Consider the following 461,373-nt stretch of genomic DNA (forward strand, 5'->3'; position numbering starts at 1 on the left):
TCGACGGCTCCTGGCAGGAGCAGTATTGGCAACGGTAGCCTCGATAGGCTTATCGGCACCTGCGATGGCCGAATCGCCTGTAACGATTCCACCTGGCGACTTCGTGGTGGATTCTTCAGGCGTCCTTGGGGCCGACGAGCAGCGCTTGGAATCCGAAATCAAAGAACTGCGAAACGACACCGGGCTGAATCTGTATGCGATTTTCGTCGATGAGTTCTCGGATCCGACCCAGGCCGATGAGTGGGCCCTGGCTGTAGCCAACAAAAAGGGATTGGGCAGCGCCGACTCGATTCTGGTGGTCGCCACTCAAAGTCGCCAAGCATATTTTGAGGGCGCCTCCGGTGGTCCGATTGCCGAGGCAGACACCGAAATCTACAACAGCATGATTAGCGCAGCGTTGGGCAATAAAGATTGGGCCGGCGCAGTGGACGGGGCCATCGAGGGCATACGCAGCGTTGAATCTGGTGGCAGCCCGGACGGTTCTTCCTCCGGTGGCGGCTTCCTTACCGTAGTCCTGGTCATTGGTGCGGTTGCAGTGGTTGGTTATCTCTTCCTTTCCCTGCGCGGCAAGAAGAAGGCTAATCAGCTTGGCCAGGGCGGCCAAGGCCCGTATCCAGGACACAATGGGTCCCCCGCCCCGCAGGCACCGTTGGTCCCGTTGGATCAGCTGCGCTTGCAGGCAGACCAGCTGCTGGTGGCAGCGGATGACTCAATCCGTTCATCCCAGCAGGAATTGGGCTTCGCCGAAGCACAGTACGGCAAGCAGGCGATCGAGGTTTACGTTCAAGATATCGAACAGGCCAAGACCCATCTGACCGAGTCCTTCCGCCTGCAGCAGCAGCTGGATGACGATATCCCCGATACCGAGCAGGATCAGCGTTCCTGGTTGAACGAGATCATTGACCGCTGCCAGAAGGTCAATGCTTCATTGCAGGAGCATGCCAACGAGTTCAAGCAGCTGCGCCAGCTGGAGCAGAATGCCGAAGCGCGCATTGCCGACGTATCTGCGAATCAGGAACCTCTCAACCAGCGGTTGTCGGCGCGCGTCGCCGACTTCGAGCGCCTGGCAGCCCAGTATGACGCCAGTGCAGTTTCACAGATCAAGGACAACGCTGATCAAGCCGCCGATCGATTGACCTTTGCGGCCTCGGCGCTGAAGCAGGCTTCAGAAAAGCTGGCCACCGACCGGTCCAACGCCGCAATCCTGATCCAAAATGCGGAAGAAGCACAAGACCAGGCCGACGTGCTGCTCAAGGCCATCAACAAGGCTGGCGAAGCCTTGGGCCAGGCACAGCAGGATTTGAAGTCTTCCATTGCACTGGCCGAACGCGATCTGGCGCAAGCCGATGCATTTGTCGCCAACGGTTCGAATCCAAGCCTGGCAAGTGCCGCTGCTGGCGTCCGCAGCGCCCTGAACAGCACCAAGCAGGCTCTGGGCAGCGACAAGTACAATCCCCTGGCATTGATTACCCAGCTTGATGAGGCAGTCCGACCACTCTCCGATGCGCTGGCGAGTTCGCGCAACCACGCGCAGCAACAGCAGGCGGCAATGTCCCAGCTGGACTCGTTGCTGCATACTGCGGCCTCGCGCATCAGCGGTACCGACGATTACATCCGTGCCCGCCGCGGCGGCGTGCGCTCTTCGGCGCGTACCCGTCTTGCGGAGGCCCAGCGCACCTTTGATGAGGCCCGTTCGCTGGCCAGAAACGACCCGCAGCGTGCTGTTTCTTCCGCACAGCGTGCCATCCAGCTCGCCGATCAGGCAGCGCAGATGGCTGAAAGCGATGTCAGCGGATTTGGCGGTTTCGGCGACTCCAACGGTTACGGAAACTATGGCCGCGGACGCAGCGGCGGAATGTTCGATGGTATTGGCGGAGCAATGCTCGGTGGCATCCTGATCAATACCATCCTCGGCGGCGGTGGCCATGGCGGCCATTCCGGCGGCGGCGACGGCGGAGGATTCTTCGGCGGGGGCGGCTTCGGCGGCTTCGGCGGTGGAGACGGCGGCGGTTTCGGAGGAGGTGGCTTCGGAGGCGGCGGTGGCGGCGGCAATTTCTAGCTCGCCTGCCTAGTTTCACCAGTGGTTTTGAATTACCCAGTGTTTTCCTGACGGACAGAAAGGTCCAACCATGATCAAGCAGTCAATCTTCGGACGCATTTCCCAGCTAGCCAAGGCCAACATCAATGCAATGCTCGACGCAGCTGAGGATCCTCAGAAAATGATGGATCAGATGGTGCGTGACTACAACGACAATATTGCCGAAGCGGAGCAGGCCATTGCCCAGACCATCGGCAACCTGCGCATGCTGGAAGACGACTTCCGCGAAGATGAACAGGCTGCCTCGGAGTGGGGCAACAAGGCTCTGGCAGCCTCCAATAAGGCCGATGAGTTCCGTGGGGCCGGCAAGGCTGATGAAGCTTCGAAGTTCGATAATCTGGCCAAGGTCGCTATCCAGCGCCAGCTTCAGGCGGAATCCGAGATGAAGACCGCCGAACCGACCATCGCTTCTCAGCGTGAAATTGTGGACAAGCTCAAGAACGGCTTGAACATGATGAAGGAAAAGCGCACCGAGCTGGCCAGCAAGCGCGACGAGCTGGTAGCCCGCTCCAAATCGGCTCATGCCCAGAACCAGGTCAATGAAGCGATCAAGTCCGTGAATATCATGGACCCATCCAGCGAGATTGGCCGTTTTGAAGAAAAAGTCCGCCGGGAAGAAGCCCGTGCTCGCGGTGCCGCTGAGCTGCAGGCATCGAGCCTGGACGCACAGTTCGAATCACTGGAGGATCTAGGTGAGCAGACCGAGGTAGAAGCCCGTCTGGCCGCTCTGAAGGCCAAGCAGACAGGTGCTCTGGAAAGCTAAGCTCTCGGCTTTCCGAAGAACCGCCAATTGGCTGGCAGCATGAAAGCTGCCAGCCAATTGTTTTTAATGCTTAAACCAAAAACGGAGACCCTTTCGGATCTCCGTTTCCACTTTCGTGGCGGGGAGAGGATTTGAACCTCTGACCTCCGGGTTATGAGCCCGGCGAGCTACCGAACTGCTCCACCCCGCGTCGGTAAATACAACATTACCAATCAGTGAATGACTTGGCTAATCCTGAGACAGTGGCCTTCGTCACCCGCACAAAACCGACTGGTTCCAACCCGTAAAGCGGACGTCTTCAGGTACTGCTCCTCTGGCACCCCGACGGCTCTTCGCCCTACTTGCAAAGGGCCCACGAACATCATGCGAGCAAGGAACCGAAGCCCGTAATCTTGACTCCCCTGTGGCATGCTGGCCATGTTGCGCGATGAGCCGCAGGCGCCAACTTGGCAACATGGTGTTAAACCAAAAACGGAGACCCTTTCGGATCTCCGTTTCCACTTTCGTGGCGGGGAGAGGATTTGAACCTCTGACCTCCGGGTTATGAGCCCGGCGAGCTACCGAACTGCTCCACCCCGCGTCGGCAAATACAACTTTACCAACAGATGAACTCAATAGCGAATCGAGGAGAGTGTCCTTAATCGCACTACGCCTACAACTCCCACCTGAGCCGAATTATTCATCCGTGATACCCATATAGCCGGGTCATTCAGCGTCCCTGCCTCTATCCAGCGCGGCAGCTCTCCGTACGTACCCGAATGCCGCTCTCGCTGGATTCAGCTTTTTCTGGAATTCTTCACTGCCAAAAAGCATCCAGCATCTGCGTGCAGTTCTGCCCGTTGGATCTGGCAGCTCTCGCAAAGCATCGCATGCCTGCTCTCCCTCGTTCATTGACCCCACTGACCCAGGCATTATTCTCGGGTTTTCCGGCAGGCAGGCACCTTGGCGGTTAACGCAAAATGGAGACCCTTTCGGATCTCCATTTTGTCATTCGTGGCGGGGAGAGGATTTGAACCTCTGACCTCCGGGTTATGAGCCCGGCGAGCTACCGAACTGCTCCACCCCGCGATGACTAGACAATTCTTGCATCATCGCGGAGTGAAAGCAAATCGGGAAGCTGAGGCTGATACTTAGCCCTCGGCGCCATCCTGTGGTGCTGGCGACTGGGCGGCGTCCTCATTCGTACCGTCGTCCAGTTTCACTTCGCCTTCAGCCTCGGTGCCGTTGATGGCAGCGTCTGCGTCCACCGCACGGTTCAAGGCATCTTCCAGCTTCTTCTGCGATTCACCATAAGCTCCGAAGTCGCTCTTGGCCAGCGCTTCCTGGCCAGCCTTGATCGCTTCGTTCGCATCGGCCAGAGCCTCAGAGAGCTTCTGCGTATCGGTCTTGGTCGGTTCCTTCTCGCCCTTTGGAGCGTCTTCAGGCGAGACGCCTTCGGTTTCACCGGTTACAGCACCGGATTCGCCGCCAAAGACCTCATCGAGCGCTTCAGCCAAGGTATCGGCGAAGCCGACCTTGTCACCGAAGGAAACCAGAATCTTACGCAGGGTTGGGTAACTTGTCTGGCCCGAAGACTGGACGTATACCGGCTGGACGTAGAGGATACCGCCGCCAACTGGCAGGGACAGCAGGTTGCCGTTCTTGACTTCCGAAGCACCCTGACGCAGCAAGTTCAGCTCAGTGGTCACGCGGGTGTTGGTATCGAAGTTCTGCTGAGCCTGGCCTGGACCAGGTACCGCAGTGTCTCGAGGCAGCTCAAGCAGACGCAGCTTTCCGTAGTCCTCATTTTTCTCTCCGGACTTTGAACCAGCGTCGGCATTGGCGGAGAGGAAGCCGAAGAGCACGTTACGCTGCTGGCCATTGGCCGCTGCGGCAGGAATGAACGTCGAAGTCAACGAGAACGAAGCTTCATCCTGGGTAGGCATCTTCAGGGACATGAAGTACGGAGGCTGCTTGACGCCCGCGGTAGACGAAGTCGGATCATCAGGGACGGCCCACGCATCGTTGGACTCGTAGAACGCATCCGGATCATCCACGTGGTAGGTGGTCAGCACTTCGCGCTGCACCTTGAACATGTCTTCTGGGTAGCGGACATGTTCCATAAGTTCAGCGGACATGTCATCCAAGGAGTTCAAGGCCGAAGGGAAGATTCCCTGCCAAGCCTTCAGAATCGGATCTTCGGTGTCCCAAGCGTAAAGCTTGACCGTACCGTCATAGGCATCAACAGTTGCCTTCACCGAGTTGCGCAGGTAATTGACCCGACCGGTCAAGGACAGGTCCTGTGCATTGGTCAACGAGTCGGTCACTGCCGAATCAAGCTGCTGCTGCTGCGCATATGGGAAGTCATTCGAGGTGGTGTAGCCATCCACGATCCACTGCACGCGGCCATCGATGATGGCAGGGTAAGCCTGGGAATCCAGAGTCAGGTATGGCGCAACCTTGCTCACGCGATCACGCGGATCCCGATCGTAGAGGATCTGCGACTCGCTATTGACGTTCTGTGAAAGCAACAGGTCAGTAGAGGCGAACTTCAATGCGTAGACCAAACGGTTGAACATGTTGCCAACGTTTGGACCACCATCACCCTGGAAGGTGTAACGGGTGTCCTGGTTCTCGCCACCGGTACCTGGGCGGTCAAGTTCCTGGTCGGTCCAGCCTTCGTCCGGTCCGCCGACAATCGAGTAGGACGGGGAATTCTCACCGAAGTAGATACGCGGCTCGTAGTCCTTATCGGTAATCAAGCTACCGGAGGTCGGAATGCCGCCAAGCATGAAGTCCGGACGGCCGCCAGCAGCTACGCGGTTACCGTAAGCAGCCACCAGCCCATAACCGTGGGTGTAGTTAATGTGCTGGTTTACCCAGGTGTCAGTCGGGTCAACGTTTACTTCACGGGCTGCAATAACAGTGTCTTCAACCTTGCCGTCGATCTCATAACGGTCAACGTTCAAGGTCTCGGCAAAGGTGTAGTAGCCACGGAACTGCTGCAGCTGCGCGAAAGCAGCCGACACCAAGTTCGGATCCAGCAAACGGATATTCGCAGTGGTTGCCGTTTCCTCAGCCAGCGCGTTCTTCTCGGTCGAGATCTTTGCGTCGTAGTCGGTAACTTCGACTTCGTCCAGACCGAAGGCCAAGCGCGTCATTTCGATGTTGCGCTCAATGTAGTCGCGCTCCAGGGCACGCTGGGAAGGGACTACCTTGTACTGCTGAACCAGGAATGGGTAGACGCCGCTGGCAACGATCATGGTAGCAACCAGCATGGCAGTACCGATCAATGGCAATCGCCAGCGGCCGTTGATTGCTGCAATCACGAAGGTGATGGAAATCAGTACAGCCACGATAGCCAGAATCATCTGAGCCGGGATGACAGCATGGACATCCTTGTACAGTGCACCGGCAACACGACCGGACTGGTCGGTCAAGGTCTCATACTGGCCAATCCAGAAGTTCACACCCTGCAGAATCAGGAAGACAGCTACCACTACTGCGGTGTGCACGCGAGCGGCCTTGCCAACGGTAATGCCGCCACGCTCTTCGACACGGATGCCGCCATAGAGGTAGTGAGTCAGCAGGCCAGCTACGCCGCCGAGCAGCACAACTGAAATCAGGAAGCCATTGACCAGACCGATGAACGGCAAGGAGAAAACAAAGAAGCCCAGGTCCATATTGAACTGCGGGTCAGTGCTTCCGAATCCAACCTGGTTGAAGAACAGCAAAATGGTCTGCCACTGGCCGGCTACGGCAACAGCAGCGAAAATGCCGATCACCACCGGAATGCCGACCATTAAGAAACGGCGGACTGGTTCCAGCTGGGCCTGGTAACGCGACATGGAATCAGGTCGAGTTGAGTTTGGCGCATAGACTGGGCGGTGCTTGTAGGCACTGCGCATCGAGAACCACATGGGTACTGCCATCAATACCAAAGCGATCACGAAGATCACGAGCTTGGCAATACGTTCAGTCCAGTAAACTTGGGAGAACCCCAGCTGATTGAACCACAGGATGTCAGCGTAGAAGTTCGACAAGAAAACGAAGACCGCGACAAGGATGACCACCGCGAAGATGGTCAGGGTCAGCGGCGAGGCTTTCTTGCCCGAGGGGTTGGAAGGTCGTTGTGGTTCTTGGGGCCGTGGAGGACCCCCGAACGGACTATCCGATCCGTAAGACACTATCTATTCCTTACTTTGGGTTCTGCTCGTTGCTTGCAACCAGAGAACTCGTGTACATAAGTCTTGTACGAGTGTATTTGTACAATTTTGATTCCTTGCATCACATTCTTCCCTTGATGCTCGGCTAAATCTATTCACAAGTCGTGAAAGTCTTCGGGTCTTCTCCCTTAGAAATCTTCTCCAAGGCTTGGCGGGCCTGCGACAAGGTTGAAACCTTGATGACGTTCAGCCCGTCCGGCACCCGTCCAACGGCTTCCGCGCAGTTATCTGCAGGAGCGAGGAAGACGGTTGCTCCTGCATTCTTCGACGCGACCATCTTCTGCGCTATTCCGCCGATTGGCTTCACTTCCCCATCGGCAGTAATTTCACCGGTGCCAGCCACATGCACGTCGCCGGCTAATGAGCCCTCCGTCAAACGATCAATGATCGCCAAGGCAAACATCATGCCGGCACTTGGGCCGCCAACATTTTCCAATCCGAAGCTCACATCAATGGGGAATTCGTATTCGGCGCCCAAGTAGACACCCAGCTGACGGTCACCGTTTTCGGCTTCTGTGGTGTTCACGGTGACATCGGTGTTGCTGTAGACCCCGTGCTTGTCCGGCCGGCCAACGGTCAAGGTCGCTGGTTCGGCTCCATGGGAATTCAGGTCGGATTTCAGCTCTTTGAGGGAGGTGATTTCCTTGCCTTCAAATTTCAGCAGACGATCTTTCGGCTCAAGTGCCTTCTCGTTCGTGTCGGTGGAGAATTCGGCAACTGTCAGCCATTCGGTGAAATCCTCATCGAGCTCAGTCAATGCCGCAGCCACTGCCAGGTCCTGCGATGAGGTCATCATGAAGTCATTCTGCTCATTTTTCTCTACTGAAGAGACACCGCGGGAAATGATCGTTTCTTCCGGAACAACATCCTTGGTCGGGTTGATCAGCGCTTCGAGCACGACAGGGATGGTGATTCGGTTTTGCCCGCCACCTTGGACGTAGATGGTCAGCAGATCCAGAACACTGTCCGAAGGGTACGTTTCGGCGCCCTTAATCGAAACCACGTCATGCCCGTTGTCCTCGCCAAGGGTGTTGAACACCGGGCCAGGCGAACGGATCATGAAATTCGTAGGGAGGAACATCATCACGCCGATGAGCAACAGCGCAACAATGCCAGCGCTCGTGCGCTTGATGGTTTTGGAACCTTGCGGAGTACGGGCAGAATCGCCCGGCTCCAGAGTCGAGTCTTGTGGTTCCCGTACGTGCACTGATCCTGCTCCCGCCAACTGTCAAAAAAATAGTGGATCAGTCCTTGCAGACTTCCTCCCTCCTTAGCCTACTGAAGCCAAGGGATGAAAAGCATCAGCATCAAGGAGTATTCGATGTGCCGAAAGCGAACTGATGCCCCGATTCATGGGAACTAATCAGCTAGTCGCGGTAGTTTTAAAGACATGGCACAGAACCCCCCGAACAACCGCCCCAACGGCGACGACGACGAAAACAATCCGCAGGACCCATTTTCTGCAATGTTTGGTCAGCTCTTCGGTGGCGGATTCGACCCGAATGACCTCCCACCGCAGCTTCGCGATGCCCTTGGCGCTCAAGGTGATCCGGCTGCGATGCAGAAAATGATGCAGCAGGCTCAAGCAATGATGTCCGCGATGATGAGCAATAACGCCTCCTCCGGTCCGGTGAACTGGAAACTCGCATCCGATACGGCATTGCAGGCTTATGCCAGCGATGATCCGGCGGTTTCCGAGGCGCGCAATAACGCCATCCGCGATGCTTCAAACCTGTCTGATCTGTGGCTCAACAACGCCACGGTGTTCGAGTCGAACGGCCACATGACCGAGGCCTGGACTCGCAAGCGCTGGTACGACAAGACCTTGGCTACGTGGAAGCAGGTTACCGAACCGGTCGCCGAGTCAGTGGCTAAAGCAATCACCAGCGCGATGAAGGACCAGATCCCCGAGGAAATGAAGGGCATGCTCGGAAACTCCGATTCCATGTTCCGCACTCTGGGAGCGAGCATGTTCGGCATGCAGCTGGGTACCGCTCTGGGCGGCTTGGCTACCGACGTGCTCGGCGGCACCGATATCGGACTGCCCCTGGCGGGAACCACCCCCGGCATTATTGTCACTAACGTCAGCAAGTTTGGCGATGGCCTGGAAATTCCGGAGCAGGAGGTCCTGCTGTACGTGGTGCTACGCGAAAACGCCCACGCACGGTTGTTCGCCCGAGTCCCATGGCTCAGCTCCAAGTTGATCGGCGCGGTGGAGTCCTACGCTCGCGGCATCCACATCGACATGTCTGCCGTTGAAGAGGCAGTACGCGATATCGATCCGTCTAATCCTGAAGCCCTGCAGTCGATGCTCGGTGAAGGAATGTTCGCTCAGCAGCGTACGCCCGCTCAGGAAAAGGCTCTTGAAAGCCTCGAGCTGACGCTGGCATTGATTGAAGGCTGGGTTGACCACGTAGTCTCCTTGGCCGCCCAGAACCTCCCATTTGCCGGCCACCTGCGTGAGACGATGCGTCGTCGCCGCGCATCCGGCGGTCCGGCAGAGTCAGCGTTCGCTTCCTTGGTAGGTCTTGAGCTGCGCCCACGCAAATTGCGCGAAGCCGCTGCCCTGTGGGAGCACCTGCATGAAGAGCGTGGAACCGATGGCCGCGACGCTGTTTGGGACCACCCTGATCTGATGCCTACGGTTGAAGATCTCACTGACCCGAAGGGGTTCACGCATCGCCGTGAACTGGCCGCGACCGAATTCGATGATTTCGACGCCGCTTTGGGCAAGCTCTTGGACGGCGGGTTCGAGAACCTTGATCCCGAAGCTGGAGAAGATCCCGAAGGCAAAGATGAATCTGGAAACCCAGAGGATCCAAAGAACTAAATAGGTCCAAATAAAAATGTGGCATGTGCGCTTACCGCGCGCATGCCACATTTTTGCTTCATCTCATTGTTCTTCGTCGTCCCCGAAGCCCGAAAGCTCGTCAGCGGCTCGACCAAGTTCCTTAGCGTGTGCGTTGTAGCCGGCATGGAATGCCTCTAAGAAGATGTCGGCCTGGGCACGACGCTCGAATCGGTTCAGCAGCGCCTGGAATTCGGGGCCATGACCTGACTTCGGCACTACCAGATGTGCCAGTTCGTGAACCAAGACATAGTCCTGCACCCAGCTGGGCATGTGCTGCAGCGTTGCCGATAGTCGAATCGTACGTTGCCGGTAGGACGCTGAACCCCAACGCTTGTTCTGGTTGGAAACCCAACGGACAGATTCCGGTGCGCCCCTGCCGGCAAAGTATTTCTCATCCAATGATGCGGCGCGAAGCTCCAATGCGTCGTCGGTATGCCCTGCGGTGCGCGCATGGCGTCCTTTGCGGTACTTCGCGATCATTTCGTCAACGAAGGTTCGCTCGGATTTCTCATCCAACGCCGCAGGAACTTGAACCACTAGACGGTTATCACGCCATTGGGAGGAGATGGTCTTCCTGCGCTTGGCTGAACGGATGATCCGTACCGGGATCTCATCTGGAGCTACGAAGTCAACGGTCTTTGGAAAAGCTGGCATTTCACCGCGCCCCTTCCCTTCTTTACGGCGCTGGCCGCGAATCGCCTGATCCGCCAGCCAGTTCATTGCTTAAAAGCTAAGTCTTCGCGAGGTACGGCTACTGCTTTGGTTTCCCAACTGTGCACAGCCCTATGCGCGATGCTCGCCTACGACAGCAAGTACTGCTTCGCCATAGCGTTCGAGCTTGCTTCGACCCACCCCTGGAATCTTTGACAGGCCTTGGACCGAATCCGGCTGGTGCTCGGCAATGGCCATCAGCGTTGCATCGGTGAAGATGACGAAAGCCGGGACGGCATTCGATTGCGCAATTTCAGATCGCCATTCACGCAAGTTTTCAAACAGTGCTTCGTCATAGGCTGCAGGGCAAGAAGCACAACGCTTGAGCTTGCGTTCCTTGGCGCTGGTCAAGAAGGACCCGCACGTCGTGCAGACTGCTGGAGTGACTTTCTGTTCACGTTTGCGGTACGCAGCTGGTTGCCTGCTGCTGGCTTGGCGTACCGATTTAATGCCGTCAAGGAACCTTGATGGGTAGCGGTGAGCTCGCCCGCCGGGGGTTCTGGCAAGTGACCATGAAAGGAACAGATGCATGCGGGCGCGGGTAATACCCACGTAGAGCAGGCGACGTTCTTCGTCGAAGCCTGCCTGATCCTTGGCATAGGAGATGGGAACCAGGCCTTCGTTGAGTCCAACGAGAAATACTGCGTCCCACTCCAAGCCCTTGGCAGCGTGGAATGATGCCAAGGTGACGCCATCAAGCGTCGGTGCGTGCTGGATCGCTGCACGGTCTTCGAGCTCTTTGACTACATCGTGCAAGGTTGCATCAATTTCTTGCTGTTTTTTCAGTGCAACAACTTCATCAGCCAAGCGCACCAGCGCCGACATCGATTCCCACCGTTGGCGCACTGCACCGGTTCCACCGCTAGGCGCATTGACCGAGTAGCCATGTGAAGAGAGGATGTCGCGGACCATCTGTGCCACCGGGGCATCCTCGGCAACGCTCAGCCCTGCCCGCAAAGCGAGCATGCCCTCTTTGACTTCCCGACGGGAGAAGAATCGTTCGGCTCCGCGCATTACGTACGGAATGGAATAGGCCGTCAGGGCTTGTTCAAAAGCCTGGGACTGTCCGTTGGTCCGGTAAAGGATGGCAATTTCGGAGATGTCTTGGCCGTTTTTGAGCAACTTCTTGATGCGCTGCGCGACTTCCTCAGCTTCATTTTCATCATCGGTTGCTTCAAAGAACTCAGGTGCCGGACCATGATCGCGTTGGGCTATGAGCTCCAGTGGCTCTGGCCAAGTTACGTTGCGATCTGGAACTTGGGATTCGATGCGTCGGTTGGCCAGCACCTTGTTGGCCAGGTTCACCACTTCAGGGGTCGAGCGGTAATCACGTACCAGCTTGACGACCTTTGCTTCTGGGAAGCGGGCGCTGAAGTTCAACAGGAAATCCGGGCGTGCACCGGTGAACGAATAAATAGTCTGCGATGCGTCTCCGACTACGCATAGCTCATTGCGCTGGCCAAGCCAGAGATCCAGCAGCCGTTGCTGCAACGGCGAAACGTCCTGGTACTCGTCGACAACAAAGTGCCGGTATTGCTGGCGTACGTTCGCTGCGACCTTTTCGTTGTCTTCAAGAATCGCGATGGTCAGCAGCAGTACATCTTCAAAGTCGATGACAGAGCGGTCATCTTTAAGCTCTTCGTAAGTCTGGAAAATACGCGCCATGCTCACAGCTTCCAGACCATTTGGCAGGTCACGCGATGAGGCGATTTTTGCGTAGCTCTCCGGGGTATGCATGGACACCTTGGCCCATTCAATTTCCGCGGCCAAATCACGCACCATCGCCCGATCGCTGGAAATGCGCAGGCGCCGAGCGGCTTCGGCAATCAGCGGAGCCTTGTGCTCCACCAGATTAGGCAAGCTACCGCCAATGGCCTGGGGCCAGAAGTACTGCAGCTGGCGCAACGCCGCTGCGTGGAAAGTGCGAGTTTGCACCCCCGAGGCGCCAAGCTGGCGCAATCTGGTGCGCATCTCGGCAGCTGCACGCGTAGTGAAGGTCAGGGCAAGAACACTGGTTGGATTGTAGATTCCGGTATGCACGCCATGGGCGATGCGGTGGGTAATAGCTCTGGTCTTGCCAGTACCTGCTCCGGCCAGAATACACAGAGGACCACTGAGGGTTTCAGCTGCTTGCCGCTGTTCAGCGTCCAGGCCCGCGAGCAAATCTACTGCTGGCGGATTGTCGTATTCGGTCACTTGTTCAAGGCCTCCGGAAGGGGTTCGCCGTACCAGGTACGGATCAATGCGTGGGCTATCGAGACTCCGCGCGGTATCTCTATTGTTCCCGATTCCAGAGCCTCACGCAGTTCGGCCCGGGTGAACCAGCGCAAATCCATGATTTCAGCGCCGTCCGGAACCAGCTGTTCACTCACAGCTTCAGCGGCGAAACCAAGCATCAAGGATCGCGGCAGCGGCCAAGGCTGGGAGCCGCGGTAGGCCACCTCGCCAATACGTACCCCTGATTCTTCAAAGATTTCGCGGCGCACGGCAGATTCCAAGGACTCCCCTGCTTCCACGAAGCCAGCGAGCACCGAGTACATCCGTTTTTTGAAGGTGGCGTTGGATCCCAAGAGCAAACGGTCCTGGCTGTCGATCACCGAGGCAATAATTGCCGGATCGGTCCGCGGAAACAGTTCATGGTCATTATTCACGCACCGCTGGCCCCAGCCGAAGGTTGCTGCGGCAACCGGCGAACCACAGCGCGGGCAGAACTTCTCCGAACGAATCCAGTTGGCTATGGCTTGGGCTTCGACAAAGAGTTCGGCATGCAGCTCGCAGAGCATGGCGAAGCCTTCGCGCAGGGTCATCCAGCTGCCCAAGCCCGAGTCCTTGTAGTCGTCGGCCTCCACGATGGCCAGGACATAGTCTATGCCGGCAGCACGACCTAGGTAGACCTGGCGTTCTGACTCCTTGGCCTGATATTGAGTGCCGCTGAGGAAGAACAGCTCAGAGTCGGTAGCTGCTGCCCCATCACCGCTGAGCAGCATCACCTTGGTGCCCGTTTGCTTCAACAAGCTGGGCAGCAGCAGCGGATCTTGCTGTTCGGTCAGCGGGCGCTCAATCAAAGACTGCCCAAAAAGAAGTCCGGTAAGTGGTGTTCGATAAATTTCTGCCAGCGCCATATCTCTAACCTAATGCACACAGCGCCTTGGAACCTCGATGCGTTCTGGTTGTGGATAGCGGGTTGGGCAATGAGATTCGTCGCAACACTGAGCATTGCCGGTGAATCCCACCATATTCCGTGCGTCATTCAACGATAGGAAAGAGAATCTCGCATACGGTGGAACTTGTGAAACGCACTGCCATGGAACTCGCCGCAATTGCCACCGCCGCCGTCCCCGGACTGACCCCGGTGGGCTTCGCAGCGCTGTCTGACGACGCAGAAGACTTCGATTCAGCATTGATCGTCGATGCACTCAAGCATCGCTGGCGTGTACGCTCACCTCGCCACGACGAAGCGAGCATGCGCCTGGAAGCTGAGCTTTCAGCCTTGCGCGCATTCTCAGCGAAGGTGCGTGCTTCGCTGCCCTTCGCCCTGCCCGCTGTCGCCGGCACCGTACGACAGGGACCATTGCGCACCTTCGTTTACAAAGACATGCCCGGACACGTCCCGACCCTCGACGAGTTGGTTGATGAAGGCAGCAATCTGGCCAAGGCCCTGGGCCAGTGCATGGCTTCCATCCACCAGATCCCCGATGAATCTGTTGAAGTCGCAGGCCTTCCAACTTACTCCGCAGATGAGATCCGCCAGCGCAAGCTCAACGAGCTGGATACCGCGGCAGCGACCGGCAAGGTACCAAGCCGATTGCTACGCCGTTGGGAACACGCCATGGAAGATGTGGCCCTGTGGCGTTTCAACGCTGCCGTAGTCCATGGCGACTTCGATGAAGAGCAGCTGCAGATTTCACATTCCAGCATTACCGCGGTCAAGGGATGGACCGACTTGCATGTTGGCGACCCGGCCGATGATTTTGCGTGGCTTTCTGCCATTGAAGACCAGAGCTTCAGCGAGCGCGTATTCAGCGCCTATGTGGAAGCTCGGGGCAAGTCAGCGGATCCGCACATCATGCGTCGAGCAGCATTGGCAGCCGAATTCGCTTTGGCGCAGTGGCTTGTGAAGTCCTTGGACTCCAAGGATGCCGAACGCATTGCCGAAGCAGAAGAGATGCTGCGCGAGTTGGACCAGAACATCGCCGAGTACGGCGGCCAGCCGTTGTCGGTAGTGGAAGCACCTCGACCTTTGGCCACGCAGCCCGAAGCTCCTGCCCCGCAGGCAGCGCAAAAGCCTGTCTCCCTTGCTGCTCCGAGCATCAATACGGAGAAAGTCACTGCTCTGGCTCCGGAAAAGCCGCAGTCCCAGTCGACCCCAGAGAAATCTGCGGATCACCAGGAGGACTCTGCGGATCAGCCTGCTGTTGCGGCGAAGCGCGAGGCAGACGCAGAAGAGCCAGCATCCAAGGATGATGAGCCTAAGAGCGATTCCACTGAATCCGAGGCGAAGCCGGCAACCGAAACTGATCCAGCTGCAGACAAGGACCAGCAGGCAGAGGAATCCACCAAGTAAAGTCTTGTTGGATTCCCCTCCAACTAGTTGCTGAGCTGGTCGAAGGCGCTGGAGATCATGTGTTCAAGCTCCTGCTCATTATGCAGGTATTCGGCATGGATAGTGATGCCCGCTGCCACGTAGTAGAACGCGGCCTTGATCTCCTCTAGTGGGATTCCATGCAGACGAGACCAGCCGAGCCGGTATACGGCCAGCTGGACTAGTTTGCTCTTCAGGTCCTTGCCGCTGGGAACACGTCCGGTCTTCCAGTCGAGCATCAGCCATGTGCCATCTTCCATCTGGAAGACAGCATCAATGCGGCCACGCACAGCCACCGGCCCCACGCGGGTCTCCAAAGGAACCTCGACATAGGCCGGCTGCAGCTTGGACCATTCACTGGACAAGAAGGCTTCCTTCATGGATTCAAGATCCAAGGCCTCATCAAGGTAGCCGTCGGCTGGTTCCTGAAGATCTCCCAGATCCAGCATCGAAGTTTTCTCGTAGAACTCTTCAATCCAGGCGTGGAACGCGGTACCGCGTCGGGCGGCAAGCCCTGGACGGCGCGGCACTGGGCGCCGAAGGTTTTCCAATACCTCCACAGGGTCTTCAGCCAGCTCAACGAACAGCGAAGCGCGCACGTGCTCGGGTGCTTCAATGCGGCGTTCACGCCCGGCCAGGAATTCGCGTTGCCCTAGGAGCTTGCCAGCTTCCTCAGCCCACTGCTGGCCGAAGCTGGTCAGCGGCTCATGCTCTTGGGAAACAACTTCAAGATTCTTGGCCATCTCAGCGATGACCTCGCGGCGCGAATACGGGTGGGGAGTCTTTTGCACTCCCCCGGTGATGACTGGCCCTTCCAGCGGGTCATAGGGCCACACAGCTTCAAGCGGCGTCAAGGTGCTCGGGTTTTGCTCAGGAGCATCCTCATCTTCAACCCAGACTCCAATTTCAGCTTGAGGATTTTCCCCTTCAGCCAACGGGACCAAGCAGTTGAAGAATTCTGATGGCGCAGTCGGCTTGGTACGCGTACTGGTCCAGACGCTGCTGCTGCAAATGAGCAAGGACTTCGCGCGAGTCACCGCAACGTAGGCCAAGCGGCGTTCTTCGGCAATATGGTGGTCTTCAACCCTATCCTTGAAAATCGACTCGGCTTCCAGCAGTTCTTTCAACGTCGGCTGGTCGGTGTCCCATTGGGGCAGGTCCTTGTGATCTCCACGCAATTCCCATGGCAGCGCTTTGTCTCCACTGGTCCAGCGGTCGGATTTAGAACCGGGGAATACCCCGTCGTTGAGGGTCATCACCGCCACGATGTCCCATTCAAGTCCCTTTGAGGCGTGGACCGTCAGCAGCTGCACCGCGCTAGGATCTGCGTCTTCACTTGGCAGTGGGAGACCTTTTTCCTTTTCGGCAGCCTGTTCCAACCACATCAGGAAACCAGCCAGCTCCACGCGTGGCGCATTGCGGCAATATTCGCGCACCACGTCGGCAAACGCATCGAGGTTGGCCCGGGCCTTGTCCCTGGAGATCCAGGGCCTGGCCGCTACCTCGATGTCGAGATTCATGGCGCGTTCGGTTTCGCGGATCAGCGTCTCCAGATCATCATTGGCCAGTAGCCGCAAGCCGGCAAGTTCATCACGCAGAGCCGCTAGCCGTTCATAGCCAGCGGGGCTGATAGTTCTGCCGTCACTGCTCGTCCAGCCTTCTTTGGGCAGGAAGTCCAGTGCTTCAACCAGGCTGGCCGCATCGTTGAGTTCGGCGCGTGCTGCCTCCTTGAGCACATCTTCATCGCTCGATGCGCTTTCATCGGCTGCCGGGGTTGACTGCAGGCCGTGGGCCCGGCGGCGCTCCAGCTGGCGGGACCAGTCGGCGAAGGCCATCAGGTCTGCGGTTCCCAACCGCCAGCGTGCCCCGGCCAAGATCCGCATGAGCTTATCGGAGCGCAGGGGGTCAACCAGCACATGCAGGTACGAGACCAGGTCGGTCAGTTCCGGGGTGCTCAGCAATCCGGACAGGCCCACCAGCTGGTATTTGATGCCGCGTTCTGCCAGTACTTCGCCCATGATGCTCAGCTGGGTGCGGTTGCGTGAGAGCACCGCGCTGGTCTTCGGCTCGGCGGCCTTCCTATTCTCGGCAGCAATCATCTCTGCAATGGCTTCTGCTTCTTCACGCACCGTTGCACAACGGTTGAGCACCACGCGACCGGGCTTGGCATGCGCCGAAGAATCCAACGGCTTGACCGAGACCGGGCCCTGGTGTTGGGGTGCTGCGGCAGTGATGCTGTTGGCCGCTGCAAGCACGTTGACAGTATTGCGCCACGCGATGGTCAGGTGCTTTACATGGGCAACGTCGTTTCTGTTTTCGCCATTGATTGGGAAGACTTCTGGGAAGCGGAATAGCTGGCCGGCGCTGGCCCCGCGGAATCCGTAAATGGATTGGTTGGGGTCACCCACCGCGGTGACCGGATGGCCTTGGCCATAGAGCTGGGAGAAGAGCACCATTTGCGCGTGCGAGGTGTCCTGGAATTCATCAAGAAGTACCACCTTGTGGCTGGCTCGTTCGGCGAGCGCAGCGGCTGGCACTTCCTGGGCAATGCGAGCGGCGTGGGCTACCAGGTCCCCGTAGTCCATCACGCCCAGGCGCTTCTTTTCCGAGGCATATTCTTCAGCCAGCTCCGCGATGGTGGCGCGTGAGGCGAGCTTGTCAATGAGCTTAATGGCTGCCTGGGTAGTCTTCTTCGGCTTTTCTGCGTCCATTGGCAGGGTGCGCAATCTTTCGACCAGGTCATCGATCCATTGATGTGCATATGGCGCGGTGACCAGATGTTCTGAAGCTTCGGAGCTGAAGGACACGATGGCATCGATTAAGGTGCTGGTGGCGCTGTTGAGGTGTTCATAGCTGCCGGTGTATTTTTCCAGTACCGAGTGGGCTACTTGCCATGATTGTGCTGCCCCGAGCAGTGCGCTGTCTTCTTCCAAGCCAAGGCGCAGCCCGTGGTCTTGGACAAGCGTATTGGCGTAGGAGTGGTAGGTGGAGACGGAGGGGTCCAGAAAGTCTCTGGTTTCTTCTGCGCTGAGCAGTCCGGTGGCCACCAGCTGGGCAATCTTGGCACGGATGCGGATGGACAGCTCGCCAGCGGCCTTGCGGGTAAAGGTCACCCCGAGGATTTCTTCCGGGCGGACCAGCTGGTTGGCTACCAGCCAGACAACCTTGTCGGCCATGGTTTTGGTCTTTCCCGAACCGGCTCCTGCGATCACCAGCATGGGTTCCAGCGGGGCAGCAACAATTTCTGCCTGCTGGGCTGTGGGTGGGAACTGCTCGCCTAGGGCTTCGGAGAGTTCTTGCGGGGTGAATCTGATATTGCTCATGGTTCGGTGACCTGTCGTCCTTGGGCGCACAATGGGCAGATTTCCGGTAGCGTGCAGTTGCCGAGAATCCCGGCTGATCCCGAAACGTGCCGGGTGATGAATTCGCTATTTCCCATAAGTGCGGCGGCTTCGAGTATGAGCGTGCGAGCCCAGTCTTCGTCACCGATTGATGGTTGTTCACGCACCGAGGCGCTTTTGGTATTGGTCCCGACATACACCAAAGAAGCACCGGCTGGCTCATCGGGCAGCCCGGCAGTTTCCTCGTGCTCTTGCAGCGCACCGAGCTGTATGGCCGTTTGGTAGACACCCAGCTGCAGGTGCTCCAAGGTGGCCTCCTTGGTTGGGGCAGAGGATCCGGTTTTCAGGTCGACAACTCTCACCTTGCCGTTTGCGTCAGCTTCGACTCGGTCAATAATGCCGCGCAGCTGGATGTGCGAGCCATCAGCGGCGGGAACCTCGACTTGGAATGGCATTTCCCTGGCCACCAGTTCGCGGCCTTCTTGGCGCATGGTCACGCAGTAGGCCGCAAATTTCCTGAGCATGCCGTTGGCGCGGTCAAAATCCCTTTGGCCTTCCCAATTCTCCAGTTTTTCCAGTTCCGGCCAGCGTTGCTCAAGGATCCGCTCGTATTCGCTTCCGCTGGCCTCGGGGTGCTCTTCGGCAATGGAGTGGATCAGGGTGCCTAGCGACGCTGCGAAATCATGGGCGGCAGTGCCTCCGGCACTTTGCACAAACCAGTTCAGCGGCGATTTCACCAGGGTCTCGACCTTGGATGGTGAGACGCGTCGCGGCTGGTCCTCAGGGATCACCGGCTCTGTGGTGGTCACCGGGCTCAGGCCCCACCAGGAGCTTGGATGCGCGCCACGTACCGGTTGCTCAGCGTGGGCAAGGCGGCCCAGCACGTGCACGGCGTCTTGGTAGAGGCTATGCGCTTCTACGTCTGCCGGCGCAGGCACTGCCCCTAGGCTTGCCGCTTTGGCCTTTTCGGCGGTGCTGCGCAGCTCCGCCACCAAGGCTGGCAGCGAACGGATGCGTGGAACCGCGGTTGGTTCACGCCCCTCCGGGCACGGTGGTTCGACCAGGTCCAGGAAGGATGAGGGCTGGCTGTCCTCGTTATCCACCGCAGTACAGATCAGCTGGTCTTGGGCACGGGAGACGGCATTGCTGAAGCTGCGCAATTCGTCGTTGCGGATTTGGCGTACCAGGTGCGTTGGTGTTCTGGTGGCCAGGAAATCAATGCCGTGCTCGGCGGCATCGGCCAGTGCGTTGGAACCCAGCAGTTCCCCGCGCAGTCGGAGGTTAGGCCACGAGCCTTCTTGCAGTCCGGGAATGAATACCACCGGCCATTGTTTTCCGGCGGCCGCTGCGGTGGTTAGTACCGTGACGGTTTGCCCGCCAGCGGCACGGGTGGCCAGCGAGTCCATCGGCAAATCTTGATGCAGGATGTGGTCAATGAACTGCTTGACGCTGGCGCCAGGAAGCTGGTCCACAAAACGCTCGGCGGCCTGGAAAAGCGAGAGCACAGCGTCCAGGTCGTGGTCGGCACGGCGTGCTGCGGTACCGGTGCCCAGTGCTTCTTCACGCCAGGCTTTGGCGCGGCCCGAGGCTTCCCACATGGCCCAGAGCGCTGTTTCTGGTGTAGCAGTTCCGCTGTTTAGTTCTTCTTGCAGTGCACCGTACATGGACAGCAGCCGCTTCAGGCCAAAGCCGGGCTTGCCCAATTTATCAGCCAGTGCCGGCTCGCGCAGGCAAGTTTCCAGCAACTCCTGGCTGGAACGGCGTCCACCGGCTTCAGCTTCCTGCTGGCGAAGCAATTGGCGGATCCGGCGGATCTCCAAGGCCGTGCTCATCCCATAGCGGGAGAGCAACAAATTCTGCATCAGCAGCGGGTCATCGGTGAGCGAATCGCTGAACGCCAAGTCCAGCAAATCAAGCAGCGGGCGGACCGCCCCTTCATCCTTCAATGGAATTTCCGCCGGCGGCACTTGTACGCCAATTCCCTGGCCTTCAAGGAAGCGGCTGAAGGAACGCACTTGCGAACCGTTGCGCACGACGATTGCAATATCGGCGAGGCTGCGGTTCTCGTACAGGTTCAAGTGCACGATGCGTTGGGCGATGAATCGTTCTTCCAAGGTGGAATTCTCGAAGACCAGCGCTTGGCACAGTTCATGCTCGGAGGTATTCAATGCTTCGATTGTTCGTCCGCGTAGTCCTGCGGCCAGCGGGACGCGGCTGACGATCCGTTTCCACGCTTCGGTGATTTGTGGCGACATGCGCAAGCCACCGGTGAGCTCCATGAAAGACGCTTCGGTGGTGTGCGCATAGTTCTGTGCAAAACGATGCAGCTCATCGGTGCGCGCTCCACGGAATCCTTGGACAACGCTGTCTGGAGCGGCGAAGGCGACCATCGCACGGTCCTTGCCCAGCAATGACAGCAAGCGATGCTGAGACAGGGTGGCTTCTTGCAGGTCATCGACGAGGATCAAAGCCATGCGGTCTTGTTCTTCATGCAGGAATCCTTGATTCTCTTCAAGGATCTGCGCCGCACGGGTAATCAGGCCAGCCGGGTCGAAGGCTTCGGCGCTGCCCAGGTCCAGCAGGTCTCGGTACTCCTGGTAGAACAGTGCAGCGGCATGCCATTCGGGACGCTTGGCTTGTTGTCCCAGGTCTGCAATATCCGCTGGTTCCAGGCCGAGCTCTGAAACACGATCAAAGAACTCTCGAATTTCCTTGCGGAATCCTCGTGTCTCAACGGCCAGTTCCAGTTCGGTGGGCCACTGCGGTCCTTCGGTGAGGCCAGCGGAATGGCCCTCTAGGAGATGGCCGATCAGGGTGTCTTGCTCCGGGCCAGAGAGCAAACGCGGTGCACGTTCAAGCTGGGGCAAGAGACCCTCAACGCGGGCACGGCGAATCAGGTCGAAGGCATATGAGGACCAGGTGCGCACCACAGGTTCGGTAAAAGTGCGTTGCGCCCGGCGGCTGAGTTCGTCGCGAATCGAGGCGGCGGTCAGTCGGGTTGGACCGATAATGAGCAAGGACTGCGGGTCAAGCCCGGCGTCGAGATGTGCCACTGCGGTGTCGATGAGCAGGTGGGTCTTTCCTGTGCCCGGGGCACCGGTGACAAGGACGGGACTTTTAACAGAGCGCAGTTGGCCAAGAACCTCCGCAGTCTGTGCGGTGGGCTGGCTTCGGGTCTCTTCCATACTCATAGTTGATCATCCATCTCGGACATTTTGGGGTTGCCCAACGCCGTACGCAGCGCATCAATTTCTTCCCACGCCTGATTGCTGGGATTCCAGCGGGATTTGTTGATGTTCACGTGCCGGCCCGGAGCAGCCAGCCCTTCTTCATCCCAGTGCCGTTGCGCAGTTTCGGCCAGCGCTTCGGTCAGCGATCCATTCGAGCGAATGATCCGCCACCACGGTGTGCCTGCTGGCGCGCTTGCCATCGCTTTTCCTGCCTGCCGAGCTCCCCCGCTTCCCAGAAGTTCGGCCACGTCCTTGTAGCTCAGGACCGCACCTGCCGGCACCAAGGCAGCAAGTTGGTGCACTGCTTGGGAATAGTCCAGTGGCGGTGGGGGCAAGTGAGCTGTCATGGTTCTATTCTGCCAATTAGCTTGCAGTACTCCACAACACGCAATTCGAACAGCTGTCCTGTCCGGCCTTGGCTGTAGCGTTATACCCATGACTGAATGGCATAAGGGCCTGGCAATTGGCTTTGACTTGGAAACCACTGGTGTTGATACCAACACTGCACGCATCGTGACGGCTTCGGTTGTCTTGTTGGATGCCGAGGGCAACGTGGTGAATAACCGCGAGTGGCTGGTGGATCCCGGGGTTGAGATCCCTGAAGCCGCAGCAGCGGTTCACGGCATCTCCACGGAGAAGGCGCGCGCCGAGGGCGCCCCGGCGAAGCAGTCCGTCGAAGAGATCTTGAACTTATTGAAGTTCGCTTCGGAACAAGCCCCAATCGTTGCCTTTAATGCGTCCTACGATTTCTCTGTGCTCTACAGCGAAGCCGTTCGATACGACCTTGAGCCATTCTTCCCCGGTAACGTGATTGATCCGTTCATCATCGATAAGCAGGTTGATCGGTTCCGCAAAGGCAAGCGCACCCTGGCCGCGGCCTGCGAATTCTATGGTGTAGTTCTAGAGAATGCACACACGTCTTTGGCTGATGCTGTTGCCTGCGTCGAGGTCGCGCGCCAGTTGGGCGAACGCTACCCGCAGCTGCAAGTTGATCCGATGGTATTGCACGGCTGGCAGATCGGCTGGGCGAAAGAACAGGCAGAAAGTTTCCAGGCTTACCTGCGCAAGACGAAGCCTGAAGCTGTTGTTGATAGCGCATGGCCCATCACTGAGTCGTAAAAAGTGAAATAACCAGGCCATTGTGCGTCATTTCACATAGGTCAACTATGGCTGTTGACCACTATGTGGAAGCCATTCGTTCATTTACTGTCATAAATCAGCAAATTTTATTCGACGCACTGCCAAGTAAGCCCTTGCGCTAAGAAGTTTGAAGGTGCTTTTCCCTTAATTCGAGCGATTTTGTTCGATAGTGATTCAATGGAGGGTACTCTCTACACCCTTTGAGAATCTGAAGGAACACGCCTAGTGATCACAGTTAGTGACCTGCGCAAGGTCTACCAGCAGGGCAGCAAAGATGTTGTTGCCCTTGATGGTGTCAGCCTTGAAGTCCCTACCGGGAAAATTCATGGCATCGTCGGACATTCTGGAGCGGGTAAATCCACTCTTGTCCGTTGCTTGACCTTGCTCGACCAGCCCACCTCCGGGACCGTTGCCGTAAACGGCAAGGAGCTGACCAACGTCAGCACCGACGAATTGCGGAATGCGCGACGTCGAATCGGCATGGTGTTCCAGCACGCGAACCTCTTCGACTCGCGCACCACCGAGCAGAACGTGGCCTACCCGCTGGAACTAGTGGGCACCCCCAAGGCTGAAATTGATGCCAAGGTCGCTGAACTCCTGGAGCTTGTGGGCCTGACCAAGTTCGCCAAGGGCTACCCATCCCAGCTCTCCGGCGGCCAGCGCCAGCGCGTGGGCATCGCCCGCGCATTGGCCACTGATCCAGATGTGCTGTTGTGCGATGAGCCAACCAGCGCGTTGGATCCGAAGACCACTGACGAAATCCTGGATCTGGTCAAGAAACTGCGTGACCGGCTGAACATCACGGTGCTGATCATTACCCACGAAATGCACGTCGTAAAACAGGCCTGCGACTCTGTCTCGATGCTTGAAGCCGGCAAAATCGTGGAACACGGCGACATCGAACAGGTCATCACCAACGCCAAAGGCAGCTTGGCTTCCACCTTGCTCCCGCTTCCTGGTGACGCTCCGCGCGTCGACGGCGAAGGCCCGATCCTGGACCTGCTCTACACCGGCGACCAGGCAACCCAGCCAGTGATCTCCTCGATCTCCCGCCAGTTCAATACCGATGTCAATGTCTTGGCTGGTTCTGTTGAACAGCTTGGCGAGCAGCAGTACGCGCACTTGCGCCTGCAGCTGGCTGCTGATGCCGATTTGAATGCAATTGTGAATCACCTGAAGTCCACCGGCATCGCCGTAACCGTGAAGGGAGCCAAGTAAGCAATGGATTTCTTCACCCCCACCGTACTCAAGGCCATGTGGGTCGCTACCGTCGAAACTCTGCAGATGGTGGTGATCTCCGGCATCGTCACCGTAGTCATCGGGTTGTTGCTGGGTATTTTGCTCCATGTCACCGGGAAGGGCGGTCTGCGTCCCGTTCGTTGGCTGAACGCGATCCTTTCGGCCGTCATCGTGAACATCACCCGTTCCATTCCCTTCGCCATCTTGATGGTTGCTTTGATTCCCTTTGCTGGCATGCTGGTCGGCACCTCACTTGGTCCGATCGCGGCCTCCGTATCGTTGACCATCGGTACCGTTCCATTCTTCGCCCGCCTTGTTGAGACCGCGCTGCGGGACGTTTCTTCGGGGAAGGTCGATGCCGCATTAGTCATGGGCTCCACCAAGCTCCAAACCATCCGCAAGGTTCTGGTTCCCGAAGCCATGCCAGGGATCATCGCGGCCATCACCACCACCATGGTGACGTTGATCGGCTACTCCGCCATGGCTGGCCTGGTTGGCGGTGGCGGCTTGGGCCGCATGGCCTACACCTACGGCTACGCCCGCTACAGCATGCCCATCATGCTTGCGACCATCGTCATTATCGTGATCTTGGTCCAGTTGGTCCAGATCATCGGCGATGTAATTGCCCGCAAGGTCGATCACCGCTAGCAAATAACCTCCACCGGTTCATCCGGTGGCGCCGTGGAATCGCTGAGGACACGGCAAATTCACTCGCACAGTGCCTCACGGCTCTACCTAAGGAAAGAACAAGTTATGCGCAAGAAACTCGCACTCGCCATCACCGGTGTTGCCACCGCATTCGCACTGACCGCTTGCGGCAGCAGCGAACCGACTGCAGACGCTGCAGCTACCTTGGATCCAGCGAACCCTACGGTTATCAAGGTAGGCGCCAGCCCAGTTCCACAGGCAGACATCCTGAACTTCATCGATGAGAACCTGGCTCAGGAAGCCGGCATCGACATCGACGTCGTTGAATACGATGACTACGTTCTTCCAAACACTTCGCTGGCCGACGGCTCGCTGGATGCCAACTACTTCCAGACCGAGGCCTACCTCGCCACCGAGATGAAGGAAAAGGGCTACGAGTTCGCCCACGGCGCTGGCGTTCACGTAGAGCCAATGACTGTCTTCTCCAAGAAGTTCGACAACGCCGAGGATGTTACCGAGGGCACCACCGTGCTGCTGAACAACGACCCGGTAAACCAGATCCGGGGCATGCGTGTTCTGGAAGAAGCCGGTCTGCTCAAGAACATCGCCGACGATGACTCGGTCCTCACGGTCGAAGGCGACAAGGAAAAGAACCCTCTGGGCCTGGTGCTCAAGGATGCCAACGCCGAGCAGGTTCCGCAGTACTACATGAGTGATGATTCCATCGGTGTGGCTGTTATCAATGGCAACTTCATCGTCCAGGCCAAGCTGAACAAGGACGAGATCCTGGCTCAGGAGTCCGGCGAAAACAACCCGAACGCCAACTTCCTGACCTGGCGCGATGGCGAAGAGACCCCAGCCATTGCCAAGCTCGAAGAGCTGCTGCACTCGGATGAGGTCCGCGATTACATCGAGAAGACCTGGAACGACGGCAGCGTCATCGCCGCTTTCTAAGTACTTCTTCCAGCAGCGGGGCACAGCCCCAACGCCAGAGCCACAGCTGCCCGAGTTCCAATCATGGAACTCGGGCAGTTTTCTTACTCCTCAAGCTATCGAGGATTAAACAGCCAACGCCTGGCAGGCACCACAGGTGCCTGCCAGGCGTTGGCTGATGCATTTGTTGCTAAGTACTAGGCCTTGGCGGCCGCAGCTGCCTTCGCGGCTGCTGGAAGGGCTGCGAAGATCTTCTCCATTGCCGCATCGTCGTGGGCTGCCGAGACGAACCATGCTTCGAAGACGCTTGGTGGCAGGTAGATTCCCGACTCCAGCATCGAGTGGAAGAACGGCGCGTAGCGGAAGGCTTCCTGCCCCTGCGCGTCAGCGTAGTTGTGCACGCCCTTTTCGGAGGTGCCGAAGGCTACCGAGAACAAGGTGCCGGCGCGCTGGATCGAGTGGTCCAGGCCTGCGGCGTTGAAGGACTCGGTGATCGCGGACTGCAACGCCTCGGACTGCTTGTTCAGGTGCGCGTATACCTCTTCGGTGGCGTGAGTCAGCTGGGCGATGCCAGCGGCCATGGCCACTGGGTTGCCCGAGAGCGTACCTGCCTGGTAGACCGGCCCCAACGGTGCCAGATAGTCCATGACCTCGGCGCGGCCGCCCAGGGCGGCGGTCGGCAGGCCGCCGCCGATGACCTTGCCGAAGGTGTAGAGGTCCGCATTCCAGCCCTCGTCCTTGCCGGTCAAGCCCCAGTAACCCGAGGAAGATGCGCGGAAGCCGGTGAGCACCTCGTCGAGGATCAGCAGTGCGCCGTGCTTGGCGGTGGTGTCCTTCAGGAACTTGTTGAAGCCATCTTCTGGCACGACAACGCCCATGTTGCACGGTGCGGATTCGGTGATGACGGCGGCAATGTTTGCACCGTGCTCAGCGAAAGCAGCTTCAATTGCTGCCCGGTCGTTGTATGGCAGGACCAGGGTCTCGGCTGCGGTCGCAGCGGTCACGCCAGCAGAACCTGGCAGGGCCAAGGTGGCCAGGCCCGATCCTGCGTCAGCCAGCAGGCCGTCCAGGTGTCCGTGGTAGCAGCCGGAGAACTTGATGACCAGTTCGCGGCCGGTGAAGCCACGAGCCAGGCGGACAGCGGTCATGGTCGCTTCGGTACCGGTGGAGACCATCCGCACGCGCTCTACCCCGCCCATGCGGGACTTGATCAGCGCGCCGAGCCTGGCTTCATCCGGGGTGGATGCGCCGAACGACAGGCCGCGATCCACAGCCGTGTGCACGGCAGCCTGGATCTCCGGGTGGGCATGGCCCAGCAGTGCCGGACCCCAAGAGCACACCAGATCAACATATTCCTTGCCATCGGCATCGGTCAGGTAGGCGCCCTTGGCCCCCACCATGAACGGAGGAATTCCACCGACTGAACCGAAGGCGCGCACTGGGGAATTCACGCCGCCTGGCATGACATCGCGGGCCTCGGCAAAAAGCTTTTCAGAGTTAGACATGCGTCTTATTTACCTTCCTTGAGCCAGCCGGCAACTTCGGCGGCGTAGTACGTCAAAATCTGCTGGGCGCCTGCACGCTTGATCGACAGCAGCGATTCAAGCACGGAGGCCTTGCGGTCAATCCAGCCGTTGGCGGCTGCGGCCTCGATCATCGAGTACTCGCCGGAGATCTGGTAGGCGGAGACCGGAACCGGGGAAATATCGGCAATATCGCGCACAATATCCAAGTAGCTCATGGCCGGCTTGACCATGATCATGTCCGCGCCTTCGGCAATATCCAGTTCAGCTTCCAGCACAGCTTCGCTGCGGTTGGCCGAATCCATCTGGTAAGTGCGGCGGTCCCCCACCAGCTGGGAATCCACGGCCTCGCGGAACGGGCCGTAGAACGCGCTGGCGTACTTGGCGCTATAGGCGAGGATGGACACATCCTGGCGTCCGGCAGCATCCAGTGCTTCACGGATCACGCCGATCTGGCCATCCATCATGCCCGAGGGGCCCAGCATGTGGGCGCCAGCCTCGGCCTGGGCCACAGCCATCTGGCCGTAGATTTCCAAGGTGGCATCGTTATCCACGCCGCCCTGGGCATCGAGCACGCCGCAGTGGCCGTGCGAGGTGAATTCGTCCAGGCAGACATCGGACATGGCCACCAGTTCATCGCCTACTTCGGCGCGTACCGCTGCAATGCCGCGGTTCAAGATGCCCTGCGGGTCAAGACCGGCTGAACCGTTCTCGTCGCGTACTTCCGGGATGCCGAAGAGCATGATGCCGCCCAGGCCCAGCTCGGCCGCGTTCGACGCGGCAGCCTTCAGCGAGTCCATGGTGTGCTGGTAGACCCCTGGCATGGAGGTGATCTCGTTGGGCTCGGCCAGTCCCTCGCGCACGAAGGCAGGCAAGATCAGTTGGCGTGCCGAAAGCTCATTTTCTGCCACCAAACGGCGGATGGCAGGATTCTGCCGCAACCGGCGCGGGCGATGCTGAGGGAAACCCATGGCTCCTCTTTCTCCAGTTCTCATAACTTCTTATTTCGTTGTGCACACTTCCGGTCCGGGAATTACCGGTACCGGAGCAAATCTTGGGCCGCACGGGCCAGGCCCTGCGGGGTGGGAGCAGAGGCCACCGCATGCACCGGCAGCCCGGCACGCTCCATGGCCCGGGCCGTCGGACGGCCAATCGCGATGGTCTGCAGTTTCTCGGGCAGCTGCGTACCTGCCAGCTGCACGAAACGTCGGACTACGCTGGGAGCCGAGAAGACCACTAGATCCTGTTCTTCCAGTCTGTCACCGATGCGGTTCGCCGGTAAGACATTGAGTCCGGGTACCGCTTCCGGCTCTGACACGGGGGTGCCATCGGCCGGAGCATCCACGGTTTCATAGACAATGAATTCATTGACCTGCACCGGGTATTTGCCCAGCCCGTCGGCCAGCGTGGAGCTGGCCAGATCGCCGTGCGGATAGCAGATCCTGGCGCCCGGCTCAGGGACCCAGGCCGCAAGCATGCCGGCAGCCGATTGCTCTTCAGCTTCGAAGTCCACGCTGCGGCCCAAGTACCTTTCGATGGCTTCGGTGGTTTTCTCTCCGACCGAGGCCAGGCGAAGCGGCTCGGGCAACGGCTGGCCATCCAAGACCTGCTGCACTACCTTGACGGTATTCACCGAGGTGAAGACCAGCCAGGAGTAGGCTCCGGCCACCAGCTCGCTGGCCATGCGCTGCAGCGAACTGCGATCGGCAGGCCAAACGGTTTCGATCAGCTGGGCGCACCACGAGGTGATGCCCAGCTGATCGAATTCCTGCACGGTGGCCGCGGCACGTGCCGGGTTGCGCAGGATCAGTGCTTGATAAGCCATGGCCCTGAGCTATGCCAGCCCGGCGACTACGGCAGCGCCATCGGCGATCATCGACTGCGCCAGCGAACGGCCCAGCTGCTGTGCAGCATCGGTGGTGCTGCAGGCGATCCGTGCGCTGCGGCGCATGGTTTCCGAGCCATCAGGGTTGCAGGCCACCGCTTCAAGAACCAGGTCATCGCCGTCGATATGGGCCAAGGCACCAATCGGGGCGGCGCACCCTGCTTCCAGCGTGGACAGCAGCGCGCGTTCGGCCTCTACCTGCATGCGGGTGTGGGCATCATCGAATTGGGACAGCGCCGCATCCAGGGCCTGGTGCCCCGAACCTGCACTGCGGGTTTCCAAAGCCAAAGCGCCCTGGCCCGGTGCAGGCAGCATGATCGAAGGATCCAGGTACTCGGTGATGTGATCTTCCAAGCCCAGCCGGCGCATGCCGGCAGCTGCCAGGATCACCGCATCCAGGTCGCCCTGGGTGGAGCGTCCCACGCTGCCATCATCCAAGGTCTTCCCTACGCCCTTGACGCGGCCCAAGCGGGTTGGGACGTTGCCGCGGATATCAACAATCTCGAAGTCGCTGCGGTAGGCCAGCAGCTGGGCTGCACGACGCGGCGAGCCGGTACCGATCTTGGCACCGTGCGGCAGCTGGTCCAGTCCCAGCGAGTCACGCGAGCACAGCGCATCGCGCACGTCTTCACGCGCGGGAATCGCGGCCAGCACCAGGCCTTCAGGCTGCGCGGTCGGCAGGTCCTTGAGCGAGTGCACGGCCAGGTCGCAGCCGGCATCCAGCAGGTGCTGGCGCAGGGCGGCGGCGAAGACGCCGGTGCCGCCCAGGGTGGCCAGCGAACCGGTCACCACATCGCCTTCGGTCTTGACCAGAACAGTTTCCACGTCCAGCCCGGAAATCCCGGCCAGTTTTTGCGCGGCCCATCCGGTCTGGGTCGTGGCCAGCGCGCTGCCACGGGTTCCTACACGAAATGATTCGCTCATGATTGGGGTACACCAACTTCTGAATCTACTGCGCCGATCGTCGGGCGCAACGTTCCGTCCAGGGCACGCTTCTCGCAGCAGCCCGGACGGCAGACATCAAACCATGGACCGCCGGCAACCACCGAGGTGCGGCCCTCGCGCAGCGACTTGCCATCGGGGCCGGCCAGGCGTTCTTCAACCAGGTCCACCAGGCCGGTAATGAACGCCTGGTGGGTGCCCGGGGTGGCGACACGGTCAAAGGCCAGGCCCAGCTCGGCGCAGCTGTCCCTGGCTTCGGTGTCCAGATCCCACATCACTTCCATGTGGTCGGAGATGAAGCCGATGGGCACCACCACTACCCCGGCGATCCCTGCGGCGGCGTCTTCTTCCAGCGCATCGTTGATGTCCGGTTCCAGCCATGGCACATGCGGTGCCCCGGAACGCGATTGGTACACCAGCGAATGCTCCAGCCCCTGGGCTTCTTCAACCTGGGAGAGGATGTAGTCAGCTACGGCCTGGTGCTGGGTGGTGTACAGGTTCTCGTACCCGTCGGCGCGGATGCCTTCGGGCCCGGCGGCCTGGGCATCGGCCATCGGGATGGAGTGGGTGACGAAGACGATCTTGATCTGGCCATCTTCCTTCCCTGCTTCAGCCAGCTGAGCACGGACGTTGGCTAGCGAGGTACGCAGCGAGTGGACGAAAGGCGTCACGAAAGCCGGGGTATCGAAGAACTGGCGCAGCTTGTCGATTTCCACCACGCCGTCCAAACCGGTTTCCAGCAGGCCCATGCCAGCATCTTCACGGTACTGGCGGCATGCCGAGTAGCCGGAGTACGCGCCGGTGCCCATCAGCAGCACCTTGCGATGCCCATCGGCGGCCAGTTCCTTGAGCGTGTCATTCACGAACGGGTGCCAGTTGCGGTTGCCCCAGTAGATCGGCAGGTCAATGCCGCGATCAGCAAGTTCGGCTTCCAGCGCGGCCTTCAGCGCGCGGTTCTGCGCGTTGATCGGCGAGACACCGCCATTCTTGCGGTAGTGCACCGCGACTTCTTCCAGACGCTCGTCCGGGATACCGCGGCCTTCGGTGACCTTGCGCAGGAACGGGATGACATCATCCTGGCCCTCGGGTCCGCCGAAGGACGCCAGCAAGATGGCGTCGTACGCTTTGGGGATCATGCGGCCTTGGCCGTCATATCCCTGGCGGGGGTCGAAGGCCTGGCTCACTTCAGGACCTCTAGTACCTGCGCGGCCGAGATGCGGCGGCCGGTGTAGAACGGAGTCTCCTCACGCACATGGTGGCGGGCTTCGGTGTAGCGCAGGTGGCGCATCATGTCGACCAAATCGATCATGTCATCGGCTTCCAGACAGATCTGCCATTCGAAGTCGCTGAAGGAGAAAGCGGCTACGGTGTTGGCCAGTACGTTAGGGAATTCGCGGCCCAGGATGCCGTGGTCGCGCAGCATCTTGCCGCGCTCTGCTGGATCCATGGTGTACCACTCGGTGGAGCGCACGAACGGGTAGACGGTCATCCATTCCTTGGCATCCACGCCTCGGGCGAATGCCGGCGAGTGGTCCTTGGCGAATTCTGCTTCGCGGTGCACGGCCATGGTGGAGTACACGATTTCGGTACCCTCCAGCAGTGCGGAGCGGCGGATCTTGCGCATCGAGGCCTGCAGCAGCTCAGCGGCTGGACCGTGGACCCAGATCATCACGTCTGCGTCTTCGCGCATGGCCGAGACGTCGTAGATGCCGCGCACGATGGCGCCTTCGGCAGCCAGCTGCTCGATCAGGGCATCGAATTCAGCGGCAGCGGCCTCGGAACGCTCAACGATTTGCGAACGCTTGAAAATGGTCCACAGGGTGTAGAAGAACGTCGGGTTTTCTCCTGCATTCTCACGTTCGCGAATGACTGGGGAATTATGCTCCGGTGCGGTGCTCACTTGGTATTCTCCTTGATCTGGTTTTGGACAGCTGTCCAGGTTAGTTAGCTTGGGGGTGCTTAGCGGGCGCTGATTGCCACGGCGCTGCGGGCTTGGGCGATCACTCGCGCCAGCCCGGTGCCGGCAATCCATGCGCCAACTACATCGAGCCCTTCGAAGTCCGACAGGTTGTGCTGCAGTGCGGTGCGGCGCGCCGTTGCGGCCTCCCCCTGCAGCGGAACCATGTCGCTGAAGCGTGAAACGGTGCTTCCCAAGACATCATCACGATGCAATTGAACACCGAGAATCTTTGAAGCATCTTTGATTGCCTGGTCGATGAGTGCGGAGTCATCCCCGGATTCGACCAGGTTCTCGTGTTCGCCGATCCGTCCAAAGGACAGGCGGATGACATGCGTGCCTGGGCCGGACTCGTCAGCCAGCCAAGGCCACTTGGCGGTCGAATGGGTCAGCGCCTTCGCGGCCAGCGGGGCTTGCTTGGAAACCAGCACCCCTGAACCGCGCGGGGCATCATCAAGTTCCGGCTTGTCGATTACCAGAATCGCCAAGGCAATGGCGTTGGCGTCACCATCGGAGTCAAGTTGCTGTTCTGCGGCGAACAGGGGGTTGAGCAATTCAAGGGCAGGCTGCGCGGGAACCGCGAGCACTACCCGATCTGCGTGCAATTCCTGGCCCAGGGTTCGCACGGCGTACGGTGCAGCCGCTTGCGGATCATGGCTCAAGGCGGTGGCAGCGCAATTGCGCACCAGCGCGACTCCAGCTTCTTCCAGTTGGGCCACCAGGGCCTGGACCATGGTGTGCATGCCGCCGTTGAGCCCGGCGACCCGGGAGCCTGCGGGGGCCGAAGCCTGCAGCTTGGACACCGCACGAGCCAGCGAACCGGTCTCCTGCATGGCCTGGCGCAGTCCCGGCGCGGCGGCGTCAATGGAGATCTTGGCTGGGTCGGTGGAGTACACGCCGTTGACCACTGGAGCGACCAGCTGGTCCAGCACCGCTTGGCCCATGCGTGCACGGACCACTTCAGCGATGGACAACTTTTCGGTAGCCCATTTCTTGCTCATCGGGGTGATCAGGTCTGCCGCGGCGCGCACGGTGGCTGGACGGCCGATGATCGCGCGCACTTCATCGGTGCGCACGTTACCCGGGATGCCCAGCATCGCGGTGGCCGGCATCGGATGGGCCAGGATCTCTTGGTCCTCGCCCTGGATGAGCCAAGCAGGCTGCCCGGAGGTGGCGGCGATCTGCTCGCCGAGATCCAGCTCGTCGAGGTAGGAGGCGACGACTCCCCCGCGCACGGCGAAGGATTCGGCGCCGGCGTCAATTCTCAGTCCCGCAACTTCGGTGGAGCGTACGCATCCGCCGAAGTTACCGGTGGCTTCCAGCACGGTGACTTCGTGGCCGGTCTGGCGCAGTTCGCGGGCGGCAACCAGTCCGGCGATGCCGCCGCCGATCACCACTGCATGCGGTGCCGCGTTCTGCTGGCCATCACCATCCGTGTCGGTCTTAGCTAGGCGTGCTTCGCTGGCGTGGCGCACCTTTTCCAACAGGCGCAAGGCGTGCGCTGCGGCCTCATTGGCAATATCGCGTCGCGGTTTGGCCGCATCAGTGGTTTCGGATGAATCCCCTGCACGCAGGTTGCGCTGTTCCTTGCTCACGTACCTAGCACCCTTCTACCTTCAGAATTTGACCGGGCCCTGTCCTGCACTTTGTCCTCGACGGACAGTTGGACAAGGACCCTGAACCTAGCTTAGACCTGTTGAATTACAGCGAGTGGATGAGCTCCACCACACGGGTCAACACGGTTGGATCGGTGGTCGGAGGAACACCGTGGCCCAGGTTCACCACGTGGCCGCGAGCGTTCTTGCCCGCTGCCACCACTTCACGCACATGCGCTTCGAGAACTTCCCAAGGGGCGGCCAGCAAAGCCGGGTCGATATTGCCCTGGACCGATACGTCCTGGCCCAGGCGTTCGATGGCCGTTTCCAGCGGGATGCGGTAGTCCACGCCCACGGTATCGACCCCTGCATCGCGCATCGCGGTGAGCAGCTCGCCGGTTCCGGTGCCGAAGTGGATCAAAGGCACACCCAGATCGCGCACGTCGTCCAAGGACTTCACCGAGTAAGGAGCAACGAACTTCTGGTAGTCCGGCAGCGACAGCGAGCCGGCCCAGGAGTCGAAGAGCTGCGAGGCCGAAGCTCCTGCCTCGACCTGGGCGCGCAAGAACTTGCCCGAGGCATTCGCGGCCCAGCTCATCAATCCGTCCCAGACTTCCGGGTCGGTGTGCATCATGGTGCGCGGGCCCAGGTGGTCGCGGCTTGGCTTGCCCTCGACCATGTAGGCGGCCACGGTGAATGGCGCTCCGGCAAAACCGATCAGCGGGGTGCTGCCCAGTTCGGCAACGGTCAGGCGCACTGCTTCGCGGATTGGTTCCAGCGCTTCGTCGGTGAGCTCTGGAAGGGCGGCGACCTGTTCGGCGGTGCGGATCGGGGTATCGAGTACCGGGCCAACACCTGGCACGATGTCTACGCCGATACCGGCCAGTCGCAGCGGGATGACGATATCGGAGAAGAAGATTCCGGCGTCCACCTTGTGGCGGCGCACCGGCTGCAAGGTGATCTCGCTGGCCATGGCAGGGTCCAGGCAGGAGTCGAGCATGCTCACCCCTTCGCGCAGCTTCAGGTATTCAGGCAGCGAACGGCCGGCCTGGCGCATGAACCACACCGGGTGATGCGACGGCTTCTTGCCGGTCAGAGCTTGGATCAGAGCGGAATCTTGGGTACGGCCATCAATCATCGGATGGTTCTGCGACAGGGTCATGCCCCAATTCTGCCAAGTCTTCAGATTAAAAGCCCATTAAGTGCGTTCGCCCGCAGGGGAAGGTGAGCAAACTAACCCCTTGGAACCATGCGAATTTAGGCACGCCTGCATTGTCTGGCAGTTTTTTCCGGCCTATTCTAGGGTCACTGTGGTTTTCTTATCTCTTGTCGCATCGCATTCGCAGCTCGATCTGGAGACCGTCGCACAAATCAGTGCCTCGGCCGACGGGCTGGCAGCTGCCTCCGTGAACGGTTCGGCGGCTATCAATGGTGCCGTCGTGCTGGCCACCTGCAACCGCTTCGAGGTCTACGCTGACGTAGATCATGTCGAAGACGCTGCAGAACATCTGGTCAGCGAGCTGGCATCCAGCACCGACCTCTCCCCTGACTTCCTGGCCCGCCGCCTGACCACCTTGGAAGGCGATCCGGTTATCGAGCATCTCTTCTCGGTCGGTGCCGGACTGGACTCAGCTGTTGTCGGCGAACGCGAGATCGCCGGACAGGTCCGCCGTGCATTGACTCAGGCACAGCAGGAGAAGACCACCACCAGCAATCTCACCCGCCTGTTCCAGAACGCCACCCGTGCAGCCAAGGACGTCGGCTCGAACACCGATCTGGGTACCCAGGGCAAGTCCGTCGTGTCTGTGGCCTTGGATCTGGCTGAAGAGCTCATGGACGGGGACCGCGCCTGGGCTGAACAGGATGTCGTGCTCTTCGGCACCGGTTCCTACGCCGGCGCCACCATGGCCCTGCTCAAGGAACGCGGCGTTGCCCGCATTTCGGTGTACTCCAGCTCCGGACGTGCCGCAGATTTCACCGCCAAGCGCGGCGGCTTCCCACTAACCGATGAACTGCTGCCGCAAGCATTGCGTGAAGCGGACATCATCGTCGGCTGCTCCGGCGGCGGGCACCAGCTTTCGCGTGCTGAACTTGAATCGCTGCGCGTGAAGAACCATCCGCTGGTCGCCATCGACATGGCATTGACCCACGATTTCGATCCAACCTTGGCCCAGCTGCCGCAGGTCGAGCTGATCACGTTGGAATCGGTGCGCATGGCCGCTCCGACCGAACAGGCCATGGCCGTGCATGCGGCCAGCCGCATCGTGAAGAACGCGACTGCGGAGTTTGCCGCAGCCCAGCGTGAACGCGAAGCGGACTTCGCAATTGTCGCACTGCGCCAGCACACCAAGGCGGTTTTGGATGCCGAGATCGCCAAGGTCCGTGCCCAGCACGGCTGCAGCGCCGCGGCAGAAGAAGTTGAGCTTGCCATGCGCCGCATGGTGCGCCAGCTGCTGCACGTGCCTACGGTCCGCGCCCGCGAATTGGCAGGCGAAGGCCGCACCAGCGAATACGTCTCGGCTTTGGAAACCCTCTACGGCCTTGAGCTCGCCCAGCCCGAGCCTGCAATGCCGCAGCCGGCACAACCCGAAGCCAGCTGCCCGGCAGTCCCAGAAACCAAAACCGCGTAGGAAATCTACTTTTCCGCCTGTATATTTCCACTTTCCGGATAGAAGCATGCAATACTACTTCCAAGTAGGTCACCTCTCAAGAATTCCCGCAATGACTTGGGAGCTGAGCGCTCTGCAGCTGGAAAGGCCCCACTGGACATGACGGAACTCGAAAATAGCAAAGGCACTCGCCCGCAACGGATGCCCCGTGAAGCGCGACGCCGCCAGCTGCTTCAAGCAGCGCACCAGGTTTTCGTTGCCCATGGCTACCATGGCGCCTCCATGGATGAAATCGCCGAAGTCGCCTTGGTTTCCAAGCCAGTGCTCTACCAGCACTTCCCCGGCAAGCGCGAACTCTATCTAGCCTTGCTGGATTCGCACCTTGCCGACTTCAGCCGGCAGCTGGATGAAGCCATCCGCTCCACCGAAGATAACCGCGAGCGCGTCTTCGCCACCATCAACACGTACTACAGCTACATCAAGGGCGAATCCCAGGCCTACCGCCTGATCTTCGAATCCGATGTGCTCTCCGACCCGCTCATCGCCCATCGCATTGAACAGTTCAACAGCTCACTGGCCTCATCCATCGCCCGGGTCGTTGTTGAAGATACCGATATGAGCGAAGACGAAGGCCTGCTCATTGGCCGCGGACTCGCCGGACTGTCCCAGATTTCGGCACGCTATTGGGCTACCAGCGATTCCGCGGTGGACCAGAACTCGGCTGTCGAACTGATCTCCCGTTTAGCTTGGCGCGGAATTTCACAGTTCCCGAAAGAAAACTAGATAAATTAGTCATCAGAGGACCCATTCGGGACACCTATTTCGTTCGAGAGGATCTGCGAGAATCATGGAAATCCGCATTGGCATTCAGAATGTCGCCCGCGAAGTTGTACTTGACTCCGAGCTGAGCAACGCAGAAGTCAACGAACTGGTCTCAAAGGCTATCGCCGACGGCTCAGTTCTGGCACTGAAGGATTTGAAGGGTCGCGAAGTCCTGGTACCTTCAGCTGGCATCGCCTACGTTGAGGTTGGCCCAGAAGAAGTTCGCCGCGTCGGCTTCGCACAGTAGCGCTTGTTGACTGCCAAAGCATCGCCTTGGCAGTGAATGGCCGGTTTCGCTTCAAAGCGAAACCGGCCATCTCTTTGCATCAAATAGTGATTTGCTTCACCTAGTCGTGATATTCCTAAAGGGTGACTGAACGACGAATCCACAGCCCCCGCCCCGTGCCCGCCAGCTCGTTGGCCCAGCTCCTGCTGGGCCTGGAAACCGAGTTCGAGGTACCGGACCCCTTCGATGAGCCAACCCTGCAGGCCGCAGAACAGGCGGTAGCCGTACTCCAGCTTCCTGAAGAAGACGCCACGCAGATCCCGTTCTTCACCATTGATCCGGTGGGCGCCACCGATCTGGACCAGGCGATGTTCCTGGAGCGCAACGACCAGGGCTACACCGTGCACTACGCGATTGCGGACGTGCCGGCCTTCGTTGCACTGGACAGCCAGCTGGACCAGGTCGCCCGCCAACGCGGCCAGACCTACTACCTGCCGCATCGCAAGATCACCTTGCACCCGCCGTTGATCTCCGAAGATCAAGGTTCGCTGCTGCCTGACCAGACCCGTCCGGCCTTCCACTGGAAAATTTCCTTGGACGCCGATGGAGCACTGGGCGAGGTAGAGCTCAAACGCGTACGCATTCGTTCGCGCGCCCAACTGGACTACGCTTCGGCCCAAGCCCGGCTCGATTCAGGGGAACCGGACGAGCAATTGGAATTGCTCGCCGAAATCGGTGCGGCCCGGCTCAACCAAGAGCAGCTGCGCGGAGGGGCTTCGCTGAATCTCCCGGACCAGGAAATCGAGGAAGACGGCGAAGGCTACAAGCTGGTCAGCCGCGCCCCCTTGCCGCTGGAAGAGCATAACGCGCAGATCTCCCTGGTAACCGGAATCGCCGCCGCGCGCATCATGTTCAAGGCCGGGGTAGGCATCCTGCGCACCATGCCGGCCCCGGATGAAGAAGACAAGCAGGAATTCCGCACCCAGACACAGCTGCTGGGCAAGCCTTGGGATTCGTCCATCAGCTACGGGCAGTACCTGCACACCTTGGATGTCAGCGACCCCAAGCAACTGGTGATCATGCATCGCGCCGCAGCACTATTCCGCGGCGCGGACTACCAGGTCATTGCCGGGCAGCCAGAAGAAGAACTGATACAGGCCGCGCTGGCCGCGCCCTACGCGCACACCACGGCCCCGCTGCGCCGGCTGGTAGACCGCTTCGTGCTGCTCACCTGCTACTTGCTGTCCACCGGGCAGCCGATCCCAGATCAGCTCACCGCGGCACTCGATGAGCTGCCGGGGCTGATGCGCACCAGCTCGATCGCCGCGAACAGGGTTAATAATGCGGCCGTTGACCTGCTCGAAGCCTACGTACTCAAGTCCCGCATCGGGGAAGAATTCGAGGCTATCGTGCTCAAGGACGCGGTGGCCAAGGACGATGGAAGCCTGCGTCCCGGAACCTTGCAATTAGTGCAGGATCCGGTCACCGGCCAGTTCACCGGCAGCGCGAAGCCAGGAACCCTGGTGCGGGTGAAACTGGTCCAGGCCGATCCCAAAACGCGTAAGATCGGCTTCGAAATCGTGGCCTAGGACTCGCAAACCCTGGTTTTGCGGCAAAACCAGTTATGCTTGGCCTATTAGTAAATAGGATGCCCGATCGCAATGGGCTGATAGATGAAACAGTTTTGTGGTGACTTCCCAGCGGTCACCATCCCGCAGGTGCTTGACGAAGGCATCTAATGTGAACGAAGCGATCGGCTCCGCTGGACTCGCGCAGTACCCAGAAGCTCGCGGCTTATGACAAGCCAAGAAGGAGCAGGGGCTGCGCCCACATGAAACGAGAATAAAGACATCGTGACTGACACGACTCTTTCGGCACAGGCTGCCGAACCACTAGACAACGAATCAGTTGAAGCAGAGCCAGCCAAGCAGAGCTTTGCCGATCTGAAAGTACGCGAAGACATTGTTGCTTCGCTTTCGGAAGCCGGTATCGAGTACCCCTTCCCCATCCAGGCCCTGACCCTTCCGGTCGCACTGGGTGGCAATGACATCATCGGACAGGCCAAGACCGGTACCGGCAAGACCTTGGGCTTCGGCATTCCTGCGCTGCAGCGCGTGGTTCGCGAAGGCGACAAGGGCTACGAAGATCTTGAATTCCCCGGTGCCCCGCAGGCGCTGATCGTGGCTCCAACCCGCGAGCTGGCTATCCAGGTCGGTGCCGATCTGGCCCAGGCTTCGAAGCACTCGAACATCTCGATCACCACCATCTACGGCGGCCGCCCGTATGAAGAGCAGATCAACGCCCTGAAGGCCGGCACCGACGTCATCGTTGGCACCCCAGGACGCCTGATCGACCTGAACCGCCAGCGCGTGCTGAACCTCAAGCAGGTCAAGACCGTGGTCCTGGATGAGGCCGACGAAATGCTGGATCTGGGCTTCCTTCCCGACGTCGAGCGCATCCTGGCCGCCCTGCCGCCAGTACGCCAGGCGATGCTGTTCTCGGCAACCATGCCCGGCGCCGTGATCACCATGGCCCGCCGCTATATGACCCGTCCAACCCATATCCGTGCCCAGGATCCGGGCGATGATGATTCGCTGACCAAGCGCAACATCCGCCAGCTGATCTACCGTGCGCACAACATGGACAAAGATGAGATGGTTGCCCGTCTGCTGCAGGCCGAAGGCCGCGGCAAGACCATCATCTTCACCCAGACCAAGCGTTCGGCTGCCCGCTTGTCCGATGAGCTGATCGACCGCGGCTTCAACGCCGGTTCGCTGCACGGCGACTTGGGCCAGGGCGCCCGCGAGCAGGCCTTGAAGGCCTTCCGCTCGGGCAAGGTTGAAATCCTGGTCGCCACCGACGTTGCCGCCCGCGGCATCGACGTGGACGACGTCACCCACGTGGTCAACCTGCAGTGCCCGGATGACGAGAACACGTACTTGCACCGCGTAGGCCGCACCGGCCGTGCCGGCAACACCGGCACCGCGGTCACCTTCGTGGACTGGGATTCGGTGCCACGCTGGTCGCTGATCAACAAGGCGCTGGGCCTGAACGTTCCCGAGCCAGTGGAAACCTACTCCTCCTCGCCGCACTTCTTCGCTGATCTGGAGATCCCGAAGGGCACCAAGGGACGCTTGCAGCGTGCCAAGAAGAGTGCACCGGCTGAGGGCGACGGTTCGCCGCGCCGCGATGAATCGGCACGCACCCCGCGCCGCCGCAGCAGCTCGCGCACCCGTACCCGCACCGTGAACGGCGAGCAGAAGCATAGCTCCCAGGGCGGCGCAGCTGAGCAGGACGGCGCACGCCACGGCCACTCCAAGGGCAAGCAGGACCGCCCGGCCCGTGAAAATGAGCGTCATCGCGAAACTCACGTTTCCGGCGAGGAACAGCAGGCTGAAAGCGGCGCCACCGCACGTCGCCGCCGCCCGCGCCGCCGCACCCGCAGCACCGAAGACGGCGGCCAGGACTAAGTAGCAGTCCGCCTCGTCCGTCAACTTTTCCGAAAGGAACTCACACCAGCGGTGCTCGCTCTACCCGAAGAACCAGCTTTGCCCCAGGCCCGAACGCAGGACGCTGAGCCGTCCGGCGTTCAGGCCGCGGGCAATACCGTGTATCACGGTGATAACCTCTCCATCCTCGGCTCCTTGCCAGATCAAAGCTTCACCCTGATCTATGTGGATCCGCCGTTCAACACCGGACGCAAGCAAACCCGTGCCCAGCGCACCATGGTTCGCGCTGCCGAAGGCGAAGGCGACCGCACTGGTTTCAAGGGACGCGAGTACAACACCGAGCTGGGAATCGCTCGTTCATATCACGATACATTTGATGACTATCTCAGCTTCATCGAGCCGCGGCTGCGCGAAGCCCATCGGTTGCTGGCTGAGGACGGCACCTTGTACGTGCACCTAGATTACCGCGAGGTGCACTACGTGAAGGTGCTGCTCGATCAGATTTTTGGTCGTGATTGCTTCTTGAATGAACTAATCTGGGCCTATGACTACGGGGCTCGGGCCAAGAGCCGCTGGCCGGCCAAGCACGACACTATCTTGGTCTACGTGAAGGATCCCAAGCAGTACCACTTCGACTCGGCCGAGGTGGACCGCGAGCCGTATATGGCTCCCGGTCTGGTTACCCCGGAGAAGCGCGCCTTGGGCAAGCTTCCTACCGATGTCTGGTGGCACACGATCGTTTCGCCGACCGGGAAGGAAAAGACCGGCTACCCGACGCAGAAGCCCGAAGGGGTACTGCGCCGAATCGTGGCTGCTTCTTCGCGTCCCGGCGATCTGGTGCTGGACTTCTTCGCCGGTTCGGGAACGACCGGCGCTGTGGCCGCGAAGTTGGGCCGCCAGTTCGTGCTGATCGACCAGAACCCCGAGGCCATCGAGGTCATGAAGGCCCGGTTGCCCGAAGGCACCAACTACATTGAGGGCGACGTACCAGTCCCCTGATCAATAATTCTTTGCAACATGTCCGGCTCGGTGAGATTCTCACCGAGCCGGTTCAGTTTTCCGGTGCCGTGGTAATCCGAGGAGCCGGTGACAATCAGGTCGTGCTCGGCGGCCAGCTCCAGCAACCAAGTTTTGCCTTCAGCGGTATTGTCCCGGTGGTGCACTTCAACACCTGCCAGTCCCGCATCGATCATGTCGTGGAAGGTGGAGTCCGGAACGACCCGTCCACGCGCTGAGGCCTTGGGGTGGGCGAAGACTGGGACACCACCGGCTTCACGCACCAATTGCACCGCAGTGACCGGATTGACCGCTGGATGCGAGACGTAATAGCGCGAGCGTGAAGAAAGAATATTGGCAAAAGCCTCATTGCGGTTTTCCACTACCCCGGCAGTGACCAGGGCGTCGGCAATATGCGGGCGGCCCACGGTGGAGCCGGGCAGGCAATGCTCCCCCACCAGATCCCAGCTGATCGGGTAGTCCTCGGCAAGCAAATCCACGATGCGCCGGGCGCGGATGATGCGTGAGTTCAGCGCATTATCCAGTTCATCGAGCAGCGGCTGGTAGGACGGGTCGTGCAGATAGCTCAGCAGGTGCACGCTGATCCCGTTGGAGTCCTGGCAGGTGATCTCCATGCCCGGGATGAACCCCAAGCCAAGCTTCGAGGCCGCCTCCGTGGCCTGGGCCCAGCCGGTGGTCTGGTCATGATCTGTCAGCGCCACAACATCCAGGCCGGCAACCGAAGCTGCATGCATCAGCTGGGTGGGAGTTTCAGTTCCGTCGGACACATTGGAGTGGGTGTGCAGGTCAATTCGCATATGCCTAGGTTATCCCCTGCGCTGATTCTTTGCTGGGATACAGCTGTTGGTGACACAATTGGACTATGACCAATCAAGATTCATCTGCACCAAGCACTGATCAGCCGTTGGAAGACCGTGTGAACAACCGTTCCCAGCGTCCAACGTCCAAGGCATTCCAGGAATTCATGGCCACCTCGTGGGCCCCTGATACCTCCGATTTGCCAGCACAAGATGCCGCAGCCGGCTACGCGGTAGCCCGCCGTGCCAAGCTCTCGGAAAACTTCACCGGTGAACGCCTCGTCATTCCGGCCGGACCGCTCAAGGTCCGCTCCAATGACACCGACTACCGTTTCCGCCCGCACTCGGCCTTCGCCCACCTGACCGGCTTGGGTGTCGACCACGAGCCGGATGCGGTTCTGGTGATGGAACCAACCGATGACGGCGCGGGCGAGCACGGTTCCAACCACGTTTCCACCCTGTACTTCGCCCCGATGGCAGGCCGCGACACCACCGATTTCTACCTGAACTCGCGTTCGGGCGAATTCTGGGTGGGCCCGCGCCCAACCCTTTCCTCACTTTCTGCCCGCACCGGCATGCCAACCGATTCGCTGGACCAGCTGGAAATGGCCATCACGAAGAACTCCGGCCCGCAGGCCCTGGGCGGCATCCGCATCCGCCTGGTCCGAGAGGTGGATCTGAACATCGAGGCCCTGGTGGATACCTCGCGCATGAACACCGGCCAGGACCTGGAAGCCAGCGATGCGCTGGATACCGAGCTGTCCGAGTTCGTCTCGGAAATCCGCCTGGTCAAGGACGAGTACGAAATCGCAGAATTGCGCAAGTCCGTGAACGCGACCATCAACGGTTTCGAAGACGTAGTACGCAACCTGGACAAGGCCATGGCCCACGAACGCGGCGAACGCGTCGTTGAAGGCGCCTTCTTTGCCCGTGCCCGACTCGAGGGTAACGAGCTGGGCTACGACACCATCGCGGCCTCGGGCAACAACGCCACCATCTTGCACTGGATCCGCAACACCGGAACCGTCAAGGACGGCGAAGTGCTGCTGCTGGATGCCGGTGTCGAAGCCGAATCGCTGTACACCGCAGACATCACTCGCTCGCTGCCGGTCAACGGCAAGTACACCGAGGTCCAGCGCAAGGTCTACCAGGCCGTGCTGGATGCCGCTGATGCTGCCTTCGCCGCGGCCAAGCCGGGCTTGAAGTTCCGCGATCTGCACCTGATCGCTACCCGTGTGCTGTCCGAGCGCCTGCACGAGTGGGGCATCTTGCCGGTATCGGTGGAAGAAGCCATGGATCCAGAAGGCCAGCATCATCGCCGCTGGATGCCGCACGGCACCAGCCACCACCTGGGCCTTGATGTCCACGACTGCGCACAGGCACGCGCCGAGCTGTACCTGGACGCCGTACTTGAAGAGGGCATGGTCTTCACCATAGAGCCGGGCCTGTACTTCAAGGATGAGGATCTGGCGATTCCTGAGGAGTACCGCGGCCTGGGCGTGCGCATCGAAGATGACATCCTGGTCACCGCTGATGGCGCCGAGAACCTGAGTGCCGCCCTGCCACGCAAGCCTGATGAGGTTGAAGCGTGGATGGCTAAGCTGCGCGGCTAAGGAGTCCTGCAGCGTTAAGCAGTGAAAGGTCTGGTTGAAGTTACCTTGGTAACTTCAACCAGACCTTTCGTTGTTCTTGCAGGCCTTGAGCGCCTGGATGAACTGATTCAGTCCTTGTTGGACTCTGCGTCCTGGGCCGGTGCCTGAGTCTGCCCTGCAGCATCTACCTTCGGCTCAACCTCAGAGAGGTCTTCGGCTTCCGGCTGCTTGGCTGGCTGCTGTTCGCTGACCGGGGCTGTAGCGTGATCGCCACCTGGCTGCTGGCTGGCGGCCGGGGCCGCGCTGGCTTCCTCGGGCTTCTGTGCTGGTGCTGGGGCAGCTGGCAGTGGTTCGTTGACTCGCACACCGTAGCGCGGGCGGCCATCTGGCAGGTCAGGGAACTGTCCGCTGCGCGGCTGCTCAGCAGCAGGCTGTGCTCCGGCTTCCGGTGCAGGCGCTGCACCCTGAGTCGCTGGTGCAGCAGCTGGTTGCTGAGGCTGCGGCTGCTGTGGCTGCTGTGGAGTCTGGGCTACTGGCTGGGCCGGTGCCTGATTTGGACGCATCGGCAGCTTCGAAGCCAGGGTCCTGGCAGCCTGTGCATGCTCGAAGTCCACCACGACATCGAAGCTGGTGGCCACGAACTGGCTGGAGGAGGCGAAGTCGCGCTTGCCGCGACGAGTCGAATAGCTGATAACCCCGGCGATCATCCAGATCGCCATGCCCAGGCCGATGGCCGAGAGGATCTGGTACAGGCCGTTTCCGCCGCCGCCGAACAGGGTCAGGAGCAGGCCGACGAACAGGCCCATCATGCCGCCCTGGGCCGCGCCGGCCAGCGCTACACGTGGGTAGGAAAGTTTTGCAGTGACTCGCTCCACGGTGCGTACGTCATTGCCGACGATGCTTACCGCAGCGACGGGGAAGTCGTTGTCGGCCAGATAATCAACGAGCTTTTGGGCGTCGAGATAGCTGGTGTAGCGTCCAAGCAATTCTCCGCGCGGAAGGCCGCTGGTGCTAATCGAATTTACTCCATGAGGCGAGGTCATATCTATATTGTGCACAGGTTTACTGTGAGCCTGCCTAGTTGTGAAGCAACTATCGCTGTGGGTGAAAGAAACAGTGCTTGCCCTGTGGCTTTGCACACCAAGAACGGGCGTGGAACGCGATAGTCTAGGAAGGTGAGCGCACAAGTGTCTAAAATCTTCGTCGCCCGGCTGCTCGGGCTTGATGTCTTCGACCCCTTGGGCGACCGCTTGGGCCGTTTGCGCGATGTCGTGGTGGTCTCACGCGGCCCCAAGAGACCCGCCGCCTGCGTGGGTTTGGTGGTCGAGGTGCCCGGAAAGCGACGGGTCTTCGTTCCAATGACCCGCATCCAATCCATGGAAGCCAATCAGGTGATCTGCAACGGCCTGGTCAATATGCGCCGATTCCAGCAGCGCGGCCAGGAAATCCTGGTGGTTGCCGAAATGTTCGACCGCATGATCACCTTCGTTGACGGATCAGGGCGCGGTGTCATTGAAGACGTCGGATTAACCCAGACCCGACGAGGCGACTGGGAAATCAACGAATACTACGTCCAGCGCGGAGAGCCTACGGCCAACATCCTGGGCTTGCGTTCGCGCCGCCGCCACAAGATCTTGGTCTCCTGGGATGAGGTCAGCCACGGGGCTCAGACCGAACCTCAGTCAGCTGACACCTTCGTGGCCGCCCACGATGAGATGAAGCCTGCAGACTTCGCCGACGCACTGCATGAGATGAATGAGAAGCGCCGACTGGAAATCGCCGCGCACCTGCAAGATGAGCGCCTGGCCGATGTGCTCCAGGAGCTGCCGGACCGCGAACAGGTCGAGATCCTTTCGGCCTTGGGCCTTGAACGCGCCGCAGACGTGCTGGAGGAAATGGACCCGGATGACGCGGCCGACCTCTTGGCCGAAGTCAGCGAAGAGACCAAGCACCAGCTGCTGGATCTGATGAACGAGGAAGAAGCCAAGGACGTACGCCGTCTGCTGGCCTACCCCGAGGGCACCGCCGGTTCTGTGATGACCCCGGTTCCGGTGATCCTGACTCCCGAATCCACCGTGGCCGAGGCCCTGGCCTCGGTACGTCTTGAAGAATTGAGCCCGGCGCTGGCCTCCACCGTGTATGTGGTGCGCCCGCCGCTGGAGACACCCACCGGACGCTACCTGGGCCAAGTCCACATCCAGGCGTTGCTGCGTGCCGCTCCCCCGGAGCCGCTGGGCGATATCCTAGATACTGAGCTTGAACCGATGTCGGATCTGGCAAATATCTCCGAGGTGGTTCGCCACTTGGCTACCTACAACCTCACCAGCGTGGGTGTCACAAACAAAGAAGGACGCCTGGTCGGCGCCATCACCGTTGATGACGTGCTGGACCATATCCTCCCCGACGACTGGCGTTCGCAAGACTAGCGACGAGCACCCAACTACCCGATCAGCAGCAAAGGAGTTCCAGCTATGGCTGAGCAGCGCAAGAGTAACGGCCTGGATACCCCGCTTGCAGCACGACAACGCTTCTGGCCCCGGTTCTCCCCGAACCCGGATCTGTTCGGTTCGGCGACCGAGAAGTTCGCCCGATTCATGGGCACCCCGACGTTCTTGCTGTACATGACGGTGTTCTGCGCCTTCTGGCTGGTCTGGAACTCGGTGGCCCCGATCAACTGGCGCTTTGATGATGCCACCATCGGCTTCACCGCGCTGACCTTGATGCTCTCCTTGCAGGCTTCCTACGCCGCACCGCTGCTGCTACTGGCTCAGAACCGTCAGGATGACCGTGACCGCGTCTCGCTGACCGAAGACCGCGCCCGGGCCGAACGCAACCTCTACGACACCGAGTACCTGACTCGCGAGCTGGCCTCGCTGCGCCTAGCACTGCGCGATGTCGCCACCCGTGACTATGTGCGTTCCGAGCTGCGCAATGTCCTTGAAGAGCTGCTGGAAACCACAGATGGTGAAGAGCTGCATTTGCGCGCCAGGAAAAAAGGCGGCAATAAGAATTCCCAGCCGCAAACCGGCGTGATCGAAACCGTCAAGCCCCAGCACAGCCAGCCTCGGAAGAACAACTAAGCATTGAGCAACTCTCCTGAACTTCTAGCAGCACTCGCAACCGTCCACGACCCGGAGCTTCGCCGTCCCATTACCGAGTTGGGCATGGTGGAATCAGCTGTCCTTTCGCAGGGCACTGCCACGGTCAAGATCCTCTTGACCATCGCCGGTTGCCCGATGCGCTCCACCATCCAAGACGAGGCCACCGCCGCCTTGCAGGCCGTAGCAGGCGTGCACCAGGTTAATGTGAATCTGGGAGTCATGGATCCGCAGCAGCGCGCGGACCTGCGCGAGTCCCTGGCCAGCCGCCGCACCCCGTTCTCCGATCCGTCCTCGTTAACCCGGGTGATCGCTGTGGCCAGCGGCAAGGGCGGCGTGGGCAAATCCTCGATTACCGCGAACCTCGCCTGCCAGCTGGCTTCCCAGGGACTGAAGGTCGGGTTGATCGATGCCGATGTCCATGGCTTCTCCATCCCATCGCTGATGGGCATCTCGCAGAACCCTACCCGGGTTGATGACATGATCCTGCCGCCGGTAGCCCACGGGGTGAAGGTCATTTCCATTGGCATGTTCTTGGACTCGAATCAGCCGGTGATCTGGCGCGGGCCGATGCTGCACCGTGCCCTGGAACAGTTCCTCTCCGATGTCTACTTCGGGGACCTGGACTACCTGTTCCTGGATTTGCCGCCGGGCACCGGGGACATGGCCATCTCGGTCTCCCAGCTGCTGCCCAACAGCGAACTTCTGGTGGTCACCACCCCGCAGTCCACGGCTACCGAGGTGGCTGAACGTGCCGGAACCATCGCCTTGCAGACCGATCAGAAGGTGATCGGTGTAGTGGAGAACATGAGCTTCCTGCAGCTGCCCGATGGCACGCGCATGGAGGTCTTCGGATCCGGTGGCGGCGCCAAGCTCAGCGATTCCTTGTCCCAGCAGCTGGATTACCCGGTCCAGTTGCTGACCCAGATTCCATTGGAGGAGTCGGTACGCGTGGGCTCGGATGAGGGGCGTCCGGTGGTGCTTAGCTCTCCGCAGTCTCCCGCGGCCTTCGCCTTGCGTGAATTGGCCGGGAAATTGGACCAGCGACCGCGCGGACTTGCCGGGCGATCGCTGCCAATGTCGTTCTAAGTCTTTTGCACCCTAGGTAGCTTCGGAGTCGAAGGGGGCCGGTTCGCCGGCTGCCAGCGACGCCTGCTGCGTGGTCACCGAAGGGATTTGAGTACGCACCGGTGCAGGTGCCGTAGTGGTACCCCCGGTGCCCTTGGCCGCATTCACTGCGTCATCGAACTCGTCGACCAACGCTTCCTTGATGATCCGGCGAGGGTCGTACTGGCGTGGGTCCAGCTTCTTCCAGTCAATATCGGCAACCTCGTCGCCGACTTCTTCGCGCAGCTGCTCCTTGGCACCGTTGGCCATGCGCCGAACTTCCTTGACCAGATTGGCTAGTTTTTTGGCGTACTCGGGAAGCTTTTCGGGGCCAAGAATAACCACCGCAAGCACCGCGAGAATAATGAACTCGCCGCCATTAATACCAATAAAGTCCACGTAAAAAGTTTACCTTGTTCCAGTGCCACGAGCGAAGTCACCGTACCATGCCAATGGTGAACATGTCGTGAACGAGCTTAGCCAGCGGCCCGAAGGCCTCGGGTAATACGCGGCAACGACATGGTCTTTGCTGGGCGGTTGGCGGGATTGCGGTGAGCCAACGCGTCACGCAGCATGGCACGTCCGCGGTGAATACGTGAACGGACGGTACCCAGCTTCACATCCAGGATGCGTGAGACTTCCTCATAAGAGAAGCCCTCCATGTCGCAAAGTACAATCGCAGCACGGAATTCCGGGGACAGTGCGCGCAAGGCTTCCTGCACATCGATATCCAGGTTGTTGAATTCAAAGTAGCGTTCCGGGGTCACCGCGGTGCCAGGCAAACGCTCTTCGGAGCCCTCGGCGAAACGATCAAAACGGATCTTGCTTTTGCGCCGAGCCTGATCCAGGAACAGGTTGGTGGTGATGCGGTGCAGCCAGCCACCCATGGTTCCCGGCGTGTATTTTTCCAGCGCTTTGAAGGCGCGAACAAATGCTTCTTGGGAAAGATCCTCGGCGTCTTGGCGGTTACCAGTCAAGCGGTAGGACAGGCGGAACACCTGTTGGCCATGCTCTTGGACCATTTGACCCCATGTCGGGGTCGTGGTTTCTGCATCCATCATTGTCGAGATTGCGTCACTTCCTGCATTGTTCACACTTCAAGTATGTAGTGGAAAGCTGAGCTGAAGCTAAGAATCCCCTGCGCGAGTACCTCCAAGTTCAACAACTTCAGGTAACGACGTAGGTACGATTGGAAGTGGCCACGCCAAATCAACTCTTGAGGACCCGCACCAATGCCTTCGATGAATCCAGAACTCTTCGCGAGCTGGACCTACACCCAGACGCACGTCAACGAGCCAGAGCATGTCGCAGCGGTTCGCGAGCGTGCCGAAGACCTGGGCGTGCGGTGCATCGATCCCGCGGGCCGCTCCATGCTCCAAATGCTCTGCACTCTGCGCCAGCCTCGGAACATCGTAGAAATTGGTTCCGGCGTCGGCGTCGCTTCCCTGGCGATGCTCGAAGTGATGGGCAGCTCGGTGACCCTGACAGCCATTGAATCGGATCTGGAGCATGCCAACGCGATGCGCCAAGGCCTGCGCGATTCAGGCATCCCCTCGGCACGGGCGCGCATCATCAACGAACGCGCCGAGAATGTCCTCTCGCGCTTGGCAGACCACGCCTATGACATGGTGCTCATTGATGCCGGCGCTGAGCAATTGCTCGAGTACGTTGCCGAGGCCAAGCGTTTAGCCGGCACCGGCGGGGTCATCATCGTGAACAACGCTTTTGATGAGCACCGCTTGGCGAAGCCTGCGATACGCCGCAATTCGACGGTCATGACCCGGGACGCACTGCGCATGCTGCGTGAAGATCCGCGCCTGCAGACCCACCTGTTCCCTACCGAACAGGGATTGTTCGTCGCTACTGTGCTCCCGGCCAAGGCCGGCGTAAAGCGCTAGCTTCCAGGCAAGACAAAGGACCGACATTTCTGTCGGTCCTTGGTTGCCGTCCCACAATTATTGGTGCGGCAAAGCTAGAACTTGGGCAAGCTTACTCAGTTACCTTGAGCAGGCACTCGCGCAATTCGGTTGCCTCGTCGTTGTTCAACTCGACTACCAGTCGTCCGCCTCCGTCGATTGGCAGGCGCAAGATGAGGCTGCGGCCTTCTTTTGCGACTTCCATTGGCCCGTCACCGGTGCGTGGCTTCATAGCAGCCATTAAGCTGTTCCCTTCGTCTGTGGCTAACGCATGCACTGGCAATTGCCCTGCATGCAACCGAATGCCTAGTCCATCCTCCGCACGGAATCCGTGCTGAGTTGGGACACTTATCTTTTATTATTACTAATTTTCGCCCGTGTCGCTAATCACACGCCGTGACTCAAGGTCACGAATCGTATTCTCAAGGTTCGTGATTTCAGCAGCCAAGACATCGAGCACCTCATCCACCTGGTCGCAACGGTAACCGCGCAATCCCAGAGAGAAGCGAACTTTATCCACGTCTTGGGCGCGAGGACTCTTGGGCAAGAGCACCGGCGGCAACGAGGCTTGATGCTCCACCAACCCGGTGATGTTCCCGCCAGTTGATTCAAAATGCCGGCCGGCTGGCACGTTTTTCCGCTGGCTGGAGAGCAGCAGCGCGACGGCGCCAACCAACAGGACAGCAATGGCAATCAGCAGAAAAGGCATCAGCTAATCGCCCTTCGCCAGATCGCCGACTTTCCGATGCTCCTGGTGCGCACGCAGCACCAGGTCCACAGCTTCATCCGGATCATCAGTGATGGTAAACAAGTTCAAGTCGCCAGCGGAAATGGTGCCTTCGGCCAGTAGCGTATTGGTCATCCAATCCACCAGGCCGCCCCAGAACTCGGAGCCTACGAGCACAATCGGGAAGCTGGTGATCTTCTTGGTCTGCACCAAGGTCAGGGCCTCGAATAGTTCATCCAAGGTGCCAAAGCCGCCAGGCAGCACAATGAAGCCCTGCGAGTACTTCACGAACATCGTCTTGCGCACGAAGAAGTAGCGGAAATTCAGGCCCTTGTTCACCGAGGCATTCAGCCCGGTTTCAAATGGCAGTTCGATGCCAAGGCCGACAGAAATTCCATCCTTGTCAGCTGCGCCCTTGTTGGCAGCTTCCATCGCGCCGGGGCCGCCACCGGTAATGGTCGTGATGCCTTCTTCAGCCAGACGGCTGCCGACACGCTGCGCCATCGCATAATACGGGCTGTTTGGATCGGTGCGCGCGGAACCGAAAACGGCAATAGCTGGGCCGGTGCCGGCCATGCTTCCAAAGCCGCTGACGAATTCGGACTGGATGCGCAGCACTCGCCACACATCGGTGTGGGTTACGTCCGCCTGCGGGCTTTCCAAAAGATAGTGGTCAAGCTGATCTTCCGGTTGCTTTCCTGGCCAGCTCGCTTCGATGTGGCGTTTTTGCCCGACCCGAGCATTTTCTTCACTCTTACGCTGATGAACCATACCTTCACTCTATCGGTTACTTCAGTGCAACTTCGGATGTGACCTACCCCTGATTGAAGAACAGTTTGATAACAACTCGATGTGACATGGTCGGAAGGTCGCGTAGTCGGCATCACATCAAGTAATGTCTACAACATGAAAAGCGATCATCAGGCTCAAGCTTCTTCTGACGGCCCCATCGTCCAGCTGACTGGGGTCAATAAGCACTACGGTGCCTTGCACGTGCTCAACGACATCAACCTCGAAGTCACCAAGGGCGAGGTTGTTGTGATCCTGGGCCCTTCGGGTTCTGGCAAGTCGACACTGTGCCGCGCCATCAACCGGCTGGAAACCATCGACGACGGCGCCATCAAAATTGATGGCAAGACCCTTCCTGACGAAGGCAAGGCGCTAGCGAACCTTCGCGCCGATGTCGGCATGGTTTTCCAGTCCTTCAACCTCTTCGCCCATAAGTCGATCTTGGAAAACGTGACCCTCGGTCCGATCAAGGTCAAGGGCATGAAGAAGGAAGAAGCCAAGAAGTTGGCGATGCAGCTGCTTGAACGGGTTGGCGTAGCCAATCAGGCAGGCAAACTGCCAGCACAGCTTTCCGGCGGCCAGCAACAGCGTGTGGCGATCGCCCGCGCCCTGGCCATGAAACCAAAGGTTATGCTCTTTGATGAGCCAACCAGTGCCTTGGACCCGGAAATGATCAACGAGGTCCTGGACACCATGGTGGGTCTGGCCAAGGAAGGCATGACCATGCTCGTGGTCACCCACGAGATGGGCTTCGCCCGCAAGGCTGCGGACCGCGTGATCTTCATGGCTGACGGACAGATCGTTGAACAGGCCACCCCACAGGAGTTCTTCACGAATCCGAAGACGGATCGTGCCAAGGACTTCCTCGGCAAGCTCATCACCAACCACTAATTTCATCATCACGCACCCAATAGGAGGAACAATGCGTAAGACTCGTTTCGGCACTGTAGCCACAATGGCAGCAGTAGCAGCTCTGGCCCTGACTTCATGCGGCGGAGGCGGCGGCAGCGAAGCTGACGGCGACAAGATCCGCATCGGCATCAAGTACGACCAGCCAGGCTTGGGCTTCAAGGACGGCGACAACTACACCGGTTTCGATGTGGATGTTGCCAAGTACGTAGCCGGCGAATTGGGCTACACCGAAGACCAGATCGAGTTCATCTCGGCACCGTCGGCAAACCGCGAAACCATGCTGCAGAACGATCAGGTTGACATGATCTTCGCAACTTACTCGATCACCGATGAGCGCAACAAGGTTGTCGACTTCGCTGGCCCGTACTTCGTTGCCGGCCAGGACCTGCTGGTCCCGAATGACTCCGACATCAAGGGCCCAGAGGACCTGGATGGCAAGAACCTTTGCTCGGTCACCGGTTCCACCTCGGCCCAGAAGGTCAAGGACAACTACGCGAAGAACACCAACCTGCAGGAGCTTCCGGGCTACGCAGAGTGCACCACTCAGATGAGCGGCGGCACCATCGACGCGGTCACCACCGATGACATCATCCTTGCCGGACTGGCTGCACAGCCTGCCTACCAGGGCAAGTTCAAGGTTGTTGGCGCTCCATTCTCCGAGGAGAACTACGGCGTGGGCCTGCCTGATGGCACCGACAAGTGCGCGGACATCAACGCAGCGATCACCAAGATGATCGAGTCCGGCGAATGGCAGAAGGCCTTGGACAAGAACACCGAGGGTACCGGCTACAAGCCAAACGCAGAGACCAACCCACCAACACTTTCGGATACCTGCGCCTAGCAGCACCTGATGCAATGGGGGCCAAACGCAGCGTGTTTGGCCCCCATCTGCAATCTGTGTTTCTCCGATAACCGGCTGACCCCGGTATCGGACCCATAGCCACTTGGCCGGTTCCAGGCCATCGAGACAGAGGCTTGCAGTGGAGAATTACTTATCCATATTCACTGAGTACGACATTCCCGGAGCTTTCTGGGTCAATATCCAACTAACTTTCTGGGCCGCCATTGGCGCCCTAGTCCTGGGCACCATCTTGGCGTTGCTGCGCATCTCCCCCGTGGGAAGCTTCCAAGCCATTGGCACCAGCTACGTCAACTTGATTCGTAACACCCCGCTGACCATCATCATCCTGTTCTGCGTCCTGGCGCTTTATGGCCAGCTCGGATTCGTGCTCAGCGGCGACTTCCAAGCGAACTTCTTCCGCCTGGCCGTTGTCGGTCTTGCGGTCTACCACGCTGCGTTCGTCTGCGAGGCAATTCGTTCAGGTGTGAACACCGTTCCGCTGGGACAGGCAGAAGCTGCCCGTGCCATTGGCTTGAGCTTCTTGCCAGCTGCACGCTTGGTCATCTTGCCGCAGGCTTTCCGCGGCGCGATTGTTCCGCTGGGCAACACCTTGATTGCCCTGATCAAGAACTCCACCGTTGCAGCGGTCGGTTCGGTAGCCACCGAATCTTCCTCTGTTATGAAGACCATGATTGAGTTCCGAGCAGATATCGTGATCCCGATCTTCTTGACCTTCGCCATCGGCTTCGTGATCATTGTTATCCCTGTTGGCCTGTTGACCACCTGGGCCTCGAAGAAACTGGCGGTGGCACGATGAGCGCCTCAATTCTCTTTGACACTCCCGGCCCGAAGGCCAAACGCCGGATCCTGCTGATCAACATCGTCGGCGCCCTGATTGCTGCGGGCATCGTGGCATGGATCATCATGGGCCTTGCAGCCAAGGACCAGATGCAGGTTTCCCAGTGGGATGACTTCATTGAAGGCAGCACCTGGAAGAACTACCTGCTACCCGGACTGTGGAACACCCTGAAGGCCGCGCTCTTCGGCATCATCGGGTCGGTGATCTTCGGTTTGATCTTCGGCGTTGGACGGCTTTCGCAGAACAAGCTGATCAACGGTTTCTGCACCGTGATCGTCGAGTTCTTCCGTGCCGTTCCAGTGCTGCTGATGATCGTCTTCTTCAACGTGTTCTTCGCCCGCTCCCTGGCCCTGCCAGGCGACACAGCAATGTGGGCAGTTGTTGCCGCCCTGGTCTTCTACAACGGTTCGGTTGTTGCAGAGCTGGTACGTTCTGGCGTGCACAACCTGCCTAGAGGCCAGCGTGAAGCAGGCATTGCCATCGGACTGACCCGTGGCATGTCGTTGCGGCATATTGAAATCCCACAGGCCCTGGTGGCCATGTTGCCGGCGTTGATCGGCCAGTTCGTTGTCATTTTGAAGGACTCCGCACTGGGCTACATCATCAGCTTCAACGAATTGCTGTTCTTCGCCCGCACATATTCCTCGCCTAACGGCAACGTGTTGCAGGCGCTGATTGTGGCAGCAGCCATCTTCATTCTGATCAACTTCACCCTCAGCAAGATCGCCGTGCTGGTCTCGAGCCGGCTGAGCAGCCGTGTGAAGAAGGAAAAGAATACTCCTGCCAACCCAGCTGCAGCAATTGTCGCAGCCCCTGCAGGCCTTGACGTGCCAGCTCCAAAGGATCCTGCCGATCCCAAGGCCTAGCAGCTGAGAACAAAAAAATCTCCGTACCGTTTGAGTCAAAACGGTACGGAGATTTTTTTATTGCGGCAAAAGCCTACTGGCCCAGTGCGTCCGCTAGCTCAGCCAGGTGCGCAGGGTCTGCAAGCATTCGCGGATAGCCTGCTGTGGCACATGCTCATCATCGCTGTGCGCCAGCAGGGCATCGCCCGGTCCGAAGTTCACTGCCGAAATCCCCAAGGCGGAGAAGCGTGAAACGTCGGTCCAACCGTACTTGGGCTTGGGCTCCTGGCCCAGCACCTTGATCAGGTCGGCGGCGATTTCTTGATCCAATCCTGGCTTGGCTCCATCAGCACCATCGGTACGTTCGATCTCAAAGCCGTCAAAAAGATCGAATACCACCGCTTCAGCTTGCGCCAGCGACTTATCCGGAGCGAAGCGGTAATTCACTTCCACCTCGCAGTAATCCGGAATCACGTTGCCGGCGATACCGCCAGCAACCCGGACCGCGTTCATTCCTTCGCGGTATTCCAGGCCCTCAACGGTAATGGTCTGCGGCTGGTACTCAGCCAAGCGGCGCAGGATTTCACCGGCATCATGAATGGCGTTATGCCCCATCCAGGCTCGGCCCGAGTGGGCTGCCTTGCCGTGGGTTCGGATGACGAAGCGGCTCGTTCCATTGCAACCGCCTTCCACCGTGCCGTTGGTTGGTTCAAGCAGGATCGCGAAATCCGCCTCCAGCAGTTCGGGGCTGTTCCTTGCTAGGCGTCCCAACCCGGATTTGGCGGCTTCGACTTCCTCATGATCGTAGAAGACGTAGGTGACATCGTATTTGGCGTCGGTCAGCTCGGCAGCCAGCGCCAGCTGCACGGCGACGCCGCCTTTCATGTCGGTGGCTCCTCGGCCGTAGAGCACCCCGTCAATAACCTGGGCGGGCACCGTTCCCTTGGCCCCTTCGGTGCGCGGCAGCGGTACCGTGTCCAAATGTCCGGCCAGCACCACGCGGCGCTCGCGGCCAAAATTGGTGCGGGCGAGAATGGCATCTTGGTCCCGATGCACTTCAAGATGCGGGTACTTAAGCAGTGCCTGGTGCACCTTGTCGGCAATTTCTTGTTCATTGCCGGAAACAGATTCAATGTTCATGATCTGTTCGGTGAGCAGGGCAACGTCTTGCTGCAGATCCAATTCGTTCACGACTGGCTTTTCCTGAGTCTCTCAGCTTCACTTTTTTGTCATTTTCAACGTTACTCCGGGCAACAAAGATACGATCAGTGTATGACTTCAGAATCTGTGGCATCCAGCGAATCATCTGTACGTTTAGCCTCGGCCCATGGGCTGGCAACGATCGCTTCCGATGGAACGATCCTTGATGTTTGGTACCCGGCTCCGGTCTTGGGCGAAATCGCCTTGGCTGAAGAGCTTTCCGGTGAACTCGCTGCCGCTGCGCAGGACGATGCAGCCCGCGGCACCACCCAAAAAGTCGTTTCACTGACCATTAATCTTGATGTAGCCCCAGCTGACACCGCTGATGTGTGGCTGCGCCTGCACCTGCTCTCCCACCGTCTGGTCCAGCCCAACAGCATCAACCTCGACGGCATCTTCGGCCACCTCGCCAACGTCGTGTGGACCAACTTCGGTCCGTGCCAAGTTGAAGGGTTCGAGGTCACCCGCTTGAAGCTGCGCGCCCGTGGCGATGTAACCGTGTACGGAGTGGACAAGTTCCCGCGCATGGTCGACTACGTGGTGCCTGCTGGCGTGCGTATCGCCGACGCCGGCCGCGTTCGCCTCGGCGCCCACCTAGCGGCAGGAACCACCGTGATGCACGAAGGTTTCGTCAACTTCAATGCAGGCACTCTGGGCACCTCGATGGTCGAAGGCCGCATCTCGGCTTCGGTTGTCGTGGGCGATGGCTCGGATGTGGGCGGCGGCGCCTCCATCATGGGCACCCTCTCCGGTGGCGGTAAGGAACGCATCGTCATTGGCGAACGCGTGCTTTTGGGCGCCAACGCCGGTGTGGGCATCTCCATCGGGGATGACTCGGTCGTGGAAGCCGGCCTGTATGTCACCGCGGGCACCCGCGTGGTCTTGGACGAGCAGCAGGTCAAGGCGCTGGAACTTTCCGGTGTGCCAAATCTGCTCTTCCGTCGCAACTCGATCACCGGCGCCGTCGAAGCGCTGCCTCGTGCCGGCCAGACTGTGGAGCTGAACAGCGCCCTGCACGCCAACTAATTTATTGCCCATCAAAATACTGGCAGATCACCATGGTGATCTGCCAGTTTCTTCGTTTTCTGCTCATCCTCCGGGGAAGATGATGGTCACCATCGGCTGAATAAAGCCTTGGAAGGCCTTGGAGTCGCGTAGCAGCGACGTACTGGCCACGATGGTAGCTGTGCCGGTCAGCCAGGCTCTTGGCTCGCCTAAAGGCACGTCAATGAGCTGGATCTCTTGGCGGCAGCTTTGGCTTTCGTGTTCCACCCCGTGGTCGATCAGGATTCTTTCCAGCTCATCCATCCGCTGGGGCACGTATTGCCCGCTGTTTTCGGCAAAGTCTTGGGCATGCTGCTGGGCAAAAACGGTGGCTTGGCCATAGTGCGCACGTGCTAGGCGAGCCAGTGCCGGATAGCCTTCATCTTCGAGCCGCCTGATCAGTTCCTCATTGGCGCTGGGTTCATCGGCAGGAGCTGCGGTGGTCAGCGAATCCCACCAAGAACTCCATTCCTGCTTGAGCTGGCCGTGCGAGTCATCTTCGATGTTGCGGTTTTTGATGTTCGATGCCAGTTTGCTGTTGGGCCCGGCTTCAGCGGGGTGCACGCCTGATAGTTCGCGCAAGTACAGCGCCATCAGCATATTCTGATTGGTATTTATGGCCAGAGACCAATTATTTCCACGACGCGAGTACATGCATCCCACCTGACTTTTCGGCACACTTGTCGTTTCCCCTGTCTCAAAGGATACTCCCGAAATACCGCTTAAAACAGTGAAGGACCTGTCTGCCACTTGCGTGGAAAGACAGGTCCTTGAACCAGTTTCTAGAAACTTCCCTTAGGCCTGGTAGCCGGGGTAGTCACGAGCGGTTTCGCCCATGTACAGCTGGCGTGGGCGGCCGATCTTCAACTCTGGGTCCTTGATCATTTCGCGCCACTGTGCGATCCAGCCTGGCAGACGGCCGATGGCGAACAGCACGGTGAACATCTTCTCCGGGAAGCCCATGGCGGTGTAGATCAGGCCGGTGTAGAAGTCCACATTCGGGTAGAGCTTGCGCGAGATGAAGTACTCATCGTTCAGCGCAGTCTCTTCCAGCTTCATCGCGATCTCAAGCAGCTCGTTCTTGCCCTGCTTTGCCAGCAGGTCGTGGGCGGTCTTCTTGATGATCTTGGCGCGAGGATCGTAGTTCTTGTATACGCGGTGGCCGAAGCCCATCAGGCGTACGCCGTCTTCCTTGTTCTTGACCTTGGCCATGAACTCTTCAGGACTAATGCCCGAAGACTGGATTTCGCGCAGCATCTTCAGCACAGCTTCGTTGGCGCCGCCGTGGGCAGGGCCGGACAGTGCGTGGATACCAGCCGAAACCGAAGCGAACATGTTGGCTTCCGAAGAACCAACCAGGCGCACGGTGGAGGTCGAGCAGTTCTGCTCGTGGTCTGCGTGCAGGATCAGCAGCAGGTCAAGAGCCTTGACCACATCTGGATCCGCGATGTATGGCTCGGCGGCGGTGCCGAAGCACAGGCGCAGGAAGTTCTCGACCATGTTCATCGAGTTGTCCGGGTACAGCAGTGCCTGGCCAATCGACTTCTTGTGCGAGTACGCGGCCAGTACAGGCAGCTTTGCCAGCAGGCGCAGGGTCGAACGCTCGACCTGTGCGTCATCCTTTGGATCCAGCGAATCCTGGTACCAGGTCGACAGGGCCGAAACAGCCGAGGACAGCACTGGCATTGGGTGCGCATCGCGTGGGAAGCCGCCGAAGAAGCCCTTGAGCTCTTCGTGCAGCAGGGTGTGGCGGCGCAGCGAGTTGTCGAAGTCGGCAAGCTGATCAGCAGTTGGCAGTTCGCCGTAGATCAGCAGGTAGGTTACCTCGATGAAGCTGGACTTCTCGGCCAGCTGCTCGATAGGGTAACCGCGGTAGCGCAGGATGCCTGCGTCACCGTCGATGTAGGTGATCGCGGACTTGGTAGCCGCGGTGTTCATGAAGCCAGGATCGTAGGTCACGTTCCCGGTGGTCTTCAAAAGCGGGGCTACGCCAAATCCATCGTTGCCCTCAGTTGCCTGAATTACTGGCAGCTCAAGATTGGATTCTCCAAAGTGTAGCTGTGCAGACGTAGTATCTGTCATTGCATCTCCTAACCGGAAAGCGTGTAGTTCCGAAAGGTCAGTCGTCACCGTAGAACATACCGCGATTTGACCCTTTCAAGCTAATTAGGCTGTCATCTTCACCGATTGGCGGAAGAATTCAGCCGTTCAACGGCAGCAGCAATCCGTTCATCGGATGCGGTCAGGGAAACGCGCACATGGCGCTCCCCCGCACTGCCGTAGAAGACTCCCGGGCCGGCAACAATGCCAAGTTCAGCCAAGGCCTCGATAGTCTGAAAGCTCGGGCGGGAATCAGTGCACCAAAGGTACAGGCCAGCCACCGAATCCTCGATGGTCAACCCGAAGTTTTCCAATGCCGGGCGCAATGCAGCACGGCGGGCACGGTACAGCTCGCGCTGCACGGCGACATGGGCGTCATCGTTCAGGGCCACAGCCATGGCGTGCTGGATCGGGCCGGGAAGAATCATGCCTGCATGCTTGCGGCTGTTGACCAGGGCAGGCATCAAGTTTGGCGCACCGGCCACGAAAGCGGCGCGGTAGCCAGCAAGATTCGATTGCTTGGACAGCGAGTACAGGGCGAACAGGTCATCAAGATTTCCCCCGTTGACCTCCGGGTCCAGGATGCTTGGAATCTTCCCCTCGTATTCGTCCCAGCCCAATTCGGCGTAGCACTCATCGGAGGCCACAACCGCACCCATTTCACGGGCCTGAGCCACGATGCCGGCCAGTTGGGCGGCATCAAGGACTTTGCCGGTGGGATTTCCCGGGGAGTTCACCCAGATCAGCTTCACCTGGGCGCGCTGTTCTGCGGTCAGTTCCGAGAGGTCATCGGTGGCGATCGGCGTGGCACCGACCAGCTGAGCACCAATGTCATAGGTGGGGTAGGCAATCTTGGGACGAACCACGATATCGCCTGCACCAAGTCCCAAGAACAGCGGCAACCAAGCCACCATTTCCTTGGAGCCCACCGTTGGCATGACGTCATCGGTACTCAGCGTCGTGACATTACGTCCACGGGCGAACCAGTCAACGATGGCCTGGCGGACTTCCAGCGTTCCGTGTGTGGTCGGATAGCCGTGGGAGTTCGCGGCGTCGGCTAGCGCCTGCTGGATCAGCTGCGGGGTGTCATCGATCGGGGTGCCGATCGACAGATCCACGACTCCCCCTGGATGCGCGGACGCCTGCTTCCGGTAAGGAGCAAGCTGGTTCCAGGGGTAATCGGGGAGCTCAAGCATAAAAGTGAAAACCTAGCCTTGGTTCTGTGGTGGCAAGGCGCTGATCAATGGATGGTCAGTGCCGGTATTACCAATTTTAGCGGCACCGCCGGGGGAACCAAGTTCGTCGAAAAAGTCGACGTTTGCCTTGTAATAGTCGGCCCATTCATCAGGCACATCATCTTCGTAGTAGATGGCTTCAACTGGGCAGACAGGTTCGCAGGCGCCGCAGTCAACACATTCATCCGGGTGAATGTAGAGCGAGCGCTCACCTTCATAGATACAATCTACCGGGCACTCTTCGACGCACGCCTTGTCTTTAACGTCGACGCACGGCTGAGCGATGATGTAAGTCACGAGGGCCGAGACCTTTCCTTGCACTGGGTGGTTTCAACAGGAGCTAGTGGTTTCTTTAGATGCTCTTTGAAACCTCTACCAGCTCAAACTACAGTCTAGTCCTGATACCCATGCATCGGACCGCCCATTGACCCGCTGTGACGTAATCGACGATTCACATTTCAGCTACTTGGGGTTCAGATGAATTCTTCTTACGGAAAGATGACGTGCACAAATGCTGAGTTTTAGTGATGTGACTCCCGGTGAACGCCTAGTTGTGCGCTACCGGTTATCCGATGTGCGCACCGGCGAACATTTTTCAGATGCCTTGGGCGAGTTGCAGGAAGTCACCGAGCAATCGGTGACCATCCAGACGCGCACCGAGCTGGTGAGAATCCCCCGCGAGGCGATCACCCACGCCAAGCGTGTCCCGCCTCCCCCGGCACGGCGTCGGCCGCGTGCTTCGCGCAGCGAGTAGCCCCTCGAAGCGGAGCCAGGATTCATTTGAGCCATGGTGCTTGGCCAGCTTTGCCCTGTAGCTAGGGGCGACATGTGATTTGAATCTGCCAATCACTCAAGGCTTTTCGCGTATGCTGTCTACATGCCCTCCGATAAACTTGTCCAATCGCGAGCACGAGCTCTCAGCTCTCCGTTGAGGCTTCGCATTTTGCGCTTGTGCCTCCACGAGTCACGTACAAACAAGGAAATTGCGGACATTCTCGATTTGAATCCCGCGACCTCGTTGCACCATGTGCGCACCTTGGTCAGCAACGGCTACCTCGCCGCTGAGGAAGCACGCCGCGGCAACCGCGGGGCCAAAGAAGTGCCCTACCGCAGCACCAAGCAGTCCTGGGGCACCCGCATCCCCGATGCGGCCCCGATGCTGGTAGATACTTTCCTGCAGGAAATTGAAGGACTTGCTCCGCAGGAAATACAGGTGGTCCGCTTGGGCCTGAAACTCAATGAGGAGAATCAGAAGGAGCTGATGAGCCGCCTGCGTTCTGTCATCGAGGATTACGCGGTGCGCGACCCTGATCCAGATGGCGTGGCCACATCCTTGTTCCTTGCCCATCACCTGGATCTGACCGGCAATACGCCCAAAGACCAGTAAGCAGCACTTGGCCGTTAAACACTGAAGGAGTTCTTCCCCATCTGGGGAAGAACTCCTTCAGTGTTTAGTTCTAGCGTCGTTGCTTGCGCAGCACCCGCAGGGCGCAGAGCAAGGCGATCACCGACGGAATAACCATGCCGTACATCCACAACGCTGAGGCCAGCGTTGGTCCGGGCAGGAACCGGTAGTACTGCATGCCCAAAATCAATTGGTCGTTACCCACATAGGAAATCAGGCCAACAGTGACATAGCAGCCGATGAACCCCAGCGCTCCGGCCCAGAGTTTCGATGAGGAAACCGCAGCCCAGTACACCAGGACTCCAAGCAGAAGCCAAGCCAGCCCCACTCCCCACACCAGCGGAATATCGTTTCCGACATAGGTGATGGATGCGTGGATTGAGGTGCCGAACAATCCTGCTGCCACGGCAGCAACCGCTCCACGCCATAGCGCGGAGAGGTTGCTCCCGAGGGTTGTTTGCTTATTAGGAGCGAGCGCGTGCACGGGTAGCCTTGGCACGGTCGTTGGCGTTCAGCAGCACCTTGCGGATGCGGATTGCTTCTGGGGTAACCTCAACGCACTCGTCTTCGCGAGCGAATTCGAGCGACTCTTCCAGAGTCAGGGTGCGTGGTGGGGTCAGGTTTTCGAAGCTATCCGAGGAAGCTGCACGCATGTTGGTGAGCTTCTTTTCCTTGGTGATGTTCACGTCCATGTCATCGGCGCGGGAGTTCTCGCCAACGATCATGCCCTCGTAAACCTCTTCAGTAGGCTTCACGAAGAAGTTCATGCGTTCCTGCAGGTTGATCATCGCGAACGGAGTCACAACGCCTGCACGGTCAGCAATGATCGAACCGTTGATGCGGTACTCGATGTTACCTGCCCATGCCTCGTAGCCTTCGGCCAGCGAAGCGGCAATGCCGGCGCCGCGGGTTTCGGTCATGAAGCGGGTACGGAAGCCAATCAGGCCACGTGCAGGAACCATGAATTCCATGCGGACCCAGCCGGTGCCGTGGTTAGCCATGTCGGTCATGCGGCCCTTGCGCGATGCCATCAGCTGGGTGATAGCACCCAGGTACTCTTCTGGTACGTCGATGGTCATGCGTTCCATTGGCTCGTGAACCTTGCCGTCGACCATCTTGGTCACAACCTGTGGCTTGCCAACGGTCAGCTCGAAGCCTTCGCGTCGCATCTGCTCAACGAGGATGGCCAGTGCCAATTCGCCACGACCCTGTACTTCCCAAGCGTCTGGACGCTCGGTTGGCAGAACGTTCAGCGAAACGTTACCGATCAGTTCCTTGTCCAGGCGATCCTTGACCTGGCGAGCGGTGACCTTGGCGCCCTTGACCTTGCCAGCCAGTGGCGAGGTGTTGATACCGATGGTCATCGAGATCGCAGGTGGATCAACGGTGATCAGTGGCAGTGGCTTCGGGTTCTCAAGGTCGGTGAGGGTCTCGCCGATCATGATGTCTTCGATACCTGCAACTGCAACAATCTCGCCTGGTCCGGCTTCTTCAGCTGGAACACGGGTCAGACCCTGGGTTGCGAGCAGCTCGGTGATCTTGACCTGCTTCATGGTGCCGTCCTGGCGTGCCCAGTTAACCTGCTGGCCCTTGCGCAGGGTGCCGTTGATCATGCGCAGCAGTGCCAGACGGCCAAGGAATGGCGAAGCGTCGAGGTTGGTGACGTGAGCCTGCAGAACTTCACCTTCGGTGTAGGTCGGTGCAGGTACGTGCTTGATGATGGTCTCGAACAGTGGTTCGAGATCTTCGTTGTCTGGCAGGGTGCCATCGCCAGGCTGGTTCATCGAAGCGTAGCCGGCCTTGCCCGAGGCGAAGACGACAGGTACGTTCAAGATCGCATCCAGATCCAGGTCTGGAGCTTCATCAGCCAGGTCCGAAGCCAAGCCCAGCAGCAGGTCCATGGAGTCGGAGATAACGCCATCGATGCGGGAGTCCGGGCGGTCGGTCTTGTTGACCACGATGATTACTGGCAGGTTTGCGCTCAGTGCCTTACGCAGCACGAAGCGGGTCTGGGGCAATGGACCCTCAGATGCGTCGACGAGCAGAACAACGCCGTCAACCATCGACAGACCGCGCTCCACCTCGCCACCGAAGTCGGCGTGGCCGGGGGTGTCGATGACGTTGATGGTCATCTTCTTGCCCTCGGCTGCTGGGCCGTTGTAGAACACGGTGGTGTTCTTAGCAAGAATGGTGATGCCCTTCTCGCGTTCCAGCTCACCTGAGTCCATCACGCGATCTTCGGTTTCACCATGGCTGTCGAATGCGCCAGTCTGCTGGAGCATTGCGTTGACGAGGGTGGTCTTACCGTGGTCAACGTGTGCAACGATGGCTACATTGCGAAGTTCATCGCGAGTAATGGTGTTTGCTGACATGCGTGAAGGCTCACTTCCGCTCGAGAATTTGGGTCTATGGAGTCGGGGCCAAAGTCGACCCAACAATCCAGTTTACGCGCTCGAGACTCATAGTCTGTTGATCTGTGTCAGAACATACAGGAATTTCATGTACCAGTCGCGAAAAATTCAGCGGATTGACCGCGTTGAAATCCAAAACCGCAACTTGCTGGGCCCATCACTGACTTCAATTTCGGGAAGTTCCGCGTCCAGCAAGCCACCGCAACTTTCAATGGTGGATTTTGAGGCAATGTTATCGGAATCACAAGTTACGAGCGCATGTTCAATTTCCGCTTCGCGAAGTTCCTGCAATCCGAATTTACACAGTGCCCGTGCCACACCAAGGCGACGATACTCGGGAATTACACCATAGCCGATATGTCCGCCGACTTGAAGCAGGCCTTCATTGAGCTCGTATCGAAGTGAAACCCGGCCCACCAGATCGCCCTGGTCAAAGGCCGCGAACAACCCCGAGCGCACCCACCCTTCCGGGATGTGCTCACCGCGGCGCCCCGCACTCATCCGGTAGATGTAGTCTTCCCAATCCTCATCGGCAGACCAGGTAGGCAGGAACTCGGAATCTTCGGCAATTAGCTGGTGATGCGCATCGATTGCCTGCTGTTCGTCTTGGCTTTCCAATTCGCGGATTTCCAGCGCAGCTCCCAATCTCATGCGTTAAGTATGCCAGTGCAGAATCTTCCGTTCAGTAGGCCAGGTCGCGCCCCTGCACTTGTTTCACCCATTCCAGGGTTCCGCCGCTGAGGCTGTAGACCGGAATGCTTGATGTCGGGCCGGATGCGAAGTTCTGCGCGGCTTGATAGGAGCGTGCACCGGTCTTGCACACGAACACGATTTTCGACGCGCTACGGGCCAGTTCTGCGAGCTCGCCTTCGTGCAGCTGCGCCAGCGGCACATGCTGGCTATGTGGAATCGCCACGATTTCGCGTTCCCAGCCTTCGCGTACATCCACGACCAAGACCGCTTCTTGCGCTTCCATTTCGGTCAATTGCCCAACGCTCAGCTCCAGGTCTTGTTTTTCAATGCCGCACGCCGCAGCCTGGTACTGCCCTAGCTCGACAACCGGATCTCGCTTTGGATCCTTGGAGAAGGACAAGGTCCGCACGCTGGCATCCAGTGCGTCATAGAGCCAGAGCTTGCCGCTGAGGGTAGTGCCGACACCGGTGATGAGCTTCAAAGCTTCGGTGCACATCACCGAACCGATCACTCCGCACAGGGCGCCAAAGACTCCACCCTCGGCACAGCTGGGCACAGAATCCGCATCGGGAATTTCTGGGAACAGGTCTCGCAGCATCGGTCCGGTGCGCGGATCAAATACGGAGACTTGTCCGGAGAATTGGAATAGCGTGCCCCAGACCAACGGCGTGCCGGTAATTTCCGCGGCGTCATTGGACAGGTACCGGGTCGCGAAATTATCGCTGCCGTCGATCACCAGATCATAATCGCTGAATAGGGCCACGGCGTTGGTTTCGTCCAGTTTCTGCGCCACGGTGGTGATCCGGACATGCTGGTTCAGTTCATGGGCCAGCCGCGGCACGGAATCAACTTTCAATCGCCCCACGTCGTGTTCGCGGTGCATGATTTGGCGTTGCAGATTCGACAGTTCAACCCGGTCATCATCCACCACGCCCAGGGTGCCGACACCTGCGGCAATCAGATAGCTGGCGATGGGGCTTCCCAGTCCCCCGGCCCCGATGACCAGCACCTTGGCATTGGCGATAAGCCGTTGGCCTTCTGCGCCAACTCCAGGCAGGGTCAAGTGCCGCGAATAGCGCGCCAATTCGGCCGGTTCCAATTCGGCACCAGCAGAGACCAGGGGTGCCCGGGTCATGAGAAGTCGCCGATCAGGGTTTTCATCATGCCCTCGGCTGGCGAGGAGGCCAGCGCGGTCTCGCGTCGAGGAATGCGCCCTGCCAGCCGTGCGGCTCGGCCGGCCCGCACAGCATCGCGCATGGCGGCTGCCATCAGGGGTGCATTGTGCGCCCGGGTGACTGCACTGGCGAGGAGTACCGCGTCGCAGCCTAATTCCATTCCCAGGGCCGCATCCGAGGCCGTTCCCACCCCGGCATCGAGGACCACCGGCACATTTGCGCGTGACACGATGGTGGAAATGTTGTGTGGATTCAAGATTCCCAGACCTGAGCCAATGGGGGCACCGGCTGGCATGATGGCGGCCACCCCTGCATCTTCCAAACGCTGGGCCAGGGCAGGATCATCATTGGTGTAGGCGAACACTTCAAAGCCGTCGGCGGCTAATTGCTCGGCAGCTGCATGCAGTTCCAGCGGATCGGGCAGCAGCGTGTGCTCATCGGCAATGACTTCGAGCTTGATCCAGTTGGTCTCCAATGCTTCACGCGCCAGGTGCGCGGTCAGAATTGCATCACGGGCGGTAAAGCATCCGGCTGTGTTAGGCAGCGGGATCACGTTGTTGCGCTGCAAGAGTTCATAGACGCTGCCGGCTCCGGCTGCCGAGAAGTGGCGGATGGCCACGGTGGTCAGTTCGGTGCCGGAGACTTGCAGCGCGGTTTCCAAGGTGGCAAGCGAGGTTGCTCCCCCGGTGCCCAGGATCAAGCGGGAGGACAGGGTGCGCCCGGCGATCTGGAAGGGATCGGTTTGGCTGTCTAATTCGGTGATGTTTTGCGTTTCCATGCTTAGCCTCCTTGGGCGGCGGTAACGAGTTCAACGCTGTGCCCTTGGGCCAGCAGGCAGGTATTCCACGCGCTTCGTGGGACAACGGCCCCATTGACCGCGGCTGCGATTCCCAGCTTGCTGCCGTCTACTGCCAGCGAGTTGCCATCCAGTTCCTTGCCGATGCTCGTGCTGATCAGTTCGCGCAGGGTCGTACCTTCGGCCAGGTCTACTGGCTGGGAATTGAAGTTGATGCCGATGGTTTTCATAGCTGCGTGCTCCATTCAATGAGTGCTCAGAGTAGTTGTCGTAGCAAAGCGGTGCGGGTTCACTGCCAGGTCGAATTGCCCAGGTTCTGCGCCATCGATGAGGTCGGTGGTCATCCGGGCGCCCAACGGGGTCAAGAGGACACCGTGGCGGGAATATCCGGTGCTGAGAACCAGGCCCGGATCAAGGCGGCCAATCAGCGGCCGGTCATCCGGGGTGGCTGGACGGGCTCGGGCGGTGGCTTCGTTCAAGGTGCACTCGCTGATCCCGGGAACCAGCTTGCGGGCATTGTCCAGCAGGTTGTGCATGGCCCCGATGTTCACTGCCGGTTGCGCATCTTCGCGGACACTGGCGCCAAGCACCAGGCTGCCGTCCTTTCTTGGGACCAAGTACACGTTGTCCCGGTGCACGATGCCGCGGATGGTGCGGGTAATCAGCGGAGGTCCTGCAGGTCCTTGGATCCGCAGGATATCTCCATAGACCGGGCGCAGCGGAAGATGCGGGAGGCCTTGAACCGTGCCAAGCCCGGTGGCAAGGATGGTCTGGTCAGCTTCGAGGATCCGGCCTGTTACGGTGCGAACCCCGACGGTCCGCTCCCCTTTAGTGAGCAGCGTCTGCACGGATTCTTCAATGAGCGAAGGACGCAGGTGCGCCAGCAGGATCTTGAGAACTGAGCGCGGGTCGACCTGATGGTCTTCTTCGCACAGGACCGCGCCTGCGATATTGGCGGCCAACGCCGGTTCGAGTTTTCGTGCTTGGCTTGGCAACAGCTTTTGCGCACACAGTCCAAGGGATACTTGCAGCTCTGCCAGTTCATGTAATGCTTCGCGGTCAGCAGGCTCGGCAGCGACAACCAGCGTGGAGTTTTGCAGGTAGTCCGGCCGGTGCCCGGTCACGGATTCTATGCGTTCAATAAATTGTGGATAGGCTGCATTCGATGCGGCGAGCAGCTGATGCAGCTCACCGTGGCCCCAATTGGTTTCAGCTGCTGGAGCGAGCATTCCTGCCGCTGCATAGCTGGCGCCGTGGCCCGGACCCGGATCGATGAGCGTGACGGTGTGAGCTCGGGATTGGAGTTCGAATGCGATAGCCAGGCCAATAATTCCGGCACCAACGATATTGACATGCACAAGGGCACGCTTCCTTCCTACGGCGGCATGACCCGCATCAGGTGTAGCGGTCGGCTCGGTGCCCTCTCAGCCTGGTCAATTCAGGCTCCCGCGGATTACTGCGATTATAAGCATGAGCTAGCTCATAATGTCGAACTTTATTGCCACTAGTTCCGTCATCTTCTGTGATGTAGTTACTGGTATGGATTTTCAAGACTTCCCTGTAGCTCTTCGGCTTGATTCTTCGCTGGCCCAAGTCATCATCGACTTGGAGCAAGAACTGCTGGATCCAAGTCGCCGGAGCAGCGTCGAGGAATTGAAGCGGCTCTTGCATCCTTGGTTCCGCGAGGTTGGAGCCAGCGGACGGAACTATGACCGGGAGAGCATCATCGCCCAGCTGGCCATGGAACCCATTCGACAGTCGGGCCCGTTGAAGGTGGCGAACCCGGTGGCGTTGCAGCTGGCAGGGCACCTGGTGCTTTTGCGCTGGCACTTGCATGCCGAGGTGAGCAGCGAGCGCAGTTCGCTGTGGATCCTTGAGCAGGATCGCTGGCAGATGATCTTCCATCAGGGCACCACCAGCAGCGCACCGATCCCTGCTTCTACTCCAAAAGCTGAAGCGGCTGCGAGCGCAGGAGATGAATTTTGTGTGCGTCCACTTGAACCATCTGATGCAGCAGCGGTGTTCGAGGCATTTTCTTCAAACCCGGATATGAAGCGCCAAGGTGATGCCGATACCCTGCAGAAAGCTCACGCGTATGTCCAAGCGCTGCTTGAGGATAGGAAACGCCAGCGGGCACTGGCGGTGACCATCGAAGACCGGTTGGTTGGCTTGGTGTGCGGGACGGTGAACCAGTCCAATGAGAACGCGTGGGTTTGGTATTGGATGAACCAGAAGTACCGTGGCCGATCACTGGCTACCCGTGCTGTGGCGAGTTTGGTGGATTATCTTTTCGGCGAGTTAGGTCTCTACCGCTTGGAGCTTGGACTGCGGGCAAATAATGCCAGTTCAAAGCACGTGGCCGAAAGCAATGGTTTCCTGCGTGAGGGAATCGAGCGGGGCAAGTTCTTGGTGGATGGCAATCGCATTGATGTGTATACCTATGCTCGGTTGCGCACCGACCCGGCACCGGCAGTGAACGCGCTGCCGTGGAGCAGGCAACCGTAGCGTGCTGAAATTCAAAAAAGCCACGGAATCCAAAATTGGATTCCGTGGCTTTTTATCTGTCCCTCAAGTTCTGTGATTGATGGTTAGATACCAGGGGTTGACGATGGTGGCATCGTATTCGGGCCGTCGTTGTTCTTGCTTGCTTCCATCTTGGTCAGCGTGCGTGCGGCTGCATCGCGTCCGCCAAGTCCAAAGGCCAGCGCTGCTGCCAGTGCTGCACCGATGACAATTGCGCCGAAGGCCATGTTGATGATCGAATCGGCGATACCCATGTACTTCAGGCCCATCGCTACGAACAGCGCAATTGCTGTGTAGCGGATGATCTTTGAAGCGGTGGAGTCACCCAAGAACCGTCCGATGACATTGGCGATGACGAAACCTGCGGCAATGATTGCTGCGCCGAAGATGATCTTGCCACCCAGGGCCAGGATCTCGTTGAGGATGTTGGTGATCGCTGGGAAGTTCAGCATCTGAGCTGCCATCACGCCGAAGAACAGCACGATAGCGATCTTGACGATGCCGGCAATGATTCCCGATGCGCTCTTGCCTTCGGGAACAATGCCCCACTGGGCCACGACCGAGTCGGTACCCACACCGTGAAGAGTGGTTTCAAGCAACTGACCGACGAACTTGGCAATCAGGATACCGACTGCCAACAGAGCCAAGGCCATAATGACCTGTGGGATTGCGGTGAAGACCAGCTGCAGCATCTGCTGAGCAGGATCCGAAATTGCCGCGATTCCCAGTACCTGCAGGGCCGAAATTGCCACGACCAGCAAGATCAAGGCGAAGACGATGTTGGAAATGATGTCAACGATCTTCGCTTGGGATTCGCGTGACTGGACTCCATCTACAGGTTCGCCGCGCGGGGTGACTTTGCGGACCAAGCTGCTGAAGTCTACGGTTCCCAACGCGGTCTTCAATAGCTGGCGAACGATATTTGCGATCACGTAGCCGATGAAGAAGATGAAGCCTGCACCGATGAGGTTTGGAATGAAGGCCATTACGCCGCCGAGCAGACCCTGCACCGGCGAGAGGACTTCAGATAGTGCGAAGACTTGCAAGATTGCTACCAGGCCGAAGAGCCAGACAATCAACCCTGCAACCTTGCCGAGGGATTGGCCTATCTGCTCTCCGTCATTGCCCTGCTTTTGCAGGAACTTCACCCTAGTCACCAGTTTGGCTGCAGCCCAACGAACTATGCGCGCAACAAGCCACGTGATGATGAGGATGATTAGCGCGATGCCAACCTTTTGTAGCATCGACGCCCAGTCGATATTTCCTAAAACGTTCTCAGACTGCATTGCTGCTCCTTCAACGTAGGGACAATCCGACCCTACGATGAAGTTCCAACACTGACTAGGGCAAAGTCCAATACCCCCAGCTTGATTCAATAGACTTTCACAGGTTGAATTGCGAAAACCCTATGAAATATTAGTTGATTGCACGGAATCCGCAATATGTGCCCTATGCCACAACTGATTCACGCAATGTTAGAAAGTTCCACGCACAGCTAGAACCCCTGAATTGCCTTGGAATCTCTTGCAGATTCGGCCGTTGCCCTATATCAAGCTAAGAATTGCGAAAATTTCCCTACGCTTAGTCGATAACTTCGCTCTGCACGACGGCCCCAAGTTCAACCGTCCGTGAAACTGTGCAGTACTTGTCATGGGACAGCTTGACGATGCGTTGGATCATGCCAGCGGCTTTGCGTCCTTCTTCGGTATCCGGGAACTTCAGATCGAAACCAAGATGGATGTCTTCCATCCGGCTCGCAGAGTCTTCGGTGACCTTGTAGCCGCTGGCCTTGACTTCAAATTTCTCCGGTTCGCTTCTGCGCGTAGTTGCCACATCCACGTCGATGGAAGAGCATCCTGCAATGGCGGCAAGCAACAGCTCAACGGGGGTCAGCAGACCCTCGCCCTGGCCGAATTCAAGGCTGGCACCTGATTCAAGGCTGGTGGCTTTGTACTTGCGCGCTTCGAGGCGCTCGATGTTGACTTCACGGATTTCACGGCTATTTTCGCTCATGAAACTATGGTGCCACGATCTGGGGAGCAGATTATCCGTGGCGCAAGATGATGCGTTGCTCCGAAGCTTCTGCGTCCGAGGAAATCAGCTTGAATCCGCACGTGCCAAAAAAATCGATGGCGTGCCGACGCTGGCTATCGAGATGAACACTAACGCCCGGAGTGGTGGCAATGATTTGTTCCAGCAAGACTCGGCCCACGCCTTTTTGCCGATCACTGTGACTCACCCAGAGCAATTCAATCTGTGTCGGGCCCCAGGCAGCAAAGCCGACAATGCGCTGCCCTTGCTGCGCGATTCTAATGGACACCGATTGGCTGTAGATTGCCTCCAAAGCCACGGCCACGGCATCGATATCGGCCGCGGAGAGGAAATCTCCTCGCCGTTCCACCGAACCGCGCCATATGTCCAATAGGTCAGGCACTTCATCTACGCTTTCGAGCTCGCGCAGCACGAGTTCTTCTTCCATGCCTTATTCCTTCGTGCTCTGGCAACAACCGTACTTGCTGATTCGAAATGTAGCCGGATGCAAGCGATTACTCAAATTTCTCCGGCTCCTTGCGTACCTCGCGTTCTGGGAACAGGCCACGGATGTTGCCAATGCGGCAGGACCAGTCCTGCAGTTCGAAGGCTACTTGCTCGGGTTGCTCAAGATGCAAGTTATGCCCAGCAGGATCAAGCACCACCATGCGCATCGCAGGATAACGGTGCGCGAGCCGTTCTGGATCCTGATATCCGGTGACGTGGTCTTGTTTGCCGCACAGGATCGAAACGGGGATGTTCAGTTGGCTCTCGCGGTTCACGGGCAAAGTGTCCAGGACGTAGCGTCTGGAGAGCTTGGCCATGGCCCGCAAGTTCGCGCATTCCAAACCGGGCAGAACCCACGAGACGAAGCGCTTCCAGGTCTGGGGTGACTGAATCACGGCAACCTCTTGAAATAGCTGTGCCTGCTTCGGTTCAAGCTGGGCAATTAATTGCGGATCTTCCACGAGTACCTGTGCTTCGGGAAGGGTCCGCCTCGCGTTATCAGGGAAGACCGCCGGTGCCAGGAGGAATAGGCCTTGGACTTGGTTGGGGAAACGGTCGGCCATTTCCTGGCAGAGCAAACCTCCAAGGGAGTTGCCCAGCAGGGCGAACTTCCCAGTTCCCGCGATGCGCTTGATCCGTTCTTCCAGCCATGTCGCAAGCTCAGGCAATCCCCCGGTGCCATCCAGTGGCGGGCACGTACCGAAGCCGGGCAAATCAATAAAGTGCAGGTCGAAAATTCCGGCTTCTTCCAACACCGGCTCCAGCGGTTTGAGAATACGGTGGTCCACTCCATTGCCATGCACCAGGATCAACGGGATCTTGGCTTCTGGTGCTAACGGCATGGATTCTTTTCCTTCTGGTGCTGCTCGGTTCTCGTTGCGGCAATTCCTATCATCGCCTGTCCAACCACGTAGGTGAGCATAATCCAGAATCCCATTCCGGGGATGTCAAGGGTGGTGAAGGATCGTAAGGCGATCAAGGAATCGGATAGGAAGAATATCGCCCCGCCGCAGCCAGCGAGCACCCCCAGCCCAGTGCCGAAAATGGCCATCGCCGTCAGCGCCACTCCATAAATGAGCACCGGGACCAGCAGTGCCCCGGCCCCGGGCGCACACAGAAGCACTAAAACTGTGAATGCGCCGAGATATGGAGTTGTCATCCACCAGTGCCGCATTACGGAGGATCTCCAGTACCTGGCCAGCGCCGCGATGTAGAAGAACTGGGCGATGAGGAAGCTGCCGACCATGGCCAGGAATCCTTGGTCGCCCTCCATGAACCGTGGCAGGGTGTCACCTACCCACGAGAAGAGGACCGCGATCAGCACCAGCTTGATCAGTTTGCCGCGCTGTGCGCTGGTCAGCGCGATGATGATCGCGCCAAGCAGCGGCATCAGCATTATCTGCGTAACGTCGGCCAATATCCCTGCAGGTGCGAACAGCTGGGTGAGCAGATGGATTGCTGTGACGAACGCCATCGCCAGGACCAGCAATCTGGTGCGCGCACGGTTCGGTTCGGTTCCGCGGGCGCTTTGGCCGTGTGATTGTGCTGGCACGTTATTCCTTTTTGCGGGTCCTTGGGCTTTCTCGATTACCCTTCAGGCTGTTGGCAGCGGTTCCAAGATACAGAATTCATTTCCTGACGGGTCGGTGAAGACCTTCCAAGGAAGGGTTCCCCACTGCTGGTCGAGCTCTTCTCCGCCCAGCGAACGGACTGTTGCCAGCGCTTCATCCAAGCTCTCCCCTGCTTCAAGGCGCAAGTCGAGGTGGAGCGCATTTTTCCGCGAAGTTTTAGGCGATTCTTCTGGGACAAAGATCAGCTGCGGGCCGAGGCCGGATGGATGGGCCAAAGTCATTGGGATTTGGTTTACGATGTCCCACCCCATCAGCTTCGACCAAAAAGTTGCATCGCGCAGGGGGTCCGAGCAAGCCAGCTGCAGGGCAACTAGTTCCAGGCCCTTGCGCTCTTCACCGGCACAGAGCAAATACTCGTTGCCAGCGGAATCCCTCCTGGATTCCAGCGCCTGCCCCGGATCATTGCCGCATCCTCCCAGCGGACCGGCGCTGGGAGCAAGAATCAGGTGGGCGCGTTGAATTGTGCGGTCCGGATCTTGGACCATAGGGAAACAGAAATCCAGGTAGCGCTGCTCGGGCAGGTGCAGCCGAGTTTCGTATCCGCCCTCGTTATCCGTAAGCATCTGGCAGTGCAGCAGTTCTTCCCAGAATTTGCCATGCTCTTTGGGCGTTTCGGAATCGAAGACCATGTTCTCCCAATACATACTGACAGCCTACCGTGGCAGTGGCCCACCTCACGCTCACCACTGCCCTGAATCCGTTAGTTATTCTCCCTTTATGGAAATTATTTATTGTTTACTGAGGTAAGGGAATTAGGAATTTTTTGCATAGAATTTCTTCTCAGATAAAAACACAGTCTATATTTAGCTTGCTTGACTACCTGTAGAAATTTAGGCCAATCTTTAATTTTATAGGTTCAATTTCAGTGTTTTAAGTCAACTTCGGAGATTTTCCTTGCATTTTTCGGAAGTATTATGTTGCCATGAACAACAAGTCTTTTCCCCACCTGATGCCAGAGGGCCGGATCGGGCCCATGAGTACCCCGAACCGCGTCGTGCTTCCAGCGATGGATATGAATGTTTCCGAAGGCGGTGAAATCGTGCAGTCGGAAATCGACCATTACGCCGCCCGTGCCATCGCTTTCCCTTATGGAGTCGCCTAGGCGAAAAGCAGCACAGTGCCCTAGCCGACCTGGTCATCTACTTCAATGGCACCACCCGTGCCGCTCCGGTAGCCGATGAACTGCGCACAGCCGGTTTCAACGTCGATGTCATTGGTGATGCCGGCGCGCTCAACTGCATCCACGGCGCCGTGCACTCGGCATGGAAGGCCACCGCAAAGCTGTAGGGCCAGGCACAGGAACTAGAACACCGGCAACAGGCCAGCGGCATTGAACCAATGCCGCTGGCCTGTTGCCTTGGGCGGAGTCTTGTCGCGGTGACTCACCGGGTGCTTGAATAGGCTGATGGGCCTCAAAATGCTTATCCCCGCCGCACCGCAGGTTGCCGGTCTCGTCGATGAGCTCGCCCGCTGGCAGCACGACGGCCTGCCGTTGCAGCTTCACCCCGGAGATGTGGGCTGGTATGCCATGCGTGGATTGAACAGCACTGCCCGCAGCCTTCGCGTCTGGGCGGATCGCGAAGCCATCTACGCCTTGGGCCTGCTCGATGGCCCGGATCTGATTCGGATGGCAGTGCACCCGGACTTCCTGGACATCCAGCCGCTAGCCGAGCAGATCTATGCTGATCTGGCCTCGCCGGCCAACCGGATCTTTCCTTCAGCCAGTGCCAGTATCGAAGCCCGGGGCGCCACTGCCCTGGGCAAGGCCCTGCAGGGCAATGGCTGGAAGCCCGGGGAAGCTTGGACTCCGCTGCGCCGGTCGCTGGATGAACCGGTGCGGCTGCCGGAACTGAGTTTCCGCCGAGTTGATCCGGCTCAGGCTGGTCAGTGGATGGAAACCCACCTGAATGCCTTCCGCGGCCAGGATTTCAGTGCAGCGGACTTGGAACGAGCCGTGCAGCGCTGGCACACCATGGCCAATACGCCCATCTATGAACAGGGCCAATGCCTCACCGCCTACGACAGCGAGATGAACCCACTGGCCATCGCCGCGGTCTGGTCCGCAGGGTCCGGCCGCCCGGGGCTTCTGGAACCGATTGCCGTGCACCGGGCCTCCCGGGGCAAGGGATACGGCACAGCGATCAGCTTGGCAGCAGCCGCCGAACTGCGCTCCATGGGCGCTTCCAGCGCGCTAGTGTGCACCCCGAGTGAAAACACCACTGCCATATCCACCTACCTGGCCGCCGGATTCACCGCCGATAGCGAAGCCCATGACTGGCACCGCGAGAATACTGAGGAATCATGAACATCACCGACATCCTGACCAGCCTGGCCCATCGTCCGATTGACGCGGTGCGCGCGTTGCCGCAGCTCAGCGTTGAACAGCTCAACGCGCATCCGGGCAACCATCCCAACTCGATTGCGTGGCTTTTATGGCATTCGGGGCGTGAAGCAGATATCCAGCTGTCACAGCTCAGCGGTCAGCCCCAGCTGTGGGAGCAATTCCGCGAACGCTTCAATCTGGGCGAACTGGGCGATTCCATGGGGTACGGGCACAGCGCCGAACAAGCCCGCGCGATTGTCGCCGATGACCAGCACCTGCTGGTGGACTATCTGGAAGCCTGCATGAACGCACTGAGCGATTACGCCACGGCACTTGATGAAGAGCAGCTCGATGAAATCATTGACCGCAATTGGGAACCGGCAGTAACCCGCGGGGTCCGGCTGGTCTCCATCATTGACGACGCCGCGGTGCATGTCGGGCAGGCAGCCTACGCAGCCGGCGCCCTTGGCTAAGCTGCCCGCAAGCTTCTTGGCTTCGTGGCCACCCACCAGAAGATCAGCAGCTGAAGCACCAGCAGGATCGCCGAGATGCCTGCGTCGTCCCAGCCCATCACAAACCCAGCCTGCAAGGTCCCGATTCCGCTGGCCACCGGATAGAACAGCGGCCACAGCACCACCAGATTGCGCACCAGGGCAAAGACCACCGCGAACATGATCGCAAAAACGCCAAATCCCGCCGCGGCAGCCAGTGGGACGGATCCAAGATGCTGGATGGTGAACCCCAAACCGGTCAAGGCGATTGCCGGCAGCCATCCAAAGGCCCGCTCCCAGCGCAAATACAGCCAGCCGAAAACGAAGAACGGCTCCCACAGCACTAAGAAGTTCGCCACCAGATGGCTTGCGATATTCGCGTTACTGGCGCTGGCCAAGGTAATCAACTGGAATGCGGATCCTGCACCTAAGACAAAGGAAACGATCAGTGATGTGACAAGGAATTTTCTCGTAATCCCCAGCTGCTCCAGTGATTCTCCGCGACGATGAAGCACCGTCCATAAGGGGATGAATGTTCCGAACACCAAGATGCCGCACCACAGGAATATGCTATTGATCGACGTGCCTGCGTAATAGCAAAGCGAAAATGCCAGCAGGGTAAATAGGGCGATGAACGTATCGGCTTCAGGTTGCCATGTGAAAGCTTTGGGCCGTTTGCCAGGAACTGTTCTACGCGGTGCGGATAAAGCAATCATCTTTTTGCGCCTCGGTGCCGTGGAATGGTTTGCTTCTTCCGCACGAGAATATCAGTTCTTCGATCTCATGGAGGTTGAAAATAGACATCAGATTAAAACCTCCAACTACTTGCAAATATTGCAACTAGTTGCAAGGGTAGAAATATGAGCAAGGATTCCGGCGGTTCAGCCCGCCTCACACCAAGCGATGCCCAGCAGCTTCTCAGCTCGGTTCCCTCCCGACCGCGCCGCAAGTTCAAGGCCTTCGACCATCTGATGGCCGTTGCCGTCATTGCCGCTTCGTTTGCGGCAGGACAACTGGCGCTCTCCGGCTACGGTTGGCTGTCCATCGCACCAGCAATCATTGCTTTCCTCTGCGCCCAGCACTGGTTTGCCGCACGGCAGCGGCGGGTCAACGAACCGCGCTTCCGCGGGGCCCGCATCATCTTGGCCATCTTCACCGTGTGGCTGCTCCAGCCCACATGGCGAAACCTCGTCCACCAGGAAACTGCTCCCTGGCCCGATTCCCTCATCCTCAGCGGCCTGGCTCCGCTCCTTTGGCTTGGCTACTACCTCTTCCTGCTGATTCGGCGCTGAGCCCGATGAAGTATCAAGAACTTGATCCGCTACTCCTGGCGCCCAAGAGGTTCGTTACGCTGGCCCATTTGAACCAGGTGGAACAGACCGATTTCCTCACGCTCCAAGAAACAACCGGGCTGTCGACTACCGACATGTCAAAGATTCTCAAGGACTTGGATACCCGCGGCTTGGTGCATCTGTCCAAGGAACGCAAAGAACGCTACGGAGTCACCTTGGTCTGCCTCTCGGAGACCGGCCAGCGCACGTTCAAGAAGCTGATGCAAACACTTAACCGCCTTGCGGGAGAATAGTGCAGAGCGCCTGTCTGATCACTTTAAGAAAGAGCACATGAAACTCGTTATTATCGGCGGAAATGGCGGAACCGGCGCCTTGCTGGCTAAGCTCGCACGCGAAGCAAACCATGAAGTTACCGTAGTCTCCCGCAGTGCAGCACACGCAGCCGATGAACAGATCACGCACATCCAGGCCGATGCCTCAGATCCTCTTCTTGCTGCCCAGGCAATTGCCGGCGCCGACGCTGTGGCGATCACCGTAGGCGGAAGCAAAGGAAAGCAAAACGCCCGCACCAGTGTCACCCGAAGCGTGGTGCACGCCATAGAACAAAACGGTCCCAAGCGTCTGCTGATCCAATCTTCGCTGGGCGCCGGAAATTCCGGAACACAGCTTCCCGGGGTCATCGGATTTGTTTCCAAAGTACTCTTGGCCAAGCCCTTGGCTGATCACACCGAGCAGGAAAAGCTGGTGGAGAATTCCGCGCTGGACTGGAGCATCGTACGGCCCACCGGCTTGAACAACAAACCGGCGCTGGGCAAGTGGACCGCACTCCAAGTGGGCGAATCAGGGCGCTTAGGCGGAACCATCACCCGCCATGATTTGGCTGCGTTCATGCTTCAAACTCTTGAAAACGAGCAGAGCATCCACAAGGCCTACGGCATCAGCAACTAGCTAGCCACAACCCGGCTGCGCCATCCGAGCATCACGTAGTGCCGGATCATGGCAACAAAGACCAAGGCCCAAACCAGCACCGCGACAACCAGCGAACCGTCTCCGATGGCTTCAACCACCGGCAATGAGTCAGCACGGCCCAAATTGATCGATGCGACGGCGAACATGCCCACCGGGAAAACAATGGACCAGAGTGTTGGGGTGTATCCCAAGGGAATGCGGTGAACTACGTGCCGCCACACCCCAGCACCCACCAGTACGGGTATCAGCCACAGGCAGTAGCCCCAGAAGGCCGCAACCGTCCCGGCAATTAGAACACGCGTGGCCGCGACCATCGGCGTGGATTCCATGGCGATGATCTTGGTGCCGGCCACCACAGCAATTGCCATGGCTCCCATCGCCACCCAGTACGGCGGTTCGAATTCTTTCGGTGTCATCCCGAAGTACACGATTCGCAGTAGCACCAGCACGGCTACGCCGGCGTACAGCGCGACGCCCACGGACCAGCTCAGCACGGCCACCAGTCCAATCAGGGATTTTCCGGTCGCCACATAGGGCTGGACGATACTCATCCCTATGGCCAGTGACTGGCTGGCTACAGCCCAGATGAACCAGGTGCCGTTGACCCGAGAGAGGATCGGCTTCCCATCCCTGCTCAGCAACACCTGCCACGGCAGAACATAGCCGAAGATGAACCAGAGCACCGTAGCCAGGGTTACCAGTGCCAGGCAGATCACGCCGAAGCCTTCAGCTCCCAGGCGCACTGCGAGAACATCGGTGCCGGCAACCACCGTGAAGTAGGCGAAGGCCATCTCCGGCCCGCGAAGATCTGCTTTCATGGCGGCGCGGAACGCTATTGCCCGCCAGATGTACAGAACCCACAGCAGCACATAGGACACTGCTGCGATGACCAGCAGGATGTGAGAGAGCAGATCCCATCCGACTTCGTGAAGACCCACCGAAACAATGCCGGTTCCCATCGTGAGGGCAAAATACCCCGGCGACAGGTTTTCTAAAACTCCGCGGAATGCCGAAGGTTTAGAAGGAACCGCACGCTGCTTGATTTGTCGTTCATCCATGCATCCAGACTACGACCGTTGCCTGCCTGAGGTGCAAGCCAGTGCCCCGGGCAAGACTCTAGAGCCAGCTTTGAAGCTGCTTGCCGGAAACCTCAGCCAGCCACATTTGCCAGAGCGGTCCAAAGCTCACTCGGCGCACTCCCAGCTCACGCAAAGCGGCCAGGTCGCCCGCTGCGTGCGCCTTGACCGGATGGGCGGTGACGTTCACCGGAATACCCACCGCCTGCACTGCCTTCGCCACCTGGTCCGCGCTGGATAGCGCCACCGGATACACGCTGCGCGCCCCGGCTTGCTCCATCAGCTTCATCCGTTCGATGGCTTCGCCTAGCGGGTCCGAAAATTGATCAACCAGCTTCACCGCGTCGGTGCGCCCGTTGATTACAAAGTCGATGCCTGCACCATCCGCTGCCTGCCTGACCGCATTGATGTAGTCTGCATGCTCTTGGCGTTCACGCACACGGCCGCCTTCACGGTGCAGCACATCCTCGATATTCACCCCTACCGCGCCAGCTTCCACCACGCGTTCAAAGAGTTCCTTCGGATCCAAACCGTAGCCTGATTCGACATCGGCGCTAACTGGCACATCGACGCTGCCGGTAATTCGCTGAACTGCCCCGAGATAATCGGCGAAATCCATATTTTCGCCATCTTTGCTACCCAAGGAATCTGCGACCGGGTGGCTACCGACGGTCAGTGACTTGAATCCTGCAGAGACCGCGAGTTTGGCGCTGAAGGCGTCCCACACAGTTGGCATGACCAGCAGGTCTCCTGAGGCGTGCTGCGTGGCGAGGTTCTGGGCGAGAGCTGGAATTCCAGTCAAGGAGATCTCCTAGATTAGGGGCCGGATGCACCCAGTCTATGGCCGGCACCAACTAATTGATACAGCCGGACAGTGAACTCCAAGGGTCCTGGATTCCACGAGGCAATCATCCGTCTTGGTTTACCTTTTCCTGCCTATCTCCAAGCGGCTTGATCATAATCAGGCAGGGTGTTCCAGCTCCCCACAGGTCAGTTTCCTCCAGGGGCAAGAAACCTTGCTTTTCATAGAATCGACGGGTTTTCGCATAGCCAGCATCCGGGTGGGAAGGCCCCAGAGTTTTGACTTGCAAGAGCCGGGCTCCCCCGGCGAGCGCTTCAGCTTCTACGGCGGCGAACAACGCCGTGCCGATTCCCTTGCCGTGATGGGCCCGGTCAACCACCATCAAATGAATTTCGGCGCTGTGCTGGTAGTGCCTCTGTGCCAAGAGCACGCCGAGCACCGTGCCTCGGGCATCGCGGACGGTCCAGGTTTCCATACTCCGGGCGGCTTGGATGTACTTTGCGTTTGATTCAGCCTGCCCGAACCATTGGGGAACAGTTGCCAGCAGACGCGCAACTTCTCCTGGCACCGGATGATCTTTGGCTGCTGCCAGCGGGGTCGGTTCCACTATGGCTCCTGGTTATGCGTTGATTGGCTTAGTTTGCCGGCGTCATGATTTCCAGGCGGTTGCCGAAACCATCACGCACATGGAATCGAAGATATCCTTCAAAAGTTTCACGTTCAGCCCACGACAGGTCATATCCCATGGAATCGAGACGGCCGGCAAGGGTTTCCCACTCTTGAAGCGAATCGCACACCAATCCCGGATGGGCCTTTTTGGCTGGGATGAATTCGTCCTCGACGCCCAGATGAACTTCTGCCACCACAGTACCGGCGTGCAACGCACGGAACCAGCACCCGCCGCGGCCTGCAAGCGCTGGTGGCTTGCTGGCTTCGCTCATACCCAGGCCTTCGACGTAGAACCGGCGGGCTTCGGCTTCTTGGCCTCTCGGCATGGAAATCTGAATGTGGTGGAGTCTCATCGGCGCCTTCCATTGCTTCTTGCTGCCAATATACCCATCTCGTCCTTGGCTAGGCCCGTGTTTCAACGATATGGAAAATCAGGGTTTCAGCCCGTTGCGAGCAGTTTTCTAGATCTTCGCCCCGTCGTGCTTGAAGCGTGAGCCCTGCCTTTTCAAGGACTCGGATGGACGCAGTATTTCTTGCATCGCACGTCGCACTGATCCGTTCCAAACCAAGATTCTCGAATCCCAGCTGGAGCAGCAGCACAGCAACCTCGGTTGCATATCCGCGGCCCCAATAGTTTCGATTCAGGGTGTAGCCAATTTCCCCGGCCTTGGATATCTGGTCGGTGACCCATACTGAAGCTGAGCCGATGAGCACGCCATCGACCAAGACTGCCTGCAAGTACCGCTGCGGCTGCTCGACCAGCGCATCTTGGAGGAACGCTTGGGTATCTGCCAACTGGTTAGGGCCCCACGTCGAGTACCGGCATACCAACGGATCACTGGCAAATGCATGGATGTCAGATGCGTCACCGGGTTGGAAATGCGCGAGCGCGATCCGCGGTCCTGCCGCACTGACTGTTCGAACTGCCAAGTCTTCAGACATCTATTCCTCTTTCCCCGCCTCACGCTAGCCTAGGTGCAAGGCGGTACCCTATCTGGCTTGCGGTGCCTGAGTCCAAGCATGTTGCGCAGCTGTTAAGCGATGTTGAGTTTTATGGCATTTTTTGGAATCGTGGCACCCACATGTCCTGACCTTGGCATGTCCTCAACCGGAAGGAGAGCCTTCGTGCTCGCACTGACCGACCAAGCAGCATCGATCGTGACCGCGATCGTCACCAACCAGTCCGAGGAAGAAAACGCTGGACTGCGCATCATGCAAGCAGACAGCACCCAACCAGAAGAAGCCGCTTTCGGCCTTCAGGTTGTACCAGCACCAGAAAGCACCGACGGGGTCGTGGCTACCGAAGGAAGCCCCGTCTACGTGGATGAAGCAATTGCCGACGCCCTAGAAGGCAAGGTGCTCGACGCTGCGGTAGATGAACAGGGTGGAGTCAGCTTCCAGCTCCTCGAGCAGGGCTAATTCTCCAGCCTGCCTTTCAGCTTTGGCTGCGGGGGCCATCCGCCAGGATGGCCCCCGCAGTGCGTTAACAAGATTCCCGCCCAGGTGCGGGGGCAGGGAATGTGCCCATCAGATGGTTGCCGCCCTTGTATATTGCCGCTCTGTGCGTCATCGTTCTACTAAGCGAAAGGGGAACGCAGTGGATACGCGCGCGGTACGCAAACATGAGTGGGCGACAGTTCCGAACGCCATCACGGTCATCCGTTTTCTCCTGGTCATTCCCATCTTCGGTTATCTGGTGGCAGACACTGAACCCACGCTGACTGCCGTGCTGCTGCTAGCTTTTGGGCTGAGCGACTGGATCGATGGGTTCATTGCCCGCAAATTCAATCAAGTGTCGAAGCTGGGCATCTTGTTGGATCCGATTGCCGATCGCTTGGGCATCGTCGCTATCGCTGTTGCCTTGGTGATCAATGGGGCGATCCCGTTATGGGTTGGCTTGGCCATCTTCATCACCGATTTAATCCTGCTGTGCACCTATTTCTTCCTGAAGCTGGATGCTCCGCCAGCATCCACCTGGCTGGGAAAAATCCGCACCGCCATCATGATGCTGGGATTAGCTTGCGTGGCCTTTGGCAGAATTCCTGAATTCTCGATGCTGTCCATCCCGGGCGTTGTCATTTTGGCCCTTGGAACGGTGCTGCATCTATTTGTCGGCTTCGGCTATCTGCGGATCATGAAGGATACTGCCGTGCGGCAGCGCGACGCATCCGCTTAGCTGTCTTGAACCGGCTACTGCCCAGCGAGCATGCGAAGTTGCTGCAGGCGCGGTTTCCACAGCACCGCACGCACCGCATCGATCTGCTTGAGCCCATTAGCTGCGATCTCATCTAAAGCACGGATATAGTCCGGGACAATTTCACGCGGCAGCCGCAAGCCCATCGTCAGGTGCGGCGTCCACCGCTCTCCTCGTCCGTCGGGGTTCATTGCGCTGATCTGGCGTGCGGCGCGTTCCAGCTCGTCGGAGGTTTCCAGCAGCCAGGCAACGGTTTGCTTGCGTTTGGTTCCGAAGATGACGGTACCCACCCGCTGGAATTGTGCAGGGATCACCGCCGGCAGCAATTGTGCTGCTTTCTCCACGGCTTCTTGGCCCATATCCGGTGAAAACGTGATGGTAATGTGCGGAGTTTGCTGTTGTACCGGGAAGCCGTGCTGCGCCAGTTGCGCGAAGATCTCCCGCACCTTCTCCTCCTGCTCTTGGGCAAGATGCAGCAAGATGTTATCTGGTGATCTGCTCATCAAAGACTCCGCTCCCCTTGGGCACCTGTGCTTCGGCCAACCGGCCGCATCCAGATGTGAGCAGTACTCTGGACCGTACCGGCGGTGTACGCGAAGGATTCACCGGTGTTGCGGTAGCCCATGCGCTGCCAGAATCCCTCGGCTAGATCTGCGTTGGACTGGACGATGGATATCCGCAGGCGGGTGATCTGCGGGTGCTTGGCGACTAGGTTCAGCACCTCCTCATGCATCCGGCGCCCATATCCGCGGCTCTTGGCGCTTGTGGACACCATGAGCAGCCCGATATGCGCGTTATCTGCGTGCGGCCACCCGAGGATCAGGTCGGCGAAGACTGCAAGTTCGTTTCCTTCCCACAGCCCGAGATCAATTTTGTTCTGGGCATCAACCCCGGGCGGAAGTTCGCTCAGCGCTTTGAACGCCGCATCGGCCGTTGCCGGTGCTCCAGTGACCCGCACACAGTATTCGCGATTGCTCGGGAACAGCTGCTGCACCGCAGCTTCATGCTGGACATCAATGCGCTCGATGGCCAGCTCATTTCCAGCGCCATTCATGCGTTGTTCCTTCCTTGCCTCACACGGCCACGGCTTCGAAGACCATGAGCGGCTTATCGGCACTGAATTCGGTGCTTTTCCAGTCCGAGTAAACCGCGCGAACTTCGAATCCCGCCTCGGCAAGCTGCGCCCGGATCTGCCGCTCGCTGCGGAATGCGAGCACGTTTTCCTCGACGTGTAGTTCCCCGGTGGCCTCGAATCGGTTGAAGCTGCGCAGCAGCACGTTGTGCTCGTCGAGTACTTCGGTTTGGCACCATTCGGTGAGCACACCGTACGGGGTTTGACTGCTTTCGGGGGCTTCGCCCGCCCACTTCTCCCAGGCCCGTGCGGATGGATTCCTGGATTCGAAGGCCAGCACCGCGCCCTCGGCTGCCGCTTTGCGCAGCGCGTTAAGGCTTAGCTCCCACTGCGGATCGATGATGTGCTGGGCGACATTGCCAGTCATGACCATGAAATCGAATTCTCCTTCAGCCAACGCCGTGGCTTTACCATGGATCCAGGTGACGTTGTCCGCCCCGGGACGCTGCCGGGCGTAGGCGAGCATGGAAGGCGATGGGTCCACACCGACCACGCTGCGGCCCGGGCTGACGAAGCTCACCGTGAGAATTCCGGTTCCGCATCCCAAATCTAGGATCCTCTGGGCGTTCTTCCTGTTGGCCAGCGCCCGGTAGTAGTCATGATCCGGCCCGTCGGGATTTGCCCGGTCGTAGAGCGCGACGATGCGCGGGTCGTAGTCAGCAGCCATTGCTCTCCATATTCTCCGCCGTAACAGTTTCATTCAAAGGTACAGCGCACCTATCCAAAGGTGCCGCAGCTCCCGCCGTCAGCTGGGCCGCAAACTCTATTTCAGGATCACGACTCGTCTGGAGCCGCGGCTCGATGCCGGGAAATGGCGTGAGAACTGCTTCCACTCTACCCGCGTGTGACCTAGACAACAGGCACGGACTTGGGCATTGTTAGTTCCATAGTGCCAACTCGCACCCTGAAATATGCTGGAGGAACACCCATGACCCAGGCCTACATCATCGATGCGTTGCGCACGCCTGTCGGACGACGCGGAAAATCATTGGCCCAGCTGCATCCGCTGGATCTGGCCGCCGCACCACTGGCCGAACTTGTGAACCGGAACAACATCGATTCCGAGCAATACGATGAGATCATCCTGGGCTGCATCGACCAGCTTGGGCCGCAGTCCATGGACATCGCCCGCAACGCTTGGCTGGCCGCCGGATTATCCGATCATGTCCCGGGAACTACCGTGGAACGCCAATGCGGTTCCGGGCAGCAGGCCGTGTCCTATGCCGCCCAGGCCGTGATGAGCGGAGCCAGCGATCTGGTGGTGGCCGGCGGGGTGCAGTCCATGTCCAGCATCCCGCTGTCCTATTCCAACTCGGCGGCCAAGGATTTCGGCTTCCCCAACCCGTACGCCGGATCCGAAAAGTGGGCGGCACGCTATGGGGATCAGGAGATCTCGCAATTCCGCGGCGCTGAGATGATGGCCCAGCACTGGGGCTTCACCCGCGGCGAGTTGGAAGACCTCGCTGCCACCTCGCATGAGCGCGCCCTGCATGCCCAGGCCCAAGGCTATTTCGACCGCGAAATCCTGGCCATGGATCAGCTGTCGATCGATGAAGGGCCACGCCCGGTGGACCGCGCCAAGATGGCTTCCTTGTCCCCGATCACCGAAGGCGGAGCACATACCGCGGCCACCGCATCCCAGATGTCCGATGGTGCAGCGATGCTGCTGATTGCCTCTGAGGCCGCGGTTAAGCGCTACGGGCTGAAGCCCCGAGCCCGAATCCACCATGCCAGTGCCCGCGGGGATGATCCGGTGATGATGCTCTCTGCCCCGATCCGCGCCACAAAGTACGCCTTGGAGCGCACCGGCATGTCCATCCATGACATGGACCGGATCGAGATCAACGAGGCTTTTGCCGCAGTGGTCCTGGCCTGGCAGAAGGAAGTCGGCGCGGACATGTCAAAGGTCAATGTCAATGGCGGGGCCATCGCGCTGGGCCATCCCATCGGTGCCACTGGCGCGCGGCTGATGACTTCGCTGCTGCATGAACTGGAACGCAGCGGCGGCCGCTATGGGCTGCAGACCATGTGCGAAGGCGGCGGCCAGGCCAACGTCACCATCATTGAACGCCTCTAAGACCCGCAGCAAAGGAAAACCACCGTGAATCCCCTAGCATCCGGCACCCAGTCCAAGTCCCAAGACCAGAACACCATCGATGCCCTGCTGCGCCGGGCGGCGGCCCGCACTCCCAAAGCGGTGGCGCTGAGCTTTGAAGAGCGCAGCTGGGACTACCAGCAGCTCGATGCCGCAGTGCACAGGCTCACCACCCGCCTGCAGCGCGCTGGGCTGCCTGCTGGTTCGCGCGTGGCCGCCTACGCTGCGAATTCTGATGCCTACGCGATCCTGTTCATCGCTTGCGCCGCCTCCGGGCTGGTCCATGTCCCGGTGAACTTCGCCTTGAAGGGCGAAGAGCTGGCCTACCTGCTCAACGATTCCGGCGCCGCACTAGTGATTGCCGATGGCCCGCGCATGGATTTGGTGCAGGAACTGCGCGATGCCCACAAGCTTGAGCAGCTGCAACAAGTCTGGCCGATGCTGCCCGGTGAATCCCCCGGCGTCTCGGTACTTGAAACCGCACTGGATCAAAACGCACCCATCGATGCGAACACCAGCCAGGTTTCAAGCGGTGATCTGGTCCAGCTGCTCTACACCTCGGGCACCACTTCAGCGCCCAAGGGTGCGATGATGACCCATGCTGCGCTGGTCGCCCAATACATCTCGGCTATCATCGCACTGGACTTGGAGGCTTCGGACCGTCCGCTGATCGCCATGCCGCTTTACCATTCGGCGGCCATGCACGTCTTTTTGCTCCCCTATCTATCCTTGGGTGCCAGCATCCGCTTGCTGGCCAAGCCGGATATCGGCCAGATGCTTGAACGCGTGGAAGCAGAGCACATCAACTCGCTGTTCCTGGCCCCGACGGTCTGGGTGCCGCTGAGCAACCACCCGGATCTGGAAACCCGGAACCTGGATTCGCTGGCCAAGGCCCAGTACGGGGCTTCGATCATGCCCACCACGGTGCTGGCCCGGCTGCGCGAGCGCTTCCCGAAAATCGGGTTCTACAACTGCTTCGGCCAGTCCGAACTCGGTCCGCTGTGCACGGTGCTGCGCCCCGAGGAACACGATGCCCGGCCCGCTTCCTGCGGGCGCCCGGTCTTCCATGTCGAAGCGCGGGTCATCAACGCCGAGGGCCAGCTGGCCGAGGCCGGCGAACCAGGAGAAATCCAGTACCGCTCCCCGCAGGTGATGAGCGGATATTGGAACAAGCCGGAGGAAACCGAGCAGGCCTTCACCGACGGCTGGTTCCGTTCCGGAGACCAGGTGGCCAAGGATCGAGGCGGCTACATCCAGGTGGTGGACCGCATCAAGGATGTGATCAACACCGGCGGGGTGCTGGTGGCCCCGCGCGAAGTCGAGGACGCCATCTACGAGTTGCCCGAAGTCGCCGAGGTGGCTGTGGTGGGCATTGATGACCCGCGCTGGATCGAAGCAATCGCTGCGGTCATCGTGCTCAAGGACGACACCCACCTCAGTGCCCAGGCGGTACGCGATCATGTGAAGTCCCGGCTCGCTGGCTACAAGGTCCCCAAACGGGTGGACTTCGTCGCGCAGTTGCCTCGCAACCAGTCCGGAAAACTGCTCAAGCGCCAGCTGCGTGCCGAGCGCACTGGAGTGCAAGGAGCCGGCAATTGACCCGCGACCCATGGCAGGACTATGACCTGTCCTCGGCGCTGGATATCGACTACCTGCAGGCCTTCGGGGCGCTGGATCATGCGGACCGCGTGCATTGGGCCCGCGCCCGGCAATATGGCGAGGAGATCCTGCCGGTAATCAACGAGCACTGGGAGAACGGGCACTACCCGCTGGATTTGGTGCGCCGGATGGGCCAGCTCGATCTGTTCACCGATGGCCTGCAGATTCCGGGCCATGCGCATTTTTCTGCGCTGGCTGCCGGACTGGTGGCGATGGAACTTTCCCGTGCCGATGGCTCGATGGCTGCCGCCGCCGCGGTGCAGGGCGGCCTGGTATTGCGCAGCCTGCGCCTGTTCGGTACCCCGGCACAGCAAGAGCAGTATTTGGAGCCTGTGGCCACCGGCCAGCTATTGGGCGGGTTCGCGCTGACCGAACCGCATCACGGCTCGGATTCGGTGGGCTTGGAATCCAGTGCCCGCAAGGATGGCGATGGGTGGATCCTGAACGGGAACAAGAAGTGGATCGGCAACGGTGCTGCTGGCGGCATCACCCTTGTGTGGGCCCGCGACGAGGCTGATTCCCAGGTTAAGGGATTCATTGTCGAGCAACAGGCCGAAGGCTATGAAGCGGTGCCGGTGCGAGGGAAGGGCGTGCTGCGCGCCATCGAGCAGGCCGAGATCCGGCTCACTGATGTGCGGGTTCCGGACTCGGCGCGGCTCAGCGAAGTTGCTTCCTTCAAGGACGTGTCCAAGGCGCTGGTTGCGACTCGCGTGAATGTTGGCTGGTCAGCTCTGGGCCATGCGCAGTTCGTTTTTGAAGCGGCCTTGCAATACGCCAAGCAACGCTCCCAATTCGGCAAGCCGCTGGGAGCGCACCAAATGGTGCAGGAACGCCTGGCCCAGATGCTCGCGGAGATCACCAACATGCAGCTGCAGTGCGCTGCGGTGGCCGCGGTGCAGGAAGCTGGAGCGCTCAAGGACACCCAGGCTTCGCTGCTGAAGTACCACAACACCCGTGCGGCCCGCCGGGTGGCGGCTACAGCCAGGGATATGCTCGGCGGCAACGGCATTCTGTTGGAGAATCATGTGATTCGCCATTTCGGGGACATCGAGGCTTTGCATACCTACGAGGGAACCGAATCGGTCCAAGCCCTGATTCTTGGCAGGGACCTGACCGGTTTCAGCGCCTTCAGCTGATTTCGCGCAGTACGATAAGAATAATTTTCCGAAGCTGACCAACCGAACACCGCCAAGGAGTGCTCATGCCGTACCTTGTTGATTTCAAAGACGTCTCCACCCAGGGCCTGGAAACCTCCCCGGTATCAGACGCGCTGGCAGGATTGCGTGCCAATGAAGCCCGCTACCTGAAGAACAAGTTCAATCATGATTTTGTGGTGGAGCAAGCTGGCGACGCAACGCAAACCATTGATTGGGTGCACCAGATTCTTGCTGAAGAACGCGATCTGCACATCGTATCCAAGCCCTTGCAGGCCGCTGAATTCGAGGCTGATGGCTCACAGCGAGCCTATGTCTTCTACGAATCCGGGTTGTCCATCAATGTCCTGTACGGGCTGGAGCCAGGTGCCAAGCGCGCCGCCGGCTTCAAGCTCTCCGATGGCATGGAAGTGCCCGAGGAACTGGCGGAAAAGTTCGAGTTCGCCCGCCAGAAATCCAAGCTCGCCGGAACCATCCGCGGCTCGTTCTTCGTGATCAAGAACGAATACTAGTCCTTCACCGCGCTAGCGCGGATCCGGCTCGGTGCCAGGCAGTTGCGCGTAGGCATCAGCGGCAGCTTGTTGCAGGAAATCCTCCGGCCACAGGTTTTTAAGTTCCGCACTGTATGAGATCTGCTCGATGCTCTCGTCCCGTTGATGCGCGTCGCGCAAGGTGGTGGCCAGCAGCTGGAAGCAGTGCAATTGCCGCACTATGAAGTCCCGGTCCACCGGTTCACCATGGCCCGGGACAATGATGTCGCCTGGCTGGATGCGCTCAAGCAATGATTCGAGCACGATGGGCCAGTCCAGGGGGTAGGCTCCGGAGCCGAACATCGGCGGACCGGACTGCTCGATGATATCGCCAAGGAACCACGTATTGGCGTCGGGAATATGGATCGCAAGGTCCGTGTCGGTATGCCCTGCATCCAGCGGAATCAGCTCGACTTCCCGTCCGCCTAAGTTCAGCGTGCAAGGTTGCGCCAGCAAGTGGGTTGGCGGGGTCAGAACCACGCCATCCCAATCCATCTCGGGCTCTGCTTCCGGCGAGCGCTGCACCTTTTCAAGCCGGGGCTTCTCATATTCCTCGAAGTGCGCAGGGATCAGATGATGGCCATAGATGGGAATCGAGTGCTGGGCAAAGAGCTGATTGCCGAAGGTGTGGTCATAATGCGCATGGGTGTTGATGACGGCAACAATCGGCAGGTCGAAACGTGCCGAGACATCATCAATGATTTCCTGTGCCTCACACGCGTTATTGCGGGTATCGATAACCGTCAGGCCGTGCTCGCCGAGCACCGCCCCGACGGTGATGTCCAACGGATCATAACGCCGCTGGAAAACTCGCTGGGCTACCTGCTTCCACTGTCCTTCGGCCATCATGTCCCGCCTTGCCAGAGTTGATTGGGCTAGAGCCCTGCCTTCAGCAGCTGCTTCCAGCGCTGCGGCATGGGGGCCTCGACGACCAGTTCCTGGCCGTCGGGCTTGGGAATCACCAGCTTAGTCGCATGCAAGAAGAGCCCGCGACCCCCTAGCTGTTCGACACGGCTGTTGAACTTGGCAAAACCGTACCGGTCGTCTCCGGCAATCGGGTGCCCTTCGCTTTGCAAGTGGACCCGGATCTGGTGCTTGCGTCCGGTCATCAGCTGCACATCCAAAATAGTGGCGCGCTTCCCTACCCGCTGCTGTACCCATACCCGGGTTTCAGCACGCTGGCCCGTTGGATCTGCGACCATGCGGTCAGCCAGGCGCAGCAGCGGAGTATGGATAACTGCAGTGTCCTCATTCCAGCTGCCGGCAACCAGCGCCAGATAGTGCCTTTCAATTTCATCTTCCCGATCGCGCAGCATCTCGTGCAGATAGCGCAGAATGCTCGGGGTCTTGGCCAGCACCAGCAGTCCAGAAGTATCCCGGTCCAGTCGGTGGCTCAGCTCAAGATCGGGCAGTTCCGGGCGCAGCTGGCGGAATGCCTCGATGACGCCGGCTGGATTATCGGTGCCCTTGTGCACCGGAATGCCAGCGGGCTTGTCGATCACCAGCACATCTTCGTCCTCGTGCACCACGGTATTGCGCAGGCGCTTGAGCAGCGCTGGCGGGACCTCGATGCGCGGTTCGCGGGTTGGCTGGGCGTGGAATGCCGGCAGAGTGATCTTGTCATTTGCCGCCAGCCGGTAGCCTTCTTGGACTTTCTTCCCGTTGACCCGCAGTTGTCCCTTGCGCATGAGCTTGAACATCTGCCCTGCTGGCATGGATTTGAGCGCGGAACGCAGGTACTTCTCGATGCGCCGTCCAGTGTGCTCGCTGTCGATGACGATGGTTTCGATCTTCGCCGAACGATCGGCGGCGAGGTCTGGATGCGGATCTGCTCCAGGCAAAAAATATCACTCCATTTAGCTGCCGGACCCGTCAGCGGGATCCTGGCTACGCCGGATGCGGCGTACGGTCAACATCGGTTCCGGAAAACAAGTTGCGCCTGTGCACTCCGGATTTGGCCAACCTTCATCGTACCCCGGGACCTTGGCCGCTTTGGAACCGGAAGACGTGCAGAGGACTGATCTCACATCAACCCAGTACCGGGCGTTTCAGCCTGGGTGCTAGTTGTCTTCCGGGTGGGCATCCAGTCCATAGCGCTGGTTCAGCGGATCAACGAACAGATCCGGTTCATTAGGCGGAGCATAGGTGTAGCGGATGAAGGCTACCCCGAGCGGCAGCAAGAGCAGCACGCTGATCCCAATGCTCCAGATGCTCGCTGCCAGCTCGGTGGCCACCAGTGCGAAGATCATCAGCGCCAGCCCAACGGTGATGGCAAAGACCGCGATATCCAGCCAGAGCAGGTTCTTCCCGGTGATCGACTTGTAGCCGAAGACCATGGCGACCATGGAAACCGGAACCGAGTACAGTGCAGCGGTCATTGCCGGGATGAACCCCAGGATCTGCCATCCACCCAAAGCGAAGAGTCCAACCAGCCACAGCAGCACCGGCCAGAACGCGATCTTGATATGTTCCCAATAGCTCTCGTTCACCGCGGCGAATACCGCCACGACCTTGTTGTGCCCCGACCAGTCATAGGCAAAATGCAGCAGCGAGCCGACGAGCACAAGTGGGATGATAGCCCACGCATTGAGTACCAGCAGATTCGTTGTATCCATACGGTAACCATAAGCGATTGGCTTGGTCGCCTCTGGCTTGGAAGACACAGGAGACCTGCCGCAATCCAGTGTCTTGGATAAGGGCCTGTCGCTAGGCTGGAAACCTGACAAACCCTATCGGCCATCGGTAGGCTCCATCCCAGCGTTGCTTTGCCGGGAGCATCCGCCGCCACTTCAAGGAGTGCTCTGCAGGTTGGAGCCCAAGTACGATGGGCAGCGGACGAGGCACCCCGGGCAGACTTGGAGGAACCGATGACTCTCATGGCAGCCGGGCGCAGGCATTCGGTGGCACTGCGACAGGACGGCGCCGTGCTGGCCACCGGCAATAACCGGGCCGGCGAGTGTTCTATCGACCAGTGGTCGGCGATCACCAGCGTAGCGGCCGGTAATGTTCATGCGGCGCGCAACACCGGCCGTTCGCACACCGTAGGGCTTCGCGCCGACGGCACGGCGCTTGCCACCGGCAATAACCAACGGGGCCAATGCTCCGTGGCCAGCTGGAGCGGCCTGCAAGCGATAGCCGCGGGTCAACTGCATACTGTCGGGCTGCGCACCGACGGCACCGTCGTGGCCACTGGCGACCAGCGAAGCGGGGCGTGCGAAGTGCAAAACTGGAATGCGGTGACCACGCTTTGCGCCGGCAGCCAGCACACCGTGGCCCTGCGCAGCGATGGCATGGTGCTGGCCACCGGGGACAACTCGTTTGGCCAGTGCAATGTGGGTTCATGATCGAAGGTCATCGCCATTGCCGCCGGTTCATTGCATACCCTCGGCTTGCTCACCGACGGCACCTTCGTGGCCACTGGCAGTAACAGCGACGGGCAATGCGATGTCGTCGGGTGGATGGTCCGGGACTGACCCGCCTGCTGGTGCGACGGCGCACAGCCCGCGGATTCCGGCGCCAAGGATCCCGACTTCCATGCATCCTCCTGTCGTGGTTTCCCTGCTCATTGCTTCGGCACCCCTGCACACTGCAAACCCCCTTTCACCGGACAACATGCCGTCAGGACATCGCGTGGGGACCCAGTGGTGGCTAGGCTGGGAACATGGCCACAGTTATTCTCGTGCGGCATGGCCGCACTACCGCCAACGCCAGCGGCGTATTGGCTGGACGCACCCCGTCGGTGTTCTTGGACCACACCGGCGAAGAACAGGCGATGCGTACCGCCGAACGCCTCGCGACCCTGCCCTTGGCAGCGGTGGTCACCAGCCCGCTGGAACGCTGCGTGCAGACCGCCAACTTCGCATTGCAGCGTCAGGAGAACGCGCCTGAATTGCTCATCGAGCCAGAGATCTCCGAATGCGACTACGGACTGTGGCAGGGCCGCACGCTGCAGGACTTGGCTGGCGAAGATCTATGGAAGCAAGTGCAATCCACCCCCTCCGCGGTGACCTTCCCCGAGGGTGAATCCATGGCCGGGATGCAGGCACGCGCTGTGGCGGCAATCAGGCGCCACGATGCTGCAGTGGAAGCCGAGCATGGGACCGGCGCAGTGTGGGCGGCCTTCAGCCATGGCGATATCATCAAGTCGGTATTGGCCGATGCGCTGGGAATGCATCTGGACCTGTTCCAGCGGCTGAATGCGGGACCAGCTTCCGTATCAATCGTGCACTACGGCGCCGGGGCGCCCCGGGTGTACTCCATCAATACCGATGCCGGAGATCTCTCATGGCTCGCCCCAGGACTCAAGGCAGCGGATGCCCCGGTCGGTGGCGGCGCAGGACACTAAGGAAACTGAAATGACAGCAACAGTCAACGAATTCAATTGGCCAGACCGCATTGTCATCGGCACCATCGGCGAGCCCGGCTCCCGCACCTTCTACCTCCAGGCCCGGGCTGGTTCCGAGCTGGCCAGCATCGCCTTGGAAAAGCAGCAGGCCGCAGTGGTCGCTGAGATGATCGATGAAATCCTTGATCAGCTCTCCACCGTCGAGGGCAATCCCTTCAGCGTTCCGGAGCACACCCCCGTGGAATTGGTGGATAACGAAGCGCTGGAAGAAGTCGATGAGTTATTCCGCGTCGGATCGATGAATCTGGGATGGGACGCCAGCGTGGCGCAAGTAGTGTTGGAAGCTTTCTCCTTGAATGAGGAAGACGAAGAGACCTACGACCCCGATGGCCCCGGTGCTCTGATGCGGGTTCGCATGCCGGTAGGCACAGCACGCGCCTTCGCCATGCGCACCCATGAGATCGTCGCGGCAGGCAGGCCAATGTGCGCCAACTGCGGTTATCCGATTGATCCAGATGGACATACCTGCCAGGACGAGAACGGCCAATGAGCTCTTCGGATCTGCTCACCGCGCAGCTGGAACTGACCGGCCGCATCACCACCGCATCCAACGCCACGTTCCTGGGGAATATCGGCAACTCCAAGGTGGTGTACAAACCGATCGCCGGGGAACAGCCGCTGTGGGACTTCCCGCACGGTACCTTGGCCTCTCGGGAGATCGCGGCCTATCTAGTTTCCGAAGCCTTGGGATGGAATCTGGTGCCGCGCACCTGGTTGCGCGATGGGCGGTTTGGCGAAGGCATGGTGCAGCTGTGGCAGGACACCGACCCAGCACAGCATCCGGTGGACATCGTCCCCACCAGCAGCCTGCCAGCCGCCGGCTTGCTGCGAGTCCTTGATGGGCAGGATGAAGCCGGACAGCAGATGAGCCTGGTGCATGAAGACACCGTTTCACTACGACGCATGGCAGTCTTTGATGTCTTAGTGAACAACGCGGACCGCAAAGGCGACCACGTTCTAGCCATGGCCGATGGCCATAGGTTCGGTGTGGACCATGGGCTGTGCTTCAACGAAGAGCACAAGCTGCGCACGGTGCTGTGGGGTTGGGATGGGCAGTCCCTGTCCGAAGACGAGCTTGCTGGCATCACCCGAGTCATCGAAGCGCTGGAGGCAGAACTTGGCGCGGAGTTGGCGGAACTGCTGACCGCTGAGGAAATAGCGGCCTTTTCCCGTCGTTGCCAGTCGCTAGTGGATGATGCGCATTTCCCGGCGCCCCACGGTCAAATGCCAGCGGTGCCCTGGCCATTGTTCTAAGACCTTGGCCACGAGCTACCTTCAGCGAGCTGTGAAAAGGCTACGCGCTGAGTTGATCAGCCACATGACTTCGCTGGTCTTCATCCCAGCGACGCCAGGTACGTAGATGTTCGGATGGTGGCGGTTCCATATCGAACCGGTGGCCGGGGAGACCCGTGGGCGCAGCTCGTACGCGAGCAGTTGATTGACGTTATGGTAGCCGGCGGCGGTCAATGGCATCACTGCCCTGCGGGTGTAGGAAGAATCGTGTTCGGCGCGCACCATCTGGTGCTCGGCCAGGCCGAAGTCCTGCCACGGGATGGGTCCCACCCCACGCAAGGTCAGTCCATTGGCGTCGAGGATTACTGGCAGAGACTCAACCTCGCGATACCGGTTGCGCACCCGATGCCAGTGCAGCACCAGTGATCCCATCGCGGTCAGCATGGCCAGGCACCCGAGAAAGCCGAAAACTGAACCTGCCGAGACTTCCATGCCGGTGAAAATGAGTACGGGAAAACCAACAAAGACTCCCACTGCAAGCAAGCCGATCAACCCAAGCAGGACCATGACCAGCGATTTCAATGCTTTGGACCAGCTCGCCGGTTCGCCTTCCAAGCAGATGCGTCCGGTGGCTTGCAAGGTATCCCACGCTTGGCTTGGACCTGTTTGCACGCGAACAACTTCTCCTGGGGCTTTGTCGCGGATGCTGTCCGCAGTATTCCAACTAATAATCTATACGATTGCCATTTTACCAACCATCACAAGTTCAGGAATAACGGCCAGTGCATCAACATTGTTACCGGATAGTAGGCAAATTACTTTTCCGGAACAGGAGATCCACGCATGAGCGCACTGGTGATCGTAGGAGCAGGCCCAGGACTTGGCCTCAGCGTTGCTGAGAAATTCGGCAGGAAGAATTTCGATGTAGCCTTGATTGCCAGAAATCAGGACAATCTCGATGCCCTGCAGAACTCACTTTCCAAGCTCAACATCAAAAGCTCCGGCTTCGCTGCCGATGTCACCGACGAGCAGCAACTAGATAAGGCCTTTACCCAGATTCGCGAAGCCTTTGGGCAGATCGACGTCTTGATCTACAACGCCGCTGTCATCGCACCGGTATCCGCCATCGACACCACTGCCGACATGGCCAACCAGCACCTGCAGGTGAACATCATCGGCGGCATCGCCAGCGCACAGCAGGTCATCCCTCAGATGGTTGAGCGCAAGGACGGAGCCATTTTCTTCACCAGCGGTGGATCGAGCGACCTGACTGCCACGCCAATCTTGACGACCTTGAGCATCGGAAAGTCAGGACTGCGCGCCTACGCCCACTGCCTGCACGAAGAGCTATCTGGCCACGGCGTGCATGTGGGGATGCTTTCCATTGCCGGAGTCATCGAAGAAGGAACTTACTTCTCCCCCGACAAGATCGCTGACGAATACATCGACATGTATGAGCAGCGCGATGGTGCAGAACGCTTCTATATCGATCCGTCACAGGATTCGGCAGCAGCGCTGAAGGAAACCTACAGCGAATAGCCTCAGCGCTCCCCTATCGTCAGCAAGCCGCCGGCTCTTGACCGACGCCCGCCCACAGGTCATTCTTGGAACCGGATAACCAAGGCGGGTCACTCATGAGTACGGTTGAAGTCAACGGTGTGGTTTTCGGAATCAATTCCTTCGGCAACGAGGAAGATCCATTGGTCTTGCTCATCGGAAGCACCACGATGCTCTCGTGGCCTGATGCATTCTGCGAAGCTCTGGCCGCGGGAGGACGCCATGCCGTGCGCTATGATCTGCGGGATTCTGGCGATTCAACGGCAGGGAACCCCATGAAGCCCGCCTATGATCTGCGTGATCTGGCTGCCGATGCTGCTGCTCTGGCTGCTCATTTGGACGATCGACCGGCGCATCTGGCAGGAATCGGTGTCAGCGGAATGGTCGCGCAGGTGGCGGCGTTGGATCATCCCGGCTCTTTTGACGCGCTGACATTGGTTGGGACCCGTCCGGTGGCACCCGGACCGGTGGATGACGACTTGCCCGATCACGATCAGGCAACCATGGGCAAGCTGTTTTCCCGGCCGATGCCCGATTGGATGGACCGCGAAGCCGTGGCCCGGCGCTCAGCCGAAGGTTCGCAGATTCTTGGCAATGACCACCAAACTGCCAAGGTCCTTGCTGGTCGAATCTGGGACCGCACGGCGGGCTCCACGCCGGAAGTGCACATGGCAAACCAAATCGGAATCGTCTTCTCCAAGCTGGACTGCACTCCGCGCTGGCGCGAGCGGCTGCCCGAGCTGGAAATCCCAACCCTGGTGATCCATGGTGCGAAGGATCCGTTCTTCCCCGTAGGCAATGGCGAAGCCTTGGCGCGGGAAATTCCGAATGCTTCCCTGCTCGTTTTGGAGAACGCTTCGACCGTCATTCCGCCGTCCGACTTCGGTGAAGTTGCGGCCGCGATGCTGCAGCTCTAGGGATGCTTGCATCCAGTTCCTTGTCACGTCTGGTATAGGCTGTTCCCATGGATAGCCGACCGGTCCGAGACAAGGGCGACGAATTCCGTCCTGACGAGCTGGAGCTCCTGGCTTTGCTGTGCAGCGGCAGCGACGATGAATCGGCAAAGGCGCGCCAGCAATTGAAGTATGCCCGTTGGGGCGGTTACCAATTCGACGACTGCGATTGCTTTTGCATCTCTTTTCCCAGCAAGCGAGATTGCGAAAGCGTCCGCCACGCTGGCGGGCCATTCTCCACCGCTGCTGTGTCCAAGGATGGCACGGTCCTTGGGCTTCTGGATCTGTGGCTGCTCGACGGCTACCTCCACTCAGTCGAATACATGCCGTTTGAAGACGACCCGGGACACCTTCCAACCACCCGGGACTACACTCTGGAATTCAGCGGCCGGAACTAGGTTCCACGCTCTGGCCGCTGACAGGTCTTATCTGTTCTTAGACGCACGTCTTGACTTGCCTATCGGCCACCTCATCCAGCCTGGGCGTTGCAGGCCTGGCGCTCTGCGATCATTTCCCCTATGCGCAGCGGTCGATCAGGACTAGGATTCTGGGCAAGCTTCCGTGCATTCGAAAGGTTTAGCCATGTCTTTCCAAGCTTATTTGGACACGATAGAAAAGAAGACCGGGCTCACGCCCCGCCAGCTGCTGGAGATTGCCCGCGAAAAAGGACTTGGCCAAGAAGGTGTCAAAGCAGCGGAGATTTTGGATTGGCTCAAGGAGGACTACCAACTGGGCCGGGGCCATGGCATGGCGCTGGTCCATGTCATCCAGAAGGGACCGAACATCTCCAGCAAACACGTCGGATCCGGCGGCATGCACAATGACGACTCAGCTGTTCTGTGGCTGGACGGCATCGCAACCAAGCCTTCGAACTGAATTTGCCAAAGGAAAAGCTGCTAGAGCTTCTGCTCGCCTGCCTCGGTCTGCGCGTCTTTTCGTTGGTCTCGTACTGCACTGGTAGCAGCCGTAGCTAGAGCAATCACCAATGCGATCCAGAAGCTACCCAGTGCTTCGATCATCGTTCTGCCCGAAATCAGGCAATAGGCAACGACGAAGAGGGCCAACCCTGCAATCGAGACACCAAGATACACCGCGATGCGCCGCCAGGTGGCCTTGCCGAGTCTTCTCATTCGTTTCTAACCAATTCAAGATGCCGCTGGCAGCTGGCCCTGCATGTACCTGCCGGCAGTTGCTGCGGGGCTTCGAAATTATTTATCCCATTAGAGCATGCGGTTGGGATTCCTGAATTCTCAAGACTTCTCGGCTGCTTGAGCTATTTGTTGTTCGGACATGAACCGCAAATGCCGGTGGACCACCTTTCGCGCCCGTGGCAATGGCATCCGCTGAGGTTCCGGGGCTCAGGCAACTGCGATGCCATCCAACACGGCTAACAAGTACGCGGCCTCCTCGATGTTGCGGCTGCACGTATCTGGACATGCCTATTGCCGTGAGGCCAGACTCTTAGCGGTAATACCGGCTAATGGCAGCTGCGATATGGAATCGGTAGGTCCACAACCCGAATTTCTGAACCGGAAGCAAAGCTATCCATTTGATCTTCTGCCAACCGCGCCGACGATTCGGCGTGATCCGTACCGAAAGCTGGGTGCCGCCAGTTGTTTCCTGCAACCCGAATTCAACCACCGCCCCGCAGGCTTGTGGGGAGTCGATGTAATTGAATGACCAGGCCAGGCTTCCTGCTTGCTGCGGCTGGGTCCGTCGGACAAGACGGCGTCGGAATTCCGGCCTAACTTCTACGGGTTTCCCATTCGGCCAGATAGTCGGAGCGGTGACAATCCACTGTTCGTTGACATCCTCCTCAGCGGTTGAGGCCTCGATAGTTCCAGCGCGTTGGTCCCAGATAGTGATGTTCTGCGGATCATCCAGGAAGTTCCGGACCGTTTCTACCGGCGCCATGATGAACGCACCGCTAGTTCCAGCAGCTGGCCTGCGCCCTGAGATCCCGGTGTTGGACCCACCAACTGGCTTTGCCTCTTGTTGGGCCAGCGCTTGGGATACTTGCTGGACAGATACACCGAGGCGTTCGAGAATGCTGGTGATCATCCCGCTGGGTTCTTCCAGCAACTCACCCAGCACTGCCGATGCGTCTCCGCTCTTACCCTTCTTGCTGGAGCTGACCAGCAAGTCCGTGGCGCGTTTGGTGAGTTCGAAGCCGTCTAATTCATGGAAAACTATGCGACCTGCTTCTGGAAATTCAGCATCGATGCCAAGAGAAGACAGCTGGGCATTGTGCTGCTGCTGAACTGCTTCCCTTGCTGCCGTCAGGGTGATGCCCAAGTCACGAAGGGCCCGGCCAGCAGCTTGCTCACTGAGCACAAGCGCCAGGAACAGGTGCTCGATATCAGCGTCACGTGCCCCAGTGCGCGAAGCTTCCTCCAGAGCGGATACAGAAAGCCCATGGCTGGTTTGGGCAGAAAGGGCGAATTTGCTCATGTTTTCCTCCGGGGAATCGGAATTGAGGGATCTACTCGTCTGGCGTGCTTCTTATGCACAGCCTGCCGGCTGACGCCCAGAGCATCTGCAATTTGCTGCCAGCTCATACCTGAACGCAATGCGGATTCCACCTGGCGCAGTTCAAGCTGGTCAGTCAGAACGCGCAATGAAGCTATCGCCCGCAGACCAGTTTTCGGATCGCTGGTATCGGCCGCAGCCGACGCAATTTGAGATGACTCCACTCTGTCAACCTATGTTGCTACCGACCTGATGTCAACAAAAGTTGCTTAAATGGCTCTTCACAGATGAGGGTGTAGCGCGTAGTCAAGGATCGAACGGCGTGGCGCTGCCCGGGTAGGCATCGAGGCCTTCCGATGATGGAAGTTCTCACACTGCCCATCTGGAAGACCTCGACGTGCCTGACGCTACCTTCACCGACCCTGACCTGACCATGTTCTGCCGCTTGAATGAGCTCGGCCTTGAGGCCACCGGTCAGCGCCTCGAGCCCGCCGGTGCGGTCCTGGCCTGTCGAGTCGTCGAACCCGACCGCTGGTGCCGACGCTGTGGCTGTGAAGGAACCGCGCGCGGCACGGTTGTCCGCCGGCTGGCCCACGAGCCGTTGGGGTGGCGTCCGACGACGTTGGAGGTCACGGTCCGCCGCTACCGGTGCACCGGCTGCGGCCACGTGTGGCGCCAAGACACGTCTTTGGCGGCCGAGCCACGCGCGAAGCTCTCCCGGCGAGGGCTGGCGTGGGCGCTGGAGGGCATCGTCATCGCCCACCTGACGGTCGCGCGGGTCGCTGAGGGGCTCGGGGTTGCGTGGAACACCGCCAACGATGCCGTCCTGGCCCAGGGCACACGCGTCCTGATCGAGGACCCGAACCGCTTCGACGGCGTCCGCGTGCTCGGCGTCGACGAGCACGTCTGGCGGCTCCAAGCGAGTCTTCAAGGAGTGGCTCGCCGCTCGCCCTCAGGCATGGCGTGAGGCCATCGAAGTCGTCGCGATGGATGGCTTCACCGGGTTCAAGAGCGCCACCGCCGAGGAACTGCCCGACGCGGCTGCGGTGATGGATCCCTTCCACGTCGTGCGCCTTGCCGGTGATGCCCTCGACCAGTGCCGACGCCGAGTCCAGCAGGAACTGCACGGGCACCGCGGCCGCAAAGACGACCCGCTCTACCGTGCGCGTAGAACGTTGCACACCGGCGCGGGCCTGCTCACCGACAAGCAGCAGACCCGCCTGCAGGAGCTGTTCGTGCTCGAGGAGCACGTGCCCGTCGAGGCGACCTGGGGGATCTACCAGCGGATGATCGCGGCCTACCGCGAGAAGGACCGATCCCTCGGCCGCGCGGCGATGGAGGCGCTCATCGACGCCGTCAGCCAAGACGTCCCCGCCGGGCTGGACGAGTTGCGCAAGCTCGGTCGGACCCTGAAGGCTCGCGCCACCGACGTGCTGGCCTACTTCGAGCGGCCTGGCACCAGCAATGGCCCCACAGAGGCGATCAACGGACGCCTGGAGCACCTGCGCGGCTCGGCCCTGGGCTTCCGCAACCTGACCAACTACATCGCCAGATCCCTGCTCGAGTCCGGCGGATTCAGACCTCAACTACACCCTCATCTGTGAAGAGCCGCTTTAGACATCCCTCATCGTCACGGACCACTATGAACGATGTCCCGACTCACCTATGAACGATGTCCTGAACCTACACACCTTCAGCTCCACCAATATGTTCAGGCAATGTGTTTCAGCAATAGCCTCCGGGCTCGTCGATGTGGCCGGTGGCGAGGATTTCGCCGGTGTGCCGGCCGTCGCGGGTCAGCTGACGGCGTGAGGCGATGACCCGTTCTCGGACCGGGCGCGGCCCTCGCCGCCACGCGATTCTATGGCCTGCCCAGCCTCTGACCGATGTCTCGACTCATCCGTCCCGGTGGACCTAGGGAGTCGAGCCCTAGGTCCACCCGAGATGGATAAGACATCGCTCAGGCTCTCACGGCGTCGCGCTACCTTGGGGACTTAGGCCCAGTCCTTGTGCGGCGACGTGCCGCCGATACCGGCGTTGAACGTATTCGTCGGATCGAGCTCCTTGAAGTGCTCTTCCATGGACTCCGGCAGCTTGTAGATGCGACCGTAGTTGTGCTCGGCGGGCAGCTTCGCGCCGCGCTCCTCCAGCAGGTGCTGGATGCGGTCGTGCAGCGCCTCGGGATCCACGCCCTGCTTGGCGACATAGTCCTGGTGCATCACATGGCAGAAGAAGTGCCCGTAATACGCCTTGACCTCAAGCTGGTCGTCGATCTCCTCCGGCAGCACCTCGAGCCAGTTCCAATCGTCGCGACGCAGGGCCACATCGATGGGGATGAGCCCTGCGATGTGCCGGCGCTTCAACGCGGCGTAGCGAGTGGCGGCACTGGCCGCGCCGAACCGGTTGAGCGACGCGCTCTTTTCTTCATCAGACGTGCAGATGAAGAACTCACCAGTGTGCTCGGGCTCTGCGAAGAACTCCTTGAGCATCTTCTCGCTCGCGGCCTTCTGCGACTCGCTGACGGTGAGCAGCAGGTGATGCTCGAAACGGTTGCGGTACTCCATCATGCGCTTGGGCAGCTGGTTGGGCAGCACGCTGAACATGGCTTGCGATACCGTGTCGGCGAAGGTCGGACCAATGCCGGGAATCTTCGAGAACAAGCCGTTGGCCCACGTCTTGAACGAGAACATGCGCGTCTGCAGCGCTGGACTCATGAACTTCAGGAAGACGAAGGTGTCTTTGCCGTACTTCTCGGCCAAGTCGAAGGCACTGCGGCCCATGTACTCACCAGAGATAGGCAGCGGCATGTCGGCTTCGAGGAGCAACCGACGGATCTCTTCGAGCTCGTGCGTGTTGTTCGTGCCGATGTAAAACACGGTCGGGTGCACTTCGCGAGGGAAGGTGCGGGTGCGCACCGCGAACACCATCAGCTTGCCGGCCGAGCCGGAAGCCTCGAACAGGTACTCGGGGTTCGCATTGTAGCGAGCAGGCGAAGGCACGATCTTGCGCAAGTGCTCGGCGTACTCGGTCTCGTTCGAGTCTTCGGGAGCTGGGGTGACATCCTCGGGAGACCACTCGCCGCGCTGTAGACGGTCGAGTGCGACCTCAGGGTCGTCTCCGAGCGAGATGCCCAGGTGATTGACCAGCTCGACCTTGCCGTCGTCGTTGACGCGGGCGAAGATCGCTTCGCGCGTGAATGCCGGACCCTTGCGAATCTGGCTGCCGCCCGAGTTGTTCGCGATGCCGCCGATGACCGAGGCGCCGATTGATGTCGACCCGATCACCGAGTGCGGCTCGCGCTGGTGCTTGGCGAGCGCGTCGGTCAGGTGTGTCAGCGGGGTGCCCGCGAGCGAGATCGCCTCGCGCGCGTCGTTGATGAGGTGTACCTCATCGATGCGGTGAGTCGAGATGATCACAATGGGGCGATCGTAGTCTTGGAAGCCGGGGCCGGATCCACCAGTCAGGCCCGTGTTCGATGCCTGCGGGATGACGATGAGGTTGTTGTCGACGGATACCTGCAGCGCCCGCCACATCTCGACCAGCGTGCCGGGGCGCACCACGGCGAAGACTGGTCCTCCGCCGAATCGATAGCCTTTGCTGAATGGCATCGTGGCACGCTCAGAGGTCAGTACATGTTCGTCGCCGACGATTCTCTTGAACGCATCGATCGCTTCGTGCGAAGTCGTGGTGGTCTGTCCTGGTTGCGTCATCTCTAAGCTTCCTATATTCAGTTGCATCACAAGCGCGTCATGATGCTGAGGGGATGTCGCCTTGATCCGAGCTAGTCCGCGGTCGTTCATTTTTTGATGGGCGGGGAAACGAGCCAGGGGGACGACGTCTGCGACCGTCTGCCCGGAAGCTCGCTACGGCGTCCAAGGAGTGTGCGTGTGCGTATGCATGTGCATACGCGCATCCTCATTGTACAAGATGCGCATCAGATAGTTTCGGACCGCGGTACTTTCGGACTCCGGTAGGTTCGGACCGCGATAGTTCGGACCGCGATGTCGGCCACTGCCCTCACCCCATAGATCGACGCAGCAATCAGACTCGCCTAGCGCCGCTTGAACCGTCCCAGGTTTGGTGGCTCTTCACAGATGAGGGTGTAGCGCGTAGTCAAGGATCGAACGGCGTGGCGCTGCCCGGGTAGGCCCCTCCTTCATGTCCCGCCTAATAGGCCAGATCGGCGTCAGGCCATCCTGCGGACTGAAGTCAGGAGTTTCGTCAAGTGGCAATGCTTCGCCCGCGTGGCTGAGTCGCCCAGTCGACTCATCGAACCACACCGGATAGAACATATCTTTACGGTCAGCTCGAAGCGAGTCGTCGCCCGACCGCAAGAGCCCCTTCCATCGAGGCCTCTGCAGTTCCCCTTCAGCATCGGCCATGTCTCGATGCGTCAGAAGGTCGTCATCGACCGAACCGATTCGCGCGTCAGGACCAAATACAAAGAACGCATACTCTTCGACCCTCGAAAGATATCCCTGAGTAACGCCTTTAGGGTTGTTGACAATTGTGACGAGTTGCCGCGTAGATTCCGGGAAGAGCTGATCTAGCAACACGCCCAAACGGTTTACTTCATGCTCATCGATAGTTGCCACAAGAGTAGCATCGCTACGCATGAGCTCCCGACAGATCTTCAACCGTCGCTCCATGAACGCCAGCCATTTCGAGTGTCGATAGTCGTCATCACTCGCGACGTAATCGTTGTCGTACTTCCAGTCCCTCGCCCCGGTGTTGTACGGCGGGTCGATGTAGATGGCGTCGATGGAATGCCGGTGCGTATAGGTCAGCATCTCCAGCGCGTGGTAGTTCTCAGCGTTGACGACCGTGTGGAACGGCTTGTCGCCGCCCCGCTCAACTCTGCCTGTCTCCACCAGGCCGGGGTAGATGCGATCCCGGAACTCCGCGACGACCACCACGTCGTCGGCAAGCACTGCCCGAGTCTCGGGTTCTTCGACGTCGAGCTCCGCGAGATGAGCCACACGCTGCCCGTCGACGCACTCGATCCGAGTTGTCCGCCACAGCCGTTGGTCACCTGCCTTTGTCCCCCCCGTTATCTTTTTGATAGTCCCTAAAAAGAGGATCATAGGGACTGTCGGCCGACCAATCTCGGCATGGTGTCTTGCCCCTGTCTAACCAATGATCCGAATCTTCTATATCTGTCAACAAGACGAAAGCGGGGCGTCGGGCAACGAATGAAGTGCGTTTAATATGCGATACAGGCGCCTGGCTAAGTACCTTTTCAAAATTCTCCGGACTTCACGTGACGACTTGCCTTCGGACTTTCTCCGTTCTGCGTAAGCACGAGTGTCTGGATCGTGAATTGTTCTCACGATAGTAGCCATATGCAAAGCGCTGTTCAGCCGACGATCACCACCACGATTCAACCTATGGCGCTCAACATTGCCAGATGAAGCAGGAATAGGATTAACGCCAGCCAACGCGGCAAATGCTGCCTCGGAACGCACCCGGCCAAGATGCGACCACGCAGCATAAACCACCGCTGCAGTCACCGGACCGACACCGGTAACCTCAAGTAGTGGAGCAGCAGGGCTGGACTCGATCAGCTCCGTGATCTTCTCTTGGTTGTCCTTGAGATCAACGTTGAGCACGAGCACACGTTTCGCCATTCGAGTCGACTCAGCACGAGCAAACACACGATCAATGCCTTCATCACGCTCTCGCCACGAAGAAACCTGGACGATCTGTGTTTCAGTCAGTGGTTTCCGAGCGTCAACACCTAAATCCACGATCCGCAAAAGGGCAGTGAGAGCATTGATCTTTGACGTCCGCTCCAGAGTCATCTGTTCCCTCGCCGCGGTCAGAACCCGCAATGCCGCCCGAATCCCATCGGCCTGCCTCGGAATCCGCAATTCTTGCTCAATCAACGGCAGGGCCGCAGCGGCAATCGCGGCGGCGTCAATTGGATCGGTTTTTCCAGCGCCACGCCGGGCAGGGGCATACCGGCGGGGAGCTTCGACCACACGATAGCCGCTATTGGACACCGCACCGGCTAATAGTGCTCCATAGCTGCCGACGCCTTCGATAACCCAAAGTACTCGAACTTCACTTTGAGTTCTTCGATTGACCCACGCGATTGCACGTTTCCTGCCGGCAAGCGAATTGGGAAAACTCTCCGTCCCTATCTGCTCGCCGTTTGGAGCGATCACGGCGTAGGTGTGGGTTCGCGCGTGGGTATCGACGCCGATAATAAACGCGTAAGTGTTCGCGATCGTGGTCATCGTGAGTTCCTCTCGATTAGGCAGCCCTACCCGCTGCCTCCCGGTGGGCCGATGAGCCGGCGGTGTTCACTCGCGAGGCATTCCTGTGATGAGCCACAACGCTTTACGTTGGGCAATCTTCTTATCAAGCCATCGAAGCGGACAAGATCGGCGCTGGTCACATCGTCGCAACCGGACAATTCGGATCCAAGGCCACCAGATCGCCGAGGGGGTGTTGAGTCACAGTCGAGACGAGGTAACCAGAACCTACCCTGCCAGCCAGTCACAGACCAGCCACCTCAATACTCACAGGGGGGTGTTGCCACCGAGATTGGGATGGCAGCGTGGTGATTGCTGATTAGGGGCGCGGCGCCAGAAAATGGACGCCTGTCATAACGTGGATGTAAGACTTCGCTACCGACGGTTGGTCGACCTTGAACAGAAACTAGTTCAAAGGAGCACTAGCCATGATCACCACGGACATCGATATTTTCCTCGGACTCGACGTAGGGAAAACCGACCACTGGGCCTGCGCCGTCACTAAGGACGGCACCAAAATATGGAACAAGACCCTGCCTAACGACGAAGCCAAACTCGTCTCGGTCTACCAGAATCTCAGTGCCAAAGGCACCGTCCTGGTCGTCGTGGACCAGCCAGCCACCATCGGAGCCCTCGCTGTTGCGGTCGCCCAGAACCTCGGTATTCCGGTGGCCTACCTGCCCGGACTTTCGATGCGGCGGATCGCAGATATGTATCCCGGCACGGCGAAAACCGACGAAAAAGACGCGTTCATCATCGCGGACGCGGCCCGCACCATGCCGCACACGCTGCGCAGCATCCAGGTCTCTGATGAGGATGAAGCCACCTTGGGCATGCTCACCGGATTTGATCTGGATCTAGCCAGGCAGATCACCCAAACCAGCAACAGGATCCGCGGACTGTTCACCCAAATCCACCCACCACTAGAACGAATCCTCGGCCCATGGCTGGAACACGACGCGGTACTTGAAGTCCTCGCAGCCTGGCCCACCCCAGCCGCGCTGAGGCATGCCGGCAAAGCCCGGATCGATGCGAAGCTGAAGAAATACGGAGCTCGCCGGCACACCGCGTGGGCTTCAACCGTCATCGACGCCTTGGATGAACAGAGCGTCATCGTGGTCGGCACCGACGCCGCAGGCTTGGTCATCCCTCACCTAGCACGACAAATGATTTCCTTGCACACACAGCGAGCTGATGTTGCTGCACATCTTGAAACCATGGTGGAGGCCCACCCTCTTTACCCGGTCCTGACATCCATGCCAGGGGTCGCTGTCAGGACCGCCGCGATCATCATCGCCGAGATCTCCGGCAAGACCTTCACCAGCGCCGCAGCGTTGTCTTCCTACGCTGGTTTGGCACCGACCACGCGCCAGTCAGGGACTTCGATCAAGTCCGAGCGAGTCAGCCATTCAGGCAATAAACGATTGAAACGTGCGCTCTTCCTTTCGGCGTTCGCGTCCATCCGTTTCGATCCAGCCAGCCGGGAATATTACGACCGGAAACGAGCTCAAGGTAAACGCCATAACCAGGCGCTCATCGCGTTGGCGCACCGTCGACTGACGGTCCTGTTTGCGATGATCCGGGATGGCTCACTTTATGATGTTCCGGAGCTGAAAATAGCTTGACACAGAACATAGGGGCACCCCCCTCGCGGAGGCAGCACCCGCACCTTGTCGCCGCGACGGACGACCCTGCCGGGCAGCTCGACAGCCTCAGGCTGATGCTGCTCAAAGACGAGCCCGAAGGTGCGACGCTTGGTCAGCGCAGCGACCTCGGCTTCCAGGTCAGTACCAAGTTGCGCGTCCGCCTTGCGGACCTGCCGCAGCAGTTCCGTCAGTCTCGACACGGATAGGGCTCCTTCGTCATCATCCGTAGCGCGTCCGGGCTATTTCTTACTTCCAGACGTAAGTCCCGTCCGGAACTCCACGACGTCGCCGTCCTTCATGATGTAGTCCTTGCCTTCAATACGGGCCTTGCCCGCAGACTTGGCATTAGCCACCGAACCGGCGGCAACCAGGTCTTCAAAGCCGATGACCTCGGCCTTAATGAAGCCACGCTGGAAGTCGGTGTGGATGACGCCGGCCGCCTCAGGCGCGGTGGCACCCTTTCGAACGGTCCAGGCGCGCGATTCCTTCGGACCAGCGGTCAGGTAGGTCTGCAGGCCCAGGGTGTCGAAGCCGACGCGGGCCAGCTTGTCCAGGCCGGACTCTTCGATGCCGGCGTCTTCCATCATTTCCTCGGCTTCGTCCTCTTCCAGCTCGGCGAGCTCGGACTCGAACTGGGCGTCCAGGAAGATAGCCTCGGCTGGAGCAACCAGCGCGGAGAGCTTGGCCTGCATCTCGGCATCGGCCAGACCAGCCTCATCGGTGTTGAACACGTAGATGAATGGCTTGGTGGTCATCAGCTGCATCGGCGCCAGCTCTTCAAGGTCAACACCCTTGGTCTTCGCCGCGGCGAACAGGGTGATGCCCTCTTCGAGGATCTTCTGCGCTGCCAGCACTGCATCCAGGAAGGACTTCTCGATCTTCTTGGTGCGCAGTTCCTTCTCCAGGCGAGGCAGCTGGTTCTCGATGGTCTGCAGGTCAGCCAGGATCAGTTCGGTGGCGATGGTCTCGATGTCCGAAGCAGGGTCCACCTTGCCGTTCACGTGGATCACGTCATCGTTAACGAACGCACGGGTTACCTGGCAGATCGCATCCGCTTCGCGGATGGTGGCCAGGAACTTGTTGCCCAGGCCTTCACCTTCCGAAGCACCCTTGACGATGCCGGCGATATCCACGAAGGACACGGTCGCTGGCAAGATGCGCTCGGAACCGAAGATTCCGGCGAGCACCTTCAGGCGCGAGTCAGGCAACGGCACGACACCCACGTTAGGTTCAATGGTTGCGAACGGGTAGTTGGCTGCCAGCACCTGGGCACGGGTCAGCGCGTTGAACATGGTGGACTTGCCGACGTTGGGCAGTCCGACGATTCCGATAGTAAGAGCCACGGGAGGAAATTCTACCTTTTACTAGTGATGAGCGCGCAATGGTGTACTGGCGCTTGAATTCTTATTGACAGATCAGGGCTATGGGCGGGCGTGCCCACCCAGGGCACGTTCCTCGTCGCCAGCTTCCTTGAGCTTGCCGCGGATCTCCTTGGGCAGCGAGAAGATGATGTCTTCCTGCGCGGTGGTGACCTCGGAAACGTCGGTGAAGCCGTACTCTGCCAGCAGGGCTACCACTTCGCGGACCAGGACCTCTGGCACCGAAGCGCCGGAGGTCACGCCTACGGTGGAAACTCCCTCGAACCATGCCTCGTCCACCTCGTTGGCGAAGTCCACGCGGTAGGAAGCCTTGGCACCGTGATCCAGTGCCACCTCGACCAGGCGCACCGAGTTCGAGGAGTTGGCCGAGCCAACCACGATTACCAGATCCGACTGCGGCGCGATGGTCTTGATCGCAGCCTGGCGGTTGGTGGTCGCGTAGCAGATGTCATCGCTTGGCGGATCCTGCAGGTTCGGGAAGCGCTTGCGCAGACGGCGCACGGTTTCCATGGTCTCGTCCACGCTCAGTGTGGTCTGCGAGAGCCAGATCAGCTTGTCCGGGTTCTTCACCTGGACGGTGTCGGCTTCTTCCGGGTTGTTCACGATGGTGGTGACTTCCGGGGCCTCGCCGTAGGTGCCTTCGACCTCTTCGTGGCCTTCGTGGCCGATCAGCAGGATCTCATAGTCATTCTTGGCGAAGCGCACGGCTTCGCGGTGCACCTTGGTGACCAGCGGGCAGGTGGCATCGATGGTCTGCAGGTTGCGGTCCGCTGCGGACTGCACCACTGCTGGGGAGACGCCGTGGGCGGAGAAGACCACCAGTGCACCTTCGGGCACTTCCTCGTTTTCCTCAACGAAGATCGCGCCGCGGGACTCCAGCTCGGAGACCACGTGCAGGTTGTGCACGATCTGCTTGCGCACGTAGACCGGTGGGCCGTAGTGCTCCAGGGCCTTTTCAACAGCAACCACCGCACGGTCCACTCCTGCGCAGTAGCCGCGAGGAGCAGCAAGCAAAACCTTGCGCTCGGTGACCGTCGGGGAGGCGGCAGCAATCTCGGCCGGGGTGCGCCGCACCCGCGGGATCCGAGGCATTGACAGCGAGACCGTAGTAGAAGTGGAAGTAGCCATACCTCTAGTCTACGAAGTGCATGCAAGTTAGCGCATGCTCATATGAGCTGAAGCACGCCCTATTCGCTGTGAGTTCTACCTCTGAGTAGGTTTCCTTGGAGCTAGAGCGAAGAAAAATACCTGATTCTGTCCGTTTGTTGGTGTAGCGTCACAAGTGCGCGAGATGCACAACGTCGCGTATCAACCAGCTTTTAAGGAGCGGCGAATGGATTCGAACTCCCCTGCCAGTTTGCCGGCGACCGCCGGGCAGACCACCGCGGATAATCCTTGGCCGTTGCGTTTGCTTTCCGAGAAGCTGAAAATCCACATTGAGAACTCACCCGTGGTTTGGGTCGAAGGCCAGCTGCTCGAAGCCAATGTGCGCAATGGGCATGCCTATCTCACTCTGCGCGATGTGGACGCGGACTTCTCCTTCTCGGTCACCATCTGGGCCTCGACCATGCGCAAGCTGGATTCCACCCCGCAGGTGGGCTCGCGGGTGGTTGCCCAGGTCAAACCGAGCTTCTACGCCAAGACCGGCAGATTGTCCTTGAATGCAAGCGACCTGCGTCCAGTTGGACTCGGCGAGCTTCTGGTGCGCCTTGAACGCCTGCGCCAGGCGTTGGGGGCAGAAGGCCTCTTCTCCCCTGAGCACAAGCGCCCGTTGCCGGTTCTTCCCCATCGTATTGGCCTGATTACCGGACGTGATTCGGACGCCGAAAAGGACGTGTTGCGCAACGCGACGCTGCGCTGGCCGTCAGTGCAATTCAAGGTCATCAATACCGCAGTCCAGGGCATGGATGCAGCCAACCAAGTGATCGCCGCCTTGCAGAAGCTGGATGCCGATCCGGAAATCGATGTCATCGTCATCGCCCGCGGCGGTGGCGCCCTAGAGGATCTGCTGCCGTTTTCCAATGAAGATCTGGTGCGCGCGGTCTTTGCCGCCTCGACCCCGGTTGTCTCGGCTATTGGCCACGAGGCAGACCGCCCCATCTTGGATGACGTAGCTGATCTGCGTGCTTCTACACCGACCGACGCAGCCAAGCGAATCGTCCCGGATCTGAATGAAGAATTCGCTGGCCTGGAGATGGCGCGCAACCGGTTGGACCGCTCCATCAACAATTTGCTCCAGCGCGAGGCCCAGCTGCTCGCCTCGGTACGCGAACGCCCGGTGCTGTCCAATCCGCAGGTCATGGTCACCAGCCGTGCCGAAGATCTGGAACGCTGGAAGCAGCGTTCCACCGATTTGCTACGACACCGGGTGATGCGCGCCAGTGACGAAATCAGTCATCTGAAGAATCAGATGCGTGCACTGTCTCCGCAGCAAACCTTGGACCGTGGATACTCGGTGACCCAGCTTGAAGACGGAAGCATTGTGCGAGAAGCCGCCCAAGCTCCAGCTAAGAGCAAGCTGTTCATCCGTGTGGCTTCCGGCCAGCTGGTTGCACAGACCCTTGAATCAATTCCCGCCGGCCAGAACGCCAACTAAGCACGCCCATCACTGACCTGGAGTAATCATGACTGCACAGATCCCTGAAGATATTGCCAAGCTTTCCTACGAGCAGGCTCGCGAAGAACTGCTGACCGTAGTGAACCAGCTGGAAACAGGTGGCGTGGCATTGGAAGCCTCGCTGGCCCTATGGGAACGCGGCGAAGCGCTGGCAGCTCACTGCGAGAACTGGCTCAACGGAGTCTCCCAGCGCCTGGAGCAGGCACGCGCCAATCACAACGAGGCCTCAGGCCAGTAGTCATTGCACTTGGCTGCGAGCTATTTCGCAGCCTCCAGCCGCGCTTTCTCTTTCACTACATCAAAAGTGGCCTCGGGCCACTGGGGAGCGATGCGTTCAAGGGTGGCCAGCAACAGTTCGGCAACGCACAACCGCGCCTTCCATTTCTGATCCGCCGGAACGATATTCCACGGTGCGCTCTGGTTGTCGGTACGGTTGATCGCGGTCTCATAGGCTGACTGGTAGCCGTCCCACAACAAACGGTCATCCACATCCCCGGGAGAGTATTTCCAATGCTTGTCGGTGCGTTCCAACCGCTCTGAGAGGCGTTCGTACTGCTCTTCGCGGCTGATATGCAGCATCACCTTGATGGGGTGAATATTCTGCTCAATCAACTGTTTTTCAAAGTCGACAATCTTCCCGTATCTGGATTCAATGACCTCTGGAGACGCGAAGCCCTTGACCTTGGCGACCAGCACATCTTCGTAGTGCGAGCGGTCAAAGACACCCACCAGTCCCCCGGCCGGCAATTCCTTGGTGATGCGCCAGAGGAAATCATGGGCGGCTTCTTCTTTATTCGGAGCTTTGAAAGCATGATGCTCCACGCCCTGCGGATCCAGCATGCCCAGCACGTGGCGGACAATGCCGCCCTTTCCGGCGGTATCCATTCCCTGCAATATCAGCAGGACCGCCGGGGCTTGGCCTCCGGAAACTGATGCGGCGAAAAGCTGTTCTTGCAGATCTGAAAGCAACGGCGCCAATTCTTCCAGGCGCTTCTCGGCCGCGTTCTTATCGCCGGGTGCGTCCTTGGGCCACCAGGCAGGGTTCTTGGTTGCCCTGTCAGAGAGTTTCAGCCCTGGCTCGGCACGCAGCGCTTGGATCAGGCTGGCAGGATAAGCGCTCATCAAAAACTCCTCAAGCGTTGTTCAAGGTCATGCTCTACGTAGTTGCCAGCCTACTGTCCCAGCTAACCCCTGAGAAGAGGGCTCGCACTGCTGCGCAGGAAGAATCGTACTTGTTGTTCCCTAAGGAATTCGCGTCTTCAGAACCACGGATCGTTATGGAGCTGTCTAGGTGGATCTCGGCCTGGTAGCACTCCAACACCGCTGGATTATTACTGGTCTTTCAACACAAAACCGGCCCGGAATCAACCTAATGATTCCGGGCCGGCAAAGCAGCGTGTGGCTTAGGCGCGGGCGCGCCAGTCCGCCAGGAACTGTCCAATGCGTCCTACCGCGTCGGTCAAGTCCCGCACATTGGGCAAGGTGACCAGACGGAAGTGGTCTGGACGGACCCAGTTGAAGGCGGTGCCCTGGGAAATCAGGATCTTCTGGGCCTTGAGCAGTTCCAACGCGAAGGTCTCGTCGTTGTGGATCGGGTAGACCTCGGGGTCGAGCTTCGGGAACATGTACAGCGCGCCCTTGGCCTTTTGCACGCTCACGCCGGGAATGGCGGTCAGCAGGTTGTAGGCAGCATCGCGCTGCTCCAGCAGGCGTCCGCCTGGCAGGATCAGGTCATTGATCGACTGGTAGCCGCCCAGAGCGGTCTGGATGGCGTGCTGGCCGGGAACATTGGCGCACAGGCGCATGTTGGTCAGCAGGTTGATGCCCTCGATGTAGTCCTTCGCCTGGTGCTTCGGGCCGGAGATGGCCATCCAGCCGGAGCGGAAGCCGCACACGCGGTAGGCCTTGGAGAGTCCCGAGAAGGTCAGGATCAGCACGTCATCGGCCAGTGATGCGGTGTTGATGTGCTCTGCATCTTCGTAGAGGATCTTTTCGTAGATCTCGTCGGAGAAGACAATCAGGTTGTGCTTGCGGGCAAGCTCCAGGATCCCTTCCAGAGTCTGCTTCGGGTACACCGCACCGGTGGGGTTGTTCGGGTTGATCAGAACGATGCCCTTGGTGCGATCGGTGATCTTGGCTGCCATATCCTCAAGATCTGGCAGCCAACCCTCTTCTTCGGTGTTCAGGTAGTGCACCGGAGTGCCGCCAGCCAGCGACACCGAGGCGGTCCACAGCGGGTAGTCCGGGGCAGGGATCAGGATCTCGTCGCCGTTGTTCAGCAGGGCGTTCAGCGAGAGGGTGATCAGCTCGGACACGCCATTGCCCAGGTAAACGTCATCCACGCCAATGGTCTGGATGCCGCGGGTCTGGTAGTACTGCGAGACGGCGGTGCGTGCCGAGAGGATGCCGCGGGAGTCGGAATAGCCCTGGGCGTTTGGCAGGTTGCGAATCATGTCAACGAGCACCGCGTCTGGCGCCTCGAAGCCGAACGGCGCGGGATTGCCGATATTCAGCTTCAGGATGCGATGTCCTTCAGATTCCATGCGCTGGGCGTGCTCTAGCAGCGGGCCGCGGATGTCATAGAGGACGTTGTGCAGTTTCGTTGATTGTTTGAATTCTGCCATGATTACACTTTCTCACGTCAGGTGCGATCGACACACCTTATTACTCGGCCGCTATGGGCAACGGCCGAAATCTTGGGAGAGCCGGCTTCAGCCTACTCTTCGATGATCCATTCCCAGCGGGTTGCCCCTTCCGCTGGGCTCAGCGGATCTGCATTGCCAACCATGCGCTTGAGGTCCACCAGGGACTGCTGGGATAACTCGCCGGTGATCTTGTCCACGGCGGCACGAGTCTTGTCATCCACGTCGGCATCGGCCAGCACCATGTAGGGCTGGGCGTTGAAGAAGGCGGCGGTGCCCGGAACACTGTAGAAGCCTTCATCGGAGATCACCGGATCAGCTGAGCTGAGCACCACTGCGCTATCGACCGAGGTACGCAGCTTGGCTGCCAAGTCTTCCGGCTTTGATTCTGAGATCTGGGGCTTCTGGCAGCCAGCTTCCTGAAGCGATGCATGCAGGGTGGCCGCACTGGCTTCATCACTGATGAATTTGAGGTCTTCGCAGGCCGCAATCAGGGTTTCAAGCGAATCCACCTTGTGCAAGGTCGCCTGGGCCTGGCTCATGGCCAAGAGCATCCCGGCATCAGCCTCGCTCAGCGCCAGCGCAGTGACCTTCTGGTCGCCCTCATTGATGGCATCGCGCAGGTTCTTGGCTTCCTCGGCACTGAGCTTCTGGTCTTCACCGGTGATGGCAGCAGGATCTGCAGCCAATGACAGAGCCTTGCCTGCTTGGTCTACTGCCAAATCGGCTTGCCCTTCAATGACCTGCGCGTACGGGTTGCCGGTGGGCTTGTTCAGCTTCACCTGGTGGCCCTCGGCCTTCAGCGCGTCGGCATAGACCTGCGCCAGAGCCTGATCGGCTGGCTGCGAGCCGACTGCGATCTTCAAGGTGATCTCTTGGCTTGGCTCTGCGATGGGCGCTGCTTCCGTAGTGCAAGCAGACAAGGTGAGCATCAAGGTTGCGCTGAGCGCGCCAAGGGTAAGTGTGTTTCGCAAGTTCATGTCCCTATTGATTCTAGGGCAGTTCACTGGCGTTCTGCCGTTACTTGCCTGGTGCGGTCAGTCGCAAAATGCTCTCTACGCGCTCAATGCAGTTCAATTTGGCAATCTCTTCACGGGTGAACCAGGCAGCCTGGCTGGTAGAACCGTTGACCTCATGGCGCAGTTCTCCCCCCGGTCAGTTTGGCCCGGTAGGTCACTGCCACGGTCTGCATGGGATGTCCTTCTCCGGAGTAGCGCTTGGAACCGGGAATGACTCCGGTGGTTACGTCCAAGAGCTTCAAATCATCCACCGCGTAGCCGGTCTCTTCATAGACCTCGCGGCGGGCGCCTTCTTCGATAGGCTCGCCCAGATCGATTCCGCCACCGGGCAAGGACCAGCGCGGGGTGAAGCGCGGATCCCGATGACGCATGTCCCAAAGCGTGAGCAGTACTTTTCCTTCATTTTCTACCAAGCAATAGGCTGCCAGCCTGGTATCGAAGGATTCACCGGTATGCTCTGAACGACGTGTCATATCCCCAATATATCGGTTTGTTCACCGTTTATTTGCTCGCACGCGAACGGCATAGCGCGATTTTTCTTCCAAAGATCCCACTGATGCTCTCCGAATATGATGAAATATTCTTATGGCCCAGCAATCAGAGCTTTCATCAAACGTCGATCTGGACGAAATCGATCGAATCATCATCGACGAATTAGTCTCCAATGCGCGCATCTCCAATGCCACGCTCGCCCAACGTGCAGGCATCGCACCGTCCACTGCCCTCTTGCGCACCCGTTCACTTGTCGAGCGCGGAATCCTCACCGGCTACCATGCCGAGGTTTCATTGGGCGCCGTTGGACGCACCGTGCAGGCCCTGATTTCGGTCAAGCTGCGTGCCCACGACCGCGAGAAGATCGATACCTTCGTGCAGCGCATTCCGCAGCTGCCAGAAGTATTGTCCATGTTCCACGTTTCCGGTGGCACCGACTACCTGCTGCATATCGCAGTTGGTTCCACCGACGCATTGCGCGACTGGGTGCTGGATTACCTTGCCACCGACGAGTCGGTAGGCCACACCGAAACCACCTTGGTCTTTGCACACCATCTTGGCAACCGCGGCCCGCTGCCGTTCGATGACATGATCAGCTAATCGTGCTCCAAAAAACTCGTGGCCCGGATCCTTGAAAAGGATCCGGGCCACAAGTCTTTGTACGTGAAATTCTTAGGCGCGGCGGCGCTGCATCACTGCATCCAGATTCAAGCGAGGCTTGGTGCCTGCGGTAACCACGGGTTCTGCTTCTGGAGCAACGGTTGCAGCCGGAACGCTTTCCTTGGCTGCTGGGGCACTCTCGGAACGCTTGGCAGCAACCGATGCGACTGCTGCACGATCTTCAGCCGAAACCTCGGTGGCCAAGCGCTTGGCATCCTCCGAAGCCTTCAAGCTGATCTGCTTGCTAGGACGCAATGGTTCCTGCACTGGCAGAGCCGGCTTGTGGTTGGTCTTGGCACCCTGCTCAGCAGCTGCCTGCGCGGTCTTGGCGATACGCTCGCTGGCTTCCACGTAGGTTGGCTTTGGCACGCGGGTTGGTTCCCAGGTGACTGGCTGCTTGACTCCGCCATGGCCGTGGGCCACGCGAAGTGCTTCGGCACGCAATTCTTCGGCAGTGATTGCCGGAGCACGGCGGGAAGAACCCGGACGAGCGTCGAAGACCTCATCATCTTCACGCTTGCGCGAGATGACCTGGTTGGCGGCGTCGTCAAAGGCCGGAGTCTGCAGTGCCTGCTGGCGGGTAGCTTCAAGATGCTCAAGCAGCTTGCGGTTACGGTCGCGTACAGCCAGGCCACGCAGGGTGGCGAAGGAAGCAACGGCAACGAGTGCAAATAGTCCAACGGTTCCGAAGGTCAAAGCAGTGAAGGGAGCCAGGACCAGGCCGACTACGGTTGCGATAACAGCCAAGGCGCCAACGAGCGCGACTGACAAACGGCCATAGCGCACACGAATCTTGAGTTTGGCCGCAGCGCTTTCCTGCGCAACGCTCTGTGACGTGCCAGCCATGTGGGTCCTCCATCACCGATTGGGTCGGTCAAATCCTTATGGAACTAAATACGGTTCCTTCGAATCAACACTATGCAACCTTGGCGGCGGGCTCACGCACATCTCATGGCGTGTCCGCAAGTTTTCAATCCAGTTCTCTCATATCAGAGCTTGATTGATCGATTCGGGTCGGAATCAGCCTCAGTGTTCGTAGATGTGTTCGAGCATCGTAGTTTTCAGCTCTTCACGGTTCAAGGCAAAGGTCCGGTGGTCGCGCCACTGCCCATCGATGTGCAGATAGCCTTTGCGCAGTCCTTCATCACGGAAACCGAGCTTATCCACCACGCGCAGGCTCGCCGCATTCTCCGGCCGGATGTTGATTTCCAACCGATGCAGCTGCAACTGCTCGAAGCAATGATCGACAACCAGGGCGCAGGCCTCCGGCATCAGGCCGAACCCGGCATGGTTGCGGTCAATCCAGTAGCCAATCGACGCCGTCCGCGCAGCACCGTATTGCACCGAGGAAACAGAGACCTGCCCAATCAAGGGCGGCTGTGACTGGTGCAGCTGCGGAAGCGCCAGCGCCCACGAGTAGCCGCTGCCCTCGACTGCCGCTTCATCCTTGGCCTTGAGCATCTCCCGGAAGGTGATCGCCGCTGGCGGTCCCATAGGGCTGGTGGGATCCCACGGTTTCAGCCACTTGGAATTGGCGTAGCGCAGGTTGATCCACTCGGCTTCATCACGCGCGGCCAACTGGCGCAACAGCAATCGGTCCGAGACCAAATCCGGAACCAGATGCTTTGCCCGACGAGAGAAGAACATGTGCACATCGTATTACTTCCACGCGCTCAGTAGTGGCAACAGCGCAAGCCAGCAGCGTTTCGTTTCTATTGCGTAAGCTGTAGTCATGGACCTCACTGCTGATCAGAACCACAGCTGCGATAAGAAGAGCGCGCGTGCCGCTGTGCGCACCTGGCGCCGGAACCTCGACACGGATAAACGCGAGCAATTGGGCCAAGAGCTGGCACAGACGGTGATTGGCTACCTGAGCCAAAGCACCGGAGTCGTGCAGAAGGTTGCGGCCTACTGTTCGGCACCCGATGAGCCGTCCACAGAGCCGCTCCTAGCGGCTCTGATTTCTGAAGGCATTGAAGTGTATCTGCCGGTGTGCGAACCGGGCTACGCACTGTCGTGGGTTGAGTACTCCCCCGGCATGGAGTTCCAGCCAAGCACCATGGCCCCGGTCATGGAACCGGTAGGCGAAAAAGCAGGCACAGAACTTTTCGAACAGATCAATACACTGATCATGCCAGCACTATCCATTGATTCAAACGGCCTGCGCCTAGGCCAGGGCGGTGGCTACTATGACCGTTTCCTGCCACTGATTGCAGATGCGCCGGTACGCGTGGCCGCTGTGGTTTATGAACATGAATTCGTCGCTGCCGGCACCTTCGACGTTGATGCGCATGACCAGCCAGTAGATCTGGTGTTCACCCCGCAACAGGTGCATCAGATCATCTGATTTACCCACAGTCCGTCACCCGGCGATGACCTTGTCAAAGGCCTGGGGGTTGCATGGGGTCATGAGCTACTCTTCCAGGTCCCAGGCCACTGCCCGTCCCCCGGTGATTCCCAAGCCGAAGATCAGGCCGGTACGCAATCGCAATGAGCTGCTGCGGCGATACCGCAAGCCACTGGCCATAGCCTGCGCTTTGCTGGCTTTGGCCGGAATGCTCAATGTGTTTTCTTCCGGACAGCTGTCGCAACGTGAAGTCGTTGTGGTGATCAGCGATATTCCTGCTGGATCCCAAATAACTTCCAACCAGTTGGCGGTGCAAACCGTGCGGCTGGATCCTCAAGATGATGAAGTCTTTGAAAGCCTTGAACCGGTGTCCGGGCAACGGGCCGCGGTAGCACTTCCTGCCGGAACGGTCTTGCGCAGCTATTCCTTGGTGGGACCGCAGCTGTTGGCTGGTTCACCGCAAGGCACAGTTGCTGTTCCGTTGCGGCTCAGCGATCCGGCAACTGTGACCTTGCTCCATCCCGGACAGCTGGTGGATATTGTGTTGACCACCGGCGATGGTTTTGAGAAGCAGATCAATTCGGAAACCATTGCCAAGGCCGTCCCGGTGCTCTGGGTTCCGGATAATGCCAGCACTTCTGAATTCGGCATGCTCAGCGGCACGAGGCAATCCGGTGAGGGAATTGTTGTGGTCGCGGCGGCCAGCAGCCTTTCTGATGACCTTGCCGGCGCGGTATCGCGAGGCAAGGTGTCAGCCGTCTTGGTGAATTAGCGCTATCCCCAGTGCGGTGGCTTCTCGCGCTTCATCATCTCTGCCAAGTCTTCCTTGGCTTCGCCCCAGTTGCGCGGGTCCTGGTCTTTGGCCAGCAATTCCGCCAGCGGATCGGTGGCGCGCTTCTTGGCGCGAGCCGCGACCGCTTCAGCCGATGAATCCCCGGATTGCCCGCCGGCTAAGGCGCGGTCTACCGATTTTGAATGCGGCACCGGAGCATAGCTGCCGGTGAGTTCAACGCGAGCAGTCAGATGCTGCGGGGGTGCGACAACGCGCGGTCGCTTGCGGCGACCGCGCGTTGGTTCTTGCTCAGAAGTCATTACTTCTTTGGCTCCGGATCATTCGTCTTGCTGGTAGCCGGCACCGGCGCTGGAGTAAGCGGCTGCTGCGCGCTGTCCTTTACATGGGCGTCGTCCTTGGCCTGAGCATCGGATTCAGCTTTGGCTTCGCTTGGAGCCACGGCAGTATCAGCCTTGCTTTCCGACTTAGGTTCCAGACGCGACTTGGCTGACTTCAACAGCTTGGACTTTTCCTTTGGGGCTTCTGGTTCGGTGGTGACCTCGCGGGCCGAGACCGGAGGGGCTGCGGCCACACCGGTTCGAGTCGACGACGCGGTCTGCGGTGCAGACTTCTTCAGTCCCAACGCATGAGCCAGACGGCCGGTGACCGCACCTGGATCGGTGAAGACATCGATGGTCCACAGCGGAACATAACGCCAGCCGTGCTTCTCGAAGAATTCCGGGCGCAGGCGGCTGCGTTCACGCACGGTCAACCCGGCGTAGTGCTCGGTTCCGTCATAGACCACAGCCAGTGGACGGATGCCGCTGTTGGCCGAGTCGTAGGCGTGAGCCGACAGATCCAGCACACCGCGGTAGTCCTCGGAGACAATTGCGCCGCTTTCGCGCAGTCGGCGAGCCAAGTCCGAAACCAGTGGATCAAAGCGCGGGTTGCGCATCGAGCTGACACCGGAGTCCCCTGCTTCTACCCGGCCGAACAGTTCGAAGAACTGGCGGGCGCCACGGTAGACACGATTCAGGTCCACGTCTTCTGGCAGCAAGCTGGAGACCAGGGTCATGCGGCTGCGCGAACGGGTCATCGCGGCAACGAACAGCTGTTCGCCGCCTTCGCGGGACAGTGCACCGAATTCGTGCAGGGTCTTGCCGTGCGGCGTACGTCCGTAGCCCCAGGCGAAGATGACCGCGTCGCGGCGCAGGCCGATCAACCGGTCCATGGTGGTGACCACGAATGGTTCGCGCTTGGAGCGCAGGTATTCCATCGCGTACTTGTGGTTTGGCAGCTGGACACGGATCGCTTCAGCAATGGCCGAGGCGTGGCTGCGGTTCGAGGCGATGACCGCCAGCGATTCCCCACTGTGGTTCTTGAAGTGCGCGAAGACCAGGTCCACCACGCGTGCTACCTCAGCGGCAGTGGTCTGCACGCCATCTTCACTGCTGGAGAGCGAGCCGGTGGCATCAGGCACGTATTCGCTGCGCAGCATCGAGGAGTTGCCGGTGAGGTTCACCGCCATTGGCAAGCGTGAGAGCGCTGCGTCGTAGTAGGTGTTGGACAGCTGCTCTACCAGGCCCTCGTCGATGCCGCGGTAGACGGTGGACAGCGAACCGGTGACCAGCACTTGGTTCAAGGCTTCCAGTGCAGAACGGTCCACGCCCTGCTCGCGAATGCGTGCGGTTGGATCCACGGATACTTCAAAGCGCTTCGGTCCGCCCAGCATTTCATCACCGATGGCGATGACCTGGTCGGAGCGGCGAATCGCATCCAAGACCTCGCGCAGGGTCAGGTAGTTGGCTTCCAAGAGGATCACGGCATCGAACTTCGCGTCCTCTGGCAGGGCGCTGCCCAGCAGCAGTGGAGCCGAGACGATGACCGGGGTCAGCGAATTAGCCAGCGGTGCACCAAGATCCAGCAGCCCGGCGATGCTCGGGGAACCGCCCTTGAGCATCTCGCGCAGTGCGCGGGAGCCGGCGCGGTGGTCAGCCAGTGCAGCCTTCCAGTTCTTGGCCAGTGCCCAGCGGATACGCTGTGGACCGGCGGCGATGTGCGCGCCGTCAGCCAGACGGTAGTCAGCCTCGATCTTCTCCAGCTTGGAGCCATCGTTCATGGCCAGGAAGTCATCCCCGGAAATCATTGCGTCCAGGACTGACTGCCACCAGGCGAGTTCCAATTCGCTGTCTACCTGATCAGCGTCAATCTCACGATCGGCGAAGTCATCAAGCAGGTCGCCCAGTCCGGCTTCAGCCAGCTGTTCAGCGATCAGGGTGCGTTCCGGCAGCTCGCGCAGATCTTCGCGCCGCTCAACCAGGGCAGCGATCATTGCCAGCAGTTCCTTGATTGGCATTTCGCGCAGGCGCGAACCCACCGAAGGCGGCAGCATTTCGGCCAGCTTGTCGATGCGTGCTCCGGCATCGTGGTAGCCGGCTTCAACATCGAGCAGGCCGCCTGGGACCTGTGGGTTGCGCTGGCTCGTGGCGATGGCACGCCACGCATCGCGCTGCACGGATACGGCCTGCAGTGCCGACTGCAGGTCAGCGACGTGCATGCCCGGACGCACATATTCCTTGGCAATTTTGCGCAGGCGGGAACGGACAATGGAGCCCATTTCCACGCCGTGCTCGCGGCGCCAAGCGCTGGTAGCGGTCGCGGCGATCAAATCATCGATATCGCCTTCAAAGATGTCAGCCTCGAACTTATCCAGCGACCCGCGTACGGCGACCAGCAACTGCAGTTGGTCTCCCCACTTGTCGTAGCTTTCTTCCAGGCGGATCTGTGAACGCTCGGCGATCTGCAGCATGTGCTCATGCAGGATCGGCAGGTCACGGCCCAAGCCGCTGGCCAGATTCAGTGCCTTTTCGGTGGCCTCGGTATTGCGCAGCGGTGCACCGTGCCATGGGCTGGTGGTGTGTTCCTTGGAGAACGCACCAAGCTGGGCTGCACGCTTGAGCTGTGCGGCGACGTGTCCGCGCTGGCCCATGGAGTCCAGCACCGAACGCTTCAGGCGCACGGTGGTGGATGGGGCCTGTTCCAGGGCGGAGAGGCGTGCCAGCTCCTGCATGGCTTGGTATGGCGAGCATCCCCAGCGGCTGCGGACCGAATGCAGGGACTTCACGTGTTCGTGCAGTGCGTGGCGGGATTCGCGCAGGCGCTTGAACATGGAACCCAGCTGCGGTTCAGTGGCACGCTCGTTGCGCAAAATGGCTTTGGTCATCATGGCGCGCAGTGCGTCTGGATCCTCATTGGGTTCCAGCAGCATGCTGCCTGAATCAAGGTGCTCGTTGAAGCGAGCCACGAATTCTTCAGCGGCCGAACGCTGTTCTGCAACCACCAATACGCGCTTGCCCTGGGCTGCCAGCAGTGCAGCGGCGTTCAGTGCGGTCTGGGTGGCACCAGTGCCGGCGGCGGCGCTGATCGCTACGGACTCACCGGCCGCAATGTAGTCAAGCATCTTTGACTGGGACTCATCAGCGTCCAGCAAGAACAGTTCATCTTCTGGATCGCGGTCATCAGAAGATTTGGCAATGGTGGAGGTGCCGGTGTGCACCTTGCGGGCAGCAGTTTCTTCGGATGCAATGCTCTGCTTGCGCGAGCGTGCGGTCTCCTTCAAGATGTTCTTCACGCGGCTCAGCCGGGAACCGGAGCCTTCATGGCCCTTGGTTTCAGCAGCCTCTGCGGCAGGTGCTTCTTCACCCTGCTTCTTCGTGTCATCGGAGTCCGCATTGGCATCCTCGCTCTTGGCATCGTCTGCCTTGCTTGCTCCTGGCTTGGATGCCACGAGGTTGGCCAGAGCCTCGGCAGTTTTGCTGCTTGGGCTGTTTACAACCTGCTTCTCAGCAGTGTCGTGGCGGATCAAGGCTTCGATCACCGGGTGGGAGCCGGAGAGCTTGGCGGGGTCGGCTGGGTCCATCAGTTCAGAGAAGGTGGACAGCAGCAGCCGGTGCCCAACAACTACGCCGGGAACCTCGGCCATCTGGTGGCGAAGTGCGTCCATGCCGCGCACCGGATCAAAGCGGGCAATGGAATAGGCAGCCGCGTCAACAGCGTCAACGTCGACCTTGGAGTTGTGGTCTGCCTCGAACTGGCGGACGAAGGCCGGGGATACGGTGGCACGGCCAACCAGCTGAAGATCATAGTCATCAGCATCTACATGCTTGGTCAGGGTGATGCGTCCGAGCATGATCGGAGCCGAGACTGGCTCGCTCCTGCCTTCATGGACTGCACGCCAGTTGGCGACACCGGCGGCCAGGTATCCGACGTCGATGCCGCGTTCTTCCCACAGTTCGCTGATCTTGGCTGCCAGCGCGCGGGTCGTGCGGCGCGCGGTCGCGTATTGGTCCGCGTCATGCAGCAGGGTGGATAAGCGGGTACGCCGTCCGGCAAGGAACTGTGCCAATCCCGAAGGGTTGGCATGGGTGATGTCGATGCTATTGGAGGTCGACGGTGCAAATCGCAGGGTGGTGTCCGCACCGGCACTTTGCCCCAGGGATTTCACCCAGGCAGCTACACGCTCGGCGGCAGCATTCTGTCCACTAGTCACGACAGTCATTCCCTTCACTGAACCGACCAAAATCGGGCGCACCACAGGTACAGATACGCCTCTTTCCAAGTTAGTGCACCAAGGCGCAAGAACGAGGGTGCGAAACACGTTTTAAGCGCATGAAGCGGAACCTCATGCTCACAGCGTAGGGTTCCAACTCTCACGAAGCGCACGAGGAATATTCGATGCGCAACTTCATGAAACCGATTTGTGCTCAGGCTTGCGGCTGCGGCTCGTGCTCAACGCAATCGCGCTAATCGCAGGTGTCGACTTTCAGGGTGTAACGGATATTTCCCAGTACAGCGGAACTCTTCGCAGAGTTGAGATCCGTCGTGTACCTGATGCGCAGTTGGGACACTTCTGCGTTATCAGCACTGGCGGCCACAACGCCTTCCAACGCGACTTGGACGCTTTGCCCGGGCTGAACTTCAAAGGGATCATCGAGCGCGACAAGATTGTCGACTGCACGGCGGACGTCCACGCTATCGAGATCTGCATTATTCCAGCCGATCAGGCTTGAGTCCCCCGAATCAATCAAAGACACGGAGGGTCGCACCGTATCCCAATGTTTCGCTTCGACTGCTTCAACCGCCGTTATCCAAAGTAGATCATCAGAAATATTCGAAGCAACATCCGCCACGCCATTGCGCTGCCCGGTCAGCCCGCAGGAGGTATTCTCAATGTCCCCATCCGGTGCACCAAACGATAGTGGTCCGTCCTGATCCGCATTGGCATCATCACAAACGCTGAGCCCGAGAACCGCAGCAGCTAGGAGCGCTACCACCGACACTTTTCTTGTCATCATTTAGGGTAAATATGTCCTATCCAGAGTCATTGTTGAAAAAAATCGTACCACTCTAAATGTGATCCCCAGCAGAGCATATTCAAAGTCATTGACAATAAAAAAAATCCCCTGCCTCTCGCCACGACGTGGCAAAAGACAGGGGAATTTTCTAGGGATTTACTCCCACTCGATGGTTCCAGGTGGCTTGGAGGTTACGTCCAGCACCACGCGGTTCACCCCATCTACCTCATTGGTGATGCGGTTGGAGATCTTCGAGAGCAGATCGTATGGCAGGTGCGACCAGTCAGCGGTCATGGCATCCTCAGAGGAAACCGGACGCAGCACGATCGGGTGGCCGTAGGTGCGGTGATCGCCCTGTACGCCTACCGAGCGCACGTCAGCGAGCAGCACTACTGGCATCTGCCAAACTTCGTCATCCAGCCCTGCAGCGGTCAGCTCGGCGCGAGCGATCGCGTCAGCCTTGCGCAGGATGGACAGGCGTTCTTCGTTGACGGCGCCGATGATGCGGATACCCAGGCCTGGGCCGGGGAATGGCTGGCGGCCAACGATTTCTTCAGGCAAGCCCAGTTCGCGGCCCACGGCACGTACTTCATCCTTGAACAGGGTACGCAGTGGTTCAACCAGTTCGAACTGCAGGTCCTCTGGCAAGCCGCCCACGTTGTGGTGGCTCTTGATGTTCGAGGTGCCTTCGCCGCCGCCGGACTCGACGATGTCCGGGTACAAGGTGCCCTGTACCAGGAACTTCACCGGTTCGCCCTCGGAAGCGGCTTCAGCGATGATTGCTGCTTCTGCTGCTTCGAAGGCGCGGATGAATTCGCGGCCGATGATCTTGCGCTTGGTCTCCGGATCGGTGACACCGTCCAGAGCGGTCAGGAAGCGTTCGCGCTCGTCGGCAATGTACAGCTTGGCGCCGGTGGAAGCTACGAAGTCCTTTTCAACCTGCTCGGCTTCGCCTTCGCGCAGCAGGCCGTGGTTGACGAACACGCAGGTGAGCTGGTCACCGATGGCGCGCTGCACCAGGGCAGCTGCAACAGCGGAATCCACGCCGCCGGACAGGCCGCAGATGGCCTTGCCGGTGCCGACCTGGGCGCGGATGCGCTCGATCTGCTCGTCAGCGATGTTGTCAGCGGTCCAGTCGCCCTTCAGGCCTGCACCGTTGTACAGGAAGTTCTCCAGGACATCCTGGCCGTACTCGCAGTGCTTGACCTCTGGGTGCCACTGCACGCCGTACAGGCGCTTGGCCTCATTGGCGAAAGCGGCAACTGGAGCGCCAGCGGTGGTTGCCAGTACTTCAAAGCCTTCTGGAGCCTTGGAGACGGCATCGCCGTGGCTCATCCAAACGGTAGGAGCCTGTGCGGCGCCTGCCAGGATGGAGCGTGCTTCGCCATCAAAGGTGGTTGCGGTGCGGCCGTACTCGCGCAGGCCGGTTTCCGACACGGTTCCGCCCAAGGCATTGGCCATGGCTTGGAAGCCGTAGCAGATGCCCAAGACCGGCACGCCGGCTTCAAACAGGTCGGCCCCAACGGATGGGGCGCCATCGGCGTAAACGCTGGAGGGACCACCGGAAAGGATGATCGCTGCAGGGTTCTTGGCCAAAATGGCTTCGGTGGACAGGGTGTGCGGAACGATCTCCGAGTACACACGGGCCTCACGTACGCGGCGAGCGATAAGCTGCGCGTATTGGGCCCCGTAGTCGACGACCAGAACCGGCTTATGTTCTGGATTTAGGGGAGCTGTAGTCACCGTACTAGTCTACGCGGTTCGCCCCGCGCGAAACAGCCAAGGTGGTGTCATCAGCGTCACCTAGTGGATTTTTGGCAGAAACAAAGGGCGGATCAGTTCATTTATGGTGAACTGATCCGCCCTTCAGGAAGTCAAAGAAGCTAAATGCTAGTAGCGCTTAGCGGCCTTTGGATGCGCGGCCAGCTCGCGGTCTACTTCTGCATGGACCTTGGCTTCGGTATAGAAGGATAGGAATGGAACCACGCCGCCCAATGCAATGGTAATGAAGCGCATGAATGGCCAGCGCATCAGGGACCAGAGGCGGAAGTCAGCGAACAGGTACACGACATACAGCCAGCCGTGGGCAATCAGGATGCCCAAGGAGAGGTTCAATCCCCCGGCTACCTCGGCGCGATTGTACATGCCAATGGCGTTTGCGGTGCCATCCACCAGGGTGCCGCCTACGAACAGCTCCAGGGACCAGAAGTACTTGAAGATCATTTCCAGTACGAGCAGCAATAGCATCACACCGGTGATGTAAGCGAAGACCTTGTAGAAGGTTGCGGCTGCACGGATCTGCTTAGGGGTGCCGCCGAATTTCCGGGGCTTCGGTGCCGGGGTGGTGCTGGACATCGTTGGTGGTTCCTTCCGATTTCGGTAAGAAGTACGGTTTGCGTGAAATGCTATTCGTTGCTGTTGCCAGGCTCGGTGGCGTTGCCGTTCTTGCGTCGGGCTTCGGCGGCGCGCTCAGCGATTTCATCGAGGTCTCGCTGGTAATCATCGCGCACCATGCGGTACCAGAGGAAGATGGCGAAGCCTGCGAAGAGAACCCATTCCAGGCCGTAGAAGACGTTCAGCCAGTTGATCTGGCCTTCTTGCGGTTGCGGTCCGACAATCACGGCCTCCAGGCCAGGCTGTTCTACTGTCTCGCCCTTGGCGGTGGTGATTTCGTGAGCGGTGACAAAACCTTCATAGAGGACTGAGTCCCAGATATTGGCCAGCTGTGCCGATGCGACGGTGGGCAGGGTGGCGCTGCGCAGGTCCTCGCGGAATTCCGGGCCTTCGCTAGGCAGCAGGCGACCGGTGATTTCCAGTTCGCCTTCTGGGGCTGCAGCGGGCTTGGTGGCTTCTGGCTGCCAGCCGCGCACTACGGCAATGCCTGCGTCCTGGGCTGCGCCCTCGACCTTGAATTCGGTCAGCACCCAGACACCGCGCTGGTCATCTTGCAGTCGCGGGGCGACCAGCTGATCAGTTCCGGGGACGAATTCGCCCTCCATGGTGACGATCTGGTCTGCTTTGGTTCCCAGCAGTTCCTTGCCGACTTCCTGATGCTCAATCAGTGCAACCGGCTTCTCGGTCTTATCGATCTTGACCGGTGGCTCGGTTTCTGAGATGCCGAACTGCCAGCCGGAGAGGAGAACGAATCCGGTGGCGAGAGCTAGCGCAGCTATGAGTGCGCCGATCCATTTTAGCTTCAGGGCGGTTTTAAACACACTCTAACGGTACTTCTATTTGGCGTAGAACTCGAAATACGCAGGGCGTGAGATTAGCCCTGCCGCCCTATTTGGCCCCCATGGAACCAACTTGCTTGCCCATTCGTTGAGACCGGGCGCTTAAACGGCACTGGCCCCGTCCTCCATTTGGAGGGCGGGGCCAGAGCCAGATGCTTTAGAAGCGATCAGATTCGTATGGGGAAAGCACAACGTCTACGCGCTGGAATTCCTTCAAGGTCGAGTAGCCGGTGGTAGCCATCGAGCGGCGCAGCGCGCCAACCAGGTTCGAGGTGCCATTGGTTTCATGCGATGGGCCGTGAAGGACCTTCTCCAGGGAACCGACGGTGCCGATCTTGGCACGGTCGCCACGTGGGCTGGCCTCGTGGACAGCTTCCATGCCCCAGTGGTAGCCGGCGCCTGGTGCTTCTTCGGCACGTGCCAGTGCGGTACCGAGCATGACCGCGTCGGCGCCCATGGCGATGGCCTTGACGATGTCGCCGGAGTTGCCCATGCCGCCATCGGCAATGACGTGTACGTAGCGTCCGCCGGACTCTTCAATGTAGTCGCGGCGTGCAGCTGCAACGTCAGCAATTGCGGTTGCCATTGGTGCGTGGATGCCCAAGGTGCGGCGGGTGGTCGAGGATGCGCCGCCACCGAAGCCAACCAGCACGCCAGCTGCGCCGGTGCGCATCAGGTGCATGGCCGGGGTGTATCCGGCTGCGCCGCCAACGATCACTGGGACGTCTAGTTCATAGATGAACTGCTTGAGGTTCAGCGGTTCGGTGGTCTTCGAGACGTGCTCGGCCGAAACGGTGGTGCCGCGGATGACAAAGATGTCCACGCCGGCGGCGATGACGGTCTTGTAGTGCTCCTGAGTGCGCTGCGGAGTCAGCGAGCCGGCGACAACTACGCCGGAGTCGCGGATCTCAGCGATGCGCGAGCTAATCAGCTCAGGCTGGATTGGAGCCGAGTACAGTTCCTGCAGCTTTGCGGTGATCTTCGGGTCGTTGCGGGTTGCCGACTCGGACTTCAGACCGGCGATTTCTGCCAGTACTGCTTCCGGGTTCTCGTAGCGGGTCCACAGCCCTTCGAGGTTCAGCACGCCCAGGCCGCCGAGCTTGCCCAGTGCGATTGCGGTAGCCGGGGAGGTCACCGAATCCATAGGTGCGCCCAGGATGGGGGTGTCGAACTGGAAGGCGTCGATCTGCCAGGACACCGAAACGTCCTTCGGATCACGGGTACGGCGATTCGGTACGATCGCTACGTCGTCCAGGGAATATGCCTTAGTTGCCCGCTTGCCGCGGCCGATCTCAATCTCGTTACTCACCTAACTAGGTTACCAAGATTCCACGATATTCCCGCTTTTGATGCTCTCCTGGCTTTGTTCCATATTCACTTGCCAGTGGCAGCACTTAATGGAACTGCTGGCACTTGGGTGGCACAAAGCCCTGCCAGCAGGTGAGTAAGATCACCGGCTGGCAGGGCTTTTGTTGAGCTAGGTTTACTTGCCAGCCTTGACCGACAAGGCCTGGGCAGTCGCTGCCAGGGCGGTAGCTGCTTGCTCCTCTGCCTGGGCCAGACGCTCAATCGCATCAGCCAGGACTGCGAAGTGCTCAGCGCGCTTGGCGAAATCGATCTCTGGATCAATGAGATCGGCAAACTGATCCCATTGGGAGCTCAGCTGCTGGTAGGCATCTACGTGCGCTGCCAAGGCCGAGAGGCCTGGAAGTTCTGCAGCCTCGGCAAGGAAGTCCGAGTACAGGCCGCGCAAGGCGCCTTCGCCGCTGAAACGCGTGTCCGAGAAGAAGCCGGCAAGCTGGTTCAGGCCGCTGGCCAGTGCTTGCTGGCTGGCGAAGATCTGGGTCCATCCGGTCTTGGCTTCGGTATCGCGCAGACGTGCAGCCAGGGTGTGCATTCCGGTGATGCCGAAGTTCTTGGCGAAGTGCACTGGAACCCCGGACAGCTCGCTGGTACCCAGCAATCGTGCGGTGGTTTCTTCAATGGCTTCAACAGCATTAGCTGCCAAGGTTGGGCCCTTCGGCGAGCGCGAGGATGGGATCCATGCCTGCCAGTGTTTTTCCTTCTTGCGCATGGCGCGGGCGATGGCCAGCTCCTTGGGGCTGATCAGGTTCAGGGCTCCTGATCCGTCATCAACCAGCAGGTTCTTCTTGTGCTCGCCGACTACTACCAGATCCAGGGTCTCGGCTTCGTCAACGGTGCTGCCATCAATCCATGGCAGTGCGCTGATGGCTACGCGGACCACGACCGCTCGCCCTGCATCCAGTGCGGCGTCCATGTATTCCACGGCGCGTTCGGCTGAGCCGGTAGTGCGTTCGGTAACCGTGGCACCGCAGCGGGCCAGCAGATTCTGGGTGTAGGGCTCAGGGTTGTGGCGGGTCACCAGGGTGACTGCGGTTTCTTCCGCGCCCTCATGGGTGAAGGCCATGAAACCGATACCGCCGGCAAGGCCAGACAGCAGGGCCTGGCTCAGTGGCTGGCCGGTGTGCTTGTTGATGACGCCAGCCTGGACCAAGACGCGGTGCCACAGTGCGGCGTCATACTGCACGACATCTTCTGGGGCCGGGTATTCAGGCAACTCATCGGCCGGTGCGGCAGCCGGAGCGTTCTTGCCCTTCTGCTCCTGGGCCTTGGCCTTGTCGCGTGCTTCCTTGGCATAGTCGCGTGCGGCGGCAGCGCGGGCAGCCCGAGGACTTTCGGGCTTGCCGGCCAAGATGTTCTTGCGCGCGGTGGTGTAGCTCTCCCCCGTGCGTTCCATACGCTGGCGGGTTTGCTTCTTCAGGTTGGCTGGCTGGCCCAAATTGATGTCCTTCGTTGACGGTCACTCACTTGCGGGTGGTTCCCGCGCACCGAGAGGTATTGCCGAGCTTTCATTCTACGTGGGGTCCGGGGTGCAGGCTGTCTCGTGCACTGTGCTTCTGGACAAGTCCCCAACGAAAATCCATGAGATAACGATGAGGCAACGTATCCATTTCCCGAGGCAACTTTGTCCCTGCCCTCCCATAGACTCAGGTCCAACACCGCTTCGCTCTTCTTCAGAAAGACAATCGTGCGCACATCAAAGACCTGTTTACCCCTGCTTGCCGCCGCATTACTTGGGCTGGCAGCCTGCACTGCTCCTGGTACTGAAGAGGCCGCGCCGTCCAAGCCTGCAGTCAAAGCTGCTTCTGAACAGCTGGAACCATCGGAACTGCCAGCACCTGAGGAGAAGCAACCTACGAAGGCACCCGAGGACTATTCGAAAAAAGAGCTGCAGGACTGGGCCGATGAGAAGATGCAGCAATGGATGGATGACATCAATGAGGGATGGGAGGACGTTGTCATGGACATCGACGAGCCCAAGGACTTCTTGAAGTGGTACCCAACGGATCCGCACGGGCATATGCTTCCCTTCGAAGCCCCCGAATACGGTGAATTGCTGATTACTCTTGAACCCTATGCTTGGGAAGTCGATGCCCATTCCGACTTGGCATATGTAGGCAGCAATACGATGCTTCGAATCGGTGAGCGGGACAAGGACCTGCGCTCTGTCACCGTGGTAACCCAGGACGGTCAATTCGAATACGTGGCAACCCGTGGCGATTGGCCATCCGTCGAAGGCTGATGGCCAGCCCCGTCGGCCTATGGCCTCGGCGTGGATGCGCTGACTTCAGCTACCGGCTGCGCATCTGGATGCTGTAGCTGTGGGCAACCTGCACCATAGTGGCAGCTGTGCTTCCCACAATTGAACTCATTAAATGGAAAAGATCCTGGTGGAATCCGCTCTAGAGCGGATTCCACCAGGATCTTTTCAATGAGCATTAGCGCGAACGGTAGTTCGGAGCCTCAACGGTCATCATGATGTCGTGCGGGTGCGATTCCTTCAGACCAGCTGCCGTGATGCGCACGAACTTGCCGCGTGCCTTCAGCTCTGGAACGGTGCGTCCACCGACGTAGAACATGGTCTGGCGCAGGCCGCCTACCAGCTGGTGGGTTACTGCCGACAGCGGGCCGCGGTAAGGAACCTGGCCTTCGATGCCTTCTGGGATCAGCTTCTCGTTGGAAGGAGCATCAGCCTGGAAGTAGCGGTCCTTGGAGTACGAGGTGTTCTTGCCTCGGGTTTCCATGGCGCCCATCGAGCCCATGCCGCGGTAGGCCTTGAACTGCTTGCCGCCCATGAAGACCAGATCGCCTGGGGACTCTGCGGTACCTGCCAGCAGGGAGCCGAGCATGACCGAGTCGGCACCGGCAACCAGTGCCTTGCCGATATCGCCGGAGTGCTGCAGGCCGCCGTCAGCGATCACAGGAACACCAGCTGGGATTGCTGCCTTGGCTGCTTCGTAGATGGCGGTAACCTGTGGAACGCCCACGCCGGCAACGATACGGGTGGTGCAGATCGAGCCCGGGCCCACGCCAACCTTGATGGCATCCGCGCCAGCGTCGATCAGCGCCTTGGCGCCATCGTAGGTGGCTGCCTGGCCGCCGATGATGTCCACGTGTGCAGCGGCTGGATCCTTCTTCAGGCGTGCAATCATGTCCAGTACGCCCTGGGAGTGGCCGTTGGCGGTGTCGACTACCAGCGCGTCAACGCCGGCGTCGATCAGGGTCATGGCACGCTCGTAGCCTTCGCCGAAGAAGCCGACAGCAGCTGCAACACGCAGACGGCCCTCCTCGTCCTTGGTCGCCAGCGGGTACTGCTCGGCCTTGTCGAAGTCCTTGACGGTGATCAAGCCGGTGAGCTTGCCGTCGTTATCGATGAGTGGAAGCTTCTCGATGCGGTTCTTGGACAGGAGCTCGATAACCTTCTCTGGAGCTACACCGTCATGAGCGGTAACCAGCGGCATGCCGGTCATCACTTCGTAGACCTTGGTGGTCATGTAGCGTTCGCGAGGAACAAAGCGGGTGTCGCGGTTGGTGATGATGCCCAACAGCTTGCGGTTCTCATCTACCACTGGCAGACCGGAGACGCGGTACTGAGCGCACAACTCATCCCATTCAGCCAAGGTGGCACCTGGGTGCACAGTGACTGGGTCGGTGATCATGCCAGACTCGCTGCGCTTAACCTGGTCAACCTGCTTGGCCTGGGACTCAATGGAAAGGTTGCGGTGGATCACGCCGATACCGCCCTGGCGTGCCAGCGCGATTGCCATGGGTGCTTCGGTCACCGTGTCCATTGCAGCGGAGCTGATAGGCACCTGGATGTTGATGCGCTTGGTGAAGCGAGTGGTGGTGTCCGCTTCCGAGGGAATCACATCCGTCGGGCCAGGCAACAACAGAACGTCGTCGTAGGTGAGTCCTTCAAAGGCAAAGGGGTTGAACTCAGTCACGTGGGAACCTTTCGGGGCGACAGCGGAGGTTGGTTAAATGGTAGAGCTCTTTTGGCGTTCCGGTTATTCCTACTCGGCGCACTGTGTTCAACCTCATGCTCTATCCGGTATCCGGGTGACTTATTCCCAGTTTGTTGCTTCCTTGAATGAGGAGGCGAACTGGTTCTTGGCACTGAGCACGAAAGTCTTGGACAGGTGCGAATCATCCAGGTAGGTCAAGACGTTGCCAATGACAGCTTTGCAGACCCCCTCAGGGCAGAGCAACCCCGTCATGTCGAGGGAAACAACCTGATCCCCGTAATCCCTTGAGTCTAGGAATTTCTCTACCGGATTCACGCTGTTCAAGGCGTAGCCAACCGAACCATCGCAGTTGGCGAAGTTGTCCTTATTGGAATCAACGCACTCTGGAATAGAGTAGGAATAGCGCGGGGTATCGCGCATCGCAATTACGCGGCTGCCGGCATCCAGCAGCGGCTGGATCATCGCTTCGTAGTTATCGACCAGGATCTCCTGCTCCCCGGGGCTGCGCAGCATCGCGTCGGGCCGGGCCACCGTCTTGCTGGCGGTGGTCAGCACCATCTCCGGCGCCAGGTCTGCAACGTAGTCCTGCGCGGCGTCCTGGAAGTCAGAACAGGTTTCTTTCACCCGGTCGGCATCCGAGCCGTAGCGGCAACCTGGCTCATAGACCAGGATCCAGCTTCCGCCAGCTTCCTCGATCATCGCCGAGGCAGCTGCAGACCAGTGCTGCATATGCGAGTCGCCCAGCAGCACCAGGTCCGGTGCTCCCCCGTCAAAGGTGCCACCCTGCTCGCAGAACCGGATGCGCTCATCATCTGGCGCTGCGGCCCCTTCGCAGACTTCGCCGGGGGTCTGCCATTCGCTATCCAGTTCGGTAGCCAGCGGCAGCACCAGGGATGTTGGCGAAGGATCCCAGCCCTCGGTGGCGTTCGCCCCGGGGTTGTCGGTGGCGGTCTGCGCAGCTGCCATAGCACGGCGGTGCTCGACGTTGTTCTCCCACGCCATGACCGGAAGGCTAGCTACGCCAAGGCCCACGGCAACCGCTGCAAACTGGGCGATCAGCTTGAAACCGCTCTGCGGAATCAACCGTGAGAAACTTGCGCTGGCCTGCCATGCAATAGCCGGTTTTTCAATGAATTTGGTGGCGCACCACGAGGCGGCGATGGATACCAGGATCAGCACCGTACCTGCCAGGAAGGATGCTTTCTGTTTTCCGGAGACCTCTAGGTAGAAGACCAGCAACGGCCAGTGCCACAGGTACATGCCGTAGGACAGGTCGCCCAGCTTCACCAGCGGAGACAGGGAAAGCAGTCCCGACGGGTTGGTCCAGCTGCGTGGTGCCGGGGCGGCAATAACCAGGGCTGCCGCCACTGTAGGAACCAGGGCCATGAAGCCCGGGAACTGCCCTTGGACATCCAGTACGGCTCCGCTGCCAATGACGGTGAGCAGGCCGGCCCAGCCACCGAAGCGGCGGATCTTCTCGGGCAGGCTGGAGAGCCACGGCAATGCCAAGGCGAGCAGCGAACCGAGGGCGAATTCCCATAGGCGCGCGCCGGTGTGGAAGTAAGCCACCTGCTGGTTGGTGGCGGTGATGTAAATAGAGAACGCCAGGGAACCAATGAAGATGGCACCGAAAGCACTACCGGCCACCCAAGCGAAGTTGTGGCGGGAGAAGAACTTTTTCCAGATCAACGCGCTGCCGGCAAGCACCAGCGGCCAAAGGATGAAAATCTGTCCTTGGACAGACAAAGACCAGAAATGCTGCAGCGGGGATGCCGAGGCGGTATTGAAAGCGTAGTAGTCCACCTGGTGATCCGAGAGGTACCAGTTCTGCCAATAGAACAGCGAAGCGCTGGACTGGTCAATCAGCTCCAGCCAACGTGTGCTTGGCAGGATGATCCAAGCGGCAATGACCACGCCGATGATCACCACCGCGGCTTGCGGGATCAGCCGGGAGAATCGATGCAGCCAGCCATCTACCAGTGGTGGACGCTGCCCGCGGGCGATTCGACGTGCAGTGGATGAAGTGAGGAAAAAGGCGGAGAGCATCAAGAAGATGTCGACACCGCCGGAGACCTTGGAGAACCAGATGTGATAACACATCACCAGCAGGACTGCGAGGGCGCGAAGTCCCTGCAAATCGACTCGGAAACCTGCACGTTCAGTGCTATTCCGAGGCTGTTTCAGGGTTTGGCTCACAGACTGCACTTCCGTCGGGGACTTGGCTTGTCCTCGGCGTTGAGTTTTCAATTCACGTCAGACAACCAACCATCATACCAACCCAGTGCGTTCCAGCCCCGGAATTCCGCTGATTCTGCGTTGTGAATCCGGCTATATTGCTACCGGTATCGTGCTGACCTGCTGTGGTTTAGCCGAGGATTTTCGAGAACCTTGTTCAATAACGTGGTGGCTTGGCTCCGATGAGACGTTGGCAGTGACCATCCAGGATCTTTGGCACCTATTCGGCAACCCCTTTGCCAACGCGAAGCAGGCACCGCTCCCCCGGCTCCTGGATACCAGCATCAGGTGTAATGGCATTGAAAAAGCCGCCGTTGGTTCCAAGAATCTAATCCTGGAATCAACAGCGGCTTTCGTTCACGAAGCGTTGCTTGCGTGACTGGCTCAAGCCTTAGTGGCTGTGTGCCTCGTCAGCTGCTTCAACCTTCTCGGCCACCAAGGTCTCGGTGGTCAAAACCAAGGCTGCGATCGATGCTGCGTTGCGCAGTGCCGAACGGGTGACCTTGACCGGGTCGATGACACCTGCGTGGAGCAGGTTCTCGTAGACGCCGGTCTTGGCGTTGAAGCCTTCGTTGGCTGGCGATTCCGCCACCTTGGAAGCGACTACTGCGCCGTCGAAGCCGGCGTTGGTAGCGATCCAGAACAGCGGCTGCACCAGTGCGCGGCGAACAATCGCTACGCCTGCTTCTACGTCGCCTTCAGCTGATGCGATGCGGGCATCGGTATCCAGCGTAGCCAGTGCATCTACCAGTGCGGTACCGCCACCGGCAACAATGCCTTCTTCCAGAGCTGCACGGGTGGAGGACACTGCGTCCTCGATGCGGTGCTTGCGTTCCTTCAGCTCGACCTCGGTGGAAGCGCCCACCTTGATCACGCCGATGCCGCCGGCCAGCTTGGCCAGGCGCTCGGAAAGCTTCTCGCGGTCCCACTCCGAATCGGTGCGGTTCAGCTCTGCCTTCAGCTGGGCTACGCGCTCTGCAACATCTTCCTCGGTGCCAGCGCCATCAACGATGGTGGTGGAATCCTTGGTGACGGTTACGCGGCGGGCCGAGCCGAGCACCTCGGTGCCAACCTGGTCCAGGGACAGGCCCAGTTCCGGGGAGACAACCTGGGCGCCGGTGAGGATCGCCAGATCCTGCATCATGGCCTTGCGGCGGTCGCCGAAGCCTGGAGCCTTGACGGCAACCACGTTCAGCAAGCCGCGCAGCTTGTTGACCACCAGGGTAGACAGGGCTTCGCCCTCGACGTCTTCAGCGATGATCAGCAGTGGCTTCTTGGCTTCCAGGACCTTTTCCAGCAGCGGCAGGAATTCTGCCACGGTGGAGATCTTGGAAGGGTTGATCAGGATCAGGGCGTCTTCCAGGACAACTTCCTGGCGCTCCTGGTCGGTAATGAACTGAGGCGAGAGGTAGCCCTTGTCGAACTGCATGCCTTCGGTCAAGACCAGCTCGGTAGCGGTGGTCGAGGACTCTTCAATGGTGATGACACCATCGGTGCCAACGGTCTTGAAGGCCTTGGCCAGCAGTTCACCGATTTCATCGGACTGTGCGGAGATCGCAGCTACGTTGGCAACCTTGTCTTCCACGGCAACGGCGTTAGCGGCCAATGCTTCGGAGACAATCTCGGTAGCCAATTCAATGCCCTTGCGGACATCGCCTGGAGCAGCGCCAGCGGCGACGTTCTTCAGGCCTTCCTTGACCAGTGCCTGAGCGAGCACGGTGGCGGTGGTGGTGCCGTCACCTGCTACGTCATTGGTCTTGGTAGCTACTTCCTTGGCCAGCTGCGCGCCAAGGTTCTCGTATGGATCCTCCAGATCGATGTCACGAGCAATGGTGACACCGTCATTGGTGATGGTTGGGGCGCCCCAGGTCTTGGCAAGCACCACATTGCGGCCGCGTGGGCCGAGGGTAACCTTCACCGTGTTTGCGAGCTTATCAATGCCCGCTTCGAGGGCGCGTCGCGCTTCCTCGTTGAATGCTAGCTGCTTAGCCATGCATTTTCTCCTGAAACTTATAAGAGGTTGGCGTTACTTTACGACGACTGCCAGTACGTCGCGAGCCGAGAGCACCAGGTACTCTTCGTTGCCGACCTTGACCTCGGTTCCGCCGTACTTCGAGTACAGGACTACGTCGCCTTCAGCAACGTCCAGAGGAATGCGGTTGCCGTTGTCGTCGATGCGGCCTGGGCCTACTGCAACTACGGTGCCTTCCTGTGGCTTTTCCTTAGCGGAGTCTGGGATGACCAGGCCCGAAGCGGTGGTGGTTACGGCTTCGACCTGCTTGATGACAATGCGGTCTTCGAGCGGCTTGATGGAGACAGACATGGTCTCTCCTTTTCGTGTATGAACCAATGGTTGTAGGGGTGCGCCCTATGGCATTGGACCAACCGTCGTCGCGGTGCCAGTTGGTGGTATCCAGTCAGGCGGTGGTTCTGCCCGCACTTGCGTGCAGAACTTCCACCACTGACTTTAGGACGAGCATTAGCACTCGGTCAAGGCGAGTGCTAATGAAAGCCCTAGTTCGTCACACCGGTTCGCGCAGAGCGCACCTTGGCCGATTCCTCGATGTCCGCAGGAGCTGACAAATCCATCTCCGAAAGCTTGACCACCTTGGACTTGGTGACCAGCCGATGCACCAGCCACAGCCCCAGGAACAGCGGCAACCCGATGTAGGCCGAGAGCACTTCTAAGCCCCGTCCAGCGGCCACCGCCTCATAGTTCTGACCGGCAATCACAGCCAGCAGCATTACGAAGGCAACGATGGGACCCAATGGGAACAATGGCGCCCGGTAGGGCAGGTCAGACAGGTCGAAGCCTTGGGCCTTGTAGCCGCGGCGGAAGCGGTAATGGGACACGGCAATACCCACCCAGACAATGAATCCGCATAGTCCGGAGACATTCAGCAGCCACGCGTAGGCGGCACCCTGGCCAATCAAGGCGGTCAGGAAACCGAATAGTCCTACGCCTGCGGTAGCCAGCAAGGCTGCCATGGGCACTCCGCGCTTATTAGTGCGCCCGAAGATCTTCGGTGCCTTGCCATCATGGGCCATGGAATAGAGCATGCGCGTCGAGGCGTAGAGCCCGGAGTTGCCTGCCGAGAGGATGGCGGTCAGGATCACTGCATTCATGGCAGCGGCCGCAAAGGCAATGCCGGCACGCTCGAAGACCAAGGTGAATGGAGAGGAAGCGACATCGGCTTCTCCGCTGGCCAGCAGGCTCGGGTCGGTGAACGGCACCAGGGTACCGATGATGAAGATGGCGCCGATGTAGAAGAGCATGATGCGCCAGAAGACGGTGCGCACGGCTTTGGGCACTTCTCGGCGCGGATCTTTGGCTTCGCCTGCGGCGACGCCTACCAGTTCGATGCCTTGGAAGGAGAAGCCGGCAATCATGAAGACTGCCACGATGGAGATCCATCCTCCATGGAAGACGTCTTTGCCTTCGGTCCAGTTGGCTAGTGGATCAGTATGGCTTCCGAGAATTACGAAGATCATCAGGACGCCAGCGAGAATGAAGGCAATCACGGTGACTACCTTGATCAGCGCCAGCCAGAATTCTCCTTCGCCGAAGGCCTTGGCGGACATGGCGTTCAGCAGGGTCAGTACGGCAAGGAACGCTCCGGCCCAGACCCAACCGGGAACATCCGGCAGCCAGAAGCTCATGACGATTCCAGCGGCCACCAGCTCGGCCGCCACGGTGATAGCCCAGTTGAACCAGTAGTTCCACCCGATGGCAAAGCCGAAGGATGGAGAGACGAAGCGGGTGGCGAAGGTCTGGAAGGATCCCGCAACGGGGATCTTGGCGGTCATCTCGCCCAGGGACTGCATGAGCAGGTAGACCATCAGCCCTACTGCGGCGAAAGCTACCAGTGCCCCGCCGGGACCGGCTTGGGCGATGGATCCACCCGAGGCAACGAACAGTCCGGTGCCGATGGAACCTCCAATGGCGATCATTTGCAGGTGCCTGCTGCTTAGCCCGCGTTTGAGCTGATTCTCCTGTTTAGTGCCTGTTGATGTTGTGTCCGTTAGGTCGCCGCCACGTTGCGGGACCTTGGGAAGGTCTTCAGTTAGGAATACTTTGCTCACAGGTGACATACAACACGGCAAGGTGGGGTTGATGCGACGTGCGCCACAGCGGGCAGTAAGTCAGCGCGCCTCTCCCCGATAAATAAGAAGCCGCCTACCGAGCACTAAAGCTTTCGATGCCCCGCGTTGCGGGCCGGAGAGGCTAAAGCATTGGCCGTTCATCCCGTGACCAGGAAAGCAGATGCCCCCTCCAAGAATCATGCTTTACTTGGCCTTGACGCACTAAGAGTTAGCACCTCTTGCCCTAGGGGTAGGCCAACTTCACGTTCTTCCGACCCGGCATGCATGCCGAACCCGGAAACAGCACTTACTCCCGCTGCTTTTCACCAGGCCTTAGAGCACCCAGCACCACGTTTCAATATGACGCGCATTTGTCACAATGCGTCCGCCGTACGCACCGCGAAGCCTCCGAAACCTGAACGCCGGGAACGGAGCCAGATAACGATAGGCTTGTTCCATGGCCCAGGCTTCAAATGATTCAACACTCAACGACCAATTCGCTGCGCTCCTCTCCCCCGAGGGGTGGACTCTGTTAGCGACCGTCGACCCGTCCATGGTGGCGACCAAGGATGCCGCGTGGTCGTTGAACGAAAAACTGCGCAAGGAAGGGCATGACGCCCAGGTAGTGCGAGCAGTGATCTCCCAAGCCGAGCTGCGCTTCCGCGGCCGGGTCAAGTTTGGCCCCTTCGCCGACACCTTGATCTTCACCCCCGCCGGGCTTGAACAGGCCACGCGCCTGATGATCGCCGGGCTTCACGCTCGTCGATTTGTCCAGGCCGGTAGCACTCACGTGGCAGACCTGGGATGCGGCATCGGCGCGGACTCCATCGCCCTGGCCAGTGCCGGGCTCAAGGTCACCGCAGTTGAGCAAGACGAAACAACTGCCGCGGCCACCACGCTGAACTTGATGCCTTTTGAGGAAGCACGTGTAGTTCATGGAAGCGCTGAAGACGTAGACCTCACCGGTATTGACGGTGTCTGGCTAGACCCAGCCCGTCGCACCGACGTAGCAGGCAGTACACGACGACTCTTTGACCCCGAGGCCTTCTCGCCTCCCCTATCGTTTGTTGAGAAGCTCGTTGACTCAGGCCTTGATGTTGGAGTGAAGCTAGGCCCAGGACTGCCCCATGAAGCAATCCCCCACGGCGCCGAAGCCGTGTGGATTTCCGATCACGGCTCGGTCGTGGAAGCAGGTCTGTGGTTCGGCAAGCTGAAACGCCCGGACGTGGCCCGTGCGGCGCTGGTCATCGACAAGACCGGCGCTCACGAACTGACCAGCGAGCTCACTGTGAATCAGGATCCACTGGCTCCCGTCGGCGAACTCCAAGCACACCTCTATGAACCAGACGGTGCGGTGATTCGCTCGCACCTGATTTCCACCCTGCTCGAATCAACCGGTGGACACTTGCTGGACGAGCACATCGCCTACTTCACGCACGCAGAGCATTTAGAGACCCCATTCGCCCGAGGTTTCAAGGTGCTAGAAGTCCACGACTACAACGTGAAGAAGTTGAAGTCCTGGGTAAAGACCAACGGCATTGGCAGCTTGGATATCAAAAAGCGCGGAGTGGATGTGCTGCCCGAGGAGCTGCGCCGCATCTTGCTCGCTGGTGCCCCGAAGTCGGCCAAGAAGCACGCAACACTCATTCTTGCCCGTGTCGGTCAGAATCGTGTGGCCGTCGAGGTGGAACCGCACTAATCTATAGTGATGCACCTCCCACCGGATAAATGTCTTGGCAGGGGTGGCGCAAAACTTACAAAAAGAATGGAAGGCCTTCGAATAATTCGATGGTTTAACCGTCTAATTTTATTCGGCTCCGGAGTCTTCCGTCCGAGACGTCAGCATTAGGAGCGCCGTGCAGAAAATCGAGTTCGCCAAGTCTTCTCAGTCCACCATTGGTGTTGAATGGGAAATCGCTTTGGTCAATCGCGAAAGTGCGGACTTGTGTTCGGTCGCCGAAAAAATCCTTGATCAGCTCAAGGAAGACGCAGGGCTAGGCAGCGAGGATGAGCACCCCACGGTGAAGCCCGAACTGCTGATGAACACCGTTGAGGTAGTCACCGGGGTTCACAACACCGTGGCAGAGGCTGCGCAAGAGCTACGCACCAACGTGCGCATGCTCAATGAAGTGGCTGCTAAACACGGAGTGGATTTGTATTCCGCTGGTTCGCATCCCTTCGCCGCGCCGATCTCTCAGCCAGTGACCGACAAAGAGCGTTATGCAAACCTGATTGACCGTACCCAATGGTGGGGACGGCAAATGGTCATCTACGGCATTCACGTACACGTAGGACTCGATGACCGTGACAAGGCACTGCCAATCACCGATGGTCTGATCAACTACCAGCCACATTTCCAAGCACTCAGCGCCTCCAGCCCCTACTGGGGTGGAGAAGACACCGGCTATGCCTCGCAGCGTGCACTGATGTTCCAGCAGCTGCCAACCGCAGGGATTCCTTTCCACTTTGATTCATGGTCGGAGTACGAAGCCTACGTGGCCGATATGCTCCACACCGGTGTTATCGATGATATCTCTGAAATTCGTTGGGATGTCCGCCCTGTCAATCGTCTAGGTACCGTGGAAATGCGTATCTGTGACGGAATGAGTTCCTTAGAAGATATCTCAGCCATTACTGCGTTGACCCAGTGCTTGGTCCACGACATGTCGATGGCGATTGAGGCCGGGTACAAGGTTCCAGTCATGCCGGCTTGGTACCGGGTGGAGAATAAATGGCGGGCCGCTCGTTACGGCCTGGACGCCATCATTATCCTGAACGCCCAGGGCGATGAGATGTTGGTGACCGATCATCTTCGTGCAGAGGTCAAGCGACTTGCACCGGTAGCGGAACAGTTGGGTTGCACCGATGAATTACAGGGCATAATCCGGCTCATAGAACGCGGTGCCGAATACCAGCTGCAGCGCAATACCTTTGCGGCATCCGGTGGCGACTTCAAAGCTGTGGTGCAGGAGAACGTGTCACGCATGAAGGCCGTGTAATACAACTAAGTAATAAAGGTGAAACAGAAATTTAGGTCCGTTAGATTCCGACGATTCGGAATCTAACGGACCTAAATTTGTTTTCCTGCCCACAAGACCGGATTGCTCCGTACTCATGACTGCATACTGCTGAGCTTGTTCGAGAAATCATTATCATTCACGAGGTTCAGCTATTTGCAGCACGTGAACTAGTAGCCTGAGGACATTAGCAATGAATGTAATTTGCGCAACGACGATTTCTACGACAAATACCGCAATTTCTAGGCAATCTGTCCTGAGAGAATATTTCCTGCGAACTAGCAGCCGATAGTTGAGCTCGATCATGCCTAGAAATCAAACCCTCATACAGGTAACAGCATGACCGGTACTACAAATTAGATCCGTAACCTAGGCGCGAAAATTACTGACGATATTGAAGGACGACCTACGATCTTGCATACCGCACAATCACTCGGCCACGATGTATGGAGTTACATAAAAGGCCAATTTAGCAACGTACAAGCTGATGGCTCTGTAACCCCGTCGGAACGCGCGATCGGATACCTTCGCACCTATCTCACCGGAAGTAACCCGGTAGTTTCTGGGCAATGGCCCGCCATCGGCAGACGCTTCGAGCATCTCGGCACACCCGACGATAGTCCCAACGTAATCACCGCAACCGATCTTGTCGCAGTTTCTTTTCTCTCCGTTAACGTTCCACCACGACCGGCCTGGACCATCCTCACAAAACGCGCGTCAGCCTTGACCGAAGTACTGGAGAGAATCCCATCGCAACTGGCGATAGAGGATCTAGGGTGCACAGCTGAAATGTACCAATCCGAGTCCGCACTACAGGAGCTTTGGAATCTCCTGCGACGCGATGAGGAAGGTAACCTATGGAAAATGGGAGCAACTACCGTCAGCAAACTTATGGCCCGCAAGCGTCCCGCGCTTGTTCCGATTCAGGACAGCGTAGTCATGCGCGAGCTCGGTTCAGCAGACTCCACTTACTGGGTCCAATGGTGGCAGGCGATGCACCTACAGATCGAAGGCCTCATCGTCGTGACCGAATTCGCTCGTCAGTTGCGCAGTAGCGTACCTGAAGCCAGGCACCTCAGCCTGCTGCGCACACTCGATATCGCCATCTGGATGCATGGCAAGAAACGCATTGATTCGGTCTAGCGGATCGTTCAACACGACAATCGAACTACACAGTTCGCGATATACAACCGTCGCTTGCTCTAGTTGGGCTTTAGTCCATCTACAGAGGTTTACCCCTGTAATTGAATAGCTGAACGATGACGATGCCGAGTAACGTAGTAACTAACCCTCATCCAACCATCCCGATCTCTGCACGTAATTGATCCATCATTCGTCCAACGTCAGTTGCCCTTTGGTCTTCTAGTATTCCATCAGTTGCGGTTCAGCCCATGTTTGCGCGTACCTAGGGCGAGCTTGAAATGACTCTCCGCTGTATCGATCTCCCGCAACGGCGTCGTGGGGTCAAACACTCGTAGCAGCGAGAAACGAAAATTTGTCGGTTCGAGGCCGCGCAACTCGACGTTTCCGCCGTGCCCGTTGGTCGCATACGCTTTCCAACGCTGACAAATATTTTCTGCACCGTCAGCCTTGCCAATGTATTGGCGGCCATCACTTGTGTCGGTAATAAGGTAGACGCCCATCACCGATGAGAGCGCTGTGCGCCACGAAGCGTAGCGGTGCTCCCGCATCACCGCTTGGAGTTGCGAGTGGTCCAACACAAGCTGGTCGAAGCCTGGGAAAGCCACCGGTCGCGCATCTGCTATCTCTTTGACTGGGTATGTCGCCGCAGTGAGTCCATTTAGCCGCCAAGCTCGCGGCGATCTCCACCCGATCACAAGGCGATTTTTTAGGTCTGCCATCTGTGCCGAAACAACCAAATCAAACTTCCGAAGTATCCCATCATTCGCGATCTCCCCGCGATTCTCCACTATGGACCAAAAGCGTGCCCGATCGCCGCCTTCACGAACGAATACAATCCAGATTGACGGCGGATCCACTGGAAAGACTCGTGTCTTCGCCGACTGTTGGCTTGTATATCTCAAGATTTCCTCGTCCGATGAGTCAGCGTGGATACCCAGCAAACCGGAGCCTTCGTGCTCTCTGACGTGCGCATGCCGTATCACCTGGACCTCAGCTGGGTTGATGCCGGCACTCAGCAAGATCGGTTCGAGCGTCAACGTCATTAATAGCTCCTCATAATTTCGTTGCACCACTACATGGCTAGGTGGGCAATCCAAGCTTGTCGAAAAAGGCCCTGTTCCGCTCAGTTGCCCCGTTGACCAATCCGTCAAAGCTTATGACCTCGATATATGCCTTGGCTGCGTCGTTGAACCCAAAGTATCCTAGTCCGTCGTGCGTCGGTCGCAAATTCGATACTTCACAACGCTCGATCATTTTGTCGGTGAGGTCCGCGATGATGTAGCAGAAGGCCGGAGGCTCGTGCGTCGGAGGAATTGGACGGCCTGTTGCAGTGAGCACCCCACCAGCGCGAATTCGCTTTACGTAGTCGAGGCACTGCTGGATAGGGTTCTTTTCTTCTGTCGCGTCCTTGCGCATCGGCCGTTTAATCTCGACCACCACGATCGACGGCAAAGGGAGCTTGAGTCCTTCCGCTGCGAGCACGGGTGAGCCAGTCAGACGCGTAGCGACAATATCAGGTTCTTTGGCCGAATCGGAGTTTGTGATTGGCATGCTCTTCAAAGTTTTATCTGACGCGAGGTAGTCGTGGAACGCCAGCCTTTCATCGATAATCCACAAATTGGAACCTTCGGAGCTGACCTCGTTAGATTCCGTGCGCATCGGAACAATCAATGAATGAATAGCATCTTCTCGACTGTATTTTCCTTCTTTGTCTGCCCGGATCAGTCGCGAAAGAAGATCCAGCACCGTACGACGCCGTGCCACGTAGGCGGCCATGTCGGACTGATTCATCTCACTAACAGTGTCCAGATACTCTTTAAGTCGAAGCGAGTAGTCTTCAGATGGTTCCGAACCGGTTTCCGCAAAAATCTGTTGTCCTTGCGTTAGTGCTTCAGCTTCGATCTTCTGAAGGTGACGGTGTAATTGAACTTCAAGATCCGAGTCCTTGACCGACGGTTCAACAGTTATTCCACGAGCCTCAATCTTTGCAAGAACGGGTCGATATCGCGGCGCACGGTTGCTCACAAAGTCGTGGATTCGTTGTTTACTTTGCTCACGAGAGTCTTTGAGCGGATGCTCCAGGATCCTCGCGACTTCTTGAAGAACGTGATCACGGATGTCGCCCAAGGAAGGCTCATCCACGAGTAGTTCGCCGGCGATATGGTCGCTGATATCGAATGCCGTCCGATCCGAACGGACATGATTGTCAAGAAACGCAGATGTCAGGTAGCAGGCGTAAACGAACTCACCAGATTCTTGACCGTTGAGCTTGCCGTGGAGTCCAGGCAACTTTCCGCTCAGGTTCTCCTCGACGACGACGCGACTCGCCGCGCACCAATGCAGGCGTGGCACTGAGTTCCGTGTTGACGTCCTAAGACGCAGGCTCAGCATGTCGAATTTATGGCCTTTGACCTCGATCGTCGTCGTCGACATTTCCGAGGCTACGAACTCGTCCATCAAGTCAGACAATAAGATCGATTCGTCTTCGTCCGAGATCGTCACGATGGGAGCCCCGCCCGGCCTAAGGAAGTACCAGATGCAATGCTCGAGCACCTCTCGAGCGATGGCTTCTATGCCCTTTGGAGCGTGCTGCTGAAATGACCGCTTAAATCCGCGGAGGCTTACAGCGGTCCCCGTTTGTGTGCGACTCGCCGAGTCGACTTCATGCTCGACCTCTCCCTCGACAGAGAAATTAAAGTTGCGCCCTGTGAGCCGACCTTCCTCGTCCGTGTAAGTACTTTGAACTGATATCTTGTCGAAGGCCTTGAGCCAGAGCAGCCTACCGACGCCCCGACAACCAAGGCTAGCTTTGTAATCGCTGTCCAACGTCTCGAAAGATTTCATATTCTGCGAAGTGAATCCAACACCGTCGTCTTCCACGGAGAAGCCGACGATCGGTTCCAGCAGAGAGCGCCCCAGTCCCCCTTGTCCCAGGTCGAACTCAGGCTGCGCATTGCGATGCACGCTCACACTAATTCGGCCGCGATAGTCCGAGTTTCCGTTCTGCGCATCGATCGCCTGGATACTGTTCACGATCGCCTCAAGCAAGGGCAGAAGTGCGTGGCTCTTAGGCAAGCTGGTGTTGCGAACACGGCCGGCCAGTGAAGTTGTCAATGCCATGATCCATCCCTTCATTTCGTACAAGTCGAGCCTACCAATATGCGCCGACAGGTTCGGCTCAAGAACAAGCAGGGAGCGGCATAGGCATCAGGCTCAAATCCGGAGTTTCTGTCTCGGCATCTATTGATCGCCAATTTAATCGATCACAAGACACCACTGCACCGACTGATCGCAAAAACCAATTTGAGAGCGCCCCGTTGTCTGACACGCCCACGGTTGCTCTGCCTGTAAGGACGGAAAACCTCACTCATTCCCCATTGAATTTCCTTCTCACGAAAGCCCGACGGCTCATGGCCGAAGTGTACGGTCCTGAAAAAATCCATTCAGGCAAGTGGCAAAGTGCAGCTTCGGGGCCGCGCGGTAAAAAACTACGGCATCCAGCTCATGCAGTAATCGAGGTTCGCAACGACTGTCCGAGCTGCCGCTTCGTCGTCGGCGGCTTCGATGGCATCCACCAGGGACTCGTGCCCCTCGCGAAGGCAACCGTCGAAACCGTCAGCTAGTCGTTGGGCCATCTTGGTACCGTAGAAGACAGCGCCGAAGCTCTCGTAAATCTCATGCAGCAGCGGAACTCCGGATGCACGCGCCATTTCAAGGTGGAACTGCCAGTCAGCCTGCGACCATGCTAGGTAGTCCTGTTCCTGCCAGGCATCGCTTCGCTGACGCAGCAGGGTACGCAAGCGCTGGATCACCTGCGCATCAGAGGATTTCGCAGCGAGCCGTGCGGCCTGGGTATCCAAAGCAAAACGCACCTGCAGCACGTCCTGGTCGGAGTGTTCCCGGTATACACGTTGCGCGGTTCCGCTGATTTCACTGGTGGCCCGCACATAAGTGCCGTCTCCCCTGCGCACCTCGAACATGCCCGTGCGCGCCAGAGCCTTGATTCCTTCGCGCAGCGTACCGCGCGAAACACCCAGTTCGGCGATCAGCTCCGGTTCCGCCGGAATGCGATCCCCCACCGCCCAGCGTCCTTGCGTTACTGCATCGCTCAACCGGGCAACGACCTCATCGGCCAGCGGCGGGCGCATTGGCATGTTACTCATGATTTCTCCACTTCGGCTGAACCGTCAACTTCGACCAACTGCCGGGAATCGGCCTCGGTGCGCAGGCCTCCGAGCTTGAAGCAGAACACCAGCTGAACCACCGCGAAGACCAGCACGATTGCCAGTCCCAAGGTCCAGGATCCCAAGGCGCCTTGCATCAGACCAAGTGCAAACGGGCCAAGGGCCGCAATCAAGTAGCCTACCGACTGAGCCACCGTCGACAGGGCCGTGGTTTCTTCCGCGCTTCCACCACTGCGGCTGAGCATAAGCATCACCAGCGGGAAAACGCCGAATCCCAGTCCGATGAGGATCGAGCTGATCAAGGACAATTCAACGGGCAGAACCAGCAGGGCCAAAAAGCCGAGTACCGAGCAGCTCGTGGTCAGCAAGAAAGCGCTGCGCAGCCAACCCGGCTTCGAAGCCATCCACAGCATAATCAGGACTGCAGGGATGCTCACTCCCTGCACGATTCCGAGCATCAGCCCGGCGGCGGCCGGCTCCAGCCCGCGGGAGATGAGAATGTGCGGCAACCAGCTAACCACCGTGTAAACCAGCAGCGACTGAATTCCGAAGACCGTGGTGAATAGCAAACCCTTGCTAGTGGCCAGCAACGGCCAAGGCGAGACATGCGCGCCCACAGCGGGCTTTGTGCGGTTTCCCGAGAATGACAAGGGTACAAATGCCAGTAGTGCCAAGCTGGCCGGTATCGCCCACAAAGCCAAGGCGGTTGTGGGCGATCCGACTTGCATCGCCAGAGGGATGCTGACCGCGGAGGCGAACGTCGCACCGATTGACATGGTTGTGGTGTACGCGGCGGTCATCGAGGCCGAACGGTGCCCGTGATGCTCGCGGATGAAGGAAGGCATGGCCACATTGCAGATAGCCAGTCCGCTCATGCCCACCACGGTGCCTGCCAGTAGCGCCCAAGTAGAGTCGACAACTCGCAGGGCCAAGCCAGCAGTGAGCAGCAGCAAGGAAAGTGCAATGCCCAGTTCAAGGCCTGTACGGCGAATCACCAAGCTGGTCGCGGCACCAGCCACCGCGAAGCAGAGCACTGGAATTGTGGGTAGCATCGAGGCGATAAAGGTGCCATAGCCCAGCATTTCCTGCAGTTCGTGGAAGAGCGGCGAGGCGGAGGAAATACCCATTCGCAAATTCAACCCGACGAGGATTACCGCGGCGACGGCAAGGGCACCAACTACCCATGGGGATTTCCGAGCTTGCGGGGCATCGGGCGGGACGAGCTGTTCAGATGAGTTGACGATCACGTTTAAACATTAGACGTTTGATGCTTGCCTCGACAAATCTTGTGAGCTGTTGCACGCCCGAATCGACTGGAATGCCGAAGGTGCATGTTCCGCCGTTTTATTTACGCGCAGGGGCAGGGAGCGACTACCAACGTTCATGGTCTGGTCACTAGCCAGCTCTACGCTCTAGTGGTTGTCGGCCAATAATTGATGCTGGCCAGCTTATTCATGTGGAAGGCACACCTGTGAGCAATTCTTCTGTCCCCCGTCGCGGAGTTTTGATCGGCAGCACAGCTGCCGCGCTTACCGGACTTCTCGCTGCCAACAACACGGCAGCATCCGCAGCGCCGGCCAAGAAGGCTGCAGCGGCCACACCGAAGCTCAAGTTCGCGGCAGACGGCAAGTTCAAGATCGTCCAGTTCAACGATACCCAAGATGGCCCGCGCACCGATCGCCGCACCCTGGAGCTGATGGACAAGGTGCTGGATACCGAAAAGCCGGGTTTCGCGCTCATTAACGGGCTCTTCAGGAATAAGAGTGTAACCACCTGAAACCAACACCCCGATTCCCGGGCATGTCGCCGAGCACGAAAAAGTCGAGGTCTTCCAGAAGAATGGAAGTTACTACACTAGCCATTTTCGAAAGACCTCGACGTTGCTCAATCCTACCTTCACCGCACCAGACCTCACCACTTTCACCAATCTTGACGGCTTGGGACTGACCGCAATCGGGCAACACCTGAGCGCAGCGAAAGCCGAAATCCTCTGCCACGTCACCAACCCGATCCCTTGGTGCCAAACCTGCGGAGCAGCAGGCATTCCACGCGATACCGTCACCCGCCGCCTCGCCCACGAACCATTGGGCTGGCGTCCCACTGTCCTAGTCATCAAACACCGCCGCTACCGTTGCGCCAATTGCCAACGAGTCTGGCGTGAAGAGCTGTCCCAAGCAGTAGCGCCACGCCAGAAAATCAGCAGGACCGGGCTACGCTGGGCGCTGGTTGGACTGGTCTGCCACCACTTGTCAGTCTCCCGAATTGCCGAAGGCCTCGGCGTCACCTGGAATACCGCCAATGAGGCTGTGCTGGCTGAAGGTCAACGCTTACTGATTGATGATCCAACCCGCTTCGACGGGGTCAAAGTGCTGGGAGTCGATGAACATGTTTGGCGGCATACCCGAACCGGCGACAAATACGTCACCGTGATTGTGGACCTCACCGCGGTGCGTGACGGCACCGGTACCGCACGACTGATCGACATGGTCCCTGGAAGATCCAAAGCTGTATTCAAAACCTGGCTGGCTGATCAAGAAGAACAATGGAAACAGGGCATTGAAGTCGTCGCAATGGACGGTTTCACCGGCTTCAAAACAGCTGCCGTCGAGGAGCTACCCCACGCGGTGGAGGTGTTGGATCCATTCCATGTAGTCAAACTAGGTTCCGAGGCGCTGGACCAGACCCGGCAACGGATTCAACGTGAGCAACATGGGCGTCGAGGACGCAAGGATGACCCGCTTTACAAGTGCAGGCGAACGCTGACCACGGGACTATCCTTGGCTACGGAAAAGCAGAAGACCAAGCTTGAAGACCTGTTCAAGGAGCCGGAGTATGAGCCGGTTCAATTGGTCTGGAGCGTGTATCAGAAGATGGTGGATGCCTACCGGCAACCGAAGCCCGAGGTCGGACGGTGGGCCTTGGAGCAACTGATCAACGAAGTTGGCACGAAGGTACCGAAAGGGTTGCCGGAGCTGAAAAAGCTCGGCGGCACCCTGCGCAGGAGGAAGACGGACATTCTCGCGTACTTTGATCATATTGGTAGTTCGAATGGTCCTACCGAGGCTTTGAATGGCAGGTTGGAGCATCTGCGAGGTATCGCGTTGGGGTTCAAGAATCTGGCGCACTATATCGCCCGGTCGTTGTTGGAGACCGGTGGGTTTAGACGGCGTTTACACCCTCAATCCTGAAGAGCCGCCAAACCTGCGGAGCAGCAGGCATTCCACGCGATACCGTCACTCGCCGCCTCGCCCACGAACCATTGGGCTGGCGTCCCACTGTCCTAGTCATCAAACACCGCCGCTACCGTTGCGCCAATTGCCAACGAGTCTGGCGTGAAGAGCTGTCCCAAGCAGTAGCGCCACGCCAGAAAATCAGCAGGACCGGGCTACGCTGGGCGCTGGTTGGACTGGTCTGCCACCACTTGTCAGTCTCCCGAATTGCCGAAGGCCTCGGCGTCACCTGGAATACCGCCAATGAGGCTGTGCTGGCTGAAGGTCAACGCTTACTGATTGATGATCCAACCCGCTTCGACGGGGTCAAAGTGCTGGGAGTCGATGAACATGTTTGGCGGCATACCCGAACCGGCGACAAATACGTCACCGTGATTGTGGACCTCACCGCGGTGCGTGACGGCACCGGTACCGCACGACTGATCGACATGGTCCCTGGAAGATCCAAAGCTGTATTCAAAACCTGGCTGGCTGATCAAGAAGAACAATGGAAACAGGGCATTGAAGTCGTCGCAATGGACGGTTTCACCGGCTTCAAAACAGCTGCCGTCGAGGAGCTACCCCACGCGGTGGAGGTGTTGGATCCATTCCATGTAGTCAAACTAGGTTCCGAGGCGCTGGACCAGACCCGGCAACGGATTCAACGTGAGCAACATGGGCGTCGAGGACGCAAGGATGACCCGCTTTACAAGTGCAGGCGAACGCTGACCACGGGACTATCCTTGGCTACGGAAAAGCAGAAGACCAAGCTTGAAGACCTGTTCAAGGAGCCGGAGTATGAGCCGGTTCAATTGGTCTGGAGCGTGTATCAGAAGATGGTGGATGCCTACCGGCAACCGAAGCCCGAGGTCGGACGGTGGGCCTTGGAGCAACTGATCAACGAAGTTGGCACGAAGGTACCGAAAGGGTTGCCGGAGCTGAAAAAGCTCGGCGGCACCCTGCGCAGGAGGAAGACGGACATTCTCGCGTACTTTGATCATATTGGTAGTTCGAATGGTCCTACCGAGGCTTTGAATGGCAGGTTGGAGCATCTGCGAGGTATCGCGTTGGGGTTCAAGAATCTGGCGCACTATATCGCCCGGTCGTTGTTGGAGACCGGTGGGTTTAGACGGCGTTTACACCCTCAATCCTGAAGAGCCGGGAAAATCCCTATTCTACCTAAAGATGCTAAATGAAATACGAGAGTCCACAGCGTCTTTAAATCCCCCAACGCAATGAAAGGGCTTCCTGTTATCGTACGCCTGTCGGACGATTCTGACTAGTCATTAATCTGCATTTCTGAAATGATTATCCTTGAAATAAGTGAAGCATATAGTGCGTTTATTTGTCTTCACTTAAAATGCACATGCCACCGCGTTTTCTCAATCTCTCACATGGATTATCCTGTGAAATTGAATTCGAATTCTTCTTCGAGACTAGTGTCGGCCACCCATTCGAACACTCTTATCCGTACGCAATCCAGATGCCACGACAGCAATCCGAGCAGAAGGCGCAGACACCATCCCATCGCAATATTTAGATAGGTATTGAGATATTTCCCCATGTCGCCTTGGTAAATCCAGATTACCTTGGTAAACATAGAGGGTGAAAAGAGCAACCCTATGACCCAACGACGCGCGTTCCGTCGCATTTTCCTCCCTACTGCATGGCTGATTATCGGCGCTTTGATCGCCGTTAGCCTCGTTAAGGGCTCTTCAGGAATAAGAGTGTAACCACCTGAAACCAACACCCCGATTCCCGGGCATGTCGCCGAGCACGAAAAAGTCGAGGTCTTCCAGAAGAATGGAAGTTACTACACTAGCCATTTTCGAAAGACCTCGACGTTGCTCAATCCTACCTTCACCGCACCAGACCTCACCACTTTCACCAATCTTGACGGCTTGGGACTGACCGCAATCGGGCAACACCTGAGCGCAGCGAAAGCCGAAATCCTCTGCCACGTCACCAACCCGATCCCTTGGTGCCAAACCGGCTCTTCAGGAATAAGAGTGTAACCACCTGAAACCAACACCCCGATTCCCGGGCATGTCGCCGAGCACGAAAAAGTCGAGGTCTTCCAGAAGAATGGAAGTTACTACACTAGCCATTTTCGAAAGACCTCGACGTTGCTCAATCCTACCTTCACCGCACCAGACCTCACCACTTTCACCAATCTTGACGGCTTGGGACTGACCGCAATCGGGCAACACCTGAGCGCAGCGAAAGCCGAAATCCTCTGCCACGTCACCAACCCGATCCCTTGGTGCCAAACCTGCGGAGCAGCAGGCATTCCACGCGATACCGTCACTCGCCGCCTCGCCCACGAACCATTGGGCTGGCGTCCCACTGTCCTAGTCATCAAACACCGCCGCTACCGTTGCGCCAATTGCCAACGAGTCTGGCGTGAAGAGCTGTCCCAAGCAGTAGCGCCACGCCAGAAAATCAGCAGGACCGGGCTACGCTGGGCGCTGGTTGGACTGGTCTGCCACCACTTGTCAGTCTCCCGAATTGCCGAAGGCCTCGGCGTCACCTGGAATACCGCCAATGAGGCTGTGCTGGCTGAAGGTCAACGCTTACTGATTGATGATCCAACCCGCTTCGACGGGGTCAAAGTGCTGGGAGTCGATGAACATGTTTGGCGGCATACCCGAACCGGCGACAAATACGTCACCGTGATTGTGGACCTCACCGCGGTGCGTGACGGCACCGGTACCGCACGACTGATCGACATGGTCCCTGGAAGATCCAAAGCTGTATTCAAAACCTGGCTGGCTGATCAAGAAGAACAATGGAAACAGGGCATTGAAGTCGTCGCAATGGACGGTTTCACCGGCTTCAAAACAGCTGCCGTCGAGGAGCTACCCCACGCGGTGGAGGTGTTGGATCCATTCCATGTAGTCAAACTAGGTTCCGAGGCGCTGGACCAGACCCGGCAACGGATTCAACGTGAGCAACATGGGCGTCGAGGACGCAAGGATGACCCGCTTTACAAGTGCAGGCGAACGCTGACCACGGGACTATCCTTGGCTACGGAAAAGCAGAAGACCAAGCTTGAAGACCTGTTCAAGGAGCCGGAGTATGAGCCGGTTCAATTGGTCTGGAGCGTGTATCAGAAGATGGTGGATGCCTACCGGCAACCGAAGCCCGAGGTCGGACGGTGGGCCTTGGAGCAACTGATCAACGAAGTTGGCACGAAGGTACCGAAAGGGTTGCCGGAGCTGAAAAAGCTCGGCGGCACCCTGCGCAGGAGGAAGACGGACATTCTCGCGTACTTTGATCATATTGGTAGTTCGAATGGTCCTACCGAGGCTTTGAATGGCAGGTTGGAGCATCTGCGAGGTATCGCGTTGGGGTTCAAGAATCTGGCGCACTATATCGCCCGGTCGTTGTTGGAGACCGGTGGGTTTAGACGGCGTTTACACCCTCAATCCTGAAGAGCCCATTAACGGTGATGTCATCAATGGTTCGCCGAAAACCACCACCGAGGTCAAGCAGGCCATCAACAACGTTGTCCAGCCCATGGAATCCCGAGGCATCCCTTGGGCGCTGAACTTCGGCAACCATGACGAGGACTCGATGCCCAACGGCACCAATATGACGGATGCCAAAATTCTCGATTTCATTCGCGGCTACAAGTTCAACGCCAACTCGAAAAATGACAAGATCCAAGGCGATTCGAACCCCCAGCTGCTGATCGCCTCATCCAAGAACGCCAAGCCCGCCTTCGGCATCATGGCTACTTGATTCGAACCGCTACGCACCGAAGACCATTGGCGGACAGGACTTCGAGGGTCTCATGTCCTACGACTGGATCCGCTCCGGGCAGATCGCCTGGTATCGCGAAGCCTCCAAGGCCACCGAAGCACACTATGGCAATGTCCAGTCCTTAATGTTCTTCCATACCCCCTCTGGGAACACCACCACATGTGGTAAGGCTCCCAGTTCACCTCGAATGATGCCGACCACGAGAAAGCCGTGGCAAAGCGCTCCATCGAGGGAGTCAAGAACGAAGGGATCTACGTGGGCGCCTTCAACTCCGGCATGTTCTCTGCATTGCAGGAGCGCGGCGATGTTCGTGGCGTGTACTGCGGCCACGACCACATCAATACCTTCAAGGGCGACTACTACGGCATTGAGCTGGGCTACGCCCCAGGCACCGGCTTCGGCACCTACGGATTAGGAGATGCCGAGAACCACCGTCTTCGTGGCGCTCGTGTCTTCGAGCTGGACGAGAACAAAGACGGAGTCTACACCGGAACCCGCACGGTGTTCGCCGAGGATATGGGCATCGACTTGAGCTCCAAGGCGCAGCCAATTGATGCACCCGTGCCAATGCCATAAACCAAATCTTCTTAGAGCCATTCGACCCGCTAGTCTTGTCTTCATGACAGGACCAGCGGGTCGCGGTACTTAGTGAATGCCCAGAGGTCGCAGAAATGCTGGGGACGAATTCCGTGACAAAGTCCGGCGGCCGGATCCACTACCAGAAACACTTCCAAGTACCCGCGCCTTCAGTCCCAACTTGGGTGGAGTGAATACTGGCTACATCTCGTGGCCTAAGTTATTGCTCCAGCAGCTGCCAACCGCAGCGATTCCTTTCCGCTTTGATTCATGGTCGGAGTACGAAGCCCATGTGTCCGATATGCTCCACACCCGTGTTATTGATGACAGCTCAGAGATTCGATGGGATGTCCGCCCGGTCAATTGTGTAGGTCCCGTGGAAATGCGTATCTGCGATGGTATGAGTTCACTGGAAGACATTTCTGCCATCACTGTATTAACCCAGTGCCTTGTCCACGACATGTCAATGTCTCTTGAAGCGGGATACAAGATCCCTGTCATGACTGTTTGGCACCGAGTAGAGAATAAATGGCGTGCAGCCCGCTACGGGCTAGACGCGATCATTATTCACAACGCCCAAGGCGATGAAATGCTGGTAACGGATCACCTGCGCAACGAGGTGAAACGTCTAGCTCCGGTGGTCGAACAGCTTGGGCGCCAAGAGGAACTCCAGGGAATCATTCGCCTCATTGAGCGCGGTGTCGGATACCAGATCCAACGACAGATTTTCGCGACTACTGGCGGCGACTTCCAAGCCGTCGTCAAGGACAACGTTGCGCGTATGAACATGTGTAAGCGCACAAAGCGAGTCTAAAACCCTGGAAACTCTTCAAGATCGCTACATGTCTAAACCCGGGAAATATGTCACAGGCGCGTGTATTGGCTTGTACCATTTGAGTATGGTTAGTGTTCTCGGATCAACAATTACGGCCTTCGGGCATATCATTTCGGCAATTCTGAAGCGGAAAGAACCAAAGAAAAGAAAAGCGTCGCTCAAAACGAGCGTGAACGTTGTGACGCTAAAAGGTAAATCAGCAATCGAGCTCAACCTTTCCAATCCTAAATTAAATAAGGACACTACGGTCGTGAAATCAATAAGCTTATGTTTAGAGATTCGCGACGAGAGTTGCAATGATCCCATTTTCTCAAGACTGGCACGCCAGCCGCATGCGACGACCACCCTAAAACGAGTAGGGATAGCCCCTGGGCAGTCCCACGTGTGGCACGGCTCAGTTAATTGGACAGAGGTTTACGATGACGTCATCAAGAAGACGAACAAAGCACTAAGCGAAGCATGGGATGAAGAGCATATAGCGTTATTCAAAGAATCAGAAAATAGCGCCTATGAAACCAGGCAAAAAAAGACACTAGCAGGCTATTTTTCTCGTATTATCCATGCCATCGACACGCCCTCGCCTCAACTGCGATTCGACATCATTACCGAGCAAGATGGAGTTCACCATTCCAGAATTTTCACACTCATGGGAGAAAATGTTGTTGATCGGATAAAACAAACGTTTGTCGACTCTTCACGATCAGGAGCGTAGCACCGGCCTGATCCCACACCTCCGACATGATCCTCGCATCGTGATTCGCGAAGTTCTTGAACCTGACGATGCTTCAGCCGCCTATAGATCGGTTCTGTCGCCCCTTGAACGAACTGACATGATCGAAATACGTCAAGCTAGCCGGCGCCCGCTTCTTCAACGTCGTCGCCGAAGAAACTTCTGAAAATTAATAAACAGGCTAAACCCCATCAACTAGTCCGAAAGACGAAACTTCAAAGAGAGAATTTCGCATGGCCACTCACCGAATTATCGTTCGATCTGATACTGCAAAAAAACTAAACCTCTACACGGCAGCCGCTACGGTAGCTTCAATCCCCCTTATGGATCTACCAGTTCTACTCTCCGATAAGGCATTGCAGGGTTCTGAAAAAGACCTTGCTAAATCTGCCCAATCAAGCTTAGAAGCGGGCATGTACCCAACCCTTGAATTCATTCCGATGCCGAAACTTGGATACGGAAATAGGCCGCTCGCTTCACTCGGCCCGGAGACAAGAGTGGTTCTCACTTCCATAGTAAACGCCTTGGAAGATTCTCTCCCTAAGAGTTCCCGACAAGGAGGGTTTTCGAATTTTGAAAAATTTGGAACTGAATCGGATGATTCATGGCTCGTGGATTTCGATATCGCCGCATGCTACGAATACATCGACCACAACATTCTGGATGATGAGCTGATAAGACAAGGGGCGGACGCAGACATTGTAAGGTTGACTAGTGAATTACTCCATTCCATGTTAGCTCGTCCAATTGGCCTTCCACAGGGTTTGGATCCGAGTCATCGTCTCTCTGATGCATATTTAGACCGAATCCAACGGAACCTACTCAGGCATGGTTACTCAGGAACTAGGTTCGCTGATGATTTCAGGATGGTAGTCCAGTCCCCCGAAGAGGCTCACAAACTAATTAGCCTGTCTATCGAAGAAGCCCGTTCAGTCCATTTGACTTTAGCTGAACAAAAGATTCGTGTACGCAGATCTAAGGACGTAGTCGCAGAGCTAGTTAACCGCACAAGTGTTTTTGAGGATTACGTCGAGAAAATGATCGATGAACTCACAGAGGAAATAACGCAAAAGGTCGATTACGACGACTTCGAGACAGAGTATGTGGTTCCCGACGAAGATGTTGTTAATTTCGCGGCTTTAGAAGAGCTGCTCGAAGATTGGGGCGATAAGGATAGGGCTAGCAGTCGAGCACTAGCTCATGCTGGAACTTTCGCCCTACGACAAGCACAGGAGATAAAGCATGACATCAAACCATTAGCGGCTCTTCAGGAATAAGAGTGTAACCACCTGAAACCAACACCCCGATTCCCGGGCATGTCGCCGAGCACGAAAAAGTCGAGGTCTTCCAGAAGAATGGAAGTTACTACACTAGCCATTTTCGAAAGACCTCGACGTTGCTCAATCCTACCTTCACCGCACCAGACCTCACCACTTTCACCAATCTTGACGGCTTGGGACTGACCGCAATCGGGCAACACCTGAGCGCAGCGAAAGCCGAAATCCTCTGCCACGTCACCAACCCGATCCCTTGGTGCCAAACCTGCGGAGCAGCAGGCATTCCACGCGATACCGTCACCCGCCGCCTCGCCCACGAACCATTGGGCTGGCGTCCCACTGTCCTAGTCATCAAACACCGCCGCTACCGTTGCGCCAATTGCCAACGAGTCTGGCGTGAAGAGCTGTCCCAAGCAGTAGCGCCACGCCAGAAAATCAGCAGGACCGGGCTACGCTGGGCGCTGGTTGGACTGGTCTGCCACCACTTGTCAGTCTCCCGAATTGCCGAAGGCCTCGGCGTCACCTGGAATACCGCCAATGAGGCTGTGCTGGCTGAAGGTCAACGCTTACTGATTGATGATCCAACCCGCTTCGACGGGGTCAAAGTGCTGGGAGTCGATGAACATGTTTGGCGGCATACCCGAACCGGCGACAAATACGTCACCGTGATTGTGGACCTCACCGCGGTGCGTGACGGCACCGGTACCGCACGACTGATCGACATGGTCCCTGGAAGATCCAAAGCTGTATTCAAAACCTGGCTGGCTGATCAAGAAGAACAATGGAAACAGGGCATTGAAGTCGTCGCAATGGACGGTTTCACCGGCTTCAAAACAGCTGCCGTCGAGGAGCTACCCCACGCGGTGGAGGTGTTGGATCCATTCCATGTAGTCAAACTAGGTTCCGAGGCGCTGGACCAGACCCGGCAACGGATTCAACGTGAGCAACATGGGCGTCGAGGACGCAAGGATGACCCGCTTTACAAGTGCAGGCGAACGCTGACCACGGGACTATCCTTGGCTACGGAAAAGCAGAAGACCAAGCTTGAAGACCTGTTCAAGGAGCCGGAGTATGAGCCGGTTCAATTGGTCTGGAGCGTGTATCAGAAGATGGTGGATGCCTACCGGCAACCGAAGCCCGAGGTCGGACGGTGGGCCTTGGAGCAACTGATCAACGAAGTTGGCACGAAGGTACCGAAAGGGTTGCCGGAGCTGAAAAAGCTCGGCGGCACCCTGCGCAGGAGGAAGACGGACATTCTCGCGTACTTTGATCATATTGGTAGTTCGAATGGTCCTACCGAGGCTTTGAATGGCAGGTTGGAGCATCTGCGAGGTATCGCGTTGGGGTTCAAGAATCTGGCGCACTATATCGCCCGGTCGTTGTTGGAGACCGGTGGGTTTAGACGGCGTTTACACCCTCAATCCTGAAGAGCCCCATTAGCACTTTCAAGAATTATTGCCAAAGAGCCAATCCGACTTAAAAAAGTTCTTGATTATCTTTTGTCTCGAAAATCTGAAACTCAAGTATGGAAAACAATGAATCTTCTTTCGAAACTCGAGTTTTCGACGCCATGGCATATACTCTGGCTACTAACCACTGCTTCGAAATTCAGCGACTCTAGCAATATAGAGCGTAGGATTTTTGTCGCATATGCGCGCGATCAGCTATTCCACTCTTCGGAGACAGTCCGGCAGGAATCCTCATGGTTCCTCGCTAAAAACGAAAAGCTCGCGCCAGATGAGTTATGTGATATTTACATTAAAGCCACCGGATGCACTCAAATAGGCCTTGCAGCCGTCGCTGGATATCTTAGCGTCAGCATTTCAGAAAAGAAGCTCACCGCCATAAGAGATGATTCATCACTGAATAGAAAAGCTTTCGCTTGGGGTGTCTCACATGCTAAGAATCCCTAACGTTACAACAGGCACGGAAGACTGCCTAGCTCGCATTCGAATTGCTTGCGAATACGGAACTTCTCCCAGAGAATTGGTGCTCGCTGCCGTTCCGGAAGTTGAGTTTCGAATTGATGCAATGATTAGAGACGCAGCACTGAATTCCAACATGAAAAAATGCCGTATAGGAGAATTCTTCATTGAAGAGAAACTCAGTAGTTATTTTCAAACTTGGGCAGCTAGGGAATCATTTCTCACTGGAGTGTTCGACTGCAATTTATCAGGAATCACAATCGGTCAAAATTTTAAGTTACTCGTAGAGATTAGAAATTCTCTTGTGCATGGAAACGGTTCGCTCACTGCCCTGCAAACAAAATCACTTCAGTCCCTTATCAAAATTCGCGGGAATCTAGAAAAAGTATTCGACTTACAGGTTGATGGGACAAGGCTAATGCTGGATTCTCTGGATAGAAGAAAAGTAAGTGACGTTGCTTGCGAATACTTGATATTTATTGATCAGTCAATCGCTGAATATCATTTAAATGATGAAAAATGAATAAAATACCGTTAGTAAGTAGAATCTTTCTGGAGACTGCCAAATCGCGCGAGTTGGAACTATTTTTCTGAAGATTTGGCGACCATCTATCCGGAATCGAAGTACCACTTAGCCGGACTGCCGGATGTAATCACTCGGTAGTTTGTTTACACACGAACTCACCACATCGCTTACAACCAAACTCAGGACATCGTAGACACGCGGCATCAGCACATCGCTGACAACCAAACTCACAACATCGCTGACACCGTGCGCAACGAATCTCCTTAGCTAGGAAACGGCGACGTCAGACGAATAGTAGATGTCCTCATACTCGATCCGCTTCTGAGTCCAGGCCGGCTTCGGATCCCTGATCCGGGCTCCATACACCTGCCACAACGGCACCAAACGCGCACTGGAATGCAGCCTGACCGGTAACGGAAATGACAGTGATTGCTCACCATCAACAGTGCTGTAAAGCGTATAAGCATCCTTGCTCAAGACCAGCTGGTATTCACCGATCAGGTGAGCTGGCACCTTGAAAACACGGCCACGAAAATAGATCTGCGGATTCGTCCGTCGAATCTGGATCACATCATCGCGTTGATCCGTCAGTACGCTGGCCCTGTCTGTCAGGCTGGAGTGAGACCACTGATTCATAGCAAGTAAACCTCCCCTCAGACAGGGCGAGAACAGGTACAACCGCCATCATGAGCATCGATTCCATCCACCCCACCCCGGGGAACATGCCGGAGAATGGAACTATGGACTCCATCGATTCGCGCCCAGAACAGCCCCGCCGCAGGAGCATCAGCCCAGCCCAGAAACTGGCTTACCTCGACGGCTACGAACAAGCGATCCAAACCGGCGAGGGCCGAGGCTACCTGCGCGCCAACGCCTTGTATTCCTCGCAGATCGTTGAATGGCGCAGGCTACGCGACGCCGGAGTCCTCGGAGATTCAACCAGCAACAGCTTCCCGGCCCGGTCCAGTAGCCGGCTGAGCAAGGAACAAGCGGAAATCGCCCGACTGAAAAAGCAGCTAGCTGCCAACGAGCAGAAGCTTGCAACCACCCAAACCGCGTTGGAGATCATGGGAAAAGCACACGCGCTCTTGGAACAAATCTCGAAGAGCGCGGATTCCAAATAGCAGCCCAGGACCTCCTGTCCCACGTTTATGAACAACTGGTCACCGGCGGGGTATCAACACGTCAGGCCAGCTCGCTGGCCGGGGTCAGTAGGGCGACGATGAACCGCCGCCAAAACGCTGCCCGCGCAGGGCGAGCACTGCGGGCTACCGCTCCTCGCCCGGCACCAGCGAACAAGCTCACCGCGCAGGAAGAAACCACGATTCTGGCAACGCTGAACAGCGAACGGTTCGTGGACCAAGCCCCAGAGCAGATCCACGCCACGCTGCTGTCTGAAGGGACATATCTGTGCTCGGTATCGAGCATGTATCGGTTGCTGCGGAGGGCGAAGCAAGTGGCTGAACGCCGTCGACAGGCCCGTCATCCAGCACGAAAGGTCCCCGAGCTGGTCGCGGATCAGCCTGGAGAGGTGTTCACTTGGGATATCACTAAGCTGGCCGGCCCGACGAAGGGCGTGTATTTCGACGCGTACGTGATGATTGATATCTATTCGCGCTATATCGTCGGTTGCCAGGTCCATACTCGTGAATCCGGGGAGCTGGCGAGTGATTTCATTGCCGGGGTGTTCGCCAAAGACCAGGTGCCGAAAGTTGTGCATGCCGACCGCGGCACCTCGATGACCTCGAAACCCGTGGCGGCTTTGTTGGCGGACTTGGACGTGCTCAAATCGCATTCGCGGCCGAAGGTCAGCAATGACAACCCGTTCAGTGAGGCGTGGTTCAAGACCTTGAAGTATCTTCCGACATTCCCGCAGCGGTTTGGATCACTTGTTGATGCCCGGGCTTTCATGGACCGGTTTGTTCAGTCGTATAACGGGCACCATCGCCATTCGGGGATTGGGTTCCATACGCCTGCTGATGTTCATTTCGGGATGACTGGGCATGTTGATGACCAGAGGTTGGCTGCATTGCAGAGGGCTTGGGATGAGCATCCTGAGCGTTTTGGGCGGCGCAGGTTGCCGAAGAAGCTTCAGATGCCCGAAGCGGCGTGGATCAATGAGCCGGTGAAGCGGTTGGAAGGACAAGAAATGCAAGCTGGTTAACACTCATTGGTCTCACTTGACTTGAAAATTTCCGTGGGGCTACCGGTGTAGTTTTCAACCTTCGTACGTCCCAACACCTGAAGCCCATCATCCACTACGCCCTCCGGAACCAAATCGGCTTTCACGGCCAGAGCCTTGTCCAAGTACGACTGGGCTTTGGCCTGTATCCGGGCAATATCGATGGCCACGCCATCCGAACCACGATGATCACCGGCTTCCCACGCTTGAGCAGGCGTCAGATACGTGTGCCCCACTTTCAGCGCCTGGTGGCGCCGACGGTGGTTATAGTGATTCCGATACTGCTCCAACAACGTGGAAAGCTCCGCCAGGTTATGTGGTGCATGCGCGTCGAGGAACCGGGTCAACGTATTATGGCTGCGTTCGTTCTTGCCTTGCGTTTGCGGATGACTGAACCGGCCCGTAATCGCTTCGCAGCCCACGCTAGCCAAGAATATTTCAGTCTGGTTCACCAGGCCCTGCCGAGAAAGATTGAAAGCACCACCATTGTCGCTGAGAAGTTGTTGCGGCACCCCATACTCCGCGAACGCTGCCTTGAGCGTTTCCATCGCATCTTGCGCGTTCTCCATTTGCTCAAAGCACCGCGTACCCACGTCGAATCGGGAGCCGTCATCAATGAGCTGATAGATCATCGCCTTGGTCGCGTCCTGGTCGAACAATCGATATTCCAGTCCGTCGATCTGCCACATTTCCATCGGATGCGAACGGGCGAAGCGCAGCCATGATTTACGGGGGCGTTTGCGCGGGTTTCGCTTGGTAGCTCCGGCCTCGGCAAGGATCCTGCCGATCGTGGCCACCGAGGGGCGTAGCTCACCGAACTCCTGAGTATCAAGGCTTTCGAACCAGATAGATAAGGGCCCGTTGTCCCACCCGTCCTTGGCCAGTCGCTTGCGGATGCGTAGGACCGTGGTTTTGGTTTGGTCGCTGTAGATGCGCCGGTCTGTTTTCGGGGCTCTGGAGTGCGGGTTGAGTGCTTTGTTCCCTTCGGCAACGAATCGCTCTTTGACTTTGTAGTAGGAGGGTCTGCTGATTCCCAGTTCCTTGCAGAACTGCGAGATACTCAAGGAGTCTGGCAGGCCCGGATCGAACTCGATGATTTGGCGGCGTATCGACGCCGATAATGAATTTGACACGTTTAATTATCAAATTGATCGCTGACCAGAAGGGGCCTGCCAGCATGTCTTGCTACCTGTCAGCGATGTGCTGATACATCCTGTAAGCGATGTTGTGAGTCAGGGTGTAAGCGATGTTCTGAGAGAGGACAAGCCGGACTGCCGGACTGCCGGTACCATCAAGCCATATTTGGCACTAAATAGCCCCAAATGGTACTTCTATTCTGACGACTTGGTGTGAAATCTCGCTACATCGTAGGCACCGAATGTTTAGTAGACGCAGTTGGTAGCACCTGTGCAACGAAACGGTGTGAAATCTCGTGACTTCGTGGACACTGAATCTCGTCACTTCGTGGACAGTGGATCTCAATACGAAAAATGTCAAGCTGTGTGGAGTCACTAAGCTGCCTGCAACGCAACACCCGCCTCTTCTGACGGCAGGTTAATCCCCACGACCCCCGCAGGCGCAGGCGTCACCGGACGGTAATGAAAACGTGCCGGATGCAACCGGTAATAATCCTCCAATGCCTGCTGCCGCACCTGCCAAACATGCTCCCAAGACCCGTCGTGGACCTGCGCCGGAGAGAACAAAGCAATCCCCGAATGCTTGTGCTGCCCGTTGTACCACGGCACGTACCCATCCAAATAGGCTCGCGCATCGGCAAGCGCGGAGAATACTTTTGGATAATCGGGACGATACTTCATCGTCCTGAATCCGGACTCACTGAACGGGTTGTCATTCGATACGTAGGGCCGGTTATGGCTCAGCTCAACACCTTTGGCCTCCAACGCGTCTTTCAAGGCATTGGACTTCATGGCCGGCCCAGAATCGGCATGTACTACATGGGGCACGCCGTAGGTTTTGAAAGCGTCTTGGAACATCTCCACGGCCAGATGATCCGCTTCGCGCTCCTCCACCCGGTACCCGACGATCTGCCGGGAGAAAATATCGATGATCGAATAGGCCTTGAACACGCGGTTCTTATACGGCGAATACAAGTCGGTAATGTCCCACGACCAGATCTGCCCAGGACCGGTGGCTTTCAACACAGGCTTTTGTCCTCGTGTTGTGCGGTTTTGTTTTCGGGTGGGCACCTTCGGGCGGAGCATCTGCTCTTCGAGCGCTGCGGCAATACGCCACCATGCGCGCCGCGAGGCGAGCATGAGTCCTTCATCCCAGGCTGTGGCAAAGGAATGGTCCACCGAGTTCCCCTCGGCCCACCCGGCAAGAATACGCTCTTCGATGCGCTCACAGTCCCCGGGGCTGATCCTGGTGGAATAGGCGCGATCCGCCTGGTGGATCGGGTTCGTTGCCCTGGGCCTCGGACTGCTCCGGTAGTGCCAGGTCGAACGGGAAAGACCGGTGACTTTGAGGGCTTGGCGTTGCGAACCGTTAAGGCTCGTTAGGGCTCGGATCAGTTCGTTTTCCGTGGCGATGAATTCTTGCGCTCGTCCGTCGTTGACGTGGCGGGCTCTTGCTCGTTCAACGCGTGCAAGAGCCCGATAGCTTTTCCCAGGGCCTCGTTAGTTCCTTCGAGCTGGCGGACGCGTTCACGCAGCGCCTTGAGCTCGTCCTCGTGTTCTGCTTGTTCCTTGGCACGGGCTTGCTCGAAGGCTGAGCGTTGGCTCGGGGTAGTGTTCATCTGTCCATGATCTCGTGGAACGAGATTGCGGTCGAGGTCCCCTTCGAAGACGAGCTGGTTCCAGCGGTAGAACGTGGCCCTGGAGAAGGGCTGTTGCTGCAGCCATGCAGTCCGGGTGCCGTGGGGCTGCAGGTTGTATTGGTGGACGTAGTCCCTGATTTCTTCGCGGGTGACGCCGACGGTGCTCATGGTGGTTCCTTCTGGTCAGTGGTGGGTCGTGGTTGACTCACTTACAGCCTGACCGAGAGGGATACTTTGTATGTCCTGTCTCAAGACTTTGCGGACACACGATCTCATGACATCGTGGACACGATGTCTCATACCTTCGTGGACATTCGAGACGTGATTTTCTGGCACGCTCAATCGCATGCCTAACCCGGTGGTTTCATGGCAGGCGCGTCATTAACAGTCATTAAAACGAAAAAGTGATCCGGACTTGGGATAATAGGAGTGTCGAGCTTCTATTCCACCGAAATCAAGGATCACCTTTTCAGTGAACCATTCTACCCGAGTTTTCCCTGCCCTCCCGACCCAACTCACCAGCCAAGCCCTGGTCTCCCACGCTGGCCTGTCGGTGCTCAGCAACTTCCTGAACGCACTGGACTTCCAACGGGTCTGCGAAGACCGTTTCTCCCAGTTCGCGCCAGCCACCGCAGCCCACCGGCCAGGAAGAATCCTCGGAGCACTGGCGCTCTCGTTGGCCGCCGGCGGCGAACAAGCCACTGACATCGACCAGCTTCGAGCTGCGCCGGACCTCTTCGGCCCAGTGGCGTCCGATGCCACGGTCAGCAGGTTCATGCACCGGATCAAGGAGCAACCAGAAGCCTTCTCCTACGGGTTCGCCACCATGACCCGGACCCTGCGTTCCAAAGCCTGGACGGCAGCCGGACCACGCAACCCTGCCCGGCAGGCCACAGCGAACAACCCTCTGATCATCGACATCGATGCCTCCTTAGTGCACGTGCATTCCGACAAGGAACACAGTGCTGGCACGTATAAAGGCGGGTACGGTTTCTCACCGATGATCGCCATGGCTGACTACGGCAAACCCAACGGCACCGGAGAAGTCCTCGCGGTGCACCTGCGCCCGGGAAACCGCGGCGCGAATTCAGCGGCCTCGCATATCGAAGTGCTCACCCAGGCCTTGGCCCAGCTGCCGGATGATTTCTATGACGAACACGGGAACCTCATAGGCGAGAAGATCCTGGTCCGCACCGATAGCGCCGGCTCCTCCCGCGAGTTCCTGCACCACCTGGACTCGCTGAGGATCCAGTTCTCCACCTCGTATTCGCTGCCGGTCATCAAGGAACGGTTCATCCGGTGGATCGATGAGAAGAAGTTCTGGGAACCAGCCCTGGACGCTGACGGTGTCCAACGTGATAACGCGTGGGTGATCGACGCGAGCAAGGTGATAGAGCTGAAGGACTACCCGCCCGGGACAAGAATCTATTTGCGGGCCGAGCCCTTGCATCCCGGGGCGAAAGCGAACTTGTTCGATACTGACGGGAACCGTGTCACGGCGTTCTTGACCAATAGCCCGCGGTTCAACGTGGCATTCCTCGATGCCCGGCATCGGGCGCGGGGCCGGTGCGAGAACAGGATCAAGACGTTGAAGAATGCGGGGCTGGGCAAGCTGCCGTATTGGTCTTTTGCCGCGAATCAGGCGTGGGCTGACTTGGCAATGCTCGCACTGAATTTGGTGTCGTGGCTTCAACTTGCTGCGCTGCCTGGTGGCCATGAGGCAGGCTGCTGGGATATGAAGCGGTGGCGGTACCGGCTATTTTCAATGGCCGGGAAAGTCGTCACCGGCGGTCGGCAGCGCCGGCTGCTGATCCATGAAAGTGCACCAGAAGCGCAACTGCTATTCCTGCTTCAACAGAGTATTGGCTTGCTGTTCCATCGGTGGCGGCACGGCGAGTTGGCTGCCTGAACTGGTGGTTGCCCTGTTGCTTCTTTAGTTTTGAAAGGTCATTTCAGTCCAGGTCGGTGGAGCCTGGCACCCTGCGCTGGTGGTTCAGGCGCTTTTTGTCGTGGGTGGAATCGACGACGGCCACCGGGAATCCTTTGGTACTGGATTCCGGTGGCCGTCAGCGGCCACATGAAAAATTTGGGCTAACGCACTCTCTCCACGCCTGCGCGCGATGATCATCAGTTTCGATCCCACACAGCCCGAGGCCCTGAGCATCAGCGAATTCTGCAAGACCCAGAAAATCTCGCGAAGCATCTTCTACCGCATCCGCGAACGAGCCACACAAGAATCAGCCGGCGCGCTCCACCCGCGCTCCAGAGCCCCGAAACTACCCTCCAGACGCTACGGTCCCGACGTGATCAACGAACTGGTCTGGATCCGCAAGGAACTCAAGAACGACGGCTGGGACTACGGACCGAAGACCATCCATTACGAAGCGACCATCCTGGAAGAATTCCCGGGCGGCCAGATCCCGTCCGTGGCGACCATTGCCAGGCTGCTGGCCAGTGTGGGGCATGTTGAGCGCAGTCCGCGCAAGCGCCCGAAATCCTCGTACGTCCCCTTCGCGCGCTCTGCTGCCATGGCGTTGTGGCAACTCGACGCGTTCGAGTTCAGAACCCATTCTGATCAGGTGGTGACCGTCTACCAGCTCATTGACGATGCGACCCGATTCGACGTGGGCACCAGCGCGTACGCACGCCACGAGAACAGCGGTGACGCGCAACAGGTGCTCGCACGTGCCATCAATGACTACGGGCCGCCCAAGGAAGTCCTCAGCGATAACTCCAAGGCGTTCAACCAGCTTCGCGGCGGAACCATCGGCATCGTGGAAGCCTATCTGGCGTCCCAGGGAACCATGCCGATCACGGGGTTGCCGGGCAGGCCGACGACTCAGGGCAAGAATGAACGTTCGCACCAGACCCTTCAGCAGTTCCTCAAGGCCAACAGGCCGCAAAATCTTACGGACGTGCAGAAGCTGCTTCGACGTTATCGTGAGCATTATAACCAGCGCCGGCCCCATCAATCCTTGAACCAGGCAACCCCGCAGAAGGCCTGGGAGCTGCTGGAGCACACGCCGGCCGCCGAGCCGATACCGATGGTGGTGCTGGAAGCGAAGGCCGCTGAATACCTGATGAAGCGTCGAATCGGCAGCTCGGCGGCGAATCGCGCTGACCTTGTCGTTTCGAAAACCGGCGACATCCTGAAGAAGCTCACGGAGCAGCACGAGCCTGACATGGATCGGGAAAGCCATCAGTTACTGGTGCGGGTCAATAAGGATAACTGCCAAGCCTATTATCGGGGCAAGCAGATCTCACTGCCGCAGACCTATGCCGACCGGCAGTTCCTGAGGACCATCACCGAAGACGAATTCATCTTGTCGGATCCCGATACCGCGGAAGTGGTGCTGAGTTTCCCGTTGCCCATGGTGGCGTTGCGTGTTCATCGGCGGTTTGTGTCCTCGTACTCGATCAGGGGAATTCGCTTGGCGAACCCGACAAAGCAGTGGAGCCGGAAGGCCGCCGAGTACCAGGCCCAGTACGAGGCGCGGGAAGAAGACATGCCCGAGGTCTTTGATTATCGGTAGTTGGCTGTTGCCGGCGGCGCTCGAAGGGGGCCGCCGGTAGCTGTGTACGAAGTATTGAGATCCACTGTCCACGAAGTGCTGAGTTTCAGTGTCCACGAAGTCACGAGATTTCACACCGTTTCGTTGCACAGGTGCTACCAAATGCGTCTGCTATACAACCGAATCTCACCAGCTCGTGGAGAACCAATCTCATGACTTTGTGTGTCCGGACCGATAATTAGTGGAGCAGTGCTGGCTACAATCCATGGGATGAAAAAGATTTGATCAGGTTCTAGCAAATGTCACCACATTGGCGGCCGCTTCATTGCACTTGTCCAGATTCTCACCACTCCTCGTGCCCGAGCGGGGCTTCGTTCAGCTCGTCTCGACGTGCTCGCCAGTCGGGAAGGACCTGGTCCATCAAGGCCACGAACAACTCACCGTGCCCTCGTTCGCGCAGGTGTGCGAGTTCATGGACGACGATGTACTCTAGGCACCTCGGTTCCTTCTTCGACAATTCTGGGTTGAGCCAGATTGTCCGTGAAGTGGTGACGCAGGTGCCCCATTTGGTCTTCATCCTGCGTACGACAAACTTGTCCGCCTCGACTCCAAGGATCGACTGCCACTTCTCCAGCAGCACAGGCACAGCGGCCTTCAGCTCGCGCCGATACCAACGATCGAGGGCCCCGAACCGCCCGGCGGCGTCGGTTCCAGATGGGGTGACCACCCAGAGCGTATTGCCCTTGGTCTCGACAGCGAACGCACCGCTCGACTTGGAGACGTCGAGGAGATACCGCTGCCCCCACACGAAGTGGGTCTCCCCTGAGACCATCTTGCGTTCTGTCTGCCTATCAGCGTTCTGAAACTGAGCCTGCTGACGCTTGATCCAAGAGAGGCGCTGCACGACCGCGAGCCGGATCGCGTCCTCGGTCGTCCGGTGTGGCGCAGCGACCCGCACGCGGCCCACCGGCGGGTACACGGAGATGTGCATGTTCTTGATGTCCTTGTAGACGACGTCAACGCCAAGCCCCGCGACCGTCAGGTAGCCGCTAGCGGTACTCATCGTTGTTCTTCAAAAGTTCGATGAACTCCTCCAGGCTGTCCTCGTCGATCCCTGGGAGTTCCTTGCGTAGCTCACGGGCGAGTGCCCGTTCCTTCATCCTGCCGGCACCTGCGCCGGCCCATCCGTGTTCCTTGCTCGATTGGATCCGGTGATGCAACGCCTCGAAGTCGACGACCAAGTTGATCGGTCGCCACACGAAGTCCACGATCGCCCGACGCCCAGGCGTGCACGCCCATTCCGGGTAGGCCGTGCCGTCTACGGCTTCTCGAGTGCCAACCTTCTTCGTCAGCTCGATGAGTTTGCGGAGGTATTCCGCATATTCCTCGGCGTCTTCCTTCTGCTTCTCGATGAGAGCGTCGAGAAGTTCGGACATATGGTCGTAGTAGCGAGGATTCATCGCGTGCTCGTCCACTATGGTCTTGCGGACGTTATTGATGATCGTCTCTGCAGTGGCCGCGCTACTTCCCCTAATGCCGGGTGGCAGCGTGTCCTCCGCGTCCTGCCCGCGCTCGACGATCAGATCGACTAAGGTCTTCTCCAAGTCGGCGACTTGTTCGACGGGCTTGGCGTTGATGTAAGTGTCGAGCAGTTGGCGCATCCCGGCCTCGTACTGTTTCATGTCGATGTTCTCGCCAGCTCCGGCCTCGACCTCACTCCTAACGGCGGCGTAGTGGGCGACCTCGACCTTAATTGCCGCGATCTCATCAGTTGTGTAGCCGACGGCTTCCTCGTCGCTGGCGACGGCTCCGAAGGCACGTACGAGGGTGGCAACGGACTTGTAGAGCAGGACGCGCTTGGGTTCGTTGCCCTTGATCTGGCCGGCATTGCCCGGTGTGGAGGCCACGAAGTAGTGCTGGTATTCGAGCGTTCCCTTGGGTGGTGCGACTGGCTCGCACAAAGCACGGACGGCGTCGAGAGCCTCCACGAGATCCTTGCGGTCCTGCTCGTTGCGATCACTGATCAGTCCGTCGACATCATCGGCCTCATATTCTCCAAAGGCATCGGAGGTGTAGTCGGTTACGGTCTTGTCCAGTGACTTGAACAGGTCACGGTAGTCCACGATGTACCCGTAGGTCTTGTCGTCGCCGTCGAGACGATTGACGCGGCAGATTGCTTGGAAAAGGCCGTGGTCACGCATCGACTTGTCGATGTACAGGTACGTCGCACTCGGCGCGTCAAAGCCGGTCAGGAGTTTGTCGACTACGATGAGCAGCCGCATCTGGCCGGGCTCTTTGATGAACTTCTTCTTGACGTCGGTCTCGAACTCTTCAACGCGGCCAATGGCTTTGTCAGGGTGCTCGCCAAAGTGGTCGGCAAGCATCTGCAAATAGATCTCGTACTTGCGGATCTCTTCGGTGTCACCCTCGCCCGCGTCTTCCTTTGAGATCGCGGTCGGGTTGGGCTTGTAGCTGGTGACGATCGCGACCTTGCCCTTGAAGCCGCTCTTCACGAACGCCTCGTAGAAGGTGCAGGCCTGGTAGACCGAATCGCTCACCAACATGGCATTGCCCCGACCGCTGAGCAACCGTGGCTGGGTCTCCATGTCCATGAGTATGTCCTGGACGATCTGCGCCGAGCGGGGTGCAGAGGAGAAGACCTTCTGCATGGTGCCCCACTTTTTCTTCAGCCGGGCTTTGGACAGGTCGGTGAGATTACGAGTCTTGGCGTCGAACCACTTATCGACCGCGGAGTTCCCCTGAAGCTCCTGCTCAACCTTGCGTGCCTCGTATTTCAGGTCGAGAACAACGCCGTCGCGGACGGCCTCGTCGAACTTGTACGTGTGGATGAACGACCCGAAAGTTTCGATGCTGGTCTTCTTGTCACCCTTGAGAAGCGGCGTACCGGTGAAGCCGATGAACATCGCCCCGGGCAGAAGGTCCTTCATAATGCCGTGCATCTTGCCGCCCTGCGTGCGGTGGGCTTCGTCGACGAATACGAAGATGTTGCCCTTGGCGGTGTACCCAGCCGGGATCTGGGTCTTGAGTTCATTCGCGAAGTCCTCGGCATCCTTGTCCCGGGCCCCGTCATTGGTGCCGCGGAACTTGTGCACTAACGAGCACATGAGCGGCGGGTTGGACGTGTTGAGCATCGCAAGCATGTCCGCGCCCGACTGAGTGCGGACGATCTTCTCGCCGACCCCGGAGAAACCGTCCTCGATCTGCCCATCCAGTTCGGTGCGGTCGGTGATCACCAGGACGCGGGCATCATGCTGGGTCTCCAGGATCCACTTGGCCAACCACACCATCGTCAGGCTCTTACCCGAGCCCTGGGTGTGCCAGATGATGCCGCCCTCGCGCTTGGCGATCCGATCCTGCGCGGCCTGGACGCCGAAGTATTGGTTGTGACGTGGGGACTTTTTCACGCCAGCGTCGTAAACGATGAAGTCGTGGATGATCTCCAGAAAGCGTTCCTTGGAGCACATCTGGGTAAGTGCAAGGTCCAGATCGGCGTGCTCGCCGTCTTCCTTCCACCGAAGCCAGTACTTCTCGGGGGTTTCGATCACCCCATAGTGCAGGCCGTCCACGTCGTTGCCGGCGAACAGCAGTTGGACGGTGGTGAAGAAGGAACGGACAAAGTCTTGGCGCTGGTTGCCGATGTTCTGACGGATGCCGCTGGCGACACTCACCGTTGAGCGTTTCAGTTCGATCACACCCAGCGCGATCCCGTTGACGTAGAGGACTAGGTCAGGCCGCTTTGTGTGCTCGCCCTTAACCGCGACCTCTTCGGCCACGACGAAGTCGTTGTTCTTGGGGTTCGCCCAGTCAATAAGATGGACTGCCTGGGTGGTCTCTCCGTCGTCGGTCTTGACCTTTGCGCCGTAGCGAAGCAGCTCGTAGACCTTGCGATTCTGGTCGTATAAGGAAGACCCTGCACCGAGGGCTGCGGCAGTGTGTAGCTGCTGCACTGTGCGGGTGACTACCACTTCGTCGTAGCCTCGACTGAGGAGATTGGCTCGGAGCCTCGTTTCGTCGACGTTACGGTTGTCCCGATCCTTCAGGTTCCCGCCGTAGGCGTAGCCCAGCTTGTCCTGAAAGAGCTTAACCACCCGGTCCTGCGTCTCGCGTTCCTTCTGGCCGACCGTACTCATACTTCCTCTTTCGTAGGGAGACGAGTGCGTCCCGTCAGCAGCTCCTGCATCATTCCGACCTTTACAGCACGCGCAGACTCCAGACGACGCTCCAAAGCTTCGATTTCAGCATCTGCGTCCTCCAGGACCTGGGCGATCGCATGCTGCTCGTCGGCCCCGGGCAACGGCAGTTTAAGACTTGAGATATAACTCCGAGTCGTCGCAAGGACTTTAGTACCGGCAGCCAACCGGAGCAAGGCTGCACGAAAAGCAGGAATAAACTGAATATATGCCTTAAAGCCGTCTGCTAGCACCGACTTGTCGAACCGTGCAGCAATCGTATGGAGCCCCGGGACGACCCCCTCGGGCGGCACGTCCGAGATTTCCACTGACTTGCCTACGCCGTCGGGATCCTCAGATGCATCTGCGAAAACCAAGTCCCCGGGGATCAAACGCCCAGCGCCCGATGCAAGGTGTGATGCAGCCCTCGGCATGAACTCGCTCGTCGCATCAAGGCGGACCGATTTCCGGGTATGGATGTCGCCGTAGTGGAGATAGCGAAGTGGCGACCCTTGGTCCAGCTGTTCTCGTGACAGTGCAACGGAACGAACATATGCCACATGGTCACCTAGAGTGACATTACGCCAATCGCCGGTGAAACCGGGGAGCCGGGTGCGGCCAGTGAGGAGTTCCTGCATCATGCCCTGCTTGACGTCAAGCTTCTTCGCAACAATCCGCTTGAGAGACTTCACCAGCGCATCCACATCGTCGAGCGCCGCGGCAATAGCTTCTTGCTCCGCCAAGTTCGGGATCGGGATCTCAAACTCACCGACCTGTTGCAGCGACAGGTTAGCCTGAGCAGCCTGAACATTGATCTCATTGATTCTCTTGCCTACGGTCGGCGAACGTAACGCCCAAAGTAAGTACAGAGGCCGAACCAATCCGCGTTTCCTGGAAGGTCGGATGATGGCGAGGGCTTGGTTCGTATTCGCCGGCAACCAATCCGGCTCGACTACGGTTGAGCGCCCAAGTGCTCCGGCGATCGAGAACAACACGTCGCCATCAGCGAGCTGCGAACGGGAAAGCTGTCGGTGAGTCTCTTCGTCAATAAACGCTTCCTTGCCGACTACGTACGTACCATCCTCTTCGAAAGTTTCAACTTTCAGGAATCGCACACCATTTGCTGTAAAATTTCGGCCGATACTCGTTGGAGTTGTACCCTTCGTGATGAGCTCACTCAAAGCACGGACGGACACCATCCTCTGGCTCATCGCTGGACACCCATCAGGGCCAAATGGGCAGTAACCCTTGCGGAGAGCAATTCAATGCGGGATTCAAATTCCGGGAGAGTTTGCTCGTAGCGAGTCCCAAGAACGCGCAGCCGCGTAACCAGAGTCTGTCCAAGAGCGATCACCTCACCATTGACCTGTTGCTGGAGCGTTGCTCCCCACTTATCGTCAATAATGAGATTCCGCACCTCTTCCTCGGTCAGGGTCTTGTACTTTTTGATGGCTATCTCGTTGAGCGCGATGGTCGCGTCCTTGACTGAACCCTTGGCCTTTGTCTCTGCCGTGTATAAGGCAATCACTTTGGTTAGCGCAACGATCTCGTCGGGATCACCCTTGGTGATTTTGAGGTCCTTCAACGCGGCCTTCGCAGCAGCGTTATTGAGGTTACCTTCGTCGTCCGCGGCGTCGAACAGCAGCCCACCCTCGACGGCGTGCTCTTCGACATATTCGGCAATCTTAAGAGTGGAAGCGTCACGCGCTTCAGTGAGCCGATCAAGTTCGGATTGCTCTGCCGAGAAGTACCGGGCGATCACGTACTCGGGCGGCAGAAGGTCCATCACCCAGCGTTGGGCCTTGGCACCAGTGCCGAAGACGATCTGGGCGTCTTCATACTTGGGTTTGTTGTTCTTGTCCTTCCAGGCGCGTGCGATGCGCGGTTGCGCGGCCTTAGACCAGCCCTCGCTGACGATCAGCGACACATCGTCGTGCATTACTTGGTTCCAGTAGCTCATAACTTGCTCGTAGACGCCATACTCGTCGATCAGCGGTCGCGATCGGAATACTGCCAAGAGAACCTCGGAGATGTCATGGATCAGATCAGCAGGCTTGGTGCTCGACACGATTGATTCGAGCACGGTTCGCTTGCTCGTCAACCACTGGTCCACCGTGTTCGCAGTGTCGCGAACAAAGCGTTCATACTCACCGGTGCCGGTGACAATCGACCGGATCTCGCCAGTCTGGACTTTCAGTTCCGAGTACCCGTCGCGCAGCGGTGCGAAAAGTTCGCTACGGAGGCTCGGGAACGCGTCCCAGTATGGCTGGAGGGCTTCGAGGTCACTGTTGGGGATGCCACCCTGCATGTGGGCACAGAGGTCTTGGATGTCTTCGGGCGCGGAGGAGTCAATGTAACGCGGGATGTTGAGGTTGTAGTTGTTCTTCGGATCCGTGATTTCACTGATCGGCACCATGCGGGAGTAGCGCGCGATCTCTTTGCTGCCGGTGAAGGCATCGACGATCTTGTGCATGTCCCGCGGACGCAGGCGGTTCTTGGGACCATCCTTGGCGAAACCCTTGCTGGCGTCGATCATGAAGATGCCGGTGCGCGCTTGGGCGTCCTGCTTGTCGATGACGATCAAGCAGGCAGGGATGCCAGTACCGTAGAAGAGGTTCGTAGGCAGCCCGATGATCGCCTTGATGTAGCCACGCTTGATTAGCTCGGTGCGGATCCGCGCTTCGGAGTTGCCACGGAACAGCACTCCGTGTGGGAGCACGACGACGCCCTTGCCTCGCGGCCGCAACGATTTGATCATGTGTAGTAAGAACGCGTAGTCGCCGTTCTTGTCCGGCGGGGTGCCAAAACCATCAAAGCGACCGTAAGAGGAGTCGAACCCATTGGTCCAAGTCTTAACTGAGAACGGCGGGTTGGCGACTAGATAGTCAAAAGTTTGCAGGCTGCCGCTGTTGATGAACTTCGGGTCAGCAAGCGTGTTGCCCTGACGCAGATCGTGGGTCTCGTTGCCGTGGAGGATCATGTTCATCCGTGCGAGCGCCCAGGTGGCGTTGTCGTTTTCCTGGCCGTAGATCGATAATCCGTTCGGTGCCGCGTCCGCGACCTTGATCAGCAGCGATCCGGAACCGCAGGTCGGATCGTAAACGGTGGTGGACTTCGGGGTGCTCGCTGGGATTTGGAGTAACTGAGCCATAACCCTTGAGACCTCGGCGGGAGTGTAAAACTGCCCCTTGCTCTTGCCGGACTGAGTGGCGAAGTGACGCATCAGGTACTCATACGCATCGCCCAGCAGATCGTCTCCCTCGGCTTTAGAGCCAGTGAAGTCCATATCCTGGAATATGCCAATCAGGTTCGAAACTTTGACTTGCAATTCCTTGGCGTCACCCAATTTAGTGGGATCGTCGAAGTCCGCGTTATTGATGACGCCCAGCAAGTCGTTTTCTTCGGCCAGACGGCGGACTGCGATGTTGACCTTCTCACCAACGTCAGGCTTACCCTTGAGCGAGACCAAGTAGTCGAAGGAACCGTCGTCGGGGACGTAGATCAGTGACGACTTGTCTTCCTTGGCTTTGTCCGAGACGTACTTCACGAAAAGTAGGGTGAGGACGTAATCCTTGTACTGGCTGGCGTCCATCGAACCGCGCAGTTCGTCGGCGCTGCTCCACAGCGAGGAGTACAGATCAGATTTCTTTAGCGCCACAGCTCATTCTTTCTACATTCATATATACGTTCCCGGGCCAAGAAAAATTTTCCCGGACCATCCAACACCACTCAAAGCCATCATTTGCTTGCCAAACATCGACTTCAAGATCGCGGCCACGCCATACCTGACCCACGCGTCGACCTCTCTGGTCTGAAATTACCAGAACCTGCCCATATTATGGGATGGTATCGAGCGTTCGGCGATCCATGTGGAGACGGTCCCTTTGATAACGCCGAAATAGGCAGCGAACGAGTCGGCGGACAGCCGCAATGCACTCAAAGCTGCACTCCTCGGGATAGGCTCCGACCGGTTGCTCAACGCCTGTCCCCCCTATATTACCGGCTCCAAACATTCTGGCCCGATTTGGAAAGCCGCTGCTAGCAGTTCCAACATACAGTTCCTTGGGAATTGCAACGATGGTGCCGTCACTAACGATAAATCCACCAGCTGGGGCGCCGGATACCTCAAGGTGCGTTCGCGGTGCGTCACTTCAATTTGACATCTTCCTCATTTCGCTGGAGTCGCGAGGACTTCCTGTATTCGAGACGTGAGAGCAATCCACGATTTCGTTGTTTTATAGTTCTCCGCTCTCGTGCCCACCAGCAGAATCGTCCGAGAGACGATGTCGCTCAGGCGGCCGCGGCGCGCACTCTGAGAGAATGCATATATGGCAAAGCCTTCGAAAATGATCGCACAGGAACGAGAACGCATGGTCCTGTTCCGAGACGCGTTCCAGCGGCTGGCGGGAGACGCTGCGACCTATGCTAGAGGTACCGAGCTTCTCAACGAAGTATCCATCGCCGCGGGCGCAGCTCGCCGTGCCTATGCAGTGAACGATGGCCGTACTTTTCCTGTGCAGGACGGCATCTACCTGGTGTCCAACGCAGACCCAATGAGCCACTGGGCTTCTGCCTTCGATAGCGACAGTGATCTGACGACGATGAAAATCATCACGTCACTCAACCTGTCGATCGGTCGCGCTCAAGAACGCTACGAAGCTGCGAAGCAAGCAGAACGGGGTTTCGTGGGAGCCGTGAGTTCCATACTTCGTTGGCCCATCACACTGAGAGACGCTGCAGGCCCAGGCCCAGCGCAGAAGAAAGCGGCGCAGTCATTGGGCATCATAGGTCAAGTGCTCGTCGGCGCGGTCACTACCGCTCTTGGTGCTGCCATCATTCAGGGAGCGATACTTCTATGGCACGCTGCTTTCCGCGTATAGCAAACTGTGGTCTGGGGGTGCTCTTTTTAAAAAGTCAAGGTATTTTCAGCTCTGGAACGTCTTAGAGTGACCCGTCCCTATCATGGCGAACAGGACGGTGAGCCGTCGGTGGGCCAAGGCGATTAGCGCTTGGTTGTGTCGTTTTCCCTGCGCCCGGTTCCGGTCATAGTAGGCCCGGCTGGTCGGATCAAACCAGATCGAGGCGAAGGCAGAGAGGAAGAGCGCTCGCTTTAGCCGTTTGTTGCCTGAATGGCTGACGCGTTCGGATTTGCTCGAGGTGCCTGACTGGCGGGTGGTTGGTGCCAGGCCGGCTAGGAAGCCAGTGCCGCGGCGCTGGTGAAAGTCTTGCCGGAGATCTGAAGCGATGATGATCGCGGAGGTCCTGACGGCGACCCCGGGCATGGAAGTCAGGACCGGGGTGAAGAGGGTGGGTCTCCACCATGGATTCCAAGTTCGTGGCCCACGCGCTGGTCATGCAACGAGATCATCTGGCGGGCCAGATGCGGGATGACCAGGCCAGCAGCATCGGTGCCGACAACGATAACACTCTGCCGGTCCAAGGCTTTCAGGATGGCTCCGGACCACGCGGTGTGCCGGCGTGTTCTGTGCTTTTTCAGCTTCGCATCGATCCCGGTTTTGCCAGCATGCTTCAGTTGCGCTGGATTGGGCCAAGCAGAGAGGACTTCCGAAACCGCGTCGTGTTCCAGCCACGGGCCGAGAACGCGTTCCAGTGGCGGGTGGATCTGCGTGAATAGCCCGTGGATCCTGTTGCTGGTCTGAGTGATCTGCCGTGCCAGGTCCAGGTCGAAGCCGGTGAGCATGACTAAGTGGCTTCGTCCTCGTCAGAGACTTGGATGCTACGGAGGGTATGCGGCATGGTGCGGGCCGCGTCTGCGATGATGAAGGCGTCTTTTTCGTCTTCTCCGAACTAAAAAATTCATAGAAGCATGCCTGTATTTACGGGCTTTTCGAGTCGTTCTGAGCGGAGATGTTTGTTCGTCCCGCAGTCTGGGTGAAGTGACCCCATAAGAAAACGAAGGAATCCCTGGATTGGAACTGTCCAGGGATTCCTTCGCGTTCTTCGACTACCGATGCTTCATTACAAAACAGTGCTGTGGAACATCACTACCCGGCCAGCATTTTCCTTGACGACCTGCTCAAAACCCTTCTCGTATCTCATGAGCAACGTGCCTTCCTGAGTAAGGAAACTATTGAGCAACAGGAGCCTGTCGATAGCTTCTTTCGGGAGCACTGTAATCGTCAGTATTGTTCCCGGAGCATCAAGCACCAGGAATATAGCCCCCGCCCGGATACCCGTTTCTTCAAACGCTGCATCAAGCCGGTCGTTAGGAATATGAGTCATATTCGAGGTAGCTTGCTCTGTTGAGCTCAAGCGACGGCTACCCATCACCAATACTTCTTCTGTGCCATCTTCTCGAATCGCTATAATCCGGCTTTTTTCCAATCGGGCTTCACGATACAGCCCAATGTCCGTGAGAAGTCCTGGCATTTCTTGACGTGCAAGACGCCCTACACCCTTACCGTCAGTCCGCGAATTAAACATCTTGTGAAGCTCCAATCAATATACACACCCTACTTCCCAGGCTCTCCCTAAGTGTATTTCCGTAACTATCATTACGCAAATTCAATACCAGAAACAAGGTTACAGAAATCAGTAGTTTTCTTCATAATCCCTCCACTAAGGAGAGCTTGGCCTTACCCCTAATGGATAAAGCCAACCTCTCTCTTTCTATTGCCTACCGGCCAATAATTGGACTGCTTCAGACGATCTCACGACCGGACGGATATCCCTCTTTGCGCCAGGAAAAAGTAAGGATGGATCGGGAACCGGCCTAGCGTCATACCAGTCTTGCCCGCGCCCGCGACTAGCTTCTATACGAATGCCAGCTTGCGCACGGCGAGGTTCTTGTACGTTGCTGTCCCGCCCGAAACGAATAATTTGATCCCCGAATCCGTATCCAGCGGGAATACCCGGTGCGAGTGGACGATTCTGCCGTCCCCCAAGAACACTTCGACGCTGGAGCGGTCCACCAGAATGCGTACCTTGAGTCTTCCGCTTGGTACCTCTAATGGACTCTTGGTTTCGCTCTTATCCCCGGGGTGGAAGCTCGGCTTGCGGTTCACGTAGGCGAACCCTCCGGCCAGATAGATTCCGGTGGCCACGTGACGCGTGCCGGTTTTTGCCCGGCACAGCTCAAATCCCACGTTCTCCGGAGGGTTGGCCGGATCCCAGCTCAATTCGCATTCCAGCTCGTAGGCGCTGCTCGAGAAATCCAAGACGTGACCCCCGGATACCGCCGGGCTGCCTAAGCTTTTAGCCGGGCCGGCCAGCTTGTCCAATTGCTTTACCGGCACCGAGGCGAGGTAGTAGCTTTCAGCACCGGCGATCATCCGCACCTCGCGCACAATCATGTCATCACCGTTATAACCATCCGTGGCCATGCTTGGGGCATTGTGTGGGTAATCCCAGAAGTTGTTCCACCCAATGACACGGCGCAGTTTGGGATTTTCACTCCCGTCGGCACGATGATCCGGATAAGTCACCGCACCATAGAAGTCAAAGCCCCAGTCCAGCCACTGCGGATCTTCTTCCTTGGTGGTGAAGGCCTTTCCATCAAAGTCGCCCACCCAGTATGCGTAGGTGGCGGGCAGATCATGTGGCTTGCCATTGGCGCTGGTGCCAAGCACCCATTGTTTGGTTCCGTCAGAAGCCTGAAACTGGAACAGGTCTGGGCATTCGAGGGTGCCCAAGGTGGTGCGCACAAATTCGCTGGTTCTTTTCCACCGCTTCAGGTTCACCGAGGTATACAACCCGATACGGTCCCCCTCAGCGTTAAGCATGACCCACTTTGAGCTTGGCTCATGCCAGATGACCTTCGGGTCTCGGAAGGCTTCCACGCCTGGGTTAGCCAGTACCGGCTTGGTTCCACCGGGTTTGAAGCTGCGTCCCTTGTCGGTGGAGTACCAGAGGTACTGGGCTTGCACCCCGCCCGGCGCCTGGGTGACCAGAGCAATCAACGCGCCTTCACCGTAGCCAGCGGTGTTCTTTTCGTCGATGACAATCGAGCCGGACCAGCAATCCCCGTTAGCGCTTTCATGCTTGCTGATGGCTACGCCGTGGTCGGTGAAGTTCACGTGGTCCGTGGTGGTCGCCAAACGCCAGCTCGTACCGCTACCACCGAGAATGTAGTCCTCGTTGTAAAGGTAGTAGTACAGGTATTCACCGTCCAGATACACCGGACGCTGCGGGTCATTCTTCCAATTATCCGGAACGCTGAAGTGATAACTGGGACGGTAGCTCATCGCAGCAGAAGCCTTATTCTCATTTTCCCCCATTTTGCAGGGGCCGCAACGGCCACCCCAGCGCCTAGTCCGGTCAGGGTCAATGCGGTGGCCGAGGTCAGGGTGGCAACGATGCTTCGTCTGGACGGTCCGCCATTGGTCATGTCTTTTTTTGCGCTCATGTCATTTCGCTTTCGTCCGCCAGCACCCAGTGCTGGCTTGATTCATCGATAATGTGCTTTTGCAGGTTGGCGCTAGTGGACCAGCGCTGGATTTGTTCGCGTAGGGCCGCGCGCTTTGTTGCGTCGAAGCTACTGTCTCGGTCAGGGTCAGGCACCGCACCCACGAGCAGCTGAGTATATGGATGGCTCGGGTGATCCAGCAGTTGCACTGATTCTCCTGACTCCACGATTCGCCCCTCGTTGAGCACCGCAATTCGGTCCGATAGATAACGGGCCGAAGCCAGATCATGGGTGACGTACAAGATGGTGATCCCATGCTCGTCACGCAACTTATGCAGCAGGTTCAACACACCAATGCGCACCGAGACGTCCAGCATTGAGGTCGGTTCGTCGGCCAGAATGATGCTCGGCTTGGCCGCCAGCACTCGGGCAATCGCGATGCGCTGACGCTGTCCGCCAGAGAGCTCATGAGGGAAGGAGGAGAGCACATCCGGGCTGAGGCCCACGGTACTCACCAGCTTTGCCATTTCACTGCGCTTTGACTTGATTTCTGGCTGGTGCAGAGCCAAGGCACGTTCTAAGATATGCTCCACGCGGAAGGTAGGGTTCAGCGAACCGAAGGGGTCTTGGAAGACCATCTGCACTTCGCTGCGGTACTTGCGCACCGCTGCCCCCTTCAGCCCCGCAATATCTTTTCCGTTGACTAGAACCTCACCGGAATCCGGAGTTTCAAGCAGAGCTAGACAACGGGCCAGCGTCGACTTGCCGGATCCCGACTCCCCCACCAGTGCCACGATTTCCCCGCGTTGCATCTCCAGATCGATATCCCGCAAGGCAGGAATTTTCTTTCGACTAAACAACGCGGAGCTGGTGAACGATTTGCTCAGCGAACGGATTCGCACGGCCGGACCCACTGCGGTTCGTTGGGTAGCAGTTGAAGTCATAGCAGTTCTCCTTGCGACAGCACAGGCTGATCCGAGGGAGCCACCCAATGGCCCTCGCCGGTGTCTTCCAGATCCTGGATGTTGGTGAATTTGGTGCCTTCGGCCAGCCCGGTGAGCTTAACCCGTGGACCATGCAGAGGTGGGAAAGCCCCCAGCAGCGCTTGAGTATAGGGGTGCCGGGAACCATGGCGCAGTGTTGTTGCCGGAGCCAGCTCCACAATGCGACCGCCATACATGATGCCAATACGGTCAGAGAGTTCAAGCATCAACGACATGTCGTGGGTGATGAACAAAATCGCGAAGCCGAGTTCATTTTGCAGTTCACGGATTTGCTCCAAGATCTCCTGCTGCACCACCACATCTAGTGCAGTAGTAGGTTCGTCAAGGATCAACAGCCGCGGGTTCAACGCACAGGCCATGGCAATGACAATGCGCTGGCGCTGTCCGCCTGAAAGCTGGTGCGGATAGGCCCGCAATCGCGCCGGATCGATGCGCACCATGGTGAGCAGCTCTTCGGCGCGCTGCACCGCGGCAGCACGGGTGCCGCCACGGTGCGTGCGGATCACGTCGACAAACTGCTCGCCAATTCGGGTGACCGGGTTCAATGAATTCATTGCCGACTGGAATACCATGGCGACGTTGTTCCAGCGCCAGGCACGCAGTTCCGCTTCGTCCATGCCCAGCACATCTTGGCCTTCAAAGAGGATCTTGCCGTGGGTGATCCGCGCAGGATCTTTCAGCAAGCGCATGATCGAGTTGGCAATGGTGGACTTGCCGCAGCCGGACTCCCCCGCCAAACCGAAGATTTCACCGGAGTGGATGGCGAAGCTGACCCGGTCAGCGCCGCGCACAGCTCTCTCGTCGCTGACGTACTCGACGGTCAGGTCCTGGACTTCCAATACCGGGACGCTCATTTTTCTTCCTTTCGCACCACGGTAGTCGCCGCGGTGCTTTTCGTTGCATGCTTCGGGCGGCGCAGGCGCGGATTGGTGATTTCATCCACCGCGTAGTTGCACAGGGCCAAGGCGAAGGCGACCAAGGCGATGGCCAGGCCCGATGGCACGAAAATCCACCATGGGCCCAGCATCAGCGATCCATCGCTGGTCGCCCAGAACAGGTTGGTACCCCAGGAGATGGTGTTCACGTCGCCCAAGCCCAGGAATTCAAGCCCAGCCTGTGCTCCGATGGAGCCGATGATGCAGCCAAGCAGCGTGGTCATGACGACCGAGGCCATATTGGGGAGCATTTCGCGGACCATGATGCGCAGCGGGCGCTCGCCCGATACCAAAGCCGCAGCAACATAGTCTTTTCCGCGGATGGACATGGCCTGGGAACGCATGACGCGTGCGCTGCCTGCCCATCCGGTAATCATCAGCACCACGATCACCGTGCCAAGACCAGGCGGCATGAATGCCGCCAGGATCACCAGCAGCGGCAGGCCGGGCACCAGCAGGAAGACGTTGGTAACCAGGGAGAGCACCTCGTCCAGGCCGCGGCCGAAGTAGGCCCCGCTCAACCCGACCAGCACGCCGACAATGGTGGAGAGGATGCCGGCGACGAAGCCGACGAAGAGCGACGAGCGGGCACCCCACAGGGTCAGCCCCAAAACGTCTTGGCCCTTGCTGGTGGTACCCAGCCAATGCTCCATGCTTGGTGCGCTGGCACCGGCCGAGGTAATCCGCGACGGATCCCCGGGGAAGAGCGCCGGGGCAAGCAAGGCCAGGATGATAAAGGCAAGCAGGATGCTGAGCCCAGCCACGGCCTTGCCGTTGCGGAGCAAAGTCCGCAGCAACCGGGTAGCACTGACTCTGGCACGCGCGGAGCCGCTTTCCTCCGCTGGTTGCGAGGCAGCCAGAGTCTGTGGATCTGTAGCATTCTGGGTCATGGCGATCAGCCTTTCCGCACGCGAGGGTCGAGTCGGACGTAGACAAGGTCTACGAGGAAGTTGGCTATCAGCACCGCGGCAGTAATGGTCAGGAACATGCCCTGCATCAGCGGGTAGTCAAGGCCTTGGACAGCGCCGAGCAGCTGGTAGCCGACGCCTGGGTAGGCGAATACCACTTCGGTCAGCAGCGCGCCGCCGAAGATGAAGCCTATGCTCATGCCCATGCTGGTGACCGATGGCAGCATCGCGTTGCGTGCCGCGTAGTTCAGCATGATGCGGTGAGGTCGCAGCCCCTTGGCCTCGGCCATCAAAATGTAGTCTTCGGAGTTGGTGGCAATCATGGTGTTGCGCATGCCCAGCATCCAGCCGCCCAGGGAAACCAGCACGATGGTCACCGCGGGCAGGACCAGGTGCGCTGCAACGTCCAGGATGAATTCGAGATTGAATCCGGGAACCAGGCCTACGGAGAAGGCATGGCGCATCGGGGCGACGCCCATATTGATGCCGAAGATGTACAAGGCCCCCATGGCTAGCCAGAAATACGGGAAAGAACCGATGAACACCAGCAGCGGTGGAGCAACCGAGTCCAAGAAGCCGCCACGGCGCCAGGCGGCAAGGATGCCCAGGAGGTTTCCGAGGATCACGGCGAAAATCAATGAAGTCAGTCCCAGCAGCAAGGTCCACGGCAGCTGCGAGGCGATGACCTCGGAGACTGGAGTGGGGAAACGGGAAATCGACATCCCAAAGTCGCCGGTCAAGACACGGCCAAGATAGCCAAAGTATTCGGGGATGATGGGGCCGCCGTCCACTCCCATCAGGGTTCGAAGTGCTTCGACTTGTTGTGGCTCAAGCCGTTGCTGCGAGCGGGACAGCATGCGGGTGACGGGATCGCCTGGCATCAGCCGCGGTAGAAGGAAATTCAGGGTGATTGACGCCCAGAAGGCTAGGAGATAAAAGCCCAAGCGCCGTAGGAGGAAACTCATGTTGTGTGTCCTTGGCTAAGGATCGCAACGCAGCGGGCGGACGGTATCCGCCCGCTGCGAAAGGAAAATGTTGCTAGTTCGCTGGTTCCAGGCTGGTGAGCACCAGAACGGTGGTCGGGGCCCGGTTGCTCAACGTGGCATACGGGTTATCTTCGGTTGGCCAACCCACGAAGTTCTCAGTGGTGTAGGCACCCCATTCCGGGCCGGCGAATAGCGGTACTACCGGTGCCAGTTCGCTGTAGCGAGCCTGCAGGTCGTTAACGATCTGCTTCTGTTCTCCCTCATCGCCGGCAGCCACGAACTTGTTCAACAGCTCATCTGCTTTTTTATCGCTGAACCGGTGGTAGTTGTCAAAGGTCTGCTTGCCCACGGGCTTGACGTTCTGGCTGCCCATGAGATTGAGGTAGTACTGGTAAGGAGTCGGAGCGTTAGCGGTCCAAACGATTCCGGTGTCGAATTCACCGGTTTCGTAGCTTGCGGTCACCGCGGCCCAATCCGGCGAATCAACAGTGGCCTTGATGCCCACGTCCTGGAGGTTTTGGGCGATGATATTCGCTACCGAAAGCCAATCCGAGGAGGTTGAACCCACGGAGATATCGAAGGTGAATGGCTTGCCAGCGGCGGTGGTGCGCTGCCCCTGTGCATTCTCCTTGAAGCCTGCTTCATCAAGAAGCTTCTTTGCGCCTTCCACATCCCGCGTGGTCCAGTCGCACTGTTCGACGACCGCAGCGTCGCGCCACTTGTCATAGTTGCCGGACAGTCCGGTGCAGTCCGCTGGTTTGGCGTAGTCGGACATGCCGACCTTGACAACCTGTTCGCGGTCTACGGCCATGCTCAACGCCTTGCGTACGCGAACATCCGAGAGTTCTTTCTTGGTAGTGTTCAGCTGCCAGTTGATTTCGGCGCCAGTGGTCGGGAACCAGAAATGACGGTGCTCCGGATCCTTGTCCACGTAGGTCGATTGGATATCCGGCATGTAGGTTTGCGTCCAGTCAACATCGCCGGAGATGGCGGCGAGGTTGGCTCCGTCGTTGCCGGCGAAAGCGAGCATGCGGATGCCACCGATATTCTGCTTCTCGGGTTGCCAATAGTATGGGTTCTTGCCCAATTCGAAGGACTGCGCCTGGAAATTGGCTACTTCGGTGTATGGTCCGGTGCCTACCGGTTTCGGGTTCTCTTCATTTCCGGGCTTGTCGAACTTGGACCAGATGTGGGCCGGGACAATCACCTGCTGGCCCAGTTCGTAGAGGGCCGGGGTGAATGCCTGCTTGAAGTGGAACTCGATGGTCGAGTCATCGAGAGTCTTGATGGACTTCAGGTAGTCATAGCCGCCGAGCAGTTCCTTTTGCAGTTCAACTGAGAGCTTGACGTCCTTGGACGTCAGCGGGGTGCCATCGGAGAATTTAACGCCCGGACGCAGATTGAAGACCAGGGACTTTCCGTCTTTGCCTGCACTCCACTCCGTGGCCAGCCAAGGCACGGTGTCGCCGCCTGCCGGGTTGTAGACCAGCATGGATTCGTAAATGGACTGCCCGGTCATTGGCGCAGCATTGGGCGAGAAGGGGTTGAAGTTTTTTGAGAAGGTTCCCATGTCCTCGCGCGGAATGGTCAGGAACGCGGCGTTGGCTGATCCGTCGCCCCCTTCAGTTCCGCCTGGATTCGATGCGACGCATCCGCTCAAGGCGAGGGTGCCGGCCACAGCGGTCGCGGCCACGGCAAGGTGCGCACGACGTAAGTATTTGATTATCATTGAAGTTCCTCATCCATTCATGTGATGTGTAGCGGAGGGGAAGTTCATCTGCGGCCGTGCATGGCCACAGACGAACGAATGCTGGGGGGCAGCCGATGGTAATTTGGCGATTCTCGATCGGCGAGCCCTCTACCATTTGATTCAATAGGGACACCCCCGCCATGCCCAGTTCTTCGAAGGGCAAGGCAATGGTTGTCAGCTTTGGCCGCATATGCGGTGCCAGAATTTCCTGATCATCGAATCCGACGATTGAAATGTCTTTTCCCACCTGCAATCCGCGTTCCTTGATTGCGTCATAGGCGCCCATGGCGATCCGGTCATTTCCGCAAAAAATTGCGGTAGGCGGATCCAGTTGGCTTAGCAGTGTTTGCGTACCGTGGTACCCGCTGTCGGCAGTTCCGTCACCAGGCACGATCCGGGAATCATCGAATTCAATTCCGTGATCGCGCAGGGCCTGCTTCATACCGGCTTGGCGTCCGATTTGCGCAGGAATTCCTGTTTTGAGAGTGATGTGCCCGATGCTGGTGTGCCCGGCCTTGGCCAGGATTTCGGCGGCAGCGTATCCGCCGCCGAATTCGTCCGGAACAATTGATGGCAATTGGCCTCCGGCATCGAAGCAGTTGACCAGTACGCAGGGAACTGTTTTTGCATTTTCCGGCACCGTGATTTGGCGGTGCCAGGAAGTCGCGATGATCAATCCGCCAACCTGCTGTTCAAGCAGCTTCTCAACGGCGAGGTTGTCCATACCTGGATCATCGTCGCTGGGTGCGATAAGGAGGAAGTTGCCGTCTTTCCATGCTGCCTGCTGCGCTCCCTTGATCACGTCAGTGGCAAAGGGCGAGGTGGCAATTTCGGTCACCAGCCCGAACCAGGAGCTGCGTTTGCTGGCCAAGGTTCGTGCGGCTGCGTTGGGGCGGTAGCCCAGTTCGCGCGCCGTTTGGTTGATTCGTTCTCTTGTGGTTTCGGGGATGCTTGATTCCATCCGGCCGTTGAGTACGAATGAGACGGTTGTTCGGCTCACCCCGGCTGCTTTGGCAACGTCGGCCATGGTCACTGACTGCTGAGACATGCCCCTCCTCCCCTTCGAGATCAGTGCGTTTCGCGTCGTGCCAACGGTTTGCTAACACGATTCAGTAACGCGCGTTACTACGCTGTGAAATAAGGTAACCTACATCACTTACGGCTGTCAAGGAAGAAGTTTTGCGGCAGTGAAGATCATTGACAGGATCGATTCCTGACCGTCAAGGCCATGGATCCAAGACATCGGAATCCCTTGCTTCATTCAGCTGAGTAGGGCAAATGGGGCACGATGCCACAGGGCAGAGGCGTAATCAGCATCCCGAAGCGTGGCAGCCATTCCCCGAAATGGCACGGGTGGACACAAAGGAAATCGTGGAAATCAGGTTCGCGGAACCGGCCGGCTCGGTTGCGCCCGCGAGTCAGCGGGATTTCATGGACTCGCGCTCGATGAGCGGCATGTCGATCTGATGCTCCCCGGGCTCCAGCTTTCCATCGAGCAGAAGCTCAACGGCCAGAGCCCCCATCCCCTCATATGGAAGTCGAATAGAGGTCAATTGCGGGCGAAGGTAGCTGGCAATGATCTCGTCATCGAAAGACAGCACGGACAGGTCCGTTCCTGGCTTCAGGCCATTTTCGGCGAGCGCTTGGAAGACACCCATGGCCACGCGGTCATTGGCGCAAATGATGGCGTCAGGGTTGTACCCGTCGGCTAGCATCCGGATTGTTGCTTCATATCCGTCGGTGGGGTTCCAGTCGTCGAGCACCCAGTGGCCCAGTACTTCGAGGTTTGATTCCGCCAAGGCTCTGCGCAGGGAGCCGAAGCGGCGAGAGATACTTGGATAGGTTCGCGGATCCTTTTCGGCGTTTTCAAGTTCACCGATGACCGCAACACTCTTCGCCCCGGATTCGATAACCCTCTGCACTGCTTTAGCCCCCGAATCCATCTCATTGGGAAGCACTGCGACGCAAGGGCTGTCGTCAAGGCCGTTGACCAGCACGGTGGGCAATCCAGTTTTCGGGATCCTCAAATCACGTTGGCGAGAATCCATGAACCCAAGAATCAGCCCGTCAACGTCCCGGTGGGTCATCTGCGTTATTGCTTCAGCCATTTGCTCTGGCTTGCCGAAGGTCTCAGCAATGAGCACCGTATGGCCTCGCTCTTCCGCTGCGCGCAGGATGCCGGTGATCATTTCGGAAGCAAAACGAGTCACGGTAACTTGATCAGAGATGAACCCCAGGGTGCGCGTCTTCCCACTTCGCAAGGATTGGGCTGCCGCATTTGGCCGGTAACCCAGTTTCTTGGCGGCCGCGCGCACTCGTTCCGTGGCTTCGGCGGACAGTCGCGTGCCCGGTTTATTGTTCAGGATCATGCTGACGGCAGCCTTGGACATCCCCGAAGCTTCTGAAACGTCAGCAATTGTTATCCGCTTGGCTTTAGGCGATTCCACATTTCCCTCTTGAGACAGTTCGAATGCAATTATTCGACCCTAGCCTATTGCAGTGATTCGGCCGCGCTGTTAGAGTCTTGTGCTAAATCCATTTAGCCAACTCATATCGAAGGATGGCAGCGTTGCCCGAAACTCAACAGGTCGCGGTGAAGCGACCACAGCTACATTTCACTGCGAAGAAAAACTGGATCAATGACCCCAATGGATTGTTCTTTGACGGAGAGCAATACCACCTGTACTTCCAGCACAATCCTCACGGCGTAGGCCACGGATTCATGTCTTGGGGCCACGCGGTCAGCACCGATCTGGTGAACTGGGAAGAACTTCCTATCGCGATTCTGCACGGCGACATGGCTGATATCTTCTCCGGCTCCATCGTGGTGGACCACGAAAATACCAGCGGCTTCGGCGACGGCACGGTTGCGCCGGTCGTTGCCATCTACACCGCGGCAGCCAAGGATGAGACCAACCAGTCCCAAGCCATCGCCTACTCGCTGGATGGTGGAATCACTTTCACCAAATACGAGCAGAATCCAGTTCTGGATCGAGGGTCCAAGGACTTCCGCGACCCAAAGGTCATCCGATACGAATCCGAGCAGGGTTCCTTCTGGGTCATGGTTGCTGTTGAAGCCATTGATCGCCGAGTGATGATCTACCGTTCTGAGAACCTCAAGGACTGGACCGAGCTCTCCAGCTTCGGACCCCAGGCTGCTGTTGCCGGAATCTGGGAATGCCCAGATCTATTCCAGCTACCAGTTGCCGGCACAGACCAGCTGAAGTGGGTTCTAATTGTTTCGCTGAACCCAGGCGGCGTGGCCGGCGGCTCAGGTACCCAGTACTTCATTGGTGAATTCAACGGCACCACCTTCACTCCTGATGAGACTCAGGAAACTTGGGATAGCTTCGGATACGAATCCTTGAAGCAGGGCGACTGGCTGGACTGGGGGCGCGACTTCTATGCAGGTGTCAGCTTCCACGGCTTGCCACTAGACGAGCAAACTCTCATTGCCTGGATGAGCAACTGGGACTACGCCCGCGACCTCCCCCACGATGGATGGCGCGGATCCATGAGCGCCGCACGCCGGCTGGATTTGGTGAAAGACTCCAACGGCAAGTTTGACATTCGCCAGCGCATTCTCGGATTGCCAAAAGCCGACGTTGCATCAAGCAAGGCCAACGCTGGCGAAAATCGTATTGAGCTGGGCTCCCCCGCTCTGGTTGAACTGACGTTTGCTACGAGCCCAATCGAACCAGCAGTCCTTTCCTTATTCCGCGCCGATGACACTCTTATCAGCGAACTCACCGTTGAATCCGAATTGATTCAGCACCGCCGCGAAGCAGGCAAGGTAGACCACGAGCTCTACGCCTCCAACCAGCGCATGCCTCTGCCCGTTGGTTCGGATGAACTAGATGTGAAAGTTCTCGTGGATCACGGATCTATCGAAATCCTAGCTGCTGGTGGTCGACGTTCCCTTACGGATCAGCTCACCGGTGAGGCAGCGCTGGCCTACGCGACCTTGCGCGTCGCAACGGGTGCGAATGCGTCTTTCAAAGTTCAAGAACTCTTTGATAACGCACTGGAGTCCAAGGCATGAGCCGCATTAGCGTAATGGGCGAATCCCTCGTCGACGTTGTTGAAGAAACTGCGCATCCTGGCGGATCACCGCTGAATGTCGCCGTCGGGCTTGCCCGGCTGGGACATGATGTTCAGTTCTATACGGAATTCGGTCAGGATTCCTACGGCATTCAAATTGCGGAGCACCTGGATCAGGCGGGAGTGCATGTTGCCCCCGGCTCAGTAACTGGGCATCCCACGTCCGTAGCCCAGGTAGTGATGGATGAGCACTTCAATGCTCGATACACCTTCGACATCCACCAGCAGATTCCTGCTGTCCCCGCTGATGATTCCAGCGAATTGCTGCACACCGGTTCCATCGCTGCTTGGATTGAACCCTCGGGTCAAATCATTGTCGATGCTTTCAAGAATGCATCAGACGATTCACTTCGAAGCTATGACCCTAACCTCCGTCCGGATCTTGTCGAGGACAGGGACTCGGCTTTGCAACGCATTGAGCTGCTGATGGGCCTGAGCCACATAGTGAAGCTCAGCGACGTTGATGGTCAGTGGCTATACCCAGACCTAGAGCCATGGGAGGTTCTGAAGCACGTAGCCAGCCTCGGCCCAGCCTTGGCAGTGATGACTCAGGGTGGCGATGGTTGCGTGGCGCTTTCCTCGGGACGGCAATTTGATGTCGCTGCCTCTCCCACCAATCTTGTGGACACCATAGGTGCCGGGGATGCCTTCATGTCCGGGCTGCTCTTTGGAGTGCTGGCTAATCCAGAATTCGCTCAAGCTCTTCGTCACGGCGCAACGGCTGAGTCTCAAGATGTTGAAGAGGCACTTCGTCAGGCATTAACCTCAGCTGCACTGACAGTGGCACAAGCCGGAGCCAATCCCCCGTGGATTAAAGACTTCTCCCTCGCAATCGCTCAGTAACTACGCTTCGCAGCGTTCACGAAAGAATCCAGGACAAAGATGGCTGGCATTACGACTACTTACAAAAATCCTATTTACCTCCAGAGTTCCTTCTCGATGCTCCTGTTCTTCGCATCGTGGGGCATTTGGTGGTCCTTCTTCCAGATCTGGCTCACCAGCGAATCAGCAGGTCTAGGACTCACCGGGGCACAGGTCGGTACGCTCTACTCGGTAAACTCGCTGGCAACGCTGATCCTGATGTTTGCCTACGGGGCCATTCAGGATCGGCTTGGCGACAGAAAGCATCTGGCCACCATTCTTGCCTCGGTGACCGCCCTGATCGGGCCATTCTGCACGTGGGTCTACCAGCCACTATTGCAGTCCCAGTTCATGGCCGGCGTGCTCATTGGCGCCATTGTCTTGTCAACTGGTTTCCTAGCCGGAGTTGGGCTATTTGAAGCCTTGACCGAACGCTACAGTCGCCGTTTCAACTTTGAATACGGGCAGGCCCGCATGTGGGGGTCCTTTGGCTACGCTCTGGTCGCATTGGCGGCCGGCTTCCTGTTCACTATCAACCCCATGCTGAACTTCTGGATCGGGTCCGTTCTGGGCCTGGCCCATCTCCTGCTGCTGGTGCTGGGCCGTACCAATAGACAGCCAGTGATCGCCGCCGGTTCCGGCACGAAAATTCTTTCCCCCGCAACTACACCGACAATTCGTGAGATGTTCAGGCTATTCCGTCTGCCGAGTCTCTGGCTGATCATCTTGTTCGTCATGCTCTCTTGGACGTTCTACACCGTCTTCGACCAGCAGATGTTCCCCGAATTCTACACCGGCCTATTTGAATCACCCGAGACCGGACAGCGGGTATACGGAATCTTGAACTCAGTTCAGGTGTTCGTTGAAGCAGCCATGCTTGGCATCATCCCCCTAGTCATGCGCCGGATAGGCATTCGTTCAGCATTGCTACTGGGAGTGGCCATCATGTTTGTCCGCATCATCAGCTGCGCCCTGGTTGACGATCCGGTGCTGGTCTCGGCAATCAAGATGTTGCATGCCATTGAGACACCGCTATTCATCTTGCCGATCTTCCGTTACTTCACGCTGCACTTCAATCCGGCACTGTCGGCAACCCTATACATGGTTGGGTTCCAAGTATCGGCACAGATTGGCAACGTCATTCTGTCCACTCCCCTCGGCGCGCTCCATGACCGTATGGGCTACCAGCAGACCTTCATCGTGATTTCTCTAGTTGTGCTATTAGCTGGGATCTACGGATTCTTCGCTCTCAAAAAAGATGATCAGCAGGTAGATGGTGACCCGTTCATGCGTCATGCAAAAGCTGCCATGAACTCATAGCTGACTATTAGGCGAAGCGGGGTGGGATGTTGTCGAATTCGACGACGTCCCACCCCGCTCTCGTTTGAGTAAGTAATGTCAAAAATGCGCAACTTCTGCATTGGGTTTATTTATGTTCCACACCTATTGGCGATGACTTAATTTGATCATTTCGTCACTCTGGATTCCTACGATCTAAACATTGTCGCCACCATAATTACACGGCGAATCACAGAATCATTTTGAAAGGTCTCCATGAAAACATCGTCTTCTGTTCCACGTCGCGGGTTATTGGTTGCCGGCACCGCAGCCGCTATCACCGGACTCTTCGCCGCCAACAGCGCAACTGCATCCCCAGCACCGGCTGAGAATCCGGGAACGGCCCCCAGCCCAAAACTGAAATTCGCGGCAGATGGCAAGTTCAAGATCGTTCAGTTCAATGACACCTAGGATGGACCGCGCACCGATCGTCGCACCATTGAGCTGATGGAGAAGGTGCTGGATGCCGAGAAGCCCGGCTTCGCCCTGATCAACGGCGATGTAATCAATGGCTCCTCTCAAACAGTTACCGAAGTCAAGCAGGCTATCAACAACGTCGTGCAGCCGATGGAGTCCCGCGGTATCCCTTGGGCACTTACCTTCGGCAATCACGATGAAGATTCAATGCCCAACGGCACAGGCATGGACGAGGCAAAGATTCTGGACTTCATCCGAAGCTATGAGTTCAATGCCAACTCGAAGAATGACAAGATTGTTGGCGAATCGAATTCCCAGTTGCTGATCGCTTCCTCGAAGAGCGCCAAACCTGTCTTTGGCATCTGGCTGCTTGATTCGAACCGCTACGCTCCAAAGACTGTTGGCGGCCAGGACTTCGAGGGCCTCATGTCCTACGACTGGATCCGTCCCGAGCAGATCGCTTGGTATCGTCAGGCTTCCATAGCCACCGAAAACCGCTACGGCAAGGTTCAGTCGCTAATGTTCTTCCACCTACCACTGTGGGAGCACAACCACATGTGGTACGGCGCCCAGTTCACCTCGAACGACGCTGACCACGAGAAGGCCATCAAGAAGCACTCTATCGTCGGAGTGAAGAACGAGGGCGTCTACACCGGCGCATTCAATTCCGGCATGTTCGCCGCGCTGCAGGAACGCGGAGATGTCCGGGGCGTGTACTGCGGCCACGACCACATCAACACCTACATGGGTGACTACTACGGCATCGAGCTCGGCTACGGTCCAGGTACCGGTTTCGGCACCTACGGCCTCGGTGGGACCGAGAACCATCACCTACGCGGCGCCCGGGTCTTCGAACTCGACGAGAACAAGAAAAGCGTTTACGCCGGAACCCGCACCGTGTTCGCCAAGGATCTGGGTATCGACATGGGTACTCAGGGACAGCCAATCGACGGGCCACTGCCGCTTCCATAGCCAAGACAAGTTCTGAGCAAGACGAAACCGACCGACGAATGAGCGATTTCGTCTTGCCCAGACATTTTTTACCGCAGCGAAACTGGTAACGGCAAATTATCGAACAGCTGGAAACCGTGGCCAGCGTATTTGTAAAGCGTTCCAGACCTACTACGAAGACGTCTCCATCCACAAGGAATCCAACCCGACATCATCCTCGACATGATCATGAAACCGGACTCGATGGGGAGCTACAGCGACAAGGACGTGGACCTGGTCGCCACGAAGTGGTAGCCCTACACAACCACAAGGGCTCGGACTCACACCTGCAACCTCCCAGCGACGTGTTCCCCGACCGCTGCAGGAATGCCACGCAGGATAACAACACTCTGGAACCGGAACAACCAGTCGAATTCCGCAAAATCGCGGGCGCCTTCAACAAGTCCTACGACTTCTTCTCGCAGGTCATCGACTACGGCAGCCCCCGAATCGAGAAATTCGCGATCTACCTGAAATTACTGGCCAAGGCACTGCAGACCACAGCCACCGGCAACAGCTTGGACCTTTCCGATGCGGCGCTCACCCACTTTGCCCTGAGGTGCAAGAAGCACAGGACCTGAAGCTAGTGGGTGGGCAAGGCAAGGGAATCGAGAGGTGACTGCAGCCGATTCGGGCGTTGTGCGGGAGACGACCCTACGCACTTTCCACGGACAGATTAAGCAGATCAACGAGCTATTCGAAGACACCGGAATCAGCGACGACGACCAAATCAATGCCGTCGAATCGATCATGCGCATGCCGAACCACACGAGCAGCTACAACGTGAAGCGATTGCAAATGGACCGATAGATTTCAGTTCATCGCCAAGTCTTCCCGAGACTATTGATAAGATCACCTACACCTCGGGAGAAGGACGCCAAAGGCAATCAATGCCTAGCTAGAGGTGGATGCCCCGGACGAGATAGTTCATTTACTTCTTGCTACTGGTTTGCAAGATCGGGCTAGGAAGCCTTCGCAACGTGCTGCTATGACGAATCATTACCCTGAGACACATAGACGTACCTAGGTGCAAGAGGTCTTGCTGTTCGCTTTTCCACTCGGTGGCTCATGGCCCCGTTAGGAGTTTTGTTTAGTCTTGGACCAACAGATCTTGACTACGAATGCCGAATACGATGGACAACCCTAGAAATTAGTTTGGGGTCCACCGCCTGTACATGGTGGCCCCAAACTGAGGTTGCTCAGGTGTCTAGCTTCGAGAATTCAAAACGATGTTCGTTACCGGCTGCGAAGAGTCGGTTGCGAATTCCAGCCCAGACGGAGAAACGCCATCAGCAACCAGCTGCGCGCCGAGAGCTGCAACCATTCCGCCGTTGTCCGTGCACAAGCTAAACGGAGGAACCACCAAGGCTATGCCCGCAGAAGCACATCGGGCCGCCAGAAGTTCACGCAGTCGAGTATTCGCCGCCACTCCCCCGCCCAGAAGCAGAGTCTTCAGTCCCTGTTCCTGCATCGCCCGGACTGCCTTCGACGTGATCACGTCAACGACTGCTTCCTGGAATGACGCAGCAATATCAGCGACAGGAATTTCTTCTCCGTTGGCCTCGAAGTGCTCTACGCAGCGCGCGACAGCAGTCTTCAGCCCCGAGAAGGAGAAGTTATTGCGATGCTTGCCTGGATTTTCGGCACTGCCGACAAACTTTGGCAACGACAGACCACGAGGGAAGCGGAAAGCCTTGCGGTCTCCGTCCTTGGCTGCCTTGTCGATAGCCGGTCCGCCTGGGTATCCAAGGCCCAGCAGTCGCGCAGTCTTGTCATAGGCTTCGCCAGCTGCATCATCAATGGTGGAGCCCAGCAACTGTACATCGTTGGTCAGCGAGGTGACCTTCAAGATTTCGGTGTGGCCTCCCGATACCAGCAGGGCGCCGAACGTAGGTGGCAGCACCGTTCCTTCAAGTACTCCAACACCCACGTGGGCTACCAGGTGGTTGATCCCGTACAACGGCTTCCCTGTAGCCAACGCCAGAGCCTTGGCTGCCGAAACGCCAACCATCAGAGCACCGGCCAGGCCTGGACCGCTGGTCACGGCAATGGCGTCAATGTCATCAAGAGTCAGTTCCGCGGTGTCCAGAGCTGACTGCAGGGTGGGCACAAAGGCTTCCAGGTGTGCACGCGCTGCGATCTCTGGAATCACTCCGCCAAAGCGTACGTGCTCATCCATGGAACTGGAGACAGCGTTAGCAAGCAGCTTATTGCCGCGCACGATTCCCACACCGGTTTCATCGCAGGAAGACTCGATGCCCAGTACTACGGGTTCTGTGTTGCTCATGCGTTGCGTTCTTCCTCTTGTCCTTGCTGGACATCCAGCGGCAGTCTCATAATCAGTGCGTCTACCCCGCCCTTGTAGTAGCCCTTGCGACGGTGAATGGTAGTGAATCCCATGGATTCATACAGACCAATGGCACCGGGGTTATCAAAGCGAACTTCGAGCATCACATCCAATGCGTTCTTTTCGCCTGCGGTCTGGATGAGCAATGCCAAAAGCTTGCGTCCCAAGCCTCGCCCTTGGTAGTCCGGGTGCATGGCAATGGTCTGCACATCGGCAATCGGCAAGACCACGCAGAGGCCGGCATAGCCGACAACTCGACCAGCGTCCTCGTAGACCCAGTAGGTGCGGGTATCACTCTGCGCTAGCTCGGATTCAAAACCTGCCAGCGGCCACGCGTCTTCTGGAAACAGCTGCTGTTCCAGCTCGTGGACAGCCAGCAGATCTTCTGCGGCCATGCGGCGCAAAGTGATCTGATTTGCTTCACTCATGACTTGGCCTGCTTCATGAATGCCGGAACCTGCGCGTCGGATTCACGCAGGTACTGTGGCGAAGTATCAGAAAGGTCCTTGCCCGCTGCCAGTTCATTCATGCCACGGCGGGCAAGATAGCCAGCGTTGGCAATCCATTCAAAGGACTCAGGCATTGGCTGGGAGCCTGCCTCTTCAAGTTGTTCGGCATAGATCCCGGCACCAACGCCGTAGACCGGCAATGCCGGAAGCGCTGAAGCTGCGGAAACGTGCGGGCCATCCACCATGGTGCCGTCTTGGTCATATCGAGCCCAGTACACTTCCTTGCGACGTGCATCAGATGCCACGACGAATTCAGCCGGAACCTGACTTGAGTCAAGCGCCTGTTCGGCGAGCGCGTGCAAGGACATCACACCGTACACGGGGATTTGCCATACGAAGCCGAAGGTTCGTGCGGCAACCAGTCCCACGCGCAGGCCAGTGAATGGGCCTGGGCCTACGCCGACAATAATGCCGGCGAGGTCTTGGCCTTTCTGTCCATGAGCGTCCAAGAGTTCTTTGACGTATGCCGAGAGGGTTTCGGTTTGGTCATTTCCCTTGGAGGAAATTCGCTGGTCGACAACTGAACCGGTGGTTTTATCAACCAGTGCCACCGAGGCGTTGGCTGAGGTGTCGATAGCTAGGTAGTTAGGCATGCTTCTCTTCCGTGTGCTGCGCAGCAACTGCCAACAGCAATGTGTCTTTCAAGTGGGCGAAGGTGTTCTCGTCCCAGCGTGGGCCGATCCCCTTCAGGCTAAACAACCGTGGCTCGTCCAGTTCTTCCTCGGATTCTTCCCAAGGGTTAGCGCTCGGTGCGGCCAAGGCTTCGCGGTCCAGCTGGATTTCCAGACGGGAGTCCGTCAGGTGTTCCACCTTGCCCAGTCCCCATTCCACCACGGTGACTGATTCAGCCAAAGTTGATTCGAGGTCCAGAGTGTCAACGTCGTCGTGGCCGTTCAAGCGGTAGGCATCGACGTGGATCAGTCCGGGCCCATCTCCAAGGGATGGGTGCTGGCGAGCCAAGACGAATGTCGGGGAGATAATTCCCTGTCGCACGTTCAGTCCCACACCGAGGGACTGCGTCAGGGTGGTCTTGCCGGCACCCAGTGCACCGGTGAGGATCACCAGATCTCCAGCTTTGAGCTGAGTACCCAAGGCTTCGCCCAGCGCTTCGGTGACGGTGAGGTCATCTAGCTGGCAGGAGAATTCCTGCACCGGGTTACTCACCGGCTTCACCCCAGCTGCCTTCAATGTAGTAGCGAGGCACTCGTGGAGAAATGCGGGTTACCACTTCGTAGTTGATGGTGTTCGCAGCGTAGGCCCAGGTGTTCACCGACTGTCCGCCATCGCCGAAGATAATCGCCTCAGCGCCGAGGAAGTCTTCCGGATTGATATCCGCACCAAGATCAATGACGCACTGGTCCATGGCGATACGTCCGCGTACCGGGTAGGTGCGTCCGTTAACTGTCACCGGGGCACCGGTGGCGATGCGCGGCAAACCATCGGCATAGCCCATTGGGATCAGCCCCAAGTAGGTCTCGCCTTCAGTCTTGTAATTCAGTCCGTAGGACACGCCTTGTCCGGGGCGGACCTTCTTGACGTTGGCCACGCGGGTTTTCACCGTCATCGCTGGGCGCAGGCCAAAGCTTTGCGGGGTGTCTTCCTCAAATGGGCTCAGTCCGTACAGGCCCAGTCCAAGTCGAACCATCTCGTAATGGGAATCGGGTCGGGAAAGAATGCCAGGGGTATTGGCGATGTGGCGAACTTCTAGATCGAAGCCGGCTGCTTCAATCAGCTCAATGGCGGTGTTGAAGACGGCAAGCTGCTCATCGGTCTCCGGGCGCTCAGGTTCATCAGCCACAGCCAGATGGGAGAAGATCCCTACTGCACGCAGCAGTCCTTCTTCTTGGAAGTCGCTCGCACGGTTCAGCAGGTCCGGCAGGGCCTCCATGGTGGAGCCGTTGCGTCCCAGTCCGGTATCGACCTTGATATGGATGCGGGCCGGAGTTTGCACGGCACGAGCTGCCGCGGCGACGCGTTCCAGTTCCCAGCCAGAGACTCCCAGATCCAGGCCGGCGTCAATGGCGGCTTCGAATGGGGTGTCTTCAGTGTGCAGCCACGCAAGCATAGGTGCGTCGATGCCAGCTTCGCGCAGGGCCAGGGCTTCGGTGACGTGGGCGCATCCGATCCAGCGGGCTCCGCCTTCCAAGGCGGCTTTTGCCACCTGGATGGCGCCGTGGCCGTATGCGTCAGCTTTGACGACGGCCATGACGGCAGCGGGAGCTACAACATCAGAAATCTGCTTGACGTTGTTGCGGATGGCCGACAGGTCAATGACTGCCCGGCGTTCAAATCCAGTGGCCTGTGCACTGCTGGTGCTGTTTGTCAGGTTGCTTTCTTCAAGCGCTTCAGAGTTCACCTAAACATCTTCGCACTTTTCGCTTTCAGATGCTTTGTTACCCCGGTGCGCAGTTCAGCACATGGGCCTGGTTAAAGTCGGAAGGAGCGGATCAAGACAACTAAGTTGCTTTGATCCGCTCCTTGGAGACGGATGATGGTCGGTGCTTAGCGCAGAGTCTTCAGCTCGTCGCGGATCTGAGCCAGCAGTTCCAGCTGAGGATCAACTTCTTCCTCTGGCTCTTCCTGGCCGGCAGCGCGGCGAGCAGCAAGACGCTCATTGAGCTTGTTCATTGGCAGTACCAGTGCGAAGTAGACTGCAGCAGCGATCAACAGGAAGTTGACCAGAGCAGTGAGGAAGACACCGAACTTGATGTCTACGCCATCAATGGTCAGTACCAAGAAGCTGTCGAAGTTTGGCGAACCAACCAACGCAGCGATCAATGGCATCAGCACATTGTCAACAAGGGCAGTGATAACGGCGCCGAAGGCAGCACCGATGACGACAGCAACGGCCAGATCGACAACGTTGCCCTTCATAATAAAATCGCGGAAACCTTTTAGCATGGTTCGAGCATACACAGGATAATCACAGGAATGGCATAATTTTGCCTTCGATTTCCAATCGTTCGGCAAATTCACAGGAACCGTTTACATAAATAACAATTGATCGCGCCTAGATTTTCCTCAAAAGCATCCGGCGTACCGAATGATCTGCGGATTTGCGCAGCACCAGCTGCGCGCGCCCACGCGTCGGCAAGACATTCTCTTTCAAGTTCGGCTCATTAATACGCTTCCAAATACCGTGAGCCGTTTCCCTTGCTTCGACGTCAGTGAGCTGGGCATAGCGGTGGAAGTAGCTGACCGGGTCAGAGAAAGCACCAGAGCGCAGCCGCATGAATCGCTTGATGTACCACTCTTCAATATCCGAACTCCGTGCATCTACATATACAGAGAAATCGAAGAAGTCACTCAAAGCCAGGCCCACGGTTCCATCCGAACGCGTGCGTGCCGGCTGCAAGACATTTAGCCCTTCGACAATCAGCACCTGCGGCGAGCGCACCACGTTGCGCTCCCCCGGAATGATGTCGTAGGTCAAATGCGAGTACACCGGGGCGCTTACTTCCGGTGCCCCAGATTTGATCGCCGAGACAAAACGCAACAGCGCACGCCGGTCATAGGATTCGGGGAAACCTTTGCGGTGCATGATCCCGCGGCGCTCAAGCTCAGCGTTCGGGTACAAGAAGCCGTCGGTGGTGATCAGCTGGACGTCAGGAGTCTGCGGCCAGCGGCGCAGCATTTCCTGGAGCACACGGGCTGTTGTGGATTTGCCAACAGCTACTGAACCGGCAACTCCGATGACAAATGGGGTGCGCCGTGTCTGCTCACCCAAAAAAGTGGTGGTTGCCTGATGTGTCGCTGCGGCGCCTTCGACGTAGAGATACAGCAGGCGGCTCAGCGGCAGGTAGACATCGCGGACCTCTTGCAGGTTCAGCTGATCTCCCAGGCCACGCAGCCGTTCAATGTCAGAGTAGTTCAGCGGTTGTTCCATCTTGTTGGACAGCCGTGCCCACGTCTCGCGCTCCAGTTCAACAAAGGGCGAAATGGGTGTTTCTAGTGTTCCGTGTGGTTCCACGAGGGTAAATTCTGCCAAGAATATGCTCTACAACCCAATTAACAAGATCAACAGTGCATTCATTTTCGGCAAAAACCGGTAAATGCGTGATCTAAGACATAGGTTTTTTTGAGTTCTCTGCCACGATTATTCCCATCGATGGGCATTGAACCGGTAGGATTTTTCCCATGTGCGGAATTGTTGGATATGCAGGAACCTCGAGCCAGGTCGCTGATCACAGCGCCCTCGACGTTCTAATTGAAGGTTTGCGTCGGTTGGAATACCGCGGTTACGACTCGGCTGGTGTCGCTGTTGTTGCCGATGGTGCCATTCATTCTCGGAAGAAGGCCGGCAAGCTGGTCAATCTGGAAAATGAAATTGCCGAGTCCCCATTGCCTAAGTCGATGACCGGCATCGGGCATACCCGTTGGGCAACCCATGGTGGACCGAGCGACTCTAACGCTCACCCACACCTGGCTGATGGTGGCAAGCTTGCCATGATCCACAACGGAATTATTGAAAACTTCGCCGGCATCAAGGCCGGTCTGGTAGCCGAGGGTGTTGAATTCCTCTCTGATACCGATACCGAGGTTGCCGCAGCATTGCTGGGCAAGCTCTACAGCACCGAGGCCGAAGGCAACCTGACCTACGCCATGCAGCTTGCAGTCCAGCAGCTCGAAGGTGCTTTCACCCTCTTGGCCGTTCACCAGGACCACCCAGGTGTTGTAGTTGCGGCACGCCGCAACTCCCCTCTGGTTCTGGGTCTGGGCGAGGGCGAAAACTTCCTGGGTTCGGATGTCTCGGGCTTCATCGACTTCACCCGTCGTGCCGTAGAGCTGGGTCAGGACCAGATCGTTACCATCACCCCGGATAGCCACTCCATCACCGACTTCGACGGCAACCCTGCCGAAGGCAAGGAATTCACCGTTGACTGGGACGCAGCCAGCGCTGAAAAGGGCGGCTTCCCATCCTTCATGGAGAAGGAAATCTTCGACCAGCCAGCAGCTGTTGCTGACACCCTGCTGGGCCGTTCAGACGCTGATGGCCGTCTGACCCTGGACGAGCTGCGTATTGCTCCAGAAGAACTTGCAGAAATTTCCAAGATTGTTGTTCTTGCCTGCGGTACCTCGGCCTACGCCGGCTCCGTTGCCAAGTACGCTATCGAATCCTGGTGCCGCATCCCGGTTGAGGTTGAGCTCTCCCACGAGTTCCGCTACCGCGAGCCAATCGTGGACGAGAAGACCCTGATCGTTTCGATCTCCCAGTCCGGCGAGACCATGGACACCCTGATGGCTGTGCGTTATGCCAAGGAGCAGGGCGCCAAGACCATGTCGATCTGCAATACCAACGGGTCGACCATCCCGCGCGAATCCGATGCGGTGCTGTACACCCACGCCGGTCCAGAAATCGCAGTGGCGTCCACCAAGGCATTCTTGGCACAGATCACCGCCACCTACCTGCTGGGCCTGTACCTGGCACAGTTGCGCGGCAACCTGTTCCAGGGCCAGATCAAGGACATCCTTGCTGACCTGGGCAAGATCCCTTCCAAGATCCAGGACATCCTGGACCGCGCCGAAGAGATCAAGGATCTGGCACGCAATATGTCAGATGCCAATTCCGTGCTGTTCCTGGGCCGCCACGTTGGCTACCCGGTAGCTATGGAAGGCGCCTTGAAGCTCAAGGAAATCGCCTACATCCATGCTGAAGGCTTCGCCGCTGGCGAGCTGAAGCACGGCCCTATTGCGCTGATTGACGATGGCCAGCCAGTGTTCGTGGTAGTTCCTTCCCCACGTGGTCGAGACTCGCTGCACTCCAAGGTTGTCTCCAACATCCAGGAAGTGCGCGCCCGTGGCGCCAAGACCCTGGTTATTGCCGAAGATGGCGACAGCGCCGTCAAGGACTTCTCCGAGTGGGTCTTCTACGTACCAGAAACCCCAACCCTGCTGATGCCTCTGCTGGCCACCGTGCCACTGCAGATCTTCGCTTGCGAACTGGCTTCCGCCAAGGGATTCGACGTTGACCAGCCACGTAACCTGGCCAAGTCGGTGACCGTGGAGTAATCCACCAAGCTCTAGAAATTGCGGGTATTCCCTTTTGGGGAGTGCCCGCAATTTTTTTGCCCTGCCTGCGCTGGATAAACTAGGAGGCATGATTGCAGGTATCGGAGTGGACATAGTTGATGTGCCACGTTTTGGACGTCAGCTCGAAAAGACTCCACGTTTGCGTGAGCGGCTCTTCACCGAAGAAGAACGCGACCTGCCCCTGCGTTCCCTGGCGGCCCGTTTCGCAGCCAAGGAAGCCATTGCCAAGGCACTGGGCGCTCCTTCGGGCATGAATTGGCAGCACTGCACCGTCCGCAAGGATGAAGCCGGTGATCCGCAGATTCACAACACCGGGTCTGTCGCCGAGGCAAGCAACCTGCGAGGGATCACTTCATGGCACCTGACCATGTCCCATGATGGCGACATGGCTATCGCGATGGTGGTTGCCGAGCGCTAAGCTCTGCGACCACGTTGAAAGAATAACGACACGTATCTCATTAAATAAGGCATCACACAGAAGCCTTGAGTATTGTTTGACTTATGATTCCTGTCTACAGTGTTGCGCAAATTCGTGCGGTTGAAGCCCAGGAGAACTCCAAACGGGGCGAAACCAGCTTAATGAAGCAGGCCGCCTCCCATTTGGCTTCAACAGCGCTTGGAATGCTGGCCGAGAATACCAGCGCCGAACCGGCTTTCGTGGTGGCACTTATTGGCCCGGGCAACAACGGTGGCGATGGGCTGTACGCACTGGCAGAACTCCAACTGCAAAAGATTTCCACGCTGGCACTGCAGTTCCACGAACAGGTCCACGCTGAAGCAGCTGCCGCCTATCAAGCAGCTGGCGGCACCATGCTGGATCTCTCCGATGGCGAATGCGAACTAGCTAAAGCATCACTGATCATTGACGCCATTTATGGCCTTGGATACCGTCCCGGCTCTGCCCTGCCCGTACTTCCTGCGAACGCACGAGTGCTTGCCTGCGATGTTCCATCAGGTTTGAATCCGGATACCGGCGTGGCCGAGGACGGTGTCCTCCTTGCCGAACGCACGCTCACTTTCGGTGCATTGAAGTCCGGACTGCTGGCCATTGATGGTCCGCTGGTCACCGGGGATATTACCGTGGCAGATTTGGAATTCGATTTTTCTTCCGTTGAGGCTGGAACGCAGCTGGTGGAAGAGACCGCTACCCGCGAGCTGCTGAACCAGCACCGCTCTTGGAGGGACGCCGGTCGGCATAAGTACCAGCGCGGGGTCTTGGGCCTGATTGCTGGTTCTGATCTGTATCCGGGAGCCGCGCAACTGACTGCCAAGGCTGCCGTAGCCTGTGGTGCCGGTTTGCTGCGCACTCACGTTCCGGAGTCCATCCAGTCGATGATGGCTCTGTCCGTACCGGAATCTGTTCCCTTGGATGATGATCAGATCAAGGAAGCATTGTCTTCTTCGCGCCGACAGATCCACGGCAAGGGTGCCAAGATCAAGGCATGGGCTATTGGTCCGGGCCTCGATGGGCGCACTCCCCCAACTGGTGCTATCGCTGATGTCTTTGCCAGCCCGCAGCCGGCAGTGATTGACGCATCCGGTTTGGAAGTTGTTCCTGCCGGTCCCAGCGAGCAGCCTCGTGTGCTGACACCTCATGCCAAGGAACTACGCATGCTCCTGAGCCGCGCTGGCGTGAAGATCACCCCGGATGAGATTGCCCAGGATCCAATTCGCTGGACCCGTTGGGCTGCGTTGGCCTACAACGCAGTGGTGCTACTCAAGGGTCCAACCAGCTACATCGTTGCACCTAATGGCGACAGCTTGATGGTGAGCCATTCAGCTCCTGAGCTGGCCACTGCAGGCAGTGGAGATGTCCTGACTGGCATCCTTGGCTACATGCTCTCAGATAGCTCCCTGACGGGCACTGAGGGCCTGCGAACCGTACCTAACCGCCGGATGATGGAACTGACCGCTTGCGCGGCTTACATCCACGGCCATCTGGGCCGAGTGACCGCTGCTGACGGAACTGTGAACGCTTCGCGCTTGATCGAGAATCTGCCGAAGGTAATGAAGCAGTTCGGCTTCTAGTTTTCGCTTTATACAAGCGAAACGGGCGGTGTTCTTCTTTCGAGAAGGACACCGCCCGTTTTTCGTGCTTTCAGCACTTAGGACTGCACGGGGATCGCGGTCGTTGCCGGAGCCATATTGCCCAGTTCGAAGTACTCTCCCGGACCAGTAATGCTCCAGCCCTGCTCCCGCCATTCTGGACGGTCAAGGACATTGCGTCCGTCAATAAGCTTCCTCTGGGACACGACGCTGGCAAGATCAGCTGGCTGCAATTCGCGGAATTCATCCCACTCGGTGAGCACCAGGACCAGGTCCGCGTTCTTGGCTGCTTCCGTATAGGAATCCACGTAGTTCAAGCGCGGGAAGCGTCCAGCTGCGTTGGCGTTGCCTTCCGGGTCATAGACCGAGACTTCAGCGCCTTCGTTGTACAGGCGTACGGCAATGTCCAATGCTGGTGAGTCCCGCACGTCATCGCTGTTGGGCTTGAAGGTCACGCCCAACACCGATACCTGCTTGTCGGCCAGTTCATTGCCCAGCATGTGCGAGGCCAGCGAGACTACGCGGTCACGGCGGCGCAGGTTGATCTGGTCTACTTCAGCTAGGAACCCCATGGTCTGGCTCAGGCCAAGCTCGCTGACGCGTGCCTGCAGAGCTCGGATGTCCTTGGGCAGGCAGCCGCCACCAAAGCCCACTCCTGCGTTCAAGAACCGGCGTCCAATGCGCTTGTCGTAGCCAATGGCGTCGGCGAGTACCTTGATATCGCCGCCCACGGTCTCGGTAACTTCAGCAAAGGCGTTGATAAAGGAAATCTTGGTGGCAAGGAAGGCATTGGCTGCGACTTTGACCAGCTCTGAGGTCTCCAGGTCGGTGACGACTTCTGGGGTGTCCAGGGCAAGGACGGGTGCATACACTTCGCGCAGCAATTCCAGGCCGCGCCCATTATCCAGGCCGTATACCAACCGGTCCGGGCGCAAGGTGTCTTGGACTGCGAAGCCTTCACGCAGGAATTCGGGATTCCAAGCCAGTGCAATGCTGCTTCCAGCCTTGGCACCCTGGGCAATTTTTTCGCTCAACCGGCGTGCGGTGCCTACTGGGACGGTGGACTTGCCGACAATCAACGCGTCGCCGTTGATGTGTTCCAGCAACGAGTCCACGGCACCGTCGACATAAGACATGTCTGCAGACTGGGAGTCGGCGCGCTGCGGGGTGCCTACGGTGATGAAGTGGATATCAGCTCCGGCAGCGACTTCCGCGTAGCTGTCGGTGAAGCGCAAGCGTCCGGAAGCTACGTGCTTGCGCAGCAGTTCGGGCAGGCCTGGTTCGTGGAAGGGCAGGATGCCAGCGGCCAGTGCGTCCAGCTTGGTCTTGTCTATGTCCAGTCCAATGACTTCATAGCCCATTTCGGCCATGCAGGCGGCATGGGTTGCACCGAGGTAGCCGGTGCCGATCACGCTAATGCGTAAAGTCACGAAAGTCCTTCTCTCCGAGAACGCGAACCGATATCAGTTTCTAATAATTAGCATGCCACACCCCCGCAGCGCGCTTCCTCGTGGAACGCCCTGCGGGGGTGTGAGTTTTCTTGATATTTACGTATTGGTTGCTGGGAAGCTACTGAACCTTAGAGGGCCAGGTGTTCCTTGACCGATTCGGCCAGGGTCTCAGCTTCAGCCTGGGCTTGCTCGTGGGTAGCTGCCTCGACCATGACGCGGACAACTGGTTCGGTGCCCGATGGGCGCAGCAGTACACGGCCGGTGGTGCCCAAGCTTGCTTCTGCGGCGGCAATGGCCTCCTGCAGCGGCTCGCATTCTGGAACACCTGCCTTGTCCACGCCACGCACGTTGATCAGTACCTGCGGCAGCACGGTGAGCACCGAGGCAAGTTCCTTCAGGGACTTGCCGGTTGCCTTCACGCGGGCTGCAATCATCAGGCCGGTCAACACGCCGTCGCCGGTGGTGGCGTGCTTGGAGAAGATCACGTGGCCGGACTGTTCGCCGCCCAACGAGTAATCGCCTTCGCGCATGCCTTCTAGCACGTAGCGGTCGCCCACGCCGGTCTGCTTGACGGTGATGCCAGCAGCTTCCATGGCCAGGGTCAGTCCGAGGTTGCTCATCACGGTAGCTACCAAGGTGTTGTCCTTGAGTTCTCCGCGGTCCTTCATATCCAGTGCCATGACTGCCATGATCTGGTCGCCGTCAACGACGGTACCTTCATGGTCTACGGCCAAGCAGCGATCGGCGTCGCCGTCGTGGGCGATGCCCAGGTCTGCACCGTGCTCCAGCACAGCGGCCTGCAGCTTCTCCAGGTGGGTGGAGCCGTAGCCGTCATTGATGTTGATGCCATCTGGCTCGGCACCAATTACGATGGTTTCTGCGCCGGCGGCCTTGAAGACTTCTGGGGAGCAACCCGAGGCTGCGCCGTGGGCGCAGTCCAGGACTACCTTCAGCCCTTCAAGGCGGTTTGGCAGTGCCTGCAGCAGGTGCATGATGTAGCGGTCTTCAGCGTCAGCGAAACGCGATACTCGGCCTACCTCTCCTGCGGTTGGGCGTGGCTTTGGCATCTTCAAGCAGGCTTCGATGGCGTCTTCCAGCGCATCGTCCAGCTTCTTGCCGCCGCGGGCCAAGAACTTAATACCGTTATCCGGAGCCGCGTTGTGCGAAGCGGAGATCATGACACCGAAATCGGCGTTCAGGTCCCCCACCAAGAATGCTGCCGCAGGTGTCGGCAGGGTGCCGGCATCCATGACATCAACGCCGGAGGCGGCGAGGCCAGCCTCAATTGCGGCGGACAGGAAGTCACCACTGATGCGCGGGTCCTTGGCAACCACAGCGACCGGCTTGTAGCCGTCCTCTGGTTGGCTCAAGCCCAGCACCACCGATGCTGCCTGCGCCAGTTCCAGCGCGAGCTCGGGAGTTAACAGTTCGTTTGCTTTTCCTCGGACCCCATCGGTCCCAAATAACCTTGCCATCGCATACAATCATATGCCCTCTGCATTGATTAAAAGGGCTTAAAGTCCCGACAATCACAGTGAAATGAGAAAAGATTAATGGGATTTCATTACCTTCAGCATTAAAAGGCCAAAGGCCCCACCACCCTTTGCAGGATGACAGGACCTTTGGAAAGACCTTGAAGTAAGGTTTAGCGCTTCGAGAACTGCGAAGCCTTACGTGCCTTCTTCAGACCAGCCTTCTTACGCTCGATGACGCGTGCGTCACGAGTCAAGTAGCCAGCCTTCTTCAGGGCTGCGCGGTTTGCATCGCGATCGATCTCGTTCAGCGAACGGGCGATACCCAAACGAAGTGCACCGGCCTGGCCGGAAATGCCGCCACCGTTGATACGAGCGATAACGTCGTAAGCACCCTCAAGACCAAGGATCTTGAAAGGCTCGTTGACGTCCTGCTGGTGCAGCTTGTTAGGGAAGAAGTTCTCCAGGGTGCGACCGTTAACGGTCCACTTGCCGGAGCCTGGAACCAGGCGAACGCGAGCAATAGCCTGCTTGCGGCGGCCAACAGCTGCACCTGGCACGGTCAGTGGAGCGCGCTCGGTGTCAACAGCAGCAGTCGAAGCTACGGTCTCGGTAGTGTAGGTCGAAGGGGTCTCACCCTCGAATTCAGTGGTTTCTTCAGTGTTCTGAGCCACGATAATCTCCTATTAAGTATTTCTTCTCGGGGCCAGGACTACTGAGCGACCTGGGTGATTTCCAGTGCCTTTGGCGACTGAGCAGCGTGTGGGTGCTCTGCGCCGCGGTAGACCTTCAGCTTCGACAGCTGGGCATCCGAAAGCTTGTTCTTAGGCAGCATGCCCTTGATAGCCTTCTCTACAGCCAGAACTGGGTTCTTTTCCAGCAGGTCTGCGTAGTTGATGCTCTTCAGGCCACCTGGGAAACCGGAGTGGCGGTAAGCGCGCTTGTTCTCAAGCTTGTTACCGGTCAGTGCAACCTTGTCAGCGTTGATGATGATGACATGGTCGCCCATGTCCATGTGGGCTGCAAAGGTCGGCTTGTGCTTGCCGCGCAGCAGGGTTGCGGCCTGGACGGCGAGACGGCCGAGTACTACGTCGGTGGCGTCAATGACATACCACTGACGAGTCTGGTCAGCCGGCTTTGGGGTGTACGTACGCACAGTAATTGCCTTACGTTGATTCGTTTCTGGTCAAACAGTCGCTTGGCTGAAGGCGGTGAGATCCCCCAGTGACGAGCACTGTCGTGTTGTTCTTGTGTTTAGACCAGTACGTCAGGTGAGGACTGAAGATATCCGGCCGTCCATATATTGTTCGCACACCCAGCAGACCAGCGACTATGCAACTAAGCCGTCACGCTTGGGCGTGTAGTGTCGAACGTGGACATACACAACTCATAAGAGTTTAGCGGATTAAAGTGTTTCCGGCCAAAAAAGCATGTGCCTCGTGAGCAACAACACCCTTAAGATCCCGGGGATCATGGGGTGATCAGCTCCCCGCGGCAGCTTCATCTACCTCGGCCTCGGTTCGACGGGCCCGGGTCTGCAGCGCCCGTGCGGCCAGCTCTGCAGCTTCCGGATAGTAGACCTCTTCGAGAACCAGTGCACGCGGGTGCGAAAGCTTTGTCTTCGAATCGCGCACCATCAACTCAAGGCGCTCGGCGAGGAATCCTGGCTGCTCCCGGCCATCACCCACCATCATCGCTGCGCCAATCAGGGCGCGGACCATATTGTGGCAGAAGGCATCCGCCTTCAAGTGCGCTAGGACTAATCCGTCCGCTCCACGAGTGAAGGTGAATTCCTGCAGGGTGCGGATAGTGGTGGCATGGGGCCGAGGCTTGCAGTAGGTCAAGAAGTCATGCCGTCCCAGCACGCTCCGCGCTTCGCGGTTCATCGCCTCGACATCCAGCTCCTCGCGGTGCCACGTGGTCAACTGGCGGGTCAGTGGATCCCAGCGCTGCTGGCCATCGGCAATCCGGTAGGAATACCGGCGAGCCAGCGCCGAGAAGCGGGCATCAAAGCCTTCAGGAGCACGTTCTGCTTCATGGACCCATACCGCGCCATCCTGGCGTCCCAGAATCCCGTTGATGCGGCGTACCAGCGCAGGACCCGGAGCCAGTGGCGCCTTGCGCGGCAGGCTTGTGTATTCTTCCTCGGTCAGGTCGAAGTGCACTACCTGGCGGCGTGCGTGCACTCCGGCATCGGTGCGGCCGGCAACTACGACGCGTACCTGTCGCCGGATCAGCATTTCCAAGGCTTCTTCAACCAGCTGCTGCACGCCCAAGACGTTGGGCTGTCGCGCCCACCCGCTGTATGCGGCACCGTCATATCCGAGCACCATGCGCATGCGGATCCATGCTGGTGTTTGCGTGGCCCCCAAAGCGATGGTGCCTAGAGGATCGATGGATTCAGGGTCAGTGCTCATGGGTTCAATTATGCGTGGTGGCCCATGGTGGGAGCCAATTGGATTCAGTTCCTCTTGGCTCCGCAAGGCACAGCGTTCTCGCGCTTTTCATCGGAAGATCCGAGTTAGACAGCACATGGAGACTAAATTGCGTTTTCCCCGCGACAAGAGTCACGTAATTCTTGCAATCCAGATAACTCCCACATGTAGAGTAAAGATCAGTTGCCAACACCAAACACATCCGTCGGCCCCCATCATCGCTCTATGAGGAACACATGCTCAAGAAAATTAGCGTAACAGCGGCAGTAATCGCACTTGGACTCTCAACCCTTTCCGGATGCTCGTCGGGAAAACTCTCCACTGAGGAGACTTGCGCATTGTTAGTCGACAAGGCCACGGAGTTGAGCCTCGCTGAGAAAACCGACAGCTCCGTGCGAGCCCTGCTCGAGGGCGACGATGCGAGCTTCAAGTCGGCGATGGAGGAGGTCACTGCATTATTGCAAGAAGCCGCAGACAAGACCGACGACAAGAAGTTGGCTGACGGGCTTCAAGTCTCTATTGACCAGAACAACCAAATGATTGAGTCCCTGACCGACGACGACCTAACTCTGATGGAGAAGATCGCGAAGAGCCAAGACACTAACACCACAGAGGACTCAGAGAAAATGGGCTACGTGAATACCGCATGCCCAGGCCTGGCGGAATTGGGCCAGTAGCGGCACTGCTGACTGGCCATTTGAAGGGTAAGCGGCTCCGCACGAATTTGTTTCAATTCGTGTGGAGCCGTTTCTTTGCACTAGCTCCAAATGCTCGCCTCCGCAGGATACCGCTTTACCGTCGGCACAAAGTGCATCAGGCCGGCAGCACCGCCTGCTGCTTCTCATCGCGTCAACAGAATTTGTTGTCCGGCATGACCACCCTTCGTCGAACCAATTTGCTCATTTCCCTTGTGTAGGCTTAAAACAATGTTGACAAGGCCATCAATGCTCACTGTCACTCGATCATCTCGACTCAAGGAATTTCATGCTCAGGAAAGTTGCGGCCAGCGTCGCAGTGCTGACGCTGGCCGCCACGGTTATCACCGGTTGTTCCTCGGGAAAGCTGGATACCGAAGAAACCTGTTCATTCATCAACGACCAAGTAGCCGAGCAGAACTTGCTGCAAAAGGCCGAAGATCTCAGTGAACAGCTCATCGCCGGAGACACCAAGGATTACGCCAAGATCATTGACGAATTCAATGCGATTCTCATTGACGCGGAATCCAAGACCAAGGACAAGAAGCTTGTTGATGCCTTGAGCGCCGCTTCCGTACAGAATCGAGAAGTCTCCAAGCTCATGGTTCAGGGCAACGGTGAGAATTCCGCCGAGATCAACGAGCAACTCGCCGCTCTGGATACCGATGAAGCCTCAGAAGCTAACGCCTATCTGGACGAAGCCTGCCCCAACATGGACAGTTTCAACTAGTCCGATAGCCGGATGCTGCCCTCGTGGCAGCAACTGGTTAAAGCAAAAGATTCCCGTTGGTTCCTTGCGGATCCAACGGGAATCTTTTTCACCTCGAAAGGTGATGAGCTTCAGCTCGAAGGGGCTTAGGCCTCTTCGGTCTCAGCGGCCTTCTCGGTAGCCTGGGTGGCTTCCTTGACGACGGCCTGCTTTGGCGAAACTGGCTCCATCACGAGCTCGATAACAGCCATAGGAGCGTTGTCGCCCTTGCGGTTACCGATCTTGGTGATGCGGGTGTAGCCACCCTCGCGGTTTGCCATTGCTGGTGCGATGTTCTCGAACAGTTCGTGAACGATCGACTTGTTGGTGCGCGAACGCGAAGCGATGACGGCCTGGACGCGGCGACGCGATGCCAGGTCTCCGCGCTTTGCGAAGGTGATCAAGCGCTCTGCGTGTGGACGCAGACGCTTGGCACGGGTCAGGGTGGTGGTGATCTTCTTGTTCTCGAAGAGCTGTGCCGACATGTTAGCGAAAATCAATCGCTCATGTGCTGCACTGCCGCCGAGACGCGGACCCTTGGTAGGGGTAGGCATGGTGGTTCTCCTAGATGAATAACCCGTACTGAACGAATCTTTCGTTCAGTCGGATGAAGTAGTGTGTCGCTAGACGCGGGTCTTTACAGACCTTCGTCGTATTCGTCGCCATCGTCGATGGCGCTACGAGCGGCCAGATCGAAGCCCGGAGGGGAATCCTTCAGGGCCAGACCCAGTTCAACCAGCTTGGCCTTGACTTCGTCAATGGACTTCGCACCGAAGTTGCGGATGTCCATCAAGTCAGCTTCGGAGCGGGTAACGAGTTCACCCACGGAGTGGATGCCCTCACGCTTCAAGCAGTTGTACGAACGAACGGTAAGTTCCAGATCCTCGATCGGCAGTGCCATGTCAGCAGCCATGGCTGCATCGGTTGGCGATGGACCGATTTCGATACCTTCAGCCTGAGTGTTCAGTTCGCGGAACAAACCGAACAGCTCAACCAGGGTGGTACCTGCGGATGCAACTGCATCGCGCGGGGTGATCGATTCCTTGGTCTCCACGTCAACGATCAAGCGATCGAAGTCGGTGCGCTGCTCAACACGGGTTGCTTCCACGCGGAAGGTCACCTTCAGCACTGGGGAGTAGATCGAATCAACTGGGATTCGACCGATCTCGCCATCAGCGCTCTTGTTCTGAGCGGCAGACACGTAGCCACGGCCGCGCTCAATGGTCAGTTCCATGTCGAACTTGCCATTGGCGTTGAGGGTGGCGATGTGCAGATCAGGGTTATGGAACTCCACACCTGCTGGAGGGGTGATGTCCGCTGCAGTAACGATGCCTGGGCCCTGCTTGCGCAGGTAGGCAACGACTGGCTCGTCGTGCTCGGAAGAGACCGACAGGTTCTTGATGTTCAAGACCAGTTCGGTGACGTCTTCCTTGACACCGGCTACGGTGGTGAACTCGTGCAGCACACCGTCAATTCGAATGCTGGTGACAGAGGCACCAGGAATCGAAGAGAGCAGGGTACGGCGGAGCGAGTTACCAAGGGTGTAGCCAAAGCCTGGCTCCAGTGGTTCGATTACGAACCGGGAGCGGTTTTCAGCAACTACTTCTTCGGTCAGGGTTGGGCGCTGCGTAATGAGCACTTACATTTCCTTTCAGCGAGCGTCCGCTATATGACGCCTCACGGGGGTGGAAACGACGGTAGCCTGAGGTGGCCGTTCGTCTTTTTGCAGGCTAATAAGTCCAAGATAGTCACCGGAGCACCCGTAAGGGAATGCTTCGGTGACTTCTCAGGCTAAGCCTAGCGAATCAATTAGACGCGGCGACGCTTCGATGGGCGGCAACCGTTGTGTGCGCTTGGGGAAACATCCGAGATGGATCCAACCTCAAGGCCAGCAGCCTGCAGCGAACGGATCGCGGTTTCGCGTCCCGAGCCTGGGCCCTTGACGAAAACGTCAACCTTGCGCATGCCGTGCTCCTGAGCGCGCTTTGCAGCGGACTCAGCAGCCATCTGGGCAGCGTATGGGGTCGACTTGCGCGAACCCTTCATGCCTACCTCGCCGGCCGAAGCCCACGAGATAACAGCGCCAGTCGGATCGGTGATCGATACGATGGTGTTGTTGAAGGTGCTCTTGATATGCGCCTGTCCAAGCGCGATATTCTTTTTGTCCTTGCGACGCGGCTTACGTACCGCTCCACGAGTCTTTGGGGGCATTTCTTCTCCTACGAAAAAAGTATTTGAACTAGATCGCTAAGATTTAGCGAGTCTTCTTCTTACCGGCGACGGTACGCTTCGGGCCCTTGCGGGTACGTGCGTTGGTCTTGGTGCGCTGACCGCGGACCGGAAGGCCCTTACGGTGACGAATACCTTCGTAGGATCCGATCTCTACCTTGCGGCGAATGTCAGCCTGAACCTCGCGGCGCAGGTCACCTTCAACCTTGTAGGTGCCTTCGACGAAGTCGCGCAGCTGCACGAGCTGTTCGTCGGTGAGATCCTTCACGCGGATGTCCGGGCTGATGCCGGTCGCAGCGATGGTCTCTTCTGCACGGGTCTTGCCCACGCCGTAGATGTAAGTCAGCGCGATGATTACGCGCTTCTCGCGTGGAATGTCCACGCCTGCTAAACGAGCCAAGTGGCTACCTTTCAACGAACGGAGGTCTGGAGCAGCATCTTCCGTGATTTCTCACGGCCCCGGCCTCCGAATCCGGGGGTGAACCAGGACTTGCGTCCTGACTGATACTGCCTAATTGACTACGCGTGGGAATCCCGTAAAAACGGAATTAGCCCTGACGCTGCTTGTGGCGTGGATTTTCGCAGATCACCATGACCACGCCGTTACGACGGATCACCTTGCACTTGTCGCAGATCGGCTTCACGCTAGGGTTAACCTTCAAGGCTTTGTCCTTTTGCGGTTGCAGTTAAATGTGGAGCAGTAAAAGAGCTTTGTCCAAGAACATTCATCCAGCGGCCATCGCACTAAACCGTGCTTTGCCCGCTGGGAAAGTCTTTGAGACTGCAGATTTACTTGTAGCGGTAAACGATACGACCTCGGTTGAGATCGTATGGGCTCATTTCAACCTGCACTCGGTCCTCTGGGAGAATTCGAATGTAGTGCTGACGCATCTTACCCGAGATAGTGGCGAGCACTACGTGTCCATTCGGCAGCTCCACGCGGAACATCGCGTTCGGCAGTGCCTCTGAAACGGTGCCCTCTACCTGGATGACGCCTTCCTTCTTGCCCATTTTCCCCGCTAACTTTTTTTGTTGGTAATTTCACCAACAAGTAATTGGTTCTGGTCCATGATCCCTGTACCGAAAACTTAGGAGTTTTAGGCGCAATTAAATCAGGAACCAACAAACAACGATACGGCATTAGTCCGCACATCGCCAATCGTTCATTGACATTTAAAATGTTAGATCCAGCACGCCACCGCTTGGTGGCCTGCTGGATCTAAGGATTTCCAATTGGCTCCTAGCCCTGGATTGGGGATGGAGTGACGCCGAAAGGCGCTAGTCCGGCCGCTCCCCCATCATGGGCAGTCAATACCCAGATACCGCCCATGTGCACTGCAACGGTGTGCTCCCACTGCGAAGCGTTGGACTTGTCATTGGTGACTACGGTCCAGTCGTCTTCCAGCACGGAGGTCTCGATACCGCCACGAACCAGCATTGGCTCGATTGCCAGGCACATGCCCGGCTTCACTCGCGGACCGCGGTGGCCGGAGTTGTAGTTCAGCACATCCGGGGCCATGTGCATCTGCGAGCCGATGCCGTGGCCGCAATAGTCTTCGAGGATTCCCAGTTCAGCACCTGGCTGGCTGGTCACGAATTCATCGACGGCCTGGCCGATCTGGCCGATGAAGCGGGCATTAGCCAGGGCGGCGATGCCGGCCCACATTGCCTGCTCGGTGATATCGCTCAGGCGCTGGTCGGCGGGATCGATGTTCTCCCCCACCAGTACGGTGCGTGCCGAGTCCGAGTGCCATCCGTCGATGATGGCACCGCCATCGATCTTCAGCACGTCCCCGTCCTTGAGCACGTAGTCCGATGGGAAGCCGTGGACTACTTCGTGGTTCACCGAGGCGCAGATGTTCGCCGGGAAACCGTGGTAACCAAGGAAGTTGCTGGTGGCGTTGTGGCGTTCGAGCACCTTGCCGAAGGCCTGGTTGAGCTCTTCGGTTCGCACACCCGGACGAGCCATGGCCACTGCCTCATCCAGAGCTTCAGCCAGCACCAATCCGGCCCGGCGCATCTTCAGGATCTCGGAGTTGGACTTGTACTCGATTTTCGGCTGTCCTAAAGCCAATGTGATTCCCCTGCCTCAAAGTGTGATGTCCTTGCCTGCCGCAGTTGCCCACCGGCGCAAGGTCCATCAATGTAAAAAGTGCGCAGGGACCGGGCTGCAACATCCATTGTTGCCGCACGGTCCCTGCGCGATGTAGAACTCGGTGCTTAGGCGTTGAGGTTCAACGCTGCAAGAACACGTTCGGTGACTTCATCGATTGCGCCCAGGCCGTTGACCTTGCGCACGATGCCACGTTCCTCGTAGCGCTCTACGACGACGCGGGTCTCTTCGTTGTACAGGCTCAGGCGGTGGCGGATGACCTCTTCGGTGTCATCTGCGCGGCCTTCGATCTCTGCACGCTTCAGGAGGCGAGCTACCAGCTCGTCGTCATCGGCGGTCAGCTGCAGCACAGCGTCCAGGGCGATGCCCTTGTTGGCCAGCATGGCATCCAGTGCGTCAACCTGTGCGCTGGTGCGTGGGTAGCCGTCGAGCAGGAAGCCGGTTGCGACGTCGTCCTGGTTCAACCGGTCTTCGACCATGTTGTTGGTGACCGAGTCAGGTACAAAGTCTCCATTGTCAATGTACTTGCTGGCTTCGATACCCAGCGGGGTGCCGCCCTTGACGTTGGCACGGAAGATATCACCGGTCGAGATGGCAACAATGTCCAAGCGCTCGGAGATCTTTACGGCCTGGGTGCCTTTGCCGGCACCGGGTGGTCCAATAATTAGCAGTCGACTCATCGCAGAAGCCCTTCATAGTTCCGTTGCTGCATTTGAGCATTGATTTGCTTGACGGTTTCCAAACCCACACCAACCATAATCAAGATCGATGTACCGCCAAATGGGAAGCTTTGATCAGCGTTGAACAACACGAAAGCAATCAGTGGAATCAACGCCACGAACGCCAAGTACAAGGCGCCCGGGAAAGTAATACGGGAAATCACGTACTGCAGGTAGTCAGCGGTCGGACGACCAGCGCGAATACCAGGAATGAAGCCACCGTACTTCTTCATGTTGTCCGCGACCTCTTCAGGATTGAAGGTAATCGCAACATAGAAGTAGGTGAAGCCGATGATCAGCAGCGTGTAAACCAGCATGTACCACGGCGAGGAGGTCGCCGAGTGCTCCTGGAGCCACATCGCCCACTGAGGCAATGTGCCATCATCATTCTGGTTGAACTGCACAATCATCTGCGGCAGCGCCAAAATGGAACTGGCGAAGATCACTGGGATCACATTCGCCATATTCAGCTTCAACGGAATGTAGGTGGAAGTACCGCCAACGGTACGACGGCCAACGGTGCGCTTGGCATACTGCACCGGCACACGACGCTGGGACTGCTCAACGAAGACCACCAAGGCCACAATCAGCAAGCCCACCAGCAGCACGCCGATGAAGGTCATGACACCCTGAGCCTGGAAAATCGCACCCATCGAGGATGGGAAGCCCGAAGCAATCGAGATGAAGATCAGGATGGACATGCCGTTGCCGATACCGCGCTCGGTGATCAGCTCACCCATCCACATGATCAGGCCCGTGCCTGCAGTCAAGGTGATGATCATCAGCATGATCACGATCAGCGAGTCATCCGGGACCAGCGAAAGAGTACAGCTTGGGAACAGGCTGCCAGTACGCGCGAGAGTCACCAAGGTGGTTCCCTGCAGCAGCGCCAGCGCGATGGTCAGATAACGCGTGTACTGCGTCAGCTTGGCCTGGCCGGCCTGGCCTTCCTTGTGCAAGGTCTCGAAGTGCGGGATCACCACGCGCAGCAACTGGACGATAATTGCCGCAGTAATGTACGGCATGATTCCCATTGCGAAAACTGAGACCTGCAGCAGGGCGCCGCCACTGAACAGGTTTACGAACGAATAAAGTCCACCGGTGGTTTCACCCATTGCCAGACACTGCTGAACGTTGCTGTAATCAATGCCCGGAGCGGGAATGAATACACCGACACGATAGATCGCAATGATCCCAAGCGTGAACAGCAACTTGTTGCGCAGATCAGGCGTCCGAAAAACTCGGGCTATGGCGCTGAACAAGCGTCCTCCTGAAGTATGTGCTTGAACCTGAGGAAGAGAATCTTCCCAGACCTAACGATTCTAGCGGTCTGTGAGCCAATCCTGCCAAATGCGCCACACGAAATAAGCACAAATATTTGCAGAATTGAAACTAAACCTACTAACCATCCAAGCATTTATAAGAAATCTTAGAATGTTTCGCTGTTAGAAAAGAAAAGCCCCGGTTCGCGTTGATTGCTCAACGCGAACCGGGACCATTCAAAGGCTATACCCCGTATTAGAGGGTGTTTGCCGAGCCGCCAGCAGCAGCGATCTTCTCGGAAGCGGAAGTCGAGAAGGCATCAACCTTCACGTCAACCTTAACCGTGATATCGCCGGTACCCAGGACCTTGACAGGCTGGTTCTTGCGAACGGCGCCCTTGGCAACCAGTGCCTCGACGGTGACTTCGCCACCCTCTGGGAACAATTCCGAGATCTTGTCCAGGTTTACAACCTGGAACTCGACGCGGAATGGGTTCTTGAAGCCGCGCAGCTTTGGCAGACGCATGTGCAGCGGAAGCTGACCACCTGCGAAGCCTGCCTTCACCTGGTAACGAGCCTTGGTACCCTTGGTACCGCGACCTGCAGTCTTACCCTTGGATGCTTCACCGCGACCGACACGAGTCTTCGCAGTCTTCGCACCCTCAGCTGGGCGCAGGTGGTGAATCTTAAGTGCTTTTTCTTCAGCCATCTCTACTTCGCCTCCTCAACCTTCAGCAGGTGTGGGACCTTGTTGACCATGCCAACAGTCACAGGATCGGCGGTGCGCACAACGGTGTGACCGATGCGCTTCAGACCCAGCGAGCGAACTACGTCGCGCTGAACCTGGCTACCACCAATGATGGACTTGACCTGGGTGATTGCCAGCTTGGCATCGCTTGGAACAATGTTCTTAGCCATTGATTAAGCACCTGCCTTCTGGGACTGGATGTGACGCAGCATTGCTGCTGGAGCAACCTCGTCCAGCGGAAGACCGCGGCGAGCTGCAACAGCTGCAGGCTCTTCCAGAGCCTTCAGTGCAGCAATGGTGCCCTGAACGATGTTGATCTGGTTCTGCGAACCCATCGACTTCGACAGGATGTCGTGGATGCCTGCGCACTCCAACACGGCGCGCACTGGACCGCCGGCGATAACACCGGTACCAGGAGCTGCTGGACGGAGCAAGACAACGCCAGCGGCGGCCTCACCCTTGACCAGGTGTGGAATGGTGGTGCCTACGCGTGGAACGCGGAAGAAGGACTTCTTAGCCTCTTCAACGCCCTTGGCGATAGCAGCAGGAACTTCCTTGGCCTTACCGTAGCCAACGCCGACCATACCGTTGCCGTCACCAACAACGACAAGTGCGGTGAAGCTGAAGCGACGACCACCCTTGACGACCTTGGAGACGCGGTTGATTGCTACAACGCGCTCAAGGAACTTGTCCTTGTCTTCGTTGCGGCTATCCTTCTGGTCACGACCACGACCGCGGCCTTCGCCACGTCCACGGCCTTCACCACGACCGCGGCCTTCGCCGCGACGGGATCCTGCGTTCTCGGTAGCGGGAGCCGATGCAGTCTCGACTGCTTCAGTAGCTTCAGACACCTGAGTTTCCTTCTTGTTAGTTGCTTCGCTCACAGTGCCAGCCCACCTTCACGTGCGCCCTCAGCAACAGCAGCCACGCGACCGTGGTACTTGTTGCCGCCGCGGTCGAAGACAACTGCTTCGATGCCAGCAGCCTTGGCGCGCTCTGCAACGAGCTGGCCAATCTGCTTGGACTTTGCGGTCTTGTCGGCATCGCTTGCGCGAAGATCTGCTTCCATGGTCGAAGCGCTGGCCAGGGTGATACCCTGCGAGTCGTCTACGATCTGTACGAAGATGTGACGAGCCGAGCGGTTGACAACCAGGCGTGGACGAACGGAGGTACCAACGATGTGCTTGCGCAAACGCTGATGACGACGACCGCGCTGAGCGGACTTGCTCTTGCCCTTGATTCCGATAGCCATGATTACTTACCAGCCTTTCCGACCTTGCGGCGGATGATCTCGCCAGCGTAGCGAATGCCCTTGCCCTTGTAAGGCTCGGTCTTGCGCAGCTTGCGGATGTTAGCGGCAACTTCACCGACGTGCTGCTTATCGATACCAGCAACGGTGATCTTGTTGTTGCCCTCGACCGAGAAGGTGATGCCGTCAACGGCAGCAACCTTCACTGGGTGCGAGTAGCCCAGAGCAAGCTCCAGCTCGGCACCCTTAGCCTGTACGCGGTAACCGGTACCGTGGATTTCGAGCTTCTTCTCGTAACCCTCGGTCACACCGATGATCATGTTGTTGATCAGGGTGCGGGTCAGACCGTGCAGCGAACGAGCCTCGCGGGAGTCGTTCGGGCGGCTGACGGTAACAGTGTTCTCGTCCTTGGCAACGGTGATAGGAGCCTTGACGGTGACCGAAAGTTCACCCTTAGGACCCTTGGCGGCGACCAGTTGGCCGTCGACATTCAACTCAACGTTGGCAGGTACGGAAATCGGAAGACGTCCAATACGTGACATTGTATGTTTCCCCTTTCCCGTTACCAGACGTAGGCGAGGACTTCCCCACCCACGCCCTTCTTTGCAGCCTGACGGTCAGTAAGCAGACCGGAGGAGGTGGACAGGATAGCGATACCAAGACCACCGAGCACGTGAGGCAAGTTGGTGGACTTTGCGTATACGCGAAGACCTGGCTTGGAGATACGGCGTACGCCAGCGATCGAACGCTCGCGCGATGGGCCGTACTTCAAAGTGATAGTCAGAGTCTTGCCGACTTCAGCTGCAACTTCCTCGAACGAGGCAATGTAGCCCTGTTCCTTCAGGATGTTAGCAATGCGTACTTTAAGCTTGCTCGACGGCATCGACACAGTGTCGTGGTATGCCGAGTTAGCGTTACGCAGACGAGTCAGCATATCTGCGACTGGATCTGTCATAGACATGTGGGCTTCAGCCCTTCCTCGTTACGGTTTCCTTAGCGGACCTGTAACGTAGTGAGATTAGTTGGTGGTCTTGAATGGGAAGCCCAGAGCCTTAAGCAAGGCACGGCCTTCGTCATCAGTCTTGGCAGTGGTTACGACAGTGATGTCCATACCACGTACGCGGTCAACCTTGTCCACATCGATTTCATGGAACATCGACTGTTCGGTCAGACCGAAAGTGTAGTTGCCATTGCCATCGAACTGGCGATCGCTCAAGCCGCGGAAGTCGCGGATACGAGGCAGTGCCAGGGTGATCAGGCGGTCAACGAATTCCCACATGCGATCGTTACGCAAGGTGGTGTGGGTACCAATTGGCATGCCTTCGCGCAGCTTGAACTGTGCGATCGACTTGCGAGCCTTGGTGACCACTGGCTTCTGACCGGTAATTGCGGTCAGATCGCGTACGGCGCCTTCAATGAGCTTCGAGTCCTTGGCTGCTTCGCCAACACCCATGTTCACGACAACCTTGGTCAGGGATGGTACCTGCATTGGGTTGGCGTAGTTGAACTGCTCCTGCAAAGCAGGGCGGATGTCAGCTGCGTACTTAGCCTTCAGACGTGGCTGGATCTTGGTGGCTGCTTCAGTCATTACAGATCCTTTCCGGAAGCCTTGGCGTAACGAACGCGTACAGTCTTGGACACGCCGTTCTTTTCTACGGTTTCCTCGCGGAAGCCGACGCGGGTTGGCTTCTTGGTCTCTGGGTCAACCACTGCAACGTTGGAAACGTGCACTGGAGCCTCGACAACCTCGATGCCGCCGGTGGTCGAACCGGATTCGGTCTGACCTGCCTTGGTGTGCTTGGTGACGCGGTTAACGCCTTCAACGAGCACGCGGTTGGACTCGGTAATGACCTTCAGGACCTTGCCCTGCAAGCCACGTTCCTTGCCAGCGATGACCTGAACCAGGTCACCCTTCTTGATCTTTGCGCCCATGGTTACAGCACCTCCGGAGCCAGCGAAACGATCTTCATGAACTTCTTGTCACGAAGCTCGCGGCCCACTGGGCCGAAAATACGAGTACCACGAGGATCCGCAGCGTCACCCTTGAGGATAACTGCAGCGTTCTCATCGAACTTGATGTAGGAACCGTCTGCACGACGGATTTCCTTCTTGGTGCGAACGACGACTGCCTTTACGACGTCGCCCTTCTTCACGTTGCCGCCAGGAATTGCATCCTTGACGGTAGCGACAATGGTGTCGCCAATGCTTGCGTAGCGACGCTTCGAGCCACCGAGAACACGAATGGTAAGGATTTCCTTAGCACCGGTGTTATCGGCAACCTTAAGTCGCGACTCCTGCTGAATCACTTCTTACTCCTGTCGTCTCGCTGGTTCTCATAAATGAGCCTTGCGGAACGGATATGGTCTCCACGATACGTATCGCTTACCCCCACTGGCGCGGGCGCACCGAATGCTGATCCCAAATGCCGGCAGGGCCGAGGCGTAAAATATCGAGGCTGTACTTGCGCGGCCAAATCGGATTTGGACCGCACTGCATTATGTCGAAGGTGGATAGTCCCCGGGCATGATGCGCACAGATTCTTAAGTCTAGCCTAGAGTGGCGCGAATCCGAAATGGTGTGGTAGGAGAAAAGTGAGCGTCCTTCGTCACATCCCAACGACCGAAGAATCCCGAAAATACGGGGTTTTGGTGCTGCTCACTGCCCTGACAGCCGGTCAGTTCAAACGGCATGAACGGGAGTTTCCCGGCTCCAGCCAGCGTTACGACGAAAATCCGGAGTCCGATTCGCAATGAGTGAAAAATATTCTCGTTCAACCATGAGCCTAGGCACCGGCAGGCAGGACCGCTCAATGATCGAATTCAACCGTAGCGCTCACTGCCAAATGATCTGACCCATCAACAGCGTGAACGGAGAACTCTGTCACGGATGCTCCCCTGGACATGATGTGGTCAAGGCCGATCATTGCATTGAATTTTCGATCAGCCGGCCATGTTGATGCAGGCCAGATTCCATCCGCCTCGGAAAAGCCGTCGTTCGTCAGCGCACGGAACCCCGGATGAGCTCTAACCGAATTGAAGTCTCCGGCAAGTACTAGTGGATGATCACGTTGCCCACCTGTCCAGCCATCGACCGCCTGAAGTCCATTCCTCCAACGTTGCGCATCGCCAACGGGCGGATAGATATGGATCCCGGCAACCGTGAAAATGCCGCCCGGCGACTTCACATCAACGACAGGCAAGGAATACCAACCGGTCGTCTTCGTATCAAGCTCGGTAGTGCGTTCGTGCAGTGGGTACTTCGAGAAGATCACGGTGTCTCGCTCTCCCCCGGCGGGCGCTTCCAGGCTCCGATAGCCGAGGTGATCGAAGGCACCCCGCGTGGCCAGCTGCTGATGCAAAGGTTCGCTGGTTTCAACGAGAACCAGGATCTGCGGATCCGCAACACTGATCAATTCTGCGAGCTGTTCCGGGTCCGAGCCTGCTTTCAAGGCATTGAATGCTAAGACCGACAGATCAAAGTCGGCGCTGTCCTTCTGGATGGCAGTAGTGGCCAAGTGCAGGTTCGGTAATAGTCCGCAGAGTAGAAACACCACCACGAAACCGCAGGCGATCCACCGTCGGCGAAGCACTCCAATAATCAGCGCCAGCACGGGGAAAGCCAAGAGCATTGGCTGGAATGCCTGCAACTTGGGAATCCAGCCAGCGCCGAGAAAATCGAGATACGGAAGTGTCCCGATGGCTAGGCAAGCAAAGAGGACGCTACCCGAAATCCATCCCAGACTGAGCTTTCGGGTTGTTATCTTCATCCCCCGATCTTATTCGAAGTAGTTGAAGAATCTCTTTATACCCTCGTCCGCTCCGGTTCCCGCTGCCGTGCCACCTCCTAGTCCGCTACTGCTGTGAAGCCCACAGGGCCACCCGTCGGGAGCTTTCTTCGGTAGACAGGTCTTCGATCCGGCTCATGATGGACCAGCGGACTCCAAAAGGATCCACGATCGAGGCAAACCGGTCCCCTGAGACGAAGTTCCCCAATGGTTCACGAATGCTAGCACCGGCAGCTTCAGCCTTGGCTACAACCGTATCGGCGTTCTCGCAGTAGTACCCCAAGGAGTAGCAGGCGTTCGGCGCATCTGGCGGTCCGACCAGCCCATAGGCTGGGGAAGGTTCCCCGATCTGTAACCGGCCACTGCCGAAATCAACTTCGGCGTGCACCACCAGTCCACCCATTTCAGTGGAGTCAAGCACCTTTGCACCGAACACTTCCTCGTAGAATTCCAAGGCAGCACGGGCATTGGGCACAGCGAGGAACGGTGTCAGGCTGGTGAATCCATGAGGGACACCGGCGGTAGTGTGCTTTCCGGTTACGCCGCCGGTCAATTCATCTCGTTTTTCCATGTCCCTAGGCTATGTCCATATGGCAGGATGGCTCTTGTAAATATGCGACAACTATTATTGGCGGTAGGTCATGGATTCAGCGCCTGATCCCCACGGCATTCTCTACCCGGCCCGACTGCCGTCAATCGAGCGCCATTTCCCGGGCACGCACGTCAAAGAATTGGTCTCTTGGTTTTGGCTTGTGGATTGGGATATCTTGCCCGGGCGCACCTCACGGCAAGACCTCCTGCCATTTCCCCAAATGAATTTGGTGGTTCAGCCCGAGGGCGTCACGCTTTCCGGGCCTGCCAGCGGAGCTTCGCACCGCGACCTATCGGGGACCAGCTGGGCCGTCGCTGCATTGCTGCTGCCAGCAGCCGCGCAGGGATTGAGTGTTGACCCATCGCAGTTGCTGGATCAAGAAGTGCGGTTCGATGCCCCGCAGCTGTTGTCCGCAATAAGCAAGATCAAGACAGAGTCCAACCACCAGAGCCCGGGAACGGCCTGTGTCAAGGTTTTCAGCTCGTGGATCAGCGCTACTCTTCCATCGGCCACTAGCGCCGGCCATCAAGCCAATGAGCTGCTCGACGCTGTGGCAACAGACCGCGGGATCGTGAAAGTTTCCCAGCTAGCTCAGCGCTTAACGCTGAGCACACGCAGCGTACAACGCATTTCAGAAAGGCATTTGGGCATGAGTCCGCTGGCGCTCATTCGCCGCTACCGATTGCAGGAAGCCGCTTATTGGCTGCGTGAAGATCCAGCAGCGTCTATCGCTGGCATCGCGGCGACACTGGGCTATACGGATCAAGCCCATCTTGCCGCCGACTTCCAAAAAGTTCTCGGGTACTCCCCCAGCGCTTATCGCAAGGGCAGCGGCTAATCTGCCAGCCTTGCGCCCACGGCACTGATTTCAATCAACGCGCCAGGCACCGCCAACTGCGCGATGAAGGCAGCGGTCACCAGCGGCGGGGAATCAGAAGCCAGCTGCGGTCCAATAACCCCATAGACGCTTTTGATATCGGTGCCGTCCACCAGCAACAACGTTCCACTGCACAACATCTTCAAAACCTGCTCCTGCGGCAGCCTAGGCCAGCTTGGCATTGCCCAGGGCTTTGGCTGCTTGCACTGCAGCGTCTTCGCGACCGCTCAGCTGCCCGGCTTCATCTACGGCGTTCTGCCCGCCGAGATAGATGGTGGTGGCACCGGACGGGACGATCGGCTACATGGCTGAACGCCGGCGAGCTGACCAGCCTTGCGGGGCGCGCAGCTTCTTGATCTGTTCCTAGCTCCAGTGCTGCACTTGCGCCACTGGTTTTGAATGCAGAAATGCCCCGAATTCTTCTTGCGAAGTGTTCGGGGCATTCTTCAATCACGAGATCCGTGAAATTGCGGGGAAGCTTACTTAGCCTTCTCTACGATCTCAACGAGACGCCAGCGCTTGTCAGCGGACAGCGGGCGGGTCTCAGCGATGACAACCAAGTCGCCGATGCCGGCTTCGTTGTTCTCGTCGTGAGCCTTCACGTTCTTGTTGCGACGCATGACCTTGCCGTAGAGGGCGTGCTTTACACGGTCCTCAACGTCAACGACGATGGTCTTCTGCATCTTGTCAGATACCACGTAACCACGGAGGGTCTTGCGGTCGTTACGCTCGGTAGCGTTATCCACACCGTTCTCCTTCTCGCTCATTACTTGGAATCCTTCTTGGTTTCTTCAACCGGAACAACGACATCCTGTCGAATGCCCAGCTCGCGCTCGCGCAGCACAGTGTAAATGCGTGCGATGTCGCGCTTGATGGACTTCAGGTTACCGTGTGCATCCAACTGGCCGGTGGCCGACTGGAAACGCAGGTTGAACAGTTCTGCCTTGGCCTTCTTCAATTCCTCGTTCAAACGAGCGGTATCGAAGCCGTCCAGGGACTCAATGCTAAGGTCTTTCGAGCCGATAGACATCCCTATTCACCACCTTCACGACGCACGATGCGTGCCTTCATTGGCAGCTTGTGGATTGCAAGTCGCAATGCCTCTTTAGCTACCTTTTCACTGACGCCACCGAGTTCAAACATGACTCGTCCTGGCTTGACGTTGGCGACCCACCACTCCGGCGAACCCTTACCGGAACCCATACGGGTTTCGGCAGGCTTCTTGGTAAGCGGACGGTCTGGGTAGATGTTGATCCAGACCTTACCGCCACGCTTGATGTAACGGGTCATGGCGATACGAGCGGCTTCGATCTGACGGTTAGTCACGTAAGCCGGGGTCAACGCCTGAATGCCGTACTCACCGAACGAAACGGTGGTACCGCCCTTAGCAGCACCCGAACGCTTTGGGTGGTGCTGCTTGCGGAACTTCACACGACGTGGGATAAGCATTTAAGCCTGTCCTCCTTCCGCAGCCGGAGCTGCAGCGCCCTTGCGATCGTTACGACGACGGCGTTCGCCGCCACGTGGACGGTCGTTGCCGCCACCGCGGCCGCCACGAGCTGGAGCAGCAGCCTGCTGTGCAGCCAGTTCCTTGGCGGTTACGTCACCCTTGTAGATCCAGACCTTCACGCCGATACGGCCGAAGGTGGTCTTGGCTTCGAACTTGCCGAAGTCGATGTTCGCGCGCAGGGTGTGCAGTGGCACACGGCCTTCGCGGTAGAACTCCTTGCGGGACATTTCTGCGCCGCCAAGTCGACCGGAGCACTGAACGCGGATGCCCTTGGCACCAGCGCGCATTGCCGACTGCATTGCCTTCTTCATCGCACGGCGGAAAGCCACGCGGGAAGCAAGCTGCTCGGCGATGCCCTGGGCGACCAGCATGGCCTCCATGTCAGGGTTCTTGACCTCGAGGATGTTCAGCTGAACCTGCTTCTTGGTGAGCTTTTCCAGCTCGCCACGAATACGGTCAGCTTCTGCGCCGCGACGACCGATTACGATACCTGGACGTGCAGTGTGGATATCCACACGTACGCGGTCACGGGTACGTTCGATCTCTACGCGAGCGATGCCAGCGCGATCCATGCCGTTAGACAGCAGGGCGCGGATCTGGACATCTTCCTTCACGTAGTCAGCGTAACGCTGGCCTGGCTTGCTGGAATCAGCGAACCAGTGGGATACGTGATCGGTGGTGATGCCGAGACGGAAACCGTTCGGGTTAATCTTCTGTCCCATTTAGTTCTCCCCACCCTTCTGCGTGGTTGAAACAACCACAGTCACGTGGCTGGTGCGCTTCTTGATCTGGAATGCGCGACCCTGTGCACGCGGCTGGAACCGCTTCATGGTCGGACCTTCGTCAACAAACGCTTCGCTGATAAACAGCTCGTCCTCATTGAATGCTTCACCTGCGCGGTCCGCGGCGGCACGGGCGTTAGCCACTGCCGATGCGACAACCTTGTATACCGGCTCCGAAGCTGCCTGTGGGGCAAACTTCAAGATGGCCAGTGCTTCGTTGGTCTGCAGACCACGAACAAGGTTGACGACGCGCCGGGCCTTCATAGGCGTTACGCGGATGTGACGCGCAATTGCCTTGGCTTCCATTGCTATCCTTCTCTCGTCTATCGAAGAAGTGCTAAGCGATACTAGTACCCTTGCGGGGCCTAGCGGCGCTTGCCCTTCTTGTCGTCCTTCACGTGGCCACGGAACGTACGGGTTGGAGCAAACTCTCCGAGCTTGTGACCAACCATGGATTCGGTTACGAACACAGGGATGTGCTTGCGACCGTCATGTACGGCGATGGTGTGTCCCAGCATGTCCGGGATGATCATCGAACGGCGGGACCACGTCTTGATGACGTTCTTGGTGCCCTTATCGTTTTCAGCAACGACCTTTAGGAACAGGTGCTGATCGACGAAGGGGCCTTTCTTCAGGCTGCGTGGCATGTTTCCAGGCTCCTATCGCTTGTTCTTGCCGGTCTTGCGACGACGCACAATGAGCTTGTCGCTTTCCTTATTTGGACGACGGGTGCGTCCCTCACGCTTACCGTTCGGGTTGACCGGGTGACGACCACCGGAGGTCTTGCCCTCACCGCCACCATGTGGGTGGTCAACTGGGTTCATGACAACGCCACGAACGGTTGGGCGTACGCCCTTCCAGCGCATACGGCCGGCCTTGCCCCAGTTGATGTTGATCTGCTCAGCGTTGCCAACTTCGCCGATGGTTGCGCGGCAGCGCACATCAACGTTGCGGATTTCGCCCGAAGGCAAACGCAGCTGAGCGAAGCGGCCCTCACGGGCTACCAGCTGGATCGAAGCACCTGCGGAACGAGCCATCTTAGCGCCGCCGCCTGGGCGGAGCTCCACAGCGTGAATCACGGAACCAACCGGGATGTTACGCAGTGGCAGGTTGTTACCTGGCTTGATGTCAGCGTTTGCGCCGGCCTCAACCTGGTCACCCTGCTTGAGGTTGTTCGGTGCGATGATGTAGCGCTTGGTGCCGTCCACGTAGTGGAGCAGAGCGATACGAGCGGTACGGTTCGGGTCGTACTCAATGTGAGCGACCTTTGCCGGAACGCCGTCCTTATCGTGACGACGGAAGTCGATAACACGGTAAGCGCGCTTGTGTCCGCCACCCTTGTGACGGGTGGTGATCTTACCGGTGTTGTTACGGCCGCCTGACTTGGTCAGGGGACGAACCAACGACTTTTCCGGAGTCGATCGGGTGATTTCTGCGAAGTCGGCTACCGACGAGCCGCGAAGGCCCGGGGTAGTCGGCTTGTACTTACGAATTCCCATTATTAATATTCCTCGTTAAAGTGGTCTCCGCTTAGGAAAGCGGACCGCCGAAGATGTCAATCGAGCCGTCCTTCAAGGTGATGATGGCGCGCTTGGTGCTCTTGCGCGATCCCCACCCGAAGCGGGTGCGCTTGCGCTTACCAGCTCGGTTGATGGTGTTTACGGAGTCAACCTTGACGTTGAAGATAGCTTCAACGGCGTACTTGATTTCCGACTTATTGGAGCTTGGTGCCACCTCGAAGGTGTACTGACCTTGGTCGATCAGACCGTAGCTCTTTTCCGAAACGACAGGTGCGATGACCACGTCGTGTGGAGCCTTTGAGAACGCGCTCACTTGGCTTCCTCCTTCTGGACCAGGGCATCGAAGGCAGCCTTGGTGAAGACTACGTCATCCGAAACCAGAACATCGTAGGTGTTCAGCTGGTCGACGTACAGAACGTGCACATTGACGAGGTTGCGAACCGAAAGGGCTGCAACATCGTTGGCGCGATCGATGACGACAAGCAGGTTCTTGCGTTCGGTAACCGAGCGCAAGGTAGCCAGAGCATCCTTGGTCGAAGGCTTGTCGCCAGCAACCAAGTTCTCAATCACGTGAACGCGATCGAAGCGTGCGCGATCAGACAGGGCGCCGCGCAGTGCAGCAGCCTTCATCTTCTTCGGGGTACGCTGCGAGTAATCACGTGGGGTTGGACCGTGGACAATGCCACCGCCGGTCATGTGTGGAGCACGGATCGAACCCTGACGGGCGCGGCCGGTACCCTTCTGCTTGAACGGCTTGCGACCTGCACCGGAAACTTCCGAGCGGTCCTTGGTCTTGTGGGTACCCTGGCGGGCAGCAGCAAGCTGTGCAACGACAACCTGGTGCAGCAGCGGGACGTTGGTCTGTACGTCGAAGATCTCTGCAGGCAGTTCGACGTTAAGTGCCTTAGTCATTTACTTATGCTCCCTTCACGGCGTTGCGTACGAGAACGACGCGGCCGCGGGCGCCTGGAACGGCACCCTTGATCAGCAGGAGGTTCTTCTCAGCGTCGATAGCGTGAATGGTCAGGTTCTGAGTGGTAACACGCTCAGCACCCATGCGACCAGCCATCTTCTGTCCACGGAAAACGCGACCTGGGGTCGATGCGCCGCCGATGGAACCTGGCTTACGGTGGTTCTTGTGAGCACCGTGCGATGCGCCAACACCGTGGAAGTTGTGACGCTTCATAACGCCGGCGAAGCCCTTACCCTTGGAGGTGCCAACGACGTCGACCTTCTGGCCGGCTTCGAAGACCTCTACGGAAAGTTCCTGGCCTGCGGTGTACTCAGCAGCGTCTGCGGTGCGCAGTTCTACCAAGTGGCGACGTGGGGTGACGCCTGCAGCCTCGAAGTGACCAGCCAGTGGCTTGGTGACCTTGCGAGGATCGATCTGGCCGTAGCCGATCTGAACTGCGGTGTAGCCATCGCGCTCTTCGTTGATGAGCTTGGTGACAACGTTGCTATCAGCCTGCACGACGGTGACAGGAATCAGGTTGTTGTTCGAATCCCAAACCTGGGTCATGCCGAGCTTCGTGCCCAACAGGCCCTTGAAATTACGGGTTGCGGTCATAGTTTTCTCGCCACCTCCCCTTAAAGCTTGATTTCGATGTTGACATCCGCTGGCAGGTCGAGACGCATCAGCGAATCAACAGCCTTCGGGGTCGGATCAACGATGTCGATCAGACGCTTGTGCGTGCGCATTTCGAAGTGCTCACGGCTGTCCTTGTACTTGTGTGGCGAACGGATAACGCAGTACACGTTCTTCTCCGTTGGCAGCGGCACTGGGCCGACTACGGTTGCGCCTGCGCGCGTGACCGTCTCAACGATCTTCCGGGCCGAAACGTCAATGACCTCGTGGTCATACGACTTCAGCCGGATGCGGATTTTCTGTCCCGCCATGGCGTCATGCCTCTTTCTGTTAGCACTATCTAAAATTTCTGTGCCTATATACGGGTCTTTGCAGACCGGCACGCCTTGCTCTGCGACTGAATCCGAATCAGATCCGGGTTCCTCACTCGCAGGAGGCTCCGACCCCCGCGCTCGGGCGTGTCGTGAAATTTTCAGTCACAACACTCCCACAAAGTTTTCACTTTATCGAAGGGCCTTATAGTTTGAAGCAGTTGTATCGATCCCGAACCCCAGGCATTATCCTGCGTGAGAGTCGATCCCGGTCGTTCAAACCAAATCCGGTTACCCCATAAATGGGGACCGGGTTGCACTCAAGCAACTTATCTAGTCTGACAGGTCGGCAACGATCGCGCAAATCTTTTATGCCTATCTGCGCCCGTGATCTTGACCTCACACACTAGCGCGGGCCATCGCCTTCGGGTCCCTGCGCCGGCGGCACGACCGGTGCCTGCGGTTCTCGGATCTGCTCAGGTAGCGAATTCTGCTTGTCCACCTTCACCAGCTTGAACACGGCCGCCGCAATCAAGCCCATGCCGATGATCACCAGCCAGAGGAAAGCCAGATCACGCAGGAACCAGAGGATCGATAGCGTGATAGCTATGGCACCCCACCAGATCAGCAGCCTCTCCCCCAGCTTCAACCCCCACGCCACCAAGGCACCGAAGAAGACCAAGCCAATAATCTGGGCGACAGAATTGGATTCGACTAGTGCGGTGAGCAAGGTGAGGCTGCCTGCCACCGAAGCGGCCAGCAGGTAATACTTTTCCAACCGCGCATCGGCTTTGATATTGCGCCACAGAACCAGCAGCACCGTGACGATGCAGGCATAGGCTGCCATATTGCTGGCTTGCGGGGTGCCCAGAATCTGCGCGTAGCTGGTCAATGCCAGCAACGCGGCCAAGACAATGTACCCGTCAACCGCATAGGCAACCAGGCGCTGGCCCAATTCAAAGTAGCGCACCAGCACGGCCACACCGAAGATCACCACGGCCCCGCCGATAATGAACCAGTTCTGACCGCCCGTTGCGTGCGCAATACCGCCGGCCAGCAGCAATGCCAGAAGCATCGCCAGGAAGTAGATCCGCGAGGCTCCGCCGGGTGCCTCATCATGGCGGTAGCCAAATTCTGGATATTCCGGTTCCGGATCCTTCATCCGCCCATGGAAGATCGACAGCAGATACAAGGCTATGCCCGTGCCCAGCAGCGACCACACGACATCCATGGATTCAAGCCTCCAAGCACCGCCAGCTTGGCGCAGCTCAAACACCGCGCGCATGATCGCCGTACCCAGAGTCAGGCTGGCCGCCGCAGCGTACCAAGCGCTGTGCCGGGTATGCACCATCAAGATCAACGCAACGGTTGCCAGCAGCCAGGCGCCCACTGCCCACCAGGTTCCTTCCTGCCAAATGGCGGCCACAGTAGCCGGCAGGAAGATCGCCGTGCCCACGGCTATCGAATACTTGGGATTCCCACGCAAACGCCATTCGCTGATCACCGCGACCAGGCTCATGACCAGGAAGATGGCGCAAGCCACCTCGGCGCTCCACCACGATGAGCGAATCCATCCGGATTCAGCCCAGAGACTCGTAGCTGGGATGCAAGAGATCAAAACCAGCGAGAGGCTTGGAGCTATCAGGTAGAACTGCCGGCTGATCTTATCCAAGGCGGAATCAGCCTTGAACGCGGCCAGTCCAAGCAGCCCGAAGAACAAGGTGGCCAGCAGCACCGTTCCGCGGTCAAAGCCGATGATCTGCCCATAGGCCAGCGTGGCTAGCGGAATGCCGCCAAGCAGCCCAATGGCTATGAAGCGCAATTCCTTGCGCAAAGCCTTGGCGCTGCGGATGCTGATGGCCAAGCGGACAAGCTGTGGGATTCCCAGCGATACCAGCAGCAGGCTGAACCGTCCGTGGATGTCGAATTCAAGGCTGGTGGCGAACCACCAGACCATGGAGCTGAAGAGTACCTGGGCCGCAGCGGCATTAATGATCTTCCAACGCTGGTCCATGCTCCTGCGCAAGTTGAACAGTACGTAGCCCAGGGAAATCAGTCCGACAACGATGGCCAGCACCCAGAAATCTTCGCCGAAGCTCAACGCGTACAGTGCGCCGATCAGGCCCAGTGCCGAGGCATCAACGACATTTTGCAGCGGCGCGTTTTGATCCGGTAGTCCGGTGAGCCGCCAGCCAGAAGCAATAACCACGCCGAGGCTGAGCAGCAGGCAGATCATGAACCAGATCAGCGTGCTCTGTCCCAGGAACAGCACGCGTTCATAGTTGGGCAACACCTCGTTTGGGACTGCTGATCGCAGGCGCAGAGTCAGCGACAGCACCACCGCGATCAGTGCCGAAGCACCTACACGCGCCATACGGTGAACTAAATATGTGCCCGGGGCCAGGAAAGACCGCTGGGCCAGGCTGGCCGCCCACCAGATCAGATTTACGAGCAGCGCCGCAATCACAATCGATGGGCCTATCGAACCCGAGTACCACGGCGCGGTCAGTTCGCTCATCGCGGCGCCCAGCACCCCGGCACCAACCAGCCCCAGCACCCAACGGGTATGGCCCAAGACCAATCGATGCACTGATTTCGCGCGGTGGTGAGCCAAGGACAGTCCGAGTAATGCCACAGCGAATGCAGGCAATGGACTCCAGGTATGCTCTTTCCAATTCACCAGCGACAGCAGTGGCAGTACCGCCAAGACTCCTGCTTCCAGCTTGATGCTGCGCAACAGCCCTGGAAGGCTCAGCGCCATGAACAGTGGTAGCACGACATAGCGGAGGATGGATTCTTCATTAGTCGGCGCCAAGGCAAAAGCGGCAGTCATCGCCAGGATGCCCAAGCCCCACAGCACAGCGCGTTCTATCCGCACCACATCTGCCCGCAAACCCAATGCTTGCCGGTATCCGCTGGCATAGAGCAGTACCGCGACCGCTTGGATGCCGAAGGCGAAGGCGATAACCACCCAGGTGGCGGTTCCGGAGAAGTCCAGATAGTGGCACCCGGCGGCGAGCATCAGCATGAAGCTGGCCCGTGCTGCGTAAAAGCGCACTAGCCGCAAGTTGGCCAGCAACCTGACGCTCAGCAGCAGCTGGGCGGTGAGCAGGGCGAAAATCCAGAACATGTCCCGGCTGGTCAACGGCTCGAAGAGGATCAGAGTCAGGGCGAAGACGAAGGCTGGCAGCAGCTGGGCTGTACCGAACAGCGCCTGGAAGAAAATTGACCGGCGCACCCTTGGGCTGCGTACCGCCAGGATCATCAGGATAATCGACAGGACCAGCAGGATCAGCATGTAGTACAGCACGCCGCGCTGCATGGCCGCGGCGCTGGCCATTGCGGTACTGACCAATATCAGCACGGCAACCCAGGCCAAGACGCGGGAATTGAATCTCAATGTTGCATAGCCCACTGCCACGGTACCGATAGCCGAGAAGGCCAGCCAGATAGCCGGTCCGGACAGACCGGCGGTGGTGTAGGTAGCGATAGCGCACAGCGGCAGTAGCGCCAATCCGGTTCCGGCAAAGGCCGCGCCGGCTGGACGCAAGGATGGCTTGAGCGCGTAGGTGAGCAGTCCCCCGCCGTAGAAGGCGGCAGTGAGCAAAAAGAAGGCGATGAGCTTGGAAAGCGGTGGCAGGGCGAAGCTCAGGAACAGTGCTCCCGCGGCGACAATCATCAGGGCTGCTACGTACAACGTGATGTTGATATTGCGCAGTTCGCGTTCGCGCTTTGTCAGCACCTTAATTGGCTTGGCTGGCGCCGCCAGGGCTACAGGGGAGGCGATCGGCTGAGCCAAGGGGGCGGAGCTGGGAGCGGATGGCTGCAGATATGGCTGGGCCGGCGCCGGTTGTTGAGCAGGCTGGTGCGGCACCGCCGATCCATAGCTGGGGGCCGGTGCGCTCGGTCCACTGGGTGCAGCCGCATGCCAGTTAGCTTCGGGAGTTGCCGGCTCGGGGGTGGTGGGTTCGGAAGGTGCCCGGGCGGGTGGGCGCCCGGTTACGGCGGCATTCTTGCCCAGGTAGTTCAGCGCATCGTCGTAGCCCTTTTGCCATGCTTGCTGCAGGGCATCGAGGTGCCGCTCATTGCGGGATTCGGCGCGTTTGCCTTGGCGTCGTCCAAAGGAGAACGCCAGCAGAATCAAGATGATGGTGATGATGACCCAGCCGGTCATGACGTTCACTCCCCCGGTTATTGAATTGGTGCGCCCTCCAATTAGACCACCTTATTGATATATTCACTAGCTGACGCACCTTTTTAACGAAAGAATCCCCCAGCACCGAAGTGCTGGGGGATTCTTTTCAGTTCACTAAGGAACTACCACATCAAGTAGAGACTACTTGGTGATGGTGGTTACCTTGCCCGAACCAACGGTGCGGCCGCCTTCGCGAATTGCGAAGCCGAGGCCCTCTTCCATGGCGATTGGCTGGATCAGCTCAACCGACATTTCGGTGTTGTCGCCAGGCATAACCATTTCGGTGCCCTCTGGGAGGGTGATAACGCCGGTTACGTCGGTGGTGCGGAAGTAGAACTGCGGACGGTAGTTCGAGTAGAACGGGTTGTGACGTCCGCCTTCGTCCTTCGACAGGATGTAGACGTTAGCTTCGAAGTTGGTGTGTGGGGTGATCGAGCCTGGGGCTACGACAACCTGGCCACGCTCAACGTCGTCGCGCTTCAGACCGCGAAGCAGCAGACCACAGTTCTCGCCTGCCCATGCTTCGTCGAGCTGCTTGTGGAACATCTCGATACCGGTAACGGTAGTCTTCTGGATTGGGCGGATGCCAACAATCTCAACTTCCGAGTTGATAGCCAGGGTGCCACGCTCGGCGCGACCGGTAACAACGGTACCGCGGCCGGTGATGGTGAAGACATCTTCAATTGGCATCAGGAATGGCTTGTCGCGGTCGCGAACTGGATCTGGAATGAAGCTGTCAGCTGCATCCATCAGTTCCTCAACAGCTGCAACCCACTTTGGATCGCCTTCCAGAGCCTTCAGGCCCGAAACGCGGATCACTGGAGCGTCGTCGCCGTCGAAGCCCTGCGAGGACAGAAGTTCGCGAACTTCCATCTCCACGAGCTCGAGGAGCTCTTCGTCATCAACCATGTCCGACTTGTTCAGTGCAACCATCAGGGTTGGAACACCAACCTGGCGGGCCAGCAGAACGTGCTCGCGGGTCTGAGCCATTGGGCCATCGGTAGCGGCAACAACCAAGATTGCGCCGTCCATCTGTGCAGCACCGGTGATCATGTTCTTGACATAGTCAGCGTGACCTGGAGCGTCTACGTGTGCGTAGTGGCGCTTCTCGGTCTGGTACTCGATGTGCGAGATGTTGATGGTAATACCGCGCTGGCGCTCTTCCGGTGCCGAGTCGATGTTAGCGAAGTCGCGCTGTTCGTTCAGGTCTGGGTACTTGTCAGCCAGAACCTTGGAGATTGCCGCGGTCAGAGTGGTCTTACCGTGGTCAACGTGACCGATGGTACCAATGTTGACGTGCGGCTTGTTGCGCTCGAACTTTGCCTTTGCCACAAGTTCCTCCTAGAAACATTTACAGAAGACATTCTTCGTCTGCGCGGTTCGCAAACGAACTAGAAATAGTCTACTGGGGGCTTGGATAATTTAGGAAATTCCGGTCCTCTGCGGGCCCTGCATTGTGATGCAAATCCCTCGTTGGCCGTTTGCGGTGCCGGCTGGACTTCTCAGCCCAACCGGCCCGCGATCGGCCACTTCCCCGCTATGGGGGTCACGGCCAGGTTTTTATTCCGAGACGATTACTCGCCGCGGGACTTCTGGATGATCTCGTCGGCAACTGCCTTCGGGACCTCAGAGTAGCTGTCGAAGGTCATCGAGTAAACTGCGCGACCCTGGGTCTTCGAACGCAGGTCACCAATGTAACCGAACATTTCCGACAGTGGCACACCAGCGCGGATGACCTTGACGCCAGCAGCGTCGGACATCTCGCTGATCGAACCACGACGGGAGTTCAGGTCGCCGATAACGTCGCCCATGTACTCTTCCGGGGTACGAACTTCAACAGCCATCAGCGGTTCAAGCAAAACAGGGTTAGCGCGGCGTGCGCCTTCCTTGAATACCTGCGAACCAGCGATCTTGAAGGCCATTTCAGAGGAGTCAACATCGTGGTAAGCACCATCGATGAGGGTAGCCTTGACACCGACCAGTGGGTAGCCTGCGAGGATACCGTACTGCATCGCGTCCTGGATACCAGCGTCAACCGAAGGGATGTACTCACGAGGAACACGACCACCGGTCACGGCGTTCTTGAACTCGTAGGTTACGCCGTCAACAACTTCCAGAGGCTCGAACGAGACCTGGACCTTTGCGAACTGACCCGAACCACCGGTCTGCTTCTTGTGGGTGAAGTCAACCTTCTCCACAGCCTTCTTGATGGTTTCGCGGTATGCAACCTGTGGCTTACCAACGTTTGCTTCCACGCGGAATTCACGCTTCATGCGGTCAACCAGGATGTCCAGGTGAAGCTCGCCCATACCGCCAATGACGGTCTGGCCGGTGTCTTCGTTCAGGGACACGGTGAAGGTTGGATCTTCTGCCGACAGCTTCTGGATAGCGGTCGACAGCTTTTCCTGGTCACCCTTGGTCTTTGGTTCGATGGCCACAGAGATCACTGGATCCGGGAAGCTCATCGACTCGAGAACGATTGGGTGGGCTGGATCGCACAGGGTGTCACCGGTGGTGGTGGCCTTCAGGCCGATCACAGCGTAGATGTGACCTGCGTGGATCTCGTCTACCGGATTCTCCTTGTTGGAGTGCATCTGGAAGAGCTTGCCTACGCGTTCCTTCTTGCTCTTGGTGGAGTTCAGCAGCTGTGCGCCGGACTCTGCCTTGCCGGAGTAAACGCGGATGAAGTTCAACTGACCGAAGAACGGGTGAGCGGCGATCTTGAACGCAAGTGCCGAGAACGGTGCGTCTTCCGAAGGCTCGCGGGTCAGCTCAACTTCTTCATCCTTCGGATCGTGACCGATGGTGGCGCCAACGTCCAGTGGGTTTGGCAGGTAGTCGATGACTGCATCCAGCATTGGCTGAACGCCGCGGTTCTTGAAGGCCGAACCACAGAACACTGGGTAGGCTTCCGAGTTCACGGTCAGCTTGCGGATGCCAGCCTTGAGTTCCTCAACGGAGATTTCTTCACCTTCGAGGTACTTCTCCATGAGCTCTTCGGATGCCTCAGCGACATCTTCAACCAGCTTGGCGCGGTACTCTTCAGCACGCTCAACCAAGTCGGCAGGGATTTCGCGGGTTTCGTAAGCAGCACCCATGGTGACGTCACCCTTGGAGTCGCCTTCCCAGACGAATGCCTTCATGGACAGCAGGTCAACGACACCGGTGAACTCGGACTCGGAGCCGATTGGCAGCTGCATAACCAGCGGCTTGGCACCAAGGCGCTGGATGATGGTATCTACGGTGAAGTAGAAGTCAGCGCCTAGCTTGTCCATCTTGTTGACGAAGCAGATACGAGGAACGTCGTACTTGTCAGCCTGGCGCCAAACGGTCTCAGACTGAGGCTCAACGCCTTCCTTGCCATCGAAGACGGCTACGGCGCCATCGAGCACGCGCAGCGAGCGCTCCACCTCAACGGTGAAGTCAACGTGGCCCGGGGTGTCGATGATGTTGATCTGGTTCTTGTTCCAGAAGCAGGTAACAGCAGCGGAGGTAATGGTGATACCGCGCTCTTTTTCCTGTTCCATCCAGTCGGTGGTCGAAGCACCGTCGTGGGTTTCACCGAGCTTGTGGTTTACACCCGTGTAGAAAAGGATGCGCTCAGTAGTAGTGGTCTTACCGGCATCGATGTGAGCCATGATGCCGATATTGCGGACCTTGTTAAGGTCAGTAAGCACGTCCTGTGCCACGTTGTCTCCCTATAAGGTGAGGCCGGAATTGCTGGGCATCGGTTGATGCCCAGCTTTTCCGAGCGGTTCTTACCAGCGGTAGTGTGCGAAGGCCTTGTTGGACTCGGCCATCTTGTGAGTGTCTTCGCGACGCTTCACAGCGGCACCCAGACCGTTCGATGCGTCCAGGATCTCGTTCATCAAACGTTCGATCATGGTCTTCTCGCGGCGAGCCTTCGAGTAGCCAACCAGCCAGCGCAGAGCCAGTGCGGTTGCACGGCCTGGCTTGACCTCAACAGGAACCTGGTAGGTAGCGCCACCAACGCGGCGGGAACGAACCTCGAGGGCTGGACGGATGTTGTCCATAGCCTTCTTGAGGGTCGAAACAGCGTCGGCACCGGACTTTGCTGCGGCACCTTCGAGTGCACCGTAAACAATGCGCTCTGCAGTGGACTTCTTGCCGTCTACGAGTACCTTGTTGATCAGCTGGGTGACCAATGGGGAATCGAAGACTGGATCAGAAACTAGTGGGCGCTTTGGCGCCGGACCCTTACGAGGCATTACTTACCATCCTTCTTTGCACCGTAGCGGGAACGAGCCTGCTTACGATCCTTAACACCCTGGGTATCCAGAGCACCGCGAACAATCTTGTAGCGAACACCTGGAAGGTCCTTTACACGACCACCGCGAACGAGCACGATGGAGTGTTCCTGCAGGTTGTGTCCGACACCTGGAATGTAAGCGGTAACTTCGACGCCACCGGCAAGGCGCACACGTGCGACCTTACGCAGAGCCGAGTTTGGCTTCTTCGGGGTGGTGGTGTACACACGGGTGCACACGCCACGGCGCATTGGGTTGCCCTTAAGGGCAGGGGCCTTGGTCTTGACGACCTTAGGCGAGCGGCCCTTACGGACCAGCTGCTGAATAGTAGGCACTTTCGTGTCCTTCCATTGTCTAAGTTCTTCGGCAACACGACGAAAACGCCTAAGCCTAGAAGAGTTTTAGCGCTTCGCTGTGTAGCTAGCTGCTTGCTTTACCGCCCACTTGGAAGCAAATGTCCCTAGGCGTGCGAAAGTGTGGCATTCGTTGCGCAACCTACCCGCAACCCGGACCGAGTCCATTTTGCCACACATAAAACAATTGATTTCAGTCTAGCATTAATCCACCGAGCCACCATGTACAGTAAGCTATCTCACCGATCAGGCCGCCCTTGGCCCCCAGCGCCCTCGAACGGCTTGGGTAGTGATCACGCTACCGGGCTTAGCTGAACGCCGCAGGTCCAGTAGATGAAAAGCGCCTGAATCCCGCGGCCTAGCGCACCTCTGCCGGCCATGGGCCCTGGCCATTTTCCTCTTGAAAATGACTAGATGAGCTTTCTCCCAGATGATTCATCTACTACTATTCTTGCGCCCGGCAGTGCACTTGTACCCCGGTTGCAGATCACAAGAACTAGTGCGCTTAAATGACTGATGCCTGCCCGCACAATGTGCAGACAGGCATCAGATCAAACTACCTTACGGTGTCAGCTCTTCCGGTTTAGCGGAAGTCCGAGCCGTGGTCGTAGTCGTCCATCGAGATGGCACGGAATTCAGGCGACAGCCCGCCTTCCAATGCATCGTCGTACAGACCCGAGGAGAAGGCCGAGGTACCGGTGAACAAAGTTGCCTTTGCTTCGTCGGTAGGCTCAACGTTGACCTGGGTGTAGCGATCCAGACCGGTACCGGCCGGGATCAGCTTACCGATGATCACGTTTTCCTTCAGACCGCGCAGTGGATCTTCCTTGCCTTCCATCGCAGCCTGAGTCAGGACGCGAGTGGTTTCCTGGAAGGAAGCAGCCGACAGCCACGAATCGGTGGCCAGCGATGCCTTGGTAATACCCATCATCTCGTCACGGCCGGCAGCTGGACGCTTGCCTTCCGAAACGGCCTTGCGGTTCGCAGCGGTGAAGCGCGAACGATCGGCCAACTCGCCTGGCAGCAAGTCGGTCTCGCCGGACTCGATCACGGTGACGCGACGCAGCATCTGGCGGACGATGACTTCCACGTGCTTATCGTGGATGCCTACACCCTGGGACTGGTACACATCCTGGACTTCGCGGACCAGGAACTTCTGCGCTTCACGTGGGCCCAGGACTCGAAGAACCTGCTTCGGATCCAGGGTACCGCTGGTCAGCTGGGTACCTGCTACGATGCTTTCGCCCTCTTCAACCAACAGGCGAGCACGACGCAGAACCGGGTAGGCCTGCTTCTCGTCGCCGTTGTCTGGAGTAACTACAACACGCAGCTGCTTTTCGTCGTCTTCGATCGACACGCGACCGGTAACCTCAGACATCGGAGCCACACCCTTAGGGGTACGGGCTTCGAACAATTCCTGGATACGAGGCAGACCCTGGGTGATATCGTCAGCCGACGCTACACCACCGGTGTGGAAGGTACGCATGGTCAGCTGGGTACCAGGCTCACCGATGGACTGTGCGGCGATAATGCCAACAGCCTCGCCGATGTCCACGGTCTTGCCCGATGCCAGCGAACGGCCGTAGCACAGTGCACAGGTTCCAACAGCCGAATCACAGGTCAGTACGGAGCGAACGCGGATTTCATCCACGCCTGCAGCGTACAGTTCGTCGATCAGCGCATCGCCCACATCCGAACCGGCGGTAGCCAGTACGGTGCCTTCGGCGTTCTTCACGTCGGTAGCCAGCGTACGGGTGTAAGCCGAGTTCTCCACGGTTTCGTGCTTGATGCGGATGCCTGCAGTGTTATCTGCAATGGCAACGGTCAAGCCGCGCTTGGTACCGCAGTCCTCTTCGCGGACGATAACGTCCTGCGAAACGTCTACCAGACGACGGGTCAGGTAACCGGAGTTTGCGGTCTTCAGTGCGGTATCGGCCAGGCCCTTACGCGCACCGTGGGTTGCGATGAAGTACTCCAGAACCGACAGGCCTTCACGGTAGGAAGACTTGATCGGGCGAGGAATAATTTCACCCTTAGGGTTGGACACCAGGCCACGGATACCGGCAATCTGACGCAATTGCAGGTAGTTACCACGAGCCTTGGAAGTCACCATACGGTTAATGGTGTTCAGCTCTTCCATGCCGTTCTTCATGGCCTCGGCAACCTCATCGGTAGCCTTGGTCCAGATGTCGATCAGGTCCTGGCGACGTTCGGTATCTGCAATCAGACCCTTGTCGTAGGAAGCCTGGACCTTGGCGGCCTTCTCCTCGTAAGGAGCCAAGATGGCTGCCTTGTCCATGTTCGAGGTGATGTCCGAGATCGCCACGGTGACACCTGAGCGGGTCGACCAGTAGAAACCGGCGTCCTTCAGGTTATCCAGGGTGGCTGCGGCAATAATCTTCGGGTAGCGCTCTGCCAGATCGTTGACGATCTCCGAGAGTGCATCCTTGCCAGCTACGGTGGCTACCCAAGGGTAGTCCGCAGGCAGGGTGTCATTGAACAGCACCTGGCCAAGCGAGGTATCCAGCAATGCCGGGGTACCTGGCTCCCAGCCCTCAGGGGCCGGCTGGTCTGCCGAAGGAACAAAGTTCTCCACGCGGACCTTGATCGGTGCATTCAGGTGCAGCTCTCCCAGATCCTTGGCCATGATGGCCTCGGAAACGGTTGCGAACACGCGACCGGCGCCAACTTCGTTGGCACGCTTGGTGGTCAAGTGGTGCAGACCGATGATCATATCCTGCGAAGGCTGTGCCACTGGGCGGCCATCGGAAGGCTTCAAGATATTGTGCGAGGACAGCATCAAGATGCGTGCTTCAGCCTGTGCTTCTGGGCTCAGCGGCAGGTGTACTGCCATCTGGTCACCGTCGAAGTCAGCGTTGAACGCGCCACACACCAGTGGGTGCAGCTGCAGTGCCTTACCTTCAATGAGCTGTGGCTCGAAGGCCTGGATGCCCAAGCGGTGCAGGGTCGGTGCACGGTTCAGCAGTACCGGGTGCTCGGTGATGATCTCTTCGAGAACATCCCAAACCTGTGGACGGTAGCGCTCAACCATGCGCTTAGCCGACTTGATGTTCTGTGCATGGTTGAGGTCAACCAGGCGCTTCATCACGAAAGGCTTGAACAGTTCCAGAGCCATCTGCTTAGGCAGACCACACTGGTGCAGCTTCAGCTGCGGGCCAACCACGATGACCGAACGGCCCGAGTAGTCAACGCGCTTGCCGAGCAGGTTCTGGCGGAAACGACCCTGCTTGCCCTTGAGCATGTCGCTCAGGGACTTCAGTGGACGGTTGCCCGGACCGGTGACCGGACGGCCACGACGACCGTTATCGAACAGCGAGTCAACAGCTTCCTGCATCATGCGCTTTTCGTTGTTCACGATGATCTCTGGCGCACCGAGATCAAGCAGGCGCTTGAGGCGGTTGTTGCGGTTGATCACGCGACGGTACAGGTCGTTGAGGTCCGAGGTAGCGAAACGGCCACCGTCGAGCTGGACCATTGGGCGCAGTTCTGGTGGGATCACCGGAACGGCGTCAAGGACCATGCCCTTAGGCGAGTTGCCGTTGACCAAGAAGGCGTTAACAACCTTCAGGCGCTTCAGTGCACGAGCCTTCTTCTGGCCCTTGCCGTTTTCGATGATGGTCTTCAGCTCTTCAGCTTCGCCGGCCAAGTCGAAGTTCTCTAGGCGCTTCTGGATGGCTTCTGCACCCATGGAGCCTTCGAAGAACAGTCCGTACTTCTCACGCATGGTGCGGTACAGGCCTTCATCGCCTTCAAGGTCAGCGACCTTCAGGGTCTTGAAGCGTTCCCATACTGCACGCAGACGCTCGGCTTCAGCCTTAGCGCGCTTGTCGATCTGCAGCACGGTCTTCTCAGCCAGGGTGCGGGCCTTGTTCAGCTCCGCGTTCTTGGCGCCGTCAGCTTCCATGCGCTCCAGCTCGGCTTCCAAGTCGGCTGCAACAGCCTTCTTGTCAGCTTCTGCGTTGTTCGCAAGGTTGCGCAGTTCCAGATCGTGCTGGGCCTGCAGGTTAGGCATTTCGGCGTGGCGACGCTCTTCGTTGACCGAAGTGATCATGTAGGCAGCGAAGTAGATGACCTTTTCGAGGTCCTTCGGAGCCAGATCAAGCAGGTAGCCCAAGCGCGATGGAACGCCCTTGAAGTACCAGATGTGGGTCACTGGAGCAGCAAGCTCGATGTGGCCCATGCGTTCACGACGAACGTTCGCACGGGTCACCTCAACGCCACAACGCTCGCAGATGATGCCCTTGAAGCGCACGCGCTTGTACTTACCGCAGTAGCATTCCCAGTCACGGGAAGGGCCGAAGATCTTTTCGCAGAAAAGACCGTCCTTCTCCGGCTTCAGGGTGCGGTAGTTAATGGTTTCCGGCTTCTTGACCTCGCCGTAGCTCCATCCACGGATTTCATCCGCGGTGGCAAGGTTGATTCGCATGAGGCCGAATGAGGAATCGCTGGACATATGGTCCTTTTCTCTCTTCTGTGGTGTCTGAAGTCGATACGAATGAGGGTTGAATTCTCGGCCGCTGCCTGCACGTTCAGCGCAGGCAGGGCGTCAAATTAAACTTCCTCTACGGAGTTCGGCTCCGACCGGGAAAGGTCGATGCCCAGCTCTTCAGCGGCGCGGAACGATTCCTCGTCCGACTCACGCATTTCGATAGTGTTGCCGTCGGTACCAAGTACCTCAACGTTCAAGCACAGCGACTGCATTTCCTTGATGAGCACCTTGAACGATTCCGGAACACCTGGCTCTGGAACGTTCTCGCCCTTGACGATAGCTTCGTAGACCTTCACGCGGCCGTGGATATCATCCGACTTGATGGTCAGGATTTCCTGCAGCGTGTAAGCGGCACCGTATGCTTCCAGTGCCCAAACTTCCATTTCGCCGAAGCGCTGGCCACCGAACTGTGCCTTACCACCCAGTGGCTGCTGCGTGATCATGGAGTATGGACCGGTGGAGCGGGCGTGGATCTTGTCGTCCACCAAGTGGTGCAGCTTCAAGATGTACATGTAACCCACGGATACTGGATCCGGCAGTGGATCACCGGAGCGGCCGTCGAACAACTTCGCCTTGCCAGAGTTGCCAATCAGGCGAACACCGTCACGGGTCTTGTTGGTCGCATCCAGGATTCCGCGGATTTCCTCTTCCGAGGCACCGTCGAAGACCGGGGTGGCCACAGTGGTGGAACCGGACTCGCGTGGCAGGTTCGGCAGATCGCGGACCCATTCAGGCTCGCCTTCAATGGTCCAACCCTGCTTGGCAGCCCAACCCAGGTGGATTTCCATAACCTGACCGACGTTCATGCGGCCTGGAACACCCAGCGGGTTCAAGATGACATCCAAAGGAGTGCCGTCTTCCAGGAATGGCATGTCTTCCAGCGGCATGATGCGCGAGATGACACCCTTGTTACCGTGACGGCCTGCAAGCTTGTCACCAATGGAGATCTTGCGCTTCTGTGCCACGTAAACGCGGACCAGCTGGTTCACGCCTGGGGACAGGTCATCGTCGTTGTCGCGGTCGAAGATGCGAACACCAATGACGGTGCCGGACTCGCCGTGCGGAACCTTCAGGGAAGTATCGCGAACTTCGCGGGACTTCTCACCGAAAATGGCACGCAGCAAGCGCTCTTCCGGGGTCAGCTCGGTCTCGCCCTTAGGGGTGACACGGCCTACCAGTACGTCGCCGGCTTCAACTTCAGCACCGATGTAGACGATGCCGCGGTCATCAAGCTGGGAGAGGATATCTTCCGAGACGTTCGGGATGTCGCGGGTGATTTCCTCAGCACCGAGCTTGGTGTCGCGAGCGTCAACTTCATGCTCTTCGATGTGAATCGAGGTGAGCACGTCATCGAAGATCATGCGCTGGGAGAGGATGATCGCATCCTCGTAGTTGTAGCCTTCCCACGACATGAATGCCACGAGCAGGTTCTTGCCCAGGGACAGCTCACCGGAGTCGGTCGACGGACCGTCAGCGATGATCGACTGGTACTCCAGGCGGTCGCCTTCGGAAACGCGAACGCGCTGGTTGTAGGCGTTGCCCTGGTTCGAGCGTGCGAACTTCATGATCGGGTACATCGACTCGGTGCCGTCATCGTTCATGACAACAACCAGGTCAGCAGAAACCTCGGTCACTACGCCTGGCTTGGAAGCCACCACGGAGTCGCCGGCGTCAACCGCGGCGAACTTCTCCATGCCGGTACCAACCAGCGGACGCTCGGACTTCAGCAGCGGCACAGCCTGGCGCTGCATGTTGGCGCCCATCAGTGCACGGTTGGCATCGTCGTGCTCGAGGAATGGAATCAGTGCGGTTGCAACCGAAACCATCTGGCGAGGCGAAACGTCCATGAAGGTTACTTCAGCGGAATCGACGATAACAGGCTCGCCGCCACCGCCCTTTTCACGAACCAGCACGGTCTCTTCAACGAAGCGGCCGTTCTCATCCAAAGGCGCGTTGGCCTGTGCGATGTAGTGCTGCAGCTCGTCATCGGCGGTCAGGTAGTCGACCTCGTTGGACACGACGCCATTGGCAACGCGGCGGTACGGGGTTTCGATGAAGCCGAAGGAGTTGATGCGGCCGTAGGTTGCCAACGAACCGATCAGACCAATGTTCGGGCCTTCGGGAGTTTCAATTGGGCACATGCGTCCGTAGTGCGACGGGTGAACGTCTCGAACTTCCATGCCTGCGCGGTCACGGGACAGACCACCTGGGCCCAGAGCCGACAAGCGACGCTTGTGGGTCAGGCCGGCCAGTGGGTTGTTCTGGTCCATGAACTGCGAGAGCTGCGAGGTTCCGAAGAACTCCTTGATGGCAGCTACGACAGGGCGGATGTTGATCAGGGTCTGCGGGGTGATTGCCTCGACGTCCTGGGTGGTCATGCGCTCGCGCACAACACGCTCCATGCGGGACAGGCCGGTGCGGACCTGGTTCTCGATCAGTTCGCCAACTGCGCGGATGCGGCGGTTGCCGAAGTGGTCGATGTCATCGACGTTCACAGGAACATCGACGATCTCGCCCTTGCGGGTGCCCTTGACGCTCTTCTCCCCGGCGTGCAGCGCAACGAGGTAGCGGATCATGGCAACGAGGTCATCAAGCGAGAGAACCGAAGCGTTCTCAGCGTTGACCGGAGTCTCCACGCCCAGCTTGCGATTGATCTTGTAACGGCCAACCTTGGCCAGATCATAGCGCTTAGGCTCGAAGTACATGTTCTTCAGCAGTGCCTGTGCGGCTTCAACCGTTGGAGGCTCGCCTGGACGCAGCTTGCGGTAGATGTCCAGCAAGGCTTCGTTCTGATCCTTGATGCTGTCCTTTTCCAAGGTAGCGCGCATCGAATCGTACTGGCCGAACTCAGACAGGATCTGCTCTTCGGACCAGCCAAGGGCCTTGAGCAAAACGGTTACCGACTGCTTGCGCTTGCGGTCAAGGCGTACGCCAATCTGGTCGCGCTTGTCGATTTCCAGCTCGAACCATGCACCACGCGATGGGATGATGCGTGCCGAGTAGATCGTCTTGTCACTGGTCTTGTCCGGTGCGGACTCGAAGTACGCACCTGGGGAGCGAACCAGCTGGGAAACAACGACACGCTCGGTGCCGTTGATGATGAAGGTGCCCTTCTCGCTCATCAGCGGGAAATCGCCCATGAACACGGTCTGCTGCTTGATTTCGCCGGTTTCATTGTTCATGAATTCAGCCTTGACATACAGCGGTGCCGCGTAAGTGGCGTCGCGGTCCTTGCACTCTGCAATCGAGTACTTCGGATCAGCGAACTCCGGCTCCGAGAAGCTCAAGGACATGGTGTCCTGGAAGTCCTCGATAGGGGAGATTTCCTCGAAGATTTCTGCCAGGCCCGAGGTGTTAGGCACGCTGAAGTCGCCAGCGGCTTCTGCCTTGGCCAGGCGCTCTACCCAGTTCTGGTTGCCGACGAGGCGGTCAAAGCTCTCGGTCTGCAATGCCAGCAGGTTAGGCACTTCAAGGGGCTCGTGAATCTTTGCAAAAGAAAGTCGGCCAGCGTATGCAGCATCGCGGGCCGAACTAGCGGTTTGGTTGTTAGGGTTGCTCGAGGCGACCAAGATGGATCCTTCCAAAGACCGTCAGGTTTCCGAACGCTTACCGTGCTAAGGTTCCTGCCATAGGACAGTTCCTCTTTTTTCGTCCGCACGAACCCACCGCTATATGAAGGCCGCGCGCAAACAGCAAGGCGCAAATTTCTACTCTACCGGAGGAAAATCCGGTTGTCGATACTCGGTGCAGAAATTCGTGCTATAGTTTTCGCCCCCTCTTTCGCCCGGGGCACCATTGCGTTCTGACTGCCGAGCTCTAGCAACTCCCCCAAGCGAATCCTGCGCGGATTTTGATTCATATTTACCCAAATGATCCCCTTGTTTTCGGCGATCTGAGGAAATCATTGAAATTCAGCTCGCAGCCAATGCGCTGTCCGTTTTTCGAATTTCTGTGGCACATATGTGTTTTGTCACATCTGTGCAAACAAGGCGGAAAACGCCAGTTTTTGCGCCTCTTCGGTACCTGCTCAAGGTTTTTTGGCAATAATTTTAAACCGCTTCTGCCGGTCATTGCTCCCTGCTCCCCAGCTGAGTTAAGCCCTGGCGCCGACGTGTGTCTGGTGGCTTCTTGTAGGACCACTAGCTATGATCGAGCAAACATCCACGGTTAAGGAGAAGAAGTGAACAAGCTGCAGTCAGATGAAGCACTCACCCGAGTTACCCTGGACGCTTCGCGCCGGAATGTACCGATTGAGATTGTGCCGCGCGAGAAGGTGAGCTCGTTGGAAGAAGCTGCCGATGCTTTAGGCATCTCAGCCTCCGCCCTGCTCAAGACCCTTGTGATCAAGAAATCCGACGATACGTTCGTTTTCGCTCTGATCCCGGGCGGCCGGAAACTTGATTGGGCCAAGCTGCGCACGGTGATTGGCGTCAACAAGCTTTCGTTACCGCCATCGGATATCGCATGGGATGTCACGCACTACGAACCCGGAACCATCACGCCCTTCGGCTCGCATACGGTGCTGCCGGTTTATATCGATGCCACCGTCTTTGATGAGCCGGTCCCAGAACATATCGGCTTGGGCAGTGGGGACCGCACCCATGGCTTGCTGGTTCGGGCTAAGGATCTGGTTAGCGGATTTGATGCCAAGATTGTTGATATTTCGACTCCGGAATAGCCAGCTCCGGCTTGGCCAAGGCCTTCTTCGCCCAGCTCCGGGCCATGGTCAAGCCGTTGATGGTCGCATTGCGCAGTGGCAGTCCAAAGGGTTGTTCAACGTAGCGGGCCACCAGATACGCAACAAAGAGCATCAGCACCATCAACCCGGCCAGCAAAACGTACTTGTTGACCACGTCGTGCAGCTGGTTGATCAGCCACCAGCCCCATAGCTGGTGGATCAGGTACAGCGGGTAGGTCAGTGAGCCTGCCACTGCTAGCCATTTGCCCTGGACGTTTTTCAGCGGGGTCAGGGTACACACCGCGAGCAGTACGACGCACAACACTGCTAGCAGCTGGAAATGCCATGCCGGAATATCCAGACCGGAAAGGAAGTCCGCGTCCTTGCGGCCCTTGATGCCGGTGAAATAGGCGGCGATGGCAGTATTGCCGGCAACCATTGCCCAGCGAAGCGCACTGTGTCCGTTTTGGTAGATCAGGTACAGCACCATGCCAGCTGCGAACAGGGCCGCATATTCACCAGCGATCCACTCCTGAAGCGAGTCCAGGTTGGTGAAGTGCAGATAGAGGCCTAGTGCGGGCCAGATGCCCGCCAGCCAGAGAATGTGCCTGTTCTTCACCAAACCGAAGGCCAACAGCACCGCAAGCAAGATGTAGAAGCGCAGTTCCACCCAGAGGGTCCAGTAGACCCCGTCCATATCCGTTACTCCGAAGCCCGCCTGCATCATGGTCAGGTTCGGCAGGATATCACTGGCCGAGCGGCCTTCATTGCCGGTGGGCCAGATGCGAAGCGAGATCACTGCTGCGGCGATTACCGCCAGCCAATAAGCCGGATAGAGCCGGCCTACACGTGAGCCGATGAAACCTATGACGTTTTTGCCCTGCAGGGACATCAGAATGACAAAGCCGGAGATCAGGAAGAATAACGGGACACCGAGCTGTCCGTAGCGAGTGAATTCCGAAAGGACCGGCCAGTACTCTGCGGCCTTGGTCCCCCAGTGCTCATGTCCCCATGCCGTGTAGTGGTATAGGACGACAATTAGCGCAGCTGTAATTCGCAAAGCGTCTAGGAGTCCTAGCCGCGGTGCTGGCTTGTGGGTCTGGGTAGCTACAGTTTTTGACACATATTCACTGTATGCAATGAACTTGAATGAACCCTGTTAATAGAAACGTTATAAACAATTGCTAAGGTTTATACCGTTTAACGGCCAAAGGCCCACAGACTTTCGTCTGTGGACCTTTAGCAATAAGTTGCGAGTGACCGCGGAACTTACTTAACCGAAACGGTTGCGCCGGCAGCTTCGAGAGCTTCCTTTGCCTTCTCGGCTGCGTCCTTTGCAACACCCTCAAGCAGAGCCTTTGGAGCAGCGTCAACGAGCTCCTTAGCTTCCTTCAGGCCCAGGGAAGTCAGTGCGCGAACTTCCTTGATAACTGCGATCTTCTTGTCGCCAGCCGACTCGAGTACTACGTCGAATTCGGTCTGCTCTTCAGCAGCAGCTTCGCCGCCTGCAGCTGGACCAGCAACTGCAACAGCAGCAGCGGTTACGTCGAAGGTCTCTTCGAATTCCTTAACGAACTCGGAAAGCTCGATGATGGTCATTTCCTTGAATGCGGAAAGCAGCTCTTCGTTGCTGAGCTTCGCCATGGTGGGCGTCCTTTCGGTTTTTGGCCTTGAGGGCCGATGAATTTGGGTTTACGTTGCGAGAGAACTCGAAAGCTTAGGCTTCTGCCGGAGCTTCCTCGGCGGCTGCGCCACCGTTCTCGTCGAGCTTTGCACGCAGAGCTTCGACAGCGCGGGCAGCAGCCGAAGCTGGAGCCTGCAGCACTGCTGCAACGCGGGCGAGCTGAGTTTCGCGGGACTCCAGAGCAGCCAGAGCGGCGATGCCGCTCTGATCCAGTGCCTTGCCTTCGAACCAACCGGTCTTGATGACCAGCTTGTCGTTAGTCTTGGCGAATTCCGTGAGGCTCTTAGCGGCAGCAACTGCGTCGCCCTTAATGAAGGCGATTGCGGTTGGACCAGAAAGCTGGTCATCGAATGCATCGATGCCGGCGTTCTTCGCTGCGATTGCGGTCAAGGTGTTCTTTACGACTGCGTACTTGGTCTCCTGACCAAGCGAGCGGCGCAGATCCTTGAGCTGTGCAACGGTAAGCCCACGGTATTCGGTCAAGACAGCCGCCGACGAATCGTTGAATTCCGTAGTGATTTCTTCAATCGCTGCAGTCTTGCTTGGGGTTGCCATAACACTCCTTCCGGGGATTTGTTCGGTACCGTTTCAAAACCGGCGAGGCCATAAAAATAGCCCCGCGCAGGAGCACAGGGCGTTTCAACTAATTCAAGTCAAAAAATCTATGTAACCTGCGTTGGTCATCCTTGCGGATCTTTAGGAACATCTGGAAACCAAATGTTCAACCGACGGTCTTCGGTAGTTCTAGTTTATAGGAGCCATCAAGCCCACAGCAAATTAAGCCCGGAAGCAAAACGATGATCCTGGTCACTAGACGCATTAAATTAGTGTGGCGGGACTCAGATACCAACGCTTGGGGAACGCGGATAGTAAGTCCCGCCGATACAAAAGCTTTGGGGAAACTTTCATATCTCATCCGCGTAGGGCCTTGGGGGATCCATACGCGGACGACCGAGGTTCTCGGTAGTCCAAGGTTATCACCGGGCGCCGGCTGGCACGAAACTCGCAGGAAGTATTCAGCGACCGGAGCAATTCCAAAGATAGGTGGCTTAAAAGGTTGAGGAGCACACCGATAATCGGTATGCTCCTCAACTTCGTCAGCTTTTAGGCTTAGGCCTCAACACGGGTTACGTTCGCGTCAACAGGGATACCTGGACCGAAGGTAGTAGCGATGGTTGCCTTCGAGATGTAGCGACCCTTCGAAGCCGAAGGCTTCAGGCGCAGAACCTCGTCCAATGCAGCTGCGTAGTTCTCGGTCAGCTGCTGAGCGTCAAACGAAACCTTGCCAATGATGAAGTGCAGGTTCGAGTGCTTGTCAACGCGGAAGTCGATCTTGCCGCCCTTGATGTCGTTAACAGCCTTAGCAACATCCATGGTTACGGTACCGGTCTTAGGGTTTGGCATCAGGTTACGAGGACCCAGTACCTTACCCAAGCGGCCAACCTTGCCCATGAGGTCAGGGGTTGCAACTGCTGCGTCGAAGTCGGTCCAGCCGCCCTGAATCTTTTCGATCAGGTCGTCCGAGCCAACGAAGTCGGCGCCAGCTTCACGAGCTGCTTCTGCCTTGTCGCCGTTAGCGAATACAACCACGCGAGCTACCTTACCGGTACCGTGTGGAAGGTTTACGGTACCGCGAACCATCTGGTCTGCCTTGCGTGGGTCAACACCCAAGCGGAAAGCAACCTCAACGGTCGAGTGACCCTTGTCGCCTGCGATCTCCTTAGCCAGGGCAATTGCCTCGGCTGGAGCGTAGAACTTGTCGGCATCGATCTTAGCCGCGGCGGCTACGTATGCTTTGCTGCGCTTTGCCATCTGCGTTATCTCCTTATGCAGTCGTGGTCATATGGACCGCGCCCGGTCCTGCCACGGGCGAATCGACCAATGGATCGAAACGCCTTAGTTTAAATTCTTTGTTGCTGTTCACCAGGTGAATAGCGGAAGGCGGAATTAGCCTTCTACGGTCACACCCATGGAGCGGGCGGTGCCGGCGATGATCTTAGCTGCAGCAGCCAGATCGTTTGCGTTCAGGTCTGCCATCTTGGTGCTGGCGATTTCTTCAACCTGAGCCAAGGTAAGGTTTGCAACCTTGTCGGTGTGTGGAACACCCGAACCCTTTGCAATGCCAGCAGCCTTCTTGATCAGCTCAGCTGCAGGAGGAGTCTTGGTGATGAAAGTGAACGAACGGTCTTCGTATACGGTGATCTCAACTGGAACAACGTTACCGCGCTGCGACTCGGTCGCTGCGTTGTAAGCCTTGCAGAATTCCATGATGTTGACGCCGTGCTGACCAAGGGCTGGACCGATTGGAGGAGCTGGGTTAGCAGCACCTGCCTGGATCTGCAGCTTGATGAGTCCGGTGACCTTTTTCTTTGGGGCCATGTCGGGTCCTTCTACTCTTGCGTTTCCCGCGGCACAGGAGCGTGGCACGGGGATCTGGCTATCGTGGCGCGACAGCCAAGCGCGCTCTCATACCGATAAGCGACCGATATGGAGCACGAAGACTTAATACTACTGGATCTTGGTGACCTGGTTGAAGTTCAAGGTCACTGGGGTCTCGCGTTCGAAGATCGAAACCAGTACGACCAGCTGTGCGGCATCCAGCTTGATTTCCGAGATGGTTGCCGGCATGGTTTCGAACGGTCCGTCGTTCACGATGACCGATTCGCCAACCTCGAAGTCCACGGTGACCTCAGTAATTGGAGCACGGCCTGGCTTCGAAGCCGAAGGCTGCTCTACTGGGTCAACGATGGTGTGTTCCAGCATGGAGAACACTTCATCAAGGCTCAATGGGTTTGGATCGTGGGCATTGCCAACGAATCCGGTAACACCTGGAGTGTGTCGAACAACACCCCACGAAGCGTCGGTCAGCTCCATGCGAACCAGGACGTAGCCCGGGATGCGCACGCGGCGAACGATCTTGCGCTGAGTGTTCTTGACCTCGACGACCTCTTCCATTGGAACCTGGATATCAAAGATGAATTCATCCATGTCCTGGGTCTGGATACGAGTCTCGAGGTTGACCTTCACGCGGTTTTCGTAGCCAGCGTAGGTGTGGATAACAAACCAGTCACCTGGAAGACGACGCAGCTTGGCGCGGAATTCTTCCTTGAGCTTGGCTACGTTGCCTTCGCCGTCAGCGTCTTCAGCGTCCTCGGCTTCAGCTTCGGTTTCGTCGGCTTCGCCTTCGATTACCTGAGCGTCTTCAGCGTCCTGTGCTGGTGCTTCGGTTGGGTCGACGTCAGCTTCAACAGCTGGCTCAACCTGATCGCCGGCGGCTTCAACGAACTCGTTTTCGACCTCGTCATTAATCTGCGGTTCGAGTTCCTTGTCGGACACTGCAGCTCCTGCTTTCTTTGACTGAATGACACTAAATTGCCTCGGGGTAATCATACCTCCGAGGCAACAAAATTACTGTTCGACCTGCTTGGTGAACAGGAGGATCGAACCTTGCCCGAAGACAAAGTCCAGGGCCGTCACGATCAGCATCACCACGACCACGAAGCCGACAACAACCAGGAAGTAATTCACCAGTTCGCTGCGGGTCGGTGTGACGACCTTCTTAAGTTCGGCGATTACCTGACGGAAGAACAAGAAGATTCGGGCAAAGAAACCCAACTTCTGTCCGCCCTTACCTGAGCTCAGAGCAGATTCGGTCATGTTCTTCCTCGTTTCAAAAATTTGGCCAGTTGAAACAATCACGGTGTGCCATAGTCTATTCGACTGCAACACACCGTGATGAGATAATTCGCTAAGCGATAAATCGCTACTGCGCAGGGCAGACAGGACTCGAACCTGCAACCTGCGGTTTTGGAGACCGCTGCGCTACCAATTGCGCCACTACCCTTCGGAGCTTTTTACTGCTCCCACCTAGAACATCTTAGCGGATCCAACAAGTTGCTTTCTCCGTTCCGATGTCTCGGCAACGAGAAATAACTTTACGCAACGAAATGGGAATTGTCGAACTGACAACCTCCGGTGTGGCGCAGAACGCACTCTTGGGCACTGTTTCGCACCATATTGTGTCATTTTCACTTTTGGGATGCTCAAGTGCACTCGCGCGAACTAAACTGGGAACTAACAGCTGTCCCCATAGATCTCAGGACGAATCCCTAATGTCTCGCATTTCTCGCCGCATCGGCGCAATCTCCGAATCCGCGACTCTCGCAGTAGATGCCAAGGCGAAGGCACTCAAAGCAGCAGGTCGACCAGTCATCGGTTTCGGTGCCGGTGAACCCGACTTCCCCACCCCCGGCTACATTGTTGAAGCAGCAGTCAAAGCGGCTCAGGATCCAAAGAACCACCGCTACTCCCCTGCTGCCGGCCTGCCAGAGCTTCGCGAAGCAATCGCAGAAAAGACTCTGCGCGATTCGGGCTACGAGCTGAAGGCCAACCAGGTACTGGTGACCAATGGCGGCAAGCAGGCGGTGTACAACACTTTCGCAACCCTGCTTGATCCAGGCGACGAGGTCATCGTTCCGGCTCCGTACTGGACCACCTATCCGGAGGCCATCCAGCTTGCCGGCGGCAAAGCCGTTTCGATCTTCGCCGGCCCCGAGCAGGGCTACAAGGTCACCGTCGAGCAACTCGAGTCGGTACTGACCGAACGCACCAAGGTGCTGCTGTTCGTCTCCCCGTCGAATCCAACCGGTGCGGTCTACACCCCGGAGCAGGTTCGCCAGATCGGCCAGTGGGCTGCTTCCAAGGGCCTGTGGGTAGTGACCGACGAAATCTATGAGCATCTAACCTACGGTGATGCTTCCTTCAGCTCCATCGCCACTTTGGTCCCAGAACTTGAAGACCGCGTGGTCATCCTCAACGGCGTGGCCAAGACCTACGCCATGACCGGTTGGCGCGTGGGTTGGATGGCCGGTCCTGCCGACGTCATCAAGGCCGCAACCAATCTGCAGTCCCACGCCACGTCCAACGTTTCCAACGTTTCCCAGCGTGCGGCCCTAGCAGCAGTGGCCGGTCCACTGGATGCGGTGAACGAAATGAAGGTTGCTTTCAACCGCCGCCGCCTGGCCATCGTCGAGTCGCTGAATGCAATTGACGGCCTGCACTGCCCAACCCCTGAAGGCGCGTTCTACGCATACTCGGATGTCCGCGGCCTGTTGGGTCGGGAAATTCGTGGCGTAGTGAACAACACCAGTGCAGAACTGGCCGCTTTCATTCTGGAACAGGCCGAAGTTGCTGTAGTGCCTGGTGAGGCCTTCGGTCCTTCTGGCTACATCCGCATGTCCTACGCCTTGGGCGATGCAGATCTCGCAGAAGGCGTATCGCGCATGGCCAAGCTGCTGGGCGAAGCCAAGTAACCAAGTAGCAACGCTGAAGAAGCCGGGCAGTCCAGGATGATGGACTGCCCGGCTTCTTTGCTTCTACCTGAGGGGCTCAGAGGATCTTGCGATCCACTGCCCAACGGGTCAATTCATGGCGATTAGAAAGCTGGAGCTTGCGCAGCACATTGGAGACATGCGATTCAACGGTCTTCACCGAAATGAACAGTTCCTTGGCCACTTCCTTATAGCTGTATCCGCGGGCAATCAGCCGCATTACCTGCAATTCCCGGTCCGAGAGCAAATCAAGTTCTTCATCAATTTCCGCCACCGGAGTGCTGCTGCCAAAGGCATCGAGCACGAACCCGGCCAAACGCGGGGAGAACACCGCGTCTCCCCCGGCCACACGGCGCACCGCATCAGAAATCTCAGCCCCGGAAATGCTCTTGGTCACATACCCGCGTGCCCCACTGCGGATCACCGTCACCACGTCCTGAGCCGCGTCGGACACGCTCAACGCTAAGAACCGGGTGCTTCCCAACAGGCCCGTGCAGCCCTTGAGCACTTCTGCCCCGCCACCGCCACGACCCCCGGGCAGGTGCACGTCCAAGAGCACCACATCCGGTTGCTGTTCGTGGATCACCTTGATGGCTTCTTCCACGGTGCCAGCTTCCCCGGCAATCTCAATGTCGTGGGCTAAATCGGCACGCAGCCCGGAACGGAAAATAGCATGGTCATCGACCAGCACTACGCGGTAGGTCTTGACGGGATTTTCTGTGCTCATGATTCTAATCTTCCTCCATGTTCCGCGGCATGCTCAGCTGCACTTCGGTTCCGGTATCTTTGCTGCGGATCTGCGCGGTGCCTCCGGCACGCTCCATGCGGCCAATGATGGATTCGCGCACCCCGTGCCGGTCCGTGGGTATGTCCTTGACTTCGAATCCGGCTCCACGGTCACGCACATATACTTCGACTTGCTCGGCCGTGCATTCAATGAAGACCGAAATCTTTCCTTGCGCATGCTTAGCCGCATTCATCATCGCCTCGCGGCTCGCGGCCACCAGCGCTTGCTGTCCGGAAAAACCCTGCGCGTTACCCACGGCAATAACTTCCACATCGCGCAATAGCAGCTGTTCAATGTGACTGGCCTCGTGCTGGATTTCCGCGACGACATCTTCATCATCAAGGTCCTGGTTGCCATAAAGCCATTGGCGCAGTTCGCGCTCTTGGACGCGGGCCAGGGCCCTGACCGCGGCCGGGTCTTCGCTACGCTTCTGGATGACCGCCAGGGTCTGCAGCACCGAGTCATGCAGATGCGCGGCAAAATCTGCACGTTGGGCAGCTGCCTGGCGTGAACTGCGCTCAGCAATGTAATCACGCCATAACCTGGTACCCCAAGGCAGCAGCACCGCAACGGCACCGACAATGATCGCAAAGGCCGTCCATAGTCCACTCAGCAGATCGGTGGTCCCGACAGCGGCGCTCAATAGCGCCAGCAGTCCACCGATGACCAGCACCAGCCCAAAGGCCAAGCGGAGGAGCAGTGGCAAGGCAAGCCGCTTTTTCTGATCGGTGATGCCCTCATCAAACTGGATCCAGGCCAGCACGATGCCAGCCACGATCCCCAGGCAGGGCCAAATCAATTCCCAACGAATGTTCCAGCCAACCCACTGCCCGAAGGCGAGCACGGCGAGCGCACACAGCCCGGCACCGATCAGGGTCTCTCGCCAAGTCGAGTTCCGTTCCCAGCCTTCACGCGACCCGAAGATTCCTTGCTGGACACGACTCATTTCTTCGGCAAGACTGCGGGACCGGGTACTCCAAGAACGAAGTTCATCAGCATGCGCTTCTTCAGCGCTGGGTACGAACACCCACAGCCAGGCGTAAAGGAGAATCCCGATACCGCCCAGTGCCGTGAGCGCCAAAAAGCCCAGACGGACATATCCCAGAGGGATATTCAGGTGCTCGGCGAGGCCACCGCAGACACCGGCAATGAGCCGGTTTCCGCTGCGCACCATCAAACGTCTTTCAGGACTTTCCATAGTTCTAAGTCAAACATGTTCTTCGTGTTTCTTCGCGGTTGATCACCGGTTCTAGGGGCACCCCTAGGGAAAGTTCAGGGTATCCCCTCATAGCGGGCGATCCCTTGGCCAAGAGAGAATTGAACTATGAACAACGAAGGCTCTCAACGTGGTCGCGGCTTCTATGACCAGCTGCGCAAGTCACCAGTGGCGCGCAAGGACTCGCAGTGGGTCGGCGGCGTAGCAACCGGTATTGCCGACTATTTCAAGGTAGATGTCGTTTTGATCCGGGGCATCTTCGTGGTGCTCGGTGTGCTGGGCGGACTGGGCATGGTCCTCTACGGTCTGGCGTGGGCTTTGCTTCCGGATACCGAAGGCAAGATCCATCTGGAAAGTGCTGGCAATCGGAACTGGACCAGCGGCATGACCGGCGCAGTGCTGATTTTCGCGCTGGGCATCTTCCCCGCTCCATGGTTCCTCGATTCGCTGGCACCGGTGTTGTGGCCACTGGCCATTGTCGCCGCCATCGTGTTCATCATTTTCAGCCGAAAGAACACCAGATTTGCCCGCCCGAACCAAAACCGCAAGCCAGCATCCCCTGGCACCGATTCGGCCTCACCTGCCGCGCAGGATCCCAAGAGCACGGCGCTGGAACATCCGTGGCGTGAAGAGCAGGCCTACAGTTCCACGGCCAGCACAGCAGGGTTCGCATCTGCCACCACGGATGCCTCGACTAAGGAGTACCCCATGAGTTCAGGTGATTCCGGCGCCGGAAGCCAATACCAGAACAGTTATTCTCCGGACCCCGCCTACACCAAGGCCTACTATTCCAAGGCAGTTGACAAGCCGGTCAGCCGCGCCATCCCAGGCTGGGTGGCAACCACCGTGGTGGGGCTGACCGTACTGGTCATCGCTGTAGTCCTGCTGGCTGATTACCTGAATATTGTGGCATTGCCAGGTTCAGGCTGGGCCGTGGCACTAGCCTGCGGCCTGCTGGTTGTTGGCGTCGCCATTGTCCTGGCCGCACTTGTTGGCCGGACCAGTGGCGGTTTGCTGGGCCTGGCTATTCCCCTGCTGGTGCTGGCCGTGATCTTCGCAGCGAACACCGCTGGAGATTCGCGCCGCGGATTGGTGCACTCATCCAGCGATGGCGACAGCCACTACAGTGCAGTGTTCAGCAATTCGACAGTTGACCTGACCCACCTAGGCAATATCAGCAAACCAACTACGGTAGAGATCGATTCGGTATTTTCTAATATGGAACTGCTGCTGCCGGCTAATGTTCCGGTAACGATTGAGAGCGATGGGGTCTTCCTTTCCGGGACAGGGATGGACCTTCCCCAGGATGCGCTTTCTCTGCCGGAGAATGCACCTATGCTGACCATTGAGGTAGACGGCGCGTTTTCTTCGTTCTCCACTTCGGTGGATGCTCCTGATGCACTGAACCGCAGCACCGAGAGTTTCTAAGGACTGAGCTTGATGAATACTTCTTCCACACCGGCCAAAAAGTTCCCTACCGGAACACTGGTCTTCGGCCTGATTCTGATCGTTGTCGCCCTGGCATCGCTCAGCCGCCTGGTTTTGCACTGGAGCTTCGATATGCCGTTGCTGCTCATTGCCATTGTCGCTTTCGCCGGCGTTGCCATGATCTTCTCCGGACTGGCATCAGCTGGCAAGTCCCGCAAATCCAAAGATGAACCACCGGTTCCCACCGATCCCAACCTCTGAGCTTTATAGCCTTTCAAACATTTAGGAGTTCCTGATGGACGCATTCTTCAATTCACTTCGTTCCATGCCCCTGCGCCGCGGTCCTGGCCGTTTGGCCGGCGGCGTAGCCGGAGGCATCGCTGACAAGTTCGGCTGGGACGTCACCTTGGTGCGTATTGCCCTGCTGCTTTCCTTTCTGCTTCCCGTCTTGGGCATTGCCTCATATATCGTGGCGTGGATCCTCATTCCTGGTCAGGACGACACCATCATCTTGCAGAAATGGCTGCGTAAATTCTAAATTCCTTTCCGAGCTTGCCTGCTGGTGAACACCATCTAGCGTGCTCATCTCCCCTAGGGCGAGTCTCATGCACACACAGTGACTTGAGACTCGCCCTAGTGGCTTTAAGCACGTACAATGACACCCAGAGTAGATGCTCAATGGCGCGCGGATCTTGAATAAATCCGAATGGAACTCTTTGTTGACGCGGCACGACCACGGGGCTCGCTCGCTCCAGCTGGCGCACAAAGCTTTCCCTATTACTAAGCGAGGGCCAATGCGCATTGGAATCATGACCTCAGGTGGCGACTGCCCCGGTCTGAACGCTGTTATCCGCGGTGCGGTACTGAACGGCATCAAAAGCTACGACTACGAATTCGTCGGTTTTCGCGATGGCTGGCGCGGCGTCAAGGAAGGCGACTTCTTCGACCTTCCCCGAACCGCTGTGCGGGGCATTGCCAAGCAGGGCGGCACCATTCTGGGCACCTCGCGCACCAACGCTTTTGAAGGGGAACTTGGCGGGCCCGAGAACATCGCCAATATCTTGAAGACCAACAGCATCGACGCGCTGATTGCCATCGGCGGCGAAGGCACCTTGGCTGGAGCTCAGCGCTTGTGCGAAGCCGGTCTGCCAATTGTTGGCGTTCCCAAGACCATCGATAATGACTTGGACGCCACCGATTACACGTTCGGTTTCGATACCGCTAACCAGATCGCCGTAGAAGCCATTGACCGTCTGCGCACCACTGGCGACTCGCACCACCGCTGCATGGTGGCCGAGGTAATGGGCCGCCACGTTGGCTGGATTGCCCTGCATGCGGGCATGGCTTCCGGTGCCCACGCGGTGCTCATCCCAGAAGTCTCCACCAGCATGGAGCAGATCTGCCAGTGGGTCAACGAAGCCCATGAGCGCGGACGTGCGCCATTGGTAGTTGTTGCTGAAGGCTTTGTGCCTGAAGGCATGGAAGAAGCCTTCTCCGTTCGTGGCGTTGATACTTTCGGGCGTGCCCGCCTGGGCGGCATCGGTGAAATGCTCGCCCCGATCATTGAAGAACGTACCGGCATTGAAACGCGTGCGACGGTGCTGGGCCACATCCAGCGCGGTGGCGTACCTACCGCGTTCGACCGCGTGCTGGCCACGCGCTTGGGCATGGCTGCCGTTGATTCGGTCAACGAACAGGCATGGGGCACCATGGTCGCATTGCACGGCACCAAGGTGCTGCGCGTGCCACTGCGCGCGGCCCTGAACAACCTCAAGCGTGTCCCGATGGAACGCTATGAGGAAGCTGCCGTACTCTTCGGCTAAGCCAAAACGAATGCCAAGGGCGTGGGTGCACATACTGTAATCAGCAGTTGCACCCACGCCCTTGGTTTTGCCTCTTAGCCCTGTGGAGGGGTTCTCAGGAACCCGGTAAAGCGTCCGGCAACCTGTCCTGCGTCGGTAGCCACAATGACTTCTTGCGAGGCCGGGTAGTTGGTTTCGCCATCCACGATGGTCAAGACCGCTTCCGGGTCGACGTTGCGCTTGATAACTGCCAGCGCGATGGGTCCGGCTTCGTAGTGCAAGGTCGCGGAGGTAATCCGTCCAACGGTACGCTCCCCCAGCTTCACTTCAGCACCGGTTGCCGGCAGCGTGTGCATGGAACCGTCCAGATCCAAGAACACCATGCGGCGCGGCGGGTGGCCGATATTGTGCACGCGGGCAACAGTTTCCTGGCCCTTGTAGCAGCCCTTATCCATGTGCACGGCGGTACGCAGCCAGTCCAGCTCATGAGGAATGGTCTTGTCATCGATCTCGGCACCGAAGCGTGGTTCCCACGCGGCGATGCGCAAAGCCTCGACGGCCATCATGCCGGCCAGCTCTTCCTCGGCCACAGCCTCGCACAGCTTGTCCAGCTCAATGATGTGCATGAACCATGCGCGTTCCTTGCCCGGGTGGTCTTCACGCGAGTATGCCCAACCGCCCTCGCTGATTCCCGGCCAAGGATTCTGCCAAATCAGGGAGCCGGCAGTATCGATGGTGCGGGTTGCCGCCAGCACGCCATGGGTTGCACTCAGGTCATTAACCTCAACACGCAGCATGAAGCGCATGCTGTTCAAGAACTGCACCAGGCCCGCCCCGGCACCGGGTTCAGCAATCAGCAGCAGGCGGTCCTCGGTGGCCAGCACCTTCATTTCATGCTCAATGCGTCCCTGGACCGAGAGCAGAAGCGTCTGGGTGCTCTGCCCCGGCTTCAAGGTGGAAATGCGCTGGCTGCTGAGCGTATCGAGCCAGCTCTGGCGGTCTTCACCACGGATTTCAACGACGTCGAAGTGGCTCAGGTCAGCGATGGCCTTGCCTTCAGCAAGCTTGCGGGCTTCGCGGGTTGGAGCACCATAATGAGCTGCAACACCAGCGTCAACACCGCCAGCTTCCACAGCACCAGCGCGTTCGAGCAGGACCGAACGGTATCCAGCAGTCATGGCTATTTCGCCGCACCTTCTGCCGCGACGCGCTTGAGCGCTGCCGAGGCGTGAGCTTGCAGATCCATGTTGCCCTTGGAAACATCCCAACGCCAGAACAGTTCGCCGTTGACCAATCCGTAGATACGGGTGGAAGAGGCATATGCTTGAGCGTTCTTGCTGCGCAAGAGGCTCTCGGTCGCCAGCTGAATGCGCGGTCCGTCGATCAGTCCGTAATACAGTTCAGAGATGCCGTCCGGGCGGACAATATGCGCCTGGATCTTGAACCCGTCCTTGGTGTGCAGCTTCTGCACATCATCGGCTGAACGCAGCACTGGGAAAATGTCCCCGGGCTTCATGCCAGGTCCTGCATCGGCTTCTTGCTGTTCACGGTCCAAAGACCAGAATCCGTTTTCAACAGCCAGGATGCGCAGCTTCGTGCCATCGGCTTCGGTGAGCCAAGCTTCGCTTCGGTATTCGAGGTATGGGCCACCAACGTCACGGAAGGTGACTTGCTGCCAGAAGAATTCGTCCTCGGCTTCACCCTCGCCAAGACGTCCAGCACCTTCCCAGGTGCCGATAAGCCAAGCGAAAGGTACAAGTTCCGGGGTGAGGTCCGTAGGGAGGTCAAAAGCCATGGACTACTCGCTCCTAAATTTAGTCAGTGATGAAATGAAAACAGCGCACACGTTATTGTGTGCGCTGTTTTTACTTCTGGCCCTGGAAGAGACGCTTCACTACCAAGCCTGCGAACCCGGCCATTCCGATACCGGCGATCACTACAAGTGCCTGGAAGAAAATTTCGATTGCAAGGTAATTTTCATTCATGGCTTCATCTTAGCGCGCGCGGTAAGAGAACTTCGACACTCGTGACGCAGCTTGCATCATATTTGAACCGCTTAGCGTTAAATGAAGGCCAGAACTTCCATTGCGTACCAGCTGACAGCACCGCTCATCAGCAGGATTGCGCAGGAAAGGCCAAGAATTCCGCTCAGGTTGCGCACGCTGCGGCTGACCAAGGCCAAGGCGCGTAATGAACCTACCAACAAGCCGATCAGCAAGCCCAGGATAGCGCCCTGGTACCAGAGCATATCCATGGGAAGCGCTGTGGAGGCTGCCCCTAAAGCGGCGGCAACCACCGGGGCCAGTGCCATGGTGATCCGGTTGGGCAGCCGGGTTACGGCAACGGCACCAGCACCAAGCAGGGCTATGACGCTACTGACTGTCATCCCAAAGCCATATGGCACCAGTGCGCTTGCAGCCCAGGCTGAACCAAGTACGCCCAGCACCACACCACTTACGCCGGAAACCACACCAGCCAAACGGCCTTCGGCTTCCGCGCCGCGCAACACCTGGCTGATAAATACCAGAAGCACACCCACGGCGATTGCTTCGACGCTATGTGACATCACCGACCCGCCGGGCATGAACATAGTGGCGGCAGTGGCTGCCAAGGAGCACAACGCAATGATGATGCTGATCGGCCACGGCGCGTCAGAGCGGACCATGCGCGGCCAGGTGTAGGCGAAAATCAGCTGTAAAACGGCGGTGAGAACACCCATCAGCCAGCTCATCGAATCGAGGCTGGCTGCTACGACAAGCAGCGCCGCGGCGACGAGTCCACTGAATAAAACCTTGATTCTCAAATTCTTTTTCCTGACGGTAATGTGTCCGCACTTGCGTGTTCACATGCGTGCTTCAACTGAATCATTCCTTATACTGTGACACGTAAAAGTGATTTTTTCGCAACTATCTGGCAGGAGGAAGACCGATTGGCTCACCTGTTGCTACTTAGTAATCAAGCCGAAAATGCCGCTGAAGTTCTTCCGGCACTCGAATTGCTATTGCACGAGATAACTTTCTTCCCGGCAACCACCGAGTCCTTGGCCCAGCTGCCGGAGTGCGACGCAGCCATCCTGGATGCTCGGACCGACCTGGTTCCAGCCCGCTCCTTGGCACAGCTGCTGCACACGAATTTGAATGTCCCGTTGCTGCTGGTTGTCAGCGAAGGCGCACTTGGCATCTTGAACTCGGACTGGCACGCAGCAGATTTTCTGCTGCCTTCGGCCATACCCGCCGAACTCGATGCACGCATCCGCCTGATGCTCTCTGGCGCGAGTGTTCCAGCGCCTGCGCCAGTGGCTGCCGAAAGCACCTCGGGGCTGCGCATCGATGAGCTGAGCTACACCGCCCGCATCGATAACCGCATGCTGGATCTGACCTACAAAGAATTCGAACTGCTCAAGTACCTGTCCCAGTTCCCGGGCCGGGTCTTCACCCGCGAGCAGCTATTGCATGAAGTCTGGGGCTATGACTACTACGGTGGCACTCGCACCGTGGACGTGCATGTGCGTCGCTTGCGCGCGAAACTCGGCACCGATCATGAGCAGCTGATCGGAACGGTACGCAACGTGGGCTACCGCTTCTACACCGAATCATAACGTTCAGATAACTCCTAGCCACTTCGAACATTTTGCGACTATCGTGAAATGCATGAGCGAACTGCCACAGAACACTGTATCCATCCAGCACGTCCCCGGTGAGCTTGATGAACGGGCCTTATCCGACGTGCGTGACTTAGCCCTCGACGCGCAGGCAGCCGACGGCAACCCGCCGCTAAGCGACCAGACTCTGGTGGCCTTGGCAGCCGACGAGCCAAACGATAATTTGCTGGCCCTACTTGCTGAGGTCGGCGAAGGTGTCGACGCGAAATTGGCTGGCGTGGCCATCGCGGTCCGGGAATCCCCGGATCACCCATGGGTTCTGGAATTGGTAGTCCACCCTGAGCAGCGCCGTGCCGGCATCGGCCGGGCGCTGCTGGGCAAGCTCGGTGAGCTGGTGGACCTGTCGCAAATCCAGGCTTGGGCGCACGGTGATCATGAGGCTGCCAAGAAGCTGGCCACCGGTGCCGGACTGGACCGGGTACGCGAGCTGTACCGCATGCGCCGCGAAGGCACCGATTACCTTGAAGAAGCTCCGCTTGATCGCCGCTTTAACGTACGCACCTTCCGGGTCGGCGAGGACGAGCCGGTGTGGCTCGAAGCCAACGCCAAGTCATTTGCACACCACCCCGAACAGGGTTCACTCACGCTCAATGATCTTGAAGCGCGCATGTCCGAGGACTGGTTTGATCCAACCGGCTTCTTCCTGGCCTTCGACTCTGATCAGAATTTGCTTGCGTATCACTGGACCAAAATCCATCCTGCCACCGGGGACCAAATTCGCCCCACCGGTGAGGTTTATGTGGTCGGTGTGGTTCCCGAAGCGCAAGGCATGGGCCTAGGCCGATCCTTGACCGATACCGGCGTTAATTACCTGCTGGAGCTGGGCGTCGACTCGGTGATTTTGTATGTCGATGCCGACAACGAGCCAGCGGTGAAGCTTTACCGTTCGCTGGGCTTCACACTTTGGGATGCCGACATCATGTACGGTCCGCAGAAGCTAGACTAGTAAGCAGGCCGTCCCGATCTTTCGGGTCCTCAACTAGCGGTGCCTTTAGCGTCCACTTGCAGGAAAGAAGTGAGTTCAGCAGATGAATAGCTACCCCAAGGAAACCAGCACTCAACTACGAGATGTCCCTTCATCGAAGGTCAACGAAGATCGTATAGAGCCTGCGGATTCCCTACCGGATCTGCATCCTGAGGGCGAATTCGCCAATGAGCGTTTCCTTGACCGCGAACTTAGCTGGCTGCACTTCAACGCCCGTGTTCTGGAACTGGCTGAAGACACCAAATTGCCGTTGCTTGAACGGGTGAACTTCTTATCGATCTTCGCTTCGAACCTCGATGAGTTCTTCATGGTCCGTGTCGCTGGCCTCAAGCGCCGCATCCACGCCGGATTGGCGGTGCCTGCGGCCAACGGCATGAACCCGGTAGACCAGCTGGAATTGCTGCTCTCCTCGGCCCACGCGCTGCAGACCCGCCATGCGAAGGTCTTCGCCGACTCGGTATACCCGGACTTGAACGAACAGGGCATCCGGATCACCACCTGGGATGAACTTTCAGCTTCAGAGCGCGAGGTACTCTCCAAGTGGTTTGTTTCCCAGGTCTTCCCGGTGCTCACTCCGCTGGCCGTTGACCCGGCCCACCCTTTCCCATACATCTCTGGGTTGTCATTGAACCTGGCAGTGGTGGTGCGCAACCCGCTGACCGGCAAGGAACTCTTTGCCCGCCTGAAGGTGCCGGACACCATCGCGCGCTTGGTCAGCATCGATGGCACCCGTGCAGCGCACTCTTCGCTGCGCACCGCACGCTTCATCCCGCTCGAAGCGCTGATTGCCGTACACCTGGAACTCTTGTTCCCGGGCATGGAAATCGTTGAGCACCATTACTTCCGCGTCACGCGCAATGAAGATTTGGAAGTAGAAGAAGACGACGCAGAGAACTTGTTGCAGGCACTGGAGAAGGAACTGCTGCGCCGCCGCTTCGGCCCTCCGGTTCGATTGGAAGTTGCCGATGACATCAACCCTGAAATCATGGAACTGCTCACCCGCGAGCTCGGTATTGAAGAGGATGAAGTCTTCAAGCTTCCTACCCCATTGGATCTGCGCGGACTGGGCGTCATCGCCTCGCTTGACCGTTCCGAGCTGCACTACACCAAGCATGTAGGCCACACCTCGAACTACCTCAACGAATCGGAAACCGCCAAGGCTGCCAACGTCTTCGCTGCGGTTCGCCGCCGAGACATCCTGCTGCACCACCCCTACGATTCCTTCTCCACCAGTGTGCAGGCCTTCTTGGAACAGGCCGCAGCTGACCCAAAGGTCATGGCCATCAAGCAGACCCTGTACCGCACCAGCGGCGACTCCCCCATTGTCGATGCGCTGATCGACGCTGCGGAAGCCGGCAAGCAGGTTTTGGCCCTGGTGGAAATCAAGGCTCGCTTTGATGAGCAGGCCAACATCTCCTGGGCCCGCAAGTTGGAACAGGCCGGCGTGCACGTGGTCTACGGCATCGTAGGCCTCAAGACCCACTCCAAGCTCTCTTTGGTGGTTCGCCGTGAAGGTGACAAGCTGCGCCGCTACTGCCATATCGGCACCGGTAACTACCACCCGCGCACCGCACGCTACTACGAGGATTTCGGCCTGCTTACCTGCGATGACGAGGTGGGCGAGGACATCTCGAAGCTGTTCAACCAGCTCTCGGGCTACGCGCCGCGCTCGACATACAAACGCCTGCTTGTTGCTCCGCGCTCGGTACGCACCGGACTGCTGGCGCATATCGAAAAGGAAATCGCCAACGCTGCCGCCGGCAAGCCGGCCAAGGTGGTCATCAAGGTCAACTCCATCGTGGATGAAGCAATCATCGATGCGTTGTACCGGGCCAGCCAGGCTGGAGTCAAGGTCGAAGTCATTGTTCGCGGCATCTGCGCCCTGCGTCCAGGTGTTCCGGGACTGAGCGAGAACATCGAGGTGCGTTCCATCCTTGGCCGCTTCCTTGAGCACAGCCGCGTCTTCATGTTTGAAAACGGTGGCGACCCGCTGGTGTACATCGGCTCGGCCGATATGATGCACCGCAACTTGGATCGCCGCGTTGAAGCTTTGGTTTCGCTGCGCAACCAAGAAGACATCGACCGGATGATCACCCTGCTCTCACGCTACATGGATGACAAGACCGCCTCATGGCATCTGAACTCCGATGGCGACTGGATCCGCCATTACCAGGATGAGGATGGCAACCCGCTGACCGATGTCCAGTTCTGGCTGGTCGAAGAGCATGCCCGACGACGAAACAGCGGACGTAATAGCTAGTGGCCGAATCAGAGCTGCGCGATACCCGCACTAGGGCGCGTGAGATCATTCGTTCAGTGGATGCCGAGGAAATCCGCCTCGGAGAATACGACATTGTGGCTGCTGGGGCGATCCCTTGGCGGTTGAAGAACGGCAAACTTCAAGTTCTGGTAATCCACCGTCCCAAGTATGACGACTGGTCATGGCCCAAAGGCAAACTGGATCAGGGCGAATCCATCGCTGAATGCGCCTTGCGCGAGGTCCGTGAGGAAATCGGGTTGCGCATCACCTTGGGCATCCCGCTGTCAGCCACGGCGTACTCGGTGAAGCAGAAAACCAAGGTTGTCTATTACTGGGCGGCAAAAACCGATGTGCATACGGTGGTTGAGCCCGATGGCGAAGAATGCGATGAAACCATGTGGGTCAGCCCCACTAAGGCCGCGCAGATGCTGTCCAATCCAACCGACGCCCAGCCGCTGGATGATCTGGTCAAGGCCCATGATGCTGGGGTGCTGAACACGCACCCGGTGCTCATTGTGCGCCATGCCAAGGCCAAACCGCGAGGCAAGTGGACCCGTGCCGAAGGCGAACGTCCGCTCGCAGCTACCGGGAGGCGCCAAGCCCAGGCAGTATCCCGGATGCTCGAAGCGTGGCAGCCAATGCATGTGGCTTCATCGCCGTGGATGCGTTGCGTTCAAACGATCACGCCCTATGCGGCCCTGCACGCGATAAAGCTCAAGACCATCAAGGCGCTGACCGAGCACGGGGCAACGCGCAAACCAGAACGCGCCCGCAAGGCGGTGCAGAAGCTTTTTGACAAGTACCGCTCGCAGATCATATGCACGCACCGGCCGGTCCTGCCCTTCGTGCTCGAAGTGCTGGCGCGCAATTCGACCCCGGAGCTTGCCAAGGCACTGCCAGATCAGGATCCCTATCTGGACCCCGGGTCGTTGATCGTGGCCCAGCAGGTCCACGGCGGCACCCCGCGCATCGTCTCCTTTGAAATTCATACGCCCTATCACGATTAGTGTTGAGCAACTGATGCCCGGCATTGCATGCCGGGCATCAGTGTTCTCGCAGGGCTTGGCAAAAGTCGTTGCATCTGGCTCCGATTAGGGATAAGACTGTAAATAGGACATCAGTCACATCTACGAACGAGGTATCGCCATGACTGCCCAGCAGCCGCACAATCCAGTGGACAAGATCGTGCACCATGGACTGCGCCTGGATCACGATGCTGACCGCGGCCGCTATTCGCTGTGGCACGGATCCACATTCATTGGCTTCTTGGGCTACCGCCTGGAAGATGGCGTGGCCACTATCCAGCACACCATCGTCAATGAGGAATTCGGCCGCCGCGGTTATGCCCGCGCCTTGGTGACCTTGGTGCTGGACCGCTTCCGCAATGACGGATTGAAGATCATTCCCGAGTGCAGCTATGTCCAGGATTACCTGCGCCGCTATCCGGAGTACAACGACATGGTCGTTGACGCTGGCTAGTACGTGTCCACGACCCGCGTAGGTTTTCACACGTTTTTAGTCCTGCAAGGATGATCTGAACTAAACTGGGGTGCGTGAACATCGCGACCCCATACGAGACCCTGCTGCGCGACGTGCTGGAAAACGGCACTGCCAAAGAAGACCGCACCGGGACTGGAACCCTGTCGGTCTTTGGACGCCAGATCCGTTTCGATCTGCAGGATTCTTTCCCGCTGATCACTACCAAGCGCGTGCATTTCAAGTCCGTGGCAGCCGAACTGCTGTGGTTCCTGCGCGGTGAATCAAATGTGAAGTGGCTGCAGGACCAGGGCGTTCGCATCTGGAACGAATGGGCCGATGAAGATGGCGAACTCGGCCCGGTTTACGGTGTCCAGTGGCGCAGCTGGCCCACCCCAGAAGGTGGCTACATCGACCAGATCTCCCAGCTGGTGGACTCGCTGCGCAACAATCCAGACTCCCGCCGCCACATCGTCTCGGCATGGAATGTCGCAGAGATCCAGAATATGGCGCTGCCTCCATGCCACGTGTTCTTCCAGTTCTACGTAGCCGACGGAAAACTCTCCTGCCAGCTCTACCAGCGCAGTGCAGACATGTTCCTGGGCGTGCCTTTCAACATCGCTTCATACGCCCTGCTCACTGCCATGCTGGCTCACCAGCTCGATTTGGAGCCAGGCGAGTTCATTTGGACCGGCGGCGACGTGCACATCTATACCAACCACGTGGAACAGGTCAAGGAACAGCTCTCACGCGATCCTTACCCGTACCCGACCCTGAGCTTCAATTCCAAGCCGGACTCGATCTTCGACTACACGCTGGAAGACTTCTCCATCAACGACTACCAGCACCACCCGACCATTAAGGGAACCGTAGCAGTATGACCCCTGCGCCTCGCCACGCACGCGATCTCGAACCCCTGATTGGCGCCATCTGGGCCCAAGCTGAAAACGGCATCATCGGCGCCAATGGCACCATGCCCTGGCATGTTCCTGAGGACTTGGCCCACTTCAAGCGCACCACTGCCGGACACCCGGTCATCATGGGCCGTGCCACCTGGAATTCTTTTCCGGCGAAGTTCCGCCCGTTGCCCGGACGCACCAATCTCGTGCTCACCCGCGATGTCTCAGCCCACGAACAGCTGCGCCAAGATGGGGCTGAACCGGTATCCAACCTGGAAGAGGCCATTGCGCTGGCCAAGGCAAGCACCGGCGGTGAAGAGATCTGGATTATCGGCGGAGGCCAGGTCTATGCCCAGGCCTTGGAACTGCTGGACCTCGCGGTGATCACCAAGCTTGAGGTAGCGGCCCAGGGAGATACTTCCGCACCCCAGCTGACTGCCGACTTCGCCTTGGGCACCAGCGATCCCTCGCTAGATTCGGAAGCTGCCCGCTGGCACACTTCCTCCACCGGTACCCGCTACCGCTTTGAAACCTGGCTTCGCCAAAAGGACTAGAACGACCATGAAAAAATACATCGGAGAGCTAAAGCAGCACCCCGAAGCACTCTTCATTCTCGGATACATGCTTTTCCCGCTGTTGGCACTGGTCGTGGCCGTTCTCGGCTTCTTCATGGTGCTCGGTGGATACAAACTCTTTGGCCTGATCCTGCTGCTGGTACCGACACAGATCTTCATCTTTGCAGCCATGTGGGCGATCAAGAACCGCAAGCTGCTCATTGAGAAGAAGTAATACTTGTCCTGCACCGAACCACACCCGAAGCCTGCTGGCCCTCGGGTGTGGTTCTGCTTTAACTGCTGTAACGAACCGGGTGCTGGCAGCTAAACGCCTCTACCATTGATGTATGACTTCATCTGTTGGTTTTGTAGGTTACCGAGGCATGGTTGGCTCCGTGCTGATGCAGCGCATGCTCGATGAGGGCGACTTCGCGCAGATCGACCCGGTATTTTTCTCCACGTCCAATGCTGGCGGCCAGGCCCCGGCATTCGCCGAAGGCGCTGCGCCGCTGCAGGATGCATATGACATCCAGACGCTGGCCAAGCTGCCCATTATCGTCACGGCCCAGGGCGGGGACTACACCACCAAGGTCCATGCTCAGCTGCGCAATTCCGGCTGGGATGGCCTGTGGATCGATGCCGCTTCCACGCTGCGCATGAATGATGATTCGGTGATCGTGCTGGATCCGATCAACCGCAATGTCATTGACCAGTCGCTGGCCTCGGGCACCAAGGACTTCATCGGCGGCAACTGCACCGTCTCGTGCATGCTGATGGGCTTGGGCGGACTGTTCAAGAACGGTCTGGTCGAATGGAGCACCGCCATGACCTACCAGGCAGCCTCCGGTGGCGGTGCCCGCCACATGCGCGAACTGCTCACCCAGTTCGGCGACATCAACTCCCACGTCGCCTCCGAGCTTGATGACCCGGCTTCAGCGATCCTGGAGATCGACCGCAAGGTCCTGGCAGCACAGCGCGGCGGCTTGGACGCCACCCAGTTCGGCGTGCCGCTGGCCGGCTCGCTGATCCCGTGGATCGACGCAGATCTGGGCAACGGCCAGTCCAAGGAAGAGTGGAAGGCCGGGGTCGAGACCAACAAGATCCTGGGCAATTCCGCAGAGAACAAAGTCGTCGTGGACGGACTGTGCGTCCGCATTGGTGCGATGCGCTCGCACTCGCAGGCCCTGACCCTGAAGCTGACCGAAGACCTCCCGGTTTCGGAAATCGAGTCGCTGCTGGCAGCTGACAACGAATGGGCCAAGGTAGTTCCTAATACCAAGGAAGCCACCGTAGATGCGCTGACCCCAGTTGCCGCTTCTGGCACCTTGGACATCCCGGTAGGCCGCATCCGCAAACTGGAAATGGGCCCGGAGTACATCTCGGCCTTCACCGTAGGCGACCAGCTGCTGTGGGGTGCGGCCGAACCGCTGCGCCGCATGCTGGCTATCGCGCAGGGTCGTCTCTAGACTCCTCACGCATCCAAGAATTAAAAGGCACGGTCCGGAACAGTTTTTCTGTTCCGGACCGTGCCTTTTGGTCTAGGGCCTTGCCTTTTAAGGATCAGCCAGCCCATTCATCGCGCAATACCGAGTAGATGATCTGGTCATGCCATCCACCGTCGCGCCACTGGGCTTGGCGGATCACTCCTTCGCGGGTGAAGCCGAGCTTTTCCAGGCAGCGTTGTTCAGCCGTGTTCTCGGCGGCCGTAGTGGCCTGGATGCGATGGCGCGGATAGTGCGTGAACAGGTAATCGACAAGCTGGCGCTGGGCTTGGGTGCCAAGGGACTTGCCCCGGTATTCCGGGAACAGGCCAATCGCGATTTCCCAGCAGGCCGAGGTGTTGGCCCTGCCCCAGGCTGTACTGGTGAACCAATCGGCCTTGCCGATCATCTGCTCCCCCAAGCTAATGGCCAGCGCCCCGTCAGCACTGCCAATCAGCTGGTCCTCGGCTATCCGGCGGCGCAGCTTGTTAGTGTCCCAGAAACCGAACCACTGCGAAGCGCCTGCTCCATGAAGCGACTGGAAATTCGCTTCCAGCAGGTCGATGTCCATCTGGCTGAGTTTGCGCAGGGAAAGTTCGGCCATGACCGCTCCTTTGTGAAGTTTAGAGGGACAGGCCAATCAGTAATGGCTCATTGACCAGTTCAATGCCGAAACGCTCAGCCACGCCTGCACGGACGGCTCGCGCAATAGCCAGAATGTCCTGTGCGGTTGCTTCGCCGCGGTTGGTGATCGCCAAGGTGTGCTTGGTGGACAGCGAGGCACGGCCCTGGGCCAGGGCGAAGCCCTCGGTGCCTTCCAGCCCGTAGCCCTTGGAGAACCCCGCCTGGTCGATCAACCAGGCTGCCGAGAGCTTGACGAAGCCTTCTTGCGCCACCGGGTAGTTCGGTGCGTTGTCCGGCAAGTTCTCCAGTATTTCTCTGGGCACAATCGGGTTGGTGAAAAAGGAGCCGGTGGAGTGCGAATCAGCATCCTGCCGGTCATAGACCATGCCCTTGGAACGGCGCAGTTCCAGAACTGTCTGGCGCACTTGGTGCGCGTCGGCGCGTTCGCCGGCTTCCACGCCCAGGCGGCGGGCGAGTTCGGCGTAGCGGATTGGTGCTGAGTCTTTGGAGCGTTCCAGTAAGAAGGCCACTTCCAGCACGACGTAGCGTGGGGAGCCGTTGGTGCTGGTGCGCTTGATCAGTGAATCGCGGTAGGCAAATTCCAGATCAGCATTTTGAAGCTTGATGACCTGCCCATTGTGCCGGTCGTAGGCGCGGATCCAAGCCAAGGTCTGCGAGACGTCAGCACCATAGGCTCCGACGTTCTGGACCGGGGTGGCACCGGTGCACCCCGGGATGCCCGAGAGTGCTTCCAAGCCGCTCAGGCCTTCGGTGAGGCTGTATTCAACGGTGACGTCCCAGTTCTCGCCGGCTGCCGCACGCAGCAGGACTTTGCCGTTGGGCTGTTCGTCCAGGTGCAGTCCGCGGGTGGCAATCTGCACCCCCACACCTGGGTATCCTTCATCGCAGATCACCAGGTTAGAGCCACCGCCTATGAGCAGGACATCATTTCCTGCGTCATCTGCTGCCCCCACGGCGTGCGCCAATTCAGCTTCGCTGGTTGCGGTCACCAATTGCTGGGCTGGCCCGCCAACGCGGGTCGTGGTCAGATTCTTCAGCATTGCTTCAGTTTACTTTCCATAAAAAGACGAATGGGTGCACTCAGGCGTGCGATTCATGCCTTGTCTTGATCGCCGGTGCGGTATCCGGCGGTATTTGAAGACAGGCAGAAAGCCAGGACTATCAAGATCGAAATGGAGCCCAGGGCCGGCAGCAAGCCGATCAGTTCGGCAAGCAAGCCCAAGAGCGGTGGACCGCCCAGGAAGGCGCCGTAGCCGATGGTGGAGACTACCGATACGCGTGTTGCGGCATGGATTGGATCATCCGACGCCGCGCTCATGGCCAGCGGGAAAGTCAGGGCCACGCCCATGCCCCAGATCCCCAAGGCGACGAAGGCCAGCGGCAGGCTATTGCCAAAGGCGAAGAGCAGTACGCCCACCAGTGCGCTGATGGCGCTGGCACGGATCATCACCACCCGCCCCAGCCGCAGGATCAAGTCCCCGGAGAGCAGCCGGGTGAGGGTCATGGCGGTCACGAAGACGCCGTAGCCAATAGCTCCCACGCCTTCTTTGGTCCCATAGCCATCTACCAGTGCCATGGCGACCCAGTCTCCGGCTGCACCCTCGGCCAGGGCCATGCCCAACACCAGAACGCCAAGCAGCACCGTTTGTGGTTCGGTCCACGCCTTTTTCAGTGACGTACCACCACTGGTGCGCGGCACCCGGCCGAAGTCTTCGCCATAAAACCGGGTGCTGTAGAGGACAGTGAAGACAATGACCAGGCCCATGAAGCCGTAGTGGTACTGCAGCGGCAACTGTAGGCGGGCTCCAAGGGCCCCGGCGCCAGCACCAATCACGGTGCCGATGGAGAAGAATCCGTGCAGGGCAGGCATGATGCTCTTGCCTAGCGCGCGTTCCATCGCGGCTCCCTGGACGTTGGAAGCCACATTCCATGAAGCGGTTCCCAGCCCTTGGGTAAAGAGGAAGATGCCGCACATGATGGCGCTTCCAAAGACTCCGGCGCCGACGCCCACAAGGATCAGTGAGCTTCCGGCCAGGGTCGCGGCGATGCGCATGACGAGGGTGGCGCCAAGACGCAGAACCAGCTGTCCGGAGACGGCGACCGATAGGAAGGATCCGGCGCTCATGCACAGAAGCAGCAAGCCAACACTGGCGTGGTCCAGTTGCAGGGCGTCACGCACCGCGGGCAGCCGCGAAACCAGGGCCGAGATCAGCAGACCGCTGGCCAGGTAGGCTGCCATCAGCGCGTTGCGCCAGAGCGTTACTGGCTTCTGCGCATCACCGGAGAGCTGCATGCTTAGAGCTGTACCACGGCCTGGCACTTGAGCAGTACCTTGCTGTCGTTGGCCGAGACGGCCAAGTCGATGCGGGCGGTACGGGCTTCGGCATCCAGTGCTCCGACCTTGCCTTCTACCGAGATGGTGGTGCCTTCGTGATCCGTTGGGTTCGAGCCTTCAGGATCTTCGACGACCACTGGCTTGGTGAAGCGGGTCTGGTAGTCGATGACAGCTGCAGGGTCGCCTACCCAAGTGGAGACCAGTTCGATGACCGAGCCCATGGTGAACATGCCGTGGGCAATGACCGAGGGCAGTTCAACTTCCTTGGCGAAGCGCTCATTCCAGTGAATCGGGTTGAAGTCCCCCGAGGCACCTGCGTAGCGCACGAGGTCGGCGCGGTTGACCTGCACGGTGTGCGAACCAATGACCTGGCCCTTTTCGAGGCTTTCGAATTCAATCATGATCAGTCCTCTGCTCGTACCAGTAGCGATGAAGTGGTGGTGGCGATCTTATCGCCAGACACGGTGGTGATTTCTGCACGAGTGGTAATCATGGCACCGGCACCCATTTCGCGGACTTGGTCCACGTACAGCTCGGCGAGCAGTTCATCACCGGCAACGATAGGGCGGTGGTGGGTGAAGCGCTGGTCAGCATGCACCACGCGGGAGAAGTCAATGCCGCTGGCGGGGTCGGCGATCAGCTGAGCGTCGGCACGCTGGGCGATGATGATCGCAAAAGTTGGCGGGGCAACGACGTCATTGAAGCCCAGCTTGCGGGCGGCTTCTACATCGAAGTGCGCCGGACTAGTGGCTTTCACCGCGGTGGCGAATTCGCGGATTTTTTCGCGTCCTACTTGGTAGGACTGGCCGGCAGGGTAAATGCGTCCTACCAGGTCAGGGTTGATGCCCATGGATTCTCCTGAACGTTGTTCTTGGTGAGCGCAGTGCACCGGTCTGGATTCTGCTCCAGGTCCAGCCAGCTGGCCACGATGTGCAAATCTTGCCGGAGCTACTTCCCGGTCTCGGTAGAACGCTTTTTGGTGCGCGGCTTGTCCAGCCCGTTGGCGATGCGCCATGCACGGGCGTCCTTGGAACGCACTACCAATCCAGCGATGTGGCAGAGCATCCCGAGGACCATGATCCCGATAGCGATATACACCAGGGGCAGTGAAGGAATGTTTGCGCCGACGATAGCTAGGATGATGCCTGCGCCCATCACGCTTACCGCAATAAAGACGAGCTTCTTATAGAGCGAGGAAGCTGATTCCCAAGGAGTGTTGGTCATGGGTCAAGTCTAGTTCAGCACCCAGCGCCAGCTCTCATTGCGGGCGCGGTATTTCCGCGTGACTCCCCCGACAAACCATCTGCTCGGTGCGTGGCACGCTTAGAACAATGCGGATTGCTCTTCTTTGAAGTCACCATGCTGTTCTATGACTGCCACGGAGCGGGTTTTCAGCTCTGCGGCATCAAGCAAGCGCAGCGTGGTGTTCTCGCCGCTGTCGGCAAGGATGCTTTGCCCCAGCACCCCGCGGATACGCAGATTCACCGTGCTGCCCGGCAGCGCGCTGCTCCACGCATGCAACGAACGGGAATCCCAGGCTTCAATGACCGGCTTGGCGAAGGAGGGCTGCTGCCAAAGTTCGTCGCGTAATTCAACGCCATAGGTGTCCAGTCCGCGCTGGGATCCGAGGAACTCCCGTGAACGTTCGGCAGCTTCAGAATTGATGGCGTCAAGCTGCGCGTAGTCCAGCTCCCAGCTGCTCAACCCCTTGATCTTTGATTTCTGCCGAACCTGCTGGCTCAGACCCACATGCTCAGTCACCAAATCTTCAAGAATTCGAATTGCCGCACCATCAGAGGCACGGGCAACATAGCGGGCAATGACCGCACCCTGCTGGGCCAGTCGGCTCCATTTGCTCTGCGTAGAGGTCGTTCCGACCTTGGTCACGCCATGGGCGAAGCTGGCGATATACAAGAAATGCGGCTGCTCCAGATATTTGCGCAGTCCTTCGGGAGCTTCACCGGTCTTGTGGAAATGGTGCATGAACTTCGTCTGGTCCATCCGGCGGCAGCGATCGCATTGGGTACCGGTGCGCAAGGCCTTGGTCTTAGGGCACGGCAAGGTGTTGCGTGAACCGTCCTTGTTCATCGTGACGTAGCCCAGGCAGAATTTGAGGTCGCCAATTTCCAGGCTCAGCACACGATTGGGTTCCAGATACTCGGTGCGCCAGTTTGCTGCTTGCCGCAGTCGAAGCATCGGCGCTGGCTCATGCTCGGAAAAGCTGATTCCGTGGCAAAGCTGCCGAAAGTCGCTAGCGAGTTCCATCAATACCTTTCCGCACAGTTACCCAGTCAACGATAGAGCACCGCTGCGCTGAACTCTAAAGTGCCTGCGAAGCGCCCCAAGAATCCAGTTGGCCAAATTCTCTACTTGTTCTTGCCTAATTCTTAGGAGGGCGCACTAGGCTGAAGTCCCAGTGAGTTCTACTTTGCTGGGATGAAAACTATTCGCAGAGGTGATTGAGAATTTCAGCCGAACACGATCAGGAGTCTCACGCAGCGCTTGCGGCTCCCCTTGCAAAGCAAGCAACACCTGCCGAGCTCCAGGAAATGGCACAAGCGTTCCATCACGATTTCCAGCGTTTCATGATGGAGTACCAATTCGCCGTCGATGAAATGCTGACTAAAGTTTCAATTCTGCGTGAAGAGTTCTTGTATCTGCATAAATACAACCCGATCGAGCATGTTTCTTCACGGGTGAAAACTCCTGAAAGCATCATGCGCAAGGTGAGCAAGCGGAATATCGCTCCGTCCTTGCCGATCATTCGGGAAAATATTAGTGATATTGCTGGAGTGCGCATCACCTGCAGTTTCGTGAAAGACATCTACAAGGTCTTGAACACGCTAACTTCTCAAAGTGATCTGAAGGTCATCCAGATCAAGGATTACATCAAGAATCCAAAATCCAACGGTTACAAGAGCGTGCACGCGATCATCGAGATTCCGGTGTTCTTGTCCGACGGGCCGGTCAATGTTGTCGTTGAAGTGCAGATCCGCACAATTGCCCAAGATTTCTGGGCCAGCTTGGAACATAAGATTTTCTATAGGTATGAAGGGGACGTTCCAGCCCATCTTGCGGACGAGCTTGCTGAAGCGGCCGCAATCGCCACGACCTTGGACATGCGAATGCAACGGCTGCATACCGAAGTCCATGGCCACGATGCCGACCACGACGGTGCCAGCCACACTGATTTCGACAACACGGCAATCGACAATCTCTTGTCGTTGGCCAGGGAATCAAGCGCGGAGAAGCGCAAGTCCACCGGGTCAGAAAGCTAGTTCCCGCCCATACGGTGCTCCCGGTAATTTTTTGTGTTCGGTTACCGCGGTTTGCCCAAGCAGAACCACTGCTCGAATCCAAATGTTTCCTCCTACAAAAGTAGGATTTACAAGACGCATATTAATTCATAGAGTGGGAATATCCGGGCATGAGGCTGGACATCATCCCCTCAAGCACCTTGGAACATTCATGAGCCCTTGGGACCACGACCGCGCAGTATGGTTTTTCGATTCGAGGCGGCAGGCATTAGTTAGGGGCATTCGATGAGCAAGGCAGCACGCGAAATGGCAATTTTGACGTTGGCTCTCCTGGCAGCACTTCTCATCGTGGTATCCGATGAACCAAGCTATGGCCTCTTGCTTGGCAGCGGGGCTTTGATGGGGTGGTTCTGGTTCCGCGACAAACAGCAAAAAGTCACTGTGGATGCCAGTGATCTTGACCCGAAAGATGTCAAAGCCTACCGGCAGCAGCACCGCGGCGCGACGATAAGCGATGCAGTCAACGCACTGGGCAAGCCATAGCCATAAGAAGCGATCTTCACCTGCCAGGTGATTCACAAACGAATCACTTGGCAGGCAGGCAAGCAGGCGAGAAATTCAAGAATTCTCCGGACCTTATTTAGGTGCCCGATTTGTCCTGAGTGCCTGAAATCCAAAAAAGACCCACAGCAAAGCTGCGGGTCTTCATTTGGTAGCGGCGCCGGGACTCGATCCCGGGACCTCACGATTATGAGTCGTGCGCTCTAACCAGCTGAGCTACGCCGCCACAAGTGAGAAGCAATCCAGTAGAAGCCAAGAAAGCTTCTCACTCAGAGCCCCCTGCCGGAATCGATCCGGCGACCTCGTTCTTACCAAGAACGCGCTCTACCACTGAGCTAAGGGGGCAACGAGTAAATACTCTACACGGATTTCCCAGCAAAGAAAAATCGGCCAACTCCCCCATAGGGATGACCAAACCAAAACGAATAAGGCCTAGTCAGCGCTAATTTAGACGTAGGGCCCATGCGGCGTAGAACTATGGGTGGCACAAAAAGGGCTTGGGTGACGATGCTCACTTTGTTAATTCCCTGGGCTCACTAGCGTTTTTGCACTAGACCGCATGCCTCGAACGATGATCAGGTGACCTTGCCCAGCAACCGTCGCGACGCCCGACGGGAAACCCGTTCCCATCGGCCGCAAATCCCTGCACGAAGCCGCGGTGGGCGCCCGGAGCATCAAAGCAGGAAAAAGATCTTTTCCAAGATGCTGAATGCCTCAAATTCCTTTCACTACCCGGCTAATTTCACACTCGGGTATCTATGCACCAAATGCGACCTGAGTAGTGATGTTGTGACGTCAGCAACAAATTCTCAGCGGATTTTGCAAACCTTAAAAACCTGTGTAAAGTATTTACCTGTTGCCCCCTTAGCTCAGTGGTAGAGCGCGTTCTTGGTAAGAACGAGGTCGCCGGATCGATTCCGGCAGGGGGCTCGAAATAAGAGAGACAATCTGATTGCAGATTGTCTCTCTTTTCGTTTCCCCAAAAGTTTCTCCCGCTACGCCCCACAGCAGCCTGTTTCCCAGCTGCCAGCGAGAGTGAAACCACTTCCCATCTTCTGGACCGTTGCTTCTTCACATCCATAATTTGTGCAGCGCTGCTGTCTTTTCTGGCAGAAATCGTGCTAAGTTGATCGCGACCACACGGGTGCCCTGGCAAGGGCTGAGATCGGACTATCGCCGTCCGCGACCGTTGAACCTGTCCGGGTAATGCCGGCGAAGGAAGTGAGTTTCCCCAGTGGAACAATTTGAACAGCACCCTGCCCACACCCTTGCCTACCGCGTGTCTGAGGGAATTTCCGTTCCCGTCACCCAGATCCAATTGGCTGACTCCCCCAATGGCGAGCTAAATGAACCGTTGCAGGTGTATCGCACCAGCGGACCGGGAAGCGAACCCACCCAAGGATTGCAGCCTTTCCGCGAACCGTGGATCCTGGAACGCGGGGATGTGGAAACCTATGAGGGTCGAGAACGCAATCTGCACGATGACGGACGCTCTGCGGTTCGCAGAGGCACCGCCAGCGCAGAGTGGGCCGGACGCTCGGCGCCTCCGCGAAGGGCCGTCAGCGCAGCCCGTGTGACCCAGATGCACTATGCCCGGGCCGGGATCATCACCCCGGAAATGCGCTATGTTGCCATACGCGAAGAATGCGATGTCGAACTGGTGCGCAGCGAGCTTGCGGCCGGCCGGGCCATCATCCCGGCGAACATAAACCACCCGGAATCCGAGCCGATGATCATCGGCAAGGCCTTCTTGGTGAAGATCAATGCGAATATCGGCAATTCGGCGGTGACCAGCTCCATCGCCGAGGAAGTCTCCAAGCTGCAGTGGGCCGCCAAGTGGGGTGCGGACACGGTCATGGACCTGTCCACCGGAGATGACATCCACACCACCCGCGAGTGGATCATCCGCAATTCGCCGGTGCCCATCGGCACCGTGCCGATCTACCAGGCTCTGGAGAAGGTCAATGGCGAAGCTAATGAACTGACGTGGGAGATCTTCCGGGACACCGTCATTGAGCAGTGCGAGCAGGGCGTGGACTACATGACCATCCACGCCGGAGTGCTGCTGCGCTACATCCCGCTGACCGCCAACCGCGTCACCGGCATGGTCTCGCGCGGCGGGTCCATCATGGCAGGCTGGTGCTTGGCGCACCATCAGGAGAATTTCCTCTACACCCACTTCGATGAGCTGTGCGAGATCTTCGCGCAGTACGATGTGGCGTTCTCGCTGGGCGACGGGCTGCGCCCTGGTTCCATTGCGGATGCCAATGACGCCGCCCAGTTCGCCGAGCTGGACACCTTGGCAGAGCTGACCAAGCGCGCCTGGAAGTACGACGTTCAGGTGATGGTGGAAGGACCGGGGCATATCCCGTTCCACCTGGTGCGCGAGAATGTGGAGCGCCAGCAGGAACTGTGCGATGGGGCTCCGTTCTACACGCTGGGCCCGCTGGTCACCGATATCGCTCCGGGCTACGATCACATCACCAGCGCCATCGGCGCCACCGAGATCGCCCGCTACGGCACCGCGATGCTCTGCTACGTCACTCCCAAGGAGCATCTGGGACTGCCTAACCGGGATGATGTGAAAACCGGCGTCATCACCTACAAGATCGCCGCGCACGCCGCAGATCTGGCCAAGGGCCACCCTGGGGCCACGGCTCGCGATGATGCGTTGAGCAAGGCGCGCTTCGAGTTCCGCTGGCATGACCAGTTCGCGCTGTCCCTGGACCCGGTCACAGCCCAGGAATTCCATGACGAGACGCTGCCGGCCGAACCAGCCAAGACCGCGCATTTCTGCTCCATGTGCGGGCCGAAGTTCTGTTCCATGCGCATTTCCCAGGATATCCGTGACGAGTACGGATCCGCCGAGGCCCAAGCCGCGCTGGCCGGGATGGCGCAGAAGAGCAGGCAGTTCTTGGAAAGCGGCGGCACGGTCTACCTCGGGGACCAGATCCCGTTGGGAAGCCCGGCCCCGTAAGCGGGCTCCGGTTAACGGAAAACGCCCTCGGAGCAAGCTTCATGCTTGCCCCGAGGGCGTTATCTAATGCTGTTCAGCTAGTGTGCGACAGGCTTAGTAGTCGCGACGTCCACCGCTACGGCCCGAATCGCTGTAGCGATCCTTGCCGCCGCGTCCGCCGCCGCCGAAGCCGCCACGTCCGCCACCACGGCCACCGCCGAAGCCGCCACGTCCGCCGCCACTGCGACCGCCACCGAAGCCGCCGCCACGGCCGCCGCGGAAGCCACCGCGGTCGCCGTCGTCTTCACGACGTGGGCTGCGGCCATTGTCGAGCTCGAGCTCAATGGCTTCGCCGCCGATGCGGGTCTTGGACAGTGCACGCCACTGGTCCTTGGTCAGCTCGGCTGGCAGCTCGACCAGGGTGTGGTCCGAACGGATCTCGATGCCGCCGATTTCCGAAGAATTGAAGCCACCTTCGTTAGCCAGTGCGCCAACGATCGAGCCTGGCTGCACGCGGTTGCGGCGGCCAACGGCCAGACGGTACATGGCGTTGCCTTCAGCAGCGGTCTTGCGGGCACGTGGACCACGATCGCCACGCTCACCGCGTTCGCCGCCGCGCTCTGGGCGATCCATGCGGGCCTTCTTCGAAGGCGACATGACTGGTTCGGTCATCAGCAGCGGGCGACCGCCCTGAGCCATCAGAGCCAGCGCAGCTGCGATTTCCAGCTGATCCAGGTCTTCGTGCTCGGAAGCGAACTTCTCCACGATTTCGCGGAAGGTAGTCAGGTCCTGGCCGCTGATGGTCTTGTCGATGCGATCGGTGAACTTCTGGATACGGCGGTCGTTGACCGAATCCAGCGAAGGCAGCTGCATCTGGGTCACCGGCTGGCGGGTAGCCTTCTCGATGGCACGCAGCAAGTACTTCTCGCGTGGGGTCATGAACAAGATCGCGTCGCCCTTGCGGCCGGCACGGCCGGTACGGCCGATGCGGTGCACGTACGACTCGGTGTCATGCGGGATGTCGAAGTTCACGACGTGGGAAATGCGCTCGACGTCAAGTCCGCGAGCGGCCACGTCGGTTGCAACCAGGATGTCGATCTTGCCCGAGCGCAAGTTCTCGATGGTGCGCTCGCGCTGCTGCTGCGGGATGTCGCCGTTGATGGCGGCCGCGGTGAAGCCACGAGCCTTCAACTTGTCAGCCAGGTCCTCGGTAGCCATCTTGGTACGTACGAAGGCGATAACGCCTTCGAAGGTCTCGGATTCCAGGATGCGGGTCATGGCGTCAAGCTTGTGGGCGCCCATCACCTGCAGGTAGCGCTGGGTGATGTTGGTGCCGGTGGACTGCTTGGACTTGACTGCAACTTCCTGCGGGTTGCGCAGGTATTCCGAAGCGATGCGGCGGATGGTGCGTGGCATGGTGGCCGAGAACAGGGCAACCTGCTTGTCCTCTGGGGTGGCTTCCAAGATCTTGTCGACCTCTTCGGCGAAGCCCATGCGCAGCATTTCGTCGGCCTCATCAAGGACAACGTACTGCAGGTTGGACAGGTCCAAGGAACCCTTGTTGATGTGGTCGATTACGCGACCTGGGGTACCAACGACTACCTGGGCGCCACGGCGCAGGCCGTTGAGCTGCGGGCCGTATGGCGAGCCACCGTACACTGGCAGAACGGTGAAGTTCGGCAGGTACTTGGCGTAGGAAGTGAAAGCCTCGGCTACCTGGAGGGCCAACTCGCGGGTTGGAGCCAGAACCAGGATCTGAGGGGTCTTGGCTGGACCATTGGTGTCAGCCAGTTCTGCCATGCGGGACAGGGCAGGAAGTGCGAAAGCAGCGGTCTTACCGGTACCGGTCTGAGCCAGACCGACAACGTCGCGGCCTTCGAGAAGCAGTGGGATGGTTGCTGCCTGGATTGGCGATGGCTTTTCGTAGCCAAGGTCGGCAAGCGATGCAAGCACGCGGGCATCCAGACCAAGTTCGGAGAAGAGCACAGTTGGCTCTTCTGGGGTCTGGTTGTCGTCGGTGTTTACGGGCATGTCAGAAGACACGAAGAATTACCTCATTCGTTTGGGGATAGGCCTTGGCCGTCCCAAAAGAAACGACGTATAGGCTGCACAGTCAGATACAAGTCACGCTCATCAAGCGCTCCCCTATGACATAAAGACCCGCACACACTTTGCGGAAAATACAACACGAGAAGGCTCCGGCCTCAAAAATTGGGCTGGATGCGAGAGGGATACCCTGATGTTCGCGAACACTTAATGCTAGCTTGAACCCACCACTATTGTCAGTGTCCAGAGCGTGTGAGATCGGGCACCGCGCTGGAACACGTAGGGTTGTACATGTGAAGAAACCACTTTTTCCACGACGTCCCAACGAGCCAACCCCCGGCGGATTATTCATCGCCCAAATGCTATGGCTCCTAGCCGGAGTGCTTTTTCTCGGCTTCGGCGGCTTCCTGGTTCATGAGCATACCCAGCAGTCCACCATGGGCTTCGCGGTCATTGCACTGATCATCCTTTTTGCCGCCGCCGGCCTGGCCTGCTGTGTGCTGGGTTACCGCTTATTCACCGGAGACCGGGCAGCACGCACCCAATTGTCGTGGGTCGGACTGATCACCGCACTGCCGTTGCTGCTGCGATTCGGCCGTTATTCGATCCTGGCGGCCATCATCATGTTCAGCGTCGTGCTGATGTGGATGCCTGCGAGCAACAAGTACTTCAAGATCGTAGATCCCAAGCCCGCCAAGCCCCGCCGGTAGGCAGGCCACCAGCAAGAAGGCTGCACAACTGAAAGAACAAAGGACCTGAGGTCCGCTTGCCCGTTAGGCAGCGGAACTCAGGTCCTTTGGCTTTGGCCTTAGAGGTTGGTGAAGGCCTTTTCCAGATCCTCAATCAGATCGGCCGGATCTTCAATGCCAACCGAGAGGCGCAGCAGGTTCACTGGAACTGCCAGCTCGGTGCCCTTCACCGAAGCGTGGGTCATCTCCGATGGGTAGTTCATCAGCGATTCGATGCCACCTAGGGATTCAGCCAGGGTGAACAGCTTGGTGCTCTCGGCAATCTTGCGAGCTGCTGCTTCGCCGCCGTTGAACTGCACCGAGACCATGCCGCCGAAGCCGGACATCTGCTTCTTGGCGATCTCGTGGCCGGGGTGGTCTTCGAAGCCCGGGTAGAGCACGCGCTCCACTTCGCTGCGTTCGCGCAACCACCCGGCAACCTGTGCGGCGTTCTCCGAGTGGGCACGCATGCGCACGCCCAGGGTCTTCAGCCCGCGGGTGGTCAAGAAGGCGTCCATTGGGCCCGAGACCGCACCGACGGCGAACTGGATGAAGCCGATCTTTTCTGCCAGCGCCGCATCCTTGACGATCACTGCACCGCCGACCACATCGGAGTGGCCGCCAATGTACTTGGTGGTCGAGTGGACCACGATGTCAGCGCCCAAGGTCAGCGGCTGCTGCAGGAATGGGCTGGCGAAGGTGTTGTCCACGACCAGCAGCGCGCCGCCGGCGTGGGCGATTTCAGCGACCTTGGCGATGTCGGTGATGGTCATCATCGGGTTCGATGGGGTTTCAACCCAGACCAGCTTGGCCTTGTTCTTTTCGATGGCGGCAGCCAGCGCTGCTTCATCAGCCATGTTCACCGGGGTGTTGCCGATGCCCCAGTCGCCCAGCACGCGGTCGATCAGGCGGAAGGTTCCGCCGTAGGCGTCGTTGCCCAGCACGATGTGGTCACCGGGACGCAGAATCGCACGGATCAGCGAGTCCTCGGCGGCCAGGCCGGAGCTGAAGGAGAAAGCGTGGTTGCCGAACTCGGCGCCAGCAAGCTGTGCCTGCAACGCGTCGCGGGTCGGGTTGGTGCCGCGGCCGTACTCGTAGCCGTTGCGCAGGCCGCCGATGCCGTCCTGGGCGTAGGTCGAGGAGAAGTGCAGCGGTGGAACTACAGCACCGGTGACCGGCTCGAATTCCTGGCCCGCATGGACAAAGCGGGTGTTTGCTCCCTGATGGTTTTCAGTCATCGATATCAATCCTTTGAGGTGTTGTCTCTAGCGGGTGGAGTAGGCCAATAGATCAGCTGCGGTAGCTGCGGCGATCACTTCGCCGCCCTTGGTCAGCAAAACCGCGGGATGGCTCTTGAGCAGTTCTTGGGCATGTTCGGCGGTGTCTGCAGTGCCGATCAGCGGCATCGGCAGATCACCTAGGTCCGCCAGGGTGCTGGTTGGTTCTGCGCCGGAGAGCAGTGCATCGGTGATGTCCCCTGCCCCGATGACCCCACGGATTTCTCCGATACGGGCCGGAAGCGGTGCAGCAGAAACCACCAGTGCGTCATCGCCCTGTTCGCGCAGTGCCTTGGCAGCCTCAGCCAGGGTGGTTTCCAAGGTTATGGTGCCAGTGCCCTGCTTGGCCAGAGCGGCGCCGATGAAGTCCAGTGCGGAGTATTCATCGGTAGTGAAGCCCTGGTCCAGCATCCACTGGTCGTTGAAGATCTTAGCCAGGTAGCCGCGGCCGCCATCCGGGGCGATCACCACTACGACGTCATCTTCGCCCAGGTCCTTGGCCACGCGCAATGCGGCAACCACGGCCATGCCCGAGGAACCGCCCAGCAGCAGGCCTTCTTCCTTGGCCAGACGGCGGGTCATTTCAAATGATTCCGCGTCGGTGACTGGTTCGACAACATCCGGGACGGATGGGTCGTAGTTCCCCGGCCACATGTCTTCGCCCACGCCTTCAACGAAGTACGGGCGGCCGGTGCCACCGGAGTAGACCGAGCCATCGGGGTCCGCGGCGATGATCTTGACCGGGCCCGAGGCGCGGTCGGCGGAGATCTGCTTGAGATAGCGTCCGGTGCCGGTGATGGTGCCGCCGGTGCCGGCGCTGATTACTGCGTGGGTCAGCTTGCCTTCGGTGTCATTCCAGATTTCCGGGCCGGTGGTTTCGAAGTGGCTATCGGGTGCGCCGGGATTGGAGAACTGGTCCGGCTTGTAGGCGCCGTCGATCTCGGTGACCAGACGGTCCGAAACTCCGTAGTAGGACTGGGGCGAATCCGGGGCGACTGCGGTGGGGGTGACAACGACCTTGGCACCGTAGGCACGCAATACGTCGCGCTTTTCTTCGCCCACCTTATCCGGGGTGACGAAAATGGTGTCGTAGCCCTTGAGCTGGCCGACCATGGCCAAACCAACACCGGTGTTGCCGCTGGTTGGTTCCACGATGGTTCCGCCGGGCTTGAGCTGGCCGGATTCTTCGGCGCGCTCGACCATCTTCAATGCGATGCGGTCCTTGATGGAACCGCCCGGATTCAAGTACTCAAGTTTCACCAACACGGTGGCTTTGATTCCGTCGGTGACTCGATTGAGCTTCACCAGCGGGGTATTGCCGATCAGATCTAGAACTGTGGACGCATACTTCATGTCAAGAACTTTACCGGCGTACGTCATACATGTCGTTCCGGTACGTAGCGAAACGTCACGCAGTGGACGAAGAGTTTTCTCCAGTGCTAGCGGCAGCGGGCCCGCGTTTCTGTGGGGCGGACGCTATAAGATGCGAATTATGGAGAAGTCGTTGAGCGTCCAGTACGACCCGAAGCGCCCGGTATCGCTGCTCAAGACTTTGGGAATCCTGCGCCGTGGCCTGGGTGATCCGACCATCCGCTTATCGGCCACCGAGGCGTGGCTAGCTTTTGCCACACCTTTGGGAGATGCCTCATTGCATCTGCACAAGCCTTCAACCAGCTCGCCTGCGGCATTGCAGGCGTGGGGCCCGGGAGCACAGTGGGCTTTGGAGTCTGCGCCGAATTTGCTGGGCGCTTTGGATGACTGGAGCGATTTTGACCAGGGAATCAAAGAAGGAAGATTCCCGCAGATCGTTGCGCGTACCCGACTGGAACATCCCGATGCGGTATTGCCCACTACCGGGCGGATCTTCGAGCACGCGGCAGGTGCGATCTTGGAACAACGGGTAACCGGAATTGAAGCTAATCATGCGTGGCGTTGGATAATCCGCCATCTAGGACACCGCGCTCCCGGTCCGGTACCCGAAGGGCTGATGATTTTTCCCGAACCGCACCGGTTGGCATCCATGAAGCGATGGGACTGGCAAAAGGCGAGGGTGGAAGCCCAACGAGCCAACACCATGGGACGCCTGGTGCAGGTGGCGCATAGTTTGCAGTGGTGGGCTGGCCAACCAATTGACCAGGTCAAGCCTGCGGCAATGCCTCCGGGAACGTTGGCGGCCGCTTTGGCTTCGGTGCCCGGTATTGGGCCATGGACCATTGCCGAAACTTTGCAACGCTCCCATGGAGCCGGTGACTTTATTTCGGTGGGTGATTACCATCTTGCCGATTTTGTTGGCCAGGTGCTGACCGGAAAACGAATCAGTGATTCGCAAATGCTGGAATTATTGGCACCCTACGCCCCGCATCGTCAACGCGTCGTGCGGATGCTGATGCTTTCGGGGCAGAAAAAACAAAGCTTCGGACCCCGCTACGCGCCGTTGGATCACCGGCGGCGCTAAGGAGTCCGAAGCTAGAAAGGATACTTAGGAATCAGCCTGTGCGGCTTCTTCAGCAATCTGCTTATGCACTTCGCTCATGTCGATGCCCTTGACTGCGGTGACAAGGTCTTCGAGCTGGGTCTGGTTCAGCGCACCAGCCTGCGAGAACACGAGGACGTTTTCGCGGAAAGCCATGATGGTTGGAATCGAGGTGACATTCGCGGCGCGGGCCAAGCCCTGCTCTGCTTCGGTATCCACCTTGGCAAAAACAACATCGCTGAACTTCTCGGAAGTCTGCTCGTAAACCGGCGCAAAATTACGGCATGGTCCGCACCAAGCTGCCCAGAAGTCCACCAGGACGATGTCGTTCTCATCAATCAGCTGCGCGAATTCGTCTTCGCTCACATTTTTCGTTGCCATGGTTATACGGTAGCCGATCCTTATTTGAAATATGTAGAAAGGTGATCTTGGTTGGACCCGGGAATAAAAACAATGCCGGTAGCCATGCATACCTTCCGTATGCAAAAAACTCCCGGATCCTAAGATCCGGGAGTTATTTTGTGGCAGATACTGGATTCGAACCAGTGAAGGCGTTGCCAGCTGATTTACAGTCAGCCCCCTTTGGCCACTCGGGTAATCTGCCGAGTACGTTCGTTTCAAGAACATTTGCTCTTGTCGGAACGAGAAATAACTCTACAGGAGATTTTCGATGTTGTGAAATCGAGAAGGGTGTTTTTGCTGTAAGCCTGATCACACACCAAATTCAGAGGGTAAAACGGCTCTTCAGGATTGAGAGTGTAACCAAGGCCTAAACCCGCCAGTCTCCAGCAACGACCGTGCGATATAGTGCGTCAGATTCTTGAACCCCAACGCGATACCCCGCAAATGCTCTAACCGGCCATTGAGGGCTTCAGTAGGCCCATTTGAACTGCCGACGTGGTCAAAATACGCGAGGATGTCCGTCTTCCTCCGCCGCAGGGTGCCACCGAGCTTCTTCAGCTCCGGCAACCCCTTCGGGACCTTTGAGCCAACCCCGTTGATCAGTTGCTCCAACGCCCACCGCCCGATCTCTGGTTTCGGTTGCCGGTAGGCATCCACCATCTTTTGATACACGCTCCAGACCAGTTGAACCGGCTCATACTCCGGCGCCGTAAAAAGGTCCTCAAGCTTGGCTTTCTGCTTGTCAGTGGCTAAGGACAGCCCCGTGGTCAAGATCCGACGGCACTTATACAGCGGGTCATCCTTGCGTCCCCGCCGGCCATGCTGTCCGCGCTGGACCCGCTGCCGGGTTTGATCCAGGGCCTCGGAACCCAATTTGACGACATGGAACGGATCCAAGACCTCCACCGCGTGGGGAAGCTCTTCGGCAGCTGCGGTTTTGAAGCCGGTGAACCCGTCCATCGCGACCACGTCAATGCCCTGCTTCCACTGGTCGTCTTGTCCGGCCAGCCAGGTCTTGAATACGGCTTTGGACCTTCCTGGAACCATATCCAGCAGGCGTGCGGTGCCGGTGCCATCGCGCACGGCGGTGAGATCCACGATGACGGTGACGTATTTGTCGCCGGTGCGGGTATGCCTCCATACGTGTTCGTCTACGCCTAAGACCTTGACGCCGGAAAACCGTGCAGGGTCATCGATCAGCAGGCGTTGGCCTTCAGCCAGCACTGCGTCGTTGGCGGTATTCCAAGTGACGCCGAGGCCTTCGGCGATCCGTGAGACGGAGAGGTGTTGGCAGACCAAACCGTTCAAGGCCCAGGCCAGGCCGGTCCTGCTGATTTTCTGGCGTTCCGGTGCAGCTCTGGACAGATCTTCACGCCACACCCGTTGGCAGTGGCCGCAGCGGTAGCGTCGGTGTTTGATGACCAGGACGGTCGGACGCCAACCGAAGGGTTGGTGGGCAAGTCTGCGGGTGACGGTATCCCTCGGTGTTCCTTCGCCCCCGCAGGTGCGGCACCACGGGTTCGGGGTGGTGACGTGGCAGAGGATCTCGGCTTTCGCTGCGCCCAGGTACTGCCCAATTGCGGTGAGTCCTAAGCCATCAAGTCCGGTGAAAGTGGTGAGGTCTGGTTCGGTGAAGGTAGAATTGAGCAACGTCGAGGTCTTTCAAGAATGTTTGTGTGGAAACTTCCATTCTTCTGGAAGACCTCGACTTTTTCGCGTTTTGGCGACATGCCCGGGATCCCGGGTGTTGGTTTTAGGTGGCTACACTCTCAATCCTGAAGAGCCGGTAAAACCGGTAGGCTATGAATCGAATCAGACCCGTTTCAACTAGGAGTATTCACATGGCTAGTGATTCCACATTCGACGTCGTAAGCAAGGTTGATAGCCAGGAAGTCGCCAACGCGATGAACCAGGCTCAGAAGGAAATCGTACAGCGCTACGATTTCAAGGGCATTGGCGCTGAAGTTGATTTCAGCGGCGAGAAGATCCTGATGAAGGCCAACTCGGAAGAGCGCGTGAACGCAGTGCTCGATGTCTTCCAGTCCAAGCTGGTCAAGCGCGGCATTTCCTTGAAATCTCTGGATGCCGGCGAGCCATTCGCCTCGGGCAAGGAATACCGCATTGAGGCAAGTATCAAGGAGGGCATCGCCCAGGATGTTGCCAAGAAGATCAACAAGTTGATTCGCGATGAGGCTCCTAAGGGCGTCAAGTCCACCATCCAGGGTGACGAGCTGCGAGTATCTTCGAAGTCCCGCGATGATCTGCAGGCCACCATGGCTCTGCTGCGTGACTTCGAGGAAGCCGACCTGCAGTTCGTGAATTTCCGCTAAGACTCCCCGTGCGCCATTAAGCGCATCGCACAGCGAGGGCTGTTTCCCACGGCAATTGGGAAACAGTCCTCGCTGTTCTTTTTAGGTGGCGCCTGAGCGCCTCGTTCAGGAGTTCTCGTCGCTCTGGTAGTTCCGCTGATTCGATTTCGCTTCTTGGCGGGCTTTCTTCCTAAAGTATTTTTCGCGAGTCTTGTCGCGGGCACGAGATTTGATCTGCGCAACGTCGTCGGCGAAATGTTCTTTCGTCATTGCCTTGAATTCACTGAACCGGGCTTGTTCTTCTTCAGGTGTCGGCCCCTTTTCCCACAGCTTGAGCCAGAAAATCTCTGCCGCATTGCAAACCGCAATCAGGCTTGCCGCCAAAAGGCTGTCGTGCATCGAGCCGGTGAGTGCGTAGGACGCCACGAAACTGATCACCAGCCCCGCAGTAAACGGAAGTACAGCAAAGGGCACTCCCCCAGGGTTCGACCGGCCTTCTTTCAGGACCATTGGCCTGGCGATGATGGCACCAACGATTTCCGAGACGATGTAGGAAATCACCAAGCAAAGAGCGATCCTGCCGAAATCGGTGTCCAGGGTGATCCACCACGAGCAAATCCATGCCAGAACCAAGGCGATCAGGCACTTGATGGCACCTGTTGTCAGTTGGCCGGTGATGGCCCATGCCAGACTCGGCAAACGTGCTTGTTCAGGACCTGGCATACTGCTCCTTCTTCAACACCTGTACGTGCTCGTTCTGCTTTTCTCTAACCATCGAATCACATCACATCACCCGTGCGTGGCTAGGTAAGTAGGCGAGCCGCAAATCGTTGTGACGCTCGAAGCCAGAAGTCCTTCCTTATTCAGGAAGAGCGCATTAAAACGGAGGAAGGCCGAACCCTGCGTTGCAAGCAGGATGCGGCCTTCAGCATCAAGACGATGTTTGGCTCAGTACTGGCGTCCGCCAGCCATCGCCTCAAGACGTGCGATGCGATCTTCCATCGGAGGGTGGGTGGAGAACATGCGCTTGAGACGCGAACCGAACGGGTTGGCGATCATCAGGTGCGAGCTGTTTACCAGCTTCTGGTCATTAGAAGCCAGCGGAGCCTGGCTGATTCCGGATTCCAGTTTGCGCAGCGCACTGGCCAGCGCCAGCGGATCGTTGGTCAGCTTGGCACCATCTTCATCCGCATCGTATTCACGGGTGCGGCTTACGGCCATCTGGATGATGGAAGCTGCCAGTGGCGCCAGCAGCGAAAGTGCAATCAAGGCAATTGGATTCACACCGCGGCTATTGCCTCCGCCGCCGAAGAACATCAGGAACTGGGCAACGGAGGTGATCACACCGGCGATTGCCGCAGCAACGGAGGAGGTCAGGATATCGCGGTTGTACACGTGCATCAGCTCGTGGCCCAGCACTCCGCGCAGCTCGCGCTCATCCAGAAGCTGCAAGATGCCTTCGGTGCAGCACACTGCCGAGTTCTGTGGATTGCGGCCCGTAGCGAATGCATTTGGCGAAGCAGTGGGCGAGACATACAGGCGCGGCATCGGCTGCTGCGCGTTCATCGACAGCTCGCGCACGATGCGGTACATGCCGGGCTGCTGCTGTTCGGTGACCGGGTAGGCATGCATCGAGCGCAGGGCCAGCTTGTCGCTGTTCCAATAGCTGTATGCGGTGCTTGCAAGGCCAATCAGCGCGAAAATCCAGATGAACATCGACCGTCCGGTACCGGCGGCGATCAGCGATCCGATAGCCAGCAGCAAGGCGATCATTCCGCCCATCAAGAAGGCGGTTTTCAGTCCGTTGTTATGTCCATGCACGGTGAGGTACTCCCTTAATGAAGCAAGCCAAGTTGGTGTTCTCTAGTCTAGTCAACGTCTGGAATTCCGGTTGTGTTCCGGTGAAAAGATCACATGAAGGTGTGGCGTTGCCGGCATCGAGAGCCTAGGGGAATATTCCAACCGCGTTGACGTTGTACTTTTAAGCTGTGGTCCCGCATTTTATTTTCCGTCCGGTCCACGACTCCGATCCACATCGTGTCTGAAAGTGTGCGCTCTGCATGTCCTTAAGTACCGCTAAACCGATCCGCTCCGAACACAGTTACGGGCTGATCCAAGGCACCGCCGCGTACCTGATTTGGGGCATGCTCCCAGCTTTTTTCCTGCTGCTGCCCGCAATCTCGGCTTTCGAGTTCGTTGGCGTGCGAGTGATTTACTCGCTGATATTCTGCCTGTTGCTGTTGGCATTCACCGGACAGTTCAAGCAGTTCGCGAAGATGTTCAAGGATTCCAAGACCATGTGGCAGCTGGGGCTGGCCAGCGTGCTGATTGCCGCGAACTGGGTACTCTACGCGTTGGCTGTGCTGACCGGCCATGTCTTGGAAGCGTCACTGGGCTACTTCATCAATCCCATTGTGGCGATCCTTCTGGGGGTGATTGTCCTGAAGGAAAAGTTGCGCTCGTTGCAGTGGGTTGCTGTCGCCGTAGCCACCGTTGCGGTCATCGTCCTGACCGTTGGCCTAGGCCGGGTGCCGTGGATTTCCCTCGGCTTGGCTTTCTCCTTCGGGTTCTACGGCTTGGTGAAGAACAAAGTGGGGCAAAGCGGCACTGCGCTGGGCTCGTTGACCATTGAAACCCTGTGGCTGACTCCATTGGCCATTGCCTATCTGATCTGGCTGGCCGTTAACGGGCAGTCAGCATTATTCTCCGCAGATGTCCCCGGGCATCTGCTCTTGGCCGCCAGCGGCATCATCACCGCTGTTCCACTGCTGCTCTTCGGCGGGGCGGCACGCCGACTGCCGTTGAGCACGGTGGGATCCTTGCAGTTCCTCGCCCCGCTATTGCAGTTCATCTTGGGCTTGGCGGTCTTCGGCGAGCATATGCCTTTTGAACGCTGGGTCGGCTTTGGCTTGGTGTGGGTCGCGGTGATTTTTGTCCTCGTGGACATGCTGCGCACTCCACGGGTTGGGCCCATGCCCGAACCGAAAAAACTGGCCTGATAACCGGGCGGTCTGCAGCGCTTAATACAGCGAATGCCTCGAATCCCCTGTTGGGAGATTCGAGGCATTCGTCGTTTTCAAGCCGAAGCCAGGCTGCTTACGCGACGGCCTTGCGGATAGCTGCTTCGAGCACGTTGAACGCATCTTCGAGCAGTTCGTCGCCGATTACCAGTGGAGGCAAGAGGCGGACCACGTTGCCGTAGGTACCGCAGGTGAGGATCAGTACGCCCTGGGCCAGGCATTCGGTGGCGATGGCCTTGGTCAGCTCTGCGTCTGGCTCCTGGCCGCCGGCCTTGACGAATTCCATGGCCACCATGCCGCCGCGGCCACGGATGTCACCGAGTTCCTTGATGTCCTTCTGCAGTGCGCCAAAGCGGGTGAAGAACTTCTCTTCGATCTCGCGGGCACGGCCTGCCAGATCCTGCTCTTCCATGAACTTGATAGACTCCAGGGCTGCGGCCACGGCTACCGGGTTGCCGCCGTAGGTGCCGCCCAAGCCGCCGCCGTGCACCGAGTCAAGCAGTTCGGCGCGGCCGATGATGCCCGACAGCGGCATGCCGCCGGCGATGCCCTTGGCCAGGGTGATGATGTCAGGTTCGATGCCTTCGATGTCCGAGGCGAACCAGGCGCCGGAGCGTGCGAAGCCGGCCTGGACTTCATCGGCAACGAAGACGATGCCGTTTTCCTTGGCCCATTCGGCGATGCGTGGCAGGAAGCCGGTGGCTGGGACGATGAAACCGCCCTCGCCCTGGATTGGTTCGATGATGATCGCAGCGATCTGGTCGCCGCCGATCTGCTTCTCCATGGCCAGGATGGCGCGCTCTGCTGCTTCCTTGCCGGAGATGTTCGGGTTCTCTTCACGGTATGGGTAGCTCATTGGCATGCGGTAGATTTCCGGTGCCAGTGGGCCGAAGCCGCGCTTGTATGGGGCTGCCTTGGCGGTCAGGCCCATGGTGAGGTTGGTGCGGCCGTGGTAGGCGTGGTCGAAGGCCACTACGGCCTGGCGGCCGGTGGCAATGCGGGCTACCTTGATGGCGTTCTCTACCGCTTCGGCGCCGGAGTTGAAGAAGACTGCGCGCTTCTCGAAGTTGCCCGGGGTGATGGTGGCCAGCTTCTCTGCCAGTTCGATGTAGTTCTCGTACGGAGCAACCATGAAGCAGGTGTGGGTGAAGCGGGCGGCCTGTTCGGCCACAGCCTTGGCAACAGCCTGGTTCGAGGCGCCGACAGTCGTCACAGCGATGCCCGAGCCCAGGTCGATCAGCTGGTTGCCGTCGACATCAACAATGATGCCACCATCAACATCCGCTGCGTAGACCGGCAGGCTGGAAGCGACGCCAGCGGCAACTGCCTTGGCACGGCGTGCAGCCAGTTCCTGCGACTTCGGGCCGGGGAATGGGCCGTTGATCTTGCGCTGCTGATCAATGCGGTAGGTAACGTCCATGTGTTGTCCTTCCAGAACTTGTTCACGAGCTTGGTCGCTCTGATTTCTCTCTACCTAGAGAGTATTCTTCTCATGACCATGCGACTACGAGGATCGGCACAACGACCTCCGTGTCGCGTAGTGCATTTGCACAGAAAAAGACCTCTGCGTTTCAAGCTGTGCTTGCTACGCAGAGGTCTTCAATTCAGCTGATGCCTGCAGGTATCAGTTGCCTGCCGAGCCAGCTGGCTCGATTACATCATCGTCGTGCTTTTCAGGGTGTCGATTCAGGCTGATCAACGCGACGGCCAGGCCGCCCCAAATGGTCAGCATGGAAATGATCATGAAGACAATCGCAATAGCGCTCATGGCTAGTATTCCTTTCCAGTGACTTCAGGAACTTCTTCAGCCTCGACATTTGCCCGATGCTGATCGAATTCAGGATCATTGATCTTCGAATTCCGGCTCCATGGAACCAGTGAGAGCAGAACCGCGCCGACAATCAGCAAGCCGGCCATGCCCCAGCCGAAGACTCCGTTGAACCAGACCGGGTAACCGCTGTAGGACTCGGCCATCTTGCTCTGGACTTCATTGATCAGCATGTAGCCCAAGGCTGCCGGGCCGATGCCGCCAACCAGGACCATCCAACCGGTACCCAGCTTGATGGAGCTGTGGCGGTTCAGGTGCTTGGCAAGCTTAGGCAGCATGCCCAGGCCAGCGCCGAAGACAATCACGATCACCAATGCACAGGCAAGGATGCCGAACTGGTTCACGAAGGCGTCCATGGTATCGAGCAGGTACAACCCGGTGGTGGTTGGGAACAGCAGCATGGAAATCAATGCCACTGGGAGGACCACGACCAGGGTCGCGGACTGGCGCTTCCAGCCCAGCTTGTCCTGGAACGCGGCAACGATGACTTCAAGGATGGAAATCAGCGAGGTCATGCCCGCGAACACCAATGAACCGAAGAAGAGCACGCCGATGACGCTGCCCAGCGGAGCTTGGGACACGATGGTCGGGAAGGCGATGAATGCCAGACCAATCCCCGAGGTTGCGACCTCGTCGACGGAGCTGCCCGCGTTGTAGGCCATGAAGCCCAGGGCCGCGAAGACGCCGATGCCGGCCAGCAGCTCGAAGCTGGAGTTGGCGAAGGCTACGACGTAGCCCGAACCGGTCAGATCGCTCTTGCGCTTCATGTACGACGAGTAGGTCACCATGATGCCGAAGGCTACGGATAGCGAGAAGAAGATGTGGCCGAAGGCTGCCGCCCATACCGATGGGTTGGACAAGGCCTCGAAGTTTGGGGTGAAGAAGGTGTTCAGGCCATCGACTGCACCTGGCAGGAAGACCGACTGCACTACCAGAACCAGGAACATGATGATCAGCAGCGGCATGAAGATCGCGTTGGCACGCGAGATGCCCTTGTTGACACCGGCAACCATGATCACGATGGCCAACAACCATACGCACAGCATTGGGAAGAAGACGCTGCCAACGAAATCGAAGCCAACGGTAACTTCATCCTGGACCTGCAAGAAGTCGCCCATGAAGAATCCGCCCGCGCCGTCAGCGTTCTTCTCCCACGACTTGGTGATGGAGAACCAGCAGTACATCGCGGCCCACGCAATGATGGCTGCGTAGTAGATGGCGATGACGAAGCAGATCAGTACCTGCCACCAGCCCAGGACCTCAGCCTTGCGGTTGGCGCGGCGGTACGCCAGCGGAGCCGAGCCGCGGTAGCGATGGCCGATGGAATAGTCGAGGAACAGCAATGGGATACCAGCGCAGAGGATTGCGACCAGGTATGGAATCAGGAATGCGCCGCCGCCGTTTTCGTAGGCGACGTAAGGGAAACGCCAGATGTTTCCCAGACCAACGGCCGAACCAATCGCTGAAAGGATGAACAACTTTCGGGAGCTGAAAGTCTCACGCTTTTCGGTTGCGAGTGGAGCGCCCTGTGATGAAGATGGAGTGCTCATGTGTCTAAGCTACTGCAAAGTTTCACATTATGGTCATTTTTTGGGTCCGCGTGTCCACGTTTTGAGCATTTTGCTAAACTGGGAACTTTTCGCCATCAGCCTAGAATGGCTGTATGGCAATTAGCTTACGCGGTCTCCTGGAACATGACGAGCTCGATCTCAGACCGCTGACCGAACACAAGCACCGCGGCGACATGGTTATCACATGGGGAGCCGTGACCGAACTGCTGGACCCTTCGCAGTTCCTCACCGGCCGGGAAATCGTCTTGACCACCGGGGTGCGCCAGAAGACAAAAACCGCCCAGCGGCAGTTCGTCAAAGTCCTTGCAGCCAATGATGCCGTGGCTTTGGGCTTTGGTACAGGGCTGGAGCACAATTCGGTACCGCAAGCCACCGTTGAAGCCGCCCGCGAAGTCGGGCTGCCGGTCTTTGAAGTCCCCTATCAGATTCCTTTCGCCGCGATCACCCGGCTGATCGCCGAAGCCTTGAATTCTGATCACCTCAAGCGTGTGGAAAACCTGCTGAAGTCCCATCAGAAGCTGGCCCAGACGCTCCTGTCATCGGACTTGGACAGCATGCTTGAAGATCTCGAACGCATGCTCGGCACCCAAGTGGCGCTGACCCTGCACGGTGAAGTGATCAGCGGCGACTTTGACCCGGCCCGCTCGTGGCATTCCCGCCCGGTAGCCACCGGACTGCGCGATAAGTGCACCCTGCATATTGCAGAGCCATATGTGCACCAGACCGTGGTCGATTACGCGCAGTCGCTGATTGGACTGGAATTGGCTAATAAGGCGCGACTGCGTGCCTCCCAGCGCCAAGCCAACGGCCAGGTGCTTGAAGATCTTGCCGCCGGCACCTTGGTCGGCGCTGATGCTGCGGGACGCTTGGGTGCGCTGGGTTTGAATCCCCAGCGTGAGCATTCGGTCATCCTGGTTCAGGCTCCATCCCATATCGAACGGCTGCAGACCCTGCCTTTGCCTGCCGACCTTTCTTCCCAGGTCTCGGCCATGGTCGATGACCGCTTGGTGATCGTGGTTGCGCACAGCAAGCTGCAGCTTTCAATCAAGCATCTGGATGAGTACCTCCTCACCGCCGGCGTTCCAGCCCGCGTGGGTTATGGAGGCCGCTATGCAAATACCACCGGCATCCGCTGGAGCTATTTCGAGGCCTTGGAGTCATTGCGCCATGGCGAACGGATCAATGAACCTACTAAGCTTTCGCTGACCTCGTTGCTGCTTGCGGCTCGGGATGTGCCGCTGCAGGATTTGGCCATCGAAGCGCTGGGGCCTTTGCAGGAATTCGATGCATCCCACGATTCTGATCTTCTGCTGACCTTGCGCGAATACCTGAACCGCGACGGATCGGTGGGTGCAGTGGCGGAGTCCATGAGCCTGCATCGCAATACGGTGCGCTACCGGATCCAGCAGATTTCAGAGCTCTCGGGCTACGACCCAAATGTGACTAGCGACCGAGTCCAGCTCTGGATCGCGTTGAGCGCGCTTGAGCTTGGCTAATCTCGATAGGATAAAGACATGGCAGACATGTTTCTAGAGAAGTTCTGTTCCCTGGTTCCCAAGTACTTGGAAGACCAGTGGAACGAAGCCGACGGCTTGAGCGCTGAAGAATTGCGTGAAGGACTGGCGCAGTCCGAAGTTTCCATTCCTTTTGTCCTTGAAGAGTTCTATCGCGCTCTGGGCAACAATGAAGACTTCATGGAGGCCTACCACTACTTCTTCGACCCAGAAGAACTGGAAATTGAAGACGGCTACCTGCTCTTCCTAGAGGATGAGGAAGAGAAGTTCGTTTGGGGCTTCAAGGCTTCCCAGCTCGATGTTCCGGATCCGATTGTGTACCGCCGCAGCAATGCCAAGGGCAAGTGGACCAGTGAAGAAGGCACGTTCAGCGAATTCACCCTGGACATGTTCACTTGGGTATTTGAAGAGCTGGCCGCCGAATTGGAGGACTAGTGCTCCACCGTTCCCATGAACCAGCCAACTACCAATGTCCTTTCTGCGAGCTGGTCAATGACCTGCCTTTCAGCCAGGACAACTTGTGCGCGCCCACGGATCTGATCTATCAGACAGATCTGGTGGCGGCCATCATGGCTTGTGACGGGTTCGGAAACTACGGCGGGCATGTAATGATCATTCCCACCGCGCATTTGGAAGCACTCTACGATCTGGATGAGGCCACCGGTGCGGCGATTATGCGCGAGACCAAGCGCGTGGCCTTAGCGATGAAACTTGCGTGGAATCCAGAAGGAACGAGCACCCGGCAGCATAATGAACCAGCGGGAAACCAGCATGTGTGGCATTACCACCAGCATGTTTTCCCCCGCTATGCCGATGATGAGCTGTATCGGCAATTGCGCCACCGGGTATCCATCGAGGACCGGGCTGCCAAAGCCCGCGAGCTGCGCCAAGCGCTATTCTCGGGTGAGCATCCGATGCCGCTATCCCCGGAAGGCATCATCAGATAAGCCGCTTCGCTGATTAAGCACGAAATCCCCGGAAGACTTTTACAGTCTTTCGGGGATTCGTTGTTTCAAGCTTCTTTAGGCTTCGCGGGTGACTACCGCATCTGCAAAGGAAATCAGTGCCTGCTTCACGGTTCCTTCTGGCAGTGGCGCCAAGACGGCAATCGCGTCATCGGCCCACTGGCGTGCGGCCTTCCATGCATCATGGATGGCCTGGTGCGCGGTGACAGCTTCTACGGCGGCAGCCAAGGCTTCGTCGCTGGTCAGATCAGCGTCAACCAGCTCGATAGCCTGCTGTGCCTGCACATCCCCGTTGGCAGCGGCCTGGCGCAGCAACAGGATCGGCAGGGTTGGTACGCCCTCGCGCAGGTCGGTGCCCGGGGTCTTGCCCGAGTCAGCTTCCTTGGAGGCCAAGTCAATTACGTCATCGGCAACCTGGAAGGCCACGCCAACCTTTTCGCCGTATTCGCGCAGCACGTCGATGAATTCCGAGGCGCCGCCGAAACGAGCACCGAAGGCGCCCGAGGTCGAAAGGAGCGAAGCGGTCTTGTCACTGATCACCTGGATGTGGTGCTCAATGACGTCATCGCCTTCGCGCGGGCCGATGGATTCATGCAGCTGTCCAAGGCACAGTCGTTCGAAGGTGCGCGACTGCCACATGACCGCTTCCGGGCCCAGCTCGGAGCCGAAGACCGAAGCACGGGCGAAGATCAGGTCTCCGGCCAAGATGGCTACGGAATTGCCCCAGACTTCGTGGGCGGTCGGTGCACCACGGCGCATTGGAGCGGAGTCCATAACGTCATCGTGGTACAGGGTAGCCAGGTGGGTGAGCTCCACGACGGCCGCGGCCTTGATGACATCGTCATTCACGCCTTCGCCCAGCAGGGAGGTCAGCAGCACCAGCAGCGGGCGCACGCGCTTGCCGCCGGCTTCAACCAAGTGGCGGCTGGAGGCGTCAATCAACGGATCAGAGTTTGCCAGCGCATCGCGCAGCAGCTTCTCCACCTTTGCCATGCCGATGGAAATAGCCGGACCGAAGTCCGGGTCCTCGGCCAGCAAAGCAAAGCCCGAGGGAAGATTGATGGCCGCAGCTAATGCAGCGGTTTCAGGATTCAGCTCAATCGAGTCCGACACGTCGTGTCCGGCTGCGGTCCAGTTGCTCTTCGAATCAGTCACTGTTCTACGGCTTACTTATCTTTCATCGGGTTGGCCATCGCGGTATGCGAAGACTTTCTTGCCTGCAAGATGCACGCAAACATCTCTTCACTCTAGCCGATGCTTTCCACTGCACGTTGCTGGCACGGCCAGACCGGGTCAACCGGCCTGATGCCAACGACCTAAGAGGTCGATTTAGAGTTTACCGGGTTCACCCAGCACTTCGAACCAGACCCGGCCGATCCCACAGGGGTGACCACGGACACCCGCAACCCTTTTTCCCCGGCGTTGCGCGGTAGGCTTAGCCTTATCATGTCTGCAGATTCGCCTGTTCTCAGCGCCAGCGCTCATCAGCCGTTGGCTCCTGTTCTCACCAGCATCACCTTTGAATACCTTGATGCTCCCGAAACGCTAGTTGCCGACTCATTGCGTCACCGGAGCATGGTTTGGACCCGCAACGGCCACGGCTTGGTCGGTTTTGGTACCGCCGCCCGCTTGCACACTCATGGTGAAGAGCGCTTTGCGCGTGCCCGCGCATGGTTTGCACAGGTAGTTGAACAGGCGCAGATCGTTGACCCGATTTCCCGCCCCGGCAGCGGACTGGTCTCTTTCGGCTCTTTCGCATTCTCCTTTACCTCCGTCTTCGAATCTCGCATGGTGATCCCCCAGCTGGTGATTGGCCGCGATGAGGAAAAGTCATGGATCACCGTCACCGGCAGCGCCAAGGAACTAGAAGGCCTGACCTATCAGCAGGCCTTGGCTCGCGCTGAAGCGGCCATGGCTGATGCCTCGGCACCAAAGTCCGCACCTGGCCGGATCGAGTTGACCAGTGGACAGCTGACTGCCGGCTCTTATCTGCAAGCCGTTGACCAGGCCTTGAGCCGTTTCGAGGAACGCGGCATTTCCAAGTTGGTACTGGCTCGCGATGTCTTGGCCCATAGTTCCACCTCTATCGATCTTGCTGGCGTCATGGCCGCATTGACCGAACGCTACGGGAATTGCTGGACCTATTCGGTTGACGGCTTGGTCGGAGCCACCCCGGAGATGCTAGTGCGCGTGACCGATGGCTTGGCCGAGGCCCGGGTTCTGGCAGGTACCTTGGACCGTGCCGCTGCAGGCGCGCAGGAACCTGGCTTTGCCCAGCGTAATCTTTTTGAAGACCCGAAGCAGCGCAATGAGCATCAGCTGGCGATCGATTCGCTCACCGATTCCTTGAATCCAATTTCCCACGGCATGAATGCGCCGGAAGAACCGTTCATTCTGGAACTTCCCAATGTGTGGCACCTGGCCAGCGATGTGCGGGCGCAGTTGCGCGCCGATACCGCTGGCGTACTGCCTACGGCGCTGGATGTCGCCGAGATCTTCCACCCGACGGCTGCGGTTTGCGGCACCCCGACCAAGAAGGCCGGGGTTCTCCTGCGCGAGCTCGAGGGCCTGGACCGCGGACCGTACGCCGGTCCGGTGGGTTGGGTTGACAGCCGTGGAGATGGCGAATTCGGCATCGCGCTGCGTGGCGGAATCCTGGAAGACGAAAAGCTGATGCGCCTGTACGCGGGCTGCGGCATTGTTCCGGGTTCGGTGCCCGAGGATGAGTTGGCCGAGTCATGGGCGAAGATGCGTCCAATGCGCCAGGCCCTCGGAGCCGAATAAGCTCATTGCCAAAGTGGACGGGCTATTGTTTCGGGGCTATGTTTCGCTAGCGTAAATTTTCCTTACCCTAAACGACACTTGTGTGAAGTGCGTCTCGTGCTGGTGTTAGCGCGGTTATGATTGGGACATCGCAGTGATCCACTCGCAATAACCCGAAAGTAGGTTTTGATCCTATGCGTAGCCCCAGGAAAAAATTTGCCGCTGCCATCGCGCTCAGCTCCGTTGCACTTCTAGCTATGACCGCCTGCGGTTCCGATAGCGGCTCCAGCTCAGAGTCGGAGGGAGCAGCCTTCCCACTCAACGAGGGCAAGCTGACAGTATGCTCGGATATCCCCTACGAGCCATTTGAATTCAAGAAAGGCGACGAGATTGTTGGCTTCGATATGGACGTAGCCGCGGAAATCGCCAAGGATGCCAAGCTCGATCTGAACGTCATCGACGACAGCTTCGATTCCATTGAATCTGGCCTGTTCAACACGAAGTGCGATATTGCCATCTCATCGATCTCCATCACCGATGCGCGCAAGGAGAAGATGAATTTCTCTACTCCTTACATGGATGACGACTTGGTATTGATCGCTAAAAACGGCTCGGGCATCACCGATCTGGAAACCGCCAAGGACAAGAAGGTTGGCGTCCAGCAGGCTACGACTGGTGAAAAGTACGGCAAGGAGCAGGGCCTCGAGCAATTAGTCGGCTTCGAAGATGCTGGTCTGCAGACCCAGGCATTGCTGGCAAACCAGGTGGAAGCCGTATTGGGCAACCAGTCGGTGCTCGGTTACGCAGTGAAGGACGAGCCTGATTTCAAGGCCGTCGCCAACTTCAAGACCGGCGAACAGCTCGGTATCGCAGTCCCTAAGGACAATGCAGACACCCTGGAACTGGTCAACGGCACGTTGAAGCGATTGACCGATGCAGGAACCATGGAAGAACTGACCGTGAAGTGGTTCGGCGAAAAGTAATTTTCAGCTGAACATGGATAGATCTACCGAGCGGGGGTTCGGCACGCAAATTTTGCCGTCTGGCATTTTTGCTACCCGAACCCCCGCTACCTTTACGAGAGGTACAAACCAATGGCAATGACTACCCGTCAGCGCGCCCGGATGAGCAAAACCATTCAGATTGCGCTCTTCTTTGTCATCATCATCGCCCTAGCTGCGCTTGTGGATTGGAAGAAAGCGTCCTACGCATTCTTCTCCTTCGACAAACTCGGACCGATGTTCCCAGACATGATCCTGGTTGGCTTGAAGAACACCATCTTCTACACCATCATTTCCTTCGCCTTCGGCTTAGCCTTAGGTCTCTTGCTGGCGTTGATGAAGATGGCAAGCTTCGCGCCCTACCGGTGGTTCGCCACCGCGTTCATCGAATTCTTCCGCGGTATCCCCGCCATTCTTGTCCTTTTGGCATTTGGCATCGGTTTGCCACAGGCATTCGGCACCCAATGGCCTCAGTCGGTCAACGTCATGTGTGCACTGGGGCTGGTCTCCGCTGCATACATCGCGGAAACCCTGCGTGCTGGTCTTCAGGCTGTGCCAAAGGGACAGACCGAGGCTGCTCGTTCGCTGGGCATGCCAGCGTGGCGTGCCATGGTCACGATCGTCATCCCGCAGGCATTCAGAATCGTGCTTCCACCAATGACCAACGAGATCATCCTGCTCACCAAGGACACTTCGCTGGCGTTTATTCTCGGTGCAACGATTGCCCAATACGAAATGACCAAATTCGGTCGCGATGGCATTACGCAGTTGGACGCAGGCATCACCCCGCTGGTTGTTGCGGGCCTGTTCTACCTTGTCATTACCATTCCGTTGAGTTTGGTTGCCCGTAAATTCGAATCCCGCACTACGAAGACCAAGCGCTAGAAAGGCAGTGGAAAATGTCAACTGGAACTAGTGAACTTTCGGCTCATGCCGCGGGCGTGGATATCACCGGACTGCGCAAGTCCTACGGCAGCAATGAGGTGCTCAAGGGCATCGATTTGAACGTTGCTCCCGGCGAGGTTGTCTGCCTGATCGGTCCATCCGGCTCCGGAAAGTCAACGCTGTTGCGTTGCGTGAATTTGTTGGAGCAGCCAAACGGCGGAACCATTATGGTCGGTGGCTTCAACGTCACTGACCCAGAGGTAAACCTGGACAAGATGCGCCAGCAGGTAGGCATGGTCTTCCAGCAGTTCAACCTGTTCCCGCACCTGACCGTGCTGGAGAACTGCACGATATCCCCCATCAAGGTGCTCAAGCGCAAGAAAGCCGAAGCCCAGAAGGTCGCGTTGCGCAATCTGGAGCGTGTAGGCCTGGGCGACTTCGGCGATCGCTACCCTGACCAGCTTTCCGGTGGCCAGCAGCAGCGCGTGGCCATTGCCCGAGCGCTATCCATGGAACCAACGCTGATGCTCTTCGATGAGCCAACCAGTGCATTGGATCCGGAGACCGTGGGAGAGGTCCTGTCCATTATGAAGAATCTGGCCCAAGCAGGCATGACCATGCTGGTGGTCACCCACGAGATGGCTTTCGCCAAGGAAGTTGCTGACCGCGTGTTCTTCATGGACGGTGGCGTCGTGGTGGAAGAAGGCAAGGCCGTGGATGTCATTGGCAATCCGCAGCAGCCACGTACCCAGGACTTCCTGCGTCGCGTGCTCGATCCCACGCACGTGGATATCTGAGTTCAACTGCAAAAATTCCCCTGCGTTGCCCGTCGTTGCCGATGGTCGACGCAGGGGAATTTCTTTTTTCCCTACAGCTCTGGCCAGGCTAGCTGCCCGACCTGTTGATTTAATTCAAGGTTCTCGGCGCGCAGGCTGCTCCGCGACGCCGGCACTTCAATCAGGCGCAGGTTCGCCGGCTGCGTTGAAGCCAAGACGGCGCTGAGCTCTTCCTTGCTTGCGGCCCTGGCGTACTGCCAGCCATAGGCTTCGGCGAGCGCAGGCAGGCTAAGCTGCTGCGGTGTGGCAAAGAGCCGTTCCACCGCATTGGCGTACCGGCCCGAGGCATCCACGGCACCATGCTCCAGGGTGGAGAAGATTGCTCCTCCCCCGTCGTTGTAGACCACGAGGTCCACCCGGGGCTGTTCTTCGCCGGGAGTCCAGGACAGCGAACTGGCATCATGGGCGAAAGTAATATCCCCCATCACTGCAAGGGTGCGTTGCTTGCTGCCTTGAGCCAGGCCCAAAGCCGTCGCGATGGTTCCATCAATCCCGGCCAGGCCACGGTTTGCATGGGCGGCCATGCTTCGTTTGGCTGCCGGGCGGGCAGCCAAATCGAAGTCGCGCACGATATTCGAGGAGCCAAGCAGCAGTACCTCCGGGGAATGCTCCCAGATAGCTTCGGCGACATCCACCCCGGTAATGGCTGACTCATGGTTCAGGCCCTGGCGCACTTGCAGCGCCTGGGCGTCTAACTGCTGCCACGATGCCAGCCAGTTCTCCGCTCCGGTACCGGCAAACTCCTGTAATTGGCTCCACGAGCTAACCGGGGTTTCGCGGCGCCTTCCCGCCTCGTACCAGGCCACCGGTGCAGGCTGCCAAATCACCGAGTCGATCACCGGGTTGGCCAGCAGCTTGCCCACCGGACGGCTCAACGTTGGACGGCCAAAGAGCACTACGCGTTCAATGTGGTCCATGCCCACCGCGATCAGCGGGCGGTAATGGCCAATGGCATTAGCCGAGAAGCGTGCATTTGACGATGGCTCGGCAAATAATGGCAGTCCCAGTTCTTGGGCGAACCGTTGTGCTTCTGCCCCGGCGCCATGTCCGGCAATGACTACGGTCCGTCGAGGGACCAGGTCTTGGGCTGGCATTCCCAGCTGCTGCGCGGGCGCAGATCCTTGCCATACTCCAGGCTCGATTGCCGTCCATGCTTGCCCAATGATCCGCTCCTGCGGGGCGGGGACCAGCGGGTCGCGGAATTGCAGGTTCAGCTGGACTGGTCCAGCCGCGCTGTGCTGGTCTCCAGCCAACGCAGCCAATGCCTGCTGCACTTGGTCTCCGGGATCAACCCCGGCGGCAACGTTGGCAGCGAGGCGGACGTGTTCGCCAAAGAGGTTTTTCTGCCTCGTGCTTTGGCTCGCGCCGGTGCCGTGTAATTCATCTGGGCGGTCTGCAGAGAGCACCAGCAACGGGGTGGCGGTGTGATTGGCTTCCATCACCGCTGGCAGCATCTGCCCGATGGCTGAACCGCTGGTCGCTGCCAACGCTACCGGCCTGCCGGTGCTCTGGGAGAGGCCCAGGGCCATGAAGGCTGCCGAGCGTTCATCGATGCGTACATGGATGGCTAAGATCCCGGCAGCTTCCGCCTCGGCTGCCGCGTAGGCCAGAGGGGCGCTGCGCGAACCTGGTGAAATCACCAGATCCCGGATCCCTGCCCGGATCAGCCCGGAGAGCACGTGGCGAGCTGTAGTGATGGCGCGCTGCTCGTCAGGTTGCTGCATTCCCACGCGGTGCGACTCCTTAGATTCCAAAGCTGAAGGCAATGATCCAAGTCTATGCCGTGTACCGTCTGAGCACCGACGAAGGAACAGCAATGGGCGCAGCCAGGATCCCTTCTGGGATTCTGGCTGCGCCCTTGGGCTTTGGACTAGGACTGCCTACTTATTGTGTCCCTTGCCTTTGCCCTTGCCCTTGCCTTTGCCCTTGCCCTTGCCTGGCTTGGATTCTTCTTTGAAGACCTGGACTACCGATGGGCGTGGGCCGTAGAACTCGCCCTTGCCGGCATTTGCGGCATTCTTCACGAAGTCCGGGAACAGCGAGCTCGGGGCTGCGAAGCTGCCACCCTCACCCGGGTGCTGCACCGAGACGAAGACCGAGTTGTCCTTGTCGTGGATCAGCGGGCCACAGGTCTCCGCACCGGTTGGCACGGCCAGGAACTGCTCGACACGGCCACGGTTCTTGCCGGTCAGGGTGACCTTGTGCAGCGCGTCGGAGTAGCCGATGGTGCCTGGGGCGCCGTCGGTGGAGATCCACAGGTTGCCCTTGGAGTCAAAGGCCAGGTTATCCGGGCAGGAGATCGGCGAGACCTTCTCAGCTGGGTAGCCCGAGAAGTAGGTGGAGCCGTTGACCGCTGGGTCGCCGGCAACCAGCAGGATGTTCCAGGTGAACTTCGCTGCGGTGGCATCGTTGCCGGCCTCGGTGATTTCCAGGACGTGGCCATCGCGGTTGCGTACCCGAGGGCTGACCTCGGTTGCCCCTTCCTTGCCATCCTTACCGCGGTCACTGTTATTGGTCAGTGCCACGTAGACCCTGCCCGATACCGGGCTTGGCTCGACATCTTCAGGGCGGTCCAGCTTGGTGGCCCCGGCCTTGTCAGCTGCCAGGCGGGTGTAAACCAGTACTTCGGCCACGCTCATGCCTTCGACCTTGGATTCGCCGTTCTTCACCAGTGGCAGCCAGCTGCCCATGCCGTCAAAAGCCCCATCGGATGGGACCGCGCCGCTGCCATCGAATTCGCTTGCCGGCGAGTTGCCGGTGAACTTGGCAACGTATAGGTCACCCTCGGAGAGCAGGGTCATGTTCTGCTTGCGATCGTGCTTGGAGTAGGTGTTCTTCGAGACGAACTTGTACAGGTACTCGAAGCGCGAGTCATCACCGGAGTAGGCAACGGCTTTGCCGTTCTTGGCGATGCGCACGTTGGCGCCTTCGTGCTTGAAGCGGCCCAGGCTGGTGTGCTTGACCGGGGTGGACTTTGGATCCTGCGGATCAATTTCGACCACCCAGCCGAAGCGGTTGGCTTCATTCTCATAGCCGGCGTTGTTCAGGCCGAAGCGCGGGTCGCTTTCTTCCCAGCCACGGCCGGTTGCCGCGGTGTCGATGCCGTAGCGGGATTCCTCTGCGGTGCCCTTGCCGCGGAAGTACTGGTCGAAGTTCTCTTCACCGGACAGGACGGTGCCCCATGGAGTGGTGCCGCCGGCGCAGTTATTTAAAGTACCCAGGACCTTGGAGCCGCTTGGGTCTGCGACGGTCTTGAGCAGGTCGCTGCCTGCGGCCGGGCCGTCAACCAGGAATTCGGTGCTGGCGGTGATGCGGCGGTTGCGCTCGCCACCCTGCACGTAGCTCCACTTCTTGTCATTCTTCTTCCGCTTGACCTCAACCACGGAGAAGCCGTGAGCGTTCATCGCAATCTTGCGCGCTTCTTCCTTGTTCGCTTCGAACCAGGCTGCATCAAACATCATGTCTTCGTTGGTGTACTCGTGATTGGCCACCAGCACGCCGGTGCGGCCCGAGTACTTGTCCACGATGATGTCCAGGTAGTCGCAGTTGTAGCCGAACTGTTCGGCCTGCTTGCGCGCACTCTGCTTGGAAGCATCGAATTCGGGGGTGTTCTTGAAAATCGGATCGCCCCAGCGAATGATCGTGTTCCAGTCATATCCTTCAGGAACAGTGACGGTATCCACCGAACGCGATACCGGCTCAATGGCATCGAATGGCAGCTGGCCGCCCTTGCCCGGCGCCATCGGCACCAGTGGTGCGGCAGTGGCGTCTGCGGCGCCGAAGAGCTGCGGACCGATCACCAGTGCCGAGGCGCCGACTGCGCTCAGTCCCAGCATGCTGCGGCGGGAGAGCGACTTATCGGCGATGTCCTTGAAATAGCCGTTGGATGAGGTATTGCAATCTGGCTTGGTGCAAGCGTCGGCGCACTTGAAGTGGCAAGTTGCAGCAGAACGACCGCCACGGGTGTGGCCCAGCATTGGCAAAAGGGTACGGGTTGGATTCATGATCCACTCACTTCCTCAGTATTTGGCTTCTCGTCAGGGGAATGACTCGAACTGAGGTTTTCACTTGGAAGTGTTCTAAATGCAACGCAAAGGTTAACGCAGAGGAAACAGCTTGCTACAAAGGACTATCCCCTAGTCAGCTCCGCATAGCAGTTTTCCAAGCGCTTCATCCACCACTGCACTCGGTCTTCTCGTGGACGAAGCGTCTCCAATTTCTGGTGATCTGGCTCAACTCGCCGTACAGGCAAGTATCCCGCGGTGGCCAGCAACGGCTGGGCACAAATGTCATTAGCGAACAAGGTGGCGGTGGACAGTCCGCAGGCGTAGGGCAGCTGGGGCAGCGCGCTGGCCAAGGCGGCAGCCTGAGCCAGTCCTACCGAGGTATCCAAGGCACTGGAGACCACAACATCGAGTTCCGCCTGCTTGGCGATCTCCAGCACCGCGTCGATGCCGCCCAAGGGCTGGGCTTTGATGATCATCAGATCAGCTGCGCCCAATCGCGAGACTTCCAAGGGGTCGGTATGCTTGCGCACTGCCTCATCCGCAGCGATCTTCAACGGGTTGCCGGCATTGCGCAGCTGCTCACGGACTTCGGCCAGTCCGGTAATGCCCGGAACTGGCTGTTCGGCGTACTGCAATTGGTATTGGCTCAGTGCTTTCAACGCCTGGACCGCTTGGTTGATATCCCAGCCCATATTTGCATCGACCCGCAGGGCTGCTTGGGGGTAGAGCCGCCGGGTTTCTGCCACCCGGGCCAGGTCCTGGGCTAGGTCCTGGCCTTTTTCGGCCACCTTGATCTTGATAGTGTGCGGCGCGTCGTAGCGTTCCAGCACAGCGCCGACATCTTTCGCGTCGACTGCAGGCAAGGTGGCGTTGACCGGGATGCTGGTGCGCAGCGGTTCCGGGAACGGCTGATAAGCTGCCTCGATGCCGGCTGCCAGCCAGCGTGCGGCTTCTGCCGGTTTATATTCGGTAAAGGCAGAAAACTCGCCCCACCCGGCCGGCCCATTGATCAACAGTGCTTCGCGCTGGGTGACTCCACGGAATCTCACCCGCATCGGCAGGCGGACAACGTGCGAATTGGCCAGCAGTTCTTCAAGCGGCGGAAGTTCAAAGCTCATGTACTAAGCCTAGCGATCGTGGGCATGGTTACACGCCTGAACTATGCCGTCCACCGTGCCTGATATGACACCCTAGAAGTATGGCTCGCCGATCAGCATCTCCACGCCCACACCACATCAGGTGGTGGTGGGCCGTACTTCTGCTGATTTCGCTCTTCTGCATCGAATACGTATTTTTCGTTCAACAGCGTGTCGGGCAATGGGCTGACCAGGCAGGGTTCATTGCATGGTCCCATTGGTGGCCACGCATCGATCTGCTCAACCCAGTCCGTGAATTCCTGGATCTGCTGCCGGTAATCTGTGCGGCTATCGCGGCCGTATTCTTGCTTTATCGTGTCATCCGCGACCGCCGTTTCCTGCGTGCAATCCTCGCAATTCTCGCCGCGGGAGCCGCGGCCGGCAGCACGCAGCTGCTCAAGCACGAGATTCTGGCCCGTCCGGATTTCAACTTCGGGACAACAGGGAATTCTTTCCCCTCAGGACATACCACCGCAGCGGCGGCCGCGATGGGCTTGATGTACCTGGTCTCGCCGCCGAAGCTGCGTCCGGTGGTGCAGCCAATCGCTTGGCTGTTTGCCACGGTTACCGGTGTGGCCACCTTGGTGTGCGGCTGGCACCGCCCCAGTGACATTGCAGCCGGTTTCATGGTGGCAGCGTTCTGGTTGGTCATTGCCTCGGTGGTACTCCAGCGGATCCAGCCGCTGAGCCACGAAGTGCCCAAGAGCGGTTGGTCCAGAAAGGTCGGGGCTGGCAGCTTGATCATCTGGGCTGTGGTGCTCGGGCTGTCCTTTGTCTTGCCGCATCCACATATCCAGAAGATTCCGGAGTCCTTGCAATTGATCTACGCAATCTTGGGGATCATCCATGTCGTGGCGGCATCACTGATATCCGGTTTGCTGTTGCGTTCGGTGGTTATTGGTCCCATGCGAACGTTCAACCGCTAACGCACGATCCATCCAAGGTCTTGTGTCCTAGTGTGCTGTGCGAGCTAAGCGTGCGTTAAGCAGTTGGGCGGCCTGCTGAGATTCTGGGATGGTCACGGCGAAACGCTTCCTGTTCTTCAGCTCGAAGACAAGGCCTTCGTGTTCTTTCATCACGATGGCCGAGCCACCAGGAATAATTCGCCAGCCCCAGCCTCCCCACATCATGGGAACGATCTTTTCGCTGGTGACCGATTCAATGTCTGCCACATCGATGGTCCGCATCGGGAAGCCCAGTACCGCGGAGGAAACACGGAACCGGTCTTTCTTGATGGATACACGGATCCAGACCAGGCTCAGCATCAGCACGCAGATAAGCAGGCAGAGTACACCGGTAAAGATCTGACTCGCGATGCCGGTGTCCTGGCTTTCACCGGTCACCATCGGCAAGAGCACCGCAACGACAAGCACCCCGGGCACCACAAGGCAAAGCAGCCACATCCACCACGGTGCTGCCATGCTCTGCTTGAATTCTTGCTGAACCATGGCTTCCTCCTGCACCACGGGTTGCCGCGAGATCCCTTGGGCCTGATCAATTCGTGCCTGACGCTGCGCGTTGAAGTCCTTGGCGTACTGCTGATAGATGCCGCTGATCCACAGCGGGACCAGGCCCATCAGCGAACACACAATCATCACGATCATCATGCCGCCGATCACCGCAGTTTCAGCTGACTCGGCGAGCGCGGTAGGCACAGCCGAACCGACGAAGACACCGGCCGTGGTCCAGGAGAGCACTCCGCCGGCAAATAGCAGCCCGACGAGCAGGCCCAGGTTGTTGCGCAGGCGCAGCGAGACCAAGCCCACGGCGGCGCCGAGGATGCTCAGCCCGATGCACACCGGGACGAAGACCGCAGTACGGGTAAACCCGTCCGGGTAGGTTGAGGTTGAGCCCCAGTGCGTGGCGGTCATCTCTGGAAGTTTGCCGGAAAGCAGGGCGTAGCAGATCGCCACGATAGCCGCGGGAAGAATAACCAGCAGGATAACCAGCGTCTTGTTCTTGATTTCCGTGTTTGGCGTTGCCATCCCAGTCCCCTGTTCCCGTTGCCCTCATACGCTTTTTGAGCAGACCAGCACACAACTCAGATGCTTCAAAGCTCTAAATTCTTGTTAATACCATCCTAACGATCCGTATTTGACAAGGGAATAAATGATCGAGCATTAGTTAAATATCAGCACAAAGGGTGATGCCCGCCAAACCATTTCCGGTTCGACGGGCATCAATATCACTCCTAAGAGCGAGAACTGAACGATGCTGGCGCTAGAGCGACGCCAAAGCACTCTTTGGATCGGTCATGGCATCAGCAACATAGCGCATGAAGCCTGCGGCAGTTCCGCCATCGCAGACCCGGTGATCGAAGCTCAAGGTCATTTCGCAGATGGAACGGACCTTGATCTTCCCATTGACCACCCACGGCTTTTCGATGATGCGCCCCAGGCCCAGAATGGCTGCTTCCGGGTAGTTGATGATAGCCGCGGAGCCATCGACATTGAACACACCGTAGTTGTTGATGGTGAAGGTGCTGCCAGACAGGTCGGCTACGCCAGCCTTGCCTTCGCGTGCCACCGAGGCCAGGCGTGCGAACTCGGCTGACAGCTCATTGGCGTTCAGCTTGTGGGCATCGCGCACATTCGGAACCACCAGGCCGCGGTCGGTCTGGGCCGCGAATCCGAGGTTTACACCCTGGAAGACGGTATGACGCAATCCCCCATCGGCTTCAACCTCAATACGGCTGTTCAGCTCAGGGAAACGCTGCAAACCAGCCACGGCAAAACGGGAAATCAAGGCCATGACGCTTGGGGCTTGGCCTTGGGCTTCCTTGATCTTCTTGCGCAGCTTCAGCAGCTTCGTGACATCCACATCCACCCACACGGTCGCTTCAGGAATCTCACGGCGGGAAGTGCTCATCGCATTGGCAATGGTCTTGCGCACACCGGAAAGCACCTGGGACGAAGCAACGGGCAGTCCGGTCTTCGAATCTGCCGCGCCTGCTTTAGGCAACGGTGCCACGGCAGCGACTGCCGCTGGTGCCGCAACAGCATCCTTGGCACCGGTTGCCGGCTGCTGTGCAGGAGCCGCCAACGCAGCCTCCACATCAGTGCGCAGCACCAACCCATCCGGACCAGTTCCTTGAACAGCGTTGATATCCAATGCGTTATCCCGCGCCAGCTTGCGCACCAGCGGGTTGATCACGCGAACCGCCTCGCTTGGCGCGTGCGCCGCGCTGGCTGCTACGCCACCGCGAGGCTTGCGCCGACGGCTGGATTTGCGCTTCGCATTGGAGGTTCCGTAGCCAATGAGCACGTTGCCGCTGCCCTCATCCTCTGCAGCTTCCTCGTCCGCAGGTACCTGAGTACCAGCCCGCTCTTCTTCACGGTAGGACTGCGCGCGTTCAGCTTCTTGAGCTGCCGGCTCCGGAGCTTCTTCACCACCGGTGTTCACCGAAATGAATGGTTCATCCACCAGCATCATCTGGCCAGCTTCCCCATGAAGCGTAGAAACTACACCTTCGAAGGGGCAAGGGATCTCCACCAGGGACTTGGCCGTTTCCACCTCGGCAATAGGCTGGTCCACCGCAACTTCATCACCGGCAGCAACCATCCAGCGCACCAGTTCGGCTTCGGTCAGCCCTTCTCCAAGGTCTGGCAAAAGGAAAGTCTTGATACTCATTTACGCCTCCCACTGAAGCTGGTCAACCGCGTCGAGAATACGTTCGGCGCTTGGCAAGTGGAACTTCTCCAAGGTCGGTGCAGGATAAGGAATATCGAATCCGGTCACGCGCAGCACTGGGGCTGCCAACGAGTGGAAGCAACGCTCCTGGACACGAGCGACGATTTCACTGGCAACCGAGGCGAAGCCCTGGGCTTCAGCAACGACGATGGCCCGGCCGGTCTTGCGTACCGAAGCGCATACGGTCTGATCATCAAAAGGCACAATGCTGCGGATATCGATGACTTCCAAGCTGATGCCGTCTTCGGCAGCCAGCTTGGCAGCTTCCAGTGCGGTCGAGACGCTAGGACCGTAGGTAATCAGCGTGGCGTCGCTGCCCGGACGGGCAATGCGTGCCTGGCCTTCGGTCTTCGCGGACTTCTTGGCTTCATACTGATCAGCCAGCTGCTGCAGGTCGACCTGTTCCTTGGACCAGTACAGCTTCTTCGGTTCGAAGAAGACCACCGGATCCTCGGAGTCAATAGCTTCGCGCAGCATCAGGTAGGCATCTTCAACGCATGAAGGGGTGAAGACCTTCAGGCCCGGAGTGTGCGCATAGTAGGCTTCCGAGGAATCGCAGTGGTGTTCCACGCCGCCCACGCCACCGGCGTAGGGAATGCGGATGACCATCGGCAGGTTCAGCTTGCCCTGGGTACGGTTGCGCATCTTGGCCACATGCGAGGCGATTTGCTCGAAGGCCGGGTAGGCGAACGCGTCGAACTGCATCTCGATGACCGGGCGCATGCCGTTAATGGCCATGCCTACGGCCATGCCGACAATACCGGATTCAGCCAGCGGGGTGTCAAAGCAGCGTTCGGAACCGAACCGTGCGGTCAGCCCGTCGGTGATGCGGAAAACACCACCGAGGGTGCCCACATCCTCACCAAAGATCACTACCGAGTTATCGGCAACCAGGGCATCAGCCAAGGCGGTATTCAGCGCCTTGCCGAAGGTCACCGGCTGGTGTTCATTTGCAGCCTTGGCTGCGGCACGCGCGGTGGCAGCGCTGACGTTCGGGTTCAGGCGCGAAGTCGTGGCAGTCATCTTAGGCCTCCTCACGGTCTAGTTCGTCGACGAGCATGGCTTGCTGCTCGCTCAGCTGCGGGCTCTTGGTGGAGTAGACATGCTCGAAGAGCTCACGCGGGTCGGTGTTTGCTTCTTGGTTCATGCCATCGCGCAGGGTCTTGGCGACCGCTTCGGCATCTGCGGTGATCTTGGCGACGGTTTCATCGCTCAAGAGTCCAGCATCATCCAGGTACGCCTTCATGCGGGTTACCGGGTCCTTGGCGATCCATTCCTGGACCTCCGAGTCCTCGCGGTAGCGCTTGTCGTCATCGGCGTTGGTGTGCGCCTGCATGCGGTAGGTGTGCGCCTCGATCAGCAGCGGACCGTTGCCTTCGCGGGCCATGCGCACCGCACGGGTCATGATGGCCATCAATGCCATCAAATCGTTGCCATCTACGCGCTCGCCGGCCATGCCGTAGCCAACAGCCTTGTGGGCAAGCGATGGGGCGGCGCTCTGCTGGGAGAGCGGAACGGAGATGGCGTACTTGTTGTTCTGCACGAAGAAGATCACGGGCAGGTTGAAGACTGCAGCGAAGTTCAGTGCTTCGTGGAAGTCGCCCTCACTGGTGGCGCCGTCGCCGCACATGGCCACGACCACGGTGTCTTCACCGCGCAGCTTGGCTGCATGGGCCACGCCTACTGCGTGTAGCAGCTGGGTGGTCAGCGGGGTCGACATCGGTGCGCAGTTATAGGCCTTCGGATCGTAGCCGCAGTGCCATTCGCCGCGGAAGCTGGTCATGACTTCCATCGGGGCAACACCCTTGGCCAGTACCGCTACGGTGTCGCGGTAGGTGGGGAAAAGCCAGTCGCCTTCGCCCAGGCACAGGGAGGCTGCCACCTGGCAGGCCTCCTGTCCATGGCTGGATGGGTACACGGCCATGCGGCCCTGGCGAACCAGTGCGGAGTTCTGGTCGTTGACCCGGCGACCAGTCACCAGAGCCGAGTAGGCTTCCAGCAGCCGGGCAGGGCTAGGCAACGGATATTCGTGGCCTGGCTCAGTGCCCTGCTGATCTTCTGGGCGCAAGGTGCCGTCCGGGTTCAACAGGTTGATCATGTGGCGTGCTGGCAGCATGTAATCTTCAGGGGTAATCCCGAATTTCTTGCTGACATCAGAGATGCGATCTGCGTGTGCGTCAGTGCTCATGTTCTCCCACCTTTCGTGGTTCTGGCTCGGTCCATGAGCACAACCGCTTGTGACTCATTTCACCTAAACATCATTTGCTATCAATTATGGGTATGAGTGGCATTCTGTATCCAGTCCGGCGTGGAATCGTGGAAAGTTGCGTTTGGTATCCGTATACTCGTAGACGAAAAGTTTCATTAGATTGTGTTTGGATAAGAGACGTCCGACACGTCACCAAGGAGTATCAATGGCCGCGGAAGCGGAGCTAAAACTCGATGATGTCGACCATGCGATCCTCGCTGAACTCACCAGCGATGGACGCCAGTCGGTCACCACCGTGGCACAAAAGGTGCATGTATCGCGTGCACACGCCTATTCCCGTATCGCCAAGCTCCAAGATGCCGGGGTGATCACCCGGTATACGGCGGTGATTGATCCGGTCAAGGCTGGTCTTAAGGCCAGCGCCTACGTGACGCTGAAACTCCGCCAGCATTCTTGGCGCGAGCTGCGCGACCACCTTGCGTCGATTCCCGAGGTTCACCATGTGGGCCTGGTGGGCGGCAATTTCGATGTGATCTTGCTGGTCCGTGCCAAAGACAATTTGGATCTGCGCCGCGTAGTTTTTGAACAACTGCAGTCTTTGCCTACGGTCCTAGATACCCAGACCCTGCTGATCTTCGAAGACACCGATACCCGCTGATCAGTTTTTTCGCATTAACGCCAAAGGAGCACCCGGATCATGGATCCGGGTGCTCCTTTGATGTGTTTTGAGCGGTTACTTCTTACCGGTGAAGACCGGCTTGCGCTTCTCTTGGAAGGATTTGAATCCTTCGGCATAGTCAGCGGTGTCGCACAGGGCTGCCTGGGCACGATTTTCAGTGCGCATGGAGTCCCACAGTCCCACGCGCTGGTCGCGGATTTCCTTGACCAGCTGCTTGGAAGCAACGAATGCCTGGGTGGCTCCTTGGGCTACCTTGGCGATGATTTCCTCGCCGCGCTCCGCCAGCTGCTCAGCGGGGAATGCCCGCGAGAACAGACCAGAACGAACCGCTTCTGCCCCGGAGATCAATTCCGCGGTGTAGATCATGTCCAAGGTGCGGTGCGCGCCCAGGCGTTCGGTGAACAGCCAGTGTCCCCCGGAGTCCAAGGTTGCGCCGAGGTTGGCAAAGGGCGAGCCGATCTTGGCATTTTCAGCCACGTACACCACGTCCGTGGCGATCGCCAGGCCCAGTCCAACACCGAGGCATGCGCCCTGCACCAGTGCGAAGGTGGGTGCCGGGAAATTGGACATCTTTTCCAGCAGCGGCTGGACCTTGCCATCCAGATAGCCAATGACATCATCATCGGCAGGGTTCACACCGGAAATGTCGCGTCCTGCGCAGAACCCGCGTCCTTCGCCGGAAAGCACCAAGGCTCGCACCGTTCCCTGCGCAACGCCGGCTGCCGCCTGGTCGTAGGCTTCGGAGAGCTGCGCCAAGGCTTCTTCGTTCAGCGAGTTCATCTTCTGCGGTGCGTTGAGCACTACCTTGGCAATGGAATCGCTAATCGTCAGTTCGATCATGAGTGCTTCCTGGCCTTCCTAGGCGTCGAAGTCGACGCTGAGCTTTTCGCTAGTTGGGTGGGACTGGCAGGTGAGCACGTATCCGGCTTCAACTTCCTCAGGTTCCAACGCGTAGTTCTCGGCCATGGTGACCGTACCGCAGGTGACCTTGGCACGACAGGTGCCGCATACTCCGCCGGCACAGGCGAATGGCACGTCTGGGCGCACGCGCAAGGCAGCGTTCAGCACGGTTTCGTTGGCGCGGACCGGGGACTTCACTTCGCCCTTGAGCCCATCGAGGTTGAAGCTGATCTCGTAGCTTTCCTCATTCTCATCCACTTCAACCGGGCGTCCGATATGACCCTGTGGCTTGGATGGCTCGCCGGTGGTGAATAGCTCGAAACGCACCTTCTCGGCGGGAACTTCCAGGCTGGTCAGCTGGTCGCGGACCAGCTGCACCAGTTCGAATGGACCGCAAAGGAACCATTCATCCACGTTCGGCGCCTGCACCACATGGGTCAGCAAGGTGGTCAACTTTTCTGCGTCGATGCGGCCCGAGAGCAACGGCGAGATGCGCTGTTCGCGGCTGAGCACGTGGTGCAATGCCAGTCGCGAAGGGTAGCGGTCTTTCAGGTCAGCGAGTTCTTCAAGGAACATGACGTCCATGGCGGCCTTGTTCGCATAGATCAAGTCGAAGCGGGTCTGTTCGTTGGCTTCAAGGATCGTACGGGCAATGGCCAGTACCGGGGTGATGCCCGAGCCGGCGGCGACGGCCACAAAGCGGTCCTGCGCGGAGGTGTCGATGCTGGACGGGTCATTGATCTGGGTGAGCTTGTGCTTGGAGATGAAGGCACCGGCAGGACTCATCACATCAATCTGGTCTCCGGCTGCCAGCGATTCGTTGGCCCAGGTGGAGAACAAGCCGCCGAGGTCGCGCTTGATCGCTACCTTGATCTCGTCTCCGGTTGGAGCGGCGCAGATCGAGTAGGAACGGCGCAGCTCTACGAGCTCGCCTTCAGCGTTGGGGATTTCCTTGCGCAAGGCCACATACTGGCCGGCGACGTAGTCGTATTCTTCGCTCAGTTCCGCTGGAATGGCGAAGCTGACTTCGATGGAGTCCTTGGTCAGCCGGCGTACGTTCGAGACGGTGAGCCGGTGGAAGGAAGCCCGGCGGCGGGTTGGAGCAGTTTGTTCGGTCATGAGAGCACCTTGAAGTAGTCGAAGGGTTCCAAGCAGTCTTTGCAGGTGTACAGCGCTTTGCAGGAGGTCGAGGCGAAACGGGCCAGCTCGCGGGTGTTCAGCGAGTGGCAGCGCGGGCATTTCACGCTCATGCCCAGGGTGACCCGTCCGGCGTGGCCCTTTCCGGTAGGTGGGGCAATCCCATACTCTTCGAGTTTGGTCTTGCCTTCCTCGCTCATCCAGTCCGTTGACCAAGCTGGGGTCAGTACCAGCTTGACGTTGACCTTTTCGTATCCGGCATCTTTGAAAGCGGCGTACAGATCTTCATTGATGGCATCCATCGCCGGGCAACCTGAATAGGTCGGGGTGATGACTACCTGCACTGTTCCGTCCTCATCGAGGTCCACCTCGCGCAGGATTCCCAGGTCCGCAATGGACAGCACCGGGATTTCCGGGTCGGTCACTTTGGAGGCGATGGCGAACAGATCCTTGGCGTCAGCGATCGTATTGCTCAAGACTGCGTCCCCCTTTTCGGGCAGAAGTTGCGTGGTTACCAGCTGGCACCGGGATGCTTGCGGGCGAGAACTTGCATCTCTGCCAGCAGGTAGCCCAGGTGCTCGGAGTGCTCACCGCGGCGGCCATAGGCCATGGCTTGTCCGGTAGCCGGGATTTCCAAGCCGGCATCGGCCAGTACCGCGGTGATTTCTTCTTCCCATGCTGCGCGCAGGGCCGATGGCAGCACGGCGATGTCCTGAAGATTCTGGTGCACCGCTTCATCGCGGAACATCTCATCGACGTATGGCCAGAGAATTTCCAGCGCATGGCGCATCTTGGCTGCCGATTCCTCGGTGCCCTGGCCCAGGCGGATGGTCCACTGGATCGCGTGGTCGCGGTGGTAGTCGACTTCCTTGACGGCCTTGGCCGAGATGGCGGCCAGCGTTTCATCCTTGGACTGCGTCAGCTGCTTGTACAGCAGGTTCTGGAAGATCGAAACGATCAGCTGGCGGATGATGGTCACGCCGAAGTGCCCGTTTGGCTGTTCCACGATCCACAGCGAAGTGAATTCTTCTTCCTCGCGCCAGTAGGCCAAGTCATCTTCGGTCTTGTCCCATGCCAGTCCTGCGTAGGTCAGGAACGAGCGGGCGTGGCCCAGGACGTCCAAGGCGATATTGCCCAGGGCAACATCTTCTTCCAGTTCTGGAGCACGCGAGATCCAGTGCGACATGCGCTGCGCCAGGATCAGGGCGTCATCGCCCAAGGTCAGCGCGTACTGCGCCACTTCGTCACTGGGCTTGACCCCGCCGACTGCAATGTCTTCCGGGCGCAGCGCGTTGCCCGGGGTGACGCGGGTGGCAGAAGCCAGCGCATCGCCGAAACTGTCGAGCTGGGCGTCGAGTTCTTCGTGCTTCACAGGTGCTTCACTCCCTCGCTGGCCTTGTAATAGGTCGCGTGGCGGTAGTCCTTGCCCTGGGGGGATTCGAAGAACGAATCCTTCTCATCCGGGTCGGAGCTGATGATGTCGGTGGACTTCACAACCCACAGGGAGACGCCTTCATTGCGGCGGGTGTACAGATCGCGTGCGTTGCGCACTGCCATCTGGGCATCCGGTGCGTGCAGGGACCCTGCGTGGACGTGCGAGAGTCCACGGGAGGAACGGACAAATACTTCCCACAGGGGCCAATTGCTCTGTTGGCTCATGCTAGGCGACCTCACTTTGTGCTTGTTTTGCTGCGTATGCTGCGGCTGCTTCACGGACCCAGGCACCTTCGCGGTGCGCTTCACGGCGGCGCTCCAGGCGCTGTGCGTTGGCCGGGCCGTTGCCCTTGATCACTGCCATGAATTCATCCCAGTTCAGATCCTTGTGGATCCACTGCTTCTTTTCTTCATCGAAGTGCAGCTCGGGGTCTGGCAGGGTCAGGCCAAGGACCTTGACCTGTTCGGCGATCATGCCAACGAAGCGCTGGCGCAATTCGTCATTGGAGAAACGCTTGATCTTCCAGGCCATGGACTGCTGGGAGTTTGGCGACTGGTCATCTGGCGGACCGAACATCATCAGGGAGGGCTCGTAGAAGCGGTTGATGGCATCCTGTGCCATCTTCTTCTGCGCGTCGGTTCCGCGGGAGAGCGAGAGCAGGATTTCGAAGCCCTGGCGCTGGTGGAAGGATTCTTCCTTGCACACGCGGACCATGGCGCGGCCGTAGGGGCCGTAGGAGGCGCGGCACAGCGGAACCTGGTTGGCGATGGCTGCACCATCGACCAGCCAGCCGATAGCACCCATATCTGCCCAGGTGCGTGCCGGGTAGTTGAAGATCGAGGAGTATTTGGCCTTGCCTGACAGCAGCTGCTCGTTGTACTCATCGCGGGTGGTGCCCAGGGTCTCGGCAGCCGAGTAGAGGTAGAGTCCGTGACCGGCTTCGTCCTGCACCTTGGCCATCAAGATGGACTTGCGCTTCAGCGATGGAGCACGGGTGATCCAGTTGGCCTCAGGCTGCATGCCGATGATTTCGGAGTGCGCGTGCTGGGAGATCTGGCGGCTGAGGGTCTTGCGGTACTTCTCAGGCATCCAGTCGCGTGGTTCGACGCGTGAATCCTGATCAATCAACGCGTCGAAACGCGCTAGGGACTGCTCTTCTTCGTAGCTCGGGACGGCACTTAGTCCCGGCTCCTGCGGTGTGGTCGGGGCCATGGGTTCACCTCATCGAAAACAAATTACATACTGACCGTTCGTTCAGTATGTCAGAGTGCGCTCGATCACGTCAACATGACGCCGCCAGTTAAACGCAACAAGCGTCCGAGAGTGGACTCTCGAAGGCTTATTGAAAGCAATGGCTAGGCGTTGACGAGCACCTTGTTGGACTGCTGGTTCTTGAAGATCAAGGCGTCAAGCGAGATGCGGCCTGGACCAACCAGGAACAGGGCCAACGCGCCGGCAGCCAAGGCCAGAACCAGCTCGAAGCCGCCATTCTCAACGAAGACACCGGCGGGCGCGTGGATCATGAACAGCGCAGCAACCATCTGCAGTCCCAGCAGGCCGGCGAAGACGCGGGTTAGCAGGCCGAGGATGATGGCCGCGCCGCCGACGATTTCAAGAGTCGCAGCTACTGGCGCGATAAGTCCGGCAGCTGGAACGCCCATCTGGCCGAAGGCCGCGGTGGTTCCTTCGATGGTGTACTGGAAGAACTTCTGCCACCCATGTGCCAGGAAGAGGAATCCGAAAGCCAGGCGCAGCAAGATTCGTGCCGCGACCTGCAGGCATGGGTTGTTAGCAAGGGTATTCATGGTCAAGCTCCTAAGTATTTACGACAGCGGGATATCCCCGTTTTGCTTTGCTTCAACCTTATCGAGGATAGCTTGAAGCTTCAACCATATGAATATTCTTGACGCAGTAACCTTCATACAAGAAAAAGCCGTGCGGCCGGCCCCAGCAGTGAGCTGGGACCGGCCGCACGGACCAATGCTGGGCACAAGCCCTTGGGGCGCTAGAGCACCTTGGACAAGAAGTCCTGGGTACGTTCCTGCTGCGGGTTACCGAACAGCTGCTCGGGATCTCCCTGCTCGCACACCACACCGTCAGCCATGAAGATGACACGGTCACCGACTTCGCGGGCAAAGCCCATCTCGTGGGTTACCAGCACCATGGTCATGCCCGAATCAGCCAGCTCCTTGATGACCTGGAGAACTTCTCCGACCATTTCCGGGTCCAGCGCACTGGTGGCCTCATCGAAGAGCATGATCCCCGGAGCCATGGCCAGAGCGCGGGCAATGGCCACACGCTGCTTCTGTCCACCGGAGAGCGAAGCCGGGCGGGCATTAGCCTTATCGCGCAGACCCACTCGCTCCAGCAACTCCAGCGCACGTTCGCGGGCCTGGGACTTGCTCATCTTCTTGAGCTCAACCGGGGCCAGCATGATGTTCTCTGCAACCGTCATATGCGGGAACAGGTTGAAGTGCTGGAACACCATGCCCACATGCCGGCGCACCTCATTGATATCCACTTTCGGGTCGGTGACATCAAAGCCATCGACAATCACCTGGCCCGAGGTGATGTCCTCGAGCTTGTTCAGGCAGCGAAGCAAGGTTGACTTGCCGGAGCCCGAAGGACCGATCACGCACACCACTTCGCCTTCACGCACATCCATGTCGATGCCCTTGAGGACATTATTGGAGCCAAAGGACTTATGCAGGTCCTTAACCTGGATCTTCACGTTGGAGCTTTGCTCAGTTACGGTGCTCACTTGTTGAACCTCCGATCGGCATAATTTGCCAACTTGGTCAGGGCCATGATGGCGATGAAGTAGATGATGCCCACGATCAACAGCGTCTCAGTAACTCGGAAGTTCGCTGCGTAGATCTGCTGGCCCTGGTAGAGCAGCTCGGTAAATCCGATAGCCAGCAGCAGTGAGGAGTCCTTCAGGCTGATGATCAACTGGTTGATCAATGACGGGGTCATCATCTTGAAAGCCTGCGGGATCACGACCTTTTGCATCGACTTGCCGTAGCCCAGACCCAGCGACCTGGATGCTTCCAGCTGGCCTGGATCCACCGACTGGATACCACCACGGACAATTTCAGCGACATAAGCGCCAGCGTTCAGCGACAGGGTCAGCACACCTGCAGTCCAGACGCTGATCTCCCATCCGGTGAGCTGCGGCAGGCCGAAGTAGAACATGAACGCCCACAGCAGCAACGGGGTGCCGCGGAAAATATTCACGAAGGTCGTAGCGATACCGCGCAACACGATGTTGCCCGAGATCTTCATGAAGCCGAAGACCAGGCCCAAGGCCATGGCAATCGCGAAGGAGATCGCCGTGACCAGCAGGGTGTGCCACAGACCGGTCATCAATGCCGGCATGGATTTGACCAGCAGGTCAAAGAAGTTGCCCGGGGTGCTCGCGGTGGGATCTGCCAGGTAGGAATCCAAGATCTGGTCGTATTCGCCACTGGCCTTCAGCTCGGCCAGGCCGTCGTTGAAGGCAGCCAGCAAGGCGGTGTTCTCGCCCCTGTTCACTGCGAAGCCATAGGAACCGCCTGGCACCCTATCGGTGACGGTCTTCAGGCCATTGCCCTGGGCAATGCCGTAGGCCAGCACCGGGTAGTCATCGAAGACGGCAACGGCTGAACCGGCCTTGACCGATTCATACATGGTCGCCGACTGGTCCAAGGACTTGACCTTGAAACCGTATTCTTTCGCGATGGACTTGGCGTAGCTCTCACCCTCGGCACCAGTTTTGGCGACAACCGTCTTGCCCTTCAAATCCTCGTAGCTGGTGATGTCTTCGTTGTTCGCGGCAACAGCCATCTGCACGCCGGACTCGAAGTAAGGCTCGGAGAAGTCATAGATCTCCTTGCGCTCATCGGTAATCGACATGCCGGCAATGACGCCATCAACCTGGTTGGAGGACAGTGCGGCCAAGGCGGCGTTGAAGCCCAGTGACCGGATTTCAACTTCAAATCCCTGGTCTTCGGCGATCGCGCGCAAAAGATCCATATCGATACCGGTCAGTTCACCGTCCTGGCGGAACTCAAACGGTGCGAAAGTCGTATCGGTGCCGATGACGTAAGTCTGGCCCTCGACGCTTTCACTGCTTTGAGCCAGGGCTGAAGGTGCTCCAACGACCACGGCCATCAAACCGATGGCAGCGGCGGCTATCCACCTTCTCAGGTGCCCGGTGCGGGCAACTATTCTCTTCTTCTTTTCCACTGATGTATCGCTTTCTCGTGCTGAAGGGCGCTAGGCCCAAGGTGCAGATGATACGTTCTGCCTGCAAGCCTAGGACTATTAAAGCCCAGCCGGTAGCCCACACCCCGCGTGGACTTGCATCGTTATTCGTTTGAAACCGCTGATCTGTCCGCGCTGAGCATAGCTTGTCCCTTACAAGGCCAACTGTGGGATTGAATAGGGGTATGACTCCTGAATCGTTGACTGCCAATCCTCCGCGTGCCGCGAAGCTGCCCACCACCCGCAGCTTCCACGGCGATGACTTCGTTGACAACTACGAGTGGTTGCGCGAGAAAACCAGCCCAGAAGTACTTGCGCATCTGGCCGCAGAAAATGAATACACCGATGCCGTCGCAGCGCATCAGCAGCCGCTGCGGGACGCGCTGTTCAACGAGATCAAGGCGCGCACCGTGGAAACCGATTTGTCGGTTCCCGTACGTCGACGCGGCTGGTGGTACTTCACCCGTTCAGCCGAAGGCAAGCCGTACACCGTCCAATGCCGCGTCAAGGCCGTGGACACCGAGGACCAGGTAGCCAACTGGACTCCCCCGGTCATCGATGCCCAGAACGCATTGCCCGCAGAAGAGGTGCTGCTTGATGGCAATGCGCTAGCCGAAGGCCAGCCGTTCTTCTCCCTGGGCGGGATGGCCCTGAATGAGGAAGGCAACCTGCTCGCCTACTGCGTGGACAACGCCGGCGATGAGCGGTTCACCTTGTACATCAAGGACCTGGAAACAGGCCAGCTGCTGGCTGACACCATTGAAGGCGTGTTCTACGGGATTGCTTTCTCCCCTGATTCCTCAACCGTCTTCTACACCGTGGTTGACCAGACCTGGCGTCCGCACCAGATCCGTGCGCACCGGTTGGGCACCAGCCCGGCCGAAGACAAGATCGTCTTCGAAGAAAATGACCCGGGCATGTGGCTGGGCTTCGACTTGAGCCCGGATCGCAAGACCCTGATGATTTCCAGCGGCAACTCCGAATACGCCGAGACCAGCATCCTGGATCTGACCGCTCCTGCAGCAGAGGTAACCCTGCTGGTGCCACGCACCTTGCGCATCTTGCACGGAGTGGATCTGATGCCTGGAACCAATCAGGCATTGATCACCCATGACCATCAGGCACCGAACAACATGGTGTCGCTGGCGAGCCTGGATGAGCTGGGCGCGGACACCGACCCAGCCACGTGGCAGACCGTGGTGGCCCATGAAGATACTGTCAAGGTCGAGGGCACCGCACTGACCGGAACCCACGTGGTGCTTTCGGTTCGCCGCGATACCTGCGAGCGCGTACAGCTCATCGCCTTGGACGGATTGGGCACTAAGGCTCAGCAGCCAGCGATTGAACCGGATTTCGACGATGAGCTGTTCACCGCCTCGGCCACCTTCGCCGAACTCGATGCTCCACTGATCCGAATCGGCTATACCGCGGACTTCACCCCGGCACGCGTCTACGACCTGTGGCTGGCGGACCAGTCGCTGGTGCTGCGCAAGCAGACCCCGGTCAATGACTTTGATCCAGCCAAGTACCTGTCCACCCGCGATTGGGCCACGGCCGCTGATGGCACCAAGATTCCGCTGACCATCATGCGCCGGGCAGATCTGGATATCTCGGTTCCGCAACCGGTGCTGATCTACGGGTACGGTTCCTACGAGGCTTCGATGGACCCCGGGTTCGGCATCCCGCGGCTGAGCGTGCTTGATCGCGGCGTGGCCTTTGTCATTGCCCACGTACGCGGTGGCGGCGAGCTGGGCCGCGACTGGTACCTGCAGGGCAAGAAGCTGAATAAGAAGAACACCTTCACCGACTTCATCGACTCCACCCAGCACCTGATCGATTCCGGCGTCGCCGATCCGCAGCGCATTGTCGCCTTGGGCGGTTCAGCCGGTGGCTTGCTGATGGGTGCCATCGCGAACCTGGCGCCGCAGCTGTACACCGCGATCATCGCGCAGGTGCCATTCGTCGATGCCCTGACCTCCATCTTGGATCCAGAGCTTCCGCTCTCGGCCCTTGAATGGGAAGAATGGGGCAACCCGATTGAGAGCAAACAGGTGTATGACTACATGAAGTCCTACTCCCCCTACGAAAACGTCACCGCGCAGAACTACCCGAAGATCGCTGCGGTCACCTCGCTCAATGACACCCGTGTACTGTATGTGGAACCGGCCAAGTGGGTGGCCAAGCTGCGTGAAATCGGCGCCGGGGATGCCCCGATCGTGCTGAAGACCGAAATGGATGGCGGCCATGGCGGCGCGTCGGGACGCTACGAGTCCTGGAAGGCTCGTGCCTGGGACTACGCCTTCGCCCTGGACGCCTTGGGATGCACCGAAGAAATCTAGCTAGCTAAGGAAACGGCGGCCATGCACCATATCAACATCAGCGACTACCGCAACGATCCGGCGGTACGCCAGCTGCTGGTGCTGGCCGCCGAACCTGCCAACGAGCAGGAGCTTGAAGCACTGCTCGATGAATGCGAGAACCTGCAGGTTCTTGTCCAGGCCGCTGCCACTGGCCAGATCGTGGCGCTGGTCGTCTATCGGCACAGCGACGAATACGCGCTATGCGTTGAATATCTGGCAGTTGACGGCTCCCACGAGCACCAGGGCCTGGGCCGGGCGCTGCTCTTCGAGCTTCGCGACAGCCAGAAGAAAATTCTTTGGGCCACCACCGCAGCTGATGCGGTTGGTTTCTACCGTGCCATCGGCTGCGTCGTTTCCGCATCCTCCACCGATCCGAGATGGCCGGATGCTGCACGCTTCTTGTGCACCCTGCCCTATTTCCCGCTGCTCAACAGCCAGCCCGAGGAAGACCCCGAATATGAGGCGGTGGGCGGCGAACTGTTGCGCGGCCTGATCGAGATTGCTGAACCATCGCCGCACTGGGTCCCGGATTTCCTCGCCCTGCACGCGTGCCTCGCCCAAGCGCTGGGCTCAACTGCGCTGGCTATTGAGCACACCGGTTCAACGTCAGTTCCCGGCTTGCCTGCCAAACCCATCATCGATGTGATTTTGCTGGTTCCCGATGCGAACCAAGAGAACGCCTATGTTCCGGCGCTGGAGTCTGCCGGCCTGGTCCTCTGGCACAGGGAACCTGGATGGTACGGCCACCGCATGCTAAAGCCTGCAGCAAATTCGGGATTGGCCGATGCCAATATCCATGTCTTCAGCGCGGGAAGCCCCGAGTATCTGCGGCACCTGATTTTTCGCGAGCACCTGAAACAAAATGAAGCGGACAGGACGGCATACGCCGCAATTAAACGGGAAGCTGCATGCGCACTGGCTGCTGCTGACGGAGCAAATGGTCTGGTCATGGACTATAACCGGATCAAAGAGCCTTTCATCCGCTCGGTTCACGACCGGATTTTCGCTGGCTGAAACAGTACCGCGAATCCACTGGTGCAACTTGACTTAGCTCACATAATGTTATTACCTAATGATCGTTCGGTAAATAATTCGGCGAAGGAAGACGATGAGCGAAACGCAAGTAGGGAATACGGTCCCACACGCCATTCTCCACAATGACTACGCGACCCAGTGGATGGGAATCGAAGTCGTCGAGGTCTCCGATGGGCACGCAGTCATCACGATGACGCTGCGCCAGGAAATGCTCAACGGCTTTGGTATTGGCCACGGTGGCATGATCTTCGCTTTAGCAGACACGGCATTTGCGTTGACCTGCAATCCGCAGGATGGCTCCGATGAGACCATCACGGTCGCTTCGGGCGCTGACGTCAACTTCCTCAAGCCAGCAATTCCCGGACGAGTGCTGACCGCCACCGGCAACCGAGTCTCGCAGCAAGGACGCAGCGGGATCTATGACATCACGGTGACCCAGCCAGCGGCCGACGGCTCAATTGAAACCGTGGCGCAGTTCCGCGGACGTTCGCGCACGGTCCCAAAGCCTCAAAGCCGCTAAGCACCCAGCCCACTCCACACGAAAGTTTCAGCATGTCTCAGAACACCGACCGCGACAGCCTTCCGAATCCGCTTGATCCAGAAGAGAGCATGAGCCGCGAGCAGATCGAAGCGATCCAGCTGACCCGCCTGAAGGAAACGCTGCACCATGCTTATAACAACGTGCCGTACTACACGGCGAAGTACGATGCCGCTGGGGTGCACCCGGATGATCTGAAAGAACTGGCCGATCTGGCCAAGTTCCCGTTCACCGACAAAGAAGACCTGCGCAAGAACTACCCCTTCGGCATGTTCGCGGTACCGCAGCATGAGATCGCCCGCATCCATGCCTCCTCTGGCACCACCGGGCAGCCGACCGTGGTCGGCTACACCAAGCAGGACTTGGAAGACTGGGCCAAGCTCGGCGCCCGCTGCCTGCGCATGGCCGGCGTGAAGCCAGGCTGGAAGGTACACAACGCCTACGGCTACGGCCTGTTCACCGGCGGCCTCGGTGCCCACGCGGCAGCTGAATACCTCGGTGCCACCGTCATTCCGATGTCCGGCGGACAGACCGACAAGCAGATTTCCCTGATCCAGGACTTCGAGCCGGATGCTATCTTGTGCACCCCGACCTACCTGCTGACCATTGGCGATGCCATGCAGCGCAAGGGCCTGGACCCTCGTGCCACCTCGCTGAAGGTTGCCGTGCTCGGCGCGGAACCGTGGACCGAGGAAATGCGCCACGAGCTGGAAGAGATGTTCAACATCACCGCTTGCGACATCTACGGCCTGTCCGAAGTCATGGGCCCTGGCGTGGCTGGCGAGAACGGCGAACGCAAGGACGGCAGCCACATCTGGGAAGACCACTTCCGCCCAGAAATCATTGACGCCTTCGACGAGACCAAGGTGCTGCCGGACGGCGAACACGGCGAGCTGGTCTTCACCTCGCTGACCAAGCAGGCACTGCCAATCATCCGCTACCGCACCCATGATCTGACCCGCCTGATGCCAGGTACCTCCCGCCCAGGTCACCGTCGCATGGGCCGGATCACCGGACGCAGCGATGACATGATCATCCTGCGCGGGGTGAACCTGTTCCCAAGCCAGATCGAGGAATTGATCCTGAAGGTGCCATCGCTTTCGCCGCACTTCCAGCTCATCCTTTCCCGTCCAGACCGCATGGACCAGCTGGCAGTGAAGGTGGAGCGCCGCATGGATGCCTCATCCGGGGACGCCGCCAACGGGGCCAAGGAGCTGGCCAAGCTGATCAAGATCCACGTCGGTTCTTCCTGCGCCATCGACGTGGTCGAGCCAGAATCCTTGGAGCGTTCCTTGGGCAAGCTCAAGCGCATCTTTGATCTGCGCAACAGCTAACCCAGTGAGCACATGGGATAATCGATAAATCATGGAAACTACCGATATTGTGAACCGTCCGGCCAAGCGTGGCCGCCCCGGGTACGACCAGGAAACCGTATTGCGCATTGCCGTAGAGGCATTCAACGAATACGGCTACGACGCGACCTCCATGGGCAAGCTCGCTGACCGGCTGGGTATCAGCAAGTCCGCGATTTACCACCACGTCCCTTCCAAAGAGGACCTGCTGCGTCTGGCGTTGGATGAAGCGCTCATTCCCCTGGAAGCGGTGATCGCCGAGGTCCGCTCCCATGAGGGCAGCGCCGATGAGCGTTTGGAATTCTTCTTGCGCGCTACCTTCCGGATCCTGTTGGCCAAGCGTTCCTACGTGACACTGCTGCTGCGCTTGCGCGGCAACACCGAACTGGAACGCCAAGCTCTTCAGCGCCGACGTGCGATGGACCGCCAGCTCGCTGAGCTGGTCACCGCAGCCCAATCCGACGGCAAGCTGCGCGCGGACTTGGAACCGCGGGCCACGGCCAGGTTGCTGTTCGGCCTGATCAACTCTGTAGTGGATTGGTACCGCGCTGACGGTCCGATTAACGGACCAGAATTGGAAGACCAAGCCATTTCATTGCTCTTCAACGGATTGCACACCACAGCGGCTTAATCGCTGGATTGCATCTTGCGCTGGCTCCCACCTGATCGGTGGGAGTCAGCGTCGTTTAAGCGTGCCACAGGGCAAGCGGCAATGTGGCGTATGCCTCCTTGTAATCTTGTCTTCCTCACAGAAATCACCGTTAGCATCGAAGGGGTGCCTCGTGCACCTGTCGTTGCCAATCGATCGAGTGAAGAGCACCGTGGATTCCTTCTTAGAAACCCTGTTCATGGCTACTGCAGACAGCGGTAGTTCCTATGTCCAGATCCTGCTGTCAGCCGCTAGCATGCTGCTAGTTTTCGTCTCCGCAATCCTTCTTGCGCACCGCAATGATTTGGGTTGGTGGACGCTGATCCTCTCGGTTTTCGTAGGACCCATGATCTCCGCATTGCAGTATGACCTGCTGGGCCTGATCTACGCGATCCCGTTGCTGCTCCTGCCGATTTTCGGCCTATGGCGTTTTTCGCAGTTCAAGCTCAACGGCAAGTTCACTCGCGAAGTGACCAAGACCCCGGTCACCCTCTGGTCTGCCGTGGGCATGGTTGTCGGCTTGATCCTGCTGGTGGCCTTGCGCTTCGGCCCCTTCCTCTTCAACTCCGGCTTCTTGACCGCCACCCCGGAAGTCTGGGTGATGTATTTCGCTGACGCCGCCATTTTCGCTTCCTTCGTCATGATTGCGCGCGGCGTTCGCGAAGGCTGGCTGCTGCTGGCTGTGGCAGCTATCGCGGACCTGGTGGTGTACTTCTTGATTTCGCCAATGCTGGGCATGCTTGGCCTCTACGTCTTCATCGCCCTGGCCGCCGCGTACGGCTACTTTCTGTGGCGTGGCCTCCCTGCCCAGGCTGCCGAGCCGGTGCAGGTCGAGCTGGACGAGGAAGAGCTGGCCTTGCAAAAAGCCAAGCAGGCAACCTTGGACGAGCTGAATGCCAAAACCGAAAAGTAGCTGAACCTAGAATGATCCCGCCCCAGTGTGAACTGGGGCGGGATCATTTTTTTGTGGCTAATTGCGCCAGCTGTCGTTCAGGTTCAGGGAACCGTCCGCATTCACGGTCGCGATGCGGTTGGCCCCTGATTCCCACGTGGCATTGCCGCTCTGGTCGTACTTGACGTACTTGTATTCGAACTGCGTTCCTGCCGGAAGGTCCACCGTTCCGCTCCAGCTCGGGTAGCTGGCAGCTGATAGCTGTGGCGCCTTGGCCGGATCCCAGCTGCCTAGTTCCGGCTGGTTGCCGACGATGCGGATGTTCTGCCCCATGACGGTTTGGGCGGTGACCGCGACGCTGACATCAGCGGTGTCCTCGACCGGATCCGGCGTTCCTGATCCGCCATCGGATACGCCACCGATGTGCAGGGCCAAGGCACCGTAGGCAGGCAGTGTCGCGGTGAACTTGCCGTCGGCGCCCACAGTGATGGTCTTCGAGCAATCGCCTCCGGACACCACGTCACAATAGGTGCCACCGGCCAGCGAGCTGGTGTATTCGCGGGTGGTTGCCGCCGAGGTGTTGTTGATGGCTACGAAGCCCTTATTGCCGCGGCCGTATGCGATCTGGTTGCCGCCATCGTCCCACCAATTGCTGACAGCCGCGTCGCCGACGGCGTTGTTGAAGCCCACCATTCCGGTGATTTCATCTTGCCGCTGTTCGCAGGTCCAGGCGGAGGAGTCGCAGTCGGCATTGGGTACCGATGCGTCACTGGCGCCCGGAGCGCCTGCATCCTTGTCGGTGAACGCGAATCCGGAATACACGGTGGGTGACCCGTAGGGCCAGGACAGCATGAAAACATTGCCCAGCAGGTACTTGGCGCCCCACTTGTAGTTCATGGATTCGCCGTTGCGTTCGGTGTCGTGGTTGGTGACAAAAACCCCGGCCCGGTCACTGGTGAGCTTGCCGTCGCCGATGAAGCGCAAGTTGGCGATTTGCGCGTCGAAATCATGCTTGAGCTGTCGCGAGTAGTCGAATTCGTGCGAGTCGCCGCTGCCGAGGTACTCGCTTTCCTGGATCGGTTCACCCGACGCCCCGATCACCTCGTGCACCCAGTACACGCCGGGGTTCTTCATCTTGGATTTGATGCCTTCGAGGTCCGTTGCGGGCATGTGCTTCGAGGCATCGATGCGGAATCCGGATACCCCAAGCGAGACGAGGTCATCGAGATAGTCGGCGATGTTTTGCTGGACGTAGCTGCTGGAGGTTTTCAGATCCTGCAAGCCCACGAGGCGGCAGTGCTGCACTTGCCAGCGGTCGGCATAGTTGGTGATGTTGGTGCGGCAATCGTTGAAGTCCTGGGCCGAATACTCTGGGAAGTTGTCATCGGAGAAAGCCGAGCCTGCGGTTCCAGTACCGGTCTGCCCGGCTCCGGTCATGTGATTGACCACGGCGTCTGCGATCACTTTCACGCCTGCGTCGTTGCAGCTTTTGACCATGGCGGAGAATTCCTCGCGGTTGCCCAGTTTCGAGTCCACCTTGTAGCTCACCGGCTGGTATGAGGTCCACCATGCAGTGCCGCGCAGGTGCTCAGCTGGAGGCGAGACCTGGACGTAGCCATATCCTGCTGGGCCGATGCTGGACTCGCATTCCTGGGCTACCGAATTCCAGTTCCATTGGAACAGGTTGAGGATGACATCCTTGCCGTCGTTGGATGGGGTGGCGGCTTGGGCGGGTGCTGCGAACAACGGTGCGGCGAGCAGGGCGAGCGAGGCGCCGAGTGCTGCCACCGGCTTCACCGTCCTGGCTCCGTGCCGGCGTTGTGTTGATTTGGCGCGTGATGGCAAAAGTTCCACAGAAAAACTCCTTATGTTGTGATGATCGGGCTGCGATAGCTCGACGCGACAGCGTCGGGATCGCTCAACCACACGTTCCCCATCAACGTATGACCTGCGACACAACTGTAAGCGTTTTCTTAGCTCTCTCCAATGAGTAAATTTCTGTAAATACATTAAACCCGCGAAACTGTCCGCATAAATTGCCCTAAAATTTTTTCACTCCGCGTCAAATCTTGCCAAAATTGGAAACGCTTTCATAGATATCCGGCAAAGCTGTCCTGGCTCCGAGCACGCAAAAGGGTGGATGCCGTGGTTGACGGCATCCACCCTTGCTGAAGTTGCGTTTTAGCCTTCGAAGTTGGCGTAGGTGAGGTTTTCTTTCTCCACCAAGGTCAAGACATCGTAGGTCGCGACAATCTCATCATTCTGGTTGTGCAAGATCGCATCCCATGCGACCTCGCCATATTCATCGGTGACTCGCGGCGTGATTTTCTTGGCCGTCAGGGTCACGCGGATTGAATCTCCGGCAGCCACCGGGGTGATGAAGCGCAGGGATTCCAATCCGTAGTTGGCTAACACTGGCCCCGGCGCTGGCTCTACGAAGAGGCCGGCAGCCCACGACACGAGCAGGTACCCGTGGGCGACGATTCCCGGGAAGAACGGGTTCGCTTCGGCTGCCTTTGCATCGGTGTGGGCGTAGAAGGTGTCGCCAGTTTTCTTGGCGAATTCGCTGATCTCTTCAAGGTTCACTACGCGCAGATCAGAGGCGAAGCCATCGCCTACTTGCAGCTCGGCCAGCGACTTGCGGAACGGGTGCGTATATTGCTCCTGGCCGCCGAACTTTTCGCATCCGGCCAGGCGCTGTTCAGCACCGGCATGCCAGACGCCGCTGAGCGCAGTGAGCATATTCGGCGAGCCCTGAACGGCAGTGCGCTGCATATGGTGCTTCACTGATCGGATTCCGCCCAGCTCCTCGCCGCCGCCGGCGCGCCCTGGGCCACCATGGACCAGGTGTGGCACTGGTGAACCGTGACCGGTCGTTGATCGCGCGGTTTCCCGGTTCAGGATGTGCACGCGGCCATGGTGGGCGGCGATTCCCAGGGCCAGTGAACGCACGGTGTCGGTGTCATTGCTGCACACGGTGGCTACCAGCGACCCTGCACCCATGGCGGCCAGCCGCACGGCTTCGTCAAGATTGTCGTAGCCGATGACGGAGCTGACCGGTCCGAACGCCTCGCGGGAGTGCACAAGCGGGTTGCGGGCATCGGCCCATCGCAGAACCACCGGAGACATGAAGGCACCGAATTCGGCCACGGCGTCGCGTTCTGGCGCCACGCGTACGGCTGGGGCATCCAGGCGGCCAAAGGCCAGCTCTCCACCAGCGTCAATCATGTCCTGCACTGCAGCACGCACATCAGCCAGCTGTTCCAGGGAAGCCAAGGCACCCATGGTCACGCCCTCGACGCGGGGGTCGCCAATGACAACCCGCTGCTCGATTCGCTGGCCGATGGCGGCAATGACCGGTTCTACCAGATGGGAAGGCACGATATTGCGGCGGATCGCGGTGCATTTCTGGCCGGCCTTGGAGGTCATCTCGGTGACGACGACCTTGACGAAGGCCTCGAATTCCGCTGTTCCCTCCTCTGCATCAGGGCCGAGGATGGCCGCGTTCAGGGAGTCGGTTTCTGCTGCGAAGCGCACTCCCCCGTCGATGACATTTGGATGGGACTTCAGCTTGCTGGCCGTGGCGGCCGAGCCGGTGAAGGCGAACATGTCACGGTAGTCGAGGTGGTCCATCAGGTCGCGGGCTGATCCCGAGAGAAGCTGCAGGGACCCTTCGGGAAGGATGCCTGATTCGAGCATCATCCTCACGGCTGCCTCGGTGAGGTACCCCGTTGGAGTCGCTGGCTTGACGATGGTGGGAACACCAGCGATAAACGCCGGGGCAAACTTTTCGAGCATGCCCCATACCGGGAAGTTGAACGCGTTGACCTGCACAACGACACCACTCATTGCGGTGTAGATATGCGTGCCGATAAAAGAGCCGTCCTTGCTCAGCGGTTCCGTTGGCCCGTCCAGGATGACATTGCTATTGGGAAGTTCACGGCGGCCCTTGGATGAGAATGTGAACAGAACACCGATTCCGCCATCGATATCCACCATGGAATCGATTTTGGTGGCCCCGGTCTTGAAGGAAATCTCGTAAAGGTCTTTGCGTCGCTCGTTCAGATACAGCGCGAGTTCCTTGAGCTTGAGTGCGCGCTCATGCAAGGAGAGCTTGGCCAGCTCCTGATGCCCGGTGCCACGGCCATAGTCCACCGCCGCTGCAACATCCAGCTTGTCATTGGTGACAGTGGCTAGAAGTTCTCCGGTGTTGGCGTCGCGGACTTCTGTTCCGCCCTCGGACTGCGGGGTCCGCCATTCTCCGGCGATAAAGCTGGGTACCACGCTGATCTGTTTTGTCGACATCGACATAATTCCTTCCTGAACGGTCGGTCAGTATTAACCTTAACCTTACCAGCAAGAGCGTGACCGGGAACACCTCAAATTGTTGTTCGCGAGAATTCTCCACCCCGCCCGCTACTCAGGAATTCCGTGCGAGATCACTCAGGTGATCGAGCCCCTCCTCGCTCATGCCCTGGGACAGCAGATAGGAGCGGGCCGTACCAAGCCATGCACAGAATTCCGACAGGGCCGTGGCTCTTTCTTGAATGATTTCCCGCAGCTCTTCTTCACCCCGATAGCTCTCGTAGGGATGCTTTCGCGGCGAGACACGACGCCATTCATTGATACCCCGCACCGCCAGCTCATCATGGACGAGAATCTGATCCCGGGAACCTGCGAGATCCAGCAGTATGGTGGCAATCAAGCCGGAGCGGTCGCGGCCTGCCGAACAGTGGATCACGGTTGACCCTTGGGAGTTCGCCAAATTCTCGAAGACTGCACGCAGTTGGTCGCCGAATTCTTCGCACACCAACCTGTACATGGCGGTGTGATTCATATATGGCACGGCAATCGATTCGAACCTCGGATTGCCGGGCGTCTCCAGCGGCAGGTTCACCAGTTCAATGCCGGAGAACGCTGCCTGGGGTACGGCGGGGTCATGCTCCCGCCGGCGGATCTCGTTGGGGTTGCGCAGGTCCACGACTTTGCTGACTCCGCCCTCGTGCATTTGCTGCCAGCCCCGGGCACTAAGCCACTCGTGGCGACCCATTCGATAAAAGGCTCCGCAAATATGCCGCGCATTCACGGATCCTTCCCATTCCAGATCTCCGCTTTGCTTTTGATAGTTCAGGCCCTGGCTCATTTACCCATTGCAACATATTGATTCTCTGTTGTAGAGTTCTACTCATTGGCAACTGCCAATCAGTCTATTGAAGGAGGGGTAACGATGATTGCCTACCGCCGTTCCCGGTCATTGATCTCTTTTTCTAAGGACTTATCCCCATGCATTTTCCTGCTGGAGAACCAACCACCAGCTCACAGGTAACCTCGTCCAACTTCGCTGACGCAGATACCAAACTCAAATTCCGCAGGCACAAGCCCGTATGGAACGAATCATCCTCGGATGAGCCACCGGCTGGCCAGCGCTACTCCACCTGGCCGTTTATCGAAAAGGGCATGCGCGGGCCGCAACCATACCCGCTATGGCTGATTGAGGACGCCGGTGCCGTAGACACCGAATTAGGCATCCTCAAAACCGGCAAAGAAGGCGACGTCTTCCTGTTGGAACGAGCAACACAGGAGCGCTCAAGCTTACTGGCCGCCAAACGCTATCGCTCCCGCGACCACCTGCAATTCAGCCGTTCGCAAGCTTATAGCGATGGCAGGTCTGCCCGGCGCTCGCGCGATAATCGAGCCATCAGCAACAATTCCGCCTACGGCCGGGACATCGCCGCTTTGCAGTGGGCCAACGCGGAATGGACCTACCTCTTGCGCTGTTACGAAGCCGGCATTTCGGTGCCGTATCCGGTACAGATTGACGGCACCGAAATCCTCATGGAATTCATTGCCGACCCGGACAATTCGCTGGCGGCAGCACCCCGCCTGCAACAGCTTGCGCGCTTTGATCCACGGCTTCCCGCACTATGGGATCAACTCACTGACGCCCTTGAGAAGTTCGCTGGATTGGGCATTGCCCATGGCGACCTGTCCGCCTACAACCTCCTGGTTTCCGGCGAGCGCCTAGTGGTCATCGATGTTCCGCAGTGCGTGGATTTGGCGGGCAATCCGCAAGGCATGGACTTCTTGCACCGCGACTGCGTCAATTTGTGCGAGTGGTTTGATTCCAAGGGACTGTCACATGATCCAGATGAGCTCTTTGCTTCACTGCTAGGACATCTCTTCTAGGATCCAGAGGGACAATGGCCTCCGCCAGTCATTCCTGACCGGCGGAGGCCATTGTCGCTGAAGGTTATATGGCGGGTTTCCTACCAGCTGTAGAAGCCTTGGCCGCTCTTGCGCCCCAGCTTGCCCTCGGCCACCATATCCCTGAGGATCTGCGGTGGAGCAAACCGGTCACCCAAGGTCTCATGGAGGTATTCTGCGATTCCCAGGCGCACATCCAAGCCGACAATGTCGGTGGTTTTCAGCGGTCCGGTCGGGTGCTTGTAACCCAGGACCATGGCATTATCGATGTCTTCGGCGCTGGCTACGCCTTCTTCCACCATGCGCATGGCTTCCAGGGCGATTGCCACGCCCAGGCGCGAAGAAGCGAAGCCCGGAGCGTCATTGACCACCACGGCGGTCTTCCCCAGCGCCTGTACCCAGCTGCGCGATGCATCAACCAGGTTCTTATCAGTCTGCTCGCCGATGACCACCTCGATGAGCGTCGAGGCGGGCACCGGGTTGAAGAAATGAAGCCCGAGGAACTTGCCGGGCCGAGCCAGTTCCTTAGCCAGCCCGCTGACCGACAGGGAGGACGTATTCGAGGCCAGCACGGCCTCGGCGTCCAGCACCTGCTCCACAGCCTGCAGCGAGGAGACCTTCAAATCCCAGATTTCCGGAACTGCCTCGATCACCAATTGAGCGGTGGCGAATTGCTCGTAGTCCGTGCTCACCGAGAAACGCTGCATGAGCTCATCTTTGGATTCGCACACGACGCCGCGCGCGATGGACTTGTCGACGGACTCGGCGACCCTCTCATAGGCAGCCTGCGCAGAGGCCTCATCGCGCTCAACGACAACCACCGTGCTGCCACTGGTCAGCAGGGCGTGGGCGATTCCCGCGCCCATGCGGCCGCCGCCGAGTACTCCGCTGTACTTAGGCAGCTGGCCCATCACAATTTCATTGGTTGCACTCATGGTTACTTCTTCTTTCGATCAAGGAATGCCTGCATGCGTTCAAACTTGGCTTGGGATTCGAACAGCATCCCCTGGGCCAAAGTGTCGATGGCCGGATGGGCTTCACGCGGAGCGTGGAATACCGACTTGGTGATCCGCACAGCCAAGGGATCCTGGGCCGCAATGCGATCAGCCAGCGCCTCAGCCGCCGCATCCAGTTCGCTGGCCGGATGCATTTCCGTGATCAGTCCTGTTTCCAGGCACTGCCGGCCGGTGAGCACCTTGCCAGCCAGGAGGATCTCCTTGGCCATCGGTTCACCCACCAGCTCCTTGAGCCTCCAGGTCGCGCCGGCCGCGGCGATGATGCCGAGGTTGGTTTCGGGATTGCCCATGCGCAGCTCTTCGGTGCCGATGCGGAAGTCCGCGGCGTAGGCCAGTTCTGCTCCCCCGCCCAAAGCAAATCCGTCAAGGGCGGCGATCACGGGCATCGGCAGCTTGGCGACGCGATCGAAGATCCCAGAGTTGATCCCGGCGAGTGCATCATCGCGGCGGCGTTCTCGCAGCTGCGAAATGTCGGCACCGGAAGCAAAGATCCCCTTGCTCCCCTTGGGATTCGCGGCGCTGGGCGCTTGGCTGGCAGTGCCGGCCAAGATCAGGATTTTGGGATTCCTTTCCAGGTAATCGCAGACGGCATGCAGTTCGTCGACCATCGCCTGGTCGATCGCATTGCGCACCTCGGGCCGGTGGAGCCGGACCCATAGTCGATCATCGGTTTCGCTGACCTTGAGGGTCTGGAATTCGCTATCGAGGCTTTCCACTTTAGGCTCCTTCCAGCAAGATGGCCGAGCCTTGACCCACGCCGACGCACATGGTGGCGACCGCCAGCTTGCGCTGCGCTGAGACCAGTTCGCGTTCCATGCGGCCCAGCAGGGTGATCACGATGCGCGAACCGCTGGATCCCAGCGGATGGCCCAATGCGATGGCTCCCCCGTCGCGATTCACGATCTCTTGGTCGACGCCGAGTTCGCGCATGCTGGCCAGCGACTGGCTGGCGAAGGCTTCATTGATCTCCATGGCGCCGATCTGCTCGATGCCCAGCCCGGCACGTTCCAGCACCTTGCGGGTGGCTGGAACTGGGCCCATGCCCATGATTTCCGGCTCCAGGCCGGCGGCCTGGCCATCGACGATGCGGGCGCGCGGGGTCAGCCCGTACTTCTTCAGGGCGCGTTCGGAAACCACCAGGATGGCCGAGGCGCCGTCGTTCAGCGTGGAGGCGTTGCCGGCGGTAACTACGCTGCCGCCCTTGACGACCGGGCGCAGTCCGGACAGCACGTCCATGGTGGTGCCGGGGCGCGGGCCTTCATCGGTGTCCACGATGCTCTCGCCCTTGCGGTGCTTGACGGTCACCGGGACGATTTCATCGACGAAGCGGCCAGCTTCAATGGCGGCGATGGCCTTTTCGTGGGACTGCATGGCGAACTGGTCGCACTCCTCGCGGGAGATGTTGTAGAGGCGGGCGACTTCCTCAGCGGTCTCCGGCATGGAGAAGGTGGCCTTGCCATCACGCGAGTATTCGCCGGAGAGGAACTGCGGGTTGGTGAAGCGCCAGCCGATGGAGGTGTCGAAGGTTGCTCCTGGCTTGGCGAAGGCCTTGGATGGCTTTTCCATCACCCAGGGGGCGCGCGACATGGATTCGGTGCCGCCGGCGATCACGATGTCCGCAGCTCCTGCCTTGATCATATGGCTGGCCATCGTAATGGCGCTCATGCCCGAGGCGCATAGGCGATTGACGGTTATCCCGGGGACTGTCACCGGAAGGCCTGCGAGCAAGGCTGCCATGCGTGCCACGTTGCGGTTCTCTTCGCCGGCGCCGTTGGCGTTTCCGTAGATCACTTCATCCACGTGTGCCGGATCGATCCCTGCGTCTTCAATGACACGGCGGATGGTCACTGCGGCCAGGTCGTCGGGGCGCACAGCACTGAGCGCTCCGCCGTAACGGCCTACCGGCGTACGTGCTCCACCAACGAGAAATGCCTCGGTCATCTGTGCTCCTTATGCCAAAGTGGTAAGTGACTCTCAACACCTAAACTTACCGACCATTCGTTCAATAATAAAGTCGCGGGTCAGCAAATTTTCACAATTGCACTTTTTCAACCCTTGGCCATCCGGGCTGCTCCTGGCTGTTCTAATTGCCTTTTATCCCACGCGGTGTCCAATCGATTCCATGTCAGTGGTTGATATTAGAAATTGATTCGAATACCCTCTGGTACTTAACGGACTCTGGGAAAATCCCAGATCGTGGACCGCGGCCAAGGCGATGAATTACTTCCTGGCCTTGGGACGATCGGTCGACGGAAAGCTGAAAACGACGGAGCAGCGATGCAACCGGAAAATAGCCAGCCAAACGACAACACGAATACCCATAATTTCACTCCAGACCTTGACCATGACATTGGTCCGGACATGAACACCCAAGAAGGCCGGCAAGAAGTACGCAAGGCCACCGCCGCTTCGGCCATGGGTAATATGACAGAATGGTTCGACTACGGTGTCTACGCCGTAGCCGTCACCTATATCACCGCCCACTTCTTCCCCACCGAGGGCGGCACCTTCATGGCTCTGGCCACCTTCGCCCTCTCCTTCCTGGTCCGCCCGATTGGCGGCCTGGTCTGGGGCCCACTGGGCGACAAGCTGGGACGCAAGAAGATTTTGGCGTTGACCATTATCTTGATGTCCCTGGCCACCTTCCTCATCGGCGTACTGCCGACCTTTGAAACCATTGGCATCGCCGCACCAATTCTGCTGGTGCTGCTGCGCATGGTCCAGGGCTTCTCCACCGGCGGCGAATACGGCGGTGCGGCCACGTTCATGGCAGAATATGCGCCGGACCGCAAGCGCGGATTCTTCGGCTCATTCTTGGAATTCGGCACCTTGGGCGGTTTCGCCTTGGGTACGGCCGTGATGCTTGGCCTGCAAGTGATGCTCAGCGAAGAAGCCATGATGGCTTATGGCTGGCGTATTCCATTCTTCCTCGCATTGCCAATGGGCCTGATCGGCCTGTACCTGCGTAGCAAGCTGGAGGACACCCCTGTCTTCCAGGAGATCGAAGCAGCCGGCGAAGCCCAGCAGGGCGGTTCGCTCAAGGAACTGGTAATGACCTACTGGCGCCCGATGCTGACCATGACCGGTCTGGTCATCGCACTGAACGTCGTGAACTACACGCTGCTCAGCTACATGCCTACCTATCTGGAAACCCAGCTGGGATTGGATCCCAACGCTTCGCTGGCCACCATCTTGATTGGTGAGGTAGCGATGATGGCGGTCATTCCATTTGCCGGCTCGCTCTCTGACCGGGTCGGGCGAAAACCAATGTGGTACGCCTCGGTGATCGGCTTGTTCGTGCTGGCGCTGCCAATGTTCTGGCTGATGGGCCAGTCCTTCGCCTTGGCCATTGTCGGCTTCGCAGTACTGGGCCTGCTCTATATTCCACAGCTAGCCACGATTACCGCAACCTTCCCGGCCATGTTCCCTTCCCATGTGCGTTTCGCAGGCTTTGCCATCACCTACAACATCGCTACGGCGATCTTCGGTGGCACCGCAGCCATGGTCAACGAGGCAGCGATCAATGCCACCGGCTTCCTGCTCTTCCCAGCCATCTACATGATGGCAGCATGTGTCATTGGTGCGATCGCCATCAAGTTCATGCCGGAAACCGCAGGTGCTTCGCTGCGCGGCACCGAGATCCCCGATGCATTGGACACCGGCATCCTCGCTGCAGTGAAGCAGGATGAAACCCGAACCTCCTAAGCACTCGAACACAACACCCAAGGGGCGCATCTGCATTATGCAGATGCGCCCCTTGGCTGTTTCAGGCGAGTTGGTTCCCCGCTTAGAAATTGGTGCTCGATTTGGCATGCTTGCGGGCGAAACGCCAGCCGATCCACAGCACCACGGCAAACAGCGGAATCGTGGCGATGGTGTAGAGCCCTACCGGGAAGACCTCACCATTTTCTCCGGTCAGGGTATCGAAGGAAATCAGCACGGTGATGATCAGCAAGCTGACCAGGCCAACCCAACCAGTAACCGGAGAGCCTGGCATGGGCAGTGACGACACCGCGCCCTTCTTGCGGCGCAGCATCAGCTGGCAGCCGAAGATCGAAGCCCAGGTGAACAGCACGCCGATGGAGGCGGTGTTCAACGCAAGGTCGAAGGCGAAGGATTCACCAAGCCAGATGTTCAAGATGACCCCGGCCAGGTAAACCACGCCCACGGTAATGATGCCGGCGGAAGGAACAAAATGCTTGTTCATTTTCGACAGCCACTGCGGAGCATGCCCGTTCCCGCTCATGGTGCGCAGAATGCGTCCAATGGAGTACAACCCGGAATTGCATGAAGACAGCGCGGCGGTGATGACCACCAAGTTCATCGCACTGCCAACCCAGCCCAGCCCCATCTTCTCGAAGACAGTCACAAACGGGCTCACCCCGGATTCGTATTCATGCCAGGGCAGCACCATGGCCAACAGCGAAACACTGCCTACGTAGAAGACCAGGATGCGGACTACTACGGCGCGGATCGCAGAGGGAACTTCCTTTTCTGGGTTCTCCATCTCACCGGCGGCAATACCCACCAGTTCAATGGCGTTGTAGGCGAAGATCACCGAGTTCAGCACCAGGATGCTGACAAAGAAGCCGCGAGGGAACAAGCCACCTTGGCCATTCTCGTCTCCGATAAAGAGATTGGAAACCGATGCTGTGTGCTCCCCTACCTGCGCATTGGTCACCACCATGTAGATGCCCACCGCCAGGAACAAGATAATCGCGGTGACCTTGATGCACGCTGCCCAGAATTCAAATTCGGCAAAGGCCTTGGCGCTGAACAGGTTAATTGCCACCAGCAGCAGCAACGCGCAGAACGCCGAAACGGTGACCGGCATATTCGGGAAGAAGTATTGGAAGTACAAGCCAATCGCTATCAGCTCCGCAATGCCGGTCATGATCCAATTCAGCACGTACATCCAGCCGGAAACGAAAGCGCCCTTGGGACCGAAGAGCTCAGCCGCGTAGGAGACAAAGGATCCGGAGGTCTGCCGATACATGATCAGCTCTCCCAACGCCCGCATCAGCAGGTAGGCCAGTGCACCGGCTACCAGATAGGACAGCACCAGGGCCGGACCGGTGGATGCCAACCGGCCACCGGAGCCCATGAACAATCCCACACCAATGGCTCCGCCAATGGCGATCATCTGGACGTGGCGACGACTCAGGGATTTCTTATAACCCTCTGCGCTGATTTCTGCATCTTCCCGGTGATGCACTCCAGATGGCATAGATGAACTCCTGACTCACTGGTCCAGAGGCTGAACCGGTACAAAAATCGTGAAATGAATCCCGTGATCCAAAAGGCGGGCTGAAGCGTGGCGGCGGAAATATCGCGCCCATTTGCGTCTTAAGCCGTGAAAAGTCTACGCCTGCTTTCTTAGAGTTCGGCACGAAACCGACTAGCATGCATAGGGTGAGTAGCCTGAATAATTCCGTTTTGCCCAAGAAGGTCTCTGATGTCTTCGATCCACAGCGCTGGCGCTTGGTTGAAGGCTTCGACTTCACCGACATTACCTACCACCGCCAGGTGGAGCGTGACGCCCAGGGAAACATCGTGCGAGACCTGCCTACCGTGCGCATCGCTTTCGACCGCCCAGAGGTGCGCAATGCCTTCCGCCCGCACACCGTAGATGAGCTCTACCGGGCCATGGACCATGCACGGATGACCAGCGATGTCGCTACCGTGATCTTGACCGGCAACGGTCCATCGGATAAAGACGGCGGACATGCCTTCTGCTCCGGTGGGGACCAGCGCATTCGCGGCCGCGACGGCTACCGCTATGCCGAGGGCGAGACCCGCGAGTCCATCGACCCGGCCCGTGCCGGACGCCTGCACATCTTGGAAGTCCAGCGCCTGATGCGCACCATGCCCAAGGTCGTGCTGTGCGTGGTCAACGGCTGGGCCGCCGGCGGCGGGCATTCGCTGCACGTGGTCTCAGACCTGACCATCGCCTCGAAGCAGAACGGCAAGTTCAAGCAGACCGACGCAACCGTCGGCTCCTTCGACGCAGGCTACGGTTCAGCCTTGCTGGCCCGCCAGGTAGGGCAGAAGACCGCTCGCGAGATCTTCTTCCTGGCCCGCGAATACTCGGCCGACGACATGGTCCGCATGGGTGCGGTCAACGAATCGGTGGAGCACGGGCGCCTGGAAGAAGTGGCATTGGAATACGCGGCAGATATTGCCCGCCAGTCGCCACAGGCCATCCGCATGCTGAAGTTCGCCTTCAACCTGGCCGATGACGGCTTGGCCGGGCAGCAGGTCTTCGCCGGTGAAGCCACCCGCATGGCCTACATGACCGATGAAGCAGTGGAAGGACGCGACGCGTTCTTGGGCAAGCGCGACCCTGACTGGTCCAACTACCCTTACTACTTCTAAATCGTCGGCGAAGGAACGAGAACCGGATATGGACGCACAACTAGCAGAACTGCTGGCAGCCTTGGCCGACGCGGCCAACGACGAGGGCCCGGCCGTTGAGGTATTGGCCGATGAGTCCAGCCCCCGCGGCTGGCGCATCCAGTACCTTGCGGCCTCGGACCTGCCGGGCTTCGAGCAGCCCATGGCAGTGGTGCGCACCTCCGGTTCCACCGGCCGGGCCAAGCGCACGGTGCTCAGCGTCTCGGCGCTGGCATCCAGTGCGCAGGCCACGGCCGAGTTCCTCGGCTTTGAAGGCCAGTGGCTGCTGGCCTTGCCGGTGCACTATGTCGCCGGCTTGAGCGTGCTGACCCGTTCCTTGTTCGCTGGCACCAAGCCGGTGGTGATGGACACGACCGGCAGCTTCTCGGCCACCGCCTTCACCGCGGCAGCCAATGAAATGATCGACACACGCCGGATCACCTCGCTGGTGCCCACCCAGCTTGCCCGGCTGCTGGATCAGCCCAGCGCGCAGACCTTGCAGGCGCTGAAGCGTTTTGACGCGATCCTGCTTGGCGGTGCGCGGGCCAGCAAGGATCTGCTGGTCTCAGCCCGCCATCATGGGCTGAAGATTTTCCAAACCTACGGTTCGTCGGAAACCTCCGGCGGATTGGTCTACAACGGCGCGGCCCTGCCCGGGGTCACCCTGGCAGAACATGATGGACGCATCTGGGTCGCCGGGCCGATGCTGGCCGATGGCTATGCCAATGCGCCCGAGGCTACGGCCGAGCATTTCGTCGAACGCGATGGAACCCGCTGGTACCTCACCGATGATTTGGGCACCGTTGACGGTGCGCGGCTGAAAATCATTGGACGCATCGACGATGTGATCAATTCCGGAGGCGTCAAGCTCTCAGCATCGAAAATTGAAGGGCTGCTCGAAGAATTCTTCTCCCAAACCCTGGTGGTTCCGGTGCCCGATACGCAATGGGGCCAAAGCGTCGGCTTGGCTTATTCCGGGCCGACAAGCACCACCGAGGCCTTCGATGCGGTGCGCCGGACCTTGGGCAAGGAAGCGGTCCCCAAGCACGTGCGGCACTACCCCCAGGGCTTGCCGCAGCTGCCTAATGGCAAGTTCAACCGGCAACAAGTCATCGAGGAACTAGGCATCCGCGACTAGCCTCGATTCGCCTTGCACGCCTAATCGCGGGAAACTAGAGGGTACGAGTTTTTATTTGCCCTTGAAAGGACAGAAAGTGGCCACACTTTCCCAGTGGGTTTCTGGAGCGCGCTTGCGCACCTTGCCTATCGTCATTGCCCCGGTTGTCATTGGCACCGCGGCTGCGCTCGGTGAAGCAGAAACCGTTCATTGGTTCCGTTTCGTCTTGGCCCTGCTGGTGGGCCTGCTGCTGCAGGTAGGGGTGAACTATTCCAACGACTACTCCGATGGCATCCGCGGCACCGATGATGAACGCGTGGGCCCGCTGCGCCTGACCGGTTCCAAGCTCACCGCACCGAAGAACGTACGCAACGCCGCCTTCGGCTGCTTCGGCCTGGCCGCGATCTGCGGGCTGGTTCTGGTTGTGCTCTCCTCGGCGTGGCCGCTGCTGCTGGTTGGAGTTGCCGCGATCTTCGCTGCCTGGGGCTACACCGGCGGCAAGAACCCTTACGGCTACCGTGGCCTGGGCGATATCTATGTCTTCATCTTCTTCGGCTTGGTTGCCACCTTGGGCACCACTTACACCCAGATCAACCAGCTGACCTTCACGTCCCTGTGGGGAGCTATCGGCACCGGCCTGATTGGCTGCGCGCTGCTGATGGCCAACAACGTCCGGGACATACCCACTGATAAAGAGGTCGGGAAGATCACCCTGGCGGTCCGCCTGGGTGAACACAATGCCCGCCTGAGCTACGTGCTGATGCTGGCCCTGGCCATCTTGCTGCCGTTGCTGGCCACCGGTAATTTCCCATGGATGTGGCTGATCCTGATCACCTTCATCCCTGCGGTGGCTCCATCGCTGCTGATGCTGCGTGAGCAGAAGCTGTCCAACCTGGTGCTGGTGCTCAAGCAGACCGGCATCGTGAACATGGTGTACGCCCTGCTCTTCGCCTTGGCTATCGTCATCGAGGTTTTCGCTTAGCCGCCGTCGAACACTGCGCAAAAAGGCCTTGGGCTGGCCGGATCATCTGATCCGGCCAGCCCAAGGCCTTTAAAAGTTCATCCCGCCAGAGCTGCTGGCGTGGGTACAGTTCGTGGCAAATCCGCGCACGGCAAGTTAGTTGGCCTGCGGACCGTGCTTGCGCTGGGATTCGTCGAATTCATCTTCAACGGCTTCATCAGCCAGCTGCATCTTGGTCTTGTTCGCCGAGGTCTTATTGAAGGCCTTGCGGACGTCTTCGTTCGCTTGTAGACGAAGTTTGTTGAAGAAAAGATAGGCCACCGCGAAGGCCACGATCAGGCCGATAATTCCGGAAACGAAGATTGGCCACTTCAGACCCATCCAGAGGCCGGCGAAAACGGCGAGGAAAATGCCCAAACGGATAACGGTATATTTCACAAACTGCATAGTCTCAAGTCTACCGATGAACCTGTGAACAGGAATATCACTAGAATGGAGGCATGGTCCGCATTTTAATTTTCGCCGCAGTGGTTTCGGTTGCTTTGATGATCTACACCTTGATCGAATGCGCACGCGCTGATAACCGCAGCGTTCGTTCGCTGTCTAAGCCTGCGTGGTTCGCGGTCATCATTCTCCTTCCGCTGATCGGAGCCGGATTGTGGTTCATTTTGGGCCGTCCGGTTGCCGCCCAAGCTGCCACGGCGACCAAGTCCATGGCTCCAGATGATGACGAGGATTTCCTTCGCCAGCTTGAGGTCTGGCGTCGACAGCAGCAACGTGAAGCCGAGGCGGCTGCACGTGAGCAAGAACTCAAAGATGGCGAGCAGAAGCCGAAGCCTGAAACGAAGCGTCCAGCCAAGCCTGAGGCCACCGAGCCCACTGCAGACCCTGAACGCAAGAACAAGTCCGAGGGCACCGAGAACGGCGCCGCGGACACCGAGACACCCTAGCTTCTTCTAAGCATCCAGCCTGTAGCCCAGCAGCGCAGCACAGCGCCTGCTGGGCTTTGCTGTACCCCGGGTGCAGCCGTCAGACCGTCCATGCGCTGCGCAGCGCTCCAGGCGGTGCACAAGGGCCGTTAACGCACGCAGCGAGCGTTTCCCCAAGGAAGGGGAAACGCTCGCTGCGTGCGGGGTTGAACTGGCTTAGACGCCGGCGTAGGAGTGCAGGCCGTCGAAGAAAATGTTCACGATGGTGAAGTTGAAGATCACGCACAGGAAGCCGATGATCGACAACCAGGCCGAACGCGGGCCGGTCCATCCACCGGTGGCGCGGGCGTGCAGGTAGCCTGCGTAGACCACCCAGATCACGAAGGACCAGACTTCTTTCGGATCCCAGCCCCAGTAGCGGCTCCACGCGGCTTCAGCCCAGATGGCGCCGGCAATCACGGTGAAGGTCCACATCACGAAGCCGATGGTGTTGATGCGGTAGGCGAAGTTCTCCAGTGCACCGGCACCTGGCACCACGCGCATGAATGGCAGCTTGTCGCTCTGGCCGGCAGCCAGGCGGTTCATGCGGGCGTGCTGCACCAGCTGCAGCACATTCATGGCGAAGCTGATGGCAAACAGTGCCGAGGCCAGCACGGCGATGGATACGTGGATGACGATCCATGGCGACTGCAGGGCTGGAACCAGGTGGCCAACTGGAGTTGGGAAGCCGATGGTCGCACCGCACAGCATCAAGGTCACCAGGCCGGAGATGAACGAGCCCAGGAAGCGCAGATCCTTGAAGAACAGCACAATCAGGAAGACGAAGGCCACCACGAAAGCACCGGTGGAAAGGAACTCGTACATGTTGCCCCATGGCACACGGTTTGCGGCCACCGCACGGGCAATGACGGCCCCGCCGTGCAGGACTGCTGCCAGCCACATCAGCACCACGGCGATGCGCGCGGTGGGGCGCTTGGCCGAGAACTGCGTGTATTCCATCTTGTCGGTCACGATGTGCTCACCGACGTTATCTGCACGCTGCACAGCGGTGCGACGTGAACGCCCCTTGCCACCCACTGCGCTGCTGCCCACGCTGACCAGCAGTTCCTCATCACGCTTGAGCGCTTCGGAATCCATTTCGCTGATGGACTTGTTGGTCTTGGCCAGGTCCAAAGCGAAAATGATGAAGACTACGCCATAGACCATGGCGGCCAGCAGCATGAACAGCTGACTGTATTCACCCAGCGTTTCATTGATGGGCGCTAAGGCCCCGGCGTTACCCATTTACTGCTCCTTGGTTCTGCTCCTGGCTGGCCAGTGGCCAAGCCTTGTCGAAGATCTTTTGTAGTTCTGCAGCTTCGCGTTCCAGGCGTGGATCTTCACCACGTGCCAGCATTGCATATTCGATAGTACGCTTGCCGTTTTCATGCTTCAGCTTTACCCAAACGCGGCGACGCGGGGTGAACAGCGAGACTGCCAAGCCAATCAGTGCCAGACCGGAGAAAATGCCGATTGGCAGCTTTCCCGGGTCGTAGTTGATGTCCAGCGCAACGTAGCGCTTCAGGTCGTCAAAGGTGATCGATCCCTTGCCGTTTGGCAGTTCGTAGGTCTGCCCGGCTTCGAGGATGATGCCGCCGGCATCCAGATCACGGCTGTTGAGCGGATCCATCTTGTCGGTGTCCAGTACGAACACGTTCTGCGGATTTCCATCGTCCAAGCCGAGGTCTCCGAAGTAGGAGTTCAGGTGAAGCTGCGGGTTGATGGCATTGGGATCCCCAGAGATGCCGAATCCGTTTTCATCCACCAGCGCGGTGGGAAGCAGGAAGCCTTGGAAGCCCAGCTGCGAAGGTTCAGCATCTGGCACTTTCAAGACGAACATCGAGGTATAGACCGAATCCTGGGGAATCGAGACCGCTGGACCGGAATAGGAAACATTTCCTTTGCCATCCTTGACGGTGATCACCGGTGCGTAGCCATTGCCGACCAGGTACACATCGCCTCCGCTGATACGCAGCGGGTGGTTGACCTTCAGGTCGTCCTCTTCAGGCTGAGCATCAGCAGAGTCGCGCACGGTGACGTGGGCGGTGAAGTCCAGCGGCTGGCCGAAGTGGCTTTCGGATTCGCGGTCGAAGATGATGTCGAATTTATCCAGGGTCACCGCGAAAGGCGGCAGGTTATCGGCGTTGAATCCGGTGCCTGGGGTGAAGGAGTCGTAGCTGACCAGCGAGTTGACGAAGGTTTCTCCCTCGACCACCACGCGCTGGCCGGTGTAGCCATAGGCTCCGCCGATGGCGGCCGAAGCGAGCACTCCCATCAGGGAAATGTGGAAGACAAGGTTACCGATTTCCCGGGTGTAGCCGCGTTCGGCGGCAACCGATTCACCGGTTGCATCACTGCGTCGTTCCACGCGGTAGCCGCGCTTCTTCAGGATCTTGAAGGAATCCTCAATGACCTGCGTATCGGTTGGGGTGTCCGTTTCGCCTTCAAGAATTTCGTGCGATTCGTACTGCGGCAGGCGTTCAAGCCGAGCAGGGGTGCGTGGCGGCGGCGTGCGCAGTGCCTTGGCATGCTTCTTCACACGCGGGACGACGCAGCCAATGAGCGAGATGAACAGCAGGATGTAGATCGCGGAGAACCACACCGAGGAGTACACCTCGAACATCTGGAATCGATCCAGCCATGGGCCAGCGACGGTGTGCTGTTCCAGGTACTGGGCGACAGATTCAGGGTTTGCATCGCGCTGCGGGAAAATGGAGCCGGGTACCGCAGCGACCGCGAGCAGCAACAGCAAGAACAATGCTGTTGGCATCGATGTCAGCTGGGTCCAGATCCAGCGCAGGGAGCCGACGAATCCCAAGGCAGGCGCGTCACCGCTCCCCTTGGACTTCCGTTGTTGTTTCGCCATTAAATTGGCAACCTCACTTCATTGGCAAACCAGTTTTGCAGTTCTGCGACCCACGTACCCCACAGGCCGGTCACCATGACCACGCCCAGGGCAATGAGTAGCGCCCCGCCCAAACGCATAATGAAAAGTTGATGCTTGCGGAAGAATCCCAGTGCCTGCATGCCGCGTTGCATTCCCATCCCGATCAGGATGAAGGGCAATCCCAGGCCCAGGCAGTAGAACACCGTCAGCAGGGTTCCGCGTCCAACGTTGGCATCCACGCCAGTGGACATGATCAATACCGCGCTCAAGGTCGGTCCGATGCACGGTGCCCAGCCCAGCCCGAAGGTCAAGCCCAGTACCGGGGCTCCCCACAATCCTGCTGGTGGGCGCTTGTGGATCTTGCGATCGCGCTGCATCCAGGAGAAGCCGCCCATGAACACGATGCCCATGAAGACCACCACCAGGCCCAATGCCTGAGTGACCCAAGAGCCGTTGAATTTCAGCCATGCGGTGGCCTGGCTGAAGAGCACTCCGGCGGCGATGAACACCACGGAGAATCCCAAGACGAACAGCAATACGCCCAGAACCACGCGGCCACGGCGGTGTTCCTTCAGATCCGCGCCGGTCAGCCCGGTGACATAGCCGAGATAGCCCGGCACCAGCGGTAGTACGCAGGGCGAAAGGAAGGAGACCAATCCGGCCAGCAATGCCACCGGGGCGGCAAGGAGCAACGACCCGTCCAGGACGATGTCGGCGAATGGATTAGTGGTCACTGATCAGCTCACAACTCTTCGGTCAGAGCGGTGTTGATCAATGACTTGAGCGTGCTCGGCTCCACGGCACCGATGACGCGGGCGCGGACCCGGCCTTGGCGGTCCAGCACCAGGGTGGATGGAACAGCTTGCAGCGGAACGTATTTGGTCATCGCGAGCTGGATGTTCCCATCGGTATCCTGAATCGACTCATAAGGAATCTCGAAGGTGCGTTCAAAGGCCTTGGCAGCTTCGGCTTCATCGCGCACGTTGACGCCGATGAATTCGACCTTCTCGCCAAACTCTTCAGCGATTTTCTTCAAATCCGGTGCCTCGATACGGCACGGTGCGCAGGCGGCATACCAGAAGTTCATCACGACCGGCTTGCCCTGCCACTGAGTGAAATCGATGTCGGTGCCGTGGTAGGTGGACGCCTTGATGGTGACCGGTTCGCTGCGCTTGGCAACTTCGTATTCTTCAACGGCGCCATCGCCGGCAATGTAGTTCTTGCCGTCGCCGCTGTTGGCTTGTGCGGTCAGCGCATCTTCCTTGCCGCTGCAGGCAGCCAGCGGCACTACGGCCGCGGCAACCAGGAGCGTACGCAGCATGGTGCGGCGGCTGAACGGGCCAGGATTGGGCACAGGATCTGTCATTTTGCTTTAGGCTCCCGGAATATTCGCCGCGCCGGCTAGCAGCTCGGGGCACGGTTCGGTGTAACGCACGGAGACCAATTCGTCTCCTTCGAAATCAAAGCTGGTGATCGAAGCCAGTGTGCACTCGCGCTGGCGCGGATCATGCCACAGCGGCTTCTTCTCGGCGTCGCGGCGGGTGACCCAAATCGGCAGCTGGTGGCTGACGATGATGACTTCCGCCCCTTCGCCATGTTCAGCCACCGCGGCTTTGCGTTGCTCCGCCATGGCGGTGCGCATTCGCGCTACCTGCTCGGCATATGGTTCGCCCCACGAGGGCTTTAACGGATTGACCAGCAGCGGCCAGTATTTTGGCTTGCGCAGATGCTCGGCGACTTTGGACAGCCCCTGGAGCTTGTTGCCAGCTTCAATCACGCGCTCATCGGTGTGAATCTCCAAGCCCAAGGCCTTGGATGCCGGAGCAGCGGTCTGCTGGGCACGGACCAGCGGCGAGGCGACCAACCGAACGACGTTGCCGCCTTCGGCTTGGCGCTTGGCAAAATATTCGCCTGCCCCGTCAGCCATCTGGAAACCGAGTTCCGAGAGCCCGAAGCCGGGGATCCGGCCGTAGAGCATACGGTCAGGGTTGAAAACTTCCCCATGGCGCAACAAATGGACAGTCGATAAAGGCATGCTCCCAGTGTCTCAAATATTCGATGCAAAAGAGGCAATATGTGGCCACCGTCAACTATTCACAGGACACGCATTGGAATCCCATATGGAAAAACCATCCTTTCGGAGGGCTTGCTCACAATCCTCTGCCACTACGCTTGGTAATAAGACAGTTCGACCTAGAAGGATGCACCATGAGCAATAACGATCCTAACCAGCCGGGACAGCCATACAACCCGGATTCCGCGGGCCAGGGTTCGCAGCAGAACCCGTACAGCGAAAACCCTTACGGCCAGAACCCTTACGGCCAGAATCCCAATCCTTATGGGCAGCCGCAGGCACCGGGCTACGACCAGTACGCTGCCCAGGGCGGCTATGCCGCGGTGCAGCCACCGGTCGAGCGTCCTCGGACCTTGGCTATTGCTTTCGGGCTGATCATGCTTGCAGGTATTTTCAGTGCCCTCAGCAGCTGGCTGATGGCCACCTCCAACATGATGGCCAACATGATCGGCCAGCAGTGGTCGCTGGTTCAGGAAGAATTCCAGAACCAGATGCAAAGCACCCCGGGGATGAACGAGGATCCGCTCGTTGAACAGATGATGCAAAGTCCTGAAGCTTTCATGGCCCAGGTCAATTCGATGATCTCCAGCTTCGTGATTGTCGGCATGATCATTACCTTGGGCCTGTACTTCCTGGTGGGCTTCTTCGTTGGCCGCGGCGTGGGTGGCATGCGCATTCTCGCCACGATCCTTGCAGCGCTTTCACTGCTGAATCTGGTCACCACGGTTCCAATGGTCAGCATGTTCGCTGATACCCAAGCAGGCCTGATCAACGCGGTGTACGTAGTGGGAATCTTGCTGGGCGTTGCCGGCGTAGTCTTTGCCTGGCTGCGTCCATCCTCGGAGTACATTGCCCAGCGCCGCATGGCCCGCCGGGCTGGCTACCGCTAAACGCGCGCTGGGGTTTGCCTTCTAAGCCCAGAAGCACGAAAAGGCGTAGCTGCCTCATCCGCAATAAGGATGAGGCAGCTACGCCTTTCGTCGTTAGCGCAGGTCTAGTCTTGCGCTCAGCCCTGGACCGCGAGGTAAGCCAGGATCTGCAGTTCGGTGGACAGATCCACCCGGCGCAGATTCATTCCCTCTGGAACGCGCAGCGGCTTAGGTGCGAAGGACAGGACCGAGCGGACAGAGAGCTCAGCTAGTTCGTAAACCAGGTCCTGGGCGGCATCGCCAGGGATTGCCAGCACGGCAATGTTGATTTCTTCGCGCTGGACAACTTTTGCCAGGTCTCCGATTGCTTCCACGTGCAGCTCGCCAACTGCTTTGCCCACCAGCGCAGGATCGATATCCAAGATGGCCTTGACGTTGAAGCCGCGGGATTTGAAACCTGCATAGCCGCTCAGCGCGCGGCCGAGGTTACCTGCACCAAGGATGGCTACGCGCCAGTCCTGGTTCAAGCCCAGCGTGCGGCTGATATGTTCGGCAAGTTCACGGACCACGTAGCCGACCCCGCGGGTTCCATAAGAACCCAGCCAGGAAAGGTCCTTGCGCAGGATCGAGGGGTTCACGCCAGCTTCTTTGGCCAGCACCCCGGAACTGGTGCGTTCTAGTCCTTGGGCGTCCAAGGCATTTAGCGCGCGCAGGTACTGGGTCAGTCGAGCCAGCGTGGCCTCAGGCAACACCCGGGCTTCAAGCTCCGACATTTTCGTTCTCCCGCACTTTTCGGTGCTCTCTTCGAGCACAACGCAAAATCATTTATTCGGTAGCAGCTAGCTGCTCAGCAGCCGTTCCAGGCGTTGGGCATCGATGTGCCAGAAGTCCCGAACTTCGCCGTCGATCAGCAAGACTGGAACTTCCTCATGGTGCTTGGCAAGCAACTGCGGATCCTGGTCAATATCGAGTTCAGAGAATTCCATATGCAAGCGGCCTGTCACCTCAGCCACGGTTTCGCGTGCGGCCTGGCACAGGTGGCAGCCTTCTCGGACCAACAGCTGAATCTGATGCAAAGTACTCACCTGTCCATAATCTCACGAGCCGTAACCACGCTTAAACTTGGCGATGAAATAAACTGGATCAAATGCCTTCCATCGATCCTCACCTGAACCCGAATTCTTCCGTAGCTCCGGATACGGTTGCCGCTTTCTTCGACGTCGATAACACCCTGGTGCGTGGTGCGTCGCTGTATCTGCTGGCCCGCAAGCTCCATGAGCGCCGTTTCTTCCAGTTCCGTGAAATCCTCTGGTTCGCCCTGAAGCAATTGCGTTTTGCTGCACGCGGCGAACATCTAGGCGATATCCATCAGATTCGCGACCGTGCGCTGATGATGGTGCGGGGCATCCCGGTGTCCGAGATCGAGAAGATTGGAAACGAGATCTACGACGAATACATCGAGCCGAAGCTGTGGGCCGGTTCGGTGGCTATTGCGCGCCAGCATCGCACGGTGGGACGCGAGGTCTGGCTGGTCACGGCCACTCCCCTGGAAGTGGCGAATGTCATCTCAGATCGTTTGGAACTTACCGGTGCTTTGGGCACGGTAGTGGCCAGCGAGGACGGTTTTTACACCGGATCGCTGTCCAGCCCGATCCTGCATGCGGCGGAAAAGGCTCAGGCGGTACGCACCCTGGCCAAGGCTCGCGGCATCTCGCTATCCAAGTCCTGGGCCTACTCAGATTCCTACAATGATGTTCCGCTGCTTGAAGCTGTGGGCCATCCGGTGTGCATCAACCCCGATGCGCGGCTCCGTGCCTATGCCAAGCGCCGCGGATGGCAGGTCTATGACTTCCGGACCGGTCAGCGTGCCGCCAAACTCGGCCTGAAGACCGCTGGCGTGCTTGGGGCGCTCTGGGCGGCTCGACGTTCAATCCTGCGCCGTTCCGGCTCTTAGAAGGGCACTGAGCGGCTTTAGATAAAGCAATCGCCACCGTTCAACAGTTTCACTGTGAAGCGGTGGCGATGATTGCCTAGCGGCAAACGCTCAGAAGTATATTTACTTCTTATTGCGACGCTGGTGGCGGGTCTTGCGAAGCAATTTGCGGTGCTTCTTCTTCGACATACGCTTGCGGCGCTTCTTGATAACAGAGCCCATAATGGTTCCTCACAAACTAAATAAATGCGTCAACCCCAAACGCCTGCTTGCGCGCGTGCACAAGGACAAGGTTGACCCGACGTTAAACGTTCCTTAACAGATTACCCGCTTTTCGGCCATGCTCTGACCATCGCGCGGACTATCGACCGTAAGAACCGGTACCGTGCTGCGGATCAATGGCCGCAGCATTCAAGTAAGATTCCACGGCGTTTTCCGGAACGCGATAGGAGCGACCGAACTGAACAGCAGGCAAGTCGCCTGCGTGGATCAGCCGATAAACGGTCATTTTGGAAACACGCATCATGTCGGCCACTTCGGCCACAGTCATGAAACGGGCTCCGGCAAAATTCTGTTTATCCGTCATGCGGGATAATCTCCTGACGCTGATCTCTAATTCGTCGCGTAAATAATAGCGAAGATGAACTTACACGGCTTTGGATCAACATCGACGGTTCAGGTTCACATTCGCTTTGCACTAGTCTAATCGCACTTTTGTAACTTTTGCATCACGAAACACACCTGTAGCCTTTTGAATCACATTTTTTGATGCTTAAACGAAACAATCCGTGGGTTTTCCCTGAGATTCCCCAGTGAAAACCCACGGATTGGATCAAATTCACTTACTAGATGACGCCCTGAGCCAGCATTGCGTCAGCCACCTTCACGAAGCCAGCAATGTTTGCACCGGCAACATAGTTGCCTGGCATGCCGTATTCTTCTGCGGTGGCTGCACAGCTTGCGTGGATGCCGACCATGATCTCGCTCAGACGACGCTCAGTGTGCTCGAAGGTCCACGAGTCGCGGCTGGCGTTCTGCTGCATCTCCAGAGCCGAGGTAGCAACGCCACCGGCGTTAGCTGCCTTGCCCGGGCCAAAGAGCACCCCTGCGTCTTGGAAGATGGAAGTCGCTTCAGCGGTAGTAGGCATGTTGGCGCCTTCGGCCACGGCGATGGTGCCGGCAGCGACCATCTTCTTGGCAGCCGCGGCGCCCAGCTCGTTCTGGGTTGCACATGGCAAAGCCACGGTACCGGCAACGTCCCAGACGCTTCCTCCGGAAACGTACTTGACCTTCTTGCTGCCACGACGCTCGGCGTACTCCGAGATGCGTCCGCGCTCGACTTCCTTGATCTGGCGCAGCAACTCAAGGTCGATGCCGCCTTCATCAACGATGTAACCAGCCGAGTCGGAAGCGGTGACAACCTTCGCACCCAGTGACTGGGCCTTCTCGATGGCGTGGATTGCCACATTGCCCGAACCGGAGATGATCACGCGCTGGCCATCAAAGCTCTGGCCGCGGGTTTTGAGCATTTCTTCGGTGAAGATCACTGCGCCGTAGCCGGTGGCTTCTGGGCGAACCAGGGAACCGCCCCAGCTCAGGCCCTTGCCGGTCAACACTCCGGATTCGTAGCGGTTGGTGATGCGCTTGTATTGGCCGAAGAGGTAGCCGATTTCGCGGCCGCCCACGCCGATGTCGCCTGCTGGCACGTCGGTGTACTCGCCGATATGGCGGTAAAGCTCGGTCATGAAGGACTGGCAGAAGCGCATGACTTCGCCATCAGACTTGCCGCGTGGGTCGAAGTCCGAGCCGCCCTTGCCGCCGCCGATAGGCATGCCGGTCAGCGAGTTCTTGAAGATCTGCTCGAAGCCCAGGAACTTGACGATGCCCAGGTATACCGATGGGTGGAAACGCAGACCGCCCTTGTATGGACCCAGAGCCGAGTTGAATTCGACGCGGAAGCCACGGTTGATCTGTACACGATTTTCATCGTCAACCCATGGCACGCGGAAGATGATCTGGCGTTCAGGTTCGCACAAACGCTGCAGGATCGCGGCCTCAGCGTATTCAGGATGCTTGATCGATACTGCCTCAAGGCTATCGAATACTTCTGTGACGGCCTGATGGAATTCTGCTTCGCCGGGATTGCGGCGGAAGACTTCGTCGCGAATCGTCGCTAAGTGCTTATCCAAGTTTTTCTCCTCATCACTTGGGGCAGGCACGGGCGCACAAGGGGCCTCATAGCCGGCGTCACTGCCCCGCACACGAGAATGCCATGCTGAGCATTCTGAACAAAATTTTCATGTTATAAAACAGGATTGCGCGCGTAACTTAAATGATTGACCATTTTGCATGGTTGCAGCGCCGAACACTGGTCAACAGCTAGCGTCGACGGCCAAATCGTGGAAGTTTCTCAAAGAATTCCTGCGCACGTCCAGTGACTTGTTCCAAACCTTGGCCAACGCGGCGACCGATCTGACCAGTGGTCGGATTAGCCGCTGCAGCCAGCTGCCCGTCGGCTTCAGCCTCTGTGGTTGCAAGCTCCTGGCTCGGGGCTTGAACCGGTACCAGATCCGCGCACCAGTGCACCAGGTCTTCCAATGCAGAGGTATCAATGCTGTAGATACGGCGCTGCCCAGCAGCGGTCATGCTCACCAGCTCAGCCTCGCGCAAAACCTTCAGGTGCTTAGAAACGGTCGGTTGCGAGATCTCCAGTTCGGTAACCAGAGTGCCCACGGCCTTCGGCTCGTTTTTAAGCGCCTCGATAATCTTTCGTCGGGTTGGCTCAGCCAACGCCGAAAATACTTCGTCAATTGCCACACACATAACCCTAACGGCATATGACCAAATGGCAATCAATTTGCGCGCCCAAATGGCTGGGAAGCCATGTTGTTGCGCCCTGTGGTCGCACGGATACGGTCCTAGTCGAACCAGGGATCCAGGCCGAAGAACGGAAAGACTTCTTTGCGCGTAGCAATAATGGTCCGGTCCACCGGATCGGCAGGATCATATCCAACTTCCCAATTGCGCCACCATAATTGCGCGTCATCGCCCATGAGGTATGGCATGGCCCGTCCATACCGTTCCAATACATATCGACGGAAAGTTTCTGGAACATAGGTACGCAGCGGCATCGGCTTACCCGCAACAATTGCGGTCAGGTGCGTCCACGTGCGCGGTACGACTGCGGTGGCGTTATATCCGCCGCCTCCGGTAGCCAGCCACCGGCCCTCGCAGTGCTCATCTGCTAGCTGGGAGATGTCCAGGGCTGCTTGGCGCTGGGCATCAACTGAGAGTTTCAAGTTGCTCATGTCATCATCACGGTGCGCATCGCAGCCGTGCTGGGAGACGATGATTTCGGGTTTAAAGGCCCGCACCAGCTGCGGAACGATTGCATGGAACGCACGCATCCACCCCGAGTCCCCGGTCATGGCCGGCAGCGCAACATTCACGGCGCTGCCTTCGGCGTTCTTGCCACCAATTTCATTGGCGAATCCCGTACCGGGAAATAGCGACAGCCCGGACTCATGCAGCGAGATGGTAAGTACCCGTTCGTCATCCCAGAAGATCGACTCCGTGCCATCGCCATGGTGCGCATCCACATCGATGTAGACCACGCGCTTGGCGCCCTTTTCCAGCATCTGGTGGATTGCCGCTGCTGCATCGTTATAGATGCAGAAACCGCTGGCTTTGCTCTTGGCCGCATGGTGCATGCCTCCGGCGAAGTTGACCGCGCGGACCACGTCCAGATCCATGATGGCTTCGGCAGCTATGACCGAGCCACCGACTATCCGTCCGGCGGCTTCATGCATTCCGGCGAATACCGGGTCATCTTCGGTGCCCAGGCCGAATTCCTCAGCTACCAGCGTCGGGTCTTCGCTAACGCGGCGCACCTGATCGATGTAGCTTTGATCGTGGACCGTGCCGATGACCGCGTCCTCAGCGATTTCAGGAGCCTGGATCTTGACATTTTGCTCATCAAGAACTTTCAGCTCGTCGCTGAGTCGATAAGTCAGTTCAAGCCGTGAAGGGTGCATCGGATGCCAGTCACTGAATTTGTACTTCAGGAACTGTTCATCCCACATCACCATGGTTGGCCGTGGGGCATGCTCTGGATCTAACACGATTTCAGGCTACCCGATGGTGATCCAACTCATGAATTTATGGCAGTTTGCACGGCTTGTCGGCTCTTCAGGCGGGCAACGCAAGCGTTTAGCGGTGGAAACGCGTAAATTACTAGAAGGACTACCTGTCCGTCTTCGTAAAGAACTGTTCCCAAGGAAACGGCGAGTACTACATGAGCACAGCCAGCGCATCGAGCCCCAGCGCTCGGGCAGCTGAAATGCGTGAACAGCGTCGCAAGAAGTGGCTGGCAGTTCGCATCGCAGTTGCCGACTTCACCGTGCGCTCCCCCGCACGTTTGACCTTGGGCGCATTCCTCTTGGCCATCACCATCTTCACCTCCTTGCTCGCGGCTCCGTTCTCTTCGGCCACCGGCGAGGCCACTGCACTGCATGACGCATTGTTCACTGCGGTATCCGCGGTCTGCGTAACCGGTTTGACTACCGTTTCCACCGCTGTGCACTGGTCATTTGTGGGTCAGCTGATCATGTTGGTCGCAACGTTCATGGGTGGTCTGGGCATTTTGACCTTGGCCTCGATCATGTCCCTGGCGGTATCCCGCAAACTGGGTGTGCGCGCCAAGCTGATGGCTCAGAACTCGATGAACAGTTCCGGGGCCTCGGCGCTGGGCGAAATCAGTTCATTGCTGCGCATCGTGATCCTCACTGCAGTCAGTCTGCAGGCAGTGATCGCACTATTTCTGATTCCCCGCTTTTACATCCTGGGTGAAAGCGTCCTGTCTTCCATTTGGCATGGACTCTTCTATGCCGTGTCGTCTTTCAACAACGCAGGATTTACCCCGCACTCCGATGGTCTGGTGCCTTATGAGACCGACCTGTGGATCTTGGGACCGCTGATGGCCGCGGTCTTTACCGGTTCATTGGGCTTCCCAGTGATCATGGTGCTGCTGGCGCATAAGTTCAATGTGAAGAAATGGAACCTGCACACCAAGCTGACAGTGCTTACCACCACGATCTTGCTCTTTGCCGGATCCTTGCTGTGGATGATTTTCGAATGGGCCAATCCCAAGACCATCGGCGGGTTGTCCTTCGGAGACAAGGTCATCCATGGATTCTTCGCGTCCACCATGACCCGTTCTGGTGGCTTCAACTTGGTAGATCAAAATGACATCCACCAGGTCACCGTCTTGCTCAGCGATGCTCTGATGTTCGCCGGTGGCGGTTCGGCCTCCACCGCTGGCGGTATCAAGGTCACCACCATAGCCGTGATGTTCCTAGCGATTTTGGCTGAAGTGCGTGGTGACGTCGACGCACGCGCGTTCGGACGCCGGATCCCGCAGGGAACCATGCGCGTGGCAATCTCCGTGGTCGCCATGGGCGCTTCGCTGGTGATGCTCGCTACCGGCGCACTGGTCACCATCGATGAAGAGATAGGCTTCTCGCGTGCCCTGTTCGAGTCCATCTCGGCGTTTGCTACCGTTGGCCTGAGCAGTGGGGTTTCGCAGGAACTGCCTCCTGCCGGCAAGTATGTCTTGAGCGCGTTGATGTTTGCCGGACGTATCGGCAGTATTACCCTCGCCAGTGCATTGACCATGCGCCACCGCAATACACTGTTCAGACTTCCAGAAGAAAGGCCGCTCATTGGCTGACAAGAACATAGAACACAATGCCCCGGTATTGGTCATTGGGTTGGGCCGCTTCGGTGCTTCGGTCGCCGAGACGCTGGTCAAGCAGGGGCGCGAAGTATTGGCCATTGAGCGCAGCCCGGAGCTTGTGCAGCAGTGGGCCAGCACCCTGACCCACGTGGTTGCCGCCGATGCTACTAACATCGATGCGTTGCGCCAGCTTGGTGCCCAGGAGTTCTCTTCTGCTGTGGTGGGCGTAGGTACCTCCATCGAGTCCTCGGTGCTGATCACCGTGAATCTGGTGGATCTGGGAATCGAGCACTTGTGGGTCAAGGCCATTACGCCTTCACACGGAAAGATCCTGACCCGTATCGGCGCTAACCACGTCATCTACCCCGAAGCTGATGCTGGCGTTCGTGCCGCGCACTTGGTCGGGGGCCGCATGCTGGACTTCATCGAATTCGATGATGGCTTCGCCATCGTGAAAATGTATCCGCCGAAGGAAACCCAGGGCTTCACTTTGGCCCAATCCCAGGTTCGCTCGAAATACGGCGTGACCATCGTCGGAGTGAAGTCCCCCGGCGAAGATTTCACCTACGCGATGCCTGACACCATGGTTACACGTCGAGACGTATTGATCGTCTCCGGGCATGTGGACTTGCTCGAACGATTCGCAGCACGCCCCTAGGTCCAGAAGCACCAAGAACGGCGGTGGCCGGCAACCTCATTTGGTTGCCGGCCACCGCCGTTTGTTCTGTTGGTGCCTAGCCGAGTTCCGCGCTGAGCTGTGCAGCCCGGGCTGCTGCTGCTTGGGTGCCAGCAGCGATGATCTTGGGAATGCCCTGCTCATCGAAGGTGGCAATGGCCTGCTCGGTGGTGCCCTTCGGGCTGGTCACGGCTTTGCGCAGCGCTGCCGGGTTCGCTTCTGGATCAGCAAGCATCTTGCCGGCCCCGGCCACGGTGGCCCGTGCCAAGGCAATAGAAAGCTTTTCATCCAAGCCCATGGCCACACCGGCGTTAGCCATGGCTTCAGCTAGGTAGAAGGCGTAGGCCGGGCCAGAACCGGAAATGGCCGACAGCGCATTTTGCTGTTCTTCATCGATGACGTGCACGTCGCCGGATCCGGAGAGCAATTCGATGACCAGCTTGGTCTGAACTTCGCTCACACTGGCCGCCGGGCTGATGCCAACGACTCCGGCCCCAACCATCAAGGGCGTGTTCGGCATGGAACGGATCACTGGCTGGTCTGCTGGCAGGTGAGCCTGCATGCTGCTCAGGGTGATTGCTGCTGCCACGGAAACAACAACCTTGCTGGCATCCAGCGACGGAGAAATCTCTTCACACATCTGGGTGATTCCCACTGGCTTCACGCCCAGGAAGATGATGTCCGCGCTGGCGGCAGCCTTCTTGTTAGCTTCAGGGTCTTGCTCGTTGACCAAGACGTTGATGCCCAATTCGCGCAACTCAGCGGCGCGGTTATCGCTGCGCACGGTAGCGGTAATGAGCTGTGGATCGTGGCCCGATGCGATGATGCCACGCAGGATGGCCCCATTCATGGATCCGGCGCCGAGGAAGGACAGGGACAGATTCTTTGTTGCTTCACTCATATGGCTATTGTGTCATTGACGCAGGGTCACTACCGACTGTTAAGTGCTTGCGGGCGAATTCTAGGGTTTTTCCCAACCATTCTTCTTTTTGTCCTGCGTTGCGGGCCTTGCGGGTGGAGACCTCGACCGCGACCGTTCCCGTCCAGTTGGCGTCACGCAAATATTCCAGTGTTTCCGCCACCGGTTGCGTGCCTAACCCTGGCACCAAGTGTTCATCCTTGCCGTTATCCAGCCCATCGCACAGGTGCACGTGGGCAAGGCGCTGGCCGAGGTCTTCGACAGCTTGGCGCGAATCCATATTGGCAATGGCTGCATGGGAGAAATCCCAAGTCACATGCTGGTAATTTTGCGGCACTGGATTCCAGTGCGGAAGGTACATCTTCGCTTCGCGGCCGCGGGCTCGCCAAGGGTACATGTTCTCCACGGCAATTTTCATTCCAGTGGAGTCAAGGAGCCTTTGGACCCCTTCACCGAATTCTTCGGCATAGGATCCCTGCCATCTGAAAGGCGGATGCGCGACCACGACGCTTGCCCCGACTGCCTGGGCAAGGATCACCGAACGCTCGATTTTGGCCCATGCAGAACCCCAAACCTGCTGGGTCAGCAGCAGGGTCGGCGCGTGGATGGCCATAATAGGCAACTGGTACTTGTCCATCAAGGCTTTGAGCGCGGTAGCGGACTGGCTGGCCGCGTTGCCGGTGATGAGCACTTCCAGGCCGTCGTACCCCACGTCCTTGGCCATCGCAAAGGCATCATGGACGGTCAGTGGATAAACTGACGCGCTAGAGAGGGTAATTGGTATTCTCATGGTGCTCTTCTGGTCTTCCATGCTCTTGCCTCCTGTTACCGTGCCCTTGGTGCGGACACCGTCTAGCCAAGAAGGTTAGCTGCTGGGTTTGGCGAGAAATTTATACTTCTCGCTATCCAGAGCTACTTCCCCAACTCCAACGCTACTACTGAGCGGTGTCGCCGAGTCAAACATCACGTGATCAAAACGACGCAACATCAGGCCCTCACGGATAGCCCAAGGGCAAATCCTCACCGATTTCACCTTCAAAGCACTCATCGCTTCGTGAGCAACGATGGCACCAGCAAGCAATTGCGGTGCCCGGATCTCTGAAACACCTGGCAGTTCGGCACGCTCTGCCCAACTCATCGCTGTCAAGCGGTTGGTCCACAATTTCAACGAGTCTCGATGCAGCGTGCGTTTTACATACGGGCCTTCAGCACTCGGCGCGGCTCCGGTAATGCGAGCCAGTGAACGGAAAGTCTTGGAAGTCGCGGTGGCCAGCGTGGGCTTGCCGTACTGCCGCAGTTCGGTGGTTGGGTCGGAAAGCACGTCCCGCACGTAGGTGCGAAGCTCCTTGACTTCCTTCATGGAAGGCAGGTCATTGGGCAGCCATTCCCGAGTCAGCCGTCCCGCGCCCAGCGGCACGGAGAAAGCGGTCTGCGGGAATTCGTCAACGCCTAAGGCCAACTCCAGCGAACCGCCCCCCATATCCAAGTTCAAGATGGATTCCGAGGACCAACCGAACCAGCGGCGTACCGAGTAGAAGGTCATGCCCGCTTCTTCTTCACCGGTCAGTTCCATCAAGCTCACGCCGGTTTCAACTTCGACGCGTTCAAGTACGGCAGCACCGTTGGAAGACTCGCGGATCGCCGAGGTGCAGAATGCCATGAAGTCCTCGACCTGGTGGCCTTGGGCGAACTTGGCCGCTTCCTTGATGAAGGAGATCAGCTCAATTTGGCCTTCTTCGGTGATGGCGCCGTACTCGTTGAGGTAGCGCACCAAGGACAGGGGTCGCTTGTGCGACGCATAGGGAACCGGGCGTGCGCCTGGATATGCATCGACGAGCAACAAGTGGACGGTATTCGAACCGATATCCAATACACCGAGTCTCATGGTGCGCTCCTCGTTAGGCCTGGCAAGAAAGACTAGTCAGTCTTTTTTGCGGTGGTCTTCTTGGCCGTAGTCTTCTTCGCTGGGGCTTTCTTGGCAGCTGGCTTCTTAGCCGGAGCCTTCTTGGCCGTGCGCTTCACCGGTCCGCGGGCGCGCTTGTCAGCCAGCAGCTCGATAGCCTGCTCACGAGTCAGTTCTTCCAAGGACGTGGTGCGTGGAACAGTGATGTTGGTGATGCCGTCGGTGATGTACGGACCGAAACGACCGTCCTTGACCACAATGTTCTTCTCACTAGTCGGGTCAACCCCGAACTCAGCCAATGGCGGCACCGCGGCACGACGGCCACGCTGCTTAGGCTGGGCGTAAATGGCCAGCGCTTCATCCAAGGTGATAGTGAAGATCTGCTCTTCGCTCTCGATGGAGCGCGAATCGCTGCCCTTCTTCAGGTACGGACCGAAACGCCCGTTCTGCACAGTGATCTCTTCGCCCTCGGCGTCAGCGCCCAGCACACGCGGCAAGCTCATCAGCTTCAGCGCCTCTTCCAAGGTCACCGATTCCACGGTCATCGACTTGAACAGCGATGCAGTGCGCGGCTTGACCTTGGTTGGCTTCTTTGGTGGCTTCGGCTTGCCGTTCTTGTAGTACTCGACCGGCTGTGCGGCGAGTTCTTCAGCGGTTGGCTCAGGGATGATCTCGGTGACATAGGCGCCGTAACGGCCATCCTTGGCCACGATCTTCCGACCAGTCTCCGGGTCGGTACCCAAGTCCATTTCGGAGACCTGCGAGTTAGCAAAGAGCTCCTCGGCCTTTTCAGCGGTCAGTTCATCCGGTGCCAAATCCTCAGGCACGTTGGCGCGCTGCGGGTCGGTGCCTTCCTCGGCGCCTTCCGGGATGGCGCGTTCCAGGTACGGACCGAACTTGCCTACACGCAAGGTGATGTCATCGGTGATCTTGATGGAGTTGATCGCCCGGGCGTCGATGTCGCCCAGGTTATCGACCACATGCTTCAGGCCTTCGCCCTGGGCCTCTGCGCCCTTGCCGAAGTAGAACAGGTTCAGCCAGTCGGTGCGGGCGCGCTGGCCCTTGGCGATTTCATCCAGGTCGTCTTCCAGGCGAGCGGTGAAGTCGTAGTCGACGTACTTGGCAAAGTGCTCTTCGAGCAGACGGATTACCGAGAAGGCAATCCAGCTTGGCACCAGTGCGCCGCCGCGCTTGGTGACGTAGCCGCGGTCCATGATCGTTGAGATGGTTGGCGCGTAGGTCGACGGACGGCCGATCTCGCGCTTTTCCAGCTCGGCGACAATCGAGGCTTCGGTGTAGCGGGCTGGAGGGGTGGTTTCGTGGCCCAGCGCGATCAGCTCGTCGCCGGCCAGGTGCTGGCCGACACGCAGCTGTGGCAGGCGCGCTTCAGCGTTCTCTGCAGCAGCTTCCAGAGCCTGCTCGTCCTTGCCCTCTTCGTAGGCGGAGAGGAAGCCGCGGAAGGTGATCACGGTACCGGATGCGGAGAACTCTGCAACACGATTATCGCTGGCAGTGCCCTGCAGCTTGATCGTAGCGGTGAAGCCCTTGGCATCGGCCATCTGCGAGGCGACGGTGCGCTTCCAGATCAGCTCGTACAGTGCGTATTCGTCCTTGGACAGCGAGGAGCGCACATCCTTGGGACGGCGGAACATGTCACCGGCTGGGCGGATCGCTTCGTGGGCTTCCTGTGCCGCGTCGTTCTTCGCCTTGTAAACGCGTGGCTTGGCTGGAACCGAATCAGCGCCATAGAGCTCGGTGGCCTGCTTGCGGGCAGCGTTCACTGCTTCACCCGAGAGGAATACCGAGTCGGTACGCATGTAGGTGATGTAGCCGTTTTCATACAGGCGCTGGGCGATCTGCATGGTGATCTTGGAGCTCCAGCGCAGCTTGCGCGAGGCTTCCTGCTGCAGCGTGGAGGTGGTGAACGGGGCTGCTGGGCGACGGGTGTAGGGCTTGTCCTCGACAGAGGTCACCGCGAAATCGGTGTCCGACAGGTTGGCAACCAGCGACTGGGCCGAATCCTGGTCCAGGTGAGCCAGCTTGCTGCGGGTAGTCTTCAGCTGACCGCGGTCATCGAAGTCACGGCCGGAGGCGACACGGGCGCCGTCCACTGCCGAAAGCTTTGCTGCGAATCCTTCGCCTTCGCTGGTGGCGAAGTTGCCCTTCACGTCCCAGTATCCGGCTGGGATGAAGGCCATGCGTTCGCGCTCACGTTCAACGACCAGACGGGTGGCCACGGACTGCACGCGGCCAGCGGACAGGCCGCGGGCCACCTTGCGCCAGAGCACAGGGGAAATCTCATAGCCGTAGAGGCGGTCCAGGACACGGCGGGTTTCCTGGGCATCGACAAGGTCGGTATCCAGCTCGCGCATGTTCTCCAGTGCGCGGGCGATGCCTTCCTTGGTGATTTCGGTAAAGGCCAGACGGCGTACCGGAACCTTTGGCTTCAGGACCTGCAAGAGGTGCCACGCGATGGCTTCGCCTTCGCGGTCCGCATCTGTTGCGAGATAAAGTTCGTCAGCTTCTTTGAGCTTCGCCTTCAGTTCGGAAACGCGCTTCTTCTTGTCCGGGTAGACCATGTAGTAAGGCTCAAAGTCATTGTCCAGATCGACAGCGAACTTGCCTACCGAGGTCTTTTTCAACTCGGTTGGCAATTCTGAGGGCTGCGGAAGGTCGCGGATATGGCCCACCGAGGCATCCACGTCAAAGCCTTCGCCCAAATATTTGGCGATCGACTTCACCTTGGCAGGAGACTCCACGATTACGAGTTTCTTACCAGTCTTTTCCTTGGCCTTGGGGGGCACAGCACTCCTTTAGACAACACGGACTTTCCAAACCATTTTCAGGCCCATACTTGTTCCGTCATCGCAGCTTCGTTCTTTGTGCCTACTCTATAGCCACATTTCTCGATGATCTTACACCGAAGGATTTGTGCGCTTTGAGCAAAGCATCTTTATGATGTTGCCTCCCCCGTTTTCTGGTATTCGGGAAGCAACGAGATTAAGTAGAACATACGACGCGAGTCAATACTGCGTTCCTCGGCCGTTGCCTGTGCTTCATATTCCCAGACAAGCTCGTGCATTCTCCGGTTGAATTCCAGTTGCTTGGCCTCGGAAAGGAAGACCAAACCACTAGTCAGCATCGGCGGACGATCCGGGTCTGGAGCGATTCCGGCCTTCGCCTCCGACTCGCGACGCTGCACTTCAGCGTTCAGGCGGGTGCGGAATGCGTTCAATTGCACGTTCAGGTACGCAGTCTTGGCGTTCGTCGAATCGATCTGCGTGTTCAGCTCAAGGCGTTCACCGGCCGCACGCCAGCGGCGCTCGCGTGCGTCGCCCTCACTAGCTGCACGGATCACATACCCGCACTTCTCCAGAGCCCGCAGGTGATAGCTCATGGCGCTCGGTGTTAGCGCGCACAACGAGGCAAGTTCTGTAGCGGTGCGGGTGGTCTGTGAAGCAAAGAGCTCATCCATGACGATCAATCGAGCGTCATGCGCCAACGCTCGAATCGCCTGAGGGTCAGTGATCGAGACAACTTGTGGGATATCTGCTTCGCTGGGCGAAGGCTCCCCACCTTGTTCCTCAATAGTGTTCCGTGTCATAGGGAAAAACTTTAGCGCTTGTTTCACATTTTTTGAAGCAGGCCGTGACGCATGAGGCGTTTAATAGCTTCATATAACTGGTCCGCGAAGTCTTCCTGGCCTTCGCCGATCAGCGATTCAAGCGCGTTGACCAGCTGCGATACGGACAAATCCCCATCGCAAGCCGACACAAATCCAGCCTGTGCAGTATCAAGCAGTTCGGTTCGACGCAGGCCTGCTCCTTGGCGCAGCAGGATGACCCCAGGGTGTTCAGCCCCGGGACGCTGGTGCCGTTCTTCGGTGACGTCCTCGGCCACGAGCAGGTGCCACTCCTTGAACTCTTCACCGACTAAGGCCAGCTGATCGGCCATTGCAATATCGCGTTGCAGGGTTGGGGCCAGTGGTTGCTCCACCTGGTGCGTGATCTGCTCATAGCGCTGGAGTACTGGATGGCCTGCTTCCGGGCGTCGGAAGTACACCAGGCCAAATCCAATGGCCCCGATCCCCCGCGATTCAAAGTCATCGAGGTACGCGTTATATGCCGAGATGTACGAGGTACTGTCTTCGGTCTGGGACGCGTCACGCAACCAAGTTTCGGCATAGCCGCTCGGGCTGGTTTGCTCGCGCTCGATGACCCACACATCCAGCTTGTCGCCGAACCATTGGCGAACTCGCTCATCCCACGGCTGATTAGATTCGTCATCTAGGCGAGGAATCTCCCAATTCGAAAGCATTTGCATCGAACCGCCCGGAGCCAAGAAAACAGGCGCCTGCCCGATCAGGGTGCTGACCAAGGTATCTCCAGCCATTCCGCCATCACGGTAGGTGAACCGATCCTTGGCACGTTCGTGGCTGCTGCGCGGGGTGATCACAAATGGTGGATTGCTAGCGATCAGGTTGAAGGTGGAGCCGGCCACCGGTTCAAACAAGCTGCCCTGCAGCAAGGTGACCCGCGATTCGAGATTCTTCGGATCCAAATTCAAAGTCTGGGCATTGAGCAGCAGGTTGAAACGGGTGAAGCCCAAGGCGCGTGCTGACACGTCAGTGGCAGTCACGTGCTGCGCGTGTGCCAGCAGGTGGAAGAGCTGGATGCCGCAGCCGGTGCCCAAATCCAGTGCGCGCTCGACTTTCTCGCGGATCGTTATTTGCGCCAAGGTCAGCGAAGCCTGCCCGATGCCCAGAACGTGGTCGGTGCGCAGCACGCCCGGACGCTGGTGGGCGCCCAGGTCGTGAGCCACCCACAATTCACCGTCGGTATCAGAAGAGTGCAGCGCCAAGGCAATCTTGGCCCGGTAGCCCGAAGCCCAGGATTCAATCAGGCCCAGCTTGAGCAAGCCCTCGGTTTTCAGCGATGGGAAAGCGATATTGATCGCCGCGTCCTCTTGGGTCTGTCCCAGTTGGAAGAGGCGCACCACGCAGGCAAGAGCCGTATCGGGCTTGTTTCGATCGAGATTGCGCAGCGCAGGATGCAGCTGGTCGCGGGCAAACGCTGCTGCAGCTTCCTCACCCAGCAGCACCGCAACATTTTCATAGTTGTACCCGACATCGGTCAGGTCTTTGGCCAGCGAGTCGATAAGCAGTTGATTGTAGCTCTGTGGAGCATCATCAATGGAAGAAAATTCAGCAGAGTTCACAATTTCAAGTCTACCGAGTAACGCTACCGGGCACAGCTAGGACGGGTAACGTACTGGACTTATGATGTGGGCATGCCCCAAGTAACTGTGACCTATCTCCAACAGCTCAATTCTTCTGAAGTCATTGCTTCGGCCAAGTCCCTTCCCGAGGACGCCCGGATTGAACTGGTTCAACAGATCACTCCGGAGTATTCACGCTTCCTTTATCAGAGCGTGGGCAGCGAGTTGAACTGGGCTGACCGTTTGGGTTTGACCCGGGAGCAATGGAACGACGTCCTGCGACGTGCCGGTTCCGAAACGTGGGTGCTCTACCAGCACGGCGCTCCCCAAGGATATGTGGAGTTGGTGACCGAAGTGACCGAGAACGGAAGCGAAGTAGAAATCTTCTATTTCGGCCTCTTCCCAGAGGCTACCGGACGAGGGCTGGGCGGCGTGCTGCTCACCGAAGCACTGCAGCAAGCTTGGAGCATCGATTCCCACTGGCAGCAGTTGCCCAAGGTCAACCGGGTGTGGCTGCATACCTGCTCACTGGATGGACCGGCGGCGTTGCCGAACTATGAGGCGCGAGGTTTGAAAATTCACCGTTCCGAGCTCGAGCAGACCGAGGTCAAAGACGCCTCGATCGGATTGTGGCCGGCCGCGGCCGGATAAAGGTATAGCCCAGACTCGTTCAAAGTCTGGGCTATAGCTATTTCAAATCTGAATTAGGCATCCACGGTGCTGCACTCAGGGCAGCGTCGCAAGGTTTCATCCGTGGCGCAGTCTTCACAGAACAGGCGCAGGTTTCGGCATTCTGGATTTGAGCAATTCTCGAATTTGTTGGTCGGGCCCTGGCAGCCCACGCATTCGCCAATCGTGACTGCGTCTTCGGAGAACTCGGTATGCATGCGCTTGTCGAAGACGTAAAGCGAGCCTTCCCACAATCCTTCGTCACCGTACTTCTCGCCGTAGCGCACGATGCCGCCCTGCATCTGGTAGACCTCTTGGAAGCCTCGCTTGACCATCAGGGCGGAGAGAACTTCGCAGCGGATGCCGCCGGTGCAGTAGGTAACTACCGGCTGGTCCTTCAGGTGGTCGTACTTGCCCGAGTCCAGCTCGGCTACGAAGTCGCGGGTGGTATCCACATCCGGGACAATCGCGTCTTTGAACTTGCCGATCTGTGCTTCGAAGGCGTTGCGGCCGTCGAAGAAGTGGACCTTCTCGCCGGACTTCTCCTTGGTATCAACCAGCTCGTGCAGCTCTTCGGGGCGCAAGTGGGTGCCACCGCCGACGACACCGTTCTCGTCCACTTCAAGTTCACCCGGTGCACCGAAGGTGACGATTTCGTCGCGGACCTTCACAGAAATGCGCGGGAAGTCTTCGGCAGAGCCTTCAGACCACTTAATATCCATCTTCTTGAAGGCAGGCAGTTCGCGAGTGGCTTTTACATAGGCCTTGACTGCTGACAGCTCGCCACCAACGGTGCCGTTGATGCCGTCTTTCGAAATAATGATGCGTCCGCGCAAGCCCCAGCGTTCAAGCAGCGAGCGCTGCCAAAGGCGGATTGCCTCCGGGTCTGGGAGCGGAGTAAAAGCGTAATACAGAACAATGCGATGAATGGCCACCCTACAATGTTAGTAGCTTTTAGCTGCGAAACGCCTCGGAAAAGAGCAATGTCACATTGATCTTTCCCGAAATTATCGGCCTCTCGGCCGGTGCAATAGTTTCAACTAGACAACGATTAGTTCAATGTCAGCTAATTCCTAGGAAAGACAAGGTAGGGTCAAATTATGGCATCAAACGCAAGCGATGAACTGATCGGCACCTGGGTAGCAGGCTGGGCCGGAGCTCGTGGTTACGAAACCCGCAACGAAGGACGAGTCCACGCTGCGCTGCGCCACGACACCACTGAAGACTGGGAATACGTCATTTACGGTCCGTCCAAGGAAGAGCTCGCAGCAGTAGCTGAGACCTTGGTCAAGCACCCAAACCGTCGTCTGACGGCCTTCGACGATTCCGCTGAGAGCCTGGTTGCCAACGCTGTGGAAGTTGGCCTGCAGGTCACTGCCGACGATGAAGCTTTGATGGTCACCGAATTGGCTGTTCACGATGTCGAAGTCCCGCTGCCCGCTGACGGTTTCGTCTTCCAGATTGAACGCGATGGCACTCACGCCTACGTTTCGCTGCACCCTGAAGACAACCAGGACGTTGTTGCCGCGTCTGGCCACGTTTCGGCAGTAGATGGATACGCAATCTTCGACCGCATCATCACCGGAGCCGACTTCCGCCGCAAGGGCCTAGGCACCTTGATCATGCGGGCATTGGCTTCGCTGGCACAGGAGCACGACGTTGATGAGGGCCTGCTGATTGCTTCGGTCGATGGCCAGCAGCTTTACGAATCCCTGGGTTGGACCTCGCTGGGCAAGGTTGTCATGTTCAAGGCCTAAAGCCTTCCAAAGATTACTCTTATCGCCGTGCTTGACGCTTCTGCGTCAGGCACGGCGATAGTCTTTAACTTCAGCAATTCATGGTCCGGAAAGGCGTCCTCGTGAAGTCAGCGCGTTCTCTCTTAGATCCCTATGACCGGAGCAATGACCCCGATGCGGTGGTGCACCGTCGCACACGCGCTGCCAAGGACGAGATCACCAGCCCGTGGCCAGCATGGTTGAACACCGAACTTATTGGGATTTTCCAAGGCCTTGGAATTCAACAGCCCTGGCTGCATCAGACCCAAGCAGCAGACCTCATCCATGAGGGCCACCACACGATTGTTTCCACCGGTACCGCCTCGGGAAAATCCATGGCTTACCTCATGCCCGGCCTGGACCTGTTGTATCGAGCCAAGGATAGCGGCTTCAACGATGCCGATGCCGGCGCCTCTATCCTTTACATCTGCCCTACCAAAGCACTGGCAGCAGACCAGCTTTCAGCGGTCCAAGCCCTTGAAGTTCCCGGAGTCAGAGCTGCCGCCTACGATGGCGACACCGACCAAGCCACCCGAGCGTGGGTGCGCCAGCACGGAAACTTCATCTTCACAAACCCTGATATGCTGCATCGCGGCATCCTGCCGAACCACCCTGCCTGGTCCAAGTTCTTCAAACGCCTGCGTTACGTGGTGATTGATGAAGCCCATTCCTACCGCGGAGTTTTCGGCGCCCACGTAGCCAACCTGATCCGCCGGCTGCGGCGCATCTGCGCGCACTACTCAAGCAACCCCATCTTCATCGGTGCTTCGGCGACCAGCTCGGATCCTGAAGAATCCTTCGGCCGTCTGATCGGAGCACCTGCTCAGGCGGTGACCCATGACTTCTCCGCCAGCGGTGAGCTGGTCATGGCTTTGTGGGAACCGCCGTTGAGTGATCACCGCGGCGAAAATGGTGCACCGATCCGTCGGACGGCCATCGCTGAGAGCGCCTCGATCCTCACCGATCTGATGGCTGATCATGTTCGGAGCATTGTTTTCATCAAATCCCGTCGTGGGGCCGAAACCATTGCGACCTTGACCCGCAAGCATCTGGAGAAATTTGCTCCTGAATTATCCGTTCGGCTTGCCGCCTATCGCTCTGGATACCTGCCCACGGAGCGCCGCGAAGTGGAAAGGCAGTTACGCAGCGGCGAGCTGCTGGGTGTCACGTCGACCTCCGCATTGGAGCTGGGCATAGATATCGCTGGACTCGATGCAGTTGTGGTTGCCGGCTGGCCCGGCACCCGCGCATCATTCTTCCAGCAGATCGGCCGCGCCGGTCGTTCGGGACAGGATGCATTGGCAATTTTTGTAGCGGCAGAAGATCCCTTGGACACCTATCTAGCCCATCATCCCGAGGCGATCTTTGAGCTGGGAGTTGAAGCGACGGTCTTTGATCCGCAGAACAAATACGTGCTCAGCGGTCACCTCTGCGCCGCTGCGCAAGAGTCCCCCTTACGCCCCGACGAACTAGAACTTTTCGGACCGCAGACTGAGGAGCTGCTGGATTCGCTGGTTCAGCGCGGCTACTTGCGCCGGCGCCCGGCCGGATGGTTCTGGACGCACCCGCAACACGCCGCTTCGATGTTCTCTATCCGTGCCGATGGCGGTGGGCCGGTGGACATCATTGATGCGGAAACCGGTGCTTTGCTAGGCACCATGGACTCACCCCAGACCCATTATCAGGCGCACCCCGGAGCGATCTACGTGCATCAAGGGGCCAGCTACCATGTGGAGGAACTCGACGAGCAGAACCATGTGGTGGTTGTGACCCGGGTGAATCCCGACTACTACACCACCGCTCGCGACCTAACCACGGTAGCCATTGATTCCGAGGAACGCAGCAGTAAGCACCGGGAGCTGACGATCCATTTTGGTGAAGTCACAGTGACGACCCAGGTCGTCTCGTTCCAACGGAAATCTGTTGCATCCAACGAAGTGCTTTCCGAAGATCCGCTGGATTTGGAAGCGAGGGATCTGAACACCAAGTCGGTCTGGTTCACGATGACCGAAGAGCGCCTGCTGCGTGCTGGTTTGCAGATCGACCAGTTCCCCGGAGCGCTGCATGCGGCCGAGCACGCCATGATTGGCCTGCTTCCCTTGGTTGCCACCAGCGACCGTTGGGATATCGGAGGGGTGTCCACGGCCCTGCATATGGATACCGGGCATCCGACGATTTTTGTCTATGACGCGCAACCTGGCGGTGCCGGATTTGCAGAACGCGGGTTCGAGCGCTTCGTCGATTGGGTTCGCGCTACCCGCGATGCTATCCAGGCGTGCGAGTGCCAGCATGGTTGCCCTAGCTGTGTGCAGTCCCCCAAATGCGGCAACCGGAACAATCCGCTGGATAAGGCCGGCGCAATCTTGTTGTTGACCGCGGTACTCGTCGACGTGGAACCGGCCCACCACCGCTAAAGGCGGCGGGCAGGTTCAGGGAGCCGGTGCGCCCAAAGGTGGTGCGCCTGCCCTGGCTTGGGCTTGTGCCAGATAGAGTTCGATTCCCATCGCCCGAACTCCCACTGGAACACTCGTGGCTATGCGCACCGATTGCCCATCGGCTTCCACCGTGCACGCCGAGAGTTGCGCACCGTTTGATTCTGCTATCAACGCTGCCACGCTGCACGGATCACCTGGACGCAGGCCGCGGGCCGTATCTGCGGCAGCCAAGGCCGATAAGTCAGCAGCACTGGCTGCCTGCATCGCTGCCCGGGTTGCGCCGATCCAGGCCAAGACCGCACTGATAATGAGCAAGGCTGCGATCACCAGTGCCGTTGCCATGACCGTTCCGCTGCCTTGTTCAGATTTCAGGCTTCGTAGCTTTTTCATTCAACTGCCACGCTGGCTTGTCCGTGGACTTGGATACTTCCAACTATCGGCAGGCGTACCGACTTGCTCACGTGCACCTGCGCGTAGCCCGATGCAGTTGATTGCCAGAAGCGGGCTTCGTTTCCGGCCAGCTTCACGCCACTGGCCCGAGCCGTCGCACTATCTTCACCGCGGGCCAATTCCCTGGCCATGGCCCCGGCGGCTTGCTGAACTTGGATCTGCTGGATTCCAAGGACACCGAAGCCCAGAACCAAAGACAACATGACGGCAACCGCGGGCAGCAGCACCGCAAATTCTGCGGTGCTGCTGCCCCTTTCGTCGTTGAAGCTCATGGCCTACAGCGACAGGGCTTTGGTGATCAAACCCATCAGCATGCCACGGACATCGCCACTGGACAAGATGCTGATCAGCAAGCCAGCGAAAGCTACGGCAGCCAGGGTGACCATAGCGAATTCGGCAGTGGTGGACCCTTGCTCGTCTTGAAGCTGATCCATGATTTCCTGGAGCCTTCGATTCATTGTGTGTTCCTTTCCAAAATGCCATCCCCAACCTCGATGCCAGGGATGTTGTCCTTCTACCTTCGGTGGATGCAGCACGAGTAAGCGCCGGATGCTTGCGAGCTGGGTATAACCATTGCCGTTACCTACTGGAAGCTGGGGAAAAGTGCGATGATCAGCGGCACCACGCCCAAAGCGATGAAGGCCGGCAACGCACAGGCACCCAAAGGCAAGACCAGCCGGGTGCCGAATTGGGCTCCGAGGCGCGCGACTTTCTGCGTATGTTCCCGCCGTTGCAATATCGCGGTATTGCGCAGCAGACTTGCTGCGGGCGCGCCGGTCGCGTGAGCAAAGTGCAGTGCTTTGCGCAGCGGCATCAGCCACCCAGGAACAGCTTCCCAAGCTTTGTCCCATGCCATGTTCATCTCCAAGCATCGGGCGACGCTGCGCAGTACCGCGCACTGTTCAATGCTGTTGCCCAGCAAATCGAGGATCTGGGTAATGGGCATTCCTGAATCCAGCAAACTCGCGCTGAGATCAAGGATCAGTTCGATGGGATTTTCCTGCGCTCGTCCCCTATGAACCCGCTGTACGCTGCCATGTTGCCCCCATCACAGCCCACAGGCGAATTTAGTCTTGCCGCAATCGATCTCAACGACTGTGCCCAAGGCGCATGGGAAGCGATCATCGACCGCGACCAGCTCCTCGCCACGCGTGCTCGACTTGTGGGAGCAAAACCGATCCACAATGGAACCGCTCGACGCTGGCTCCTCTCGGGCATTGCTGTGTGCTCGGTATGTGGTAAAACTGTACGTTCTGCACGAGGGATCACGCATCCTACGGCTAGAAGATCCGACGGCTCCAAAGCCCCGAGCAAGACTTACCACTCGAACCGCTGCATCGATGGGCATTTCCACCGCAACGGGGCAGTCATCGACGAGCTCATCGAAGAGATCTGCATCGCCCGACTGGCCGAGCCGGATGCTGTGACCTCATTCCCCAATCCAGATGACGGTGTCGATGTGGCCAAATTGCACGCGCAGCGGTCTGCTGCGCAGGGGCGACGAGATGCGCTCATCGCGATGGTCTCAGACGGCACCATCACTCAAGATGAAGTTACCCCGCAGCTGCAAGCGAAGCGCATAGAGCTCAAACAGATCGATGAGCAGCTCGCGCGAGCTGCTCAGCGCAACCCGTTGGCCGACCTAATCGGCGTCGAGGATGTCCGAAGCTGGTGGAATGAGCGGACCCTCGCGCGGAAGCGCTCGATCGTCCAACTATTCATGGCTAAGATCGCTATCCAGCCCATAGGCTACGGGCGCAGGCCGAAGAATCCAGAGGACGTACTGGCATCATTGGAGATCACACCGCGATCGATGGAGTGAGCGTCAAAGAGAACTCGTTCTTCAAGTGACGGCTTCTTGATGCTACGGACCTTAGTTGCTGGTCTCCGGTTCATACCAGCGACCTTTTGGAGGAACCCTTCGCGACTGAGACGCGTGTGTAGCTCTGCAATTCCGTTATCGTCATTTCAAAGTAATAAGAACTGGAATGTTGAAGTAGTCTAAGGCCAGCGCGAGTTACGGCATAACTCAATTGTGTGAACATGAATTAGATAGGGGCATCCAATAAAGATGCTGACGTTTGCTTCGGTTTTATCAAGTGACGGCATCGATCCGTTAGAAGCACAGATGATCCGCCACGCCTTCGTCTGAGAGCACGAAGACTCAGGCCTCCAGGGGATACACGCAGATTCGACCGACGAGGAGATCCTCGCCTACACATCCCGACAGTCTGCGAGGCCTCGGGTATTCCCATTGAACCCGCCGCAACTGTGGGTCGTATTCATTCGCGAGGGCGGTGACCGGGCACGGTTTTGGTCCGTCGTGGAGAACCGGGGTGAAACCTCGAACGACGGTACAATTCGCATGTTCGACTTGGTGGTGACAGACCATCTATCCGATCTCAGGAACCGCCTGGTGATCGGCTGGAAGTCGCCCCGCGCTTGGCGACTCAATGGGCCGACCGCGGCTGCCTATCCAGTCCTGGAGATCGCCGACGCGCAGCCAGTGCCGTTCCCAGGCTTCGACCGTCTGATCTTGGACTACTCGCAACTGCAAGCCGTGATGCGCGAGCACCGGTACACGTCATGGCGCACAGCTCTGTCATCGGTCGTCGGGATCTACTTGATCACTGACACTCGCGATGGACGCCACTACGTCGGCAAGGCTGACGGTGCGGAGAACATCAACCAACGTTGGGGCGTCTACGCTTCCAACGGTCATGGCGGCAACGTCGAGCTGCGCGGGTTAGATCCATCGACTTTCCGATACTCGCTTCTCCGGGTCTTCGACCCTTCGACTCCCACTCGGGTGATCGATGAGTCTGAGAGCCACTTCAAACGCGCGTTGGACACTAGAAACCACGGTCTGAATCGGAACTAACTGAAGATCTGGTTCAATCCCAAAATTGAGATGGCCCCGACGAAAGTCGGGGCCATCTCGTGTTCGCAACCTCAAGGTAGGGGGCGTGCTGCCATAACACTCACGCCGTAAGCCCACCTGGTTTCCGTTGCGTACTGCCAGAACTTTCGTCCTGAGAACTGCGACCGCCAAGAGGTCACCTTGTTGTAGAACTTCTGCCACATGATTGCTTTCATGTTGGACCTCCTGTCCTCCTTGTCGTTGTCACTTACATCACTGGACTTAGTCCAGTCACTAAGTAGGCGAACGACGCCGAGAAGCAGCAGTGCCACCACAACCTCTAAGACGTCCCAGAATCGAACTGGGCCCGCCCCCGGCTTTCAAACTGCGAAGAGACTCTCGAGCAAGTTCCTGCGCTGATCTGCGTCCGCTACCCCAAGCATTGGGGCGAGGCCGACTAGGGGAAGATACCGAAATTGGAGATGCACTCGGACATGGTCCACAGAAAGATGTGATAGCTGGCCTCAAACGGAACAACATCTGCTTCATCTCTGGATTTCTGCTGCGCATGGCACGTAAATTTGCCATCGTGTCCAATGCCACGCATCCAATGCCATAGTTCTGTCGCCACCCAGTCATGGCCCCGTGACGGGAGTGACCAGCTCGTTCAAGACCCGAAACGACAGCCTTCCGAATTCAGTGACGACGAGGAACCCGTCTTGGAAGGATTTCCCACCGTTTCAGGATAAAAACTAAAGTGAATGCATTTCGCCGAAATGAAACGCCCCGCCGACAAAGGCAGGGCGTTTCACATCAGGGCTCAACTCGACGAGGTCATCAGACCATTGCCACGGCATCAAGAACCAGAACCATGAACACCGACGCAGAGCATATTCGCTTTCTGGTGCGTCTGTGCGAGATCGATACCGGGGACGGTCTCCGTGCCATGGATAGCGGCGCTGCCAGCCACTTGCCACTGTGAGTAGAACCAGAATACGGAAACGCTGACCCCTTAAAGGGCCGGCTGCTCAGAATTCCGATAATCCTCATTGCTTTTTTATGGACCCTGCAACAAGGTGATGACGACGTTCATGATCTGCAGCGACAGCACACCGAACGCGATTGAGATCACCGCCCACAAATACGCCCGCTTCGCCAGTGCGATACCGCCGCCGATGAGGCCGAACAGGATCGGAAGGAAGAACATCCAGAGCGGCTTCGCTTCACCGGAATTCGTCCAGTCGACGAGCACCAGCATTGAAAGGAGCACGAGCGCCATGCTGATCCAAGTACCTGCAGGGCACTGACGTCGCTTGCTTACTGCCTCGGTCATTGGTGAACCACTTTTCCAATCTTTAATTGAGGTCTACTTGAAAGGATTGCAGAACGAATAGGTGAAGTACACGCTGACTGCGCTGGCCATGGCACGTTCCTTGCCGCCCATCTTGTATGCGTTCCTCTTGATGCCTGAGACCAAATTGCGGTCGCACGAGCACGCGAAGTATCCGCGGGAGCCGTAACAACGGTCGTGCGTGCGGCAGAGCGAGTCGAGTGTATCCACCGCGCGTCCGCCGCCGTGGCCGGGACCGCACCAATTGCCCCAGAGGGGCATGCCGTAGGTCGTCACGCCGCCGGCCGGGGCCGATTGTGCCGCGCTGTAATTGTTTAGCAGCTGCCCGACCTCCAGCGTCTCGGCGTCAGCGCCGGCTGCCTTGGCCTTCTCGATGTCGAAGTAGACCTGGCCGCTGCGCGTGGTCGTGAACTCCATGGTGGAGTCAACGTTTTCGGTGATTTGGCGCTCAGCGGCCTTCTTTTCCGAATTGGACGGTGCTGCGTACGACGGAGCCGCGAACACGCTCAAACTGGAAATCACCAGCGCGAGAGACGTCAGGAGCGTGATTCCTGATTTGTAGATTTTTACTTTCATGATGATATATTCATCATTTCTCGAGGTGAAAGTCAAACTTCAAGTTAGAGGTGACAAGGGAAAAATTCTCGTGCCTGCCGTCCATACGCTGTATTCCTGCAACAATTCGAGGTTTCCCTTCTATTTTCATCTATGTTGGATGAATTGCATATGTCGAACGAAATGTGATGTTTGTGAAGATCGGAGGGAAGGGGAACATTAGCCGTTACAGGAAATTCTTCGAACAATTCGACGTACCGATTCACGTCATCGCCGATCTGGACGCGATGTCGAACGGATTCGAGCATCTGACAACAACGTCGCAGGTCAAAGGGTTCACGGCAAGCTCATCACTTTGGTGAAAGAGCAGATCTCTGGCCCGAGCACCCCAGATCGCGACAAGGTGAAGGAAATCGCCCGTACCCGAACTCATCGACAATTGTGGGGGTCGGCGCAGGGACACTTCGAGGCCTGGCACGAGGACCAGACGCGGGAGTCTGCACAGGCAGTAGTGGATGATCTAACACAGCTTTTCGATGCTGGTAACGGCGACGCGATTCTTGCACATCTTCAGAAACCACCCACTGAGCAAATCGCTAACCTGGTTGAGGAAGTCATCTCATCGCTAGCACAGGAAAACACATACGTGTTGCGACGCGGCGATCTCGAGGAATACTGCGGCACGAACGCGAAGGATGACAAGGTGGCAACCGCAATGAAGTTCTGCGAGGCCACAGCGACGCTCGATGCGCTCAAAAAAGTGCACGGCACGCAAGGGGATGCCATCGCCGCGGAACTAGAGGGTATCTTCGCGAGTATCTTCGACTCAAGTGCCTCTGCGCATGAGATGAACGTGCGAAGGAGCTAGGCAATTGGTCCGGTCTTCTAAGCCGCGACAGGATAACGGTAGGCCGTTACGAGGCCGCAGGACTGCTGATGTTGTTTCGTGCTAGCAGGGTCGCTTGAGCATCCACGCTCACCTAGGCAAGCGAGGTTAACTCGAATCTGAGTATGTTGTAAGGCGTTCACGGCGGCCAGGGTGACCATAGCGAATTCGGCAGTGGTGGACCCTTGCTCGTCTCGAAGCTGATCCATGATTTCCTGGAGCCTTCGATTCATTGTGTGTTCCTTTCCAAAATGCCATCCCCAACCTCGATGCCAGGGATGTTGTCCTTCTACCTTCGGTGGATGCAGCACGAGTAAGCGCCGGATGCTTGCGAGCTGGGTATAACCATTGCCGTTACCTACTGGAAGCTGGGGAAAAGTGCGATGATCAGCGGCACCACGCCCAAAGCGATGAAGGCCGGCAACGCACAGGCACCCAAAGGCAAGACCAGCCGGGTGCCGAATTGGGCTCCGAGGCGCGCGACTTTCTGCGTATGTTCCCGCCGTTGCAATATCGCGGTATTGCGCAGCAGGCTTGCTGCGGGCGCGCCGGTCGCGTGAGCAAAGTGCAGTGCTTTGCGCAGCGGCATCAGCCAACCAGGAACAGCTTCCCAAGCTTTGTCCCATGCCATGTTCATCTCCAAGCATCGGGCGACGCTGCGCAGTACCGCGCACTGTTCAATGCTGTTGCCCAGCAAATCGAGGATCTGGGTAATGGGCATTCCTGAATCCAGCAAACTCGCGCTGAGATCAAGGATCAGTTCGATGGGATTTTCCTGCGCTCGTCCCCTGCCGATGACCCGGTGCCGTGCTCTGGCTGCCTGGTTTTTCCAGTTGGCTGGGTCCATTGCCAGCGCTATGGCCAGTGCACCGCATAGGAGAATCAGAATGATCATGAGAATGCCTGACTTGAGGTTGTGCGCATCAGCCGCTGGCACCAGATTCGATTGGCGATCCACAGCACTGCCCCGATGAGCACGCTCAGTTGAGCTGCCCAGGAGCTGGCGATGGTTCCCAAGACGTCAATGCCCAGCAACATCCCGAATCCAAAACCAACCAACGGCAGCCACGTCAGCAACTTGATCGTAGCTTTGGGCCCGGCCATCGCCGCGTCGAATGCTTGCTGCGCCACGAGGGCATTTTCCAGGTCCTCAGCCAGCCGTTCCAACACGTCGGCAAGACTGGCTCCGGAGCGCGCGGATAGTTCCAAGCACCAGTGCAGCCGTTGCACCGCAGGGCTTTGGTTCCCATCCAGCGCATCGCCACGAGGCGCGCTGTTATTCAGCCGATGGGTTGCCTGGAGCTCTTTGAGTGCCCCGACGATTTTTCCGTGCTCTTCCTCGGCATCAAGCAACGCGTCGATGGCAGGGTAGAAACTCAGGCCGCTTCGCAGCAATGCTGAGAGCTCTCGGATCACGCGGGCATCGGCATTCAACACCGAGTGCCCGTCTTTTCGTTTTGTTGCCCCATGGGTCCAGATTCTGCGCAGCGCTCCAGGGTTCGCGGCGGCAGCATGTGGCGGGATCCAGAGCCATAACGCGAAGGCAGCGCAAATGAGGATCAGCATGATTCATTGCTCCGGTGAGTTTCCGGCAGCCACGTCCCGCGCAATAGCGCCGGTCAGCTCCGAGCCGAATCGGCGTTCCAAAATGCGTTGGCCGGTCTTGGTTAATGGTTCTGGGGCTTGCAGATCAATCAGGCTTCGCATGCTCATCTGTCCATCGCCGCTGGTGCTCAGGTAGCCAAGCGACACCGGTCCGCGCTGCCCGTGCTCTGACCTGCTCATGTGAATGACCAGATCCAGTGCGCTGGCTGCCTGCAATGAAGTTGCCTGCACGCTCCACCCTGCTAATGCGCCCAGCGCTGCCAAACGGGCAGGAACGGATTCGGGGCTGTTGGCGTGCATAGTGCCTGCGGCGCCTTGGTGGCCGGTGTTCATAGCTGCCAGGAAGTCACGTATTTCTTCGCCGCGGCACTCGCCAACAACCAAGCGGTCCGGACGCATGCGCAGGGCCTGGACCACCAAGTCCTTGAGATCTATCCGGCCAGCTGATTCGACATTGGCTGTACGGGTTTGCATAGACACGACATGCGGGTGCGGTACTTGCAATTCTTGCGAATCCTCGACGATAACCAAACGGTGTTGCGGGTCTGCTTCGGCCAGCATGGCTTGCAAGACGGTGGTCTTTCCGCTGCCGGTTCCACCAGTAACGAGGAAGTTCATCTGCCGTTGCACGATGGCCCGAAGCAAGGGCAGCCAGAACGGCCGGGAGTTCTCCAACACGGTGCCCAATTCAAGCTGTGAGCTTCGCTTGACGCGGATGGAGATCAACGGCCCTGCAGTGGCAATGGGCGGCAGTACGGCGTGGACCCGATAATTCTTCAAACTCATATCCATGAATGGACTCGCTGAATCCAACCGCCTGCCGGCCAGGGTCGCCAAGTGCACGGCGAGCGCCCGGACCTGTTCGGCCGAAGAAAACCGGAAATCGGTCGGTTCCAGCCCTGCCGGAGAATCTGTCCAAACCAATCCTTGCCCGTCCACCAGGACATCTGTCACCTCCGGGCGCTGCGCAAAGGGTTCTAGGATGGATAGTCCTGCCACTTCATGTTGCAACGACTCCAAGGATTGGGCCGCACCCTGGGATCCCAATGCCGCACCGGAGTCGTGCACCGCGCCTGCCAATGCGATCGCATCGAGCTGGCCTCCGGTGAGCAAGGCGCGTTCGCGCACGGATTCAAGAATCTTTGCATCCAGCATCGGCCCATCGGGGCTTGGATTGGTGTTGTGGCTATGCCGGCCCGGATTCATCAGCGCTGCTCCGGCACTTGCGGTATCAGGCAGAGGTTGGAAAGATGCTGGCGCAAGGCCCGTGATTTGAAGCTGTCGAAGAGCACGCCGCGTTCTGCGCACTTAATGATCCGGGCATGCTCCGGGAAGACTCCGAGAATTTCTGGGAAGCCTGCCGGAGCGTTTCGCAGTTTCTGCTCTCCGCACAGCACTACTTCTCCGCTGGACGGGATGGTCAGCGAACTGGCTGTGGCGACATTTCGGTCGATGAACTGGCTCAGTGCCTGGCGTTGCGGATGCGGAGCCCGTCCGGTATCCAGCACGACCAGGTCAAAGCCTTGGCGGACCGCTGCCAGCAAACGGATCACCAGCTGGTCCTCCAGCTTATGTGCTCCTGTTGCTTGCGACCAAGTCAAGATCGAAGTCTCGCGTAGCTGCGGCAACGTCTCGGCAAGCTGGTGGGCAGCTAGTGTGCCGCCGGATTGCTGCAGTTCTTCCCAACCGACGCCGGTGGGCGGTGTAGCGCAAATCAGCGGCCACGCACCTTGGGAGTGCTGATCCAAATCAATCATGATGCTGCGCAATCCACTGAGCGTTCCGGCATGGGCCAGCAGTGCCGCCAGCGTGGTGTTGCCAAGCCCGCCAGCGGAGGCATTCAGAGCCAATGTATGCCCGTGCCCGGCCCTCATGGCCCACAAACCCAGATATTCTCCGAGCCACTGGCTCGCAGCGGGCAATAGCGCAACCCGAGCCTTGGGGGTCCTGCTGGCTAAGGACCACAAGCTGGCTGCATCCTGTTCCAGGCCGACCAGCACATCGGCAGCAACGCTGGCATGTTCGGCAAGTGCAGCCATATCGCTGCCCCACAGCACCGGTCCCGAACCATCTGCCAGTACCTGCTGCACATCGGCGCAGTGCTTGATCCGTACGGCCGCGCCCACCGCGATCGCTGCGCACCGCTCAATAATCTGCGGATCGTTGCTCACGATGGTGCAGCTTGGCTCATTTTGCTCCGGCCGGTCTCCGGCAGCCAGCCGGCTGGACCTATTTTGCGCTGCTTGCCCGTATTCCAGCTCGGTGAGCACAAAACGTTGTGTGCTGCAGGGCCGTTGGGCAGCGGGAGATTCTGATAGCCATTTCATGTAACGAGGGTGGCCCGTTTCCGGGTAATTGCGGGCAGCTGGCGGACCAACTGGGGATATCAGCACTTGGCACGGCACAATAGACCCATGAGTGCCATCGCTTTCCTAGCTGCCGATCCCGATGGCTACGCCCTGATTGATCTTCGGGATCAGCATTCAGGCAGCTTATTGCAGCCGGTCACCCCGGTGGATGCCGAGGCTTTCCCCAGCGTTGTTGCCGGCTTGGAAACACAGCACAGCCCGCGTTGGGTGATGCTCCGTACCGACCCGTGGATGCGCCCGCTCATAGCCGCTGGAGTGCATCTGGCCAAGGCCCATATTCTCTGCCTAGCCCAACGCATCTTGCACCGCAGCCCATTGGCTTCCAAGGAGCTTGAGGATTTCGACCTTGAACGCCCAGTTCAATCCTTTGAACCGGCTAATCAAGATGCGCTCTTCGCAGCCCCGAGTTCCGGCGAATCGCTTTCCGAGATCATCGCCATGTACTTGTCCCAGCGTGAGGCCTTGCCGCAGGATCCCGGCCCCGGCCAGCGTCTTGAGCTGCTGATCCATGCTGAGTCGGTGGGTGCCTTGATCGCTTGCGAGATGGAAGCGGCCGGCCTGTCTTGGGATGAGGCCGGGCATCGGGCCTTGCTGCGCGAACAATTGGGCCCCCGCGTCTCCGATTACGGGCGGCCACCCAAGCTGGCGGCCAAAGCCCAGCAACTGGCAACGGCATTAGGCACTCCGGGACTCAACCCGGATTCTCCGCAAGAGCTGCTGCGCGCCCTGCATAAGGCTGGTTTCGCCGTCAGCTCGGTGCGTGCGTGGGAATTGGAACAGCTCAACCACCCATTGATTGCTGAGGTTCTCGAATATAAGAAGCTTTCGCGTCTGGCCAGCACCCACGGTGATGCGTGGCTGGACCAGTGGGTGAAAAATGGGCGGTTCCATCCGCATTATGTTCTGGGAACTGTCACTTCGGGACGTTGGGCCGCTTCCGGTGGCGGGGCGTTGCAACTGCCCCATTCCATCCGCCAAGTTGTGCGTACCCGCGAAGGTTCCACTTTCGTGGTGGCCGATGGCCGGCAGCTTGAACCGCGTATCCTGGCCGCCATCTCCAATGACCAGCAGCTGCAAAAAGCGGGCCAGCAAGATGACCTGTACCAGTGGCTGTTGGATGCCAAGCTCGTAGCGTCCCGTAACGATGCAAAGCTGGGGATGCTATCGGTGATTTATGGCGGCGGGGGCGGTGCCAGTGGCGCGGTAGGCGCGGCGCTCACCCGCAGTTTTCCCACCGCAATGCGGTTCGTGGAGCAGGCCGCTGCTACCGGACAACAGGGCGGGGGCGTGCGCAGCTTCCTGGGCCGCGGCTGCCCGCCAGCCGATGAGCAGTGGCTGGCGGGGCAGAAAGCTACCAGCGATGAAGCCTCGCAGCGTGCTGCTGACAGTGCGGCCAGGGCCCGTGGCCGGTTCACCAGGAACTTCGTAGTTCAAGCGACTGCAGCAGAGTGGGCGCTAGTATGGATGGGCCACGCGCGGCATCTGATCCACCAAGCCGGGTGGAGCCGCATCTGCAAGCAGGTGTTCTTTGTCCATGACGAGATTGTTTTCGAATGCCCTACCGGACTTGCCCCGCAGTTGCAGGAAGTGATCCGGCACGCGGCCATGCTCGCCGGGCGCACCCTCTTTGGACAGGCTTCTCCGCGCTTCCCGGTCAGCGTGGCCATTAGCGACAACTATGCAGAGGCCAAATAAGCGATATCAGGCCATGCGCAGTTCGCGTCGGTTGCTCCACGGCCGGGTCCAACCCAGTTCGTTGAACAAACGCTCCAGCACGATGGCGGTGAAACCCCAGATGATCCGGTCTTCGAATTCAAAGGCCGGGGATTTGAATTTCTGGTTCGACCGGTGCACCACAGCGGTCAGCCGATTTTTCGGGTCCAGCAGGTGGGCTACCGGGGCGCGGAACACCCCGGCGCTTTCGGCAGGGTCTGCCGGATACACTTCGGATTCGGTGTGCCACCAGCCCAGCACCGGGGTGACTAGGAAGTTCGAGACCGGCAATTCGGTTTCGCCCAGGTTGCCCAAGACCTCGATACCCGAGGTCTGGACCCCGGTTTCCTCCCACGCTTCGCGCAAGGCCGCATCCGCGACGCTGGAATCTTCTTGGTCGATTCCCCCGCCGGGGAAGGCAACCTGTCCGGCGTGCTTGCGCAGCGTGGCCGCGCGTTCCACGAACAACAGGTCCAGGTCTTCAACCCCTGAGTCCGGTTGCAAAGTTTTCTGCCCGGCACCGCCGAAGAGGATCAGCACCGCGGCTCGCCGTGCGGCGCTGAGCTCCATCTGGCTCATAACCCATTCATTGGGCAGCTTCTGGCTGGCCCCCACCTGCGATTCATGGCGGGCAATGACTTTTTCCAATTCCAAGCGTGCGCTCATGCGTCTAGTCCATATCCTTCGGCTCGCAGCTCGCGGCGGGTGGCACCGGCGATCATTTTCGCCAGCAGTTCCTCCCGCCCTGGTGCGAGCTCATACTTGAGCAACGCTTTGGCCTTGGCTGGTATTTCCTCGCCGATGCCGTAAGACGGGCAGAGCTTGGCAATCTCACAGGCCCCGCAGGCTGGTTTGCGCGAGTGGCATACGCGCCGTCCATGGAATACCACCCGGTGGCTGAGCATCGTCCAGTCGTGCTTTTCAAAAAGTTCGCCCACCGCGTGCTCGACCTTGACCGGATCAGTTTCATCGGTCCATCCGAAGCGATTGGCCAGACGACCGAAGTGCGTATCAACGGTGATCCCCGGAACCCCAAAGGCGTTGCCCAGAACCACATTGGCGGTCTTGCGCCCTACCCCGGGAAGTTTCACCAGCTCTTCGAGCTTGTTGGGCACCTGCCCGTCGAAGCGGTCAACCAGGGCGGCAGATAGCCCGAGCAGGGACTCGGTTTTGGCGCGGAAGAAACCGGTTGGGCGGATCAGCTCTTCTAGTTCGCTGCGCTCAGCCTGGCTCATGGCCAGGGCATCAGGGAAGCGGGCGAAAAGCGCTGGGGTGATGGCGTTGACCCGCACATCGGTAGTCTGCGCAGAGAGCACGGTAGCCACCAGCAGTTCAAAGGGATTCCCAAAGTCCAGTTCGGGCACCGCGTAGGGATAGGCCTGGGCCAATTCCCGGTTGATTTTGCGTGCTCGGCGCTTCAGTCCCAGCTCAGTTTCGTTTTTCAATTTCTTCGCCACGCAATAGATCGTGTCATGAGGTCGCGAACTTTTGACCCATGGACACCATTCGCGCGTGCAGTTCATCGCACCCCGTTGACCGCTTGGCGCACAATTTGCCCCATTTCCCCTTTCATCGTGACACAAACCATGTTGGCACCCGGCGCAGGATGTAACTTTGATCACAGAGAAACTATTTGCCGTCATGCGGAAGGACGCGAACACAGTGAGTGATTCGAAAACCCTGGACAACCTGTCGACCGAAACCCGTTCATTTGCTCCAAGCAAGAACTTCAGCGACCAAGCCATCGCCACCCAGGCTCGCTACGACGCGGCCAATGCCGATCGCTTGGGCTACTGGGCGGACCAAGCACGCCAGGTACTGACTTGGGACACCGACTTCACCGAAACCTTGGACTGGTCGCAAGCACCGGTAGCCAAGTGGTTTGTCGGCGGAAAGCTCAACGCGGCTTACAACGCGCTGGACCGCCACGTGGAGAATGGCCTGGGCGACCGGGTTGCCATCTACTTCGAGGGCGAGCCGGGCGATACCCGCACCTACACCTATGCGCAGCTGACCGAAGAGGTCAAGAAGGCCGCCAACGCTTTCGAGTCCCTGGGCGTAGCCAAGGGCGACCGCGTGGCTGTCTACCTGCCGATGATCCCCGAGGCGGTCATTACCATGCTGGCCTGCGCCCGCATCGGCGCCATCCACTCGGTAGTCTTCGGCGGCTTCTCCGCCGACGCACTGCGCAGCCGCATCGATGACGCGGATGCCAAGCTCGTGGTCACCGCCGATGGCACCTGGCGCCGTGGCAAGCCATCGCCGCTGAAGCCAGCGGTCGACGAGGCCCTGTCCGCACCGGGACACACCGTGCAGAACGTGCTGGTGGTCAAGCGCAATGGCGAACCAACCGAATTCGGATCGCTCGATAAGTGGTGGGATGACGTGGTGGGCGCGGCCTCCACCGAGCACACCGCAGTCGCCCACGACTCCGAGCACCCGTTGTTCGTGCTCTACACCTCGGGCACCACCGGCAAGCCAAAGGGCATCGTGCACACCACCGGCGGCTTCCTGACCCAGGGCGCAGTCACCCACCGCGACACCTTCGACCTGCACCCTGAAACCGATGTCTTCTGGTGCACCGCTGACATCGGCTGGGTCACCGGCCACTCCTATGTCACCTACGCCCCGCTGATCAACGGCGCTACCCAGGTGATCTATGAAGGCACCCCGGACACCCCGCACCAGGGCCGCTGGTGGGAACTGGTGGAGAAGTACGGCGTGACCATCTTGTACACCGCACCCACCGCGATCCGCACCTTCATGAAGTGGGGACGGGAGATCCCGGATGGCTATGACCTCTCCTCGCTGCGCGTGCTCGGCTCGGTAGGCGAACCGATCAACCCTGAAGCGTGGATGTGGTACCGCGATGTCATCGGCACCAACAACGGCAAGAACGGCGAACGCAAGGAACACCCGACCCCGATCGTGGACACCTGGTGGCAGACCGAAACCGGCGCGCACATGATCGCACCGCTTCCAGGAGTCACCGCCACCAAGCCGGGTTCGGCCCAGGTAGCAGTTCCGGGCATCGCCATCGACGTGGTGGATGAAGCCGGCGAGTCCGTGGCCAACGGCCAAGGCGGCTTCCTGGTCATCCGCGAGCCATGGCCAGCAATGCTGCGTGGCATCTGGGGCGACATGGACCGCTACAAGGAGACTTACTGGTCCCGCTACGAAAACATGTACTTCGCTGGCGACGGCGCCAAGAAGGATGCTGACGGCGACATCTGGCTGCTGGGCCGCGTGGATGACGTGATGAACGTATCCGGGCACCGCCTGTCCACCACCGAAATCGAATCCTCGCTGGTAGCCCACCCGTACGTGGCGGAAGCCGCAGTGGTTGGTGCCAAGGACGACACGACCGGCGAAGCCGTCGTAGCGTTCGTGATCCTGCAGACCGTGCCAGCCGAGGGCGAAGACGTTGTGGCTACCCTGCGCAACCACGTAGGCAAGGATATTGGCCCAATCGCCAAGCCGAAGCACGTGCTAGTGGTCCCAGAGCTGCCTAAGACCCGTTCGGGCAAGATCATGCGCCGCCTGCTCAAGGATGTCGCCGAAGGCCGCGAGGTCGGCGATGCCACCACGCTCTCGGACTCGACAGTGATGAGCCAGATCGCGCAGTCCATGGGCAAGTAGCCTAAATACGCACTGACACCGCAAGCCGCCGTCCTTTCACTTCTTTGCAAGTGAAAGGACGGCGGCTTGCTTGTATTACAGGCGCGGGGAAATTGACCGGGATTGGGCTGGTTGTGTAATAGATTTGAGTCCATGACTGAGAATGCATCGCACACCATCTTGCTGCTCAATGGCCCCAACCTGAATCTGCTGGGCACCCGCGAGCCGGAGATCTACGGCCACAACACGCTGGCCGATGTAGAACAGCTCTGCCGCGAAACCGCAGCTTCGCTGGGATTTGAATTGCGTGCCGTGCAGTCCAACCACGAGGGCGTGCTGATTGATGCGATTCATGAGGCCCGCACTACCGCGGCTGGAATCGTCATGAACCCGGGGGCCTTCACCCACACCTCGGTGGCTCTGGCCGATGCGATCAGCGGGGTTCAGCTGCCCACCATCGAGGTGCACATTTCCAATGTGCACCAGCGCGAGGCCTTCCGCCACCATTCCTTCATCTCACCGGTTGCCAGCTCGATTATTGTCGGTGCGGGCGTAAACGGCTACAAGCTGGCAGTCCAGCAGCTGGCCCATTTGCTGGGCCGGTAGTCCCACGCCCTTAGCCGGAGATGCAGTCCCCGGTCTTGATGCTGGAGCGTCGATCTGCGCCGATTTCCAGGGCCTTTTCGATTTCTTCCAGGCTCAGCGCGAAGCCCACCTCGTCGTCGCTGCGCGACTTGGCGAAGATCATTCCCACGGCGTCGCCTGAATCATCAAGCAGCGGCCCGCCGGAATTGCCCTGGGCAACTTCTGCGGTGAGCTGGTACACGGAGATCCGTGAAGGATCGTCACCATAGATATCGGCAACGGAGACAAAGGCGCGGGAAGCAACCATGGCCCCACGGATCTGTTGCGGGCCGCCAGCAGGGTGCCCGACAAATGTTGCTGCGTCTCCACGCATGAGCTCTTCGTCAGCCAGCGGGATCGGTTCGCTTTGCAGTCCTTCGACATAAAGCAGCGCGATGTCGGCCTGCGGATCGAAGTAAACAACTTTTCCGCGGTGAACTTCGTCACCGCCAACCTCCACGGTAGCAGCGCTCAATCCGGCAACCACATGTGCATTGGTCATGACCAGCTCGTGGTCCACAACGAAGCCAGAACCGGTGAGGTTCACACCGCATTGCACCGCGGTGCCCGAGACCTTGGCAGCCGATTGTGCTGCTGCCAGCTGCAGGTCGGTGGCGGCCCATTCAGTATTCTCCGGGGCTTGGACAGGAGGCGCGAAAGGCTCCAGGAATGCGGGAAGCGTTTCGGCGATGACCTTGGAGCGAGCCGCGGAAATTGCGGCATCGACAAACTCCGGTGTCAGACCACGAATTGAGTCGATCATCTTTGACTTGCTGATCTCCAGCGAGAGCCTTGGAATACCCATGCTGGAAGTGGAAAAGGCCAAGCCACCGATGATTGTGGCGGTAATGAACACCGAAAGCACGCCGCCGGCCAAGCGGTCTGCGGCGCGCAGGAAATCGACGTTCATCCAGTGCCTGATCCGGGTGGCGATCACTCGTCCCAACGCTTGGCCGAGAATGATCAGCACCGAGGCTGTGGCGACCATCAGGCCCACGCGCCACCAGGGGTTCGTGGCGAAGGTGGAGACCAGCGGGATGGCAAAGAACGCGGCGACACCGCCAACGATCAAGCCGAGCATGTCGCCGATGGTCAGCAGGAAGCCTCGACGAACTCCAATGATGAAAAACATCAGCAAAACAGCGCAGATGACTACGTCGAGCCAGCTGAAAATTCCGAGCACCAAGACCCCAGTTCATTCATAAAGTTCGTATAAACCCAAGGTACCCTTAGAAGCTGATGGATTTCTGCGAGCAGATTCGCGAGTTTCGGCCGAATGTGCGTGATCTTCAACATTTTCTTGGTTAAACCACGTGTGGAAACTGTCACATTGTTACCGAATACGGCACAATGAAGTAAGCGCCTACTACTGTTGACAGGAGTTTTAATGGATATCGAGGTACTGCGTCGCGCGCCACTGTTTGCGTCGCTTGGTGATGAAGTTTTCGCCGCGCTAACCGAAGAATTGACCGAGGTTGATCTGTCCCGCGGTGCGTCGGTGTTCCGTGAAGGCGATCAGGGTGACCGTTTGTACTTCATCGTTTCTGGCAAGATCAAGCTGGGTCGCACCTCTTCGGATGGCCGAGAAAACTTGATTGCTGTTCTTGGCCCAGGCGAACTGTTTGGCGAGATGGCACTGTTCGATCCACACCCACGTAACGCAACTGCTACTGCCGTGTCTGAAACCCGTTTGGCGGGTCTGAGCCACGACAACATGCGCAAGGCTATCTTGAACTCCCCTGAGGTCTCGATCCAGCTGTTGCAGGCTCTGGCTGCACGTCTGCGTCGAACCAACGAGTCCTTGGCCGACTTGGTTTTCTCCGACGTTCCTGGCCGTGTTGCCAAGGCACTGTTGGATCTGGCTGACCGCTTCGGCCGCCCGGCTACCGATGGCATCCTGGTTGCTCACGAGCTGACCCAGGAAGAATTGGCTCAGCTGGTTGGTGCTTCCCGCGAAACCGTGAACAAGGCCCTGGCCGAGTTCGTGCAGCGCGGTTGGCTGCGTCTGGAAGCACGCGCCGTCGTGATTCTGGACATCCAGCGTTTGCGCCAGCGCTCGCGCTAAATCGAAGTTATTCAACTCAGGCCGAAAATCCTCGCGGATTTTCGGCCTGAGTCGTTTAAGCGTGCTCGCAGTTCGAGCTTCAGTGTCCGGCAGAGGCCTGCCATGAACGAGTGGATTCAGCGCTGATGGAGCCTAGGACTTCTAAATAGTAGATGCCATCACGCACCAGCAGATCCGGATGCTTCAGGTTCAAGGAGCGGGCTCGTGAAAGATAGGCGACCACTCCGTTGGCTTCCGCCATGGCTTCCAAGATCATTTCCACCGCCGGATAGGTGATCTCCGAGAGAATCAGGTTCACGGTATTGGGCTGTCCCACTATATCGCCCAGCTCGCTGGTATTGCGCTTGGCCAGCACTTCACCAGCAGAAAGCCAACGCCCCCATTTACCCTTGCCGCGCAGCAAGGTTGCCTCTTGGCGGTTGGGCACAGTAGCGGTGAAGTACCAGGTGTCGAAGCGGCGCAGGGCGAAGTTCGGGTTCAGCCAGTGCGATACCGGGCGCAAGAGGTCGGTGCGCAAGCCAAGCCCGCGCCGACGCAGGAATTCGTCGAATCCAAGATCCTGTCCAGCGATCGACTCGCGGGCGGTCATCCAGTCATCGGCGTCGGTCATTTCGACCACGGACTGCTCGTCGGTTCCGGCAAGCAGGATTCCTGTCTCTTCGAAGAGCTCGCGGATGGCGCACACGATATAGGACTGGACCAGCTGCTGGTCCAGTTGATCCATGCGCCTGGACCATTGGGACAGGCTCGGGCCGAACCATTGGTAGTTCGCCCCGTCGCTAGCCTCACGGCTACCGCCAGGAAAGGCTACGTTGCCCATAGGCGATCCGCCAGGGCGATAGGTCAAGTAAGTCTCCACGCCGTGAGAAGAGTCCCGCACAAGGCAAACAGCGGACGCGCGCCGCGGGGTACGCGGAGTGCGTGAGCCAAAAGAGAACCAGTTCTCGGCGGTAGCGATTTGATGTGGCGGCAAATCAAAGAGCCGGCGCACCATACCGCTGCGCGGCCCCGACGGGAAGGCCCGTCGGGGCCGCGCAGCAGGAAACTGGCTTGAATTACTCAAATTCGGCGATGACCTCAACCTCGACCGGAGCATTCAGTGGCAGAACGGCAACGCCGACTGCTGATCGCGCGTGCAGGCCTGCGTCACCGAGGACTTCACCGAAGAATTCCGATGCCCCGTTGATCACTCCTGGCTGTCCGGTGAACTCTGGTGCAGACGACACGAAACCGACAACCTTCACGATGCGCTTAATGCGATCTAGGTCACCAATTTCAGCCTTGATGGCGGCCAGCGCGTTCAGCGCTGCGGTCTGTGCCTGGGCCTTGGCTTCTTCAGCCGAAACCTCTGCGCCAACCTTTCCAACCGCTGTGAGTTCACCATTAATCAACGGTAGCTGGCCGGAGGTGTAGACGTAGTTGCCGGTGGTGATGGCAGGCAGGTAGGCAGCTACCGGCTTGGCTACGGCTGGCAAGGCATGACCGAGCTCGGCAAGACGAGCTTCGACACGCGAAGAAGTAGCTTCTTGCATGGGATTTCTCCTTTAGTGAATGTTGTTGCTAGTTATGCTTTTGGACGCTTCATGTAGGCCACTGGAGACGAGCCGTTAGGGCCTGGAACCACGGTTACCAGCTCCCAACCGTCGTCTCCCCACTGGTCCAGAATCTGCTTCGTAGCGTGAATCAAAAGCGGCAAAGTTGCGTATTCCCATTTAGTCATACTCGATACGTTAGCGCGTCCTTGTAAACTAGTGGGTATGGCAGCCAAGAAGTCCCCCTTTTTTGATACCGCTACCACTCTGGGAAAAGTCGTTGCATTCTTCGGAATCAGCGCCCTGTGTGGTGTGCTCGCAGCAGGCATGCTCGTGCCCATTGCGGCAATCGCTAAAACCGGTTTGACCACCGGTAATAACATTGTCACAGCGCTTCCGAGCTCGTTTGAAAAGCTCCCGATCCCGGAGCCTTCCACGATCCTGGATGCCGATGGTAAAACCATCGCGACTTTCTACCAGCAAAACCGCCAGCCTGTGAAGCTTGATGACATCTCGCCAAACATGCGCAAGGCGATCATCTCGGTGGAAGACGAGCGTTTCTACGAGCACAGCGGCATCGACCCTAAGGGCATCGCCCGTGCAGTAGTTGGCAACCTCACCTCTTCGAGCCGCTCTGGTGCTTCCACCTTGACCCAGCAGTACGTGAACAACCTGCTGGTGAACAACCAGGAACTGACCGGCTCCGCTGAGTCCACCGTTTCCGGCCAGAAGGACTATGCAGATAAGATCCGCGAGCTGAAGTACGCGGTAGCGATCGAGAAGGAAATGTCCAAGGACGAGATCCTGGAGGGCTACTTGAACCTGGTGCTGTTCTCGGGTCGAGAGTACGGCGTGCAGGCTGCCGCTCAGCACTTCTACTCCATCGATGCCAAGGACCTGAACGTGCAGCAGTCGGCCATGCTCGCCGGCATGGTCCAGTTGCCAAATGTCTACAACCCGCTCAACAACCCTGAGCGTTCCATCGATCGCCGCAACAAGGTGCTGGGCAATATGTACCGCGCCGACGCGATCACCAAGAAGGAATACGACAAGGCGGTGAAGTCGGATCTCGACCTGAAGCCTAGTAAGTCCCAGTCTTCCGGCTGTTATTCGGCTGGCGATGACGCTTTCTTCTGCGATCTTGCCACCGAACTGGTTCTGCAAAACGAGTCGTTGGGAAAGACCCGCGAGGACCGTGAAAACATGTTGTACCGCGGTGGCCTGACTGTCAAGACAACCTTGAACAGCAAGCTGAATGAAAAAGCTGCAAAGGATGCGCGCAAGGCCATCGACCCGGAAGCCAAGTCGAATACAGACGTGGCATCCGCCATTGTGTCAGTAGAACCAGGTACTGGAAACATTCTGGCTATGGCACAAAACACGGCTTATGACCCTGCTGGCGGTCACGGAAAAACTACTCTGAATTATTCTGTTGAGCGTTCTCTAGGTGGCGCCGGTGGTTTCCAAGCTGGTTCAACTATGAAGCCCTACACCACACTGGCATGGCTTAAAGAGGGCCACAATATGTGGGACACCATTGATGCAAGGCGCGATCACTACTCAGGCTCGTATGACTGGAAGGCCTCCTGCTTGCCCACTGGATCCACACGTGCCTATGGCGGCTGGGACGTGAATAACGCGTCAATCGGATTCAAGCGCAAAATGAAAGTTAATTACGGACTTAAGTGGTCGATTAACACCGCAACCGTAGCCGAGGCCGCAAGACTCGATCTTTGCAATATCACCGACTACACCACAAAGTTGGGACTAGTCGATTACGACAGCGGCAAGGGCGAGCCGATTTCCGCGACGCACCCATCTTTCGTTATTGGTACTCCTAAGATCACTCCCCTGGCGCAGGCTGCAGCCTTCGCAGCGTTCGCCAACAAGGGTGAATACTGCGAACCACGTGCGATCATGTCGATCACTGACAAAGATGGCACCGACTACAAAGTCAAGAAGGAAACCTGTTCGCAGGAAATCGATCCGACCTATGTTGCCGACCTGAATGGAACACTGAAGTCTATTGCAACTGACCGAGTTTCTAAGGGCAGAGTTTCAGGTCCGATTGCTGGTAAAACTGGTACGAATAACTGGTCGACTTCGACTTGGTTCGTGGGCTACACGACAGGCATTTCCACTGCAGCTTGGGTGGGACGAGTCAATGCGACCGCCGCTGAGAAAGAAAATACGCTTCAGGGTTCGATGATCAACGACCAGCGGGCTTCAATGGTGCTCGACTCCTCGACCTACGCTGCACCGCTGTGGGTGGACTTCATGGAAGAGGCCGTGCACGAATACGAGCGCAACAACTTCGGTTCGGCCCGTCGCCAGCCGCCTCCACCAAAGCCGAAGGAAGAAGACGATTCCAAGTCCGACTCAGATGAGAAGGATAATGACAAGGAAGAGAAGAAGGAAGATTCCAAGCCCAAGGAAAAATCCTCCTCCACGCCCGACTCCGATAACGGCAATCGCGGCAACGGAAATGGCAAGAAGTCCGATGACTAGCTGAACATTAGAAAGGCCGCGTCCAACTTTGGTTGGACGCGGCCTTTCGGTTTAGATTGGCATAGGAGAACTTCACCAGAAGCTGCTTCCGGGTTTCGAAAGGTCAATGGCACATAAGTCATGGTTGAACAGAATAATTTCGCTTCGGCGCTACGTCATGCCGCTGGTACAGCTGCCCTTGCGACCACCGGTGCTTTGGCACTGGGCGGCGCGCTGGTGGGCTACGGCATGCTCGAAACCCAGAAGTTCGGGCTGCGCCACGAGAGCCTGAAGGTCCTGCCGCGCGGATACCGCGACATCAAGGTCCTGCATCTTTCAGACATCCACATGGTGCCGGGGCAAGAAGCCAAAACCAAGTGGCTGCGCGGTTTGGCAGATCTGGAACCTGACTTCGTCATCAACACCGGTGACAACCTCAGCCACCGCAAAGGCGTGCCAGCGTTGATCAAGGCACTCGAACCACTGATGGCTTTCCCTGGCGCATTCGTACCCGGCTCGAACTGCTATTACGCACCGAAGCTGAAGAACCCGTTCAGGTACCTGACTCCTTCCAACGGCACCCCCAAGCCTGCAACAAGGGACCAGCTGCCCTTCGAAGAAATGCACCGCGCCTTTGGCAGCGCTGGCTGGATCAACATGTCCAACCGTGCGCATTCCACGGTGCTCAACGGCTTGCGCCTGGATCTAACCGGCGTCGATGATCCGCACCTGGAACGCGACCACTTCGCAGGCTGGCCGCGCGGCTCTTCTTCCAGCAACGAGGCACCCCATGTGCGCATTGCGCTGACCCACGCACCCTACCAGCGGGTCCTGGACCAGTTCACCGAGGCGAATGCGGATGTCATTTTCGCCGGTCATACCCATGGCGGCCAGGTCTGCATCCCAGGCTACGGCGCCTTGGTCTCCAACTGCGATCTGCCAACATGGCGTGCGCGCGGACTGACCGATTGGGACTACAACGGCAACACTGTCCCGCTGAATGTCTCGGCCGGCCTGGGCACTTCGCGCTTCGCACCGATTCGCTTTGCTTGCCCTCCAGAAGCAGTGCTGGTCACTTTGACGGCCCGCGACTAGAACGCCGCTTTCTATCCTTAATCCCCGATTGAGCACCATGCTGTTGCTCAATCGGGGATTTTTGCATCCATCCCGAAGCACTTCTTTCGCAAAGTGGCGCATTGATTGAAATATCCCAACTACTGCCGGTAGTCTGTAACTCTGTCAACCTTCTGGATGAATACGGGGTACCGTGGCTCAAGCTCAACAGGACGGCTCAAATGATCCGATTCCGCTCTCCGCAACGCTGAAACGACTGGCCCCATTCGTCAAGCCGATCCTCCCCCGGCTCTTTTGCGGTTTCCTCTGCGCACTGGGCGCCGGCATTGTCGCGCTAGCCATCCCCCAGGTCCTCGCCTGGCTGGTGAATGTCGTCCTGCACCGAGATGGCGCCGCCTCCGAAGTATGGCTCTCAGTTGGCATCGTTGCGGCCTTGGGCTTGGTCGAAGCCTTGCTGATCTTCTTGCGCCGCCAGTTCGTGCTGAACCCGGCAGCAGGCCTTGAAGCGCAGATGCGCATCCGCTTCTACAAGCACCTGCAGCGTCTGCCCGTGGCATTCCATGAACGCTGGGGTTCCGGACAGCTGCTCTCGCGTTCCATGTCGGATTTGAGCCTCTTGCGCCGATGGCTCGCATTCGGGGCCATGATGCTGGTGGTGGAAACCGTCACTGTCATCACCGGCCTGGTATTGATGTTCACCCATTCGTGGATCCTGGGCCTGCTCTACCTGCTGGGATCCATCCCGATTTCCATCAAGGCCTACCGCTTCCGCAATGACTACCGGGCCGCCAGCCGCCGCAGCCAAGACCAGGCCGGTGACCTGGCCACCGCAGTCGAGGAATCGGTGCACGGTATCCGCGTCATCAAGGCCTTCGGCCGTGGACCGCACGTCTACGAAGGCTTCAGTGCCCAAGCCAAGACCCTGCAGGAAACAGAAATCACCAAGGCCAAGACCCTGGCCAGCTTCCTGCTGACCGTCGTGGCCATCCCCGAAACCATCTTGGGCATCGGATTATTCATCGGCATCACCCAGGTAGCATACGGCTCGCTGAGCGTCGGCTCGCTGGTGGCCTACTTCGCCATCGCGGCGGTGATCGCCGGCCCTGTCGAGGGCATGGGCATGTTGCTGGGCATGACATTGAGTACCAAGACCGCGCTGGACCGCCACTTCGAAGTCATGGACTCCATCAACGACATCGATTCCCCCGCCCAGCCGCGCACCCCTGCACAACGTGATGGCAGCGTCACCTTGGACCATGTGCGATTCGCTTTCCCCGACACCGCCGGAACCCACCGCCCGATCCTTGCGGATATCAATCTCCAGATCCGCCCCGGGGAAACCATGGCTCTGGTGGGCATCACCGGTTCAGGCAAGTCCACCTTGCTGAACCTGATTCCGCGCCTGCATGAAGCAACAGCCGGCCAGGTGCTCGTCCACGGACAGGACGTCAAGCACTGGGATCTGCAGGAACTGCGTTCCGAGGTCGCCGTGGCCTTCGAAGACACCACGCTGTTCTCCACCACCATCCGCGGCAACGTCTTGCTCGGCGCCCCGGGGAACCTCGATGAACGCCAGCGCGAAGCGCTGCTGGCCGAAGCCTTGGACGTGGCCCAAGCCCAATTCGCCTACTCCCTGCCTGAAGGGGTGGATACGCTGATCGGCGAGGAAGGCCTGTCGCTCTCCGGCGGGCAGCGCCAGCGCATCGCATTGGCCCGCGCCATCGCGGCACGTCCCAACGTGCTGGTGCTCGACGACCCGCTCTCGGCCCTGGATGTGCGCACCGAGGAACTGGTCACCGAAAGGCTGCGTGAAGTCCTGGCCGGGACCACCACCTTGATCGTGGCGCATCGTCCCTCGACCGTGATGCTCGCTGACCGCGTGGCGCTGCTGCGCGATGGGCGCATCGATGCGGTGGGCAGCCACACCCACCTGCTGAGCACCAATGAGCACTACCGATTCGTCATTGCCAGCCTGGATGACGAAGAACAGCCAGCCACCGCGGAGGTCTCCCGATGAGCAAGCCCCTAGGCGTCGCCAATGAAGACGCCATCAAGCTCTCTGCTGCTGAACGAAAGGTCGTGCGGCGCCGTTCCTTCAAGCTGTTGGCCGCCCTGGCAGTTCCGCAGAAGAAGCTGTTCATCCTGACCGTCGTGCTGGTGCTGTTCTCCAACGCGGCTCGCGTGCTGCTTCCGGTGCTGATCGCCTTTGCCATCGACTGGACGTTGCCGCAGGTGCGCGAGGGAAATTGGAGCGCGCTGGGCTGGACCGGAGCCGGATACATCGTGTGCGCCATCCTCAGCGGCTTGCTGCTCTCCTGGTACATCACCAGTGCGGCAAAGATTTCCCAAGCCATGCTCTTGGATCTGCGCGAGCAGGTCTTCCGCCACACCCAGCGGCTGAGCTTGGAATTCCATGAGAGCTACACCTCCGGGCGGATCATCTCAAGGCAGACTTCGGATCTTGAAACCCTGCGCGAGCTGCTGGATCAAGGCGTCTCGGAGCTGGCTTCCTCCTGCGTGTTCGTGATCTTCACCCTGATCACGATTTTCTTCCTGGATTGGCGCAGCGGCCTCTTGCTGTGCCTGGCCGCCATCCCGGTAATCATCCTCTTCATCTGGTACCAGCGCCGTTCCGAGGTGCTCTACCGTGAATCGCGCGTCGTCTCGGCCAAGGTCATCTCCACCTTCGTGGAAACCATGACCGGCATCCGTGCGGTCAAGGCCTTCCGCCGCGAAACTGCCAATGATGAGAACTACTCGGAGATCGCAGAAAAATACCGGGTGAACTCGGTACGCTCCTTCAACCTCTTCGGTGTCCTGCAGCCAGGGCTGGTGTTGATCGGCAACCTGAGCGTGGCCGCACTGCTGGCCTACGGCGGATTCCGCATCATCGACGGAACCATGCAGGTCGGTGCCATGGTGGCCATCCTCTTGGCCTCCAAGCGCCTGTTCCAGCCAGTCGAGCAGATCGCCATGTTCTACTCTTCGCTGCAGTCTGCCACCGCCGCCTTGGAGAAGGTCTCCGGGCTGTTGGAAGAAGAACCAACGGTGCGCGAACCTGCCGCGCCACGCACCGTCGGCAAGGTAGCTGGTGAATTGGAGTTCAAGGACGCGGTCTTCGGCTACGGCGATGGCCCGGTGATCATGGAGCAATTCGACCTGCAGATCCCGGCCGGACAGACGGTGGCCGTCGTCGGGCAGACCGGCGCCGGCAAATCCACGCTGGCCAAGCTCATTGCCCGCTTCTACGACCTGCGTTCTGGGACCTTGGAACTGGATTCGGTGCCGATCAACGAGCTGTCCAATAAGGAACTGCGCAGGCACGTGGTGATGGTAACCCAGGAGGCGTTTCTCTTCTCCGGCTCGGTAGCGGAGAACATCGCCCTGGGCCGTCCGGGTGCCTCGCTGGAAGATATCCAGAGCGCTGCCCGCGCGGTGGGCGCCCACGAGTTCATCATGGATCTTCCCGAGGGCTACGACACCGATGTGAACAAGCGCGGCGGACGCGTCTCGGCCGGGCAGCGGCAGTTGATTTCCTTTGCCCGCGCTTTCTTGGCAGACCCGGCGGTACTGATACTGGATGAGGCCACCAGCTCGCTGGATATCCCATCCGAGCGCGCGGTGCAGCGCGGACTGCAAACTTTGCTAGGAAACCGCACCGCACTGATCATCGCCCACCGCCTGTCCACCGTGCAGATCGCGGACCGCGTCCTGGTGGTCCATGACGGCAAGATCACCGAAGATGGCACCCCGGCGCAGCTGATTGCCGATGAAGGCCGCTTCGCGGCCCTGCACAAGGCTTGGAAGGACTCGCTGGTCTAAACCCGCCTAAGACAGCACAATGCCCTGCGCAGATCATCTCGATCTGCGCAGGGCATTGTCGTACTTGGTGCTTCGGCAGCCGATTAGGCCGTGAATGCCGATCCGGTCAGACGCTCGAAAGCTTCAATGTAGCGGGCTCGGGTCTTCTCGATAATCTCAGCTGGCAGCTGCGGTGGTTCTTCACCGGAGTTCTTATCCCAGCCCGATTCAGCCGACGTCAGCCAATCGCGTACGAACTGCTTGTCGAAGCTGGCCTGCGACTGGCCTGGCTTGTAGGACTGCGCATCCCAGAAACGCGAGGAATCCGGGGTCAGGACCTCATCGCCCAGGGTGATTTCGCCGGTTGCCGGGTCGGCACCGAACTCCACCTTGGTATCGGCCAGGATGATCCCGCGCGTCCGGGCAATCTTCTCGGCCTGCTCGTACAGAGCCACGGTCTTCTCGCGCAGTGCCTCGGACACTTCGGTTCCAACGCGTTCCACGGTCTGGGCGAAGGAGATGTTCTCATCGTGCTCCCCCACCTCGGCCTTGGCCGATGGGGTGAACAATGCTGGGCTCAGGCGCGAGCCGTCCACCAGGCCTTCAGGCAAAGGCAGCTCGCACACGGTCTGCGAAACGTTGTACTCGGCCAGTCCCGAACCGGTCAGGTAGCCGCGGGCGATGCACTCGATCGGGTACATGTCCAGCTTCTTGCACACCATCGCGCGTCCAGCCACCGCGGCAGGAACCTCGGTGGAGATCACGTGGTTGGCGAAATCGCCCAGCTGCTCGAACCACCACAGGCTCAGCTGGGTCAAGACCTTGCCCTTGTCCGGGATCTCGCTGGAGAGCACGAAGTCATAAGCGCTGATGCGGTCGGAGGCCACGACCAGGACACGGTCGGTGTCGTCGAAAGCCACTCCTGCAGGTACGTACAGGTCGCGCACCTTGCCCGAGTAGAAATGGTCCCAACCTTCTAGGTCGAGCACTTCGGTCTGGAATCCTGCCATGAGTTCTGTAGTCCTCTACTTGCTTTCGTTGGCGATGATGATTTCGCCGCGTTGGGCCTTGAGCGCAATGTCGGTGCGTGACTGGGCGCCATCCCAGCTGATCTGTCCAACGCCTGCGTAAGCTGCGGCGCGGGCTGCGGCGAGGTCATCGCCCAGGCCCACCACGGCCAGTACGCGGCCGCCGGAAACAATGATGTTCCCGTCAGCATCGCTGGACGTGCCGGCATGCATCACATGCACGCCATCCAGGGCGTTAGCTGCCTCCAGGCCGGAGATCACCGCACCCTTGACCGGGCTATCGGGGTAGTTCGCCGCGGCGATGACTACATCGACCGCGGTCTGCTCGGACCAGGTCAGCTGTTCGGCATCGTCGAGCTGGCCCTTGGCTGCTGCCAGCAAGATGCCGCCTAATGGGGTCTTCAGCCGGGCAAGGACAGCCTGGGTTTCCGGATCGCCGAAGCGGGCGTTAAATTCAATGACGCGGATACCGCGCTTGGTGATGGCCAAGCCGCAGTACAGCACACCGGTGAATGGGGTGCCGCGCTTTTCCATTTCGCGCAGTGTCGGGTAGGCGACGCGGTCCATGACTTCGTCCACAAAGGTTTCAGGCAACCATTCCAGCGGCGAGTAGGCACCCATGCCACCGGTGTTCGGGCCTTCATCATTATCGAAGATGCGCTTGAAGTCCTGGGCTGGGGCCAGCGGAACAGCATGCTTGCCATCGCAGATGACGAACAGGGAAACTTCCGGGCCGTCAAGGAATTCTTCGATGACTACGGTGCCACCGGCATCGAAGCAGGCTTGGGCGTGCTCCAGCGCTTCGTCGCGGTCGGTGGTGACCACGACGCCCTTGCCTGCGGCCAGGCCGTCGTCCTTGACGACGTATGGCGCGCCGAAGTCATCCAGCGCGCTGGCTGCTTCTTCGCGGTTGGTGGCCACGTGGGCCATGGCGGTTGGAACTTCAGCGGCAGCCATCACGTTCTTGGCGAAAGCCTTGGACGCTTCGAGCTGCGCGGCAGCTTCGGTTGGGCCGAAGACCGGGATCTGCGCGGCGATCAGCGCGTCGGCAACGCCGGAAGCCAGCGGGGCTTCTGGGCCGACAACTACCAGATCGCTGCCCAGTTCTTGGGCCAGTGCGACGACGGCTGCAGGGTCCTGCGCGTCGATCGCGTGGGTGGTGACGTCCTGTGCGATACCGGCGTTGCCGGGGGCGCAATGAACTTCGTTGACGTAGGGGTCTGCACTCAGTGCACGGACAATTGCATGCTCACGGCCGCCTGGGCCAATAACCAGTACCTTCACCCGCCCGAGTTTACCGGAGATCCAGCGGGCCAACTGCGTCTATGACGCACTGGCACCGCCCAGATTCCCATGCCGCCAGGCCCGGTGCCCGGCACCTGCCCGATCCTGGAGGCGATGCCTGGGCGCACTGGGCGAACGCAGGCAAGTCAATTCTTGGCCACCGCGGATGCAAGCGCGTGCCGGTGCCGGCCTGTTCTAGAGTTGGCATGGGCGAACTTGTTGTTCTGCCAGATCCACAGAGGATGCCCAGCAGATACAAATATGACGTTTCTCCGTCATCGAGAGAAAGTGGAATTGAACCATGGCAATCAAGCGGCGCATCGATGAAACCGCTGGCCGGGCAGCCCTGCGCGAATGGGCGCAAACCGCGCAGGGACAAGGAAAAACAGCACGTCCGGTGCTGGCCGCTGCAGTGCGCTTTTCGCTGGAGGAACTCGCCTCTCGCGCCGAAGGCAACTCGGTGGAAGTCCGCATACCGCCCTTTGGTGTGACTCAGTGCATAGCGGGGCCCCGCCATACCCGCGGAACACCGCCGAATGTAGTCGAAATGCCTGCTGAGCTCTGGCTTTCCTTGGCTACTGGCCGGATTAGTTGGGGTGAGGCCTTGCAAACTGGGCAATTGCACGCTTCTGGACTTAGGGCAGACTTGTCAGCGCATCTACCACTTATTGAGTACCCTTAAGGGTATGGAGCAACACCCCGCTACACCGTCTTCTGCCGATCAGAGTGTCGAAGTGCAAATTCACTCGTCGCCGAAGTTCTGGCCGTTCATCTTGACCTTCGCGGTCGTTGGCGCACTGGTAGGTCTGGTCATCGGCCTGCTTGGCGAACCTTCGCAGGACTACACCCGCACCGCAGCGTCCGGATTCTTTGCAATATTCGGTGCAGGTTTGGGCGTTGGCATCGGCGCATTGGCATACGTAATCGTTGATCGCGTGACTTCACGCAAAACCACCAAGCATCTGGCAGTTCTTCTGGCCGAGGACACTGACTCCAGCGGACTACAAGGCTAGGCAGCTTTTCTCCTGAATTAGAAGAGCAGGCGGCCGCGCACCTGGCCGCCACCCACCACATTCTTGGTCGGTGTCGACCAACTGGAACATGAGAGAATAACCAACATGGCGCGTGGCGATGGATTCCTAAATCACGATCTGCTTCCGAACGAAAAAGGCCCGCAGGATGAATGCGGCGTTTTTGGCGTTTGGGCTCCTGGCGAAGAGGTCGCAAAACTAACCTATTACGGCCTGTATTCCTTGCAGCACCGCGGACAGGAGTCCGCGGGCATTGCTACGAGCGATGGTGCGCGTATCAACGTCTACAAGGACATGGGCCTGGTCTCCCAGGTATTCGACGAGAATACGCTGAATTCCATGACCGGCCAGCTGGCCATCGGCCATTGCCGCTACTCCACTACCGGTGCCAGCCACTGGGCCAATGCGCAGCCAACCCTGGGTCCTACCCAGACCGGCACCGTGGCTCTGGCCCATAACGGCAACCTCACCAACTCCGCTGATCTGGCCGACATGGTCGCTGCCAAGCAGCAGGCCGAAGGCGGCAAGGTCCGCGGAGAAATCGCCCAGGGCAACACCACCGACACCGCTTTGGTCACCGCCTTGCTGGCTGGTTCCGAAGGCCAGACGCTGGAAGAAACCGCACTGGAACTGCTGCCGAAGATCGAGGGCGCGTTCTGCTTCGTCTTCATGAATGAAGACACCCTCTATGCAGCGCGCGACCCGCACGGCGTGCGCCCGCTGGTCTTGGGACGCTTGAACCGCGGCTGGGTTGTAGCCTCGGAGCAGCCCGCGCTGGCTACCGTCGGTGCCTCGTTCATCCGCGAAATCGAACCAGGCGAAATGATCGCCATCGATGAGAACGGCGTGCGCTCCACCCGCTTCGCCGAAGCCACCCCCAAGGGCTGCGTATTCGAATACGTCTACCTGGCGCGCCCCGATGCCGCTATTGCCGGCCGCTCGGTCTACGAATCCCGCGTGGAGATGGGCCGCCAGCTGGCCCGCGAGAACAGCGCGGATGCAGATATCGTGATCCCGGTTCCGGAATCAGGTACCCCGGCAGCCATCGGCTACGCCGAGGAATCGGGCATTCCGTTCACCCACGGCTTCGTGAAGAACGCCTATGTGGGCCGTACCTTCATCCAGCCATCGCAGACCCTGCGCCAGCTGGGCATCAAGCTCAAGCTCAACGCCTTGGAAACCGTGCTGCGCGGCAAGCGCGTAGTCGTGGTGGATGACTCCATTGTCCGCGGCAACACCCAGCGCGCCGTGGTGCGCATGCTGCGCGAAGCCGGTGCGGCCGAGGTGCACGTGAAGATCTCTTCCCCTCCGGTGAAGTGGCCTTGCTTCTACGGCATCGACTTCGCGTCGCGTGCCGAGCTGATCGCCAACGGCGCGGCCGTGGATGAGATCGCGACCTCCATCGGCGCGGACTCGCTGGCTTATATTTCCGAAGACGGCATGATCGAAGCCACCCGCCAGCCGCGCGAGCGCCTATGCACCGCGTGCTTCACCGGCGAATACCCGATCGCGCTGCCTAATGAGGAACGCCGCGGCAAGAACCTGCTTGAGCGTGCCAACCAGGGCGGTTGCGAGCCAGGCCCTGATGCTGAATTCGAAGCAACCAACTAATCCCTTCATGATCCCCAACCATCTCGTTGCAAAGGACCCCGGAAATCCGGGATCCAGAACAGAAAAGGAACCGACTGCCATGAGCGGCAATGATCAGCAGCCAACTTCCATCACCTATGCCGGTGCCGGCGTTGACGTTGAGGCCGGTGACCGCGCCGTTGAGTTGATGAAGGGCGCCATCAAGGCCACCCACACCTCCGGCGTTGTTGGAGGGGTAGGCGGCTTCGCCGGGCTCTTCGATGTATCGTTCCTGACCGGTTACAAGAAGCCGTACCTGGCCACCTCCACCGACGGCGTGGGCACCAAGGTCGCCATCGCGCAGAAGCTGGACATCCACGACACCATCGGCCAGGACCTGGTCGGCATGGTCGTCGATGACATCGTCGTGGTGGGCGCCAAGCCGCTGTTCATGACCGACTACATCGCCACCGGCAAGGTCGTCCCCGAGCGCATCGCGGACATCGTGCGCGGCATCGCCGAGGGCTGCAAGCTGGCCGGCACCGCGCTGGTGGGCGGCGAAACCGCCGAGCACCCAGGCCTGCTGGCCGAGGACGAATACGACGTGGCCGGTGCCGCGACCGGTGTCATCGAAGCTGATCAGCTGCTGGGCCCAGAGCGCGTGCGCGCAGGCGACGTAGTTATCGGCATGGCTTCCTCGGGCATCCACTCCAACGGCTACTCGCTGGTGCGCCGCGTCATCGCCCACGCCAAGTGGGAGCTGGAGCGCGAAGTCGCCGAATTCGGCAAGACTCTGGGTGAGGAACTGCTGGTTCCAACCCGCATCTACACCACCGCATGCCTGGATCTGGCGGGCGAGCTGAACGACGGCGAGAACTTCGGCGTGCACGGCTTCAGCCACGTCACCGGCGGCGGCCTGGCAGCCAACCTGGCCCGAGTACTGCCACAGGGCCTGATGGCCCGCGTGGACCGCTCCAGCTGGGCTCTGCCGGCAGTCTTCTCCACCATTGCCCAGCTGGGCAATGTGCCGCAGCCTGACCTTGAGCGCACCCTGAACCTGGGCGTGGGCATGGTTGCCGTTGTCGATCCAGCCGTGGCTGACCGTGCCGTGAACCTGCTGAACAAGGCCGGCATGGGCGCTTGGATCATGGGTGGCGTCGAGAACATCGATCCATCGGCTGCTCAGGCTGGCCTGGACTATGTCCAGGGTGCCAAGGGCGTTGATGGCGGCGCAGTGCTGATGACCGGCAACTACGCCAAGTAGGAATTCGAAGCGTTATTGCTTCGCCAGATGCGCCGTGCTGCATGCAGCACGGCGCATCTGCTTTTAAACCCGTTGTCGTTCTTCTAAGCGATAGCCACCGGCCGGTGCATCGCTAGTCCAGCTGGCGCAGTGCCTGTTCCAGCGGAACGCGCCAGCGCCACGTCGCTTTCTGTTCTCCCCGGACGTGGCCGTTGGTAATCAAGGCCACTGGCAATTCCCGCTTCACGAAATTCAGCAGAATTTTGTATCCGCTCATCACAGCCAGTGAAGATCCCATCACCAGCAGCGCATCTGATTCAGCTTCAAGCGCGGCGATGCGTTCCTTGCGTTCGACAGGCACGCTTTCGCCGAAGTAGACCACGTCGGGCTTCAGCGCCAGGGAACCGCAACGCAGGCAGCTGACCATGTTGAACTGTTCCACCAGGTACTGGGGCAGCTCCACGTCGCCGTCCGGGTTCACTGCCGCGGGGTCGATCTCCACGGCTTCCAGATAGCCTTCATTGGCCGCTTGCAGGCGCAGGTCGAAATCATTGCGGTTCTCGCTGTTGCCGCAATCCAAGCAGCGCACAATCGACAGGTCGCCGTGCACCGGAATCACCCGGCGCGAACCTGCCTGCCGGTGCAGCCCGTCAACGTTCTGGGTAACGATCCCGCTGATCTTTCCCGTTTCTTCCCATTGCACCAGGCGCCGGTGGATCTGGTTGGGCTCTGCTTTATCCATATGCCGCCAGCCGACGTAGCCGCGCGCCCAATAGCGCTGGCGGGCTTCGGGCCGGTAGCGGAATTCTTGGAATGTCATCGGACGGTGGCGCTGCAGCGAGCCTTGCGGACCGCGGTAGTCGGGGATGCCCGAGTCCGTGGAGACTCCGGCTCCGGTGACCACCAGGACTCGTCCGGCTGCAAGCATTTGCTGCACCCCGGCACGCGCTTCGGTTTCCGGGGATGCCGGCGCCTGCTGCTCGACGATGCGCTGCATCGAGCGGATGGCCGAGTGGTGCGCCATCTGGATTGACAGCTCTTCTGGAGTGCTCACGTTCCACCTTAAAGTTGCGGGGCGCGACAAAGGCCGCAACGACTAAAGCTAATCTAGCTTAGTCGCTGCGGCATGTCGCAAAATGTACTGAAGAGCTGTACCACTCAACGCTTAAGGTGTGGCACTCTGAGCCAAGGACTCCCGGCGTCAGAAGACGAGGCTACTCGTCTTCGTCATCTCCCGAGTACTTCTTAGTCAGCTCGTCGTAATCCGAATATTCTTCGTCATACGATGAATCATTACGCTCAGTATTCTGAGCGTGATGATCGGACCGAACGCCCAGTTCGCGTTCAAGTGCCGAAAGGTCAGTGGACGGCGAGTAGTACTTGATATCTCGCGCCTGACGCTGTGCTTTAGCCTTTTGACGGCCGCGCCCCATGGCGTGACCCCCTCTTTTCAGTAGAGTCGGAAGGTGGTCCACCTTGAAAAAGATGAAGGCCTCCGAATATGTGATCAGTTCTTTCGTAATTAAAGGTTAACACGATTCACCGGCGAGCGTTGAATGCAACACCCGCCGAAACCGCTAGACTATCGATTAGTCCAACGACTACGTATTGAGCCGGCGAGCGATCGCCCGACCCAACCACGAAGGAGCTCAACAGGTGGTGGAAAACAATCTGCCTGAGCCGCAGGCGGCGTTACCGCCATTGCAGCCAGAACCGGAGAAGCCCAAACGTCAAGGCGCTAGGTGGGCTTTGATGGTTGTTGCTGTGCTTGCACTGGCCGCTGCAGTGGTTTTCGTCGTGTTGAGACTCGTGGATCCCCCAGCTTCGCCCATCGCGAACAACGTGCCACGCAATGAAAATCCCGGCCTCGACGGCATCATCGCTACGCAGATGCCACCGGCTCAGCTGGAGCAAGGCGATTGCCTGCGCGGCTTCCTCTCCCCGTTGGACCCGCAGACTGTTGTCACCTGTGATTCCTCCCATAATGCCCAGTTGATCGGCACTTTCCAGCTCACCGGTGAAGATTATCCCGGAGCCAACGTACTGCTGACTCAGTCAGAGGACCTGTGCAAGTCGGTCTCGCTGGATCCACGCGCCGGGTTGGACTCCACCTGGACCTATCACTTCTCGCGTCCTTCGGAGAGCACCTGGGATCAGGGCGACCGTACGGTTTCCTGCTTCCTGAGCTTGTCGGAGGGCAACGTCCGCAGCTCTTTGCTGCCCGAGGGCGATAGCGACGACGAGGGCGATAAAAACGATTCCAAGTCCGAGGATGAAAAGCCGAAGGACGAAGAAAGCACTGAAAGCTAGGGCTGCACTGATTACAGCCAACTAGGGCGTGAACAGATTTCCCATCTGTTCACGCCCTCGTTGCGTTCCAGGTACCTAGCCCTGCTTGGCAACCTGCAGCTTGTCACCAGCCTCATCCAGGCTGACCACTACGGCATCCCCATCTTGGACCGTTCCGGCAAGGATCTCCTTAGCCAAGCGGTCACCGATCTCGCGCTGCACCAAACGGCGCAATGGGCGGGCACCGTAGGCCGGGTCGTATCCGGTCAGTGCCAGCCACTCGCTCGCGGCCGGATCCACTATCAAGCTCAGTCGGCGATCAGCCAGGCGCTGGGCCAGCAGGTCGATCTGCAGCTTGACGATGTTCCCGAGCTCTTCGATGCTCAATGGATCAAAGAGGATCACCTCATCGAGGCGGTTCAAGAACTCTGGCTTGAATGACGCGTTGACCACGTTCATCACCGCAGACTTCTTGGCTTCCTCTTCCAAGGACTGATCCACCAGGAACTGGGAACCGAGGTTGGAGGTGAGAATCAGGATGGTATTCCTGAAGTCCACCGTGCGCCCTTGCCCATCGGTCAACCGCCCATCATCGAGTACCTGCAGCAGGATGTCGAAGACCTCTGGATGGGCTTTCTCCACCTCGTCGAGCAGTATCACCGAGTACGGGCGACGGCGTACCGCTTCGGTGAGCTGTCCACCTTCCTCGTAGCCGACATAGCCCGGAGGAGCACCGACCAGACGCGAGACCGCGTGCTTCTCGGAGTACTCGGACATGTCGATACGCACCATGGCACGCGGGTCATCGAACAGGAAGTCCGCCAGGGACTTGGCCAGCTCGGTCTTGCCGACACCCGTTGGACCAAGGAACAGGAAGGAGCCGGTTGGGCGGTTCGGGTCGGCAATGCCTGCGCGAGTCCGTCGCACCGCGTCGGAAACCGCGGCGACTGCCTGCTTCTGGCCCATCAGGCGCTGCCCAATGACCTCTTCCATCTCCAGCAGCTTCTGGCTTTCGCCCTGCAGCATGCGCCCGGCCGGGATGCCCGTCCAGGCCGAGATGACTTCAGCAATGTCGTCCGCGGTGACTTCCTCAGCCACCATGGTGTGCACATCAGCCTTGTCGGCTTCGGCAGCGGCGGCCGCGTCCAGTTCCTGCTGCAGCGTTGGGATCTCGCCGTAGAGCAGGCGTGAGGCCTTCTCCAGATCCCCTTCGCGCTGGGCCTTTTCAGCCTGGCTGCGCAGCTCATCGAGCTTGACCTTCAAGTCCCCAACGCGGTTCAGTCCAGCCTTCTCCGCTTCCCACTGGGAATTGAGCGCATCAAGCTTTTCCTTCTTGTCGGCCATGTCCTTGCGCAAAGCTTCCAAGCGTTCCACCGAAGCTGGATCCGTCTCATCGGACAGCGCCAGCTCTTCCATGGTCAGCCGGTCCACCTCGCGGCGCAGCTCATCGATTTCCTCGGGAGCAGAGTCGATCTCCATGCGCAGCCGGCTGGCGGCCTCATCGACCAGGTCGATGGCCTTGTCCGGCAGCTGGCGTCCGGAGATGTACCGGTTGGACAGCGTGGAGGCAGCCACCAGGGCCGAGTCGGCGATCGAGACCTTGTGGTGCGCTTCGTAGCGTTCCTTCAGTCCGCGCAGGATGGCAATGGTGTCATCCACGCTCGGCTCGCCGACATACACCTGGGCGAAGCGGCGTTCCAGGGCCGGGTCCTTCTCGATGTTCTCGCGGTACTCATCCAAGGTGGTGGCACCGATCAGGCGCAGCTCGCCGCGGGCCAGCATCGGCTTGAGCATGTTGCCGGCGTCCATGGCACCTTCGGAGGCACCGGCACCGACGACGGTGTGGATCTCATCGATGAAGGTGACGATCTGGCCATCGGAGGCCTTGATCTCTTCCAATACCGACTTCAGGCGCTCTTCGAATTCACCGCGGTATTTCGCGCCGGCGACCATGGCACCCAGATCAAGGGAAATCAGGGTTTTGCCGCGCAGGGATTCTGGCACGTCGCCAGCGATCATGCGCTGGGCCAGGCCCTCAACCACAGCGGTCTTGCCCACGCCGGGCTCACCGATCAGTACCGGGTTGTTCTTGGTACGGCGGGAAAGCACCTGGACCACACGGCGGATTTCGCGGTCACGGCCGATGACCGGATCCAGCTTGCCCGAGCGAGCCAAGGCGGTCATGTCGGTGCCGAACTTCTCCAGGGACTGGAAGGTCGCTTCCGGATCAGGACTGTTGACCTTGCGGTCCCCGCGGATGGTCGGCAAGGTGCCAACCAGCAGTTCACGAGTGGCGCCGAATTCGCGCAGTGCTTCTCCGGCCTTGGTCTGATCCGATGCCAAAGCGATCAGCAGGTGTTCGGTGGAGACATAGGTGTCCCCCATTTCGGTGGCGGTCTCCTGGGCGTTGTTCACGACCTGCAGCAGCTGGCGGGAGAACTGGGCCTGGGCAACCGAGGATCCGGAAGTCGAAGGCAGCGCGTTAATCACGGCACTAGCCTTGACTGAAAGCGCGTCGACATCCATTCCGGCAGTCTTCAGGAGGGCCACGGCTACTGATTCCCGCTGGTCAAGCAATGCCTTAAGCAGGTGCGCAGGTTCAATCTGCGGATTGCCTGCGGTTGAAGCGTTCATACCGGAAGCCGAGAGGGCCTCTTGGCTCTTGGTGGTGAGTTTGGTGTCCACGCGCATCCTTTCTCTCATTGGGTGAACTCATAAACTTGAGTGTACCTAACTCAACTCTACTCTGTACATCCTTATTCCAGCCAGCAAAAGATTTTTCAAAATTTCTTCACAGTTCTTGTCGCACACGCAAAATCCCTTGTCGCACTGAAATTCGCCAATCTACTATGAGTTATGAGCAACCCGGATTCACATCACAACGATCAACTCGACTACCACAACATGGCGCAGGTATTCATAGATCAGCACCGCCAAATGCTCATGGCGTGCCTTGACGGGCTCACCGAGGAGGAAGCTCGTGCGAAGTTGGTCGAATCCAAAACCACACTGCTTGGGCTGGTCAAGCACGCAACCTTCGTTGAACGCGTGTGGTTCGGCGAAGCAGCCACAGGTAAGAGCCGATCAGAATTGGGAATCGCTGCCACCCCGGACAGGTCATTCGTCCTGAAGGCCTCGGACACCATCGCATCGGTGCGACGCGATTACAGGAACGCTGTAGAGCTTTCCCACCAAGCCCTTGAGGGCAAGAGCGGCGACGACATATTCCGTGGTAACCGGCGCGGTCCGCTTCCGGTGCGGTGGATCCAATTGCACATGCTGCGTGAACTAGCCCAGCACTGCGGACATGCAGATATCTTGCGCCAGCAAATCTTGACTGCACGAAAACGTCAGCCTGCCTAGGCCGCGCTAGACTCCGAATATGCCGATCACCTTTCTTCCACTGCCCGCAGAACAATTCTCGTCATGGATGAAAAGGAGCACCGCAGAATACATTGCAGACCTTCTCGCTTCCGGGGTCCCCGATGGCAAAGCGCGAGAAGATGCGCACACCACGATGACACGCGCTTTCCCCTATGGCCTGCCCAGTGCAACGAATGCGGTTTTTACCCTGGAAAGCCCTGCATTGGGCAATGTTGGCTATCTATGGATCGGTTGCGACTCATCAGGGGATCCGACCTCGTGGTGGGTGTGGGACATCGTCATAGAAGCAGGGCACCGCGGCCACGGCTTCGGCCGCCAAGCCATGGTCTTGGCTGAAAAGTACGCTCGCTCCCACGATGCGCAAATCTTAGGGCTGAACGTGTTCGGGTTCAACCGGGCCGCGCGCGGACTCTACGAATCATTGGGCTACGAAACTACCAGCGTCAAAATGCGAAAAACGCTCTAGTGCCACTTCAATACGTCGAATTGCCGTCAATACCTATCCACGGGCACTGCAACCAAGTACATTACAGATCACAATGACATCTGAAGACAAGTTCTTTCCATGGAACCCCAGATCAAGTTAGGCTGGAGGTACGTAAGGGAGTATTCATAAGCGCTCAACCCGTCAATACGTAGGACTTCGAAAGTCTTGCCGGGTTTTGCGGCCAGCCCAGTGCCGGTGAAGAGACTTACTCGGTCGCGTGCGCGCAACTTACGAAAGCAGGATTCCCTATGGGAGTTTCCCCTTTGATTTGGGGCATCACGATTATCGTGATTCTTGCCCTATTAGCCTTCGATTATTTCTTCCATATCCGCAAGGCCCATGTTCCCTCGCTGCGTGAAGCGGCCATCTGGTCCAGCATCTATGTCGGCATTGCCCTGGTCTTCGGAGTCCTGGTGCTGTTCTTCGGCGGCCTCGACATGGGTGCTGAGTACTTCGCCGGATACATCACCGAAAAGGCATTGTCGGTCGATAACCTCTTCGTCTTCCTGATCATCATTGCCAGCTTCCGGGTACCGCGTGAAGACCAACAGAAGGTCTTGCTCTTCGGCATCGTCTTCTCGCTGATCGCCCGTACCGCCTTCATCTTCGTCGGCGCGGCACTGATCAACCAGTTCGCCTGGGTCTTCTACCTCTTCGGCCTGATCTTGTTGCTGACCGCAGGCAACCTGCTGAAGAAGGATGACGAATCCGATGAAGCCAACAACTTCATCATCCGCATCGCCAAGAAGCTCTTCCATACCACCGACAACTACGACGGCGACAAGCTGTTCACCAAGATCGATGGCAAGAAGGTACTGACCCCGATGCTGCTGGTCATGGTGGCCATCGGCGGCACCGACATCCTCTTCGCCTTGGATTCGATTCCAGCGATCTTCGGCCTGACACAGAACGTCTACATCGTCTTCACTGCAACGGCCTTCTCACTGATGGGCCTGCGCCAGCTGTACTTCCTGCTGGACGGACTGCTTGATCGACTGATCTACCTGTCCTACGGCCTGGCCGCCATTTTGGCCTTCATCGGCGTGAAGCTGATCCTGCACGCGCTGCACGAGAACAACCTGCCATTCGTCAACAACGGCGAACACGTAACGGTTATCGAGATCAGTACCGGGCTCTCGCTCACGGTGATTATCGGCGTGCTGGTGCTTACCGTGCTGGCTTCGCTGTTCAGCAAGGCCGGCAAGGCGCAAACGGCCATCGGCAACTTGCGCCGCCACGCCAGCAGCTACACCGACCTGACCTACACGGCCGATGAGCACGAACGCGAACGCATCTACCGCGCTTTGGTGGAGGAAGAGGCGTATGTGAAAACCATGGAGAAGAAGTACCGCGACAAGGCCAAGGACGTGGATAAGATCCGCGAAGAGGTCAAGGAAGCCCACCGCCAGCACGACGAGTATCTCAAGAGCTGATTCGATTTCGAATTAGCAGCCAATGGCTGCCAACTCCTTCGAGAGCTGGCAGCCATTAGCGCTTTTGGCGTCATTGCCCTGACCAGGGCTGCTGCGCGAACTGGTTTCGTTCCTGCAATTGAATCTGAAGCAGCTTTATTCGTTCCACCAACTCGGGCTCGGCGGACTCCCTTGGATGCTTAGCCGCTACCCTTGCCATCCAAGCCAATTCATCGGCCACCTCGTTATAGATCAGGCCGGTGTGTCCCCGATGCCTGGTGATGGAGACTTTTGCCGAACAAGCATTCCATGCAGCTAAGAATTCCAAGCTTAAAGCTTCTTCGATGCCGCGATACCCATCAATGACTCGTCCGCTGGTAATCAGCTCCTCGATCACGCAATGGGCGTCTTCCGAATCCGTATGGATCACGGCACTGGCAGCTTGCGAGCCCTGCAAGTATTCCAATGCAAGGGCGACAGCACGCAGCTCAAGAGCACCCATATGACCAGTAAATTCTCCGGCAAAAACCACGACATCTCCGCCGGCTGCGACCATCGCTATTGAGCCAACTCCGGCAGGATCAGAGGAAGCGTCGACACCGATCACTACGCGTTCTGGGTGTCCGTAGCTCGTGGACCAATATTCGGGATGCCATGCGAGCACCCGTGGCCTCACCGCTTCTAGGCTTCGGGTACCTCACCTGCGAGCAGGGGCCTCTTGCAGCCGTTGGCGTTGCCGAGCCCGCTGTGTCAACGATAGTTTCGCATCGCAGACTAGCCGTTCGATTTCGCGAGCGGCCCTGTTGATCTGGCTTAGCCCACGAGTCACGGCATAGCCAGAATCAGCAAAACGGCGAGCGATGTTGCAGTTGCGTTTAGGAACGCATATCCAGGTCTTTTCACGGTACTGCCCGAGGAGCTGTTCTAATTCGCGAAGCATAATTGGCAGCGGCCTCGGCTCCTCCGAGGCGCTCGCATGCGAGGTGAGAGTGCCATCATCACGGCTGTCTACAATTAGCCAGTAGACCATTAAGCCATCGCCAATAATTTCTGGCATCGTCCACGTAATAATCGAAGCGTGCATGGGCTTCGCGATCATCTCGGCATTGGGCACACGCGGAATCGTGGATTCAGGCAATGTCCGGCTCAGCAAGTCACCGGCAGATACGGTATTCAGGCTCATGTACATACGTTCTCAATGCACACCGACAAGATGGCTTTCGCGGCTGGTCGCTGATGCCGCTGTCCACGAGCCGTTCAGCGCAATAGCTACCGGCGGACGTCTCCGATGAAGTAGTCCGAAGGCACGATGACCTTGCCCAGAGGCATCAGCGATACCGGGATCATCTTCAGGTTTGCGATGCCCAGCGGAATGCCGATAATCGACACGAACATCGGGATCGCGGTCACCACGTGGCCGATGGCAATCCAGATGCCAGCAAAAATGATCCAGATGATATTGCCCAGCGTGGAGAACGCACCCACCGGGCCGTTGTCGACTACGGTCCGGCCAAAAGGCCACAGTGCATAGCCAGCAATGCGGAACGAGGCGATGCCGAAGGGAATGGTCACGATCAGCACGCAGCAGATGATGCCAGCCAATACGTAGCCAAGTGCCAGCCACAGGCCGCCAAAGACCAACCAAATAATGTTGAGAATACCGCGCACTAAATCAGTCATGTTTCCATTCTCCGTGATTTTCCTGCTTTGCTCCATCCGGGATCACCCCGATTCACACCCCTAGGGTGTCCAATCCCCTACTGCCCGGCAAGCATCGGGGCTGGTTGCTCGGCTAGGATTAATCATCATGAGCGAATCGAGCGAGCAGCAGCGCCCAGAGCACGGCACTGCCCCTAGGAATCCAGACCTTTTCCGTGCCGAGCCGGTATCTTTCGTGCGCCGCGGCAACCGCCTGCAAGGCCGCCGCGCCAGCGCGTGGGAGCGCAATGCCGAGCAGTACGTCATCGAGCCTCCTCGCAAGATTGCCGACACCTCGGTAGCTGATGACTTCCAGCTCGATCCGGCCCAGGCCTTTGGCCGCACCGCGCCGCTGATCGTGGAGATCGGCACCGGTTTGGGCGAGTGCATCGCCAACGCCGCCAAGGATGATCCTGAGCGCAACTACCTGGCAGTTGAGGTCTACCGTCCGGGGCTGGCCCAGCTGATGCTGAAGGTCGAGTCCTTCGGCATCAGCAACGTCCGCGCCGTTCAGGCCAACGCTCCAGAAGTTCTGGACGTCATGCTTGATGAAAACAGCGCCGACGAGATCTGGATCTTCTTCTCCGACCCGTGGCACAAGCCGCGCCACCACAAGCGCCGTCTGATCAAGGCTTCGTTCTTGGACAAGGTCTCGCGCGTGCTCAAGCCAGGTGGAACCCTGCGTTTGGCCACGGACTGGTCCAACTACGCAGAGCAGATGCGTGAAGTGCTCAATGCCCACCCAGACTTCGAAAACCAGCATCCAGGGAATCTGGCCGGCGAAGGAAGCAACCTGACCAAGGTCCGCCGCGATGGCATGGAAGGCTTCGACCCGGAGCCGGAATTCGTCGATGGGCAAGGTGGCTGGGCGCCGCGTTTCGAACGCCGCATTCTCACCAGCTTCGAGGGCAAGGCCTTGAAGGCCGGCCGCTTGGTCTTCGACCTGGCCTACACTCGCCTCGGCTAACCGCCGTAATGAAACCTTAGTCAGGGCCATGGAATTCTAGAATGGATTCCATGGCCCTTTCTGCTGCGCAAAATCTTCCCCATGCCCAAGCCCCGACGATGGAATATGCCGGGGTCCGCTTGGAACAGCTCTCTTTGGAGCATGCGCCGGATCTGGTGGCCCTTGCCGAGCAGGGGCAGTTGGATGACGCGTGGTTTGCCAGCACACCTACGACCCAGGCAATGGCAGAAAATATTGAGCACCGTTTGGCTTTGCAGCAGGCCGGTAAAATGGCGCCCTTTGCCATTATTGATCTGGCTACCGGCAGAGCCGTAGGTGCCACGACGTATTTGAATATTGACGCGGCCAATCACCGCCTGGAAATCGGATCAACGTTCCTGGCCATATCCGCCCAGGGCACCGGGATCAATCCCGCAGCGAAATATCTGCTGCTGCAGCGGGCCTTCGAGCAGCTGGAGTGCTATTCGGTGGCGTTCTGCACGCATTGGCATAATGCCGCATCACGGGCGGCAATTACCCGGTTGGGTGCCAAGCAGGATGGCGTCTTGCGCAATCACAAATATGATCCGGTCACCGGCACCTTGCGCGATACCGTGCTCTTCTCGATACTCCCCCACGAATGGCCTGCCGTGCGCACCCAGTTGAACGCGCGCCTAGCGCGCCACAGCCGCATCTAGCGTCCGATGGCCCGGCGGGCGGCGAAGAACGTGTAAGACTGCTGGCGGCGTTCGGGCCTCATGCCCCGAGCCAGCGAAACCACGTCTCCGCCAGAGGTTCCGGCGGCGAAAATGCGCGATTGGCCCTGGCGTACTGCGCTGAGTTCCTGGCGCAGTCCATCGACTTCGGATTGCAGGAACGCAACTTGGTCCTGCAGACCCAGGATCCGCTTGATGCCTTCCAGCGAGACGCCTTCCTTGCTCAGCGACTGCACTTGGCGCAACAGCGATACGTCGCGCTGCGAGTAGCGGCGTTGCTTGCCGCTTTGGCGGCTCGGCGAGACCAAGCCGATGCGGTCATACTGGCGCAGCGTCTGCGGATGCATGTCTGCAAGTTGAGCGGCGACGGAAATGACGAAGACAGGTCGCAGGTACTCCCCGTACACGTTGCTTCTACCACCTTTCTGCAAGGAGCCCGGGTTCGGGCCCTTTTGTTTGTGAGTCTATCTTCCCCGCCCAGCCAATTCGATGGCCGGGCAGGGAAAACAGCCTATTGAGCCTAGAGCTTGGCCTTGGCGGCCAAGTCCACTCGTGGATCCTCGCCCTCGGTGGCTGCGGCGAATTCCTCTACGGCCTTCTTTGCAGCATCCGACAGGTTCTGCGGGATCGCGACGTCCAAGACGATCAGCAGATCGCCGGCGGCCTTGGAAGTTTTCACTCCGCGGCCTTTCAAGCGCAAGGTTCGTCCGGAGTTGGATCCGGCTGGCACCTTCACCGCGACGGATTCCCCATCCAAGGTCGGCACATGGATCTTCGCTCCGAGTACCGCTTCGTCGAAGGTCACCGGCACGTGGATGCGGATGTTGTTCTCTTCGCGCTTGAAGAACGGGTGCTCAGTGACTTTGACCTTGACCAGCAGGTCACCGTTGCCGGCAGCCCCTGGCTGGCCCTTGCCGCGCACGCGCACCGACTGGCCGTCCTTGATGCCCGCAGGAATGCGCACGTCAATGACTTCGCCGTTCTGCTCGCGCAGGCCGATAGTGGTGCCCTTGATGGATCCGGCAAAGGAAATCGTGGTGCTGGCCGTGCGGTCAGCACCCTTGCGCGGTGGGGCGCTCTGTCCGAAGCCGCCACCGCCAAAGCCGCCGCCCCCGCCGAACAGGTCGGAGAAGTCCGGCTGTCCGCCGCGGCCGCGCGGGCCGCCTCCCCCGCCTCCGAAGAGGTTGGAGAAGATGTCCTCGAAACCGGCCTGTCCTCCCGGGGCACCGCCTGGTCCCCCGGCCGAGAAGCGAGCTCCGCCGCCCATGGCGCGGATTGCGTCGTACTGCTCGCGTTCTTCCTTATCCGAAAGCACCGAGTTGGCTTCCGAGATGTCCTTGAATTTCTTTTCAGCGGCCGCATCACCCTGATTGGTGTCGGGGTGGTACTTGCGCGCAAGCTTGCGGTACGCCTTCTTGATGTCCGCCTCACTGGCGTCCTTGGAGACGCCCAGAATGGCGTAAAAGTCTTTTTCGATCCAGTCCTGACTTGCCATCAGGGCCCCATCCTTTCAATGCCAATTCGAAACTGCCCACTGACGAAGTATCGGCAGTGGGCAGTTTCAATTGATTATTCGTGGCTATTCGCCGGTTGCTACCAGCACCTGGGCCGCACGCAGGATGGTGGTTCCCTTGCGGTAACCGGTGCGAAGCACCTGTCCCACGTGGTCAGCTGGAATCTCCGGAACAGCCTGGCGAAGCAGCGCTTCGTGGACGTTCGGGTCGAATTCGACGCCGGCCTCGTTGATGCGCTCCAAGCCATGCTGAGCCAGCACGGAGTCAAGCTTGTTGGCGATCGATGCGAACGGGCCATCGGTGAGGTCACCGTGGGCTCGGGCTGCATCGATGTCATCAAGTACCGGAAGCAGGGTGTTGAGCACGGACTGCACGGCGTTTTCACGCGCTACAGCTCGGTCGCGCTCCACACGCTTGCGGTAGTTGACGTATTCGGCCTGCAGACGCAGCAAGTCGTTGCGCAGTTCGGCTTCCACCGCACCGGCCTCTACTGGCTGCTCTGCTTCGGCGTCAGCGCCAGCAGCAGCTTCGTTCAGGATCGCCTCGGCCTGACCCAGGGCGTCAGCGGTTGGCTGCTCGTTAGCTGCCTCTGGCTGGTTCTCCGACTGCTCGTCGAAGTTCTCGTTCTGGTCCTGTGCCTCGGACATATTTCCCTAACTCCCTACTTCTTGTCAGCTTCGTCTTCGTCGATTACCTCGGCGTCGACGATATCTTCATCAGCATTTGGAGCCTGCTCGCCCTCAGGTGCAGCAGCGCCCTCAGCCTGGGTGTTGGCGTAGATTGCCTCGCCCAGCTTGGTCTGCGAAGCCTGCAGCTTCTCGAACGCGGCCTTGACCTCGTCGTCGTTGTCCTGCTTCTCAAGGGCAACCTTCAGTGCGTCGACGTCGGCCTGAACCTCGGTCTTGACCTCTTCTGGCAGCTTGTCTTCGTTGTCCTTGATCAGCTTGTCCACCGAGTAGGCTGCCTGCTCGGCAGCGTTGCGGGTCTCAGCAGCTTCGCGGCGGGCCTTGTCCTCTTCGGCGTGTGCTTCAGCTTCCTGAACCATGCGCTCGATGTCTTCCTTGGACAGCGAGGAGCCACCGGTGATGGTCATCGACTGCTCGGTGCCGGTGCCCTTGTCCTTGGCGGATACGTGCACGATGCCGTTGGCGTCGATGTCGAAGGTGACCTCAACCTGTGGGATGCCGCGAGGAGCCGGTGCGATGCCGGTCAGCTCGAAGGTACCCAGAGCCTTGTTGTCGCGGGTGAACTCGCGCTCGCCCTGGAAGACCTGGATGGAAACCGAAGGCTGGTTGTCTTCAGCGGTGGTGAAGGTTTCCGAACGCTTGGTCGGGATCGCGGTGTTGCGCTCGATCAGCTTGGTCATCACGCCGCCCTTGGTTTCAATACCCAGGGACAGTGGGGTGACGTCGATGAGCAGAACGTCCTTGCGCTCGCCCTTCAGTACACCTGCCTGCAGTGCTGCGCCAACAGCTACAACCTCATCAGGGTTCACGCCCTTGTTAGCTTCCTTGCCGGCCAGGTCCTTGACCAGTTCAGCAACGGCTGGCATACGGGTCGAACCGCCAACCAGGATCACGTGAGCGATGTCGGCAACCTTGACGCCTGCTTCAGCGATAACGTCGTTGAATGGCTTGCGGGTGCGCTCCAGCAGGTCCTTGGTCAGGTCCTGGAACTTGGCACGCGAGAGGTGCTCGTCCAGGTGCACTGGGCCCTCTGGGGTAACCGAGAGGTACTGCAGGGAGATGTTGGTGCTGGTAGCCGAAGACAGTTCCTTCTTGGCCTGCTCAGCGGATTCCTTCAGGCGCTGCAGGGCAATCTTGTCCTTGGACAGGTCTGCGCCCTTGGCCTTGGCCTGAGCCAGCAGCCAATCGACAACGCGCTGATCCCAGTCGTCGCCGCCCAGGCGGTTGTCGCCTGCGGTGGAACGGACCTGGATGGTGGAGAAGCCGTCATCGTCCTTGCCAACTTCCAGCAGGGAAACGTCGAAGGTACCGCCGCCGAGGTCGAAGACCAAGATGAGTTCGTCTTCGTTGCCCTTTTCCAGGCCGTAAGCCAGTGCAGCTGCGGTTGGCTCGTTGACGATGCGCAGCACGTTCAGGCCAGCGATCTCGCCGGCTTCCTTGGTAGCCTGGCGCTCAGCGTCGTTGAAGTAAGCAGGAACGGTGATCACAGCGTCGGTGACCTTTTCGCCCAAGTACGACTCAGCGTCGTTCTTCAGCTTCATCAGGGTACGAGCCGAGATTTCCTGTGCGGTGTACTTCTTGTCATCGATGTCGATGGACCAGTCGGTACCCATGTGGCGCTTGACCGAAGCGATGGTGCGGTCAATGTTGTTTACTGCCTGGCGCTTGGCGATATCGCCAACCAGGACTTCGCCGCTCTTCGAGAAAGCAACGATGGACGGGGTAGTGCGGTTGCCTTCCGCGTTTGCGATAACGGTTGGCTCACCACCTTCGAGCACGGAAACTACGGAGTTGGTGGTTCCTAGGTCGATACCTACGGCACGCGACATAATGGCTCTCCTTTGCCTTGGTTGAAAGTACTAACGCTGAGGATTTTTATCCTGGTTGAGCGTTCTGGACTCAAGTTTACTCAGCCGCTTTCGACTGTCAAATTAACTTGAGCCAACCTCACTCAACTTTGCGTTCTGTCTTCTTCAACGAACAAAGGGCAAGAATGATTCCCATGCCGAAAAATAATTTTCAGACACAGGACACCCAAGGCATTCAAGGACAATCCACCCTGCGCTCCCGGCGCCTCAACCTACCGAAAAAACGGTCCTTCCGGGAGCTGGATCGCCGCACCCAGGTTGCTGTCATCCTCGCTGGAATTATCGAGCTGACTTTGATGTTTGCAGCCTTGCGCGATCTTCGTCGACGCCCCGTTCAGCTGGCGAGAGGGCCAAAACCACTGTGGGCCGTGGTCAGTTGCCTCAACGTACTAGGAAGCATTTCCTACTTTGTCTTTGGGCGTCGCAAAGACCCTCAAAACTGATTTACAGACACAATGGAACAACCCGCTCTCGTGATGACGAGAGCGGGTTGTTCGCTGTCAGCGTGGACGCTTTGGCAATGAAAAACTCGATTGCCACACTGGCTAGATCAGTTCATCTACCAACAATGGTCCTGCGAATAATCCCTACAGATGGTCCAGTAGGAATGCTCCGTTCTACTACTTAGCCGAGCCCTGAGGTTCCACTAGGACTGCCGCGGTGCGCGCCGGAATAGTCAGCTCACCGGTGGCACTGTCGAACGAAGTTGACTTCACCCGGTCATCACTGCCTTTCGCAAGAGACTTGGCAAGCGAGTAGTCGTGACCTACCAGCTCCTCAAGCTTTTGCGTGCTCTCCTTCGGCGAGGCATTGAAGAGGACTAAGGCACCGTCATGCTTGCGATCGACATCCTTACCCACCGTGTCGTCAATGCGCATCACGATAATTCCCGGTTCAGCCTCAGACCCACCCAGCGGGAAGCTCACCTTTTGCCCAATGAGATCAGCTGAGCCCAATGAGATCAGCTGAGCCCAATCGCAAGAGTCCAACTTCCTTGCGGGTCTGCAGCAAGTCCAAGGCTGCCCCTTCAGCATCAGCCATGGCCTTGGCATCCGGCTTGAGCGCAGGGTCTTCTAATAGTGGAGCCATCAGATCCCACTTCTCCCCGTTATCTGCCTCGGGCGGAAGACCCGAGCCAAAAGTATTTTCCACTCCGGAGAAGTCGATGCGGTTGAACCAGTCCCCCGAGTTATAGGAATTTCGGTCCAAAGACTTTGAACGCAATAACTCGGTTCCGGCATGCCAGAACGGAACAGCTTGTGAATACATCACGGTTGCTTGCGAGAGAGTATTCATCCGCACCCGATCCTCCATGGAAGTATCTCGTGGCAACTTGAGCACAGTGAGGTCGTAGAGCGTTTCATTATCGTGCGCGTCAACATAGTTGATCACTTCTCCCGGCTGCGAAGCATAGCCTGCTTTCGCTCCGCGGTAATCCAATTCATCACCACGGTGCACACTGCCATCCGAAGCGAGGAATTCGAAGTCTGCGAGATTGCCAGCCAAGCCGAGCTTCACTAGGTCGGTTTCGTGGCCGAGATCTTTCAACGCTTCCTCGGTGCTCCCATTGACCTTATTACCGTTGGGATCCGTTCCCAAGCCAGTACCAAAGCCCTGACGGAATGTTGAGGATGAATCAACAGGACTGCCACCATGAACGGCATCGCGCAGTCGGTCGTTAAAGGTCCCGATGCCGGTACCGTTCATTTGCCCCTGAGTCGCTTGATAGAAGCGAGCATTGTCCGCCACCTCACCAAAGTTCCATCCTTCGCCATAGAGGTAAATGGACTTGCCGTCCACTCCGTCACGTCCCGGCTTCAGTTCATCTAATGCACTGCGTACGGCTTCCATGGTTTCTCGTGAGTGGTGGCCCATGAGGTCAAAACGGAATCCATCAACCTTATAGTCCTTGGCCCACACCACCAGGGCATCAACCATCAGTTTCTGCGCCGCAGCGTGTTCCGTGGCCAGGTTCTGACAGCAGGACGAGGTTTCCACTTTCCCGGTGGCATCAAGTCGGTGGTAGTAGCCAGGCACGATCTTATCCAGCACACTGCGATCGGCTTGACCCGAGGCTGCGGTGTGGTTGAACACCTGATCAAGCACTACTTCTAGCCCCATGCTGTGCAAAGATCCAACCATCGAGCGGAATTCTTCGACACGGTTCGCTCCTTCAGGGTTCGTGGCGTACGAACCTTCCGGAGCCATGAAATGGAAGGGGTCGTACCCCCAGTTGAATCCGTCTTCATCACCGTGGGCAGTAACGCACTCTTGTTGTTTGGTGGAAGCTGCCGGCAGCGACTTCAGATCACAGTCCGTCTCAACACGTTGTGACTGTTCCTCCTCAATGGTGGCGATATCAAAACTTGGCAGCAGGTGAACGGTAGTCAGCCCAGCCTCGGAAAGCTGTTTGAGCTGTTTACTCCCGGCCCCATTTGCTCCAAACGCTCCGTAGCGGCCCCGCTGATTCTCGGGCACCGAAGCATCTGAAATCGAGAAGTCACGGATCTGCAGTTCATAGATGCTGCGGTCCACGTCCTTTTCGACGTTTTTGGCTTTGGCCTTACGCCACTGTTTTGGCTGGTGGTGAGGGTCTTCCAAGCTCACCGCGACCGAGTGGGTGGAATTAGTGGTCAACGCAACCGAATATGGATCGGTAACAATATTCGTTTCGATCTTGCCCGTTTCAGGGACAAAGACCTGAACTTCCCACCGGTACTTCGCCTCAGCCATCTGAGGTTTACCCTTTGCCGTCCACACACCGCTGTCCTTCGAATAGCTAGCAGCGTATCGTGCAGTCTTCTCCTTCTTGTCAGTAATCAGCAGTGTTGTTTTTTGGGCCGTGGGTGCCCAGAGCCTAAAGGTAGGGCGTTTTCCGGTGAAGCTCACGCCGAGTTCTACATCGTCAAGCGCCTTGGCATAGAGATCATCAATGACACCAGCACTCTGAACTCCGGTGAAGGCGGTGAGTTTCTGGGCATCCCCTTCGCCATCAAATCGTGCCAATGCCAGTTGTGAACGCAATGCAGAGGCTACGTCTTCGCGATCTAGCTCAACACGCAAGGCACGGTAGTCGGCAAGGTGTGGGAACTTCTTGCGTTGTTCGGCACTCAACCCACCAATAATTTCTTTGAGCTCGATTGGCTTCGCACCGGAGATCTCTTCTCCCTCCAATTTCAAGCTGGCGTCCTTTGAAGCGTAGAGGGCATAGTTTTCACCAGTGCCTAGATCACGAGGAATCGCTAGGGTGTCAGCGGAAATCCACTGCGCTTTCATTTGACCAACGCCGGCGACTGTTTGGGTGTCAGAACCAAACTGCAACAGGTGAGTCTTCGAGTCGTAGCTGAAGCTCACTGGCTTTCCTTCGGTTACCGAAAGACTGTAGTTAGCACCTCCGGCGGCACCGTCAACGCCATAATTTTCGTCCCACCCGAAGTTGTGTGACACCTTAAATTCGTAGGTACCAGCCGGGATCTTCTCCGTAGTGAATTCGTAGGTACCGTCAGCATCAGCGTCCGCCATTAAAGTAGCGAGACAGGTTGGATCCCAGTCGGATTTACAGCCCAATTCGTCTTGAAAACTTCCCGGTAAGGTGATCATCGGACCCTGTTGATCGCTTTGTGCGATGTTGTTGCGGGGATCGAAGAAGAACTTGACGGTCCCACCTTCGTGAGAATATTTAAGGTTGTCACCACCGGCAATACCACCAGCGCCGTAGCTCAGATCCCATGATCCGTTGATGGCTACCTTGTATTCATAGTCCCCTGCTGGGACATCGAATTCACCAGAATAGACCCCGCCAGGCTGTTCAGTGAGTTTGGCTGCCTCGCAGGCCGGATCCCAGTCGGTGACACAACCCATTTCGGTGTTATGGCTTCCCGGCACGGTGACCATGGAGATATCCGATTCAGCCGGTTTTTCCTTCGCAAACCCGGAAACGTCGTTGCCCACGGAAGCATAGGTGGAAGCGGCGCTGTGTTCTCCTGCGGCATTGGTACTCACGGCACGATATTCCACCAAGGTGCCTTGTGGTAGCGATGAAACGTCGTGGAAGACTCGTGGGGTGTGGTCTTCTGCCACGCCCAGTAGGTGCCACTTCTCGGTGCCCACTTCACGCCACGACATGCTTGTTTCAGCCCACGCCTGTTCGCCTAAATCCACGGATACGGGTGTTACGCCGCTGAGCCCGGCCCCAGATTTTGGAGCGGAAATCTCAGGTGTGAAGGCAGCACTATCTACGTTCTTGTCAGCTTTATAAACCACTGCAGATAGCGCTGGCACCGTCACGTTGAGTTTCCCGTCCGCAGCACTGCTGAGTTTGTCTTCGGCGCCATAGAGCGCTGAGTAGGTTGCGTCGGAGGTCAGAGTCGACAACTCAACATCAGCGGATTCTTCCGAGTTGTTCAGGGCCACCAGGTATTCGGTTTTCTCGTCACGGTCCACACGCGAGAATGCATAGACTCCCTTGGAATCTTGGGCGTATAGCTCTACTTGTGCCCCGCCCTTCAGCGCTTTGTTTGATTCGCGAAGTTTAGAGAGGGCGCGATGTGCTGGTACAACGGAGAATCACTGTCATAACGATCTTGGGTTCCGAGCTTTTCTCCGGTAATCAATTCTTGGTTCTGATAGTCCGAGACTTGAGAAGCGAACAGTGATTGGCGAGAATCCTTGTCTCCACCGGTGCCTGCAAATCCTTGTTCGTCACCGTAGTAAACCACCGGCTGGCCACGGGTCAGGAACATCAGTTCATGGGCCAGTTCATCACGTTTGAGTTTCTGATTGCTGTTGTTCAGGAAGTACCCAATGCGCCCCATATCGTGATTGCCAAGGAAAGTTGGTAGAGCATCAGCTGAGGTGTTTGCCGTGGTGTAGTAGTCATCCGCCGAGAACAGCGTGCTTAGCGTTTTGGCTGAATTTCCTCCCGCGAAACCGGCAGCAGCAGATTGGAACGTGAAATCAAGGACGGAATTCATTTCCGTCTTACGCACGTAGGGCGAAAGCTTCTTTGCATCAGCATCATAAACTTCGCCAAACATGAAGAAGTCGTCTTTACCCTGGGCTCGTGCATAGTCCTGAACTTGTTTGGTCCATTGTTCCCAGAATTCAAAATTCACATGTTTTGCGGTGTCGATGCGGAAGCCATCAATTCCCAAGTCCACCCAGTTCTTGTAGACCTCTGCGAAACCGTTGACTACCTTAGGATTTTCGGTCATGAGGTCATCAAGCCCCTGAAAATCGCCATAGGTGACCGACTCACCTTCCCAGGTTGAGTCCCCGCGGTTGTGATAGAGCGTTGGATCATTGAGCCAGTCGGGGACCTTCTTGACTTGGTCAGAAACAACCGGGGTATAAGGGAAGGAACTGGAAGCGTCTAGCTCTGGGAAGGTATCACTGCCTGCGTAGTCCGCCGGGTCAAAGGCTTGACCCTGAGCATCCTTATAGGGAAGGGAAGACTGCTCAACGTAGGAATACTTCTTTTCCTTATTGTCGATGAGATCCGCGGTATGGTTCACGATGATGTCGAAATACACCTTGATGCCACGCTTGTGGGCGTCATCAATCAGTTCGGAGAGTTCTTCATTGGTGCCCAGATGTGGGTCGATCTGAGTGAAATCGGTGACCCAATAGCCGTGATATCCGGCGCTGGCATCATCACCACTACCCTGAACCGGCATGTTCTTAAAACTGGGCGTGAGCCAGATGGCGCTGGTGCCAAGGCCCTGAATGTAGTCGAGCTTGGAGTGTAAGCCTGCGATATCACCGCCTTCATAGAATCCTTTGTCCGTCGGATCAAACCCGGTGGTTAGTCGATCACCTTCCAAACCGCCGGTGTCGTTAGCCGTTGAGCCATTGGCAAAGCGGTCTGTCAAGACGAAATAGAATTGCTCACCAGAACCGGCTTGCCTGACCGGCGCAGCGACCAATTCGGCATCAGTATCTGAATATTCTCCGCGAAGGTCCAGTGGCACAACTTGTGTCAGCCCAGTGGCCGTATCAAAGGTGAAGCGCAATCGGCTATCCGCACTCAGGGCTAGGGGAATGTTCTCTTCTCCCCCATCCAGTCCATAAGACGTGTCAAAGCTTTTGTTCAACGCTACTTTGTATTCATAGTTCCCCGCCGGAACTTCCACTTCCAGGCTGTATTGCCCTTCCTGGTCCGTGGATTGCAGGCTGGTAGCTTCACAGTCAGCCATCCAGTCAGCGGAACATCCCAACAACGACTGAAAAGAACCGGCCAGAGTCACAGAAGTTTCATCTGCCACGGCGGGAATACTAGCCAGGGGTGCCATGGGTGCGAGCGCCAGCATCGGGGTTGCGGCCAAGGCGGTGACCCAACGACGCCAACTACGTTTATGAAGGTATGGTGGCAGTGGCTGACTGCGCACGGAGGAAGCAGCGCTTTTGCTGTTCACGAAATGCTCCATTGAGTTCGAAGGTGCGAGCGGCAAGCCATAAGAGCTGACTCGCCAGTGATTCAGCCCACACTACTGAGCGAATTCCATCAAGTGCAAGCGTTTCCAACATTTACACTCGGATGCAGGGAAAACATCAAACTTTCAGTATTTTTCCAACTTTTTACATAGGAAACGTTTGCACAATGCGGCACAAGAGTCTCCAATTCCCATTGTCCGGTCAGGTCGGCAACCCCACTACAAAAAGAACCTCCAGACAGCTTTTGGCTGTCTGGAGGTTCTTTTTCGTACTAGTTCTTACCGTCCGCCGGTAGCAGGGCTTGATGCACGACGTGGTCCACGTGAGCGACCACCTGCGGCACCTGCAGCATTGCGGCCTCCGGATCGTGCTGAGGGTGAGGAGTTCGACGGACGCTCGCCATTCGCTCCACGAGCCGAACGGCTTGGACGCTCAGCATTAGCGCCGCGTGATTCGCGTGCTGGACGCTCCGAATGGTTCGATGCACCGGAACGATCTGAACGGCGACGGTCTCCGCCGCGGCCCTGTGCCTCACCGGCAGGCTTGCCGCCGCGTGCATTGCGTGCGCCACCGCGTCCGCCACGGGCGTTCGAGGATTCGCCGGCAGGCTTCTTCTTGGCTGGGTTGCGGGTCTGCTGTGCTGGAGCAACATAAGGAACGAGTTCGGCAACTTCGCCGACGACCTTAGCCACAACTGGCGAGTTCAGGTTGACCTTTTCGAAAGGTACCTTCAGCCCGGCCTGCTTCAGCAAAGTCGAAACGTCGCCCTGCTGATCAGGGGTGCAGATGGTCACTACGGTTCCATCCGAACCTGCACGTGCGGTACGGCCCGAGCGGTGGGTGTATGCCTTGTGCTCTGCTGGTGGATCAACGTGAACAACCAGTTCCACGCCATCAACGTGCACGCCACGAGCGGCAACGTCGGTAGCGACAAGCACCTTCGCCTCGCCTGAAGCGAAAGCAGCAAGGTTGCGGTCACGGGCATTCTGCGACAGGTTGCCGTGCAGGTCCACTGCTGGAACGCCAGCCTTGGACAGGGTCAGCGCCATCTTCTTGGCGTGGTGCTTGGTGCGCATGAACATGATGCGGCGGGCAGTGCCCTGAGCCAGGACGCGGATCAGGTCCTTCTTATCATCGTTGCTGATGACGAAGACGTGGTGCTCCATGGTGTTCACAGCGGCCTTGGGCGCATCCACCGAGTGAATGGTCGGGTGGCTCAGGTAGCGCTTGGCTACCTTGTCCACGCCGTTATCCAAGGTGGCGGAGAACAGCATGTGCTGGATGCCGGTTGGCATGCGGTCCATGATGCGGCGTACTACAGGCAAGAAGCCCATGTCTGCCATGTGGTCGGCCTCGTCCAGCACGGAGATTTCCAGCTGGGACAGGTCGACGATCTTCTGCTTGATCAAGTCATCGAGGCGGCCTGGGCAGGCGATGACGATGTCAGCGCCCTCGTTCATGGCCTTTTCCTGGCGGCTCTGGGCCACGCCACCGTAGATCACGGTGGTGCGCAGGCCGGCAGCCTTCGCCAAAGGCTCAACGGTCTTGGCGATCTGGGTTGCCAGTTCGCGGGTTGGAGCCATGATCAGCGCACGGGGGAAACGAGCCTTGCGGCGCTGCGGGCGATCTGCCAAACGCGCTACCAGTGGAAGCGAGAAAGCCAGGGTCTTGCCGGAACCGGTCTGGCCGCGGCCCAGGACGTCGCCGCCGGCGAGAGTCGAAGGCAGGGTCGCTTCCTGGATCGGGAAGGCGGATTCGATTCCGCTGTCGGCAAGGACCTTGGCAAGGTATTCGGGCACACCGAGGGCGCTAAAAGTTACGGACATATTCAAACTTTCTCTCTGATTCGCACGCCTGATGCAGGCGTTGGGTTTCGCCGAGCCAGGAGGAAGTCCGCAACGTGCAAGGCCAAGGCCTGCTACCAAAAGTGAACCGGCGGAGGTTGTCCGGGCGATCTACTGGAGGGGAAATCTAAACTGTCGACGCATACGCCACAGAATTTTCCGGTGACGCACAAAGATCCATACTACAGTGCTCAAGCGGGGCCCGTCTGTGAGCGGCCCCGCTTTGCACTGCTATGCCGGGAGATGTTCACCACTTGCACTCCCGGATTCTGCGAACTTCTTGCTAGTTCAATTCGAACTTCTTCTTCGCCAAGTTCGAGGGCCACCAGACCTTTGGTCCAATTTCCTCAACCAGCGCGGGAACCAGCAGGCTGCGGACCACAAAGGTATCCAAGAGCACTCCGAATGCCACGATGAAGCCCAGCTGGCCCAGGAACATGATTGGCACTACGCCCAAGGCGGCGAAGGTTGCAGCGAGCACCACGCCGGCGGAGGTAATCACCCCGCCGGTGACCTTCAGGCCAACGCGCATGCCCTCACGGGTTCCACGCTTCAAGGATTCCTCGCGCACTCGAGTCATCAAGAAGATGTTGTAGTCCACGCCCAAGGCCACCAGGAACACGAAGCCGAACAGCGGCACTGAAGGGTCCGCGCCAACATAGTTGAAGACGTTGTTGAAGACCAGTGCGCTGACGCCCATCGCCGTGCCATAGGACAGCACCGTGCTCAGGATCAGCAGCACCGGGGCCAGGATGGAGCGCAGCAGCAGCATGAGGATCAGCAAGATCGCCAGCAACGTGATCGGGATGATCTTGAACAGGTCCGCAATCGCGGTCTCGTTGGTATCGATCTGCGTTGCGGTGGTGCCGCCGACCAATGCATCCGAATCCACCGCATGCATCTGCTCACGCAGCTCAAGCACGGTTTGCTTGGCGGCATCCGAGTCCGCCGCATCAGCCAGGGTCACCGAGATCAGGTTCCGGCCTTCGACGTTCATCGGATCAGCACCACGGGCGGGCATTGCCGGGCCACCATCCTCGGCCTGCAGGTAGGCCGAATCCACGCCGCTAACATCCAGCGCCTTCTCCAAGGCCACCTTCGCTTGGGCTTCATCGACGATCACGGTGGCCGGGGATCCCGAACCACCAGGGAAATGCTCGCCCAAGGCGATCTGCCCGTCGCGCGCCTCGGAACCGCCAACCACCAGCTCGCTTTGCGGCACTCCATGGGCCTTGAGCTGGGTCATGCCCAGCGCTCCCACGGCGAGCAGCACGGCGGTAATGATCCAGATTGGACGCGGATGGCTGGCAACGAAACGCGCAATGCGGCCCCACATCCCTTCCTTCTCCTGGCCCTGGGCATCTACGGCCGCAGGTTTGGGTGCGAATGGCCAGTAGGCTGCCCGGCCCAGCAGCCCGAGCACTGCCGGCAGGAAAGTCAGCGCGGCGATGATCGAGAAGATAATGCCTGAGGCGCCAATTGGACCCAATGCCTTATTGGAGTTCAGGTCGGAGAAGAGCAGGCACAGCAGGCCCACGGTCACGGTGCCGCCCGAGGCGACGATCGGCTCCAGGGACCTCTTCCAGGCTGTCGCCACAGCCTGCCATTTGTCTTGGCCGGCGACCAGGGCTTCCTTGTGGCGGGCGACGAACAGCAGCGAATAGTCGGTAGCTGCGCCGATCACCAGGATGGACAAGATGCCCTGGGCCTGGCCATCAAGCCTGATCCAGCCTTCGGAGGCCATGAAGTACACGGCGAGGATCGCTGCGCACAGCGCCACGACCGAGGTGAGCAGCACGGTGAAGGGAAGCAGGATCGAGCGGTAGACCAGCAGCAGGATCACCAGCACTGCCACCAGGGCCACGCCCAGCAGCACGCCGTCGATGCCGCCGAAGGCCTCAACCAGATCGGCGCTGAAGCCAGCAGGTCCGGTGACATAGGCGGTGAAGCCATCGGGCTTTTCGGCCGCGATCAGCGAGCGCAGCTCTTCGACTCCGGCGTCAGCTTTCACCTCGCCGGAGACCGGAACGATGAATTCAGCAGCCTTGCCGTCCTCGGAAAGGAAGGGGCCGGTGATTTCGCCGTCCAGATGGGTGAAGTCTTTCAAGGCCTCGCCGATCCGCCCGGCCTCTTCCTTGCTAACCCCCTGGGTGCCAGTAAGCAGGACTACGGCCGGGATTGCTTCGGTGGAGCGGAATTTACCCTGCCACTGCAGCGCCTCGGTGGCTTCGGCGGTCGCCGGAAGGAACGAGGTCTGGTCATTGGTCTGGACTTCGGAGAGCTTGCCGAAGGTCGGGCCGCCGATACCGGCAACTGCCAGCCACAGGATGATCAGCAGGGCGTAAATCCCTGCCCTGAGGCCAATACCCTTCTTATCCAACCGCTTCCTGCTTGCTGGCTGATCGGTTTTCGCTAGGTGCGCCACTGATCTATCCTCACTCGTGATTGCTGGCAGCGGATCGCACAGCGATCCAGAAGGCAATAGTACAAGATTTATTTCCATCATAGAAATACTCGCCAAGCTATTAAATTATTTTCCAGCTACGATTACGATTATGAGCGCACGAGAACACCACCACGTGGTTAGGCTCCTGCAGGAATTCGGCCAAGCCTCGGACCGCTACGTTGAATCCACTGGAGCAATCTACGGCACCCACCGCACCGATATGAATGCGCTGTCCATCATTATTAACTACGAGCAACGCGGCCTGCTGCCCTCCCCGCGCGATCTGAGTCGCGAGCTGCAGCTGAGTTCACCGGCCACTACCGCGATGCTGGACCGTCTGGAAAAGCTGGGCATGATCGAGCGCCAGCGCTCTGACCGCGACCGCCGCGTCATCCGCATCGCCATGACCTCCAAGGCCCGCGCCAAGGGCAGGGAAATGTTCATGCCGCTGGGGTTCAAGATGCTCGACATCCTCAGCGGATATGACGAAGAACAGCTGCAGGTCATCAGTAAATTCATGGCCGAAGCCGTCGCCGGTGTGGACAGCGCCCGCGAAGAAGTCGTAACACAGCGTGCGACGAAACCAGCCGCGCCATAGCCGGGTACTAACATCATCAGGTGACACTTTCACTTTGGATTTCCCTGCTCAGCGCCTGCATCATCATCAGCTTCACTCCCGGCGCCGGAGCAATCAACACGATGAGCAACTCGATGCGCCAAGGCTGGCGTGCATCCATCTGGGGTGTCATCGGGCAACAGATCGCTTTGCTGATCCATGTGGTCATTGTCGCGGCAGGAGTGGGACTGCTGGTAGCCAGCTCCCCGCTGCTCTTTGGCATCATCCGCTACGCCGGCGCCGCCTACCTGGTCTATCTGGGCATCCGCATGATGCTCTCCAAACCGGAAGTCGCCTCTGACGGGACCAGCACCGGGCACCGCCTGACACGCTGGGCAATGCTCAACCGCGGAATCCTGGTCAACCTGCTTAATCCGAAAGCCATCGTTTTCTTCCTGGCATTCACCCCGCAGTTCATCCGGACCGATCAGCCTCTGCTCTCCCAATACGCCATCTTCATCGGCACGGTCATCGTGGTGGACATCCTGGTGATGTTCTTCTTCTTTGCCGGCACCGCCCGTACCTTCCAGCGCTTCACCGCCACCTACCGGGGTGCCAAGCTGCTGAACATCCTCTTCGGCATCCTATTCATCCTGGTCGCCGCGCTGCTGTTGCTGATCCACTAATTTTTTCTCCCCCAAAGCCGTCTTGAACCCCTAGTCGTAACCCATTCATAGCCCTGCGCACCGAATCGTTGCCGTTTTGTTGCCGGGAAACGGGCGCGTAGCTATCGATCGAATCGCCTTGTGCCCCTAGACTGAAGCCATGTTCCGGATAATGACAGTGTGCACGGGAAATATCTGCCGTTCACCGATGGCCGAGTACATGCTCAAGAACGCGCTCAAGGACGCAGAGATCTCGCAGGTGGAGGTCGTGTCCCGAGCCATCACCGACGGTGAAGTCGGCAAGTCGATCGATGAGCGTGCTTCCAGCATTTTGCGCAGCCACGGGCTTGACGCGTCCAAGCACCTGGCCGCCCAGATCGACTCCGATGAACTCGCCCAGATGGACCTGGTCCTGGCGATGGACACCGACCACTTCGAGGCACTCGTTCCCGAACTGGCAGAGATCGACCCCAGCGAACGCCCGCAGCTGCGGATGTTCCGCTCCTTTGATCCGGGAACCGCCAGCGCACCGCACGACCAGCAGGGCATTTACGACCCCTGGTATGGTGATGCCGGAGATTTCCGTGAAACCTGGAAACTCATATCTGCTTCCCTGCCTGCCCTTGTAGATTACGTGCGGAGTAATATCGCCTCTCGTGGAAACCGCTAGACCAACACTCATTGCCGTGGACGGACGTTCCGGATCCGGCAAAAGCACCTTTGCAACAGATCTAGCCAAATACTTGGAAGCAACCGCCTCCGTAGCTATTTTGCGCCTTGAAGAGCTCTACCACGGTTGGGACGGGTTGCATCGCTCCTTCGACCTGTACAACCAGCTGCTCCCGCAGCTGGCAGACGGACAAGGAATCACCTATCCCATCTGGAATTGGGAAGCCGACACCCTTGGCGCACCAAAAAACCTGGTGCCCGCCGATGTGGTGATCATTGAAGGCGTAGGAGCGCTGCATGGCGGCGCCCGCGAATTCCTTGACCTCGGAATTTGGCTCGAAGCCCCAGAGAACTTCCGCCGCGACCGCGCACTGGCCCGCGACGGGCAGACCTACAGCCCTTACTGGCAGATGTGGGCCGAACAAGAAGAACGCTACCTGCAGGCCCAGCAGCCAAGCCAAGCAGCCACGTTGATGATGCGGACCGACTTGGACCAGGATCCGATGCAGATCTGGAAGCAGGCCAGCGCCTACCTTCCTGGCCCAGTACGCCAACTGTGCAGCCAAGCTGGCTTCGCCCCCGCCCAGTTGGAATTCCGCCAAAGCTATCAAGGCCCAGCAGATGCCGCCGCGTTGTTCGACCAGCTCGCCCAGGGGCACCGGCACGCTGCCTTCTTGGAATCCACCAGCCACCAGCTCAGCGACCCGCTGGGCCGCAACCGGTACTCGATCATTGCGCTATCCACTGCACCGCAACCGCCGGTACTCAGCGCCAATGCCCAGGGAACCACACTGGATCTGCCCGGAGCACAGGTACAGCTGGGCCAAGACTTCTTCCCGGCACTGGCCGCCCTGTGGCCAACCGGGAACACGGCAGCAACCTGCTATCCACTGCCGTCATGGGTCGGCTATCTGGGGTATGAACTCAAGCGCGAAGTCGGCGCCGCAGATTTATCAGCGGTGATCGAGCCTGGACGGGTACGCCCCGATGCACAGTTCTTCGCCCCCGACACCGTGGTGATCATTGACCATCGTGAAGAACAAATGCACCTGCACAGCAGCAGCCAGCCAGAACCGTCTCTGTCCCTCCTGCTGGGCAACCCACCTGAGCACCGGCCAGCTAAACCACTGCCGACCCCGAACTTCAGCTGCGCGGATACCGAAGCCGGATACAAGCACAAGATCCGCCAGGCCCAGCACGAAATCTACGAAGGCAACACCTATGAGGTCTGCCTGACCACCGAGCTGACCTCCCGAGTCCCAGAGTTTGATCCGTTCGAGGCTTACTGCCGCATGCGCCGCACCAGTCCAGCACCGTTTGCCCATTACCTGCGATTTGCCGATCTGCAGATCTCCAGCATCTCGCCTGAGCGTTTCCTTGCCCTATCCAAGGATGGCCAGCTGCGCGCCGAACCGATCAAGGGCACCCGTGCACGCGGAATAGACGAAGAATCGGATCTGGCGTTGAAGCACGATCTGGCCACCCACCCCAAGGACCGGGCCGAGAACATCATGATCGTGGACCTGCTGCGCAACGATCTCTCCCACCATGCGGTTCCCGGTTCGGTGAAGGTGACCCGGCTGTGCGCGGTGGAAACCTATGCGACGGTGCACCAGATGGTCTCCACCATCGATGCCACGCTGGCTTCCCCGCACTTGGCCGCACACGCGTTGCGTGAAGCGTTCCCGCCGGGCTCGATGACCGGAGCGCCAAAGCTATCCACGATGAACATCCTCGACGAACTCGAAGAGCAACGCGCCCGCGGACTGTATTCCGGAGCAGTGGGATACCTGGGCGCAGATGGCGCCGCTGACTTCTCGGTGGTAATCCGCACCCTGGTCTGCGACCAGCTAGCCGATCAATCCTGGCGCTTGTCCTTGGGATTAGGCGGTGCGATTACCGCTGACTCGGTGCCCACCGAGGAATGGGACGAGGTCATCACCAAGTCCCGCGGCGTGCTCCAGGCACTGGGCGCCCAATTCCCTTCACGGACCTGAGCACTACTGCAAGGTGGCGGTCAGGCGGGCGACATTGTCGATCCAGCGCTGCATGCGCGGGCGCCGGCGCCACTGCGACAGGGTGATCTCTGAGGAGATTTCACGGTACTGGTTCTGCACCGCGTTCACCGCGTCAACCATGTCCTTGCCCAGCAGCATCACGGAAATTTCCATGTTCAGGCTGAACGAGCGCATGTCCATATTCGATGAACCCACCACAGCCACCTCGTCATCGACGGTAAAGCACTTGGTATGCAGCACCATCGGCGCCGGATAGCGGTGGATGCGCACTCCGGCTTCCAGCAGCTGCTGGTAGTAGGACTGCTGCGCGTGATGCACCAGGAACTGGTCGCCTTCTTCGCATACATAGAGTTCCACGTCCACCCCGCGCTGGGCGGCGGTGGTAATGGCATAGAGCAGCGAATCATCGGGGACGAAGTACGGGCTGGTGATTTCCAGCCGCTCGGAGGCCGAATAGATCAGGGTATTGAACAGCCGAAGATTATTCTCCGTGCCATAGCCCGGGCCGCTGGGCAGCAACTGCGCCAAGGTGGAGCCAGGACGTTCCTCATAGGCCAGCGGGTGGCGGGCCTCATTCATGTCCATCAGCACTTCCTGGTCATCATCTTCCTGCCACCAGTCGGTAGCGAAGGTGACATCCAAGCTGTGCACCAGCGGGCCTTCGACGCGCAGCATCATTTCAACCCATTCGCGGCCCACCTTGTGCGAAGACTCGCGCTTGTAGCCCGGCTCGATCAAGTTCTGGCTTCCGGTGAAGGCCACTTCGCCGTCAACAACCATGATCTTGCGGTGATTGCGCAGATCCGGGCGGCGCCAGCGCCGGCCAATCAGGTCAATGGGCAGCATCGGGCGCCAGTTGATATTGGATTTCTTCAGCCGGTTCTTGAAATCCCGGTATCCCTTGACCCGCAGGGTACCGAGGTGGTCGAAGAGCATGCGCACGTGCACGCCGCGATCGGCTGCCGCTTCCAAGGAATCCAGCACCGGTCCCACATAATCCGGGTCATCGCCCATGATGTAGAACTGGATGTGCACATAACGGGTCGCCTTATCGATTTCCTTGCGCATCGCCTCAAGCGAAGCCCGGTAGTCGGAGATAACTTGAACCTCGTTGCCGCCTTCCAGGGGCATGGCCCCCAAATTCCGGTTGAGCATCACCGCAGATTCCACCCATTCTTCTTGGGAATGAAATTCTTCTGGCAACTGCATGTGGCCCGTGGCCTTCATAATCGCATCATGCGCACGCTTCTGCTTTTCCAACCGGCGGCGGGAAAGGCGAGGGTTTGCGAAAAGCCAGTACGCAACCAGACCCACAACGGGCAGGAAGAAGATGGCCAAAAGCCAGGCCATGGCGGTAGTGGGGCGTCGGTTACCCGGGACAATGCCGATCATGAAGTAGCGAACCGCTAGTTCTACTGCGACCAGCACGCTCCACAGAACGCTGCCAATCTGCAATAAGACTTCATTACTTGGCCACACTCAGGCACCCCCTTGGCTACGCCCCTCGAAAATGGCATTTTCGGCCTCTGATCAGTGAACTACAGGCGAAAATCCTTCGCTTAGCTTATCGAACAATGTCAGACTTGTCTGAATCTCTACGCACGGATATAACGCAGAAGACGCTAGGGTTCGATAATCTATGTCTATGAGCTCTCTTGTATTCTTGGATCCGGCCTATCCGGCTGGACGTCTTGCAGACATCACTGCACCGCAACTTCTCGTCACGGCACAGGGAGTCACACGTGGGGACGGCATCTTTGAATCGATGCTCTACACCAATCAGGCCGTACGCAAATTCGAAGCGCATCTGGCTCGTTTGGCCACCTCCGCCGAAGTTGCAGACCTGATCATTCCCGATGCCCGCAGCTGGTTTGCCGCGGTAGACACCGCAGTGGCCGATTTCGATGCCACCGGCGGAGCCGAAGAAGCAGTGGTCAAATTGGTGGCTGCGCGCGGCGAGCACGACAGCGATCCAGCCATCTGCTGGGTCACCGTCACCCCGGCCCCGGCCTTGGGCAAGGAACAGCGCGAAACCGGCGTCGATGTCCTGCTGCTCGATCGCGGCTACGACTCAAAGCTGGCAGAACGCGCCCCATGGCTCATGATGGGCGCCAAGACCCTGTCCTACTCGATCAACATGGCTGCCCTGCGCTACGCGCGCAAGCACGGCGCCCATGATGTCATCTTCACTTCCGCCGACGGCATCATCCTCGAGGCTCCCACCTCGACCGTGCTGGTGGCCCAGCGCGATGGCGAAACCAAGCGCCTGCTCACCCCGATGCTGGAAACCGGCATCCTGCCGGGAACCACGCAGAGCGCAATCTTTGATGCTGCAGCCCAGGACGGATGGGAGCTGGGCTACGGACCACTGCGTCCCGAGGACCTGTACCAGGCCGACGGAGTCTTCTTGGTCTCCTCGATCCGCTTGCTCACCCCGGTGCGCACCATTGATGCCAAGCCATTGCGTCTGGACGCCGAGCTGCATGAACAGCTCAGCGCCCTGTCCGACGCAATCCGCTAGGTCCACACCAAGTTGTAGGTTCCTGCCAGCACGGCCGCCGTCATTGCGGCCGTGCCAAGCAGGACTCCGGTGCCCAGCACCAGCGCATCACGCCAGCTGAAGGTTGCAGTGCGAATCCAAGTGCGCTTGGCAGTACCAAATCCCTTGGCTTCCATGGTGGTTGCCAGCCGTCCGGCACGGCGAATCGCCTGCACCAGCAACGCCAGCACCTGACCCAAGCTTGCCTTCAGCCGCTGGCCCAAGGTGCCAAAGTTCCCCACACCGCGAGCACGCCGTGCCAAAGTCAGCGTGGTGAATTCTTCGACCATCAGCCCCAGCAACCGCATTCCCGCCAGCGCGCCGAGCACGAAGCGATGCGGCACCTTCAACTGCTGGGACAGCGCCCCGCCCAGATCGCTGGGATTCGTGGTGGCCAGCAGCAAAATACACGGAATAGCCAGCGCGAACGCACGCAGCCCGGTAGCAATACCACCGGCAACCGAACCTTCGGTAATGCTGAAGGCCCCGAATTGCGCGTAGACCATGCCGCTGTCCTGCCCCACCAGGGCAATGCCCCATGCGGCAAAGACTCCGGCCAGTAGCAGCGGCCAGGCCCGCTTGAGGAATTTGACCGGGCCTATTCCTGCCAATGGGAAGAGCACCACGGTCGCAACGATAATCACCAGCGCTGAGACCCAATCCAAGGTGGTGATCAGTGGCAGCGTCGCCGCTGCCACCGCCCCGAGCTTGGCCAGCGGGTTGATCTTCGCCAACCAGCTGCGCCCGACAGGTGCATCAAGCACCGGCCCCTGGACAGGAATCTGAGTGGTGGAATTCTGTGCGGCCAACAGCAGGTCAGCTGCCTGCAGCACCTTGGCAAAATGATCATCGTGGGTGACCGCAATAATCGCAGTTCCCTGCTCCAATTCCTCAACCAGCAGCCCGGCCAGTTCGCGCCAGGTGTTCGCATCCTGCCCAAAGGTCGGCTCATCGAGGATCAGCACCTGTGGGGATGCGGCCAAGACGGTCGCCACGGACAGACGGCGCTTCTCGCCACCGGAAAGGGTGAAGGGATTCGCGTCAGCCAGCTCCTCCAGTCCCAAGCGTTCAAGCAGCACCTGTACACGCTGCTGGATCTGCTCGGGTTCGTATTTGGGCAGCTCAGCACCGCTGCGCTGGGCACGACTGGGGGCAAAGGCCAGCTCTTCGCGAACGCTCTGGGTGACGAACTGGTGTTCAGGTTCTTGGAAGACCGACCCGATCCGACCGACCAGGGCCCCTGCCTTCCATTCAAATGGCGCTTGGCCCAGCCCGTCGGCAAGCTTCTCGCTGGCAGCCAGTTCACCGCCGGCTTTCTCCAGCAATCCGCCCAAGGTCAAGGCGAGGGTTGATTTGCCGGCACCATTTTCGCCGCGGATCACGGTGGCCGTGCCAGCCTTCACGCGCACGTCGACTGCTTGGGTGCGCGGGGCGGCGGCACTGCGTGCAGAGACCAGCTGTCGCGCTTCAAGCAGCGTTGGACCTGGCTCGTTGGCTGCAGCGGCTACCTGTGGAAGGTATCCGGGGATCCACAGCCCGGCAGCCGCCAGCTCGTTGCGCACCGTGGCGTCCGTATAGAGCTGTTGGGGGTCCAGATCATGCGCGACTCCCCCACCAGGCTGCAGCACGATCACCCGGTCGACATGTTGCGCCCAGGCATCAAGACGATGCTCGACAATGATCAAGGTGGCCCCCGATATCCGGGCCGCGTTCAGTACCGCATCGCGCAACAGCTCGATGCTTTGCGGATCCACATTGGCAGTGGGCTCATCGAGCAGCATCACGCTTGGCTCCATGGCCAGAATGCCGGCCAGGGCCAACCGCTGCTTCTGCCCACCAGAGAGTTCCTGGGTTCGGTGATCATGAGCCAACGCGCCCAGCCCCACCGCGTTCAACGCTTCGGGGATGCGCTGGCGAATCACCTGCGGATCAATCCCGAGGTTCTCCGGACCAAAAGCCACATCATCAGCGACCCGGCTTTGCACCACCTGAGTTTCTGGATCCTGCTGCATCAGCCCCACCGGATGGGTGCGGCTGAAGGCATCGGACCCGTCTATGAGCAGACGCCCGGATACCTGCTCGGCCTCATCGGCTTCGAGCAATCCTGCCATGGCGTGCAACAGTGTCGATTTGCCGGCACCTGAAGGACCGACCAGCAGCACCTTTTCTCCGGGTTGGATCTGCAGATCCAACCCGGAGATCGCCGGCTGGTGCCGTTCGGTGTGCTGCCACCCGAAGCCTGTTGCGGTAATTGCCGCCCCACGCTGGGTTTTACTGTCGGCCCCGGAATTGGCAACGAAACTCATTTTGAGCTTTCCAAGTGCGCACGCCGGCTGGCCAGCGCGCTCAGTGCTCCAGTCTTGGCCAGGGCACGAGTGGCCAGCCAGGACAGCAGACCGGCAACAATCAGTCCGGAAACACCGGTGGCGATCACGTGGAAGATCTTCATCCCCGCGGTGTACTCAACGTAGTAGGCCATGATGTAGGCCTCGGAAAATCCAGCAAACAGCCCGGAGAGCAGGCCTGCCAGCAGTGCAACGCCCAGGTTCCATTTGCGGTAGCGGAATGCGGCGAAGACCAGTTCTGCACCCAAGCCCTGGACCGCTCCGGAGATCAGCACGGTCAAGCCATAGTGCGAGCCGAGCAACGCTTCAACGACAGCGGCCAGCAACTCGCAATAGATCGCGGCTCCTGGCTTGCGGATGATCAGCGCACCGAGCACCGCTGGGAATAGCCACATGCCGGTGAGCAGTGCGGTAGCTGGTGGGAATGCGGCAAAAGCCAGTGAGAACAGGCCATATCCGGCGCTCCATGCCCAGAAGATGACCCCTGAAGCTACTGCGATCACCGAGGCGACCACGATGTCAACTACACGCCAGCCGGTACGCTGCTTCGATACTGTTTCGTTCATTGTTAATCCTCCTGTGCAAGGAGGGGAGATGGACGGAATGAGGGCATGTTCCCATGCCTATCCGCATCCGAGATGCTCGACTTCCTTCGCCGGTACTAGCCGGGGCAGGTTCGAGGGTCTGCGATCTATCGCACTCTCAGCGTCTTGCGACTTTTAAAAAGTCTGACGCTCCCCTGTCGGAAAAAATACTGCTCCCCCACCATACCGCAGGTATGCTGGGCAGAGGAACGATAAGTCAAGACCTTGATCGTGAGGAAAAAATGGATAAAGTGCAGAAACTTGTCACCACCGGCATCACCGTTGGTGCAGGCATTCTCGGCGGCAAGCTAGTTGATTTCCTTTGGTTGAAGGCCACCGGCAGCAAAGCGCCACGCAAGGGCACTGACGAAGCAGCTGAAGCTTCATTCCGTAAGGCACTGGGCTTTGCCGTGGTCTCCGCTCTGGTGGCAGCGATCATGCAGACCGTTGCAGACCGCAGCGCCAACAAGGTTGTTGCCAAGTTCACTAAGTAGGCATCGGCATTAAGCCATGAAGCGGGAGCCGCGATATTTGCGTGGCTCCCGCTTTGCGTTTAATTCTGGTTTTCTCCGGGTTGGTCCTTGGTGATCGGAGTGGCTCCGGTTGGTGGAGTGGAATTGACCTTGTTCACGACCAGGCTCAACTCATCGGAGAAGAGTGTCTCCTTGGCCGCGTGCTTGGTACGGTAACCGGATCGGCCGATCATGTGGGCCGAAACAGGTGCGGTCAGCAGCTGCATTCCCCAGGCCAGGACCAGCACCGGGATCACCGCCCAGCTGCGCAGATGAATGGCCAGCCCGGCGAAGATCAGCAGGAAACCGAGCACCTGCGGCTTGGTCGCGGCATGCATGCGGGTGAGCATATCCGGGAAGGTCAGCAGGCCGATGCCGGCAATCAAAGACATCAGGCATCCCACGACCAGCAGTATCGCGACAAGAATATCGAGGAAGAGATCCATTAGGCGTTCCTCTGATCCGAAACGAAGCGCGAGACGGTCACAGAGCCGATGAAGCCGAGCATGCAGGCGGCCACCACGAACAACAGGTAGTCGGTGTGCTTGTGCAACACCATTTCCAGGCACAGCGCGGCGGAGATGATCAGCAACATCACGTCCAGGGCCAGCACCCGGTCAAGAATCGACGGGCCTTTGGCCACGCGGACCAGGCAAGCTACGGCCCCAAGGCACAGCATGATGCCGCAGATCCAAATGACGATGTCCATCATGTCTATTCCTTCCTCGCAGCAAAGTCCGGTCCGCATTCATTCTTGATCGCTTCGTACTCATCCGGACTGCCGATGGCCATGATCAGCCGGCGCTCGATGTCGCGGATGGCCGCCCGGGCTTTCTCCACATCTGCCGGAGATTCAATGTCGATGTAGTGCAGGTACAGGGTCGATGAGCTGCGGTCCACGTCGATCACGAACGAACCCGGGATCAGCGTGAGCACGTGGCCCACGGTCATCACGATCAGATCCGAGCCGGTGCGCAGCGGCACCGCGATGATGGCGCTGTGCGTCTTCTTGCCGTTGGCGATGGCCAGCTTGGCCACGTGGAAGCTGGCCACGACCACTTGGCCCATGAACCAGATGAACAGCTTCAGGCAGTACCACAGGTTGATGCGTCCGGACAGGACCACCGGCGGCAGTGGGAAGAGGTTGACGATGACCAGCGCGATGACCGCGCCGAAGATCATGTTGCCCAGCGAGAAGTCCTGCCACAGGGCGCCCCAGACGAAGAGCAGCAACAGCAGCAGCGGCCATTCCTGCTTGAATGTCGCGCGGTGGCGCACACCGGAGGTATCCAGCGCATCATCGATACGCTGGTCGCGCGGTTCAAAATTCCTATTCGGCATCATCCCTCCAATCAGAGTGGCAAGATCGCAGTGATATAAGGTTCGCGGGCAATCAGTTCCACGGCCACGCGCTCACAGAATTCGAAGATCGGTCCGGCAAAGACGGTCAGCGCAATACCTGCAAGCACCAGCGAACCGGTGGCATAACGCATGCCCCACGGCAGGGATTCGGCTTCCAGGGACTTGGCCAGCTTCAAACCCAGGCGGGGGTTCTGCCCTCCTCCGGCCAGGGTCTCATCGGCCACCCGGGTCGCTTCGGCCACCAGCTCCTGGTTGGGAACTTCGGCATCAGCGGCACGGCGCCAGAACACACGGGCCCACACGCGGATGATCGCCATCAAGGTCAGCAAGCTGGTGAGCAACCCGGCACCGATCACGATCCAGGTCAGCGCATCAGCCTCTTGCGCGGCCGCATGAAGCAGCCCGAACTTGCCCAGGAACCCGGAGAACGGCGGGATGCCGCCCAGGTTGATGGCCGGAATGAAGAACAACAGCGAAAGCGCCGGGGAAAGCTTGGCCAGCGAACCGAGCCGGGTGACATTCGAACTGCCGGCACGGCGTTCGATCAGCCCGGCGACCATGAACAGCGAGGTCTGCACGATGATGTGGTGGCCCACGTAGTAGACGGTCGCGGCGATGGCCAGCGGCCCGCCCACGGCCACACCGAAGATCAGGTAGCCGATGTGGCTGGTGAGCGTAAAGGAAAGCATGCGCTTGAAGTCCGTCTGCGCCAGCGCACCGAGGATACCAATGACCATGGTCAGCGCCGCCACCACCAGCAGTCCGGCGTTCACCGCACCACCCGGGAAGAGCAGGGTTTCGGTGCGGATAATCGCGTACACGCCCACCTTGGTCAGCAACCCGGCGAACACCGCGGTCACCGGGGCCGGTGCCGTCGGGTAGGAGTCCGGCAGCCACAAGGACAGCGGGAAGACCGCGGCCTTGATGCCGAAGGCGATCAGCAGCAGCACATGCAAAATCAGCTGCGGACCCTGGCCCAGTTCGGGCAGCTTCAGCGCAAGGTCGGCCATGTTCACGGTACCGGTGGCCGCGTAGATCATCGCGATGGCCATCAAGAAGATCACCGAGGAAACTACGGACACCACCACGTAGGTGGTACCGGCGCGGATGCGTTCGGCGGTGCCGCCCAGGGTCAGCAGCACGTAGCTGGCCGTGAGCAGGATTTCGAATCCGACGTACAGGTTGAACAGGTCCGCGGCCAAGAAGGCGTTGGACACGCCGGCCAGCAGGATCAGGTAGGCCGGATGGAAAATCGAGACCGGTCCGGGCTCATCGCCGTCGGCCAGGCCCTGGCTGGTGGCGAACAGCAGCACGGCCAGCGAAACCACGGTGGAGACCAGCAGCATGAAGGAGCTGAACCCGTCGACCATCAGCGCGATGCCGAAGGGCGAGTCCCAGCCGCCGATGTGGATGGCGTAGCTTTCTCCGCCCCACACCGCGGCCATCATGCCCGCTTCGAGCACCAGGGTCAGCACGAGGATGCCGATGGTGATCAGCCGCTGGACGCGTATCTGGCGACGGGCCAGGAACGCGGCGCCTGCGCCGAAGATCGGCAGCACCACGGCCAAGGGGGCTAGGTCCAGAAAATTCACTCTTCCCCCTCTCGAACCGGGCGGCCTTCTTCATCGACGAATTCGGTCGTGTCCTCAGCCACTGGCGAGTCTTCCTCTTCGTCGTAGGCGGTCTTCTGCGAGACCTTGATATCTTCGGTGTCATCGGTGAACTCATCGGCGCTGGTCAAGGTCCAGGACCGGTAGATCATCGCGAGCAAGAATGCGGTCACCGCGAAGGTGATCACGATCGCGGTCAGGATCAGTGCTTGGGGCAGCGGATCGGAATACTCATCGCCGCTGAGCTGCGGGTTGTACAGCGGCGCGGCTCCGCGGCGTCCGCCACTGGTGAGGATCAGCAGGTTGATGCCGTTGCCCAGCAGCATGATGCCCAACAGCACGCGGGTCAGGGTGCGTTCAAGCACCAGATAGAAGCCGGCGGCCAGCAACACGCCGGTGATTACCAGAAAGGTGATGTTCACGCTCATCGTCCAACTCCCGTCCGCGAGGCCTGGATCGCATCATGGCGATCCACTGGGCTGCGGCCTTCGGACAGCGAATCAATTTCACTGCCCAGCGAGCGCAGTACATCCTGCACGAGGCCCAGAACCACCAGGTACACTCCAATGTCGAAAATGGTCGAGGTGACGAACTTGTGATCTCCGAAGAACCAGAATTCCACCGCGTACGTTGTGAAGATCTCGTCGCCCAGCAGCAGCGGCACGACCCCGGCCAGTCCAGCCAGGGCGATGCCCCCGCCGATCAGCATGCCCGGTGCGATGCGCATCGATTCGGACAGCTCCACGCGGCCGCCGGCCAGGTAGCGGATGGTCAGTGCCAGACCCGCGATCAACCCTCCGGCGAATCCGCCACCGGGGGTGTTGTGCCCGGTGAGCAGCGCATAGACGGACATGATCAACACGGTGTGGAAGATCAGTCGGGTGACGACTTCGAAAATGATCGAGCGGCGTTCAGCGACCAGGGTGCTGCCGGCCATCAGCCAGTCCTGGTTGGAGCTGCTGGCAAAGCGACGTGCAATGCGCAGCTCGGTTTCCTTCGATTCCTTGGTGCCGATCGCTTCGGAACCCGAATCGATGGTGCCCGGGGCGACTTCATGGGCGCGGACCCGGCTGCCGAAGCTGCGTCCGGCGAAGATCAGCGATGCCACACCGGTGGCCGCGGCGGCCAGCACGGTGATTTCCCCGAAGGTATCCCACACACGCATGTCCACCAGCGCCACGTTGACGATATTCTTGCCGTACCCCTCGGTGTACGCCATCTCCGGCCAAGCCAGGGAGATGCGTGCTTCGGTACGCGCGGCCATCATGGCGATGGCGATGTACACCACCATCACCGCCAATGCGATGGCCAGAATGGCGCGGCCCCATTTGATCCGGGTCAGTCCAACCCACAAGCGCTTGGGCAGGGCGCGCAAGGCCAGCACGAAGGAAACCAGCACGATGGTTTCCACCAAAAGCTGGGTCAGCGCCAGATCCGGGGCACCTTGCAGAGCGAAGATCGCGACCATGCCGTAGCCGGTCACCGACACCATCAGCACCGCCATGAAGCGCTTCGGCGCGGTAATGGCCACGACCGCCCCGGCGATGATCACCGCACCAATCAGCAGCTGGGCAGGATGATCGGCGATGATCCAGTTGGTGGGCCACGGGGTGTAGACGGTCAGTGCGATGGCCAGCGGAATCACCAGGACCACTACCAAGATGACGCCCAGGTAGAAGGACAGCGAACCACGCTGGGTACGACCGGTGATCCAAATGGCCACCTTGTCCAGCACGTTCACCGACATGCGGTACAGTTCCTCGGCCGAGGTGAGCATGCGGCGCAGCGGCGCGCCGGTGTCGGTACGATGGCGCAGCCAGAAGAAGCACAGGCCCACGGTTACCGAAATCGCGCTAAGTCCCAGCGCTGTATTGAAACCGGCAAATGGCAGCAGGTGCATATTTCCCGGACCGCCCTGAGCCGCTGACCAGTGGATCACCAAAGGCTCCACCAGTTGCGGGTAGACGCCTAGGAACAAGGTCATGGCCGAAAGCACCAGCAATGGTGCCAAGAAGATCAGGGTTGGGGCTTTGCATTCCAGTGGCGGCAGCTTCTTTTTCTTCACCCCGAAGGCACCGATGAGGAAACGCAGCGAGTAGGCCATGGTCAGTGCCGCGCCTAGGACTAGGCCGACCAGCGCGTAGATCCCCCACCCGGCATCCAGGTGCAGGGCCGCTTCGTAGACCGCTTCCTTGGCGACGAAGCCGAAAAGCAACGGGACACCTGCCATGGAGGCCGCGGCGATGCCGGCCGTAGTGGCCAGGATCGGCATGGCCCGGCGCAAACCGGTCAGCTTGCGGATATCGCGGGTACCGGTGTTGTGGTCAATGATGCCCACGCTCAAGAACAGTGTCGCCTTGAACAGGCCGTGGGCCAAGGTCATCGCCAGCGCGGCAAAGGCCGCCTCAGCCGTGCCGAAGCCGAAGACCGCGATGATGAAGCCCAGCTGCGAAACCGTGCCGAAGGCCAGGATCAGCTTCAAGTCATATTGCTTCAGTGCCCGGTAGCCTCCGACGAGCATGGTGAGAATACCAATGCCCACGGTCATCGGAACCCACAGCGTCGTCTCGGCAAAGCCCGGGGCCATGCGTGCGATCAGGTAGACGCCGGCCTTGACCATGGCTGCGGCATGCAGGTACGCGGAGACCGGGGTCGGTGCAGCCATCGCGCCAGGCAGCCAGAAGTGGAAAGGAACCAGGGCCGACTTGGAAATCGCACCGACGATGATCAGGGCCACCGCAATGTCGGTGAAACTGCCCAGGGCCACCAGTTCATCGGCCGAAGCCATGATTTCCGAAAGCTGGTAGCTATCCGCCGCGGATCCGAGCATCAAGATGCCAGCGAGCATCACCAGACCGCCAAGGGTGGTGATGATCAGCGCGTTCATGGCCGAACGGCGTGCGGTGATCAGCGCCTGGCTGAAACCGATGAGCAGGTAGGAAAGCACACTGGTGATTTCCCAGAAGATGAACATGATGATGACGTCATCGGCGGTGACCAGCCCGGTCATCGCACCGGCGAAGGCCACCATCTTCGCTGCGAAGCCGCCGATCTGAGGGTCATCATTCTTGAAATAGCGGGCGCAATAGAAAAGCACCAGCGCGCCAACACCGAGAATCAGCAGCAGAATTGTTGCGGCCAGAGAATCCAAACGGAAATTCAGGGCGATATTCAGCCCCGGAATCCACTCCATCTGCACCGACGGAGGGGCATTGGGTGCACCGCTGGCCAGGGAATTATCGGCAGCAAGAACCGCCGGCATGCGCGTCAACAACCAAACGAATCCCACTGCGGGAACGACCGCTACAACGTAAAAAGCGTTTCTTTTGAGAACCCGGAAAATCAAGGGGCACAAAACGGCGGTCGCAAACAGCGCAACGAGAATTACTAGCACGCGTCTCCTCTGTCGGCTGGTGGTGGGCAGAGTAACCAAAGCACTTGAGAAAGTGCTTGAGACTCTGATTTTATCAGCCGGAAGCGTACGGCAATTGCGCAAATGGGGCGTTTATGGAACATTTCCCTTGTTTTCCGCAACTAGCTGATTTTCGGATTCTCACTTTATTTTCCAAAAAAGACGTTCCTATTCAGCTACTGATTACCCGTTGCCGGTACGATGCCAGCATGGAAATCACACAGGGCCAGTCACTAGTGGCTAGGGAAAAGTGGCTTAACAAGTACACCTGGGCTTGGGCCAGCTGGGACTGGGGCCAAGCAGCGGTCAACGCTGTCATGATTACTTTCGTCTTCACCGTCTATCTGACCAGCGAATTATTCGGCGACACCGATTACGCCTCCTTAGTGCTTTCCCAGGCCTTGGCCATCGGCGGAGTGGCCATCGCCTTGCTGGTGCCGATCACCGGGCTCCGGGCCGATGTGGCTGGACGGCGTAAGCTGTGGATCATCGTCAATACGCTGATTCTCGTGGCGATCTGCGCAGCCTGCTTCTTCGTCTACCCCGACCCGTCCTACCTGTGGTTCGGCGCAATCCTGATCGCGGCCATGTCGGTGTTCAGCGAATTCGCCGGCGTGAACTACAACGCGGTGCTCAACCAGATCTCCACCAAGGCGACGGTGGGCAAGGTCTCCGGATTCGGCTGGGGCATGGGCTATGTCGGCGGCATCCTCGCTCTGGCCCTGGTGCTCTTCGGCTTCGTCCAGCCAATCGTGGACTGGCCCGGAGCAAGCACCGACCAATCCTTGAACCTGCGTTGGGTGGCGTTGTTCTCCGCAGCGTGGTGCTTGCTCTTCGCCCTGCCGTTGTTCTTCGTGATCCCCGAGGCTCCGGCCAGCAGCTCGAAGAAAATCCCGCTATCGCAGTCCTATAAGGTGCTGCTGAAAAACATCATGGAGCTATGGCGCAGCGACCGCAACTTGCTGTTCTTCTTGTGTTCCTCGGCGGTGTTCCGTGACGGCTTGGCTGCGATCTTCACCTTTGGCGGGGTCATCGCCGCTGGCACTTTTGGTTTCACCATGACTGAAGTAATCATCTTCGCGATCGTCGGCAACGTGGTTGCCGCCCTGGGAGCAGTGCTGGGTGGCCGTGTCGATGACTGGCTCGGTCCTAAGGCGGTCATTGTCGGCTCGCTGATCGGCCTGCTGGTTGCCGGGGCTGGAGTCTTCTTCTCCCCCGAAGCCAGCGGATTCTGGATCTTCGGCCTGCTCCTGTGCCTCTTCGTCGGGCCAGCCCAGGCAGCTTCGCGTTCCTACCTCTCGCGGTTGATCCCCGAAGGACGTGAGGGCGAACTCTTCGGTCTGTATGCGACCACCGGCCGCGCCGTGTCCTTCTTAGCTCCGGCACTGTTCGCTGGGGCGATCGCCATCGCCACCCCGCTGGTGGACTCCGGCCAGGCCCAGCGTTATGGCATCTTGGGGATTCTGCTGGTCTTGGCCCTTGGTCTGCTCTTGCTGCTGCCTATCCGTTCCCCGCGCAAATCCAGCTAGCAAGAAATGCGCAAACGGCGCTGGCCTCAATTGAGGCCAGCGCCGTTTGCGCATTCGCTGCAGGTGGCAGCGATTAGTTTTCGATGATGGTGCGGTGGAAATTCAGGTGGCTGCGCGAAGCCGTCGGGCCACGCTGGCCCTGGTAGCGGTTGCCGTACGGACCGGAACCATAAGGGTGCTCGGTGTCCGAGGTCAGCTTGAAGAAGCACAGCTGGCCGATCTTGGAGCCCGGCCACAGCTTAATTGGCAAGGTGGCCATATTGGATAGTTCCAAGGTCACGTGTCCGGAGAAGCCTGGATCAATGAAACCTGCGGTGGAGTGGGTGAGCAGGCCCAAACGGCCCAAGGAGCTCTTGCCTTCCAAGCGGGCGGCCACGCCATGGCCCAAGGTAACCACTTCATAGGTCGAACCGAGCACGAACTCGCCGGGGTGCAAGATGAATGGCTCATCTGGGTCTACCTCGACCAAGCGGGTCAGTTCATCCTGCTCAACCGAGGGATCGATGTGCGCATACTTGTGGTTGTCGAAAAGCCGGAAGAACCGGTCAAGTCGAACATCCACGGATGCGGGCTGGACCATCTGCGGGTCAAAGGGCTCAAGCCCGATCTCACCGGAGGCTATTTCTCGACGAATGTCACCATCTGAATACAACACGACTATTAATTTATCCTGATTTTCCCCGCTGGCCGAACTATTGAGCTAATGAGGCGCGATGCGTCGGCCCGAGTCCATGGACTGCTCATCACGAGGTGACTTATTTCCCACCAATTACCCAGCGTTTCCAGCTATCGTTAAGGTGGGATTTTTCCCATCATTGCTACGCAACACAAGGGTTATTCAACATGCGCCTAGCCTCTGCGCTTACCGGCACCGTTCTCGTCTCGGCACTTCTTCTCTCCGGCACCGCCGCATTCGCGGCTCCTGCCGACGAACTGCCTGCCGTTCAGAGCGCCCAGTTATCCAAGGCTTCCAGTCCGCTTGCGTTGATCAACCCAACCACTAAGCTCTCTCCCGAGGACTATGTCCCGGCCAAGCTGGTGAATGTGGCAGGCACCAGTCTCACCCTGCGTCCCGAAGCCGCCGAAGCTGTCGAAGCGTTCATCGCCGATGCCCGCGTGGCCGGACACCAGATCAAGCTGCTCAGCGCCTACCGTTCATACCAGCGCCAGGCAGTTCTGTTCAATAAATACCAGGCCCAGTACGGCACCGCTTATGCCGAGCGGATTTCCGCGCGCCCCGGTACCAGCGAACACCAGCTGGGTTTGGCAGCCGATCTGGGCTACACCAATAGCCGCGCCGAGCTGAAAGCAGAATTCGGCCAGACCCCGGCCGGCCTTTGGATCGCCGAGCACGCGACCGAATACGGATTGATCATCCGCTACCCGCAGGGCAAGGAAGAGATCACCGGATACAAGTACGAACCGTGGCATGTGCGCTATGTCGGTACCGAGCACGCCCAAGCGATGCAGGATTCCGGGGCTGAAACTTTAGAGGAATACCACCAGCTGCTCAGTGATGCGCTGAAGGCCGCCGAAGCAAGCGAAGCGGAAATCGCCGTTGAGCCTAAGGAAAAGAAATCTGAAAAGGACTCTGAAAAAGAGCTTGAGAAGTCCGGCGATGGCGTGGTGGCGGACGAAGACCTGCTGGTCCTGCGCTTCCTTCCACCGTACCGGGACTGGGGCTTCGGCTTCACCGAATAATCTGGCTTAGAAGAACGTCGCTATCAGAAGCACAATCGCCGCTGGAATCAGCGACGCCGCCACCGCCAGGCTCCAGCTCACTGCGTTGCTGCCCAAGGTTCCGTGTTCTCCCGGATCAGTCCGGTGCGAGATCACGTTGAAGTTGGACAGCACCCAAATCATGGTGCAGATCGCCAACGGTGGACCGAGCACGCTCTGCATGGGCAACAGCGAATTGGCTTCATACCAATCCTTGGCCATCTGGCCCCAGGAGGTCAGCGGAGTACGGATCACCATCAAGGCCATCACCCAGTAGTAAATAATTCCGGGGATGCCAAGCAGTAGATTCACGAAGACAAGCCGCTTCATGCCGTTCCCCTTAGAAGTATTCGAACTGGTCGTTTAACGAGCCCCACGTAGTCTACCCAAGCCCGCTGGAAACAGTTCCCAGAAACGTAGACCCAGTACACCGAAAAAGCAGGGAGCCACCAGCTAATGCTGGCAGCTCCCTGCTTGAAGAGGTAGAAGTCCTACTTCGAACGCACTGGAATGCCGGTGAAGGTCGGCTTCAAGGTTTCTGCGAAGAAGTCCTCGCCCTTGTCATCAACCACGATGAAGGCCGGGAAGTCCTCAACCTCGATCTTCCAGATTGCTTCCATGCCCAGTTCCTCGTATTCGAGAACCTCGACCTTCTTGATGCAATCCTGGGCCAGGCGTGCCGCCGGACCGCCAATGGAACCGAGGTAGAAACCACCGTGGTTGTTGCACGCATCGGTGACCTGCTTGGAACGGTTGCCCTTGGCCAGCATGACCATCGAACCGCCAGCTGCCTGGAACTGATCCACGTAGGAGTCCATGCGTCCTGCGGTAGTCGGACCGAAGGAACCCGAAGGCATGCCTTCTGGGGTCTTGGCAGGACCTGCATAGTAGACCGGGTGGTCCTTGAGGTACTGCGGCATTTCTTCGCCAGCGTCCAGGCGCTCCTTGATCTTGGAGTGCGCGATATCGCGGGCCACAACCAGCGGGCCGGTCAGCGACAAGCGGGTCTTGACCGGGTACTTGGTCAGCTCGGCCAGGATCTCGCTCATCGGCTTCTTCAAGTCGATCTTGACTACCGAGGAGCCACCGGTGCCGGTGACACCATCGGTCTCGTCGTCGTGTGCGGCCAGGGCCGGGTGGTCCTCCGCCGGCATGAATCGGGCTGGATCGGTCTCCAGTTGCTCCACGAACAGGCCCTCTTCGGTGATCTTGGCCAGCATCTGGCGGTCAGCCGAGCAGGATACTGCGATGGCCACTGGCAGCGAGGCGCCGTGGCGAGGCAGGCGCACCACGCGCACGTCATGGCAGAAGTACTTGCCGCCGAACTGGGCGCCAATGCCGAAGTGGCGGGTCAGCTCCAGGACCTTGTCTTCAAGTTCGGTGTCGCGGAAGCCGCGGCCGGTCATCGCGCCTTCGGTTGGCAGCGAATCCAGGTACTTGGCCGAACCGTACTTCGCGGTCTTCAACGCCATCTCGGCACTGGTGCCGCCGATGACGATGGACAGGTGGTACGGAGGGCACGCGGCGGTGCCCAGCGAACGCAGCTTCTCGTCGAGGAACTTCAGCATGGAGTTCTCGTTGAGGATAGCCTTGGTCTCCTGGTACAGGAAGGACTTGTTGGCCGACCCCCCGCCCTTGGCCATGAACAGGAACTTGTAGCTGGTGTCAGCGCCGTCCTTGGTATTGGCGTACAGGTCGATCTGCGCCGGGAGGTTGTTGCCGGTGGCCTTCTCTTCCCAGGTAGTGATCGGGGCCAGCTGCGAGTAGCGCAGGTTCAGGCGGGTGTAGGCGTTGTAGATGCCGCGCGAGAGCGAGATCTCGTCCTGCTCTTCGGAGAGCACGCGCTGACCGCGCTTGCCCATCACGATCGCGGTGCCAGTATCCTGGCACATTGGCAGGATACCGCCGGCGGCGATGTTCGCGTTCTTCAGCAGGTCCAGGGCCACGAACTTGTCATTCGGGCTGGCTTCCTCATCGTCGAGGATGTTGCGCAGCTGCTGCAGGTGGGCCGGACGCAGGTAGTGCGAGATGTCGTGCAGTGCGGTCTCGGCCAGCTGCTCCAGGGCCTGAGGTGCGACCTTCAGGAAGTTCTTTCCATCCGGGCCGGCGACAACTTCGACGCCTTCGGAGGAAATCTTGCGGTATGGGGTGGTGTCTTCGCCAATAGGCAGAAGATCCTCATAACGGAATTCAGGCATGCTCAGTCCTTGATTCAATCGTGTGTGCTCATCTGCCATTTTAGGCCTTTACCCCGAATTAACCGCATTCGGCGTTTGCACCTGAGGGTTTATCGCGACATGCTGTAATACATGAGCAACGAGAACCCTTCCGAGGCGCACCAGGACCAAGAACCAAACCAGGGCCCGGATGCGATCATCGAAACCCCGATGGACAAGGCGCGGGCGCAGCCTAAAACGCACTTCGAAATGATGTTGCAGGCCGGGCTTAATAAACCAGAGCTTTCCGGCTCGGTCATTGGCGCGTTCATGAGCGCTGAGGTGTACTTCCTCTCCCGTGAAGAGGTCACCGGCGAGAACAAGAACGCCCAGCCGATGCTGCTGACCAACCCATCGGGCGATGCCATGGTCGCGGTCTTCACCTCGTTGGAACGCATCCCTTCTTCCTATATCGACATGGCGCCGTACGGCGTGAAGGTCCAGGGCGCCACCGTGGTGCGCGCACTGGAGAACACCGGCTTCGTGGTGAACCCGGGCGATGACCTCAGCTTCGAAGTCCCTGCCGATGGGGTGGCGATTTTGCGAGAACAGCTGCTCAAGCAGAAGCCAAGCCAGTAGCAGCGTAATTATTGCCACGATTTCCCGTGCCGTTTTCCGGTGCACCGGATTCGTGGGATATGCTTTTGATGCCCGGGCCGTCGATAGGCCGCTCGGTGCACTTGCGGGCGTAGCTCAATGGTAGAGCGCTAGCTTCCCAAGCTCGATACGCGGGTTCGATTCCCGTCGCCCGCTCAAGGAAAACGTCGGGGCACCCATGGTGCTCCGACGTTTTTAGTCTGTGCACAGCAATCCAAAAGGAGCCAAGATGATCGGAGTTCTGGAAGGCTTCTCCATCATCTGGGTCGTGATCCTGGTGGGCTATCTGGTAGGCCGCACCGGGGTGCTGGGCCAACAAGGCCGCCACGTGCTCAGCCGTGTGACCTTCTTCGTGGCAAGTCCCGCGCTGCTGTTCACGACCCTGGCCGATTCCGACCCGGCTTCCGTGCTCGGGCCGATGCTCTGGGTGGCCGCCCTTTCTGCGGCCCTCACCGCTGTGGCCTATTACCTTGTCACCGCCGGGCTGCTGCGGCGTCCGGCGTCGGAAAGCATCATCGCGGCGATGTCCGCCTCCACGGTGAATTCCGCCAACCTGGGTCTGCCCATTGCCCTGTACGTGCTCGGCGACATGGCCTATGCGGCCCCGATCATCCTCTTCCAGCTGGCCCTCTACCAGCCGATCAACCTGGCCATGCTCGATGCGACTACCTCCCGGCACCGCACCACCCCGATCGCACTGCTGCTGGCCACCGCCAAGAACCCGATGATCATCGGCTCGCTGCTGGGCCTGGTCGTGGCGCTGACCGGCATCGAACTGCCCTCGATGGTCCTTGAGCCGATCGAGCTGATTGCCGGCGCTTCGATTCCTGCGATGCTCATGGCCTTCGGCATCTCGCTGGTGGGATCCAAGCCGCTGGAAAAGAAGTCGGGCCGCCGCGCCGATGTCCTCATTGCTAGCGCGGCCAAGCTGCTGGTGCATCCGCTATTGGCGTGGGTGCTGGCCTACTGGGTCTTCAATTTGCGCGGCGAGTTGCTGGTCGCTTCGGTGATTATGGCCGGCCTGCCCACCGCGCAGAATATTTTTGTGACGGCCATGCGCTACGAACATGGAGTGACCATCGCCAAGGATACGGTGCTGATCACCACCATTTGCGCCATCCCGCTGATGATGGTGCTGGCCATCGTGCTTGGAATTTAGCGTAACTTTCAACTGCTGGAATAAGCGCCTATCACTAGAGTGTTCTATGGACGACACCTTTTTCCGCTCCCCTAGTGAGGTCACCATGAAGCGCACTGCACCACTGCTGGCTACTGCCGCCATTCTCGCCCTGTCACTGAGCGCCTGCGGCTCCTCAGGCTCATCGACCTCGGCCAGCGAATCCGGAGGCACCGAAGGTTCAGCTGAAACCGGAGCCACCTTGAAGAAGGTCCAGGATTCCGGGGTGCTGACCGTTGGCACCGAGGGAACCTACCGCCCATTCTCCTTCCATGAAGGCGATGAGCTGACCGGCTACGACGTTGAAGTCATCGAGGCCGTCGGCGAGAAGATGGGCGTCGAGGTCAAGTTCCAGGAAACCCAGTGGGACGCGATCTTCGCCGGCCTGGACGCCGGACGTTTCGATGTTATCGCCAACCAGGTCTCCATCAACCCGGAGCGTGAAGAGAAGTACCTGTTTT

The 461,373-nt window shown here is 58.6% G+C and carries 443 protein-coding genes, 9 tRNA genes, 7 pseudogenes and 3 riboswitches (1 of these 462 cut by a window edge); of the genes and pseudogenes, 177 read left to right on the top strand and 282 right to left on the bottom strand.

Translation table 11 applies throughout. The features are described 5' to 3' along the window. The first annotated feature begins 64 nt into the window (after positions 1-64). The gene (locus tag AARI_RS19920) at positions 65-2,059 is read left to right on the top strand and encodes a TPM domain-containing protein (protein ID WP_049862632.1); all 1,995 of its coding nucleotides are present in this window, start codon (positions 65-67) and stop codon (positions 2,057-2,059) included. Between the two features lie 70 nt (positions 2,060-2,129). After that, positions 2,130-2,861, top strand: a complete 732-nt coding sequence (locus AARI_RS11545; protein ID WP_013349471.1) for a PspA/IM30 family protein — start codon at positions 2,130-2,132, stop codon at positions 2,859-2,861. Between the two features lie 116 nt (positions 2,862-2,977). On the opposite strand, the gene AARI_RS11550 is transcribed toward AARI_RS11545, so the two are convergent. The 5 genes from AARI_RS11550 to AARI_RS11570 all read right to left on the bottom strand — a co-directional run bounded on the left by AARI_RS11550 (position 2,978) and on the right by AARI_RS11570 (position 8,273). Continuing rightward, positions 2,978-3,051: transfer RNA gene (locus AARI_RS11550), tRNA-Met, on the bottom strand. Between the two features lie 316 nt (positions 3,052-3,367). Further along, positions 3,368-3,441, bottom strand: a tRNA-Met gene (locus AARI_RS11555). 414 nt (positions 3,442-3,855) lie between these two features. After that, positions 3,856-3,929: transfer RNA gene (locus AARI_RS11560), tRNA-Met, on the bottom strand. Positions 3,930-3,991: 62 nt separating this feature from the next. Further along, positions 3,992-7,027, bottom strand: coding sequence for a UPF0182 family membrane protein (locus AARI_RS11565; RefSeq protein WP_013349472.1), 3,036 nt, complete (start codon positions 7,025-7,027; stop codon positions 3,992-3,994). A 130-nt stretch (positions 7,028-7,157) separates the two neighbouring features. Continuing rightward, the gene (locus AARI_RS11570; protein ID WP_013349473.1) at positions 7,158-8,273 is read right to left on the bottom strand and encodes a YlbL family protein; all 1,116 of its coding nucleotides are present in this window, start codon (positions 8,271-8,273) and stop codon (positions 7,158-7,160) included. A gap of 183 nt (positions 8,274-8,456) precedes the next feature. Between AARI_RS11570 and AARI_RS11575 the strand changes: the two genes are divergently transcribed. Continuing rightward, positions 8,457-9,896, top strand: a complete 1,440-nt coding sequence (locus tag AARI_RS11575; protein WP_013349474.1) for a zinc-dependent metalloprotease — start codon at positions 8,457-8,459, stop codon at positions 9,894-9,896. A 63-nt stretch (positions 9,897-9,959) separates the two neighbouring features. On the opposite strand, the gene AARI_RS11580 is transcribed toward AARI_RS11575, so the two are convergent. The 3 genes from AARI_RS11580 to nudC all read right to left on the bottom strand — a co-directional run bounded on the left by AARI_RS11580 (position 9,960) and on the right by nudC (position 13,750). Beyond that, the gene (locus tag AARI_RS11580; RefSeq protein WP_049862737.1) at positions 9,960-10,571 is read right to left on the bottom strand and encodes a M48 family metallopeptidase; all 612 of its coding nucleotides are present in this window, start codon (positions 10,569-10,571) and stop codon (positions 9,960-9,962) included. A 129-nt stretch (positions 10,572-10,700) separates the two neighbouring features. Further along, entirely contained in the window at positions 10,701-12,824 is a 2,124-nt protein-coding gene (locus tag AARI_RS11585) for an ATP-dependent DNA helicase UvrD2 (protein WP_013349476.1), read from the bottom strand. Then, the gene (gene nudC / locus AARI_RS11590) at positions 12,821-13,750 is read right to left on the bottom strand and encodes an NAD(+) diphosphatase (RefSeq protein WP_013349477.1); all 930 of its coding nucleotides are present in this window, start codon (positions 13,748-13,750) and stop codon (positions 12,821-12,823) included. The genes AARI_RS11585 and nudC overlap by 4 nt, the downstream gene beginning before the upstream one ends. A 158-nt stretch (positions 13,751-13,908) precedes the next feature. Between nudC and AARI_RS11595 the strand changes: the two genes are divergently transcribed. Then, positions 13,909-15,192 (top strand): phosphotransferase, encoded by a 1,284-nt coding sequence (locus tag AARI_RS11595; RefSeq protein ID WP_231849380.1) that lies wholly within the window; start codon positions 13,909-13,911, stop codon positions 15,190-15,192. Between the two features lie 23 nt (positions 15,193-15,215). On the opposite strand, the gene AARI_RS11600 is transcribed toward AARI_RS11595, so the two are convergent. Genes AARI_RS11600 through AARI_RS11610 form a run of 3 tightly spaced genes read right to left on the bottom strand, consistent with a single transcriptional unit; the run spans position 15,216 to position 22,128 of the window. After that, on the bottom strand, positions 15,216-18,533 hold the full coding sequence (locus AARI_RS11600; RefSeq protein ID WP_013349479.1) for an ATP-dependent helicase: 3,318 nt from the start codon (positions 18,531-18,533) through the stop codon (positions 15,216-15,218). Continuing rightward, positions 18,530-21,742 carry an ATP-dependent helicase gene (locus tag AARI_RS11605; protein WP_013349480.1) on the bottom strand — a complete coding sequence of 1,071 codons (3,213 nt, stop codon included), beginning with the start codon at positions 21,740-21,742 and terminating at the stop codon, positions 18,530-18,532. The genes AARI_RS11600 and AARI_RS11605 overlap by 4 nt, the downstream gene beginning before the upstream one ends. Next, the gene (locus AARI_RS11610; protein WP_013349481.1) at positions 21,739-22,128 is read right to left on the bottom strand and encodes an MGMT family protein; all 390 of its coding nucleotides are present in this window, start codon (positions 22,126-22,128) and stop codon (positions 21,739-21,741) included. Before AARI_RS11610 ends, AARI_RS11605 begins: the two co-directional genes overlap by 4 nt. An 88-nt stretch (positions 22,129-22,216) precedes the next feature. Here AARI_RS11610 and AARI_RS11615 point away from each other — a divergent pair, with 88 nt between their 5' ends. The 4 genes from AARI_RS11615 (at position 22,217) to AARI_RS11630 (ending at position 25,762) form a co-directional block, all read left to right on the top strand. After that, positions 22,217-22,900: a 3'-5' exonuclease gene (locus AARI_RS11615; RefSeq protein ID WP_013349482.1), complete on the top strand. Its 684-nt coding sequence runs from the start codon at positions 22,217-22,219 to the stop codon at positions 22,898-22,900. A 246-nt stretch (positions 22,901-23,146) separates the two neighbouring features. Then, positions 23,147-24,139 (top strand): methionine ABC transporter ATP-binding protein, encoded by a 993-nt coding sequence (locus AARI_RS11620; protein ID WP_013349483.1) that lies wholly within the window; start codon positions 23,147-23,149, stop codon positions 24,137-24,139. 3 nt (positions 24,140-24,142) lie between these two features. Beyond that, on the top strand, positions 24,143-24,808 hold the full coding sequence (locus tag AARI_RS11625) for a methionine ABC transporter permease (RefSeq protein ID WP_013349484.1): 666 nt from the start codon (positions 24,143-24,145) through the stop codon (positions 24,806-24,808). 105 nt (positions 24,809-24,913) lie between these two features. Continuing rightward, entirely contained in the window at positions 24,914-25,762 is an 849-nt protein-coding gene (locus tag AARI_RS11630; protein ID WP_013349485.1) for a MetQ/NlpA family ABC transporter substrate-binding protein, read from the top strand. A 176-nt stretch (positions 25,763-25,938) separates the two neighbouring features. On the opposite strand, the gene hemL is transcribed toward AARI_RS11630, so the two are convergent. The 8 genes from hemL to hemE form a co-directional block, all read right to left on the bottom strand. Beyond that, positions 25,939-27,246 carry a glutamate-1-semialdehyde 2,1-aminomutase gene (hemL, locus tag AARI_RS11635; protein ID WP_013349486.1) on the bottom strand — a complete coding sequence of 436 codons (1,308 nt, stop codon included), beginning with the start codon at positions 27,244-27,246 and terminating at the stop codon, positions 25,939-25,941. Between the two features lie 5 nt (positions 27,247-27,251). After that, positions 27,252-28,235 carry a porphobilinogen synthase gene (hemB, locus tag AARI_RS11640; protein WP_013349487.1) on the bottom strand — a complete coding sequence of 328 codons (984 nt, stop codon included), beginning with the start codon at positions 28,233-28,235 and terminating at the stop codon, positions 27,252-27,254. A gap of 62 nt (positions 28,236-28,297) precedes the next feature. Beyond that, on the bottom strand, positions 28,298-29,089 hold the full coding sequence (locus AARI_RS11645) for a uroporphyrinogen-III synthase (protein ID WP_013349488.1): 792 nt from the start codon (positions 29,087-29,089) through the stop codon (positions 28,298-28,300). Between the two features lie 9 nt (positions 29,090-29,098). Continuing rightward, positions 29,099-30,073 carry a hydroxymethylbilane synthase gene (gene hemC / locus AARI_RS11650; RefSeq protein ID WP_013349489.1) on the bottom strand — a complete coding sequence of 325 codons (975 nt, stop codon included), beginning with the start codon at positions 30,071-30,073 and terminating at the stop codon, positions 29,099-29,101. Continuing rightward, entirely contained in the window at positions 30,070-31,275 is a 1,206-nt protein-coding gene (locus AARI_RS11655; RefSeq protein WP_013349490.1) for a ferrochelatase, read from the bottom strand. The genes hemC and AARI_RS11655 overlap by 4 nt, the downstream gene beginning before the upstream one ends. Further along, positions 31,272-31,958, bottom strand: a complete 687-nt coding sequence (hemQ, locus tag AARI_RS11660; protein ID WP_049862738.1) for a hydrogen peroxide-dependent heme synthase — start codon at positions 31,956-31,958, stop codon at positions 31,272-31,274. Before hemQ ends, AARI_RS11655 begins: the two co-directional genes overlap by 4 nt. A gap of 92 nt (positions 31,959-32,050) precedes the next feature. Continuing rightward, positions 32,051-33,643 carry a protoporphyrinogen oxidase gene (gene hemG, locus AARI_RS11665; RefSeq protein ID WP_013349492.1) on the bottom strand — a complete coding sequence of 531 codons (1,593 nt, stop codon included), beginning with the start codon at positions 33,641-33,643 and terminating at the stop codon, positions 32,051-32,053. Between the two features lie 106 nt (positions 33,644-33,749). Continuing rightward, positions 33,750-34,805 carry a uroporphyrinogen decarboxylase gene (hemE, locus tag AARI_RS11670; protein WP_013349493.1) on the bottom strand — a complete coding sequence of 352 codons (1,056 nt, stop codon included), beginning with the start codon at positions 34,803-34,805 and terminating at the stop codon, positions 33,750-33,752. Between the two features lie 148 nt (positions 34,806-34,953). On the opposite strand from hemE, the gene AARI_RS11675 reads away from it, so the two are divergent. From AARI_RS11675 to AARI_RS11700, 6 genes are all read left to right on the top strand, one after another. Next, on the top strand, positions 34,954-36,273 hold the full coding sequence (locus tag AARI_RS11675) for a glutamyl-tRNA reductase (protein ID WP_013349494.1): 1,320 nt from the start codon (positions 34,954-34,956) through the stop codon (positions 36,271-36,273). Positions 36,274-36,411: 138 nt separating this feature from the next. Continuing rightward, complete coding sequence (locus AARI_RS11680; protein ID WP_013349495.1) at positions 36,412-37,035, top strand: TetR/AcrR family transcriptional regulator; 624 nt, start codon at positions 36,412-36,414, stop codon at positions 37,033-37,035. 64 nt (positions 37,036-37,099) lie between these two features. Beyond that, positions 37,100-37,321, top strand: a complete 222-nt coding sequence (locus AARI_RS11685) for a DUF3107 domain-containing protein (protein WP_013349496.1) — start codon at positions 37,100-37,102, stop codon at positions 37,319-37,321. A 122-nt stretch (positions 37,322-37,443) separates the two neighbouring features. Continuing rightward, positions 37,444-38,889, top strand: coding sequence for an RNB domain-containing ribonuclease (locus AARI_RS11690; protein WP_049862634.1), 1,446 nt, complete (start codon positions 37,444-37,446; stop codon positions 38,887-38,889). Between the two features lie 264 nt (positions 38,890-39,153). Then, positions 39,154-40,770 (top strand): DEAD/DEAH box helicase, encoded by a 1,617-nt coding sequence (locus AARI_RS11695; protein ID WP_013349498.1) that lies wholly within the window; start codon positions 39,154-39,156, stop codon positions 40,768-40,770. Positions 40,771-40,848: 78 nt separating this feature from the next. Beyond that, positions 40,849-41,748 carry a DNA-methyltransferase gene (locus tag AARI_RS11700; protein ID WP_049862740.1) on the top strand — a complete coding sequence of 300 codons (900 nt, stop codon included), beginning with the start codon at positions 40,849-40,851 and terminating at the stop codon, positions 41,746-41,748. Here the strand turns inward: AARI_RS11700 and AARI_RS11705 are convergent. Beyond that, a complete protein-coding gene (locus AARI_RS11705; RefSeq protein ID WP_013349500.1) occupies positions 41,718-42,563 on the bottom strand; it encodes a PHP domain-containing protein in 846 nt (281 codons plus the stop codon). The two genes, AARI_RS11700 and AARI_RS11705, sit on opposite strands and share 31 nt — an antisense overlap. Positions 42,564-42,628: 65 nt before the next feature. On the opposite strand from AARI_RS11705, the gene AARI_RS11710 reads away from it, so the two are divergent. Beyond that, positions 42,629-44,176: an aminopeptidase P family protein gene (locus AARI_RS11710; RefSeq protein ID WP_013349501.1), complete on the top strand. Its 1,548-nt coding sequence runs from the start codon at positions 42,629-42,631 to the stop codon at positions 44,174-44,176. Between the two features lie 107 nt (positions 44,177-44,283). Here the strand turns inward: AARI_RS11710 and AARI_RS11715 are convergent, their stop codons facing one another. Beyond that, positions 44,284-45,198 (bottom strand): general stress protein, encoded by a 915-nt coding sequence (locus tag AARI_RS11715; RefSeq protein WP_013349502.1) that lies wholly within the window; start codon positions 45,196-45,198, stop codon positions 44,284-44,286. Positions 45,199-45,330: 132 nt separating this feature from the next. On the opposite strand from AARI_RS11715, the gene AARI_RS11720 reads away from it, so the two are divergent. Genes AARI_RS11720 through AARI_RS11730 form a run of 3 tightly spaced genes read left to right on the top strand, consistent with a single transcriptional unit; the run spans position 45,331 to position 48,342 of the window. Continuing rightward, positions 45,331-46,581: a magnesium transporter MgtE N-terminal domain-containing protein gene (locus tag AARI_RS11720; RefSeq protein ID WP_041648870.1), complete on the top strand. Its 1,251-nt coding sequence runs from the start codon at positions 45,331-45,333 to the stop codon at positions 46,579-46,581. 45 nt (positions 46,582-46,626) lie between these two features. Then, on the top strand, positions 46,627-47,235 hold the full coding sequence (locus tag AARI_RS11725) for a DUF1003 domain-containing protein (protein WP_013349504.1): 609 nt from the start codon (positions 46,627-46,629) through the stop codon (positions 47,233-47,235). 3 nt (positions 47,236-47,238) lie between these two features. Then, positions 47,239-48,342, top strand: a complete 1,104-nt coding sequence (locus tag AARI_RS11730; protein ID WP_013349505.1) for an Mrp/NBP35 family ATP-binding protein — start codon at positions 47,239-47,241, stop codon at positions 48,340-48,342. A gap of 12 nt (positions 48,343-48,354) precedes the next feature. Here AARI_RS11730 and AARI_RS11735 read toward each other — a convergent pair whose 3' ends face one another. Both AARI_RS11735 and sigE read right to left on the bottom strand, forming a co-directional pair. Next, on the bottom strand, positions 48,355-48,759 hold the full coding sequence (locus tag AARI_RS11735; RefSeq protein WP_013349506.1) for a sec-independent translocase: 405 nt from the start codon (positions 48,757-48,759) through the stop codon (positions 48,355-48,357). Between the two features lie 77 nt (positions 48,760-48,836). Next, positions 48,837-49,421, bottom strand: coding sequence for an RNA polymerase sigma factor SigE (gene sigE, locus AARI_RS11740; protein ID WP_013349507.1), 585 nt, complete (start codon positions 49,419-49,421; stop codon positions 48,837-48,839). A 171-nt stretch (positions 49,422-49,592) separates the two neighbouring features. Between sigE and AARI_RS11745 the strand changes: the two genes are divergently transcribed. Next, positions 49,593-50,258, top strand: a complete 666-nt coding sequence (locus AARI_RS11745) for an O-methyltransferase (protein WP_013349508.1) — start codon at positions 49,593-49,595, stop codon at positions 50,256-50,258. Between the two features lie 91 nt (positions 50,259-50,349). On the opposite strand, the gene AARI_RS18955 is transcribed toward AARI_RS11745, so the two are convergent. The 3 genes from AARI_RS18955 to AARI_RS11755 form a co-directional block, all read right to left on the bottom strand. Continuing rightward, positions 50,350-50,517: a DUF3117 domain-containing protein gene (locus AARI_RS18955; RefSeq protein WP_013349509.1), complete on the bottom strand. Its 168-nt coding sequence runs from the start codon at positions 50,515-50,517 to the stop codon at positions 50,350-50,352. 123 nt (positions 50,518-50,640) lie between these two features. Beyond that, positions 50,641-50,985 (bottom strand): DivIVA domain-containing protein, encoded by a 345-nt coding sequence (locus tag AARI_RS11750; RefSeq protein ID WP_013349510.1) that lies wholly within the window; start codon positions 50,983-50,985, stop codon positions 50,641-50,643. Between the two features lie 3 nt (positions 50,986-50,988). Beyond that, positions 50,989-51,774: an LOG family protein gene (locus AARI_RS11755; protein ID WP_013349511.1), complete on the bottom strand. Its 786-nt coding sequence runs from the start codon at positions 51,772-51,774 to the stop codon at positions 50,989-50,991. A 177-nt stretch (positions 51,775-51,951) separates the two neighbouring features. On the opposite strand from AARI_RS11755, the gene AARI_RS11760 reads away from it, so the two are divergent. From AARI_RS11760 to AARI_RS11775, 4 genes are all read left to right on the top strand, one after another. Further along, complete coding sequence (locus AARI_RS11760) at positions 51,952-52,683, top strand: amino acid ABC transporter ATP-binding protein (RefSeq protein ID WP_041649900.1); 732 nt, start codon at positions 51,952-51,954, stop codon at positions 52,681-52,683. A 31-nt stretch (positions 52,684-52,714) separates the two neighbouring features. Further along, complete coding sequence (locus AARI_RS11765) at positions 52,715-53,545, top strand: glutamate ABC transporter substrate-binding protein (RefSeq protein ID WP_013349513.1); 831 nt, start codon at positions 52,715-52,717, stop codon at positions 53,543-53,545. A 139-nt stretch (positions 53,546-53,684) separates the two neighbouring features. After that, the gene (locus AARI_RS11770) at positions 53,685-54,362 is read left to right on the top strand and encodes an amino acid ABC transporter permease (RefSeq protein WP_013349514.1); all 678 of its coding nucleotides are present in this window, start codon (positions 53,685-53,687) and stop codon (positions 54,360-54,362) included. Continuing rightward, the gene (locus tag AARI_RS11775) at positions 54,359-55,270 is read left to right on the top strand and encodes an amino acid ABC transporter permease (RefSeq protein WP_013349515.1); all 912 of its coding nucleotides are present in this window, start codon (positions 54,359-54,361) and stop codon (positions 55,268-55,270) included. The genes AARI_RS11770 and AARI_RS11775 overlap by 4 nt, the downstream gene beginning before the upstream one ends. A gap of 93 nt (positions 55,271-55,363) precedes the next feature. Here the strand turns inward: AARI_RS11775 and dapE are convergent, their stop codons facing one another. Beyond that, positions 55,364-56,440 carry a succinyl-diaminopimelate desuccinylase gene (gene dapE / locus AARI_RS11780; RefSeq protein WP_013349516.1) on the bottom strand — a complete coding sequence of 359 codons (1,077 nt, stop codon included), beginning with the start codon at positions 56,438-56,440 and terminating at the stop codon, positions 55,364-55,366. Positions 56,441-56,521: 81 nt separating this feature from the next. Here dapE and dapD point away from each other — a divergent pair, with 81 nt between their 5' ends. Further along, positions 56,522-57,475: a 2,3,4,5-tetrahydropyridine-2,6-dicarboxylate N-succinyltransferase gene (gene dapD / locus AARI_RS11785; RefSeq protein ID WP_013349517.1), complete on the top strand. Its 954-nt coding sequence runs from the start codon at positions 56,522-56,524 to the stop codon at positions 57,473-57,475. Between the two features lie 63 nt (positions 57,476-57,538). On the opposite strand, the gene AARI_RS11790 is transcribed toward dapD, so the two are convergent. From AARI_RS11790 to fdxA, 4 genes are all read right to left on the bottom strand, one after another. Beyond that, the gene (locus AARI_RS11790; RefSeq protein WP_157867139.1) at positions 57,539-58,087 is read right to left on the bottom strand and encodes a hypothetical protein; all 549 of its coding nucleotides are present in this window, start codon (positions 58,085-58,087) and stop codon (positions 57,539-57,541) included. 201 nt (positions 58,088-58,288) lie between these two features. Continuing rightward, the gene (locus tag AARI_RS11795; protein ID WP_013349519.1) at positions 58,289-59,575 is read right to left on the bottom strand and encodes a citrate synthase; all 1,287 of its coding nucleotides are present in this window, start codon (positions 59,573-59,575) and stop codon (positions 58,289-58,291) included. Positions 59,576-59,673: 98 nt separating this feature from the next. Further along, positions 59,674-60,789, bottom strand: a complete 1,116-nt coding sequence (dapC, locus tag AARI_RS11800; RefSeq protein WP_013349520.1) for a succinyldiaminopimelate transaminase — start codon at positions 60,787-60,789, stop codon at positions 59,674-59,676. Between the two features lie 12 nt (positions 60,790-60,801). Further along, positions 60,802-61,125 (bottom strand): ferredoxin, encoded by a 324-nt coding sequence (gene fdxA / locus AARI_RS11805; protein ID WP_013349521.1) that lies wholly within the window; start codon positions 61,123-61,125, stop codon positions 60,802-60,804. A gap of 214 nt (positions 61,126-61,339) precedes the next feature. On the opposite strand from fdxA, the gene AARI_RS11810 reads away from it, so the two are divergent. Next, positions 61,340-61,582 (top strand): putative acetyltransferase, encoded by a 243-nt coding sequence (locus AARI_RS11810; RefSeq protein WP_013349522.1) that lies wholly within the window; start codon positions 61,340-61,342, stop codon positions 61,580-61,582. A 123-nt stretch (positions 61,583-61,705) separates the two neighbouring features. After that, positions 61,706-62,215 (top strand): helix-turn-helix domain-containing protein, encoded by a 510-nt coding sequence (locus AARI_RS11815; RefSeq protein ID WP_013349523.1) that lies wholly within the window; start codon positions 61,706-61,708, stop codon positions 62,213-62,215. Positions 62,216-62,285: 70 nt separating this feature from the next. Here AARI_RS11815 and AARI_RS11820 read toward each other — a convergent pair whose 3' ends face one another. The 7 genes from AARI_RS11820 to thiO form a co-directional block, all read right to left on the bottom strand. Continuing rightward, positions 62,286-62,639 carry a hypothetical protein gene (locus tag AARI_RS11820; protein WP_041648876.1) on the bottom strand — a complete coding sequence of 118 codons (354 nt, stop codon included), beginning with the start codon at positions 62,637-62,639 and terminating at the stop codon, positions 62,286-62,288. Between the two features lie 58 nt (positions 62,640-62,697). After that, a complete protein-coding gene (gene typA / locus AARI_RS11825) occupies positions 62,698-64,605 on the bottom strand; it encodes a translational GTPase TypA (protein ID WP_013349525.1) in 1,908 nt (635 codons plus the stop codon). Positions 64,606-64,752: 147 nt separating this feature from the next. Then, a complete protein-coding gene (locus tag AARI_RS11830) occupies positions 64,753-65,295 on the bottom strand; it encodes a GNAT family N-acetyltransferase (RefSeq protein ID WP_013349526.1) in 543 nt (180 codons plus the stop codon). Positions 65,296-65,326: 31 nt separating this feature from the next. Beyond that, the gene (moeB, locus tag AARI_RS11835) at positions 65,327-66,472 is read right to left on the bottom strand and encodes a molybdopterin-synthase adenylyltransferase MoeB (RefSeq protein ID WP_013349527.1); all 1,146 of its coding nucleotides are present in this window, start codon (positions 66,470-66,472) and stop codon (positions 65,327-65,329) included. Further along, positions 66,469-67,290 (bottom strand): thiazole synthase, encoded by an 822-nt coding sequence (locus AARI_RS11840; RefSeq protein ID WP_013349528.1) that lies wholly within the window; start codon positions 67,288-67,290, stop codon positions 66,469-66,471. Before AARI_RS11840 ends, moeB begins: the two co-directional genes overlap by 4 nt. A gap of 2 nt (positions 67,291-67,292) precedes the next feature. Then, positions 67,293-67,538, bottom strand: a complete 246-nt coding sequence (gene thiS / locus AARI_RS11845) for a sulfur carrier protein ThiS (protein ID WP_041648879.1) — start codon at positions 67,536-67,538, stop codon at positions 67,293-67,295. 15 nt (positions 67,539-67,553) lie between these two features. Beyond that, positions 67,554-68,666 (bottom strand): glycine oxidase ThiO, encoded by a 1,113-nt coding sequence (gene thiO, locus AARI_RS11850; RefSeq protein ID WP_013349530.1) that lies wholly within the window; start codon positions 68,664-68,666, stop codon positions 67,554-67,556. Then, positions 68,664-68,768, bottom strand: a riboswitch (TPP riboswitch). It overlaps the preceding gene by 3 nt. A gap of 79 nt (positions 68,769-68,847) precedes the next feature. On the opposite strand from thiO, the gene AARI_RS19300 reads away from it, so the two are divergent. Beyond that, on the top strand, positions 68,848-69,813 hold the full coding sequence (locus AARI_RS19300) for a GNAT family N-acetyltransferase (RefSeq protein WP_013349531.1): 966 nt from the start codon (positions 68,848-68,850) through the stop codon (positions 69,811-69,813). Between the two features lie 83 nt (positions 69,814-69,896). Here AARI_RS19300 and AARI_RS11860 read toward each other — a convergent pair whose 3' ends face one another. From AARI_RS11860 to AARI_RS11885, 6 genes are all read right to left on the bottom strand, one after another. Then, a complete protein-coding gene (locus tag AARI_RS11860; RefSeq protein WP_013349532.1) occupies positions 69,897-71,117 on the bottom strand; it encodes a mechanosensitive ion channel in 1,221 nt (406 codons plus the stop codon). A 295-nt stretch (positions 71,118-71,412) separates the two neighbouring features. Beyond that, complete coding sequence (locus tag AARI_RS11865; RefSeq protein WP_013349533.1) at positions 71,413-71,844, bottom strand: OsmC family protein; 432 nt, start codon at positions 71,842-71,844, stop codon at positions 71,413-71,415. Between the two features lie 31 nt (positions 71,845-71,875). Beyond that, on the bottom strand, positions 71,876-72,310 hold the full coding sequence (locus AARI_RS11870) for a GNAT family N-acetyltransferase (RefSeq protein WP_013349534.1): 435 nt from the start codon (positions 72,308-72,310) through the stop codon (positions 71,876-71,878). Between the two features lie 67 nt (positions 72,311-72,377). After that, complete coding sequence (locus AARI_RS11875; protein ID WP_013349535.1) at positions 72,378-73,211, bottom strand: alpha/beta fold hydrolase; 834 nt, start codon at positions 73,209-73,211, stop codon at positions 72,378-72,380. After that, positions 73,202-73,921 carry a lysoplasmalogenase gene (locus AARI_RS11880; RefSeq protein ID WP_013349536.1) on the bottom strand — a complete coding sequence of 240 codons (720 nt, stop codon included), beginning with the start codon at positions 73,919-73,921 and terminating at the stop codon, positions 73,202-73,204. Before AARI_RS11880 ends, AARI_RS11875 begins: the two co-directional genes overlap by 10 nt. Before the next feature lie 42 nt (positions 73,922-73,963). Beyond that, complete coding sequence (locus AARI_RS11885; RefSeq protein WP_013349537.1) at positions 73,964-74,644, bottom strand: VOC family protein; 681 nt, start codon at positions 74,642-74,644, stop codon at positions 73,964-73,966. A gap of 329 nt (positions 74,645-74,973) precedes the next feature. Between AARI_RS11885 and AARI_RS20295 the strand changes: the two genes are divergently transcribed. Beyond that, positions 74,974-75,102 (top strand): hypothetical protein, encoded by a 129-nt coding sequence (locus tag AARI_RS20295; RefSeq protein ID WP_013349538.1) that lies wholly within the window; start codon positions 74,974-74,976, stop codon positions 75,100-75,102. Between the two features lie 20 nt (positions 75,103-75,122). On the opposite strand, the gene AARI_RS20300 is transcribed toward AARI_RS20295, so the two are convergent. Further along, complete coding sequence (locus AARI_RS20300; protein WP_257997912.1) at positions 75,123-75,245, bottom strand: hypothetical protein; 123 nt, start codon at positions 75,243-75,245, stop codon at positions 75,123-75,125. A gap of 172 nt (positions 75,246-75,417) precedes the next feature. On the opposite strand from AARI_RS20300, the gene AARI_RS11895 reads away from it, so the two are divergent. Both AARI_RS11895 and AARI_RS11900 read left to right on the top strand, forming a co-directional pair. Further along, a complete protein-coding gene (locus tag AARI_RS11895) occupies positions 75,418-76,305 on the top strand; it encodes a GNAT family N-acetyltransferase (protein ID WP_013349540.1) in 888 nt (295 codons plus the stop codon). Then, positions 76,302-76,796, top strand: a complete 495-nt coding sequence (locus tag AARI_RS11900; RefSeq protein WP_013349541.1) for a mycothiol transferase — start codon at positions 76,302-76,304, stop codon at positions 76,794-76,796. Before AARI_RS11895 ends, AARI_RS11900 begins: the two co-directional genes overlap by 4 nt. Here AARI_RS11900 and AARI_RS11905 read toward each other — a convergent pair. Continuing rightward, the gene (locus tag AARI_RS11905) at positions 76,793-77,221 is read right to left on the bottom strand and encodes a hypothetical protein (protein WP_041648886.1); all 429 of its coding nucleotides are present in this window, start codon (positions 77,219-77,221) and stop codon (positions 76,793-76,795) included. The genes AARI_RS11900 and AARI_RS11905 overlap by 4 nt on opposite strands. A 223-nt stretch (positions 77,222-77,444) precedes the next feature. Between AARI_RS11905 and AARI_RS11910 the strand changes: the two genes are divergently transcribed. From AARI_RS11910 to AARI_RS11925, 4 genes are read left to right on the top strand one after another with little or no spacing between them, the layout of a single operon-like run. Beyond that, positions 77,445-77,678 (top strand): hypothetical protein, encoded by a 234-nt coding sequence (locus AARI_RS11910; RefSeq protein ID WP_146040893.1) that lies wholly within the window; start codon positions 77,445-77,447, stop codon positions 77,676-77,678. After that, positions 77,675-78,106 carry a hypothetical protein gene (locus tag AARI_RS11915; protein WP_013349543.1) on the top strand — a complete coding sequence of 144 codons (432 nt, stop codon included), beginning with the start codon at positions 77,675-77,677 and terminating at the stop codon, positions 78,104-78,106. Before AARI_RS11910 ends, AARI_RS11915 begins: the two co-directional genes overlap by 4 nt. A 5-nt stretch (positions 78,107-78,111) precedes the next feature. Further along, positions 78,112-78,399 carry a transcriptional regulator gene (locus AARI_RS11920; RefSeq protein ID WP_013349544.1) on the top strand — a complete coding sequence of 96 codons (288 nt, stop codon included), beginning with the start codon at positions 78,112-78,114 and terminating at the stop codon, positions 78,397-78,399. A gap of 37 nt (positions 78,400-78,436) precedes the next feature. Further along, positions 78,437-79,054 carry an NAD(P)-dependent oxidoreductase gene (locus AARI_RS11925; protein ID WP_013349545.1) on the top strand — a complete coding sequence of 206 codons (618 nt, stop codon included), beginning with the start codon at positions 78,437-78,439 and terminating at the stop codon, positions 79,052-79,054. Here the strand turns inward: AARI_RS11925 and AARI_RS11930 are convergent. The 5 genes from AARI_RS11930 to AARI_RS11950 form a co-directional block, all read right to left on the bottom strand. Continuing rightward, positions 79,051-80,133: a tellurite resistance/C4-dicarboxylate transporter family protein gene (locus AARI_RS11930; protein ID WP_013349546.1), complete on the bottom strand. Its 1,083-nt coding sequence runs from the start codon at positions 80,131-80,133 to the stop codon at positions 79,051-79,053. The genes AARI_RS11925 and AARI_RS11930 overlap by 4 nt on opposite strands. Positions 80,134-80,191: 58 nt before the next feature. Beyond that, entirely contained in the window at positions 80,192-80,953 is a 762-nt protein-coding gene (locus tag AARI_RS11935) for an isocitrate lyase/PEP mutase family protein (RefSeq protein ID WP_013349547.1), read from the bottom strand. Between the two features lie 106 nt (positions 80,954-81,059). Next, positions 81,060-81,560, bottom strand: coding sequence for a GNAT family N-acetyltransferase (locus tag AARI_RS11940; RefSeq protein WP_013349548.1), 501 nt, complete (start codon positions 81,558-81,560; stop codon positions 81,060-81,062). Positions 81,561-81,588: 28 nt separating this feature from the next. Continuing rightward, entirely contained in the window at positions 81,589-81,975 is a 387-nt protein-coding gene (locus tag AARI_RS11945; protein WP_013349549.1) for a VOC family protein, read from the bottom strand. Positions 81,976-82,024: 49 nt separating this feature from the next. Then, positions 82,025-82,564, bottom strand: coding sequence for a GNAT family N-acetyltransferase (locus tag AARI_RS11950; protein ID WP_013349550.1), 540 nt, complete (start codon positions 82,562-82,564; stop codon positions 82,025-82,027). A 183-nt stretch (positions 82,565-82,747) separates the two neighbouring features. On the opposite strand from AARI_RS11950, the gene AARI_RS11955 reads away from it, so the two are divergent. Beyond that, entirely contained in the window at positions 82,748-83,041 is a 294-nt protein-coding gene (locus AARI_RS11955) for a hypothetical protein (RefSeq protein WP_013349551.1), read from the top strand. Between the two features lie 178 nt (positions 83,042-83,219). Beyond that, the gene (locus tag AARI_RS11960; protein WP_013349552.1) at positions 83,220-83,798 is read left to right on the top strand and encodes a CDP-alcohol phosphatidyltransferase family protein; all 579 of its coding nucleotides are present in this window, start codon (positions 83,220-83,222) and stop codon (positions 83,796-83,798) included. Positions 83,799-83,812: 14 nt separating this feature from the next. Here the strand turns inward: AARI_RS11960 and AARI_RS11965 are convergent, their stop codons facing one another. The 3 genes from AARI_RS11965 to AARI_RS11975 are packed head-to-tail and all read right to left on the bottom strand — an operon-like array spanning position 83,813 to position 85,615. Continuing rightward, positions 83,813-84,295: a 2'-5' RNA ligase family protein gene (locus AARI_RS11965; protein WP_226910536.1), complete on the bottom strand. Its 483-nt coding sequence runs from the start codon at positions 84,293-84,295 to the stop codon at positions 83,813-83,815. A 23-nt stretch (positions 84,296-84,318) separates the two neighbouring features. Continuing rightward, positions 84,319-84,870 carry a GNAT family N-acetyltransferase gene (locus AARI_RS11970; protein WP_013349554.1) on the bottom strand — a complete coding sequence of 184 codons (552 nt, stop codon included), beginning with the start codon at positions 84,868-84,870 and terminating at the stop codon, positions 84,319-84,321. Positions 84,871-84,889: 19 nt separating this feature from the next. Further along, the gene (locus tag AARI_RS11975; protein ID WP_013349555.1) at positions 84,890-85,615 is read right to left on the bottom strand and encodes a class I SAM-dependent methyltransferase; all 726 of its coding nucleotides are present in this window, start codon (positions 85,613-85,615) and stop codon (positions 84,890-84,892) included. A 261-nt stretch (positions 85,616-85,876) separates the two neighbouring features. On the opposite strand from AARI_RS11975, the gene AARI_RS11980 reads away from it, so the two are divergent. The 4 genes from AARI_RS11980 (at position 85,877) to AARI_RS11995 (ending at position 90,368) form a co-directional block, all read left to right on the top strand. Continuing rightward, a complete protein-coding gene (locus tag AARI_RS11980; protein ID WP_013349556.1) occupies positions 85,877-87,025 on the top strand; it encodes an acetyl-CoA C-acetyltransferase in 1,149 nt (382 codons plus the stop codon). A gap of 24 nt (positions 87,026-87,049) precedes the next feature. After that, positions 87,050-88,642, top strand: coding sequence for a fatty acyl-CoA synthetase (locus tag AARI_RS11985; RefSeq protein ID WP_013349557.1), 1,593 nt, complete (start codon positions 87,050-87,052; stop codon positions 88,640-88,642). Next, positions 88,639-89,838, top strand: a complete 1,200-nt coding sequence (locus AARI_RS11990; protein ID WP_013349558.1) for an acyl-CoA dehydrogenase family protein — start codon at positions 88,639-88,641, stop codon at positions 89,836-89,838. Before AARI_RS11985 ends, AARI_RS11990 begins: the two co-directional genes overlap by 4 nt. 65 nt (positions 89,839-89,903) lie before the next feature. Beyond that, complete coding sequence (locus tag AARI_RS11995) at positions 89,904-90,368, top strand: hypothetical protein (RefSeq protein WP_013349559.1); 465 nt, start codon at positions 89,904-89,906, stop codon at positions 90,366-90,368. A gap of 12 nt (positions 90,369-90,380) precedes the next feature. On the opposite strand, the gene AARI_RS12000 is transcribed toward AARI_RS11995, so the two are convergent. From AARI_RS12000 to AARI_RS12010, 3 genes are all read right to left on the bottom strand, one after another. Next, positions 90,381-91,235, bottom strand: a complete 855-nt coding sequence (locus AARI_RS12000) for an MBL fold metallo-hydrolase (RefSeq protein ID WP_049862636.1) — start codon at positions 91,233-91,235, stop codon at positions 90,381-90,383. A 26-nt stretch (positions 91,236-91,261) separates the two neighbouring features. Then, a complete protein-coding gene (locus AARI_RS12005; protein WP_013349561.1) occupies positions 91,262-92,227 on the bottom strand; it encodes an RluA family pseudouridine synthase in 966 nt (321 codons plus the stop codon). Positions 92,228-92,446: 219 nt separating this feature from the next. Next, positions 92,447-93,001: a DUF6512 family protein gene (locus AARI_RS12010; RefSeq protein WP_013349562.1), complete on the bottom strand. Its 555-nt coding sequence runs from the start codon at positions 92,999-93,001 to the stop codon at positions 92,447-92,449. Positions 93,002-93,253: 252 nt separating this feature from the next. On the opposite strand from AARI_RS12010, the gene AARI_RS12015 reads away from it, so the two are divergent. The 5 genes from AARI_RS12015 to AARI_RS12030 all read left to right on the top strand — a co-directional run bounded on the left by AARI_RS12015 (position 93,254) and on the right by AARI_RS12030 (position 96,045). Next, positions 93,254-93,730, top strand: coding sequence for an RCC1 domain-containing protein (locus AARI_RS12015; protein WP_197535083.1), 477 nt, complete (start codon positions 93,254-93,256; stop codon positions 93,728-93,730). Between the two features lie 45 nt (positions 93,731-93,775). Beyond that, the gene (locus AARI_RS20430) at positions 93,776-93,859 is read left to right on the top strand and encodes a hypothetical protein (protein WP_404813046.1); all 84 of its coding nucleotides are present in this window, start codon (positions 93,776-93,778) and stop codon (positions 93,857-93,859) included. Between the two features lie 188 nt (positions 93,860-94,047). Continuing rightward, a complete protein-coding gene (locus AARI_RS12020) occupies positions 94,048-94,731 on the top strand; it encodes an MSMEG_4193 family putative phosphomutase (protein ID WP_013349565.1) in 684 nt (227 codons plus the stop codon). A gap of 10 nt (positions 94,732-94,741) precedes the next feature. Beyond that, positions 94,742-95,281: a DUF3090 domain-containing protein gene (locus AARI_RS12025; protein WP_013349566.1), complete on the top strand. Its 540-nt coding sequence runs from the start codon at positions 94,742-94,744 to the stop codon at positions 95,279-95,281. Further along, positions 95,278-96,045 (top strand): SCO1664 family protein, encoded by a 768-nt coding sequence (locus AARI_RS12030; protein ID WP_013349567.1) that lies wholly within the window; start codon positions 95,278-95,280, stop codon positions 96,043-96,045. Before AARI_RS12025 ends, AARI_RS12030 begins: the two co-directional genes overlap by 4 nt. Before the next feature lie 21 nt (positions 96,046-96,066). Here the strand turns inward: AARI_RS12030 and AARI_RS12035 are convergent, their stop codons facing one another. Then, positions 96,067-96,696 carry a hypothetical protein gene (locus tag AARI_RS12035; protein WP_013349568.1) on the bottom strand — a complete coding sequence of 210 codons (630 nt, stop codon included), beginning with the start codon at positions 96,694-96,696 and terminating at the stop codon, positions 96,067-96,069. A 171-nt stretch (positions 96,697-96,867) separates the two neighbouring features. Here AARI_RS12035 and AARI_RS12040 point away from each other — a divergent pair, with 171 nt between their 5' ends. The 4 genes from AARI_RS12040 (at position 96,868) to AARI_RS12055 (ending at position 99,410) form a co-directional block, all read left to right on the top strand. Next, positions 96,868-97,563: an SDR family NAD(P)-dependent oxidoreductase gene (locus tag AARI_RS12040; RefSeq protein WP_013349569.1), complete on the top strand. Its 696-nt coding sequence runs from the start codon at positions 96,868-96,870 to the stop codon at positions 97,561-97,563. A 95-nt stretch (positions 97,564-97,658) separates the two neighbouring features. Beyond that, on the top strand, positions 97,659-98,498 hold the full coding sequence (locus AARI_RS12045; RefSeq protein ID WP_013349570.1) for an alpha/beta fold hydrolase: 840 nt from the start codon (positions 97,659-97,661) through the stop codon (positions 98,496-98,498). A gap of 47 nt (positions 98,499-98,545) precedes the next feature. Beyond that, positions 98,546-98,932: a hypothetical protein gene (locus AARI_RS12050; RefSeq protein ID WP_013349571.1), complete on the top strand. Its 387-nt coding sequence runs from the start codon at positions 98,546-98,548 to the stop codon at positions 98,930-98,932. Positions 98,933-99,116: 184 nt separating this feature from the next. Then, on the top strand, positions 99,117-99,410 hold the full coding sequence (locus AARI_RS12055; protein WP_013349572.1) for a DUF4287 domain-containing protein: 294 nt from the start codon (positions 99,117-99,119) through the stop codon (positions 99,408-99,410). Positions 99,411-99,430: 20 nt separating this feature from the next. Here the strand turns inward: AARI_RS12055 and AARI_RS12060 are convergent, their stop codons facing one another. The 3 genes from AARI_RS12060 to AARI_RS20095 all read right to left on the bottom strand — a co-directional run bounded on the left by AARI_RS12060 (position 99,431) and on the right by AARI_RS20095 (position 101,227). Further along, complete coding sequence (locus tag AARI_RS12060) at positions 99,431-99,664, bottom strand: hypothetical protein (RefSeq protein WP_013349573.1); 234 nt, start codon at positions 99,662-99,664, stop codon at positions 99,431-99,433. Between the two features lie 331 nt (positions 99,665-99,995). Beyond that, positions 99,996-100,985, bottom strand: a complete 990-nt coding sequence (locus tag AARI_RS12065) for a Clp protease N-terminal domain-containing protein (protein ID WP_013349574.1) — start codon at positions 100,983-100,985, stop codon at positions 99,996-99,998. Next, positions 100,982-101,227 (bottom strand): hypothetical protein, encoded by a 246-nt coding sequence (locus AARI_RS20095; protein ID WP_013349575.1) that lies wholly within the window; start codon positions 101,225-101,227, stop codon positions 100,982-100,984. The genes AARI_RS12065 and AARI_RS20095 overlap by 4 nt, the downstream gene beginning before the upstream one ends. Positions 101,228-101,400: 173 nt before the next feature. Here AARI_RS20095 and AARI_RS12075 point away from each other — a divergent pair. Continuing rightward, positions 101,401-102,607 (top strand): annotated as a pseudogene (locus tag AARI_RS12075) (ISL3 family transposase). Between the two features lie 390 nt (positions 102,608-102,997). On the opposite strand, the gene dld reads toward AARI_RS12075, so the two are convergent. The 3 genes from dld to AARI_RS12090 all read right to left on the bottom strand — a co-directional run bounded on the left by dld (position 102,998) and on the right by AARI_RS12090 (position 107,242). Then, on the bottom strand, positions 102,998-104,713 hold the full coding sequence (gene dld, locus AARI_RS12080; RefSeq protein WP_013349576.1) for a D-lactate dehydrogenase: 1,716 nt from the start codon (positions 104,711-104,713) through the stop codon (positions 102,998-103,000). Positions 104,714-105,091: 378 nt separating this feature from the next. Continuing rightward, positions 105,092-105,982: a DNA methyltransferase gene (locus tag AARI_RS12085; protein WP_013349577.1), complete on the bottom strand. Its 891-nt coding sequence runs from the start codon at positions 105,980-105,982 to the stop codon at positions 105,092-105,094. Between the two features lie 180 nt (positions 105,983-106,162). Further along, a complete protein-coding gene (locus AARI_RS12090) occupies positions 106,163-107,242 on the bottom strand; it encodes an IS110-like element ISAar18 family transposase (protein ID WP_013349578.1) in 1,080 nt (359 codons plus the stop codon). Between the two features lie 446 nt (positions 107,243-107,688). Here AARI_RS12090 and AARI_RS12095 point away from each other — a divergent pair, with 446 nt between their 5' ends. Then, the gene (locus tag AARI_RS12095) at positions 107,689-108,885 is read left to right on the top strand and encodes an IS110-like element ISAar17 family transposase (RefSeq protein ID WP_013349579.1); all 1,197 of its coding nucleotides are present in this window, start codon (positions 107,689-107,691) and stop codon (positions 108,883-108,885) included. Between the two features lie 260 nt (positions 108,886-109,145). Here AARI_RS12095 and ychF read toward each other — a convergent pair whose 3' ends face one another. Beyond that, a complete protein-coding gene (gene ychF / locus AARI_RS12105) occupies positions 109,146-110,249 on the bottom strand; it encodes a redox-regulated ATPase YchF (RefSeq protein ID WP_013349581.1) in 1,104 nt (367 codons plus the stop codon). A gap of 78 nt (positions 110,250-110,327) precedes the next feature. Further along, positions 110,328-111,413, bottom strand: a complete 1,086-nt coding sequence (locus AARI_RS12110; protein ID WP_013349582.1) for a 4-hydroxy-3-methylbut-2-enyl diphosphate reductase — start codon at positions 111,411-111,413, stop codon at positions 110,328-110,330. A 205-nt stretch (positions 111,414-111,618) separates the two neighbouring features. On the opposite strand from AARI_RS12110, the gene xseA reads away from it, so the two are divergent. Together xseA and AARI_RS12120 are read left to right on the top strand one after the other, a co-directional pair. Next, complete coding sequence (gene xseA, locus AARI_RS12115) at positions 111,619-112,881, top strand: exodeoxyribonuclease VII large subunit (RefSeq protein ID WP_013349583.1); 1,263 nt, start codon at positions 111,619-111,621, stop codon at positions 112,879-112,881. A gap of 28 nt (positions 112,882-112,909) precedes the next feature. After that, complete coding sequence (locus AARI_RS12120; RefSeq protein WP_013349584.1) at positions 112,910-113,140, top strand: exodeoxyribonuclease VII small subunit; 231 nt, start codon at positions 112,910-112,912, stop codon at positions 113,138-113,140. 20 nt (positions 113,141-113,160) lie between these two features. Here the strand turns inward: AARI_RS12120 and AARI_RS12125 are convergent, their stop codons facing one another. The 4 genes from AARI_RS12125 to AARI_RS12140 all read right to left on the bottom strand — a co-directional run bounded on the left by AARI_RS12125 (position 113,161) and on the right by AARI_RS12140 (position 117,036). Continuing rightward, positions 113,161-114,024 (bottom strand): PPK2 family polyphosphate kinase, encoded by an 864-nt coding sequence (locus AARI_RS12125; RefSeq protein WP_013349585.1) that lies wholly within the window; start codon positions 114,022-114,024, stop codon positions 113,161-113,163. 281 nt (positions 114,025-114,305) lie between these two features. Beyond that, positions 114,306-115,526 carry a pyridoxal phosphate-dependent aminotransferase gene (locus tag AARI_RS12130; RefSeq protein ID WP_013349587.1) on the bottom strand — a complete coding sequence of 407 codons (1,221 nt, stop codon included), beginning with the start codon at positions 115,524-115,526 and terminating at the stop codon, positions 114,306-114,308. 92 nt (positions 115,527-115,618) lie between these two features. Then, positions 115,619-116,518 carry a type 2 periplasmic-binding domain-containing protein gene (locus tag AARI_RS12135; RefSeq protein WP_146040892.1) on the bottom strand — a complete coding sequence of 300 codons (900 nt, stop codon included), beginning with the start codon at positions 116,516-116,518 and terminating at the stop codon, positions 115,619-115,621. A gap of 158 nt (positions 116,519-116,676) precedes the next feature. Further along, positions 116,677-117,036, bottom strand: a complete 360-nt coding sequence (locus AARI_RS12140; RefSeq protein ID WP_013349589.1) for an NUDIX hydrolase — start codon at positions 117,034-117,036, stop codon at positions 116,677-116,679. Positions 117,037-117,148: 112 nt separating this feature from the next. Between AARI_RS12140 and AARI_RS12145 the strand changes: the two genes are divergently transcribed. Further along, positions 117,149-117,655: an Lrp/AsnC family transcriptional regulator gene (locus tag AARI_RS12145; RefSeq protein WP_013349590.1), complete on the top strand. Its 507-nt coding sequence runs from the start codon at positions 117,149-117,151 to the stop codon at positions 117,653-117,655. Positions 117,656-117,727: 72 nt separating this feature from the next. On the opposite strand, the gene AARI_RS12150 is transcribed toward AARI_RS12145, so the two are convergent. Both AARI_RS12150 and AARI_RS12155 read right to left on the bottom strand, forming a co-directional pair. Beyond that, on the bottom strand, positions 117,728-118,561 hold the full coding sequence (locus AARI_RS12150) for a hypothetical protein (protein ID WP_013349591.1): 834 nt from the start codon (positions 118,559-118,561) through the stop codon (positions 117,728-117,730). A 180-nt stretch (positions 118,562-118,741) separates the two neighbouring features. After that, the gene (locus tag AARI_RS12155; protein ID WP_013349592.1) at positions 118,742-119,362 is read right to left on the bottom strand and encodes a GNAT family N-acetyltransferase; all 621 of its coding nucleotides are present in this window, start codon (positions 119,360-119,362) and stop codon (positions 118,742-118,744) included. An 85-nt stretch (positions 119,363-119,447) separates the two neighbouring features. Between AARI_RS12155 and AARI_RS12160 the strand changes: the two genes are divergently transcribed. Continuing rightward, on the top strand, positions 119,448-120,062 hold the full coding sequence (locus AARI_RS12160) for a 5-formyltetrahydrofolate cyclo-ligase (protein ID WP_013349593.1): 615 nt from the start codon (positions 119,448-119,450) through the stop codon (positions 120,060-120,062). 61 nt (positions 120,063-120,123) lie between these two features. Then, the gene (locus AARI_RS18670; RefSeq protein ID WP_013349594.1) at positions 120,124-120,834 is read left to right on the top strand and encodes an RcpC/CpaB family pilus assembly protein; all 711 of its coding nucleotides are present in this window, start codon (positions 120,124-120,126) and stop codon (positions 120,832-120,834) included. A 2-nt stretch (positions 120,835-120,836) separates the two neighbouring features. Here AARI_RS18670 and AARI_RS12170 read toward each other — a convergent pair whose 3' ends face one another. The 8 genes from AARI_RS12170 to AARI_RS12205 form a co-directional block, all read right to left on the bottom strand. Further along, the gene (locus AARI_RS12170; protein WP_013349595.1) at positions 120,837-121,154 is read right to left on the bottom strand and encodes a hypothetical protein; all 318 of its coding nucleotides are present in this window, start codon (positions 121,152-121,154) and stop codon (positions 120,837-120,839) included. Further along, the gene (locus AARI_RS12175; RefSeq protein WP_231849381.1) at positions 121,154-125,392 is read right to left on the bottom strand and encodes a DNA helicase; all 4,239 of its coding nucleotides are present in this window, start codon (positions 125,390-125,392) and stop codon (positions 121,154-121,156) included. Before AARI_RS12175 ends, AARI_RS12170 begins: the two co-directional genes overlap by 1 nt. 244 nt (positions 125,393-125,636) lie before the next feature. Then, a complete protein-coding gene (locus AARI_RS12180) occupies positions 125,637-126,188 on the bottom strand; it encodes a hypothetical protein (protein ID WP_157867142.1) in 552 nt (183 codons plus the stop codon). 156 nt (positions 126,189-126,344) lie between these two features. Further along, positions 126,345-127,931, bottom strand: coding sequence for a glutamine-hydrolyzing GMP synthase (gene guaA, locus AARI_RS12185; protein WP_013349598.1), 1,587 nt, complete (start codon positions 127,929-127,931; stop codon positions 126,345-126,347). A 147-nt stretch (positions 127,932-128,078) separates the two neighbouring features. Then, positions 128,079-128,543 (bottom strand): DUF3817 domain-containing protein, encoded by a 465-nt coding sequence (locus tag AARI_RS12190; RefSeq protein ID WP_013349599.1) that lies wholly within the window; start codon positions 128,541-128,543, stop codon positions 128,079-128,081. A 50-nt stretch (positions 128,544-128,593) separates the two neighbouring features. Then, positions 128,594-129,403 (bottom strand): SURF1 family cytochrome oxidase biogenesis protein, encoded by an 810-nt coding sequence (locus AARI_RS12195; RefSeq protein WP_013349600.1) that lies wholly within the window; start codon positions 129,401-129,403, stop codon positions 128,594-128,596. A 175-nt stretch (positions 129,404-129,578) separates the two neighbouring features. Continuing rightward, complete coding sequence (locus AARI_RS12200; RefSeq protein ID WP_013349601.1) at positions 129,579-130,730, bottom strand: GuaB3 family IMP dehydrogenase-related protein; 1,152 nt, start codon at positions 130,728-130,730, stop codon at positions 129,579-129,581. Between the two features lie 174 nt (positions 130,731-130,904). Further along, positions 130,905-132,221: a BtrH N-terminal domain-containing protein gene (locus AARI_RS12205; protein ID WP_013349602.1), complete on the bottom strand. Its 1,317-nt coding sequence runs from the start codon at positions 132,219-132,221 to the stop codon at positions 130,905-130,907. Positions 132,222-132,470: 249 nt separating this feature from the next. Between AARI_RS12205 and AARI_RS12210 the strand changes: the two genes are divergently transcribed. Continuing rightward, a complete protein-coding gene (locus AARI_RS12210) occupies positions 132,471-133,025 on the top strand; it encodes a hypothetical protein (RefSeq protein WP_013349603.1) in 555 nt (184 codons plus the stop codon). 196 nt (positions 133,026-133,221) lie between these two features. Here AARI_RS12210 and guaB read toward each other — a convergent pair whose 3' ends face one another. The 5 genes from guaB to AARI_RS12240 form a co-directional block, all read right to left on the bottom strand. Continuing rightward, positions 133,222-134,727 (bottom strand): IMP dehydrogenase, encoded by a 1,506-nt coding sequence (gene guaB, locus AARI_RS12215; protein WP_013349604.1) that lies wholly within the window; start codon positions 134,725-134,727, stop codon positions 133,222-133,224. A gap of 120 nt (positions 134,728-134,847) precedes the next feature. Continuing rightward, positions 134,848-136,944: an acyltransferase family protein gene (locus AARI_RS12220; protein ID WP_013349605.1), complete on the bottom strand. Its 2,097-nt coding sequence runs from the start codon at positions 136,942-136,944 to the stop codon at positions 134,848-134,850. A 430-nt stretch (positions 136,945-137,374) separates the two neighbouring features. Further along, on the bottom strand, positions 137,375-138,976 hold the full coding sequence (gene groL, locus AARI_RS12230) for a chaperonin GroEL (RefSeq protein ID WP_013349607.1): 1,602 nt from the start codon (positions 138,974-138,976) through the stop codon (positions 137,375-137,377). Between the two features lie 33 nt (positions 138,977-139,009). Further along, positions 139,010-139,306 (bottom strand): co-chaperone GroES, encoded by a 297-nt coding sequence (gene groES, locus AARI_RS12235; protein WP_013349608.1) that lies wholly within the window; start codon positions 139,304-139,306, stop codon positions 139,010-139,012. Between the two features lie 191 nt (positions 139,307-139,497). Then, positions 139,498-140,934: an amino acid permease gene (locus AARI_RS12240; RefSeq protein WP_013349609.1), complete on the bottom strand. Its 1,437-nt coding sequence runs from the start codon at positions 140,932-140,934 to the stop codon at positions 139,498-139,500. Between the two features lie 589 nt (positions 140,935-141,523). Here AARI_RS12240 and AARI_RS12245 point away from each other — a divergent pair. The 3 genes from AARI_RS12245 (at position 141,524) to AARI_RS19700 (ending at position 145,226) form a co-directional block, all read left to right on the top strand. Next, positions 141,524-142,765, top strand: coding sequence for a class I SAM-dependent methyltransferase (locus AARI_RS12245; protein WP_013349610.1), 1,242 nt, complete (start codon positions 141,524-141,526; stop codon positions 142,763-142,765). A gap of 157 nt (positions 142,766-142,922) precedes the next feature. Further along, entirely contained in the window at positions 142,923-144,065 is a 1,143-nt protein-coding gene (locus tag AARI_RS12250) for a glutamate--cysteine ligase (RefSeq protein ID WP_013349611.1), read from the top strand. Between the two features lie 432 nt (positions 144,066-144,497). Beyond that, the gene (locus tag AARI_RS19700; protein ID WP_013349612.1) at positions 144,498-145,226 is read left to right on the top strand and encodes a DUF6308 family protein; all 729 of its coding nucleotides are present in this window, start codon (positions 144,498-144,500) and stop codon (positions 145,224-145,226) included. A gap of 230 nt (positions 145,227-145,456) precedes the next feature. On the opposite strand, the gene AARI_RS12260 is transcribed toward AARI_RS19700, so the two are convergent. The 4 genes from AARI_RS12260 to AARI_RS12275 all read right to left on the bottom strand — a co-directional run bounded on the left by AARI_RS12260 (position 145,457) and on the right by AARI_RS12275 (position 150,657). Next, positions 145,457-146,269, bottom strand: coding sequence for a GIY-YIG nuclease family protein (locus tag AARI_RS12260; RefSeq protein WP_013349613.1), 813 nt, complete (start codon positions 146,267-146,269; stop codon positions 145,457-145,459). A gap of 37 nt (positions 146,270-146,306) precedes the next feature. After that, on the bottom strand, positions 146,307-148,346 hold the full coding sequence (locus AARI_RS12265) for a hypothetical protein (RefSeq protein ID WP_013349614.1): 2,040 nt from the start codon (positions 148,344-148,346) through the stop codon (positions 146,307-146,309). A gap of 368 nt (positions 148,347-148,714) precedes the next feature. Further along, entirely contained in the window at positions 148,715-149,389 is a 675-nt protein-coding gene (locus AARI_RS12270; RefSeq protein WP_013349615.1) for a FadR/GntR family transcriptional regulator, read from the bottom strand. Next, on the bottom strand, positions 149,386-150,657 hold the full coding sequence (locus AARI_RS12275) for an MFS transporter (RefSeq protein ID WP_013349616.1): 1,272 nt from the start codon (positions 150,655-150,657) through the stop codon (positions 149,386-149,388). Before AARI_RS12275 ends, AARI_RS12270 begins: the two co-directional genes overlap by 4 nt. A gap of 224 nt (positions 150,658-150,881) precedes the next feature. On the opposite strand from AARI_RS12275, the gene AARI_RS19955 reads away from it, so the two are divergent. The 12 genes and pseudogenes from AARI_RS19955 (at position 150,882) to AARI_RS12335 (ending at position 162,250) form a co-directional block, all read left to right on the top strand. After that, positions 150,882-151,187 carry a metallophosphoesterase family protein gene (locus AARI_RS19955; protein ID WP_041648893.1) on the top strand — a complete coding sequence of 102 codons (306 nt, stop codon included), beginning with the start codon at positions 150,882-150,884 and terminating at the stop codon, positions 151,185-151,187. A 103-nt stretch (positions 151,188-151,290) separates the two neighbouring features. After that, positions 151,291-152,598 carry an ISL3-like element ISAar19 family transposase gene (locus tag AARI_RS12285; RefSeq protein WP_013347368.1) on the top strand — a complete coding sequence of 436 codons (1,308 nt, stop codon included), beginning with the start codon at positions 151,291-151,293 and terminating at the stop codon, positions 152,596-152,598. Positions 152,599-152,606: 8 nt separating this feature from the next. Continuing rightward, positions 152,607-153,773: pseudogene (locus tag AARI_RS12290) on the top strand (ISL3-like element ISAar19 family transposase); the annotation flags it as partial. A 690-nt stretch (positions 153,774-154,463) separates the two neighbouring features. Beyond that, positions 154,464-154,610, top strand: a pseudogene (locus tag AARI_RS19710) (ISL3 family transposase); the annotation flags it as partial. A 135-nt stretch (positions 154,611-154,745) separates the two neighbouring features. Beyond that, the gene (locus AARI_RS12300) at positions 154,746-156,053 is read left to right on the top strand and encodes an ISL3-like element ISAar19 family transposase (protein WP_013347368.1); all 1,308 of its coding nucleotides are present in this window, start codon (positions 154,746-154,748) and stop codon (positions 156,051-156,053) included. Next, complete coding sequence (locus AARI_RS20100; protein ID WP_049862638.1) at positions 156,019-156,363, top strand: metallophosphoesterase family protein; 345 nt, start codon at positions 156,019-156,021, stop codon at positions 156,361-156,363. The genes AARI_RS12300 and AARI_RS20100 overlap by 35 nt, the downstream gene beginning before the upstream one ends. 231 nt (positions 156,364-156,594) lie before the next feature. Next, positions 156,595-156,960: a metallophosphoesterase family protein gene (locus AARI_RS20105; RefSeq protein WP_049862639.1), complete on the top strand. Its 366-nt coding sequence runs from the start codon at positions 156,595-156,597 to the stop codon at positions 156,958-156,960. 190 nt (positions 156,961-157,150) lie between these two features. After that, positions 157,151-157,774 carry a glutamate-cysteine ligase family protein gene (locus AARI_RS12310; RefSeq protein ID WP_231849382.1) on the top strand — a complete coding sequence of 208 codons (624 nt, stop codon included), beginning with the start codon at positions 157,151-157,153 and terminating at the stop codon, positions 157,772-157,774. Positions 157,775-157,802: 28 nt separating this feature from the next. Further along, complete coding sequence (locus AARI_RS12315) at positions 157,803-158,507, top strand: hypothetical protein (protein WP_041648901.1); 705 nt, start codon at positions 157,803-157,805, stop codon at positions 158,505-158,507. 251 nt (positions 158,508-158,758) lie between these two features. Then, positions 158,759-159,802, top strand: a complete 1,044-nt coding sequence (locus AARI_RS12320) for an RNA-directed DNA polymerase (protein WP_041648904.1) — start codon at positions 158,759-158,761, stop codon at positions 159,800-159,802. A gap of 119 nt (positions 159,803-159,921) precedes the next feature. After that, a complete protein-coding gene (locus AARI_RS12325) occupies positions 159,922-161,229 on the top strand; it encodes an ISL3-like element ISAar19 family transposase (RefSeq protein ID WP_013347368.1) in 1,308 nt (435 codons plus the stop codon). A 460-nt stretch (positions 161,230-161,689) separates the two neighbouring features. Beyond that, on the top strand, positions 161,690-162,250 hold the full coding sequence (locus AARI_RS12335; protein WP_157867144.1) for a hypothetical protein: 561 nt from the start codon (positions 161,690-161,692) through the stop codon (positions 162,248-162,250). A gap of 270 nt (positions 162,251-162,520) precedes the next feature. Here AARI_RS12335 and AARI_RS12340 read toward each other — a convergent pair. Beyond that, positions 162,521-162,856, bottom strand: a pseudogene (locus AARI_RS12340) (IS481-like element ISAar22 family transposase); the annotation flags it as partial. Between the two features lie 83 nt (positions 162,857-162,939). Between AARI_RS12340 and AARI_RS12350 the strand changes: the two are divergent. Next, positions 162,940-164,417 (top strand): IS3-like element ISAar44 family transposase gene (locus AARI_RS12350; RefSeq protein ID WP_157867145.1). Its coding sequence is split into 2 segments (ribosomal slippage): positions 162,940-163,330 and positions 163,330-164,417, totalling 1,479 coding nucleotides; the frame shifts between segments, so codons are not numbered across the junction. Between the two features lie 32 nt (positions 164,418-164,449). On the opposite strand, the pseudogene AARI_RS12355 reads toward AARI_RS12350, so the two are convergent. The 3 genes and pseudogenes from AARI_RS12355 to AARI_RS12365 form a co-directional block, all read right to left on the bottom strand. After that, positions 164,450-165,568 (bottom strand): annotated as a pseudogene (locus AARI_RS12355) (IS481-like element ISAar22 family transposase); the annotation flags it as partial. A 378-nt stretch (positions 165,569-165,946) separates the two neighbouring features. After that, positions 165,947-166,750: a DDE-type integrase/transposase/recombinase gene (locus AARI_RS12360; protein ID WP_157867086.1), complete on the bottom strand. Its 804-nt coding sequence runs from the start codon at positions 166,748-166,750 to the stop codon at positions 165,947-165,949. Positions 166,751-166,962: 212 nt separating this feature from the next. After that, complete coding sequence (locus AARI_RS12365) at positions 166,963-167,379, bottom strand: hypothetical protein (RefSeq protein WP_013348132.1); 417 nt, start codon at positions 167,377-167,379, stop codon at positions 166,963-166,965. A gap of 304 nt (positions 167,380-167,683) precedes the next feature. Between AARI_RS12365 and AARI_RS12370 the strand changes: the two genes are divergently transcribed. After that, positions 167,684-169,120, top strand: a complete 1,437-nt coding sequence (locus AARI_RS12370; RefSeq protein ID WP_013349619.1) for an IS1380-like element ISAar11 family transposase — start codon at positions 167,684-167,686, stop codon at positions 169,118-169,120. Positions 169,121-169,331: 211 nt separating this feature from the next. Then, positions 169,332-170,744, top strand: coding sequence for an IS481 family transposase (locus tag AARI_RS12375; RefSeq protein ID WP_041648915.1), 1,413 nt, complete (start codon positions 169,332-169,334; stop codon positions 170,742-170,744). Positions 170,745-171,066: 322 nt separating this feature from the next. Here AARI_RS12375 and AARI_RS12380 read toward each other — a convergent pair whose 3' ends face one another. The 4 genes from AARI_RS12380 to AARI_RS12395 are packed head-to-tail and all read right to left on the bottom strand — an operon-like array spanning position 171,067 to position 178,571. Beyond that, positions 171,067-171,786 (bottom strand): M48 family metallopeptidase, encoded by a 720-nt coding sequence (locus AARI_RS12380; RefSeq protein ID WP_013349620.1) that lies wholly within the window; start codon positions 171,784-171,786, stop codon positions 171,067-171,069. After that, a complete protein-coding gene (locus AARI_RS12385; protein WP_013349621.1) occupies positions 171,773-174,874 on the bottom strand; it encodes a type I restriction endonuclease subunit R in 3,102 nt (1,033 codons plus the stop codon). The genes AARI_RS12380 and AARI_RS12385 overlap by 14 nt, the downstream gene beginning before the upstream one ends. Further along, positions 174,871-176,124 carry a restriction endonuclease subunit S gene (locus AARI_RS12390; protein WP_013349622.1) on the bottom strand — a complete coding sequence of 418 codons (1,254 nt, stop codon included), beginning with the start codon at positions 176,122-176,124 and terminating at the stop codon, positions 174,871-174,873. The genes AARI_RS12385 and AARI_RS12390 overlap by 4 nt, the downstream gene beginning before the upstream one ends. After that, on the bottom strand, positions 176,121-178,571 hold the full coding sequence (locus AARI_RS12395) for a type I restriction-modification system subunit M (protein ID WP_013349623.1): 2,451 nt from the start codon (positions 178,569-178,571) through the stop codon (positions 176,121-176,123). Before AARI_RS12395 ends, AARI_RS12390 begins: the two co-directional genes overlap by 4 nt. 688 nt (positions 178,572-179,259) lie before the next feature. Between AARI_RS12395 and AARI_RS12400 the strand changes: the two genes are divergently transcribed. Next, positions 179,260-179,793, top strand: a complete 534-nt coding sequence (locus tag AARI_RS12400; RefSeq protein WP_162094123.1) for a hypothetical protein — start codon at positions 179,260-179,262, stop codon at positions 179,791-179,793. 45 nt (positions 179,794-179,838) lie between these two features. Here the strand turns inward: AARI_RS12400 and AARI_RS20435 are convergent, their stop codons facing one another. From AARI_RS20435 to AARI_RS12455, 13 genes and pseudogenes are all read right to left on the bottom strand, one after another. Then, positions 179,839-180,195, bottom strand: a complete 357-nt coding sequence (locus AARI_RS20435) for an IS110 family transposase (protein ID WP_041648918.1) — start codon at positions 180,193-180,195, stop codon at positions 179,839-179,841. Between the two features lie 5 nt (positions 180,196-180,200). Continuing rightward, the gene (locus AARI_RS20440) at positions 180,201-180,614 is read right to left on the bottom strand and encodes a hypothetical protein (RefSeq protein ID WP_041648920.1); all 414 of its coding nucleotides are present in this window, start codon (positions 180,612-180,614) and stop codon (positions 180,201-180,203) included. Between the two features lie 2 nt (positions 180,615-180,616). Continuing rightward, positions 180,617-180,700, bottom strand: a pseudogene (locus AARI_RS20445) (hypothetical protein); the annotation flags it as partial. 192 nt (positions 180,701-180,892) lie between these two features. After that, positions 180,893-181,357 (bottom strand): hypothetical protein, encoded by a 465-nt coding sequence (locus tag AARI_RS12415; protein WP_041648922.1) that lies wholly within the window; start codon positions 181,355-181,357, stop codon positions 180,893-180,895. Positions 181,358-181,686: 329 nt separating this feature from the next. Beyond that, entirely contained in the window at positions 181,687-183,117 is a 1,431-nt protein-coding gene (locus AARI_RS12420) for a glycoside hydrolase family 32 protein (protein WP_041649936.1), read from the bottom strand. Next, the gene (locus tag AARI_RS19715; RefSeq protein WP_157867146.1) at positions 183,114-183,278 is read right to left on the bottom strand and encodes a hypothetical protein; all 165 of its coding nucleotides are present in this window, start codon (positions 183,276-183,278) and stop codon (positions 183,114-183,116) included. Before AARI_RS19715 ends, AARI_RS12420 begins: the two co-directional genes overlap by 4 nt. Next, positions 183,275-184,222 (bottom strand): ABC transporter ATP-binding protein, encoded by a 948-nt coding sequence (locus tag AARI_RS12425; RefSeq protein WP_013349627.1) that lies wholly within the window; start codon positions 184,220-184,222, stop codon positions 183,275-183,277. Before AARI_RS12425 ends, AARI_RS19715 begins: the two co-directional genes overlap by 4 nt. Further along, positions 184,219-185,136, bottom strand: coding sequence for an ABC transporter ATP-binding protein (locus AARI_RS12430; protein WP_013349628.1), 918 nt, complete (start codon positions 185,134-185,136; stop codon positions 184,219-184,221). Before AARI_RS12430 ends, AARI_RS12425 begins: the two co-directional genes overlap by 4 nt. Continuing rightward, positions 185,133-186,107: an ABC transporter permease gene (locus AARI_RS12435; RefSeq protein ID WP_013349629.1), complete on the bottom strand. Its 975-nt coding sequence runs from the start codon at positions 186,105-186,107 to the stop codon at positions 185,133-185,135. Before AARI_RS12435 ends, AARI_RS12430 begins: the two co-directional genes overlap by 4 nt. A gap of 5 nt (positions 186,108-186,112) precedes the next feature. Further along, the gene (locus tag AARI_RS12440; protein ID WP_013349630.1) at positions 186,113-187,090 is read right to left on the bottom strand and encodes an ABC transporter permease; all 978 of its coding nucleotides are present in this window, start codon (positions 187,088-187,090) and stop codon (positions 186,113-186,115) included. A gap of 73 nt (positions 187,091-187,163) precedes the next feature. Continuing rightward, entirely contained in the window at positions 187,164-188,840 is a 1,677-nt protein-coding gene (locus AARI_RS12445) for an ABC transporter substrate-binding protein (protein WP_013349631.1), read from the bottom strand. After that, entirely contained in the window at positions 188,734-189,909 is a 1,176-nt protein-coding gene (locus AARI_RS12450) for a LacI family DNA-binding transcriptional regulator (protein WP_013349632.1), read from the bottom strand. The genes AARI_RS12445 and AARI_RS12450 overlap by 107 nt, the downstream gene beginning before the upstream one ends. Positions 189,910-190,279: 370 nt before the next feature. After that, entirely contained in the window at positions 190,280-191,308 is a 1,029-nt protein-coding gene (locus AARI_RS12455) for a LacI family DNA-binding transcriptional regulator (protein ID WP_013349633.1), read from the bottom strand. Between the two features lie 122 nt (positions 191,309-191,430). Between AARI_RS12455 and AARI_RS12460 the strand changes: the two genes are divergently transcribed. The 7 genes from AARI_RS12460 to AARI_RS12485 all read left to right on the top strand — a co-directional run bounded on the left by AARI_RS12460 (position 191,431) and on the right by AARI_RS12485 (position 197,378). Next, a complete protein-coding gene (locus AARI_RS12460; protein ID WP_013349634.1) occupies positions 191,431-192,903 on the top strand; it encodes a glycoside hydrolase family 32 protein in 1,473 nt (490 codons plus the stop codon). Continuing rightward, on the top strand, positions 192,900-193,805 hold the full coding sequence (locus AARI_RS12465) for a carbohydrate kinase family protein (RefSeq protein ID WP_013349635.1): 906 nt from the start codon (positions 192,900-192,902) through the stop codon (positions 193,803-193,805). Before AARI_RS12460 ends, AARI_RS12465 begins: the two co-directional genes overlap by 4 nt. Positions 193,806-193,844: 39 nt before the next feature. Continuing rightward, positions 193,845-195,143 (top strand): MFS transporter, encoded by a 1,299-nt coding sequence (locus AARI_RS12470; RefSeq protein ID WP_013349636.1) that lies wholly within the window; start codon positions 193,845-193,847, stop codon positions 195,141-195,143. Between the two features lie 234 nt (positions 195,144-195,377). Then, positions 195,378-195,572 (top strand): hypothetical protein, encoded by a 195-nt coding sequence (locus tag AARI_RS20110; RefSeq protein WP_231849384.1) that lies wholly within the window; start codon positions 195,378-195,380, stop codon positions 195,570-195,572. A 27-nt stretch (positions 195,573-195,599) separates the two neighbouring features. Further along, entirely contained in the window at positions 195,600-196,550 is a 951-nt protein-coding gene (locus AARI_RS12475; protein WP_269446618.1) for a metallophosphoesterase family protein, read from the top strand. A gap of 266 nt (positions 196,551-196,816) precedes the next feature. Then, the gene (locus AARI_RS12480; protein WP_157867147.1) at positions 196,817-197,149 is read left to right on the top strand and encodes a hypothetical protein; all 333 of its coding nucleotides are present in this window, start codon (positions 196,817-196,819) and stop codon (positions 197,147-197,149) included. Positions 197,150-197,183: 34 nt separating this feature from the next. After that, entirely contained in the window at positions 197,184-197,378 is a 195-nt protein-coding gene (locus tag AARI_RS12485) for a hypothetical protein (RefSeq protein WP_013349638.1), read from the top strand. A gap of 397 nt (positions 197,379-197,775) precedes the next feature. On the opposite strand, the gene tsaD is transcribed toward AARI_RS12485, so the two are convergent. From tsaD to coaA, 7 genes are all read right to left on the bottom strand, one after another. Further along, positions 197,776-198,855, bottom strand: a complete 1,080-nt coding sequence (tsaD, locus tag AARI_RS12490; protein WP_013349639.1) for a tRNA (adenosine(37)-N6)-threonylcarbamoyltransferase complex transferase subunit TsaD — start codon at positions 198,853-198,855, stop codon at positions 197,776-197,778. Beyond that, entirely contained in the window at positions 198,852-199,343 is a 492-nt protein-coding gene (gene rimI / locus AARI_RS12495) for a ribosomal protein S18-alanine N-acetyltransferase (RefSeq protein WP_013349640.1), read from the bottom strand. Before rimI ends, tsaD begins: the two co-directional genes overlap by 4 nt. Beyond that, positions 199,340-200,017, bottom strand: a complete 678-nt coding sequence (tsaB, locus tag AARI_RS12500) for a tRNA (adenosine(37)-N6)-threonylcarbamoyltransferase complex dimerization subunit type 1 TsaB (RefSeq protein WP_013349641.1) — start codon at positions 200,015-200,017, stop codon at positions 199,340-199,342. Before tsaB ends, rimI begins: the two co-directional genes overlap by 4 nt. Continuing rightward, positions 200,010-200,588, bottom strand: coding sequence for a tRNA (adenosine(37)-N6)-threonylcarbamoyltransferase complex ATPase subunit type 1 TsaE (gene tsaE, locus AARI_RS12505; RefSeq protein WP_013349642.1), 579 nt, complete (start codon positions 200,586-200,588; stop codon positions 200,010-200,012). Before tsaE ends, tsaB begins: the two co-directional genes overlap by 8 nt. After that, positions 200,581-201,780: an alanine racemase gene (gene alr / locus AARI_RS12510; RefSeq protein WP_013349643.1), complete on the bottom strand. Its 1,200-nt coding sequence runs from the start codon at positions 201,778-201,780 to the stop codon at positions 200,581-200,583. The genes tsaE and alr overlap by 8 nt, the downstream gene beginning before the upstream one ends. A 146-nt stretch (positions 201,781-201,926) precedes the next feature. Then, complete coding sequence (mscL, locus tag AARI_RS12515; RefSeq protein WP_041648926.1) at positions 201,927-202,325, bottom strand: large conductance mechanosensitive channel protein MscL; 399 nt, start codon at positions 202,323-202,325, stop codon at positions 201,927-201,929. A 109-nt stretch (positions 202,326-202,434) separates the two neighbouring features. Continuing rightward, entirely contained in the window at positions 202,435-203,394 is a 960-nt protein-coding gene (gene coaA, locus AARI_RS12520; RefSeq protein ID WP_013349645.1) for a type I pantothenate kinase, read from the bottom strand. Between the two features lie 167 nt (positions 203,395-203,561). On the opposite strand from coaA, the gene glmS reads away from it, so the two are divergent. The 3 genes from glmS (at position 203,562) to AARI_RS12535 (ending at position 207,482) form a co-directional block, all read left to right on the top strand. After that, positions 203,562-205,433, top strand: a complete 1,872-nt coding sequence (gene glmS / locus AARI_RS12525) for a glutamine--fructose-6-phosphate transaminase (isomerizing) (protein ID WP_013349646.1) — start codon at positions 203,562-203,564, stop codon at positions 205,431-205,433. Between the two features lie 88 nt (positions 205,434-205,521). After that, complete coding sequence (locus AARI_RS12530) at positions 205,522-205,872, top strand: holo-ACP synthase (protein ID WP_013349647.1); 351 nt, start codon at positions 205,522-205,524, stop codon at positions 205,870-205,872. 83 nt (positions 205,873-205,955) lie between these two features. Continuing rightward, the gene (locus AARI_RS12535; RefSeq protein ID WP_013349648.1) at positions 205,956-207,482 is read left to right on the top strand and encodes an NAD(P)H-hydrate dehydratase; all 1,527 of its coding nucleotides are present in this window, start codon (positions 205,956-205,958) and stop codon (positions 207,480-207,482) included. A gap of 77 nt (positions 207,483-207,559) precedes the next feature. On the opposite strand, the gene AARI_RS12540 is transcribed toward AARI_RS12535, so the two are convergent. The 5 genes from AARI_RS12540 to truA form a co-directional block, all read right to left on the bottom strand. Beyond that, positions 207,560-208,930 carry a UDP-glucose dehydrogenase family protein gene (locus tag AARI_RS12540; protein ID WP_013349649.1) on the bottom strand — a complete coding sequence of 457 codons (1,371 nt, stop codon included), beginning with the start codon at positions 208,928-208,930 and terminating at the stop codon, positions 207,560-207,562. 149 nt (positions 208,931-209,079) lie between these two features. Then, on the bottom strand, positions 209,080-210,426 hold the full coding sequence (glmM, locus tag AARI_RS12545; protein ID WP_013349650.1) for a phosphoglucosamine mutase: 1,347 nt from the start codon (positions 210,424-210,426) through the stop codon (positions 209,080-209,082). Between the two features lie 170 nt (positions 210,427-210,596). Continuing rightward, positions 210,597-211,097: a 30S ribosomal protein S9 gene (gene rpsI / locus AARI_RS12550; RefSeq protein WP_013349651.1), complete on the bottom strand. Its 501-nt coding sequence runs from the start codon at positions 211,095-211,097 to the stop codon at positions 210,597-210,599. A 38-nt stretch (positions 211,098-211,135) separates the two neighbouring features. Next, positions 211,136-211,579 carry a 50S ribosomal protein L13 gene (gene rplM, locus AARI_RS12555; RefSeq protein WP_013349652.1) on the bottom strand — a complete coding sequence of 148 codons (444 nt, stop codon included), beginning with the start codon at positions 211,577-211,579 and terminating at the stop codon, positions 211,136-211,138. Positions 211,580-211,904: 325 nt separating this feature from the next. Beyond that, the gene (gene truA / locus AARI_RS12560) at positions 211,905-212,840 is read right to left on the bottom strand and encodes a tRNA pseudouridine(38-40) synthase TruA (RefSeq protein ID WP_013349653.1); all 936 of its coding nucleotides are present in this window, start codon (positions 212,838-212,840) and stop codon (positions 211,905-211,907) included. A gap of 254 nt (positions 212,841-213,094) precedes the next feature. Between truA and AARI_RS12565 the strand changes: the two genes are divergently transcribed. Together AARI_RS12565 and AARI_RS12570 are read left to right on the top strand one after the other, a co-directional pair. Next, on the top strand, positions 213,095-213,535 hold the full coding sequence (locus tag AARI_RS12565; RefSeq protein WP_013349654.1) for a hypothetical protein: 441 nt from the start codon (positions 213,095-213,097) through the stop codon (positions 213,533-213,535). Between the two features lie 307 nt (positions 213,536-213,842). Further along, positions 213,843-214,283 (top strand): hypothetical protein, encoded by a 441-nt coding sequence (locus tag AARI_RS12570; protein ID WP_013349655.1) that lies wholly within the window; start codon positions 213,843-213,845, stop codon positions 214,281-214,283. Between the two features lie 131 nt (positions 214,284-214,414). Here the strand turns inward: AARI_RS12570 and rplQ are convergent. The 18 genes and pseudogenes from rplQ to rplN all read right to left on the bottom strand — a co-directional run. After that, positions 214,415-214,855, bottom strand: a pseudogene (rplQ, locus tag AARI_RS12575) (50S ribosomal protein L17); the annotation flags it as partial. A gap of 83 nt (positions 214,856-214,938) precedes the next feature. After that, complete coding sequence (locus AARI_RS12580) at positions 214,939-215,940, bottom strand: DNA-directed RNA polymerase subunit alpha (protein WP_013349658.1); 1,002 nt, start codon at positions 215,938-215,940, stop codon at positions 214,939-214,941. Between the two features lie 170 nt (positions 215,941-216,110). After that, entirely contained in the window at positions 216,111-216,512 is a 402-nt protein-coding gene (rpsK, locus tag AARI_RS12585; RefSeq protein ID WP_013349659.1) for a 30S ribosomal protein S11, read from the bottom strand. A 43-nt stretch (positions 216,513-216,555) separates the two neighbouring features. Next, a complete protein-coding gene (gene rpsM, locus AARI_RS12590) occupies positions 216,556-216,930 on the bottom strand; it encodes a 30S ribosomal protein S13 (protein WP_013349660.1) in 375 nt (124 codons plus the stop codon). A gap of 148 nt (positions 216,931-217,078) precedes the next feature. Next, on the bottom strand, positions 217,079-217,192 hold the full coding sequence (gene rpmJ / locus AARI_RS12595; protein WP_013349661.1) for a 50S ribosomal protein L36: 114 nt from the start codon (positions 217,190-217,192) through the stop codon (positions 217,079-217,081). Between the two features lie 127 nt (positions 217,193-217,319). Continuing rightward, positions 217,320-217,541, bottom strand: a complete 222-nt coding sequence (infA, locus tag AARI_RS12600; RefSeq protein ID WP_013349662.1) for a translation initiation factor IF-1 — start codon at positions 217,539-217,541, stop codon at positions 217,320-217,322. A gap of 229 nt (positions 217,542-217,770) precedes the next feature. Then, complete coding sequence (gene map, locus AARI_RS12605) at positions 217,771-218,604, bottom strand: type I methionyl aminopeptidase (protein WP_013349663.1); 834 nt, start codon at positions 218,602-218,604, stop codon at positions 217,771-217,773. Positions 218,605-218,750: 146 nt separating this feature from the next. Further along, a complete protein-coding gene (locus tag AARI_RS12610) occupies positions 218,751-219,323 on the bottom strand; it encodes an adenylate kinase (protein WP_013349664.1) in 573 nt (190 codons plus the stop codon). After that, complete coding sequence (gene secY, locus AARI_RS12615) at positions 219,320-220,624, bottom strand: preprotein translocase subunit SecY (protein ID WP_013349665.1); 1,305 nt, start codon at positions 220,622-220,624, stop codon at positions 219,320-219,322. The genes AARI_RS12610 and secY overlap by 4 nt, the downstream gene beginning before the upstream one ends. A gap of 256 nt (positions 220,625-220,880) precedes the next feature. After that, positions 220,881-221,333: a 50S ribosomal protein L15 gene (gene rplO / locus AARI_RS12620; RefSeq protein ID WP_013349666.1), complete on the bottom strand. Its 453-nt coding sequence runs from the start codon at positions 221,331-221,333 to the stop codon at positions 220,881-220,883. A gap of 2 nt (positions 221,334-221,335) precedes the next feature. Beyond that, positions 221,336-221,542, bottom strand: coding sequence for a 50S ribosomal protein L30 (rpmD, locus tag AARI_RS12625; RefSeq protein WP_013349667.1), 207 nt, complete (start codon positions 221,540-221,542; stop codon positions 221,336-221,338). Positions 221,543-221,545: 3 nt separating this feature from the next. Then, complete coding sequence (gene rpsE, locus AARI_RS12630; protein ID WP_173362795.1) at positions 221,546-222,223, bottom strand: 30S ribosomal protein S5; 678 nt, start codon at positions 222,221-222,223, stop codon at positions 221,546-221,548. 29 nt (positions 222,224-222,252) lie between these two features. Beyond that, positions 222,253-222,624 carry a 50S ribosomal protein L18 gene (gene rplR / locus AARI_RS12635; RefSeq protein ID WP_013349669.1) on the bottom strand — a complete coding sequence of 124 codons (372 nt, stop codon included), beginning with the start codon at positions 222,622-222,624 and terminating at the stop codon, positions 222,253-222,255. Positions 222,625-222,626: 2 nt separating this feature from the next. Next, a complete protein-coding gene (rplF, locus tag AARI_RS12640; RefSeq protein WP_013349670.1) occupies positions 222,627-223,163 on the bottom strand; it encodes a 50S ribosomal protein L6 in 537 nt (178 codons plus the stop codon). A gap of 20 nt (positions 223,164-223,183) precedes the next feature. Beyond that, positions 223,184-223,582: a 30S ribosomal protein S8 gene (rpsH, locus tag AARI_RS12645; protein WP_013349671.1), complete on the bottom strand. Its 399-nt coding sequence runs from the start codon at positions 223,580-223,582 to the stop codon at positions 223,184-223,186. Between the two features lie 57 nt (positions 223,583-223,639). Continuing rightward, positions 223,640-224,209: a 50S ribosomal protein L5 gene (gene rplE, locus AARI_RS12650; protein WP_013349672.1), complete on the bottom strand. Its 570-nt coding sequence runs from the start codon at positions 224,207-224,209 to the stop codon at positions 223,640-223,642. Further along, the gene (rplX, locus tag AARI_RS12655) at positions 224,209-224,553 is read right to left on the bottom strand and encodes a 50S ribosomal protein L24 (protein WP_013349673.1); all 345 of its coding nucleotides are present in this window, start codon (positions 224,551-224,553) and stop codon (positions 224,209-224,211) included. Before rplX ends, rplE begins: the two co-directional genes overlap by 1 nt. A gap of 2 nt (positions 224,554-224,555) precedes the next feature. Continuing rightward, a complete protein-coding gene (rplN, locus tag AARI_RS12660) occupies positions 224,556-224,927 on the bottom strand; it encodes a 50S ribosomal protein L14 (protein ID WP_013349674.1) in 372 nt (123 codons plus the stop codon). A 285-nt stretch (positions 224,928-225,212) separates the two neighbouring features. Between rplN and AARI_RS19720 the strand changes: the two genes are divergently transcribed. Then, complete coding sequence (locus AARI_RS19720; protein ID WP_013349675.1) at positions 225,213-225,374, top strand: hypothetical protein; 162 nt, start codon at positions 225,213-225,215, stop codon at positions 225,372-225,374. A 53-nt stretch (positions 225,375-225,427) separates the two neighbouring features. Here the strand turns inward: AARI_RS19720 and AARI_RS12665 are convergent, their stop codons facing one another. Further along, positions 225,428-226,387: an endonuclease/exonuclease/phosphatase family protein gene (locus AARI_RS12665; RefSeq protein ID WP_013349676.1), complete on the bottom strand. Its 960-nt coding sequence runs from the start codon at positions 226,385-226,387 to the stop codon at positions 225,428-225,430. Positions 226,388-226,472: 85 nt separating this feature from the next. Beyond that, the gene (locus tag AARI_RS12670; protein ID WP_013349677.1) at positions 226,473-226,976 is read right to left on the bottom strand and encodes a VOC family protein; all 504 of its coding nucleotides are present in this window, start codon (positions 226,974-226,976) and stop codon (positions 226,473-226,475) included. A 70-nt stretch (positions 226,977-227,046) separates the two neighbouring features. On the opposite strand from AARI_RS12670, the gene AARI_RS12675 reads away from it, so the two are divergent. Continuing rightward, the gene (locus AARI_RS12675) at positions 227,047-227,835 is read left to right on the top strand and encodes a helix-turn-helix domain-containing protein (protein ID WP_013349678.1); all 789 of its coding nucleotides are present in this window, start codon (positions 227,047-227,049) and stop codon (positions 227,833-227,835) included. On the opposite strand, the gene AARI_RS20370 is transcribed toward AARI_RS12675, so the two are convergent. The 19 genes from AARI_RS20370 to rpoB form a co-directional block, all read right to left on the bottom strand. Continuing rightward, the gene (locus AARI_RS20370) at positions 227,832-228,014 is read right to left on the bottom strand and encodes a hypothetical protein (RefSeq protein ID WP_319022629.1); all 183 of its coding nucleotides are present in this window, start codon (positions 228,012-228,014) and stop codon (positions 227,832-227,834) included. The two genes, AARI_RS12675 and AARI_RS20370, sit on opposite strands and share 4 nt — an antisense overlap. Before the next feature lie 339 nt (positions 228,015-228,353). Next, positions 228,354-228,641 (bottom strand): 30S ribosomal protein S17, encoded by a 288-nt coding sequence (gene rpsQ, locus AARI_RS12685; protein ID WP_013349679.1) that lies wholly within the window; start codon positions 228,639-228,641, stop codon positions 228,354-228,356. Then, the gene (gene rpmC / locus AARI_RS12690; protein ID WP_013349680.1) at positions 228,641-228,904 is read right to left on the bottom strand and encodes a 50S ribosomal protein L29; all 264 of its coding nucleotides are present in this window, start codon (positions 228,902-228,904) and stop codon (positions 228,641-228,643) included. Before rpmC ends, rpsQ begins: the two co-directional genes overlap by 1 nt. A gap of 2 nt (positions 228,905-228,906) precedes the next feature. Then, positions 228,907-229,323 carry a 50S ribosomal protein L16 gene (gene rplP / locus AARI_RS12695; RefSeq protein WP_013349681.1) on the bottom strand — a complete coding sequence of 139 codons (417 nt, stop codon included), beginning with the start codon at positions 229,321-229,323 and terminating at the stop codon, positions 228,907-228,909. After that, entirely contained in the window at positions 229,324-230,106 is a 783-nt protein-coding gene (gene rpsC, locus AARI_RS12700) for a 30S ribosomal protein S3 (protein ID WP_013349682.1), read from the bottom strand. Further along, a complete protein-coding gene (rplV, locus tag AARI_RS12705) occupies positions 230,107-230,472 on the bottom strand; it encodes a 50S ribosomal protein L22 (protein WP_013349683.1) in 366 nt (121 codons plus the stop codon). It abuts the gene before it with no gap. A 59-nt stretch (positions 230,473-230,531) separates the two neighbouring features. Continuing rightward, positions 230,532-230,813 (bottom strand): 30S ribosomal protein S19, encoded by a 282-nt coding sequence (gene rpsS, locus AARI_RS12710; protein WP_013349684.1) that lies wholly within the window; start codon positions 230,811-230,813, stop codon positions 230,532-230,534. Between the two features lie 12 nt (positions 230,814-230,825). Next, positions 230,826-231,665 carry a 50S ribosomal protein L2 gene (gene rplB, locus AARI_RS12715; RefSeq protein WP_013349685.1) on the bottom strand — a complete coding sequence of 280 codons (840 nt, stop codon included), beginning with the start codon at positions 231,663-231,665 and terminating at the stop codon, positions 230,826-230,828. A gap of 31 nt (positions 231,666-231,696) precedes the next feature. Continuing rightward, positions 231,697-231,999, bottom strand: a complete 303-nt coding sequence (gene rplW, locus AARI_RS12720; RefSeq protein WP_013349686.1) for a 50S ribosomal protein L23 — start codon at positions 231,997-231,999, stop codon at positions 231,697-231,699. After that, on the bottom strand, positions 231,996-232,598 hold the full coding sequence (rplD, locus tag AARI_RS12725) for a 50S ribosomal protein L4 (RefSeq protein WP_013349687.1): 603 nt from the start codon (positions 232,596-232,598) through the stop codon (positions 231,996-231,998). Before rplD ends, rplW begins: the two co-directional genes overlap by 4 nt. A 4-nt stretch (positions 232,599-232,602) precedes the next feature. Further along, on the bottom strand, positions 232,603-233,253 hold the full coding sequence (rplC, locus tag AARI_RS12730; RefSeq protein ID WP_013349688.1) for a 50S ribosomal protein L3: 651 nt from the start codon (positions 233,251-233,253) through the stop codon (positions 232,603-232,605). 20 nt (positions 233,254-233,273) lie between these two features. Continuing rightward, on the bottom strand, positions 233,274-233,582 hold the full coding sequence (gene rpsJ, locus AARI_RS12735) for a 30S ribosomal protein S10 (protein ID WP_013349689.1): 309 nt from the start codon (positions 233,580-233,582) through the stop codon (positions 233,274-233,276). Positions 233,583-233,988: 406 nt separating this feature from the next. Further along, complete coding sequence (locus tag AARI_RS12740; RefSeq protein WP_157867149.1) at positions 233,989-237,765, bottom strand: hypothetical protein; 3,777 nt, start codon at positions 237,763-237,765, stop codon at positions 233,989-233,991. A 153-nt stretch (positions 237,766-237,918) separates the two neighbouring features. Further along, the gene (gene tuf / locus AARI_RS12745; RefSeq protein ID WP_013349691.1) at positions 237,919-239,109 is read right to left on the bottom strand and encodes an elongation factor Tu; all 1,191 of its coding nucleotides are present in this window, start codon (positions 239,107-239,109) and stop codon (positions 237,919-237,921) included. 242 nt (positions 239,110-239,351) lie between these two features. Beyond that, entirely contained in the window at positions 239,352-241,466 is a 2,115-nt protein-coding gene (gene fusA, locus AARI_RS12750) for an elongation factor G (protein WP_013349692.1), read from the bottom strand. Positions 241,467-241,535: 69 nt separating this feature from the next. Next, on the bottom strand, positions 241,536-242,006 hold the full coding sequence (gene rpsG, locus AARI_RS12755; protein WP_013349693.1) for a 30S ribosomal protein S7: 471 nt from the start codon (positions 242,004-242,006) through the stop codon (positions 241,536-241,538). Then, on the bottom strand, positions 242,006-242,380 hold the full coding sequence (rpsL, locus tag AARI_RS12760; RefSeq protein WP_013349694.1) for a 30S ribosomal protein S12: 375 nt from the start codon (positions 242,378-242,380) through the stop codon (positions 242,006-242,008). The genes rpsG and rpsL overlap by 1 nt, the downstream gene beginning before the upstream one ends. Before the next feature lie 601 nt (positions 242,381-242,981). Then, positions 242,982-246,872 carry a DNA-directed RNA polymerase subunit beta' gene (locus AARI_RS12765; protein ID WP_013349695.1) on the bottom strand — a complete coding sequence of 1,297 codons (3,891 nt, stop codon included), beginning with the start codon at positions 246,870-246,872 and terminating at the stop codon, positions 242,982-242,984. A 98-nt stretch (positions 246,873-246,970) separates the two neighbouring features. Next, on the bottom strand, positions 246,971-250,477 hold the full coding sequence (rpoB, locus tag AARI_RS12770) for a DNA-directed RNA polymerase subunit beta (protein ID WP_013349696.1): 3,507 nt from the start codon (positions 250,475-250,477) through the stop codon (positions 246,971-246,973). A 611-nt stretch (positions 250,478-251,088) separates the two neighbouring features. On the opposite strand from rpoB, the gene AARI_RS12775 reads away from it, so the two are divergent. Next, positions 251,089-251,586: an aminoacyl-tRNA deacylase gene (locus AARI_RS12775; RefSeq protein ID WP_013349697.1), complete on the top strand. Its 498-nt coding sequence runs from the start codon at positions 251,089-251,091 to the stop codon at positions 251,584-251,586. Here the strand turns inward: AARI_RS12775 and AARI_RS12780 are convergent. The 8 genes from AARI_RS12780 to AARI_RS12815 all read right to left on the bottom strand — a co-directional run bounded on the left by AARI_RS12780 (position 251,540) and on the right by AARI_RS12815 (position 257,114). Next, a complete protein-coding gene (locus AARI_RS12780) occupies positions 251,540-252,646 on the bottom strand; it encodes an acyltransferase family protein (protein ID WP_157867150.1) in 1,107 nt (368 codons plus the stop codon). The two genes, AARI_RS12775 and AARI_RS12780, sit on opposite strands and share 47 nt — an antisense overlap. A 209-nt stretch (positions 252,647-252,855) precedes the next feature. Next, entirely contained in the window at positions 252,856-253,230 is a 375-nt protein-coding gene (rplL, locus tag AARI_RS12785) for a 50S ribosomal protein L7/L12 (RefSeq protein ID WP_013349699.1), read from the bottom strand. A gap of 73 nt (positions 253,231-253,303) precedes the next feature. Continuing rightward, a complete protein-coding gene (gene rplJ, locus AARI_RS12790; protein WP_013349700.1) occupies positions 253,304-253,825 on the bottom strand; it encodes a 50S ribosomal protein L10 in 522 nt (173 codons plus the stop codon). A 555-nt stretch (positions 253,826-254,380) separates the two neighbouring features. Then, on the bottom strand, positions 254,381-255,082 hold the full coding sequence (gene rplA, locus AARI_RS12795) for a 50S ribosomal protein L1 (protein WP_013349701.1): 702 nt from the start codon (positions 255,080-255,082) through the stop codon (positions 254,381-254,383). Positions 255,083-255,217: 135 nt separating this feature from the next. Beyond that, positions 255,218-255,649, bottom strand: coding sequence for a 50S ribosomal protein L11 (gene rplK / locus AARI_RS12800; RefSeq protein ID WP_013349702.1), 432 nt, complete (start codon positions 255,647-255,649; stop codon positions 255,218-255,220). A 129-nt stretch (positions 255,650-255,778) separates the two neighbouring features. Further along, entirely contained in the window at positions 255,779-256,606 is an 828-nt protein-coding gene (gene nusG / locus AARI_RS12805) for a transcription termination/antitermination protein NusG (RefSeq protein ID WP_013349703.1), read from the bottom strand. 72 nt (positions 256,607-256,678) lie between these two features. Further along, positions 256,679-256,927 carry a preprotein translocase subunit SecE gene (gene secE / locus AARI_RS12810; RefSeq protein WP_013349704.1) on the bottom strand — a complete coding sequence of 83 codons (249 nt, stop codon included), beginning with the start codon at positions 256,925-256,927 and terminating at the stop codon, positions 256,679-256,681. A gap of 114 nt (positions 256,928-257,041) precedes the next feature. Beyond that, a tRNA-Trp gene (locus AARI_RS12815) sits at positions 257,042-257,114 on the bottom strand. A 268-nt stretch (positions 257,115-257,382) separates the two neighbouring features. On the opposite strand from AARI_RS12815, the gene AARI_RS12820 reads away from it, so the two are divergent. Next, positions 257,383-258,582, top strand: a complete 1,200-nt coding sequence (locus AARI_RS12820) for a pyridoxal phosphate-dependent aminotransferase (RefSeq protein ID WP_013349705.1) — start codon at positions 257,383-257,385, stop codon at positions 258,580-258,582. Positions 258,583-258,658: 76 nt separating this feature from the next. Here the strand turns inward: AARI_RS12820 and AARI_RS12825 are convergent, their stop codons facing one another. Together AARI_RS12825 and AARI_RS12830 are read right to left on the bottom strand one after the other, a co-directional pair. Further along, a complete protein-coding gene (locus tag AARI_RS12825) occupies positions 258,659-259,327 on the bottom strand; it encodes a LuxR C-terminal-related transcriptional regulator (protein WP_013349706.1) in 669 nt (222 codons plus the stop codon). A 4-nt stretch (positions 259,328-259,331) separates the two neighbouring features. Further along, the gene (locus AARI_RS12830; RefSeq protein WP_013349707.1) at positions 259,332-260,561 is read right to left on the bottom strand and encodes an ATP-binding protein; all 1,230 of its coding nucleotides are present in this window, start codon (positions 260,559-260,561) and stop codon (positions 259,332-259,334) included. A 150-nt stretch (positions 260,562-260,711) separates the two neighbouring features. Between AARI_RS12830 and AARI_RS12835 the strand changes: the two genes are divergently transcribed. From AARI_RS12835 to AARI_RS12850, 4 genes are all read left to right on the top strand, one after another. Further along, the gene (locus AARI_RS12835) at positions 260,712-262,031 is read left to right on the top strand and encodes a PspC domain-containing protein (protein WP_013349708.1); all 1,320 of its coding nucleotides are present in this window, start codon (positions 260,712-260,714) and stop codon (positions 262,029-262,031) included. A gap of 12 nt (positions 262,032-262,043) precedes the next feature. After that, positions 262,044-262,292: a hypothetical protein gene (locus AARI_RS12840; RefSeq protein ID WP_013349709.1), complete on the top strand. Its 249-nt coding sequence runs from the start codon at positions 262,044-262,046 to the stop codon at positions 262,290-262,292. A gap of 34 nt (positions 262,293-262,326) precedes the next feature. Next, the gene (locus tag AARI_RS12845) at positions 262,327-262,569 is read left to right on the top strand and encodes a PspC domain-containing protein (protein WP_013349710.1); all 243 of its coding nucleotides are present in this window, start codon (positions 262,327-262,329) and stop codon (positions 262,567-262,569) included. Between the two features lie 256 nt (positions 262,570-262,825). Beyond that, a complete protein-coding gene (locus AARI_RS12850) occupies positions 262,826-263,854 on the top strand; it encodes a 6-phosphofructokinase (RefSeq protein ID WP_013349711.1) in 1,029 nt (342 codons plus the stop codon). Between the two features lie 74 nt (positions 263,855-263,928). On the opposite strand, the gene ygfZ is transcribed toward AARI_RS12850, so the two are convergent. Together ygfZ and AARI_RS12860 are read right to left on the bottom strand one after the other, a co-directional pair. Continuing rightward, positions 263,929-265,011, bottom strand: a complete 1,083-nt coding sequence (gene ygfZ / locus AARI_RS12855; RefSeq protein ID WP_013349712.1) for a CAF17-like 4Fe-4S cluster assembly/insertion protein YgfZ — start codon at positions 265,009-265,011, stop codon at positions 263,929-263,931. Between the two features lie 2 nt (positions 265,012-265,013). Further along, positions 265,014-265,628 carry an FABP family protein gene (locus tag AARI_RS12860; protein WP_013349713.1) on the bottom strand — a complete coding sequence of 205 codons (615 nt, stop codon included), beginning with the start codon at positions 265,626-265,628 and terminating at the stop codon, positions 265,014-265,016. On the opposite strand from AARI_RS12860, the gene AARI_RS19725 reads away from it, so the two are divergent. Then, positions 265,627-265,863 (top strand): hypothetical protein, encoded by a 237-nt coding sequence (locus tag AARI_RS19725; RefSeq protein ID WP_157867152.1) that lies wholly within the window; start codon positions 265,627-265,629, stop codon positions 265,861-265,863. The two genes, AARI_RS12860 and AARI_RS19725, sit on opposite strands and share 2 nt — an antisense overlap. Positions 265,864-265,895: 32 nt before the next feature. Here AARI_RS19725 and AARI_RS12865 read toward each other — a convergent pair whose 3' ends face one another. Next, on the bottom strand, positions 265,896-266,636 hold the full coding sequence (locus AARI_RS12865) for a hypothetical protein (RefSeq protein WP_013349715.1): 741 nt from the start codon (positions 266,634-266,636) through the stop codon (positions 265,896-265,898). A 126-nt stretch (positions 266,637-266,762) separates the two neighbouring features. Here AARI_RS12865 and AARI_RS12870 point away from each other — a divergent pair, with 126 nt between their 5' ends. From AARI_RS12870 to asd, 9 genes are all read left to right on the top strand, one after another. Further along, positions 266,763-267,431 (top strand): winged helix-turn-helix transcriptional regulator, encoded by a 669-nt coding sequence (locus AARI_RS12870; RefSeq protein WP_013349716.1) that lies wholly within the window; start codon positions 266,763-266,765, stop codon positions 267,429-267,431. 52 nt (positions 267,432-267,483) lie between these two features. Further along, a complete protein-coding gene (gene mshD / locus AARI_RS12875) occupies positions 267,484-268,440 on the top strand; it encodes a mycothiol synthase (RefSeq protein ID WP_013349717.1) in 957 nt (318 codons plus the stop codon). A gap of 82 nt (positions 268,441-268,522) precedes the next feature. Continuing rightward, the gene (locus AARI_RS12880; RefSeq protein WP_013349718.1) at positions 268,523-270,739 is read left to right on the top strand and encodes an RNA degradosome polyphosphate kinase; all 2,217 of its coding nucleotides are present in this window, start codon (positions 268,523-268,525) and stop codon (positions 270,737-270,739) included. Further along, positions 270,739-271,746 (top strand): NUDIX hydrolase, encoded by a 1,008-nt coding sequence (locus tag AARI_RS12885; protein WP_013349719.1) that lies wholly within the window; start codon positions 270,739-270,741, stop codon positions 271,744-271,746. The genes AARI_RS12880 and AARI_RS12885 overlap by 1 nt, the downstream gene beginning before the upstream one ends. Positions 271,747-271,885: 139 nt before the next feature. Then, on the top strand, positions 271,886-272,218 hold the full coding sequence (locus tag AARI_RS12890) for a GNAT family N-acetyltransferase (RefSeq protein ID WP_013349720.1): 333 nt from the start codon (positions 271,886-271,888) through the stop codon (positions 272,216-272,218). A gap of 74 nt (positions 272,219-272,292) precedes the next feature. Next, positions 272,293-273,096, top strand: a complete 804-nt coding sequence (locus tag AARI_RS12895) for a thymidylate synthase (protein WP_013349721.1) — start codon at positions 272,293-272,295, stop codon at positions 273,094-273,096. Beyond that, positions 273,093-273,668, top strand: a complete 576-nt coding sequence (locus tag AARI_RS12900) for a dihydrofolate reductase (protein WP_013349722.1) — start codon at positions 273,093-273,095, stop codon at positions 273,666-273,668. Before AARI_RS12895 ends, AARI_RS12900 begins: the two co-directional genes overlap by 4 nt. Before the next feature lie 7 nt (positions 273,669-273,675). Beyond that, positions 273,676-273,903, top strand: coding sequence for an NF038396 family protein (locus tag AARI_RS12905; RefSeq protein WP_013349723.1), 228 nt, complete (start codon positions 273,676-273,678; stop codon positions 273,901-273,903). 112 nt (positions 273,904-274,015) lie between these two features. Continuing rightward, complete coding sequence (gene asd / locus AARI_RS12910) at positions 274,016-275,134, top strand: aspartate-semialdehyde dehydrogenase (protein WP_041648934.1); 1,119 nt, start codon at positions 274,016-274,018, stop codon at positions 275,132-275,134. 94 nt (positions 275,135-275,228) lie between these two features. Here the strand turns inward: asd and AARI_RS12915 are convergent, their stop codons facing one another. From AARI_RS12915 to AARI_RS18685, 7 genes are all read right to left on the bottom strand, one after another. Further along, complete coding sequence (locus AARI_RS12915) at positions 275,229-275,753, bottom strand: GNAT family N-acetyltransferase (RefSeq protein WP_013349725.1); 525 nt, start codon at positions 275,751-275,753, stop codon at positions 275,229-275,231. Positions 275,754-275,772: 19 nt separating this feature from the next. Continuing rightward, positions 275,773-276,834, bottom strand: a complete 1,062-nt coding sequence (locus tag AARI_RS12920; protein WP_013349726.1) for a UDP-N-acetylmuramate dehydrogenase — start codon at positions 276,832-276,834, stop codon at positions 275,773-275,775. Between the two features lie 53 nt (positions 276,835-276,887). Then, entirely contained in the window at positions 276,888-278,087 is a 1,200-nt protein-coding gene (locus tag AARI_RS12925; protein WP_013349727.1) for an MFS transporter, read from the bottom strand. 2 nt (positions 278,088-278,089) lie between these two features. Beyond that, on the bottom strand, positions 278,090-278,530 hold the full coding sequence (locus tag AARI_RS12930) for a MaoC family dehydratase (protein ID WP_013349728.1): 441 nt from the start codon (positions 278,528-278,530) through the stop codon (positions 278,090-278,092). Positions 278,531-278,532: 2 nt separating this feature from the next. Beyond that, positions 278,533-278,979, bottom strand: coding sequence for a MaoC family dehydratase N-terminal domain-containing protein (locus tag AARI_RS12935; protein ID WP_013349729.1), 447 nt, complete (start codon positions 278,977-278,979; stop codon positions 278,533-278,535). A 98-nt stretch (positions 278,980-279,077) separates the two neighbouring features. Then, complete coding sequence (locus tag AARI_RS12940; RefSeq protein WP_013349730.1) at positions 279,078-279,353, bottom strand: hypothetical protein; 276 nt, start codon at positions 279,351-279,353, stop codon at positions 279,078-279,080. 99 nt (positions 279,354-279,452) lie between these two features. Then, positions 279,453-280,394, bottom strand: a complete 942-nt coding sequence (locus AARI_RS18685; RefSeq protein WP_013349731.1) for a DUF2797 domain-containing protein — start codon at positions 280,392-280,394, stop codon at positions 279,453-279,455. Between the two features lie 284 nt (positions 280,395-280,678). Here AARI_RS18685 and AARI_RS12950 point away from each other — a divergent pair, with 284 nt between their 5' ends. Then, entirely contained in the window at positions 280,679-281,407 is a 729-nt protein-coding gene (locus tag AARI_RS12950) for a GTP pyrophosphokinase (protein WP_081461155.1), read from the top strand. A gap of 264 nt (positions 281,408-281,671) precedes the next feature. Then, positions 281,672-281,929: a hypothetical protein gene (locus AARI_RS12955; protein WP_013349733.1), complete on the top strand. Its 258-nt coding sequence runs from the start codon at positions 281,672-281,674 to the stop codon at positions 281,927-281,929. A gap of 167 nt (positions 281,930-282,096) precedes the next feature. Here AARI_RS12955 and AARI_RS12960 read toward each other — a convergent pair. Then, positions 282,097-282,173, bottom strand: a tRNA-Met gene (locus AARI_RS12960). Positions 282,174-282,220: 47 nt separating this feature from the next. Beyond that, a tRNA-Thr gene (locus tag AARI_RS12965) sits at positions 282,221-282,292 on the bottom strand. A 513-nt stretch (positions 282,293-282,805) separates the two neighbouring features. Here AARI_RS12965 and AARI_RS12970 point away from each other — a divergent pair. Then, a tRNA-Thr gene (locus tag AARI_RS12970) sits at positions 282,806-282,877 on the top strand. Positions 282,878-283,077: 200 nt separating this feature from the next. Further along, positions 283,078-283,185, top strand: a riboswitch (TPP riboswitch). Next, positions 283,182-284,924, top strand: a complete 1,743-nt coding sequence (gene thiC, locus AARI_RS12975) for a phosphomethylpyrimidine synthase ThiC (RefSeq protein WP_013349734.1) — start codon at positions 283,182-283,184, stop codon at positions 284,922-284,924. It overlaps the preceding riboswitch by 4 nt. Before the next feature lie 93 nt (positions 284,925-285,017). On the opposite strand, the gene AARI_RS12980 is transcribed toward thiC, so the two are convergent. Then, positions 285,018-286,934, bottom strand: a complete 1,917-nt coding sequence (locus AARI_RS12980) for a DEAD/DEAH box helicase (protein WP_041648936.1) — start codon at positions 286,932-286,934, stop codon at positions 285,018-285,020. A gap of 308 nt (positions 286,935-287,242) precedes the next feature. Here AARI_RS12980 and AARI_RS12985 point away from each other — a divergent pair, with 308 nt between their 5' ends. Next, a complete protein-coding gene (locus AARI_RS12985; RefSeq protein ID WP_013349736.1) occupies positions 287,243-287,659 on the top strand; it encodes a hypothetical protein in 417 nt (138 codons plus the stop codon). A gap of 98 nt (positions 287,660-287,757) precedes the next feature. Here the strand turns inward: AARI_RS12985 and AARI_RS12990 are convergent, their stop codons facing one another. Together AARI_RS12990 and AARI_RS12995 are read right to left on the bottom strand one after the other, a co-directional pair. Beyond that, a complete protein-coding gene (locus AARI_RS12990) occupies positions 287,758-288,915 on the bottom strand; it encodes a cystathionine gamma-synthase (protein ID WP_013349737.1) in 1,158 nt (385 codons plus the stop codon). Positions 288,916-288,942: 27 nt separating this feature from the next. Beyond that, on the bottom strand, positions 288,943-290,307 hold the full coding sequence (locus AARI_RS12995) for a pyridoxal-phosphate dependent enzyme (protein WP_013349738.1): 1,365 nt from the start codon (positions 290,305-290,307) through the stop codon (positions 288,943-288,945). Positions 290,308-290,458: 151 nt separating this feature from the next. On the opposite strand from AARI_RS12995, the gene AARI_RS13000 reads away from it, so the two are divergent. Continuing rightward, positions 290,459-291,409, top strand: coding sequence for a DNA-3-methyladenine glycosylase family protein (locus AARI_RS13000; RefSeq protein WP_049862643.1), 951 nt, complete (start codon positions 290,459-290,461; stop codon positions 291,407-291,409). 24 nt (positions 291,410-291,433) lie between these two features. On the opposite strand, the gene trxA is transcribed toward AARI_RS13000, so the two are convergent. The 3 genes from trxA to AARI_RS13015 all read right to left on the bottom strand — a co-directional run bounded on the left by trxA (position 291,434) and on the right by AARI_RS13015 (position 293,479). Continuing rightward, a complete protein-coding gene (gene trxA, locus AARI_RS13005; protein WP_013349740.1) occupies positions 291,434-291,808 on the bottom strand; it encodes a thioredoxin in 375 nt (124 codons plus the stop codon). A gap of 141 nt (positions 291,809-291,949) precedes the next feature. After that, positions 291,950-292,031 (bottom strand) — tRNA-Tyr (locus AARI_RS13010). A 140-nt stretch (positions 292,032-292,171) separates the two neighbouring features. Then, positions 292,172-293,479, bottom strand: coding sequence for an ISL3-like element ISAar20 family transposase (locus AARI_RS13015; protein ID WP_013349741.1), 1,308 nt, complete (start codon positions 293,477-293,479; stop codon positions 292,172-292,174). 191 nt (positions 293,480-293,670) lie between these two features. Between AARI_RS13015 and AARI_RS13020 the strand changes: the two genes are divergently transcribed. Beyond that, positions 293,671-294,159 carry a YajQ family cyclic di-GMP-binding protein gene (locus AARI_RS13020; RefSeq protein WP_013349742.1) on the top strand — a complete coding sequence of 163 codons (489 nt, stop codon included), beginning with the start codon at positions 293,671-293,673 and terminating at the stop codon, positions 294,157-294,159. A gap of 105 nt (positions 294,160-294,264) precedes the next feature. Here AARI_RS13020 and AARI_RS13025 read toward each other — a convergent pair whose 3' ends face one another. Continuing rightward, positions 294,265-294,861 carry a hypothetical protein gene (locus tag AARI_RS13025; protein WP_013349743.1) on the bottom strand — a complete coding sequence of 199 codons (597 nt, stop codon included), beginning with the start codon at positions 294,859-294,861 and terminating at the stop codon, positions 294,265-294,267. A 225-nt stretch (positions 294,862-295,086) separates the two neighbouring features. Next, positions 295,087-295,959 (bottom strand): zinc metalloprotease HtpX, encoded by an 873-nt coding sequence (htpX, locus tag AARI_RS13030; protein WP_013349744.1) that lies wholly within the window; start codon positions 295,957-295,959, stop codon positions 295,087-295,089. A 239-nt stretch (positions 295,960-296,198) separates the two neighbouring features. On the opposite strand from htpX, the gene rarD reads away from it, so the two are divergent. Beyond that, positions 296,199-297,137 carry an EamA family transporter RarD gene (rarD, locus tag AARI_RS13035; RefSeq protein WP_013349745.1) on the top strand — a complete coding sequence of 313 codons (939 nt, stop codon included), beginning with the start codon at positions 296,199-296,201 and terminating at the stop codon, positions 297,135-297,137. Between the two features lie 97 nt (positions 297,138-297,234). Here rarD and gabT read toward each other — a convergent pair whose 3' ends face one another. The 3 genes from gabT to AARI_RS13045 form a co-directional block, all read right to left on the bottom strand. Next, a complete protein-coding gene (gene gabT, locus AARI_RS13040; RefSeq protein ID WP_013349746.1) occupies positions 297,235-298,578 on the bottom strand; it encodes a 4-aminobutyrate--2-oxoglutarate transaminase in 1,344 nt (447 codons plus the stop codon). Positions 298,579-298,782: 204 nt separating this feature from the next. Beyond that, positions 298,783-298,926: a methionine/alanine import family NSS transporter small subunit gene (locus AARI_RS19325; protein ID WP_013349747.1), complete on the bottom strand. Its 144-nt coding sequence runs from the start codon at positions 298,924-298,926 to the stop codon at positions 298,783-298,785. A 2-nt stretch (positions 298,927-298,928) separates the two neighbouring features. Further along, a complete protein-coding gene (locus AARI_RS13045) occupies positions 298,929-300,536 on the bottom strand; it encodes a sodium-dependent transporter (protein ID WP_013349748.1) in 1,608 nt (535 codons plus the stop codon). Positions 300,537-300,649: 113 nt separating this feature from the next. Here AARI_RS13045 and AARI_RS13050 point away from each other — a divergent pair, with 113 nt between their 5' ends. Genes AARI_RS13050 through AARI_RS13060 form a run of 3 tightly spaced genes read left to right on the top strand, consistent with a single transcriptional unit; the run spans position 300,650 to position 303,018 of the window. Continuing rightward, positions 300,650-302,053: a PucR family transcriptional regulator gene (locus tag AARI_RS13050; RefSeq protein ID WP_013349749.1), complete on the top strand. Its 1,404-nt coding sequence runs from the start codon at positions 300,650-300,652 to the stop codon at positions 302,051-302,053. Positions 302,054-302,071: 18 nt separating this feature from the next. After that, positions 302,072-302,506, top strand: a complete 435-nt coding sequence (locus AARI_RS13055; protein WP_013349750.1) for a hypothetical protein — start codon at positions 302,072-302,074, stop codon at positions 302,504-302,506. Continuing rightward, a complete protein-coding gene (locus tag AARI_RS13060) occupies positions 302,506-303,018 on the top strand; it encodes an HIT family protein (RefSeq protein WP_013349751.1) in 513 nt (170 codons plus the stop codon). The genes AARI_RS13055 and AARI_RS13060 overlap by 1 nt, the downstream gene beginning before the upstream one ends. Positions 303,019-303,093: 75 nt before the next feature. Here AARI_RS13060 and AARI_RS13065 read toward each other — a convergent pair whose 3' ends face one another. Further along, positions 303,094-304,191 (bottom strand): polyprenyl synthetase family protein, encoded by a 1,098-nt coding sequence (locus tag AARI_RS13065; protein ID WP_013349752.1) that lies wholly within the window; start codon positions 304,189-304,191, stop codon positions 303,094-303,096. 291 nt (positions 304,192-304,482) lie between these two features. Here AARI_RS13065 and AARI_RS13070 point away from each other — a divergent pair, with 291 nt between their 5' ends. The 4 genes from AARI_RS13070 (at position 304,483) to AARI_RS13085 (ending at position 308,482) form a co-directional block, all read left to right on the top strand. After that, complete coding sequence (locus tag AARI_RS13070; protein WP_013349753.1) at positions 304,483-305,820, top strand: isochorismate synthase; 1,338 nt, start codon at positions 304,483-304,485, stop codon at positions 305,818-305,820. A gap of 173 nt (positions 305,821-305,993) precedes the next feature. Then, on the top strand, positions 305,994-306,782 hold the full coding sequence (locus AARI_RS13075) for an ABC transporter substrate-binding protein (RefSeq protein ID WP_013349754.1): 789 nt from the start codon (positions 305,994-305,996) through the stop codon (positions 306,780-306,782). A gap of 111 nt (positions 306,783-306,893) precedes the next feature. Continuing rightward, a complete protein-coding gene (locus AARI_RS13080; RefSeq protein WP_013349755.1) occupies positions 306,894-307,685 on the top strand; it encodes an amino acid ABC transporter permease in 792 nt (263 codons plus the stop codon). Between the two features lie 14 nt (positions 307,686-307,699). Continuing rightward, positions 307,700-308,482, top strand: a complete 783-nt coding sequence (locus tag AARI_RS13085; protein WP_013349756.1) for an amino acid ABC transporter ATP-binding protein — start codon at positions 307,700-307,702, stop codon at positions 308,480-308,482. A gap of 71 nt (positions 308,483-308,553) precedes the next feature. Here the strand turns inward: AARI_RS13085 and menD are convergent, their stop codons facing one another. From menD to AARI_RS13100, 3 genes are all read right to left on the bottom strand, one after another. Beyond that, a complete protein-coding gene (gene menD, locus AARI_RS13090) occupies positions 308,554-310,245 on the bottom strand; it encodes a 2-succinyl-5-enolpyruvyl-6-hydroxy-3-cyclohexene-1-carboxylic-acid synthase (protein ID WP_041648942.1) in 1,692 nt (563 codons plus the stop codon). 156 nt (positions 310,246-310,401) lie between these two features. Beyond that, on the bottom strand, positions 310,402-312,525 hold the full coding sequence (locus AARI_RS13095; RefSeq protein WP_013349758.1) for a PhoX family protein: 2,124 nt from the start codon (positions 312,523-312,525) through the stop codon (positions 310,402-310,404). A 125-nt stretch (positions 312,526-312,650) separates the two neighbouring features. Next, the gene (locus AARI_RS13100) at positions 312,651-313,646 is read right to left on the bottom strand and encodes an o-succinylbenzoate synthase (protein WP_013349759.1); all 996 of its coding nucleotides are present in this window, start codon (positions 313,644-313,646) and stop codon (positions 312,651-312,653) included. Positions 313,647-313,726: 80 nt separating this feature from the next. On the opposite strand from AARI_RS13100, the gene AARI_RS13105 reads away from it, so the two are divergent. Further along, complete coding sequence (locus AARI_RS13105) at positions 313,727-314,590, top strand: phosphatase PAP2 family protein (protein ID WP_013349760.1); 864 nt, start codon at positions 313,727-313,729, stop codon at positions 314,588-314,590. A gap of 27 nt (positions 314,591-314,617) precedes the next feature. Here the strand turns inward: AARI_RS13105 and AARI_RS13110 are convergent, their stop codons facing one another. From AARI_RS13110 to pdhA, 4 genes are all read right to left on the bottom strand, one after another. Beyond that, a complete protein-coding gene (locus AARI_RS13110) occupies positions 314,618-315,649 on the bottom strand; it encodes a DUF3093 family protein (protein WP_013349761.1) in 1,032 nt (343 codons plus the stop codon). A 235-nt stretch (positions 315,650-315,884) separates the two neighbouring features. Next, positions 315,885-317,294: a dihydrolipoamide acetyltransferase family protein gene (locus AARI_RS13115; RefSeq protein WP_013349762.1), complete on the bottom strand. Its 1,410-nt coding sequence runs from the start codon at positions 317,292-317,294 to the stop codon at positions 315,885-315,887. Next, positions 317,295-318,377, bottom strand: a complete 1,083-nt coding sequence (locus tag AARI_RS13120; RefSeq protein ID WP_013349763.1) for an alpha-ketoacid dehydrogenase subunit beta — start codon at positions 318,375-318,377, stop codon at positions 317,295-317,297. Between the two features lies 1 nt (position 318,378). Then, entirely contained in the window at positions 318,379-319,542 is a 1,164-nt protein-coding gene (gene pdhA / locus AARI_RS13125; protein WP_013349764.1) for a pyruvate dehydrogenase (acetyl-transferring) E1 component subunit alpha, read from the bottom strand. Positions 319,543-319,768: 226 nt separating this feature from the next. Between pdhA and AARI_RS13130 the strand changes: the two genes are divergently transcribed. Further along, the gene (locus AARI_RS13130) at positions 319,769-320,221 is read left to right on the top strand and encodes an Lrp/AsnC family transcriptional regulator (protein ID WP_013349765.1); all 453 of its coding nucleotides are present in this window, start codon (positions 319,769-319,771) and stop codon (positions 320,219-320,221) included. 75 nt (positions 320,222-320,296) lie between these two features. Here AARI_RS13130 and AARI_RS13135 read toward each other — a convergent pair whose 3' ends face one another. The 9 genes from AARI_RS13135 to AARI_RS13175 form a co-directional block, all read right to left on the bottom strand. Continuing rightward, positions 320,297-321,082 carry an enoyl-CoA hydratase/isomerase family protein gene (locus AARI_RS13135; protein ID WP_013349766.1) on the bottom strand — a complete coding sequence of 262 codons (786 nt, stop codon included), beginning with the start codon at positions 321,080-321,082 and terminating at the stop codon, positions 320,297-320,299. Positions 321,083-321,100: 18 nt separating this feature from the next. Next, positions 321,101-322,261: a 1,2-phenylacetyl-CoA epoxidase subunit PaaE gene (gene paaE / locus AARI_RS13140; protein WP_013349767.1), complete on the bottom strand. Its 1,161-nt coding sequence runs from the start codon at positions 322,259-322,261 to the stop codon at positions 321,101-321,103. Continuing rightward, positions 322,258-322,755, bottom strand: coding sequence for a 1,2-phenylacetyl-CoA epoxidase subunit PaaD (paaD, locus tag AARI_RS13145; RefSeq protein ID WP_013349768.1), 498 nt, complete (start codon positions 322,753-322,755; stop codon positions 322,258-322,260). The genes paaE and paaD overlap by 4 nt, the downstream gene beginning before the upstream one ends. A 35-nt stretch (positions 322,756-322,790) precedes the next feature. After that, a complete protein-coding gene (paaC, locus tag AARI_RS13150) occupies positions 322,791-323,651 on the bottom strand; it encodes a 1,2-phenylacetyl-CoA epoxidase subunit PaaC (RefSeq protein ID WP_013349769.1) in 861 nt (286 codons plus the stop codon). Then, entirely contained in the window at positions 323,648-323,938 is a 291-nt protein-coding gene (gene paaB / locus AARI_RS13155; protein WP_013349770.1) for a 1,2-phenylacetyl-CoA epoxidase subunit PaaB, read from the bottom strand. Before paaB ends, paaC begins: the two co-directional genes overlap by 4 nt. Position 323,939: 1 nt before the next feature. Next, positions 323,940-324,926 carry a 1,2-phenylacetyl-CoA epoxidase subunit PaaA gene (gene paaA, locus AARI_RS13160; RefSeq protein WP_013349771.1) on the bottom strand — a complete coding sequence of 329 codons (987 nt, stop codon included), beginning with the start codon at positions 324,924-324,926 and terminating at the stop codon, positions 323,940-323,942. Positions 324,927-325,069: 143 nt separating this feature from the next. Next, complete coding sequence (locus tag AARI_RS13165) at positions 325,070-325,519, bottom strand: DoxX family protein (protein WP_013349772.1); 450 nt, start codon at positions 325,517-325,519, stop codon at positions 325,070-325,072. Positions 325,520-325,719: 200 nt separating this feature from the next. Next, positions 325,720-326,475, bottom strand: a complete 756-nt coding sequence (locus AARI_RS13170; protein WP_013349773.1) for an amino acid ABC transporter ATP-binding protein — start codon at positions 326,473-326,475, stop codon at positions 325,720-325,722. Continuing rightward, the gene (locus AARI_RS13175) at positions 326,472-327,941 is read right to left on the bottom strand and encodes an amino acid ABC transporter substrate-binding protein/permease (RefSeq protein ID WP_013349774.1); all 1,470 of its coding nucleotides are present in this window, start codon (positions 327,939-327,941) and stop codon (positions 326,472-326,474) included. The genes AARI_RS13170 and AARI_RS13175 overlap by 4 nt, the downstream gene beginning before the upstream one ends. A gap of 203 nt (positions 327,942-328,144) precedes the next feature. Here AARI_RS13175 and AARI_RS13180 point away from each other — a divergent pair, with 203 nt between their 5' ends. The 6 genes from AARI_RS13180 (at position 328,145) to AARI_RS13205 (ending at position 334,806) form a co-directional block, all read left to right on the top strand. Then, positions 328,145-330,298: a S9 family peptidase gene (locus AARI_RS13180; RefSeq protein ID WP_013349775.1), complete on the top strand. Its 2,154-nt coding sequence runs from the start codon at positions 328,145-328,147 to the stop codon at positions 330,296-330,298. 21 nt (positions 330,299-330,319) lie between these two features. After that, positions 330,320-331,333, top strand: a complete 1,014-nt coding sequence (locus AARI_RS19330) for a GNAT family N-acetyltransferase (RefSeq protein WP_013349776.1) — start codon at positions 330,320-330,322, stop codon at positions 331,331-331,333. 94 nt (positions 331,334-331,427) lie between these two features. Continuing rightward, the gene (gene paaI / locus AARI_RS13190; protein ID WP_013349777.1) at positions 331,428-331,874 is read left to right on the top strand and encodes a hydroxyphenylacetyl-CoA thioesterase PaaI; all 447 of its coding nucleotides are present in this window, start codon (positions 331,428-331,430) and stop codon (positions 331,872-331,874) included. A gap of 32 nt (positions 331,875-331,906) precedes the next feature. After that, positions 331,907-333,226, top strand: a complete 1,320-nt coding sequence (locus AARI_RS13195; RefSeq protein WP_013349778.1) for a phenylacetate--CoA ligase family protein — start codon at positions 331,907-331,909, stop codon at positions 333,224-333,226. Between the two features lie 31 nt (positions 333,227-333,257). Next, on the top strand, positions 333,258-333,875 hold the full coding sequence (locus AARI_RS13200; protein WP_013349779.1) for a TetR/AcrR family transcriptional regulator: 618 nt from the start codon (positions 333,258-333,260) through the stop codon (positions 333,873-333,875). Positions 333,876-334,026: 151 nt separating this feature from the next. Then, on the top strand, positions 334,027-334,806 hold the full coding sequence (locus AARI_RS13205; RefSeq protein WP_013349780.1) for a nicotinamide mononucleotide transporter family protein: 780 nt from the start codon (positions 334,027-334,029) through the stop codon (positions 334,804-334,806). A 57-nt stretch (positions 334,807-334,863) separates the two neighbouring features. Here AARI_RS13205 and AARI_RS13210 read toward each other — a convergent pair whose 3' ends face one another. From AARI_RS13210 to AARI_RS13220, 3 genes are all read right to left on the bottom strand, one after another. Next, positions 334,864-336,639 (bottom strand): carbohydrate-binding module family 20 domain-containing protein, encoded by a 1,776-nt coding sequence (locus AARI_RS13210; protein ID WP_231849387.1) that lies wholly within the window; start codon positions 336,637-336,639, stop codon positions 334,864-334,866. Between the two features lie 327 nt (positions 336,640-336,966). Beyond that, entirely contained in the window at positions 336,967-339,090 is a 2,124-nt protein-coding gene (paaZ, locus tag AARI_RS13215; RefSeq protein WP_013349782.1) for a phenylacetic acid degradation bifunctional protein PaaZ, read from the bottom strand. 115 nt (positions 339,091-339,205) lie between these two features. Then, a complete protein-coding gene (locus AARI_RS13220) occupies positions 339,206-339,928 on the bottom strand; it encodes a tyrosine-protein phosphatase (protein WP_013349783.1) in 723 nt (240 codons plus the stop codon). A gap of 140 nt (positions 339,929-340,068) precedes the next feature. Here AARI_RS13220 and AARI_RS13225 point away from each other — a divergent pair, with 140 nt between their 5' ends. Next, a complete protein-coding gene (locus tag AARI_RS13225; RefSeq protein WP_013349784.1) occupies positions 340,069-340,971 on the top strand; it encodes a serine protein kinase RIO in 903 nt (300 codons plus the stop codon). An 80-nt stretch (positions 340,972-341,051) separates the two neighbouring features. Here AARI_RS13225 and AARI_RS13230 read toward each other — a convergent pair whose 3' ends face one another. The 3 genes from AARI_RS13230 to AARI_RS13240 are packed head-to-tail and all read right to left on the bottom strand — an operon-like array spanning position 341,052 to position 343,946. Next, the gene (locus tag AARI_RS13230; RefSeq protein ID WP_013349785.1) at positions 341,052-341,924 is read right to left on the bottom strand and encodes a 3-hydroxyacyl-CoA dehydrogenase family protein; all 873 of its coding nucleotides are present in this window, start codon (positions 341,922-341,924) and stop codon (positions 341,052-341,054) included. A gap of 2 nt (positions 341,925-341,926) precedes the next feature. Next, positions 341,927-342,721 carry an enoyl-CoA hydratase/isomerase family protein gene (locus AARI_RS13235; protein ID WP_013349786.1) on the bottom strand — a complete coding sequence of 265 codons (795 nt, stop codon included), beginning with the start codon at positions 342,719-342,721 and terminating at the stop codon, positions 341,927-341,929. Between the two features lies 1 nt (position 342,722). Continuing rightward, positions 342,723-343,946: a thiolase family protein gene (locus AARI_RS13240; RefSeq protein WP_013349787.1), complete on the bottom strand. Its 1,224-nt coding sequence runs from the start codon at positions 343,944-343,946 to the stop codon at positions 342,723-342,725. A 336-nt stretch (positions 343,947-344,282) separates the two neighbouring features. Here AARI_RS13240 and AARI_RS13245 point away from each other — a divergent pair, with 336 nt between their 5' ends. After that, complete coding sequence (locus tag AARI_RS13245) at positions 344,283-345,710, top strand: MFS transporter (RefSeq protein ID WP_013349788.1); 1,428 nt, start codon at positions 344,283-344,285, stop codon at positions 345,708-345,710. A gap of 82 nt (positions 345,711-345,792) precedes the next feature. On the opposite strand, the gene AARI_RS13250 is transcribed toward AARI_RS13245, so the two are convergent. Further along, positions 345,793-347,232 (bottom strand): amino acid permease, encoded by a 1,440-nt coding sequence (locus tag AARI_RS13250; protein WP_013349789.1) that lies wholly within the window; start codon positions 347,230-347,232, stop codon positions 345,793-345,795. A gap of 176 nt (positions 347,233-347,408) precedes the next feature. On the opposite strand from AARI_RS13250, the gene AARI_RS13255 reads away from it, so the two are divergent. From AARI_RS13255 to AARI_RS13265, 3 genes are all read left to right on the top strand, one after another. Then, a complete protein-coding gene (locus tag AARI_RS13255) occupies positions 347,409-348,380 on the top strand; it encodes a 1,4-dihydroxy-2-naphthoyl-CoA synthase (protein WP_404813035.1) in 972 nt (323 codons plus the stop codon). 28 nt (positions 348,381-348,408) lie between these two features. Further along, positions 348,409-349,536, top strand: coding sequence for an AMP-binding protein (locus tag AARI_RS13260; RefSeq protein WP_013349791.1), 1,128 nt, complete (start codon positions 348,409-348,411; stop codon positions 349,534-349,536). Between the two features lie 76 nt (positions 349,537-349,612). Beyond that, positions 349,613-350,497 (top strand): 1,4-dihydroxy-2-naphthoate polyprenyltransferase, encoded by an 885-nt coding sequence (locus tag AARI_RS13265; RefSeq protein ID WP_013349792.1) that lies wholly within the window; start codon positions 349,613-349,615, stop codon positions 350,495-350,497. A 135-nt stretch (positions 350,498-350,632) separates the two neighbouring features. Here AARI_RS13265 and AARI_RS13270 read toward each other — a convergent pair whose 3' ends face one another. Then, positions 350,633-350,923, bottom strand: coding sequence for a DUF4229 domain-containing protein (locus AARI_RS13270; RefSeq protein WP_013349793.1), 291 nt, complete (start codon positions 350,921-350,923; stop codon positions 350,633-350,635). A 53-nt stretch (positions 350,924-350,976) separates the two neighbouring features. On the opposite strand from AARI_RS13270, the gene AARI_RS13275 reads away from it, so the two are divergent. After that, positions 350,977-351,426, top strand: a complete 450-nt coding sequence (locus tag AARI_RS13275) for a PLD nuclease N-terminal domain-containing protein (RefSeq protein ID WP_013349794.1) — start codon at positions 350,977-350,979, stop codon at positions 351,424-351,426. 195 nt (positions 351,427-351,621) lie between these two features. Here AARI_RS13275 and ccsB read toward each other — a convergent pair whose 3' ends face one another. From ccsB to AARI_RS13300, 5 genes are read right to left on the bottom strand one after another with little or no spacing between them, the layout of a single operon-like run. After that, entirely contained in the window at positions 351,622-352,689 is a 1,068-nt protein-coding gene (gene ccsB / locus AARI_RS13280) for a c-type cytochrome biogenesis protein CcsB (RefSeq protein ID WP_013349795.1), read from the bottom strand. After that, on the bottom strand, positions 352,682-354,310 hold the full coding sequence (gene resB / locus AARI_RS13285) for a cytochrome c biogenesis protein ResB (protein ID WP_013349796.1): 1,629 nt from the start codon (positions 354,308-354,310) through the stop codon (positions 352,682-352,684). Before resB ends, ccsB begins: the two co-directional genes overlap by 8 nt. Then, positions 354,310-355,065, bottom strand: coding sequence for a cytochrome c biogenesis CcdA family protein (locus AARI_RS13290; protein WP_013349797.1), 756 nt, complete (start codon positions 355,063-355,065; stop codon positions 354,310-354,312). The genes resB and AARI_RS13290 overlap by 1 nt, the downstream gene beginning before the upstream one ends. A gap of 8 nt (positions 355,066-355,073) precedes the next feature. After that, a complete protein-coding gene (locus AARI_RS13295) occupies positions 355,074-355,697 on the bottom strand; it encodes a TlpA family protein disulfide reductase (RefSeq protein ID WP_013349798.1) in 624 nt (207 codons plus the stop codon). 6 nt (positions 355,698-355,703) lie between these two features. After that, positions 355,704-356,366 (bottom strand): histidine phosphatase family protein, encoded by a 663-nt coding sequence (locus AARI_RS13300; RefSeq protein WP_013349799.1) that lies wholly within the window; start codon positions 356,364-356,366, stop codon positions 355,704-355,706. A gap of 173 nt (positions 356,367-356,539) precedes the next feature. Here AARI_RS13300 and AARI_RS13305 point away from each other — a divergent pair, with 173 nt between their 5' ends. Continuing rightward, positions 356,540-357,295: a hypothetical protein gene (locus AARI_RS13305; protein WP_013349800.1), complete on the top strand. Its 756-nt coding sequence runs from the start codon at positions 356,540-356,542 to the stop codon at positions 357,293-357,295. Between the two features lie 116 nt (positions 357,296-357,411). Here AARI_RS13305 and AARI_RS13310 read toward each other — a convergent pair whose 3' ends face one another. Together AARI_RS13310 and AARI_RS13315 are read right to left on the bottom strand one after the other, a co-directional pair. Beyond that, positions 357,412-358,086: a redox-sensing transcriptional repressor Rex gene (locus tag AARI_RS13310; protein ID WP_257997908.1), complete on the bottom strand. Its 675-nt coding sequence runs from the start codon at positions 358,084-358,086 to the stop codon at positions 357,412-357,414. A 27-nt stretch (positions 358,087-358,113) separates the two neighbouring features. After that, positions 358,114-358,359, bottom strand: coding sequence for a glutaredoxin family protein (locus AARI_RS13315; protein ID WP_102597309.1), 246 nt, complete (start codon positions 358,357-358,359; stop codon positions 358,114-358,116). A gap of 62 nt (positions 358,360-358,421) precedes the next feature. Here AARI_RS13315 and AARI_RS13320 point away from each other — a divergent pair, with 62 nt between their 5' ends. Further along, a complete protein-coding gene (locus AARI_RS13320; RefSeq protein ID WP_013349803.1) occupies positions 358,422-359,228 on the top strand; it encodes an HAD family hydrolase in 807 nt (268 codons plus the stop codon). 102 nt (positions 359,229-359,330) lie between these two features. Here the strand turns inward: AARI_RS13320 and AARI_RS19335 are convergent, their stop codons facing one another. The 5 genes from AARI_RS19335 to AARI_RS13340 form a co-directional block, all read right to left on the bottom strand. After that, positions 359,331-359,429 (bottom strand): 30S ribosomal protein bS22, encoded by a 99-nt coding sequence (locus AARI_RS19335; RefSeq protein ID WP_005504750.1) that lies wholly within the window; start codon positions 359,427-359,429, stop codon positions 359,331-359,333. A 139-nt stretch (positions 359,430-359,568) separates the two neighbouring features. After that, on the bottom strand, positions 359,569-359,793 hold the full coding sequence (locus AARI_RS13325) for a helix-turn-helix domain-containing protein (RefSeq protein WP_013349804.1): 225 nt from the start codon (positions 359,791-359,793) through the stop codon (positions 359,569-359,571). Positions 359,794-360,052: 259 nt separating this feature from the next. Beyond that, positions 360,053-361,396: an NADP-specific glutamate dehydrogenase gene (gene gdhA / locus AARI_RS13330; protein WP_013349805.1), complete on the bottom strand. Its 1,344-nt coding sequence runs from the start codon at positions 361,394-361,396 to the stop codon at positions 360,053-360,055. Between the two features lie 190 nt (positions 361,397-361,586). Beyond that, complete coding sequence (locus AARI_RS13335) at positions 361,587-362,030, bottom strand: ArsR/SmtB family transcription factor (RefSeq protein WP_041648949.1); 444 nt, start codon at positions 362,028-362,030, stop codon at positions 361,587-361,589. A gap of 95 nt (positions 362,031-362,125) precedes the next feature. Beyond that, positions 362,126-363,295, bottom strand: coding sequence for an acetoin utilization protein AcuC (locus AARI_RS13340; protein WP_049862645.1), 1,170 nt, complete (start codon positions 363,293-363,295; stop codon positions 362,126-362,128). Positions 363,296-363,501: 206 nt separating this feature from the next. Here AARI_RS13340 and AARI_RS13345 point away from each other — a divergent pair, with 206 nt between their 5' ends. After that, on the top strand, positions 363,502-364,935 hold the full coding sequence (locus tag AARI_RS13345) for a TrkH family potassium uptake protein (RefSeq protein ID WP_013349808.1): 1,434 nt from the start codon (positions 363,502-363,504) through the stop codon (positions 364,933-364,935). Further along, a complete protein-coding gene (locus AARI_RS13350) occupies positions 364,928-365,599 on the top strand; it encodes a potassium channel family protein (RefSeq protein WP_013349809.1) in 672 nt (223 codons plus the stop codon). Before AARI_RS13345 ends, AARI_RS13350 begins: the two co-directional genes overlap by 8 nt. Positions 365,600-365,675: 76 nt before the next feature. On the opposite strand, the gene proC is transcribed toward AARI_RS13350, so the two are convergent. From proC to AARI_RS13380, 6 genes are all read right to left on the bottom strand, one after another. Beyond that, positions 365,676-366,518 carry a pyrroline-5-carboxylate reductase gene (gene proC, locus AARI_RS13355; RefSeq protein ID WP_013349810.1) on the bottom strand — a complete coding sequence of 281 codons (843 nt, stop codon included), beginning with the start codon at positions 366,516-366,518 and terminating at the stop codon, positions 365,676-365,678. 4 nt (positions 366,519-366,522) lie between these two features. Next, complete coding sequence (locus tag AARI_RS13360) at positions 366,523-367,347, bottom strand: sugar phosphate isomerase/epimerase family protein (protein WP_013349811.1); 825 nt, start codon at positions 367,345-367,347, stop codon at positions 366,523-366,525. Between the two features lie 54 nt (positions 367,348-367,401). Then, on the bottom strand, positions 367,402-368,421 hold the full coding sequence (locus tag AARI_RS13365) for a Ppx/GppA phosphatase family protein (RefSeq protein ID WP_013349812.1): 1,020 nt from the start codon (positions 368,419-368,421) through the stop codon (positions 367,402-367,404). 32 nt (positions 368,422-368,453) lie between these two features. Beyond that, on the bottom strand, positions 368,454-371,243 hold the full coding sequence (topA, locus tag AARI_RS13370) for a type I DNA topoisomerase (protein WP_013349813.1): 2,790 nt from the start codon (positions 371,241-371,243) through the stop codon (positions 368,454-368,456). 149 nt (positions 371,244-371,392) lie between these two features. After that, complete coding sequence (locus AARI_RS13375; RefSeq protein WP_013349814.1) at positions 371,393-372,043, bottom strand: ArsR/SmtB family transcription factor; 651 nt, start codon at positions 372,041-372,043, stop codon at positions 371,393-371,395. A gap of 23 nt (positions 372,044-372,066) precedes the next feature. Beyond that, the gene (locus AARI_RS13380) at positions 372,067-373,656 is read right to left on the bottom strand and encodes a DUF7059 domain-containing protein (protein ID WP_013349815.1); all 1,590 of its coding nucleotides are present in this window, start codon (positions 373,654-373,656) and stop codon (positions 372,067-372,069) included. A gap of 72 nt (positions 373,657-373,728) precedes the next feature. On the opposite strand from AARI_RS13380, the gene AARI_RS13385 reads away from it, so the two are divergent. Further along, a complete protein-coding gene (locus AARI_RS13385; protein ID WP_013349816.1) occupies positions 373,729-374,307 on the top strand; it encodes a GNAT family N-acetyltransferase in 579 nt (192 codons plus the stop codon). Positions 374,308-374,360: 53 nt separating this feature from the next. Here AARI_RS13385 and trhO read toward each other — a convergent pair whose 3' ends face one another. Then, positions 374,361-375,260, bottom strand: coding sequence for an oxygen-dependent tRNA uridine(34) hydroxylase TrhO (trhO, locus tag AARI_RS13390; protein WP_013349817.1), 900 nt, complete (start codon positions 375,258-375,260; stop codon positions 374,361-374,363). A 165-nt stretch (positions 375,261-375,425) separates the two neighbouring features. On the opposite strand from trhO, the gene AARI_RS13395 reads away from it, so the two are divergent. Both AARI_RS13395 and AARI_RS13400 read left to right on the top strand, forming a co-directional pair. Continuing rightward, on the top strand, positions 375,426-376,082 hold the full coding sequence (locus AARI_RS13395; protein WP_013349818.1) for a GNAT family N-acetyltransferase: 657 nt from the start codon (positions 375,426-375,428) through the stop codon (positions 376,080-376,082). Between the two features lie 101 nt (positions 376,083-376,183). Beyond that, a complete protein-coding gene (locus AARI_RS13400) occupies positions 376,184-378,514 on the top strand; it encodes a DEAD/DEAH box helicase (RefSeq protein ID WP_013349819.1) in 2,331 nt (776 codons plus the stop codon). A 15-nt stretch (positions 378,515-378,529) separates the two neighbouring features. On the opposite strand, the gene AARI_RS13405 is transcribed toward AARI_RS13400, so the two are convergent. The 4 genes from AARI_RS13405 to AARI_RS13420 form a co-directional block, all read right to left on the bottom strand. Beyond that, on the bottom strand, positions 378,530-378,877 hold the full coding sequence (locus tag AARI_RS13405) for an Rv3654c family TadE-like protein (protein WP_231849388.1): 348 nt from the start codon (positions 378,875-378,877) through the stop codon (positions 378,530-378,532). Positions 378,878-378,921: 44 nt separating this feature from the next. Next, positions 378,922-379,257 (bottom strand): TadE family type IV pilus minor pilin, encoded by a 336-nt coding sequence (locus tag AARI_RS13410; protein ID WP_013349821.1) that lies wholly within the window; start codon positions 379,255-379,257, stop codon positions 378,922-378,924. Positions 379,258-379,260: 3 nt separating this feature from the next. Continuing rightward, positions 379,261-379,443 (bottom strand): DUF4244 domain-containing protein, encoded by a 183-nt coding sequence (locus AARI_RS13415; protein WP_013349822.1) that lies wholly within the window; start codon positions 379,441-379,443, stop codon positions 379,261-379,263. Positions 379,444-379,568: 125 nt separating this feature from the next. After that, complete coding sequence (locus AARI_RS13420; protein ID WP_319022631.1) at positions 379,569-379,976, bottom strand: type II secretion system F family protein; 408 nt, start codon at positions 379,974-379,976, stop codon at positions 379,569-379,571. A 24-nt stretch (positions 379,977-380,000) separates the two neighbouring features. On the opposite strand from AARI_RS13420, the gene AARI_RS13425 reads away from it, so the two are divergent. Beyond that, positions 380,001-380,807 carry a hypothetical protein gene (locus tag AARI_RS13425; protein WP_041648954.1) on the top strand — a complete coding sequence of 269 codons (807 nt, stop codon included), beginning with the start codon at positions 380,001-380,003 and terminating at the stop codon, positions 380,805-380,807. A gap of 594 nt (positions 380,808-381,401) precedes the next feature. After that, entirely contained in the window at positions 381,402-381,866 is a 465-nt protein-coding gene (locus AARI_RS20115; RefSeq protein WP_231849389.1) for a GIY-YIG nuclease family protein, read from the top strand. Between the two features lie 1,036 nt (positions 381,867-382,902). On the opposite strand, the gene AARI_RS13440 is transcribed toward AARI_RS20115, so the two are convergent. Continuing rightward, the gene (locus tag AARI_RS13440; RefSeq protein WP_013349824.1) at positions 382,903-383,178 is read right to left on the bottom strand and encodes a hypothetical protein; all 276 of its coding nucleotides are present in this window, start codon (positions 383,176-383,178) and stop codon (positions 382,903-382,905) included. A gap of 33 nt (positions 383,179-383,211) precedes the next feature. Next, positions 383,212-383,772: a hypothetical protein gene (locus AARI_RS19340; RefSeq protein WP_013349825.1), complete on the bottom strand. Its 561-nt coding sequence runs from the start codon at positions 383,770-383,772 to the stop codon at positions 383,212-383,214. Between the two features lie 167 nt (positions 383,773-383,939). Here AARI_RS19340 and AARI_RS20450 point away from each other — a divergent pair, with 167 nt between their 5' ends. Together AARI_RS20450 and AARI_RS13450 are read left to right on the top strand one after the other, a co-directional pair. Next, complete coding sequence (locus AARI_RS20450) at positions 383,940-384,113, top strand: TOPRIM nucleotidyl transferase/hydrolase domain-containing protein (RefSeq protein WP_404813038.1); 174 nt, start codon at positions 383,940-383,942, stop codon at positions 384,111-384,113. Then, positions 384,110-384,619, top strand: coding sequence for a hypothetical protein (locus tag AARI_RS13450; RefSeq protein WP_013349826.1), 510 nt, complete (start codon positions 384,110-384,112; stop codon positions 384,617-384,619). Before AARI_RS20450 ends, AARI_RS13450 begins: the two co-directional genes overlap by 4 nt. A 376-nt stretch (positions 384,620-384,995) precedes the next feature. On the opposite strand, the gene AARI_RS13460 is transcribed toward AARI_RS13450, so the two are convergent. From AARI_RS13460 to AARI_RS13475, 4 genes are read right to left on the bottom strand one after another with little or no spacing between them, the layout of a single operon-like run. Then, complete coding sequence (locus AARI_RS13460; protein ID WP_013349828.1) at positions 384,996-385,532, bottom strand: type II secretion system F family protein; 537 nt, start codon at positions 385,530-385,532, stop codon at positions 384,996-384,998. Then, positions 385,529-386,203 carry a type II secretion system F family protein gene (locus AARI_RS18700; protein ID WP_013349829.1) on the bottom strand — a complete coding sequence of 225 codons (675 nt, stop codon included), beginning with the start codon at positions 386,201-386,203 and terminating at the stop codon, positions 385,529-385,531. The genes AARI_RS13460 and AARI_RS18700 overlap by 4 nt, the downstream gene beginning before the upstream one ends. A 3-nt stretch (positions 386,204-386,206) precedes the next feature. After that, entirely contained in the window at positions 386,207-387,448 is a 1,242-nt protein-coding gene (locus AARI_RS13470) for a TadA family conjugal transfer-associated ATPase (protein ID WP_013349830.1), read from the bottom strand. Then, a complete protein-coding gene (locus AARI_RS13475; protein WP_013349831.1) occupies positions 387,448-388,512 on the bottom strand; it encodes a hypothetical protein in 1,065 nt (354 codons plus the stop codon). The genes AARI_RS13470 and AARI_RS13475 overlap by 1 nt, the downstream gene beginning before the upstream one ends. Positions 388,513-388,656: 144 nt before the next feature. Between AARI_RS13475 and AARI_RS13480 the strand changes: the two genes are divergently transcribed. Then, positions 388,657-390,306 carry a bifunctional 3'-5' exonuclease/DNA polymerase gene (locus tag AARI_RS13480; RefSeq protein ID WP_013349832.1) on the top strand — a complete coding sequence of 550 codons (1,650 nt, stop codon included), beginning with the start codon at positions 388,657-388,659 and terminating at the stop codon, positions 390,304-390,306. A 6-nt stretch (positions 390,307-390,312) separates the two neighbouring features. On the opposite strand, the gene AARI_RS13485 is transcribed toward AARI_RS13480, so the two are convergent. Together AARI_RS13485 and nth are read right to left on the bottom strand one after the other, a co-directional pair. After that, the gene (locus AARI_RS13485; protein ID WP_013349833.1) at positions 390,313-390,990 is read right to left on the bottom strand and encodes an NUDIX hydrolase; all 678 of its coding nucleotides are present in this window, start codon (positions 390,988-390,990) and stop codon (positions 390,313-390,315) included. Continuing rightward, positions 390,987-391,769 (bottom strand): endonuclease III, encoded by a 783-nt coding sequence (gene nth / locus AARI_RS13490; protein WP_226910443.1) that lies wholly within the window; start codon positions 391,767-391,769, stop codon positions 390,987-390,989. Before nth ends, AARI_RS13485 begins: the two co-directional genes overlap by 4 nt. 196 nt (positions 391,770-391,965) lie before the next feature. Between nth and acs the strand changes: the two genes are divergently transcribed. Then, on the top strand, positions 391,966-393,963 hold the full coding sequence (gene acs, locus AARI_RS13495; RefSeq protein ID WP_013349835.1) for an acetate--CoA ligase: 1,998 nt from the start codon (positions 391,966-391,968) through the stop codon (positions 393,961-393,963). 132 nt (positions 393,964-394,095) lie between these two features. Continuing rightward, a complete protein-coding gene (gene aroQ, locus AARI_RS13500) occupies positions 394,096-394,548 on the top strand; it encodes a type II 3-dehydroquinate dehydratase (RefSeq protein ID WP_013349836.1) in 453 nt (150 codons plus the stop codon). Between the two features lie 10 nt (positions 394,549-394,558). Here the strand turns inward: aroQ and AARI_RS13505 are convergent, their stop codons facing one another. Then, positions 394,559-395,749 carry a MarP family serine protease gene (locus tag AARI_RS13505; protein WP_041649986.1) on the bottom strand — a complete coding sequence of 397 codons (1,191 nt, stop codon included), beginning with the start codon at positions 395,747-395,749 and terminating at the stop codon, positions 394,559-394,561. A gap of 204 nt (positions 395,750-395,953) precedes the next feature. Here AARI_RS13505 and AARI_RS13510 point away from each other — a divergent pair, with 204 nt between their 5' ends. Then, on the top strand, positions 395,954-396,631 hold the full coding sequence (locus AARI_RS13510; protein ID WP_013349838.1) for a Crp/Fnr family transcriptional regulator: 678 nt from the start codon (positions 395,954-395,956) through the stop codon (positions 396,629-396,631). A gap of 79 nt (positions 396,632-396,710) precedes the next feature. Here the strand turns inward: AARI_RS13510 and AARI_RS13515 are convergent, their stop codons facing one another. Both AARI_RS13515 and AARI_RS13520 read right to left on the bottom strand, forming a co-directional pair. Beyond that, on the bottom strand, positions 396,711-397,625 hold the full coding sequence (locus tag AARI_RS13515) for an NUDIX hydrolase (protein ID WP_013349839.1): 915 nt from the start codon (positions 397,623-397,625) through the stop codon (positions 396,711-396,713). Between the two features lie 61 nt (positions 397,626-397,686). Beyond that, entirely contained in the window at positions 397,687-398,163 is a 477-nt protein-coding gene (locus AARI_RS13520; protein WP_013349840.1) for a RidA family protein, read from the bottom strand. 225 nt (positions 398,164-398,388) lie between these two features. On the opposite strand from AARI_RS13520, the gene AARI_RS13525 reads away from it, so the two are divergent. The 4 genes from AARI_RS13525 to AARI_RS13540 all read left to right on the top strand — a co-directional run bounded on the left by AARI_RS13525 (position 398,389) and on the right by AARI_RS13540 (position 405,546). Next, positions 398,389-400,671 carry a transglycosylase domain-containing protein gene (locus AARI_RS13525; protein ID WP_013349842.1) on the top strand — a complete coding sequence of 761 codons (2,283 nt, stop codon included), beginning with the start codon at positions 398,389-398,391 and terminating at the stop codon, positions 400,669-400,671. A 120-nt stretch (positions 400,672-400,791) separates the two neighbouring features. Continuing rightward, positions 400,792-401,745, top strand: coding sequence for a metallophosphoesterase (locus AARI_RS13530; RefSeq protein WP_013349843.1), 954 nt, complete (start codon positions 400,792-400,794; stop codon positions 401,743-401,745). Between the two features lie 172 nt (positions 401,746-401,917). Beyond that, positions 401,918-403,741 (top strand): ABC transporter ATP-binding protein, encoded by a 1,824-nt coding sequence (locus tag AARI_RS13535; RefSeq protein WP_013349844.1) that lies wholly within the window; start codon positions 401,918-401,920, stop codon positions 403,739-403,741. Then, positions 403,738-405,546, top strand: a complete 1,809-nt coding sequence (locus tag AARI_RS13540) for an ABC transporter ATP-binding protein (protein WP_013349845.1) — start codon at positions 403,738-403,740, stop codon at positions 405,544-405,546. The genes AARI_RS13535 and AARI_RS13540 overlap by 4 nt, the downstream gene beginning before the upstream one ends. 83 nt (positions 405,547-405,629) lie before the next feature. Here AARI_RS13540 and AARI_RS13545 read toward each other — a convergent pair whose 3' ends face one another. Both AARI_RS13545 and purD read right to left on the bottom strand, forming a co-directional pair. Then, complete coding sequence (locus tag AARI_RS13545) at positions 405,630-406,535, bottom strand: phosphoribosylaminoimidazolesuccinocarboxamide synthase (protein ID WP_013349846.1); 906 nt, start codon at positions 406,533-406,535, stop codon at positions 405,630-405,632. A gap of 15 nt (positions 406,536-406,550) precedes the next feature. Further along, positions 406,551-407,837 (bottom strand): phosphoribosylamine--glycine ligase, encoded by a 1,287-nt coding sequence (gene purD, locus AARI_RS13550; protein WP_013349847.1) that lies wholly within the window; start codon positions 407,835-407,837, stop codon positions 406,551-406,553. 301 nt (positions 407,838-408,138) lie between these two features. Between purD and AARI_RS13555 the strand changes: the two genes are divergently transcribed. The 4 genes from AARI_RS13555 to purM all read left to right on the top strand — a co-directional run bounded on the left by AARI_RS13555 (position 408,139) and on the right by purM (position 411,701). Continuing rightward, the gene (locus AARI_RS13555) at positions 408,139-408,519 is read left to right on the top strand and encodes a sterol carrier family protein (RefSeq protein ID WP_013349848.1); all 381 of its coding nucleotides are present in this window, start codon (positions 408,139-408,141) and stop codon (positions 408,517-408,519) included. Positions 408,520-408,571: 52 nt separating this feature from the next. Continuing rightward, on the top strand, positions 408,572-408,850 hold the full coding sequence (locus AARI_RS13560; protein ID WP_049862647.1) for a hypothetical protein: 279 nt from the start codon (positions 408,572-408,574) through the stop codon (positions 408,848-408,850). Positions 408,851-408,955: 105 nt separating this feature from the next. Then, entirely contained in the window at positions 408,956-410,479 is a 1,524-nt protein-coding gene (purF, locus tag AARI_RS13565; protein ID WP_013349850.1) for an amidophosphoribosyltransferase, read from the top strand. Between the two features lie 79 nt (positions 410,480-410,558). Next, positions 410,559-411,701, top strand: coding sequence for a phosphoribosylformylglycinamidine cyclo-ligase (purM, locus tag AARI_RS13570; RefSeq protein WP_041648961.1), 1,143 nt, complete (start codon positions 410,559-410,561; stop codon positions 411,699-411,701). 112 nt (positions 411,702-411,813) lie between these two features. On the opposite strand, the gene AARI_RS13575 is transcribed toward purM, so the two are convergent. Together AARI_RS13575 and AARI_RS13580 are read right to left on the bottom strand one after the other, a co-directional pair. Then, positions 411,814-412,704: a Sir2 family NAD-dependent protein deacetylase gene (locus AARI_RS13575; RefSeq protein WP_013349852.1), complete on the bottom strand. Its 891-nt coding sequence runs from the start codon at positions 412,702-412,704 to the stop codon at positions 411,814-411,816. Between the two features lie 190 nt (positions 412,705-412,894). Continuing rightward, positions 412,895-413,113: a DUF3073 domain-containing protein gene (locus AARI_RS13580; protein WP_013349853.1), complete on the bottom strand. Its 219-nt coding sequence runs from the start codon at positions 413,111-413,113 to the stop codon at positions 412,895-412,897. A 226-nt stretch (positions 413,114-413,339) separates the two neighbouring features. Between AARI_RS13580 and AARI_RS18705 the strand changes: the two genes are divergently transcribed. Beyond that, positions 413,340-413,990, top strand: a complete 651-nt coding sequence (locus AARI_RS18705) for a septum formation family protein (protein ID WP_157867153.1) — start codon at positions 413,340-413,342, stop codon at positions 413,988-413,990. A 75-nt stretch (positions 413,991-414,065) separates the two neighbouring features. On the opposite strand, the gene clpB is transcribed toward AARI_RS18705, so the two are convergent. After that, entirely contained in the window at positions 414,066-416,654 is a 2,589-nt protein-coding gene (clpB, locus tag AARI_RS13590; protein ID WP_013349855.1) for an ATP-dependent chaperone ClpB, read from the bottom strand. A 171-nt stretch (positions 416,655-416,825) separates the two neighbouring features. Between clpB and AARI_RS13595 the strand changes: the two genes are divergently transcribed. From AARI_RS13595 to AARI_RS13605, 3 genes are all read left to right on the top strand, one after another. Next, on the top strand, positions 416,826-417,332 hold the full coding sequence (locus tag AARI_RS13595) for a DinB family protein (protein ID WP_013349856.1): 507 nt from the start codon (positions 416,826-416,828) through the stop codon (positions 417,330-417,332). Between the two features lie 19 nt (positions 417,333-417,351). Beyond that, a complete protein-coding gene (locus tag AARI_RS13600; protein ID WP_013349857.1) occupies positions 417,352-417,819 on the top strand; it encodes a GNAT family N-acetyltransferase in 468 nt (155 codons plus the stop codon). Between the two features lie 269 nt (positions 417,820-418,088). Then, positions 418,089-419,273: a TerC family protein gene (locus AARI_RS13605; RefSeq protein WP_013349858.1), complete on the top strand. Its 1,185-nt coding sequence runs from the start codon at positions 418,089-418,091 to the stop codon at positions 419,271-419,273. Between the two features lie 70 nt (positions 419,274-419,343). Here AARI_RS13605 and AARI_RS13610 read toward each other — a convergent pair whose 3' ends face one another. The 3 genes from AARI_RS13610 to AARI_RS13620 form a co-directional block, all read right to left on the bottom strand. Further along, entirely contained in the window at positions 419,344-419,859 is a 516-nt protein-coding gene (locus AARI_RS13610; protein ID WP_157867154.1) for a ribonuclease HI, read from the bottom strand. 90 nt (positions 419,860-419,949) lie between these two features. Next, the gene (locus AARI_RS13615; protein WP_013349859.1) at positions 419,950-420,435 is read right to left on the bottom strand and encodes a hypothetical protein; all 486 of its coding nucleotides are present in this window, start codon (positions 420,433-420,435) and stop codon (positions 419,950-419,952) included. Positions 420,436-420,521: 86 nt separating this feature from the next. After that, entirely contained in the window at positions 420,522-420,932 is a 411-nt protein-coding gene (locus tag AARI_RS13620; protein ID WP_013349860.1) for a YccF domain-containing protein, read from the bottom strand. Between the two features lie 127 nt (positions 420,933-421,059). On the opposite strand from AARI_RS13620, the gene trmB reads away from it, so the two are divergent. Together trmB and AARI_RS13630 are read left to right on the top strand one after the other, a co-directional pair. Continuing rightward, the gene (trmB, locus tag AARI_RS13625) at positions 421,060-421,917 is read left to right on the top strand and encodes a tRNA (guanosine(46)-N7)-methyltransferase TrmB (protein WP_013349861.1); all 858 of its coding nucleotides are present in this window, start codon (positions 421,060-421,062) and stop codon (positions 421,915-421,917) included. A gap of 50 nt (positions 421,918-421,967) precedes the next feature. Further along, positions 421,968-422,594, top strand: coding sequence for a GNAT family N-acetyltransferase (locus tag AARI_RS13630; protein ID WP_013349862.1), 627 nt, complete (start codon positions 421,968-421,970; stop codon positions 422,592-422,594). On the opposite strand, the gene AARI_RS13635 is transcribed toward AARI_RS13630, so the two are convergent. The 4 genes from AARI_RS13635 to dnaK form a co-directional block, all read right to left on the bottom strand. Beyond that, positions 422,591-423,019 carry a heat shock protein transcriptional repressor HspR gene (locus tag AARI_RS13635; RefSeq protein WP_013349863.1) on the bottom strand — a complete coding sequence of 143 codons (429 nt, stop codon included), beginning with the start codon at positions 423,017-423,019 and terminating at the stop codon, positions 422,591-422,593. The two genes, AARI_RS13630 and AARI_RS13635, sit on opposite strands and share 4 nt — an antisense overlap. A 113-nt stretch (positions 423,020-423,132) precedes the next feature. Then, a complete protein-coding gene (locus AARI_RS13640; protein ID WP_013349864.1) occupies positions 423,133-424,107 on the bottom strand; it encodes a DnaJ C-terminal domain-containing protein in 975 nt (324 codons plus the stop codon). An 84-nt stretch (positions 424,108-424,191) separates the two neighbouring features. Further along, positions 424,192-424,773: a nucleotide exchange factor GrpE gene (locus tag AARI_RS13645; protein WP_013349865.1), complete on the bottom strand. Its 582-nt coding sequence runs from the start codon at positions 424,771-424,773 to the stop codon at positions 424,192-424,194. A 14-nt stretch (positions 424,774-424,787) separates the two neighbouring features. After that, positions 424,788-426,641: a molecular chaperone DnaK gene (dnaK, locus tag AARI_RS13650; RefSeq protein ID WP_013349866.1), complete on the bottom strand. Its 1,854-nt coding sequence runs from the start codon at positions 426,639-426,641 to the stop codon at positions 424,788-424,790. Between the two features lie 173 nt (positions 426,642-426,814). Between dnaK and AARI_RS13655 the strand changes: the two genes are divergently transcribed. Next, positions 426,815-427,123 carry a PLD nuclease N-terminal domain-containing protein gene (locus AARI_RS13655; protein ID WP_013349867.1) on the top strand — a complete coding sequence of 103 codons (309 nt, stop codon included), beginning with the start codon at positions 426,815-426,817 and terminating at the stop codon, positions 427,121-427,123. A 177-nt stretch (positions 427,124-427,300) separates the two neighbouring features. On the opposite strand, the gene AARI_RS20485 is transcribed toward AARI_RS13655, so the two are convergent. The 5 genes from AARI_RS20485 to AARI_RS13670 form a co-directional block, all read right to left on the bottom strand. Continuing rightward, a complete protein-coding gene (locus tag AARI_RS20485; protein ID WP_081461159.1) occupies positions 427,301-427,732 on the bottom strand; it encodes an alpha-1,6-glucosidase domain-containing protein in 432 nt (143 codons plus the stop codon). Then, positions 427,623-431,123, bottom strand: a complete 3,501-nt coding sequence (pulA, locus tag AARI_RS20130; RefSeq protein WP_231849392.1) for a pullulanase-type alpha-1,6-glucosidase — start codon at positions 431,121-431,123, stop codon at positions 427,623-427,625. Before pulA ends, AARI_RS20485 begins: the two co-directional genes overlap by 110 nt. A gap of 62 nt (positions 431,124-431,185) precedes the next feature. Beyond that, positions 431,186-433,093, bottom strand: coding sequence for an alpha-amylase family glycosyl hydrolase (locus AARI_RS20135; RefSeq protein ID WP_231849393.1), 1,908 nt, complete (start codon positions 433,091-433,093; stop codon positions 431,186-431,188). Between the two features lie 297 nt (positions 433,094-433,390). Then, positions 433,391-434,938, bottom strand: coding sequence for a DEAD/DEAH box helicase (locus AARI_RS13665; protein ID WP_013349868.1), 1,548 nt, complete (start codon positions 434,936-434,938; stop codon positions 433,391-433,393). 301 nt (positions 434,939-435,239) lie between these two features. Beyond that, a complete protein-coding gene (locus tag AARI_RS13670; protein WP_013349869.1) occupies positions 435,240-437,381 on the bottom strand; it encodes an MMPL family transporter in 2,142 nt (713 codons plus the stop codon). A gap of 130 nt (positions 437,382-437,511) precedes the next feature. Between AARI_RS13670 and AARI_RS13675 the strand changes: the two genes are divergently transcribed. The 4 genes from AARI_RS13675 to AARI_RS13690 all read left to right on the top strand — a co-directional run bounded on the left by AARI_RS13675 (position 437,512) and on the right by AARI_RS13690 (position 441,289). After that, positions 437,512-438,000 (top strand): MarR family winged helix-turn-helix transcriptional regulator, encoded by a 489-nt coding sequence (locus AARI_RS13675; RefSeq protein WP_013349870.1) that lies wholly within the window; start codon positions 437,512-437,514, stop codon positions 437,998-438,000. A 20-nt stretch (positions 438,001-438,020) separates the two neighbouring features. Further along, positions 438,021-438,644 carry a LysE family transporter gene (locus tag AARI_RS13680; RefSeq protein ID WP_013349871.1) on the top strand — a complete coding sequence of 208 codons (624 nt, stop codon included), beginning with the start codon at positions 438,021-438,023 and terminating at the stop codon, positions 438,642-438,644. A gap of 151 nt (positions 438,645-438,795) precedes the next feature. Further along, entirely contained in the window at positions 438,796-439,293 is a 498-nt protein-coding gene (locus tag AARI_RS13685) for a low molecular weight protein-tyrosine-phosphatase (RefSeq protein ID WP_226910447.1), read from the top strand. Beyond that, positions 439,280-441,289, top strand: coding sequence for a chorismate-binding protein (locus AARI_RS13690; RefSeq protein WP_013349873.1), 2,010 nt, complete (start codon positions 439,280-439,282; stop codon positions 441,287-441,289). The genes AARI_RS13685 and AARI_RS13690 overlap by 14 nt, the downstream gene beginning before the upstream one ends. Before the next feature lie 3 nt (positions 441,290-441,292). Here the strand turns inward: AARI_RS13690 and cls are convergent, their stop codons facing one another. Further along, positions 441,293-442,765, bottom strand: a complete 1,473-nt coding sequence (gene cls / locus AARI_RS13695) for a cardiolipin synthase (protein ID WP_013349874.1) — start codon at positions 442,763-442,765, stop codon at positions 441,293-441,295. A 190-nt stretch (positions 442,766-442,955) separates the two neighbouring features. Between cls and AARI_RS13700 the strand changes: the two genes are divergently transcribed. Continuing rightward, positions 442,956-443,831 (top strand): aminodeoxychorismate lyase, encoded by an 876-nt coding sequence (locus tag AARI_RS13700; RefSeq protein WP_013349875.1) that lies wholly within the window; start codon positions 442,956-442,958, stop codon positions 443,829-443,831. Here the strand turns inward: AARI_RS13700 and AARI_RS18975 are convergent. Then, a complete protein-coding gene (locus AARI_RS18975; RefSeq protein WP_013349876.1) occupies positions 443,828-446,155 on the bottom strand; it encodes an ATP-binding cassette domain-containing protein in 2,328 nt (775 codons plus the stop codon). The genes AARI_RS13700 and AARI_RS18975 overlap by 4 nt on opposite strands. Further along, a complete protein-coding gene (locus AARI_RS13710; protein ID WP_013349877.1) occupies positions 446,152-446,760 on the bottom strand; it encodes an ECF transporter S component in 609 nt (202 codons plus the stop codon). Before AARI_RS13710 ends, AARI_RS18975 begins: the two co-directional genes overlap by 4 nt. A 64-nt stretch (positions 446,761-446,824) precedes the next feature. Beyond that, a riboswitch (TPP riboswitch) is annotated at positions 446,825-446,945 on the bottom strand. A 75-nt stretch (positions 446,946-447,020) separates the two neighbouring features. Here AARI_RS13710 and AARI_RS13715 point away from each other — a divergent pair. Next, the gene (locus AARI_RS13715; protein ID WP_041648968.1) at positions 447,021-447,272 is read left to right on the top strand and encodes a DUF4235 domain-containing protein; all 252 of its coding nucleotides are present in this window, start codon (positions 447,021-447,023) and stop codon (positions 447,270-447,272) included. A 59-nt stretch (positions 447,273-447,331) separates the two neighbouring features. Here AARI_RS13715 and mnhG read toward each other — a convergent pair whose 3' ends face one another. The 6 genes from mnhG to AARI_RS13745 are packed head-to-tail and all read right to left on the bottom strand — an operon-like array spanning position 447,332 to position 453,656. Next, positions 447,332-447,736: a monovalent cation/H(+) antiporter subunit G gene (gene mnhG / locus AARI_RS13720; RefSeq protein WP_013349879.1), complete on the bottom strand. Its 405-nt coding sequence runs from the start codon at positions 447,734-447,736 to the stop codon at positions 447,332-447,334. Then, the gene (locus tag AARI_RS13725) at positions 447,736-448,002 is read right to left on the bottom strand and encodes a monovalent cation/H+ antiporter complex subunit F (RefSeq protein ID WP_013349880.1); all 267 of its coding nucleotides are present in this window, start codon (positions 448,000-448,002) and stop codon (positions 447,736-447,738) included. The genes mnhG and AARI_RS13725 overlap by 1 nt, the downstream gene beginning before the upstream one ends. Positions 448,003-448,004: 2 nt before the next feature. Continuing rightward, entirely contained in the window at positions 448,005-448,634 is a 630-nt protein-coding gene (locus AARI_RS13730) for a Na+/H+ antiporter subunit E (protein ID WP_013349881.1), read from the bottom strand. A gap of 8 nt (positions 448,635-448,642) precedes the next feature. After that, on the bottom strand, positions 448,643-450,244 hold the full coding sequence (locus AARI_RS13735) for a Na+/H+ antiporter subunit D (protein WP_013349882.1): 1,602 nt from the start codon (positions 450,242-450,244) through the stop codon (positions 448,643-448,645). Next, complete coding sequence (locus AARI_RS13740; protein ID WP_013349883.1) at positions 450,241-450,690, bottom strand: Na(+)/H(+) antiporter subunit C; 450 nt, start codon at positions 450,688-450,690, stop codon at positions 450,241-450,243. Before AARI_RS13740 ends, AARI_RS13735 begins: the two co-directional genes overlap by 4 nt. After that, positions 450,687-453,656, bottom strand: a complete 2,970-nt coding sequence (locus tag AARI_RS13745; protein ID WP_013349884.1) for a Na+/H+ antiporter subunit A — start codon at positions 453,654-453,656, stop codon at positions 450,687-450,689. The genes AARI_RS13740 and AARI_RS13745 overlap by 4 nt, the downstream gene beginning before the upstream one ends. 227 nt (positions 453,657-453,883) lie before the next feature. Here AARI_RS13745 and AARI_RS13750 point away from each other — a divergent pair, with 227 nt between their 5' ends. Next, positions 453,884-455,203 carry an MFS transporter gene (locus tag AARI_RS13750; RefSeq protein ID WP_013349885.1) on the top strand — a complete coding sequence of 440 codons (1,320 nt, stop codon included), beginning with the start codon at positions 453,884-453,886 and terminating at the stop codon, positions 455,201-455,203. Between the two features lie 73 nt (positions 455,204-455,276). Here AARI_RS13750 and dcd read toward each other — a convergent pair whose 3' ends face one another. Beyond that, positions 455,277-455,858, bottom strand: coding sequence for a dCTP deaminase (dcd, locus tag AARI_RS13755; RefSeq protein ID WP_013349886.1), 582 nt, complete (start codon positions 455,856-455,858; stop codon positions 455,277-455,279). 188 nt (positions 455,859-456,046) lie between these two features. Here dcd and AARI_RS13760 point away from each other — a divergent pair, with 188 nt between their 5' ends. Beyond that, positions 456,047-456,904 (top strand): M15 family metallopeptidase, encoded by an 858-nt coding sequence (locus tag AARI_RS13760; protein WP_013349887.1) that lies wholly within the window; start codon positions 456,047-456,049, stop codon positions 456,902-456,904. Positions 456,905-456,910: 6 nt separating this feature from the next. Here AARI_RS13760 and AARI_RS13765 read toward each other — a convergent pair whose 3' ends face one another. Both AARI_RS13765 and AARI_RS13770 read right to left on the bottom strand, forming a co-directional pair. After that, entirely contained in the window at positions 456,911-457,252 is a 342-nt protein-coding gene (locus AARI_RS13765) for a hypothetical protein (RefSeq protein WP_013349888.1), read from the bottom strand. Positions 457,253-457,413: 161 nt separating this feature from the next. Continuing rightward, positions 457,414-459,120 (bottom strand): fumarate hydratase, encoded by a 1,707-nt coding sequence (locus AARI_RS13770; protein WP_013349889.1) that lies wholly within the window; start codon positions 459,118-459,120, stop codon positions 457,414-457,416. A gap of 111 nt (positions 459,121-459,231) precedes the next feature. Here AARI_RS13770 and AARI_RS13775 point away from each other — a divergent pair, with 111 nt between their 5' ends. From AARI_RS13775 to AARI_RS13790, 4 genes are all read left to right on the top strand, one after another. Then, complete coding sequence (locus tag AARI_RS13775) at positions 459,232-459,717, top strand: SseB family protein (RefSeq protein WP_013349890.1); 486 nt, start codon at positions 459,232-459,234, stop codon at positions 459,715-459,717. A gap of 103 nt (positions 459,718-459,820) precedes the next feature. Beyond that, positions 459,821-459,891 (top strand) — tRNA-Gly (locus tag AARI_RS13780). 73 nt (positions 459,892-459,964) lie between these two features. Further along, on the top strand, positions 459,965-460,894 hold the full coding sequence (locus AARI_RS13785) for an AEC family transporter (protein WP_013349891.1): 930 nt from the start codon (positions 459,965-459,967) through the stop codon (positions 460,892-460,894). A gap of 85 nt (positions 460,895-460,979) precedes the next feature. Then, positions 460,980-461,373: the start of an amino acid ABC transporter substrate-binding protein gene (locus AARI_RS13790; RefSeq protein ID WP_013349892.1), read on the top strand. The gene runs 434 nt beyond the window's last position; the window shows 394 of its 828 coding nt (coding positions 1-394); it begins with the start codon at positions 460,980-460,982; its stop codon lies off the right edge, out of view.

It is taken from the genome of Glutamicibacter arilaitensis Re117, from assembly GCF_000197735.1.
Lineage (GTDB): Bacteria > Actinomycetota > Actinomycetes > Actinomycetales > Micrococcaceae > Glutamicibacter > Glutamicibacter arilaitensis.

Coding starts and splice junctions, on each gene's coding strand:
- AARI_RS19920 (WP_049862632.1), top strand. CDS start 65: ATGGCCGAATCGCCTGTAACGATTCCACCTGGCGACTTCGTGGTGGAT.
- AARI_RS11545 (WP_013349471.1), top strand. CDS start 2,130: ATGATCAAGCAGTCAATCTTCGGACGCATTTCCCAGCTAGCCAAGGCC.
- AARI_RS11575 (WP_013349474.1), top strand. CDS start 8,457: ATGGCACAGAACCCCCCGAACAACCGCCCCAACGGCGACGACGACGAA.
- AARI_RS11580 (WP_049862737.1), bottom strand. CDS start 10,571: ATGCCAGCTTTTCCAAAGACCGTTGACTTCGTAGCTCCAGATGAGATC.
- nudC (WP_013349477.1), bottom strand. CDS start 13,750: ATGGCGCTGGCAGAAATTTATCGAACACCACTTACCGGACTTCTTTTT.
- AARI_RS11600 (WP_013349479.1), bottom strand. CDS start 18,533: ATGAGCAATATCAGATTCACCCCGCAAGAACTCTCCGAAGCCCTAGGC.
- AARI_RS11605 (WP_013349480.1), bottom strand. CDS start 21,742: ATGAGTATGGAAGAGACCCGAAGCCAGCCCACCGCACAGACTGCGGAG.
- AARI_RS11610 (WP_013349481.1), bottom strand. CDS start 22,128: ATGACAGCTCACTTGCCCCCACCGCCACTGGACTATTCCCAAGCAGTG.
- AARI_RS11615 (WP_013349482.1), top strand. CDS start 22,217: ATGACTGAATGGCATAAGGGCCTGGCAATTGGCTTTGACTTGGAAACC.
- AARI_RS11625 (WP_013349484.1), top strand. CDS start 24,143: ATGGATTTCTTCACCCCCACCGTACTCAAGGCCATGTGGGTCGCTACC.
- AARI_RS11630 (WP_013349485.1), top strand. CDS start 24,914: ATGCGCAAGAAACTCGCACTCGCCATCACCGGTGTTGCCACCGCATTC.
- hemL (WP_013349486.1), bottom strand. CDS start 27,246: ATGTCTAACTCTGAAAAGCTTTTTGCCGAGGCCCGCGATGTCATGCCA.
- hemB (WP_013349487.1), bottom strand. CDS start 28,235: ATGGGTTTCCCTCAGCATCGCCCGCGCCGGTTGCGGCAGAATCCTGCC.
- AARI_RS11645 (WP_013349488.1), bottom strand. CDS start 29,089: ATGGCTTATCAAGCACTGATCCTGCGCAACCCGGCACGTGCCGCGGCC.
- hemC (WP_013349489.1), bottom strand. CDS start 30,073: ATGAGCGAATCATTTCGTGTAGGAACCCGTGGCAGCGCGCTGGCCACG.
- hemE (WP_013349493.1), bottom strand. CDS start 34,805: ATGACCCTGTCGCAGAACCATCCGATGATTGATGGCCGTACCCAAGAT.
- AARI_RS11680 (WP_013349495.1), top strand. CDS start 36,412: ATGACGGAACTCGAAAATAGCAAAGGCACTCGCCCGCAACGGATGCCC.
- AARI_RS11685 (WP_013349496.1), top strand. CDS start 37,100: ATGGAAATCCGCATTGGCATTCAGAATGTCGCCCGCGAAGTTGTACTT.
- AARI_RS11705 (WP_013349500.1), bottom strand. CDS start 42,563: ATGCGAATTGACCTGCACACCCACTCCAATGTGTCCGACGGAACTGAA.
- AARI_RS11710 (WP_013349501.1), top strand. CDS start 42,629: ATGACCAATCAAGATTCATCTGCACCAAGCACTGATCAGCCGTTGGAA.
- AARI_RS11715 (WP_013349502.1), bottom strand. CDS start 45,198: ATGACCTCGCCTCATGGAGTAAATTCGATTAGCACCAGCGGCCTTCCG.
- AARI_RS11725 (WP_013349504.1), top strand. CDS start 46,627: ATGGCTGAGCAGCGCAAGAGTAACGGCCTGGATACCCCGCTTGCAGCA.
- sigE (WP_013349507.1), bottom strand. CDS start 49,421: ATGATGGATGCAGAAACCACGACCCCGACATGGGGTCAAATGGTCCAA.
- AARI_RS11745 (WP_013349508.1), top strand. CDS start 49,593: ATGCCTTCGATGAATCCAGAACTCTTCGCGAGCTGGACCTACACCCAG.
- AARI_RS18955 (WP_013349509.1), bottom strand. CDS start 50,517: ATGGCTGCTATGAAGCCACGCACCGGTGACGGGCCAATGGAAGTCGCA.
- AARI_RS11750 (WP_013349510.1), bottom strand. CDS start 50,985: ATGCCTTTTCTGCTGATTGCCATTGCTGTCCTGTTGGTTGGCGCCGTC.
- AARI_RS11755 (WP_013349511.1), bottom strand. CDS start 51,774: ATGGTTCATCAGCGTAAGAGTGAAGAAAATGCTCGGGTCGGGCAAAAA.
- AARI_RS11765 (WP_013349513.1), top strand. CDS start 52,715: ATGCGTAAGACTCGTTTCGGCACTGTAGCCACAATGGCAGCAGTAGCA.
- AARI_RS11775 (WP_013349515.1), top strand. CDS start 54,359: ATGAGCGCCTCAATTCTCTTTGACACTCCCGGCCCGAAGGCCAAACGC.
- dapD (WP_013349517.1), top strand. CDS start 56,522: ATGACTTCAGAATCTGTGGCATCCAGCGAATCATCTGTACGTTTAGCC.
- AARI_RS11790 (WP_157867139.1), bottom strand. CDS start 58,087: ATGGCGCTGTACTTGCGCGAACTATCAGGCGTGCACCCCGCTGAAGCC.
- AARI_RS11795 (WP_013349519.1), bottom strand. CDS start 59,575: ATGACAGATACTACGTCTGCACAGCTACACTTTGGAGAATCCAATCTT.
- dapC (WP_013349520.1), bottom strand. CDS start 60,789: ATGCTTGAGCTCCCCGATTACCCCTGGAACCAGCTTGCTCCTTACCGG.
- AARI_RS11810 (WP_013349522.1), top strand. CDS start 61,340: ATGCTGAGTTTTAGTGATGTGACTCCCGGTGAACGCCTAGTTGTGCGC.
- AARI_RS11815 (WP_013349523.1), top strand. CDS start 61,706: ATGCCCTCCGATAAACTTGTCCAATCGCGAGCACGAGCTCTCAGCTCT.
- typA (WP_013349525.1), bottom strand. CDS start 64,605: ATGTCAGCAAACACCATTACTCGCGATGAACTTCGCAATGTAGCCATC.
- AARI_RS11830 (WP_013349526.1), bottom strand. CDS start 65,295: ATGAGATTGGGAGCTGCGCTGGAAATCCGCGAATTGGAAAGCCAAGAC.
- moeB (WP_013349527.1), bottom strand. CDS start 66,472: ATGACCCGGGCACCCCTGGTCTCTGCTGGTGCCGAATTGGAACCGGCC.
- AARI_RS11840 (WP_013349528.1), bottom strand. CDS start 67,290: ATGGAAACGCAAAACATCACCGAATTAGACAGCCAAACCGATCCCTTC.
- thiS (WP_041648879.1), bottom strand. CDS start 67,538: ATGAAAACCATCGGCATCAACTTCAATTCCCAGCCAGTAGACCTGGCC.
- AARI_RS19300 (WP_013349531.1), top strand. CDS start 68,848: ATGGATTTTCAAGACTTCCCTGTAGCTCTTCGGCTTGATTCTTCGCTG.
- AARI_RS11860 (WP_013349532.1), bottom strand. CDS start 71,117: ATGCAGTCTGAGAACGTTTTAGGAAATATCGACTGGGCGTCGATGCTA.
- AARI_RS11865 (WP_013349533.1), bottom strand. CDS start 71,844: ATGAGCGAAAATAGCCGTGAAATCCGTGAAGTCAACATCGAGCGCCTC.
- AARI_RS11870 (WP_013349534.1), bottom strand. CDS start 72,310: ATGGAAGAAGAACTCGTGCTGCGCGAGCTCGAAAGCGTAGATGAAGTG.
- AARI_RS11875 (WP_013349535.1), bottom strand. CDS start 73,211: ATGCCGTTAGCACCAGAAGCCAAGATCCCGTTGATCCTGGTGCATGGC.
- AARI_RS11885 (WP_013349537.1), bottom strand. CDS start 74,644: ATGTATTGGGAGAACATGGTCTTCGATTCCGAAACGCCCAAAGAGCAT.
- AARI_RS20295 (WP_013349538.1), top strand. CDS start 74,974: ATGAGTACCCCGAACCGCGTCGTGCTTCCAGCGATGGATATGAATGTT.
- AARI_RS11895 (WP_013349540.1), top strand. CDS start 75,418: ATGCTTATCCCCGCCGCACCGCAGGTTGCCGGTCTCGTCGATGAGCTC.
- AARI_RS11900 (WP_013349541.1), top strand. CDS start 76,302: ATGAACATCACCGACATCCTGACCAGCCTGGCCCATCGTCCGATTGAC.
- AARI_RS11910 (WP_146040893.1), top strand. CDS start 77,445: ATGAACGTATCGGCTTCAGGTTGCCATGTGAAAGCTTTGGGCCGTTTG.
- AARI_RS11915 (WP_013349543.1), top strand. CDS start 77,675: ATGAGCAAGGATTCCGGCGGTTCAGCCCGCCTCACACCAAGCGATGCC.
- AARI_RS11920 (WP_013349544.1), top strand. CDS start 78,112: ATGAAGTATCAAGAACTTGATCCGCTACTCCTGGCGCCCAAGAGGTTC.
- AARI_RS11925 (WP_013349545.1), top strand. CDS start 78,437: ATGAAACTCGTTATTATCGGCGGAAATGGCGGAACCGGCGCCTTGCTG.
- AARI_RS11930 (WP_013349546.1), bottom strand. CDS start 80,133: ATGGATGAACGACAAATCAAGCAGCGTGCGGTTCCTTCTAAACCTTCG.
- AARI_RS11945 (WP_013349549.1), bottom strand. CDS start 81,975: ATGAGACTCCACCACATTCAGATTTCCATGCCGAGAGGCCAAGAAGCC.
- AARI_RS11950 (WP_013349550.1), bottom strand. CDS start 82,564: ATGTCTGAAGACTTGGCAGTTCGAACAGTCAGTGCGGCAGGACCGCGG.
- AARI_RS11970 (WP_013349554.1), bottom strand. CDS start 84,870: ATGAATGGCGCTGGAAATGAGCTGGCCATCGAGCGCATTGATGTCCAG.
- AARI_RS11975 (WP_013349555.1), bottom strand. CDS start 85,615: ATGGCTGCTGACTACGACCCGCGCATCGTCGCGCTCTACGACCGGGCA.
- AARI_RS11980 (WP_013349556.1), top strand. CDS start 85,877: ATGACCCAGGCCTACATCATCGATGCGTTGCGCACGCCTGTCGGACGA.
- AARI_RS11995 (WP_013349559.1), top strand. CDS start 89,904: ATGCCGTACCTTGTTGATTTCAAAGACGTCTCCACCCAGGGCCTGGAA.
- AARI_RS12000 (WP_049862636.1), bottom strand. CDS start 91,235: ATGATGGCCGAAGGACAGTGGAAGCAGGTAGCCCAGCGAGTTTTCCAG.
- AARI_RS12010 (WP_013349562.1), bottom strand. CDS start 93,001: ATGGATACAACGAATCTGCTGGTACTCAATGCGTGGGCTATCATCCCA.
- AARI_RS12015 (WP_197535083.1), top strand. CDS start 93,254: ATGACTCTCATGGCAGCCGGGCGCAGGCATTCGGTGGCACTGCGACAG.
- AARI_RS12020 (WP_013349565.1), top strand. CDS start 94,048: ATGGCCACAGTTATTCTCGTGCGGCATGGCCGCACTACCGCCAACGCC.
- AARI_RS12025 (WP_013349566.1), top strand. CDS start 94,742: ATGACAGCAACAGTCAACGAATTCAATTGGCCAGACCGCATTGTCATC.
- AARI_RS12030 (WP_013349567.1), top strand. CDS start 95,278: ATGAGCTCTTCGGATCTGCTCACCGCGCAGCTGGAACTGACCGGCCGC.
- AARI_RS12040 (WP_013349569.1), top strand. CDS start 96,868: ATGAGCGCACTGGTGATCGTAGGAGCAGGCCCAGGACTTGGCCTCAGC.
- AARI_RS12045 (WP_013349570.1), top strand. CDS start 97,659: ATGAGTACGGTTGAAGTCAACGGTGTGGTTTTCGGAATCAATTCCTTC.
- AARI_RS12050 (WP_013349571.1), top strand. CDS start 98,546: ATGGATAGCCGACCGGTCCGAGACAAGGGCGACGAATTCCGTCCTGAC.
- AARI_RS12055 (WP_013349572.1), top strand. CDS start 99,117: ATGTCTTTCCAAGCTTATTTGGACACGATAGAAAAGAAGACCGGGCTC.
- AARI_RS12060 (WP_013349573.1), bottom strand. CDS start 99,664: ATGAGAAGACTCGGCAAGGCCACCTGGCGGCGCATCGCGGTGTATCTT.
- AARI_RS12065 (WP_013349574.1), bottom strand. CDS start 100,985: ATGAGCAAATTCGCCCTTTCTGCCCAAACCAGCCATGGGCTTTCTGTA.
- dld (WP_013349576.1), bottom strand. CDS start 104,713: ATGACGCAACCAGGACAGACCACCACGACTTCGCACGAAGCGATCGAT.
- AARI_RS12090 (WP_013349578.1), bottom strand. CDS start 107,242: ATGACCACGATCGCGAACACTTACGCGTTTATTATCGGCGTCGATACC.
- AARI_RS12095 (WP_013349579.1), top strand. CDS start 107,689: ATGATCACCACGGACATCGATATTTTCCTCGGACTCGACGTAGGGAAA.
- AARI_RS12110 (WP_013349582.1), bottom strand. CDS start 111,413: ATGGCTACTTCCACTTCTACTACGGTCTCGCTGTCAATGCCTCGGATC.
- xseA (WP_013349583.1), top strand. CDS start 111,619: ATGGATTCGAACTCCCCTGCCAGTTTGCCGGCGACCGCCGGGCAGACC.
- AARI_RS12120 (WP_013349584.1), top strand. CDS start 112,910: ATGACTGCACAGATCCCTGAAGATATTGCCAAGCTTTCCTACGAGCAG.
- AARI_RS12125 (WP_013349585.1), bottom strand. CDS start 114,024: ATGAGCGCTTATCCTGCCAGCCTGATCCAAGCGCTGCGTGCCGAGCCA.
- AARI_RS12130 (WP_013349587.1), bottom strand. CDS start 115,526: ATGGCAGAATTCAAACAATCAACGAAACTGCACAACGTCCTCTATGAC.
- AARI_RS12140 (WP_013349589.1), bottom strand. CDS start 117,036: ATGACACGTCGTTCAGAGCATACCGGTGAATCCTTCGATACCAGGCTG.
- AARI_RS12145 (WP_013349590.1), top strand. CDS start 117,149: ATGGCCCAGCAATCAGAGCTTTCATCAAACGTCGATCTGGACGAAATC.
- AARI_RS12150 (WP_013349591.1), bottom strand. CDS start 118,561: ATGGCTGGCACGTCACAGAGCGTTGCGCAGGAAAGCGCTGCGGCCAAA.
- AARI_RS12155 (WP_013349592.1), bottom strand. CDS start 119,362: ATGTTCTTCTCTCGTCGGGCAAAGCATCTGGTTCCGGATTTGGTCTCG.
- AARI_RS12160 (WP_013349593.1), top strand. CDS start 119,448: ATGGACCTCACTGCTGATCAGAACCACAGCTGCGATAAGAAGAGCGCG.
- AARI_RS18670 (WP_013349594.1), top strand. CDS start 120,124: ATGAGCTACTCTTCCAGGTCCCAGGCCACTGCCCGTCCCCCGGTGATT.
- AARI_RS12170 (WP_013349595.1), bottom strand. CDS start 121,154: ATGACTTCTGAGCAAGAACCAACGCGCGGTCGCCGCAAGCGACCGCGC.
- AARI_RS12175 (WP_231849381.1), bottom strand. CDS start 125,392: ATGACTGTCGTGACTAGTGGACAGAATGCTGCCGCCGAGCGTGTAGCT.
- AARI_RS12180 (WP_157867142.1), bottom strand. CDS start 126,188: ATGATGACAAGAAAAGTGTCGGTGGTAGCGCTCCTAGCTGCTGCGGTT.
- AARI_RS12190 (WP_013349599.1), bottom strand. CDS start 128,543: ATGTCCAGCACCACCCCGGCACCGAAGCCCCGGAAATTCGGCGGCACC.
- groL (WP_013349607.1), bottom strand. CDS start 138,976: ATGGCTAAGCAGCTAGCATTCAACGAGGAAGCGCGACGCGCCCTCGAA.
- groES (WP_013349608.1), bottom strand. CDS start 139,306: ATGTCTGTCTCCATCAAGCCGCTCGAAGACCGCATTGTCATCAAGCAG.
- AARI_RS12240 (WP_013349609.1), bottom strand. CDS start 140,934: ATGATCGCCATTGGAGGTTCCATCGGCACCGGACTGTTCGTTGCCTCG.
- AARI_RS12245 (WP_013349610.1), top strand. CDS start 141,524: ATGGCCCAGGCTTCAAATGATTCAACACTCAACGACCAATTCGCTGCG.
- AARI_RS12260 (WP_013349613.1), bottom strand. CDS start 146,269: ATGACGTTGACGCTCGAACCGATCTTGCTGAGTGCCGGCATCAACCCA.
- AARI_RS12265 (WP_013349614.1), bottom strand. CDS start 148,346: ATGGCATTGACAACTTCACTGGCCGGCCGTGTTCGCAACACCAGCTTG.
- AARI_RS12270 (WP_013349615.1), bottom strand. CDS start 149,389: ATGAGTAACATGCCAATGCGCCCGCCGCTGGCCGATGAGGTCGTTGCC.
- AARI_RS12315 (WP_041648901.1), top strand. CDS start 157,803: ATGTCTAAACCCGGGAAATATGTCACAGGCGCGTGTATTGGCTTGTAC.
- AARI_RS12320 (WP_041648904.1), top strand. CDS start 158,759: ATGGCCACTCACCGAATTATCGTTCGATCTGATACTGCAAAAAAACTA.
- AARI_RS12365 (WP_013348132.1), bottom strand. CDS start 167,379: ATGAGCACCGTCGGCGTCACCCGCGAAGAAATCAGGGACTACGTCCAC.
- AARI_RS12375 (WP_041648915.1), top strand. CDS start 169,332: ATGATCATCAGTTTCGATCCCACACAGCCCGAGGCCCTGAGCATCAGC.
- AARI_RS12380 (WP_013349620.1), bottom strand. CDS start 171,786: ATGAGTACCGCTAGCGGCTACCTGACGGTCGCGGGGCTTGGCGTTGAC.
- AARI_RS12385 (WP_013349621.1), bottom strand. CDS start 174,874: ATGAGTACGGTCGGCCAGAAGGAACGCGAGACGCAGGACCGGGTGGTT.
- AARI_RS12390 (WP_013349622.1), bottom strand. CDS start 176,124: ATGAGCCAGAGGATGGTGTCCGTCCGTGCTTTGAGTGAGCTCATCACG.
- AARI_RS12400 (WP_162094123.1), top strand. CDS start 179,260: ATGATCGCACAGGAACGAGAACGCATGGTCCTGTTCCGAGACGCGTTC.
- AARI_RS20435 (WP_041648918.1), bottom strand. CDS start 180,195: ATGCCCGGGGTCGCCGTCAGGACCTCCGCGATCATCATCGCTTCAGAT.
- AARI_RS20440 (WP_041648920.1), bottom strand. CDS start 180,614: ATGCTCACCGGCTTCGACCTGGACCTGGCACGGCAGATCACTCAGACC.
- AARI_RS12415 (WP_041648922.1), bottom strand. CDS start 181,357: ATGTTTAATTCGCGGACTGACGGTAAGGGTGTAGGGCGTCTTGCACGT.
- AARI_RS12420 (WP_041649936.1), bottom strand. CDS start 183,117: ATGAGCTACCGTCCCAGTTATCACTTCAGCGTTCCGGATAATTGGAAG.
- AARI_RS19715 (WP_157867146.1), bottom strand. CDS start 183,278: ATGAGCGCAAAAAAAGACATGACCAATGGCGGACCGTCCAGACGAAGC.
- AARI_RS12425 (WP_013349627.1), bottom strand. CDS start 184,222: ATGACTTCAACTGCTACCCAACGAACCGCAGTGGGTCCGGCCGTGCGA.
- AARI_RS12430 (WP_013349628.1), bottom strand. CDS start 185,136: ATGAGCGTCCCGGTATTGGAAGTCCAGGACCTGACCGTCGAGTACGTC.
- AARI_RS12435 (WP_013349629.1), bottom strand. CDS start 186,107: ATGACCCAGAATGCTACAGATCCACAGACTCTGGCTGCCTCGCAACCA.
- AARI_RS12440 (WP_013349630.1), bottom strand. CDS start 187,090: ATGAGTTTCCTCCTACGGCGCTTGGGCTTTTATCTCCTAGCCTTCTGG.
- AARI_RS12445 (WP_013349631.1), bottom strand. CDS start 188,840: ATGATAATCAAATACTTACGTCGTGCGCACCTTGCCGTGGCCGCGACC.
- AARI_RS12450 (WP_013349632.1), bottom strand. CDS start 189,909: ATGTCTCAGCAGTCAGTGACCATGGCCGACGTTGCCAAAGCAGCCGGG.
- AARI_RS12465 (WP_013349635.1), top strand. CDS start 192,900: ATGAGCCGCATTAGCGTAATGGGCGAATCCCTCGTCGACGTTGTTGAA.
- AARI_RS12470 (WP_013349636.1), top strand. CDS start 193,845: ATGGCTGGCATTACGACTACTTACAAAAATCCTATTTACCTCCAGAGT.
- AARI_RS20110 (WP_231849384.1), top strand. CDS start 195,378: ATGAAAACATCGTCTTCTGTTCCACGTCGCGGGTTATTGGTTGCCGGC.
- tsaD (WP_013349639.1), bottom strand. CDS start 198,855: ATGAGCAACACAGAACCCGTAGTACTGGGCATCGAGTCTTCCTGCGAT.
- rimI (WP_013349640.1), bottom strand. CDS start 199,343: ATGAGTGAAGCAAATCAGATCACTTTGCGCCGCATGGCCGCAGAAGAT.
- tsaB (WP_013349641.1), bottom strand. CDS start 200,017: ATGCCTAACTACCTAGCTATCGACACCTCAGCCAACGCCTCGGTGGCA.
- mscL (WP_041648926.1), bottom strand. CDS start 202,325: ATGCTAAAAGGTTTCCGCGATTTTATTATGAAGGGCAACGTTGTCGAT.
- glmS (WP_013349646.1), top strand. CDS start 203,562: ATGTGCGGAATTGTTGGATATGCAGGAACCTCGAGCCAGGTCGCTGAT.
- AARI_RS12530 (WP_013349647.1), top strand. CDS start 205,522: ATGATTGCAGGTATCGGAGTGGACATAGTTGATGTGCCACGTTTTGGA.
- AARI_RS12535 (WP_013349648.1), top strand. CDS start 205,956: ATGATTCCTGTCTACAGTGTTGCGCAAATTCGTGCGGTTGAAGCCCAG.
- glmM (WP_013349650.1), bottom strand. CDS start 210,426: ATGGCAAGGTTATTTGGGACCGATGGGGTCCGAGGAAAAGCAAACGAA.
- truA (WP_013349653.1), bottom strand. CDS start 212,840: ATGAGCACTGACCCTGAATCCATCGATCCTCTAGGCACCATCGCTTTG.
- AARI_RS12565 (WP_013349654.1), top strand. CDS start 213,095: ATGCTCAAGAAAATTAGCGTAACAGCGGCAGTAATCGCACTTGGACTC.
- AARI_RS12570 (WP_013349655.1), top strand. CDS start 213,843: ATGCTCAGGAAAGTTGCGGCCAGCGTCGCAGTGCTGACGCTGGCCGCC.
- rpsK (WP_013349659.1), bottom strand. CDS start 216,512: ATGCCCCCAAAGACTCGTGGAGCGGTACGTAAGCCGCGTCGCAAGGAC.
- infA (WP_013349662.1), bottom strand. CDS start 217,541: ATGGGCAAGAAGGAAGGCGTCATCCAGGTAGAGGGCACCGTTTCAGAG.
- AARI_RS12610 (WP_013349664.1), bottom strand. CDS start 219,323: ATGAGTCGACTGCTAATTATTGGACCACCCGGTGCCGGCAAAGGCACC.
- rplO (WP_013349666.1), bottom strand. CDS start 221,333: ATGGCTGAAGAAAAAGCACTTAAGATTCACCACCTGCGCCCAGCTGAG.
- rpmD (WP_013349667.1), bottom strand. CDS start 221,542: ATGGCTAAGAACATTGTTCCAAGCGATGCCAAGCTGGCAATCACCCAG.
- rplR (WP_013349669.1), bottom strand. CDS start 222,624: ATGGCTATCGGAATCAAGGGCAAGAGCAAGTCCGCTCAGCGCGGTCGT.
- rplF (WP_013349670.1), bottom strand. CDS start 223,163: ATGTCACGTATTGGACGTCTTCCGATTTCCGTACCTGCCAACGTTGAG.
- rpsH (WP_013349671.1), bottom strand. CDS start 223,582: ATGTCTATGACAGATCCAGTCGCAGATATGCTGACTCGTCTGCGTAAC.
- rplE (WP_013349672.1), bottom strand. CDS start 224,209: ATGACTGAAGCAGCCACCAAGATCCAGCCACGTCTGAAGGCTAAGTAC.
- rplX (WP_013349673.1), bottom strand. CDS start 224,553: ATGGGCGCAAAGATCAAGAAGGGTGACCTGGTTCAGGTCATCGCTGGC.
- AARI_RS12665 (WP_013349676.1), bottom strand. CDS start 226,387: ATGAAGATAACAACCCGAAAGCTCAGTCTGGGATGGATTTCGGGTAGC.
- AARI_RS12670 (WP_013349677.1), bottom strand. CDS start 226,976: ATGGAAAAACGAGATGAATTGACCGGCGGCGTAACCGGAAAGCACACT.
- AARI_RS12675 (WP_013349678.1), top strand. CDS start 227,047: ATGGATTCAGCGCCTGATCCCCACGGCATTCTCTACCCGGCCCGACTG.
- AARI_RS20370 (WP_319022629.1), bottom strand. CDS start 228,014: ATGTTGTGCAGTGGAACGTTGTTGCTGGTGGACGGCACCGATATCAAA.
- rpsQ (WP_013349679.1), bottom strand. CDS start 228,641: ATGAGCGAGAAGGAGAACGGTGTGGATAACGCTACCGAGCGTAACGAC.
- rpmC (WP_013349680.1), bottom strand. CDS start 228,904: ATGTCTATCGGCTCGAAAGACCTTAGCATTGAGTCCCTGGACGGCTTC.
- rplP (WP_013349681.1), bottom strand. CDS start 229,323: ATGCTTATCCCACGTCGTGTGAAGTTCCGCAAGCAGCACCACCCAAAG.
- rpsC (WP_013349682.1), bottom strand. CDS start 230,106: ATGGGACAGAAGATTAACCCGAACGGTTTCCGTCTCGGCATCACCACC.
- rplV (WP_013349683.1), bottom strand. CDS start 230,472: ATGGAAGCCAAGGCAATTGCGCGTCACATCCGCGTAACGCCTATGAAG.
- rpsS (WP_013349684.1), bottom strand. CDS start 230,813: ATGCCACGCAGCCTGAAGAAAGGCCCCTTCGTCGATCAGCACCTGTTC.
- rplB (WP_013349685.1), bottom strand. CDS start 231,665: ATGGGAATTCGTAAGTACAAGCCGACTACCCCGGGCCTTCGCGGCTCG.
- rplD (WP_013349687.1), bottom strand. CDS start 232,598: ATGACTAAGGCACTTAACGTCGAACTGCCTGCAGAGATCTTCGACGTA.
- rplC (WP_013349688.1), bottom strand. CDS start 233,253: ATGACCGCAACCCGTAATTTCAAGGGCCTGTTGGGCACGAAGCTCGGC.
- rpsJ (WP_013349689.1), bottom strand. CDS start 233,582: ATGGCGGGACAGAAAATCCGCATCCGGCTGAAGTCGTATGACCACGAG.
- rpsG (WP_013349693.1), bottom strand. CDS start 242,006: ATGCCTCGTAAGGGTCCGGCGCCAAAGCGCCCACTAGTTTCTGATCCA.
- AARI_RS12765 (WP_013349695.1), bottom strand. CDS start 246,872: ATGTCCAGCGATTCCTCATTCGGCCTCATGCGAATCAACCTTGCCACC.
- rplL (WP_013349699.1), bottom strand. CDS start 253,230: ATGGCGAAGCTCAGCAACGAAGAGCTGCTTTCCGCATTCAAGGAAATG.
- rplJ (WP_013349700.1), bottom strand. CDS start 253,825: ATGGCAACCCCAAGCAAGACTGCAGCGATTGAAGAAATCACTACGGAA.
- rplA (WP_013349701.1), bottom strand. CDS start 255,082: ATGGCAAAGCGCAGCAAAGCATACGTAGCCGCCGCGGCTAAGATCGAT.
- rplK (WP_013349702.1), bottom strand. CDS start 255,649: ATGGCCCCAAAGAAAAAGGTCACCGGACTCATCAAGCTGCAGATCCAG.
- secE (WP_013349704.1), bottom strand. CDS start 256,927: ATGACCGAATCTGCTCTGAGCTCAGGTAAGGGCGGACAGAAGTTGGGT.
- AARI_RS12820 (WP_013349705.1), top strand. CDS start 257,383: ATGTCTCGCATTTCTCGCCGCATCGGCGCAATCTCCGAATCCGCGACT.
- AARI_RS12825 (WP_013349706.1), bottom strand. CDS start 259,327: ATGAGCACAGAAAATCCCGTCAAGACCTACCGCGTAGTGCTGGTCGAT.
- AARI_RS12830 (WP_013349707.1), bottom strand. CDS start 260,561: ATGGTGCGCAGCGGAAACCGGCTCATTGCCGGTGTCTGCGGTGGCCTC.
- AARI_RS12835 (WP_013349708.1), top strand. CDS start 260,712: ATGAACAACGAAGGCTCTCAACGTGGTCGCGGCTTCTATGACCAGCTG.
- AARI_RS12840 (WP_013349709.1), top strand. CDS start 262,044: ATGAATACTTCTTCCACACCGGCCAAAAAGTTCCCTACCGGAACACTG.
- AARI_RS12845 (WP_013349710.1), top strand. CDS start 262,327: ATGGACGCATTCTTCAATTCACTTCGTTCCATGCCCCTGCGCCGCGGT.
- AARI_RS12850 (WP_013349711.1), top strand. CDS start 262,826: ATGCGCATTGGAATCATGACCTCAGGTGGCGACTGCCCCGGTCTGAAC.
- ygfZ (WP_013349712.1), bottom strand. CDS start 265,011: ATGACTGCTGGATACCGTTCGGTCCTGCTCGAACGCGCTGGTGCTGTG.
- AARI_RS19725 (WP_157867152.1), top strand. CDS start 265,627: ATGGACTACTCGCTCCTAAATTTAGTCAGTGATGAAATGAAAACAGCG.
- AARI_RS12860 (WP_013349713.1), bottom strand. CDS start 265,628: ATGGCTTTTGACCTCCCTACGGACCTCACCCCGGAACTTGTACCTTTC.
- mshD (WP_013349717.1), top strand. CDS start 267,484: ATGAGCGAACTGCCACAGAACACTGTATCCATCCAGCACGTCCCCGGT.
- AARI_RS12880 (WP_013349718.1), top strand. CDS start 268,523: ATGAATAGCTACCCCAAGGAAACCAGCACTCAACTACGAGATGTCCCT.
- AARI_RS12890 (WP_013349720.1), top strand. CDS start 271,886: ATGACTGCCCAGCAGCCGCACAATCCAGTGGACAAGATCGTGCACCAT.
- AARI_RS12900 (WP_013349722.1), top strand. CDS start 273,093: ATGACCCCTGCGCCTCGCCACGCACGCGATCTCGAACCCCTGATTGGC.
- AARI_RS12905 (WP_013349723.1), top strand. CDS start 273,676: ATGAAAAAATACATCGGAGAGCTAAAGCAGCACCCCGAAGCACTCTTC.
- asd (WP_041648934.1), top strand. CDS start 274,016: ATGACTTCATCTGTTGGTTTTGTAGGTTACCGAGGCATGGTTGGCTCC.
- AARI_RS12915 (WP_013349725.1), bottom strand. CDS start 275,753: ATGGCCGAACTTTCCCTGCGCAAACTCAGCCAGATGGACATCGACCTG.
- AARI_RS12920 (WP_013349726.1), bottom strand. CDS start 276,834: ATGCTGAAGAATCTGACCACGACCCGCGTTGGCGGGCCAGCCCAGCAA.
- AARI_RS12925 (WP_013349727.1), bottom strand. CDS start 278,087: ATGCAGCTCTCCGGTGATGCGCAGAAGCCAGTAACGCTCTGGCGCAAC.
- AARI_RS12930 (WP_013349728.1), bottom strand. CDS start 278,530: ATGATTGAATTCGAAAGCCTCGAAAAGGGCCAGGTCATTGGTTCGCAC.
- AARI_RS12935 (WP_013349729.1), bottom strand. CDS start 278,979: ATGGGCATCAACCCTGACCTGGTAGGACGCATTTACCCTGCCGGCCAG.
- AARI_RS12940 (WP_013349730.1), bottom strand. CDS start 279,353: ATGACCAACACTCCTTGGGAATCAGCTTCCTCGCTCTATAAGAAGCTC.
- AARI_RS18685 (WP_013349731.1), bottom strand. CDS start 280,394: ATGGAACTCGCTAGCGACTTTCGGCAGCTTTGCCACGGAATCAGCTTT.
- AARI_RS12950 (WP_081461155.1), top strand. CDS start 280,679: ATGGCACAAGCGTTCCATCACGATTTCCAGCGTTTCATGATGGAGTAC.
- AARI_RS12955 (WP_013349733.1), top strand. CDS start 281,672: ATGAGCAAGGCAGCACGCGAAATGGCAATTTTGACGTTGGCTCTCCTG.
- AARI_RS12980 (WP_041648936.1), bottom strand. CDS start 286,934: ATGCCCGTAAACACCGACGACAACCAGACCCCAGAAGAGCCAACTGTG.
- AARI_RS12990 (WP_013349737.1), bottom strand. CDS start 288,915: ATGACTGAAAACCATCAGGGAGCAAACACCCGCTTTGTCCATGCGGGC.
- AARI_RS12995 (WP_013349738.1), bottom strand. CDS start 290,307: ATGAAGTATGCGTCCACAGTTCTAGATCTGATCGGCAATACCCCGCTG.
- trxA (WP_013349740.1), bottom strand. CDS start 291,808: ATGGCAACGAAAAATGTGAGCGAAGACGAATTCGCGCAGCTGATTGAT.
- AARI_RS13020 (WP_013349742.1), top strand. CDS start 293,671: ATGGCTAGTGATTCCACATTCGACGTCGTAAGCAAGGTTGATAGCCAG.
- AARI_RS13025 (WP_013349743.1), bottom strand. CDS start 294,861: ATGCCAGGTCCTGAACAAGCACGTTTGCCGAGTCTGGCATGGGCCATC.
- rarD (WP_013349745.1), top strand. CDS start 296,199: ATGTCCTTAAGTACCGCTAAACCGATCCGCTCCGAACACAGTTACGGG.
- gabT (WP_013349746.1), bottom strand. CDS start 298,578: ATGGACGTTACCTACCGCATTGATCAGCAGCGCAAGATCAACGGCCCA.
- AARI_RS19325 (WP_013349747.1), bottom strand. CDS start 298,926: ATGAGCGCTATTGCGATTGTCTTCATGATCATTTCCATGCTGACCATT.
- AARI_RS13045 (WP_013349748.1), bottom strand. CDS start 300,536: ATGAGCACTCCATCTTCATCACAGGGCGCTCCACTCGCAACCGAAAAG.
- AARI_RS13050 (WP_013349749.1), top strand. CDS start 300,650: ATGGCAATTAGCTTACGCGGTCTCCTGGAACATGACGAGCTCGATCTC.
- AARI_RS13055 (WP_013349750.1), top strand. CDS start 302,072: ATGGCAGACATGTTTCTAGAGAAGTTCTGTTCCCTGGTTCCCAAGTAC.
- AARI_RS13070 (WP_013349753.1), top strand. CDS start 304,483: ATGTCTGCAGATTCGCCTGTTCTCAGCGCCAGCGCTCATCAGCCGTTG.
- AARI_RS13075 (WP_013349754.1), top strand. CDS start 305,994: ATGCGTAGCCCCAGGAAAAAATTTGCCGCTGCCATCGCGCTCAGCTCC.
- AARI_RS13080 (WP_013349755.1), top strand. CDS start 306,894: ATGGCAATGACTACCCGTCAGCGCGCCCGGATGAGCAAAACCATTCAG.
- AARI_RS13085 (WP_013349756.1), top strand. CDS start 307,700: ATGTCAACTGGAACTAGTGAACTTTCGGCTCATGCCGCGGGCGTGGAT.
- menD (WP_041648942.1), bottom strand. CDS start 310,245: ATGCAGCAACCTGACGAGCAGCGCGCCATCACTACAGCTCGCCACGTG.
- AARI_RS13095 (WP_013349758.1), bottom strand. CDS start 312,525: ATGAATCCAACCCGTACCCTTTTGCCAATGCTGGGCCACACCCGTGGC.
- AARI_RS13100 (WP_013349759.1), bottom strand. CDS start 313,646: ATGAGCTTTGAACTTCCGCCGCTTGAAGAACTGCTGGCCAATTCGCAC.
- AARI_RS13105 (WP_013349760.1), top strand. CDS start 313,727: ATGGCTCGCCGATCAGCATCTCCACGCCCACACCACATCAGGTGGTGG.
- AARI_RS13110 (WP_013349761.1), bottom strand. CDS start 315,649: ATGGCAACGCCAAACACGGAAATCAAGAACAAGACGCTGGTTATCCTG.
- AARI_RS13115 (WP_013349762.1), bottom strand. CDS start 317,294: ATGAGTATCAAGACTTTCCTTTTGCCAGACCTTGGAGAAGGGCTGACC.
- AARI_RS13120 (WP_013349763.1), bottom strand. CDS start 318,377: ATGACTGCCACGACTTCGCGCCTGAACCCGAACGTCAGCGCTGCCACC.
- pdhA (WP_013349764.1), bottom strand. CDS start 319,542: ATGAGCACTGACGCACACGCAGATCGCATCTCTGATGTCAGCAAGAAA.
- AARI_RS13130 (WP_013349765.1), top strand. CDS start 319,769: ATGGCCGCGGAAGCGGAGCTAAAACTCGATGATGTCGACCATGCGATC.
- AARI_RS13135 (WP_013349766.1), bottom strand. CDS start 321,082: ATGATCGAACTGACGATTAGCGATTCCATTGCCAAGGTAGTGCTCAAC.
- paaE (WP_013349767.1), bottom strand. CDS start 322,261: ATGACCGAACAAACTGCTCCAACCCGCCGCCGGGCTTCCTTCCACCGG.
- paaB (WP_013349770.1), bottom strand. CDS start 323,938: ATGAGCCAACAGAGCAATTGGCCCCTGTGGGAAGTATTTGTCCGTTCC.
- paaA (WP_013349771.1), bottom strand. CDS start 324,926: ATGGCCCCGACCACACCGCAGGAGCCGGGACTAAGTGCCGTCCCGAGC.
- AARI_RS13165 (WP_013349772.1), bottom strand. CDS start 325,519: ATGAATACCCTTGCTAACAACCCATGCCTGCAGGTCGCGGCACGAATC.
- AARI_RS13180 (WP_013349775.1), top strand. CDS start 328,145: ATGACTCCTGAATCGTTGACTGCCAATCCTCCGCGTGCCGCGAAGCTG.
- AARI_RS19330 (WP_013349776.1), top strand. CDS start 330,320: ATGCACCATATCAACATCAGCGACTACCGCAACGATCCGGCGGTACGC.
- paaI (WP_013349777.1), top strand. CDS start 331,428: ATGAGCGAAACGCAAGTAGGGAATACGGTCCCACACGCCATTCTCCAC.
- AARI_RS13195 (WP_013349778.1), top strand. CDS start 331,907: ATGTCTCAGAACACCGACCGCGACAGCCTTCCGAATCCGCTTGATCCA.
- AARI_RS13200 (WP_013349779.1), top strand. CDS start 333,258: ATGGAAACTACCGATATTGTGAACCGTCCGGCCAAGCGTGGCCGCCCC.
- paaZ (WP_013349782.1), bottom strand. CDS start 339,090: ATGTCGACAAAACAGATCAGCGTGGTACCCAGCTTTATCGCCGGAGAA.
- AARI_RS13220 (WP_013349783.1), bottom strand. CDS start 339,928: ATGAGCCAGGGCCTGAACTATCAAAAGCAAAGCGGAGATCTGGAATGG.
- AARI_RS13225 (WP_013349784.1), top strand. CDS start 340,069: ATGCATTTTCCTGCTGGAGAACCAACCACCAGCTCACAGGTAACCTCG.
- AARI_RS13230 (WP_013349785.1), bottom strand. CDS start 341,924: ATGAGTGCAACCAATGAAATTGTGATGGGCCAGCTGCCTAAGTACAGC.
- AARI_RS13240 (WP_013349787.1), bottom strand. CDS start 343,946: ATGACCGAGGCATTTCTCGTTGGTGGAGCACGTACGCCGGTAGGCCGT.
- AARI_RS13245 (WP_013349788.1), top strand. CDS start 344,283: ATGCAACCGGAAAATAGCCAGCCAAACGACAACACGAATACCCATAAT.
- AARI_RS13250 (WP_013349789.1), bottom strand. CDS start 347,232: ATGCCATCTGGAGTGCATCACCGGGAAGATGCAGAAATCAGCGCAGAG.
- AARI_RS13255 (WP_404813035.1), top strand. CDS start 347,409: ATGCATAGGGTGAGTAGCCTGAATAATTCCGTTTTGCCCAAGAAGGTC.
- AARI_RS13260 (WP_013349791.1), top strand. CDS start 348,409: ATGGACGCACAACTAGCAGAACTGCTGGCAGCCTTGGCCGACGCGGCC.
- AARI_RS13270 (WP_013349793.1), bottom strand. CDS start 350,923: ATGCAGTTTGTGAAATATACCGTTATCCGTTTGGGCATTTTCCTCGCC.
- AARI_RS13275 (WP_013349794.1), top strand. CDS start 350,977: ATGGTCCGCATTTTAATTTTCGCCGCAGTGGTTTCGGTTGCTTTGATG.
- ccsB (WP_013349795.1), bottom strand. CDS start 352,689: ATGGGTAACGCCGGGGCCTTAGCGCCCATCAATGAAACGCTGGGTGAA.
- resB (WP_013349796.1), bottom strand. CDS start 354,310: ATGGCGAAACAACAACGGAAGTCCAAGGGGAGCGGTGACGCGCCTGCC.
- AARI_RS13295 (WP_013349798.1), bottom strand. CDS start 355,697: ATGACAGATCCTGTGCCCAATCCTGGCCCGTTCAGCCGCCGCACCATG.
- AARI_RS13300 (WP_013349799.1), bottom strand. CDS start 356,366: ATGCCTTTATCGACTGTCCATTTGTTGCGCCATGGGGAAGTTTTCAAC.
- AARI_RS13305 (WP_013349800.1), top strand. CDS start 356,540: ATGAGCAATAACGATCCTAACCAGCCGGGACAGCCATACAACCCGGAT.
- AARI_RS13320 (WP_013349803.1), top strand. CDS start 358,422: ATGCCTTCCATCGATCCTCACCTGAACCCGAATTCTTCCGTAGCTCCG.
- AARI_RS19335 (WP_005504750.1), bottom strand. CDS start 359,429: ATGGGCTCTGTTATCAAGAAGCGCCGCAAGCGTATGTCGAAGAAGAAG.
- AARI_RS13325 (WP_013349804.1), bottom strand. CDS start 359,793: ATGACGGATAAACAGAATTTTGCCGGAGCCCGTTTCATGACTGTGGCC.
- AARI_RS13335 (WP_041648949.1), bottom strand. CDS start 362,030: ATGTGTGTGGCAATTGACGAAGTATTTTCGGCGTTGGCTGAGCCAACC.
- AARI_RS13340 (WP_049862645.1), bottom strand. CDS start 363,295: ATGGTGATGTGGGATGAACAGTTCCTGAAGTACAAATTCAGTGACTGG.
- AARI_RS13345 (WP_013349808.1), top strand. CDS start 363,502: ATGAGCACAGCCAGCGCATCGAGCCCCAGCGCTCGGGCAGCTGAAATG.
- proC (WP_013349810.1), bottom strand. CDS start 366,518: ATGAGTGAAGCAACAAAGAATCTGTCCCTGTCCTTCCTCGGCGCCGGA.
- AARI_RS13360 (WP_013349811.1), bottom strand. CDS start 367,347: ATGGAAGACCAGAAGAGCACCATGAGAATACCAATTACCCTCTCTAGC.
- AARI_RS13365 (WP_013349812.1), bottom strand. CDS start 368,421: ATGAGACTCGGTGTATTGGATATCGGTTCGAATACCGTCCACTTGTTG.
- AARI_RS13375 (WP_013349814.1), bottom strand. CDS start 372,043: ATGACACGGAACACTATTGAGGAACAAGGTGGGGAGCCTTCGCCCAGC.
- AARI_RS13385 (WP_013349816.1), top strand. CDS start 373,729: ATGCCCCAAGTAACTGTGACCTATCTCCAACAGCTCAATTCTTCTGAA.
- AARI_RS13395 (WP_013349818.1), top strand. CDS start 375,426: ATGGCATCAAACGCAAGCGATGAACTGATCGGCACCTGGGTAGCAGGC.
- AARI_RS13405 (WP_231849388.1), bottom strand. CDS start 378,877: ATGGCAACGGCACTGGTGATCGCAGCCTTGCTCATTATCAGTGCGGTC.
- AARI_RS13410 (WP_013349821.1), bottom strand. CDS start 379,257: ATGAGCTTCAACGACGAAAGGGGCAGCAGCACCGCAGAATTTGCGGTG.
- AARI_RS13415 (WP_013349822.1), bottom strand. CDS start 379,443: ATGAATCGAAGGCTCCAGGAAATCATGGATCAGCTTCAAGACGAGCAA.
- AARI_RS13425 (WP_041648954.1), top strand. CDS start 380,001: ATGAACCCGCTGTACGCTGCCATGTTGCCCCCATCACAGCCCACAGGC.
- AARI_RS13440 (WP_013349824.1), bottom strand. CDS start 383,178: ATGACCGAGGCAGTAAGCAAGCGACGTCAGTGCCCTGCAGGTACTTGG.
- AARI_RS19340 (WP_013349825.1), bottom strand. CDS start 383,772: ATGAAAGTAAAAATCTACAAATCAGGAATCACGCTCCTGACGTCTCTC.
- AARI_RS20450 (WP_404813038.1), top strand. CDS start 383,940: ATGTTTGTGAAGATCGGAGGGAAGGGGAACATTAGCCGTTACAGGAAA.
- AARI_RS13460 (WP_013349828.1), bottom strand. CDS start 385,532: ATGATCATTCTGATTCTCCTATGCGGTGCACTGGCCATAGCGCTGGCA.
- AARI_RS18700 (WP_013349829.1), bottom strand. CDS start 386,203: ATGCTGATCCTCATTTGCGCTGCCTTCGCGTTATGGCTCTGGATCCCG.
- AARI_RS13470 (WP_013349830.1), bottom strand. CDS start 387,448: ATGAATCCGGGCCGGCATAGCCACAACACCAATCCAAGCCCCGATGGG.
- AARI_RS13480 (WP_013349832.1), top strand. CDS start 388,657: ATGAGTGCCATCGCTTTCCTAGCTGCCGATCCCGATGGCTACGCCCTG.
- AARI_RS13485 (WP_013349833.1), bottom strand. CDS start 390,990: ATGAGCGCACGCTTGGAATTGGAAAAAGTCATTGCCCGCCATGAATCG.
- acs (WP_013349835.1), top strand. CDS start 391,966: ATGCGGAAGGACGCGAACACAGTGAGTGATTCGAAAACCCTGGACAAC.
- aroQ (WP_013349836.1), top strand. CDS start 394,096: ATGACTGAGAATGCATCGCACACCATCTTGCTGCTCAATGGCCCCAAC.
- AARI_RS13510 (WP_013349838.1), top strand. CDS start 395,954: ATGGATATCGAGGTACTGCGTCGCGCGCCACTGTTTGCGTCGCTTGGT.
- AARI_RS13515 (WP_013349839.1), bottom strand. CDS start 397,625: ATGGTGCGCCGGCTCTTTGATTTGCCGCCACATCAAATCGCTACCGCC.
- AARI_RS13520 (WP_013349840.1), bottom strand. CDS start 398,163: ATGCAAGAAGCTACTTCTTCGCGTGTCGAAGCTCGTCTTGCCGAGCTC.
- AARI_RS13525 (WP_013349842.1), top strand. CDS start 398,389: ATGGCAGCCAAGAAGTCCCCCTTTTTTGATACCGCTACCACTCTGGGA.
- AARI_RS13530 (WP_013349843.1), top strand. CDS start 400,792: ATGGTTGAACAGAATAATTTCGCTTCGGCGCTACGTCATGCCGCTGGT.
- AARI_RS13540 (WP_013349845.1), top strand. CDS start 403,738: ATGAGCAAGCCCCTAGGCGTCGCCAATGAAGACGCCATCAAGCTCTCT.
- AARI_RS13545 (WP_013349846.1), bottom strand. CDS start 406,535: ATGGCAGGATTCCAGACCGAAGTGCTCGACCTAGAAGGTTGGGACCAT.
- AARI_RS13555 (WP_013349848.1), top strand. CDS start 408,139: ATGGCAATCAAGCGGCGCATCGATGAAACCGCTGGCCGGGCAGCCCTG.
- purF (WP_013349850.1), top strand. CDS start 408,956: ATGGCGCGTGGCGATGGATTCCTAAATCACGATCTGCTTCCGAACGAA.
- purM (WP_041648961.1), top strand. CDS start 410,559: ATGAGCGGCAATGATCAGCAGCCAACTTCCATCACCTATGCCGGTGCC.
- AARI_RS13575 (WP_013349852.1), bottom strand. CDS start 412,704: ATGGCGCACCACTCGGCCATCCGCTCGATGCAGCGCATCGTCGAGCAG.
- AARI_RS13580 (WP_013349853.1), bottom strand. CDS start 413,113: ATGGGGCGCGGCCGTCAAAAGGCTAAAGCACAGCGTCAGGCGCGAGAT.
- AARI_RS13595 (WP_013349856.1), top strand. CDS start 416,826: ATGAGCAACCCGGATTCACATCACAACGATCAACTCGACTACCACAAC.
- AARI_RS13600 (WP_013349857.1), top strand. CDS start 417,352: ATGCCGATCACCTTTCTTCCACTGCCCGCAGAACAATTCTCGTCATGG.
- AARI_RS13605 (WP_013349858.1), top strand. CDS start 418,089: ATGGGAGTTTCCCCTTTGATTTGGGGCATCACGATTATCGTGATTCTT.
- AARI_RS13615 (WP_013349859.1), bottom strand. CDS start 420,435: ATGAGCCTGAATACCGTATCTGCCGGTGACTTGCTGAGCCGGACATTG.
- AARI_RS13620 (WP_013349860.1), bottom strand. CDS start 420,932: ATGACTGATTTAGTGCGCGGTATTCTCAACATTATTTGGTTGGTCTTT.
- trmB (WP_013349861.1), top strand. CDS start 421,060: ATGAGCGAATCGAGCGAGCAGCAGCGCCCAGAGCACGGCACTGCCCCT.
- AARI_RS13630 (WP_013349862.1), top strand. CDS start 421,968: ATGGCCCTTTCTGCTGCGCAAAATCTTCCCCATGCCCAAGCCCCGACG.
- AARI_RS13640 (WP_013349864.1), bottom strand. CDS start 424,107: ATGGCAAGTCAGGACTGGATCGAAAAAGACTTTTACGCCATTCTGGGC.
- AARI_RS13645 (WP_013349865.1), bottom strand. CDS start 424,773: ATGTCCGAGGCACAGGACCAGAACGAGAACTTCGACGAGCAGTCGGAG.
- dnaK (WP_013349866.1), bottom strand. CDS start 426,641: ATGTCGCGTGCCGTAGGTATCGACCTAGGAACCACCAACTCCGTAGTT.
- AARI_RS13655 (WP_013349867.1), top strand. CDS start 426,815: ATGCCGAAAAATAATTTTCAGACACAGGACACCCAAGGCATTCAAGGA.
- AARI_RS20485 (WP_081461159.1), bottom strand. CDS start 427,732: ATGCCAAGGCCATGGCTGATGCTGAAGGGGCAGCCTTGGACTTGCTGC.
- AARI_RS13665 (WP_013349868.1), bottom strand. CDS start 434,938: ATGTCCGTAACTTTTAGCGCCCTCGGTGTGCCCGAATACCTTGCCAAG.
- AARI_RS13675 (WP_013349870.1), top strand. CDS start 437,512: ATGAGCGCACGAGAACACCACCACGTGGTTAGGCTCCTGCAGGAATTC.
- AARI_RS13685 (WP_226910447.1), top strand. CDS start 438,796: ATGACAGTGTGCACGGGAAATATCTGCCGTTCACCGATGGCCGAGTAC.
- AARI_RS13700 (WP_013349875.1), top strand. CDS start 442,956: ATGAGCTCTCTTGTATTCTTGGATCCGGCCTATCCGGCTGGACGTCTT.
- AARI_RS18975 (WP_013349876.1), bottom strand. CDS start 446,155: ATGAGTTTCGTTGCCAATTCCGGGGCCGACAGTAAAACCCAGCGTGGG.
- AARI_RS13710 (WP_013349877.1), bottom strand. CDS start 446,760: ATGAACGAAACAGTATCGAAGCAGCGTACCGGCTGGCGTGTAGTTGAC.
- AARI_RS13715 (WP_041648968.1), top strand. CDS start 447,021: ATGGATAAAGTGCAGAAACTTGTCACCACCGGCATCACCGTTGGTGCA.
- mnhG (WP_013349879.1), bottom strand. CDS start 447,736: ATGGATCTCTTCCTCGATATTCTTGTCGCGATACTGCTGGTCGTGGGA.
- AARI_RS13725 (WP_013349880.1), bottom strand. CDS start 448,002: ATGATGGACATCGTCATTTGGATCTGCGGCATCATGCTGTGCCTTGGG.
- AARI_RS13730 (WP_013349881.1), bottom strand. CDS start 448,634: ATGATGCCGAATAGGAATTTTGAACCGCGCGACCAGCGTATCGATGAT.
- AARI_RS13740 (WP_013349883.1), bottom strand. CDS start 450,690: ATGAGCGTGAACATCACCTTTCTGGTAATCACCGGCGTGTTGCTGGCC.
- AARI_RS13750 (WP_013349885.1), top strand. CDS start 453,884: ATGGAAATCACACAGGGCCAGTCACTAGTGGCTAGGGAAAAGTGGCTT.
- AARI_RS13760 (WP_013349887.1), top strand. CDS start 456,047: ATGCGCCTAGCCTCTGCGCTTACCGGCACCGTTCTCGTCTCGGCACTT.
- AARI_RS13765 (WP_013349888.1), bottom strand. CDS start 457,252: ATGAAGCGGCTTGTCTTCGTGAATCTACTGCTTGGCATCCCCGGAATT.
- AARI_RS13770 (WP_013349889.1), bottom strand. CDS start 459,120: ATGCCTGAATTCCGTTATGAGGATCTTCTGCCTATTGGCGAAGACACC.
- AARI_RS13775 (WP_013349890.1), top strand. CDS start 459,232: ATGAGCAACGAGAACCCTTCCGAGGCGCACCAGGACCAAGAACCAAAC.
- AARI_RS13785 (WP_013349891.1), top strand. CDS start 459,965: ATGATCGGAGTTCTGGAAGGCTTCTCCATCATCTGGGTCGTGATCCTG.